General features: G+C 33.4%; 386 protein-coding genes and 5 pseudogenes (2 of these 391 only partly in view). 246 read left to right on the top strand and 145 right to left on the bottom strand.

The genetic code is table 11. The features are described from left to right. Both tpiA and ACNC7R_RS13780 read right to left on the bottom strand, forming a co-directional pair. A protein-coding gene (gene tpiA, locus ACNC7R_RS13785) for a triose-phosphate isomerase (protein ID WP_417941651.1) crosses the window boundary here: on the bottom strand, positions 1-401 show its 5' portion. 352 nt of this gene lie to the left of the window's left edge; only the first 401 of its 753 coding nucleotides appear in the window; it begins with the start codon at positions 399-401; the stop codon falls past the left edge of the window. A 66-nt stretch (positions 402-467) separates the two neighbouring features. Further along, positions 468-971: a TlpA family protein disulfide reductase gene (locus tag ACNC7R_RS13780; RefSeq protein WP_417941650.1), complete on the bottom strand. Its 504-nt coding sequence runs from the start codon at positions 969-971 to the stop codon at positions 468-470. Between the two features lie 350 nt (positions 972-1,321). Here ACNC7R_RS13780 and ACNC7R_RS13775 point away from each other — a divergent pair, with 350 nt between their 5' ends. The 5 genes from ACNC7R_RS13775 to ACNC7R_RS13755 all read left to right on the top strand — a co-directional run bounded on the left by ACNC7R_RS13775 (position 1,322) and on the right by ACNC7R_RS13755 (position 6,523). Next, positions 1,322-2,740, top strand: coding sequence for an adenosine deaminase (locus tag ACNC7R_RS13775; RefSeq protein WP_417941649.1), 1,419 nt, complete (start codon positions 1,322-1,324; stop codon positions 2,738-2,740). Positions 2,741-2,786: 46 nt separating this feature from the next. Then, the gene (gene rlmH / locus ACNC7R_RS13770) at positions 2,787-3,260 is read left to right on the top strand and encodes a 23S rRNA (pseudouridine(1915)-N(3))-methyltransferase RlmH (RefSeq protein ID WP_417941648.1); all 474 of its coding nucleotides are present in this window, start codon (positions 2,787-2,789) and stop codon (positions 3,258-3,260) included. Between the two features lie 83 nt (positions 3,261-3,343). Continuing rightward, positions 3,344-4,657, top strand: a complete 1,314-nt coding sequence (locus tag ACNC7R_RS13765) for an MFS transporter (RefSeq protein WP_417941647.1) — start codon at positions 3,344-3,346, stop codon at positions 4,655-4,657. Positions 4,658-4,732: 75 nt separating this feature from the next. Beyond that, positions 4,733-5,305, top strand: coding sequence for a pentapeptide repeat-containing protein (locus tag ACNC7R_RS13760; RefSeq protein ID WP_417941646.1), 573 nt, complete (start codon positions 4,733-4,735; stop codon positions 5,303-5,305). Positions 5,306-5,620: 315 nt separating this feature from the next. Next, positions 5,621-6,523 (top strand): IS982 family transposase, encoded by a 903-nt coding sequence (locus tag ACNC7R_RS13755; RefSeq protein WP_417943122.1) that lies wholly within the window; start codon positions 5,621-5,623, stop codon positions 6,521-6,523. A gap of 34 nt (positions 6,524-6,557) precedes the next feature. Here ACNC7R_RS13755 and ACNC7R_RS13750 read toward each other — a convergent pair whose 3' ends face one another. Next, complete coding sequence (locus tag ACNC7R_RS13750; protein ID WP_417941645.1) at positions 6,558-7,598, bottom strand: GMP reductase; 1,041 nt, start codon at positions 7,596-7,598, stop codon at positions 6,558-6,560. A 231-nt stretch (positions 7,599-7,829) separates the two neighbouring features. Here ACNC7R_RS13750 and ACNC7R_RS13745 point away from each other — a divergent pair, with 231 nt between their 5' ends. The 20 genes from ACNC7R_RS13745 to ACNC7R_RS13650 all read left to right on the top strand — a co-directional run bounded on the left by ACNC7R_RS13745 (position 7,830) and on the right by ACNC7R_RS13650 (position 31,778). After that, positions 7,830-9,059, top strand: a complete 1,230-nt coding sequence (locus ACNC7R_RS13745) for an HD domain-containing protein (protein WP_417941644.1) — start codon at positions 7,830-7,832, stop codon at positions 9,057-9,059. A gap of 127 nt (positions 9,060-9,186) precedes the next feature. Then, entirely contained in the window at positions 9,187-10,230 is a 1,044-nt protein-coding gene (gene lpxD, locus ACNC7R_RS13740; RefSeq protein WP_417941643.1) for a UDP-3-O-(3-hydroxymyristoyl)glucosamine N-acyltransferase, read from the top strand. Further along, positions 10,223-11,611: a bifunctional UDP-3-O-[3-hydroxymyristoyl] N-acetylglucosamine deacetylase/3-hydroxyacyl-ACP dehydratase gene (locus ACNC7R_RS13735; protein ID WP_417941642.1), complete on the top strand. Its 1,389-nt coding sequence runs from the start codon at positions 10,223-10,225 to the stop codon at positions 11,609-11,611. The genes lpxD and ACNC7R_RS13735 overlap by 8 nt, the downstream gene beginning before the upstream one ends. 68 nt (positions 11,612-11,679) lie before the next feature. After that, entirely contained in the window at positions 11,680-12,465 is a 786-nt protein-coding gene (lpxA, locus tag ACNC7R_RS13730) for an acyl-ACP--UDP-N-acetylglucosamine O-acyltransferase (RefSeq protein WP_417941641.1), read from the top strand. An 82-nt stretch (positions 12,466-12,547) separates the two neighbouring features. Further along, positions 12,548-13,114, top strand: coding sequence for an elongation factor P (gene efp / locus ACNC7R_RS13725; RefSeq protein WP_417941640.1), 567 nt, complete (start codon positions 12,548-12,550; stop codon positions 13,112-13,114). A gap of 118 nt (positions 13,115-13,232) precedes the next feature. Next, a complete protein-coding gene (locus ACNC7R_RS13720) occupies positions 13,233-14,162 on the top strand; it encodes a UDP-3-O-(3-hydroxymyristoyl)glucosamine N-acyltransferase (protein WP_417941639.1) in 930 nt (309 codons plus the stop codon). 2 nt (positions 14,163-14,164) lie between these two features. Further along, a complete protein-coding gene (locus tag ACNC7R_RS13715) occupies positions 14,165-14,527 on the top strand; it encodes a nuclear transport factor 2 family protein (protein WP_417941638.1) in 363 nt (120 codons plus the stop codon). 86 nt (positions 14,528-14,613) lie between these two features. After that, a complete protein-coding gene (gene sucD / locus ACNC7R_RS13710) occupies positions 14,614-15,486 on the top strand; it encodes a succinate--CoA ligase subunit alpha (RefSeq protein WP_417941637.1) in 873 nt (290 codons plus the stop codon). Between the two features lie 143 nt (positions 15,487-15,629). Next, positions 15,630-16,055 (top strand): hypothetical protein, encoded by a 426-nt coding sequence (locus tag ACNC7R_RS13705; protein ID WP_417941636.1) that lies wholly within the window; start codon positions 15,630-15,632, stop codon positions 16,053-16,055. Positions 16,056-16,352: 297 nt separating this feature from the next. Next, positions 16,353-16,961: an RNA polymerase sigma factor gene (locus tag ACNC7R_RS13700; RefSeq protein ID WP_417941635.1), complete on the top strand. Its 609-nt coding sequence runs from the start codon at positions 16,353-16,355 to the stop codon at positions 16,959-16,961. 92 nt (positions 16,962-17,053) lie between these two features. Then, on the top strand, positions 17,054-18,163 hold the full coding sequence (locus ACNC7R_RS13695; RefSeq protein ID WP_417941634.1) for a FecR family protein: 1,110 nt from the start codon (positions 17,054-17,056) through the stop codon (positions 18,161-18,163). 179 nt (positions 18,164-18,342) lie between these two features. Then, entirely contained in the window at positions 18,343-22,059 is a 3,717-nt protein-coding gene (locus ACNC7R_RS13690) for a SusC/RagA family TonB-linked outer membrane protein (RefSeq protein WP_417941633.1), read from the top strand. A gap of 11 nt (positions 22,060-22,070) precedes the next feature. Continuing rightward, positions 22,071-23,549 carry a RagB/SusD family nutrient uptake outer membrane protein gene (locus tag ACNC7R_RS13685; protein WP_417941632.1) on the top strand — a complete coding sequence of 493 codons (1,479 nt, stop codon included), beginning with the start codon at positions 22,071-22,073 and terminating at the stop codon, positions 23,547-23,549. Between the two features lie 18 nt (positions 23,550-23,567). Beyond that, positions 23,568-24,428: a zinc-binding metallopeptidase gene (locus tag ACNC7R_RS13680; protein ID WP_417941631.1), complete on the top strand. Its 861-nt coding sequence runs from the start codon at positions 23,568-23,570 to the stop codon at positions 24,426-24,428. Positions 24,429-24,472: 44 nt separating this feature from the next. Next, positions 24,473-25,846: a DUF4302 domain-containing protein gene (locus ACNC7R_RS13675; protein WP_417941630.1), complete on the top strand. Its 1,374-nt coding sequence runs from the start codon at positions 24,473-24,475 to the stop codon at positions 25,844-25,846. A 638-nt stretch (positions 25,847-26,484) separates the two neighbouring features. After that, complete coding sequence (gene fabG / locus ACNC7R_RS13670) at positions 26,485-27,231, top strand: 3-oxoacyl-[acyl-carrier-protein] reductase (RefSeq protein WP_417941629.1); 747 nt, start codon at positions 26,485-26,487, stop codon at positions 27,229-27,231. Positions 27,232-27,311: 80 nt separating this feature from the next. Further along, entirely contained in the window at positions 27,312-29,339 is a 2,028-nt protein-coding gene (locus ACNC7R_RS13665; protein WP_417941628.1) for a hypothetical protein, read from the top strand. A 95-nt stretch (positions 29,340-29,434) separates the two neighbouring features. Further along, a complete protein-coding gene (locus tag ACNC7R_RS13660) occupies positions 29,435-29,749 on the top strand; it encodes a hypothetical protein (RefSeq protein ID WP_417941627.1) in 315 nt (104 codons plus the stop codon). Positions 29,750-29,841: 92 nt separating this feature from the next. After that, on the top strand, positions 29,842-30,738 hold the full coding sequence (locus ACNC7R_RS13655) for a LysR family transcriptional regulator (protein WP_417941626.1): 897 nt from the start codon (positions 29,842-29,844) through the stop codon (positions 30,736-30,738). 74 nt (positions 30,739-30,812) lie between these two features. Then, a complete protein-coding gene (locus tag ACNC7R_RS13650; protein ID WP_417941625.1) occupies positions 30,813-31,778 on the top strand; it encodes a YeiH family protein in 966 nt (321 codons plus the stop codon). Between the two features lie 167 nt (positions 31,779-31,945). Here ACNC7R_RS13650 and ACNC7R_RS13645 read toward each other — a convergent pair whose 3' ends face one another. Then, positions 31,946-32,704 carry an IS5 family transposase gene (locus ACNC7R_RS13645; protein ID WP_417941084.1) on the bottom strand — a complete coding sequence of 253 codons (759 nt, stop codon included), beginning with the start codon at positions 32,702-32,704 and terminating at the stop codon, positions 31,946-31,948. A gap of 125 nt (positions 32,705-32,829) precedes the next feature. Further along, complete coding sequence (locus ACNC7R_RS13640; RefSeq protein WP_417941624.1) at positions 32,830-33,789, bottom strand: hypothetical protein; 960 nt, start codon at positions 33,787-33,789, stop codon at positions 32,830-32,832. A gap of 169 nt (positions 33,790-33,958) precedes the next feature. Between ACNC7R_RS13640 and ACNC7R_RS13635 the strand changes: the two genes are divergently transcribed. Then, entirely contained in the window at positions 33,959-34,960 is a 1,002-nt protein-coding gene (locus tag ACNC7R_RS13635) for a zinc dependent phospholipase C family protein (protein WP_417941623.1), read from the top strand. Between the two features lie 75 nt (positions 34,961-35,035). On the opposite strand, the gene ACNC7R_RS13630 is transcribed toward ACNC7R_RS13635, so the two are convergent. The 3 genes from ACNC7R_RS13630 to ACNC7R_RS13620 all read right to left on the bottom strand — a co-directional run bounded on the left by ACNC7R_RS13630 (position 35,036) and on the right by ACNC7R_RS13620 (position 39,263). Beyond that, positions 35,036-35,938, bottom strand: coding sequence for a right-handed parallel beta-helix repeat-containing protein (locus tag ACNC7R_RS13630; RefSeq protein ID WP_417941622.1), 903 nt, complete (start codon positions 35,936-35,938; stop codon positions 35,036-35,038). Between the two features lie 400 nt (positions 35,939-36,338). Beyond that, the gene (locus ACNC7R_RS13625; protein ID WP_417941621.1) at positions 36,339-36,971 is read right to left on the bottom strand and encodes an MCP four helix bundle domain-containing protein; all 633 of its coding nucleotides are present in this window, start codon (positions 36,969-36,971) and stop codon (positions 36,339-36,341) included. 201 nt (positions 36,972-37,172) lie between these two features. Then, entirely contained in the window at positions 37,173-39,263 is a 2,091-nt protein-coding gene (locus ACNC7R_RS13620; RefSeq protein WP_417941620.1) for an LTA synthase family protein, read from the bottom strand. Positions 39,264-39,467: 204 nt separating this feature from the next. Between ACNC7R_RS13620 and ACNC7R_RS13615 the strand changes: the two genes are divergently transcribed. From ACNC7R_RS13615 to hisIE, 12 genes are all read left to right on the top strand, one after another. Next, positions 39,468-40,130, top strand: a complete 663-nt coding sequence (locus ACNC7R_RS13615) for a response regulator transcription factor (protein WP_417941619.1) — start codon at positions 39,468-39,470, stop codon at positions 40,128-40,130. Position 40,131: 1 nt separating this feature from the next. Further along, positions 40,132-41,517, top strand: coding sequence for a sensor histidine kinase (locus tag ACNC7R_RS13610; protein WP_417941618.1), 1,386 nt, complete (start codon positions 40,132-40,134; stop codon positions 41,515-41,517). 305 nt (positions 41,518-41,822) lie between these two features. Then, positions 41,823-42,680 carry an ATP phosphoribosyltransferase gene (gene hisG, locus ACNC7R_RS13605; RefSeq protein ID WP_417941617.1) on the top strand — a complete coding sequence of 286 codons (858 nt, stop codon included), beginning with the start codon at positions 41,823-41,825 and terminating at the stop codon, positions 42,678-42,680. A gap of 99 nt (positions 42,681-42,779) precedes the next feature. After that, entirely contained in the window at positions 42,780-44,075 is a 1,296-nt protein-coding gene (hisD, locus tag ACNC7R_RS13600; RefSeq protein ID WP_417941616.1) for a histidinol dehydrogenase, read from the top strand. Positions 44,076-44,157: 82 nt separating this feature from the next. Next, positions 44,158-45,207, top strand: a complete 1,050-nt coding sequence (hisC, locus tag ACNC7R_RS13595) for a histidinol-phosphate transaminase (protein ID WP_417941615.1) — start codon at positions 44,158-44,160, stop codon at positions 45,205-45,207. A 17-nt stretch (positions 45,208-45,224) separates the two neighbouring features. Then, positions 45,225-45,650: a DUF2846 domain-containing protein gene (locus ACNC7R_RS13590; RefSeq protein WP_417941614.1), complete on the top strand. Its 426-nt coding sequence runs from the start codon at positions 45,225-45,227 to the stop codon at positions 45,648-45,650. Between the two features lie 90 nt (positions 45,651-45,740). Further along, on the top strand, positions 45,741-46,877 hold the full coding sequence (gene hisB / locus ACNC7R_RS13585) for a bifunctional histidinol-phosphatase/imidazoleglycerol-phosphate dehydratase HisB (protein ID WP_417941613.1): 1,137 nt from the start codon (positions 45,741-45,743) through the stop codon (positions 46,875-46,877). Between the two features lie 74 nt (positions 46,878-46,951). Continuing rightward, the gene (locus ACNC7R_RS13580; RefSeq protein ID WP_417941612.1) at positions 46,952-47,302 is read left to right on the top strand and encodes a nuclear transport factor 2 family protein; all 351 of its coding nucleotides are present in this window, start codon (positions 46,952-46,954) and stop codon (positions 47,300-47,302) included. A gap of 87 nt (positions 47,303-47,389) precedes the next feature. Further along, positions 47,390-47,971 carry an imidazole glycerol phosphate synthase subunit HisH gene (hisH, locus tag ACNC7R_RS13575; RefSeq protein ID WP_417941611.1) on the top strand — a complete coding sequence of 194 codons (582 nt, stop codon included), beginning with the start codon at positions 47,390-47,392 and terminating at the stop codon, positions 47,969-47,971. A gap of 132 nt (positions 47,972-48,103) precedes the next feature. Next, positions 48,104-48,826, top strand: coding sequence for a 1-(5-phosphoribosyl)-5-[(5-phosphoribosylamino)methylideneamino]imidazole-4-carboxamide isomerase (hisA, locus tag ACNC7R_RS13570; RefSeq protein ID WP_417941610.1), 723 nt, complete (start codon positions 48,104-48,106; stop codon positions 48,824-48,826). A gap of 86 nt (positions 48,827-48,912) precedes the next feature. Continuing rightward, positions 48,913-49,668: an imidazole glycerol phosphate synthase subunit HisF gene (gene hisF / locus ACNC7R_RS13565; RefSeq protein WP_417941609.1), complete on the top strand. Its 756-nt coding sequence runs from the start codon at positions 48,913-48,915 to the stop codon at positions 49,666-49,668. A 41-nt stretch (positions 49,669-49,709) separates the two neighbouring features. Continuing rightward, entirely contained in the window at positions 49,710-50,306 is a 597-nt protein-coding gene (gene hisIE, locus ACNC7R_RS13560) for a bifunctional phosphoribosyl-AMP cyclohydrolase/phosphoribosyl-ATP diphosphatase HisIE (RefSeq protein ID WP_417941608.1), read from the top strand. A gap of 64 nt (positions 50,307-50,370) precedes the next feature. Here the strand turns inward: hisIE and ACNC7R_RS13555 are convergent, their stop codons facing one another. From ACNC7R_RS13555 to ACNC7R_RS13525, 7 genes are all read right to left on the bottom strand, one after another. Beyond that, positions 50,371-51,303: a transglutaminase gene (locus ACNC7R_RS13555; protein ID WP_417941607.1), complete on the bottom strand. Its 933-nt coding sequence runs from the start codon at positions 51,301-51,303 to the stop codon at positions 50,371-50,373. Between the two features lie 20 nt (positions 51,304-51,323). Then, positions 51,324-52,175: a substrate-binding domain-containing protein gene (locus tag ACNC7R_RS13550; RefSeq protein ID WP_417941606.1), complete on the bottom strand. Its 852-nt coding sequence runs from the start codon at positions 52,173-52,175 to the stop codon at positions 51,324-51,326. A 121-nt stretch (positions 52,176-52,296) separates the two neighbouring features. Beyond that, positions 52,297-52,773 (bottom strand): DUF4265 domain-containing protein, encoded by a 477-nt coding sequence (locus ACNC7R_RS13545; protein WP_417941605.1) that lies wholly within the window; start codon positions 52,771-52,773, stop codon positions 52,297-52,299. A 3-nt stretch (positions 52,774-52,776) separates the two neighbouring features. Continuing rightward, positions 52,777-53,160 carry a VOC family protein gene (locus ACNC7R_RS13540; RefSeq protein WP_417941604.1) on the bottom strand — a complete coding sequence of 128 codons (384 nt, stop codon included), beginning with the start codon at positions 53,158-53,160 and terminating at the stop codon, positions 52,777-52,779. A gap of 42 nt (positions 53,161-53,202) precedes the next feature. After that, a complete protein-coding gene (locus ACNC7R_RS13535; RefSeq protein ID WP_417941603.1) occupies positions 53,203-54,072 on the bottom strand; it encodes a nucleoside phosphorylase in 870 nt (289 codons plus the stop codon). Between the two features lie 95 nt (positions 54,073-54,167). Next, entirely contained in the window at positions 54,168-54,500 is a 333-nt protein-coding gene (locus tag ACNC7R_RS13530; RefSeq protein WP_417941602.1) for a translation initiation factor, read from the bottom strand. 96 nt (positions 54,501-54,596) lie between these two features. Further along, positions 54,597-55,547 (bottom strand): isopenicillin N synthase family dioxygenase, encoded by a 951-nt coding sequence (locus tag ACNC7R_RS13525; protein ID WP_417941601.1) that lies wholly within the window; start codon positions 55,545-55,547, stop codon positions 54,597-54,599. Positions 55,548-55,793: 246 nt separating this feature from the next. Between ACNC7R_RS13525 and ACNC7R_RS13520 the strand changes: the two genes are divergently transcribed. The 3 genes from ACNC7R_RS13520 (at position 55,794) to ACNC7R_RS13510 (ending at position 60,458) form a co-directional block, all read left to right on the top strand. Next, a complete protein-coding gene (locus ACNC7R_RS13520) occupies positions 55,794-56,543 on the top strand; it encodes a 4-hydroxy-tetrahydrodipicolinate reductase (RefSeq protein ID WP_417941600.1) in 750 nt (249 codons plus the stop codon). A gap of 133 nt (positions 56,544-56,676) precedes the next feature. Beyond that, the gene (locus ACNC7R_RS13515; RefSeq protein WP_417941599.1) at positions 56,677-58,653 is read left to right on the top strand and encodes an alpha-ketoacid dehydrogenase subunit alpha/beta; all 1,977 of its coding nucleotides are present in this window, start codon (positions 56,677-56,679) and stop codon (positions 58,651-58,653) included. Between the two features lie 62 nt (positions 58,654-58,715). Next, on the top strand, positions 58,716-60,458 hold the full coding sequence (locus ACNC7R_RS13510; protein WP_417941598.1) for a DUF885 domain-containing protein: 1,743 nt from the start codon (positions 58,716-58,718) through the stop codon (positions 60,456-60,458). Between the two features lie 65 nt (positions 60,459-60,523). On the opposite strand, the gene ACNC7R_RS13505 is transcribed toward ACNC7R_RS13510, so the two are convergent. From ACNC7R_RS13505 to ACNC7R_RS13490, 4 genes are all read right to left on the bottom strand, one after another. Next, a complete protein-coding gene (locus ACNC7R_RS13505; protein WP_417941597.1) occupies positions 60,524-61,495 on the bottom strand; it encodes a quinone oxidoreductase family protein in 972 nt (323 codons plus the stop codon). Between the two features lie 78 nt (positions 61,496-61,573). Further along, a complete protein-coding gene (locus ACNC7R_RS13500; RefSeq protein WP_417941596.1) occupies positions 61,574-62,149 on the bottom strand; it encodes a Crp/Fnr family transcriptional regulator in 576 nt (191 codons plus the stop codon). Positions 62,150-62,174: 25 nt separating this feature from the next. Beyond that, positions 62,175-62,654: a hypothetical protein gene (locus tag ACNC7R_RS13495; protein ID WP_417941595.1), complete on the bottom strand. Its 480-nt coding sequence runs from the start codon at positions 62,652-62,654 to the stop codon at positions 62,175-62,177. 12 nt (positions 62,655-62,666) lie between these two features. Beyond that, the gene (locus tag ACNC7R_RS13490) at positions 62,667-63,068 is read right to left on the bottom strand and encodes a glyoxalase (RefSeq protein WP_417941594.1); all 402 of its coding nucleotides are present in this window, start codon (positions 63,066-63,068) and stop codon (positions 62,667-62,669) included. Between the two features lie 249 nt (positions 63,069-63,317). On the opposite strand from ACNC7R_RS13490, the gene ACNC7R_RS13485 reads away from it, so the two are divergent. Both ACNC7R_RS13485 and ACNC7R_RS13480 read left to right on the top strand, forming a co-directional pair. Continuing rightward, the gene (locus ACNC7R_RS13485; protein ID WP_025571465.1) at positions 63,318-63,701 is read left to right on the top strand and encodes an acyl-CoA thioesterase; all 384 of its coding nucleotides are present in this window, start codon (positions 63,318-63,320) and stop codon (positions 63,699-63,701) included. A gap of 100 nt (positions 63,702-63,801) precedes the next feature. Further along, the gene (locus tag ACNC7R_RS13480) at positions 63,802-64,227 is read left to right on the top strand and encodes a hypothetical protein (protein ID WP_417941593.1); all 426 of its coding nucleotides are present in this window, start codon (positions 63,802-63,804) and stop codon (positions 64,225-64,227) included. A 40-nt stretch (positions 64,228-64,267) separates the two neighbouring features. On the opposite strand, the gene ACNC7R_RS13475 is transcribed toward ACNC7R_RS13480, so the two are convergent. Continuing rightward, positions 64,268-65,527, bottom strand: coding sequence for a mechanosensitive ion channel family protein (locus ACNC7R_RS13475; RefSeq protein ID WP_417941592.1), 1,260 nt, complete (start codon positions 65,525-65,527; stop codon positions 64,268-64,270). Further along, complete coding sequence (locus tag ACNC7R_RS13470) at positions 65,520-65,807, bottom strand: DUF3817 domain-containing protein (protein WP_417941591.1); 288 nt, start codon at positions 65,805-65,807, stop codon at positions 65,520-65,522. Before ACNC7R_RS13470 ends, ACNC7R_RS13475 begins: the two co-directional genes overlap by 8 nt. A gap of 102 nt (positions 65,808-65,909) precedes the next feature. Here ACNC7R_RS13470 and ACNC7R_RS13465 point away from each other — a divergent pair, with 102 nt between their 5' ends. The 6 genes from ACNC7R_RS13465 (at position 65,910) to ACNC7R_RS13440 (ending at position 72,237) form a co-directional block, all read left to right on the top strand. Continuing rightward, positions 65,910-66,443, top strand: a complete 534-nt coding sequence (locus tag ACNC7R_RS13465; RefSeq protein ID WP_417941590.1) for a DUF6155 family protein — start codon at positions 65,910-65,912, stop codon at positions 66,441-66,443. Positions 66,444-66,551: 108 nt separating this feature from the next. Next, positions 66,552-68,090 (top strand): DEAD/DEAH box helicase, encoded by a 1,539-nt coding sequence (locus tag ACNC7R_RS13460; protein WP_417941589.1) that lies wholly within the window; start codon positions 66,552-66,554, stop codon positions 68,088-68,090. 251 nt (positions 68,091-68,341) lie between these two features. Further along, positions 68,342-69,544: a tetratricopeptide repeat protein gene (locus ACNC7R_RS13455; protein ID WP_417941588.1), complete on the top strand. Its 1,203-nt coding sequence runs from the start codon at positions 68,342-68,344 to the stop codon at positions 69,542-69,544. A 104-nt stretch (positions 69,545-69,648) separates the two neighbouring features. Next, positions 69,649-70,695 carry an o-succinylbenzoate synthase gene (locus ACNC7R_RS13450; protein ID WP_417941587.1) on the top strand — a complete coding sequence of 349 codons (1,047 nt, stop codon included), beginning with the start codon at positions 69,649-69,651 and terminating at the stop codon, positions 70,693-70,695. Between the two features lie 93 nt (positions 70,696-70,788). Further along, on the top strand, positions 70,789-71,262 hold the full coding sequence (locus ACNC7R_RS13445) for a CYTH domain-containing protein (protein ID WP_417941586.1): 474 nt from the start codon (positions 70,789-70,791) through the stop codon (positions 71,260-71,262). Positions 71,263-71,268: 6 nt separating this feature from the next. After that, positions 71,269-72,237 (top strand): YpdA family putative bacillithiol disulfide reductase, encoded by a 969-nt coding sequence (locus tag ACNC7R_RS13440; RefSeq protein WP_417941585.1) that lies wholly within the window; start codon positions 71,269-71,271, stop codon positions 72,235-72,237. A gap of 418 nt (positions 72,238-72,655) precedes the next feature. Here ACNC7R_RS13440 and ACNC7R_RS13435 read toward each other — a convergent pair whose 3' ends face one another. Both ACNC7R_RS13435 and msrA read right to left on the bottom strand, forming a co-directional pair. Continuing rightward, positions 72,656-74,224: a protein adenylyltransferase SelO gene (locus ACNC7R_RS13435; RefSeq protein ID WP_417941584.1), complete on the bottom strand. Its 1,569-nt coding sequence runs from the start codon at positions 74,222-74,224 to the stop codon at positions 72,656-72,658. 6 nt (positions 74,225-74,230) lie between these two features. Next, positions 74,231-74,764: a peptide-methionine (S)-S-oxide reductase MsrA gene (msrA, locus tag ACNC7R_RS13430; protein WP_417941583.1), complete on the bottom strand. Its 534-nt coding sequence runs from the start codon at positions 74,762-74,764 to the stop codon at positions 74,231-74,233. 289 nt (positions 74,765-75,053) lie between these two features. Here msrA and ACNC7R_RS13425 point away from each other — a divergent pair, with 289 nt between their 5' ends. Then, positions 75,054-76,547, top strand: a complete 1,494-nt coding sequence (locus tag ACNC7R_RS13425) for an aminotransferase class V-fold PLP-dependent enzyme (RefSeq protein WP_417941582.1) — start codon at positions 75,054-75,056, stop codon at positions 76,545-76,547. 370 nt (positions 76,548-76,917) lie between these two features. Beyond that, a complete protein-coding gene (rpsA, locus tag ACNC7R_RS13420; RefSeq protein WP_417941581.1) occupies positions 76,918-78,693 on the top strand; it encodes a 30S ribosomal protein S1 in 1,776 nt (591 codons plus the stop codon). Positions 78,694-78,931: 238 nt separating this feature from the next. Here rpsA and ACNC7R_RS13415 read toward each other — a convergent pair whose 3' ends face one another. Both ACNC7R_RS13415 and ACNC7R_RS13410 read right to left on the bottom strand, forming a co-directional pair. Beyond that, positions 78,932-79,456, bottom strand: coding sequence for a biopolymer transporter ExbD (locus tag ACNC7R_RS13415; protein WP_417941580.1), 525 nt, complete (start codon positions 79,454-79,456; stop codon positions 78,932-78,934). Positions 79,457-79,469: 13 nt separating this feature from the next. Next, positions 79,470-79,991: a biopolymer transporter ExbD gene (locus tag ACNC7R_RS13410; RefSeq protein ID WP_417941579.1), complete on the bottom strand. Its 522-nt coding sequence runs from the start codon at positions 79,989-79,991 to the stop codon at positions 79,470-79,472. Positions 79,992-80,202: 211 nt separating this feature from the next. Between ACNC7R_RS13410 and ACNC7R_RS13405 the strand changes: the two genes are divergently transcribed. Next, positions 80,203-80,757, top strand: a complete 555-nt coding sequence (locus ACNC7R_RS13405; RefSeq protein WP_417941578.1) for a fasciclin domain-containing protein — start codon at positions 80,203-80,205, stop codon at positions 80,755-80,757. A gap of 85 nt (positions 80,758-80,842) precedes the next feature. Here ACNC7R_RS13405 and ACNC7R_RS13400 read toward each other — a convergent pair whose 3' ends face one another. The 5 genes from ACNC7R_RS13400 to ACNC7R_RS13380 form a co-directional block, all read right to left on the bottom strand. Beyond that, positions 80,843-81,421, bottom strand: a complete 579-nt coding sequence (locus tag ACNC7R_RS13400; protein WP_417941577.1) for a PhnA domain-containing protein — start codon at positions 81,419-81,421, stop codon at positions 80,843-80,845. Between the two features lie 247 nt (positions 81,422-81,668). After that, complete coding sequence (coaD, locus tag ACNC7R_RS13395; protein WP_417941576.1) at positions 81,669-82,133, bottom strand: pantetheine-phosphate adenylyltransferase; 465 nt, start codon at positions 82,131-82,133, stop codon at positions 81,669-81,671. Positions 82,134-82,229: 96 nt separating this feature from the next. After that, positions 82,230-82,922, bottom strand: coding sequence for a DUF421 domain-containing protein (locus ACNC7R_RS13390; RefSeq protein WP_417941575.1), 693 nt, complete (start codon positions 82,920-82,922; stop codon positions 82,230-82,232). A gap of 476 nt (positions 82,923-83,398) precedes the next feature. Then, positions 83,399-84,370, bottom strand: a complete 972-nt coding sequence (locus ACNC7R_RS13385) for a D-alanine--D-alanine ligase (protein WP_417941574.1) — start codon at positions 84,368-84,370, stop codon at positions 83,399-83,401. Between the two features lie 65 nt (positions 84,371-84,435). Continuing rightward, on the bottom strand, positions 84,436-84,606 hold the full coding sequence (locus ACNC7R_RS13380) for a hypothetical protein (protein ID WP_417941573.1): 171 nt from the start codon (positions 84,604-84,606) through the stop codon (positions 84,436-84,438). 155 nt (positions 84,607-84,761) lie between these two features. On the opposite strand from ACNC7R_RS13380, the gene ACNC7R_RS13375 reads away from it, so the two are divergent. Further along, positions 84,762-85,385, top strand: coding sequence for a PASTA domain-containing protein (locus ACNC7R_RS13375; RefSeq protein ID WP_417941572.1), 624 nt, complete (start codon positions 84,762-84,764; stop codon positions 85,383-85,385). Continuing rightward, positions 85,375-86,418: an RluA family pseudouridine synthase gene (locus ACNC7R_RS13370; RefSeq protein WP_417941571.1), complete on the top strand. Its 1,044-nt coding sequence runs from the start codon at positions 85,375-85,377 to the stop codon at positions 86,416-86,418. Before ACNC7R_RS13375 ends, ACNC7R_RS13370 begins: the two co-directional genes overlap by 11 nt. A gap of 351 nt (positions 86,419-86,769) precedes the next feature. On the opposite strand, the gene ACNC7R_RS13365 is transcribed toward ACNC7R_RS13370, so the two are convergent. Continuing rightward, complete coding sequence (locus tag ACNC7R_RS13365; protein ID WP_223680800.1) at positions 86,770-87,411, bottom strand: protein-L-isoaspartate(D-aspartate) O-methyltransferase; 642 nt, start codon at positions 87,409-87,411, stop codon at positions 86,770-86,772. 205 nt (positions 87,412-87,616) lie between these two features. On the opposite strand from ACNC7R_RS13365, the gene ACNC7R_RS13360 reads away from it, so the two are divergent. From ACNC7R_RS13360 to ACNC7R_RS13325, 8 genes are all read left to right on the top strand, one after another. Then, on the top strand, positions 87,617-88,582 hold the full coding sequence (locus tag ACNC7R_RS13360; protein ID WP_417941570.1) for a Gfo/Idh/MocA family protein: 966 nt from the start codon (positions 87,617-87,619) through the stop codon (positions 88,580-88,582). An 88-nt stretch (positions 88,583-88,670) separates the two neighbouring features. Then, on the top strand, positions 88,671-89,564 hold the full coding sequence (locus ACNC7R_RS13355) for a 3-hydroxyacyl-CoA dehydrogenase family protein (protein WP_417941569.1): 894 nt from the start codon (positions 88,671-88,673) through the stop codon (positions 89,562-89,564). Between the two features lie 12 nt (positions 89,565-89,576). Beyond that, a complete protein-coding gene (locus ACNC7R_RS13350; RefSeq protein WP_417941568.1) occupies positions 89,577-90,266 on the top strand; it encodes a YggS family pyridoxal phosphate-dependent enzyme in 690 nt (229 codons plus the stop codon). Positions 90,267-90,438: 172 nt separating this feature from the next. Next, the gene (locus ACNC7R_RS13345) at positions 90,439-90,672 is read left to right on the top strand and encodes a four helix bundle protein (RefSeq protein WP_417943174.1); all 234 of its coding nucleotides are present in this window, start codon (positions 90,439-90,441) and stop codon (positions 90,670-90,672) included. Positions 90,673-90,796: 124 nt separating this feature from the next. Further along, complete coding sequence (locus ACNC7R_RS13340) at positions 90,797-92,158, top strand: exonuclease domain-containing protein (RefSeq protein ID WP_417941567.1); 1,362 nt, start codon at positions 90,797-90,799, stop codon at positions 92,156-92,158. Positions 92,159-92,188: 30 nt separating this feature from the next. Further along, a complete protein-coding gene (locus tag ACNC7R_RS13335) occupies positions 92,189-93,025 on the top strand; it encodes an ion transporter (RefSeq protein ID WP_417941566.1) in 837 nt (278 codons plus the stop codon). Between the two features lie 154 nt (positions 93,026-93,179). Then, positions 93,180-94,100, top strand: a complete 921-nt coding sequence (gene miaA / locus ACNC7R_RS13330; RefSeq protein ID WP_417941565.1) for a tRNA (adenosine(37)-N6)-dimethylallyltransferase MiaA — start codon at positions 93,180-93,182, stop codon at positions 94,098-94,100. A gap of 79 nt (positions 94,101-94,179) precedes the next feature. After that, positions 94,180-94,929 carry an acyl-[acyl-carrier-protein] thioesterase gene (locus ACNC7R_RS13325; protein ID WP_417941564.1) on the top strand — a complete coding sequence of 250 codons (750 nt, stop codon included), beginning with the start codon at positions 94,180-94,182 and terminating at the stop codon, positions 94,927-94,929. Positions 94,930-95,037: 108 nt separating this feature from the next. On the opposite strand, the gene ACNC7R_RS13320 is transcribed toward ACNC7R_RS13325, so the two are convergent. The 3 genes from ACNC7R_RS13320 to hutH are packed head-to-tail and all read right to left on the bottom strand — an operon-like array spanning position 95,038 to position 98,616. Further along, a complete protein-coding gene (locus ACNC7R_RS13320) occupies positions 95,038-96,378 on the bottom strand; it encodes an anion permease (protein WP_417941563.1) in 1,341 nt (446 codons plus the stop codon). 30 nt (positions 96,379-96,408) lie between these two features. Beyond that, complete coding sequence (locus ACNC7R_RS13315) at positions 96,409-97,053, bottom strand: DUF47 domain-containing protein (protein WP_068843093.1); 645 nt, start codon at positions 97,051-97,053, stop codon at positions 96,409-96,411. 48 nt (positions 97,054-97,101) lie between these two features. Then, positions 97,102-98,616 (bottom strand): histidine ammonia-lyase, encoded by a 1,515-nt coding sequence (gene hutH, locus ACNC7R_RS13310; protein WP_417941562.1) that lies wholly within the window; start codon positions 98,614-98,616, stop codon positions 97,102-97,104. Positions 98,617-99,166: 550 nt separating this feature from the next. Here hutH and thrA point away from each other — a divergent pair. The 5 genes from thrA to ACNC7R_RS13285 all read left to right on the top strand — a co-directional run bounded on the left by thrA (position 99,167) and on the right by ACNC7R_RS13285 (position 107,619). Further along, on the top strand, positions 99,167-101,614 hold the full coding sequence (thrA, locus tag ACNC7R_RS13305) for a bifunctional aspartate kinase/homoserine dehydrogenase I (protein ID WP_417941561.1): 2,448 nt from the start codon (positions 99,167-99,169) through the stop codon (positions 101,612-101,614). A gap of 96 nt (positions 101,615-101,710) precedes the next feature. Then, positions 101,711-102,634, top strand: a complete 924-nt coding sequence (locus tag ACNC7R_RS13300; protein WP_417941560.1) for a homoserine kinase — start codon at positions 101,711-101,713, stop codon at positions 102,632-102,634. A gap of 341 nt (positions 102,635-102,975) precedes the next feature. Beyond that, positions 102,976-104,268, top strand: a complete 1,293-nt coding sequence (thrC, locus tag ACNC7R_RS13295; RefSeq protein ID WP_417941559.1) for a threonine synthase — start codon at positions 102,976-102,978, stop codon at positions 104,266-104,268. 307 nt (positions 104,269-104,575) lie between these two features. Continuing rightward, the gene (locus tag ACNC7R_RS13290) at positions 104,576-106,732 is read left to right on the top strand and encodes an NACHT domain-containing protein (RefSeq protein ID WP_417941558.1); all 2,157 of its coding nucleotides are present in this window, start codon (positions 104,576-104,578) and stop codon (positions 106,730-106,732) included. After that, positions 106,732-107,619, top strand: a complete 888-nt coding sequence (locus ACNC7R_RS13285; RefSeq protein ID WP_417941557.1) for a hypothetical protein — start codon at positions 106,732-106,734, stop codon at positions 107,617-107,619. The genes ACNC7R_RS13290 and ACNC7R_RS13285 overlap by 1 nt, the downstream gene beginning before the upstream one ends. A 156-nt stretch (positions 107,620-107,775) precedes the next feature. Here the strand turns inward: ACNC7R_RS13285 and ACNC7R_RS13280 are convergent, their stop codons facing one another. Beyond that, on the bottom strand, positions 107,776-109,158 hold the full coding sequence (locus tag ACNC7R_RS13280; protein WP_417941556.1) for an MFS transporter: 1,383 nt from the start codon (positions 109,156-109,158) through the stop codon (positions 107,776-107,778). A gap of 377 nt (positions 109,159-109,535) precedes the next feature. On the opposite strand from ACNC7R_RS13280, the gene ACNC7R_RS13275 reads away from it, so the two are divergent. After that, positions 109,536-110,042 carry a GNAT family N-acetyltransferase gene (locus ACNC7R_RS13275; protein WP_417941555.1) on the top strand — a complete coding sequence of 169 codons (507 nt, stop codon included), beginning with the start codon at positions 109,536-109,538 and terminating at the stop codon, positions 110,040-110,042. Positions 110,043-110,150: 108 nt separating this feature from the next. Here ACNC7R_RS13275 and ACNC7R_RS13270 read toward each other — a convergent pair whose 3' ends face one another. From ACNC7R_RS13270 to ACNC7R_RS13250, 5 genes are all read right to left on the bottom strand, one after another. After that, positions 110,151-110,870, bottom strand: a complete 720-nt coding sequence (locus tag ACNC7R_RS13270; RefSeq protein ID WP_417941554.1) for a phospholipase A — start codon at positions 110,868-110,870, stop codon at positions 110,151-110,153. 108 nt (positions 110,871-110,978) lie between these two features. Then, on the bottom strand, positions 110,979-111,881 hold the full coding sequence (locus ACNC7R_RS13265; RefSeq protein WP_417943122.1) for an IS982 family transposase: 903 nt from the start codon (positions 111,879-111,881) through the stop codon (positions 110,979-110,981). A gap of 537 nt (positions 111,882-112,418) precedes the next feature. Then, complete coding sequence (locus tag ACNC7R_RS13260) at positions 112,419-112,802, bottom strand: DUF3037 domain-containing protein (protein WP_417941553.1); 384 nt, start codon at positions 112,800-112,802, stop codon at positions 112,419-112,421. After that, positions 112,792-113,574, bottom strand: coding sequence for a HipA family kinase (locus ACNC7R_RS13255; RefSeq protein WP_417941552.1), 783 nt, complete (start codon positions 113,572-113,574; stop codon positions 112,792-112,794). The genes ACNC7R_RS13260 and ACNC7R_RS13255 overlap by 11 nt, the downstream gene beginning before the upstream one ends. Before the next feature lie 292 nt (positions 113,575-113,866). Beyond that, positions 113,867-115,102, bottom strand: a complete 1,236-nt coding sequence (locus tag ACNC7R_RS13250; RefSeq protein WP_417941551.1) for an ATP-binding cassette domain-containing protein — start codon at positions 115,100-115,102, stop codon at positions 113,867-113,869. 369 nt (positions 115,103-115,471) lie between these two features. Here ACNC7R_RS13250 and ACNC7R_RS13245 point away from each other — a divergent pair, with 369 nt between their 5' ends. Continuing rightward, a complete protein-coding gene (locus ACNC7R_RS13245) occupies positions 115,472-116,206 on the top strand; it encodes a hypothetical protein (protein WP_417941550.1) in 735 nt (244 codons plus the stop codon). 34 nt (positions 116,207-116,240) lie between these two features. Then, entirely contained in the window at positions 116,241-117,692 is a 1,452-nt protein-coding gene (locus tag ACNC7R_RS13240; RefSeq protein ID WP_417941549.1) for a family 43 glycosylhydrolase, read from the top strand. Positions 117,693-117,771: 79 nt separating this feature from the next. Here ACNC7R_RS13240 and ACNC7R_RS13235 read toward each other — a convergent pair whose 3' ends face one another. From ACNC7R_RS13235 to ACNC7R_RS13225, 3 genes are read right to left on the bottom strand one after another with little or no spacing between them, the layout of a single operon-like run. Then, the gene (locus tag ACNC7R_RS13235; protein WP_417941548.1) at positions 117,772-118,620 is read right to left on the bottom strand and encodes a sulfurtransferase; all 849 of its coding nucleotides are present in this window, start codon (positions 118,618-118,620) and stop codon (positions 117,772-117,774) included. Between the two features lie 19 nt (positions 118,621-118,639). After that, on the bottom strand, positions 118,640-119,029 hold the full coding sequence (locus ACNC7R_RS13230; RefSeq protein WP_417941547.1) for a DUF1398 domain-containing protein: 390 nt from the start codon (positions 119,027-119,029) through the stop codon (positions 118,640-118,642). Between the two features lie 22 nt (positions 119,030-119,051). Further along, entirely contained in the window at positions 119,052-120,044 is a 993-nt protein-coding gene (locus ACNC7R_RS13225; RefSeq protein ID WP_417941546.1) for an alpha/beta fold hydrolase, read from the bottom strand. 230 nt (positions 120,045-120,274) lie between these two features. Here ACNC7R_RS13225 and ACNC7R_RS13220 point away from each other — a divergent pair, with 230 nt between their 5' ends. Further along, the gene (locus tag ACNC7R_RS13220; protein ID WP_417941545.1) at positions 120,275-123,283 is read left to right on the top strand and encodes a LamG-like jellyroll fold domain-containing protein; all 3,009 of its coding nucleotides are present in this window, start codon (positions 120,275-120,277) and stop codon (positions 123,281-123,283) included. Between the two features lie 76 nt (positions 123,284-123,359). Here the strand turns inward: ACNC7R_RS13220 and ACNC7R_RS13215 are convergent, their stop codons facing one another. Next, complete coding sequence (locus tag ACNC7R_RS13215) at positions 123,360-123,578, bottom strand: thioesterase family protein (RefSeq protein WP_417943173.1); 219 nt, start codon at positions 123,576-123,578, stop codon at positions 123,360-123,362. A 129-nt stretch (positions 123,579-123,707) separates the two neighbouring features. Here ACNC7R_RS13215 and ACNC7R_RS13210 point away from each other — a divergent pair, with 129 nt between their 5' ends. After that, the gene (locus tag ACNC7R_RS13210; protein WP_417941019.1) at positions 123,708-124,805 is read left to right on the top strand and encodes an IS4 family transposase; all 1,098 of its coding nucleotides are present in this window, start codon (positions 123,708-123,710) and stop codon (positions 124,803-124,805) included. Here the strand turns inward: ACNC7R_RS13210 and ACNC7R_RS13205 are convergent. Together ACNC7R_RS13205 and ACNC7R_RS13200 are read right to left on the bottom strand one after the other, a co-directional pair. Further along, positions 124,780-125,019: pseudogene (locus ACNC7R_RS13205) on the bottom strand (acyl-CoA thioesterase); the annotation flags it as partial. The gene ACNC7R_RS13210 and the pseudogene ACNC7R_RS13205 overlap by 26 nt on opposite strands. Before the next feature lie 381 nt (positions 125,020-125,400). Next, positions 125,401-125,796 carry an outer membrane beta-barrel protein gene (locus tag ACNC7R_RS13200; protein ID WP_417941544.1) on the bottom strand — a complete coding sequence of 132 codons (396 nt, stop codon included), beginning with the start codon at positions 125,794-125,796 and terminating at the stop codon, positions 125,401-125,403. Between the two features lie 570 nt (positions 125,797-126,366). Here ACNC7R_RS13200 and dnaK point away from each other — a divergent pair. The 4 genes and pseudogenes from dnaK (at position 126,367) to ACNC7R_RS13180 (ending at position 131,567) form a co-directional block, all read left to right on the top strand. Next, positions 126,367-128,256, top strand: coding sequence for a molecular chaperone DnaK (dnaK, locus tag ACNC7R_RS13195; protein WP_417941543.1), 1,890 nt, complete (start codon positions 126,367-126,369; stop codon positions 128,254-128,256). A gap of 207 nt (positions 128,257-128,463) precedes the next feature. After that, positions 128,464-129,133: pseudogene (locus ACNC7R_RS13190) on the top strand (IS6 family transposase). 276 nt (positions 129,134-129,409) lie between these two features. Then, on the top strand, positions 129,410-130,312 hold the full coding sequence (locus ACNC7R_RS13185; RefSeq protein ID WP_417941542.1) for an IS982 family transposase: 903 nt from the start codon (positions 129,410-129,412) through the stop codon (positions 130,310-130,312). A 49-nt stretch (positions 130,313-130,361) separates the two neighbouring features. Further along, the gene (locus ACNC7R_RS13180) at positions 130,362-131,567 is read left to right on the top strand and encodes a WG repeat-containing protein (RefSeq protein WP_417941541.1); all 1,206 of its coding nucleotides are present in this window, start codon (positions 130,362-130,364) and stop codon (positions 131,565-131,567) included. Positions 131,568-131,658: 91 nt separating this feature from the next. On the opposite strand, the gene ACNC7R_RS13175 is transcribed toward ACNC7R_RS13180, so the two are convergent. Beyond that, positions 131,659-132,549, bottom strand: a complete 891-nt coding sequence (locus tag ACNC7R_RS13175; RefSeq protein WP_417941540.1) for a hypothetical protein — start codon at positions 132,547-132,549, stop codon at positions 131,659-131,661. A gap of 104 nt (positions 132,550-132,653) precedes the next feature. Then, on the bottom strand, positions 132,654-133,403 hold the full coding sequence (locus ACNC7R_RS13170) for a hypothetical protein (RefSeq protein WP_417941539.1): 750 nt from the start codon (positions 133,401-133,403) through the stop codon (positions 132,654-132,656). 253 nt (positions 133,404-133,656) lie between these two features. Between ACNC7R_RS13170 and ACNC7R_RS13165 the strand changes: the two genes are divergently transcribed. The 24 genes and pseudogenes from ACNC7R_RS13165 (at position 133,657) to ACNC7R_RS13050 (ending at position 154,174) form a co-directional block, all read left to right on the top strand. Next, complete coding sequence (locus ACNC7R_RS13165; RefSeq protein WP_417941538.1) at positions 133,657-134,406, top strand: LytR/AlgR family response regulator transcription factor; 750 nt, start codon at positions 133,657-133,659, stop codon at positions 134,404-134,406. Further along, positions 134,406-136,334, top strand: a complete 1,929-nt coding sequence (locus ACNC7R_RS13160) for a histidine kinase (RefSeq protein WP_417941537.1) — start codon at positions 134,406-134,408, stop codon at positions 136,332-136,334. The genes ACNC7R_RS13165 and ACNC7R_RS13160 overlap by 1 nt, the downstream gene beginning before the upstream one ends. Before the next feature lie 225 nt (positions 136,335-136,559). Continuing rightward, the gene (locus tag ACNC7R_RS13155) at positions 136,560-136,781 is read left to right on the top strand and encodes an FUSC family protein (RefSeq protein WP_417941536.1); all 222 of its coding nucleotides are present in this window, start codon (positions 136,560-136,562) and stop codon (positions 136,779-136,781) included. Positions 136,782-137,139: 358 nt separating this feature from the next. Continuing rightward, the gene (locus tag ACNC7R_RS13150) at positions 137,140-137,589 is read left to right on the top strand and encodes a hypothetical protein (RefSeq protein WP_417941535.1); all 450 of its coding nucleotides are present in this window, start codon (positions 137,140-137,142) and stop codon (positions 137,587-137,589) included. 166 nt (positions 137,590-137,755) lie between these two features. After that, complete coding sequence (locus ACNC7R_RS13145; RefSeq protein WP_417941534.1) at positions 137,756-138,085, top strand: hypothetical protein; 330 nt, start codon at positions 137,756-137,758, stop codon at positions 138,083-138,085. After that, a complete protein-coding gene (locus ACNC7R_RS13140; RefSeq protein WP_417941533.1) occupies positions 138,086-138,541 on the top strand; it encodes a hypothetical protein in 456 nt (151 codons plus the stop codon). A 77-nt stretch (positions 138,542-138,618) separates the two neighbouring features. Next, positions 138,619-139,167: a hypothetical protein gene (locus tag ACNC7R_RS13135; protein ID WP_417941532.1), complete on the top strand. Its 549-nt coding sequence runs from the start codon at positions 138,619-138,621 to the stop codon at positions 139,165-139,167. Positions 139,168-139,191: 24 nt separating this feature from the next. Next, a pseudogene (locus ACNC7R_RS13130) lies at positions 139,192-139,879 on the top strand (M949_RS01915 family surface polysaccharide biosynthesis protein). Between the two features lie 299 nt (positions 139,880-140,178). Further along, entirely contained in the window at positions 140,179-140,688 is a 510-nt protein-coding gene (locus ACNC7R_RS13125; RefSeq protein WP_417941531.1) for a hypothetical protein, read from the top strand. A 93-nt stretch (positions 140,689-140,781) separates the two neighbouring features. Continuing rightward, positions 140,782-141,882, top strand: coding sequence for a hypothetical protein (locus tag ACNC7R_RS13120; protein WP_417941530.1), 1,101 nt, complete (start codon positions 140,782-140,784; stop codon positions 141,880-141,882). Between the two features lie 304 nt (positions 141,883-142,186). Further along, a complete protein-coding gene (locus tag ACNC7R_RS13115; RefSeq protein ID WP_417941529.1) occupies positions 142,187-142,897 on the top strand; it encodes a hypothetical protein in 711 nt (236 codons plus the stop codon). Positions 142,898-142,932: 35 nt separating this feature from the next. After that, the gene (locus ACNC7R_RS13110) at positions 142,933-143,511 is read left to right on the top strand and encodes a peroxiredoxin family protein (RefSeq protein WP_417941528.1); all 579 of its coding nucleotides are present in this window, start codon (positions 142,933-142,935) and stop codon (positions 143,509-143,511) included. 206 nt (positions 143,512-143,717) lie between these two features. Then, positions 143,718-144,176, top strand: a complete 459-nt coding sequence (locus ACNC7R_RS13105; RefSeq protein ID WP_417941527.1) for a hypothetical protein — start codon at positions 143,718-143,720, stop codon at positions 144,174-144,176. 17 nt (positions 144,177-144,193) lie between these two features. Continuing rightward, the gene (locus ACNC7R_RS13100; protein ID WP_417941526.1) at positions 144,194-144,700 is read left to right on the top strand and encodes a phosphate ABC transporter permease; all 507 of its coding nucleotides are present in this window, start codon (positions 144,194-144,196) and stop codon (positions 144,698-144,700) included. Positions 144,701-144,725: 25 nt separating this feature from the next. Beyond that, positions 144,726-145,871, top strand: coding sequence for a hypothetical protein (locus ACNC7R_RS13095; protein ID WP_417941525.1), 1,146 nt, complete (start codon positions 144,726-144,728; stop codon positions 145,869-145,871). Between the two features lie 639 nt (positions 145,872-146,510). Further along, the gene (locus tag ACNC7R_RS13090; protein WP_417941524.1) at positions 146,511-147,779 is read left to right on the top strand and encodes a hypothetical protein; all 1,269 of its coding nucleotides are present in this window, start codon (positions 146,511-146,513) and stop codon (positions 147,777-147,779) included. A 309-nt stretch (positions 147,780-148,088) separates the two neighbouring features. After that, positions 148,089-148,820 carry a YARHG domain-containing protein gene (locus ACNC7R_RS13085; protein ID WP_417941523.1) on the top strand — a complete coding sequence of 244 codons (732 nt, stop codon included), beginning with the start codon at positions 148,089-148,091 and terminating at the stop codon, positions 148,818-148,820. Between the two features lie 62 nt (positions 148,821-148,882). Beyond that, positions 148,883-149,365 carry a hypothetical protein gene (locus tag ACNC7R_RS13080; RefSeq protein ID WP_417941522.1) on the top strand — a complete coding sequence of 161 codons (483 nt, stop codon included), beginning with the start codon at positions 148,883-148,885 and terminating at the stop codon, positions 149,363-149,365. A gap of 12 nt (positions 149,366-149,377) precedes the next feature. Then, positions 149,378-150,790, top strand: a complete 1,413-nt coding sequence (locus tag ACNC7R_RS13075; RefSeq protein WP_417941521.1) for a tetratricopeptide repeat protein — start codon at positions 149,378-149,380, stop codon at positions 150,788-150,790. 19 nt (positions 150,791-150,809) lie between these two features. Further along, the gene (locus tag ACNC7R_RS13070; RefSeq protein WP_417941520.1) at positions 150,810-151,328 is read left to right on the top strand and encodes a hypothetical protein; all 519 of its coding nucleotides are present in this window, start codon (positions 150,810-150,812) and stop codon (positions 151,326-151,328) included. Between the two features lie 62 nt (positions 151,329-151,390). Continuing rightward, entirely contained in the window at positions 151,391-151,798 is a 408-nt protein-coding gene (locus ACNC7R_RS13065; RefSeq protein ID WP_417941519.1) for a hypothetical protein, read from the top strand. A gap of 330 nt (positions 151,799-152,128) precedes the next feature. Next, positions 152,129-153,106 (top strand): hypothetical protein, encoded by a 978-nt coding sequence (locus tag ACNC7R_RS13060; RefSeq protein ID WP_417941518.1) that lies wholly within the window; start codon positions 152,129-152,131, stop codon positions 153,104-153,106. Between the two features lie 2 nt (positions 153,107-153,108). Then, positions 153,109-153,909, top strand: coding sequence for a hypothetical protein (locus ACNC7R_RS13055; RefSeq protein WP_417941517.1), 801 nt, complete (start codon positions 153,109-153,111; stop codon positions 153,907-153,909). 46 nt (positions 153,910-153,955) lie between these two features. Further along, a complete protein-coding gene (locus tag ACNC7R_RS13050) occupies positions 153,956-154,174 on the top strand; it encodes a hypothetical protein (protein ID WP_417941516.1) in 219 nt (72 codons plus the stop codon). Between the two features lie 290 nt (positions 154,175-154,464). Here the strand turns inward: ACNC7R_RS13050 and ACNC7R_RS13045 are convergent, their stop codons facing one another. After that, on the bottom strand, positions 154,465-154,638 hold the full coding sequence (locus ACNC7R_RS13045; protein ID WP_417941515.1) for a hypothetical protein: 174 nt from the start codon (positions 154,636-154,638) through the stop codon (positions 154,465-154,467). 64 nt (positions 154,639-154,702) lie between these two features. Between ACNC7R_RS13045 and ACNC7R_RS13040 the strand changes: the two genes are divergently transcribed. From ACNC7R_RS13040 to ACNC7R_RS12945, 20 genes are all read left to right on the top strand, one after another. Then, complete coding sequence (locus ACNC7R_RS13040) at positions 154,703-155,707, top strand: hypothetical protein (protein WP_417941514.1); 1,005 nt, start codon at positions 154,703-154,705, stop codon at positions 155,705-155,707. 5 nt (positions 155,708-155,712) lie between these two features. Next, positions 155,713-156,162, top strand: coding sequence for a hypothetical protein (locus ACNC7R_RS13035; RefSeq protein WP_417941513.1), 450 nt, complete (start codon positions 155,713-155,715; stop codon positions 156,160-156,162). Between the two features lie 69 nt (positions 156,163-156,231). After that, entirely contained in the window at positions 156,232-157,263 is a 1,032-nt protein-coding gene (locus ACNC7R_RS13030; RefSeq protein ID WP_417941512.1) for an oxidoreductase, read from the top strand. A gap of 131 nt (positions 157,264-157,394) precedes the next feature. After that, the gene (locus tag ACNC7R_RS13025) at positions 157,395-157,625 is read left to right on the top strand and encodes a hypothetical protein (protein WP_417941511.1); all 231 of its coding nucleotides are present in this window, start codon (positions 157,395-157,397) and stop codon (positions 157,623-157,625) included. 252 nt (positions 157,626-157,877) lie between these two features. Further along, on the top strand, positions 157,878-158,081 hold the full coding sequence (locus ACNC7R_RS13020) for a hypothetical protein (protein ID WP_417941510.1): 204 nt from the start codon (positions 157,878-157,880) through the stop codon (positions 158,079-158,081). A 52-nt stretch (positions 158,082-158,133) separates the two neighbouring features. Continuing rightward, entirely contained in the window at positions 158,134-158,895 is a 762-nt protein-coding gene (locus ACNC7R_RS13015) for a hypothetical protein (RefSeq protein WP_417941509.1), read from the top strand. A 65-nt stretch (positions 158,896-158,960) separates the two neighbouring features. Continuing rightward, positions 158,961-159,710 (top strand): hypothetical protein, encoded by a 750-nt coding sequence (locus ACNC7R_RS13010; protein ID WP_417941508.1) that lies wholly within the window; start codon positions 158,961-158,963, stop codon positions 159,708-159,710. 242 nt (positions 159,711-159,952) lie between these two features. After that, positions 159,953-160,213, top strand: a complete 261-nt coding sequence (locus tag ACNC7R_RS13005) for a hypothetical protein (RefSeq protein WP_417941507.1) — start codon at positions 159,953-159,955, stop codon at positions 160,211-160,213. Positions 160,214-160,303: 90 nt separating this feature from the next. Then, positions 160,304-161,374, top strand: coding sequence for a magnesium/cobalt transporter CorA (corA, locus tag ACNC7R_RS13000; protein WP_417941506.1), 1,071 nt, complete (start codon positions 160,304-160,306; stop codon positions 161,372-161,374). A 50-nt stretch (positions 161,375-161,424) separates the two neighbouring features. Continuing rightward, complete coding sequence (gene pta / locus ACNC7R_RS12995; protein ID WP_417941505.1) at positions 161,425-163,518, top strand: phosphate acetyltransferase; 2,094 nt, start codon at positions 161,425-161,427, stop codon at positions 163,516-163,518. A 77-nt stretch (positions 163,519-163,595) separates the two neighbouring features. Further along, the gene (locus tag ACNC7R_RS12990; RefSeq protein WP_417941504.1) at positions 163,596-164,780 is read left to right on the top strand and encodes an acetate/propionate family kinase; all 1,185 of its coding nucleotides are present in this window, start codon (positions 163,596-163,598) and stop codon (positions 164,778-164,780) included. 129 nt (positions 164,781-164,909) lie between these two features. Continuing rightward, positions 164,910-167,657, top strand: coding sequence for a LuxR C-terminal-related transcriptional regulator (locus ACNC7R_RS12985; protein ID WP_417941503.1), 2,748 nt, complete (start codon positions 164,910-164,912; stop codon positions 167,655-167,657). Positions 167,658-167,900: 243 nt separating this feature from the next. Beyond that, positions 167,901-170,936: a SusC/RagA family TonB-linked outer membrane protein gene (locus ACNC7R_RS12980; protein ID WP_417941502.1), complete on the top strand. Its 3,036-nt coding sequence runs from the start codon at positions 167,901-167,903 to the stop codon at positions 170,934-170,936. 4 nt (positions 170,937-170,940) lie between these two features. Then, positions 170,941-172,407, top strand: coding sequence for a RagB/SusD family nutrient uptake outer membrane protein (locus tag ACNC7R_RS12975; protein ID WP_417941501.1), 1,467 nt, complete (start codon positions 170,941-170,943; stop codon positions 172,405-172,407). A 71-nt stretch (positions 172,408-172,478) separates the two neighbouring features. Then, the gene (locus tag ACNC7R_RS12970; RefSeq protein ID WP_417941500.1) at positions 172,479-173,852 is read left to right on the top strand and encodes a glucoamylase family protein; all 1,374 of its coding nucleotides are present in this window, start codon (positions 172,479-172,481) and stop codon (positions 173,850-173,852) included. 9 nt (positions 173,853-173,861) lie between these two features. After that, complete coding sequence (locus tag ACNC7R_RS12965) at positions 173,862-174,575, top strand: prolyl oligopeptidase family serine peptidase (protein ID WP_417941499.1); 714 nt, start codon at positions 173,862-173,864, stop codon at positions 174,573-174,575. An 86-nt stretch (positions 174,576-174,661) separates the two neighbouring features. After that, on the top strand, positions 174,662-176,962 hold the full coding sequence (gene bglX / locus ACNC7R_RS12960; RefSeq protein ID WP_417941498.1) for a beta-glucosidase BglX: 2,301 nt from the start codon (positions 174,662-174,664) through the stop codon (positions 176,960-176,962). 88 nt (positions 176,963-177,050) lie between these two features. After that, positions 177,051-178,988, top strand: coding sequence for a family 43 glycosylhydrolase (locus tag ACNC7R_RS12955; protein WP_417941497.1), 1,938 nt, complete (start codon positions 177,051-177,053; stop codon positions 178,986-178,988). A gap of 332 nt (positions 178,989-179,320) precedes the next feature. Then, the gene (locus ACNC7R_RS12950) at positions 179,321-180,709 is read left to right on the top strand and encodes a M20/M25/M40 family metallo-hydrolase (RefSeq protein ID WP_417941496.1); all 1,389 of its coding nucleotides are present in this window, start codon (positions 179,321-179,323) and stop codon (positions 180,707-180,709) included. Between the two features lie 63 nt (positions 180,710-180,772). Further along, the gene (locus tag ACNC7R_RS12945) at positions 180,773-181,738 is read left to right on the top strand and encodes a DUF4238 domain-containing protein (protein ID WP_417941495.1); all 966 of its coding nucleotides are present in this window, start codon (positions 180,773-180,775) and stop codon (positions 181,736-181,738) included. 135 nt (positions 181,739-181,873) lie between these two features. Here the strand turns inward: ACNC7R_RS12945 and ACNC7R_RS12940 are convergent, their stop codons facing one another. Both ACNC7R_RS12940 and ACNC7R_RS12935 read right to left on the bottom strand, forming a co-directional pair. Then, the gene (locus ACNC7R_RS12940; protein WP_417941494.1) at positions 181,874-182,179 is read right to left on the bottom strand and encodes a hypothetical protein; all 306 of its coding nucleotides are present in this window, start codon (positions 182,177-182,179) and stop codon (positions 181,874-181,876) included. 4 nt (positions 182,180-182,183) lie between these two features. Continuing rightward, complete coding sequence (locus tag ACNC7R_RS12935; protein ID WP_417941493.1) at positions 182,184-182,636, bottom strand: hypothetical protein; 453 nt, start codon at positions 182,634-182,636, stop codon at positions 182,184-182,186. Between the two features lie 266 nt (positions 182,637-182,902). On the opposite strand from ACNC7R_RS12935, the gene ACNC7R_RS12930 reads away from it, so the two are divergent. After that, positions 182,903-183,391: a TlpA family protein disulfide reductase gene (locus tag ACNC7R_RS12930; RefSeq protein ID WP_417941492.1), complete on the top strand. Its 489-nt coding sequence runs from the start codon at positions 182,903-182,905 to the stop codon at positions 183,389-183,391. Between the two features lie 26 nt (positions 183,392-183,417). Beyond that, positions 183,418-183,876 (top strand): DUF4262 domain-containing protein, encoded by a 459-nt coding sequence (locus ACNC7R_RS12925; RefSeq protein WP_417941491.1) that lies wholly within the window; start codon positions 183,418-183,420, stop codon positions 183,874-183,876. Between the two features lie 69 nt (positions 183,877-183,945). On the opposite strand, the gene ACNC7R_RS12920 is transcribed toward ACNC7R_RS12925, so the two are convergent. Next, positions 183,946-184,776 carry a polysaccharide deacetylase family protein gene (locus ACNC7R_RS12920; RefSeq protein WP_417941490.1) on the bottom strand — a complete coding sequence of 277 codons (831 nt, stop codon included), beginning with the start codon at positions 184,774-184,776 and terminating at the stop codon, positions 183,946-183,948. A gap of 159 nt (positions 184,777-184,935) precedes the next feature. Between ACNC7R_RS12920 and ACNC7R_RS12915 the strand changes: the two genes are divergently transcribed. From ACNC7R_RS12915 to ACNC7R_RS12900, 4 genes are read left to right on the top strand one after another with little or no spacing between them, the layout of a single operon-like run. Further along, positions 184,936-185,967, top strand: a complete 1,032-nt coding sequence (locus tag ACNC7R_RS12915) for a LacI family DNA-binding transcriptional regulator (RefSeq protein ID WP_417941489.1) — start codon at positions 184,936-184,938, stop codon at positions 185,965-185,967. Next, positions 185,900-186,184, top strand: a complete 285-nt coding sequence (locus tag ACNC7R_RS12910; RefSeq protein ID WP_417941488.1) for a type II toxin-antitoxin system ParD family antitoxin — start codon at positions 185,900-185,902, stop codon at positions 186,182-186,184. Before ACNC7R_RS12915 ends, ACNC7R_RS12910 begins: the two co-directional genes overlap by 68 nt. Continuing rightward, positions 186,177-186,344, top strand: coding sequence for a type II toxin-antitoxin system RelE/ParE family toxin (locus tag ACNC7R_RS12905; protein WP_417943207.1), 168 nt, complete (start codon positions 186,177-186,179; stop codon positions 186,342-186,344). Before ACNC7R_RS12910 ends, ACNC7R_RS12905 begins: the two co-directional genes overlap by 8 nt. Beyond that, on the top strand, positions 186,305-186,469 hold the full coding sequence (locus tag ACNC7R_RS12900; protein ID WP_417941487.1) for a type II toxin-antitoxin system RelE/ParE family toxin: 165 nt from the start codon (positions 186,305-186,307) through the stop codon (positions 186,467-186,469). Before ACNC7R_RS12905 ends, ACNC7R_RS12900 begins: the two co-directional genes overlap by 40 nt. Before the next feature lie 27 nt (positions 186,470-186,496). Here ACNC7R_RS12900 and ACNC7R_RS12895 read toward each other — a convergent pair whose 3' ends face one another. The 4 genes from ACNC7R_RS12895 to ACNC7R_RS12880 all read right to left on the bottom strand — a co-directional run bounded on the left by ACNC7R_RS12895 (position 186,497) and on the right by ACNC7R_RS12880 (position 191,769). Further along, a complete protein-coding gene (locus ACNC7R_RS12895; protein WP_417943172.1) occupies positions 186,497-187,405 on the bottom strand; it encodes an FAD:protein FMN transferase in 909 nt (302 codons plus the stop codon). Positions 187,406-187,515: 110 nt separating this feature from the next. Continuing rightward, positions 187,516-189,699, bottom strand: coding sequence for a PepSY domain-containing protein (locus tag ACNC7R_RS12890; protein WP_417941486.1), 2,184 nt, complete (start codon positions 189,697-189,699; stop codon positions 187,516-187,518). Between the two features lie 27 nt (positions 189,700-189,726). Further along, on the bottom strand, positions 189,727-190,209 hold the full coding sequence (locus tag ACNC7R_RS12885; RefSeq protein WP_417941485.1) for a DUF2271 domain-containing protein: 483 nt from the start codon (positions 190,207-190,209) through the stop codon (positions 189,727-189,729). Between the two features lie 51 nt (positions 190,210-190,260). After that, positions 190,261-191,769 carry an ankyrin repeat domain-containing protein gene (locus tag ACNC7R_RS12880; protein WP_417941484.1) on the bottom strand — a complete coding sequence of 503 codons (1,509 nt, stop codon included), beginning with the start codon at positions 191,767-191,769 and terminating at the stop codon, positions 190,261-190,263. A gap of 667 nt (positions 191,770-192,436) precedes the next feature. On the opposite strand from ACNC7R_RS12880, the gene ACNC7R_RS12875 reads away from it, so the two are divergent. The 5 genes from ACNC7R_RS12875 (at position 192,437) to ACNC7R_RS12855 (ending at position 198,752) form a co-directional block, all read left to right on the top strand. Continuing rightward, a complete protein-coding gene (locus tag ACNC7R_RS12875; protein ID WP_417941483.1) occupies positions 192,437-193,666 on the top strand; it encodes a PQQ-dependent sugar dehydrogenase in 1,230 nt (409 codons plus the stop codon). A gap of 250 nt (positions 193,667-193,916) precedes the next feature. Next, a complete protein-coding gene (locus ACNC7R_RS12870; protein ID WP_417941482.1) occupies positions 193,917-194,243 on the top strand; it encodes a hypothetical protein in 327 nt (108 codons plus the stop codon). A 96-nt stretch (positions 194,244-194,339) separates the two neighbouring features. Further along, on the top strand, positions 194,340-195,995 hold the full coding sequence (locus tag ACNC7R_RS12865) for a peptidase domain-containing ABC transporter (RefSeq protein WP_417941481.1): 1,656 nt from the start codon (positions 194,340-194,342) through the stop codon (positions 195,993-195,995). 2 nt (positions 195,996-195,997) lie between these two features. Continuing rightward, complete coding sequence (locus ACNC7R_RS12860; protein WP_417941480.1) at positions 195,998-197,353, top strand: HlyD family secretion protein; 1,356 nt, start codon at positions 195,998-196,000, stop codon at positions 197,351-197,353. Next, a complete protein-coding gene (locus tag ACNC7R_RS12855) occupies positions 197,334-198,752 on the top strand; it encodes a TolC family protein (protein WP_417941479.1) in 1,419 nt (472 codons plus the stop codon). The genes ACNC7R_RS12860 and ACNC7R_RS12855 overlap by 20 nt, the downstream gene beginning before the upstream one ends. A gap of 57 nt (positions 198,753-198,809) precedes the next feature. Here ACNC7R_RS12855 and ACNC7R_RS12850 read toward each other — a convergent pair whose 3' ends face one another. Both ACNC7R_RS12850 and ACNC7R_RS12845 read right to left on the bottom strand, forming a co-directional pair. Continuing rightward, a complete protein-coding gene (locus tag ACNC7R_RS12850; protein ID WP_417941478.1) occupies positions 198,810-199,166 on the bottom strand; it encodes a hypothetical protein in 357 nt (118 codons plus the stop codon). Positions 199,167-199,227: 61 nt separating this feature from the next. Further along, positions 199,228-200,151: a phytanoyl-CoA dioxygenase family protein gene (locus tag ACNC7R_RS12845; protein WP_417941477.1), complete on the bottom strand. Its 924-nt coding sequence runs from the start codon at positions 200,149-200,151 to the stop codon at positions 199,228-199,230. Positions 200,152-200,415: 264 nt separating this feature from the next. On the opposite strand from ACNC7R_RS12845, the gene ACNC7R_RS12840 reads away from it, so the two are divergent. The 25 genes from ACNC7R_RS12840 to ACNC7R_RS12720 all read left to right on the top strand — a co-directional run bounded on the left by ACNC7R_RS12840 (position 200,416) and on the right by ACNC7R_RS12720 (position 237,218). Continuing rightward, positions 200,416-204,420: a two-component regulator propeller domain-containing protein gene (locus ACNC7R_RS12840; protein WP_417941476.1), complete on the top strand. Its 4,005-nt coding sequence runs from the start codon at positions 200,416-200,418 to the stop codon at positions 204,418-204,420. Positions 204,421-205,074: 654 nt separating this feature from the next. Continuing rightward, positions 205,075-206,472: a hypothetical protein gene (locus ACNC7R_RS12835; RefSeq protein WP_417941475.1), complete on the top strand. Its 1,398-nt coding sequence runs from the start codon at positions 205,075-205,077 to the stop codon at positions 206,470-206,472. A gap of 34 nt (positions 206,473-206,506) precedes the next feature. Next, positions 206,507-209,539, top strand: coding sequence for a SusC/RagA family TonB-linked outer membrane protein (locus ACNC7R_RS12830; protein ID WP_417941474.1), 3,033 nt, complete (start codon positions 206,507-206,509; stop codon positions 209,537-209,539). Positions 209,540-209,551: 12 nt separating this feature from the next. Continuing rightward, positions 209,552-211,153, top strand: a complete 1,602-nt coding sequence (locus tag ACNC7R_RS12825; protein ID WP_417941473.1) for a RagB/SusD family nutrient uptake outer membrane protein — start codon at positions 209,552-209,554, stop codon at positions 211,151-211,153. A gap of 1 nt (position 211,154) precedes the next feature. Further along, positions 211,155-212,792 (top strand): glycoside hydrolase, encoded by a 1,638-nt coding sequence (locus ACNC7R_RS12820; RefSeq protein ID WP_417941472.1) that lies wholly within the window; start codon positions 211,155-211,157, stop codon positions 212,790-212,792. Between the two features lie 206 nt (positions 212,793-212,998). Then, the gene (locus ACNC7R_RS12815; RefSeq protein WP_417941471.1) at positions 212,999-214,585 is read left to right on the top strand and encodes a glycoside hydrolase; all 1,587 of its coding nucleotides are present in this window, start codon (positions 212,999-213,001) and stop codon (positions 214,583-214,585) included. A gap of 80 nt (positions 214,586-214,665) precedes the next feature. Beyond that, entirely contained in the window at positions 214,666-217,086 is a 2,421-nt protein-coding gene (locus ACNC7R_RS12810; protein ID WP_417941470.1) for a sugar-binding domain-containing protein, read from the top strand. Positions 217,087-217,216: 130 nt separating this feature from the next. Continuing rightward, positions 217,217-218,587 carry a glycoside hydrolase family 27 protein gene (locus ACNC7R_RS12805; RefSeq protein WP_417941469.1) on the top strand — a complete coding sequence of 457 codons (1,371 nt, stop codon included), beginning with the start codon at positions 217,217-217,219 and terminating at the stop codon, positions 218,585-218,587. Further along, a complete protein-coding gene (locus tag ACNC7R_RS12800) occupies positions 218,587-221,160 on the top strand; it encodes an alpha-L-arabinofuranosidase C-terminal domain-containing protein (protein ID WP_417941468.1) in 2,574 nt (857 codons plus the stop codon). The genes ACNC7R_RS12805 and ACNC7R_RS12800 overlap by 1 nt, the downstream gene beginning before the upstream one ends. A 237-nt stretch (positions 221,161-221,397) precedes the next feature. Continuing rightward, positions 221,398-223,329, top strand: coding sequence for a family 43 glycosylhydrolase (locus ACNC7R_RS12795; RefSeq protein WP_417941467.1), 1,932 nt, complete (start codon positions 221,398-221,400; stop codon positions 223,327-223,329). A 406-nt stretch (positions 223,330-223,735) separates the two neighbouring features. Then, positions 223,736-224,728 carry a DGQHR domain-containing protein gene (locus ACNC7R_RS12790; RefSeq protein WP_417941466.1) on the top strand — a complete coding sequence of 331 codons (993 nt, stop codon included), beginning with the start codon at positions 223,736-223,738 and terminating at the stop codon, positions 224,726-224,728. Positions 224,729-224,734: 6 nt separating this feature from the next. Continuing rightward, positions 224,735-225,673: a hypothetical protein gene (locus ACNC7R_RS12785; RefSeq protein WP_417941465.1), complete on the top strand. Its 939-nt coding sequence runs from the start codon at positions 224,735-224,737 to the stop codon at positions 225,671-225,673. Between the two features lie 838 nt (positions 225,674-226,511). Continuing rightward, positions 226,512-226,991 (top strand): hypothetical protein, encoded by a 480-nt coding sequence (locus ACNC7R_RS12780; RefSeq protein ID WP_417941464.1) that lies wholly within the window; start codon positions 226,512-226,514, stop codon positions 226,989-226,991. A gap of 686 nt (positions 226,992-227,677) precedes the next feature. Further along, entirely contained in the window at positions 227,678-227,944 is a 267-nt protein-coding gene (locus ACNC7R_RS12775) for a group II intron maturase-specific domain-containing protein (RefSeq protein ID WP_417943163.1), read from the top strand. Positions 227,945-228,127: 183 nt separating this feature from the next. Continuing rightward, the gene (locus ACNC7R_RS12770) at positions 228,128-228,355 is read left to right on the top strand and encodes a UPF0175 family protein (protein WP_064715880.1); all 228 of its coding nucleotides are present in this window, start codon (positions 228,128-228,130) and stop codon (positions 228,353-228,355) included. After that, positions 228,348-228,803, top strand: coding sequence for a DUF3368 domain-containing protein (locus tag ACNC7R_RS12765; protein ID WP_417941463.1), 456 nt, complete (start codon positions 228,348-228,350; stop codon positions 228,801-228,803). The genes ACNC7R_RS12770 and ACNC7R_RS12765 overlap by 8 nt, the downstream gene beginning before the upstream one ends. 837 nt (positions 228,804-229,640) lie before the next feature. Further along, a complete protein-coding gene (locus ACNC7R_RS12760; protein WP_417941462.1) occupies positions 229,641-230,102 on the top strand; it encodes a hypothetical protein in 462 nt (153 codons plus the stop codon). A gap of 604 nt (positions 230,103-230,706) precedes the next feature. After that, positions 230,707-230,973, top strand: a complete 267-nt coding sequence (locus ACNC7R_RS12755; RefSeq protein ID WP_417943163.1) for a group II intron maturase-specific domain-containing protein — start codon at positions 230,707-230,709, stop codon at positions 230,971-230,973. Positions 230,974-231,114: 141 nt separating this feature from the next. Further along, positions 231,115-231,528 (top strand): hypothetical protein, encoded by a 414-nt coding sequence (locus ACNC7R_RS12750; protein ID WP_417941461.1) that lies wholly within the window; start codon positions 231,115-231,117, stop codon positions 231,526-231,528. Positions 231,529-231,695: 167 nt separating this feature from the next. Then, entirely contained in the window at positions 231,696-232,244 is a 549-nt protein-coding gene (locus ACNC7R_RS12745) for a DUF4738 domain-containing protein (protein ID WP_417941460.1), read from the top strand. Positions 232,245-232,945: 701 nt separating this feature from the next. Continuing rightward, positions 232,946-233,593 (top strand): DMP19 family protein, encoded by a 648-nt coding sequence (locus tag ACNC7R_RS12740; protein WP_417941459.1) that lies wholly within the window; start codon positions 232,946-232,948, stop codon positions 233,591-233,593. A gap of 3 nt (positions 233,594-233,596) precedes the next feature. Then, the gene (locus ACNC7R_RS12735) at positions 233,597-233,728 is read left to right on the top strand and encodes a hypothetical protein (protein ID WP_417941458.1); all 132 of its coding nucleotides are present in this window, start codon (positions 233,597-233,599) and stop codon (positions 233,726-233,728) included. A gap of 530 nt (positions 233,729-234,258) precedes the next feature. Further along, positions 234,259-235,482 carry a group II intron reverse transcriptase/maturase gene (gene ltrA, locus ACNC7R_RS12730; protein ID WP_417941457.1) on the top strand — a complete coding sequence of 408 codons (1,224 nt, stop codon included), beginning with the start codon at positions 234,259-234,261 and terminating at the stop codon, positions 235,480-235,482. A 149-nt stretch (positions 235,483-235,631) separates the two neighbouring features. After that, complete coding sequence (locus tag ACNC7R_RS12725; RefSeq protein ID WP_417941456.1) at positions 235,632-236,648, top strand: leucine-rich repeat domain-containing protein; 1,017 nt, start codon at positions 235,632-235,634, stop codon at positions 236,646-236,648. 282 nt (positions 236,649-236,930) lie between these two features. After that, positions 236,931-237,218, top strand: coding sequence for a hypothetical protein (locus ACNC7R_RS12720; protein ID WP_417941455.1), 288 nt, complete (start codon positions 236,931-236,933; stop codon positions 237,216-237,218). Between the two features lie 186 nt (positions 237,219-237,404). Here the strand turns inward: ACNC7R_RS12720 and ACNC7R_RS12715 are convergent, their stop codons facing one another. Beyond that, complete coding sequence (locus ACNC7R_RS12715) at positions 237,405-237,536, bottom strand: hypothetical protein (RefSeq protein ID WP_417941454.1); 132 nt, start codon at positions 237,534-237,536, stop codon at positions 237,405-237,407. Between the two features lie 62 nt (positions 237,537-237,598). Between ACNC7R_RS12715 and ACNC7R_RS12710 the strand changes: the two genes are divergently transcribed. Beyond that, on the top strand, positions 237,599-238,519 hold the full coding sequence (locus ACNC7R_RS12710) for a hypothetical protein (protein ID WP_417941453.1): 921 nt from the start codon (positions 237,599-237,601) through the stop codon (positions 238,517-238,519). A gap of 54 nt (positions 238,520-238,573) precedes the next feature. Further along, positions 238,574-239,050 (top strand): DinB family protein, encoded by a 477-nt coding sequence (locus ACNC7R_RS12705; protein WP_417941452.1) that lies wholly within the window; start codon positions 238,574-238,576, stop codon positions 239,048-239,050. 86 nt (positions 239,051-239,136) lie between these two features. On the opposite strand, the gene ACNC7R_RS12700 is transcribed toward ACNC7R_RS12705, so the two are convergent. Further along, on the bottom strand, positions 239,137-239,448 hold the full coding sequence (locus ACNC7R_RS12700; RefSeq protein ID WP_417941451.1) for a winged helix-turn-helix transcriptional regulator: 312 nt from the start codon (positions 239,446-239,448) through the stop codon (positions 239,137-239,139). A gap of 192 nt (positions 239,449-239,640) precedes the next feature. Between ACNC7R_RS12700 and ACNC7R_RS12695 the strand changes: the two genes are divergently transcribed. Beyond that, positions 239,641-240,555 (top strand): ClpXP adapter SpxH family protein, encoded by a 915-nt coding sequence (locus ACNC7R_RS12695; protein ID WP_417941450.1) that lies wholly within the window; start codon positions 239,641-239,643, stop codon positions 240,553-240,555. A gap of 376 nt (positions 240,556-240,931) precedes the next feature. Here the strand turns inward: ACNC7R_RS12695 and ACNC7R_RS12690 are convergent, their stop codons facing one another. After that, complete coding sequence (locus tag ACNC7R_RS12690) at positions 240,932-242,440, bottom strand: ATP-binding protein (protein ID WP_417941449.1); 1,509 nt, start codon at positions 242,438-242,440, stop codon at positions 240,932-240,934. Positions 242,441-242,832: 392 nt separating this feature from the next. On the opposite strand from ACNC7R_RS12690, the gene ACNC7R_RS12685 reads away from it, so the two are divergent. Continuing rightward, complete coding sequence (locus tag ACNC7R_RS12685; RefSeq protein WP_417941448.1) at positions 242,833-243,429, top strand: biliverdin-producing heme oxygenase; 597 nt, start codon at positions 242,833-242,835, stop codon at positions 243,427-243,429. A gap of 2 nt (positions 243,430-243,431) precedes the next feature. Next, on the top strand, positions 243,432-245,702 hold the full coding sequence (locus ACNC7R_RS12680) for an ATP-binding protein (protein ID WP_417941447.1): 2,271 nt from the start codon (positions 243,432-243,434) through the stop codon (positions 245,700-245,702). A 14-nt stretch (positions 245,703-245,716) separates the two neighbouring features. On the opposite strand, the gene ACNC7R_RS12675 is transcribed toward ACNC7R_RS12680, so the two are convergent. From ACNC7R_RS12675 to ACNC7R_RS12655, 5 genes are all read right to left on the bottom strand, one after another. Next, a complete protein-coding gene (locus ACNC7R_RS12675; protein ID WP_417941446.1) occupies positions 245,717-246,340 on the bottom strand; it encodes a DNA-3-methyladenine glycosylase in 624 nt (207 codons plus the stop codon). A 23-nt stretch (positions 246,341-246,363) separates the two neighbouring features. Then, entirely contained in the window at positions 246,364-249,195 is a 2,832-nt protein-coding gene (gene uvrA, locus ACNC7R_RS12670; protein ID WP_417941445.1) for an excinuclease ABC subunit UvrA, read from the bottom strand. Positions 249,196-249,337: 142 nt separating this feature from the next. After that, a complete protein-coding gene (locus ACNC7R_RS12665) occupies positions 249,338-250,306 on the bottom strand; it encodes a tetratricopeptide repeat protein (protein WP_417941444.1) in 969 nt (322 codons plus the stop codon). Positions 250,307-250,408: 102 nt separating this feature from the next. Beyond that, complete coding sequence (locus ACNC7R_RS12660; protein ID WP_417941443.1) at positions 250,409-252,193, bottom strand: chloride channel protein; 1,785 nt, start codon at positions 252,191-252,193, stop codon at positions 250,409-250,411. Positions 252,194-252,269: 76 nt separating this feature from the next. Continuing rightward, complete coding sequence (locus ACNC7R_RS12655) at positions 252,270-252,854, bottom strand: ACP phosphodiesterase (RefSeq protein WP_417941442.1); 585 nt, start codon at positions 252,852-252,854, stop codon at positions 252,270-252,272. A 207-nt stretch (positions 252,855-253,061) separates the two neighbouring features. Between ACNC7R_RS12655 and glmM the strand changes: the two genes are divergently transcribed. Continuing rightward, a complete protein-coding gene (gene glmM, locus ACNC7R_RS12650; RefSeq protein ID WP_417941441.1) occupies positions 253,062-254,450 on the top strand; it encodes a phosphoglucosamine mutase in 1,389 nt (462 codons plus the stop codon). Between the two features lie 80 nt (positions 254,451-254,530). On the opposite strand, the gene ACNC7R_RS12645 is transcribed toward glmM, so the two are convergent. The 7 genes from ACNC7R_RS12645 to rsfS all read right to left on the bottom strand — a co-directional run bounded on the left by ACNC7R_RS12645 (position 254,531) and on the right by rsfS (position 260,164). Beyond that, positions 254,531-255,310, bottom strand: coding sequence for a superoxide dismutase (locus ACNC7R_RS12645; protein WP_417941440.1), 780 nt, complete (start codon positions 255,308-255,310; stop codon positions 254,531-254,533). Between the two features lie 7 nt (positions 255,311-255,317). Then, the gene (locus tag ACNC7R_RS12640) at positions 255,318-255,593 is read right to left on the bottom strand and encodes an acyl-CoA-binding protein (RefSeq protein ID WP_417941439.1); all 276 of its coding nucleotides are present in this window, start codon (positions 255,591-255,593) and stop codon (positions 255,318-255,320) included. Then, positions 255,593-256,246 carry a phosphatidylserine decarboxylase family protein gene (locus ACNC7R_RS12635; protein WP_417941438.1) on the bottom strand — a complete coding sequence of 218 codons (654 nt, stop codon included), beginning with the start codon at positions 256,244-256,246 and terminating at the stop codon, positions 255,593-255,595. Before ACNC7R_RS12635 ends, ACNC7R_RS12640 begins: the two co-directional genes overlap by 1 nt. After that, positions 256,236-257,126 (bottom strand): phosphatidate cytidylyltransferase, encoded by an 891-nt coding sequence (locus ACNC7R_RS12630; protein ID WP_417941437.1) that lies wholly within the window; start codon positions 257,124-257,126, stop codon positions 256,236-256,238. The genes ACNC7R_RS12635 and ACNC7R_RS12630 overlap by 11 nt, the downstream gene beginning before the upstream one ends. Before the next feature lies 1 nt (position 257,127). Further along, positions 257,128-257,733, bottom strand: coding sequence for a lactate utilization protein B/C (locus ACNC7R_RS12625; protein WP_417941436.1), 606 nt, complete (start codon positions 257,731-257,733; stop codon positions 257,128-257,130). A 115-nt stretch (positions 257,734-257,848) separates the two neighbouring features. Continuing rightward, the gene (ftsH, locus tag ACNC7R_RS12620) at positions 257,849-259,774 is read right to left on the bottom strand and encodes an ATP-dependent zinc metalloprotease FtsH (protein ID WP_417941435.1); all 1,926 of its coding nucleotides are present in this window, start codon (positions 259,772-259,774) and stop codon (positions 257,849-257,851) included. An 18-nt stretch (positions 259,775-259,792) separates the two neighbouring features. Then, on the bottom strand, positions 259,793-260,164 hold the full coding sequence (gene rsfS / locus ACNC7R_RS12615; protein ID WP_110306154.1) for a ribosome silencing factor: 372 nt from the start codon (positions 260,162-260,164) through the stop codon (positions 259,793-259,795). A gap of 92 nt (positions 260,165-260,256) precedes the next feature. On the opposite strand from rsfS, the gene ACNC7R_RS12610 reads away from it, so the two are divergent. Next, the gene (locus ACNC7R_RS12610; RefSeq protein ID WP_417941434.1) at positions 260,257-260,985 is read left to right on the top strand and encodes a biotin--[acetyl-CoA-carboxylase] ligase; all 729 of its coding nucleotides are present in this window, start codon (positions 260,257-260,259) and stop codon (positions 260,983-260,985) included. 112 nt (positions 260,986-261,097) lie between these two features. On the opposite strand, the gene ACNC7R_RS12605 is transcribed toward ACNC7R_RS12610, so the two are convergent. Then, positions 261,098-261,490: an SRPBCC family protein gene (locus tag ACNC7R_RS12605; RefSeq protein WP_417941433.1), complete on the bottom strand. Its 393-nt coding sequence runs from the start codon at positions 261,488-261,490 to the stop codon at positions 261,098-261,100. Positions 261,491-261,547: 57 nt separating this feature from the next. Continuing rightward, positions 261,548-262,192, bottom strand: coding sequence for an orotate phosphoribosyltransferase (gene pyrE / locus ACNC7R_RS12600; RefSeq protein ID WP_417941432.1), 645 nt, complete (start codon positions 262,190-262,192; stop codon positions 261,548-261,550). A gap of 7 nt (positions 262,193-262,199) precedes the next feature. Here pyrE and ACNC7R_RS12595 point away from each other — a divergent pair, with 7 nt between their 5' ends. Further along, a complete protein-coding gene (locus ACNC7R_RS12595) occupies positions 262,200-262,823 on the top strand; it encodes an NUDIX hydrolase (RefSeq protein ID WP_417941431.1) in 624 nt (207 codons plus the stop codon). A gap of 219 nt (positions 262,824-263,042) precedes the next feature. Here ACNC7R_RS12595 and ACNC7R_RS12590 read toward each other — a convergent pair whose 3' ends face one another. Both ACNC7R_RS12590 and ACNC7R_RS12585 read right to left on the bottom strand, forming a co-directional pair. Then, positions 263,043-263,639 (bottom strand): hypothetical protein, encoded by a 597-nt coding sequence (locus ACNC7R_RS12590; protein WP_417941430.1) that lies wholly within the window; start codon positions 263,637-263,639, stop codon positions 263,043-263,045. Between the two features lie 8 nt (positions 263,640-263,647). Next, positions 263,648-263,995 (bottom strand): cyclic-phosphate processing receiver domain-containing protein, encoded by a 348-nt coding sequence (locus tag ACNC7R_RS12585; protein WP_417941429.1) that lies wholly within the window; start codon positions 263,993-263,995, stop codon positions 263,648-263,650. 227 nt (positions 263,996-264,222) lie between these two features. Here ACNC7R_RS12585 and ACNC7R_RS12580 point away from each other — a divergent pair. Beyond that, positions 264,223-264,390 (top strand): annotated as a pseudogene (locus tag ACNC7R_RS12580) (helix-turn-helix domain-containing protein); the annotation flags it as partial. A gap of 200 nt (positions 264,391-264,590) precedes the next feature. Here ACNC7R_RS12580 and ACNC7R_RS12575 read toward each other — a convergent pair. After that, entirely contained in the window at positions 264,591-264,809 is a 219-nt protein-coding gene (locus tag ACNC7R_RS12575) for a hypothetical protein (RefSeq protein WP_417941428.1), read from the bottom strand. Positions 264,810-264,873: 64 nt separating this feature from the next. Between ACNC7R_RS12575 and ACNC7R_RS12570 the strand changes: the two genes are divergently transcribed. Continuing rightward, positions 264,874-266,223, top strand: a complete 1,350-nt coding sequence (locus ACNC7R_RS12570; protein WP_417941427.1) for a DEAD/DEAH box helicase — start codon at positions 264,874-264,876, stop codon at positions 266,221-266,223. A gap of 225 nt (positions 266,224-266,448) precedes the next feature. Then, positions 266,449-266,898, top strand: a complete 450-nt coding sequence (locus tag ACNC7R_RS12565) for a hypothetical protein (protein ID WP_417941426.1) — start codon at positions 266,449-266,451, stop codon at positions 266,896-266,898. A gap of 78 nt (positions 266,899-266,976) precedes the next feature. Here ACNC7R_RS12565 and ACNC7R_RS12560 read toward each other — a convergent pair whose 3' ends face one another. From ACNC7R_RS12560 to ACNC7R_RS12550, 3 genes are all read right to left on the bottom strand, one after another. Further along, entirely contained in the window at positions 266,977-267,492 is a 516-nt protein-coding gene (locus ACNC7R_RS12560; RefSeq protein WP_417941425.1) for a DUF421 domain-containing protein, read from the bottom strand. A gap of 93 nt (positions 267,493-267,585) precedes the next feature. Beyond that, complete coding sequence (rimK, locus tag ACNC7R_RS12555; protein ID WP_025572944.1) at positions 267,586-268,956, bottom strand: 30S ribosomal protein S6--L-glutamate ligase; 1,371 nt, start codon at positions 268,954-268,956, stop codon at positions 267,586-267,588. A 141-nt stretch (positions 268,957-269,097) separates the two neighbouring features. Beyond that, complete coding sequence (locus ACNC7R_RS12550) at positions 269,098-271,644, bottom strand: ATP-dependent Clp protease ATP-binding subunit (protein WP_417941424.1); 2,547 nt, start codon at positions 271,642-271,644, stop codon at positions 269,098-269,100. Positions 271,645-271,902: 258 nt separating this feature from the next. On the opposite strand from ACNC7R_RS12550, the gene gyrA reads away from it, so the two are divergent. Continuing rightward, positions 271,903-274,542 carry a DNA gyrase subunit A gene (gene gyrA, locus ACNC7R_RS12545; protein WP_417941423.1) on the top strand — a complete coding sequence of 880 codons (2,640 nt, stop codon included), beginning with the start codon at positions 271,903-271,905 and terminating at the stop codon, positions 274,540-274,542. 47 nt (positions 274,543-274,589) lie between these two features. After that, the gene (locus ACNC7R_RS12540; RefSeq protein WP_417941422.1) at positions 274,590-275,858 is read left to right on the top strand and encodes a tetratricopeptide repeat protein; all 1,269 of its coding nucleotides are present in this window, start codon (positions 274,590-274,592) and stop codon (positions 275,856-275,858) included. A 379-nt stretch (positions 275,859-276,237) separates the two neighbouring features. On the opposite strand, the gene ACNC7R_RS12535 is transcribed toward ACNC7R_RS12540, so the two are convergent. The 8 genes from ACNC7R_RS12535 to ACNC7R_RS12500 all read right to left on the bottom strand — a co-directional run bounded on the left by ACNC7R_RS12535 (position 276,238) and on the right by ACNC7R_RS12500 (position 283,389). Beyond that, positions 276,238-276,750 (bottom strand): hypothetical protein, encoded by a 513-nt coding sequence (locus ACNC7R_RS12535; protein WP_417941421.1) that lies wholly within the window; start codon positions 276,748-276,750, stop codon positions 276,238-276,240. Between the two features lie 169 nt (positions 276,751-276,919). Next, complete coding sequence (locus tag ACNC7R_RS12530) at positions 276,920-278,749, bottom strand: hypothetical protein (RefSeq protein ID WP_417941420.1); 1,830 nt, start codon at positions 278,747-278,749, stop codon at positions 276,920-276,922. A 63-nt stretch (positions 278,750-278,812) separates the two neighbouring features. After that, the gene (locus ACNC7R_RS12525; protein ID WP_417941419.1) at positions 278,813-279,913 is read right to left on the bottom strand and encodes an AI-2E family transporter; all 1,101 of its coding nucleotides are present in this window, start codon (positions 279,911-279,913) and stop codon (positions 278,813-278,815) included. Between the two features lie 107 nt (positions 279,914-280,020). Further along, entirely contained in the window at positions 280,021-280,551 is a 531-nt protein-coding gene (locus ACNC7R_RS12520) for a mechanosensitive ion channel domain-containing protein (RefSeq protein WP_417941418.1), read from the bottom strand. A gap of 10 nt (positions 280,552-280,561) precedes the next feature. Further along, the gene (locus ACNC7R_RS12515) at positions 280,562-281,146 is read right to left on the bottom strand and encodes a Maf-like protein (RefSeq protein WP_417941417.1); all 585 of its coding nucleotides are present in this window, start codon (positions 281,144-281,146) and stop codon (positions 280,562-280,564) included. Continuing rightward, a complete protein-coding gene (locus tag ACNC7R_RS12510) occupies positions 281,139-282,065 on the bottom strand; it encodes a geranylgeranylglycerol-phosphate geranylgeranyltransferase (RefSeq protein WP_417941416.1) in 927 nt (308 codons plus the stop codon). Before ACNC7R_RS12510 ends, ACNC7R_RS12515 begins: the two co-directional genes overlap by 8 nt. Before the next feature lie 51 nt (positions 282,066-282,116). Then, on the bottom strand, positions 282,117-282,644 hold the full coding sequence (locus ACNC7R_RS12505) for a KdsC family phosphatase (RefSeq protein WP_417941415.1): 528 nt from the start codon (positions 282,642-282,644) through the stop codon (positions 282,117-282,119). Continuing rightward, positions 282,628-283,389, bottom strand: coding sequence for a Rossmann-like and DUF2520 domain-containing protein (locus ACNC7R_RS12500; RefSeq protein ID WP_417941414.1), 762 nt, complete (start codon positions 283,387-283,389; stop codon positions 282,628-282,630). Before ACNC7R_RS12500 ends, ACNC7R_RS12505 begins: the two co-directional genes overlap by 17 nt. A gap of 242 nt (positions 283,390-283,631) precedes the next feature. Here ACNC7R_RS12500 and ccsA point away from each other — a divergent pair, with 242 nt between their 5' ends. After that, the gene (ccsA, locus tag ACNC7R_RS12495) at positions 283,632-286,934 is read left to right on the top strand and encodes a cytochrome c biogenesis protein CcsA (RefSeq protein ID WP_417941413.1); all 3,303 of its coding nucleotides are present in this window, start codon (positions 283,632-283,634) and stop codon (positions 286,932-286,934) included. A gap of 326 nt (positions 286,935-287,260) precedes the next feature. On the opposite strand, the gene ACNC7R_RS12490 is transcribed toward ccsA, so the two are convergent. The 3 genes from ACNC7R_RS12490 to ACNC7R_RS12480 all read right to left on the bottom strand — a co-directional run bounded on the left by ACNC7R_RS12490 (position 287,261) and on the right by ACNC7R_RS12480 (position 289,426). After that, positions 287,261-287,635, bottom strand: a complete 375-nt coding sequence (locus tag ACNC7R_RS12490; protein WP_417941412.1) for a DUF4258 domain-containing protein — start codon at positions 287,633-287,635, stop codon at positions 287,261-287,263. A 36-nt stretch (positions 287,636-287,671) separates the two neighbouring features. Beyond that, complete coding sequence (locus ACNC7R_RS12485; RefSeq protein WP_417941411.1) at positions 287,672-288,871, bottom strand: alanine dehydrogenase; 1,200 nt, start codon at positions 288,869-288,871, stop codon at positions 287,672-287,674. Between the two features lie 147 nt (positions 288,872-289,018). Beyond that, a complete protein-coding gene (locus tag ACNC7R_RS12480; protein WP_417941410.1) occupies positions 289,019-289,426 on the bottom strand; it encodes a GNAT family N-acetyltransferase in 408 nt (135 codons plus the stop codon). 94 nt (positions 289,427-289,520) lie between these two features. Between ACNC7R_RS12480 and ACNC7R_RS12475 the strand changes: the two genes are divergently transcribed. Beyond that, on the top strand, positions 289,521-290,279 hold the full coding sequence (locus tag ACNC7R_RS12475; protein ID WP_417941260.1) for an IS5 family transposase: 759 nt from the start codon (positions 289,521-289,523) through the stop codon (positions 290,277-290,279). A gap of 109 nt (positions 290,280-290,388) precedes the next feature. On the opposite strand, the gene tsaE is transcribed toward ACNC7R_RS12475, so the two are convergent. From tsaE to glyA, 4 genes are all read right to left on the bottom strand, one after another. Further along, positions 290,389-290,796 (bottom strand): tRNA (adenosine(37)-N6)-threonylcarbamoyltransferase complex ATPase subunit type 1 TsaE, encoded by a 408-nt coding sequence (gene tsaE / locus ACNC7R_RS12470; protein WP_417941409.1) that lies wholly within the window; start codon positions 290,794-290,796, stop codon positions 290,389-290,391. 69 nt (positions 290,797-290,865) lie between these two features. Then, the gene (locus tag ACNC7R_RS12465; RefSeq protein ID WP_417941408.1) at positions 290,866-292,419 is read right to left on the bottom strand and encodes a PglZ domain-containing protein; all 1,554 of its coding nucleotides are present in this window, start codon (positions 292,417-292,419) and stop codon (positions 290,866-290,868) included. Positions 292,420-292,525: 106 nt separating this feature from the next. Then, positions 292,526-293,119 carry a tRNA-(ms[2]io[6]A)-hydroxylase gene (locus ACNC7R_RS12460; RefSeq protein ID WP_243234424.1) on the bottom strand — a complete coding sequence of 198 codons (594 nt, stop codon included), beginning with the start codon at positions 293,117-293,119 and terminating at the stop codon, positions 292,526-292,528. Positions 293,120-293,279: 160 nt separating this feature from the next. Next, positions 293,280-294,554, bottom strand: a complete 1,275-nt coding sequence (gene glyA / locus ACNC7R_RS12455) for a serine hydroxymethyltransferase (RefSeq protein ID WP_417941407.1) — start codon at positions 294,552-294,554, stop codon at positions 293,280-293,282. Positions 294,555-294,662: 108 nt separating this feature from the next. On the opposite strand from glyA, the gene fahA reads away from it, so the two are divergent. Next, positions 294,663-295,946, top strand: coding sequence for a fumarylacetoacetase (gene fahA, locus ACNC7R_RS12450; RefSeq protein ID WP_417941406.1), 1,284 nt, complete (start codon positions 294,663-294,665; stop codon positions 295,944-295,946). A 115-nt stretch (positions 295,947-296,061) separates the two neighbouring features. On the opposite strand, the gene ACNC7R_RS12445 is transcribed toward fahA, so the two are convergent. Further along, positions 296,062-297,102 carry an agmatine deiminase family protein gene (locus ACNC7R_RS12445; protein ID WP_417941405.1) on the bottom strand — a complete coding sequence of 347 codons (1,041 nt, stop codon included), beginning with the start codon at positions 297,100-297,102 and terminating at the stop codon, positions 296,062-296,064. Between the two features lie 584 nt (positions 297,103-297,686). Here ACNC7R_RS12445 and ACNC7R_RS12440 point away from each other — a divergent pair. After that, positions 297,687-298,958: an OmpA family protein gene (locus tag ACNC7R_RS12440; protein ID WP_417941404.1), complete on the top strand. Its 1,272-nt coding sequence runs from the start codon at positions 297,687-297,689 to the stop codon at positions 298,956-298,958. A gap of 78 nt (positions 298,959-299,036) precedes the next feature. Here ACNC7R_RS12440 and ACNC7R_RS12435 read toward each other — a convergent pair whose 3' ends face one another. The 5 genes from ACNC7R_RS12435 to ACNC7R_RS12415 form a co-directional block, all read right to left on the bottom strand. Beyond that, on the bottom strand, positions 299,037-299,924 hold the full coding sequence (locus tag ACNC7R_RS12435; protein ID WP_417941403.1) for a carbon-nitrogen hydrolase: 888 nt from the start codon (positions 299,922-299,924) through the stop codon (positions 299,037-299,039). Positions 299,925-300,074: 150 nt separating this feature from the next. Next, complete coding sequence (locus ACNC7R_RS12430; RefSeq protein WP_417941402.1) at positions 300,075-301,136, bottom strand: hypothetical protein; 1,062 nt, start codon at positions 301,134-301,136, stop codon at positions 300,075-300,077. Continuing rightward, positions 301,120-301,656 carry an anti-sigma factor gene (locus tag ACNC7R_RS12425; RefSeq protein WP_417941401.1) on the bottom strand — a complete coding sequence of 179 codons (537 nt, stop codon included), beginning with the start codon at positions 301,654-301,656 and terminating at the stop codon, positions 301,120-301,122. Before ACNC7R_RS12425 ends, ACNC7R_RS12430 begins: the two co-directional genes overlap by 17 nt. Then, positions 301,640-302,209 carry an RNA polymerase sigma factor gene (locus tag ACNC7R_RS12420; protein ID WP_417941400.1) on the bottom strand — a complete coding sequence of 190 codons (570 nt, stop codon included), beginning with the start codon at positions 302,207-302,209 and terminating at the stop codon, positions 301,640-301,642. Before ACNC7R_RS12420 ends, ACNC7R_RS12425 begins: the two co-directional genes overlap by 17 nt. 89 nt (positions 302,210-302,298) lie before the next feature. Continuing rightward, on the bottom strand, positions 302,299-303,057 hold the full coding sequence (locus tag ACNC7R_RS12415) for an IS5 family transposase (RefSeq protein ID WP_417941399.1): 759 nt from the start codon (positions 303,055-303,057) through the stop codon (positions 302,299-302,301). Positions 303,058-303,404: 347 nt separating this feature from the next. On the opposite strand from ACNC7R_RS12415, the gene ACNC7R_RS12410 reads away from it, so the two are divergent. Together ACNC7R_RS12410 and lon are read left to right on the top strand one after the other, a co-directional pair. After that, entirely contained in the window at positions 303,405-304,103 is a 699-nt protein-coding gene (locus tag ACNC7R_RS12410; RefSeq protein ID WP_417941398.1) for a hypothetical protein, read from the top strand. Between the two features lie 248 nt (positions 304,104-304,351). After that, positions 304,352-306,805 carry an endopeptidase La gene (lon, locus tag ACNC7R_RS12405; RefSeq protein ID WP_417941397.1) on the top strand — a complete coding sequence of 818 codons (2,454 nt, stop codon included), beginning with the start codon at positions 304,352-304,354 and terminating at the stop codon, positions 306,803-306,805. 78 nt (positions 306,806-306,883) lie between these two features. On the opposite strand, the gene recQ is transcribed toward lon, so the two are convergent. From recQ to aroB, 5 genes are all read right to left on the bottom strand, one after another. Then, positions 306,884-308,995 (bottom strand): DNA helicase RecQ, encoded by a 2,112-nt coding sequence (gene recQ / locus ACNC7R_RS12400; protein ID WP_417941396.1) that lies wholly within the window; start codon positions 308,993-308,995, stop codon positions 306,884-306,886. 134 nt (positions 308,996-309,129) lie between these two features. Further along, a complete protein-coding gene (locus ACNC7R_RS12395; protein WP_417941395.1) occupies positions 309,130-309,534 on the bottom strand; it encodes a DNA primase in 405 nt (134 codons plus the stop codon). A gap of 7 nt (positions 309,535-309,541) precedes the next feature. After that, a complete protein-coding gene (locus ACNC7R_RS12390) occupies positions 309,542-310,510 on the bottom strand; it encodes a deoxyhypusine synthase family protein (RefSeq protein WP_417941394.1) in 969 nt (322 codons plus the stop codon). A 98-nt stretch (positions 310,511-310,608) separates the two neighbouring features. Continuing rightward, positions 310,609-312,012: an arginine decarboxylase gene (locus tag ACNC7R_RS12385; protein WP_417941393.1), complete on the bottom strand. Its 1,404-nt coding sequence runs from the start codon at positions 312,010-312,012 to the stop codon at positions 310,609-310,611. Between the two features lie 291 nt (positions 312,013-312,303). After that, on the bottom strand, positions 312,304-313,371 hold the full coding sequence (gene aroB / locus ACNC7R_RS12380) for a 3-dehydroquinate synthase (RefSeq protein ID WP_417941392.1): 1,068 nt from the start codon (positions 313,369-313,371) through the stop codon (positions 312,304-312,306). Between the two features lie 291 nt (positions 313,372-313,662). Between aroB and ACNC7R_RS12375 the strand changes: the two genes are divergently transcribed. Beyond that, positions 313,663-314,832 carry a proline dehydrogenase family protein gene (locus ACNC7R_RS12375; RefSeq protein ID WP_417941391.1) on the top strand — a complete coding sequence of 390 codons (1,170 nt, stop codon included), beginning with the start codon at positions 313,663-313,665 and terminating at the stop codon, positions 314,830-314,832. A gap of 75 nt (positions 314,833-314,907) precedes the next feature. Here ACNC7R_RS12375 and purU read toward each other — a convergent pair whose 3' ends face one another. The 4 genes from purU to ACNC7R_RS12355 all read right to left on the bottom strand — a co-directional run bounded on the left by purU (position 314,908) and on the right by ACNC7R_RS12355 (position 318,630). Further along, on the bottom strand, positions 314,908-315,762 hold the full coding sequence (purU, locus tag ACNC7R_RS12370) for a formyltetrahydrofolate deformylase (protein WP_417941390.1): 855 nt from the start codon (positions 315,760-315,762) through the stop codon (positions 314,908-314,910). A 30-nt stretch (positions 315,763-315,792) separates the two neighbouring features. Next, positions 315,793-316,512: a DUF4197 domain-containing protein gene (locus tag ACNC7R_RS12365; protein WP_417941389.1), complete on the bottom strand. Its 720-nt coding sequence runs from the start codon at positions 316,510-316,512 to the stop codon at positions 315,793-315,795. Between the two features lie 229 nt (positions 316,513-316,741). Then, on the bottom strand, positions 316,742-317,365 hold the full coding sequence (locus ACNC7R_RS12360) for a hypothetical protein (RefSeq protein ID WP_417941388.1): 624 nt from the start codon (positions 317,363-317,365) through the stop codon (positions 316,742-316,744). 161 nt (positions 317,366-317,526) lie between these two features. Further along, positions 317,527-318,630 (bottom strand): pectate lyase family protein, encoded by a 1,104-nt coding sequence (locus ACNC7R_RS12355; protein ID WP_417941387.1) that lies wholly within the window; start codon positions 318,628-318,630, stop codon positions 317,527-317,529. A gap of 239 nt (positions 318,631-318,869) precedes the next feature. Between ACNC7R_RS12355 and ACNC7R_RS12350 the strand changes: the two genes are divergently transcribed. From ACNC7R_RS12350 to ACNC7R_RS12335, 4 genes are all read left to right on the top strand, one after another. Beyond that, complete coding sequence (locus ACNC7R_RS12350; protein ID WP_417941386.1) at positions 318,870-319,439, top strand: Crp/Fnr family transcriptional regulator; 570 nt, start codon at positions 318,870-318,872, stop codon at positions 319,437-319,439. A 209-nt stretch (positions 319,440-319,648) separates the two neighbouring features. Continuing rightward, complete coding sequence (locus tag ACNC7R_RS12345) at positions 319,649-323,089, top strand: methylmalonyl-CoA mutase family protein (RefSeq protein WP_417941385.1); 3,441 nt, start codon at positions 319,649-319,651, stop codon at positions 323,087-323,089. 280 nt (positions 323,090-323,369) lie between these two features. Next, entirely contained in the window at positions 323,370-324,092 is a 723-nt protein-coding gene (locus ACNC7R_RS12340) for a hypothetical protein (RefSeq protein ID WP_417941384.1), read from the top strand. A gap of 102 nt (positions 324,093-324,194) precedes the next feature. Next, the gene (locus ACNC7R_RS12335) at positions 324,195-325,295 is read left to right on the top strand and encodes an ImmA/IrrE family metallo-endopeptidase (RefSeq protein ID WP_417941383.1); all 1,101 of its coding nucleotides are present in this window, start codon (positions 324,195-324,197) and stop codon (positions 325,293-325,295) included. Positions 325,296-325,473: 178 nt separating this feature from the next. On the opposite strand, the gene ACNC7R_RS12330 is transcribed toward ACNC7R_RS12335, so the two are convergent. Further along, positions 325,474-325,785: a hypothetical protein gene (locus tag ACNC7R_RS12330; RefSeq protein WP_417941382.1), complete on the bottom strand. Its 312-nt coding sequence runs from the start codon at positions 325,783-325,785 to the stop codon at positions 325,474-325,476. 120 nt (positions 325,786-325,905) lie between these two features. Continuing rightward, positions 325,906-326,808 carry an IS982 family transposase gene (locus tag ACNC7R_RS12325; protein WP_417943171.1) on the bottom strand — a complete coding sequence of 301 codons (903 nt, stop codon included), beginning with the start codon at positions 326,806-326,808 and terminating at the stop codon, positions 325,906-325,908. A gap of 553 nt (positions 326,809-327,361) precedes the next feature. Between ACNC7R_RS12325 and ACNC7R_RS12320 the strand changes: the two genes are divergently transcribed. Both ACNC7R_RS12320 and ACNC7R_RS12315 read left to right on the top strand, forming a co-directional pair. Beyond that, complete coding sequence (locus ACNC7R_RS12320) at positions 327,362-327,937, top strand: hypothetical protein (RefSeq protein WP_417941381.1); 576 nt, start codon at positions 327,362-327,364, stop codon at positions 327,935-327,937. Then, positions 327,912-328,040 (top strand): annotated as a pseudogene (locus ACNC7R_RS12315) (transcriptional regulator); the annotation flags it as partial. The gene ACNC7R_RS12320 and the pseudogene ACNC7R_RS12315, both read left to right, overlap by 26 nt. 70 nt (positions 328,041-328,110) lie before the next feature. On the opposite strand, the gene ACNC7R_RS12310 reads toward ACNC7R_RS12315, so the two are convergent. Further along, entirely contained in the window at positions 328,111-328,482 is a 372-nt protein-coding gene (locus tag ACNC7R_RS12310; protein ID WP_417941380.1) for a flagellar motor protein MotB, read from the bottom strand. A 212-nt stretch (positions 328,483-328,694) separates the two neighbouring features. Between ACNC7R_RS12310 and ACNC7R_RS12305 the strand changes: the two genes are divergently transcribed. Continuing rightward, positions 328,695-329,132 (top strand): hypothetical protein, encoded by a 438-nt coding sequence (locus ACNC7R_RS12305; protein ID WP_417941379.1) that lies wholly within the window; start codon positions 328,695-328,697, stop codon positions 329,130-329,132. 48 nt (positions 329,133-329,180) lie between these two features. On the opposite strand, the gene ACNC7R_RS12300 is transcribed toward ACNC7R_RS12305, so the two are convergent. The 5 genes from ACNC7R_RS12300 to ACNC7R_RS12280 form a co-directional block, all read right to left on the bottom strand. After that, entirely contained in the window at positions 329,181-329,567 is a 387-nt protein-coding gene (locus tag ACNC7R_RS12300; RefSeq protein ID WP_417941378.1) for a secretion protein, read from the bottom strand. 389 nt (positions 329,568-329,956) lie between these two features. Continuing rightward, positions 329,957-330,364, bottom strand: a complete 408-nt coding sequence (locus ACNC7R_RS12295) for a T9SS type A sorting domain-containing protein (protein WP_417941377.1) — start codon at positions 330,362-330,364, stop codon at positions 329,957-329,959. A 337-nt stretch (positions 330,365-330,701) separates the two neighbouring features. After that, entirely contained in the window at positions 330,702-331,109 is a 408-nt protein-coding gene (locus ACNC7R_RS12290; RefSeq protein ID WP_417941376.1) for a T9SS type A sorting domain-containing protein, read from the bottom strand. 392 nt (positions 331,110-331,501) lie between these two features. Then, on the bottom strand, positions 331,502-331,867 hold the full coding sequence (locus tag ACNC7R_RS12285) for a T9SS type A sorting domain-containing protein (RefSeq protein ID WP_417941375.1): 366 nt from the start codon (positions 331,865-331,867) through the stop codon (positions 331,502-331,504). 344 nt (positions 331,868-332,211) lie between these two features. Next, complete coding sequence (locus ACNC7R_RS12280) at positions 332,212-332,616, bottom strand: T9SS type A sorting domain-containing protein (RefSeq protein ID WP_417941374.1); 405 nt, start codon at positions 332,614-332,616, stop codon at positions 332,212-332,214. Between the two features lie 773 nt (positions 332,617-333,389). Here ACNC7R_RS12280 and ACNC7R_RS12275 point away from each other — a divergent pair. From ACNC7R_RS12275 to ACNC7R_RS12265, 3 genes are all read left to right on the top strand, one after another. Further along, entirely contained in the window at positions 333,390-334,262 is an 873-nt protein-coding gene (locus ACNC7R_RS12275; RefSeq protein ID WP_417941373.1) for an AraC family transcriptional regulator, read from the top strand. 120 nt (positions 334,263-334,382) lie between these two features. Next, positions 334,383-335,249, top strand: a complete 867-nt coding sequence (locus ACNC7R_RS12270; RefSeq protein ID WP_417941372.1) for an alpha/beta hydrolase — start codon at positions 334,383-334,385, stop codon at positions 335,247-335,249. Between the two features lie 89 nt (positions 335,250-335,338). After that, a complete protein-coding gene (locus tag ACNC7R_RS12265; RefSeq protein WP_417941371.1) occupies positions 335,339-335,866 on the top strand; it encodes a hypothetical protein in 528 nt (175 codons plus the stop codon). Between the two features lie 68 nt (positions 335,867-335,934). Here the strand turns inward: ACNC7R_RS12265 and ACNC7R_RS12260 are convergent, their stop codons facing one another. Together ACNC7R_RS12260 and ACNC7R_RS12255 are read right to left on the bottom strand one after the other, a co-directional pair. Further along, on the bottom strand, positions 335,935-336,903 hold the full coding sequence (locus ACNC7R_RS12260) for a TerC family protein (RefSeq protein WP_417941370.1): 969 nt from the start codon (positions 336,901-336,903) through the stop codon (positions 335,935-335,937). A gap of 229 nt (positions 336,904-337,132) precedes the next feature. Then, entirely contained in the window at positions 337,133-338,149 is a 1,017-nt protein-coding gene (locus ACNC7R_RS12255; RefSeq protein WP_417941369.1) for a glutamine synthetase beta-grasp domain-containing protein, read from the bottom strand. 429 nt (positions 338,150-338,578) lie between these two features. Here ACNC7R_RS12255 and ACNC7R_RS12250 point away from each other — a divergent pair, with 429 nt between their 5' ends. The 12 genes from ACNC7R_RS12250 to ACNC7R_RS12195 all read left to right on the top strand — a co-directional run bounded on the left by ACNC7R_RS12250 (position 338,579) and on the right by ACNC7R_RS12195 (position 361,406). Next, positions 338,579-340,768, top strand: a complete 2,190-nt coding sequence (locus tag ACNC7R_RS12250; RefSeq protein ID WP_417941368.1) for a glutamine synthetase III — start codon at positions 338,579-338,581, stop codon at positions 340,766-340,768. Between the two features lie 144 nt (positions 340,769-340,912). Continuing rightward, on the top strand, positions 340,913-343,513 hold the full coding sequence (locus ACNC7R_RS12245) for a T9SS type A sorting domain-containing protein (RefSeq protein WP_417941367.1): 2,601 nt from the start codon (positions 340,913-340,915) through the stop codon (positions 343,511-343,513). A 380-nt stretch (positions 343,514-343,893) separates the two neighbouring features. Next, a complete protein-coding gene (locus tag ACNC7R_RS12240) occupies positions 343,894-345,807 on the top strand; it encodes a tetratricopeptide repeat protein (RefSeq protein WP_417941366.1) in 1,914 nt (637 codons plus the stop codon). A 70-nt stretch (positions 345,808-345,877) separates the two neighbouring features. Next, positions 345,878-346,831 carry a hypothetical protein gene (locus tag ACNC7R_RS12235; protein WP_417941365.1) on the top strand — a complete coding sequence of 318 codons (954 nt, stop codon included), beginning with the start codon at positions 345,878-345,880 and terminating at the stop codon, positions 346,829-346,831. A 44-nt stretch (positions 346,832-346,875) separates the two neighbouring features. Next, entirely contained in the window at positions 346,876-347,937 is a 1,062-nt protein-coding gene (locus tag ACNC7R_RS12230; protein WP_417941364.1) for a PQQ-binding-like beta-propeller repeat protein, read from the top strand. A gap of 18 nt (positions 347,938-347,955) precedes the next feature. After that, positions 347,956-348,432 (top strand): hypothetical protein, encoded by a 477-nt coding sequence (locus ACNC7R_RS12225; RefSeq protein WP_417941363.1) that lies wholly within the window; start codon positions 347,956-347,958, stop codon positions 348,430-348,432. Then, the gene (locus tag ACNC7R_RS12220; RefSeq protein ID WP_417941362.1) at positions 348,433-349,185 is read left to right on the top strand and encodes a hypothetical protein; all 753 of its coding nucleotides are present in this window, start codon (positions 348,433-348,435) and stop codon (positions 349,183-349,185) included. A gap of 195 nt (positions 349,186-349,380) precedes the next feature. Then, complete coding sequence (locus tag ACNC7R_RS12215) at positions 349,381-350,550, top strand: hypothetical protein (RefSeq protein WP_417941361.1); 1,170 nt, start codon at positions 349,381-349,383, stop codon at positions 350,548-350,550. Between the two features lie 330 nt (positions 350,551-350,880). Further along, positions 350,881-351,273, top strand: a complete 393-nt coding sequence (locus tag ACNC7R_RS12210) for a hypothetical protein (protein ID WP_417941360.1) — start codon at positions 350,881-350,883, stop codon at positions 351,271-351,273. Next, positions 351,274-351,939 (top strand): hypothetical protein, encoded by a 666-nt coding sequence (locus tag ACNC7R_RS12205; protein WP_417941359.1) that lies wholly within the window; start codon positions 351,274-351,276, stop codon positions 351,937-351,939. A 173-nt stretch (positions 351,940-352,112) separates the two neighbouring features. Further along, positions 352,113-360,485, top strand: a complete 8,373-nt coding sequence (locus tag ACNC7R_RS12200) for an HYR domain-containing protein (protein ID WP_417941358.1) — start codon at positions 352,113-352,115, stop codon at positions 360,483-360,485. 3 nt (positions 360,486-360,488) lie between these two features. Beyond that, the gene (locus ACNC7R_RS12195) at positions 360,489-361,406 is read left to right on the top strand and encodes a PorP/SprF family type IX secretion system membrane protein (RefSeq protein WP_417941357.1); all 918 of its coding nucleotides are present in this window, start codon (positions 360,489-360,491) and stop codon (positions 361,404-361,406) included. A gap of 71 nt (positions 361,407-361,477) precedes the next feature. Here ACNC7R_RS12195 and ACNC7R_RS12190 read toward each other — a convergent pair whose 3' ends face one another. Next, on the bottom strand, positions 361,478-362,119 hold the full coding sequence (locus ACNC7R_RS12190) for a response regulator (RefSeq protein ID WP_417941356.1): 642 nt from the start codon (positions 362,117-362,119) through the stop codon (positions 361,478-361,480). Between the two features lie 14 nt (positions 362,120-362,133). Next, on the bottom strand, positions 362,134-364,293 hold the full coding sequence (locus ACNC7R_RS12185) for a histidine kinase (RefSeq protein ID WP_417941355.1): 2,160 nt from the start codon (positions 364,291-364,293) through the stop codon (positions 362,134-362,136). A 319-nt stretch (positions 364,294-364,612) separates the two neighbouring features. On the opposite strand from ACNC7R_RS12185, the gene ACNC7R_RS12180 reads away from it, so the two are divergent. Continuing rightward, positions 364,613-365,428, top strand: coding sequence for a M48 family metallopeptidase (locus tag ACNC7R_RS12180; RefSeq protein WP_417941354.1), 816 nt, complete (start codon positions 364,613-364,615; stop codon positions 365,426-365,428). Here ACNC7R_RS12180 and ACNC7R_RS12175 read toward each other — a convergent pair. Then, the gene (locus tag ACNC7R_RS12175; RefSeq protein WP_417941353.1) at positions 365,418-366,041 is read right to left on the bottom strand and encodes a hypothetical protein; all 624 of its coding nucleotides are present in this window, start codon (positions 366,039-366,041) and stop codon (positions 365,418-365,420) included. The genes ACNC7R_RS12180 and ACNC7R_RS12175 overlap by 11 nt on opposite strands. Positions 366,042-366,045: 4 nt before the next feature. After that, positions 366,046-366,870, bottom strand: a complete 825-nt coding sequence (folP, locus tag ACNC7R_RS12170; protein WP_417941352.1) for a dihydropteroate synthase — start codon at positions 366,868-366,870, stop codon at positions 366,046-366,048. A gap of 152 nt (positions 366,871-367,022) precedes the next feature. Here folP and ACNC7R_RS12165 point away from each other — a divergent pair, with 152 nt between their 5' ends. The 6 genes from ACNC7R_RS12165 to ACNC7R_RS12140 all read left to right on the top strand — a co-directional run bounded on the left by ACNC7R_RS12165 (position 367,023) and on the right by ACNC7R_RS12140 (position 372,617). Further along, positions 367,023-367,565 carry a DUF1599 domain-containing protein gene (locus ACNC7R_RS12165; protein ID WP_417941351.1) on the top strand — a complete coding sequence of 181 codons (543 nt, stop codon included), beginning with the start codon at positions 367,023-367,025 and terminating at the stop codon, positions 367,563-367,565. 67 nt (positions 367,566-367,632) lie between these two features. Then, positions 367,633-368,733, top strand: a complete 1,101-nt coding sequence (locus ACNC7R_RS12160) for a BT_3928 family protein (protein ID WP_417941350.1) — start codon at positions 367,633-367,635, stop codon at positions 368,731-368,733. Positions 368,734-368,930: 197 nt separating this feature from the next. Next, positions 368,931-369,950: a type IX secretion system protein PorQ gene (porQ, locus tag ACNC7R_RS12155; RefSeq protein WP_417941349.1), complete on the top strand. Its 1,020-nt coding sequence runs from the start codon at positions 368,931-368,933 to the stop codon at positions 369,948-369,950. Positions 369,951-369,959: 9 nt separating this feature from the next. Beyond that, on the top strand, positions 369,960-370,559 hold the full coding sequence (locus tag ACNC7R_RS12150) for a murein L,D-transpeptidase catalytic domain-containing protein (RefSeq protein WP_417941348.1): 600 nt from the start codon (positions 369,960-369,962) through the stop codon (positions 370,557-370,559). Positions 370,560-370,595: 36 nt separating this feature from the next. Next, positions 370,596-371,288, top strand: coding sequence for a (d)CMP kinase (cmk, locus tag ACNC7R_RS12145; protein ID WP_417941347.1), 693 nt, complete (start codon positions 370,596-370,598; stop codon positions 371,286-371,288). A gap of 66 nt (positions 371,289-371,354) precedes the next feature. Then, positions 371,355-372,617, top strand: coding sequence for a nucleoside permease (locus ACNC7R_RS12140; protein WP_417941346.1), 1,263 nt, complete (start codon positions 371,355-371,357; stop codon positions 372,615-372,617). 79 nt (positions 372,618-372,696) lie between these two features. Here the strand turns inward: ACNC7R_RS12140 and ACNC7R_RS12135 are convergent, their stop codons facing one another. The 6 genes from ACNC7R_RS12135 to ACNC7R_RS12110 all read right to left on the bottom strand — a co-directional run bounded on the left by ACNC7R_RS12135 (position 372,697) and on the right by ACNC7R_RS12110 (position 376,315). Then, positions 372,697-373,167: a nuclear transport factor 2 family protein gene (locus tag ACNC7R_RS12135; RefSeq protein ID WP_417941345.1), complete on the bottom strand. Its 471-nt coding sequence runs from the start codon at positions 373,165-373,167 to the stop codon at positions 372,697-372,699. A gap of 49 nt (positions 373,168-373,216) precedes the next feature. Beyond that, positions 373,217-373,741, bottom strand: a complete 525-nt coding sequence (locus ACNC7R_RS12130; RefSeq protein WP_417941344.1) for a hypothetical protein — start codon at positions 373,739-373,741, stop codon at positions 373,217-373,219. An 18-nt stretch (positions 373,742-373,759) separates the two neighbouring features. Continuing rightward, entirely contained in the window at positions 373,760-374,230 is a 471-nt protein-coding gene (locus tag ACNC7R_RS12125; RefSeq protein WP_417941343.1) for a hypothetical protein, read from the bottom strand. A 6-nt stretch (positions 374,231-374,236) separates the two neighbouring features. Beyond that, on the bottom strand, positions 374,237-374,914 hold the full coding sequence (locus ACNC7R_RS12120) for a peptidoglycan DD-metalloendopeptidase family protein (RefSeq protein WP_417941342.1): 678 nt from the start codon (positions 374,912-374,914) through the stop codon (positions 374,237-374,239). A gap of 6 nt (positions 374,915-374,920) precedes the next feature. After that, a complete protein-coding gene (locus ACNC7R_RS12115) occupies positions 374,921-375,586 on the bottom strand; it encodes a spermidine synthase (RefSeq protein ID WP_417941341.1) in 666 nt (221 codons plus the stop codon). Positions 375,587-375,880: 294 nt separating this feature from the next. Further along, positions 375,881-376,315 (bottom strand): helix-turn-helix domain-containing protein, encoded by a 435-nt coding sequence (locus ACNC7R_RS12110; RefSeq protein ID WP_417941340.1) that lies wholly within the window; start codon positions 376,313-376,315, stop codon positions 375,881-375,883. Positions 376,316-376,618: 303 nt separating this feature from the next. Here ACNC7R_RS12110 and ACNC7R_RS12105 point away from each other — a divergent pair, with 303 nt between their 5' ends. The 4 genes from ACNC7R_RS12105 to ACNC7R_RS12090 all read left to right on the top strand — a co-directional run bounded on the left by ACNC7R_RS12105 (position 376,619) and on the right by ACNC7R_RS12090 (position 381,532). Then, a complete protein-coding gene (locus tag ACNC7R_RS12105; RefSeq protein WP_417941338.1) occupies positions 376,619-377,773 on the top strand; it encodes a M14 metallopeptidase family protein in 1,155 nt (384 codons plus the stop codon). Between the two features lie 77 nt (positions 377,774-377,850). Continuing rightward, entirely contained in the window at positions 377,851-378,330 is a 480-nt protein-coding gene (locus ACNC7R_RS12100; RefSeq protein WP_007805990.1) for an Lrp/AsnC family transcriptional regulator, read from the top strand. Between the two features lie 88 nt (positions 378,331-378,418). Continuing rightward, on the top strand, positions 378,419-381,004 hold the full coding sequence (locus ACNC7R_RS12095) for a phosphoenolpyruvate carboxylase (protein WP_417941337.1): 2,586 nt from the start codon (positions 378,419-378,421) through the stop codon (positions 381,002-381,004). A 12-nt stretch (positions 381,005-381,016) separates the two neighbouring features. After that, positions 381,017-381,532 carry a DinB family protein gene (locus ACNC7R_RS12090; RefSeq protein ID WP_417941336.1) on the top strand — a complete coding sequence of 172 codons (516 nt, stop codon included), beginning with the start codon at positions 381,017-381,019 and terminating at the stop codon, positions 381,530-381,532. 1 nt (position 381,533) lies between these two features. Here the strand turns inward: ACNC7R_RS12090 and ACNC7R_RS12085 are convergent, their stop codons facing one another. The 4 genes from ACNC7R_RS12085 to ACNC7R_RS12070 form a co-directional block, all read right to left on the bottom strand. Continuing rightward, complete coding sequence (locus ACNC7R_RS12085) at positions 381,534-381,674, bottom strand: SsrA-binding protein (protein WP_417941335.1); 141 nt, start codon at positions 381,672-381,674, stop codon at positions 381,534-381,536. Positions 381,675-381,744: 70 nt separating this feature from the next. Beyond that, the gene (locus ACNC7R_RS12080) at positions 381,745-383,475 is read right to left on the bottom strand and encodes a M56 family metallopeptidase (RefSeq protein ID WP_417941334.1); all 1,731 of its coding nucleotides are present in this window, start codon (positions 383,473-383,475) and stop codon (positions 381,745-381,747) included. Between the two features lie 7 nt (positions 383,476-383,482). Then, positions 383,483-383,854 carry a BlaI/MecI/CopY family transcriptional regulator gene (locus tag ACNC7R_RS12075; RefSeq protein ID WP_417941333.1) on the bottom strand — a complete coding sequence of 124 codons (372 nt, stop codon included), beginning with the start codon at positions 383,852-383,854 and terminating at the stop codon, positions 383,483-383,485. A gap of 160 nt (positions 383,855-384,014) precedes the next feature. Further along, entirely contained in the window at positions 384,015-385,232 is a 1,218-nt protein-coding gene (locus ACNC7R_RS12070) for an MDR family MFS transporter (RefSeq protein ID WP_417941332.1), read from the bottom strand. A 99-nt stretch (positions 385,233-385,331) separates the two neighbouring features. Here ACNC7R_RS12070 and ACNC7R_RS12065 point away from each other — a divergent pair, with 99 nt between their 5' ends. The 5 genes from ACNC7R_RS12065 (at position 385,332) to ACNC7R_RS12045 (ending at position 389,002) form a co-directional block, all read left to right on the top strand. Then, complete coding sequence (locus tag ACNC7R_RS12065; protein WP_417941331.1) at positions 385,332-385,928, top strand: DUF1684 domain-containing protein; 597 nt, start codon at positions 385,332-385,334, stop codon at positions 385,926-385,928. Beyond that, positions 385,928-386,596 (top strand): TatD family hydrolase, encoded by a 669-nt coding sequence (locus tag ACNC7R_RS12060; RefSeq protein WP_417941330.1) that lies wholly within the window; start codon positions 385,928-385,930, stop codon positions 386,594-386,596. The genes ACNC7R_RS12065 and ACNC7R_RS12060 overlap by 1 nt, the downstream gene beginning before the upstream one ends. A 26-nt stretch (positions 386,597-386,622) precedes the next feature. After that, a complete protein-coding gene (locus tag ACNC7R_RS12055; RefSeq protein ID WP_417941329.1) occupies positions 386,623-387,339 on the top strand; it encodes a ThiF family adenylyltransferase in 717 nt (238 codons plus the stop codon). An 86-nt stretch (positions 387,340-387,425) separates the two neighbouring features. Next, entirely contained in the window at positions 387,426-388,088 is a 663-nt protein-coding gene (locus tag ACNC7R_RS12050) for an HAD family hydrolase (RefSeq protein WP_417941328.1), read from the top strand. Between the two features lie 71 nt (positions 388,089-388,159). Further along, a complete protein-coding gene (locus tag ACNC7R_RS12045) occupies positions 388,160-389,002 on the top strand; it encodes a DUF2911 domain-containing protein (protein WP_417941327.1) in 843 nt (280 codons plus the stop codon). A gap of 62 nt (positions 389,003-389,064) precedes the next feature. Here the strand turns inward: ACNC7R_RS12045 and ACNC7R_RS12040 are convergent, their stop codons facing one another. Next, entirely contained in the window at positions 389,065-389,916 is an 852-nt protein-coding gene (locus ACNC7R_RS12040; RefSeq protein WP_417941326.1) for an aldose 1-epimerase family protein, read from the bottom strand. Between the two features lie 186 nt (positions 389,917-390,102). On the opposite strand from ACNC7R_RS12040, the gene ACNC7R_RS12035 reads away from it, so the two are divergent. The 14 genes from ACNC7R_RS12035 (at position 390,103) to ACNC7R_RS11970 (ending at position 406,152) form a co-directional block, all read left to right on the top strand. Further along, a complete protein-coding gene (locus ACNC7R_RS12035) occupies positions 390,103-392,370 on the top strand; it encodes a M1 family metallopeptidase (protein ID WP_417941325.1) in 2,268 nt (755 codons plus the stop codon). A 467-nt stretch (positions 392,371-392,837) separates the two neighbouring features. Then, positions 392,838-393,476 carry a GNAT family N-acetyltransferase gene (locus ACNC7R_RS12030; RefSeq protein ID WP_417941324.1) on the top strand — a complete coding sequence of 213 codons (639 nt, stop codon included), beginning with the start codon at positions 392,838-392,840 and terminating at the stop codon, positions 393,474-393,476. 62 nt (positions 393,477-393,538) lie between these two features. Beyond that, positions 393,539-394,732 (top strand): argininosuccinate synthase, encoded by a 1,194-nt coding sequence (locus ACNC7R_RS12025; protein ID WP_417941323.1) that lies wholly within the window; start codon positions 393,539-393,541, stop codon positions 394,730-394,732. Then, positions 394,725-395,702, top strand: coding sequence for an N-acetyl-gamma-glutamyl-phosphate reductase (gene argC, locus ACNC7R_RS12020; RefSeq protein ID WP_417941322.1), 978 nt, complete (start codon positions 394,725-394,727; stop codon positions 395,700-395,702). The genes ACNC7R_RS12025 and argC overlap by 8 nt, the downstream gene beginning before the upstream one ends. 78 nt (positions 395,703-395,780) lie before the next feature. Beyond that, entirely contained in the window at positions 395,781-396,920 is a 1,140-nt protein-coding gene (locus ACNC7R_RS12015; protein ID WP_417941321.1) for an aspartate aminotransferase family protein, read from the top strand. 96 nt (positions 396,921-397,016) lie between these two features. Next, positions 397,017-398,210 carry a glutamate-5-semialdehyde dehydrogenase gene (locus ACNC7R_RS12010; protein ID WP_417941320.1) on the top strand — a complete coding sequence of 398 codons (1,194 nt, stop codon included), beginning with the start codon at positions 397,017-397,019 and terminating at the stop codon, positions 398,208-398,210. A gap of 97 nt (positions 398,211-398,307) precedes the next feature. Then, positions 398,308-399,066 (top strand): glutamate 5-kinase, encoded by a 759-nt coding sequence (gene proB / locus ACNC7R_RS12005; protein ID WP_417941319.1) that lies wholly within the window; start codon positions 398,308-398,310, stop codon positions 399,064-399,066. Between the two features lie 83 nt (positions 399,067-399,149). Continuing rightward, a complete protein-coding gene (locus ACNC7R_RS12000; protein ID WP_417941318.1) occupies positions 399,150-400,097 on the top strand; it encodes an N-acetylornithine carbamoyltransferase in 948 nt (315 codons plus the stop codon). 84 nt (positions 400,098-400,181) lie between these two features. Beyond that, the gene (gene argB / locus ACNC7R_RS11995; RefSeq protein ID WP_417941317.1) at positions 400,182-400,958 is read left to right on the top strand and encodes an acetylglutamate kinase; all 777 of its coding nucleotides are present in this window, start codon (positions 400,182-400,184) and stop codon (positions 400,956-400,958) included. 78 nt (positions 400,959-401,036) lie between these two features. Further along, positions 401,037-402,107: a M20 family metallo-hydrolase gene (locus ACNC7R_RS11990; protein ID WP_417941316.1), complete on the top strand. Its 1,071-nt coding sequence runs from the start codon at positions 401,037-401,039 to the stop codon at positions 402,105-402,107. A 10-nt stretch (positions 402,108-402,117) separates the two neighbouring features. After that, positions 402,118-402,483, top strand: coding sequence for a hypothetical protein (locus ACNC7R_RS11985; RefSeq protein ID WP_417941315.1), 366 nt, complete (start codon positions 402,118-402,120; stop codon positions 402,481-402,483). A gap of 64 nt (positions 402,484-402,547) precedes the next feature. Next, entirely contained in the window at positions 402,548-403,828 is a 1,281-nt protein-coding gene (argH, locus tag ACNC7R_RS11980) for an argininosuccinate lyase (protein WP_417941314.1), read from the top strand. Between the two features lie 144 nt (positions 403,829-403,972). Further along, positions 403,973-404,974 carry a DUF2157 domain-containing protein gene (locus ACNC7R_RS11975; RefSeq protein WP_417941313.1) on the top strand — a complete coding sequence of 334 codons (1,002 nt, stop codon included), beginning with the start codon at positions 403,973-403,975 and terminating at the stop codon, positions 404,972-404,974. Continuing rightward, positions 404,974-406,152: a hypothetical protein gene (locus ACNC7R_RS11970; RefSeq protein ID WP_417941312.1), complete on the top strand. Its 1,179-nt coding sequence runs from the start codon at positions 404,974-404,976 to the stop codon at positions 406,150-406,152. The genes ACNC7R_RS11975 and ACNC7R_RS11970 overlap by 1 nt, the downstream gene beginning before the upstream one ends. A gap of 85 nt (positions 406,153-406,237) precedes the next feature. On the opposite strand, the gene ACNC7R_RS11965 is transcribed toward ACNC7R_RS11970, so the two are convergent. From ACNC7R_RS11965 to ACNC7R_RS11950, 4 genes are all read right to left on the bottom strand, one after another. Then, positions 406,238-407,617 (bottom strand): T9SS type A sorting domain-containing protein, encoded by a 1,380-nt coding sequence (locus ACNC7R_RS11965; RefSeq protein WP_417941311.1) that lies wholly within the window; start codon positions 407,615-407,617, stop codon positions 406,238-406,240. A 100-nt stretch (positions 407,618-407,717) separates the two neighbouring features. After that, on the bottom strand, positions 407,718-408,881 hold the full coding sequence (locus tag ACNC7R_RS11960; RefSeq protein ID WP_417939790.1) for an IS4 family transposase: 1,164 nt from the start codon (positions 408,879-408,881) through the stop codon (positions 407,718-407,720). Positions 408,882-409,319: 438 nt separating this feature from the next. Continuing rightward, positions 409,320-410,108, bottom strand: a complete 789-nt coding sequence (locus ACNC7R_RS11955) for an anti-sigma factor domain-containing protein (RefSeq protein ID WP_417941310.1) — start codon at positions 410,106-410,108, stop codon at positions 409,320-409,322. Further along, entirely contained in the window at positions 410,108-410,638 is a 531-nt protein-coding gene (locus ACNC7R_RS11950) for an RNA polymerase sigma factor (RefSeq protein WP_417941309.1), read from the bottom strand. Before ACNC7R_RS11950 ends, ACNC7R_RS11955 begins: the two co-directional genes overlap by 1 nt. 726 nt (positions 410,639-411,364) lie before the next feature. On the opposite strand from ACNC7R_RS11950, the gene ACNC7R_RS11945 reads away from it, so the two are divergent. Then, the gene (locus ACNC7R_RS11945; RefSeq protein WP_417941308.1) at positions 411,365-411,949 is read left to right on the top strand and encodes a glutathione peroxidase; all 585 of its coding nucleotides are present in this window, start codon (positions 411,365-411,367) and stop codon (positions 411,947-411,949) included. 48 nt (positions 411,950-411,997) lie between these two features. On the opposite strand, the gene ACNC7R_RS11940 is transcribed toward ACNC7R_RS11945, so the two are convergent. Next, complete coding sequence (locus ACNC7R_RS11940; protein ID WP_417941307.1) at positions 411,998-412,945, bottom strand: tRNA dihydrouridine synthase; 948 nt, start codon at positions 412,943-412,945, stop codon at positions 411,998-412,000. Between the two features lie 50 nt (positions 412,946-412,995). Continuing rightward, a complete protein-coding gene (locus tag ACNC7R_RS11935; RefSeq protein WP_417941306.1) occupies positions 412,996-413,493 on the bottom strand; it encodes a GNAT family N-acetyltransferase in 498 nt (165 codons plus the stop codon). A 182-nt stretch (positions 413,494-413,675) separates the two neighbouring features. Here ACNC7R_RS11935 and menD point away from each other — a divergent pair, with 182 nt between their 5' ends. After that, on the top strand, positions 413,676-415,337 hold the full coding sequence (gene menD, locus ACNC7R_RS11930; protein WP_417941305.1) for a 2-succinyl-5-enolpyruvyl-6-hydroxy-3-cyclohexene-1-carboxylic-acid synthase: 1,662 nt from the start codon (positions 413,676-413,678) through the stop codon (positions 415,335-415,337). Positions 415,338-415,455: 118 nt separating this feature from the next. Beyond that, positions 415,456-416,310 carry a S1 RNA-binding domain-containing protein gene (locus ACNC7R_RS11925; RefSeq protein ID WP_417941304.1) on the top strand — a complete coding sequence of 285 codons (855 nt, stop codon included), beginning with the start codon at positions 415,456-415,458 and terminating at the stop codon, positions 416,308-416,310. Positions 416,311-416,360: 50 nt separating this feature from the next. Here ACNC7R_RS11925 and ACNC7R_RS11920 read toward each other — a convergent pair whose 3' ends face one another. After that, positions 416,361-417,233 carry a lysophospholipid acyltransferase family protein gene (locus ACNC7R_RS11920; RefSeq protein WP_417941303.1) on the bottom strand — a complete coding sequence of 291 codons (873 nt, stop codon included), beginning with the start codon at positions 417,231-417,233 and terminating at the stop codon, positions 416,361-416,363. Between the two features lie 111 nt (positions 417,234-417,344). On the opposite strand from ACNC7R_RS11920, the gene ACNC7R_RS11915 reads away from it, so the two are divergent. The 3 genes from ACNC7R_RS11915 to ACNC7R_RS11905 all read left to right on the top strand — a co-directional run bounded on the left by ACNC7R_RS11915 (position 417,345) and on the right by ACNC7R_RS11905 (position 419,869). Further along, positions 417,345-417,983 carry a rhomboid family intramembrane serine protease gene (locus ACNC7R_RS11915; RefSeq protein WP_417941302.1) on the top strand — a complete coding sequence of 213 codons (639 nt, stop codon included), beginning with the start codon at positions 417,345-417,347 and terminating at the stop codon, positions 417,981-417,983. Between the two features lie 52 nt (positions 417,984-418,035). Further along, positions 418,036-418,725 (top strand): SIMPL domain-containing protein, encoded by a 690-nt coding sequence (locus ACNC7R_RS11910; protein ID WP_417941301.1) that lies wholly within the window; start codon positions 418,036-418,038, stop codon positions 418,723-418,725. 160 nt (positions 418,726-418,885) lie between these two features. Continuing rightward, positions 418,886-419,869, top strand: coding sequence for a YheT family hydrolase (locus ACNC7R_RS11905; RefSeq protein ID WP_417941300.1), 984 nt, complete (start codon positions 418,886-418,888; stop codon positions 419,867-419,869). Here the strand turns inward: ACNC7R_RS11905 and ACNC7R_RS11900 are convergent. Both ACNC7R_RS11900 and ACNC7R_RS11895 read right to left on the bottom strand, forming a co-directional pair. Then, positions 419,837-420,025, bottom strand: a complete 189-nt coding sequence (locus tag ACNC7R_RS11900; RefSeq protein ID WP_417941299.1) for a hypothetical protein — start codon at positions 420,023-420,025, stop codon at positions 419,837-419,839. The genes ACNC7R_RS11905 and ACNC7R_RS11900 overlap by 33 nt on opposite strands. 413 nt (positions 420,026-420,438) lie before the next feature. Further along, positions 420,439-421,197 (bottom strand): IS5 family transposase, encoded by a 759-nt coding sequence (locus ACNC7R_RS11895; protein ID WP_417939497.1) that lies wholly within the window; start codon positions 421,195-421,197, stop codon positions 420,439-420,441. A 488-nt stretch (positions 421,198-421,685) separates the two neighbouring features. On the opposite strand from ACNC7R_RS11895, the gene ACNC7R_RS11890 reads away from it, so the two are divergent. The 12 genes from ACNC7R_RS11890 to ACNC7R_RS11835 form a co-directional block, all read left to right on the top strand. Continuing rightward, on the top strand, positions 421,686-424,802 hold the full coding sequence (locus tag ACNC7R_RS11890; RefSeq protein ID WP_417941298.1) for a glycoside hydrolase family 2 TIM barrel-domain containing protein: 3,117 nt from the start codon (positions 421,686-421,688) through the stop codon (positions 424,800-424,802). Positions 424,803-424,909: 107 nt separating this feature from the next. Then, entirely contained in the window at positions 424,910-429,001 is a 4,092-nt protein-coding gene (locus tag ACNC7R_RS11885; protein WP_417941297.1) for a two-component regulator propeller domain-containing protein, read from the top strand. 187 nt (positions 429,002-429,188) lie between these two features. Beyond that, complete coding sequence (locus ACNC7R_RS11880) at positions 429,189-430,433, top strand: DUF2264 domain-containing protein (protein WP_417941296.1); 1,245 nt, start codon at positions 429,189-429,191, stop codon at positions 430,431-430,433. 56 nt (positions 430,434-430,489) lie between these two features. Further along, positions 430,490-431,638, top strand: coding sequence for a glycoside hydrolase family 88 protein (locus tag ACNC7R_RS11875; protein WP_417941295.1), 1,149 nt, complete (start codon positions 430,490-430,492; stop codon positions 431,636-431,638). Between the two features lie 406 nt (positions 431,639-432,044). Continuing rightward, positions 432,045-435,377: a SusC/RagA family TonB-linked outer membrane protein gene (locus ACNC7R_RS11870; RefSeq protein ID WP_417941294.1), complete on the top strand. Its 3,333-nt coding sequence runs from the start codon at positions 432,045-432,047 to the stop codon at positions 435,375-435,377. Between the two features lie 13 nt (positions 435,378-435,390). Next, positions 435,391-437,370 carry a RagB/SusD family nutrient uptake outer membrane protein gene (locus tag ACNC7R_RS11865; protein ID WP_417941293.1) on the top strand — a complete coding sequence of 660 codons (1,980 nt, stop codon included), beginning with the start codon at positions 435,391-435,393 and terminating at the stop codon, positions 437,368-437,370. Between the two features lie 358 nt (positions 437,371-437,728). Beyond that, positions 437,729-442,261, top strand: a complete 4,533-nt coding sequence (locus ACNC7R_RS11860; RefSeq protein ID WP_417941292.1) for a glycosyl hydrolase — start codon at positions 437,729-437,731, stop codon at positions 442,259-442,261. A 120-nt stretch (positions 442,262-442,381) separates the two neighbouring features. Continuing rightward, positions 442,382-443,233 (top strand): family 16 glycosylhydrolase, encoded by an 852-nt coding sequence (locus ACNC7R_RS11855; protein WP_417941291.1) that lies wholly within the window; start codon positions 442,382-442,384, stop codon positions 443,231-443,233. After that, entirely contained in the window at positions 443,230-444,198 is a 969-nt protein-coding gene (locus ACNC7R_RS11850; RefSeq protein ID WP_417941290.1) for a glycoside hydrolase family 43 protein, read from the top strand. The genes ACNC7R_RS11855 and ACNC7R_RS11850 overlap by 4 nt, the downstream gene beginning before the upstream one ends. A 24-nt stretch (positions 444,199-444,222) precedes the next feature. After that, the gene (locus tag ACNC7R_RS11845; RefSeq protein WP_417941289.1) at positions 444,223-446,139 is read left to right on the top strand and encodes a S41 family peptidase; all 1,917 of its coding nucleotides are present in this window, start codon (positions 444,223-444,225) and stop codon (positions 446,137-446,139) included. Positions 446,140-446,454: 315 nt separating this feature from the next. Then, complete coding sequence (locus ACNC7R_RS11840) at positions 446,455-450,054, top strand: family 78 glycoside hydrolase catalytic domain (protein WP_417941288.1); 3,600 nt, start codon at positions 446,455-446,457, stop codon at positions 450,052-450,054. A gap of 27 nt (positions 450,055-450,081) precedes the next feature. Continuing rightward, a protein-coding gene (locus ACNC7R_RS11835; RefSeq protein WP_417941287.1) for a DUF2264 domain-containing protein crosses the window boundary here: on the top strand, positions 450,082-451,603 show its 5' portion. It continues 485 nt past the right edge of the window; the window shows 1,522 of its 2,007 coding nt (coding positions 1-1,522); its start codon is at positions 450,082-450,084; its stop codon lies beyond the right edge, outside the window.

The following is a 451,603-nucleotide window of genomic DNA, read 5'->3' as shown; positions in this document are numbered from 1 at the left end:
CGGTCTTTCAATTCTTCTCCAAAACAAAAAATAACAGTCATTTCATGTTTTAAAGCTGTGTCAACTTTATTAGCAATCAAAGCATCCGTTTCGTTAAAAATAGCTCTGCGTTCTGAATGACCCAAAATTACTGTATCAACTCCTATGCTTTTTAACATATCTGCAGAAATTTCTCCAGTAAAAGCCCCGCCTTCTGCCTGATGAACGTTTTGAGCTGAAACCCCTATAGGAGTATTTTTTAATTTGTTAACTGCAGCTGCTAAATTTACAAACGTTGGTGCTACGATAACCTGTGCATTTGTTTTTGCTGGTATTTTTGTAATTAATTCGTTTAATAATTCTTCGGTTTGACTAGCATTTTTATGCATTTTCCAGTTTCCCGCAACAATTTGTTTTCTCATTTTGGATAGGTATTAATTTTTTTGTTTTTTATAATTTTTTAAAGATTATTTTAAATTGACATTAATCTATTTAAGATTTTTTAATGTTTCATTGATTTTGTCAAAATCGGTTTCTATGGCACGATAGAGTACAATTTTTCCGGTTCTGTCAAGGATTATGTATCTCGGAATCCAGTCTAAATCTATTGCTTTTCCAAAATTACCTTTCATTCCGTCATTCATCATATAATGGTCACCTTTTAATTGATGTTTTTCAATTCCGGCTTTCCATTTGTCAGCTGTTTTATCTGCGGAAATGAATAAATAAGAAACGTTAGGATTGTTGGTTTGAAGTTCTTTTAATTTAGGCATAGCTTTTACACAATCACCGCACCATGAAGCCCAAACTTCAATTACTAAAGTTTTTCCTTTATGTTTCTTTACTATATCTTTGAATGCAATCTGACTTTCATCTGTAGATAATAATTTTTCAGATAGTGCAACTTCAGAAAAATTCTGCTTCTCAGCTTTTTGAGCATTGGTACATGAAAATGTAGCGAAAGCTAAAAGTAATATAACTATTTGTTTCATTTTGATATGTTTTAAACAAAGTTAAACAAACAAATTGAAACAAGAATACTGAATATTAAAATTCAGAAAAGACTCAATTTTCCATTCAAAAAAATAAAAAATGGTTATTAAATAAAAAATGAAATCGTAATAGTTATGTATTGTATTTTATTTTTTTGATGATTCAATAAAACAAACCAATAATAAAAAATGTTTATTTAGCTTTTTTTTATAAAAAAATGCAAAAGAAAAGTCCAAAAAATCTTTTAGTGTTATAAATATTAGTTTTTTAAAGCATCCTATTTTGTAATAATAATTGTCTTCAAATTTTTGAGAATTAGCTATATTTGCATGTAATTTAAACTTAGACTATGACGAGGATAATTACACTTTTCTGTTTTCTGATAATTCAATTAAATTTTTCTCAATCTGCCGGAAATTATTTCGAAAAAATCAGAAACAATGAAGCTGCCCTAACTGCTTTTTTTCAGCAAATGCCAAAAGGAGGCGATTTACACCATCATTTTTCAGGATCTGTTTATGCTGAACCTCTTTTAGAAAGAGTTATTGCGGAAGATTTTTATCTGAATTTAGAAACTATGGAAGTTTCCAAAACAAAATCGACAAAAGGGAATTGGGAAAGTTTTTCATCAATTAAAAATCAGGGTAAACTTCCTTTTTATAAACAACAGGTTATGCAAACCTGGTCTTCCAAAGACTTTAACGGTGTGTCTGTACCTTCTGATGATTTGTTTTTTGATTCTTTTCAAAAGTTTTCTCCTGCTATTGAAGGACATTTTGCAGAAGGTTTGACAGAGATAAAAAAGCGTGCACTTTCTGAAAATGTAAGTTATATTGAAACCCAATTGTCTACGATTCCTTGTGATATGAAAGTAGATGATCTGAATGATTTTAACTTTAAATTTCGTCAGATAGCCAGTCAAAAAGATGAAAAAGCGGTTTTAAAACTTCTGGATGATTTATATGAAAAAATCCAACAAAGAAATGCTAAAAAATATGCCGAAGATTTTAATAGCAACTTTATAGCAAGACTTCATAAAGATTTGAAAATTGACGATGAACGATTTAAAATGCGTTATCAAAATTTCGTATTGCGATTCATGGAGCCGGTTGATTTGTTTAAAAACCTAACTATCGCTTTTATTTCTGCAAACGAAAGTAAACTGGTTGCGGGTGTAAATATTGTCTCTCCTGAAGACGGTGAAACTTCAATGAAAGATTATTGGCTTCATATGGTCATGTTTAAATATTGCCATTCACGCTTTCCTAACGTAAAATATACGCTTCATGCTGGTGAATTGACATTGGGACTGGTACAACCTGAAGAATTAACCTGGCATATTAATTCCGCGATTTATATTGCGGGAGCTAATAGAATTGGTCACGGAGTTGATATTGCTTATGAAGCAAATTCATATGATCTACTTCGTTATATGTCAAAAAATAATATTCCTATTGAGATTAATTTGGCAAGTAACGAATTTATTTTGAAAGTAAAAGAAGGAAGACATCCTTTTACACTTTATAAAGAGTTTAATGTGCCAATTGTAATTAGTACAGATGATGCGGGAATTCTAAGAACTAATATGACAGAACAATATGTTTTATTAGCAAAAAGATATGCGGATGTTTCATACGAAACGATAAAGCAATATGTTTACAACAGTATTAATTACAGTTTTATTCAGGATGAGTCTGTGAAAAAACAATTGATAAAAGATTTAGATAATAGATTCAAAATCTTCGAAAATCAATTTTCTAAAAATTAAGATTTTAAATTTGAACCCATTTTGAAAATAAATTATATTTATTCAAATGAATATTAAACTTATCGCCATTGGTAAAACCGATAATAAATCATTACAAACCTTAATTGACGATTACACAAAAAGACTCTCGTTTTATATCAAATTTGATTTAGAGATTATTCCTGATATTAAGAATGTAAAGAACCTATCTGAAAGCCAGCAAAAAGAGAAGGAAGGAGAGTTGATTTTATCTAAATTAACGCCCACCGATCAATTGATTTTATTAGATGAAAACGGAAAAAACTTCTCTAGTATTGGTTTTTCTGAAGAGTTACAAAAAAAGATGAACTCCGGAATTAAAACGCTGGTTTTTGTAATTGGCGGACCTTATGGTTTTTCAGAAACAGTTTATAGTAAGGCGCAAGGTAAAATTTCACTTTCACTGATGACTTTTTCACATCAGATGGTACGTTTATTTTTTATAGAGCAATTATACAGAGGTTTTACAATTTTAAGAAATGAACCTTATCATCATCAATAAAAAAAATCATTGATTATTTATTAATGAAGATGCAGTGATGTTTATAAGAAAAAATAAATAAATTAGCCTCCAAAACCATAACCATGACAAACTTACCTAAAGGAAGTAAAAAATTATTGAATGCCTGGGCTTTTTATGATTGGGCAAATTCAGTTTACACCCTTACAATAGCATCCGCTGTATTTCCTATTTTTTATGAAGCCTTATTTTCTGAGCGAGGACATTATATAGAAGTTTTTGGATTGGAATTGAAAAATTCAGCCCTAATTAGTTTTGTAACCGCATTTGCCTTTGTATTTGTAGCCTTTTTTTCGCCGTTACTATCCGGTATTGCAGATTATGTTGGGAATAAAAAAGCATTCATGAAATTTTTCTGCTATGTTGGAGCTTTATCGTGTATGGGATTGTACTGGTTTGATCTTGAAAATATTTATATCGGATTATTGTTTTATTTTTTAGGGCTAATTGGTTATTGGGGGAGTTTGGTTTTCTATAATTCTTATTTACCGGATATTGCTTTTCCTGAACAGCAGGATAAAATTAGTGCTAAAGGATATTCTTTAGGATATATTGGAAGTGTTATTTTATTGGTTATCAATCTGGCGATGATTATGAAGCCAAGAATATTTGGAATAACAGGTACTGATGGTGAAGCAGCCATGAAAGCGATGCGATATTCTTTTGTCATGGTAGGTGTTTGGTGGATTTTGTTTAGCCAGTATACCTATTATTTTTTGCCAAAAGGAAGTAAGGAAACAAATCAAAAATTATCGAAACAAATTGTATTTAATGGTTTTAAAGAGTTAAAGAAGGTTTGGGCAATATTACAAGATAACATTCCTTTGAAAAGATACTTAGGTGGGTTTTTTGTATCAAGTATGGCGGTACAGACGGTGATGCTTGTTGCTACTTATTTTGGCGCTCAGGAAATTGCATGGGAATCTAAAGAAGAAAGTACAATTGGTTTGATTATTTGTATTTTGATTATACAATTAGTTGCTGTAATTGGAGCTGTTTTGACTTCGAGAGCTTCGGAGAAATTTGGTAACATCCCAACTTTAATTGTAATCAATTCTATTTGGGCAGTTTTTTGTGCTCTTGCCTTTTTTATTACTTTACCGATACATTTTTATGTAATGGCTACGGTTGTTGGATTTGTAATGGGAGGAATTCAGGCTTTGTCGCGCTCAACGTACTCAAAATTATTGCCTGAAACTGAAGATACAGCATCATTTTTTAGCTTTTATGATGTAGCTGAAAAAATAGGAATTGTTATTGGAATGTGTCTTTACGGAATCATAGATCAGATTACAGGAAGTCCTCGGTTGGCAATTGTATTTTTAGCAGCTTTTTTCGTGACTGCAATTTTTCTTTTAAAAAGAGTACATAAAAAATAATTAGTAGAATAATATTCAGTCTAAACGCAATTATCATAACTTTTGATACTTGCGTTTTATTTTAAACGAGTTTTAATGACGATTCAATATTTCCTTGATAAAGAATATAATAACATCATTTATAATAAGGATGGGGCTAATTTCAAGGAATTTGAATGCTGTGTTTTTAATAACTGCAATTTTTCAGCCTGTACTTTTTTAGCTGTTACATTTATTGATTGTGTCTTTAATGACTGCACTTTTTCTGAAGCAAAAATCAATTATGTGGCTTTTAGAACAGCAACTTTTAATCGGTGTGAAATCAAAGATGTGAATTTTGCCATGTGCGACAAACTCATTTTTGAAATTCATTTTAACAAATGCGTTTTAGATTTTTCGAAATTTTATGCACTAAAAATAAAAGGAACTACATTTATAAACTGCAGTTTAATTGCTGTTGATTTTATGTCTGCCGACCTTACAAGTGTGCTTTTTGATGATTGTGATTTGTATCGCTCAGAATTTGACAAAGCAATTGCTAGCAAAGCCGATTTTAAAACCAGTTATAATTATACCATTGATCCGTCCAAAACGAAACTTAAAAAAGCGGTTTTTGCTTTGAATGAAGTAAAGGGTTTATTATTTAAACATGATGTAATTGTGAGCTGATAAATAAAACCGAAAGTTGTTTCGTTTTCTGAAAACAGATAAAATAATGGCTCTTTTTTAGATTTGAATGATTAAAGCTTGATGAGAATAAATGGAATTCAATATGTAATCTGATTGCTCTTTCATTAAAATTGAACTATATATGATTGATTTATGTGTAATGTTTTGAGTTTTATCAAGATTTTTAATTAATTCTTCAATAATCTTAACCATAACGTGAGTTCGATATAAGGAAGTAAAAAATATTTGGAAAACAGAGATGGTTTTTGTATATTAATGTCTGACAAACAACTAATTACAATTAAAACCATCCCTATGTTATCCAATGCTAAAATTACAGAAATTTACTTTATTATAGACGAATTCTCGAAAGAATTTGATAAAACCATGACTGCTCATAGCTTAAATGAAAAAGATTCTCCAAAGAAAAGAAACCGAAAATTTACGATGACTGATAGTGAAGTTATGACTATTTTAGTGCTTTTCCACGCTATGGGTTACAAAAATTTGAAGCATTTTTATTTGTTTTATATTGGGAAGCATTTGAAAAAAGAATTCCCAAACCTTGTTTCCTATAACAGATTTGTAGAACTTCAAAAAAAAGCTATTGTGCCAATGGCGCTATTTTTGAAAACTTGTTGTTTGGGACAATGTACAGGAATTTCTATTATTGACTCAACCCCTTTACGATCATGCCATATTAGACGAGAAAAACAACACAAAACATTTAAGGATTTAGCAACAAAAGGGCATACTTCAACAGGATGGTTTTTTGGATTTAAGTTGCATTTGATTATAAACGACAAAGGAGAAATTCTTGATTTTATGCTTACTCAAGCCAATGTTGACGATAGAGAACCATTAAAAAGCAACAACTTTCATAAAAGAATATTCGGAAAACTTTTTGGAGATAAGGGATATATTGGAAAAGATTTGTTTGAACAACTTTTTATTGATGGAGTCCATTTGGTCACTAAAATCAAAAAGAATATGAAGAATAGTATAATGCTTTTACAAGACAAAATTATGCTTAGAAAACGATCATTAATCGAAACTGTTTATGATCAATTGAAAAATATTTGCCAAATAGAACATACAAGACATAGGAGTTTTGATAATTTTATAACAAACTTACTATCAGGACTTATAGCCTATTCTTTTTTTCCTAAAAAGCCTTCTATAAATGTCGATTTTGAAAATAACAGACTTGTTGCTTAAATATTCTTATATCGAACTCACGTTAACCATAATTTTATTTTGAGAAGACCTGATTTTCCTGCTCGCTTACGCGTATAAAAGTGGTTCGCTTAGTTAATTCTTTTAGTCTGGAAGCACCAACATAAGTGCATGTACTGCGTAAACCGCCTAAAATATCCAAAACTGTATTAATGACATTCCCTTTAAATGATATCTGAACTGTTTTTCCTTCGCTTGCCCTATATTCAGCAACTCCACCGGCATGTTTGTCCATGGCGGTTGCAGAACTCATTCCGTAAAATTGTTTAAACTTTTCACCCTTTATTTCGATCAGTTCACCACCACTTTCTGCATGCCCGGCCAGCATTCCGCCAAGCATTACAAAATCTGAACCTGCACCAAAAGCTTTCGCCACATCACCGGGAGTTGTACAGCCTCCATCGCTAATAATATGTCCTCCCAAACCATGAGCTGCATCTGCGCATTCAATAATAGCCGAGAGCTGTGGGTAACCCACGCCGGTTTTTACACGGGTGGTACAAACTGATCCGGGGCCAATTCCGACCTTAACGATATCTGCTCCGGCTAATAATAATTCTTCTGTCATTTCGCCGGTTACTACATTTCCTGCAATAATAACTTTATCCGGATATTGTTGGCGGGTTTGTTTTAAAAACTGCACAAAATGTTCTGAATATCCATTAGCAACATCAATACAAATAAATTTCAATAACGGATTGGCTTTAATAATTTCTGCAATTTTTGAAGCATCTTCTTTTCCTGTTCCTGTACTAATAGCAATGTAATTATAGAAATCAGGAGCTACGTTTTGTAGAAAATTATTCCACTCCTGAAGCGAATAATGTTTATGAATAGCAGTGAAAAGTTTTTCTTTAGCTAAAACTGCAGCCATTTCAAAAGTACCTACAGTATCCATATTCGCAGCCATAATTGGAATTCCTGACCATGATGCTGAACTGTACAAAAATTTAAAATTTCTTTCCAAAGATACCTCAGATCTGCTTTTTAAAGTCGATCTTTTGGGTCTGATCATTACATCTTTAAAGCCTAATTTCATATCGGTTTCTATTCTCATGATTTTCCAAATTTTTGTTACTTTCAAATATATTAATTTTGAAAATGACAAGGGGTATAACTTTAGCAAAACAAATGGTTAGTTATTAACAACTTAATAGTATCAGATCGGTAATTAGGAGATGTTTATTTGTCTTTTTAGTAAAATGAATTTCTTTTTGTTTTTTAAGATAAACAGAAAATGGTTTATAGTTAATTACTTATATTTGCTGACTTATAAAACACCAGAATAGTGAATCTTATCAATAAGTTAAAAATATTCAATGACCCGATTTATGGCTTTATTTCTATTCCGAATGAGCTTATTTATGATTTAATTCAGCATCCGTATTTTCAGCGTTTGCGGCGTATTTCGCAAATGGGTCTGTCGTATTTAGTTTACCCTGGGGCTAACCATACACGTTTTCATCATGCTTTAGGCTGTATGCATTTGATGCAAAAAGCAGTTGAAACACTTCGTTTTAAGGGGGTTTCTATTTCAAATGATGAAGAGTGTGCTTTATTAATTGCTATTTTGCTGCACGATATTGGTCATGGGCCTTTTTCTCATGCAATGGAGAAAAGTATTGTGGAAGATGTTAACCATGAATCTATTTCATTATTGTTTATGAATCAGCTTAATAATGAATTTCATGGTAAGTTGAGTTTGGCAATTCAGATTTTTAAAGGAGAATACCACAGAAAGTTCATGCTGCAATTGATTTCAAGCCAGCTGGATATGGACAGAATGGATTATTTAAAGCGTGATAGTTTTTACACTGGAGTTGCAGAAGGAAATGTGAATTCCGAACGGTTGATTCAGATGATGAATGTTGAAAACGACGTTTTAGTTATAGAAGAAAAAGGAATCTATTCAGTAGAAAAATTTTTGTTATCAAGAAGATTAATGTACTGGCAGGCTTATTTGCATAAAACAAGTCTGGTGGCTGAATTAATTTTGATGAAAGTGCTTAAACGGGCAAAAGAATTAACATTGAAAGGAGTTAAATTACCTTGCAGTGAGCCTCTTTTGTATTTCATGCAGAATAAAATTTCATTAGAAGATTTTGACGCTGAAAAATTAGATTTGTTTTCTCAGTTAGACGATTTTGATATCATAAGTGCTCTTAAAGCTTGGCAAAAGCATAATGATTTTATACTTTCAACTTTGAGTAAAATGATTATTAACAGGGATTTATTGAAAATTAGAATGAGTGCTGATAAAATCCCGATGGAGGAATCTCAGGCAATGAAAGAAGAATTTTCAGAAGCACATAATGTTTCCCAGCTGGAAGCAGGCTATTTTATTTTTAGAGGCAAAATCAAAAATCAGGCTTATAGCAAAGAAGCAGAACCTATACGAATTTTGAAAAAAGATAAAACAATTGAAGATGTCGTTGAGGCATCTGATCAGTTGAATTTGAAATCGTTATCTAAATTAGTGACAAAATATTACATCTGTTTTCCAAAACAACTTATATAAAATTAACATTTAAAACCTATTTTTTATATTTTTGTCGAAATGAAAAGAACCAGTACATATTTTTTGAATAAAGCAGAACGTTTTTTAGTGAGTTCCATCTTATTCCTATAAAATATAATCTAATAAGATGAAATTTACAGCAGAACAAATAGCAGGAATTTTGGAAGGAGAAGTTGTTGGTAATCCCAAAGCAGAAGTATCCCGGCTTTCTAAAATTGAAGAAGGAGAGGAAGGTTCTCTTACTTTTCTGGCAAATCCTAAATATATCAACTACATCTATACAACAAAAGCGTCAATCACAATTGTTAATGATTCTTTTGTTCCGGAGTCTGAAATTACGACCACTTTAATTAAAGTTGAAGATGCATATGCGTCTTTTTCAAAACTTTTAGAATTTTATAATCAGGTTAAATTAAATAAAAGCGGAATCGAGCAGCATGCTTTTCTAACTGAGGGTACTAAATATGGTGAAAACCTATATCTGGGAAGTTTTAGTTATGTTGGGCAAAATGTAACCTTGGGAGACAATGTAAAAATATATCCAAACAGTTTTATTGGTGATAATGTTGTTATTGGCGATAATGTATATATTTTTGCAGGCGCTAAAATTTATTCTGAAACTGTAATTGGTAATAATTGCACTATTCATTCAGGAACTATTATTGGTGCAGATGGTTTTGGTTTTGCTCCAAATGAAGACGGAGAATATAGCAAGGTACCTCAAATTGGGAATGTAATTATTGAAGACAATGTAGATATCGGTGCTAATACTACAATAGACAGAGCAACACTGGGTTCTACAATTATCAGAAAAGGAGTAAAATTAGATAATCAGATTCAGATTGCACATAATGTAGAGATTGGCAAAAATACCGTAATAGCAGCTCAGACAGGAGTTGCAGGCTCAACAAAAATTGGTGAAAACTGTATGATTGGAGGACAGGTAGGTATTGCAGGACACTTAGTGATTGGAAATAATGTTCGCGTGCAGGCGCAGTCAGGAATTGCCAGAAACATTAAAGATGACGAAATTTTGCAGGGAAGTCCAACTTTTGGTTATAGTGATTTTAGTAAATCCTATGTTCATTTTAAAAACTTACCTAAGATTGTTGCTGAATTAGAAGAATTAAAGAAACAAATAATAAACCCAAAAAATGGAAATAATGGTTAAACAGAAGACCATCAAGAATGAAATTTCACTAACAGGAGTTGGATTGCATACTGGAAAAGAAGTTACTATGACTTTTAAACCAGCTCCGATTAATAATGGTTTCACTTTCGTTAGGATTGATTTGCAAGGTCAGCCAATAATTGAGGCAGATGCCAATTATGTTGTTAACACACAAAGAGGAACCAATTTAGAAAAATTAGGTGTGAAAATTCAAACTCCTGAACACGTTTTAGCAGCGTTAGTGGGGTGTGATCTGGATAACGTTATTATAGAATTAAATGCTTCAGAACTGCCTATTATGGATGGTTCTTCAAAATATTTTGTTGAGGCTATTGAAAAAGCCGGTATCGAAGAGCAGGATGCAAAACGTAATGTTTATGTAGTGAAAGAGGTGATCTCATTTACTGATGAAGCTACAGGTAGTGAGATTTTGGTTATGCCAAGTGATGATTATCAGGTTACTACAATGGTCGATTTTGGAACTAAAGTTTTAGGTACTCAAAATGCAACATTAAAAAGTATAGCTGATTTTAAGGATGAAATTTCGAACTCAAGAACGTTTAGCTTTTTACATGAATTAGAATCTTTATTAGAAAACGGACTGATAAAAGGAGGAGATTTAAATAATGCTATTGTTTACGTAGATAAAGAAATTTCTGAATCAACAATGGTGAGTCTTAAAAAAGCATTTGGAAAAGAAGAGATTTCTGTTAAACCAAATGGTGTTCTTGATAATTTGACTTTGCATTATCCAAATGAAGCAGCAAGACATAAACTTTTGGATGTTATTGGTGATTTATCTTTAATTGGCGTTAGAATTCAGGGAAAAATTATTGCTAATAAACCAGGGCATTATGTGAATACTCAATTTGCAAAAAAATTAGCAAAAATTATAAAAATAGAACAGAGAAACCATATTCCGGTTTATGATTTAAATCAGGAACCTTTGATGGATATTCATAAGATTATGGCTGTTTTGCCTCACAGGCCTCCATTTTTATTGATTGACAGAATTATTGAAATGTCATCCAGTCATGTAGTGGGATTGAAAAATGTCACCATGAATGAAAATTTCTTTGTTGGTCATTTTCCTGATGCTCCAGTAATGCCAGGGGTATTAATTGTTGAAGCAATGGCGCAGACAGGAGGAATTTTAGTTTTAAGTACAGTTCCTGACCCTGAAAATTATTTGACTTATTTCATGAAAATAGATAACGTTAAATTTAAACACAAAGTTTTACCGGGCGATACTCTAATATTCAAGTGTGATCTGATTTCCCCTATCAGAAGAGGAATATGTCATATGCAGGCAAATGCTTATGCTAATGGAAAATTAGTAGCTGAAGCAGAATTAATGGCTCAAATTGCGAAAAAGCAGTAATTAATCAAAATTATTGTTTAGGTTTGTTGCCTTAAATTAGATTATTTATTAAAATATAAGAAATACAGATGAATCAACCATTAGCATATGTTCATCCTGGCGCTAAAATCGCTAAAAATGTTGTAATTGAACCGTTTACAACAATTCATAATAATGTCGTTATTGGTGATGGTACCTGGATAGGTTCAAATGTAACTATCATGGAAGGCGCACGAATAGGTAAAAATTGTAACATCTTTCCTGGTGCTGTAATTTCAGCAATTCCTCAGGATTTAAAATTTGGAGGAGAAGATTCTTTGGCTATCATTGGGGATAATTGTACCATAAGAGAATGTGTAACTATAAATAGAGGAACAATAGCTTCTGGACAGACAGTTATAGGTAATAATTGTTTAATAATGGCAACTGCACATATTGCTCATGACTGTCATGTAGGTAATAATGCAATTATTGTTAATGGAGTTCTTTTAGGAGGTCATGTAACTATTGGTAATTATGCCATAATTGGAGGTTTATCTGCAGTTCACCAATTTATTAGTGTTGGAGATCATGCTATGATTTCCGGAGGATCATTACTAAGAAAAGATGTTCCGCCTTATACCAAGGCTGCAAAAGAACCTTTATCGTATGTGGGTATTAACTCAGTAGGACTTAGGAGGAGAGGTTTTACAACCGAAAAAATTAGAGAAATACAGGATATTTACAGAATTTTATACCAAAAAAATTATAATACTACGCAGGCTTTGAGTATTATAGAAGCAGAAATGGAAGCAACTCCTGAAAGAGACGAAATTTTAGATTTTATCAGAAATTCATCAAGAGGTGTGATGAAAGGATATTCAGGGAATTACTAAATAAAATTTATTCAACAATTAATTATCGTTTAGCTAAACAATAATTGAATAAATACAAACATTAAATAAAAAACAAAACAAAATGGCATCTACATCAGATATTAGAAACGGATTGTGTATTAAATTTAATCACGATATCTATAAAATCATTGAATTTCTTCACGTAAAACCAGGAAAAGGCCCAGCTTTCGTAAGAACAAAATTAAAAAGTTTAACTTCAGGAAAAGTATTAGATAATACTTTTTCAGCAGGTCACAAAATTGACGTTATTAGAGTTGAAACACATACATTCCAATTCTTGTATCCAGAAGGTGATGAATTTCATTTTATGAATGCTGAAACATTTGAACAGATTTCTTTAAACAAAAATATTCTAGATGCTCCTGAGTTATTGAAAGAAGGAACAAACGTAATGGTTCAGATTAATACAGAAACAGATTTGCCTTTATCAGTAGACATGCCTGCTTCTGTAATTCTGGAAGTTACTTATGCTGAACCAGGTGTAAAAGGGAACACTGCGACCAATGCAACAAAATCTGCTACAGTTGAGACAGGAGCGACAATAAATGTTCCATTGTTTATCAATGAAGGAGATAAAATAAAAATAGATACAGCTTCAGGTTCTTATATGGAGCGTGTAAAAGAGTAATTTTTTAATTTATATAATTTGACAATGAGTCAGTTAGTAATTTGTGAGTCGGCATAATTTTGTATATTCACATTCTAATTGGCTCATTTCTAATTATAGCATTTTCTGATTATAAAATATGAAATTTCCAAAGGTTCACTCTTTAAAAGAAATTGCAAATTTGCTTAACTGCGAATTTATTGGTGATCAAAACTTTCCGGTTTCAGGTATGAATGAGATACATGTGGTTGAACCTGGTGATATTGTTTTTGTTGACCATCCAAAATATTATGATAAAGCTTTACAATCGGCTGCAACAATTGTCTTAATTAATAAAAAAGTAAATTGCCCTGAAGGTAAAGCACTTTTAATTTCTGATGATCCTTTCAGAGATTTTAATATTCTTACTAAGCATTTCAAGCCTTTTCAATTTTCTAATGTTGCTATTGCTTCATCTGCTAAAATTGGAGAAGGAACAGTCATTCAGCCAAATTCTTTTGTTGGAAATCATGTTATAATTGGTAAAAACTGTCTGATCCATTCAAATGTTTCTATTTATGATCATACTGTAATTGGGGATAACGTTATTATACATGCCGGCACTATTTTAGGAGCTGATGCATTTTATTATAAAAAGCGTCCGGAAGGTTTTGATCAGTTGATTTCAGGTGGAAGAGTTGTTATTCAGGACAACGTTGGTATTGGTGCTCTTTGTACAATTGACAAAGGTGTGACAGGTGACACGACTATTGGTGAAGGAACAAAAATAGACAATCAGGTACACGTCGGACATGATTCGGTTATAGGTAAAAAGTGTTTAATCGCTTCTCAAACAGGTATTGCAGGATGTGTAATCATTGAAGATGAAGTAACGCTTTGGGGACAGGTAGGAACTACCAGCGGAATCACAATTGGTGCAAAAGCTGTAGTTATGGGACAAACTGGTGTAACTAAGTCGATAGAAGGTGGAAAATCTTATTTTGGAACTCCAATAGAAGAATCAAGAGAAAAATTGAAACAGTTAGCCAATATCAAAAAAATTCCTGAAATTTTAAGTAAATTGAAATAACTATGTCTATCAAAGAATTTATTCAAAAATTTTATAAATCGGATGCGCTGATTGATAGTGAAATTTTTAAGACCTATCTGCATCCTGATGTTATTATTGAATGGAATAGCAGCAAAGGTTTAATCCATATGGATTACGATTCTGTAATAAACATGGCCAATGAATTAAATCGCGCTTACGTTCGTTCAAAAGTCAGAATTAGTCATATTATCGCAGAAGATGATTTAGTTTCAGTACGTTATTCACATTATGTTAAGACCATTGAAAATCCCCGGGAGGAAATGTTATTAGCCCATTTTTTTACGATTTGGCAGATAAAAGACGGTAAATTATATCGTGGTTATCAAATGAGTCAATTTTCGTGATATTTTTTGCCGATAAAAAAGGTGAAAATAAGTTACAAAACCTTACTTTTGCATCACAATTTTAAAAACTACATAAAATATATATCATGAGTGTTTTAGTTAATAAAGATTCCAAAATAATTGTTCAGGGATTTACAGGTAGCGAAGGAACTTTCCACGCTTCTCAAATGATTGAATACGGTACTAATGTTGTAGGTGGTGTAACTCCAGGAAAAGGGGGTACTAGCCATTTAGATCGTCCGGTCTTTAATACAGTAAAAGATGCTGTAGATCAGGCTGGAGCTGATACATCTATCATTTTTGTTCCGCCAGCTTTTGCAGCTGATGCAATTATGGAAGCTGCTGACGCCGGAATTAAAGTAATCATTGCTATTACAGAAGGAATTCCTGTAGCTGATATGATTAAAGCAAATAATTATGTTAAAGAAAGAAATTCTAGATTAATCGGACCAAACTGTCCTGGGATTATTACTCCGGGAGAAGCTAAAGTTGGTATTATGCCAGGGTTTGTTTTCAAGAAAGGAACAGTTGGAATTGTATCTAAATCTGGAACTTTAACGTACGAAGCTGCTGACCAGGTTGTAAAACAAGGTTTAGGAATTACTACTGCTATTGGTATTGGTGGAGATCCAATTATTGGAACTACAACTAAAGAAGCTGTTGAATTATTAATGAACGATCCAGAAACTGAAGCTATCATCATGATTGGTGAAATCGGTGGTCAGTTAGAAGCTGATGCTGCTAGATGGGTAAAAGCTGATGGTAACCGTAAACCAGTCATTGGATTTATCGCTGGAGAAACTGCTCCTGCTGGAAGAACAATGGGACACGCAGGTGCTATTGTTGGTGGTTCTGATGACACAGCTGCTGCTAAAAAACAAATCATGAGAGATAACGGAATCCACGTTGTTGATTCGCCAGCTGAAATTGGTAAAAAAGTAAAAGAAGTATTGGGATAGTAGTCTTTAGTATTTAAAAATAAAAATGTAAAAAAAGTCTCAAAAAACATTGAGACTTTTTACATTTTTATACTCATGAAATATAATTAAAAAAAACTTAGCTGCTCTGATTTTCCGATATTTAACAGCTTAAAAATTAAAGTATGTACAAAGAATTAAAAAAGTTTAAAGTAAGCAACAGTTTTACTTTTAAAATTGAAGATAGTTTAGAACAAGTTTGTAATGCTCCTGATGGTGCAGGTGTTTTTGTTGTATATACTGTTGAAGGAGATACGAAGGAATTAATTATGGTAGGGTCCACCGGAACGGTTCAAAATGATGGAACTTTAAAAAGTAAAAATGGCGGTCTTTATGATAAAATCGTAAATGGGCATCAGTTTGCTAAAACAGGAAGAAAGTATTCATGGCCAGCCCAAATGAAGTTGGAAAATATTGAATCTCTTGAAGTAGTTTGGTATGAAACTTTTAATGCTGATGTAAAAGCGATTCCAACTACTATAGAAGGTCAGGTTTTGCAGAACTTTTTAGATGAGAATGGAAAATTGCCTAAATGGAATGTTGCGTTTTAAAAGATATTAATAGATTCACAAAAAAAAACCTTGCTAAATATTAGTAAGGTTTTTTTTTGTGCATATAATAAGAAAGTCTGAAAAAGTTTAAATAAATGTTTAGTTTTTTGTAAAAAAATTTGTTTTAAATTCTAGGGTTCATATATTTATAAAACAAAAACAAAACATAATGTTAAATTGTAGTTATGTTATTGTAATTATTTTTTAAATGTAGAATTTGACGACAGCTGTAATAATTTTTTATAGATAATCGCAAAATTCTGATTTCTGCAATATTTCCATTTAAATAAAATATCTATGAAGACCCTGATCTTACCATTAAATCTCCACGACGATCGTAAACTCTGGAAAAAGCTCAAAGCTGGTGATGAAAGATCATTTTCTTTACTTTTTGAGAAATATTATGGAGACTTAATTCATTACGGAAATTCATTTTCACCTTTTACAGAGAAGGTTCAGGATTGCGTTCAGGATGTATTTGCAGATATTTGGCTATACCGTGAATCATTGCAGGAGCCTAATGTTGTAAAGGCCTATTTATTGTCAAGCGTCCGAAAAAGAATTGCACGATTGTATGAACGTGACCATATTTTCAAAAAAATTACAACCACCGATTCAATTGAATTTCTTTTTGATTTTTCGGTAGAGCATGAACTTATTGATGATGAAGCTACTGCAGAGAATGTGCTTTATCTCAATAAATTACTAAATGAATTGCCTTCTCGCCAAAAAGAGGCATTATTTTTAAGATACAACCAAGGATTATCAGTCGAACAAATTGCAGAAATGTTAGATGTAAATTATCAATCGGCAAATAATCTTTTACATCGCGGTTTACTTAAGCTTCGTCAGGAATGGAAGGGAAGTTTTTCTATCTTGGTATTACTGTCATCTGTTGTTAATTAAAATTATCTTAAAAAAAATAAAAAAAAATCATAAATAGGTGAGTATATAATTAAAAAACTGTCCTCTATGTTTTTGTAACCTTATTTCTATAGATGCAAAAACGTAATTATTATATCGAAATTGAAGATTTTTTAGCCGATCAGTCATTTCAGTTGTGGGTTTTGTCCAAAATTGATGATCAGGGTTGGGAAGAATGGACTTTAGAAAATCAGCAAAGGGCAAAGTTGGTTGAAGATGCCAGACTTTTATTGTTGGCAATGAAAGTACCGGAAAATAAAATTTCTTACTCAGAGCTTAGCACCGCACTACAATCGACTTGGATTAAGATTCGAGAAAAAGAAAATAGTGATACGGTCATCAGGTATCATCCATTTAAAAAATTTAAACTTTATTGGTCTGGCATTGCCGCTACTTTGTTTTTTGCATTTTTATCACTTTGGTTTTATCATAATAAATTTGATCGTAATCATTCTATTATGACATATAATCAACTTGTACAAGAAAATAATGAAGGACTCGTTGAACAGACGAATAATTCTAATAAACCACAAATAATTACTTTGTCAGATGGCAGTTCAGTTTTATTACAGCCAAATAGTAAATTAAGTTATCCTAAGATCTTTACCGGAAATCAAAGAAAAGTGTATTTATCGGGTGAAGGTTTTTTTGAAATTAGTAAAAATCCTCAAAAGCCTTTCCTTGTGTATGCTAACGAAATTATTACAAAAGTTGTTGGTACGAGTTTTAGGGTAAGGGCTTATTCAGATCAGCCGAATGTTGAAGTAGTTGTTCGGACAGGCAAAGTTAAGGTAAGCTCAAATGAAAAGGCAGGAAATTCAAAACAAGAGTTTGTTTTATTGCCTAATGAAGCCTTACGTATTTTAAGAAAAGACCTGATTTTTAGTAAAATAAGTAATATAACCGAGGATAAGTCATTAGTTAGTAACGTTGGCAATATTGAACAATTAAGTTTTGAATTTACTGATATTCCGGTAGGACAGATTTTTAGAACAATAGAACAAGCTTATCAGATCGAAATTGATTTTCCTGAAGATAAATTAAAAGATTGTCATTTAACTACTTCATTAAGTGATCAGCCTTTATCAGAAAAACTTAAAATTATTTGCAAGAGTATTGGCAATGAAACCAGCTTTGAGATGAATGGAAATCAAATTGTAATAACATCACAAGGCTGCAATTAAGTTTTTGATAATGTATAATAATAAATAAAAATAATTTGTTGCCTATGTAAAAAAAAGAAAAGTGCCGAAATGCTGTAACATATTCGACACTTATAAAAATTAAATAACTCTCTGTAAAGAGTTATTTATTGCGTTCTAAAAATACACTTGAATAGTATTAATCAAAACAAACCAAAATTATGAAAAAACCAGTTGTGAAACAACGATTACTCCATCGAATCATGAAAATAACGCTATTTCAGTTCGTCTTAGCACTTGTATTTTCAAGTGTCACCATGGCAAACAGTGTGAGTGGACAAAGAAAATTAGATACGAAAGTCACCATTGCAGTTGAGAACTTAAGTTTGGACAATACGTTGTCAAAACTTGAAAAATCAGCACATGTGAAATTTTCATACAATTCAAGATTGCCTCAGCTAAATCAAAAAGTTACTATTGCAGCAAATCAGGAAACGCTGGAAAGTATTCTTAACAGAATTTTGAAGCCATTCAACATTACATATGCAGAAATAAGCAATCAGATTGTTTTGCAGAAAAAGACAAAATTAGATGGTTTTAACAATGACGAATCTCATAATTCAGTATTTGAGATTTTATCTGCTGGGCCAATTATCAGAGGAAAAGTAACTGATATAAGCGGAAGTCCATTACCGGGAGCTACTGTGCTTGCAAAAGGAACTAAAGTAGCTGTTTTAACCGACTTTGATGGTAATTTTTCTATCGAAATGCCAGCTAATAGTGACAGATTATTGATTTCTTATGTAGGTTTTGAAACTAAAGAAATTGGAATAGAAAATGCTTCTCCAATAATTGCTTTAACAGAGCAAGGACAAAATCTGAAAGAAGTTATCGTAACTACTGGTTATGAAAAAACATCTAAGAGAACTTTTACAGGAGCTATTAGTAAAATTTCGGGATCAGAATTAAAAGTAGACGGTGTAGTAGATGTGAGCCGTATGATTGAAGGAAAAGCTGCCGGAGTTACTGTACAAAATGTTACCGGAACATTTGGTACTGCACCTAAAATAACTGTCCGTGGATCCTCTTCTATTTTTGGAGATACAAAGCCATTATGGGTGATAGATGGTGTTGTACAAGAGGATATTATAAATATGACATTTGCAGATTTAGCTTCCGGAAACTCATCAACACTATTGAGCTCTTCGGTAGCAGGTTTGAATGCTAATGATATTCAGAGTATTGAAATCTTGAAGGATGCTTCGGCTACTTCAATCTATGGATCACGATCGTTAAATGGTGTTGTGGTTGTAACCACTAAGCAAGGTCGCAGAGATGCTCCTTTGAAAGTAACGTATTCTGTTGAAAACACTGTAAGAACTGTACCAAGCTATGCACAGTATGATATATTGAATTCTCAGGAATCAATGAGTATTTTTCAAGAAATGAAAGGTAAAGGTTATCTTGATTTAAGCTCTTCGTTTACAGGAAGATTTGGTGGCGTATATAATATCCTCTCAAAACAGATTAATCTTTATGATACGTCAGGAGGTCAGTTTGGAGTTAAGAATGATCAGCCTTACATAAATAATTTTCTAAAAAAATACGAATTGGTAAATACAGATTGGTTTAAAGTTTTATTCAGACCATCTATTACACAAACCCATTCATTAAGTTTTTCAGGTGGTGGAAAAAATAATACATTTTATGCCTCTTTAGGTTATTATGGGGATCCGGGATGGACAATTGCTGATAATGTTAAACAATTGTCTTCTAACTTAAAAGGAACTTTCTATGTAAATGACAGGTTAAATATCACTTTATCTACATTAGGATCTATACGTAAACAAAAAGCGCCGGGTGCTTACGAAAGTAAAAAAGATGTTGTATTTGGTCGTACCACAAGGGATTTTGATATTAATCCTTTTAACTATGTATTAAACACAAGCAGAACTTTAAGACCATACGATGATAATGGTGACTATGAGTATTACCAGAATAACTGGGCTCCAATGAATATTGTAAACGAGTTAGCTAACAATACTTTAGATATAAAAGTAAATGATATTCGTTTTCAGGTAGATTTAGATTATAAAATCAATAAAAACTTAAGTTATAACCTTACAGGATCTGCACGTTATGCAAACACTTCAAGAGAGCACAGGATTCTTGAAGGCTCTAATGTTGTGGGAGCCTATAATGCAGGTGTTGGAGAAAATGAAAATACACAAATACAGGAAGCTAATGTTTTCTTATATCAGGATCCAAATAATCTGACTGCTCCAAAAGTTTCGGTTTTACCCAGTGGAGGTTTTTTAAGAAAATTCACAAATGATATGACCTCTTATAATATTAGAAACAGTATTACTTACAGAAATACAATACAGGAAAAGCATGAAGTTGAAGGTTTTTTTGGTACAGAACTTAGGTCAGTAGACAGGGTCAATGATAATTTTACTGCTGTAGGTATTCAATATGACAAAGGGCTTACTTCATTTATTGACCCTAGAATTATTGAAAAAATTGTAAATGGAGGAGATTCTTATTATGAATTTGGAGAAGAAAGAGAAAGAACAGTTGGTTTTTTCGGGAAGGTAGGTTACACATACGATCGCCGTTATACAGGATCTATCACTGGGCGTTACGACGGGTCTAACAGGCAAGGGAATAGTGGCTCGTCAAGATGGCTTCCAACTTACACGATAAGTGCAAAGTGGAATGTTGCAGAAGAAAAATTCATGAAAAATATTGAGTCAATTAATACTCTGGCTTTAAGAGCATCATATGGGTTAACGGCTACTGCCGGTCCTGCTACAAATTCATTGGCTATTTATAAAAGCTTTATCACAGACCGTTTTAATCTTTCAGATAGAGAGAATGCGATCGAAATTGAAGATTTACAAAATAAAGATTTGACATGGGAGAAGCAATTTGAAACCAATATCGGATTTGATCTTGGAATTTTTAATAATAGAGTTCAGTTAACTGCTGACGTTTATAGCCGTAAAGCATTTGATTTGGTTGATTATGTAATTACTTCAGGAGTTGGAGGGCAAGCTGTTAAACAAGGGAATAATGCAGATATGGAAACTAAGGGTATTGAACTGGGCTTTACTACACAGAATGTTGTAACTGATAATTTTAAATGGTCTACTACATTAAATATGTCGGTTTATGATCAGGAAATTACAAAATTGGCAAATAGGCCATCAGCTTTTGATTTGGTTGATTCTAATGGAGGTAATGCAGTGGGACATCCTCGAAATTCAATTTATTCTTATCAATTTACAGGATTAAATAATCAGGGTTTACCAACTTTTAACCTGCAGGATGGAGCTTCAAGTAACATTACTGGTGCTGATTTTCAGGATACAAATGACGTTACAAAATATTTAAAATATGAAGGATCAATTGAACCAAATAAATCGATTGGTCTGGCAAATACATTCACATATAAAAACTGGTCTTTATATGTTTTTGTAGTAGGATCAGGAGGAAATAAAGTTCGTTTAAATCCTGTATACAGTAATGAATACAATGATTTAACTGTATTTACAAAAGAATATAAAAACAGATGGATAAATCCTGGGGATGAAAATTTCACAAATGTACCTGTAATTGCTGACGAATTATTAAATAGAAATTATGGAGAAAGTGATTTAGCAATTGCGTATAATACATATAATTTTTCTGATGTTAGAGTGGCAGATGGTGATTTTGTGAGATTAAAAAATGTTTCTCTAAGCTGGGAATTTCCTAAAGATTACAAGAAAAAACTAGGGGTAAGCACTTTTACTTTAAAAGGTTCTGCGGTAAACCCATGGCTAATTTATTCAGATAAAGCTTTACACGGGCAAGATCCAGAATTCCGTAATACAGGTGGAGTAGCTTTCCCAATTACATCACAATACACTTTTGCAATAAATATTTCATTTTAATATAATTGATCATGAAAAATATAAAAATTACTTTATCACTTTTGATATTGATTAGTATCATTAGTTGTGATGATTTCCTCTCAGAAGTACCGGATAATAGAACGCTAATAGATACTCCTGAAAAAATATCGGAATTATTAGTTACTGCTTATCCAGACAGGACTTATATGGTGTTTGCAGAAACAATGTCAGATAATGTATTTGATAGTCAGATGCAGGACTCAGACATCAGTAACAGACAAAGTTTTAATTGGGAAATGCAGACTCAGTTTGATATTGATACGGAAGGAGCATTCTGGAATTCCTGTTACAGGGCTATTGCTGCGGCTAATCAGGCTTTGGAAGCTATTGATCAACTTGGAAATCCTTCAAGCTTAAATCAGCAAAAAGGAGAAGCATTAATGGCAAGGGCTTATTCTCACTTTATGTTGGTTTCATTTTGGTCACAAAGATATAATCCTGCGACAGCAGCTACAGATCTTGGCGTCCCTTATGTTACAAAACCTGAGGGAGAATTACTTCCTCAATATAAACGCAATAGTGTTAAAGAGGTATTCGATTTTATTGAAAAAGATATTACAGAAGGATTAAAATATGTAACTAATGAATATAAAGAGCCTAAATATCATTTTAATGTTAATGCAGCAAAAGCATTTGCAAGTCGTTTTTACTTGGTAAAAGGTGATTGGGACAAGGTGTTGGAGATCTCAGAAAGTTTGGGCTCTAAACCCACAAGCATTAGAGATTATGTTAGTTTTAATGCAGCAGCTTCTGCTCAAAAAGGTATTGAATATTCAAAAGTAGAAACTACTACAAATTTACTCGTGGCATATCCAAATTCGATTGCGAGAAGAGGTTATGTAAACAGATATTATCTTTCTGCAAACAGAGAAGATGAAATTTTAGGTTCAGAGACTTATATTTTTAATAAGCCATGGTTAATATTTACATCATCATTTTACGAAAATAATGTTTTGATTCCTAAGTTTTATGAATATTTTAAATATACAAACGTAACTGCAGGAATTGGTGAACCTTACACAGGAACTGTTCTTTTGAGTAATGATGAATTCTTTTTAAACAGGATTGAAGCGCATGTAATGAAAAATCAAATTGCAGAAGCTACAGCTGAATTAGAATATTTTTTAGGAACAAGAACACAAGGATATAACCCAGCAACTGATAAATTGACACAACAAGATATTGAAGAGTTTTACCCTGTTGTAGCAAATGAATTTACTCCTTTTTATTCTTTAAGTCCTGTACAGGCTTCTTATATAAAAGCAATTGCAGAGGCAAGAAGAAGAGAGTTTATACATGAAGGAATGAGATGGTTTGATATTAAACGTTTTAATCTTGTGGTAACACATAATACTATTGAGTTTGGAAAGATAGTAAGAAACAATGTTCTGACTAAAGATGATAAGAGAAGAGCATTGCAGATACCACAAAGAGCTTCTGATAATGGTATCGAAAAAAATCCTAGATAAAATTTAATTTTAAATATTATGAAAATATTAAAAATACAACAATTAATTACATTAATTACAAGTGTAGTTTTATTTGTGTCATGTGCACATGAGGAAGGACTTACTGAAAGTCAGTTAGATTATTCTTTACCAAATAAAACAGAGTTAGATAAATGGATTGATTCAGGATTTTTAGATCCGTATAATATAAAAGTTTATTACGAATGGAATCAAAATCTTGTAGACAACAACCGTTTCTTATTTCCGCCAACAATTGACAAAGTTCAGCCTGCACTTGAAGTTGTAAAAAAGATTTGGATTGAAAGCTATTCTACTATTGGCGGAGCAGATTTTGTTAAGAAAATTTCACCAAGAGAGTTTGTGTTGGTAGGAGGGACGAATCTGAATACATCTGGTACAATTACACTTGGTCTTGCCGAAGGGGGACAGAGGGTTACACTTTTTCAGATAGATTATCTAAATAAAAAAAGCAGACCCGATGTTACTGAATTTATTCATACTATTCAGCATGAATATGTACATATTCTAAATCAAACAAAGCCGTTCGATGTTCAGGCGTGGGCAAAATTAACGCCATCAGGATATACTGCCAGTTGGTATATTCAGCCTATTGCAACATCAAGGTCTTTAGGCTTTATTACAAGTTATGCAAGGTTGAATGTTTACGAGGATTTTGCTGAAACGGCTTCAACAATTTTAACAAGCTCGAAAGCCGAATATGAAGCAATCCTGGCAAGTGTTACAGATGCTACTGCAAAAGCAAATCTCAAAAAGAAAGAAGCAATTGTTGTTCAGTATTATAAAGATGCTTTTAACATCGATTTTTATGCTTTAAGAGATGAAGCACAAAAAAATACCGATATGGTTATCAATAACTAATAGTTCAGCATTATAATGATTGACAATTAATATAAAGTAATATTATGAAAGCAAAAGATATATTGAAATACCTTTTTATTGCCTTTTTCGCAATTTTATGGGGAGGATGTTCAAGTCCTGAAGTTGAATCAAAATTTGACAGTACGCCTACAGAGCGTCTGAATGCACGAAAAAAAGAATTGAATGACTTGCTACTTTCATCAGAAAATGGATGGAAATTAGTATATTATACAGATAATACTCAATTAGGTGGCTGGACACATTTATTTAAATTTCTTCCTGATGGAAAAGTAGATATGGCATCAGATTATGATGCAGATACTGATAAGCACAGAAGTCAGTATGAAATCCAGACTGGAAGTACAATAAGTTTAGTTTTTACTACAGCCAACAGAATTCATCTTTTATCAGAGTCAGATAACTATCCTACTTCTGCGCTTGAGGGTAAAGGATATTTAGGTGATTTTCAGTTCTTTTATTATGGACAGGAGAATGGTGAAATTATTTTTAGAACCAACAGAAATTTTCAGGAGATAAGATTTGTAAAAGCAACCGCAAAAGACTGGGATGATTTGGTTTTGCATACTCCAATAATAGAAAGTTTGTCGGGAAACATAACGACACCTTTGTTTAAATCGTTTGAAATAAATGATGGCACAAAAATCCATCAGTTTGATTTTGATTATAATACAAATGCCCGTTTCGGTGTAGCAACATCTTTAGAGCCGGGATCAACAGAAATTTATAATATTGCTCTATCATTTACACCAACCGGTGCTATATCTAATCCGGCAGTTGTTGTAAAAGGTCAAAATTTAACCAACTTTATTTATGATGTAGCAACGAATAATTTTATTGCTACAGGAACTGGCGGGGTTACTGCTACCATAAAGTTTGTCAATGAACCAAACATAATAACAGATGACTTCAAGATACTTTTACCGTTAAATTCAAATGTGGTATATGGTCATGACCGTTCAATTTTATATGCTGCTCCTACTAATTCACCATTATTTATTTCGCTTTTTGAATCTGTCGAAGAATCATTGCCAGCAGGATATAAAATGTCAAGAGTTCAGCCTTGGTTTAATACGCCTAATGGTAGTTATATAGAATACAGACTTGTTAGTTCTACAGGAGCAATAACTAGAGTATACCACTTTTTTAATTTAACTGTAGATACTCAAAAAGGTATTATTAAATTGAATGCAACAACTAACTGGAGATCAGGAAGTACATTTGCAAATGCCACTCCTATTGCGCCACCCGCATTTTTAAAGGATTTAGATGATCAGTTAACAAACCCTGCAGGACTTTATTTTAAGAAGGAAGATTTTACAGTAGGTGCAGGAAATACAGTATTTACTTTTACAGGTGTTTCAGGTCCCTTTAGAATGACCACTTGGGCATTTCAATAATAAAGTTTTTTAGTTTTAATGTATTATTTAAAATAAGCAACTCAAATTTTGAGTTGCTTATCCTTTGTAATAATTTTTTATTTAAGATAAATGATAAAGAAATATATCATAGCAATGAATATCGCTCTCTTTTTATGGGGATTGATTCTCGTAACGATAACATTATTATATCCGGAATATACAAGGTATTATTTATATCTCTCCATTATAGTAATTATACCAATAGCAATTTTTAGCCTAATAAAGCAACGGAAGGAAGATAAACTAAAAATGATACAAAAGAGTTTCAATCATCAATTTACAGAATGCTATTTGTGGCGGTTGTAATGTTAGTTTTTTATTTTATAACAAAACAAAATTATATTTAAAAAATATTTTGGTTAATACCTTAGTTTTATTTTAAAGCAGCTCAATTTAGAGCTGCTTTTCTTTTTTTATCAGATTATAAAATTAAATTGTATTGTTTTAAAAGGTTATTACAATTGCTATTTTTTTTAAAAAAGGAATTGTCCTATATTTGACAAGTCGTTTTTAGCCCTGATAGAAGTGAAAATCCTTTTGTGTTTTTCTTTAAAACAGAAAAGATTGCAACGGATAGCAGGATTAGCTACAAATAATTATTAAAATTAATTTTGAATATGAAATTACTAGAAGGAAAAGTAGCCATCATTACAGGTGCGAGCCGCGGAATCGGTAAAGGAATTGCCGAAGTTTTTGCTAAACATGGTGCCAATGTGGCCTTTACATACAGTTCATCTGTAGAATCAGCTCAGGCTCTGGAAGCAGAATTGAACGGTTTGGGAATTAAAGCAAAAGGATACCAGTCGAATGCAGCGGATTTTAATGAAGCGCAGACTTTTGTTGACGCTGTTTTAGCAGATTTTGGAACAGTTGATATTTTGATTAACAATGCCGGTATTACAAAAGATAACCTGTTGATGCGTATGTCTGAGGCTGATTTTGATCAGGTAATTGATGTTAACTTGAAGTCAGTTTTCAATATGACGAAAGCTATTCAAAAAACTTTCTTGAAACAGCGTTCAGGTTCTATCGTTAATATTAGTTCTGTGGTTGGGGTTTCAGGAAATGCGGGACAAACTAACTATGCAGCTTCAAAAGCGGGTGCAATTGGTTTTACAAAATCAGTAGCTTTAGAGCTGGGTTCACGTAATATTCGCTGCAACGCAATCGCTCCGGGATTCATTGAAACAGAGATGACAGCAAAATTACCGGAAGATGTAGTAAAAGGATGGAGAGACGGAATTCCGTTGAAACGTGGCGGAACTACTGAAGATGTTGCTAATGCATGTCTTTTCTTAGCATCTGATATGAGTGCTTATGTTACCGGACAGGTTCTTAACGTTTGCGGTGGAATGCTTACTTAAAATGTTAATAGTTTTATGGTTTGTTGTTTATTGTTCCACAACCAAAAACTATAAACTAACAACTATAAACAAAATAATATATGACTACAAACACGATTCTATTATTATTACTTTCTTTAGTAATAGCTGGTGGATTGTCTTATTTTCAATATTTTTATAAAGCCAAAAACCATTCGAATGTGAATGTGTTTTTGGCTTTTTTGCGTTTTTTAGCAATTTTCGGATTACTGGTATTACTGATTAATCCTGTGATGAAGAAAAATTCGCTTCAGGTTACCAAAACGCCTTTGGCCATTGCGGTAGATAATTCGAGTTCTATAACGGCTTTAAAATCGGATAAAAAAGTTACGCAATTATATCAAAAACTGATTTCGAATCCGGCTCTTCAGGACAAATTTGAAATCCAGTCTTATCAGTTTGATGCTGATTTTAAGCCTTCGGACAAGTTTGATTTTAAAGGAAAACAGACCCAACTGGATGAGGTTGCAAAGAATTTAAAAAGCATCAATAAAAACCTGATTTTTCCAACGGTTATCATTACCGATGGAAATCAGACTACAGGAAATGATTATGTATATCGTTTTGATCCTGTTAATAAAGTTTATCCTTTGGTTGTGGGAGATACAACCACTTTTTTTGATTTAAAAATCAATCAGTTAAACGTAAATAAATACGCTTTTCATAAAAATAAATTCCCGGTTGAAGTTTTCCTGCAATATGCAGGAACTAAAGCTGTAAACGCCGATTTTACAATTTCACAGGGAAATTCAGTTGTAGCCAGAGAGAAAATTTCTTTCTCTCCTTCTAAAAAAACAGCTTCTATAAATGTGTTACTTCCTGCTGATAAAGTTGGACTGCAGATTTTCAGGGCAAATATTTCTTCTAACGTAAAAGAGAAAAACAGTTACAATAATGTCAAAAACTTTGCAGTTGAAATAATAGATCAAAAATCTACTATTGCAATAGTTTCTACTATAAATCATCCTGATATAGGGGCTTTGAAACGTTCAATTGAAAACAATGCACAGCGCAAAGTGATTCTGGCAAAACCAAATGAACTTGATAAATTAAACGATGTCTCGGTTTTGGTTTTATATCAGCCAAATGGAGCCTTCAAACCTATTTTTGATAATAATAAACTGGCCGGGACAAATAGTTTTATCATTACCGGAAACAATACCGACTTTAATTTCCTTAACCAAAAACAGCATAATCTGGTTTTTAAAATGAGTGGTCAAAGGGAAGATTTTTTAACTGAATTTCAGTCGCAGTTCAATTTGTTTGCGATTGAAAACATTGGTTTTGAAAATTTCCCGCCATTGCAGAACCTATTCGGAAGCATTACAACGAGCGGAAATGTATCGGTTTTGCTTTCTTCTAAAATTAGAAATGTTTCGACAAATGCACCATTATTGGCTTTCGCCGAAAATCAGGGTAAAAGAACGGCCTTTCTGTTAGGTGAAAACAGCTGGAAATGGCGTTTGCAAAGTCATATTGACAATCAGTCGTTTGAAAAGTATGATGTTTTTACAGACAAGATCATTCAGTATTTGGCAACATCGGCTTCAAAAAAATCATTGGTGGTAACGCACGAAAGTTTTTATAATTCGGGAGAAGCGATTGTGATCAATGCACAATATTTCAATAAAAACTATGAGTTTGACGAAAAAGCAAGATTAACCATCACGGTTACAAATGCCGAAACTAAACAAACCAAAAATTACGATTTGCTTAAAGGAAATAACTCTTTCTCGGCAAACCTAGACGGTCTGGCTGCCGGAAAATATAATTTTACAGTAAAAGAATTAAATTCAAATACTTCGTATTCAAGTCACTTTGAGATTCTGGATTTTGATATCGAAAAGCAATTTGTAAATCCGGATGTTCAAAAACTTGAGCAACTGGCGTTGCAGACCAATGGAAAAGCCTTTTTCGAAAACCAGAGTGATGATTTGATTCAGACGCTTTTAGAAAATAATGAATACAAATCAATTGAGAAAAACATTTCGACCAAAACTCCTTTAATTGATTGGGTTTGGCTGTTGATTTTAATTGCTGCTTTATTGACTACAGAATGGTTTGTTAGGAAGTATAATGGGATGTTGTAGCTTTATTAATGATGTATATTTGTAAATAGTTTTTTGTTATAGTATATTTGTTTTTGATAAATATTTATTATATTTTTTTCATAAATAATAATAAAATGACTCAAAAAGAAAGTTTAAAAAACGATATTTTCGCATCTATCAATGTTATAAAGAAAATGAAACCTTCTGACAGTATAAAGGTTAGAGATATCTATTTTAATTTGACAAATCGTTTTAGAAATCTTGGAGAAAAAGATTTTGAAACTAAATTGCATTATGAATTTTATCTAAAATCATTGAATGCTCCTGCTCCTAATGAGGTTTATCTAAATGAAATAAAAGCTCTCACTAATCAAGGACATTATGTAACTTCTGATAATTTTTTTCAAATAAAAATGTCAATAGCGAGTTATTTAGATTGGATTGAATAATCAATTAATTTAAAGAGTGAAAAATTCACGGTTTAAAAATTAAGACTTGTGATAATTTATGAAATTCGTGTTTCACTTTCAATAATAATACAATGGACTTCCGACTAAAAGTTTTCTACACTGTTGCACTCCGTCTTAATTTTACTAAAGCGGCAACAGAATTGTATATTACCCAGCCAGCTGTTTCCAAGCATATTCAGGAACTCGAAGAAACCTATAAAACAAAGCTTTTTGAGCGTAATGGTTCTAAAATTGCCTTAACACCGGCCGGAAAAGTTCTGCTGAAACACACCAAAAACATCTTCGAAATCTACCGCGAAATCGACTTTGATATGAGTTCTTTTATCAATCTGCGTCAAGGATTATTGCGGTTAGGGTCAAGCACCACCATTTCACAATATATTATTTCACCGGTTTTGGCACGATTTCATCAAAAACAGCAGGACATTAAAGTCAATTTGCTGAACGGAAATACCGAGCAAATAGAAAACGCCTTAATCAACAAAGAAATCGAAATCGGAATTGTAGAAGGACAGTCTAAAAATCAGTCGATTAAATATGTTCCGTTTATAAAAGACGAACTGGTTTTGGTCTGCAATACCCAAAATCCTTTGGTAAAACAAAACGAAATTTCACTGAAAGATCTAAAATCCATGAAATTCATCACCCGCGAACGTGGTTCCGGAACACTTGAGGTTATAGAATACGCATTGAAACAAGTTGGTGTAAAATTAACCGACTTGCAAATCGAAATGCAGTTGGGAAATACTGAAAGCATCAAATCGTATCTGCTGAATTCAGATTGTTTTGCTTTCATGTCAATACACGCAGTAGGAAAGGAGCTTAAAAATAACGAACTGATAGTTTTGGATGTAGAAAATTTAACGATCGAAAGGTATTTTTATATTATTACATTGCTCGGAAAATCAGATGCCTTATCGGAACTGTTTATTCAAAATATTTTGTCTTACTATAACCTGAAGTTATAGCCGATTGCATTTTACGATTGGTGTTTTCAAAATAAAGGGCAGAACTTTGCAGGGTAAATATCAAGTATCCTATTTTGAAAACACAACAACATACAGCGTCCCATTTAGTAGAAGTTAATCTTTTTCTTCAGCAGCTTATTTTTGGAGCAGTAATCGTTCTGTGTCTGTTTTCCCTCATTTCACCGCCTATTGCTTTACTATTAGGTGTTGTGATTGTTAATGTTTTTGGAAACCCGTTTTTAGAATTCAATCATAAAGCCATCACTTTTTTATTGCAGTTTTCTGTAGTAGGTTTAGGTTTCGGAATGAATGCTTCATCAGCAATTTTAGCTGGTAAAGAAGGTTTTTTACTGACAGTTTTGTCTATTTTCAGCACATTGATTTTCGGGACATTTTTAGGGAAATGGCTCAAAACAGAGAAAAAAACTTCTCATTTAATTTCGTGCGGAACAGCAATTTGCGGAGGAAGTGCCATTGCAGCCATTTCGCCAACAATCAAATCAAATGAAAATCAGACTTCTATTGCATTGGGTGTGATTTTTATTTTAAATTCAGTTGCTTTATTTGTGTTTCCTTTTATTGGTCATCAACTCGATTTATCCCAAAAGGATTTTGGATTATGGTGTGCTATTGCCATTCATGACACCAGTTCTGTCGTAGGTGCAGCGAATAAATACGGTGCTGAAGCTTTGCAGATTGCTACAGCCGTAAAACTGGCCAGAGCCTTATGGATCATTCCGATTTCGATTCTAACAGCGATTATTTTTAAAAATAAAAACTCAGAAATTAAGATTCCGTATTTTATCGGATTGTTTGTTTTGGCAATGCTGCTTAATTCATATGTGCCGCAAATCGCCTTTTTTACTCCAAGTATCGTAGGAATTGCCAAAATCGGTTTAACCATTACTTTGTTTTTAATTGGGGCGACATTAAATAGTAATATTTTAAAATCAGTAGGGGTAAAACCTTTATTACAAGGCGTGTTTCTTTGGATATTTATTGCAGGTTTAGGTTTGATGTCGATTTTATATCTTAAATGATTTTTATTCATTTACTTACTTAATTGTTTAACACATAGAATCATAGTTTTTCATAGCTTAAAAAGGCGTTTCACTAATTTAAAAGTCACAGAGCTATGCGTTTTAAAGTAAGTGAAATACCTTCTTTCGTTTACAAAATCTATGATTCTATGTGTTTAAGAGCCTGTTTAAATTTTATTCAATAAATGTTTAATAGCGGCTAATTTGACCAGGTTTTCAGCAGAATCAATTAATAGTTCATAATTTCTGCATAATCTTCTATCGTTGTCAAACCATGCAAATGTTCTCTCTACCACCCATCTTTTGTGTATAGGCTTGAAGCCTGATTTTTTATCATCCGACCTCATAACTACTTGAATTATATAGCCAAAATTGTTTTTAATTTGTTCTATAATTTCACCTCTATAGCCTCCATCGGCAAGGATAACTTTTACAGAACAAAGTAAATCCTTTAGGGTTCTGATCAATAAAAATACTGCTTTGCTATCATGAATACTCGCTACCGTTACCATAATGGCTAATAAAAAGCCATTTTTATCAACGACAACGTGTCGTTTTATACCTTTTATTTTTTTATTCCCATCAAAACTTTTTAAAGAACGATTATTTCCCCAACGAACGCTTTGGCTATCCATTATTCCTAAACTGGGTTCTGCATTTTGTCCTTTTTTACTACGGACTCCTTCTCTTAACTTAGAAAGTAATAAATCAAAATAATCTAAATCTGCCCATTTTGAATAGTAATAATAAACAAGCTGCCATTTTGGAAAATTACTAGGTAGCATTCGCCACTGACAACCACTCTTAATAAGGTAGTTGATCGCATTCCAGATGAAACGCAAGCTGTGTTTACGTTTTCTATCACCTAATTCTAATGTTTTTTTTATAAATTGCCACTGAGTTTCTGTTAAATCGGTTGGATACATCTTATTTGTAGTTTGGTAGCACAAAAAGAATAATTCCAATCGGTTTCTTTAACTCATAAAGACTTTTTTTTACATTTTTAAACAGGCTCTAAATTAAACTTTTAAAGTTAGAGTTCAATGTAGTATTACTTAATATTATAATATTTCACAATAGGTTTTCCAACAATAGTGTACCATTTGCCATCAAACGAAAGGCGTTTTTCAATTGTAAAATTGAATTGTTTTTTTGTTTTCACCATTTCACTAAGCTCCTTAGGCATTTCTACTTCAAAGTCATCTTCAGTGCCTTTGGTCTTTTTATAGAATCCTGTAGTTGTAATGGCAAAATCCCTGAAAAACTTTTTCTTGCCATTATTCACAACCTTATATGTGCTAGACCATTCGGTACTGCCTTCGGCATTATTAGAAAGCCTGTAATCTCCAACTTCCATCAATGTTTGGTATTTCCCATTAAAACCCACAATAAGGTACAAATAGGCATTGTAAGGTCCGCCAGCGCCACCATTGGAATGTATGAGCGAAAATGCATATTGATCTTCTCCAATTTCAACCAGTTTTAAAGCAGGTATGTGAGAGAAAGCACCAAACGCAGCAATTGCAGGTTGATACGACTTCATTTCCCAGGCATTTCCATTTTTTGCAAATTTGGCTAATCCTAAAAGGCCTCCGCTAAAACGCCCTGTCTGTGATCCATCGGCATCATAAACAGAATGATTAAAAACCAACATTTTGAATTGATTTCCTTTTGAATCTGTATAATTAATTGTGGTATCAAGTCGTGTTGCAACTCCTTCTTTGTAAGGAAATAACGGGTCTTCTTCAACACCATTAACATCCGTATAGGTTGTAGGTTTACAAGTATTGCATTTCCAGCTTATAAAAGTGTTGTAGGAAGACTTTTTGTATAGCTTTCCGGGAAATAATTGCTGCATTGTTTTAACTCCATTTAGAGGATCTGGTATAGTCAATACTCGTTTGGAATTTAAAATGGTGTCACTAACGTTTTTCAACTGCACAATATCATCTTGTGCAACACAGAAAGAAGTAAAAATCAGGCAAAGAATCCCGCAATAAATTTGGCGCATATATTTAATTTTAAGTAAATGTCACACGAATTTACAAAGAAACTTTTAAATGAACTTATATTACTTATATGGTTTAAAAAATCATAAAAATTAAATTAACACAATATTAATTAGTATTCTTTTGAATTATCTTTAAATGAAATAAATTTGCAGTTCAAATAAACTTCAAATGAAAAACTTTAAAATAAAACCAAGACTAATTGCTATTTTTGCAGTTATAATTGGATTTTTGACCTTATCATGGGGAATCGTTGGCCACGAGCGAATCAATAAAGCGGCAGTAATGGCGCTGCCTCAACAACTTCAAGTCTTTTTTTATAATCATATTGATTTTATTACACAAGAAGCTTCTGTTCCAGATATTCGTAAATATGCTTTAAAGTATAAAGATGAAAACCCAAGACATTATATTGATTTGGAAAACTTCAATATTTCTGTTGACAGTTTGCCTAAAACTTTAGAAGAAGCAACTAAAAAATACGATGCAAAATTTCTGAATGACAACGGAATTCTACCTTGGTATATCGAAGACATGATGACCAAATTGACAAAAGCATTTAAAGAAAAAAACAGAGCCGAAATCTTATTTTTGGCTGCCGATTTAGGACATTACATTGGTGATGCCCACATGCCATTGCATACTTCTGCCAATCATGACGGACAATTAAGCGATCAAAAAGGAATCCACTCGCTTTGGGAAAGCAGATTGCCTGAACTTTTCGTGAAAAATTACAAATTAAATGTTCCTGAAGCGCAGTATTACGACGATGTTCACAAAGCAACCTGGGATATGATTAAAGATACACACAGTCTGGTTCAGCCGCTTTTGGCAGTCGACAAAAAACTAAGGACTTCAACTCCCGAAAATCAGGTTTTTGTTGTGGATTCTGAAGGGAAAATTGTGAAGAGCAAATACAATTCGGCTAAATTCTCAGACGAATATGCTGCCAAACTGCATGCAGAATTAAACGGAATGGTAGAAAACCAGATGAAAAAGGCCATTACAGCAACAGCAAGTTTTTGGTATACAGCTTGGGTAAATGCAGGAAAACCGGACTTAAGTGACTTAGATTCAAAGGAACTTACAAAACGTAACAGTAAAGCGTTAAAAGAAGATTTAAAGCTATTCCATAAAGGACAACTTTTCGGAATGCAGAATCAAAACGATTAAGAATTCTGTATTTTACTGCATAAAAAAGGCTGCCCTTTTCGGACAGCCTCTTGTTTTTTAGTACTTACAGATATATTAATACAATCTTGTAAACAATCCTTTTTTGTTTCCTGATCCTCCACTGCCAGTAATTGTAATATGTCCGGTATTTCCGTTACCGTCATAACCCCATGCTAAATTATTTGTTGCCGTATTATTGGTTACAGTATGTGCTACATTTTGTCCGGCGCTTCCTAATTTAAAACCGTTTCCGTCTCCATTACTTCCGAAACCATTGTTACTGGCTGTACAGTTTTTTATGGTAACAGTATAGGGCTGACCGTATAAATCCCATCCATCATCAGAATTGTGGTTTGCAGTGCATTTTTCAAAGACGTTGTTTTTTCCGGCAGATAATTTGCAGGCATAGCCATCTGCATTTTCTCCTCCATTTGCAGCATCATAATTATCGTTTGATTTACAGGAAAGAACGTAGTTATCATGCCCGCCATTGTAAATTTGCAAACCTGAGTCACCGTTTGATAGTGTAGATACATTATAAACATAATTATATCCGCCACTTTGAAAAACCAGACCACAGTCGGGAGCATTTTTAATTGTCATGTTAGTGATGTTCCAATAGCTGCCATTTACTTTTACACCCCAGCTGCCAGAAGGTAGTCCGGAACAATTCAGGGTACCACCTGTAATACTGATTTTTGAACTTGAAGTACCGCTTTTGGCTAATTCTAATGTTTGTGTAAGGTTTATTGTTCCGCTAATTGTGATAACATCTCCTGCAGCGGCTGAAGATACAGCAGATCGTAATGCACTTTCGTTTGTAACTGTACTGTTTTTTGCTGTAAGTGATTTGTTTTGTGTTACAGTTTCCTGAGAAGTTGTTGTTGATTCGTTTTCTTTTACAGGAGTATCATTCGTGTCACAAGAAGCGAAAAGAATGATACAACACATGATCAGTAACTTAAAATTTGTTTTCATAAATAATTTGGTTTGGTTAAAATGAGGTTATAAAACTGGAATTTTCCAGATACGTTAAATCATTGATTTCTAGTTGTTGTTTGTTTTGTAAACTTAAATAAAATTTCAATGTAAAATTAAATTATATTTAAAAAAAAATAAATTTAATTACGAATAATAAAATATTATGTAAAAAAAGTTGAATTAGTTCAATGTTTTGATTTTTTTTTAATCTTGAGCAAAATTCTTTTGAGGTTTAAGTTTAGAAAGATACAAGCACATCATTCCATTACCATTTTGAGATGGGATGTATTTAGAGTAGTTAAATAATGTTTGAATTGTAAAACAGAATATCTTAAGATATTGAATAAGTCGGTTTAAAGTTTAAGTCTTATACAATGAAGGTGTAAAATAGAAGTAGTTAATTGAGGCTCGGCGATCCCGGAATTTTAATGTTTTTTTTGTGCTTTTTTATAATAAGCAGATAGAAAGTAATGCCACCCAGAACGATTAGCAAACCTATCTCAAGTTGTCCAAGACTATTATTTCCGCTATACATAGCATTTGCGCTTTCTAGTTTTTCTTTTCCTTCTTTTACCTGAATTTCGGAAAGCAAAGTTAGCGTTTTCAAAGCTTTGTCGCATAATGGGACAATATGTTTCCAGTTTTTATTCTGTACATCTTTATTAATCGCAGCACATGAAGCCAGAAAACTATCAAAATGTATTTTTTCCTTTGGTGTCAACACTGTTTTAAAATACAAATCATCAATCGTGTGTATTATTTTCAGCGCATTTTTAATTTTGTCATTTTTGGAGACATCATTAAGATCCACTTTTTGTGCTTCCGATTTTATATAGTTAAGTTCATTCGCATACTGAAAAATATAGTAAGCTACAACCAGCCTGTCATTATAAATTGTATTAATGTTTTGGTTGACATTTTTAGAATTTTGCAGCGTATTAAAGTTGCTAAGCAGTATAATCAGCATTACAATCAGTAAAATAAAAGCAGCTTTGGTTTTGTTGCTGTATTTTTTTAAAAAGTCTTTCATTCTATAGATTTGTAAATTGGCTTTACATCAAATATACATAAATCTAACGTTTTAGAATAACGTAATTTAGAATGTTAACCAGAATGTTTTTAAGGAGCATTCTCGTGCTGTACGCTATATCTTTGCTGCCGAACCCCGGCAGCAAAGGATGCCGCTACCATCACGGCTAGGGCTTCAGGTTTCATAATACCAAAAGTCTTATCATTTTTGATATGCTTTTCTTTTCAATAAATCTGCAGCTGTCTGATAAAACGAAATAGTTTCATTTACTAAATCGGTTCTTTCAGTTTTCAAAGCTTTTTCTTCATAATGAATCTGATATTCTGGTAAAATGCCTTCTTTTGGAATTAAAGATAATTGATATTGTTTTACCTGCTGTTTTGGTGACAAAATAGTCAGCACATTATCCTTTATCATTCCTAAATCCTGATATGTTGCGATAAAAGCTCTTGGTTTGTAATCTGGTTTAAAAACATCCTGTCCGCAAAACTTGCTTTCGTAATCAAAATGCAGCAGTCCGAAAAGTGTTGGCATTAAATCGATTTGAGACATAAGCTTATTGTATTTTTCAGCTTTGACAAACGGACTGTAAATAAAAGCCGGAATTCGGTATTTATCTAATGGCAGCTCTGTTTTTCCGGCGCTTGAAGCACAATGATCGGCGACAATTACAAAAACAGTATTTTTAAACCAGGACTGTTTACCTGCCATTGCAAAGAATTTCTTTAATGCATAATCCGTATATTTTACGCCTCCGTCCCGTGATTTAGCATCTCCGCTAATATCAATTTTATTATTAGGATATGTAAAGGGTCTGTGATTGCTGACAGTCATAATATGATTAAAGAATGGTTTTCCTTCTTTTGCTTCAGCATTCATAATTTTTATGGCTTTATTGTACATGTCTTCATCACACACTCCCCAAACATTCGAAAACGTAATTTCCTCATCTGTAAAGTTTGATTTGTCAACGATTTCATATCCGTTACCAGAATAAAAATCCCTCATATTGTCAAAAAAAGCATCACCTCCGTACATGAATTTTACATTATATCCTTTTTGTTTAAAAATGTTTCCGGTTGAGAATTTGTTTTTATTGTCTTCACGTTTTACTATGCTTTCACCGGCAGAAGGCGGTAAGCATAAAGTTACAGCTTCCAGACCGCGAACGGTTCGGTTTCCTGCAGCATATAAATTGGTAAACTGAAGGCTTTTTTGCGCTAAACTATCTAAAAACGGAGTTATATTATTTTCGTTACCATACATTTTCATGAATTCGGCACTGTAACTTTCAATAGTAATGAGAACTACGTTTTTATGCGTTTCTGCAGAATCATTTTCTATTTTTCGGTTAGTAGTTTCTCCTGAAATAGCTGGAAACTGCTGTTTTAAAATTGCAAAAGCATTTTTATTTGGCATTGTTTTGTAAAACTTGAAATAATCCAGATCATTGTTTTTAAATGCTAAGTAAAATTTATATAACCCGTTAGACTGTAATTCATTAACAAAAACATTTCTCGAATTTTCTGTTTTAGCCAGAGTTGGAATTGCAAATAATGAAACTAAGAACAAAACGGTATAAAGTACCGAAATTTTTATTTTCTGGCTCAATGACGGAATCTCATCAATATAAATTCTTGACTTTTTCAGAATAAAATAAGTAACAATAGCGGTTATCAAAAACAACCCCGAAAATATTGGAACAACAGGATAAGACTCCATAATGTTTCCTATAACTTCATTTGTATAAATTAAATAATTTACGGCTATAAAGTTATATTTAACTCCAAATTCATTCCAAAAGAAATATTCACTTATTCCATTTTGCAGAATCAATAGAACATATAGAAAAATAACAAAGGCAAATAGCCAGAATCTGGCTCTCTCTTTCACTTTCGGAATAAATAAAAAGACTGCAAATAAAGCAGTTTTTATTCCTATAAAAACGGTAACAATTTCAGGCAAAGCACCTCCATATTCATCAAAAATGCTTTTTCCTGAAGCAATATATAAGAGTAGGAGAGTTAGAAAGCCCAGAATTATATAACCTGAAGGTTTGCTGTATTTGGAATCAGAAATAAAAATTAAATAGAGCCATAAAAAAGCACTTAAAATTATAAAAACAAACAAATCATTTAACAAGCCCACACTGAAGATTTTAATGATTTCAAAAAAGCTAAAAGAACTTTGAGTTACAGGATGTAAAATCAGTACAATGCGCAACACAAAACTGATAGTGAAATAAAATGATGCAAGATTGTAAAATGGTGAAAGCTTCTTGTAAAATGTCATGTGTTTTTTTTGTAAAATTAATTTCGATTGATTAATTACAGATTAATAAAAACTATTCCTTTCTTAACACAGTCTTAAAATTCACTTAAGATAGCTGTGTTTTTTTGTGATCACATTTTTAAGCATTTATGCCATACAAAATTTTTTATCTTTGATAAAAAATGATTATAAATATATAAATAAAATCTTAATAAATTAAATAAGATGCATATTTTAATAGTTGAAGATGAGGTAGGTATTGTTCAGTTTTTGAAACAGGGACTGGAAGAAGAGGGGTATGAGATAACTACTGCAAGTGATGGCTTAACAGGTTTTGAACTAACACAAAGCCGGCAATTCGATTTGATTTTGCTAGACTGGATGCTGCCAAAAATCAGCGGGATAGATCTTTGTAAAGCTATCAGGATTAAAAATCAAACCACACCTATTATTTTTCTAACGGCTAAAGATACGGTCAAAGAAACTGTAGAAGGACTGAGAGCCGGAGCAAATGATTACATCAAAAAACCTTTTAGTTTTGAAGAATTAGTAGAACGTATAAAAGTCCATTTCAGAGACCAAAAAGATTTCGAAACATTGACTTTAGGAAGTATTAAAATTGATTTATCAAAGTATATCGTTTTAAAAAATGATGATGAAATTGCCCTTACGCAAAGAGAATTCGAATTGTTGGTTTATTTGATCAAAAATAAAGGAAAGGTATGCACCAGGAATCAGATTTTAAAAGATGTATGGGATATTAATTTCGAATATGATACCGGAGTTATAGATGTTTTTATGAATGCTATCAGAAAAAAACTGAATTTAAAAATTGAAGAAGACTATATAAAAACAATCCGTGGTGTAGGATATATTGCAAACGACTAACATGATACAACTTTCCTTTAGAAACAGAATAGCCTTAAATTATATTCTCATAACCGGTTTATTAATTTTGGTAGTTTTTTCTGCGATTTATTTGACAGTAAAATTCACGGTTTATAAACATCTTGATGAAAATTTACGGATCGAAATTGAGAATCATTTAAAAGAGATCAAAATAGAAGATGACAGGTTTATCCTGATAGATGAAGAAGAGTGGGAGGAACGCGAACATAACTCAGTAGATGTAAATCCGGTTTTTGTCCAGTTTTTGGATGTAAATAAAAAAGTAATCGAAAAATCACCAAACTTAAAAAATGAAAATCTTGTATTTCATGAGGATTTAAGATTTTATAAAACATTTGATACGACCTTATTAAAAAGTCCTGTAAGACAGATTCAGGTTCCTCTTGAAATAAAATCAAACAAAATTGGTTATCTGATTATTGCGATGCCGCTTACAGATTCGGCCAAAGTTTTAAATAACCTTTTTGAGACTTTGCTGATTACCTTTCCTGTAATTTTAGTGCTGTTATTTTTGATTGCACGCTTTTTTGCCGGAAGAAGTATCAGGCCCATCAATGCAATTACAGATATTTCTGGGATGGTCACAAAAGATAATCTAAAAGCCCGGATCCCACTTCCTAAAAAACGTGATGAATTATATACGCTTTCTGAAACCATCAATAGTCTATTAAGTAGGATTGAAGATGCGGTGGAACGTGAAAAACAGTTTACTTCAGATGCTTCGCATGAATTGAGAACTCCTTTAACGGTCATTAAGGGAACTCTTGAAGTTTTAGTTAGAAAACCTCGTAACAATAAGGAATACGAAGAAAAAATAAATTATTGTATTAACGAAGTCGATCATTTAAATATCCTCGTGGATCAGCTTCTGATGCTGGCAAGATTCGAGAATCAGAGGCAAAATATTTTAAATGAGTCTGTTTATCTCAATGCAGTCATTCTGGATGTCATTACGCTGAACTCAACAAAAATAAGCAGTAGAAAGCTCAATATAAAAGTTGATGCTCAGGAAGATTATTACATAAACTCAGATAATTATCTTATTGCAACTATTTTAAGAAATATCATATCAAATGCTGTCAAATACACGAATCAAGAAGATGAGATATCGATTTCTTTGTTTAAAGAAAGCAGCAAAATAATTTGTAAAATTTCAGATAACGGAATTGGGATTGAACAAAAAGATTTAGAAGCTGTTTTTAATCCATTTTTCAGATCAAATTCTGACTTACATCCCGAAGTGAAAGGAACAGGACTAGGATTGTCTATTGTAAAACGTTTTACAGAACTACTCGGCATTAAGTTTCAGATAAACAGTAAAATTAATGAAGGAACTGAAGTGATTCTGGAATTTAATGAAGAATAGTATAACATCATTCCTGTCAAATCTGTTAAAAGTATCTTCAAATCCTTTTTTTAACAATAAACTGCTGTTAAGTTAAAATAAAAATTGTTTTTTTATGAAATTAACCTGTATATTTGCATCCGAATCAAAGAATAAAAAATGTTTATAAACCAGTTACATCATCATCATTTTCATAATTGCTCTCAGGCGATGTGTTAATGTATGGATGTAAATCATCATATTTTAAAACCCGTTTGAGTACATCAAACGGGTTTTTTATTCCCTATTCTTTGTACTCAAACTATTAATTAAACAAAAAAAGAAAAATGAGTACTTTAAAAATTGCAATTCAGAAATCAGGCCGTTTAAACGAAGACAGCATTCAGATTTTAAAAGACTGTGGTATTTCAATTAACAACGGAATAGATCAGTTAAAAGCCGAAGCTTCGAATTTTCCTCTTGAAGTTTTATATTTAAGAAATTCTGATATTCCCCAATATTTAATTGATGGAGTAGTAGATTTGGCAATTGTAGGGGATAATCTTTTAGTAGAAAAAGGAAAAGGAATTGAAGTGGTTCAGAAATTAGGATTTTCAAAATGTAAAGTTTCTGTAGCGGTTCCTAAAACTTTTGAATATAATTCGGTTCAGGATCTGGCAGGTTTGAGAGTTGCGACTTCATATCCAAATACAGTTAACGAATATTTTGGTTCATTCGGATTAACGGTTGATATTCACCAGATTTCCGGATCGGTAGAAATTGCACCTAATATTGGTCTTGCCGATGCGATTGTTGATATTGTTTCAAGTGGAAGTACTTTGTTTAAAAACAATTTAAAAGAAGTTGAAGTAATTTTGAAAAGTGAAGCTGTTTTAGCGGTTTCTCCAAAAGTTTCACCTGAAATTCAAAAGCACATTGACACGTTAAAATTCAGGATTCAGTCTGTTTTGAGAGCCAGAAATTCAAAATACATTTTGATGAACGTGCCAAACGACAAGATTGATGAAATTGGTAAAATCTTACCGGTTTTAAGAAGTCTTACCGTTTTACCATTGGCTCAGGAAGGATGGAGCAGCGTACATTCCGTAATCGATAAAGATACTTTTTGGGACGTAATCGATCAGTTGAAAGAAGCCGGGGCGGAAGGTATTCTAGTTTGTCCAATTGAGAAAATGGTCTTGTAGAAATTATAAATCTAAAATTTCAAACTTTGCTAACCTTGCGGTTTAAGACAAAGAATATAAAAAGAACCTAGCGCTCTTTGCGGTTAAAAAACAACAACGATGAATAAAATAAATAACCCAAAACCGGATACCTGGTCAGAAATATTAAAAAGGCCTACGAAAACAATCGATGATATCGAAGTTACGGTTAAAGAAATATTTAAAGAAGTACAGAAAAAAGGAGATGAAGCGGTTGCGAAATATACTTCTATTTTCGACGGAATTGCTTTAGATCATTACGAAGTTACTCCAGAAGAAATTCAGGAAGCTGTTAATTTAGTTTCGGACGAATTGAAAGAAGCCATACTGCTGGCTAAAAACAATATTTATAAATTTCACTCTGCACAAAAAACAGAAAGAATTTCAATTGAAACGATTGAAGGCGTAAACTGCTGGCAGGAAAAAAGACCGATTCAGAAAATCGGACTGTATATTCCGGGCGGAACAGCTCCTTTGTTTTCAACGGTTTTAATGCTGGCTGTTCCTGCTGAAATTGCAGGATCGAAAGAAATTGTTTTGTGCTCGCCTCCGGATAAAAACGGAAAAATCAATCCTGCTATTTTGTACTCTGCCAATCTATGTGGCGTAACTAAAATATTAAAAGTAGGCGGAATCCAGGCTATTGCGGGAATGACATTTGGAACACAGTCGATTCCGAAAGTGTTTAAAATTTTCGGTCCCGGAAATCAGTTTGTAACGGTGGCTAAACAATTGGCAACACAATTTGGCGTTGCAATTGATATGCCTGCTGGACCATCAGAATTATTGGTAGTGGCTGACGACACTGCAGTTCCTGCCTTTGTAGCCTCAGATTTGTTGTCTCAGGCAGAACATGGAGGGGACAGTCAGGTAATTTTGGTTTCGACTTCGAAAAAACTGATTGGCGCTGTTGAAAAAGAAATAGAAATTCAGCTTGAAGCACTTCCAAGAAAAGAGATTGCACAAAAAGCTATTGCCAATTCTAAATTGATTTTTGTTGAAAATGATAAAATTGCTTTAGACCTAATCAATGAATACGGACCGGAGCATTTCATTATCTGTTCAGAATATGATGATTTTTACTGCAACGGAATAGTAAATGCAGGTTCTGTTTTTATTGGAAATTATACTCCCGAAAGCGCCGGAGATTATGCTTCGGGAACAAACCACACGTTGCCTACAAATGGTTATGCGAAAAATTACAGCGGAGTAAATCTGGATAGTTTTATGAAATCCATGACTTTTCAGAAAATTTCAGAAAAAGGAATTCAAAATATTGGGCCAGCAATTGAACTTATGGCTGAAGCTGAAGGATTACAGGCGCATAAAAATGCTGTGACTTTACGTCTGCAGTCCTGCGAGGTTTCTAAAACCTAGTAGGTCTTTATTTATAATTTATAATCTGTGATAACTAATACCTACAAGGTTTTGAAAACCTTGCAGGAATAAAAACAAACCAATGCGTACATTCGATATAAATACAATAACACGTGAAAATGTAAAATCTTTAAAGCCATATTCGTCCGCACGCGATGAATTTGAAGATTTTGATACAGCCGAAATGATTTTTCTGGATGCTAATGAAAATCCTTTTCAGAATGGAGTAAATCGTTATCCCGACCCACAGCAGAATTCGGTTAAGGCAATTTTAGCTAAGAATAATAATGTAAAACAAAGCCAGATTTTATTAGGAAACGGAAGTGATGAAGTATTGGATCTGCTTTTCAGAGCTTTTTGTGAACCAAAAACAGACAATATTATTTCACTGCCTCCCACATACGGAATGTACAGCGTTCTGGCGAATATCAATGCCGTAGAAAACAGAGAAGTTTTGCTTTCAACAGATTTTCAGCCACAGGTGGAGAAAATTTTAGAAGCGGTTGACGATAATACTAAAATGATCTTTTTATGTTCGCCAAACAATCCAACCGGAAATTCTTTCTCAGACGAAAGTGTGATAAAGTTGCTTCAGAATTTTAAAGGTTTAGTGGTAATTGATGAAGCTTACATTGATTTCTCGGATAAAGAAAGCTGGCTGATTAAAATTGAGGAATATCCTAATCTGGTGATTACACAAACACTTTCAAAAGCATACGGTCTGGCCGGAATACGATTGGGAATTTGTTACGCCTCAGAAGCTGTAGTTTCAATTTTAAACAAAATCAAACCTCCCTATAATGTAAACGAGCTGACGCAGCAAAGGGCGATTGCCCGTTTGAATGACGGTGAAAAGATAAAACAAGAAATTGCGTCAATCATCGAACAAAGAGAAGAATTGCTGAAAGTTTTAGCAGATGTTGCTTTTGTTGAAAAAGTTTATCCTACAGAAGCTAATTTTGTATTGGTAAAAGTGGATGATGCCAATAAAAGATACGATCAGTTGATTGAAAAAGGAATTGTGATTAGAAACAGAACTACTCAGCCTTTATGCGAAAACTGTCTTCGTTTTACGATTGGTATTCCTGAGGAAAACATGAAATTGATAGAAGTCTTAAAAAGAATTAGTTAAAACATAAACCACTTCAAATGAAAAAAACAGTCTTTACATTTTTAGTTTTTTTAATAGTTATAGCAACCGTTCAGGCGCAAGATACTCAGCAAAAAACAGAAACTGGAAAAATTTATTTCCTTCGTTCAACAGGTTTTGCAGGTTCTGCTCAGGCTTTTAAAACATTTATTGATGAGCAGTTTGTTTGCAAATTAAATAACAAAAAGTATTCAATCCATGAAGTTTCTACAGGAAAGCATACATGTTCAGTACAATTTGGAGGGAAAAAATCAAAGGAAGGTGCTGAAAAATTTGAAATTTTAGTCGAACCAGGTAAAATAACTTATGTTCAAGTTGTTTTTGAAACGGGCATGTGGGTCAATAATATTTATTGCGAAGAAATAACAGAGAACACGGCTAAAAAGAAAATGGAACAAATGACTGAAGATACTGAATGCAAATAGTATCTTAACTCATTAATCATATCTGGAACGTAAAATAAGCAGATATTAAATTATAAATTCTCTAAAATTTTTGTTCATAAAATAAAAACAATGAAAAAAGTACTTTTTATCGATCGTGACGGAACGATTGTTTTAGAACCTGAAAATTATCAATTAGACAGTCTGGATAAATTGGAGTTTTATCCGAAAGCATTTCAGTATCTGGCTAAAATTGCTAATGAGCTGGATTATGAACTGGCAATGGTAACTAACCAGGATGGATTAGGAACCGATAGTTTTCCGGAAGATACGTTTTGGCCAACGCAGAACTTTATTCTGAGAGCTTTTGAAAACGAAGGTGTTTTGTTTGATGATATTTTTATTGACCGATCGTTTCCGGAAGATAATGCGCCAACACGCAAACCAAGAACCGGAATGTTGACAAAGTATATTGATAATCCAAATTATGATCTGGCAAATTCTTTTGTGTTAGGAGATCGTCTGACAGATGTTGAATTGGCGAAAAACTTAGGAGCAAAGGCGATTTTCATGAATTTGACTGACGGGGCAGGAAGTACCGAAATTTCATCAAAACGCGAAGAATTGGATGAAACAATTGTTCTTCAGACTACTGACTGGAAAACGATTTATGAGTTTTTAAAATTAGAGGCTCGTTCTGCTTCAATTACCCGTAAAACGCATGAAACGGACATTTACATCAATCTGAATCTGGATGGAACTGGAAAAAGTAAAATTGATACCGGAATTGCTTTCTTTGACCATATGTTGGATCAGATTTCACGTCACGGTCAAATGGATTTGGAAATTCTGGTGAAAGGCGATTTAGAAGTTGATGAACACCATACGATTGAAGATACAGCAATTGCGCTTGGAGAAGTTTTTGCAAAAGCGTTAGGAAATAAATTAGGGATTGAACGTTACGGTTTCTGTTTGCCAATGGACGATTGTTTAGCGCAGGTTGCGATTGATTTCGGAGGAAGAAACTGGCTGATTTGGGAAACCGAATTCAAACGTGAAATGGTAGGCAAAATGCCAACAGAAATGTTTTTCCATTTCTTTAAATCTTTCTCAGACGGCGCAAAAGCCAATATCAATATCAAAGCGGAAGGCGATAACGAACACCATAAAATTGAAGCGATTTTTAAAGCTTTTGCTAAAGCCATAAAAGTGGCCGTAAAAAGAGATACTGAGAAAATGATTCTGCCGAGTACAAAAGGAATGTTGTAAAAAATGTTTCAAGTTTCAGGTTTCACGTTCTGTTGTGTAACTTGAAACTTGAAACAAATTCAAACAAAAAAGAGATGGAAGCGAAAAAGTTTGCCAAAGAATGGATTGATTCCTGGAATTCTCATGATTTAGAGGATATCATGAAGCATTATTCGGAAGAAATTGAAATTACAACGCCAATGTTAAAATTGGCTGCCGGAATTGAAAGCGGATCGCTGCAGGGAAAAGAGCAGGTAAGGGCATATTGGCAGAAAGCTTTGACTAAAATTCCTGATTTGCATTTTGAACTGATAGAAGTTACATCAGGGGTTGATTCTGTGGCGCTTTACTATAAGTCGGTTATGAATAAAATGGCAATTGAAGTTATGTTTTTTGATGAAAACGGATTGGTAAATAAAATGATTGCCCATTATACTGATTTGTAAAAGAGTTAAAAATTGTTTCAAGTTTCAAGTTTCACGTTCTGTAAAGCAACCTGAAACCTGAAATCTGAAACTTTCAAACAAAAAGAAATGAAAATAGTAATTATAAATTACGGAGCAGGAAATATTCAGAGCATTATGTTTGCTATTGAAAGACTGGGTTTTAAAGCCGTTCTGAGCAACAATCCGGAAGAAATTCAGGCGGCAGACAAAGTGATTTTCCCGGGTGTGGGTGAAGCAAGTTATGCCATGAAAAAACTGAAAGAAAGCGGTTTGGATACCTTAATTCCGACTCTGAAACAGCCTGTTTTTGGAATCTGTCTGGGAATGCAGTTAATGTGCAATAAGACAGAGGAAGGAAATACTGAAGGTTTAGGGATTTTCGATGTCGATGTAATCAAATTTTCAAACAAGGTAAAAGTACCACAAATGGGCTGGAATCAGATTTATGATTTAAAATCGGATTTGTTTAAAGGAATTCCAGAGAATGAATTTATGTATTTAGTGCATAGTTTTTACGCTCCAAACTGCGTTGAAGCGATTGCAACAACAAATTATGAATTAGAATACGCATCGGCATTACAAAAAAATAATTTTTACGGAACACAATTTCACCCTGAGAAAAGTGGTGCAATTGGTGAGAAAATATTAGAAAACTTCTTGAAAATGTAATTCAATAGTAATATCAATATCAAAAATCAGTTACAATATCAATTTTAAAATATCTGAAATCAAAAATCGTTAATCAACAATCAAAAATGAAGACTTTACGACTTTAGACTTTCAAACTTTAAGACTAAATAAATGAGAATAATACCAGCCATAGATATCATTGACGGAAAATGCGTTCGTTTATCCAAAGGGGATTATGACACCAAAATAATTTATAATGAAAACCCGCTTGAAGTGGCGAAATCATTTGAAGCACACGGAATTGAATACCTGCATTTAGTAGATCTTGACGGTGCGAAATCAAGTAAAATTGTCAATTATAAAATTTTAGAACAAATTGCAACGCAAACCAGTTTGAAAATTGATTTTGGCGGCGGTTTAAAATCCGATGATGATTTGAGAATTGCTTTTGAAAGCGGTGCAAACCAAATTACAGGCGGAAGTATTGCCGTAAAAAACAGAAGCATTTTCGAAAAATGGATTTCTGAATATGGTTCAGATAAAATTATTTTAGGAGCTGATGCAAAAGACGAAAAAATTGCGGTTTCAGGCTGGCTGGAAGATTCAGATGAAGATTTGATTCCGTTTATTCAGGATTATCAAAGTAAAGGAATCCAGTATGTTATTTGTACTGATATTGCCAAAGACGGGATGCTGGAAGGGCCAAGTTTTGACTTATACGGAAAAATCTTAGCTGAAGCCAAAGGTATAAAACTTATCGCTTCGGGTGGAATTTCAACTTTTGATGAATTGCCAAAATTAGCCGAATTAGGCTGTGAAGGAACTATAATCGGGAAAGCAATTTACGAGGGAAGAATCACTTTGAAACAACTGGAGAACTTCATAATTACATAATGAGAAAATTAGTCAATTAGATAATTATTTAGCAAAAACAAAAAATTATCTAATTATCTAATTCTCAAATTGACACATTAAAAGAAATGTTAGCAAAAAGAATCATACCCTGTTTGGATATAAAAAACGGAAGAACTGTAAAAGGCGTAAATTTTGTAGATTTGCGTGATGCGGGCGATCCGGTTGAACTGGCTGAAATCTATTCGGCTGAAGGTGCGGATGAACTGGTTTTTCTCGATATTTCGGCTACGGAAGAAAGACGCAAAACGCTGGTGAATATGGTACGAAGTGTGGCGGAAAAAATTAATATTCCGTTTACGGTTGGCGGCGGAATTTCATCTGTTGAGGACGTTGAAATCCTGTTGAATAATGGAGCCGACAAAGTTTCGATCAATTCATCGGCAGTAAAAAATCCACAATTGATTAATGACCTGGCCCAGAAATTTGGGAGCCAATGTGTGGTGGTTGCTATTGATGCCAAACAAATTGACGGGCAATGGATCGTACATTTGGTGGGCGGAAAAGTACCAACACAATTGAATTTATTTGATTGGGCTGTTGAGGTAGCTGAAAGAGGAGCTGGAGAAATTTTATTCACTTCAATGGATAATGACGGAACTAAAAATGGTTTTGCAAATGAAGCTTTGGCAAAATTATCAACTTTGATTAACATTCCGATTATTGCTTCGGGAGGAGCTGGAAATATGCAGCATTTCGTAGATTCCTTTAAAGAAGGAAAAGCAGATGCGGCTTTGGCAGCAAGTGTTTTTCACTTTAAAGAGATCGAAATAAAAGCTTTGAAACAAGAGTTAAAAAATAACAATATAGAAGTCCGAATTTAGTTTTAACTTTAAGACTTTCGGCTTTACAACTTTAGACGAATATGGAAATAGATATCAAAAGCGCCCACGGATTAATTCCGGCGATTATTCAGGATTCAGAGACTAAAAACGTCCTGATGCTGGGATATATGAATGAAGAATCGCTTCAAAAAACAATAGAAACGCAAAAAGTGACTTTTTTCAGCCGATCCAAACAAAGACTTTGGACAAAAGGAGAAGAAAGTGGTAACTTTTTGAATCTGGTGAGTATTAAAAATGACTGCGATGGCGATACGCTTTTGATTCAGGCAAAACCTGTGGGTCCAATATGTCATACAGGTGCTGATACGTGCTGGCAGGAACCAAATGATGCTCATTATGGTTTTATTTCCCAGTTAGAAAACACAATCAAAACCCGCAGGGAGAATGCAGATTCTGAGAAAAGTTATGTTGCTTCTCTATTTGAAAAAGGAATCAATAAAATAGCTCAAAAAGTAGGTGAAGAAGCAGTAGAAGTGGTTATCGAAGCCAAAGATAACAACGATGACTTATTCCTGAGCGAAAGTGCTGATTTGCTTTTTCATTACCTGATTTTGTTACAGGCAAAAGGATATCAGTTAAACGATGTAATTGATGTTTTAAAGAAACGTCAGAAGTAGTTTTCAATAAAAGATATTAAAAAGCCTGTCAGGAATTTAAGTTTTCTGACAGCTTTTTTGCTTTCTAATTAAGCGTTAATGCCCCTAAAATTTCTTCGTACATAAAAGGACCGCCGGGATATTTGGCAGTGTAATCCAGATTCATCCAGACTTGTCCGCGTTCGTCGATATGATAATGAATTATTTTTCCTTTACTTTCTTTCACAAAAAGGACATTTTTAATTAGGTAATTGACCTTTTCCAGATCAATTAAAGACCCAATCAGTATTTCGGGATAAATATGGCCTTTGGTGTGAATCAATCTCGGTGTTCCGCCAATAGAACGAATGGCAGCAGCCATTAAAATCGAATGATCGTCACAGTCTCCGGAAAAATATTCTAAAGATTCAGTAGCGGTAGCAATATAATCACCTTCTTTTGGATCGTTAACATAATTCCATCGATGATTAATTTCTTTAAAAACAGCAAAGCACTGAATGATGGTTCTGTAATCAGAATACCCCCTGATCCCTTTGAAATGTTTTGTAGTTGCCATAATGGCAAAATTTCGAACCTTAGGATTCTGATACTCTATGGCGTTGATAATTTTGGTTTTATTAGGAAACGGAAGTAATTTCGCCACAATGATATCCTGAGGGAAAGGATTGTCAGACATGGTATAAATCATCGAATTATAGTCTTCGGATATTTCGGTAAAGCCATAATTGCCTATGACTGTTCCATAAAATAAAACTAATAAGTATAACGCAATACAAATTAAGATGATGGTCCGTAACAACATCAGCAGAAAGTAAATTGCCGCAAAAACAATTAAAAAAATCAAAATACGGTCTAAATTAAAAGGCCATTTTAAGTCAATCAGATTTTGGTGTAATATGATAAAAACCGGTATGGTAATCAAAAGACTTAATAGCATAATAATGATCCTATCCCAGGGAGATTTTACCTGTAATTTGGATTTTAATTGCGGAAAGTCAATTTTTGGAAATTTTATCATAGTATTAAAAAGCAGTGTTTTTACATCGCTTTTACGGTTTCAACAAAAGTACTTTTTTTATCAATAATTCCCAGATCAAATAACTGATTTTGAATCTTGATAAATGCTTTTTCGGTTAAATTTTTTTGAGACCATTGTGTCAGTTTTAGCCATTCCTGAATATCTTCCAGTCTTTGGTCAAAGATAGCAGCCAGTGTTTTGTCAATATCCGGGATTTGGGTAAAATCGCGTGTAGTATTATTAATAATTTCCAGTATTTTCTCCATTAGTTTAGGATTTTTTTTCAAAAAATCATCATGTGCAGCAATTACAAAAGACGGCCATGGAGTAGGGCAATCGCCTAAACGCCTGAAAATACCTTTATCAACCAGAGGTTTGGTCATAAAACGCTCCCACATGAAATAATCAGCAGTCTCATTTGTAAGTGCTTCTACAGCACCGTCTATGGTGTTGACAATTTTAAATTCTAAATTATCAGTTTCCCAGCCCTGTTCGTCGGCATTAACATATGCCATTAATTGAGATCCTGATCCTAATCGTGAAATAGCCACTTTTTTATTTTCAAGATCTTTTATAGCATGAAACTCAGATGTGGCTGCAACATGAATACCCCAAATTAAAGGTGACTGCACGTAAATCTGAACAATTTTACCTGGATTTCCGGCTACAATGTCCTTTATAATGCCCTCCGTCAAAATAACAGCAATATCTGTTTCTCCATCGCGTAGCATCTGACACATTTTACCAGTGCCTTCTGGGATATCTTTCCATTGTAAATCTATATTTTCAGCTTCAAATTCACCATTTTCAATGCATAGTCGCCATGGCAAATTGAAATGTTCAGGTACACCTACAATTTTTACTGTTTTCATTAAGTTTAAGTTTTTAGATAAGCTGTTTTGGTATGTTTTTAACTGTTTGGATTGTTAGATTTCTTAGATTATTTAATTATTATATTTTAAAAAATATCTCATTATCAAATTGATACATTCTCTAATTTTTTAATAAATCAGTTCTGTGTTTTTCAGAAAGGCACGGTTCTGCAAACTCTATAATCTCCTGTAATTCGTACTGGCTCAAAAGGTTGTTTACTGCTGCGTAATCTACATTTTTTGGAACTTCAAGTGCAAATAATGTTTCATTTAAGCTTTCTGAAACGCAATGAACTAATTTTAATTCTTCACGAATTATTTCCTTATCGAATCCTTTTTCTAAAATTACAACCTGGAGAATTGAATTCCCAGAACTTTCTATAGTTTTTTTGTAAACAAGCGTACCTTCGTCTTTATCGAATTCAGCGAAGAAAATATCATCAGTTGCAATTAAAGGTCCGAAAAAGGGAATATTATCTAGTTTGAAAATTCCTTTTTCCAAATCAATAATTTCTGCCCACATGGTTTCAACTACTGTATTTTCAAGTAAATCACTGTAATATCTGAATACTATTTTTTTATGCGTTTCTACTTGCATTCTTTAAACATTTAGAGCTTTTAAAGGCGATATTACAATACGGTATCCGTCCGGATCCTGAAACATTTTGCCATTTTCATTCCAGTATGGATTAATAGCCGGGATGATTGAAATATTGTTGTTTACCACTTTTTTTATTAAGGTATTATATTTCAAAATTGTTTTTGGATAAAGTACAATGATATCATCTTCATCAAATTTATGATCAATTTTGGTTTTAGATTGTGTGAACTCAAAATACCAGTCTAAATCAGGTTTTCCAATGAAAAGGCCATCATAATTATTATGGTTTTGAAAGCCGCCAAGTCTTTCAAAACCTAAAATATTGACGTAAAAATGTTCAATAGTCTCTAAATTATTTGTATGCCGGGCGACTCTTAGCATCATAGTTTTATAATTTTTAAATAAATTATCTAATTTTCAGATTAATTATTTTGCTGTTAATTTGTCTAAAGTATAGGTAATCAGTTCATCAACTGCTTTATAAGGATCTGGACTAAAAGTTCCCGAAGCACGATTTGCAATAATAGCATTTAATGACAAAGCATTGTGTCCCAATAATGCTGAAAGTCCATAAATAGCAGCAGTTTCCATTTCCAGGTTTGTGATTCGGTTATCATTAAAATCAAAATTATCCATTTTGTTGTTTAATTCCTCATCCTGAATATTTAAACGAAGAACACGTCCCTGAGGGCCATAAAACCCTCCGGCAGTGGCTGTAATTCCTTTAAAAATCCTATCGCTTTCAATTATTCTTTCTAATGTCTCTGAACAGGAAATTACATACGGTCTTCCTTTTCTGATATCCCAGTTGGTATGCAGAATAAAAGCATCTTCAATCGCATTATGGGAAACATTATCAATTAGGTAGGAGCGAAGCATATTATCGAGTCCTAATCCAAATTTAGACATTACAAAGCTGTCAACAGGTATATCAGCCTGCAATGAACCCGATGTTCCGATTCTGATAATATTTAAAGACGTTAGTTCTTTTTTGGGAAGACGGGTTTCCAAATCGATATTAACCAGGGCGTCTAATTCGTTTAGCACAATGTCAATATTGTCAGGTCCAATTCCGGTTGACATTACTGTGATTCTTTTGCCCTTGTAAATTCCGGTCTGGGTTTTGAATTCTCTTTTTTGTGTAGAATATTCAATCGAGTCAAAAAACTGCGTAATTTTTTCAACCCTGTTTTGATCTCCCACAAAAATTATATCGTGGGCTATGTGTTCAGGTCGAAGGTTTAAGTGATAAACACTCCCATCTGGGTTGAGTATTAATTCTGATGCCTGTATCATTTTTTTAAGTTGCTAAGGTTCTGAGATACTAAGTTGCTAAGGTTTTTGTTTCAGATTTCAAGTTAAGTAGATAACTTTAAACAAGAAACTATTTTTTATCCACCAACCCGTTTTGTTTTAAAGCCTTTTTCTTTTAAAATTGCCATAATTTTATCACGGTAATCTCCCTGGATTATTATAGAATCATCTTTAAAAGTACCGCCCACGCTCAGTTTTGTCTTGATTTCTTTAGCCAGGATTTTAAAATCTTCATCAGATCCTTCGTAACCTTCGATGATGGTCGTTGCTTTTCCTTTTCGTTTTTCGAATTTGCAGATCATAGGCTCTTTTTGTACATAAAGTACATGCTCCAGTTCCTGAACCTCTTCTGGTTCATTTGATTCTACGTGATCCGGGAATAAATTTTTTAACTGATCTTTAAAGTCCATATTGATTAAAATAATTTTATAGTTTCTAAAAATTAAATTCCAAATTCCAAAACTATACATTTGGAATTTGGAATTTAAAAATTGAGATTTAAAAGTTTATTTTTTAATTAAGCCTAATTCTACCAGACGTTCATGTAAAAATTCGCCGGCTGAAATATCTTCATATTTCTTAGGATTTTCTTCATCAATACAGTTTTCTAAACAATCCAGGCGCATATCGCTTACAGGATGCATAAAAAACGGAATTGAATAGCGTGAGGTTCCCCATAATTCTCTTGGTGGGTTTACTACCTGATGTATTGTAGATTTTAATTTGTTGTTCGTGTGTCTTGATAACATATCTCCCACATTAATTACCAATTCATCATCTGCAGCAATGGCATCAATCCATTCTCCATTATGATTCTGAACTTGTAATCCTTTACCCTGAGCCCCCATCAAAAGCGTAATTAGGTTGATATCGCCGTGAGCAGCAGCACGGATGGCGTTTTCGGGTTCAGAAGTAATCGGAGGGTAATGAATTGGTCTTAAGATAGAATTCCCTTCTTTTGCATATTCATCAAAATAGAATTCATCAAGACCTAAGTGCAAGGCCAGTGCTCTTAATACATAAACCCCCGTTTTTTCTAGCATTTGATAAGCTTCTTTACCAACTTCGTTAAAACGAGGCAACTCCTTAACCTCAACATTGTCTGGATATTCAGAATCCCATTTCGAATCCTTGTCAACATACTGGCCAAAATGCCAGAACTCTTTTAAATCTCCCTCTTTTCGTCCTTTAGCATGTTCTTTTCCAAATGATACATAACCTCTTTGCCCGCCTATTCCGGGAATTTCGTAATTGTGTTTGGTTTCTAATGGCAAGGCGAAAAATTTTCGAATTTCACCATAAAGTTCGGTTACCAGCTGGTCATCCAGAAAATGACCTTTTAAGGCAACGAAGCCAATGTTTTCAAATGCACTGCCGATTTCATTTACAAATTTTTGTTTACGTTCCGGGTCGCCCGAAAGGAAATCACGTAAGTCTACACTAGGAATGTTTTGCATACTTTACATTTTTATTTTAAAAAAAGGCTTTAGGCCTATATAACAAAGGTAGATAATATTTTAGATTTCAATTTTAAAAAATACTATAAAATTGGATTTTCTCTTTACTAATTTAGTAAAAAGGAGAAGTAGAAAAATTTGATTAAACTCTAATTTTGAACTTGTTTTGCTTTAAAAAGATGTTAATAATTCTTAAAAAGATGAGTTTTTAAATAGAAAATGCTATTTTTATAAAAAAAGGGCACAATGAAAATAGGACTAATCGGATTTGGAAAAACGGGTAAAGCAGTAGCTTCGGTTTTATTGCAAAACAAAAACATTTCGCTTAAATGGGTGTTGAAAAGAAGTCATATTTTAGAGAATCGTACTACAGCTGAGTATCTTGGAATTGATTCTGAGGAAACAAGCAAGATATATTCAATTAAGAATACTTCGATAACAGAACTGCTGGATAATGAACCTGTTGATATGATAATTGATTTTTCTTCAGCTTCAGGAATTTATAGCTATGGGGAGGAAGCAAGTATTCGAAAGGTAAAAATTATATCTGCGATTTCTCATTATTCAAATAAAGAAAAAGATTTTTTGAAATCACTTTCAAAACTCACTACTGTATTCTGGAGTCCTAACATTACGCTTGGTGTAAATTATCTTTTATTTGCTTCTAAATTCTTGAAGAAAATTGCACCCTGGGTTGATATCGAAATTATTGAGGAACATTTTAAGGGTAAAGATGGTATTTCAGGGACTGCACTTAAAATTGCAGAAACACTGGAACTAGAAGAAAATGATATAAATTCTGTAAGAGCAGGAGGCATAGTAGGCAAACACGAAGTCGTTTTTGGATTCCCTTTCCAGACAGTCAGGCTGATTCATGAAAGTATTTCCCGTGAAGCTTTTGGTAGCGGAGTTATGTTTGTTGCTGAAAATTTAAAAGATAAGGAAAAAGGGTTATATAACTTTGAAGATATTTTGTCTCCTTATTTTGTTGCTTAAAGAAATTTAGGCTAAAAATCTCTTAATATAAATGTAATTGAGGTGTAGTTTCATTTTTTAGAAGTATTTGTTTCACTATTAGTATTTGAGTTGTTATATTTTAATATATTTGAAATACTAAAACAGAAACAAAATGATCTTTTACAGACAAGACCTGACTGATACTCAATTACTGGATTTATATAAAAAAATACTCAGACCACGTTTGATCGAAGAAAAGATGCTTATCCTGATCCGACAGGGCAAAGTATCAAAATGGTTTTCAGGAATTGGTCAGGAGGCAATTGCAGTAGGCGTTACAGCTGTTTTGGATGAGTCAGAATATGTATTGCCTATGCATAGAAATCTGGGGGTTTTTACTTCAAGAGATATTCCTTTGTACCGATTGTTTTCGCAATGGCAGGGAAAAGCAAATGGTTTTACAAAAGGAAGAGACCGCAGTTTTCATTTTGGAACCCAGGAATATAAAATTATTGGAATGATTTCGCATCTGGGACCTCAGTTAGGCATTGCAGATGGGATAGCTTTGGCAAATAAACTTGAAAATAATAAAAAAATAACAGCTGTTTTTACCGGAGAAGGCGCAACCAGCGAAGGTGATTTTCATGAAGCTCTAAATATTGCTGCAGTCTGGAAATTACCAGTAATGTTTATCATTGAAAATAACGGTTACGGACTTTCTACACCTACAAATGAACAGTATATGTGCGAAAATCTGGCAGATAAGGGCATTGGTTATGGTATAGAAAGTCATATTATAGACGGAAACAATATTCTGGAGATTTACAACAAACTCTCAAAGCTCAAAGAACAGATGCAGGAAAATCCCCATCCGGTTTTATTGGAATTCAAAACCTTTAGAATGCGCGGACATGAAGAGGCAAGCGGTATAAAGTATGTTCCGCAGGAATTAAGGGATGAATGGAGTAAAAAAGACCCTGTTACCAATTATAGAAGATTTTTAATAGAAAGCGGGGTTCTTACAGTAGAATTTGATGAACAGCTTCATAATGAAATCAAACAGGAAATTGATGAAAATTTAGCTATAGCAAATGCAGAACCGGAAATTGTTCCAACTTATGAAGGAGAATTGGCAGATGTTTATAAGCCTTATGAGTATGAAGAGTTCGGTCATTCATCAGAATCTAAGAATATTCGTTTTATAGATGCCATCAGAACAAGTCTGGAACAGTCTATGAAGCACCATGATAATCTTGTCATGATGGGGCAGGATATAGCAGAATATGGAGGTGCTTTTAAAATAACTGATGGTTTTGTTGAGTTTTTTGGAAAAGCACGTGTTCGAAATACACCAATCTGTGAAAGCGCCGTGGTTTCAACAGGAATGGGATTATCAATTAACGGCTATAAAGCAATTGTTGAAATGCAATTTGCAGATTTCGTTTCAACAGGTTTTAATCCGATTGTAAATTTACTGGCTAAATCGCATTATCGATGGGGCGAAAAGGCCGATGTTGTAGTACGCATGCCTTGTGGCGGAGGAACTCAGGCAGGGCCATTTCATTCACAGACAAATGAAGCCTGGTTTACCAAAACCCCAGGACTGAAAGTTGTATATCCTGCTTTTCCGTATGATGCTAAAGGTTTATTAAATGCTTCAATAAACGATCCGAATCCTGTTTTGTTTTTTGAGCATAAACTGTTATACAGAAGTATTTATCAGGATGTACCGAACGATTATTATACGATTCCGTTAGGAAAGGCAGCACTTATTAAAAAAGGTGAAAAAATAACTATTATTGCCTTTGGTGCAACGGTACACTGGGCATTGGAAACATTAGAAAAGCATCCGGATGTTGACGCTGATTTGATTGATTTAAGAACGTTACAGCCTTTGGATACAGAAACAATTTTTGCATCTGTTAAAAAAACGGGAAAAGTGATTATTTATCAGGAAGATACTTTGTTTGGCGGAGTTGCCAGCGATATATCCGCTTTGATCATGGAACAGTGTTTTGAATATCTGGACGGTCCGGTAAAAAGAGTCGCTAGTTTAGATTCTCCGATTCCGTTTACAAAAGCTCTGGAAGATCAGTTTTTGCCAAAAGTACGATTTGAAAAAGAACTTATGGATTTGCTGGCATATTAAAATCAAAGTAAATCTGGGCTGATTTAATTATTTAAGATAAATATTATTTGATTCATCAAAATATGAAAAAACTGTTTCTTTCGATTTTTACATTTACATTATTTATTTGCTGCAATAAAAGTATGAAGTCTGATGATGACAAAGCTTTAGATAAAAAATTTGACAAATATAAAGATGGTTTTGTAACCCATTTATGGGAAATTAATCCGGGATGGGCATCTGCTGTAGGTTATCATAAATTAGACAGCGTTTTGGTGATTCCTGATGCATCCGCAGACAAGATACAGCTTGATTTTGCAAATGCGCAGTTAGACTCCTTAAAGAAATATGATATTGAAAATCTATCCGATAAGAATAAAACAGATTATCACATGATAAAAAATCATTTGGAATCTGTAATTTTCGGTATCAAAGAATTGAAATCTTCACAATGGAATCCATCCGAATATAATGTCTGTGGTGCATTTGCAGAAATTTTAAATGGCAAATATGATTCTCTTGAAGTTCGTCTGCACTCTTTTAATGCAAAAATGAATGCGATTCCGGCTTATTACGAAGCGGCTAAAAAGAATATCAAAAACCCAACAATTGAACATACAGAACTTGCAATTGCCCAAAATTTGGGCGGTTCTTCTGTTTTTGAAGCAGATTTAAATGATGCTCTTGCGAAAAGTAAACTTGCTCCGGCAGAGAAAAAAGAAATTCAGGACAAAGCAAAAGTTTCGGTAAAAGCAATTAAGGATTATGCTGACTGGCTTAAAAATCTGCCAAATAAAACGCCTCGCTCTTTTAGATTAGGAGCTGATTTGTATGCTAAAAAATTTAGTTTTGATATTCAGTCTGGTTATTCTACAGATGAAATTTATAAAATCGCTGTCGATCACAAAAAAGATCTTCATGATAAAATGTTTACCCTTGCTGATAAACTTTGGACTAAATATAAAGGAAGTGAAGCAAAGCCGACAAATAAACTGGATGTAATCAAACAGGTTATTGATCAGATTTCATTACAACATACAACTCCTGAAAAGTTCCAGTCTGAAATTGAAAAACAGATTCCTGAGCTGACAGCTTATGTAAAAGCCAAAGATTTATTGTACATCGATCCGTCAAAACCACTCGTTGTTCGTAAAGAACCTGCTTATATGGCAGGAGTTGCGGGGGCTTCCATTTCTGCTCCGGGGCCTTATGACAAAAACGGAAATACCTATTATAACGTTGGCAGCATGTCTGGCTGGACAGCCGAAAATGCTGAAAGTTATCTGAGGGAATACAACGATTATATTTTACAGATTTTAAATATTCACGAAGCAATTCCGGGACATTATACACAACTGGTTTACAGTAATCAGTCGCCAAGTATTATCAAATCTATTCTTGGGAATGGTGCTATGATTGAAGGCTGGGCCGTTTATGCAGAAAAGATGATGCTGGAAAGCGGTTATAAAAATTCTGATGAGATGTGGCTGATGTATTATAAATGGAATTTAAGAGCGACTTGTAATACTATTTTGGATATTAGTGTTCATACCAAAAATATGTCTAAAGAAGCTGCTTTAGATTTACTTATTAAAGAAGCTTTCCAACAACAGGCAGAAGCAGAAGGAAAATGGAAACGCGTTACGTTATCTCAGGTACAATTATGTTCTTATTTCACAGGTTACACCGAAATTTATAATTTAAGGGAAGAGCTTAAAAATAAAGAAGGTGAAAATTTTAACCTGAAAAAATTCCATGAAAAATTTCTAAGCTTTGGAAGTGCCCCGGTTAAATATATCAGGGAGTTAATGTTATCTGAAAATTAAATTTTTAAGATTATTGATTATAAAAAGGGTTTGATAATTAATTTTATCGAACCCTTTTGATTTTCTTAGATATTTACAACCAATCGTCTGCCATCTGAAAGTTCAGTATTCCATGCTTTTTCAATATCGCTTAAATTTACATTTTCAATATTAATTTTTAATTTGTTTTGGGCAGCCAAAAGTAACATTTCGGGAAGTATTTCAGTAAATAATAATCTGACTTCAGTTTTTGACCAGCTTCCTAAGCCTGAACCCGACAGATGTAAATCGACACTTCTTAAAATCGATGCTGATAATTTAATAGTATCTCCTGACATCGCACCAATTGAAATATAGCGCACTTTGTGTGAAAATGCCCCATTGCCTTTCAAAGAACTAAAAATCAATTCTGCGGAATGCCCCCAAATATAATCCAGTACAATATCAATAGGATTGTTTAGGTAAATTTCTTTAAGTTGGTGTATGATTTCGTCGTCATTTTGTTTTAGAGAAATGATTTCATCTGCACCTAAATTTAATAAATTTTGAAGTGCATTTTCATTTCGTCCTGTTGCAATTATTTTTGCTGCGCCGTAATGTCTTGCAATCTGAATTGCTATTTGACCAGTAAAACCTGTTGCACCATTAATTAAAACAATTTCTCCAGATTTTATTTCGGATCTGAAACGAAGTGCCATAGCTGATCCTGCAACTGCATTGGGTATGGCTGCGGCGATAGCAGTATCAATTTCTTCAGGCAGCGGGACCATTCTGGTTTTATCTACAACTGCTTTTTCAGCAATTGTACCGGAGATTCCACGAACATAGACTCTTGTTCCGTTTTCAAGTAAACCAATACCATCACTTCCGATTATGACTTTCTCCTGATTTTCATTTTCTGCCGAATAATGTTTACCGCTTACGATTCCTTTTTCCAGATTTGTAATTGCAACTGCTTTCATCGCAATTAAAACCTCATTTTCATTGATTGCAATTGGCTCTTGCAATTCTGCATATTTAGGCAATTCACCTTTTTTATAAACTACTGCTGCTTTCATATATAATAAATTTTATGAAGCAAATTTAGATAGCGGTTTATACTTAGACGATAACATTTGTTATCAAATGAAATTCGATTATTTTTCGTGAAGTAATTTGCTTTTGATACGGCTTAAGTGTACTTTGCTTACTCCAAGATAAGATGCAATATAATGTTGCGGAACCCGATAAGGAATCTGGGGTCTTTCTTCTATTAAGTTAAGATAACGTTTTGTAGGTGAGTCTTTTATAAATGACACAAAGTGTTTCATATAATCAAACGTGCGTTCAAAAAGTATGTTGATAAAACGGTCTCGTAATGCTGGAATATCCTTAATGTCTTCAATAATTCGATCAACATCTTTTTTATGAATCCACCACAAAACAGAAGGCTCTATAGTTTCTACAATAACAGGACTTGGAAATTTTTTAATAAAACTTTCAATAGAAGCCACACTTTGATTTTCAAAAAAGAACTGAGTAGTAATGTCTTTGCCATTATTATTAACCCAAACCCGAATACAGCCTTTTTCAATTATAAAAAGCTTTTTTGAAATCTCGCCTTCTTCTAAAAGAATTGTTTTTGCATGAACTTCCATGCGATTGAAATAGCTTGTATATTCATGCCATTTTGAATCATCTAGGGGGAAATTATTTCGAAATTGGTCGAACATTATTTATAATATTAGTTGAAAATTACTAATCTACATTAGAATTATATCCTGTACGAGTCGATAAAATATGAATTATTATATGATTAAGAAAATCAATATTTTCAGGATTGATCTCAAGAGATAATTTTTGTGAAGAACTCCAAAATTTCTGTTTTATATCTGCAATTTTAATTGTTTCTGAAAAATAAGAGAAATTTGTATTGAAAGAAAAATAGTTATCTTTTGTTTTTCTTAAACTTTTATTCAGATTGAAAAAAAGTTTAATTTCAGAAATTTCACTAATATCTTTTGTTTTTTCTTTATTTTGAAATAGAATTTTATATTTAGAAGAACTAAAAGGAGGATTGTGACTTTGAAGCTCTAAAATAAGATTGTCCTTAGAATCAAAAATTTTTACTAAATTCTTTTTTAGCCAATTAAATTTAATTGTTGAATAAAACAATAAGTCATTATTTTTATAGGCAAACAGACTTTGTTTTTTATCTTCTAAAATTTCGACGGTCATAAAAATTACTTTTTAATAAGACTCCTCTTCAAACAACTGCACCTGACTTTTCAGTCTGTCAGTCAGTAAATTCATCATTCGTTTATTTAAACTTGATGAATTCTGGATATAGGTGTTATATTCTTCAATAGTAAAAAGCGCCATAACAATCCCTTTTAAAGAGTTTCTGAATTTGATATCTTTTTGGATAGAGTTTTCGATTGTCTGTAGTTTCTTTTCGACTGGGTAAGAATAAAAATCAGCTTTGTTTTTATTTACATAGTTGATGAAGACAGCAATGAATAAATCATTCTGAAGTTTTAAAATAGGTCTAATGGTTTGATTTTGAAATATTTCATCAGAAGATGACTGAGCGCTTACGGTTCCTAAAGTTTCGCCTCTGAATTCTCTTAAAAAAGTGTCTCTTTCGCTCATGGTTTTTATTTAAAGTTATAAAAATATCTTTTATAAAAATGCATATTACCGATTTAGTTGCTGACAAATTCTACAAGAAATAAGTTCATAAATTAAAATATTTCGTTGGCTTTAATATTTCAGCTTTTAAAAATGATTTTTGAAATAATTCGGCAGCAAATTTTTGAATTATTGAAATCGTAAGGATTACTAAAAAACATCATCCGATTATCAGAGTAAAAAACTATTTTTGCCATAATAAAATAAAATATGAGATTCCACACCAGAAAGTGGGTTAAACCCCAAGATTTAAATCCGAACGGAACTTTGTTTGGCGGACAGTTATTAGCCTGGATTGATGAAGAACTTGCTTTGTATTCAATCGTACAATTAGAAAACCCAAGAGTAGTGACCAAACACATGTCTGAAATCAATTTTAAAAGTTCAGCAAGACAAGGAGATATTGTAGAAATTGGAATCGATGTGGTAAAATTTGGAACTACTTCTTTAGTGCTCAAATGTGCTGTAAGAAATATGATGACCCGTGAAATCATCATAACAATTGATCATACTACAATGGTTAATTTAGGTGAGGACGGAAAACCAAAACCACATGGGAAAACGAAAATAGAATTCGTAAAAGATCGTTTATAAATTATTACATATACAACCATATAACTAAAATAAGTTCGTGTAACTTTTCGTTAACCTTCTATATTAATTAATATTCTTAAATGGTAAAAAAACTCTTAAAATGTTTAAAAAAATCATAACGGCTTCAGTATTATTTGCTTTTTTAATTTCCTGTAATTCTAAAGAAGAAAAGGATAAATATAATCATGTTGTCTACAGGGCTGTAAACAATAAGGACACAGCGGTTTTAGCAATTCATATGAGTGATAAACGTTTTTATGGTCGCTATGAAATAGCTTACTATCAAATTGGTAAAGATTCAGGAGATGTAAAGGGAGATATAAAAGGTGATACTTTAAGAGGCGATTTTCATTATATATCTAACGGCGGAGGATGGAAAAGGATTCCAATTGCTTTATTAAAGAAAGAAAACAAACTGTTTTTAGGAAATGGCGTAATAGGAACTTATATGAACCTGCCATGTTTTTTGCCGGGAACGCTTAATTATCAGGATTCAGAATTTGTTTTTAAAGAGATTAAAAAATAGTTCAGATTCTCAGGTTTACTCTTGAAAGTCTGAACGAACTTTACTTGTCTAAATATCCAATAGCAGAAGGTAGTTCGAATAGTTCCAGATCAAAATATACAACAGAAGCCATAATGTGGTCAAAAATGTCAGCCATGATATACTCGTAATTGGCCCAGCGCTTGTCACTCGAAAATACATAAATTTCCAAGGGAACACCATGTGCGGTTGATTGCAGCTGCCGACAAACAATGTGCATGTTTTTATTTAATCCGGGATGATCTAAAAGATATTGTATAATATATTTTCTAAACAAACCTAAGTTGGTCATATTTCGCCCATTAAGACTCAGGGTTTTGTCTATACCCCGCAAATCATTGTATTTGTCAATTTCAGCTTGTCTTGATTCAATGTAAGAGGTGATCAATTGTATTTTTTTCATATGATGCAAATCTTCATCATTCAAAAAACGAATGCTGCTACTCTTAATCAGGATATGCCTCTTGATGCGTCTTCCGTCAGAGTTTTGCATACCTCGCCAGTTCTGAAATGAATCCGAACTTAAAGCGTATGTTGGAATAGTAGTAATGGTATTATCAAAATTACGGACTTTTACCGTTGTCAGGTTAATTTCGATCACATCGCCATCGGCACCAAATTTATCCATTGTAATCCAGTCACCAATCCGAACCATATCGTTTATGGATACTTGTACACTCGAAACAAATCCCAGGATTGTATCTCTGAATATCAGAATAATGATAGCTGAGAGTGTTCCTAAAATAGTCAGTAATTCGCCTCTTTTTATTCCGAATAACGTCGAAACAATAAGGGCAATTCCAAAAATCCAAAGCACGATCATAATGACCTGAACGAAACTATCAATCGGTTTGTCGCTGTATTCGGGTTTGTTTTTTAAATAATCGCGTAAAGCATTAAAAATAGTTCTGACAATCCATAAGGTAATCAGGACAATATAAACACCAACTATTTTTCCGAACATGAGTTCCCAGTATTCATACCGGTCCAAAATGATGGGAACAGCTTTGTAAATAAAGAAAAACGGAATTAAATAAGCGGTGTATTTGGTAGTTTTGTTGTTAATTAAATAGTCGTCAAACTTGGTTTTGGTACGCTGTGCAAAAATGGCTGTCAACGTAACCAGAACAAACTTGGCTACATAATAAATAGCATAAGCCAAAGCCAGCATGATGGCAATATTAAAGATCAGACTGATATAAGACGCAAAGTTGCGGCTCATCCCCCAATCCCTGAAAAGCGGATATAAAAAGTTGAATATTTTATCCAAAGGCTTATGCATTATTTTCTAAATATTTTTTCTCAACGTAGAACGTTCCAAACGGAATAAGAGAAGCAATCAAAATGATTCCGAATGTTTTCAAATCCCAGTTTTGAGATTTTCTTAGTAAAAAAGCCAATATAAGGTACCCTATAAATAAAATTCCGTGACTCATGCCTAACGGCTGTAATAAAGTATGATAGAATTCCGGATTATTTGTTTTAATAAAAAGCATATTGGCGAATAAAACCAAATAAGAGATTCCTTCTAAAATGGCAGTAACTTTAAAAATCTTAAGCATGATCTGTTTTTTGAATTAATAAGGGCAAAATTAAGTATTATACCTGATTATTGAAGTATGTATACTAAAAGTAATTTATTTTTGTAATCTTAAACTTTAAGTATGAGCAAACGTGATTTAAAAAAATATTTAACGGGACTAAATAAGGAACAACTTGAGGAGCAAATTATTGAACTCTATGAGAAATTTAGCCCTGTAAAAGTCTTTTATGACTTTGTTTTTAATCCGAAAGAAGACAAGCTTTTGCAGGAAAGCAAAACTAAAATCTCTCAGGAATATTTTCCTGTCAAAAAGCCCGGAGCAAAATGGCGTCCTAAGGCAAAGATGCGTCGTTCTGTAGCTCAAAAAATCATTAAACATTTTGTTTTATTGGGAGTTGATCCATTTGTAATTGCAGATGTGATGCTTTATAACATTGAAATTGCCCAGACTTATTCATCAGGAAATTTTATCAAACAGGAATTGTTTTATAAAAGCATGCTGAATTCTTTTGAACAGGCAGTAAATTTTGTGATTTCTAATGGTGTTTTAAGTGAATTCAAACCAAGAATTATGGCAATTCAACAAGAAACTATGCAACAAAAGTGGAAAAATAAACAGGAATTTCAAGCTATTTTAGACAAAATAGACCTATAAATGTGTTTCTCATAAAAAATCTTATTAAAAAAAAACATTTATTTTAGGTTAAAATACAATGAATAACTGTTTTTTAGGTGTACTTTTGCAAAAATCCAAAAAAATACAATGTCTCAAAATACTTTAGAAATAGAAAGAGAAGAGAAAAAAGAGCTTTATGCATACCAAAAGGGCGATATTGATGCCATTTTTGATCGTTTAGACAACGCTCCTCCTCAACATCATTTATTATACCAATTACCTACTGGTGGTGGAAAAACAGTAATCTTTTCTGAGATTGTTCGTCGTTATTTAGCAAATAATGATAAAAAAGTAGTCGTGCTGACACACCGTATCGAACTTTGCAAGCAGACTTCAAAAATGCTGAAAGGTTTTGGTGTTTCTAATAAAATCATCAACAGTAAAGTAAAAGAATTACCAGATCAAAACGATTATTCCTGTTTTGTTGCGATGGTTGAGACTTTGAAAAACCGTATTAATGATGAAAAACTACATCTTGATAATATTGGTTTGGTGATTATTGATGAGGCACATTACAATTCATTCAGAAAATTATTGAACTCATTCAAAAATGCTTTTATCCTAGGAGTAACCGCTACACCTTTGAGTTCCAATATAAAATTACCAATGAACCAGAGTTATCATGAACTTATTGTAGGAGATACTATTAGTTCATTAATAGAAAAAGGATTTCTTGCAAGGGCTACAACCTACAGCTATGATGTTGGTCTGACTTCATTAAAGGTAGGTATCAATGGTGATTATACGGTAAAATCTTCTGATGATTTGTATACAAATACCATGATGCAGGAGAAATTGCTGCATGCTTATACGGAGCGTTCTCTGGGTAAAAAGACTTTGATTTTTAATAACGGTATCCATACTTCATTATATGTTTATGATACTTTTAGGGAAGCAGGTTACGATATCAGGCATCTCGACAATACAAGCAGTTCAGAAGAAAGAAAAGAGATATTAGCATGGTTTAAAAAAACTCCGGATGCTATTTTAACTTCTGTCGGAATCTTAACGACAGGATTTGATGAACCTACAGTTGAAACAATTATTTTGAACAGAGCTACAAAATCATTGACATTATATTACCAGATGATTGGACGTGGATCCCGAAAATTGCCTGGTAAAGATGAATTTACAGTCATTGACCTCGGTAACAATGCAGCTCGTTTTGGTTTATGGAGTGAGCCGGTAAACTGGCAGCACATCTTTAAATCGCCAGAATTTTATTTGGAGAACTTACGTGATGATACCGAAATCGAAATGTTTTTCAAGTATAGTATGCCGCCTGAATTACGTGCAAAATTCAGTAAAACGGCTGATGTTACATTTGACGTTGATGAAGAACACAAATTAGCCATCAAACAAAATTTACGTTCTAAAATTGTATTAGATAAATCGCTGGAACAGCATGCAGCAATGTGTGTCGATAATACCGAAACACTTCAGGAAGCAAAAGCCTTGGCTAAAGAACTTGATGATGATATCGAATGCCGTATTAAGCGTTATGCAAAATGCCTAAGCCAGTGTAGTAAAAACTACCGCGAATGGCTGGTTGATGACTACAAGAAAAATTTGACGTTGTTAATTGGTAAAAAATATCGTGAAAAAATTATGAACGAACCGGATTGATGAAAATGTTTCAGGTTTAATGTTTCAGGTTTAAAAAATATCAAGACGTGCTGGTTGAACGCATTAAAGTTTGGCATTGAAATTGAAATTGATTTTTGAAATTGATTTTTGAAATTGATATTGAATTTTGCCATTGTTATTGAAATTGATTTTTAGAAGCTATTTCCTGCTGTCCACTGTATCTTTTGTGGCGAACCCCTCCACAAAAGGATGCCGTTCCCATCAGGGCTATAACGTGTAATCCATAAAAGATGAATTTGAAGAAAATTGTTGTTTTGTTTTTAATTGGTTCTTTTCATAGTCTTTTTGCGCAAAAAGACGGCTATTGGGACAAGGAACGCGCCACGACAAAAGAAATAATAGTATCTGCGGGCGACAGGATAACTGTTAAAACAGAAGATTTGCCTGTAGGGACTACTGAAGTCGTTTACAGGGTGACACTTCTTGATGAAAATCAGCAAATGGCAAACAGTCTGGTAAATGTGTTAAAAGCAATTCCTGATCCTTACGGGATAGGGCAGGGCTCTGCAGGCGCAGTATTACTTATGTCGAAAATATCAGGCGATGATAAATGCACTTATGCACTTTTTACGTCTGATTCAAATGCAAAAAAATACATTGATAACGGAAAAATTAACGATGCTTGTTATGCTCAGTCAGAACCGGTAAGTAAAGATGCCAAACGTTTATCAATGGATAAATCTTCCTGTCTGAATGCAAAAACTACTACAATTTGGTTTGGTTTCGAAAGTCAAAACTGGCTATTGAAACAAAAGATAGTCTTAGAAGTTGTGCCATGGGTTGATACCAAACTGAATCGTGGTTGGAATGTTGATAATAAAAGCGAAATTGTAAGTTTGTGCAAGACCTCTACAATGGCGCAAAAAATGGCCAATTCAGACGATTTTTGTGTATGTATCCTGGATAAGATCATGAAGCAATACCGTTATAGTGAATATCAAAAATTGCTTGCCATAGAAAAAACCAAAATTTATAAAGATTTTGGAAACGCTTGTTATAACGATGCTTCAATTTCTAAAAATGTATATCATGATTTACGTAATCAGGCAAATACGCTGATTAAACTTCAGAAATACAATGAAGCAATTCAGAAGCTAAACACAATTATAACAGCTGGAAAAGCAACGGCTCTGGATTACAGTTCTATTGGGTACAGTTATATTTTGACTAAACAATATGCAAAAGCCATCAAGTTTTTGAAAGAAGGAGAAAAGCTTGACGACACTGAGTTGTTGGTAAAGCTTAATTTAGCCCATGCTTATCTGGTTAGCGACGATTACAGTCAGGCAAAGGCAATTTATAAAAAATACCAGTCGCAAAACGTTACTGATAGTGTAAGCTGGATAGATAAAACCAAACAGGACTTTATACTTTTTCAAAAAGCAGGATTGCCTTCATCAGACTTTGAGAGGATTTTGAAACTGTATAATTAAAATATTTCCACCATTATAAGTGATTATAAGTCCATTTAAATTTGCCCACAAAGCTGACTTAAATTTTCTTATAATCACTTTTATGGTTTAAAAAAGCACCACATATGAAAGCTACTTACCACAAATATATGCTCGAATTCAAACGTCCTTCGGGGACGTCGAGAGGCATTATGACCGAAAAAGAAACCTGGTTTATTGTACTCGAAGAAAACGGCAAAAAGGGAATAGGAGAGTGTGGTATTCTAAGAGGGTTAAGTGCAGATGACCGAGAAGATTATGAAGAGAAATTAAACTGGGTTTGCCAAAATATTCATTTTGGTGAAAAAGCACTTTGGGAAAATTTACTGGAATTTCCTTCAATTCAATTCGGAATCGAAATGGCTTTTTTATCACTGAAAAGTGAAAATCCGTATGTGTTATTTCCTTCAGATTTCACCAATAATTCGAAATCAATTGTGATAAATGGTCTGGTCTGGATGGGAGAAGCAGCCTTTATGAAAGAACAGATTGAAGAAAAACTGGGGCAGGGATTTACTTGTATAAAACTCAAAATTGGAGCGATCGATTTTGAAAAAGAACTGGATTTATTACGCTTTATTCGTACTCATTTTACGGCTAAACAAATAGAAATCAGGGTTGATGCGAATGGCGCTTTTTCTTTAAATGACGCTTTAGATAAATTAAATCAATTATCTGGTTTTGAGTTGCATAGCATAGAGCAGCCTATTCAAAAAAAACACACTGACAGTATGGCAGAGTTGTGTAAAAATACTCCTTTTCCTATTGCTTTGGATGAAGAACTGATTGGAGTATTTTCATTGGAAGAAAAAGAGGCACTTTTACAAAAAATAAAACCACAATACATCATTTTGAAGCCAAGTTTTGTCGGAGGATTTCGCGGAACTCAGGAGTGGATCACGCTCGCACAAAAATACAATATCGGCTGGTGGATTACTTCAGCATTGGAAAGCAATATTGGTTTAAATGCAATTGCGCAATGGACGTTTTTACAAAATTCTGATATGCCTCAGGGATTAGGTACTGGAGCACTTTACACCAATAATATTGATTGTCCATTAGAGGTTTTGAACGGGCAATTATGGTACAGCAAAACTAAAAACTGGGATACTTCATTTTTAGAAAAAATCTAATAAAATCGCTTTTTTGTCTTTTCAAAATCAGAATAAATAAATTCAGTTTTGCGCTAAATTAAGTAACTTGCATTAAATTTAATTGCAGAAGTAATGGTTGAAATTGAAAGAAAGTTTCTTGTGAAATCTGACGAATTCAAAGCACAGGCTTTCGCCCAAAATAAAATCGCGCAGGGCTATTTAAGCTCACTTCCGGAAAGAACAGTCCGCATTCGTATTAAAGGTGAAAAAGGATTCATTACGATAAAAGGAATTGGTCATCATGGCGGTATGACGCGTTTTGAATGGGAGAATGAAATTCCGTTAGGCGAAGCACAGGAATTACTGAAATTATGTGAAAAAGGTAAGATTGAAAAAACACGTTTTGAAATTCAATCCGGGAATCACATTTTTGAAGTGGATGAATTTTATGGAGAAAACGAAGGTCTTGTTATGGCGGAAATTGAACTTGAATCTGAAAATGAATCTTTTGAAAAACCCGACTGGCTGGGTGATGAGGTGACCAATGATGAACGATACTACAATGCTTATCTGAGTAAAAAACCTTTTAAAGACTGGGAAAAATAGTAAGTTATGACACAATCATACGATCTGATTATTGTAGGAGGCGGTCCAATCGGACTTGCATGCGCAATTGAAGCTCAAAAGAAAAACCTGAATTATCTGATTATCGAAAAAGGTGCAATTGTAAACAGTATTTTCAATTATCCTTTGTATATGACTTTTTTTTCTACGGCTGAGAGGCTTGAAATTGGGAATATTCCGTTTAATTGTCTCGCACCAAAACCAGGTCGTCAGGAGGCTTTGGAATATTACCGAAATATTCACCGTTATTTTAATTTTAATATCAATTTATTTGAAAAAGTTACTGAAATTTACAAATTAGAAAATCAGCTTTTTAACATCACAACAGATAAAAATCTTTATGAAGCCAAAAATGTAGTTATTGCAACAGGATTTTATGATATTCCGATCGAAATGAATGTAAAAGGCGAAGAGTTATCTAAAGTTCGTCATTACTACAAAGAAGCGCATGAATATGCTTTTAGAGATGTTTTGGTTGTAGGAGCCAATAATTCTTCTGTGGATGCTGCTTTGGAATGCTGGCGAAAAGGGGCTAATGTGACGATGGTGATTCGGAAAACGGAAATTAATAATCGCGTAAAATACTGGGTTAAACCTGATATTGAAAACCGAATTGCAGAAGGCAGTATAAAAGCCTATTTTGAATCAAATATTACTGAAATTCGAGAGAATGAAGTTGAAATAGAGACACCAAAAGGCAAAGTCACTATTAAAAACGATTTTGTCCTGGCATTAACCGGTTACAAACCGGACTTGTCTTTTCTTCAAAAAATGGGCATTGAGTTATCTGATGATGAATTGAAAATACCAACTTACAATACAGAAACGATGGAAACGAATGTTTCTGGTTTGTTTTTAGCCGGAGTCGTTTGCGGTGGCATGGAGACACATAAATGGTTTATAGAAAACTCGCGCATTCATGCCAGTATGATTGTAGAATATATTACTTCAAAGTAAATTTTAATCAGATAAGTTAAATATTCTTTTAGTCGTCACTTCGAGTGATTTTAAATATTAATGCGATAGCTTTAATGTTTGAAATTGTATCGAGAAGTCTTATGGATACTAACGTTCTTGATACTATGTTATAATTTTCTATCGCAAATTATAACTCAACTCGAACTGGCGAATTCTTAACTTAACCCGTTGGGTGAAATTAGTTTTTGATGATTAATTTTCGTCTGTCTGATTGATTTTCGATAGAAAATTATATCGAGAACAGAAAATTATCATTAAAAAGGTTCTTGATACATTTTTTTGTTCCGTTGCTCTCCACAAAAAAACACTCGAACTGATGATTTAAATAATTTTTCACCCAACGGGTTAACTTAATGATTTGTTTTAAGCGAGTTGCATTAAAGTGCCAAAACAGATTTTATGAACTACAAGAAAGCATAGAACACCCAACTTTTGAGCGTGCCCAGTCCGGTCTTTTTGCAAACCATTTTTCATATTCCGGCTGTTCGTCATAAGGTTTTTTTAGTAACTGATATAATTCTGAAATTAACGAATAATCTTCCTTGTCAGCTCTATCAATGGCTAATTGCGCCATGTAGTTTCGCAATACATATTTAGGGTTGACGGAATTTTGAAGCGCAATTCGTTCTTCATCTGAAGTGTTTTCAAGATTTAGACGTTCCAAGTAATTGGTAAACCACAAGAGCCAGTTGTCTTTAATGGTGTCTTTAAGCTCTTCAGGTTTGTAAAAGGCATCTTCAATAGATTGCAGTGCTTTTTCTGCCGAATCACTTTTTCTGATTTTATTCAGATTACGATAAAAAATAGTCATATCCGTTTCAGATAATTGCAGATTTGACTCCAGATAGTCTATAAATTCATCATCGCTATCCGCTTGGGAAATGATGCCTAATTTTCCTAAAATCATTTTTTTATAATCAGAATTAAAATCGGTTATAAATGATTCTAATATTTTTTCCAAAGGCTCGGCTTCATTGATTAAAGGATAAAGCGCATTCGCTAATTGAAATAAATTCCACTGTGCGACCTGAGGCTGATTCCCGAAACGATATCTTCGGTTTTGGCTGTCGGTTGTATTAGGTGTCCAGTTTGGATCGTAATTTTCCAGCCAACCGTAAGGGCCATAATCAATTGTAATTCCGTGAATCGACATATTATCAGTGTTCATCACGCCATGAACAAAGCCTACACGCTGCCAGTTCAAAATCATTTCTCTGGTTGTATCAGCTACGGTTTTAAAAAACTGTATATATTGCTCTTTAGGCTCTCCTTTAATTTCTGGAAAATAATATTTGATATTGTATGCAACGAATTCTTTCAGATTTTTAAGCTCATTTCGGGCAGTAAGCATTTCAAAACTTCCAAAACGAATAAAAGAAGGCGCAACACGGCATACAATAGCTCCTTTTTCGTAAGCAGGATTACCATTGTACAAAATGTCACGAAGTACCTCATCTCCTGATAATATCAACGAAAGTGATCGGGTAGTAGGGACACCTAGATAATACATGGCCTCTGCGCATAAATATTCACGAATAGAAGAGCGCAAAACAGCTAATCCATCAGCCGTTCTTGAATAAGGTGTTTTTCCGGCTCCTTTGAGCTGTAAAGTATAAAACTGATTGTTTTGTTCTACTTCTGTTAAATTAATTGCGCGTCCATCTCCAAGTTGCCCTGCCCAATTCCCAAATTGATGTCCGGCATAACACATCGCATAAGGATGTGTCTCCGGCAAAATTTCTTTTCCTGAAAAAACATTTAAAAATTCTTCAGTCTTAATTTCATCTGCTGAAATTCCAATTAATTCCGCAACTTCTTCTGAAGCATGGATTAATTTAGGTTCAGTTGGTGTTGTTGGTTTTACATAAGAGAAAAGTGTATTAAGAACCTGACGGGTTTCATTAGTTTCGTTAGGGTCTGCAGGCAATTCGGTTGTAAAACGATTATGTATTTTTAAGTGTTTCATTACGGTTTATTCCATTAATTTGTCAGCATACATTTTTTTTAACTTATACACTTTCGGATCAATTACCATCCGGCAATAACCTGCTTCCGGGTTTTCATTGTAATAATTTTGATGGTCTTCTTCGGCTTCATAAAATACCTGAAATGGTTTTAGCTGCGTTACGATAGGATTTGAAAAAACAGATTTCAGTTCCTCAAAAACCTTTTCGGCTGTTTCTTTTTGGATAGTATCATGATATAAAATTACTGAGCGATACTGAGTACCTACATCAGCTCCCTGACGGTTTAGCGTTGTCGGATCATGGCTCGTCATGAAAATCGTAATTAAGTCATGGTAAGAAAGGATGTCAGGATTGAAAACGACTTGTACTACCTCTGCGTGACCGGTACGTCCGGTACATACTTCCCGGTAGGCAGGATTTTTAATCTGTCCGTCTGAATAGCCTGATTTTATTGTCTCAACACCTTTAAGACGCTGTATAATCGCTTCAATACACCAGAAACATCCTCCTCCAAAGGTTGCAATTGCTTGATTTTTCATGTTTTACGTTTTTACTTTCTGAAATTTCGGTAAAATGATAGTTTTATCAAATTTACCACTATTTATATAGATTCTAATCAGAATAAAAGTTAATTGAATTATAAATAAAATATGAAATCAATTATTTTCTATTTATTCTAGTGGTTATATAGGTAATGTTAGTAAATTGATTAAAAAAGGAATGTTTTTGTAATGATAATATTGCATAAGTTAAATTTTGAAGTTTATTATTGATGAATTAACAATTTTGACAAAAAGGAATATATTTGTATGCAAATAAAAAGCACAAATGAGTACTAAAATTAAAAACTCTTCATTAGAGATGTATTTCGAACGTTTTCGAAAAAACATAGTAGGTATAGATCAGGAATTTGATTCTCCTTATGGGAAAAAACAAATTATTTATACCGACTGGACTGCGAGCGGAAGATTGTATCGTCCAATTGAAGAAAAACTTTTAAATAAATTTGGACCTTTTGTTGCTAATACCCATACCGAAACTACTGTTTCAGGTACTGCCATGACTAAAGCATATCATCATGCACGTCATATTATCAAGCGTCATACAAATGCAAGTTCTGATGATGTTTTGATTACGGATGGTACCGGAATGACTGGAGTTGTCAATAAATTCCAGCGAATTTTAGGATTGAAAGTGCCTGAAAACCTAAAAGCTTTCACTAATATCCCGGCTGAGAAAAAACCAATTGTTTTTATTTCACACATGGAACATCACTCGAATCAGACTTCGTGGCTGGAAACCATTGCAGATGTTGAGATAATTCCGTGTTCTGAAACTGAAAAAGGACTTTTTAGTCTGGATAATCTGAAACAATTGCTTGAAAAATATAAAGACAGAACGATAAAAATTGCTTCGATTACGGCATGTTCCAACGTAACCGGATTGAAAACGCCTTTTCATGATGTAGCAAAATTAATGCATCAGTATAATGGAGTTTGTTTTGTAGATTTTGCCTGTTCAGGTCCGTATGTGCAAATCGATATGCATCCTGAAGATCCGGAAGCCTATCTGGATGCTATTTTCTTTTCACCTCATAAATTTTTAGGTGGTCCGGGAACATCAGGAGTTTTGATCTTTAATAAAAAATTATACAATAATATGATTCCGGATTGTCCGGGCGGAGGAACTGTGAGCTGGACAAATCCGTGGGGAGAACATAAATACATTGATAATATTGAAGACCGTGAAGATGGTGGAACACCCGGTTTTCTGCAGGTGATAAAAACGGCGCTTGCAATTGAGCTCAAAGAAGAGATGGGAATTGAAAACATTCTGAAACGAGAGCATGAAATTGTAGAGTTTGTTTTTCAAGAACTGAATCCTGTGTCGAATATTAATATTCTGGCAGGGCATCATCAGGAGAGGTTAGGAGTGATTTCGTTTTTTATAGATGATCTGCATTTTAATTTGGGTGTAAAATTACTGAATGACAGATTTGGTATCCAGACTAGAGGAGGCTGCAGTTGTGCCGGAACGTACGGGCATTTCTTATTGCATGTCGATCAGGAAACTTCAAGTAAACTCGTTAACGAAATTACGATTGGCGATTTGATCAAAAAACCGGGCTGGATCAGAATGTCAATTCATCCGACGACTACAAATGAAGAAATTGCTTTTGTTTGTGAAAGTATTAAAGAACTCGCTGAAAATCACGAAATTTGGAAACTGGATTATGAGTATGATAAAAATACGAATGAGTTTGTGCATAAAAAGGCTACTTCGTTTGAAGATGGGTTGGTGGCCGGTTGGTTTAGGTCTTAAGTCTGAAAAATAAATTTTATATAAGCCCGATAGGTTCATAACCTGTCGGGTTTGTTGTTCTTATGAAATTATAATTTTCTAACCTAGCCCCGATAGCAGTGAAAATCCTTTTGTGCCGGGGTTCGGCACAAAAGATTGTAACGTATAGCGGGACTTTTGGCCTTAAAAATTACAAAATGATGTGCTTCTGATCAATTAACTGATAATCATGCCTGTTTTTGTTGGCTGTTACAAATAAATGTATTAATTTTGCAGTCCTTTTGGCGGTCAGCGTTTCCATTAGGAATCAAACAATTAAGTAAAAACAACTTCTGTTTTTTTACCGCTTTATGAAACACGAGGAAAACAGAATACAAATTTTTTTATCAGCATGTCTGAACAAACAAAATCACAAGAAGAGTTTTTAGCAAATTTTAACTGGCATAACTTCCAAGAAGGAATCGATGCAGTAGATGAGAAAAACTTACAAGAGTTTGAAGAACTAGTATCAAAAACTTTCATCGCTACAGATCAGGAAGAAGTAGTTGAAGGTGTTGTTGTTAGAATTACAGATAGAGACGTTATCGTTGATATCAATGCTAAATCTGAAGGTGTTATTTCTTTAAACGAATTTCGTTACAACCCAAACTTAAAAGTAGGTGACAAAGTAGAAGTATTAATCGACATCCGTGAGGATAAAACAGGTCAGTTAGTATTATCTCACAGAAAAGCACGTACTATCAAATCTTGGGATAGAGTTATTGCAGCTAATGAAACTGGAGAAATCGTTAACGGTTTTGTTAAATGCAGAACTAAAGGAGGTATGATCGTTGACGTATTCGGTATCGAGGCGTTCTTACCAGGATCTCAAATTGACGTTAAGCCAATTAGAGACTACGATGTATATGTAAACAAAATGATGGAATTCAAAGTGGTAAAAATCAACCACGAATTCAAAAACGTTGTTGTATCTCATAAAGCACTTATTGAGGCTGATATTGAAGTACAGAAAAAAGAGATCATCGGTCAATTACAAAAAGGACAAGTATTAGAAGGTGTTGTTAAAAACATTACTTCTTATGGTGTGTTCATTGACTTAGGTGGTGTTGACGGATTAATTCACATTACTGACCTTTCTTGGAGCAGAATCAACCACCCAAGTGAAGTTCTTGAATTAGACCAAAAATTAAACGTTGTAATCCTTGATTTCGATGATGAGAAAACAAGAATTCAATTAGGATTGAAACAATTAAACGCTCACCCATGGGATGCTTTAGATGCTAACTTAACTGTTGGTGATAAAGTGAAAGGTAAAGTAGTTGTAATCGCTGATTACGGTGCATTTATCGAAGTTGCAGAAGGTGTTGAAGGTTTAATTCACGTTTCTGAAATGTCATGGTCAACTCACTTACGTTCTGCTCAGGACTTCGTGAAAGTTGGAGATGTTGTTGAGGCAGTTATCTTAACTCTTGACAGAGAAGATCGTAAGATGTCATTAGGTATCAAACAATTGACTCAGGATCCATGGACTGACATTACTTCTAAATACCCAGTAGGTTCTAAACATACAGGTATCGTTAGAAACTTTACAAACTTTGGTATTTTCGTAGAATTAGAAGAAGGAATTGATGGATTAATTTACATCTCTGACTTATCTTGGACTAAGAAAATCAAACATCCATCTGAATTTGTTAACGTTGGTGAGAAATTGGATGTAGTGGTATTAGAATTAGATGTTGACGGACGTAAATTATCTTTAGGTCACAAACAAACTACTGCTAATCCTTGGGATCAATACGAAGATTCTTTCGCTGTAGGAACTATCCACAATGGTGAAATTTCTGAAATCGTTGACAAAGGAGCTACTGTAGAATTCGGAGATGATATCGTTGCTTTCATTCCTACTCGTCACCTTGAAAAAGAAGACGGAAAGAAATTGAAAAAAGGTGATTCTGCTGATTTCAAAGTAATCGAATTCAATAAAGAATTCAAAAGAGTAGTTGCTTCTCATACTGCTATCTTCAGAGAAGAAGAAGAGAAAAACGTAAAAGCTGCTGCTGAAAACACTGCTGCTGCATCTACTAACGCACCAGCTGCGACTTTAGGTGACAACAATGATGTGTTAGCTGCTCTTAAAGCTAAAATGGAAAAAACTGAGAAAAAATAATTCTTAGATTTTTTATAAATAGAAAGTCCCACAGTGATGTGGGACTTTTTTTGTTTCAAGTTTCAAGTTTTGAGTAGTGGAGTCGAGAAATTTTTCCTAATTGAATTTGGAATTTAAAAATAAAGTTCGATTTTAATTTGAAGCTATTTCCAGCTATCATTCCAAATCTTTTATGCCGAACTCCGGCACAAAAGGATTTTCCCTTCTATCTGGGCTAGGCAACCGTTTTCAGAATAATTTAATTTGAAGCAAGTAATTTCATTTCTTCAGGAGTGTAATAGTCTACAATTGCATACGAATTTATTGCTGTAATGTTCATTTCGTCAAGAATATCAACCAGATTGCCGTAATTAGATTTTTTGCTTGGTTTGATGATGACTGTAACACCTATTTCAGGTTTTCCCATTCTGGCAGAATATTCATGAACTTTTCTGTCAATACTTAATAGTTCTTTACGTATTCCGTCTTTTCCATATTTTACTTCTTTAGGTATTTGTATTGGAGATTCTAATATTCCCATATAAGTAATCATTTTGTTATTATCGTCAAGTAATACAGTTAAAATTCGCTTTTCATCTGGTTTATTACAACCAGGTTCCGGCCCGCAACCTCTTTCACCACGTCCAAAGCCCATTATTTTTGGCTTTCTCAATTCACCTGCAACCATAAAAAATATTATTAGTAAAAAAGAAATACTGACCATTGCGGTTAAATCAACTCTTGTATTTATTTTTTTGCTTCTGACTTTTCTATTAATTTCCATAGTTTTGAGAATTTTAGTTAGCTGCTAATAATTTTGTTTCTTCGGGAGTGAAATCATTTACGATTACATAAGTCCCAATTTTAGTTATGGCCATTTCATCTAAAATGTCAACAAGGTTTCCATAATTAGATTTGTTACTTGGTTTTATGATTACGGTAATACTTTTTCTGTAGTCTCCAGTGTATTCCTGAATTTGTTTCGTTTTAGTTACTAACTCTTTTCGAATACCATCTTTGCCATATTTTAGCTTTTTTGGTGATTCATCAGAAAATTCTAATAATCCTGAATAGGTTATGATATTATTTTTGTCATCAAGTAAAACAGTTAAGGTGCGATTTGCTAAACCGGCACCGCAACCCCATCTGCATATATCGTCATTATAATCCGGCAAACCTAAATCCATTATTTTCGGTTTTCTTAATTCCGCCGCAACCATAAAAAATATAATCAGTAAAAAACAAATACTGACCATTGCGGTTAAATCAACTCTTGTGCTTAATTTTTTGCTTCTGACTTTTTTAGGCATATTTTCCATAAATGATAGGTTTTGATTCTAAAGTTAATAATAAAATGAATATAAAAATGATGCATTTTTAGAAATTTAATAAAAAATAAAATAATTCATTAATGTTTTGTTTTACAGCGTATACTGCCAATATTATTCGTTTTTTTAGCAAATAAACATTTTTTGAAAACCAAAATAGGTTTATCCCCGTAAATGAGCTTATAACTTAAAAATATTCATTATGAAAACTAGAAAATTTTTAGCAGCAGCAGTTTTAGCTTTAGGATTTACATTTACATCAAATGCTCAAAAAACAGTAATGGTAGGGGGAGCAGCAATGTACCCAAATAAAAATATTGTTGAAAATGCTGTAAACTCAAAAGAGCATACTACTTTGGTAGCTGCTGTAAAAGCTGCGGGATTAGTTGAAACTTTACAAAGCAAAGGACCTTTTACGGTTTTTGCTCCCACAAATGCTGCTTTTGATAAATTACCAAAAGGAACCGTAGAAACCTTATTAAAACCAGAGAACCAAAAGAAACTTCAAACCATCCTGACTTACCATGTAGTTGCCGGAAAAATGAACGCTTCAGATGTTGCAAAAGCAATAAAAATGGGTAAAGGAAAAGCAACGCTTAAAACTGTGAGCAGCGGAACTTTGACTGCCTGGATTAACGGAAAAGATTTATATATTTCTGACGAAAGTGGAAACAAATCTAAAGTGACTATTGCTGATGTCAATCAGTCAAACGGTGTAATACATGTAGTGGATACTGTATTGTTACCCAAAATGTAAGATCAAAATATAAGGTTAATTGATTTTTTTATAAGTGTTTTTAAGTCCCGGTTTTATTGTATTAATGAAACCGGGACTTTTTAAATTATATCTTCTTCACGTATTGTGTAATAATGACAATCTGTTGACCATCGACTTTTCCTTCAATATATTCAGCATTTTCATGGTCTAAACGAATGTTACGTACCGCAGTGCCTTGTTTGGCGACCATACTGGATCCTTTTACTTTCAAATCTTTGATTAAAACGACAGAATCTCCGTGCTGTAAAACAACGCCGTTGCTGTCACGATGAACCAGTTTGTTTTCGTCATCTTCACCTTCTCCGGTTGCCTGCGCCCATGCAAGTGTATCTTCGTCTAAATACATCATATCCAGTAATTCCTGAGGCCATCCGGCAGAGCGCATACGGCTTAACATTCTCCAGGCCACAACCTGAACCGGAATGTTTTCATTCCACATGCTGTCGTTCAGGCATCTCCAGTGATTTAAATCGACTTTATCAGGGTTTTCAATTTGGTCAATACAAGTGTTACAGGCAAATACAGCTTCATCTATACCACCTTTTTTAGTGGGTAAAACGGTATATACTTTTAGGTTTTCTTCAGCGCCGCAAAGTTCACATTTAGATCCGCTGCGTTTATTTAATTCTCTTTCGATACTCATGGTTTGATTTTTATTTGAGGGAGCGAAATTAGGTTTAATTTAATTTGCTTACAAATTTATATTTGGCTTTGTAAATCTTGAAATTGAAGATGTTTGTATTTGTTTTTGAAGCACAAATTTCATATTTCAAGACCGTTTGTCCCGCTAACCGCTTGTATCTTTTTCTGCCTAAAGAAGTCAGAAAAAGGATACCACTATTATCGGGGCTAAATTAGAAATTTTGTTTTCATAAGATGATGTTTAGATATTATAAATCTTTCTTCACCCTCACAGCATCTGGAACTAGCATTTCATATTCGCCTCCATGACGTAATACATCCCGAACAATACTTGAACTGATGAATGATGTACCTGCTGCTGTTAATAAAAACACCGTTTCAATTTTAGAAAGTTTTCGGTTCGTATGTGCAATCGCTTTTTCGAACTCGAAATCGGCAGGATTTCGCAAACCCCTTAAAATAAAATTGGCTTTAAGTTTTTTTGCCAGATCGATAGTTAAACCTTCGTAAGTGATCACTGAAACTTTGGGTTCGTTTTTGAAAGTTTCTTCAATAAAACGTTTTCTTTCTTCAAGTGAAAACATGTATTTTTTTTCGGCATTGACACCTATGGCTATTATGATTTCATCAAACAAAGGAATTCCTCTTTTTATAATATCTTCGTGTCCAAGAGTAATTGGATCAAACGATCCGGGAAATATGGCTTTTTTCATTTTTTAAAGTTTCTAAGGTTCTGAGGAGCTAAGTGTCTAAGTTTTTTTCAAAGCAGCAAGCTTTGGAATTTGGTATTTTTAAGTATTGGAATTTCTCTACGTTATCCTTTTTGTATTTATAGATTCAACCCATTCTTCTTTTTGACAAACCTTACATTTTGCAGTACCTGTTTTTTGCTTTTCTGTATGTCCGCAGAAGGAGCAGGAATAAGTTCCGTCTATTGGAATAATTTTACTTTTTTCAGTAAACAAAGCAGGCAATATTGGCAATCCGTACCCGACTTCTTCGTCTGGGTAATAAAAAACGCTTATTTCTCCACTAGGTTCTATAAAAGCGTGTTTCACCTGTCCTAAGTGTTCAATAGATTTTATACGAAGTTCAGAGAAAAATTCATCCTGTGCGAGCGTTTCTTTTTTGAAACTGGTTATAGAAAATTTTCCGTCCTGAATAAGACATACCGTCTTTCCTTCAACAAATTCTTCAAATTTTTTGCTTTTTCCGGTCAGCCAGGTTACAGTTCTATACAAAATCATAATCACCGCAAAAACCATTATAGCTGGTACAATCCCAACATCTTCATAAAACATCGGATCACCCGCAGCAGAACCTAATGCAATTACAATTACGGTTTCGAAAATCGATAATTGTTTTACGCCTCGTTTCCCTGCCAGTTTTAAGGTCATCAGTAAAATGATAAACATTACCGTGGAACGAAATATGACTTCCAGAAGAAATATTCCGGGCAATTCGTTAAATAACAATCTATTCCATTCGAAAATTTCTTTCATTTTTTTTAAGTTGCAAGGGTTCTGAGATTCTAAGTTACTAAGTTTTTCACTTTGAAACCTAAATTTTCTTGATTTGTCATTCCGACGAAGGAGGAATCCTCGTGAGAAGCTCTATAAAGTATTTCAATCTTTACGGAATTTAATCGTGGAGATTGCTTCGCCAGTTCGCTATCGCTCGTGCAATTTCATTAAAGTTAAGCATTAAAAGATAAAATGATTGCTGATTTTTGAGTAACGATTTTTAATTTCTGATCTAAAAAAAACTCGTTAAATCGACAATCAAATATTTATCCACATCAAATTTTAAATCAAAAATGGCTAATCCTCAATTTAAAAACTCTTAACTTAATGACATTGATCACTCGTGTCCTCCTTCATCGGAAGGAACATATTGTGTGTTTTCGTTACAATTAAGATTATTAAAAAATAAAGGTGCTAAAATCGTAGAATTTTAGCACCTCATTATCTTGTTATCTTTAAGCCAGCGCCAGCTCAATTGCATTGGTAAATAAATCTTCCAGCGAAATTCCGGCTGCTTTGGCTTGCTGTGGAATTAAACTTTCGGTTGTTAATCCCGGAATAGTGTTCATTTCCAGCATGTGCGGTTCATTGTTTACGATAATGAATTCACTTCTTGAGAATCCTTTCATTTTCAGTACTTCGTAAGCACGTTTAGCTGTTTCGCCAATTTTTTGTGTCAGTTCATCTGAAATTCTCGCAGGCGTGATTTCCTGTGATTTTCCTTCGTATTTCGCTTCGTAATCAAAGAAATCATTGTCTGATACGATTTCGGTGATCGGTAGAACGATGATTTCGCCTTTGTAATTAATTACCCCAACAGAAACTTCAGTTCCGTCAAGGAAACTTTCGATGATGATTTCGTTGTCTTCTTTGTAAGCCACTTCAATGGCGATTGGCAATTCGGCTTCGGTTTTTACTTTAGAGATTCCGAAACTTGATCCGGCTTTGTTTGGTTTTACGAAACAAGGCAGTCCCACTTTTTTCACGATTTCTTCGGTATTGATTACATCGCCTTTATTCAGGTAATAAGAAATGGCTGTTTTGATTCCGTATGGTTTTAAAACTGATAATAAATCACGTTTATTGAAGGTCACGGCAGCCTGATAATAATCGCAGGAAGTCTGCGGAATTCCTAATAATTCAAAATACGCCTGCATGAGACCATCTTCGCCCGGGGATCCGTGAATAGCATTGAAAACACAGTCAAATTTGATTTTCTCACCGTTTACGGTTACAGAGAAATCGTTTCTGTCAATTGGGAATTCAGCATTATTTTCGTCAACATAAACCCATTTTTCTTTGAAAATATGAATTCGGAATCCGTTGTATTTTGTTTTGTCAAGGTATTGTTTTACTACGTTTCCGCTGATTAGAGAGATTTTATATTCGCTTGAATATCCGCCCATGATGATGGCTATGTTTTTCATTGTATGTATGGTTTGTTTAAAGTTTTATTTGTTTCATGTTTCAGGTTTCTTTGCCACGAATTGCGCTAATTTTTTCTCCAGCTTGTCATTTCGACGTAAGGAGAAATCACACAAGAAACTCCACGAAGTAATGAACCAATATTTGTCGATATGCTAATGTCATTTCTTCCAAAAAGGTCGAAAAAGGAAGAGCGTTCTTTTGAAAACGAGTGCTCTAGCCCTGATGGCAGCGACATCCTTTTGTGCCGGGGTTCGGCGCAAAAGATACAGCGGACAGCAGGAAACAGCTCCTTATAATAACGTGTATTATTCGCTTTCTTGCTTAAAACAAAATTATCATTTTTTTTGAAACGAAATAGCTTTATCTTTGCGTTCATCTAAAAATAAATTTATGAGTTTACGTAAGTATTTAACGAGCCGTGTGTTTTTTTTACAAGTGTTGGGTGCAGCTGCTATTATTGCTATTATAGGCTATTTGTTTATGCACTGGCTGACATTTACAACAGATCACGGACATGAAATTGCGGTTCCGAATTTAGCTAAACTGACGGAAGAACAGGTAGAGGAAAAACTGGATGAACTGGATCTGGATTATGTGCTTTTGGATAGTGTTGATTATAGAAGTGAATATCCTAAATTTAGTGTTGTAGAGCAGGATCCGCTTCCGGGAACGATGGTGAAAGTAGGAAGAAAAATATATATTAAAATTAATGCTTCTGGATTTTCATCTGTTCGAATTCCGGATTTAATTGATAAAACCTATCGTGAAGCGGTTCCGACTCTGAAAGCTTTAGGACTTCAGGAAGGTACGATTACGTATATTCCGAATCTTGGAAAAGATATGGTTTTAGAACTTCGCTATAAAGGCAGAAACCTGAAACCAGGAGACCGTGTACTGAAATCGTCTAAAATTGATTTGGTTTTAGGAGACGGAAAAGCAAGTTATGTTGATGAAAGTGAGGCTGTAGACAGTACTGCTGCGCCAATTGAAGAAACCCCGGCTGATGAACAATAATAATGAAGAAAATTTAGATCTGGAAGACGAGTTATTCGAACATTACAGATTTGAAGTCCCAAAAGGTCAGGCGTTTTTGCGTATTGACAAATATTTAATGTATTTGATTCCGAATGCCACACGAAATAAAATTCAGAATGCGGCCACTAACGGAAACATTTTTGTAAACGACATTCCGGTAAAATCAAATTACAAAGTAAAGCCTTTTGATGTGATAACGGTGATGTTGTCGCATCCACCGTTTGAGAATAGGGTAGATCCGGAGGATATTCCGCTTGATATCGTTTATGAAGATGAAGCGCTCCTGCTTATCAATAAACCACCTGGACTAGTCGTGCATCCGGGACATGGAAATTATACCGGAACTTTGGTGAATGCTTTGGCTTTTCATTTTGAAAATCTGCCAATGAACAGCAGCGAGCGTCCTGGTTTGGTTCACCGGATCGATAAGGATACATCGGGACTTTTAATTATTGCCAAAACGGAAGCTGCAATGACGCATCTGGCTAAACAATTTGAGGCTAAAACCACAGAGCGTGAGTATGTTGCCTTGGTTTGGGGAAATGTTGCAGCAGACAGAGGAACGATCGAAGGAAACTTGGCGAGACACTTAAAAGACCGTATGCAAATGGCAGTTTTTGCTGATCCTGAAATAGGGAAGCCGGCCATCACACATTATAAAGTGCTGGAACGTTTTGGTTATGTGACTTTGATTTCGTGTAAACTGGAAACAGGAAGAACACACCAAATTCGTGCGCATATGAAGCATATTGGACATCCGTTGTTTAATGACGAGCGTTACGGAGGTCATTTGATTTTAAAAGGGACTACATTCACAAAATACAAGCAGTTTATAGAAAATTGTTTTAAAGCTTTACCACGTCAGGCACTGCATGCTAAAACACTTGGATTTGTTCATCCGAATACAGGTGAAATGATGCGTTTTGATACCGAATTGCCTCAGGATTTTCAGGATTGCATTGAAAAATGGAGAAACTATGTGAAATCGCATAATACTGAAGATCAGGAATGATAATTGGATAACGTGACAATTACTTAATTAGATAGTACTTAAATATTAGAAAGCTCCTTATGGGGCTTTTTGTTTTAAGAATGTAGTTGATCTAATTTGTTTTTGATGATGATTTTTTATCCGTTAGATTTTGATTTCCGATGAAAAAATGTATCGAAAACAGAAAAATTGTTAAAAACGGTACTCAATTCATGTCACTTCTAGTGCGAAACTATTAAGAAGTTTTGTTCTGTTTGTCTTCAAAAAAGAAAACACTCCAACGAACGCTTTTAATGAATTACACCCAACAGCTTAAGTGGAATAATTTAAATAAAAATGCCCCAAATAGTCTAACTTTTGGGGCATTTTTATTTAATTTTTATCTTCTAACAAAGGCACAAATCTAAATTCTCCAAACTCATGTTTTTCAAATTGTGTTTCGTTTTTACGAATTAATAAAGTCATAATCTGAACGTCTTCTCCAAGCGGAATTACCAGTCTTCCTCCTATTTTTAACTGTGCCATCAACGGCTTAGGAATAAAAGGTGCACCGGCAGTAACAATAATACTGTCAAACGGAGCGTAATTTGGAAGTCCTTTATACCCATCCCCAAACGAAAGATGTTTAGGTCTTATATTTAATTTCGGAAATAGATTAGACGTTGTTTTAAAAAGTTCTTTCTGTCTTTCAACACTGTACACTTTTGCACCCAGCATAAACAAAACAGCAGTCTGGTAGCCCGAACCTGTGCCTATTTCCAGAATTTTGTGGTCTTTTTTTACTTCCAGCAGCTGAGACTGAAAAGCAACAGTATAAGGCTGTGAAATAGTCTGACCTGCTCCAATAGGAAAAGCCTTATCCTGATAAGCATAATCTTCAAAACTCGAATTCAAAAAAAGGTGTCTTGGGATTTTTTTTATCGCATCCAAAACCGCTTTATCAGTAATCCCTTTTTGCTCTAAAGTGCTTACTAATTGATTGCGAAGTCCTTGATGTTTGGCAGTATCTTTCAAAATTAGGTAGGTTTTATTTTCGCAAAAATAAGAAACAAAACAGGAAATCAAATATTGATTTTTAATTATTAAATTAATAAAGTTAGAGGTCAAAAGTTAAAAGTCAAAAGCCATTGCTTATAATTCAGAATTTACAATTCACAATTAGCTAAATTCTTTTTCACTTTCAACAAATAAATTCTATTTTTGTTTAAAATACATTCAAATGTTAAAAGTAGGAGTTTTAGGTGCCGGTCACTTAGGTAAAATACATTTACGCTTATTACAACAATCTGACAAATACGAATTAGTTGGATTTTATGATGAAAATCAGGAAAATGCCGAAAGAATTTCAAAAGAGTTCGGTTATAAAAACTTCAACACAATAGCAAAATTAATCCACGCTGTGGATGTAATCGATATTGTAACCCCAACGCTTTCGCATTATAAATGCGCTAAAGTAGCGATCAAATCAGGAAAACATATCTTCATTGAAAAACCAATTGCCAACACTGTTGAAGAAGCTGAAGAAATTATGGCTTTAGCAACAGAGTACAATGTAAAAGGGCAGGTTGGTCACGTAGAACGTTTTAATCCTGCTTTTATCGCTACCAAAAACATGATCGAAAATCCCATGTTCATTGAAACACATCGTTTGGCCGAATTTAATCCTCGCGGTACAGATGTTCCTGTTGTTCTGGATTTAATGATTCATGATATTGATGCTATTTTAAGCGTTGTTAATTCAAAAGTTAAAAATATCAGTGCCAGTGGTGTTTCGGTAATCAGTGAAACTCCGGATATTGCCAATGCCCGAATTGAATTCGAAAATGGCTGCGTTGCTAATTTAACTGCAAGCCGAATTTCGATGAAAAACATGCGTAAAACACGCTTCTTTCAAAAAGACGCCTACATTTCGGTTGATTTTCTGGAGAAAAAATGTGAAGTTGTTCGTATGAAAGATGCTCCTGAAGTTCCTGGAGATTTTGATATGATCCTTCAGAATGCAGAAGGAGTAAAAAAACAAATCTATTTTACTAATCCGGATGTAGAGCAGAACAACGCCATTTTAGACGAATTAAATGCATTTGCCGATGCCATTAACAATAACACAACTCCGGTTGTAACACTGGAACAGGCTACTGATGCTTTACGTGTGGCATACCAAATAATAGATTGTTTCAAAAAATAAGACAAAATATAAATTGTAAATTTAAGGTTTAAAGCTTGCTGAAAAGTAACTTTAAACCTTAAATTTTAAAATATAAATACAAAATTAAATGAAAACTATAGCTGTAATTGGTGCCGGAACAATGGGTAACGGAATTGCACATACTTTTGCGCAAAGCGGTTTTATTGTAAAACTAATTGATGTTTCGGAAAAAGCATTAGACAAAGGAATGGCAACTATTGCTGCAAACCTTGACAGAATGCTGGCTAAAGGTACAATAACGCAGGAAGAAGTTGCCAGAACAATCACCAACATTATTACCTATACTGATATTAAAGACGGTGTTGTAGGAGTAGATCTGGTGGTAGAAGCAGCAACTGAAAATGTAGAATTGAAACTGAATATTTTCAAACAATTAAATGAAGCTTGTTCACATAACACTATTTTAGCAACAAACACCTCTTCGATTTCAATTACGCAAATTGGTGCTGTAGTCGCACATCCCGAACGCGTTATCGGAATGCATTTTATGAATCCGGTTCCGATTATGAAGCTGGTAGAAATCATTCGCGGATACAATACCAGTGATGAAGTCACCAAAATTATCATGAATTTATCTGAAAAACTGGGCAAAGTTCCGGTTGAAGTAAACGATTATCCGGGTTTTGTTGCCAACAGAATTTTGATGCCTATGCTAAACGAGGCAATTGAAACGTTATATAACAAAGTAGCCGGCGTTTATGAAATTGATACGGTAATGAAATTAGGAATGGGGCATCCTATGGGACCACTCCAATTGGCCGATTTTATTGGGCTTGATGTTTGTCTTGCTATTTTAAATGTAATGTATGATGGCTTCAAAAATCCGAAATATGCTCCATGCCCTTTACTGGTTAATATGGTAAGAGCTGGCAAATTAGGCGTAAAATCCGGTGAGGGTTTTTATGATTACAGTGAAAGTAAAAAGGCTGAGAAGATTTCTAAACAATTTTTGTCCGCATAAAAAAAATTAACAATGTCAATAGCATCGAACTTAAATACAATCAAAGAAAGCTTACCTGAGCATGTCACGTTAGTTGCCGTTTCAAAAACAAAACCTGTTTCAGATTTAATGCAGGCTTATGAAGCCGGTCAGCGCATTTTTGGAGAAAATAAAATTCAGGAGATGGCCGATAAATATGAGCAAATGCCAAAAGACATTCAATGGCATATGATTGGTCATGTTCAGTCGAATAAAGTCAAATTTATGGCACCATTTGTAAGTCTGATTCACGGAGTTGACAGTTTGAAATTATTGCAGGAAATCAACAAACAGGCATTAAAAAATAATCGCGTTATTGATTGTCTGCTTCAGATATACATTGCCGAAGAAGAAACAAAATTTGGTCTTGACGAAAAAGAACTTTCAGAATTATTGTCTTCATCGGAATTCAAAGAGATGAAAAATATTCGTATCTTAGGATTAATGGGAATGGCAACTTTTACAGAAAACCAAAACCAGATCAAAAAAGAATTCCTGTATTTAAAATCCATTTTTGATTCATTGCAAAATAAAGACGCACAATGCCGGGATACACAGCAGTGTATTTCTACATCTGCTCATTTTTCAACGATTTCGATGGGAATGTCAGGCGATTATCAACTTGCCATTGAATGTGGAAGCACTATGGTTAGGATTGGGAGCAGCATTTTTGGAGGGAGATAAAAGTCAATATCAAAAATCAATGACAATGGCAATATCAATTTTAAAATTTAAAATATAAATGGAAAAAATATTCAATTTTGATGATCGTCTGATTCGTTTTGCTGGAGAATGTATATTTTTTACAAGACAATTAGAAAGAATTTTTGAAAATGAATATTATAAAAACTAATTAATCAGATCGTCTGGAAGTGCTTCTTTAAATTTCGGTGAAGCACAGGGTACAGTAACTGATAAAGATTTTATATTTAAAGTTTCATTAGTTGTAAAAGAATTAAAGGAATCCGGAAATTCTTTAAAAATAGTAGATTATATAAAAGAAGGTGATAACGATAAAAGAAACAAGCTTCTTACTGAAGTAGAACAACTTATTGCAATTTCATCAAAAATGATAATAAATAAAAAGTAATTTTTCAATAGCAATAGCAATACAATGACAATTTTAATAAAGAATTTCAATTTTAAAGCATTGATTTTTGACATTGTAATTGATATTGATTTTTGATATTGTCATTAATTTTTGACATTTGAAAATGTACGCAATACTAGACATAGAAACAACCGGAGGCCAGTTTAACGAAGAAGGAATTACCGAAATCGCCATCTATAAATTTGATGGTCATGAAGTAGTGGATCAGTTCATTAGCCTTGTCAATCCTGAGATTCCGATTCAGCCTTTTGTGGCTAAATTAACCGGAATCAACAATGCTATGCTGAGTTCTGCACCTAAGTTTTATGAAGTTGCCAAACGAATTATCGAAATTACTACAGATTGTATTATTGTGGCGCACAACGCCTCTTTTGACTATAGAATCCTGCGTACCGAATTCAGACGTTTGGGCTATAATTTTGAATCTAAAACACTCTGTACTGTAGAATTAGCTCAAAAATTAATTCCAGAACAGCCTTCATACAGCTTAGGAAAATTAGTCCGTTCCCTCGGAATTCCAATTGCCGACAGACATCGTGCAAGCGGAGACGCAATTGCGACAACTAAACTATTCAAAATATTACTCGAAAAAGACCTGGAAAAAACCATTGTCAAAGATTTTGTGAAATTCGAAATTGAAAAAGGGATTTCACCAAAACTGCAGGATCTTGTAAATCAGATGCCTGCTAAAACAGGAGTGTATTATATTCATAACGAAGGAGGTAATTTAATTTACATCGGCAAGAGCCAAAATATCCGAAAAAGAGTCAATCAGCATTTTACCGGAATTACAACCAAAAGCAAAAGAATACAAGCAGAAGTTTTTACCATTACTTATGAAGAAACAGGAAGCGAGTTAATCGCTTTGTTAAAAGAAAGCCAGGAAGTAAAAATAAACCGCCCGAAACACAATCGCTCCCAAAAGAAGACTGTTTTCCCTTTTGCCATTTATGTGGAAAAAGATTCAAACGGTTATTTGATTGTAAAAATTGGAAAAGCCGACGGACGTAAAAAAGAAATTACGTCATTCGCTTCTTTGCAGGAAGGCAAATATGCGCTTTTTAAATTCACAGCAAAGTACCATTTATGCCAAAAACTAACAGGTTTATACCAGACTAAAAAAGAGTGTTTTCAATACAAAATAAAAGAATGTGATGGTGCCTGCATCGGCGAAGTAACTCCTGAAGACTACAACTTAAGGGTAGAGCAGTTTATTGCTGAAAACAGTTTTGAAAACAAAAACATGATTCTCATTGACAGAGGGCGAAACGTAAATGAAAGAAGCGCTATTTTAATCGAAAACGGAACTTATAAAGGGTATGCTTATTATGATTTAAATTATCAGATTACCAATATAGAAATCCTGAAAAAAATCCTGATTCCAATGCAGCACAATCGCGACGTAAAAAATATTATTCAACAATACATTCGAAAAAGCAAATCTTTAAAAATACTTCATTTTTAGCAAAATAAAATTTTCATTATCTTTAAGGATATGGAAAATAAAAAATCACAATACGAAATCTTTAGAGAAAAAGTCAAAATCGTACTTTACGGCACCAATACCATCTTAGGAAGAATGTTCGATTTGGTTCTTTTAGGCCTGATCTTATTGAGCGTTTTATTAATTATGCTTGATACCGTTGAGGGAATCAGCTCCAAATATCATTACCAGTTATGGATTTGCGAATGGATAATCACCATCTTTTTCACCATTGAATATGTCTTAAGGATTATTTCAATCCAAAAACCGGTTAAATATATTTTCAGTTTTTACGGAATAATTGATTTATTAGCCGTTTTGCCCATGTATTTATCGATATTTTTCCCCGGAGCCAGTATTTTATCCATTGTAAGAGCACTGCGTTTTTTGCGGTTATTCAAAATTCTTCACCTTCCGCAGATCTCTCATCAGTCATTTCAGTTAAAGGAAGCTATTGACGCCAGCAAAGAAAAAATCCTGGTTTTTATTTATTTTGTCCTCATCAGTACCGTAATCATTGGCTCACTAATGTATGTGGTCGAAGGCAAAGAGTCCGGATTTACAAGTATTCCAATGGCAATCTACTGGACAATCGTAACACTGACAACTGTGGGTTATGGAGATATTTCTCCGCAAACTCCTTTAGGACAGTTTATAGCAGCAATGGTCATGATTCTGGGTTACGGAATCATAGCGGTCCCAACCGGAATCGTAACTGCCGAATTTGCTAAAAAAAGTCTTCGGGATAATACTGTCAGCACAAAAAAATCCTGCCAGATCTGCGGTTCACAGCTTCATTTTGATAATGCCAAATTCTGTCACGAGTGCGGAAGTGAATTACATCATTAATTTATGAAGCTATTCCGGCTGTACATTGCAACTCCTCCTTATCTTTGTTGTTTTTTAAGTCATAAAAGCAGCTTCTAAAGTCGCTTCTTTTATGCCACAAAAACTAACCAATATAAGTCCGGGGTTTTCATTTCCATCCGGGCTAAAAAAACATATGAAATACCTAATTACCATTGTCGGACCAACAGCCATAGGCAAAACAGCCTTAAGCATTGCATTGGCAAAACATTTTAATTGTGAAATAATATCCTGTGACAGCCGTCAGTTTTTTAAAGAAATGAGCATCGGTACAGCTGTTCCAAATCAGGAAGAATTGCAATCAGCAACACATCATTTCATCCAGAACAAATCGATTTTCGAAAATTATACGGTTGGCGATTACGAAAAAGAAGCGCTTTTAAAACTAGAAGAATTATTCCAAAAAAATGATTTCGTTATTCTGATTGGAGGATCTGGATTATATGTCGATGCTGTGTTGAAAGGCTTCGATGAATTTCCGGAAATCAATCCAGAAGTACGTTCAGAAGTTAATTTTAACTACGAAAAACTCGGAATCGAATATCTTCAGGAACAATTGAAAAACCTGGATCCTGATTACTTTCAAAAAATCACTTTAGAAAATCCACAGACCCTTCAAAATCCGCAAAGAATGATGCGTTTTGTTGAAGTTTGTATCGGAACTAAAAAACCATACTCCTCCTTTTTAAATCAAAAGAAAAACAACAGGGAATTTATGCCTGTTCTTATTGGTTTAGAAGCTGACAGAGAAGTAATTTACAACCGAATCAACCAGCGTGTTGATAGTATGATGAACGAAGGTTTACTGGAAGAAGCCAAATCCTTATATCCTAATAAAGCGTTAAATGCACTTCAAACTGTGGGTTATAGAGAATTATTCAGTTATTTTGACGGAGAATTCACTTTGCCTTTCGCTATAGACGAAATCAAAAAAAACACCAGACGATTTTCTAAAAGACAATTAACGTGGTTCAAACGAAATGAAAACACCAAATGGTTTGATTATGCTGAAGACAGAAAAGTAATTATAAATTATATTGAGGAAATTGTAAAATAAAATCTTTTTTCTTTGCTCTTTATTTATTTTCAAAAAATCTAAAATCTAAGAAGTCCAACAATCTAAGAAGTCTAAATTAATGCCAATATCACCAAACTTCACATCCATTCTAAGCAAAGACTGGGAAATCAATTTTACACAATGTACCCCAAATGGTTCTTTAAAATATACTGATCTCTGTAATATTTTACAATTAACGGCGGCGGCACATTCTGAAATTGGAGGTATCAGCTTTTATGATATGCAGGAGTTTCATCAGGCATGGGTTTTAAGCCGGATGCGCGTTGAGATTACAGATTTGCCAAAATCAGGCGATATTGTAACGGTAACCACATGGATTAACAGTCTTGAAAATTCACGTTCTGTGCGTGCGCTTGAAATGTTTGTTAACGGAAAAAAGATTGTGGGCTGTGAAACCTACTGGGCTGTTTTTAACACACAATTACGTCGCCCCGAAGCTTTGGCACTGCCTTACGAGCATTTTGAATTATTTCCAGATAAAAGAGCCACAACAGAAGGTTTTTCAAAAATCAATATCAATCACGAAAAAGAAGCTGTCTTCGAAAAAACTGTTTATTTATCAGATTTGGATATTGTAAACCATGTGAATAACGTTAAATATCTTGAGTGGTGTCTTGATCATGTTAATCCAAAACGAATTCTGAAACAGGAAGTAAAAAGCTTTGAAATGAATTTCATGAAGGAGCTTTCCTTAAAAGATACTGTAATAATCCACGAAAGCGATATTGAAGATAACTCCACTACTACTTTTAGCATCACAAAAGGAGAAAAAACCTGTTTTGCCTTACAGCTAAACTGGAAAACATAAGTCTTTATAGCAAAAAACAAAAAGCTGGTTTCAATTAAGAAACCAGCTTTTTTTATATGTATCAAAACGCGATTTTACTTCTCACATTTTACAATAATCATTTTACTTTTAAATAAAAACACTCAGAATAAAATAAACCAATCCTGCCAATAAAGCCGAAATAGGAATCGTTAATACCCATGCCCAGATCAAACTCACAGTTACTCCCCATCTAACAGCAGATACACGTTTCGTTAATCCAACCCCAATGATAGATCCTGTAATAGTGTGTGTTGTACTTACCGGAATTTTTAAATGCTCAGTAAAGTAAAGTGTCAAAGCACCTGCAGTTTCAGCAGCAACACCCTCAAACGAACTTACTTTTGTGATTTTAGAACCCATTGTTTTTACAATTTTCCAGCCACCGCTCAAAGTTCCCGCAGCAATTGCAGAATAACAGGCCAGCGGAATCCAGCCTGGCATTACACCTTTAATTCCCTTGTCATCATTTGGCAAAACAACATCTAACCATGAATCCATGTGAACTCCCGGATTTGTATTGATATAAACTGCAACAGCCGCTGCAATAATACCCATAACTTTTTGCGAATCATTTCCTCCGTGACCTAAACTAAAAGCTGCCGAAGACAATAATTGCATTTTCTTTAAAGCGGCATCAGCCTGATGTAAATTCAAACTGCTGAACAGCAAACAGAAAGCGCTAACAGTAAGAATAATAAAAGCGACTAAAAACCATTTAATATTATGTGCATCAAAAGCTACGCTCCAAAAGTGAGACTCAAAACGAGGCTTTCCATGCTCAACAATCTCTTCGTAAGAAACCATTTGAACTTTTACAAACCAAATCGTTGCAATCATCAAAGCTATTGTAAATATTTTAGGCCAGATACTTTTTCGTGAAGCATTCAATAACCAAATTGATATCAAATAAGAGGCTAATGCACCCAACAGTGGCGCTAATACAATAAAAGCAATAATGATAATAACACCCGAAGGCATTCCGCCATCCTTTCCTGCCTTATACCAGCTTACGATTTCGTACCAGTAATGTGTGGTTCCGTCTTCTCCGGCATAACCTGAAAAACCGTGAACTGCAATGGCATGTGCAATAGCCGCTCCTGCAAAACCTCCAATCAAAGTATGGGATGAACTGGAAGGAATTCCTAACCACCAGGTCAATAAATTCCAACAAATTGCGGCTATTACCCCGGCTAAAATCACTACAAGGTTAATTTCCATTGTGTGCGCTGTTTTAGCAACAGTATCTGCAACTCCAAATCCGAAAACCCAATATGCCAGAAAGTTAAAAAATGCTGCCCAAAGAACGGCCTGAAAAGGCGTTAAAACCTTTGTTGCAACAACAGTCGCTATAGCATTTGCCGCATCATGAAAACCGTTGATGTAATCAAAAATTAAGGCTAATACTATAATAATTATAAGTAGCGTCATAAAATTATAACTTCAGAATGAAAAATTGAATTAAGAATGTTTTACAGAAATAGATTCTAGTATATTCGCAACACTCTTACATTTGTCGGTTGCTGATTCTAAAACAGATAGCACTTCTTTATACTTAATAATGTTTTTAGCATCTGTTTCGTTTTCAAAAATTTCAAAAACTGCTTTGTTATATACGTTATCAGATTTGTTTTCCAATTTATTAATTCTGGAACAGGCATCTTTAATAACTTTAAAATTCTTTAAATTTCTCAGTTCTTTTACAGCACTGTCAATATTTTGACACGCCTCAAGGTTGATTTCCGTCATTTTTCGGATAGATTTCGTAATCTTATCTACCTGATATAACCTCATACGGCTTGATGCACCATGTAGGTAATCTGCAACGTTGTCAATCGAAGTAATTAATGTGTGAATATCTTCTCTGTCAAATGGAGTAATGAAGTTTCTGCTTAACTCTAAGTTAGTCTGGCGAGTAATATCTTCTCCTTTTTGCTCTAATTCATCAATCTTTTGAAAAAGGATTTCTCTTTCTTTTAATGGAAGGTTTACAGCTTCATGTAAATTAGAAGCTAATTCAATTAAATTGCTTGAAGCTTCTTCAAAAAGTGGAAAGAACTTCTTGTCTTTCGGCACTAAAAATTGGAAAATACTGTTTATTGACATTTTTATATTTTTGATAGTGCAAAATTACTTCAATAAAGCTTTACAATGTTAAGCCATTGTTAATAAATCGTTTTCTATTTGAAAACTATTTAGAAACAAAATTGTCTTTTCAATATCATAATGTAAAATCCTGTCTTCCTTAACCAAAGGCACAATTTCTCTGTAACTACTTAAAAATATTTCGATAAAATCACTCGATTTTAAAGGCTCTCTGTAGGCTATAGCCTGAGAAGCATTCAATAACTCGATTGCCAGAATGCGTTCTAAATTATCCATAACTTTCAAGGCTTTTGTAGCGGCGTTTGCTCCCATGCTCACATGATCTTCCTGGCCATTGCTCGAAACAATACTATCTACACTTGATGGTGTTGCCAGCTGTTTGTTTTGACTGGCAATACTTGCTGCGGTATATTGCGGAATCATAAATCCTGAATTGAGTCCCGGATTATCCACCAAAAATGCAGGGAGATTACGAAGTCCCGAAATTAACTGATAAGTCCTTCTTTCAGAAATACTTCCTAATTCAGCCAGCGCAATTGCTATAAAATCCAACGCTAAAGCTAAAGGCTGTCCGTGAAAATTTCCGCCTGATATAATCTGATCAGATTCGATAAAAATATTTGGATTGTCGGTAACTGAATTAATTTCGGTCTTGAATACTTTTCGAACATAATCAATCGCATCTTTTGAAGCTCCGTGAACCTGAGGCATACAACGGAAAGAATACGGATCCTGAACATGCTTTTTTTGCTGTGTGATAATTTCGCTTCCTTCCAAAAACTCATTTATTCGCTGTGCCGTTATAATCTGACCTTTATGAGGACGAATAAAATGTATCAGTTCGTTAAAAGGTTCAATCCTTCCATCAAAAGCTTCCAGAGAAACCGTTCCGATCAAATCTGCCAGATACGAATATTTATAAGCTTTAATCAAAATATGAACTCCGTAGGCTCCCATAAATTGCGTTCCGTTTAATAAAGCTAAACCTTCTTTCGATTGTAATACAATCGGCTTCCAGTTAAAATGTTTTAAAACTTCGGCAGCGGACATTCTTTTTCCTTCAAAATGAACTTCGCCCTGACCTAATAATGGCAAAGATAAATGGGCTAAAGGCGCTAAATCTCCAGAAGCTCCAAGGGAACCTTGTGTATATATAATGGGAAGAATATCATTATTATAAAAATCAATCAGTCTATTTAATGTCTGCAGCTGAATTCCGGAATGTCCGTAGCTCAAAGACTGAATTTTAAGCAGCAGCATCAGTTTAACAATTTCAGCAGGAACTTCTTCTCCAGTTCCGCAGGCGTGGGACTTAACGAGATTCTCCTGAAGTTTAGATAAGTTTTCATTCGAAATTTTTACACTATAAAGCGATCCGAAACCAGTATTGATTCCATAAACAGGTTCCGGATTTGAGGCCATTTTTTTATCCAGATAATCGCGGCATTTCTGAACATTTACTCTTGCTTCTTCAGATAATTCCAATGCCTTATTATAAGTTAAAATTTCCTGTAATGTCTCTAAAGTTATGGTTTCAGTACTAATATAATGGATTTCCCTCATGGTGATTTCAAATTGAAACATCAAAATTCAACAAATCAATATTAAAAAGCAATATTTTATCACAATAATTAAAATTTACAATGAAGTGATTTTTCAAAATTACTTCATTCACAATGTCAATATAAGAAGTACAATACGTATTTTAAAGCAAATTCACTCAAAAAACAAATTTACAACTCAAATAAATTTCACTCTAAAATATATCAAAAAAACAGCTTAATATGGCTAATTTTAATAAATACTCAATATTGATTTTTTATCACTTGAATTATTAAAATATTCGCAAAAACGTAATTCAGCTTTTTAACTTTTATAAAAAACTGTACTTTTGAAAAATCAAAAATGAAACGTAACAGCATAAAATATCAATCTTCTATCACAGCTCAAACAGGAGCTGCTATTGCTGCTACAACAGTTACTACTACAACAATTACTACCCCTTAGGGGTATACATTTTTACATATAATCCTGATTATCTATACCTTTCTTCCTGAAAGAAGAAAGTCTTTGGATACATAAAAATATTTGCATAAAAGAAAAAACATCAAAAATGAAAGTATTAAAATTTGGCGGAACTTCGGTTGCCAATGCACAAAATATAAAACTCGTTCTCGAAATAGTTAAACAAAAAGCTGAAAATGATAAACTCGTTGTAGTAGTTTCTGCCTTAAGTAAAGTAACCGATTTGTTACAACTGGCTGCAGCAAAAGCAGCTGAAAACGACGAAAGCTTCAGGGATATCGTTGCTGAAATCGAGAAAAAACACCTTGAAACGTTAAAAGAACTTATTCCGGTTAGTGAACAAAGCAGTCTTTTAAGCCACATTAAAAGAATCATCAATCATTTAGAGACTCTTCTGGATGGGTGTTTCCTTTTGGGAGAACTATCTCCAAGGACTGCAGATACGATTTTGAGTTTCGGTGAATTACTTTCTTCTTATATTATTGCACAGGCGTATCAGCAAATCAGTAAAGATGCTGTTTATAAAGACAGCCGTGAATTAATTAAAACAAATGCTGATTTTGGTAAAGCGGTCGTTAACTTCGAAATTTCTAACCAATTAATTCAGGAATATTTTGCTTCTAATCAATCAAAAATCAATATTCTTCCGGGTTTTATCGCTCAGACCTTAGACGGAATCACTTCAACTTTAGGACGAGGCGGTTCTGATTACACTGCCGCAATTATTGCCGGAGCTCTTGATGCAGAACAACTGGAAATATGGACTGATGTAAACGGAATGTTTACTGCAAACCCAAAAATCGTAAAACAGGCACAGCCAATTGCTGCAATTTCGTATCAGGAAGCAATGGAATTGTCTCATTTTGGTGCGAAAGTGTTGTATCCGCCAACAATTCAGCCGGTTTTAAGAAAAAACATTCCAATTCTGATCAAAAATACATTTCAACCGGAAGCAGAAGGGACTTTAATTACAAATCAGGCGCCTTCAAATGGGGCAGCTGTGAGAGGGATCAGCCATATCGATCATATTTCGTTATTGACATTAGAAGGCCCGGGAATGATTGGTGTTTCAGGTTCATCAAAACGTTTATTTGAGGTTTTATCACACGAAAAAATCAATGTTATTTTCATCACTCAGGCATCTTCTGAGCATTCAATTTGTATCGGAATCTTAAATTCGGATGCTGATAATGCGGAAGAAGCCATCAATAAAGCATTTGAAGTTGAGATTTTACAAAACAAAATCGATCCTTGTATTGTTGAAAAAGACCTTTGCATTATTGCTTTAGTGGGCGAAAACATGAAAAACCACCAGGGTCTGAGCGGAAGAATGTTCAGTACTTTAGGAAAAAATAATGTAAACATCCGTGCTATTGCTCAGGGAGCTTCTGAAAGAAATATCTCTGCCGTAATTAACGAAAGAGATGTTAAAAAAGCACTCAATACACTACACGAAAACTTCTTCGAAGAAAACACCAAACAGTTGAATTTGTTTGTAATGGGAGTTGGAAATGTGGGTGAGAAATTTATCGAGCAGATTCACAGCCAGAAGAAATTCTTAAAAGAGGTGCTAAAAATCAATGTTCGTGTGATTGCTTTGTCGAACTCCAGAAAAATGATTTTTGACGAAGACGGAATTTCCCTCAAAGACTGGCAGGCAACTTTAGATAAAGGAGAAGCCACAATTCCAACAGAATTTATCGCACGTGCCAAAGAACTCAATCTAAGAAACAGTATTTTCGTAGATATTACGGCTAATGCAAGCGTTTCTGAAATGTATGAGAAATTCTTAAAAGAAAGCATTGCCGTTGTAACTTGCAACAAAATTGCCTGTTCTTCTGCTTACGACAACTATAAAAAACTAAAAAACTTATCTCGCCAATACAACGCTCCATTTTTGTTTGAAACGAATGTGGGTGCGGGATTACCAATTATCGATACGGTTAAAAACTTAATCGCTTCAGGCGATAAAGTGCACAAAATTCAGGCGGTTTTATCCGGGAGTCTGAACTTTATTTTCAACAATTTTGATGAGAATAATTCTTTCCACGATGTAGTAAAAGAAGCCGGAGTTCAGGGATTCACAGAACCGGATCCGAAAATCGACTTAAGCGGAATCGACGTAGCGCGTAAAATCCTGATTTTAATTCGTGAAAGCGGTTACCAAATGGAGATCGAAGACATAGAAAATCTTTCGTTCTTACCAGACGAGTGCATGAAGACCATAAATAACGAAGATTTTTTCAAATCATTGATTACACATGCTTCGCATTTTGAAAATCTTTTAAAAGAAGCCAACGAAAAAGAATCCCGCCTAAAATTTGTAGCGCAATTTGAAAACGGAAAAGCAAATGTAGGTCTTCAGTTTATTCCAAACGATCACCCTTTCTATAATTTGGAAGGAAAAGACAATATCGTGCTTTTCTACACCGATCGTTATGCAGATCAGCCTTTGTTGATTAAAGGAGCAGGTGCGGGTGCTGCCGTTACCGCTTCAGGAATTTTTGCGGATGTAATTAGAATTGGAAATATATAATTTTTTTGTTTCAAGTTTCATGTTTCAAGTTGCCAAACTTTGCGAACCTTGAGGTTAAACTTGAAACCTGAAACCTGAAACCTGAAACAACCAAAAATGAAAGAAATAAAACTATTTTGCCCGGCAACTATCGCAAACCTCTCATGCGGATTTGACGTATTGGGACTTTGCTTAGACAATGCGGGTGATGAAATGATTGTTCGAAAATCAGATCAGAAAGGCGTTCGGATTACTAAAATTGTGGGTGCCGATCTGCCTCTTGAAACCGAGAAAAACGTTTCGGGTGTGGCAGCTTTGGCAATGTTGGCCACCTTAGACGAACTGGATTTTGGATTTGAAATCGAAATTTACAAAAACATCAAAGCCGGAAGCGGAATCGGAAGTAGTGCTGCCAGTTCTGCCGGAGCGGTTTTCGGAATCAATGAATTGCTTGGCAGACCTTATACCCGTAAAGATTTGGTTCAGTTTGCAATGCAGGGCGAAAAATTAGCCAGCGGAAACGCGCATGCTGACAACGTTGCTCCTGCACTTTTAGGAGGATTTACGTTGGTAAGAAGTTATGCTCCGCTTGATATTATCAGAATTGACAGTCCGGAAGAATTATATGCAACGGTGGTTCATCCGCAAATTGAGTTGAAAACTTCTGACGCTCGTTCGGTATTGAAACAAAACGTTTCCCTAAAAAGCGCCATCATGCAATGGGGAAATGTGGGTGGATTGGTTGCAGGTCTTTATACCAAAGATTATGAGTTGATTGGAAGATCGCTTCACGACGAAATCGTAGAACCTTTAAGAAGTGTTTTAATTCCCGGATTTGATCAAATCAAACACACGGCTTATGAAAACGGCGCTTTAGGTTCTGGAATTTCAGGTTCTGGTCCGTCGATTTTCGCTTTAAGCCGAGGAAAAGAAACCGCCGAAAAAATCGCAAAAGCCATGAGCGAGGTTTACGAGAAAATGAATTTACCGTATGAGATTCACGTTTCGAAGATTAATCCGGATGGCGTACGCGTTTTGTAAAATGTGAGATGTGAATTGTAAAAAGTATTAAGTACGAAGAATTAAGTATTAAGACTTATACAAAACGTTGTCAGGCTGAGCTGAATCGAAGCACACGCAAATTGAGCGACAAAGTATGTCACGCTCAGTTTGTCATTCCGAGGAACGAGGAATCTCCACTAGAAGCTCGACAAAGATTGGATTCGCATTGCGGAGTTACTTGCGAAGATTTCTCCTCCGTCGAAATGACAAAAAAGGCGATTAAAATAGTAAAACATAATTTATTGGAATTTAGAATTTTAATATTTGGAATTTACTTTCTAAAAATCTAAAAATCTAAAGTCTAAAAATCTAAAATAAAAATGAAATACTACAGTTTAAACCATAATGCCCCAAAAGTTTCTTTTCAGGAAGCTGTAATACAAGGATTAGCCACTGACAAAGGATTATATTTCCCGGAAAGTATTACACCGCTTGATCCTTCTTTTTTTGATACAATCGAAAGTTTAAGCCACGAAGAAATCGCTTTTGAAGCGATTAAACAATTCGTTGGCGACGAAATACCTGCAGCAAAACTAAAAGAAATCATTGCTGAAACTTTAGTTTTTGATTTTCCGGTGGTGAAAGTCGAAAACGGAATCTATTCGTTAGAATTATTCCACGGACCTACAATGGCGTTTAAAGACGTTGGAGCACGTTTTATGTCACGTTGTCTGGGTTATTTCAACAAAGACAAAAAAGATTCTAAAAACACGGTTTTAGTAGCGACTTCCGGAGATACAGGAGGAGCGGTTGCAAGCGGATTTTTAGGCGTTGATGGTGTTGATGTTGTCATTTTATATCCGTCAGGAAAAGTGAGCGATATTCAGGAAAAACAATTGACTACTTTAGGGCAAAACATTAAAGCACTTGAAGTTGACGGTGTTTTTGATGATTGCCAGGATATGGTGAAAAAAGCGTTTTTAGATGAAACTCTGGCACACAAAAACCTGACTTCGGCGAATTCTATTAATATTGCGCGCTGGCTGCCACAGATGTTTTATTTCTTCTTTGCTTACAAAGCGTTGAAGAGCCAAAACAAACCGTTGGTTTTCTCTTGTCCAAGCGGAAACTTCGGGAATATCTGTGCCGGAATTATGGCAAAAAAATTAGGTTTACCAATTGAGCATTTCGTTGCTTCGACAAACGTAAACGACACTGTGCCAAGATTCTTAGAAAACGGAAAATACGACCCGAAACCTTCTAAAGCAACCATCTCTAACGCAATGGACGTTGGAAACCCAAGCAACTTTATTAGAATTCAGGAATTATACAATAATGACTTAAAAGCTTTTGAAAAAGATTTCTCTTCATATAGCTACACCGACGAAGAAACTCTTGAAGCAATGAAACACATCTACAATCTACCCGAAGGTTATATCGCAGAACCGCACGGCGCTGTTGGTTATTTAGGTTTGAAAAAAGAACTGGAAAAACACCCGAACGCCATTGGTATTTTCTTAGAAACCGCCCACCCAATTAAATTCTTAGATGTGGTTGAACCTGCTTTGGGAATTACACTTCCGATTCCTACTCAAATTGAGAGTGTTATTAATGAGGAGAAAGTAAGTACGAAGATTGGGACTTATGAGGAGTTGAAGGCGTTCTTGGGGTAATAATTTAATAGACACAAAAAAACGGCTGAGATTTATTCTAGCCGTTTTTTTTTGCTAAATAATTTAGTTTAAACTACAATTTGATTTTGTTCTTTGGAAAAAATTAGAAGACGATTCAATATCAAATTTTAAATTCGCAAGAAGAAAAAACATATATTTGAAAATAATACAATGCCTTTTTATGTACAACTGTTTGTTTATTATATTAAAAGCGGTAATAAATTAAGTATATTTTAGTACTTCTAAAACAATTAATATAAAACAAAATAAACCAATACTTTACAAACTAATTAACGCCAGAGAAATTATGACCGAAAAACTTAACTTGGTAGATAAATTGTTTGAATCCTATAATTATAAAATTGCCAAAAGTTCTACAAAAGAAGTAAGAATCTACACTTTGCAATATGGAATGTATCATGCCGCTGAAATAATTTCTTTTGACGAAAATACAGACGTTACTGAATTCAAAAATGAATTTTCAGAGTTAGGTTATGCTACTGATTTGAAAGTTGTCAAAAATTTGGATGAAGTTGAGGAATATTTATTCGAAGGTTTTTTTATCAAAACACCATTAGGTAACCAATTAAAAAATAGATACAAAAATTTTATAAAGAAGCAACTACTTAACTTACCAGATAACAGTAGATATGAATATATTGATAGCGATTTTGATTTTATTTTACAAAATAATTTTGGAGAAGTTGTAGAAGCAAAATCTTACTCGTCAACTGACAATAGTATTATAACCAAAATAAATGAACTTTTCACACAAACGAAAGGAGCCTTGTTTATTATTATTGAGGCACCAGCAGGGTTCGGAAAAACTTGTACTGCAAACGAAATTTTGAATTGTATAACAGTAGAAAATTCCAGAATACTACCATTTTTTACTGAGTTATCTAGGAATAGAGAAGCTCGTATTTTTAAACATATTCTCTTAAAGGAAATAGATGAGCAATTTCCTAATGGGATTAAACAGAACGTTGTGCTTGAGCAAATTTATAAAGGTCGTATTCCATTGATTATTGACGGTTTTGATGAGTTAATTACCAGAGATAGTAATAAAACTGATGTGGAGAGTATGCTATCGACGATTGTTGATCTTCTTCAAAACGATGCAAAAATAGTAATAACGTCAAGAAAAACTGCCATTTTAAATAGCGAAGAATTTATTGAAACAATAAATTCTTCAATAGAAAGTTTTTCACTTGCACGTTTTGAAATAAAAGAACCAACTATTGAAAATTGGTTAACTTCTGATAGATACAGTATTATTGAAGATAACGGCTTTCCGATTAATCAAATTTCTAATCCAGTTCTCCTTTCATATCTTAGAAATATTCCTTTAGAAAAATTGAAAGAATTTTTATCGTCAAAAGAAAGTACATTGATTGATATATATTTCGATTACTTGCTTACAAGGGAACAACAAAGACAAAATTTGAAATTGGATAATGAAACCCAATTTAGAATTTTCAGAAAACTTAATCGTTTCATGTCTGAATATAATTTTACGGCTGAAACAAAGGAAACTATTAAGGATTTTATAAAGGAATATAATATCAAAATATTACAAGCGAGCTTGAAAGAATATAAAGAAACTGTAAAGCCTACTATAGAGGAACTTACAGAAACTTTATCAAATCACGTTTTTCTAGACCGGCGAACTGATGGAAATGTTGGTTTTATTAATGATTTTATTTTTGGGTTTTTATTAAGCGAAAACTTGATTTTAGAAAAATTTCAAGAGCACTATAAAACAAATTTCACTAAAGTAGTTCCTCAAGATTTTGCTCAAAAGTCCATAGAAGCTTCAAGAATTCAAAGTAATGAAAAGAGAAGTAAATTATGGGATATTTATAATTCAAATGATTTTGAATATGATTCTGTATTTTATTTTGATGCGGATTACTTTTTAAAAAACGAAATTAAAAGAAATTTCAACTCTCTTTTTCTTAGTGATAGAACAATTAAAGAATTAAACTTTACTAATTACACTTTTGAAAACTGTGTTTTTGCAGGTATTACCTTTGAAAATTGTATTTTTAAAATAACATCTTTTCAAAAATCGTCTTTTCAAAATTGTAAATTTTATAGCTGCGAATTGGAAGACAGAACGCCTATCGTCTATGAAGATTTTGCAATTTATGTTTGTCAAGATAATAATAATTTCATTAATGAAATAAATACACTCTATTGCAAAGATAAAGATGAAAATACTATTGAAAACAATAATCCTTTGACAGAACAAAAGGTTCTTCTACAGTTTTTACAAGTTGATGAAAAAAGGCCTAAACCACGGAAATTTTCAGTTATTAAACAACGTTTAGATGAATATTCAGAAAAAGAAATAAATAGTGTTATAGATACACTAATTCGTAAGGAATATTTACATTTTAAGGATGATGTTGGATTCATCACAAGAGAAGCAATGAACTTTTTAAATCATATCGGAAACTAATGAGTAGAGATTTACAATTAATAGAAAAAGATATTTGTTCAAAAATATGTGAAAGACTTGATAAAGTCGGTCTCTTGTATAGAATATTTAGTAGAGTAAAGGATTTTAATTCAATCAAAGAAAAAATAGATAGAAAAAAATCAGAAGAAAAGCCTTACTCGATTGATGGTAAGAAAATGCAAGATATTATTGGTATACGAATTGTGACTTACTTTTACGATGATGTTGCTTTAGTAAAAGAAATTGTATCTGATATTTTTAAATATGTTTGTGAGGAAATTGATGTGATTGAGCCAACAGTTTTTAAGCCGAAACGAACTAATATTATTTGTGGATTTGATGAGAAACATAAAGAAACTTTTGAGGAAATTGTAAAAATAACTGATAACGATTTACTCCGATTATGTGATCATACTTTTGAACTTCAACTAAGAACAATTTTATCAGAAGGTTGGCACGAAATAGATCATAGTTTGAGATATAAATCAAAAGACGAATGGGCCAGACATTCCGAAAAAGAAAGGTTACTTAATGGTATTTATGCTAATTTAGAAGTAAATGATTTAGCGATGAAATCTTTATTTAGTGAATTAGCATATCAACATTTCAAAGAAAAAAATTGGGAAGCTATGTTGAGAAATAAATATAGGCTAAAATTTCAATCAACTGTTTTAAAAAGTGAATTAAAACAGCTACTAAATGAAAATTCTGTTGTCGCTAAACAATTATTAAAAGCTGATAGAAATAATATCATAAATGAACTATCAAAAGTTGAAATTTCATTTCCAATAACTTTTAGTAATATTGTTTATTTTATCAATCACATCGAGTTGAAGAATCATAAAATAACCGACCTAACACCTAGTTTAATAAAAGACAATACCTAAAAGCTGCTTCTAAAATTACCTAGGAATGGAAGCTAGCGAAACTCTTTCGTTAGCATTCTAATTAAACTTATTATAAAATATTGCAAAAAAAGGCTGTCCTAATCTGGACAACCTTTCTTTTTAAACAAAAACATTTACTATTTCTATTTTTTAGATTTAAGATTTTACTGTTTGATAAGCTAAATTTACAGCTGCAGGTAATTTCTCTTCTTCTTTATCTTTAACTAAAAGTTTTATAGCCAAAACTACAAATCCAGTTACCAGAATAATGATTCCCAATACATAAAAAGCACTAGTGTAATCAATCAAATCCTTGGTTTGTGATACTCCGCTTTCGTCAATCACATCTTTAGTAAATTTAACAGCTTTAGCTTTGAACAGGAAAGCAATCAACATCGCCCCTATATTTCCGCCTGCTCCTACAATTCCGGCAACACTACCTACCGCTTTTGGATTTACGAAAGGTACAAGACTATAAGTTGCTCCATTTGCCATTTTTAAACTCATTCCAAACAAGAACATTAAAAATATAGCAACCCCTAACTGATTTGTCAGACCAAAGAAAATAACACCAAGACCTTCTACAAGAAGCAGTAATGCAAGCAATAAATTTTTCCCTGAAAATCCATATCTCTTACCTACTTTGTCGGCAACGATTCCGCCTAATGGTCTTGCAAAAAGATTGATTAATCCAAAAATACCTGCGCAGATTCCTGCCGTTTTCAAACTAGCACCAAAAGTATCTGTAAAATAAATCGGGGCAAAATTATCAATCGTGATTTCAACTCCAAAACAAGCTGCATAAGCAATGGTCAAAACCCAGGTACGGTAGTCTTTTACAGCCAGCATAAAGGTGTTTTCTTTATTGGTTGTTTCTATTCCAAGTTCTTTATAATTACCATTTGGCAAATCTTTGGTAAATCGGAAATATAAAAAAGCAAAAACCAATAATAGTACTCCGGGAACAATCATGGCATATCTCCAGCTGTCTTCCTTAGTACACACTCCTAATCCCACGAATCCTGCTGCAATAAGAGGCATGGTAATATTAGCCAAACCGGCACCTGCATTACCGAATCCTCCTGCTGTAGCATTGGCAGTTCCTTTAATGGACGGCGCAAACATTACTGAAGTATGAAACTGTGTGATCACAAAAGAAGCACCAATAACTCCGATAGCCAATCTAAAAAACAGGAAACTTTCATACGATTGTGAAATACCAATCAATAATACTGGTACGGAGCAAATCAGTAATAACCAGGTATAAATTATTCTTGGTCCAAATTTATCGACTAATCGGCCTATTAATAATCTGGCGATAATGGTTGCCGATACCGACGCAATCTGAATGTTACCTAATTGGTCTTTTGTCAGGTGCAATTGCTCTTTGGCGATGGGCATAAGCGATGCCATACCAAACCATGCAAAAAAGCAAAAGAAAAATGTTAACCATGTAATGTGGAAGGTACGCATCTGAACTCCTTTGCCACTAAAAATATTTAAACTCGAAAGCGGTTGATTTGTTGAAATTGAACTCATATCAAAAAAATTAATCGTTTAGTACTGTTTATTTTTCTAAGCATCAAACTTATTTCTAAGTATTTTACTTATTTATACAGCAAAATTATAAGCTTAACTTGGAATAAAAACTGCTAAAACGCAGTTTTTTGAAAAAATAAGTATTTATACTTAAGTATTTAATTCTATTTTAAACAATTCACCACATAAAAACGACTGAAGTTTATTTCAGTCGTTTTTTTGAGCAAATATGTTTTCTAAAAGCATTCTTCAAATATAAATTGAAATATTTTTCTTATATTTTTTAACTACACAAACTTGAAATACATTCTCTTTTATTCTTCATGAAATTGTAATTTTGCTTTTTTATTGAATTCAACCTTACATTTCACAAAAAAATGATTACAAAAGCAACACTAGAAGATATTCCCGCATTAGTAACCCTAATCAACTCCGCTTACAGAGGCGAAACGTCTAAAAAAGGCTGGACAACCGAAGCGCATTTGCTCGAAGGAAAAAGAACCGACGAAGCCGAAATGACCGAAATCTTTCTGGAACCAAAAAATACGATTCTGAAATTCACAGAGAATAATACGATTATCGGTTCGGTTTTATTGGTAGAAAAAGAACATCAATTGTACTTAGGAATGCTGACCGTTTCGCCTGAACTGCAAAACAGCGGCATCGGGAAAAAACTTTTAGCCGAAGCCGAAAAACAGGCGAAAGCTTTGGGATTATCCAGCATTATTATGACGGTTATTTCGGTTCGGGAGGAACTTATTGCGTGGTACAAACGCCATGGTTATGTGGATACAGGTGAGCGTGAGGCTTTTCCTGTGAGTGATATTCATGTTACGGTTTCTGATGAGCCTTTGGAGTTTATTTATTTGGAGAAAACTCTATGATTTTTTTTCACCATATAAGTGATATAAGTTCATTTAAAAAGTTGGTCTGAAAATATTCCAGGTCGCAAAGTTCATATTATAAAGATATAATAAGAAGCAGTTGGTAACCTAAAAAATCCCCATATTCTCAGGCTTTATCGTAAATCCTAAACGTATCATGCTCTTATGTTCCTGATAATCGATTAAACTTTCTGTATAGCCTACAAACCATTGAAGCGTGAGGTAATAATTTTCGTTTTTGTAGGGCCTCCAGTTTACCTGCGTCTGTAAAGATCCGTAATTGATCAGACCACTTCCTTTTCTGAAAAGAATGTCTGCACTCCATCGCCCCGGCTGTATCTGATAAGTAGCACTCGCTTCGCCATAACCCACATATTTCGTCAGTCCGGGATTGTCTTCCTTGTCCACAAGCGGAATCCAACCTCTCAGACCCACTACCCAGCGTGGTGAAATCTGTGATTTTAAAGAGAAAGCAAGCATGTTCCAGGTTCGTGAATAAATAGAATCTCTTCCATTGGATTCGTGTTCGAATGAGATTGCTCCGTAGGTCAGTCTTTCACCTTTTAAATAAAAAGGTCGAACAATAGCTATACCCGGATTAAAATTAATTTCTGAAAATGGCTTTGAATTAGCATAAATATCCCAAAAAGCTTTTTGGGTGTACATCAAATAAGGAAAAAAGCCTCCCCACAAAGGCTCTGAATTCAATCTAAGTTTAAAACTTACCTGATATTTAACATCGGCATTATCGCTGGTAACATGTGTATTGATTGGAATTCCTGTCAAAAAATAATTGTCTCTGTGAACCGAAAAACTGGGTTCTTTCAACAGCGAATCTGCTGCCCTAAAATTTTTTTTAGGTTCTAAAATAGTTTCCAGAATTTGAGAATTAACCGGGATTGATAATAAGATAACGTGAGTTCGATATAAGAATATTTAAGCAACAAGTCTGTTATTTTCAAAATCGACATTTATAGAAGGCTTTTTAGGAAAAAAAGAATAGGCTATAAGTCCTGATAGTAAGTTTGTTATAAAATTATCAAAACTCCTATGTCTTGTATGTTCTATTTGGCAAATATTTTTCAATTGATCATAAACAGTTTCGATTAATGATCGTTTTCTAAGCATAATTTTGTCTTGTAAAAGCATTATACTATTCTTCATATTCTTTTTGATTTTAGTGACCAAATGGACTCCATCAATAAAAAGTTGTTCAAACAAATCTTTTCCAATATATCCCTTATCTCCAAAAAGTTTTCCGAATATTCTTTTATGAAAGTTGTTGCTTTTTAATGGTTCTCTATCGTCAACATTGGCTTGAGTAAGCATAAAATCAAGAATTTCTCCTTTGTCGTTTATAATCAAATGCAACTTAAATCCAAAAAACCATCCTGTTGAAGTATGCCCTTTTGTTGCTAAATCCTTAAATGTTTTGTGTTGTTTTTCTCGTCTAATATGGCATGATCGTAAAGGGGTTGAGTCAATAATAGAAATTCCTGTACATTGTCCCAAACAACAAGTTTTCAAAAATAGCGCCATTGGCACAATAGCTTTTTTTTGAAGTTCTACAAATCTGTTATAGGAAACAAGGTTTGGGAATTCTTTTTTCAAATGCTTCCCAATATAAAACAAATAAAAATGCTTCAAATTTTTGTAACCCATAGCGTGGAAAAGCACTAAAATAGTCATAACTTCACTATCAGTCATCGTAAATTTTCGGTTTCTTTTCTTTGGAGAATCTTTTTCATTTAAGCTATGAGCAGTCATGGTTTTATCAAATTCTTTCGAGAATTCGTCTATAATAAAGTAAATTTCTGTAATTTTAGCATTGGATAACATAGGGATGGTTTTAATTGTAATTAGTTGTTTGTCAGACATTAATATACAAAAACCATCTCTGTTTTCCAAATATTTTTTACTTCCTTATATCGAACTCACGTTAAGATAGTAAAAATCAATAAATATTTTGAACGCATTCTGTAATGTAAATTTGGATTTTTCGTTTTGCACAAGTTAAAGTATTTCAATACAAAATATTAACTCAAAAAAATAAAAGTTAAACCCAAATAAATAATAATGAAAAATAAGGTGCGTATTTAAGAAAGTAAATCACTTTTGCTATTTTGAAGAAAGCTTTAAGTGTTGTACCACAGAGATGCACTAAAGGAAACGCAGTGATTCGCAAAGTTTTCACGCAGATTTAAAAAGATTAAAGCAGATGCACGAAGATTATCTGCTTATAAATCTGCAGACCCAAGCGACAGCGAACAGGTGAAGCAATCGGCGTGAAACAAAAAACTTTGCGCATTCGCGTCTTTACGAGATTCATTAAGGCAAAACTTAAATTGTCTTATATGACTTGTACGATAAAAAAGGTTACAAAACAAGTTCCTCAAACAGCCTCTGAATTGTTTCCTCTAAATCCCCGCACAAACCCGGATGTGGCCTTGAGGTCTGAATAGCAGAACTTCTGATAGCTGTCAGCCATCGAAAACGCTCCGGTATATCAAACTCAGCAATTGGGCCGCCGTCTTTGGCTCCGTTGGCGATTTTTACTAATGACGTTAGATTGCATTCTAATTGTTGTATGTCGAAATCATTAGAAAGAGCTTCTATTTTTTCTTTATTTAAGTAAAAAAGAACCTTTATGAACTTGGCTTTTTTGCAAAACAAAATAATTCCGATATTCAGGAATTCTTCGCGCTCTACCCTTGGCACAACACGAATTACAGCATACTCGTATAAGTGACTATCTTGCATTTTGAGCCTGATTTACAAATATTTCGGAATTCTCTAATCTCGTTTTTAAAAACTGTAAGTACACCTTTCGCAAGCCTTCTGGTGTTTCATCTGTATCTTCCCACTGCAGCCATTCCAGCGGAATCGTATTGACTATTTCTTCTAAAATTTCAGCTGTCAGAATCGCTCTGAATTCGGCATCAACTTCTTTCAAAAGTGAAGCCTGAGGCAGTAAAACGTGATCTTTAATCAAGGCAAACGGACTTTTGGCGTGCTGTTCCCAGTTGTTCCATGAATGATGAAAATACAAACACGCACCGTGATCAATCAGCCACAATTCTTTATGCCAGATCAGCATATTGGTATTCTTGAAAGTCCGGTCGACATTGGTAATGTAAGCATCCAGCCAGACAATCTGCGATGCTTGTTTAGCCTCTACAGTTGTCACCACAGGATCAAATGTTATGGCACCAGATAAAAAGTGAAGCGCCAGATTGAGTCCCTGGCTTCCCTGCAGTAAATCCTGAATCTCTTCGTCGGCTTCGGTACGCCCAAAAGCTTCATTCAGATTGGCAAAAACCAATTCCGGAAGCTGTAGTTTTAACGCTTTGGCAATCTGTCCGCCTATTAATTCGGCAATAAGGGCTTTTACGCCATGTCCGGCACCTTTGAATTTGAGGACATATTTAAAATCGTCATCAGCTTCCGCCAAAGCAGGTAAAGAACCTCCCTCGCGTAAAGGTGTTATATATCGGGTAACATTGACCGTTCTGAGATCGAAATTGTTTTTCATATAAGTAAAATATATTTCATATGTAGTATTTACTATGCTACAAACTTACTCTTTTAGATCATTTGATTCTTATACTTGATTAATTTTTAGATTTTAAAAATGCGATAATTTTTAAATATTAAAAATGTTGGGAAGATTATTCATATCGTCAGATCGTGTTTTTTGAGCAGGAAAATGCAACAAAAAAATGTATCGGGCGCCGTTTTTCATAATAATTTTTTTCGTTCTCGATACAATCACAATCCTGATAAAAATCGGGATCGGAACTAACAAAAAATTATATCCGACAGAGTCATTTAATTTTCCCAACCGATCCTGTTTCTGAAGGAATAAGTTCAAAAACAGAAGTAGGAGCAAGGCCAGATTCGATTCTGTGAGAAACGTACAAAATAGCGACATTGGTTTCCTGTCGGATGGTATTAATTAGCTGAATTACTAAATCTACATTTTCATCGTCTAATCCTTCAACAGGTTCATCCAGAATCAGTAAAGGAGGATGTTTTAAAACGGCACGAACAATTAAAGCTACTCTTTGCTGTCCGATCGAAAGGTCTATGAAACGTTTCTTTTTTAGATGACTCATTTCAATTGCCTCCAGCCATTGTGCAACAATTTGTTTTTGTAAAGTGGTAGGTTCAATATACAATCCGATAGAATCAAAAAATCCGGATAGAATCATTTCTTCCAGGGTATGGCTTTTTTGAAAAAGATCCATCATAGAAGTGGTATACATTCCGATTTGTTTTTTGATTTCCCAAACGCTTTCACCGCTTCCTTTTTTTCTACCGAATAAAAATAAATCCTGGCCATATCCTTTCGGATTATCACCTGTAATTAAGGATAGAATTGTACTTTTTCCGGAACCATTAGGGCCAATTAGCTGCCAGAATTCACCTTGTTTAATAGTCCATGAAATGTTGTCCAGAATTTTTCGATCTTCATAACTTACTGAAATATGATCCATTTTTATTAATACACTTTCGTGAAAAGTAGCCACTGGTTCATGAGCCTTTGGAATTGCAGCTGTATTTAAGGTTTTAAAATGGTTTTCGGTTTTTGAAATAGGATATAAAGTAAACGAGTTGTCTTTGATCTGGACTTTATTCAGCACAAAATCCATTAAATCAACCGTACGATTTACAAGCTGGATAATTGAAATAGTGTCCGTCAGTTTTTCTAAAGAAATTGCTAAAGCCAGACGGGAAGCCTGATCTAAATGATCGAAAGGATTATCAAAAATGATAAAATCCGGTTTCTGGCTTATACAGTATTTTAAGAACTCTTTTTTGCGTTCACCGGATGAAAAAGTACGCAATTGCCTGTGTGACTCAGGAGATGCTTCAACAGATTCGTATTGATATTCTCTTTCTATGAATTTTTCGATTGAAATGTCTGAGAATAGAATGCCTTTTTGGTTATTAAAAACGGCTAATTCTTCTTTAGCTTCTCCTGAAAGCAGGGTGTCTATGAACTTTTTTTTATTAACCTGATTGGTTAGAAGGATGTCCCAATGTTGTTTTTGATGCATTATTTATTTCTTAAAAAGTATTCTGTTTTCTTTGTTATTAAGTTTTCAGAGTTATTTTATTAATTGAATTATTATGAGAAGTATGTAATTGTCTGTAAATTTTGGAATTAAAACTAAATAATAGAAACTTTTAAGTTTGCAAATATACTTTATTTGACCATTTGAAAATAACTACTAATTGCTTAAAATTCCATTTTCAATGTAGGATCTTTTAAGATGCTGGTCAATTTTACCTTTTCATTGTTTTAAATGTAAAAATCATACTTAGTAATCACAACCGGTTGTTTTTATTTGTAATTTAGTAAAAAAATGTACTAATTTTTTGAATGAACCAATAATAAAAAACCGAAAAAACTTTAAAAACCGATTATGAACATTAAAAACAAAACATTCTTGAAAGTCATGTGCTTTGTATTCTTGGCAACATTAGGGTTACAAGGATTTACTGTCTCATCAGGAGGCAAAATTGATCCTAATGCTAAAAACGATACGATAAGAAGTATTGAGCCTTACTTTAGTCCTGCAACAAAATCAAAAAAGACACCAGATTCTGAAGGATTTATTCAGCGTTGGCTGCTATTAGAACCAATTAACAAACCAAATCGAAGTAATACTGTCTTTACTGATAGTTACCTCAGAACCGCATTTTCTACTGAGTATTTTCCAAATCAGTTTACAGGCCTTCCTAAAAATGGAGATAAGGTAAAAGTTGGGGATCAGGAGCTAACATGGCATGCACTGGACAGCAAAAAATTCAATGTAAAATTATTTCGTTTAGCTTATGGATTAAAAAAAGAGATATATGGGGTTTTATTTTGGTCAGTAACAGTAGTGAACAGTCCAAAAGAAATGAAGAATGTAAGATTGGCTGTAGGTTCAAACTCAGCATCAATGTGGTGGGTAAATGAAAAAGAAGCTGTACTGCTTTCAGGAGACAGACGTATGGTAATGGATGATTGTGTCTCGCCGCGTTTAACACTTAACAAAGGGAAAAATATAATTCGCGGCGCAGTAATCAACGGGCCCGGAATGAGTGATTTTTGCGTTCGTTTTCTGGATGAAAAAGGGCAGCCAGTTAAGGATTTAACTATTACTCTGGAATAAAATTAATCTCATTTGTATAAATTTTGAAATTATTATGAAAATAAGAAATAAATTAATAGGCAGAACAGCCCTTTTATCAATATGGCTAACTGGAGCAGTAAATGCCCAGACAGGAAAACCATTTATACATGATCCGTCAACAATCATGGAATGTGAAGGAAAGTATTATACATTTGGCACTCGTGGAGGCGGATTAATTTCTGAAGATGGCTGGACCTGGAACGAAGGAGGCGTAAGACCAGGAGGAGGAGCTGCTCCTGATGTAGTAAAAATTGGTGATCGTTATCTCATTGCCTACGGCTCAACTGGCGGTGGACTTGGAGGCGGTCATGACGGACAAATAAATACGATGTGGAATAAAACTCTTGATCCAAATTCTCCAAATTTTAAATATTCAGAACCAATAGTGGTAGCTTCTTCCAGTAATATGGAAGATAACGACGCAATTGATCCGGGACTTCTTTTAGATCCTACCGATGGTAGATTATGGTGTTCTTACGGGACCTATTTTGGTTTTATCCGACTTGTGGAACTTGATCCTAAAACAGGAGCACGCATAAAAGGCAACAAAGCGATAGATATTGCAATTGATTGTGAAGCAACTGATCTGCTATATCGTGATGGATGGTATTATCTTCTTGGGACACACGGAACTTGTTGTGATGGTGCGAACTCTACTTATAATATAGTGGTAGGACGCTCTAAAAAAGTTACAGGGCCATACCTTGATAATGTGGGTAGAGACATGTTAAAAGGAGGTGGTAAGATGGTAATCGCAGCAGGTGGAAGAGTTAACGGCCCCGGACACTTTGGACTTGTTGACCTTGGTGATGGAGTTCATAAAATGTCCTGCCATTATGAAGCAGATCTGGATCAAAACGGAAGGAGCGTATTGGGTATTCGTCCTTTATTATGGAAAAACGGATGGCCGGTTGCAGGAGATAATTTCAAAGAAGGAACTTATGAAATTGAATCAGAAAGAAGGGGATATGCTTTAGAGTTAGCGGTAGATTTCGTTCGCATGCCAGGCAGAATGCGTCCTTGGGAGCATGACCCTAATGAGCCGGTAAAAGCTGTTCCTTCTCAGCAACTATCAGATGTAATGGATACCTGGCCTAAAGGGAATACCGGTATTCGTATAGGAGATTATATGTTTCGTCCTCATCAAAAATGGACCATTACAGCAGTTCCAAATGCGGGAGGATATCTTGGAGCACCGTATTATAAAATAGTAATAGCAGGAACAGAACGTGCATTAGCAGCCACACAAGAGGGTGAATTAATAAGCGTTCCTAAATTTACAGGCGCGTCAGAACAATTATGGCGTATTGATCAATTAATTGACGGAACCTACAGGATAATGCCAAAAGTGGTTCCGAATTCTAATGAAAAATTAGCATTAGTTTCTTCTGGAGACAGTACACCAACACTTGCAAAATTTGATATGAATAGTGATAATTCTAAATGGAATTTTAGAGCACACTAATATTTGTTCAATACAAAATGAAAGGCGTACTTAAAAACAGGTACGCCTTTCATTTTTTTGCTGATTAAGTAATTTAATTTTACTTTGTTACCATAGGTTTATTACTTCTAGACCATTCACTCCATGATCCTACGTAAAGGTGCGGAATTGGAATTCCTGCATAATCCATTGCTAATAGAGTGTGACAGGCTGTAACGCCGGAACCACAATGAACGATTACATTCTCCGGTTTTACGGAACCTAAAATTTTAGTATATTTTTCAGCCAGTTTTTCAGCCGAAAGGTAAAAGCCGTTTTCGTCTAAATTTTCGCTAAAAGGAACATTAATAGCGCCTGTTATGTGACCTGCAATAAGATCAATGGGTTCTGTGATACCGTCAAAGCGATTTTTGTCCCTTACGTCAATCACAATGTTTTCTGGGTTATTACGGGCTTTATCTACGTCATTAATATTTGCTAAAGAAAGCTGCCATTCTGAAACCGGATATCTTTCTGTTATGTCAAATTTTTCTGCTTGGTAGCTTAAAGGAAAACCTTTATGAATTGCCGCCTGATAACCTCCGTTTAAAACCTGTACTTTTTCATGACCAACAGCTTTTAGCATCCACCAAAATCGTGAAGCGGCATTCGAACCGCTTTTATCGTCATAAATAATAACGTGACTTTCAGGTGTAATACCAAGTTTAGACAGGATTTTTGAAAATTTTTCGATCGAAGGCAAAGGATGCCTTCCGCCGTTTGCAGGATTGTAGTCTGCTGTAGTTAAATCGCGGTTTAGATCTACATAACGGGCATTTTTTAAATGTTCTTTTTTATAATTATCTTCCATATTGACTCCGGCTCTGGCATCAACCAATATAATTTCGGATGATTTTTTTAGCTGAATCAATTTCTCGGGGCTGATTATAGGAGACCAATTCTGTGACATCTGAACTTGTTATTAATAATTAATCAGGGATTTTTTCAATCAATATTTCATTACCTGATTTATCAAAATAGGTACAAGTCATTTCCATAATATCAACACGCCATTTTGCGATTCCGCATTGTCCGGAATGGTTACAAAAAGTAATATAATCCGTCTGCCCATCCTGATGGGCTACCAGAAATTCTATAAAACGCTCTTTATTGGCTGTGTCTTCAATTTTTATTTCAGCATATTTTTCTTCTGAAATAACAGAATAATTATTTACACCATAATATTCGATATGACCGTCATTTACAAAGGTATCATACCCTTTTACACCCAAAATAATTAGATCCTGTATATAATTTGGAAAATCGGCACCACTTTTTACTTTGGCATGGGCCTCTTTTATTTGTTCGATTGTAAACATAAAAAATGATTTAAGGTTAACTTTATTGTTTCAAAAATACGATTAATGGTTTTATAAACCGATCAAAAGATTCAATATGTGGCAAATGTCCAGTGTCTGCAATTTCTACAAGTTTAGAATTCGGAATTGCTTTTTGTGTTTTTTTGCCCAGTTCGGCATAATTGCCTATTGTTTTTCTCACTTCTTCAGAAACGAGGGGTTTTCCTAAAGCTGTTTTATCCCTGGTTCCGATGATTAGTAAAGTTGGGCTTTTGATATTTTTAAATTCGTATAAAACCGGCTGGGTAAAAATCATATCGTACATCAATGCCGAATTCCATGCTACAACATTATAATTTGGAGCTGTTGTCCATCCAGCGCCAAGTTCAGCCCACTTTTGGAAATCAGCATTCCATTTTCCATCATAATAATTTGTCATTTGGTATTTTTTGATGGCTTCATAATTTTGTTTCAACTCATTTTCGTACCACCAGTCGACAGGCTTGTAGGGAACGACTAATTTCCAGTCTTCTAAGCCGATCGGATTTTCTAAAACTAATTTCTCAACAGTTTGAGGATACATCAGTGTGAATCTTGTCGCCAACATTCCACCCATAGAATGCCCTAAAACAGCTGTTTTTTCAATTCCTAAATAGTTTAAAAGTTTTTTGGTGTTCTCGGCCAGCTGCTGAAATGTATATTGAAAATTATCCGGTTTTGATGATTTTCCAAACCCAATCTGATCTGGGACAATAACCCTGAAGCCTTCTTTTGCTAAGGCTTTTATGGTGGTTTCCCAATACGCTCCATTGAAATTTTTACCATGAAGCAAGACAATGTTTTTATTATTATAATTAGTGGGTTTTACATCCATGTAAGCCATCTTTAGAGGCTGTCGCTGATTGTGGACTTCGAAAAAACTGACCGGAAAAGGATATTCATAATTCGTTAAATTAATATCCAATGCTTTTATTTTTTCCTGCTGCGAAAAGCAAAAAAAGGGAAGTATAAGCAATATAAGTTTTAGTTTTTTCATTTCAGCATGTTTTAACTGGCGGTATTTATAAAATTAAACCTTACCATTTGAAAAGCAAAAGATAAAATCTTAAAGTTATCAGAAAATTAATTTTATAAGAAAGATTTTTCTTTTTTGAAGAAAATGTGATAAGTAGTGAGTAGTTAACTTGAATACAGGATGGAACAGGACAGACTCTCAGCGACTTCTAAGTATATTGGTTATAACTATTTAACCAAATTTAACCAATTATGAAAAAAATTACCTTAACGTTTAAGCGTGTGCTTAAATTTTTTATGATTTGCGGATTAATTACCACAGCCAGTGATTTGAGCGCTCAGACACTGGCATTTCCGGAAGCTACAGGTTTTGGAAGATTTACCACAGGAGCAAGGGGTGCTGTGAATCCTCAAATTTATTTAGTAACCAATTTAAATGACAGCGGACCAGGGTCTTTTCGTGACGCCGTTAGTCAGGAAGGTAGGTTTGTTATTTTTAAAGTAGGGGGAATTATAAATGTAGCTTCTCCAATTGCTATTGCAAAAAACACCACTATTGCAGGCCAAACAGCAACAGGAGAGGGAATTGTTTTGTTAGGAGCAAAGGTTTCATTTACAGGAGCTAGCAATACGATTGCCCGTTATGTTCGTATTCGTTTTGGGGCAACCACTCAAAATCAGGATGCATCGGGGATATCAAATGGAGCCAATATAATTTTAGACCACATGAGTTTTACCTGGGGTACTGATGAAGTGTTTTCGATTAATTCAGATGGTAAAGGAGTGAGTCCTGATAATATCACCATTCAGAATTGTATTATTGGCCAGGGAATGCATCGCCATAATCATTCAGCAGGCGGTTTGATTCAGCCCCCGGCTGGCGGAAAAGTGAGTTTGATAGGTAATTTATATATCTGTAATAAAACCAGAAACAATAAAATAAAAGGAATTAACGAGTTTGTAAACAATGTTGTTTATAATTGGGGGAATTATGGAAACACCTACGGACATACCGAATCAGGAGATGCTTACATTATGGGAGGAGATTCTCAAGGAAGTTCAGAGGTTAACATCATCAATAATTATTTTATTGGTGGCCCTAACACAAGTAATACAGTTTCATCGCCTTTCAACCGTGGAAATGATAATTTCTCATTATATGGTTCAGGAAATTATTTTGACAATAATAAAGATGGTATACTAAACGGAACATTAGTTCCATACGACTTAACAGGCTATCCTACTGGAGATATATCCACTCTTTTGTCAACACCGTATGACTATCCGATGAAAAATCCAACATTGTCTGCTGAGGATGCTTATAATAAAATTGTATCGAGTGTTGGAGCTTCTTATCCAAGACGAGATCAGGTAGAAAATTTAATGATTTCAGATTTGATGTCTAAAGGAACAACTGCTACGTATGTGTATGTACAAACTGATCTGGCAAGCAAGTTTGGTTTTATCAATGGCGGTGCAGGTCATGTTTATGGTGCTCCGGCTCCTTTGGATATGGACAATGATGGAATGCCGGATGCTTGGGAAGACGCCAACGGATTAGATAAAAATACAGCCGATGCTTTGGCAGTGAGCACAACAAATGCTCCTTACCTGAATATTGAAGTATATATTAACGGATTGACCAGTTCAACACCTTCAGATTTTATTATTCCGCCATCTAATGTCAATTTTACAAATGTGGTTTCTACCGAAGTGCCGCCATCCAGTTCTTTAAAAATCAACTGGATTGATGGCGCGACTAACGAAGACAATTATATTGTAGAACGTTCAGAGAATGGTACAGATTTCAATGTAATTGCTACTCTTGGAACAAATACGACAAGTTACAATGACTCAGGTTTACTTCCAAATACGCAATATTATTATCGTGTTAAAGCAAAAAACAGCACAGAATCATCAGTATATGAAACAGCTTCGGTAACTACACCGCCAATTCCGTCAGCTCCAGTTAAAGCATCTGCACCTAATCCGGCTACAGGACTTACTAACATTCAGCTGACAAACGGAAATTTATCATTGAAATGGAGCGGCAGTACAAATACAACAACTTATGCTGTTTATTTTGGTACTGATCCTTTAAATTTAGCTAAGCTGGCTGATGTAGCTTATGTTGCAGCTCCATCTTATCAACTTACAGGATTAAGTCCGGCAGTAACTTATTATTGGAGAATTGATGCTTCTAATGCTAAAGGAACCATAACCGGTGATGTATGGAATTTCCGTGCGCTGACACCAGAACTTGTTGGTCATTGGCCGTTTAAGGAAACAGCAGGAGAAGGCCAGCAAATTGAAGATATTTCCGGCTATGGAAACAACGGACAATTAGATGCGGCTTTCGATAATAGTAATGTGAGAGTAGCCGGAAAAGAGAATAAGGCCATAGATTTTGCAACATTAACGCCAAATAAGCTAATGGTCAGCATTCCGAATCAAGATCAGATATTCTTTGATAAAAATTCTTTTACTGTTTCATTCTGGATGAAAGCTGATGCCAGTTTAATACCCGCTGGTTCAACATTGAGTTCTTATATATTGTGTAAAGGCTCAATGACAAAAAACGCAACAACAGGGGCAACAGGAAGAAGATTTAATGTAGAAATTAAAAGTAATCAATTGCGTTTTGCGATAGATGATGATAAAACAAAAACAGAACTTGCGTCATCGCTTCCGGCAACCAGTTATTTTACAGGAAATTGGGTAAATGTGATTATTATGCGAGATGTTACCGCATCTAAATTAAGAATATATACAAATGGTGTTTTTACTAATGAGAAAACTGATGCAACAGGAACAGCTGTAGGGATTGGAGAAGCAACAGATTTAGTAATTGGTAATATCGGGGCACTTGAACTGTTTGCCAATACTACTCCGGCACCATACAAAGGATTGTTTGATGAGCTTAAAATGTTTAATTATGCTTTAACTGCTTCAGAAGTTACAGCTTTGTATAATCAAACATTTTTGAATAATGATAAATTCAATCAAAGCAAAAGCAATGTTGTTGTGTATCCTAATCCTGTAAAAGAGAAAATTTTTATCAATATTCCTGATAGTAATTTGTCTTATGTAACCGCAACTTTAAGTGATGCAACCGGAAAAATTATTCTTAGAGAAAAGATTGCGTCGGACGGGAATGGAACTTTTACTATGAATATTGCTAATAAAAAAGTATCAGGACTTTATATCTTAAATGTTTCTGGAGAAAATTTAAATAACAATTATAAAATTGTAGCAGAATAAGAATAGAATATTTGTCATATAAAAACCGTTACATTAATTTGTAACGGTTTTTATAATTTTAAGGAATCCGGTTTATTTACAACCCGACAAAATCATCACTTTTTGGAAAAATACTCAATGCTTCGACAGCAATTTCAGGTGTTGGAGAAGCTAATTTTCTAAGTTTGGTATCCATCCAGGCACCATCAACAGTAATAGTAGCACAAAGTGTATCATCTTCTCTTCGGAATTCGTGAATGATAGACCAGCGTGAAGCATCAGCCTTCATTTTGGACGTTTTGGTATGGATGAAAATTTTATCCGAAAGTTTTTAGTACATGACAAAATTATATTTTTCTAAAAATCAATAATATACAGGTTAATTAATTTGCAAAAAAGACTGATATTTCGTACATTATAGAATTATTACGACATAATTTTTATAATGAAGAATACCAGTCTTGAGGGTAAAGATACAGAGCTTATTTCAGTTTTACAAGGTCATTTCAAAGGGAAACTCAATTTAGCAAGGGTCAAGCTCATTTGTTTATTTATAACGGCTTTATGCAAAATAAAAACAGTTAATTATGATAGGTTAGCATCGGGATTTGATACAACCGCCAATAAAAATAGCTCTTATAGGAGGGTTCAAAGATTCATGAAGGAATTTGACTTTCCTATGAAAATAGTTTCTTCTTTGATATTCAATATATTACCGGTAAGATGCGATTTGGTATTGGTCTTAGATAGAACCAATTGGAAGTTCGGAACTAAAAATATCAACATTCTAATGTTGGGAGTCAGTTATAAAAATGTTGCATTTCCATTGATGTTCAAAATGTTGGATAAACGAGGAAATTCAGATATACAAGAGAGGATTGATTTAATCAAAACCTACATAGAATGGTTCGGGAGGCAAAGTATAGATTGTCTCTTAGCTGATAGAGAGTTTGTTGGGGATAAATGGTTAGAGTTTCTAAACCAAAACAATATTAGGTATTATATTAGAATCAGAAATAATTTCAAAATTTATTCTTATCAAAAACAGGAAGAGATTAAGGCTTTTTGGTTATTCAATAATTTAAAAATAGGCGAGTTTTACCACTATCCGAGAATTGTGGAGTTACATGGTCAAAAATGCTATCTTTCTGGGAGCAAGACCATTGCTAGGGATGGAAAAATAGAATTTTTAATTATTGTATCATTCGATAAACCAGAACAAGCAATGGTTTATTATAAACGAAGATGGCAAATTGAAACTCTTTTTAGAGGTTTAAAAAGTAGTGGTTTTAACATAGAAGACACACATGTGACGGATTTAAAAAGATTAGAAAAACTATTTTCTCTAACAATGATTGCTTTTGTATGGTGTTATAAAATTGGCGACTATTTGGATGAATGCATCCAGAAAATAATAATAAAAAAACATGGCAGAAGAGCAGTAAGTATTTTCAAGTATGGATTAGATTATTTGTCAAAATTTCTTTTGACAGGATTTAAATCTTTGGAAAACAATATGTTTTGCTTTTTGTCATGTACTTAACCGAAAGTTTTAATTCTTTTTTAAAAACACATTCTTCCCTAAATAAAACAGGTCCAAAGTTTTGTTCCTGCATTACTCTTAAAGTCAAACCAAGTTCTGACAGGATTTCAATACGGTGCTGTGCGCCAAAATCGTAATAAGCACTGTGGCGGACATGAAAATTGGGGTCGAGATCTGACCAGCGGAAAGATATTTCTTTTATAAATGATGCCATTTTTATTTTATTAATTTAAAAATCGAAATTACGAATAAAAGAAAAAAGTTTCTCTTAAAAAGGCAATTTTTGAAATTGTTATTTTTGAAGAATTGATTCTATATTAATTAAGAAGTTAAAATAAACTCCAAGAGTTTTAGCTTTATAATTATCAGAATTGTTCGGATTCGTTATATTTCGGTCACCAACTAATTCTAAGCTATAATGTTTAGCAAAATTTACTCCGAAACCTAAGAGCCTGTTTAAAATTTAAATATTTAGATTTTTATGAGATTATTTTTCGATAGATGAGGCAAATTTTGAAAGAATAATAGACTTATTTTTGTGTAAATTTAACGAAATATAGTGGAAAATAAGCCGTAAAAAGCAATTAGATAAAATCTAAACAGGCTCTAATAAAACACCATAATTTGTCTTTTTAAAAAATTCATCATCCAGATTAGTGAATTCATCAGATGTAACATCTAAAAGGGAGGTAGTTCTTAATCCTCCCATTACATAAAAACCTTTATTGTATTCTTTACTAACATCATATTTCATGAGCAAGTGTAATTGTAATGTTTTTGATTCTGTATTTTTAAAGTTAAAATCAGGATTAGAATAGAAAATATAATCTCCATTGTCTGTATTCGTATATAAAAGATAAGATTTAGCTCCTAAATGATTTGTCATCTGATGTTCGAAGAAACCTCCAATATTATATTTACTGTACGAGCCACTGTTGCCTACGTTGCTGATTTGTATATCATAGGCATTGGTACCTAAATAAAAGTCCATAACTGTTTTTTTGAGAAAATATATTAATCGTGGTAAATAACAAGAATAAGATTAAAGTAGTTTTCTTCATTTTTATATTTATAATTTTGGTATTTAAGATTGCGAATATAAGCGTTTTAAGATATAAAAGGATGAAAATTAAATACTATGACAGTTATATTGCTTTTTGTGTAAGGGACTTTAAAAAAATATTATCAGAGAGGAGATGGTTTCATTATTTTGGTTTTATGGATCATGGCATGTTTAATTCTTAAAAAAGTGCGATTAATATTGTTTTCGGACATGAAACTCTTATTTGAAAATGAGTTTTTTAGCTCTGATGGAGGTGGCATCCTTTACTGGCGGGGTAGCAGTAAAGATATAACGGACAGCAGGAAACAGCTCTTGATTAATGACATTTAAAATAGGGATTTGCCATATGTGTCAGGGTTTAAAAATGTCATGTTGTCAGATGGTTTTTAAAGACAAGACAGTAAAACTGACAAATTACTTTAGATTTTTATATTGGCACAAAGATTGACTTATGCCACATGAGTTTAAAAATTAAATCAAAAATTAAATATATAAAAAATGGGTAAAATAATCGGAATTGACTTAGGTACGACGAACTCTTGTGTTTCTGTAATGGAAGGTAACGAAGCAGTTGTTATTCCTAACGCAGAGGGAAAAAGAACTACACCATCTATCATCGCTTTTGTTGAAGGTGGAGAAATTAAAGTGGGTGATCCTGCAAAAAGACAAGCAGTAACGAATCCTACAAAAACGATTGCTTCTATTAAACGTTTTATGGGACACACCTTTGCTGAAACTCAGGAAGAGGCAAAAAGAGTTCCTTACAGTGTGGTAAAAGGGGACAACAATACGCCACGTGTGGATATTGACGGTCGTTTATACACTGCTCAGGAATTGTCAGCAATGACACTTCAAAAAATGAAAAAAACGGCTGAAGACTATTTGGGTCAGACTGTATCTGAAGCAGTTATTACTGTTCCTGCTTACTTTAATGATGCACAGCGTCAGGCTACTAAAGAGGCTGGTGAAATTGCTGGTTTGAAAGTTATGCGTATCATCAACGAGCCAACTGCTGCTGCATTGGCTTACGGATTAGATAAAAAAGGGAAAGATCAAAAAATTGCTGTTTACGATTTAGGTGGAGGTACTTTCGATATCTCTGTTCTTGAATTAGGAGACGGTGTATTTGAAGTATTATCTACAAATGGTGATACTCACTTAGGAGGTGATGATTTTGATCAGGTTATTATTGACTGGTTAGCAGACGAATTCAAATCTGAAGAAGGAATTGACCTGCGTTTAGATCCAATGTCATTACAGCGTTTGAAAGAAGCTGCTGAGAAAGCTAAAATTGAATTATCTGCTTCTGCTGAAACAGAAATTAACTTGCCTTACGTAACAGCTACTGCTTCAGGACCAAAACACTTAGTTAAAAAATTAACTCGTGCTAAATTTGAGCAATTAGCTGATTCTTTAGTAAAACGTTCTATGGAGCCTGTTGCTAAAGCTTTAAAAGATGCTGGTTTATCAGTTTCTGATATCGATGAGGTAATCTTGGTAGGAGGATCTACTCGTATCCCTAGAATTGTTGAAGAAGTGGAGAAATTCTTCGGTAAAAAAGCTTCTAAAGGAGTTAACCCAGATGAGGTTGTGGCTATTGGAGCTGCTATTCAGGGTGGAGTTTTATCTGGAGATGTAAAAGACGTATTGTTGCTTGATGTGACTCCATTAGCTTTAGGTATCGAAACTATGGGAGGTGTAATGACAACTCTTATCGATGCTAATACTACTATCCCAACTAAAAAATCTCAGGTATTCTCTACAGCTGCTGACTCTCAGCCATCTGTTGAAATCCATGTTTTACAAGGGGCCAGAGCAATGGCTGCTGATAACAAAACTATTGGTCGTTTCCACTTAGATGGTATTCCACCAGCACCAAGAGGAGTTCCTCAAATCGAGGTTTCTTTTGATATTGATGCGAATGGTATCATCAAAGTTTCTGCTACTGACAAAGGAACTGGAAAATCTCACGATATCCGTATCGAGGCTTCTTCTGGTTTAACAGCTGAAGAAATCGAGAAAATGAAAAAAGATGCTGAAGCTAACGCTGATGCAGACAGAATCGCTAAAGAAAGAGCTGAAAAATTAAACGAAGCTGATAGTACTATCTTCCAGACTGAATCTCAATTGAAAGAGTTAGGAGATAAAATCGCAGCTGACCATAAAACAGCTATCGAATATGCTTTAACTGAATTGAGAATGGCTCACCAGTCTCAGGATCTTGACGCAATCCAAAAAGGATTAGACAATGTAAATGCAGCTTGGAAAACAGCTACAGAAGCAATGTACGCTCAGGGTGGTGACCAGGCAGGTCAGCAAGCAGCTCCACAACAAGAGCAGTCTTCTGGAGACAATGTTGAAGACGTTGAATTCGAAGAGGTAAAATAAGTACTGATTAATATCAGTTAATAATAAGCGTTAAACCGTTGTAAACTAAATGTTTATAGCGGTTTTTCTTTTTTATTCTTTCTTGTTTCTGCTGTTTTTTAATCATTTTTTTGCCATATATTTATATCATATTTGTACCGGCACTTAAAAGGGTTCTGTCGCATCTGGTAATAACTTTTATCTTTAGAATTTTAAACCGATTAAAAGATGAATACTAAAGGTCATTGTTATCCAAAATACATAATTCTTCAGGCAGTATATTTCAAGCTAAGATTTACACTTAGTTACCGGGATGTTGAAGAACTAATGAAGATTAGAGGAGTCATTGTGGATCATGCCACGATCCAGCGCTGGGTTTATAAGTTTGCATCTTTGCTTGAGGCAGAGATGAAGAAGAAAAAAAGCAGAGTAGGGTCTAGTTGGAGATTGGATGATATATATATACATCAAAGTAAAAGGTATATGGTGTTATTTATATCGAGCAGTAGATAAATTAGGTAATACGATTGACTTTCTTTTGACTAGAAAAAGACAAAGAATGAGTGCTCAGTCATTTCTAATTAAAGTAATTGATAATAATTACCGGCCAAGAGTAATAAACATTGATAAAAGTGGTTCTAATATCGCAGCGATCAAAGTATATAACAAACGTTCATTCTCAAAGATTAAAATCCGGCAGTGTAAATATCTCAACAATATTGTAGAACAGGACCATCGATTTATAAAATGGCGAATACAAAATGGGTTAGGTTTTAAAAGTTTTGAATCGGCTAGGCGAACATTGAGTGGAATTGAAGTTGTGAATATGCTTAGAAAAAATCAGATGGTCAAACCAGGTAAATCTATGTTTAAATCATTCTGCAAACTGGCGCGCTAAATTTTAAATTACTTAAATTTTTAATATTTGATTCTGATAGATGCGACAGAACCCAATTAGAAAGGAAGTAAAGAAAGATTTGAATATCATCTAATTTCAGCCTAAAAAAATATGATTAATAGCATATTTTAATGCACCATATAAAACTTGATTTGGTGAATTATATAATAAATTAACGTGAGTTCGATATAAGGAAGTAAAAAATATTTGGAAAACAGAGATGGTTTTTGTATATTAATATCTGACAAACAACTAATTACAATTAAAACCATCCCTATGTTATCCAATGCTAAAATTACAGAAATTTACTTTATTATAGACGAATTCTCGAAAGAATTTGATAAAACCATGACTGCTCATAGCTTAAATGAAAAAGATTCTCCAAAGAAAAGAAACCGAAAATTTACGATGACTGATAGTGAAGTTATGACTATTTTAGTGCTTTTCCACGCTATGGGTTACAAAAATTTGAAGCATTTTTATTTGTTTTATATTGGGAAGCATTTGAAAAAAGAATTCCCAAACCTTGTTTCCTATAACAGATTTGTAGAACTTCAAAAAAAAGCTATTGTGCCAATGGCGCTATTTTTGAAAACTTGTTGTTTGGGACAATGTACAGGAATTTCTATTATTGACTCAACCCCTTTACGATCATGCCATATTAGACGAGAAAAACAACACAAAACATTTAAGGATTTAGCAACAAAAGGGCATACTTCAACAGGATGGTTTTTTGGATTTAAGTTGCATTTGATTATAAACGACAAAGGAGAAATTCTTGATTTTATGCTTACTCAAGCCAGTGTTGACGATAGAGAACCATTAAAAAGCAACAACTTTCATAAAAGAATATTCGGAAAACTTTTTGGAGATAAGGGATATATTGGAAAAGATTTGTTTGAACAACTTTTTATTGATGGAGTCCATTTGGTCACTAAAATCAAAAAGAATATGAAGAATAGTATAATGCTTTTACAAGACAAAATTATGCTTAGAAAACGATCATTAATCGGAACTGTTTATGATCAATTGAAAAATATTTGCCAAATAGAACATACAAGACATAGGAGTTTTGATAATTTTATAACAAACTTACTATCAGGACTTATAGCCTATTCTTTTTTTCCTAAAAAGCCTTCTATAAATGTCGATTTTGAAAATAACAGACTTGTTGCTTAAATATTCTTATATCGAACTCACGTTAAATTAATACAAAAGCCAAAGAATTATGAAGCAATCAAAAATCCAGTCAATATTACTATTAATTTCCATCATGCTTTGCCAGCTTAGTTTTAGTCAATATATCCCTTACTGTCAGAAAGATAAATGGGGATTTGCGAGTATCGATGGAAAAATAGTCGTAGCATGTATATATGATGCTGTGGACTTTTACTCGGATGATAATTTGGCAAAAGCAAAAAAATCAGGTAAGGTAGGGTACATTAATAAAGAAGGAGTGACAGTAATTCCATTTCAATATGACCAATGCACTCGAATTTATGAAGTTTATCATGGCGAGCATTCAGTTGGTATTAAAAACAACCCTGAGATTCTTTTAAATAAAGATTTTGATTTCCAGGATACTGCTAACAATCGGTTTATTGTCGCCAAAAATAAAAAATTCGGTGTTATGCGTTTAATGGATGGAAAACCTAAGATATTGATTCCGCTGAGTTATTCTAAGATTCAATTTGATCCTTCTAATAAAACGTTTCATTGCATTTATAACGAAAGCACGGTATATTTTACTTCAAATGGAAAAAAGCTTACGGAGCAAGAAGTTAATAGCATTGAGAAAACTCAGTATTCAGGGATTGTTATGGGAGAAATGGAGAGGCCCCAACTTATAAAAAGCAAAGGCAAAACAGGGGTCATTCTGGAAAACACTTCACGCATGCAGCCTGTCTTTGATACATTAGTTCCTGCAATTTATGATGATATCATAACCGAGAAGTACGATAAAAACTATGCTCCGGGCAGAGATGTTTTTGGTGTAAAGATTGGCAGAAAGTGGGGAATAGCCGGCAGTAAAAATATTATTCTTTTACCAGTTGATTTTGATGAGATCAATTTTGATTTGAGTAAAGATTTAAGGCACTGGGCAGTTTATCAGCGCATTTTTGTAGTTAAGAAAAACGATCGATGGGGAATTCTTGGAAAGAAGGAGGACAGCAGTGAAGAGCTGAAGGTGCTTCTTCCATTTGAATTCGACAAAATTAGTAAAATATATTACTCTTTTCTTGTGGCAGAAAAAGAAAATAGATTTCAGGTATTCAATATGGAGACGTATAATTTAATCAGTGATAAAAGTTATTCATCTGTGAGGCCGTATGAATATGAATCGGTTAATGATTTCCAGATCTTTGAAGTCACTAATAAACTAGGGCAGACTGTCTATCTTGGAAAAAATGGTGTGGAATTTTTTACAGATTAGAAAATCATAGCGGTAATAAGCTTAGAGTGAGTTGCTTATTAGTATATCTTTGTGAGTAAGGAAATGTTCGTACTGTATATAATTTTTTTTTTTATAGGTCTGTCAATTCCAATTCATCCAAAGTTCCTTTTACAGATTTTAATTTTGCTAATTTTGTCTGGTTATTTTTAATTTTATAATCTATTTGTGCGACATCTATTTTTGGCATTTCGATTTTTTTACCATTAAGAATTAAGTTCAATACAGTAGCTTTTAAAACCAAATCATAATCGGAAAGATTCGGATTCTGAATAGGATATTTTGAAAAATCCCATAATTTAGGATTGCTTTCTTTGGTTTGTACCAATAAAATATGCTCAGTTATTATCGCACCGTTTTCTAAGATGCTTTCACTATTTCCGTAAACAATAATTTCAGATTTAATAACTTCTCTAGTAGAATGTTTTATGACTTCAAATTGGATTGTTTTGTTGCCCATTAGTTTGTTTTTACCCATATATTGATAATCGAACTCTAATTCGGGAACCATTTCATCAAAAAAATCCGTTTTATTTAATCTCATTTTGCTAATTCTAAATAAATCTAAGGCTTTTTTGATATTTTGAGTTTCTTTCTTATAAAGATTTAGACTGTCAATTTCATGAGTTAATTTTTCAATTTCTTTTTTGTTTCTGTCTTTTAAAATTGTTTCAGCTAAAGCAATAACTTTGGAATAGTACAGGCCGTCAATCATTTCCAAAGAAATTTTGTTGTATGATTTATGATCGTACTTTTTTGGCTCTTCCCATTTCAATCGCATGGCTTCTAAGGCAATAACACGCATGGCTTTTTCTAAATTAGTTTTTTCGTTTTGAGTGAGATTCTTTTCGATTTTTGCTCTTGAAATTTTAAAGTTCTGTTCATTTTCTCCATTGAATTTCTCCTGACAGGAGAGAGCAATAAGTGATGTAAATAACAATGTAACAAAGTGTTTTAATGACATGAAGGTAGTTTTTTTATTATGATAAGTATGTAAATTTATGATTTTCAGCTATTTGAATTAGTTTTGATTCTTTTGTCTTTATAGCTTTTAAACTTTAGACTTATTTAATTTGTTTGATGAATAATTTCGTTTAAAAACTTATCATAATCGAAATTTTCAAAGCCTGCTGGAGATTTTAGTTTAATTTCATATGATTTTTTCGTTGAAGACATTTCGTCTTCCATTGTGTTAATGGTGGTTTCTTCGAGTGTACCATTGGTTTGGTTTTTAGGCGTATAAACATATTCAGTATGCGAGCCTGCTCCCATAAAATAACCGGTAAATTCATGTAATTGTAAATCATTATTTTGAAAGATGAATTCAAAAGAAATATGCCCGTTTGGTCCAACAGCATTTAAATCAAATACAATTTTATTGTTTTGGATTGTCACATCCTCCACATCGAAAGTTTTATAATTATCAGTATTATATTCAGGCGGCATTATGGTATAACTTTTTTTATATAACTCAAAACCTTCCTTTTTCCCAAATAAAATTAGGGTAACACGTGCAAGCGATTTGTATTTTTCATCTTCCTTTAGAATCAAAACTTTGTCTTTAAAGTTGTCCTGATTAAGAAAACCAACGGCTTCATATTGAATTGCATAATTATAGTCTTCCAAAAAATCAGTTATTTCAGCACCTAAAGTATCTTTTTTTAACGCTGTTGATTGTAATTGAGTTGACTGTTGGATTGTTGATTTTGACACAGACTTTTTTTTAAAAGTATTGTCTGATGATTTCCTGTTTTGACAAGCAAAAACAAGTACCAATAAGCTCAAAGAAGCGCCAAGCATAAAATTTTTATAGATCATAATTTTTGATAAAAAGTAGTAATTAGTACCTACAAATTTTAGAAAAAAAGTATTGTAAATCTAGGTAAATATAAATTTGGTGAAAGCTGGAGGAAATTCGGTGCTATCTTTTGTAAATTCGCATCTATTTAAATATAAAAAATCAGGATTTGCACTATTAAAAAATTGCAATAAAAAATGATATATTCGTGTCTTAAATTGTATTCAAACAGATTTGTTTTGGATAAGAATTTAGTTAACCGTTATTTCATATATGAGCAAAATACGAACCTTAATTATAGAAGACGAGCCGGCAATACGAAAAGAGTTACAATGGTTGGTTTCGCAAGAAGAATCCTTAAAGTTAGAGGCTATGACGGGCTCGGTAAAAGAGTCGTTGCAAATTATAAAAAACACGGAACTTGATTTAATTTTGATGGATATTCATCTGACAGATGGTACGGCTTTCGATATATTGAATCAGTTAGATCAGGTTTCTTGTCCTATCATTTTTATTACAGCTTATAATCATTTTGCGATTAAAGCTATTAAATATGGTGCGTTGGATTATCTTTTAAAACCTATTGATAGTGATGAATTTTCGATTGCTATTCAAAAAGTCAAGAAAGTAAAACAGGCTGATTATCTCGATCAGATTAATGTTTTGAAAGAATTGAATGCTGTAAAAACGATTGAAATGAGTTCCAGCATTTGTATCACATCTTTAGACTGCATGCAGATAATTCGGCTGAACGAAATTATATATCTTTCAGGAGAAGGTTCTTACACCCAAATTCATTTGGAAAATAAAAAAATAGTTACCGCTTCTAAACCTCTAAAATACTACGAAGATATTCTACCGGGCGATTTTTTCATTAAAACACACCAATCGTATATTATTAATAAAAATTTTATTGATAAATACATGAAAATTGGTGTAATCATTATGAAAAACGGTTCTGAAATTCCTGTTGCAACCCGCAGGAAAGAGTTTGTTATAGATCATTTAAATCCTTTGAGATAATGAACAAAATAGTATTTTTATTATTGCTGCTTGTTTTTTCCTGTCAGCAGAAATCGGATAAAGTGCTGTTTCATCCGGAAAAAAGGTTGGAAAAATTAGAGGCGATAAGTGATAGTCTGGATCGAAATCCTGAAATTGATAAACTTTTTTTTTGGTCGGATAAGCTCAAAGAAAAAGGGTTCTTGAAAGAAGGTTCAACTTTAGCTTTCATACATTATAATTTGGCTAAGAATTTGGCTAAAAGTAATATTGACAGTGCCAAAAATCATATCAATATTGCTTTAAATTTAATCGAAAAAGAAAAGGGATTTAATGCGCTTAGATTTACGATTTATAACGGTGCTGGATTAATTTCAGAGCATGAGGGCAAGTTTTACCAATCGGTTTATTATTTCAATAAATCGGCTGCAATCATCATGAATGACGATTCGCTGCAATGCAAACCAATGGCAAAAGTGATTTGCCTGCTTAATGCGGCTCAGGACAATAATAAAATCAGTCAGTATCCAAAATCGGTTGAACAAAACCAATTGGCTTTAAAAATTTTAAAAAAACTGCCAGAGCATAATCTTAAATACAATTTCAGGGCCTATTCGCAGTTGTTCACCGCCTGTGAAGAAAGTGAAATTTACAAGCAAGATTCGCTTTTGTTTTATATTAAAAAGCTCAAACACATTTCGGCAAAAACTAATGACCCGATGCAAATTAGGTTTACTAATGAGCATATGGCGCATTATTATTTGCTAAACAATCAGTTCGATAAAGCGATACAGCATTATAACTTGGTAAAAGAATACGATGCCGAAATGGTATCTGCAGAGCCTGAAAAACCAATTGCAATAAAGAATTTTTATACGACTTTGGCGAATCTTATTGATTTGTATGTGCAAACCAAACAATTTCCCGAAGCTGAAATTTTAATTAAGCAGGCTGATACAATTGAAAGCCAACATTTTCAGATTTTGTCATATTATGAAAAATGTCTCAATAAAAAAGCGAAAATGCACTTTTATTTGGCTAAAGGCGATAATATTAAAGCGCAGAATGAAGCCAATCAGGTATTAGAACTTAAAGATAATATTCTAAGAAATTCGGGCATTCAGGCGACAGAAGAAATGGCGACTATTTACGAACTCCAAGCCAAAGACAAGTCTATTTACGGATTAAATAAAACCATCGATACTACTACAAGCCGCTTGGAACGGAATAAGTTGCTGTTGTTTATTGTTGGGTTATTGGCGCTGTTGGCGATTTCGTGGGTGTTGCTCCTTTATTTTTTCCAAAGGCAAAAAAGACAAAAGCAGGAAAAAGAGAAAATTTTATTGCAGCAGCAATTGTTGAGGACCCAAATGGAACCGCATTTTATTTTCAATACTTTGTCGGCATTGCAAAGTTTTATCAGGTTTGACGAAAAGGAAAAATCGATAAAATATCTCAGTCAGTTTAGTAAATTGCTTCGAAGTTCTTTAGAATTAAGCCGCAAAAATGATGTTCCACTCGACCAAGAGCTCGAAGCAATAGAAAATTATCTGAGTTTGCAGCAAATGCGTTTTGAATATACGTTTGCCTACGAAATAATAATTCCCGATACAGATACTTCGGCATTGTTAATTCCACCAATGTTGATACAGCCTTTTGTTGAAAATGCCATTATTCACGGTATTGGCAATTTGTCTGACAAAGGATTTATAAAGTTGGAAATTGTTTTGAAGGGAAATCAATTGATGGTAAAAATTACAGATAACGGAAAAGGATTTCAAGGTAAATCGGATATAGCGGTAGATCATCAGTCTTTATCGGGAGCTATAGCCAGAGAACGTTTGGAGATTTTGGCCAGAGAAAATAAGATAAAAACCAATATAGAAATTGTTTCTAACGAGAACGGAACAATTGTTTTACTAACACTTCCTATAAAAAACCAGAAGTAGGTCGAAAGTTTTAAAGTCACAAAGTTGAAAGGCTCGGTATTAAAAAAACAAAAAACAAATATTCGATTAATTCAGATTTAAGAAGAATCTTCACGAATATTTAATTATTTCACGCGAATTTATATCGACTTACATTCGTTTTATTTTTTTTAAAAAATTTGTGTTCGGTTGAAGGTAAAATAAAAAACGAGAACAAATTTAACAATCAGTAATAAAAATAGAAATATGAAAAAGGAATACTTCACAGCATTAAGTGATCAAGAACTTTTACAGAAAATGAAAAAATTAAAGACCAATAAAATAGTTGACGCTACCATTATTGGCGTTACAATTGGAATTTCGATTTATAGCGTTGTACAAAAAGGGTTTGGATTTTTTACTTTCTTTCCTGTAATAATCGGATACCTAATCATTAAAAATTCTAAAAATAATGAAATATTGTATTAAGAAATGCAAAAAGAATTAGAATCTCCAAATTAAAGTGATTTAAACTTTTTTAATTGGTTCCAAAATGATCTTTTTGCCTCATATTCCCTCTGTTTTTTATTCGTAGCACTGCTATGAAATGCAAAAAAAGCTAACATTTGAAACAAAAATCTCTATTTTTCGCTTCAATCAAAAAAGTTTAAAAGATTTACTCAAAAATGGTATAAACTCAAAAGAATCTTCACGAATATTTAATTATTTCAGACGAATTTATATCGGCTTACATCCACATTGACTTTTTTTAAAAAATTGTGTTCTGCGACCATTTTATTGGCGGGAATTTTTGAAAAACCCGCAATTAACAAACAAATCAAGTAAAATGAAGAAAATAATTTATCTTTTTATAATTGGACAACTATTAATAAGCTGTAATAATAATTCGCAGAAGAGAAGCAAATTAGGAATTAATTCAAACACAAAAAGAGATAATTCAAGAAGAATAAATTTACAAACTGCTCAAATAATTAGTAAAGATAGTTTGGGTATTTACTTCATAGGAAAAACAACACAAGAATTAAACAAGTATAATTTTCACGTATGTTTTGAGAGAATGATCGAAGAATATTCTGAAAATGAAAAATATGCAGTTTCAGCATATTCTTTAAAAGTGGGAAATTGCAGAAATGGAAAAAGTAAAATAACGATAGAGCACTTCATTAATTATTATGACGAAGTAAAAGCAAATTTTGTAATAAAAGATGAACTGATTGTCCTAAGTAGTTATCTTAAAAAAATGTTATTCAACAATTATTTTAAAATTAGAAAATAAAGAAGAAAGTCACTATTTAATTGAATACGAAGATAACTCAAAAGCAATTCTAACAAACATTCAGAAGCTTTGGAAAATAAATTTGAATGAAATGAAATTTATTGAAATCGAGAAACCCAAAAACTTCAAATGCAATAATCCGGATTTTGCAGACGGAATATAAAAAATGAAAACACACAAATTCATATTCATTAGAATTGCAATAGTATTGGTGGCTCTCCTAATAATTTACAATGGAGCCTATTATACTTTGCCGGAATATATACAACAAGATAGCTTTAGTTTTATTGCTGAAATTGATAGGGTTTTTGAATTAAGCTTGATTTTTTCAATTCTATTTTTACTATTTCTACTAGCAGAAATCTACCTGTTTAACAACCGGCAACAAACTAATTTGCGTAATGCAGCAATGTTTTTGAGTTTATTTATAACCATTTTGGTCATTGCTTTATTTTATGCTAATAGAATTTTTAAACCAATGAAAAGCTCAAGATAAATGAAAAAAACAATCATTATATCGCTTTTATTTATAGGCTACGCTTGTGAAAACAAAAGATCTAAAGCAACAGAAAATCAATCGTCTCAAAAAAATACTTCAGACCATGCATTTTATTCTGAAAGCATTAGGGATACAATTTTTTGCAATGATATTGGTGGTCGAGTTACTGGCTGGGAATTAGAAATTGATATTTCGAATAATAGAATGATCGCTAGGGGAGATGGATATCAAATGGGATTTTTGGATGAATTAAACTTTGAGCAGAGTAACGAATATGAAATTCATTTAAAATACAAAAGAAATATTTCTGGCTACAATTTGGGACACAAGATGGAGCCTGAATTTATATTAAAGAAGATCAATGAAAAAATCTACATTGATTCAGAGTGGATTAGTAATGATGTTACGAACAAAAAAACAAAGAAGGGTTATTTGATTGAAGGGATTTATTGATGTATTTTTGAGAATGTAATTGAAATTAGAGATGTCATAGATACTTTTCCCGAAATGAGATTTAAAACAACAAGCAAATGAAAAAACTATTCGCACTTTTAATCCTTGTTTCTGTCTTGCAATCTTGCGAGAATAAAACGAAAAAGCAAGAAAGTACAGAAATAAAAAAATCAGAACAGCAGAATATTACCGAAATCAATACAGATACAGTTCGAAATGTTGTGCAACCAGCAAAAAATAACAATTTGATATTTGATATTGAGGGGAATTACACTTTTAAAGATGAAGTTACAGATTGTAAAATCATTGTTTCGCTTTTTTATAAAAACGGTATTTTAAAATACCAAATGAAAACCAATACAAGGGAACTTTCGGGCAATGCAAAAATCGACTTAAACGAAAAAAAAGACGGTTATTATATCACGTTTAAAAATATAGAATGGAGTGAATATTTGGGTGAAATAGATACAGAAGGAGAAACATCTGATGAAGATCTGCCATTACCTCAAGATGTACAAGGTGTTTTGTATAAAAATGAGATAACGATCCAAAACTCTGGAAATGCAATGAATTACTATGTAAAACTCGGTGAATGTGATGTAAAATTTATTCAATTAATTAAATAATTTCGATAGCAAAAGAAAAAGCGAATTCTAATTTTAATACTATCGAGTGCAATTTTCATCAGTTGCAAACAAGAAACTAAACAGCTTAAAATAGAACTTGAAAATGAAAAATCAATTGAGTTGAAAAAGAAAATTTGCAAATAACAGACATTGATTCTTCATAATTTCCAAAATCATTAAAATACGAAGGATTCATAAAAAATGCCGTTCGTTGGAAAGATAAATTGGGTGATAATATTGTAATCGTTACATAAACAGGAAATTACAGGAGTAAAAAGTTTCAACATGAGTTTCATGATAGCGGAGATGCTGAATTATTTGCGTACCATTTTTTAGTAAAAAATAACTAGGTAATTCAAACCTGGAAAGTATTGATTACATCGATGATTGTCCGGTTGATATTGTGGCGTCATTTGTTAAAAATACCTTTAAAATTAACGATTTAGACCATAACGGAATTGCCGAAATTTGGTTAATGTACAAAATCGTATGCCATGGCGATGTAAGTCCTTGCGAAATGAAAATTATCATTTACGAGGAAAAACAAAAAATTGCCATGCGTGGCGAAAATAAAGTTCAAATAGGAATTGGCGATGACTGAGAAAAAACATTTCAATGCGGCAATTATAAACTGGATGCCACATTTGAAAAAGGACCAAAAGTTTTTAAAAACTTCGCATTAAACTTATGGGATAAAAACATAATTAACTGATTTTAATGATTTTAAATAATGTTAATGCAGGTATTTTGATTGATATTAATATTTTGACTGATATTGACATTGATTTTTTGATTCTATGACTTTTATATTTATAAAAAAAACTTTTATTACTACCTACAATTTTAACATTTATGATTTCGTGTAACGGACAAGAAAACAAAAAAGTAACTTCTATTGCAGATGAACCTTTACAATTAGAAAATTTCGACTTTAATACAAAACTTTCTTAACTTTTGCCGGAAAAAACAAAGAGTAAGGATTACAAGTGCTATTATGAACTAAAATCGGAAATGTTACAAGTGGATACAATTTCAGAAGGAAAGTTTATTGATAGCGAAAAACCGGTACGGATTGAATATCACCAACTAAGTTTTTCATATCAAGATATACTTGCAAAATTTGGAAATGAAGAATTTAATGCCGTAAACTTTGCCACGACAATCGATGGAAAAATAATGCTTGTTAATGCATTGATTGGAAAAACAGATTTAAAACAGACGAAAGCTTTTATTGAAAAACTTGACAAAAAATACGGAAAATCGACTAAAACCAAAGGAGAATTTTCGGATAAAAAATATGATATTTTCACCTGGCAATTAAAAGACCGAATAATGCGATATACTACAGTTCTTGACAACGAGGAAAATGTTTTAAAAATAGAAATAGACGAAGAAAATAAAAAAATAAGGAATGGCGGTAAAAATCCACATTATAAAGGATACCTTTTTATCATTAAAAAACAATATAAGAACCAAATTTTCGGAAAAATAAGTTCGGGAGACTTTGTGTTTTTTGAATAAAAACTTCCGATAAAAAGGCTTTTGACGTGGCGAAAGTGCAAAATTTGAGCTGTATTTTAACTGAAATGAAAATTATAAAATATTAAAAAGAAAATGAGTGTAAACGCTATAAAACATCTAAATCAAATAATAATAACTGTTTTTTTTATGGGCTTTTTGGTGAGCTGTAAAACGAATAAAATTCCGATTTCAAACAACAAAACATCAAAAGAAGTCGATATTTATGTTGCTGGTTACGAATATAATGACAGTAAATTTGAAAGCGGAATAGAAGAAATTGCCGATGAAGTGGGAATGAAACACGTTGCGAAATTGTGGAAAAACGGTAAAAACATCAATTTAGAAGAAAAAGAAAATTATTCTGATGCCAATTCGGTTTTTGTGCATAACAAGGATGTTTATGCCGGAGGCTCCATTATGTCTGGTGGAGAATATGTGGCCACGCTTTGGAAAAACGGAAAAATTCAAAAATTAACTGATGGCAAAAAAACGGCTCATATCAACTCGGTAATTATTCAGGACAATAGTATTTACCTTTTAGGAGAACATTTTGTTGATCCTAATTATGTCATAAAAGTTTGGAAAAATGGTATAGCTACAAATGTTACAGATGGAAAGAATTGGGTAGGCGGAAGATCATTTTTTGTTGATAAAGACGATGTTTACATCTGCGGATATGAAAATAATGGTACTAAAAGTGTTGCAAAAGTCTGGAAAAACGGAGTTGCTCAAAGTCTTACAAACGGTCTCAATAATGCTCATGCACTTTCGATATATGTAGAAAATGGCAATGTGTATGTGGTAGGATATGAAATCGAAAACGATAAATATTTTGTTAAATTATGGAAAAACGGAAAAGTTCAAAACCTTTCTGATGGCAGCAATACTTCGTTTCCGTCTGCTGTTTTTGTTCAAAAAGGGAATGTGTATGTGGTAGGAAATGAAAACATTAATGGAAAAAGCGTAGCAAAATTATGGATAAACGGGAAACCACAAAACATTACAGACGGTACAAATAGTGCCAATGCCGATGCTATTGTGGTACACAACGACACAATTTATATAGTAGGATATGAAGAAAATGACTTAGGTAGAGATGTAGCAAAATTATGGATAAACGGTGTGGCTAGAAATCTCACAGACGGCACAAAAAACGGATATGCGCAGTCGGTTTTTGTGGTTGAAAAGAAATAATACTATTTAGATTTATAAAATATTCTAATTGTTAGTTCGAGCGGAGTGACATTAGGTTAAAAATATTACCGTCAGTTCGAATGTTTTGTTTGAAAAAAGGGATAGTTTTTTTAACAAAATGTATCAAGAACCTTAGTGTTAAAAAGCTTCTCGATACAATTTTAATCATAAAGCTATCGCATTATTATTAAAAATCATTCGAAGTGACGAATGAAAATCTCTTAACGTAATGGTATTGCGCACGATGTAACAAAAAACAATTAACCAAAAAACAATGAAAAATAACCGAATATTATTTTTATCAATGATAACTTTTTTAAGTTTCATTTTGCAATCTTGTGAAAATAAAGCAAAAAATACAGCCGACATAAAAAAAACAAATCAATCGGATACAAAACAAACTAACGTAAAAATTATTAAGGCTAAAGAAGAAATTTTTAAAGATGTTTTTGAATTTGTAGCCTACAATGACGATTCTGATTATTCCTCTTTCCTTGCAAAGAGAGGTGATGAATTATATGGTTTTGTAAATGATAAAAATGAAGACAGAAGTTTATTAAGAGGCGATATTTGTGAAATTCAATGGAAAAAAGACACCATTTATATTGCAGGCGATGGAGAAACGCCAATGCTTGCGGATTGGTTGATTTCGGTTAAAAAAATTGAAGATGGCAATGTTTCTAAACTGAGAAAAGAATACAAAAAGGAATTTAAATATCATTGGAGTGAGCAGGAAAATTATTCGCAGGGTTTTTTAGATGAAATCTATTCAGTAACAGAATATTACATTGCCAACTCAAAAAACGAACTTTTGCAACTTCATATCAAAGATAGAGAGCAAATAAATTATTCAATAGAAAATCGAAAAAGAGAGAACAGAGATTTTACAGTTATGGGAATTGGTTATGAATTTGAAAATCGTTTTACTATTATTCAATGGCTGTATTATGATACCGAAAATCATAAGCTTTACCAATACGATTTGGGCAATGATAAACTTAATGAATTTGAATAAAAACTTCAGTCAACAACCATAATTATTAATTTAGGATGAATAAAATTTTAGCACTATTTGCCATTTTACTGCTTCTGATTTCTTGTCAAAACAGAAAAGAACAAGAGGAGAATAATTTAAAAAGACTTCAAAAGCAAGCTCAGGAATTAATGAAAAATCAAATTGATTTTTTTATGAATGCAACACCAAAGTATTTTTCTGCGGAAACCTTAAGTGGTAAGCGGTTTAATTCGCAGGATTTTAAAAACAAAAATTTGGTGGTATTTATTTATGACAAGTCCTACTTAAAAAAGAGTGATACTTATGATATGACTAAAGAATTAAATGAAATTTATAATGCATATAAAGACAAAATTGAGTTTATTGGTATAATTGAAGGCTATGTTGAAAACCAAAATGAATTGGATGAATATTTGAAAAAATCTAAAATTTTATTTGAGCAAATTGACAATACAATATCGCAAGACAAACCTGAAATCTTAAATTATAATATGTATTGTAGTCCGGCTAAAATTCTTATTGACCCAAGTGGAAAAGTAATTCATTCTTCTTGTGGTGGCGGAAACAGTTATGAATTGATACAAAAATTAGAGAGTATAAAAAACTCCCGTTAATAAAGGTTTTTGTGAAATCAAAAAACACTTAAATCGCTGATATTTAAAATTTTGTTGATCCTGAAAGGTTTTAAAAACCTTGTAGGTCTGGTTTTTAAACTACCTTGACACCTACAAGGTCAAAAAAAAGACCTTGCAGGATTTGAAACAGAAACAGACTTGTTTTTTTATTTTTATCATTTGATGTTATGCTAACCAAAATCACGATGAAATATTCAATTCTTTTATTCAGTTTTGTTTTTTGCCTGTTTTCTTTCAAAGATTTTGAGATACAATGGGTCGAAAATCTGGCTGGCGATTTTTCTTTTTCACGAAAACAGAGTTTAAAATGTGAAGCCTGGTGTTACGAATACGCAGGTGCGACCGAAATGATAGCAAAACGATTGAGTAAAGACAAAATTGAATGTTATACGCTGGGAAATACGGCTACCCATTGTACGTTACATTTTTATATTATCAATAATCTGATCAGCAATCCAAGAATTGAATTGAATAGCAGTGCTGACGGAAAACATACCTATCTGTGTAATGAAGGCACTATAAAAATGGACAAAAAAGCCATGCAAAAAGGAATTTTAAAAGCAGCATTTGATATGAAGTTTGACCATCCCGAAAATCCAGATAAAGTAATGTTTTGGAAGGGGAAAATTTATATCAAAATTTAAAAAGCACCAATCAGAAAATGAAAAATATTTTAGTTCTGTTTTTTCTTTTAATTGGACTTTATAATTCAGCTACTGCCCAAGGAAAAACGCAATTGGATATATGGGCAGGCAAATATTTTGTGTTGATAAAAGATAACGACAGTTTAAAAATTATCGACACGTTAACTATTGAAAAAATAGCCGATGTTAATCCTAAAGATCTTACCGATAAATATAAATCGGATTTGGCTCGTTGGACAATTACTTCTAACCGGGATAAAAATAAAGATAAGAATGTTGTTAGGAGATTTCTATTCGACCCAAATGACAATCGAGATGAATATAAAGAATTTGGTTGGACTGATTTGCACAGATCTGGAAAAATGAATTGTATTGATTGCGGACATTTTTTTATATGTCAAACACTTGCAAATAGTGATGTTAAATTTGGGCAAAACGAAAATTATTTAACCAATACCGGGATTTTTGGAATTTGGTTGCATTATGGAGTAGTGGAGCTCCAGAAAATAAAGAATGAAAAATGATACCAATCAAATAAAGAAAAAACAAATGAAAAAACTATTGTTACTACTTCCGGTTTTGCCTTTTATGATTTCGTGCAGCGAACAAGAAAAAATAGATTTACTAAAATTAAAACTAAACGAACCCATAGAAACTGTCATAAGCTTCAATGACAGTTTGCTTGCTGGCGTTGAAACGGTTGAGTATCCATTTTGTTTATTAATCGAGGTAAAAAATTCTGAGAAATATAGTTTTGAAGGAATTGATTTGAAAGGGCAAAAAATCATTTTTCAAATAAACTCCGAAAAACTCAAAACTGATAGCATTTCGAGATTTGGAGGTGCTCATATTGATTTAAAATCAATCAAAAATGAAAAGGAATTGAAGAGCATTTTACAAAATTATAATGCCGAAAATAAAATTTACGGAGTAAGAATAGAAATGAAAACCCCAAGCTTAAAATCGGAGATTTTAAAGAAAATAGAGTTGAAATTTGGTAAGGGGACAAAAAATCCAAATACAGATAAGGGTTTATATTGGAACGTAAAAAAGGAAAATAAATATATTTTCTTCGCGCCTGATTATGAAAGACTTATTATTTTAAACAATACCAATTTATCCAAAACTTGTTATTGGGACACTTTTAATGGACGCATTGATTTTGGAGGTTGTGATAATGAAAAATACATACAAGAATTGATGAAAAACAGTACCAAAGCACAAGATACTAAAAACAAACCCATTATAAAAATTGATAAAAATTGGAATGTAAATAATCTAATTGTTGGAAAATCAACAGAAGACGATTTTGTAAAATCCAAAACAAACAAAAATTTTGAACGAATGGAAGAAATTGATGGAAGTACCGGAACTATAAATAAAATTATGTATCAAAATGAATATCACGATTTTAATTTTTATTTATCCGCCAGTAAAATGAATCCTGAAAATAGAAAAGAAAATGTAATTATAGGATATGCCATAAATGACTTTAGAAAAGTTGAAATTTCATTTGAAAATGGTTTGAAAGCAGGTATGAAATTCGAAGATGCCGTCAAATTATTCGACAAGAAATCAATAATTGATTATGAAGATTTAAAATTCGCAAACTATATTGAAATAAAAAACGGACATTACATAACGACCTTGAATTTTGATGAGAAAATGTTGTTTTCAGGGATGTTTGTAAAATAGTATAATTAACTATCGAAGTTGTTTCTATTAGTAAGTGGGACACGATTGTTTTACCTAGAGTTTATGTGAAAACCCAGAATTATTGATACAGATTTAAAAAGGATCTCTGCGAATATCTGGTTTTCTAGTGCGAATCTATATCTGCTTAAATTTTCATCTTTTTTTTATTAAAATTTGTATGCTGAAGATTTAATTTTTAAAACAATGTTTAATAAAAACATCACCCTTTAGCTTAGAGTTGACTTTAATTTTGGAAGGAATAGACAAAAAGCTGTCATTATTTTTCAGCAAGTGACGGATTAGATTAATTATATGTTCTTAAATCCTTTAAGCAAAATAGCCAGTAAAAAGAAGTCCATAGCGAGAAAGTAATGGGATTTGTCAGAACAAAAAAAATGCCTGGATATGTGGGGATATCCAGTATGTATTTTTTTGGAAGATAGTCGTTCGACTTATGTTATTGTAAAACCTCTTGCAGAAGGACTTATAAATGGGTAAAGAGTTATGATAGCGAAATGATTCAGGCAAGGGTAGATATTTATAAACTTCGTGGATAAATTTAAAGATGGAAAGTGATTTTGAAAAACAGATGTAGAAGAGTACATCGTTTACAAAAGCGGAAAACTAAAAAAAAATGTTTTGAAAATTAATTTGTATTTAATCTGTATTGTATCATGCTTATTATTGCTTTCGGCATGTTCTAAAAAATTACTGACCTATAATCCCGAACCAGATACTGAACTTTTTGAGATTGACAATAAAGAAGAGGTTACCCTGGTTTTCTTCAGTTCTCAAAAGGCTAATGAATCGGGCAAGCATTTAGGCTTATATAAACGATTTAATGAAGCTTTTGATACAATTAAAGAAGTGCATGTACTTCGTATTAATGAGGATTTTGTTCTTGAGTTTAAGAATTATGGTTATTTCTATTTTGCCAACAATGGTATTAAACTCCAGTCGGGAATGATATTATCCAATGGTGTTGACAAACCGATTATCGAAAGTAATCCAGATAGGTATATCAAAGCCTACGAGTCTTATTTTAAAGTTCCTTTTAATGATAAAGTCTATTATTCGACAATGCGAAAGACCGAGGTAGCAGAACGTCAGAAAGAATCTCAAAAAATACTAGAAGCAAGATTTAAAATCGATCAAGACTATGCCGATCATTTGATAAAGAATTCGAATATTTCCTATTATCCGAGAAAATCGGCCTCTTTAAGCTGTACAAACGGAAAAGTAATCTCTACGGTTTTTGATGATACTACCAAAACTAAAAAAAGTATTATGCAGGAGGAAAGCTTCTATGACCCAAGAGGATTGATAAAAAAATATTCCACTTTTATAAACGAAGCATTATTCTCAGAAGATGAATATTTTAGAAACTCAATGGGTCTGATTGATAGCATAGTGCGGACAGATAAAAAAGGACTCAAAAACAAAAGCATTTTTAAATATGCCAAAAATCATTTTACTATCATTTCTGTAGATGAAAAAAATATAATGGTTTCGAAAGTGTATCATTTAAACGACAAATTTCAGTGCATAAAGATAGAAACGTTAAACGGAAGCGGAGATGTACTTTTAACTTCGGTTTTAAAATACGATGATTTAGGACGAATGATAGAAGAAACTTCTGAAAATCAAACGATTTTATATGAATATAAAAATCAAAAAGAAGACTTTTATTCGACAATGAAAATCTATAATACAGCAGACCATAAACTGTTTGGTGAAAATATAAGATACGAAGAAGGAAACAGGATCATTTTTATATCAAAAAATAAAAATAAAGTTTTGTCAAAAATAATTTCATTGAATAATTCTAACGGATGTACCAAGATGGTTTACAATTATGATTCGGACAATAAATTGATAAACGTTTTTGAATATTGTTATAAAAATTAATAAAAAATGAATGAAAGCAAGTGAAAAACTAAAATTATTGAAAGTAACTAAAATCATCTTACTAATATGTTATATTTCAGTTCTTCTGTTCTATTTAGGGCTTGTTTTACCGGAATATTTAGCCTGTGTAAATTGTAATTATGAAAGAGCTATGGGAGTTGATATTTGGGACAATGAAATTCAGTGCTTTGGAGAAAGTAAGGAGTTTGGTAAGTTCTTCTTTCAATGTTCGTCAATGATGTTAGTTGGATTCACCTTTGTTCTTGTAATTTGCTATTGTCTTATTTATCATTTAGAAAAGTTACTAAAATGAAGAACTTATTATTTATACTGCTTGGATTCTGGGGCTTTCAAACAACAGCTCAAACACTAAAAGATTGTTCAGACTGTTCGACTAAAATAATTACACAAAAACAAATCAATGGTTTGTGCATCGAGGAAATCCGACTTTTAAGAAATGAAATATTTGCAAGAAAAGGATATCAATTTGAAAATGGCAGATTTCAGGATTACTTTGTTGGGAAGGCATGGTACAAATCAAAGAATGACAACAAAAGTATTGTGTATAACGAAACCGAAAAACAAAATATAAAATTTTTTCAAGACATAACAAAATCACTCATAGCACAACAAGCTGAATTAACCAATCAGCTTAAGGTTTTTAAAAACCTTATTTTAACGGGCGATAAAGACGAACTTAAATCTAAATTCAATTTTTTTTACGAAGATCAGACTGGAGATGATGAACCCAAATCACTTAAAGAGGTTTTAAATAAAATCAATCTTGATGATATAAACTACTATAAAAATAAAGGACTCAATAGTACCACGACAGATAATGGTTTTGTGAAAATTGTTTATGAGATTTCAATAAATGAAGAAAAAATAAATGTCTATTACAACTACATGGCTCATTCTAAAATTATTGAAAATTTTGACGAATTTACAGACTATCATTCAGAAAATGAATTTATGTATAATTGGCAATTTGAATTTAAAAACAGCAAACTGAAATTTATCAGATTGGCAATCGCAGGATAAAAAATAGCTACAGGAAGGATGTTATAGCTACCAAACGTTGAATAAATGATATGAATATTTTTATGAAAATTAATTCTTTGGAATCTGGACAATCAACCAGAACAAGAAGCCTGCAATTGCGGCGTTTTTTAAACTATTTAACCAATTATAGCGTAATAATGCTGTTATTTTTATTGATAAGCTGCTCAGAGATTAATACCACAAATACAACAACTATCTATAAATATTGGTCAGGAACAGATCCAGTGTCGGATATTGAACTTTTGCAAGGACAATATTGGCAATCAGCCCATTGGACAGGTGAGTATGTTATGTACCTTAAATTCAAATCAACAGGGCAGTGGTGGGATACGTTTTTAAAGAAAGAACATTTATTGATAGACAAAACCAATTGGACTTTGCCTGCAGATGCGCCAAGTTGGTTTATACCTCCAAAAAATGTTATTAGATTTGGTAATGTCGATGTTGATGGTTTTGATCAAGGTTCAAGGTATTTTCGCGACCCACTTACACAAGTTTGCTATATATATGAAATCCAATTATGAATTATACCAATTATGAGGTTTATATTTTTCCTGCTTCTTGCTTTGGCCTCCTTGACAGGTATGGGACAAGAGAAGATCCAAAAAGAAATAAATTACATCCGCAGTTTCCGGAAAGAGCCCAATAGGATTATTGTCGAGCTGGGTGTAACTCCCAGAGTATGTTTTATACCAGTAAAAAATAACCCCAACTATATCAAATACAATGCATTATTGCAGCCATATGGCAAAAAAGAAAATTTATTCGAGATAGGAATTGAAGTGCTTACCGGTACTATAAAATCACTCCGGGTTTTAAATAAAAGCGAGGCATTAGAATACGGATATCTTAAACCATATTTTCCCGCCGCTGTTGCTGCTGTTTCAGCCAGTGAATTGCCTGAAAAATTTTATGATACGGCGCTTGAATTTTATAACCAACAGCAATACCAGGATGCAATTTTAACAATTGATAAAGCGATAGTAATAAATACTCAAAACCCGGAATATCATCAGCTAAAAGCATTGTGCCTGGCTCATTTAATGCAGTATAAGGAATCTGTCAATGAAGCAAAATATGCACTTGAAATGGATAGGGCCAATCCGGAATTGTATGATTTGATCGCAAATAATTATTATTTTTTAAGAGACAACGAAAATGCGATTAAAAACTATGAAAAAGCTATTGAATATGACATAAATAACACAAGCAGGGTTTACCACAATTACATAAAATGTCTAATTGATACCCCTAGTCCGCAGAGGGCTATAGAAGTTTATATACTGTACAGATACCGTTTAGACAGCCCAAATAACTATGGAGATAATTCGGGCGATTTTGCCGATGATTTAGAGTTTTATGCCGGTCAGGCCTATCAGCAGATAGAAGATTGGAAAACGGCTCTTGAAATTTACGATAGGCTAATTGTAATGTACCCTGACGTTTATGGTTATCGTGCACAAAGAGGAAGACTTTATCAGCAGAAAAAAGATTTTACGGCAGCCATTAAAGATTTTGAGACAGCCCTAAAAATAGATGAAAACCAGACAATTTTATGGACAAATCTCGCACTAATATATCAGGAACTTCATGAGTATAAAAAATCAGAAGATGCTTATAATGAATATTTAAGTAAAAACCCTGATGATGCTGTAGAAATGAGTAATTACGGATATCTTTTATTGGATGAAGAACGTTACAAAGAGGCGCAGGCCAAATTTGAAGCTTCTTTTAAAATGAATGAAAAAAGCTTAGACACTCATATAGGAAGGATACTTACAGCTTATTTGCTTGGCAATACCAAAGAAAAGAAGCGGTTTATTGCTAATGCAAAATCTCAATTTCCTGAAATTGAGATTAACACAGCAACCTTAAACACACTCATAAAGACAGGAAATTATTACTATTCGGAAAAGACAATAACTATTTGGGAAGATGCAATTGATTAGGATTTCTACATACTTATGTATGCTTTTGGCTTTTTCTGCCTGTTTTGCAGGGCCATTTTCTGTTTGGGAAGATGTCACTCCTTACGGACACAAACTTTACCATGATGGAGGAAGCGGTAAATTAGTAGAGCTAACTATGGATGATTCAAGTGTTTGGTTTAGACAGTTTTATTTTTATAAAAACCACATAATTGCCAAAGAAAGGGGAACTTTTTATATTATTAACGAAAAAGCAAATACGATAGACGAATTTCATAATGAGAAGGTTTTTAAAAAGGCATTGGAAGAAAAAAAACTAGATCCCATTTTCATAACCAGATGGTATGATGACAACTATGGTATTGATAAATTTTGGGTTCCATTATCAATGTTTTTGTTTCCTTTCCCTTCCATGATGCCCATTATTTGGCTAATTTGTTTAATAAGTTTATTTCGTAAATCAAATAAAATGCTTTTTTTGAGGAAAGCAATTAGTATAGGCTATCCAATAATTGTGATTCTTGTATGGATTATTTGCAATGTCCCTCAAAGTTTTTAACACATAAGCCCTGTTTGTCACCATAAGTAATTTATAATTTTATGAATTTAAAGTATTTCATTTTGATAATAGTATTTTTATGTTCATGTGTAAAGCAAAACGAACAGACTAAAACGTCCCGGAATGCAACTCCGCTGGACAGCACTAATAATCCATCCGTTTTAAAGACAGACGAAAAAGCAAATAATAAAGCGACCGAGAGAGATTCTATTGATTGGGAAAAACATCAAGATTCACTTCGAAAGAAAATTCTAAAAGGAAAGAAAAGTAAAATATTGAAAGAAAGCTTTCTTCAGGAAATGTATATAAGGAACGTGGCGACAATTTTCAATGACAGTGTTGCCGTGAATATACCGTTTAATGTACACGGACCTGATTGCGGAGCACCGGACTGTTATTCTACTGATATTAGTTTTAGATTGAAACTTGATGACAAATTAATATTTCCAGAGAACATCCAATTTATTTAGCACGAACATGGCTGTGTTGACAAAGAACAAAAAATTTCAGGAGATTTTAAATTAATAGAAGAAACTACGAATCATGTAATTTACTATTCAGCCAACTACAAAAGCACAATGGTTTTATTCAGCTCAAATAAAGAAAGTGGGACAACTGCATTTTATTTTACTGGACTTGGAGAGAACAGAATCAGCGGAAAAAATGTGTATAATATCACCAAGGAATATAATCACCAGGACAAGAATTCAATTTACCCATTTAGAAGTTTGATATTAACTACAAATGAGTATGAAAATTTTATACACTAAGGACTTAACAGAAAGAAAAACGACTAAAAAATGAATATATCATTTATGAAAAACATTTTACTTTTTATACTTTTATCATCTGTGGTCAGATGCAATGCTCAGGAAAATCCGAAACCATTGGTTGTTTCAGAAGCGTATTCTCCTTCAAAAAAAGAAAAACTTTCGACAACTGCTTACGAAGTTTTCAGAACCAATAAATTTTTAAATTTTAAGGATAAAGATACACTTATTGAAAAAATTGATGGTGTTGTTTACAAAAAAAGCGATTTGAATAATTTTTTCTCTTATAAAAAAAAATGGGAAAAAATTCAGAAAGAAGATACGACTTCATACACAAAAAAAGAGCGTGCAAAATATATGTATAAAGACAATACCATGATTGAAACCAATTTCGAATTTGAAAGTTATGAGGTTCGGAAAGAAATAAAAACAGTTTACGACCCGAAATGTTTTGTGTTACTGTATGAAAAAAAATATTTTGTGGGCGAAAATTATAATCGCACCGAAAGCATTATCAACGAATATGATAACCAAAACAGAGTCATCAAAATCATAAAACGTACTGAATACAGCAATAAAGAAAATAATGAAGAGGCAATAATTAAAGTAAAATACCAAGAAGGAATTGCAACCATTACGAGCGAAAATGGAACGATTGTGTGCGAATTAATTAAAGATAAAAATTCTGTTGGTTTTATTTCTAAGTTAAGTGCAAATGATACTGCTGACTATTTCCGATATGCGATGGCACAGCAGCAAATCGAAACGGCAAAAGAATATTGCACCGAAAAAATGATAAAAAAGATAGAAAGCAATTTGACTTTCTATCAAAACATTATTAACATAAAAACTCTGGGCGGCAGGAGGAGTTTTGGAGAAAAAGCAACTATTAATGAAGACTGGGAAATCACATTTAAAGATAAAAAAACGGAAAGGTGCAATGCAGTTTTTGCTTTGATAAAACAAAAAAACGGCTGGAAAATTGATGATTTTGAAATTAACAGATAGTAATGAAAAAAAAGATACTTCTTTTTATTTTTTTACAACTTGCTTTGTTGGGTTGTAAAAGTAATAATGACGAAAGTTTTTCAAACGATAGTTTAAAAAATCCTGTTGTCCAGAATCAAGGTAATACTTCAAACAAAGAATCGTTTACCATTGACTGCGGCTCAGGATGTGCGATGACTTATGACGAAATTTCAAGAAAAATCAACACAAATTCAGTCGAAATAAAATACAAGGTCATTCAATACATTAGCGAAAAAATCGAAGACGAATATTTTGAGACCTACCTTTTTGAAAGTAACGAAAGCAGAAATCTGAGCAGCATCCATTTGAATAAGAACCAGGAAAATATCTTAAATGATAACAACTCCTTATTGAGAGAAAAGCTTTTAGAAATCGGACTTAAAATGTATCCCAAAAATGTTGCGAAACAAACAAATTCAGAAGAAATAGCGTTCGTAGCTGATGATGAGCCTTATCAATTAATGAATGTTCCATTTGATTTAAAAGAGTACATAAATAATTTGCCCAATACAATTGAAAACAGTTATCATCCTACGGCTGCAACCGAAGAATATTTAGTTTCAATTGGGTACGAAGGAGAAAAATACAAATGTTTTTTTGTTAAAAATGATATTCGTTCAACCAAATTAATTGTTTCCGTGTCAAGAGGAGATTCAGAATGTTTTCTGTTGCTTGCAGCGAACCAAAACGGGTTTTTGTCTTATGAAGAAATTGGGAGCATAGGAGGTGAGGAAACGAAATATTTTAAAGTTGATAAAAATTACAACATTGTTTCGTATTAATAAAAAGAGGGGTAAAGCTATTTTTTTTGAAAAAAAACAATAACAAATGAAAAAACTAACCCAAAAGTCATCATTTAATACAATAGTGATGGCAGCATTTTTATCATTAGTCAGTTTTAAAAGTGTAAGACAAACTGAAAATATATTTGCAGATAATAGCGATTCCGAAATTTCGGGTGTTTATGTTTTGACCTCTTGCGAAAATTCGATATTTAAAATTAAAATAGAAAAGAAAGCGGGAGCTTATTTTTTTTTTAATTTTTGATAGGAATAAGATAATATCAAAAGGCAAACTTAAAAAGCAAAAAAGCGATGCGGTTCTATATCTCACTTTTGGAAAATTGGGAGGAATCTGTGATGCAGATAAAATCCAAATCCAGAATTATGGAAACTCGATGAATGAATATGAACATTTTACACAATGCGATGAAAAATATTTATCGTTTATAAAATCAGAATAATGAATTTTTTGCATCCAAACACAAACTAATCAATGAAAACCAATCCCTTTATTACGGTTTTTCTATTGTTTTGCATAGAAGTACTGCTCTACATTTATATAGAATACACCAATTTGATAGTGCCATCGTCTGAATACGCAGGTTTGGTGATGCCCATAGTTTTCTTTACAGTGCCTGTAATTTCACTTTTGATTTTGGTTTTTGTGAAAGAGATGGCGTATAAAAAGGAATTCCGATATTTTTCGATATTTCTTCTCGTTGTTTCCATTATCCTATTTGCGGCATTGTCTTTTTTAATGGCCTTAGGAGGAGCATATCAACACTAAAAGAGTATGAAAAAAACAACATTAGGTTATATCAACATTTTCTTAGCTGTAATTTTAGGGTTATTAATTATCCTCAATTTTGCTATAAGATTTAAAAATAAAGAACACGATAAGCTGTTTTGGAAAGCTAAAATTCATAGTATAGCAGAAGATTCTTCGTCAGAAAATTCAAATTGCATCAAAATTGTAGAAGCCATTTTTTATAATAATTTCAGCGATTCTGAAATCGGTATTGATTATGATTCAAAAGAATTAACAAGTGCCAAAAGCGAAAATTCTGTTGATTTTAAAATATGGGAGAAAGAACTTTTGCCTGATTCTTTAAACTTGAAATATTTCTCCATCGACGAGCGTAAATTTTATCGGCTTGCCACCGCGCTTCCCTATGAGAAAATGAAAGATTGGATTGAAGGAAAAAGTGATACTGATGTTCCCATTTTAATTTTAGAAATACAGCCGAAAGGAAAAATTCTTCTGAAAATAATTAAAAATGAAGAAGAAAATGACAAGATCCAACCTGTAGAAACATTTACAGCCAAAGAAACGACAGGAAATTTGGGTATGCTGGTTTATAAAAAATCTTTAGCAGGAAAATATAATGGGTATGAAAGTATTGAAAATATTACTGATTTTTCAGACTTGCTTCAAAATCAACATAAATGGTTTTTGAAGATTGAAATGGAAGAACAAGATGTATTGACAAGCGTTTATGCCTATTCTTTTAAAGATGAAAAAATAGAAACCGCAGCCGAAAATGATACAGCAGTATTTCGAAATATTCCAAGTGCATTTTACATTTATTGGAAAAATAAAAATAAAAAAGAATATAATATCCAGTATGCATTGAGTCCGATTCAAGTTTTAAATGCTTTCCGGAAACTAAATGAAACCGATGTATCAGAAGCGATAACCTTGAGATTCAAAGTATATAAAAATGCCTATTCTCAATGCGAAATTTCTAAGAACGGTATTGTCATTCCTTTAAAAGATTTATATCCTGAGAAACCATAAAACTGATGAAACAAATATCCCTAAATATGATAATCCGGGTTTTAAGAAAAGCGCTATTTATTGCGTTGGTATTTTTTGCAAGTACTTTTATGGAGATTTACTGGTCAATGGGTAAATTTTCAGAAAGAATGTCAAGCGGATGCGTAGATTGCTCTTTTATTGAAGATGTTTATTTAATATCGCTGCTGACAAGTCCTTTCTTAACAATAGCATTTCTGCTGCTTTCACTAATCAAAAATATATATTTAAAAAGCACAATCGGGCTGATACTCTTGCTCTCGATCTGGGGGTTCTGGAATTACAGCATTTTTGTTGATCGTGAATCGTCATGGAGTACCTATACTTTTGAGGAAGAGTTTCTCTCCACTTTCTCTCTTTCTATCTTGCCTGTTTTAGCTCTGTCTATTGCTGCAATATTCTCGATTAATTATATTTCAAGAATAACCAAAACATGACAATGGAAGCATATCTCTAAAAAAAACTTGTATAAATTCCATCTTAAGAAACTAAAAACAGAATTAAAAATGAAAATAGCACATCTTGTATCTGTAATCTTACTGTTACTGCTTTTTGCCTGCAATAAGAAGAAAAATCCTAAAACTCCTCCATCGGGTTTAGTCGAAAACAATCAGGCTAAAACCGATTCAATACAAAAAGAAGAAGAACAAACTTCCAAAAAAGAAAGCATCAATTTGTTTACTTTAACGCCAAAAGACAGCAGTGATGTTGCTTTTGTTTCTCTTTCGGATATTTATCCTGTTAATGATGAAAAAGACACAGTTGTTTTACCTAACATAGAAAAACTAGGAAAATACGATGCACAGTATTTTACATTTGATAAAAACTACAGAAAAAGATTTTTATCTAAAACCCACATATCCGAAACCGATTCTGTTTTTATATTCGATTACGCCAAGAACAAAATGGCTTCTTTTGCTGTAAAAAACCTAAAAACCGCTGCTATGTTAGACCTATATTCTTCAGAGGAAGATTGGCCTTATCGCCACTTTGATTTCATGATTGGATTTGAAATCAGCAAGAAACATTTAAACGGTTTCAGTGATTATTTTAGAGATGCATTAGTATATATTGGTAAAGAAAATCCATTCTCGAAAGAAGGTTTAAAACCTATTGTATGGAAAAAAATTCCGGGTAACGAATATCCATCAAAACCAATGAAAAATGAAGATCGTGCTTTGTTAAAAAACACATTAACAGGCAATACCTACTTTTTTAAAACAGAAAACTACCACTATTTTTTGCAAGAATATTTAGAAAATCACAAAGAAATTTATGGAAGACGCCTTTTAGTGACCGATTCTAAAACCAAAGAAATTATAATTGAAAAGATTTACTGCCAAAGCGAAGGCACTTCTCCCGCTCCTTTGAATTATGAAGATGGATATCACACTATTAATCAATGGACAGGAAGGCTCTTTAAAAATAAACCAATTGTTGTTTTTGGTTTTGAATATATTTCTTTCGGATGTGCGACAATTTCAGTTATTGATAAATCAAATGAAGAAATTTTTCTTCAATGTGACAATCGTCATTAACATGGATATTGGGATGTTCGATAGAATGGAGGAGATGAATAGAGAGGTTTCTATTCTTTACTTCAAACAAAAAAGCAAAATTCAAATGACAAACAGAGTTTCAGAGGAAATCCTTATTATGAAAAATGAGTATGAATTTAAATGAAAAAACAATTACCAAGCTAGTCGGTATTTTTATAATTATGCTCGGTTTATCAATAATGTCTTTTTATGGCAAAAGCGGATATAAATCATTTGGTTTATATGTAATTCCTATTGTTTTTATTATCGTTTCAGTATCAATTATTTTTAAAGAAAATATTTCGTCATGGGTTGATGGCAAAAAAAGGATAAAATCGGAGAGATGGATGAGCAAACATTAACGTTTAGTCTTTTTTATTCTACCACTTTCAATTTTTTCAATAAGTTGGCAATCTATTGATGCTATTATCTATTATAATTACACCATAGGCAGTGATTTTACAGAACATTATGAAGGTTATAAGCTTGTATTTGAATGCAGTTCCTATTTATACAAAAAACAATGGTGGTTAAATAAACTATTTCCAAAAGACTCTCAAAGTAAAATAATTGATGTTAATAGTGAAACAAAATGCTTTTGGGAAATACCGAAAATGGCAGAGAAATATTTGAGCACAAAAGTGGATATTAATTTTAAAGACCTGATGAGAGGCAGATTAATTTCAAGTAAAACTTATAAAAGCAAAAATAAAATTGTGACTATTAAAAAATGGAAACCAAGTAATGATCTAGAGGAACAGATTGTTTTTGACAAATTCAATATAAGTGTAGAGAAGAGTAAGAAAAACTATTGCTAAGAAGGACTCTGCGTCGGACGTATTAATCTGCAAAGTCAAAAAAAAAACGAATATGAAGAAACCAATATTTGCAATTTTGATATTTATAATGCTCGTAACAAAAACTTATGCAGGCTGGTACGAATGTTTTAGCTATAAGGGTAATATTGATAAATATCCCATTTCGCTTTCTCTTCAAATTAAAGAAGGCTATTTTGGCGAAAAAAGCAAAGAGAATTTCAATCTTATTGGCGTTTATAAATACGACAAACACAATAACCCGATAAGGCTCGAAGGCCTACTTGATTTTAAAAAGAATAAAGTCTTATTGTATGAAATCAATAACGGAAAATACACCGCCACATTTGAGTTTGAATTCTCTAAAGATAAATGCGTTGGCGTTTGGACGAATCTTTCGACAAATCAGCGTTTGCCATTGCAATTAACCAATACTTCAATCTTAATTGATCAAATAGAAGAAAATGAATTTAACAATATCGAAATTTTGCAAACGGATTCCTTGGCAGAATTCTATTTTATCGGGGTATATTCAAAAAAAATGAATCAAGACAAAGCCCAAATGGACAGACTAAAAATTATCCATAAAAAAGATAATGTAGTTTTTCAAATAATCGATTTTTCAAAAATCGAAACCTCGACTGGTAACATAATAACTATAATTTTTGATAATGTTGAAGTTGCCGATAATAAGGATAAAGAGTTTATTGTCTGGAATGATATTGGAAGAATGGGAGGTTATTTGACCCTTAAATTCGATATAAAAACGAATAAATTCAAACTAGATCCGAAGCCAATAATTGATGGAGCCAATTAATACATCTAATAGTAATTTTACAGAATAAACGATAAAATAAGACTTAAACTTTTAATTTATTTAATATGACAAAAAGAATTGCAATCATACTATTATTGATTTTTATGTCTTTTGTAATATTTTTTGTAACCAACAAACTATCAATAATGTATTATAAAATGCGCTACGATACGACTTACAAAAGTTACCAAGAAGGCATTGCTGCCAAAAATTATATTCTTGTTCCGGTTTCAAAAGTTATTCCGCAAGATTTAGTATCCGGAAATATAAATTTTGATACCCTAGATCATAAATTCATTATACCGTTAAAACATCAATATTATGATGAACAAAAGGATGAAGTTACAATAAGCAATTGCACTTACATATTTGATAAGAGCGGAACTTTGCTTTCAAAAACAGAAACTGCAGAAGAAATTGAACAACAAAAACAATTTGAGCATTGCATAAAATTAGAAGAAATTCTTCTCTACATTAATAAAATGGCTGATGTGCAATATTTTTCAAAAGAGAGATATTGCTACAACTGGAATCCTTTTAGAGGATATGGCAGCCCCACCGGTTCCGGCAGAAATATGACTTGGGAAGGAACTGCATATATTGAGTTGAAAATGAAAAATGAAAAATTAAAGCTTAAAATAGAAGAGGTATTCGCTCAAAATTTTTTTTCGAATAAATATGAAAAAAGTGATTATGAACTGGATATGAGTGTTTACCTGGTGCCTGTAAAATTTCAAAAAATAACAGACGTAGCTTTTTTTGTAAGGCATAAAAATTATGGTCCAAATGAATTGTACATTATTAAATCAAAGTAAAGATTTGGCAAATTTGATCTAAAGAAAAAAATCATAAATAAACGTTATAAAACCCAACGTGACCAACCTAAGTAAAACTCCAGATTTCTCTTAAGCTTTACTTCGCGGCAAAACATTATCGCAGCTTTTTCTCAAATAAAAAAGACCAAAGACAGTGGCTGGAATTATGGAAGAAGTGTGTTTTTAGCACGGGTGGAATACTGACAGGTACAAATTCTTTTACTCATGCCAATAACAATACGATGGAAAATCATCTGAAAAATTTAGAAAAATTGCAAACAATTGAAATGGGTTGCGGTGTAGATTATGGCAGTTTTTATGTTAATTATACTGGCGCAGAAGATACAAGCAGTACAGATTTTGATAAAAGAATAAATGATTCCTATTTGACCAGAGAATTTGATAGTATTACATTTAGTCAAAAAGAAAATTCATTTTTTAATTTTTTCTCTATGAAGAAATTCAGCTTTAATAATCCTTATAGAAGTAATTGTTTTTTCTAATTTTTCATTCGGAATCTTTGCTTTAAACTGACAATTGTCATTTCCTTTTCCGATTCTTTTTCGTAATATTACTATTGTAAAATTTCATGAATGAGAAAGATAAAATACAAACAGGGACGAAAGCTGCAACCTATTGTTTTAGAGTATACTGGCACTCACAAAGATCATGAAACAGAGATGCAACTTTTTGTATATGACGATTCAGATATTATTGAATATGAAAAGTTTACTGTTTTAGCCCTAAATTCCTGCTTCGATTATACTAAAAATAACTGGCTCAATATTCACGGACTAAACGATATTGGTCTCATTAAAACCATTGGTAATCATTTTAAGCTGGACGATTTTTTACTTGCAGATATTTTAAACACTTCAAAACGAACAAAACTCGAAGAACAGTACAATGTTTTATTTTTTAACATTAAATCGCTTTTGCCTTCAGAATACTCAGACGGACTTAAAGTAGAACAACTCAGTTTTATTCTGAAAGACGGTATTCTAATATCTTTTCAGGAAAAACGAAGCGATTTCTTTACGCACATACGTGAACGATTGCGTACACACGCTGGAATCGTAAGAACCAAAAAGGTTGATTACCTGCTTTATTTATTGCTCGATGCGGTAATGGAAAATTTTTACATTACCATAGAAGATGAAGAGAATAATATCGAACAACTGATAGATTTAACCAAAAAAGGAGCAGATCCGGTCATTTTAGAGAGAATCGAAAACCACCGGGATAATTTTAATTTCTTAAAACGTTCAATCATACCGCTTCGGGATTCTTTGTATTATCTCAAAACGATTAAAGATGATGAAACGAACGGTCTTATTCAAAAAGAGACTTTTAATTTCTTTGTCAGACTGCATCAAAAAAGTCTGGAGCTTTTAGAACAGATAGAATCCGATATGAGTTCTTTAGAAAGTGCTTCAAATTTTTATTTCTCTGAGCAAAGCCGCAAGATGAACGAGATTATGAAAACATTGACAATTATTTCAGCAGTTTTTATTCCGCTTACTTTTATTGTGGGAGTTTACGGAATGAATTTTGATAATATGCCCGAATTGCATACCAGAAACGGCTACTTTATTGTCATGATAGTCATGTTTCTATTGGTTATAGCCTTAATTATTTATTTCAAGAAAAGACATTGGTTTTAAGCATTTAGTATAAAAAATAATTCGAATACATTAGATTCAAAATATAAATTATGAGTAAAGCGATTTACATTGCCACAAGCGATCAGAACAGCGGGAAATCAATCATAACACTTGGTTTGATGAGTATTTTGATTGGAAAAACAGCTAAAGTAGGTTATTTCAGACCAATTATAGAAGATTTTGTGGATGGAGAACAGGATAATCACATTGAAACTGTTCTTTCACATTTTAATCTTGATATCAAATTTGAAGACGCTTATGCCATTACCAAGAGCAAACTGATCAAGAAAAAAAACAAAGGTAAAATTGGAGAAGTTCTGGATCTGATCATTGAAAAATATAAAAAACTCGAAGAACGCTTTGATTTTGTTTTGGTAGAAGGAACAAGTTTCACAGGTGAAGGAACTTCAATAGAATTAGACCTGAATGTTTTAATTGCTAAAAACCTCGGAATTCCTACGATTATCATTGGCTCGGGAGTGGGTAAAACATTAGAGGAATTACTAGATAGTTTATATCTGGTTTATGATTCTTTTAAAGTAAAAGAAGTTGAGGTTTTATCAGTATTTGCTAATAAAGTTCAGCCTGAAAATATTGAACTGGTTACAAAGAGTCTCCAGAAAACACTACCATCGAACGTTCTGATCAATACGATTCCGTTGATTTCAAGTTTGAACAATCCAACGATGCAGGAAATTGTCAATGAGCTGGATGCGAAGGTATTGTTTGGAGAAAACTATCTTAATAATGAAATTGGTCATTTTAGCGTTGGTGCTATGCAATTACATAATTATCTTGTTCATCTGCATGATAATGCCCTTGTTATTACGCCAGGAGATCGTTCTGATATTATTTTGGGTGCGCTGCAAGCCAATGAATCAGCGAATTATCCAACTGTTTCCGGAATTATCCTGACCGGAAATATTCTTCCGGAAGAAAGTATATTAAAATTAATTGAAGGGCTTTCTGCTATCGTTCCTATTATTGCGGTTGATGGCGGAACGTATCATATTACGAATAAGATTGGTGCGATTCGTTCTGAAATTTATGCTAACAACATACATAAAATTGAGACCTCAATTACGACATTTGAAAAATATGTTGACAACGATGCTTTATCCGAAAGATTAATCACTTTTGTGCCTGAAGGAATGACGCCGAAAATGTTTCAGTACAATATGGTTAAAAGAGCTAAGCAACATCGTAAACATATTGTTCTGCCAGAAGGCAATGATGATCGAATCATTCTGGCAGCATCAAGGTTACTAGATATGGATGTGGTTGATATTTCTATAATTGGAGATAAAAAACAAATTGAAAATAAAGTTACTGAACTCGGAATTTCATTTGATTTTTCGAAAGTTGCCATCATTAATCCAATAGAATCTGAGTTTTATGAAGAGTATGCCAATACATATTATGAGCTTAGAAAAGCCAAAAATGTGAGTATCACAATGGCAAGGGACTTAATGGAAGATGTTTCATATTTTGGAACTATGATGGTGTATAAAGGACACGCTGACGGAATGGTTTCGGGTGCTGCGCATACTACTCAGCATACTATTTTGCCAGCATTACAGTTCATCAAAACAAAGCCAAATTCATCTGTGGTTTCATCAGTGTTTTTTATGTGCCTTGAAGACAGGGTTTCTGTTTTTGGCGATTGCGCTATCAATCCAAATCCGACTGCAGAACAATTAGCTGAAATAGCTATTTCATCAGCAGATTCAAGTTCAGCTTTCGGAATTGAGCCAAAAATTGCGATGCTTTCCTATTCTTCCGGTTCATCAGGAAAAGGGGATGAGGTAGAAAAAGTCCGTACTGCAACAGAAATTGTAAAACAAAAACGTCCTGATTTAAAAATTGAAGGGCCAATTCAGTATGACGCTGCTGTGGATCGTGCAGTAGGAAAAAGCAAAATGCCGGATTCTGAGGTAGCAGGACAGGCAAGTGTACTTATTTTTCCGGATTTAAATACTGGAAATAATACGTATAAAGCGGTTCAGAGAGAAACCGGAGCTTTGGCTATTGGTCCAATGTTACAAGGTTTAAACAAACCCGTAAATGATTTGAGTCGCGGCTGTACTGTAGATGATATTATTAACACTGTAGTTATTACAGCTATTCAGGCGCAGGGATTGTAATTTTAAGTTAAAAGTTAGAAGTAAAATGTTATACGTTTTTTACGTTTTGCAATAAATAGATATAGAATCAAAAAAAAATGAAAATATTAATAATAAACTCAGGAAGTTCATCAATAAAATATCAGTTAATGGTTATGCCGCAAAACGAAGTAATTTGTACCGGTATGATTGACAGAATTGGACTTGAAATGTCTAACATCACTTTTAAAACTGCTGAAAATGCAATAGAAGAAATAGTATCAGTTTCAACACATAAAGTGGGTTTACAAAAAGTAGCCGAAATGCTGTTGCATCCTGAAAAAGGAGTGATTAAATCGACTTCAGAAATTTCTGCCGTTGGTCATCGTGTAGTCCATGGAGGAAGTTATTTTTCGGATACAACTATCATAACTAATGAGGTGAAAGAAAAAATAAAAGAACTTTCTGAATTGGCACCTTTGCATAATCCTGCTCATTTGGTTGGGATAAATGTTGCTGAAGAAATCTTTTCAGAAGCCAGACAGGTAGCTGTTTTTGATACGGCTTTTCATCAGACAATTCCAATTGAGGCTTATAAATATGCCATTCCGAATTATCTTTTGACAGAAAATAAAGTACGGGTGTATGGTTTTCACGGAACAAGCCATAAGTATGTTTCTGAAAAAGCCATCGACTACTTAGAGAGCAATTCCAAAATAATTACCATTCATTTAGGCAACGGCTGTAGTATGGCTGCTATAAAAGATGGAAAAAGTATCGATACTACAATGGGGTTTTCGCCGGCAAATGGTTTGATAATGGGTACGAGAGCAGGAGATATCGATCAGTCTGTAATCTTTTATCTGATAAAAAACCTGGGATATACAGCTGATGAAGTCAATGCAATTTTACTAAAACAAAGCGGAATGCTTGGTCTCACAGGTTACAGTGATTTACGTGACATCGAATCTGAAGCAGAAAAAGGAAATAAAGACTGTGAATTGGCTTTATTAATGAATGCTTACAGAATCAGAAAAACAATTGGTTCTTACACAGCAGCTTTAAATGGTTTGGATGCGATTATTTTTACGGCAGGTATAGGAGAAAATTCGTCCCACATGCGAAAATTAATTTGTACAGATATGGATTATTTCGGAATTGAAATCGACGAGGAAAAAAATCAAATCCGTTCCAGGGAAATCAGAGAAATCAATAAACCTCATTCAAGAACAAAGGTTTTAGTAGTTCCTACTGATGAGGAATTTGAAATTGCCAGTCAGGTGTATCATTTACTACAGAATTAGTTATGATTTGTAAAGGATAATTTTTAATAGTCTTGCAAAAAATAATCATATTAAGCTCCTCTGCAGGGAGCTTTTTTATGCTCAAAATTTAAATATTTGTGAGTATATTTGAGTTTAAATCTGAATATTTTGAAATCGATACTCTTAAAATTACTATTCTTCTTCTTTTTCATTACCGCTCCAATTCAATCGCAAGAATTACTTCCATTTGTAGAGAATTATAATAAATCTAATTATCAGGGTGATAATCAGATATGGAGTGTTGCTCAGGGAAAAGATAAGGCAATGTATTTTGCTAATAATCATTATTTATTGCGATATGATGGCGTTATATGGGAGAAATATACGCTGCCAAATAAAACAATCATCCGTTCTATTATGATTGAGAATGATAAAATCTACTCTGGTTCTTATAAAGAGTTTGGTTATTGGTATCGAAAAAACGGAAAGATGCAGTATGTTTCGATTACAAAGAATCTGCGTTTATTTGATGAAAAAGATAATGAAGAAATCTGGAAAATTTTCAGATTTAAGGGTTTTGTATATTTTCAATCCTTCAATGATGTCTTTATTTATGATGGAAAACATATTAAAAAAATTAAATTTCCATTTTTGATTTCCTATTGTTTTCCTGTAGATCAGAATTTATATGTAGCTTCTGTAGACAAAGGGATGTTTAAAATGGAAGACTCAAAAATTTCTAACCCAAAAGGCTGGAATATTTTAAAAAACACTGTAGTTCATGCTGTCGAAAAATACAAAGGGAAAACCTTTATTTTTACCCATAAAAAAGGAATTTTTACTGTAGAAAAAAATGGTTTGAGGCCTTGGAATAATCCTTTAAATGAAACTCTTAAGTCTAAGGGTATTAATGTTGCGAGGTTTATTAAAAACAATAAATTAATTGTAGGTACAGGAAATAAAGGTGTTTTTATTTATGATTTTACTACTGATGCATTCAAAAATATTGACAGAAATAATGTTTTGATGAACAACTCGGTTCTAAGCATTGGTTTTGACAAAGAAGAAGATTTATGGCTGGGTCTTGATAACGGAATTGCACATGTCGAAATAAACTCTCCAATCTCTTTTTTCTATGATAATTCGGGTTTTCTGGGGTCAGTGTATTCCGTTGCAACTCTCGATAAAGGTTATTTGATTGCTTCTAATCATGGTATTTTTGAATTTGATTCGGGAAATTTAAAAATGCTCTCTAATACGCAGGGTCAAGGCTGGAATATTACTAAAATTGGTAATAAATATATCATTGGTCATAACGATGGTACTTTTTGTTATGAAAAAGGTGTTTTATCCAAAATTAATAATGTCAACGGAGGATGGAATTTATCCAAAAGTTCTATTAACGATACTTATTTCCAGTCAACGTACAGCGGAATTTTGGTTTACACAAACGCCACAAACTTAAATGATACTAAAAAGATTAATGATTTTTCTAAACCTATTAAATATGTTGCCCAGAATAAAAAAAATGAAATTTGGGCGGCAGATAATTATCGTGGACTATACAGAGTTTTTTTTGATGATCATTTTAAAACAAAAAAAGTTGAAAATATCACTCAGCAAAATAAAATTAAAAATGATTTTGGGGTTAAAATTTTTGAATTCCGAAAAGAAATCCTTTTCCTGATTAATAATATTTGGTACACTTTTAATTCAATTTCAGGAAAATTAGAGGAAAATAAATTATTTAATACCAATTTTAAAAATGTTTCCGATGTTGTAGCTATTGATGAAAATCATTTTATAGTATTACAGGAAGGAATTTTATATCATATTTATGCAAATGGTAACAGATTTATCTGGAATATGATTCAGGAAAAGTATTATAAAGGAAAGCTGATTAATGAAAATCTCAGAATTTTTAAAAGTCGAAATCATTATTTATTAAATCTGGATGATGGTTTTATTTTACTTCAGTTAGGATATGAAAATAGGCAAAATAATGTTGTGAAAATAGAGGCATACAATGAAAACGAATTATTAGCAAATGATCAAAAAATAAAGCATAATACAGAACTCAGAATAAATATTATTTCGGGAATTTACGGCGCCAGAAGACCAAATTTATTTTATCAGATCGACAAAGGAAAAAATTATATTCCTATATCCAACGGAAAAATAGTTTTAAATAATTTAGCAAGCGGTTCACACTCTGTTTTTGTTTTTAAACACGACGGCGCAAATTACGATCAGGTAGCCATGTTTGATTTTAGAGTCGCACAGCCTTGGTATTTTTCTGCCTGGATGGTCTTGCTATACTTGGTAATAATAGGAGCCATTTTATTTTTCTATTACAAATGGAATAAATTTCGATATACTCAAAAATTAAAATTACAGGCCGAAGAGTTAAAACATCAACGTGAAATTCTCGAAATGGAATTGAAGAAAGAGAACGAAATGAATATACAGGAATATGAGAAACATATTCTGGAATTAGAATTGCAGTCAAAATCTTCAGAAGTAGCAGGAAAATCATTGTCTATTGCTAAACAAACCGAAATGATTGATAAAATTCAGAATATTCTGGACTCAGAAAAAGATTTCAACAAACTTAAAAGTGAAATCAAAAAGGCAATTAAAATTAATGAAGTAAATAAACATGAGTGGGAGGTTTTTGAAACCAACTTAAACCAAATTCATAATGAGTTCATTGTTAATCTATCGAAAAAATTTCCTCAATTAACTCCAAAGGATATTAAACTATGTGTTTATCTGAAAATGAATCTTTCTTCTAAAGAAATTGCACCCATGATGAATATCTCGTTTAGAGGTGTAGAATTACACAGATATCGTTTAAGAAAGAAATTAAATCTGACTCAGGAAGAAAACTTGTCAAAGTTTTTACTAACTCTGTAATATTAGACTTTCTTTTTTAAATATAATATATTTTAATATATTCTTTTTTATATTATTCTCATACATCATTACTACATCATAACGTAATGTTAATGAAAAAATATTAAAAATTAAATGCTTTAAAATCAGTTGTTTGTTGTTTATTTTTTATAATTTGATGTAGTTGTGTTGTAGTGTTTTTGATGCACTGCAACGCAGTAATTGCGTAATTTGGCAGTACTAACTTAAACGATTACGTACTGTATGAAAAATTTTATTTTTAGCTTTTTAGCACTCTTGTTGCTGCCTACATATATGATGGGGCAGGCGCAGGCAATTAAAGGAAAAGTAGTTGACAGTAGCGGGATGGGAGTTCCGGGCGCAATTATTTCTGCTTCAGGTTCCAGAACTACCGCTGATGCTGACTTCGATGGTAATTTTACTATTAATGCTAAAGTTGGAGAAACTTTAAAAATCTCTATGCTTGGATTCGATGCTGTTTCTGTACCGGCTACAGCAGGTCAAATGACTATTACATTAAAAGAGGCGGGTGATACTGCTTTAAAAGAAGTAGTGGTTATTGGGTATGGTACTAGAAAGAAAATCGATAATACTTCATCAATCACTTCATTAAGATCAGAAGAGGTAACCAAAACAAAAGTATTAAATGCTTCTCAGGCAATTCAGGGTAAAGCAGCAGGGGTTCAGGTAACTTCATCAGATGTTCCTGGAAGTACGCCTTCTGTAGTTATTAGAGGTTTGGGAACTGCTTTAGGAGGCAGAAATCCTCTATATATAGTGGATGGAATGCCAACAGAAAACATCAATAATATCAATACAAACGATATTACTTCTTATGAGATTCTTAAAGATGCTTCTTCTCTCGCTATTTATGGTACAAGAGCAGCAAACGGTGTTATCATTATTACTACTAAAAAAGGGAAAGGTGATAAAGTTTCTGTAGAAGTAGAAACGTTTGCAGGTTTTAGAAAACCTCTTAAAAAAGTGCAAATGGCAAACAGCAGCCAATATGTTGCTTATAGTAATGCTGCTTTAGGAAACAATACATTTTCTACAGATCAGCCATATAATACAAACTGGTTTGATGAAATTACCAGAACAGGTTCTTATATGCAAAGTAATATTTCTATTTCAGGAGCAACAGAAAGCGTAAAATACTTTTTTAGTGCAGGAAATTATGAAGAGAAGGCTGTTTTAGACGGTTTAAGCTACGGACGAACTACTTTTAGAAATAATAATGAATTTAAAATTTCTAAAAAAATTACTTTAAATCAGAATTTTAGTTTTACCTCTGCAAAATCGGCTCCAAAGCCATTAAGTGCGTTTACAAATGCATATAAGCAGTCTCCAATTGTACCTGTTTATTACCCAACAGGTGAGTATGGTGTTTCTTATATTGATGCAGCAACAGGATTACCTAGCACAACAGGAACCTATCAGTTTAATAATGTGGGCAACCCAGTATCACAACTAGATTTTTATAACGAACAGCAAAGAAGTATTACCTTGCAGGGTGGTTTAAAATTAGACTATCAAATTATAGATGGTTTAAAATTTACTTCGCAGTATAATGGAGAATATTATAACTGGAAGCAATATAATTTTGAAGACACTAAAAATATTTGGCTGGCTGCCGATCCTAAACGTAATGCTGATAATTATCCGGAAACTTCAAATACAAACTTATTGACTAAGGGAAGAGAAGAATACTATAACTGGAATTTATCAAACTATTTCACCTATAATAAAGTTTTTGCAGCTATTCATGATGTAGAAGTAACAGCAGGTATGGAGGTTTCTGTAAAAGGAGCAAAAGAAAACATTAGCATTGTTAGGAAAAATGTAAATCCAAATTCTAATTATTGGGCCCTATATAATTCGACAGATGCTAAAGGTGTAGATTATGCCGGAAGTGTTGTGAATTTATATAATATCGTTTATAACGAAAGCAAACTGGCTTCTTATTTCGGTCGTTTCCAATATAAATTAATGGATAAATACCTTCTTACAGGAACAATTAGACGAGATGGTTCTTCAAATTTTGCAAAAGACTACCGTTGGGGAACTTTCCCATCTTTTGGAATTGGATGGGTGTTAACAAAAGAGAGTTTCTTATCTGATATTAAAAATGTTAATTTGATTAAGCTTAGAGGTAGCTGGGGTAAATTGGGGAACCAAAATGTACCATTAAATAACCAGTCTTATAACTCAGGGCTAAACAGTTATTTAGGAGGTTCAATTTTAAATGAAGGAACTACTATTTCTTCTCAAATTGATCCAACTTTGACATGGGAGGTTACAGAGGAGAGTTCTGCTGGTATTGATTTCGAGTTTTTTGACAACAGATTAAAAGGGTCTTTTGATGTGTATGATAAAAATACAAACAATGTAATTTTAAATATAAAACCATACGTAACATCAGGAATTACTTTAGCGAGCCCGTCTCATGTTGGTGAAGTATCTAACAAAGGATATGAAATTGCATTACGTTGGGACGATAAAATTTCTGATAACTTAAGTTATTGGATTGGTGGAAATTTCTCTCATAACAAAAATGAACTTGCATCTTTGAAAGATGTTGAAATTTCACCATTAATTGGAGGAAATTTAGGGAATGGTCAAAACACCAAGATTTTAGATAAAACATCTGTAGGTCAGCCATTAGGAAGTTTTTATTTATATCAGTATGCCGGTGTAGATGCAGCTAATGGAGATATGTTATACTATACTGCGGCAGGAGATAAAGTAACTCAGGACAAATTAGATGCAACAACAGACAGAAAATATGCAGGTTCTATTTTACCTAAAGCAAATTATGGTGTAACACTTGGATTAAATTACAAAAACATTGATTTCTCTGTTGATGGTTACGGTACAGGTGGTGCAAAAGTATACAATGGTAAAAAAGCACAGCGTTTTACAGGCGAAAATATAGAAGCATCATTAGCAACAAATTTCTGGACACCAACAAACACTACTGCATCTAATCCTGCACCATTTAATGAAGTTCCGGTTGCTTCAACTTATTATTTAGAATCGGGTGACTTCTTTAGAATTAACAATATCACTTTAGGATATAAACTTCCTTTAAATGAAAAGAGTTTTGTTAATTACTGCAGAGTTTATGTAAATGCAATTAACCCATTTATTACTCAAAAATTCTCAGGTTTTTCTCCTGAATTAAATGGAGATGGTAATCCTTACGGAACTCAGGGCGTTGAGCTTGATGCTTATCCTACCTTAAGATCTTTCGTTATTGGTGCTAATTTAAAATTTTAATATTATGAAAAAGATATATATATCAATGTTTGTACTATCTGCTTTGTTTTTTGGTGGATGTTCAAGCGACTTTTTGGATGCTGATCAGACACAATCTATCTCTACAGAGGATATTGAGTTATTCAATAATGATGAAGGAGCAGCAACATTTGTTACTTCTATCTACAGCAAATTTCTTGATTGGGATATGAGTTCTTTTGGATGGATTGGTTTAGCTAGTATTACATCTGACGATGCAGATAAAGGTTCTGATCCGGGTGATACAGGAACAGATAAAGATGTGCTTGATGCGCTAACTTATAATGCTTCAAATCCATCTGCAGAGAGTACTTTTACCGCTCAATATGACGGAATCAACAGATGTAATCAGGCTTTAAATATTCTTCCAAAGTTAGATAAAGCAGATCCTGCTTTAAGAGAAAGGTTAATGGGAGAAGCAAAATTCTTACGTGCTTTTATGTATTTTACTTTGGTGAAATGTTACGGAGGTGTACCTATTGTTGATCATGTAACTACTATTCCATTATCAGAAGAAGATAAAGCAATGCAGCTTACCCGTAAAACGGCTGCAGAAACGTATGCTTTTATTGAGCAGGATTTAAATGATGCTATTGCAGTATTGCCGCTTAAATCGGCTTATGCTGACAGCGAAAAAGCAAGAGCTTCAAAAGGAGCGGCTTATGCATTACTGGCAAAAGTTAATTTGTATCAAAAAAACTGGCAAAAAGTAGTTGACAACTGTAATTTGGTTACAGGTTATGCTCTTGCCCCAGATTACGCTAAAATGTTTAGAAAAGAAGGTGAAAATGATATCGAATCTATTTTTGAAATTAACGGAGTTGGATCTGTGCCAATTAAAGGAATTTCGGGATATTCTAATGTTCAGGGTGTTCGAGGTGCCGGCGGCTGGGGCTGGGGCTTTAATACTCCTTCAAAAAGCTTAGTTAATGCTTACGAAGCCGGTGATGTCAGAAAAGAAGCTACTATTATTTTTAGAGGTACCACTTTATATGATGGAAGAGAAATCCCTTTGTCTGAAAGTGATTTAAATCAGGGATATAATTTTAAAGCATATTCTTCACAGTTTACAGATGCCTGGGAAACAGATGCTAACATAAAATATTTAAGATACGCTGAGGTATTGTTAATGAAAGCAGAGGCTTTAAACGAATTAGGACAAACTTCTGAAGCAATTCCGTTATTAAACCAAATCAGACACAGAGCAGGATTAGGAGATACTCCAGCGACTTCACAGGCAGATGTGAGAACTGCTATCTGGAAAGAAAGAAGAGTGGAGCTGGCTTTTGAGTTCGACAGATTCTTTGATTTAGTTCGTACCGGACAGGCAAAAGCTGCTTTTGCTGCAGACGGAAAAGTATTTACGGAAGGTAAAAATGAATTATTCCCAATTCCGGCATCATTCATTATCCAGGCTAACGGTTTATCTGCTCAAAATCCAGGGTATAATTAATATTCTTATATATCACTTCCTTCAGATTTCCTGAAGGAAGTGATTATTTATTACAATCTTAAATTTTTATAATGTTTAGAATTTCAGTTTTATTTTTAGTCTTTACTTTTTTTAGTTGTGGATCCAATGCAGACAGATCGAAAGAAAACGCACCGGAAAATGCTTCTGAAACAGTATTAACAGATGAGCAGCTTTTAGATGTTGTTCAAAAACAAACTTTTAGATATTTCTGGGATTATGCTGAACCGAATTCCGGACTAGCGAGAGAACGTTACCATCCGGACGGGAATTATCCAGAAAATGATGCTAACATTGTTACCACTGGAGGTTCCGGTTTTGGTTTAATGGCCATTGTTTCAGGAATGTCCCAAGGATATATAACAAGAGAACAAGGAGTAGAGAGACTGAACAAGATTGCAGATTTTTTAGATAAAGCAGATCGTTTTCATGGAGCATGGTCGCATTGGATAGACGGAAATACAGGAAAAGTAAAACCTTTTGGAACTAAGGATAATGGAGGAGATCTTGTCGAAACCTCATTTTTGGTTGCAGGAATGATTACTGTTCGTGAATATCTTAAAGATGGTTCTGAAAAAGAAAATGCAGTTGCTAAAAAATACGATGCACTTTGGAAAGGTGTAGATTGGCAATGGTATACAAATAACAAAAATGTCCTATATTGGCATTGGTCTCCCAATTATGCCTGGGAAATGAATTTGCCTCTTCAGGGCTATAATGAATGTCTTATTACTTATATAATGGCGGCATCTTCTCCGACTCATTCAATTGATGCAAAAACGTTTCATGAAGGGTGGGCTAGAAGCGGTGGCATAGTTTCTTCAAAAATAAAATACAATATCCCTCTTATTTTAAAACATAATGGTGCAGAAGAATTTGGCGGTCCGTTATTCTGGGCGCATTATTCTTATGTAGGTTTAGATCCAAACCAATTAAGCGATAAATATGCTAACTATTGGGATTTAAATGTAAATCAGACCAAAATCAATTATCAATATTGCGTTGAAAATCCCAATAAAAATGCGGGTTATGGTCCTGATTATTGGGGGTTAACAGCTTCTTATTCCAGAAATTCCGACGGTTCTATTGGCTATAACGCACACATGCCTGGCAACGATCCTGGTGTTATTTCACCTACAGCGGCAATAAGCTCAATTGTTTATATGCCAAAGGAGTCAATGACTTTTATCCGCAATTTATACGAAAATCATAAAAAAGAAACTTGGGGTGATGCAGGATTCTACGATGCACTTAGCTTAGGGAACAAATGGGTTGCAAAACGTTATCTGGCAATTGATCAGGGACCTGAAGTCGTTATGATTGAAAATTATAGAACAGGTCTGTTATGGAAATTATTCATGAATGCACCTGAAATAAAACAAGGTTTAACAAAACTTGGATTTAAATCTGGAAAATACAGTATTTAAAGAATTACAATGAAATATAAATTAGCTCTTTTCTCTCTTTTCTTTTCTTTTTTTGGCTTTAGCCAAAGTGAATCAACTGGGAAAATTAACACGGTCATCTTGGCAAAATTTGAACTCGGTTATGTATTGCATAAGCCGAAGAATACAAAAGAGAAAAAGCCTTTGATTGTTTTTATTTCCGGTGATGGAGAAAAAGGAACTGATCTTGAGAAAGTGAAAATTCATGGTCCGTTAAAATATTTAAAAACACATCAGCTGGATGCTTATGTATTAGCACCGCAATGCAAAGAAGATGAAAATTGGGATATAGAATCGATTTATCAGCTAATTGTAAAAATTCAGAAAGACAACAAAATTGATTCAGAAAGAATATATGTTACTGGTTTGAGCTCAGGAGGATGGACTTCTTGGAATTTGGCTTTTGCGCATCCGGATCTATTTGCCGCAAATGTACCTGTCGCTGGCTTTGTAGATTTGATTCAGTTAGAAAAAGCATGTGCAATAGCCAATATTCCAACCAGAATTTTCCACGGATTGCAGGATAATGTGGTGAATGTGAATTATGCGATTACAATTTATAATGAATTGAAAAAATGCAATGCTAAAGATGTAAAGCTGACCATTTTTGATGACGCAGATCATGACAGCTGGACAAGAGTTTATGATAATGCAGCAATCTACGACTGGATGCTGCAGCAAAAGAAAACAAATACAAATAAATAGAATACAATGAAACTGCTTTGATTCAAATAAAAACTATAGAAGAAAAGCAATTCTATGTTCTGATTTAAAATAAATATTAAATACACATGAAAAACAAATTAGTCTTACTTTTTTTAGGATGTGCTGTTTTGGGATTTGCTCAAAAAAAGACACCTAAAAAGACAGCGAAAATTAAACCAAAGTCTGAATTTGTGGCGGAGTTAATGTCAAAAATGACTTTAGACGAGAAATTGGGTCAGTTAAATTTGCCAACTTCAGGGGATATTACAACAGGACAAGCAAATAGTTCAAACGTTGCAAAAAATATCGCTGAAGGTAAGGTTGGCGGCTTATTCAATATAAAATCGGTTCAAAAAATCAAAGAAGTACAGAAAATTGCAGTTGAAAAAAGCCGTTTGAAAATTCCATTACTTTTTGGAATGGACGTAATTCATGGTTATGAAACAACATTCCCGATTCCGTTGGGATTGTCTTGTACCTGGGATATGGGCTTAATCGAAAGAAGCGCTCAAATTGCTGCCAAAGAAGCTAGTGCAGATGGAATTAACTGGACATTCTCTCCAATGGTTGACATTTCTCGTGATCCAAGATGGGGAAGGATTTCTGAAGGTTCAGGAGAAGACCCATATTTAGGGAGCCAGATTGCAAAGGCAATGGTAAATGGTTACCAACAGCGTGATCTTTCTAAAAATAACTCAATTTTAGCCTGTGTGAAACACTTCGCATTATACGGAGCTCCAGAAGCAGGACGTGATTACAACACGGTAGATATGAGTCATATCAGAATGTTTAATGATTATTTCCCTCCATACAAAGCAGCTGTTGATGTTGGTGTAGGGTCTGTAATGGCTTCTTTCAACGAAGTTGATGGAATTCCTGCAACTGGAAACAAATGGTTAATGACAGATGTTTTGAGAAAACAATGGGGGTTCAAAGGATTTGTAGTAACAGATTTTACAGGTATTCCTGAAATGATCGAACACGGTATGGGAAATCTTCAGGATGTTTCTGCACTGGCTATGAATGCTGGTGTTGAAATGGATATGGTTGGAGAAGGTTTTTTAGGAACTTTGAAAAAATCTTTAGATGAAGGAAAAGTAAAAATTGAAACAATAGACAATGCTGTAAGATTAATTTTAGAAGCGAAATACGATTTAGGATTATTCCACGATCCTTACAAATACTGTGATGAGAAAAGAGCCAAAACAGAAATTTTCACGGCAGACAGCCGAAAAGAAGCCCGTGAAATTGCAGCGCAGTCTTTAGTTTTATTTAAAAATCAAAATCAGTTGTTACCACTTAAAAAATCGGGTACAATAGGCTTAATCGGACCATTGGCTGATGCCCGAAACAATATGTCAGGAACCTGGAGTGTAGCAACTGTTGGAGAAAAATGCATTTCGCTGCTTGAGGGAATTCAGGATGTAGGAGGAAAGTCTGTAAAAGTACTTTATGCAAAAGGAAGCAATTTAGATTACGATGAAACTTTTGAAACGAATGCCACAATGTTTGGTAAAACTTTAAATCGTGATCCTCGTCCTAAAGAAGAATTAATTGCAGAAGCTTTAAAAGTGGCTGAACAATCCGATGTAATTGTAGCTGCTTTGGGAGAGTCTGCAGAAATGAGCGGAGAATCCAGCAGCCGAACTAATCTCGAAATTCCGCAATCTCAAAAAGATTTACTAAAGGTTTTGCTAAAAACCGGAAAACCTGTCGTATTGGTTTTATTTGACGGACGTCCTTTGGTTTTAAATGATGAAAACGCAACGGTTCCTGCTATTTTAAATGTTTGGTTTGCAGGAAGTGAAGCGGGTCATGCTATTGCAGATGTTTTATTTGGAGATGTAAATCCTTCGGGAAAATTGACAACGACCTTCCCTAGAAGCGTGGGGCAGGTGCCGATTTATTATGCACATAAAAACACAGGGAGACCGCTTTCGAATACAGAAGGGAAGTTTGAAAAATTCAGATCAAATTATATTGACGAAAGAAATGAACCTTTATTCCCATTCGGATTTGGGTTGAGCTACACCACTTTTGATTATTCAAATCTGAAAATTTCTGCTGATAAAATGAATTTCAGCGAAAAACTAAAAGTAACGGTTGATGTAACAAATACCGGCGATTTTGACGGAAAAGAAACTGTTCAGTTATACATCAGGGATTTGGTTGGTTCGGTAACAAGACCGGTTAGAGAACTAAAAGGTTTCCAAAAAATAACACTTAAAAAAGGAGAAAAACAAACAGTAAGTTTTGAGATTACTGTTGAGGATTTAAAATTTTATAATTCTGATTTACAATTCATAGCAGAGCCAGGACAGTTTGATGTTTTCGTAGGAGGAAATTCGACTGCCGATAAGAAAGTTAGTTTTGAGTTAACTAAATAGTTGGTTTGTTATTAGTGATTGCCCTTTGTACTGGTTATACGAAGGGCTTTTTTTATAATAAAGATGCCGGTTTAAACACACTTAATATATGTTCATAAAAGATAAAAAGATCAAGATTATTTATTCCATTATGTTTTTGCTTTTACAATTAGGGATTAATAGTAATGCATCTGCACAGAATGAATTTGGTAAAACAGAATGGTTCGATCCTTCAAGACCTGCAACAACGTATTGTAATCCAATTAATATCGGTTATAATTACACAACCTACAATCACAATGGAATTCCCGAATCCCGACGTTCAAGTGCTGATCCGGTAATTATTACCTACAAAGGCGATTATTATTTATTTGCCACGAATCAGGCGGGTTTCTTTTGGAGTAAAGACCTGTCCGACTGGAATTTTGTTTATGGAAGTTTCCAGAGACAGCCGGGCGATGATGATCAGTGCGCTCCTGCAGCCTGGGTGGTAAACGATACTTTGTTTTATGTAGGTTCAACCTGGAAAAGAGATCATCCTGTCTGGAAAACAGCCAACCCTAAATCAGGCAGATGGACTCGTCATGTTAATAAAGCCATGCTTCCAACCTGGGATCCGGCGATTTTTCAGGATGATGATAAAAAAGTCTACATGTATTACGGTTCAAGCGGAAAACTGCCTCTCGTAGGTGTTGAGATTGATTACAACACCTGGCTTCCAAAAGGCAATCAGGCTGATTATGCAACATTATACAAAGCGACCGAGGTTGAAGATATTCAAAAACGGTATGGTCAGATTAAAGAAGTAGCGATTCTGAATCCATCAGCTCATGGCTGGGAACGTTTTGGGCCCAACAATGATATGGAACCTGCACCCTGGGGAAATTTTATCGAAGGTGCCTGGATGACCAAACACAATGGAAAATATTATATGCAGTATGGCGCGCCGGCAACTGAATTTAAGGGTTATGCCAATGGAGTTCATGTAGGAGACAATCCACTGGGACCTTTTACCTATCAAAAACACAATCCGATGTCATATAAACCGGGCGGATTTGTAATTGGTGCGGGACACGGAAATACTTTTGCAGACCATTACGGAAATTACTGGAATACAGGAACCTGTAAAATTTCCATAAAAGATCGTTTTGAACGACGTATTGATATGTTCCCTGCCGGATTTGATAAAGATGATGTGATGTATTCGATCACAGCTTACGGCGATTTCCCCATTGTATTGCCAACAAGCCCGCGTGACCAGACAAAAGGCGCTTCATCAGGATGGATGCTGCTTTCCTACAAAAAGCCGGTGACAGTTTCTTCTTCGGAAGAATGTATGGAAGTCGAAACACACCGAATGGATAACGGCGGAAAAAAAGTCTATGAGAAATTCTGTTACGGGCCTGAAAATTTAACGGATGAAAATATTCAGACGTATTGGTCTGCTAAAACCAGTAATCCGGGGGAATGGATTCAAATGGATTTGGGAAGACCAATGGAAATAAAAGCCTTACAGATTAATTACGCAGATCATAAAGCAACGCAGTTCAATAAAGCAATGGATATCTATTACCAGTATAAAATTTTCATGTCTGATGATGGTATAAACTGGATTTTAGTTGTCGATAAATCCAAAAATGACAAAGATGCACCACACGATTATCTGGAATTGACAAAATCAATTAAGGCGCGTTACATTAAAATGGAAAACATTCATAACGCTTCAGGATTGTTTGCAATTTCAGATTTCAGGGTTTTCGGAAACGGATTAGCAGCAAAGCCAAAAGCAGTTGCTTCTTTTAAAATAAACAGAAATAAAGCTGATTCACGAAACGCTATAATTTCGTGGAAAAAACAAAATGATGCAATTGGATACAATATTTATTACGGAATCGCTCCTGATAAATTATACAACACGATAATGATATATGACGAAAGCTCGTATGATTTAAGAGGTTTGGATAAAGACACAAAATATTACTTTACAATCGAGCCGTTTAACGAAAATGGAATTGGTGCAAAAAATAAGATTATCGAAGTAGAATAATTTTTTTTTAACGAATTTATAAAAGCTCTGACTGCAAATTGAAGAATTTGTAAATCAGAGTTTTTTTTATGAAAAGGCTAAGGAGAAAATCTGACAGTTCTGAAGAATTTTTGTTTCTTTGTGAAAGGAGTCAGATGTTATTACTCAATGATTCCATTCGTCACTTCGAGTGGTTTTTAATAATAATGCGATAGCTTTATAATTAAAAAAATGTATCGAGAAGCTTTTTAATACTAAGGTTCTAGATACAATTTATTTATAAAAAACTATCGCACTTTTTAAATAAAATCGAACTGACGGTAATGTACCATAACGCCATAACCTACAAAAACATGAAAAAAACAATTCTTTTGACCGTTTCAATTTTAAGCGGATTGTTATCTTTTGCACAATCAAATGATGAAAAAAATATTAAATTATTCTACAAAAAAGCTCTAACTGATTCCAAATGTTATACCTGGTTAGAGTATTTGTCCAACGATATCGGAGCACGATTATCAGGTTCTCAAAATGCTCAGTTAGCTATTAATTATACCAAAATACAATTAGAAAGTTTAGGTCTTGATAAAGTGTATCTTCAGGAAGTGATGGTGCCACATTGGGTACGTGGCGAAAAAGAAACAGCATTTATTTTAGACGGAAAAGTAAAAACCGTAGTACCAATTTGTGCTTTGGGAGGCTCTGTTGCAACCCCAAAAACAGGACTAACCGCTGAAGTAATAGAAGTACAGGGTATTGAAGAATTAAAAACGTTAGGCGATAAAGTAAAAGGAAAAATTGTGTTTTTTAACAGACCAATGAATCCTGAAAATATTGAAACTTTTAAATCATACGGAGCCTGTGTCGATCAGCGATTTGCCGGAGCCAAAGAAGCGGCTAAATTGGGAGCCGTAGGAACTATTGTTCGTTCAATGAACCTACGTTTAGATGATTTTCCACATACAGGAGCGCAGAGTTATGGCGATTTACCAAAAGAACAATATATTCCGACAGCAGCAATCAGTACAAACGGAGCTGAATTATTAAGTGCTACTTTAAAAAATAATCCAGCTTTAAAATTTTATTTCAAACAATCCTGCGAGACTTTGCCTGATGTTCTTTCGTACAACGTAATCGGAGAATTGACAGGAACGGTAACACCAGAAAACATTATGGTTGTGGGTGGTCATTTGGATTCCTGGGATCTGGCAGACGGCTCTCACGATGACGGAGCAGGAGTGGTGCAAAGCATGGAAGTGGTTCGTATTCTTAAAAGTTTCAATTACAAACCTAAAAACACAATTCGTGTTGTTTTATTTATGAACGAAGAAAACGGCGGAAAAGGAGGAGCGAAATACGAAGAAGTTTCAAAACAAAAGAACGAAAACCATATTTTTGCTTTAGAAAGTGACTCAGGAGGATTCACACCAAGAGGGTTTTCAATAGAAGCTGATGATGCTAATTTGAAAAAGATTCAGGGATTCGCACCTTTCTTTGAACCTTATTTAGTACATAGTTTCACCATTGGCCATGCAGGTTCAGATATTGGTCATTTAACCTCTAAGGCAATTGTTAAAGCAGGTTTAAAACCGGATTCACAGCGCTATTTTGATTATCATCACGCTGCAAATGATAAGTTTGACGCCATTAATAAGAGGGAATTAGAACTTGGTGCAGCGACTATGACTACCTTGCTTTATTTGATTGATCAGGGAGGGATTGTTTTGCCGGGGGGTAATTGATTTAATAAAAATCATAAATAAGAGATTAGTTGTTGACAACATCTCAATAGAATTTACTTTTAAATGGAAACAAATAAGTCTTCAACAAAACATCATTACTTACCTGTATTTTACCTAAATGGTTTTGCTGACGAAAATCAACAACTATTCGTTTATGATAAAATAAAAAATGAGATTCTGGAAAAACAAAATCCTAGTAGTAAATTCTATAAAAATCACTTAAACAACTTCAGACAAGACGGAAAAGTTCTGTTCAGTTTTGAAGAAAAAATGTTTACTCCGAGCGACACAAGAGTTGCTCCCTTATTTTCTAGATTTAAAAATATATTGAACTATGAATTCTCCGCCGTTGACAAAGTTGAAATATTACATTTCCTAAGTCAGCTTTATTGGCGTTCACCAGAAACGCATGAAAAATATATCGAATTAATAAAAAAAGAAGGATTTAGTAATAAGCATTTTCAAGTTTCAAAAAACGGAAAGCAACTGAAAGATGAAGAAATTCCCGAAATAATAAACAAGATTTTGAATGATCCTGAAACTCAAAAAATGTTTAAACACATTATCCCACTTACCAATGGAAGCATTGAAGAATCAAAGAAGCTTTTCGATAAATGGAAAGTTATTGATTTGACTAATGACCAAGCAAGATTAATCACAGGCGACAATCCTTTTCTTATAAACAACAAGGATTTTCGTATTGATAACATATTTGAAGAATTGATTTTTCCTCTTTCTAAAGATAAAGTTCTAATCTTATCTGATGAATCACCAGACTTTTTTGACTCAATAGCACTTGTTAATATCAATATTCTTATTCTTCATCAATCTAAGAGATTTATTGCTTCAGAGAATCGAAATCAACTGGAAACCGTTATTGGAAATTATAATCACTTTAAAAATCTAAACCTATTAGACAAAATGCATTCAGGAACTTTTGGAATAATGCATTTACAATCTCAGTTCAAAAATTTTGAAGATTACTTGAAATATTATCATGAACTCAAAAGGGAAGGAGCTAGCCATTAATTCCCATTTTTCGCAATTTTAAATTTTGTGGTAAGTTCCCGCAGCTTGCGCATTAGTGAAATTATGCAGTTCAGTAATTCGTAATTTAAGAGAAGCGGTGCAATGTTGTAATTATAGCTTTTTATTTTTCAACAATCACAATTTCATAGCAACAACATAATACAAATACCCAATAGGAATATTACTCAACAGCAGCAAAATCTTAACAGCAATATCTCTTCGGTCATTATATAGTTTTATAAAACGGTCTATCAGATGAAAAAGCATGATTCCGTTTAGGAGTAAAACTGAAACAACAAACGGAAACGCAAACACCAGAACATTAGCGTTTTTGTTGGTAAACATATATAACGCAAATAAGACAGTACTGATTATAAAAGTTCCAATTACCAATTCAATAGTCTGGGTTTCCTCAGAAAGTTTTTTATGGATAGTTTGCATAAGTTTAAATATTAAAAATGTGTTGAATCGTTTTGACAGGTACAGAAAGCATATTTGAAAAATTCAGATAATAAAAAGGATGTGCTTTTTTACCTCTTTTGTATTGTTCAATAAAATACCGAATCTGTTTAGGGTAGAAGGGAGTACCTGAAAAGATTACCAAAAACAAATACAAACTTCTCTTTCCGTTTCCCAAAAGATAATACTGCATCCCGATTTCATCAGTAACTGAAATTCCGGTATTGGTCAGAACATGAATGACATCATGATCTTCTAATTTGGGCTGCATATCAAAATGATTTTTATCAAGAAAGTTTCCTAAGCCAAATCCTAAACTGCCTTCCGGATAGTTCAGGAGCGTTGCTTTGTCAACTTCCCATGGTTTGTTTCTTTTAAAGAATTTTTGATAAGGAACTTTTGAGCATTCGTAAAGTTTTTCGATCAGATAGTCTTTCATATTTTTTTGTGTTATTTTAAAAGTTCTTTGAAATTCAAAGTTTTTTAATAAATAGAAAACCTAATATTAAGTATATAATATTATTACGAGTAACATTCAATAAAGTACTTTGAAATACAAAGTAAATAATAAAAAAAATAGCTGCCAAATAAAATGACAGTTATTTTATAATAGAATAATACTCAATTTTTATTTAAAAAGTTACGTGTTGTTATTTATATTTGTCTGGGAAAATAAATCAGAATTCTATAAATTGAATATTAATTATGAAGAAATTATTTGTTGCCGTATTGCTGTTTTTTTCTGTGATTGTCGTTAAAGCACAAGTTGTTGGTCTTGAAGTGGGAGATATAGCTCCTGAAATTGATCTTCCGGATACAAAAGGAGAAAAGGTAGCCCTTTCCTCTTTAAGAGGTGGATTAGTATTAGTTGACTTTTGGGCTTCGTGGTGCGGACCTTGTATTAAAGAACAGCCTGAATTATTAAAATTATACAACACATATTCCGGAAAATTAGATATTTATGGCGTTTCCTTAGATACAAAAAAGCCGGTTTGGACAGGAGTAATAACAAAACTAAAACTTCCGTGGACACAGGTAAGCGACTTAAAATACTGGAGCTCTGCAGCAGCAACTGATTATATGGTACAAGCGTTGCCATTTAATGTTTTACTGGACAAAAACGGAATTATTCTGGCTAAAAATATCCATGGCAACAAGTTAAATGAACTGATAAAAGAATTGTTGACGCAATAATTTGTTCGCAAATATGAGCTAGTAAAATGAAAGAAAGCGAGGATAAAAAGAAAATATATTTTAATCAGGTGTATGATAATATAAAAAGCATTGGCTATCATACAACCGCAATAATGGAAGAAAAAAACTTCACTCCTTTTGCATATTCTACAGGAATATTTGAAAATTTTAAAATACCTGAATTATTTATTTCCGGACTTGAACCAAACCTATCTGGAGAAATCATTAAAAATTATGCAGAAAAATATAAATTCGGTGAAATTCCATTAAATAAAAGAATATATAATTTAACAGAGAAATTTCCTGTATACTTTATAAAATTAAATAATAAAGACTTGACAGAGTATGTTCTCACATCAATTAAATTTTATGAAAACCGGGATTATAAGTATTTGCAATTAGTTTTTCCTGACTTAAATGGAAAATTTCCAAATGAAAGTAATTACGAATATGACCAAAAAATAGTTGGAGAATTCTACATTTAGAATTACAATTATATGATTAAAACAGTAACTGAAATGTGTACATCAAGAAAATGACTAATTGTTTTTAATTTAATTCCCTTTTTGTTCTTTAATGTATTTTGCCACATCCACCATTGTCGCAACCCAAATATCTTTTTTTCTTTTCTTTAAATAGTCCAGTAGTTTTCGGTGTTCTTCTAAATCAATATTCAGACCATGTTCACCGCCTACACCATGGAACAGAAAAACAATAAAAGAGCCTTTTTTTTCGGCCTCTTCGATCTGTGCTATCATTTGTTCGGCTGTACTTCCGTTTTGAACAAAGGAATTTACATTAGAAAGATCAACTTCCTTCTTGTTTAAATAACCGGCTGCAACCCCTCTGGCAGCAACAAAATCGTTTTTTAAGAAATTATAGTACAATGTATCTTTAATGGTCAAATCTCCGCAAGGATAGGCGAAAGTGCGCTCGTTTTGGCCGTCAATAGCTTTAAGCAAGGTATTGGTAATTTGGGTTTCTTTAACCGCTCTGGCAACGGTATATTTCGACAAATCAGTTTCAGATGTTACAAATCCTCTTCCGGGTAAATTTCCGTTGCATGGATGGTTTAAAGTATGATTCCCAAGTTCATGTCCTTGTTTGGCAGCAGTTCTCCATTCTTCGATTCTCTGGGAAACAACAGGTGAAGAACCTATCAGGTAAAACGTTCCTTTAAACTGATACGAATTAAGCATCGGAATCACCTTGTCAAGATGGATATTTAAAGCATCATCATACGTCAGGACAACAGCACATTTTTTACCATTCCAGTTTCTGTTTTGTTCCTGGGCAAAAACGTCGGCTGAAAGAATAAAAACAAATACAGTAACTATTATGCTTTTGAGGTTTGTGTTTACGAGTTTAAAAAGAAAATTGGTCATCGAGGTATAGATTGTTTAGTTGTTTTCAATAGTTTTATCGGAAATATATAAAAAAACTCAAGAAAAAATATAAAAAAGTATGGTTTTATTTCTTTGTTTTTTGGAAGATTACTTCAAATAGAAAATAGCTATATTTACACTCATTTTATTATTTATTTCATGGAAGAAAATAAACATGTAACGATATACGATATTGCTAAAAAATTAAATTTAGCAACTTCAACAATTTCCAGGGCTTTACAGGATCATCATACGATTAGCGATACAACAATAAAGAAAGTAAAAAAAACTGCAGAAGAAATGGGTTTTGTACCTAATACTTTAGCAGCAGGCTTACGTGGAAATAAAACCAAAACTATAGGCGTTTTGATTCCGACAGTTACCCAGCCTTTTTTATCTTCATTAATCAGCGGTATCGAAATTGCTGCTCAAAAATCCGGTTATACAGTAATCATTATGCAATCTCATGACTCAGCTGAAGAAGAAGCAAATATGGCGAAGTCTTTGTACAGCAATCGTGTAAGCGGTGTTATTTGTTCATTGGCTATGGAAACCAGGGATACGTCACATTTTTTGCAATTTTCGAATAATAATATTCCACTTGTTTTTGTTGACAGGGTTCCTAAGGATTTCAATACTTTCAGGGTTATCATCGATAATTATTCGGCAGGTTATAAAGCGACCAAACATCTTATAGAGCAGGGCTGCCTCCGAATCGCGCATTTAACTGCCGGATCTGAATTTGGTAATTTATATAATGAAAGGAGAAGAGGTTATATTGAAGCTTTAAAAGATCATAATTTGCCTGTGGATGAAGAGCTGATTGTGAATTTAAAATCGGTTACTTATGAAGAAGGAGTAATGGCAAGCAATAAATTGTTTGATTTAAACCCAATTCCCGATGGTATATTTGCGGCTGGGGATATTATTGCCGTAAGTGCCGTTCAGACGGCTAAAAAGCGAGGGATTAAAGTTCCGGAAGATGTTGCTGTTATTGGTTTTAATAATGACCCTATTTCTCAAATTATTGATCCACCTTTATCAACGATAACGCATCCGGCTGAAAAAATGGGCAAGGCCGCGGCTGATATTATCATTAAAAATCTAAAAAAAGCTAAAGGTGATGAGGTTAAGGAAATTACTTTTCTTAATACTGAGGTTTTGGCAAGGGAGTCTTCGGCTAGGAGGTAGTTTGGAGAGGTTCAAAAAAAATAGTGTTAATAATGGAAGATTCAATAATGTAAGTGAAGTTGTCAGAGCGGGTCTGCGTCTTTTAGAAGATGAAGAAAACAGAATAATTGCTTTAAGAAAAGCAATAAATGAGGGAATTGATAGTGGACGTGCAGTAGACTTTGATGCTAAAAAGTATCTTGAAGTTTTAAAAGCAAGAAAAAAATCAAATGGCTAAATACTATTTGACAAATAAAGCTGTTGAGGATTTATCTGAAATTTGGGATTATACAATTGAAGTTTGGTCTGAAATGCAAGCTGAAAACTATTACGGTTTGCTTTTATTAACCTGCGTGATTTGGCAAATAATCCACAACTTGGAAGGAATTATGATATAATTACAAAAGGAATATTAGGTTTTAAATCAGGCGAGCATATTGTCTTTTACTCAATTATATCAAAGATTGAAATAGAATTCGAAAGAATTCTTCACGGAATGATGGATTTGAAAAGCAAACTATAAAAAAATTATAATAGTCCATTAAGATCGTTACAATTTGGCTTTAAATTTAGAAATCTTAAAATTCTTAGATTTAATAATTTTGCCATCATCTGTAATCATGATACAGCTATAATCAGGATATTGATCAATAAAATCCATTCCGGTTTTTTTTCCGAGAACCATTAATGAGGTACTAAAACCATTTGCAGTTTCTGCTTTAGGACCAAAAACAGTAACACTGCACAGACCAGTTGCCGGATATCCAGTTGCCGGATTGATGATGTGCGAATATCGTTTACCGTTAAAAACTACATATTTTTCATAATTGCCTGATGTGGTTACAGCACCGTTATTCAAAGGAACAATAGCCAAAATTTTTTCAGGTTTAAATGGGTTCGTAATTCCGATTTTCCAGTCTTCTCCGTTCGGTTGCTTTCCCCAGGTGCTCATGTCACCGGATCCGTTTATGATTCCGGCTTTTATGCCTTTAGCGATCATCATGCTCCGGCATTTATCTGTTGCGTATCCCTCTCCCAAAGCACCAAAGCCAATTTTCATTCCTTTTAGTTTAAGAAAAATGGTGGAGTTTACACTGTCTAAAACAATATTTTTATACCCCACTTTCTCTACCGATTTTTTTATGGCTTCCGCCGAAGGCATTTCGGTCATGGATCCGTCAAATTTCCAAACACGGTCTAAGGCAGCAAAACTGACATCAAAAGCCCCACTGGTTTTTTTAGATAACTCGATTGCTCGTTGTGTCAATTCAAAAACTTCACGATCTACTTTTACGGGTTTAATTCCCGCATTTTGATTCACTTCAGAAACCTGTGAATCTGGTTTCCAGTCTGAAATCAGGTTTTCAATGCGGCTGATTTCTGCTATTACTTCATTAATATTTTGTTCTGCTGTCAGAGAATCATGAGCAACAATGCTAATATCAAAACGGCCACCCATTAGCAAAGTCGTTCTTTTACGCAACACCTGCGAATGCCCAGAAATACTTGAAATGAGGATAAAAAGAAGCAATATTTTATAATGAGATGATTTCACTTGGTATAAAAATATTAATAACAATCTGTTAGCAGTTGTCCGTTTTTCTTATAATCGTAAAGATTTTTAATGCTGTTCACTAAACATATTTCATTCAGAATTTCTTCAACGTCTTTTTGCATGGCTAGAGAACCGCAAATCATGATGAAGCCCCCTTGCTTTAATAAATCAACAAAAAAGGCTGCATCACGTTTTATCAGATCCATCACGTAAATATGTTCCGCTTCACGCGAAAGCGCCAGATGAAAACTCGTAAGTTTATGTTTCTCAATCATTTCATCTGAAAACTTTTTATAACGGGAAATCGTTTCGGTTTCCATTCTAAAACCACAGTATAAATGGATTTCCGTTTTCTTCTTGTTTTGCTCAATCATCCCAAGAAAAGGAGCAATCCCGGTTCCGTTGGAGATCATAGCTACTTTTGGAGCTTTGGCTGGAAAATGAAAAGCCTTGTTGGTTATGATTCGGGCTTTAAATGTATTTCCTGCTTCAAGATTATTTAAAAATCCCGAACCTAATCCGTGAGGATGCAGTTTGACAACTAACTGAATGTTTCCGGAATGATTTCCGATAGAGTAGAGGCGTTCACGGGAATCATTAGCGGGATAAATAGCCAGTAAATCTCCAGAGCTGAATTTAGTGCGCATATTGGCACGTAAGGTTAAGATAAAAGTATGTTCGGTTTTAGAAATAGCTGTTTTGTCTAAAACCATGAGTTTTTGCAGTCCTTTAGGAACATGATTGTATAAAGACGGAGTAACAGCTAATGGAATTCCTGTTTTTTTGCTCCATAACTTCACCCAGTTTACAAACTCAACAGCCGACTTATCATTAACAGTCTGAAGTTCCAGAAAGCGTTCAGCCCAATTTTGGGTTTCTAAAAGCTGATCGATTTCGATTGCAAATCTGCAAAAGTCAGGATACGATTCTGAACCAAAGCCAACAACAGAAAAATTGATTTTCTGTTGTTGATGCTGCTTGTGCAAAAGCGATTTAAACTGCGTTCCGTTTGATGGGGCGTCACCTAAGCCATGTGTTGAAGAAAACACAATAATATGCTCTGCTTTAGGATAAACAGAAAACCGGTTTAATTCGGATACAAAAGCTTTGTGTCCCTGATCGGTTAGTTGTTTCAGAATTGCATTGGCAAACCTGAAAGTACTTCCGTTTTCAGAACCAACTAAAAGAATGATGGTGCTTTCGTGAGCTTTATATTTGTTTTTTATCCGGCTGGATCGTCGTTTTAAAGTAATTGCAAATCCCGAATAAATAAAGAATAGAATATTAATACAGGCTAAAGCTAAAATTATAGCCCAGACCGCATTTATTCTTCCCGTATGAAGATCAAGACTTAATGCTGATAACTTAAGGGCACCGGGAAAACGTTTTTCTGAAACAACGACTCCTGTAACCTGATTTACTTCAATTTCACGGTCTTTTAATTCGATGATGTAGTATTCTTCCGGATCATCCGAAAAAGGGAATTCGATTTTTTTTATGTCAGAAAGAAAGGTGTTTTTGAATATGGAAGTTTTTTTGGCTTCTTCTGATACTTCAGTTTTTACAGGTTTTGTTTTTTCATCACCCATAAAAAAATGGAATCTTTCAAGTGAAAGATAAACTCCGGTAAGTGCAATAATCAAAATCGGAATCAAAGCCAGTCGTCCCAAAATGACATGATAGTACTGCGCAAAATATTCTTTAATGACTTTAGAAAAGAAATTTCGGATTCCGCGCTGTCTTTTTAAAACAAGTACGAAACCCGAAATTGATATTAGTAACAGGCAAAAAGAGATTACACCCACAAAAATTCGTCCAGCTTCATGAAGAAACAAAGAGCGATGAAAGCCTGTAATCCATTGAATAAATTCACTTTTTTTCTCAGGCGTACCTAATATTTTACCGGTTTTAGGATCTATGTAAGCATTGATTTCATCTCCATTTTCGTCGATTGCCTGTAGGGTTACAAACTGGTTGTAATCGATACTCAACTCTGTAATTTCAGGATATATTTCTCTTAATACTGGCAGTGCTTCCCCTAAAGTGATCTGGTCAAAATGCGTTGCTTTGTATGGTAATGTTTTTTCCTGAGCTGCATCGATTGCCAGAATGATTCCGGTTACCGAAGCCAAAATTAAAAATACGGAAGAAAATAAGGCCAGGGAAAGGTGAGCGTAACGCCAGAAAGATAAAGTCATTGCGTGTATTGTAGAGAAATAATCAGATTATATTTTGTTCAATCTTACGTATCTGATGTACCCTTTTCCTTCTGTTTTTTCAGCAAGAGCTTCAGTGGTAAGCGGAATTTCAAGATCGTTCACGTAATATTTCTGATCTTCAACAGCCGATTCAAAACGTAATTTATAGCCTTTGTTAATTTTAGAATCTTCAATTTCTATAGAAGTAATACTGCGGTCTCCACCGGTAACAGAAGCACCAGTTTTGGCACTGATATCTTCAGTTTTTTTAGTATGAAATTTGTTCCATTCTTTCAGTGATTTATACCATTTTTTATCGTCACCCATTACATAAAGCGTTTTTTCATACTCTCCTTTGGCATTGATAAGCGAAACTACAATATAAGCTCCTTCTCCCATGTAGTTTGACATTTGAAGCATACATTTATATTTTGAGGTCTGTGCATTTAAGGTAAAAGAAACAAGACATATAAGGACACCCGTAAGAGCAGATTTAATAATAGTTTTCATTTGAAATTGATTTGTTTTATTTGGAATTTAAAATTGTGAATTGTACTAGGGTTACTTTAAAAATTCAACTGAAATATTATTTTTTGTAAGTGACTCATTTTCTTTTGCAAGAGCATAAGCATTTTCGTCAAATTCAGTGATAATTTCTTTTTTTGCACCAATAGATAAAAGATATTTCAGGATTGTATCATCTTTAGCAACCATTGCAGCTTTATGAAGAGCTGTTAATCCGTCTTTGTTTTTGGCATTGATGTCGATGTTTAAGTCAGCCATTTTTTTAAGCAGTGCTAAATCATTTTTGATAATGGCCACATGGTATAATGTATTTCCGTCTTTTTGAGGAGTGGCTAAGTTTAATCCTTTATCCTGTAATAATTTTATTTTGCTCGCAAAAGGATCTTGTTTTGCGTTAGCGTTATCGTTACCTCGCCCCATCATTTGCGGACGATAAGACTGAACAAGATAAACACCTAAATTATTACCGTCTTTGTCTTTTACATTTACATCGGCACCTTTGGCTAAAAGCAAACTTACAGCTTCAGGTGTTCCGTATTTTACTGCATTTGTCAAGGCAGATTCTCCTTTTAAATTTTGAAGGTTTACATTTTTTGTTGTAGTAATGAAAAGTTCCAGAGCAGAGGTTTCTCTTGCAGCAGCAGCAGCCATTAACGGAGTTGTTCCTTCTTTATCTGCTTTATTGGGATCAACGCCTTTGCTTATGAAATAGTTGATAATTTCTATCTGGTTTGGTTTTCCTGCCAAAAGATGCAAAACATTTTGCCCTGAATTATTTATTGCAGTTGGTTTGATTTTTACTTCTTCAACCAGATATTTGTAGGTTTCGATTGTATTGCTTTCTCTACGGCTTCCTTGTGCAGCAGTAAAAAGTGCATTATCATTTGGCTTAACTCCTTTTTCAATAAGTTTTTTCAATAATGCTATATTTCCGGATCTTGCAGCATAAGTAAAGGCTGTATTGCCTTCGCTGTCAATATCTTTTAAAGACATTCCTTTCGTAGTAAAGTATTCAGCAGCTTTTAATTCTTTATCAGATGAAATGGCCAATAATAATAAGTTAGCACCATTTTGGTATTTTTTCTTAGGATCTATTCCGGCTTTAAAAAAAGCTTCATAAATTTCAGGATTGTTTTGACCGCTGCTGGCTGCTGCCGTTACAGGGAACGCACCGTGGCTGTCCTCTAAGTTGACATCAGATCCTTTAGCGATCAGATATTTTACAATTTCAGCATTTCCTTTTCCTGAAGCCCAGTGAAGATAAATTCTGTTATCGTGTGTTGGCTTGTTTATTTCATTTCCTGGCTGTTCCAATAAGAATTTTATAGTTTCTGTTGGAGCATCATTATTGATCGCCATTACAACTGGATCAAAAGCATTTGATGTTGAGGCAGACGGACTGTTTCCTTTTGCTATTTCAGCCTTTACAGCTTCAATATTGGGTGTCGTTTTCCAGAAAGACTGATCTAGTAAAGTATTTTTTTGCTGAGCATCTACAAATAACGTAACCGCAAATGCAAAAGAAACAAGTAAATTATTTTTCATAAAATGGTAAATGTTTTTGGGCAAAAGTTATCGAAATGATTTTTTAGATACTTTAAAACTCAAAAGGTTTAAAATTTGCTGAACTTCTTAGTTATTTAGAATAAATAAAAATAAGGCAAATATAAAAATAAATAATAAAATACCAATGTTTATTTTAGAGCCTGTTTAAAATTTAAATATTTAGATTTTTATGAGATTATTTTTCGATAGATGAGGCAAATTTTGAAAGAATAATAGACTTATTTTTGAGTAAATTTAACGAAATATAGCGGAAAATAAGCCGTAAAAAGCAATTAGATAAAATCTAAACAGGCTCTTAGCTAAGAGAAAGTTTTTAAAGATAATGAACATCAATGAAATTTGATATTGTTATTGCTTTTGTTATTACTAAAAGCGTCAGTTCAAGTGTTTTTGGCTGAGGGAAACGTAACAAAATGCATGTAGGACCAATTTTAATGATAATTTTTCTGTTCTTTTACCATTTTCTAATTAAAATTAACTCACAAAAAATGATCATCAAAACTAATTACAACCAACGACTTAATAATAATTTATTTTACGTTTCATAATGTAGAATTATATAATTAATAAGACAAATTCTATAATTTTTTCTAGTTTAATTTTTAGATTTTTGAATTTAATTTTTGAATTTAAATCCCAAATTGAAATGAAAAATACAAGCTACATGATCAGTCTTTCGATGTCAGTATTCACATTAATGAGCTGCTCAAATGATGACAAAGCATCGAGTGATCCCGGTACTCCAACAAGTCCGGTTGAGAATAATTCACCCAACACAGCTTATACCCCTGCTTTTGAAGGTCAAACCCGAATTGGCGGGCTTCAGACTAATACAGCGTATGAAGCAAAAATTATCACTTCAGGATTAACAAGTCCGTGGGGTATCAAAAGTCTTCCTGACGGCAGGCTTCTGGTTACAGAGAAAACAAAAGGAACTTTACGAATTGTAAAAGTCACCGGAGAAGTAAGTGCGGCAATTACAGGTTTGCCGACCGTAAATCCGTCAAATCAGGGTGGTCTATTAGGCTTATGTCTTGATCCTGATTTTGCATCGAACCGTATGATTTACTGGGTCTTTGCTGAAGCAGGAACAGGAGGAAATAGAACAGCAGTTGCCAAAGGAAAATTATCAAATGATGAAAAAACAATCGAAGGCGCTACAGTGATTTATCGTGCAAATCCGGCAAATCCAAGTGATCTTCATTATGGTGGACGTATTCTTTTTGATAAAACCGGAAACCTTATCGTTAGTACAGGAGAACGTTCTGTTTTAGAAACCAGACCTTTTGCTCAGTCAGTTACAGCTGCCTTAGGAAAAGTAATCCGTATAACTAAAGACGGACAGCCAGCCTCAGGCAATCCAAATTTTAATCAACCAGGAGCTTTGCCAGAGTTGTATAGTATTGGACACAGAAATCCGCAGGGTCTGGCACTTCATCCAGATACTGGTGAAATCTGGCTGAGCGAACATGGACCACGCGGAGGCGATGAAATTAACCGATTAAAAGCGGGCAGTAACTACGGATGGCCTGTTATTACTTACGGAATTGAGTATGGCGGACAGAAGATAGGTGAAGGAATTCAGAAAAAAGAGGGTATGGAACAGCCTGTTTATTACTGGGATCCGGTTGTGTCGCCGAGCGGAATGACATTTTATAAAGGTCATCGTGTACCAGAATGGGAGAACAGCTTGTTTATAGGTGCATTGAGTGGTCAGCACATTATACGTCTTGCCATTAAAGACAATCGTGTTATTGGTGAAGAAAGACTTTTGGTTAGCGAAGGTCAGCGATTTAGAGATATTACCCAGGGAAATGACGGAGCTTTGTATGCTGTTACAGATGGTGGAAGACTGTATAAAATCGATAAAAAATAAAGAATTTCAGCAGATTTTTTATCTGAAAATAGTAATAGCTGGGAGACAATCTTCCGGCTTTTTTTTGGAACCTTATTAAGAAAAAAATAACAGAAAGATATTCAATTCTAATGTTATTTTAATGTTGACCATAAAATTTCGTCCTAACTTGCGCCTTATTAAGAAAAGGAAAATGTTGAGCAGAATTAAAAATAGTATCTTTTGTAAATGCCTTCAGGCGTTGCTAATCGGCTATTTTCTAATCAGCAGTATGAATATATCAAATAGTTTTGAACACATTATAGCTGATAATGCAGAAACTGTTACCGTTAAAGGTATGGCTTGTAATTTTCTTAAAAAAATATTCAAATGTGACGGAATCTCTGAGGAACTGGATGATTACGGGACAAAAGAAACGAAGGCTACTAAAATGGCAAAAGGAGTTCCTTTATTAGATTATTTGATTCCATTAAATACGTCATTGTCTGTTTTGTACTTTCAGATTAGTTTAAAAAGGAAAAAATATATTGATAATCAGATATTTTCATTTGGTTTTCATGGTAAAATTCATTTACCTCCTCCCCGGTTTATAATATAAATACTTAATTTTGTATATGTTGGAGCAATCTGGCATTTTTACTGTGGTTTTTACCGTACATTGCATTCATTAAAATCGTATTTATTATATAAATTCATGACACCATTAAAACGTTTTTACAATCTGCTTCATCTTGACAAACGCGATGTATATCAAATCATTTTTTATGCAGCTTTTGCAGGATTAGTAAATCTTTCACTGCCTTTAGGTATTCAGGCAATTATTAATTTTATCCAGAGCGGACAATTAAGTGTTTCCTGGATTGTACTTGTAATTTTGGTTACAATAGGAGTTGGTTTCGGAGGAGTCCTGACCATCTTACAGCTTCGGATAGTTGAAAATCTGCAGCAACGAATTTTTGTACGGTCTTCATTTGAATTTGCCTACAAAATGCCCTTGATTAAATTTAAGGAGATGTATTCAGAATATGCTCCGGAAAAAGCCAATCGTTTTTTCGATACCTTGACGGTGCAAAAAGGAACTGCAAAACTTTTACTAGATTTTTGTACTGCTTTTTTACAGGTGGGTCTCGGAATCATATTATTGGTTTTGTACCATTCTTTCTTTACCGTAATCGGTCTTTTGTTTATCGTAATTTTATATGTTATTTTTAAATTTTCATACAAAGACGGACTTGAAACGAGTCTGAACGAATCAAAATTTAAGTATAAAGTAGCGGCCTGGCTTCAGGAAATTGCACGTAATCGTGATAGTTTTCGGAAAAAAGGAGGTTTTGAATATGCGCTGGAAAGAAACGATGAATATGTAAGTAAATACCTTAATTATCGTGAAAAGCATTTTCAGGTTATGAAAAAACAATACATTCAGCTAATTATTTTTAAAGTCATTGTTACAGCTGCCCTTTTATCTATTGGTGGTTTTCTGGTAATTCACAATCAAATGAACATAGGGCAGTTTGTGGCAGCTGAAATCGTAATTGTTTTACTTATTAATTCGGTTGAGAAAATCATCTTCGGACTGGAATCTTTTTATGATGTGCTAACTTCTCTGGAGAAAATCGGACAGGTGACTGATATGGAAACTTCATGTATTCCAGTGACATCTGCTATTACTGAAACAGGGATTAATATTGAAACTGAAAGTATAGGGTATAATTATCCAAATCACAATAAAAAGTCGCTTAAAAATATCAATCTGAAAATAAATCAGGGCGAAAAGATCATTTTGAGAGGGACAAACGGAGCAGGAAAGAGTACTTTACTTCGTTTATTGTCAGGACTTCTTGAACCAGAAAGCGGTGCGATATATGTAACTGATAATTATATGAACCGTCTCAACGAAGATACCTACAGGGCACAGGCGGGAACTTATTTACAAGGAGATACACTTTTTGCCGGAACTATTCGGGAAAACATTCTTTTTGGAAACGAAACCTTGAATAATGATGATCTTAAATGGGCTTTAGACAATGTCTGCCTGACACCCGATATTAAAACATTCCCGAACGGACTGGAACATCAGGTGCATCCGGGAGGTAATGAGCTTTCGGCGTCAGATATTCAGAAGATTCTTTTAGCCAGAAGTATTGTGCACAAGCCTAATATCTTATTTCTTGAAGATCCCGTTGATAAAATGGATGAAATGACTTCTGGTAAAATTATCGATTTTTTACTCTCTGAAGAAAATGACTGGACGGTAATTGTAACTTCTAAAAGCGATGTCTGGAAGAACAAATGTGACCGTATGATAACAATTGATGACGGAAAAATTATTAACGACATAAAGCTTTAATCATGCTCAATATATCTAAAGATAATAACGTACTGATAAGTCCGGGTAAATACAAGTCTATTACAAGCGTTGCCCGCAGACCGCATTATAAAATTTTAAATAAGGTTATAGTAGGTTTTTTGATTTTTCTAATTGGATGCCTTTTTCTGCCATGGACACAGAATATATCCGGAACAGGTTCGGTAACTACTTTAAAACCAGACCAGAGACCTCAGACGGTGCATACCGCCATTGCCGGAAGGATTGAAAAGTGGTATGTAAAGGAAGGTGATTATGTAAAAAAAGGGGATACGATTGTTTTTATTTCTGAAGTAAAAGAGGATTATCTGGATCCAAATCTTGTTGCAAATACTAAACAACAAGTTGATGCCAAGAAAATGGCTGTAGAATCATATGGTGACAAAGTAAATTCGCTTGAAGTTCAGGCACAATCTCTGAATGCCGAACGAGAGTTAAAATTACAGCAGGCACAGAATAAGATCAGACAGGCACAGCTGAAAATTAAAAGCGACAGTATGGATCTTGAAGCGATAAAAACGCAGCTAAGAATTGCTAAAACGCAATTTGACCGTTCGACAGCCCTTAATAAAGAAGGTTTAAAACCACTTACAGATGTCGAGCAGAAAAGATTAAAACTTCAGGAATCTGAAGCCTATATCGTTACACAGCAAAATAAGCTTTTGAGCAGTAAAAATGAATTGATCAATGCAAAAGTCGAAATAAACCGAATTACAGCAGAATATACTGAAAAAATTTCAAAATCAAAAAGCGATAAGTTTACTGCTTTAAGCACGCAATACGATACAGAAGCTCAGGTAAGTAAACTGGAGAATCAATATGTAAATTACCGTCTTAGGAATGGTTTGTACTACATTACAGCACCACAAAGCGGATACGTAAACCGTGCTTTGCTTGCAGGTTTGGGGGAAACTATTAAAGAAGGGACTCCAATTGTCAGCATTATGCCTGCCTCTTATGATATCGCAGTAGAAACTTATGTTGATCCTATCGATCTTCCATTGGTACGTCGTGGAGCGAAAGTACGTGTGTGGTTTGACGGATGGCCGAGAATCGTATTTTCGGGCTGGCCTGGATTATCTTATGGAACTTATGGCGGAAAAATTGTCGCAATTGAAAATTTTATCAGTTCTAATGGAAAATACAGGGTTTTGGTTTCACCTGACGGACCTGATAATAAATGGCCAAAAGAATTGAGCATCGGGGCAGGTGCACAGAGTATTGCATTATTGGAGACTGTTTCAGTAGGGTACGAAATATGGCGTAATCTGAATGGTTTTCCTCCAAATTATTATAAAGCAGATGAAAAAGAGGCGAAGGATGGTAAAGACAAAAAATAAATTGAGACATGCTGCTGTACTGTTTTCTTTCTTGTTCTTATTCGGCTTTTCTAATTTATATAGTCAGGATTTTAATAAAGAAGAACTGAGTTACAGCGAGTTTTTAGGATATGTAAAAAAATATCATCCGCTAGTAAAGCAGGCCAATCTTGAGATTAGTACTGCTCAGGCCGCATTGATGCAGGCTCGTGGAGGATTTGATCCTAAAATCGAAGTAGATTATAATAAAAAAGAGTTTAAAGGAACTGAGTATTATTCGTTATTAAACAGCAGTTTTAAAATCCCAACCTGGTACGGAATCGAAATCAAAGCCGGTTTTGATCAGACAGACGGACAATACTACAATCCACAGAATCGTACTCCTGAAGCCGGTCTGACTTCTTTAGGAATCAATGTTGCTTTAGGGCAGGGAATGTTCATCAACCAGCGAATGGCAGATGTAAGGGAAGGCAAGCTGCAGGTAAAACTGAGTGATGCCCAGCGAAAACTAAGAGCAATCGAGGTTTTATACAAAGCCAGCGAAGCGTATTTTGAATGGAGAAAAAGTTATAATGAAGCAGAGTTATATAAACGATACCTTGGATTTGCGAGTACGCGTTTTCAGGGGGTAAAAAAACTGATTGAACTGGGTGATGCGCCATCAATTGATAGTGTAGAAGCTGGAATTACTGTTCGAAATCGCGAATTAAACGTAGAAAACGGAAACTTGAAATTAGCGAAAGCAAAATTGTACCTGTCGAATTATTTATGGATCGAAAACGTACCTGTTGTACTGGATGATAGTGTTAAACCGGAAGAAAATTTAATTAAAACGCTTCAAGAAACGCTGAGAACACATGCCATGATGGTTGATGTTGAAACGCTGGATGCTCATCCAAAAATCCAGGCTCTTGAAACCAAAATGTCAATTCTTGAAGTTGGAAGGCAGTTAAAAGCGAATTCATTGCTTCCTAAGTTAAATGTTGGCTACAACTATATTTCTGAACCTTCCTACTTTAATTCTTTCAATGCCGATGATTATAAGTTTAACGTCGATTTTAGTATTCCGATTTTTTTGAGAAAAGAACGCGGAAGCCTGAAACTGGCAAAACTTAAAATTCAGGATTTAAAATATGATATTGATCAGCAGCGACTGGAACTTAAAAATAAAATCAAAGCACAGCAGACCGAAATTGCTTCTTTAAAAAAGCAGAAAAATGTCATTGATAATCTGGTAAATGATTATAAAACAATGCTTGATTCTGAAGAAAAACTGTTTTCCTTTGGCGAAAGTTCTATATTCCTGATCAATTCAAGGGAAAATAATCTGGTGAGTGCTAAGCTATCGCAAATCAGCATCGAAAATCAGTTTTATATTTCAAATGCCGAATTGTTTAAAATACTAGCAAATCCTGACTGATATTTTTTTCTTTTTCAAGCCACTTATTTATTCAGGTAAAATAAGTGGTTTTTTATTTTAATTAAGTTGTTCAGAAGTTGTTGTTCTGATACAATGTTCGGTTCCCAGATAAAGCGGATTTCCATGTTTTTCGGACCAGAATCCTTCCAGTAAATCTTTGGTGATACAGCGGTAAACGGCAATTCCTTTGTATGTTTTTTTATCTTCGCCTTTATAACTAAAATGGATTACGAGGATATTATCTTTAAAAAAACCAGAACCTTTTTGTTCATGATTACCAATCATCCACTTGGCGTCAATCCGGTTGTTTTCATCAAGAGAAAGCGTCAGTATGCCTTTATAAGTCATTTCATGTGAACCATCCTGATTGCTTCCGGAAACGGAATAGCTGCCAATTAAATCTTGTATGTTCATTTACTTTATTTAGGTTTTTAAAGAAACAGGTAAATATAGTAAAAATAATATTTTGACTTCATTATAACCATTCTCCCGAATCATTGTAATCATTTGGCAAGTAAGTAAGATACTGAACCATTCTTGGAGATTTTCCTTTATTAGGGGTGGCACAATGTGGCAGCGTATTGTTCCATATTATAAAATCGCCGGCATTACCTGTAACAGGTTTTGGTTGTAATGTTTCAATAGCTTTTTCACGCGGATTTTCATCGGGGTCAAGATTATCCAACCATTGATTTATTTGATTATGAAAACCCGGAACACAGTGAAATGCACCATCATCAGATCCGCAATCAGTTAAGTAAAGCAGACCCTGAAGTCCGAAAGTGAGTGGTTTTTTTAGGCTGGTGTCCCAATGAAGTGGACTCCCTAAAAAGGTAAACTTACCGTTTTCAGGAGGATTAAAACTTACTTTGTCAATTGTTTTATAAATATTGCTGGTTTTGTAAAGTTGCTCATAAGCCTTTTTTATTAAAGGTGAAAAACGGTTTTTATTTAGAGTTTCATGGTCAGAAAAATTAAGCATCAATCCTTTTTGATCCTCATGTCTCATATACCAGGTTTCTTTTTTGTCCGGATCCATTTGTAAATATTCCCAGATAGCTTTTTGTGTAGCTTCGCAGTCTTCTTTTGAAATAGCCTTTTTTACCACTACGTAACCATTTTTATCCCAGAATTCAAGGTCTTCTTCAGTAAGTACATTTTCTGTCAGATCTTCGTTTTCAGGAGCAATATCTTTTTTTTTGTCATTAACCCAGGATTTGAAAGTTTCAAAATCAGGCTTTTTGCTATATAAAAACTGTAAAGTGTCTTCCATGCCTATACCCAGCTGAAATAAAGTTTTAATCTCGTTGTTCCAGGTGTTGTCATCTTTTTTTTCAGAAGAAAAATGATTAGGATTTACTGAGCGTTTCCATAAATTTTCAAGAATAGTCCAGGGCATATGTGTCAGTTTTGAGGTTATTAAAAATCAGAATAAACTCAAAAATAATCCTTTTGATTAAAATAATTGTTCTTAATTAGATCTAATTGATACAAGCACTACTATATCTTGGAGATTTGAAAAGATGACTATGTCTGAAATTATAGTTTTTATATCTTTTTTATTGTGATTTTTTAAATTATTGATAATTTTAGTGCTAATTTAGGCTTTACAATTTAATATAAACTAATATTGAAGAATTTTTTTATAACATTGATTTTATTAATGGGATTTTACGTACCGGTTTCTTCCCAGGAAACACAAGTGAAATTTCTTGATATTTCTGACGGTTTATCAAATAATTCGGTTGTGACCATATTTCAGGATACTGATGGATACATGTGGTTTGGAACCTATGACGGTTTAAACCGATACGACGGATACAACTTTAAGGTATTCCGTAATCGGATCAATGATAAAAAGTCGTTGCCTTTTAATACAATTTATAATATTGAAGGAGATTCCAAAAATAATATCTGGATTGGCGGTGCAAATGGCGTGTGTGTTTACAACAAAACCACTGCTGCGTTTCATCCTGTCAAACATATTTCTCTGAATAAAGAAGCTGAAATTGTTAAAGATATTATTCATCAGGTAAAGGCTGTTTCTAAAAACAGGGTTTTAGTTGCCTCGCAAAACTTGGGCTTGCTTGTTTTTGAAAACGGTTCTTTTGTAGGAAGCAGTGTTCCGCTTCTGGTGTCAGGAAACAGGAATGTTGTTCGTAATTATGATGCTGTAGCTATTCAAAAGGATATAAAAAATAATCGGTGTTGGGTATATGTCAGGAATATAGGGCTTTGTGTATATAAAAATGATTCAAAACAGCTAAAAGTTATCTTTCCGTTTGCTGTAGAGTTAAAAACCATGGAACTTGCTTTAGACGGAAATATTTGGTTTGGAACAGATGAAGGACTTTTTCTCTTTAATACAAAATCAGGTTCTTTCTCTGAGAATTATTTCTCCGGCAGATGTACTGTTTCTGACATTCTTATCGATAAGAAAAAAGAAATGTGGGTAGCAACAGATGGCAATGGTATTTATAAAGTCAAAGGCAAAGAAAAAAAAGCAGTTCTGTACAGTTCTGTAAAAGAGAATAAACTATTAAAAAGTAATTCTGTCTGGAGTCTTTATGAAGATAAAACAGGAAATAAATGGATTGGCACTTTGCGTGGCGGAATTAGTATGCTGAGCAATTCGGCGGTGTATTTTAGAACAATCCGGTACAATGCAAATGATCCTGCAGAAAATTTTATATTATCATTCTGCGAAGACGAAAAAAACAATTTATGGGTTGGAACAGACGGTGCAGGATTGAAATACTGGGATCGCAGGACAAATACCTATATTAATTACGGAAATAAGCTTTCGAGTAAATTTATAACGGGTATTGTAAGGGATGATAACAACGAAATCTGGCTTTCTACATGGGCAGGCGGTGTAAACAGAATTAATCCAAAAAAGAACTCGGTGACACCCTTTTCATGTTACAATCCTTTTACGAAACAAATAGAAAAAAACATTTGGTTTGTTTATAAAGATTCAAAATCAAATATTTGGGCAAGTGCAACGAACGAAGGCTCATTGTATCTTTTTGACCGCACAAAAAGTAGTTTTGTACTTTTTGATAAATCAATTAATAACTTGCAGTGTATCACAGAAACGTCTGACGGCAAGCTCTGGGGGGGGAATTATTCGGTGTTATATTCTATTGAAAAAGAAAGTAGGAAAATCAGCAAAGTAACCATTGGAAATCCTGTTCGCTGTATTCATGAAGATAAAGATAAAAATCTCTGGCTCGGAACTCAGGAAGGGGGATTGCTCTTATTTGACCGAAAAACGAATACGTTTAAAAGGCTTACTACAGATGACGGACTTCCTTCTAATACTATTCTAAGGCTGCTTGAAGATAAGGAAGGGAATCTCTGGATGAGTACTTATAATGGTATTTGCAGGTTTGATAAGAAAAGAAAGACTTTTAGGAATTTCTCTGTTAATGACGGGCTTCAGAGTAATCAGTTTAGTTTTAATGCCGGAATTAAATTGTCAACAGGAGAGTTCCTGTTTGGAGGTATAAATGGCTTTAATAGTTTTCTTCCTGGGGATGTTAAAAGTTTTAGTCAGGAAAACAATCTTTTGCTTACAGACTTTTACGTAAACAATCAGCCGATTGAAGAAAGTAAGGCAGAGATCGACAGAGACTCAGATAAAATAAAAGAAGTGAGTTTAGATTATGACCAAACCACTTTGTCACTTGAATTCGTTGCTTTAGATTTTAACAATGCAGATAAGATTAATTATGCTTATTTGTTAGAGGGATGGGATCAGCAATGGAATTATGTAGGGCAGAACAGAAGAGCCAATTATTCCAGATTGCCTGAAGGCAAATATGTTTTTAAAGTAAAAACGACTAATTTCAAAGGAGGCTGGAACAAAGAGGTTAGTTTGCTTTCTATTCAGGTTTTACCGCCATGGTACAGAACCTGGTGGGCGTATTCTTTGTACTTATTGGCTATTGCCGCAGCTCTGTTTGTATATCTGGATTATCATAAGAACAAAGAAAAGTTAAAATACAAGGTTAAAATTGCCGAGCTTGAAAGCAAGAAAGAAAAGGAAATTGCCGAGAAACAGTCGTCAATGTTTACTTATATATCACATGAATTCAGAACGCCGCTTTCGCTGATTATTAATCCGTTGAAAAAAGCGGTTCAGAAAGAAAGTGTTCAAAACGGTTCTTCCGGAAGTGATTTAGCAATTGCACACCGAAATGCCCGCCGGCTTTTGAGTCTGGTCGATCAGCTTTTGCTTGTTAGAAAGGCTGAAAATGATGCGGATTCTCTTCGCTTATCTCCTATAAATGTCAATAATCTTTGTAATGAAGTATATCAGTGTTTTGTAAATCAGGCAAAAGATAAAAATATCGAATACAATTTTAATATTCCGGATCATGAAATTGAGATTATTGGAGATTATGAAAAAATTGAAATTTCATTGTTCAATCTGATGTCGAATGCTTTTAAATATACATCAATTGGTGGAAGAATTGATCTTAAATTATTAGAGACAGATGAAGAGGTTCACCTTGAAATTACCGATAACGGAGGCGGAATCGATAAAAAAGACATTGAAGTAATTTTCGAAAAATTCAAACAAATCAATTCTAAAGTTTCAATTGGAACCGGTTTTGGAATCGGGCTTTATATTGTAAAATATTTTACAGACAAACATAAAGGAACCGTAAGCTGTACAAGTGAACCAGGTAAGGGAAGTACATTTAAACTGACCTTTCTGAAAGGTGACAGGCATTTCGAAAATGCAGAAATTACTAACGAAGTTCAGAGAAGAAGCCTGCTGTTTGATGAGTTGATTATTGATGATTCAGAAAATAATACACCTGAAAGCACGCTTTCTGAACCCGATTTGCAAAAAGTGATGCTTACAGAAAAAAGAACCGTTTTAATTGTAGATGACAATACCGAAATCAGAAACTATTTAATCAAATTATTTACTGATAATTATATCGTGTATAGTGCTGAAAATGGTGAGGAAGGATTTAAACTCACCAAAAAACACATGCCTGATCTGGTGATAAGTGATATTACGATGGAAGAAATGGACGGTCTTGAGCTATGCCGAAAAATAAAGGAAAGCAATGATTTGTCGCATATTCCGGTGATTTTGTTAACAGCTTCTAAAAATTCTGAAACACATTTGCAAGGAATAAACGATGGAGCTGATGACTATATTACAAAACCATTTGATGATGATATTTTGGTGGCTCGAGTGGAATCATTATTGCGCAACCGAAGCAATTTACGAACGTATTTCTTAAACAGCATCACGTTAAAAGAGAATACTCAGAAAGTACCTGTTGAATATCAGGAAATTTTGAAAAAATGTATTGAGATTGTAGAGTCGAACATTCATAAAAAAGATTTCACGATTAAAACTTTTGCACTTGAAATGGGGATGAGTCACAGAACGCTTTATACTAAAATCAAAATTATTTCTGGACAGACTTTAAATGCTTTTATCCGTTCGTTACGAATCCGAAGAGCTGCTATGTTGATGCTTACCGAAGACATTAACATTGCACAGGCAAGTGCTGAGGTTGGTTTTGAAGATCCAAAATACTTTAGACAACAATTTGTGAAATTATTCGGAATGACACCTTCGGAGTATATTAAAAAGTATAAAAGCTCTTTTAATTCGGACTTGAATGTTATAAAATAGTTTCGTTGCGAAAGAATAGAAACCTTTGGATGTTCAATAATGATGCTGCGAAAAAGCATTTTTAGATACAGCTGCTTATTAAAAAAAATAAAAAATAGTATTACTCCCTTAAGCTCTTTTTATGAAAATTTAGATAATTATAAGTTAATTTTTATTATAGTCAATTAATTATGTATTGTTTAAAAATATGTAGTTATTTTTTTATAGTTAATAATTTTAAGTCTAAAATAACGGGTAATTACAAATTTGACCTCCTTTTTTTTCCATTTTACCCCTCATGAAAGTTTTAAACTAGACATTACTTTGCACTTGTACGTAATATTTTAGTTGTGTTACAAGTATGTTATAAGTGTTTGTTTTAAGATAAGTTTTTTAATCTGTTAAGAATTTAATATTCGTAAATAGACAAGTAATAGTTAGTTTATCATATAACTTATCTCACCCGCAGCTTAAAAAACTGCGGGTTATAAAATAGAAAACAGTAGTATAGCAATAGCAATAAAAAACAATAATCAAACCTAAATAAATATAATAGATGAAAAGAACCTCTTAAAAACCTTTTTCCGTTTGCCCAATAGGAAGTGATTATAATCTACACAAACAAACAATCACTTATAATGAAAACTCAACTAACCTAACCTTAAAATCAAAGAAATGAGAAAAAAAGTATTTTTATTTTTTCTAGCACTTTTTGCCGTCCTTATTACCGGATGCCAAAATAATGAATCAGATTTTCATAGTTCTGATAATCCCACGGTTGTTGTGGCTACAAAAGAAATTTACGGAGCGCCAACCAGAAAATTTGAAATCAAAGCCGCCCTGGCAGATGATTTAGGATTAAAAAGTGTACAAATCCAGATTCCGGAATTGTCACTTGATAAAGTAATTACGTTTGCAACAGATCCGTTGTTAAAAACATACGATTTAAGTTATTTTTTCGAAGTGCCTGCGGACAGAGGAACCTCAGAAACTTTTAAAATTAAATTAACGATTACAGATGTTTCAGGTAATGTGGTTAATGAAGAAATCAACCTGCGCTTAGACGGTGAATTTGCTGCCCCTTTGATAAGTATGATGTCTCCAAAAGAAGGAGCTGTTATTTTATTATCGACAAGTAATATCATGCCGGTAAATTTTGTGGTGAATGATGATTCAGGTATCGATTATGTTGAGGTTAAATGTGAGGCTCTGCATATCGATGAAACTATTCATTTAGAAGGCTCACCACAAACTTATACATTCAGCAAAGAATATGTTTTACCTCTTACTGCAGCCAGCTACGTACTCACAATTACCGCTTCAGATAAATTTAAAATTCCTAATAGTGGAAGCTTAAATGTGAATATTGTTGCTACTAATGAATATCCGGCTCTTTATTTATGTGATCAGCCAAAAGGAACTAATCTTACAACGGATGCTGTTGGGGTTCCGATGTATTTCCATGAGAAAAGCGGACAGGATTTTGAATTTAAATATTATGCTGATAAAGACAATAAAGAGATTTATATTTTAGGGCAGGAATCTGGCTTTTCACCACACTGTTTTGGATTAGACGCTTCGGGAAATATTGTTAATGATGTTGCTTCAGCACCAATTATTTTACCTACAAAAGGATATTACGTAATAAAAGTAAATCCAAATACATTAAAATATTCTGCTACTAAATATACACCAACAAGCAAAGTCTGGGCTGATGTGGCTAATGGATTGTGGCATGATGTAGAAGCACAAAGAAAACCTTTCGTTAGTGTTTGCGGAGGCGGAATTCAGGGAGCTACCTGGGATACCTGGGATGCTTGGGTTCAGAAATCGCTGCATTTAGCAAATAATCCGGATAATCCTTATCAATTAGTGGGAGAATACACATTAACAGGTACTATGGAAGCTACTTTTACAGGTCAATGGTGGAGCCCATCATGGAGACTTATCAAAAACGGCATTGCGACGATGTCACCGGGAGAAAACGGTAATGCAAAATATCCTGCAGCTGCGGGTGTTTATAAAGTAGTTCTTGATACCGAATTAGAGAGAGTCTTTATAACAAAAAAATAATTTGTTATCTCATTAATAAATAAAATAGCTAAATATGAAATTTAAAGATATATGGTTTTTTATTGCCTTGCTATGCAGTACAGCATCGTTTGCGCAAATAACAATCAAAGGAACTGTAAAGGATAAAGCCAATGTACCGATTCCGGGTGTGAATATAATGGTCAAAGGGACTTCTAATTCAACAGCAACAGATTTTGATGGGAAATACTCCATTTCTGTTCCTAATACGAACTCACTGATCGAATTTTCTTTCATCGGTTTTACAACGAAAGTCGTAGCTGCAGGCGATAAAACTACTCTTGATGTTACTTTAGAAGAAGCTAGTCAGGTGTTGGATGAGATTGTAGTAGTAGGATATGCTTCTGTAAAAAAGAGCGATGTAACCAGTTCTATTTCTTCAGTAAAAGGAAAAGAACTGCAGACAATGACAGTTGGTAACGTGACTGAATCTTTGCAGGGAAAAGTTGCCGGTGTTCAGATTACGGGTCAGGGTGGTCCGGGTGCTCAGCCAAGAGTTTTGATTCGTGGTATTTCAACTATCAATCTGGGTACTGATCCGCTTTATGTAGTAGATGGTATTCCAATGGGAACCAGTATTAACTTTTTGAGTAATAATGAAATTGAATCGATGGAGGTTTTAAAAGATGCTTCTGCGAGTGCTATTTACGGTTCTCGTGCTTCTAATGGAGTTATTCTTATTACGACGAAAAAAGGTAAATCAGGAAAAACAAGATTTACCTTAGATTTAAGCTCAGGTTTTCAACTTATGGAAAACCCATACAATATGGCCGATGCTGAAGGATATGCCAGCATTATGAATACGGCTTATAATAATTCTGGCTATTCAGATTATTTGCCTAATCCTTCTCAGTACAGAGGAAAAACAACAGACTGGTGGGGTGCAGGAATCCGAAAAAGTTCTCCGGTAACAAATGCTTCTCTAGGAGCTTCGGGAGGTTCAGACAAGCACACCTATGCGGTTAGTTTAAACTATTACAACTCTGAATCCATGTATGAAATAGGAGGATGGAAAAGAATCACGATGAGAATTAATAATGATTTTAAATTCTCTGATAAGTTCTCTGCTGGAATCACTTTAAATCCTCGTTATGAAACCTGGGGCGGTCCTGCAAACTGGGCTGATTTTGTTAAAATTGATCCAATTACGCCAATTTACAAACCTGCTGACGAGTTAACCGGATTAGAAAACGAATATAGTATTTATGCACGTTCTCCTTCGTATGTATGGAACCCGGTTGCTGCTGTAAAAAGATATGATGATTATACAGACCAGTATAATTTAAATACTAATGGTTATTTGCAATATACCCCAATAAAAGGTCTGGTGATTCGTACGCAGGCTTCTATCGAAGTGGGGAATAAAGTACAAAGTATTTTCAGACCGGATTTTGTAATTGATGCAGCTCACGAAAAGGCAGAAATCAATAGTGTGGAAAGAAAAGCGACCACAAATCACGACTGGACATGGCAGAGTACAGCAACGTATTCAAGAACATTTGCTGATAAACACAATGCTTCCCTGATGATTGGTAGCACTATGGAAGAATATAATGGCAATGATACCTGGGCGTATGGAGAAGGCGTTCCTAACAATTCAGAATCGATGAGAGAGGTAAATGCAGCTACTAAAAACCGTGACAGCGGCGGGAACAGCTGGTCCAGTTCTGTGATGTCTTATCTTTCTCGTTTTTCTTATAACTACGATAGCAAATATTATTTTACAGGGACTTTCAGACGTGACGGTTCTTCAAAATTCATGGCTAACAATAAGTGGGCTAATTTCCCATCAGCTTCTGCTTCATGGAGAATTTCAAATGAAGGTTTTATGGAAAATACAAAAGAAGTGATAAGTGATCTTAGATTAAGAGCTGGTTGGGGTAAAGTTGGTAATCAGGGACTGCCGGCTTCAGTTTATCAGTCTAATATTGGGCAAGGGTATTATGTAATCGGAGGTGAAATGGTAGATACTTCTTATCCTTCAACCATGGCAAACAAAGATATCAAATGGGAAACTGTCGAAGATATCAATTTTGGAATTGATTTCGCATTATGGAACAATAAATTTTCAGGGTCATTAGAGTATTATCAAAAGAAAACAAATGATATGTTGTTCAAGAAACAGTTTCCAACATACAGTGGCTTTCCAGGATATGCAACAATCTGGACAAACGTTGGTTCTATGCAGTCCAGCGGTATTGATTTGTTGCTTTCGTATAAAAACAAAAAGGGAGATTTCTCTTATGGTGTAGATCTGACTTTTACAACCGTAAATGTTGAAATGCTTTCTTTATCATCTGAAGGAGAAAGACTTTACGGAGCAGGAAACAGAACTTTGACGGTTAAAGGCGATGTACCAGGATACTTCTACGGATATGTGGCAGACGGATTATTTCAGAATCAAACTGAACTGAATGCGCATACTGATGAACACGGAACTAAAATGCAACCGAAAGCACAAGTTGGGGATATTCGCTTTAAAGATTTAAATGGAGACGGAAAAATAACGGATGCCGACAGAACAAAAATCGGTTCTCCATGGGCAGATTACAATGTGGGTCTGAATCTGAATTTTGCTTACAAACAATTTGATTTGGTGGCTAACTTCTATTCCAGTATCGGAAATGATATCGTAAACCAGAATATTTCAGATTTATATAATGGTGCAAGTTTAACCAACAAAGTAAGCGGACTGGATCAGATGGCATGGCATGGCGAGGGAACTTCTAATTATATCCCTCGTTTGTCGAAAGATGATAATAACGAAAACTTTAGCAAATTTTCTTCTTTTTATGTAGAAGACGGTTCGTTTGTACGTATGAAAAACCTCCAGTTAGGATATACGTTCCAGAATAAGTTTGGTTTAGACAAATTGAGAATATCGTTGTCAGGACAGAATTTATGGACATGGACAAAATATACAGGTGTAGATCCTGAAGTTGCAGGAGGAGATCCTAATAAAGATGACAGAGTTAAAGGATCAGGTTTTGGAGGATGGAATTATCCGGTTCAGCCAACCATTTTGATGGGGCTTAATGTAGCATTTTAATAATAGAAAGACATGAAAAAAATAATTTTATCAATAATAGCTTTTTCAATGTTTGCAGTTTCCTGTGAGGATTTTATTGAAAAAGAAGAAAGAGGAACGCAGACGGTGGACAATTACTTTCAGACAGCACAGGAATGCGAAAATTATACTAATGAATTAACACAAAGGTTATTGCTTTCTAAAGACTGGTACACATTGCTTGCTCCAAGAATTACAAACGAAATGGCAACAGATGATGCCTGGATGGGGAATACAGGCCAGGATAATTCAGCTCACAGGCCTTGTTCACAATATATCATCACTCCTGATAATATGGGGGACATGAATAGTATTTACACAGCACATTATTACACGATTCAGTCGGCAAATATCGGTTTAGAAAAAATGGCAAACTCACCAATTACCGATGCTCAGAAAAACCAATACATGGGAGAATCCTTATTTGTTCGTGCGTACTGCTACTACGAATTAGTCAATCTTTTTGGAGCAGTTCCGTTATATACGAAATCTTTAGGCACAGCTGATTTAAAATTGGAGAGAAGCCCTGCTACAGAGGTTTACGCGCAAATTGAAGCTGATCTTAAAGAATCGGCAGCAAAACTGGAAAATATCACAGTAAACAGAAATGGAAGAATAAACAAATGGGCGGCTTATGCTTTATTGGCGCGTGTGTCTCTTTTTCAGGAAAAATGGGCAGAGGCAAAACAATATTCTAATAAGGTAATTACAGAAGGGCCGTATGCATTGGAAGAAAATTTCCTGGATATCTGGAATGTAAACAATCATAACGGTAAAGAATCTATTTTGGAAGCGCAGTCATCTTCTGTACAAAATGAAGCTTTAGGATCTATGCTGCCAACTTTATCTGGAGCAAGGGGAGAAGATAAGAAAAATTTCCCTAGTAATGATGCCAAAGATGTTATTGACGGATGGGGATGGTGTATGCCAACCAGTGATTTGGAGAATGCTTATCTTTCTGAAAATGACGAAATCCGTCGCAGAAGCACTATTACCAAATGGGGGGAAGCTGCTTACGGAGATGAGGTTTTAAACCCGACTCATAAATTCAGTTTAAATGATAATAAATCAGGACGTATCTGCCGTAAATATTACATCCCGGTAGCTACACGTCGTACTCTGGATAAAAAAGACGGACATTTACCTTTAAACATTCCGTTGATTCGTCTGGCTGAAATGTACCTGACAAGAGCAGAAGCAAATTACCATACTGGCGGAGATGCTTTGGCAGACATCAATATCATCAGGGATCGTGTTGATTTGGCGCCTAAAACAGGAATATCCGGACCAACGCTTTTAAAACAAATCTATAAAGAGCGCCGTTTGGAGTTAGCTTTTGAAGGATTACGTTTATTCGATATCCGTCGTGAGAAAGATCCAACAACAGGAAAACGTGTTATCGAAACTTTGATGGGACCAAACGGAACTTTTGTAAAATATAACTTAAGCTCTACAGATCCTTACGAGACTACAAATACAAGAGAAGCACAGGATAAAGGAATCAATTTTGATCCTGCAAAACACTTGCTTTGGCCAATACCACAAATCGAGAGAGATTTAAGTAATGGTGTAATCACTCAAAACCCTAATTATTAAGATGACATTATATAAAAATAATAGAGTAAGTCTGCTGTGTGCAGGCTTGCTTTTAGCCAGCTCTTTTTTAGTAAGCTGTGATTCTGATAAAAATGAAAATGCTGATTCTGATAATGCTGTTACAGAATTGAAAGTAAATCTGGATGCTAATCTTCAGACCATGGAAAGTTTTGGTGCTTCTGATGCCTGGCAGTGTAATTTTATTGGAAAAAACTGGCCTTCGGATAAGAAAAACAAAATGGCAGATTTGCTTTTTAGCAGAGATGTTGACGCTGAAGGAAACCCAAAAGGGATTGGTTTGTCATTATGGCGTTTTAACCTTGGGGCAGGAAGTGCTGAACAGGGCGATACCAGTGATATTACTGACGAATGGAGACGTACAGAATGTTTTACTACAGATGGAGTAAACTATGATATGACTAAGCAGGCCGGCCAGGTTTGGTTTATGAAAGCGGCAAGAGAACGTGGAGTAGATAAATTATTAGCATTTTCAAACAGTGCTCCGGTTTACTTAACTCAAAACGGAAAGGCGCATGCAAGTATCAAAGAATTTTACAATCTGAAAGAAGGAAAAATGCCAGATTTGGCTGATTTCTGGGTAACGTCATTAGATAAATTAAAATCAGAGCACGGATTAACTATTGATTATGTGAGTCCGTTTAACGAGCCGCAATACGAATGGGATGGTTCAGGTCAGGAAGGTTCTCCGGCTACCAATACTAATATTTATAATTTTGTGAATGTTTTATCGCCAAAATTACAGTCAAAAGGATTGAATTCTCAGATTGTGGTTGGAGAAGGAGGATCTTATGAGCCTTTGTACAAAACAATTACAGGAAAAGAAAACAGATCGAATCAGATCGATTACTTTTTTGCTTCTAATTCTTCGAAAAATATTGCAGGTTTAAGCAATGTTAAGAAAACCATTTCTGCTCACAGTTACTGGCAGGCATGGCCTTTAAGAGAGTTAGTAAATTCAAGACAATTAGCAGCTTCAAGAGCGCAGTCTGTTGGAGGATTGAGTCTTTGGTCATCTGAGTATTGCGTTTTAGAAAGTCCTGGAACAGCTGAGCTTCCTGGTGGAGCAGGTCCTGGAAGGGACTTAGGAATTTCTCTGGCACTTTGGACAGCCCGCATTATCAGTACTGATATTGCAGTTGGAGGCGTTACTTCATGGCAGTGGTGGACAGCAATTAGCCGTGGAGATTATAAAGACGGATTAATTCACGTTGATAATGGTTCAAGCAATGGTGCCGGCGATGCCAACTATTGCAAAAACGACGGATTTATCAGAGATTCGAAAACACTTTGGGCTTTAGGAAACTTTTCGTTCTTTGTAAAACCAGGAATGGTTAGAGTTCAGATTCCAAGTATTGATAGTGCAAAAGCTGTAAACGATGTGATGGTGACGGCTTACAAAGATGTTGCTGCTAAAAAATTGGTAATTGTTGCAGTTAACATCAGCAAAGCGGCAAAAGCATACAAGTTTAATCTTAGCGGTGGTGCTTTAACAGATAATAAACTGACGCCTTATACGACTTCTGAAACATTAAGCCTTAAAAAAGGTGCAGCTGTTGATGCTGCGAATTTAGAAATTCCTGCAAGATCAGTTGTGACGTATGTAGGAACGTATAAGTAGTGATACAAAGAGATAAAGTTTCAAAGGCTTTACCACAATATTGTCATTTCGACGTAAGGAGAAATCACACTCGTTAATCGACAAAGATCGGCGAAATACTTTGCGGAATTTCTAGTGAGATTTGCTTCACCTGTTCGCTATTGCTCGAGTCTCGTTCCTCGGAATGACAAATTAGACGATAACGTCAATTAGAAAACAAAGAATAAATGAGAAAGGTATATATCTCGCTTTTATTGGTAATGAGTTCGCTGTCGTATGGACAGCGAACCATAACCATTAGCACAGATAATGTAGTCCAGACCATGGATGGATTTGGAGGGTCGGATGCATGGAGAACACAATTCGTTGGTAAAAACTGGCCGGAGCAGAAAAAAAATGCAATAGCAGATTTGTTGTTCAGCAAAGAAATGGATGCAGAAGGAAATCCAAAAGGAATCGGACTCTCGATCTGGCGTTTTAATCTCGGGGCTGGAAGTACGGAACAAGGCGAAAACAGTAAAGTGTCTGATGAATGGAGACGAAGCGAATGTTTTCTGAATGCCGACGGAACCTATGATTTTTCAAAACAAGAGGGGCAGAGATGGTTTTTGCAGGCAGCTAAAAAAAGAGGAGTTGAAAAATTCCTGATTTTTACTAACAGTCCGCCGGTTTATATGACGCATAATGGATTATCTTTTTCTTCCCGAAAAAATAAACTGAATCTAAAAGATGGTGCAATTCCAAAATTTGCCGATTTTTTAGTTCAAAGTATTCAGGGACTGGAGAAAAAGGAAGGAATAAAATTCGATTATGTCAGTCCTTTAAATGAACCTCAGTGGGAATGGATGCCCAAAAGCGGTGATACCAACAGTCAGGAAGGCACTCCGGCTACGAATGAAGAAATATACGAGGTGACCAAAGCGCTTTCTGAAAAGCTGAAAGCCAATAAAATGAAAACCGAAATCGCAATCGCTGAAGCCGCACAAATCGATTATTTATATGAAAATGTAAATGCCGAAAATCGTGACAATCAGATTGATTATTTCTTCGGAAAAACAAAAACAAATATTTCTAAATTACCGAATGTTAAAAATGTTATTTTAGGCCACAGTTATTTTACAACCTGGCCGGTTGAAAAACAGGTTTTAAGCAGAAAACTGATTGCTGCAGAAGTAAAACAGAAACCGGGTTTAAAATACTGGCAATCTGAATACTGTATTTTAGAAAATCCTGGAGAATCTGAAATACCTGGTGGTTCAGGTGGAGGAAGAGATTTAGGAATGCAGACCGCTTTATTCGTAGCGAGATTAATTCATAATGATATTGCTGTCGCCAATGCAGCTTCATGGCAGTGGTGGACATCGATTACGCGTGTAGATTACAAAGATGGTTTAATTTATCTGGATGACGGAAAAACTAATGGAGGAACAGCACCGGATTATGTTCGCAATGATGGAGAATTTCACGATTCAAAACTGCTTTGGGCTTTAGGGAATTACTCTTTGTTTGTACGTCCCGGAATGCTAAGAATTGATGTACCAAATCAAAATGAACTGGATGCAGCCAATGATGTCATGCTGACGGCATATAAGGATGTTCAGAACAAAAAACTCATTGTTGTAGCTGTAAATTGTGGAAAATCGGCTCAGCAATACAAATTTGATTTATCAAAAGGAACTGTAAAAAACAACGAATTTACTCCTTACATTACTTCTGAAAACTCCAATTTAAAAAGAGGAACAGTTCAGAAGGCAGATTATCTCGACATACCGTCAAGGTCTGTAGTGACATTTGTGGGAGAGTTGGAATATTAAAAAAAAAGTTTCAGGTTTCAGGTTTAACGTTTGAGCCAAAACCTGAAACCTGAAACCTGAAACAAAAATCAACTAAAAACATGTTTACAAAAAAGATCTTATTACCCGCATTACTCTTTTCGTGTCTGTCAGCAACTAGTCAGATTTCGTTTGGAGACTCTAAAAAAATTAATGACAACTGGAAATTCAATCTTCAGGAAACTCCGGATGCAAAAAACACAGCTTTTGACGACAGCAAATGGCAAAAGATAAATGTACCTCATGACTGGAGTGTAAAAGGGCAATTGAGTCCAACACTGGCAAGCTGTACCGGATATCTGCCGGGAGGAATTGGCTGGTACCGAAAATCAATCAATATTCCGCAAAGCAAGAGCGGCGAAAAAGTATATTTATATTTTGAAGGCGTTTACAACCGTAGCGAAGTTTTCATCAACGGACATTCACTAGGAAAACGTCCAAACGGCTATATTTCTTTTGCTTATGATGCGACACCATTTATAAAATACGGAGAAGAAAACACGATTTCAGTTCGTGTCGATCATAGTCAGAGTGCCGATTCAAGATGGTACAGCGGTTCCGGGATTTACAGGGATGTATGGGTAGTATATGCAAATCCGGTTCATATTGCACAATGGGGGGTTTATGCTTATCCGGAAGTAAAAAAAGGAACAGGAACTCTCAATGTTGAGGTTGAGGTTGAGAATGGTTCGGCATCAAAATCAGCTCTTACGGTAATTAATGAATTGATTTCGAAAGACGGAAAATCAGTGGCTAAATCTTCTTCTAAAGTGGATGTGGCGGCCAATCAAAACGGAAAGATTTCGACTAAATTAAATGTCAAAAATCCACAATTATGGGATTTAGAGCATCCAAATTTATATCAGTTAAAAACAACAGTTTTAAAAGACGGTAAACAAATCGATGAAACGGTTACCAAAACAGGTTTCCGAAAATTCACTTTCGATCCAAACAACGGTTTTGCCCTGAATGATGAATGGATGAAAATGAAAGGGGTTTGTTTACATCATGATGCCGGAGTTTTAGGCTCGGCAGTTCCTCGTGAAGTTTGGAAAACGAGATTACAGACATTAAAGGAAATTGGTGTAAATGCAATCCGTACGAGCCATAATCCGCAGGCTCCTGAATTTTATGAACTTTGCGACGAATTAGGATTATTGGTATTAAACGAAGCGTATGATGAGTGGGAATTTCCTAAACGCAAATGGCTGGAAGGCTGGAATTACGGAACACCTGGATTTGAAGGCTCATTTGATATTTTTGCTGACTGGGCAGAAAAAGACTTAGAAGATTTTGTACGTCGTGACAGAAACCACCTTTCTGTTTTTGGATGGAGTATTGGTAACGAAGTAGATTATCCAAATGATCCGTATTCGCATCCTGTTTTAGATCAGGGAAAAAATGGATTCGGTCAGGCAAATTATGGTGGTTATAAAAAAGATGCTCCTGATGCGATGCGTCTTGGTGCAATCGCAAAACGTCTAGTTGCAGCAGTAAAAAAATACGATAAATCAAGACCTACAACGGCTGGTTTAGCTGGTGTAGCCATGTCTAACGAAACTGAATATCCGGGAGCTTTGGATATTACAGGATACAACTATACAGAAAGCAAATACCAGTCAGATCATGAAAAATATCCAAAAAGAGTCATTTTTGGAAGTGAAAATGTGCACGACATGGAACCATGGCTGGCTGTAAAAAACAACAAACATATTTTTGGACAATTTTTATGGACAGGAATCGATTATTTAGGTGAGTCAGGAAGATGGCCTTCAAGAGGATTTTATTCTGGATTGGTTGATTTTGCAGGTGTGATCAAACCAAGGGGATATTTCCGTCAGTCATTGTGGTCAGATAAACCAATGGCGTATTTAGGGACTTATCCATTAACAAATGATAAAGATGTTTCTAAAGACGCCTGGGCAATCTGGAACTACGAAGCAGGTCAGAAAATCCGTGTCGTTTGTTATACGAATGCTGCAAAAGCTCGTTTAGAATTAAACGGAAAAGTAGTAGGCGAAACCAAATTATACGACGAAAAAACCGGAATCATTTACTGGGATATTCCTTTTGCTTCGGGAAAATTAGAAGTTGTTGGATTGGATAAAAACGATAAAGAAGAAAGCCGTTACGCAATCACAACAACACAGCAGCCTGTTGAATTGACTATTGCAGATAAAAATATCACCATCAGTAAAGACAGAGGTGTTGCTAAAATAATGGTTCAGGTGAAAGATCAAAACGGTCTTCCGGTTATGCTTTCAGACAATGAAGTAACTTGTACGATTACTGGTCCGGGAGTTTTATTAGGACTTGAAGCAGGAAACAACAGCGACATGACAGATTATACAGATAATGTTCAGCGAGTTTACCACGGACATATTGCGGCATACATTGAAGCAACGGGAGAAGCGCAGCCTATCAAAGTCACTTTTACCAGTCAATGGTTAAAACCGGTTGAAATTACTGTGAATGTAAGATAATTTAGTTAGTTTATTTTAATTTGAGTTAAACCTGTCTGCATTTTTGGTATTCGCAGGCAGGTTTTTTGTTATAATGAATAAAAGTTTATTATATTTGAAGTGTACTATTAACACTTATTTTTTTACTGATATGAAAATTAAAAGCATCATTATATTTGGTTTAGGAATTTTTTTAACACCATTTTTTTCAAATGCTCAAAAAGGAGTTTTTAAGAAAGATGAATTTAAGCAATGGGCACAAACTCCTCCCATGGGCTGGAACAGCTGGGATTGCTACGGTCCGACAGTAGAAGAACATGAGGTAAAAGCCAATGCGGATTATATGGCGCAGAACCTGAAGAAATTTGGATGGGAATATGTGGTAGTAGATATCAGATGGTTTGTAGAAAATGATAAAGCCGGAGGCTACAACCAGACTGACCCGCGTTATGTAATAGACCAATACGGACGATATCAGCCTGCTGTAAACCGTTTTCCTTCTGCAAAAGATAATCAGGGATTCAAGCCTTTAGCAGATTATATTCATAAAAAAGGATTGAAATTCGGAATTCATATCATGCGTGGTATTCCTAAAAAAGCAGTTGAAGAAAAAATGCCGGTCAAAGGTGCAAACGGAATCACAGCCGATCAGATTTACACTACAGCTTTGCAGTGCGAATGGCTGAAAGATAATTATACCATTGTGGCTGATAAACCGGGCGCACAGGAATATTATGATTCTATTTTTGAATTATACGCACAATGGGGCGTTGACTTCATTAAAATTGATGATTTGTCGAGACCGTATCACGAAGGTGAAATCAACCTGATCAGAAAGGCAATCGACAAATGTGGACGTAAAATTGTATTGAGTACCTCTCCGGGTGAAACGCCGGTTTCAGCAGCAGCTCATGTAAAAGAAAATGCCAACATGTGGCGTATGGTAGATGATGTTTGGGATACCTGGCCACACATTACACATTTGATGGATGTAGCGCAAAAATGGTATCCGTATATCGCTCCGGGAACATGGCCGGACTGTGATATGATTCCGCTTGGACGTATTTCTGTTAGAGGAGAAAGAGGCGAAGACAGAATGACCCGCCTGACAAAAGAGGAACAATATACTTTAATAACTTTCTTCAATATTTTTAAATCGCCTTTGTTCTTTGGTGGTGATCTGCCAAGTAATGATGCTTTTACTTTATCATTGCTGACGAATAAAGAAGTGGTGAAAATGCACAATGAAAGTACTGATGTAAAACAGCTTTTCCATAAAGAAGGAAAAATTGCCGTGACTTCAAGAAATCCAAAAGACGATAGTGTGTATCTGGCATTGTTTAATATTTCAGATACAGATTCTCAAAACGTTTCGGTAAGTCTTTCAGATCTTGGTATTGCCGGTTTTACTGATTGTAAAAATATGTGGACTGGCGAAAAACTAAATGTTGCTGAAAAAGAAGTTTCAGCAACACTAAAACCTCACGCTTCTGTTCTTTATAAATTAAAAAGCAAAAAATAATGAAGCACTTTTCACCGAAAAAACTGCTGATTCGCCTTTCGCTTTTAGTCATTGTTTTGTTTTCTTCCGCATTTACTTTAAGAATAAAAGAGGAGAAACCAGACAAGGTCTATCTTTTTGCGTATTCGACATTAAAAAGCAACGGCAGAAACGGACTTCATTTTGCCTGGAGCACAGATCAGAAAAACTGGTTTGCAATAGGACCTGAGCACAGCTTTTTAAAATCAGATTATGGCAGCTGGGGACCAACTGGAAAATGCATGACAGAACCGTATTTTATAAAAGATGATAACGGAATTTTTCATTGTTTGTGGAGTGTCAATGATGATGTTTTTGCGCATGCTTCCAGCAAAAATCTGATTAACTGGAAAAGCCAGAATTACGTTCAGGCGATGAAAAGTTTAGAAACAGGAGAGAAGTCAATTATTAAGGATGTAAAAGTAAGCCGTAAAAACGGCCAGTATGTGATTCACTGGACAGTTGATAATAAAAACTATTCGAATACCACGAAAGATTTTAAAAATTATAGCACAACAACAATTCATACAGAAAGTCTTCCTTCAAGAGCAGAGATTGTTTTACAGGGACAAAATGTAAAAGGAACAGTGACCGAAGTAGAGTGGAGCTTGGTTAATTCACTAATTAAAAATATGGAGGCATCAAAGTTCAGGGACAAACAGAACGATGCTTCTCCAAAAAGTGACAGTATATTATTTACGGGTTTAAAGCCTGTAACGGCTCAAATTAGTATCACTACGAAAGACCCTAAAAAAATAAGCAATATGCTTACAGGTGTGTTTTTTGAAGATATTAATTATGCTGCAGATGGTGGTTTGTATGCTGAACTGATTCAAAATCGTGGTTTCGAATATACAGTTCACGATAAAAAAGGCAGCGATGAAAAATGGAATGCGACTATGGCATGGAGTGGTGATTTTAAAATCGCAAAAGAAAACCCGATTCATATCAACAATCCAAATTATGCTGTAGTTACAAAAGGAACAATAAGTAACACCGGATTTGATGGAATTCCGCTTAAAGCGAATGAAAAATATGATTTTAGTGTATTTGCAAAAGGGACAGGTTTTAGGGTAAAATTAAAGTCGGCTTCGGGAGAAATTTTGGCGGAAGCTTCTTTAAAATCAGGGTCTTCCTGGAAAAAAATAAATGCAGTATTAAAACCATCTAAAACCGTTACAGATGCAAATTTGGAAATCAGTACAACTGGCGAAACCGCTGTTGATATGATTTCGCTTTTTCCGCAAAAGACTTTCAAAAACCGTAAAAATGGTCTTCGGGCAGATTTGGCAGAAACTATTGCAGCAATGCATCCTAAGTTTGTGCGTTTTCCGGGCGGCTGTGTAGCACATGGAGATGGAATTCATAATATTTACAAATGGAAAAATACGATTGGACCTTTAGAAAGCCGCATTCCTTCACGAAATATCTGGAATTACCATCAGTCAATGGGATTAGGGTATTTTGAGTACTTTCAGTTTTGTGAGGATCTGGGAGCAGAGCCAGTTCCGGTTTTAGCGGCTGGAGTTCCTTGCCAGAACTCTTCTGACGGAGGCGCCGGACAGCAATTCGGAATTCCGATGAAAGACATGGACGAGTACGTGCAGGATGTTTTGGATTTGATTGAATATGCAAACGGAAGCGTAACCAGTTTCTGGGGTAAAAAACGCGCCGAAGCAGGTCATCCAAAACCCTTCAATTTAAAATATGTCGGAATCGGGAATGAAGATCTGATTAGTGATGTTTTCGAAGAACGTTACCGAATGATCGTAAAAGCCGTACAGCAAAAATATCCTGAAATCATTGTAATTGGAACTGTTGGCCCTTTTAATGAAGGATCAGATTATGACGAAGGCTGGGCACTTGCAGACGATATGAAACTGCCAATTGTTGACGAACATTATTACCAGAGTCCGGGCTGGTTCATCAACAATCAAAGTTTTTATGATGGCTATGACCGCTCAAAATCAAAAGTATATCTGGGTGAATATGCGTCTTGGGGCAATAAGTTTTACAATGCTTTAGCCGAAGCTTTATACCTGACCGGAATCGAGCGAAACGGTGATGTGGTTGCAATGGCTTCGTATGCGCCATTACTGGCACGCGAAAAACACACACAATGGAATCCTGATTTGATTTATTTTAACGGAAATGAAGTAAAACCAACGGTAAATTATTTTGTACAGCAATTGTACGGTCAGAATCCGGGCGATATTTACCTGCAAAATACTTTAAAACTTTCGGACACCAATAACGATGTCAGCAAACGTATCGGAGTATCGGCTGTCCAGGATAATGCTACCGGAGATTTGATTGTAAAACTGGTCAATCTGCTACCGGTTGCGGTAACGTCTTCCATAGATTTGACGAATTTTTCAACCGCTGAAAATACAACTTACACGCTGATGACCGGAAAACCGGATAAAACAGCAGCAAAACCGGTTACACAGAAACTGACTGCCAAAGAAGCATTTTCAAAAGAACTGCCTCCGTATTCTTTCGCAGTAATTCGGGTGAAAATAAACTCTAAAACACTTTTAAATGAAAGCTTTTAAAATTTAATAGAATTAGTTTTTAAATAAACCCGTTTCGTATAATTATTAAACCTGTCAGTTCGAGTGTTTTTTGCGAAGAAAAACGGAACAAAAAATGTATCGAGAACCATCTTTAAAGTATAATTTATCTGTTCTCGATACAATCGATGAAAAATCGGTATCACTCGTTGACGAAAAATTAGCATTAAAAACTAATGGCACCCAACGAGTTTAAAATAGTAAATAAAATTAATGATAATGAAAAAAACACATTTTTGTCTTATAGTATTAGTAGCATTTTTTAATGTATTACAGGCACAGCAGCCTGCAGCAGGAGGTCCTCCGGTTATTGCCGGCAAAGATTTAACGGCTTATTTGTTTGTATATTTTACCGGAAACAGTGTAGAAGAAGAAGCGGTTCGTTATGCAGTAAGCGCCGATGGTTATCATTATTACGCTCTTAATAAAGATAAACCCGTTATAGATAGTAAGGTAATCAGTTCAACAGGAGGTGTACGTGACCCTCATATTTTGCGTGGGGATGACGGCAAAACATTTTATATGGTTCTGACCGATATGACTTCTTCAAAAGGTTGGGATAGCAATCGTGCCATGGTGCTGCTAAAAAGCACTGATCTTGTAAACTGGAAAAGCAGTATCGTAAATATTCAGAAAGCATTTCCGGGCAATGAAAACCTGAAACGTGTCTGGGCGCCACAGACCATTTACGATGCCAAAGCTGGTAAATATCTGATTTACTTTAGTATGCAGCACGCAAACGAGGCAGATAAAATTTACTACGCTTATGCGAATAAAGATTTCACAGCTCTGGAAAGCGAGCCAAAATTATTATTCGTTCCAAAATCTCAAAAAGCGTGTATTGACGGCGATATTATAGAAAAAGACGGAGTATATCATCTTTTTTACAAAACTGAGACCGAAAAGCCGGGCATCAAAGTGGCTACTACAACCGATCTGACTTCCGGAAAATGGACAGAAAATGACAATTACCTGCAGCAGACCAAAGAATCTGTAGAAGGTTCAAGCGTTTTTAAACTAAACAATTCGGATGAGTATATTCTGATGTATGACCTGTACATGAAAGGAAAATATCAGTTTACAAAAAGTACCGATTTAGAAAATTTTAAAGCAATAGACGATGAGATTTCAATGGATTTCAAACCGCGTCACGGTACTATTTTGCCCATCACACGTACCGAATTGAAAAGGCTGCTTGCTAAATGGGGAACACCTGAAAAATTGCCAAAAATCAATAATAATCCGGTTTTAGAAGGTTATTATGCCGATCCTGACATTTTATATTCAAACAAAACCAAAAAATATTACATCTACCCAACCAGCGATGGATTTGATGGCTGGTCCGGAAAGTATTTTAAAACTTTTTCATCTGATAATTTAGTAGACTGGAAAGACGAAGGTGTGATTTTGGATCTTCCAAAAGATGTAAGCTGGGCCAACAGAAATGCCTGGGCGCCTTGTATCGTAGAGAAAAAGATAAAAGGAAAATACAAATATTTCTATTATTTCACTGCAGCGCAAAAAATTGGTGTTGCCGTTTCAGACAATCCGGAAGGACCTTTCAAAGACAGCGGAAAAGCTTTGGTAGCGACCAGACCAGAAGGAGTAAAAGGCGGTCAGGAAATCGATCCGGATGTTTTTACAGATCCTAAAACAGGAAAAACCTATTTATACTGGGGTAACGGTTATATGGCTGTAGCCGAACTGAATGACGATATGATTTCTTTCAAAGGCGATGTGAAGCTCATTAAAGTTGATAAAACATTCCGTGAAGGAACCTACGTGATTTACAGAAAAGGAACCTATTATTTCATGTGGAGCGAAGACGATACCAGAAGCCCGAATTACAAAGTGCGCTACGGAACTTCAAAATCGCCTCTGGGACCAATTGAAATTCCGGAAAACAACATCGTAATTCAGGGAATCCCGGATCAGGGAATCTATGCAACCGGTCATAATTCGGTTTTGCAAATTCCAAACAAAGATGAATGGTATATCACGTACCACCGATTTTCATACCCAACCGGAATAAAAATGGGAGAAGCCGGAGGTTTTCACCGCGAAGTGTGTATGGATAAATTAGAATTCAACCCAGACGGAACCATTAAACAGGCAACCCCAACCCATACAGGAATACAGGCAATTAAATAATGCAAATTATTTAGTTGTAAAAAGCTGCTCTACTTTGCCCCGGAGCAGCTTTTTTTGTTTTATAGAATTTGAGTTTTAGATTTAGGAGCTTGTTCCTGCTCTTCGCTGTATTCCCGCTAACAAAAACTACGGCAAAAAAGCCTTGTTTTTCTAAAGCGGGAGATGCCGCTTCTGTCAGGGCTAGGGCTTTTGGGTTTTATAATAATGCTAGTGTAAAAGAATATTTTAGAATTTTATATAATGAATTTTCGTTATAAATAAATTATATTTGAAAAAATAATACGAACCCAAACATGCGCATAACATACCAATTTAGGATAAAATTAGTTGAATTTATGCGTATATAAATGAGTTGGGCGTAATTTTAAAAAAACAGAAAGTAAAAAACATTATATATCTTTACAAAATGAAGACAGTAAGATTTAAAACTCTAGAATGCACACAAAACGATAAAACTTTTTTTGTTTCAGTTATACCTAACGATGTATTGAAATCAATTTGTTTTGTATCAAGAAGAGACGAGGATCCCGAAAAAGGATTCCAAAGAACATTAAACGAAACAAGAGCTAAAGATATCGCAAAATACTTAGATGAGTTAAAAGGAACGATACCATCAGCATTAATTCTTAGTGCACAAGATAATGCTAGGTTTGCTTTTGATAATGCAAAACAGGAAATATCGTTTATGACTAATATTAATAGTTTTATGGTTCTTGATGGACAACATAGACTATACGGCTTATTAAAAGCTACTAAACAATATTCAATTCCTGTCATTATTTTCAACAATCTAAATACAACCCAAGAAGTTAACCTCTTTATAGATATTAATACAACACAAAAAGGGGTTCCAACAACCTTATTGCTTGACATTAAAAACCTATCTGGTCGTGAAACAAAAAAAGAAGATAAACAAAGACAATTATTTGATAGATTGAATCAAGATAGTGTTTTAGCAGGCTTGTTATCACCAGCTAAAAGCCAAGTTGGAAGAATTACAAGAGTATCTTTTAATCAAGCAACCAATGATATTTTTGAGAGTGGATTTTTTCAGGACAAAGATGCAGAAACTGTATTTAAGGGGGTAAAAAATTATATAGAAGCAGCAGAAAAAGTTTTCAAGAAAAGTAAATCTGAAAAAGCCAAATTAACTAACTCTATTCTTTTTCGTTCATTATTTGCTGTTTTTCATGAAGTTGTGGACAAAACTCTAAAAGAATATAGTGATTTAAAAGTTGATTCGTTCATAAATTCACTTGAGCCAATATCTAAATTAAATTTTGATTCTTATACAGGTACAAGTAACGCTACTTATTCAAAAGTTGTTTCAGACATGCGAAAAGAACTTAATGAATACGCTAAACGCTATAATAACTTGAATAGCCAAAATTTATTCTAGTAACAAATGGAGTTTTTTGGAACAAATTATTTAAATGTAAGAAACAACTATTTGCTACCAAGGTTAAACTATGGTATCAAGAGGAATAAAATTGAATATTGGTCTTTAAAAGATGTTTTAACAAAAAAGTTGATTTCATTAAATAAACTTAATGGTAAATCTATTGAAGTGGAAATATCACAAGATGATTATTATAAATCAATTCATTGTGATATTGAATTATTTATGAATAAATCCATGATTCAATATACCGACTTTGTAAATCAAAAAGAGATATCAAAAACTTGGTCATTCGTAACATTTTATTATTTTTCATTTTTCACAGTTACTTGTTTATTTAGGTTTCTTAACAAAGGATTTCTCTTTTTTTCAAGTGAGCAAATTAGACGTTTTGAACAATTTTCGTTAGCTGTTCATTCTAACCCAATTAACTTAAGTGTTGGAAACTATTATTTTTCAGTAAAAGAAATAAATGCATATGGTAATGTAGTTATAATAATAAGCGAAAAAGGCGATAGTGTACATAAATCAACTTGGTTACAACTAGAAACTACATTGAGAGAATTTCTAACAAACTGTGATTCGGATGAAGCAGCACTATATAACTTATTACTAAGCCATTTTTCTAAATTCAAATCTGAATACCCTTCTAATTTAAGAAACAAATTAAATTACAATGGAGAATCTTCATTATTAGACATTGATAATAATATACCCATAGTTGAATTACAAAAGATAAATCAACAGTTTTTTAGCGACCTTGCGAAAATAGATCCAAACATCAATAATAATTCAAACCAAATGAATAGTATTAGTTTTCTAGCAAGTTATTTTTTTGAGTTCAATCAAAAACTGCACAAAGAATACTTAGAAAGAAGCAAATTTGGAAAAGATTTTAGTAGTGAACGAGAGAATTATTTGAAGGTAAAAAAAGTGAAATTATAAAAACTACGCCCAACAGCTAGAGTTTCGTTGCGGCTGCAAGCCGAACAATGAAACTCCTGTTGAACGGAACCGCTGAGATTCCGCTACTATGGGGTTTTCGATAAAGGAGTCAGAAGAATTTCAAGAGGATTTAGTGTCCTCTTTTTTTTGAAGTGGTTTCAAAGATGGTTTTGTCGTGTTTTCCTTCACCTTAGGGCATAAATTCCCTTACCCGTAAAATTAACTTTCACGGGAAATTGGTTTTTGGCTACCGCCAAGATACCAAGCAGGTGGACCACGCTGGTCAAAAACCGCTATCCGATACAAATTGCCTGTTTTGCAACACGAACATTTGGGTAAAAAAGGCTTCTTTTCTGCTTTTTCCAAGACTTTAACTTGGAGTTTTGCTTGTAAAAGCTCCTACATAAATTAAAAGATAAATTGCAGCATTTGTAATGCGGTTATTAAAACAAAAGTTCATTATAAATTTGTAGGGAATTCATGTAAACAGCCTCGTTACATACGCTTTATTTAGTTTCTATAAGTAAACAGATACTCGTTGCAAACGAGCACCAGATTGAGACAACTCAATGAGCGACTACTAAAATGGGTAAAATGGGAAAAAGGATTGTACAAAAAGGCAGCGGTTAGATACCTCAAAACAAAGTACAAAGAAAAACCCGATTTATTCGTACATTGGTTATTGGTACATCCATAAATGTAAGTACATTTGTGTGATTTAATACTATGAAGAGCCGTGTGAAGGGAGACTTTCAAGCACGGTTCCGTGAGAACGTAAGGGTGAAATTCCATTGCGTGACTCGATTAGCAAACAGCTTCGAAAAACTTAACGGAGAAAATGGAAACAGAAAATATAAAGATTAAAAATCTGCTTGAAACTGTCACAAAATTAACATCATTTTTACAAGCAAGTGCTGAAACAGATTTTGATTTTTTCTATGAAGCTTATAAAATATTAGTAACTTTCTCAAAAGTAGATTGGGATTGTTTAAAAGATGAATTACCAAAATGGAGTGAAGACCAATTAGACGTTTTAGTTACTACTTTACATAATGAACACGGTGATCAAAACAGAATAAATGATAACTTTTTTATTGGTTACATTTTTACGATAGCTCCTGATAATTTAGCTATTACCATTTTAGATTGCTTTTTATATTATTTCATTAGTGAAAATAAAATCGAGTCTATTGAACTACTTAATTCAATTGAGGAAAAGATTAATCTACTTTATGATGGAAAATATATTAGAGAAGAAACAGAATACAAATTTTGGAAAAAGTTCATTCAGGAAGCTAAAAATAAAGCCGTCTGCTAACAGCAAGGGATTCGTTGCGTGCGAAGCACGAACAATGAAGCCCGTGTTGAACGGAACCGCTGAGATTCCGCTACTATGGGTTTTTCGATAAAGGAGTCAGAAGAATTTCAAGAGGATTTAGTGTCCTCTTTTTTTTTGAAGTGGTTTCAAAGATGGTTTTGTCGTGTTTTCCTTCACCTTAGGGCATAAATTCCCTTACCCGTAAAATTCCCTTTCACGGGGAATTGGGTTTTGGCTACCGCCAAGATACCAAGCAGGTGGACCACGCTGGTCAAAAACCGCTATCCGATACAAATTGCCCGTTTTGCAACACGGACATTTGGGTAAAAACGCTTTTTTTCTACTTTTTTAAGCACTTTAACTTGGAGTTTTTCTTGTACTATTCCCTCTCTGGTGCTCGTTTTCAACGAGTATCTATATAAATTAAAAAGATAAATTGTAGCGTTTGTAACGCGGCTATTAATAACAAAAGTGTATTGTAAATTTGTAGGTGATTCATCTAAACAACCGCGTTGTAAACGCTTTATTTAGTTTCCATAAGTAAAGAGGTACTGGTTGCAAACGAGATTGGAATTTGATTTTTTAGGCTTTACCATTCGTCCGAGTGCGGTCAAAAGTAAGGATAAGATAATAATCATTCCGAGCATTTATGTAAGTCAAAAGTCGAAGAACAGTTTGATGGAAAAATTCAGAACACTGAAAATCCACAAAAGGCGAACAACATAGATGAGATAGCCAAAATGATGAATCCAATCTTGAGAGGAATTATCAATTATTATCACAAATTTAGGAAAAACGACCTTCAAAATCTATGGAGACAACTCAATGAGCGACTACTAAAATGGGTAAAATGGGAAAAAGGATTGTATAAAAAGGCAGCGGTTAGATACCTCAAAACAAAGTACAAAGAAAAACCCGATTTATTCGTACATTGGTTATTGGTACATCCATAAATGTAAGTACATTTGTGTGATTTAATACTATGAAGAGCCGTGTGAAGGGAGACTTTCAAGCACGGTTCCGTGAGAACGTAAGGGTGAAATTCCATTGCGTGACTCGATTAGTGGCAAGCAAAAAAAAGCGCACAATAAAACTTATCGCTTAATATTTTTGTACTTTTGAAAAAAAGAGAAATTATGAGAACAATACAAGTAAATATACCCGATAGTGTTGATTTGAAAGATTACGATTTTTCAATGATAATAGCGTCAAAACTTTATGAAGATGCAAAATTATCTGCAGGACAAGCTGCAGAAATAGCAGGACTAACAAAAAGAGCGTTCATAGAAATACTTGGAAAATATGGTGTTTCAATATTTAGTAATTCAATTGATGATTTACAATCAGATATAGCAAATGCATAAAATAGTAATTTCCGATACAAGCACTCTAATTATTCTTCATAAAATAAATGAACTAAATATCTTAAAAGATGTTTATGGAGAACTTATAACTACTCCTGAAATTGCTGAAGAATTCGGAGAAAAATTACCAGATTGGATAACTTTACAATCAGTAACTGATGAAAAATATCAAAGGTTTTTGGAAACACAAGTAGACCGTGGCGAAGCAAGTGCAATTGCATTAGCTTCGGAATTTGAAGATGTTACATTATTATTGGATGACCTCAAAGCTCGCAAATTAGCTGCAAAATTAAAACTTAAGACAACTGGAGCATTAGGAGTAATACACAAAGCAAAACAAATGTCCATTATACCAAAAGTTAAGCCTTTAATTGATAAATTGTTATTGACGAATTTCCGAATATCTAACAATATTATAGATGAAATACTAAAGTTGAATAACGAATAAATTGCCAGCCACTAACAGCTAGAGTTTCGTTGCGGCTGCAAGCCGAACAATGAAACTCCTGTTGAACGGAACCGCTGATATTCCGCTACTATGGTTTTTTCGATAAAGGAGTCAGAAGAATTTCAAGAGGATTTAGTGTCCTCTTTTTTTTGAAGTGGTTTCAAAGATGGTTTTGTCGTGTTTTCCTTCACCTTAGGGCATAAATTCCCTTACCCGTAAAATTAACTTTCACGGGGAATTGGGTTTTGGCTACCGCCAAGATACCAAGCAGGTGGACCACGCTGGTCAAAAACTGCTATCCGATACAAATTGCCTATTTTGCAACACGAACATTTGGGTAAAAAAGGCTTTTTATCCGCTTTTTCCAAGACTTTAACTTGGAGTTTTGCTTGTAAAAGCTCCTACATAAATTAAAAGATAAATTGCAGCATTTGTAATGCGGTTATTAAAACAAAAGTTCATTATAAATTTGTAGGGAATTCATGTAAACAGCCTCGTTACATACGCTTTATTTAGTTTCTATAAGTAAACAGATACTCGTTGCAAACGAGCACCAGATTGAGACAACTCAATGAGCGACTACTAAAATGGGTAAAATGGGAAAAAGGATTGTACAAAAAGGCAGCGGTTAGATACCTCAAAACAAAGTACAAAGAAAAACCCGATTTATTCGTACATTGGTTATTGGTACATCCATAAATATAAGTACATTTGTGTGATTTAATACTATGAAGAGCCGTGTGAAGGGAGACTTTCAAGCACGGTTCCGTGAGAACGTAAGGGTGAAATTCCATTGCGTGACTTGATTATGGGCTAGTTCACAACAACACTTTACAAATGAGAACATTTTTTTTGATAATACTACTTTTTTCAATCAAAGTCCAATCACAGGAGTTAACAACTGACGTAAGAACAGATGAAAATATTTATTTATATGCGCTGAAGGAATATTGCAATTTTCCCGAAATAACGGCCGAAAATATTTATGTCCAATTTGATTCAACTGTTATGTGGTATGATTGGCCAAAAGTAATAAATAACAAAAAAATTAATTATCTAGACGGAGCGCCTGAAATTATAAAAGAAATTAAAGCACATAAAGGCTCAATAATATTGGTTAAAATTGTTCCTTTACAATACAAAAAGAAAATTTTTTTTGTAAACGTTATTCCATTTTTAGCCACAGCAAAAGGGAAAAACATCAATTTGGCTAACGGTGGTGGATTAAGTGTGATATTTAATTACAGTGACAAAAATAAAGGCTTTGAATTTTCCGAAACAAAAAGTTACGGAAACTAAGCTAATGACCAGCCCATAACAGCAAGGGATTCGTTGCGTGCGAAGCACGAACAATGAAGCCCGTGTTGAACGAAACCGCTGAGATTCCGCTACTATGGGGTTTTCGATAAAGGAGTCAGAAGAATTTTAAGAGGATTTAGTGTCCTCTTTTTTTTTTGAAGTGGTTTCAAAGATGGTTTTGTCGTGTTTTCCTTCACCTTAGGGCATAAATTCCCTTACCCGTAAAATTAACTTTCACGGGGAATTGGGTTTTGGCTACCGCCAAGATACCAAGCAGGTGGACCACGCTGGTCAAAAAACCTCTAGTGCTCGTTTTCAACGAGTATCTACATAAATTAAAAAGATAAATTGTAGCGTTTGTAACGCGGCTATTAATAACAAAAGTGTATTGTAAATTTGTAGGGGATTCATCTAAACAACCGCGTTGTAAAAGCTTTATTTAGTTTCCATAAGTAAAGAGGTACTGGTTGCAAACGAGCAGCAGATTGGAATTTGATTTTTTAGGCTTTACCATTCGTCCGACTGCGGTCAAAAGTAAGGATAAGATAATAATTATTCCGAGCATTTACGTGAGTCAAAAGTCGAAGAACAGTTTGATGGAAAAATTCAGAACACTGAAAATCCACAAAAGGCGAACAACATAGATGAGATAGCCAAAATGATGAATCCAATCTTGAGAGGAATTATCAATTATTATCACAAATTTAGGAAAAACGACCTTCAAAATCTATGGAGACAACTCAATGAGCGACTACTAAAATGGGTGAAATGGGAAAAAGGATTGTATAAAAAGGCAGCGGTTAGATACCTCAAAACAAAGTACAAAGAAAAACCCGATTTATTCGTACATTGGTTATTGGTACATCCATAAATGTAAGTACATTTGTGTGATTTAATACTATGAAGAGCCGTGTGAAGGGAGACTTTCAAGCACGGTTCCGTGAGAAAGTAAGGGTGAAATTCCATTGCGTGACTCGATTATAGGCAACCAAACCAGAAACCGTAATCAGACATGAAAACTTTAACGACAGTATTTATCTCAATTATTTTGTTTACATACATTGCTTGTGATAGACCGAATTGCAAAAACACAAATCCAATTTTTGATAAATTTTCACCAGAATCAAGTGAATACAAATTAGAATTAAGCAAGCAAATTCAAAGTGTTGGTTTTGAAAATTTAGATTATTGGTTTGACAAATATTTAAAGATAAATGATAAAGAATATATAGAAATCAATGTTCAGAATGATTCTGTTTGCGCAAAAGCAATAGTTGAAGTTAAAAATTGGTCGAAAATTGAAGGTTTGAGGAAAGAAATTAATGGTTACAGAGGAGCAAAACTGAATTGCTTGAGAATGAGAATTGAGCGTGTTAGAAATAAAGTTGACTTCATTTATGAAGACATTGCTAATATTGAAGATTGAGGAAATTTTGGCAGCCTATAACAGCGCGCAAAACTTCATTGCTAAGTTTTCGGTAAGTTGTTCGTTCTTTTTTACTATTTTCGTTTTGTACTAGTGGAGAAATCTCATTGCCAAGCCGCAACGAGTTCTGCGCGCGAAACGTTATGGGCAACTTTAAACCGAACTTAATGGAAAAACTACAAATCTTTTTGATTGCATTAATTTTTATATCCTGTAATTCAAAAGCTGAAAAAAATTCAGAAGTTATAAATCAGAAGAATTCGTCCCAAAAAGTTACAGAAATTGGCACTGAAAAACTTTATCCGATTAAAAAAGCAACGGAAAAATTTGACACATTAATAGTTAGTAAAAAAATTAGAATATCAATTGTCCGTAAAGATTTAGATAGTTATGTATTACACAAATCTTGGAGTTCAGACAAGATATCTATAGAAAAATATCGAAACGCCGAAATTTTTTTAACAATTAAGCAAAATGAAAATATATTAATCGATACTACATTCAGAAAAGAACAATTTACAAAATCTTTTGGAAAAGAATTTTTAGACATTGCAATATTTCACAATTATTGGTTTAACAAGATTGATGAAAATGGAATTGAATTTTTAGGTGTAATTACAGAGCCAGAAACAGACAATGCTGTTGACTTTAATAATTATTATAATTTCAAAACTAAATCATTAGAGTTTAGTATACCGAAAGATAGTGAAGAATAAAAGCAGCCCATAACAGCAAGGGATTCGTTGCGTGCGAAGCACGAAGAATGAAGCCCGTGTTGAACGAAACCGCTGAGATTCCGCTACTATGGGGTTTTCGATAAAGGAGTCAGAAGAATTTTAAGAGGATTTAGTGTCCTCTTTTTTTTTTGAAGTGGTTTCAAAGATGGTTTTGTCGTGTTTTCCTTCACCTTAGGGCATAAATTCCCTTACCCGTAAAATTAACTTTCACGGGGAATTGGGTTTTGGCTACCGCCAAGATACCAAGCAGGTGGACCACGCTGGTCAAAAACCCTCTAGTGCTCGTTTTCAACGAGTATCTACATAAATTAAAAAGATAAATTGTAGCGTTTATAACGCGGCTATTAATAACAAAAGTGTATTATTGTAAATTTGTAGGTGATTCATCTAAACAACCGCGTTGTAAACGCTTTATTTAGTTTCCATAAGTAAAGAGGTACTGGTTGCAAACGAGCCAGATTGGAGATGCTGCTTGCATCTGGGCTAGGGCTTTTGGGTTTGATAAAAATGATATTGTAAAAGTATACTTTAGAGTTTATATGATGAATTTTCTTTATAAATTATATTTGAAAAAATAATACGAGCCCAAACATGCGAATAATATAGCCATTTGGAATAAAGTGAGTTGAATTTATGCGTATATAAACGAGTTAGCGGTCAGGCTAAAAAAAAACAGACGAATGAAAAGAAATTTAGTAATTATGGGAATTATATCGACAATATTAAGTCTAATTGGCTGTTCTGGAAACACAAAAAAAGACGACGGAAAACTCTCAAAAGAAACTGAAGAAAAACTTACTCAATCAATTGACGCGTTTAAAAACAGACCAATTTACAAGAAACTGACTCAAAAAATTATTGACAATACTTCTGACGATAATTTATTGCAGGTAGTTTTTGACTACTTATCGCAGAAACAATCAGCAGATTACGAAAATGAATTCGAAACTGTAATGAGTTGGAATAAATCAAAACAAGCAATTTATATGATTTGGGCTTTAGAATCAGAAGTTAATAATGGTGGTTATAATCAGTTTTACTTTAATTCAAGTGGACAATTTTATAAATATTTGCCCGAAGCTTTAAAACTAGTTGGAGCTAATAAATTTTCAGAATTGACGAAACGAGCGAATGAAACTTTTGAAAGAGAAAATCCAAAAATCACACAACATCAAGACGGAACAATAGAAGGTTTTAGTAAATCTTATGAAGACAATCCATTGAATAAGTTTGACGATGAATTTTATAAAGTTTACGACACTGAAAATTTACAACAATTACAAGTAGATTTTATTAGAAAACATAAAACTGAATTTATCGACAACTGAAACGTGAAAAAGCTCGAACCGCTAACAGCCACTACAACGGATTTGGGCAATTGGCTTAATGGAAAAATGGTCTTGTATTTGGAAGATTTGGCAAATCCGAAAATAGGGCTTAATTTAACCCCAAACCCGCTTTAGTGCCAGAACGTGTGTGACTTGAACAACAACGTAGTTGTTGATGCTTTAAAACAGATGATAGTAGGTCTATCAGTGACGACTTTCAGGAGTAGTTACTAAACCACTTTGTGCTGCATTATTAGGAAACTGTAATGTGGTGAGCGACAAAGAAAAACGGCATCAAAGAATGCCGAAGGTAAGTTTATGTGAGTTGAACGCAAGTGAACCAATGATGAAGCCTCGTTAGCGCAAAAGACGATGTCAAAAATAGGTAGTTACGTTTGTACCTATGACCAAGTGTGTTGGAAACCTGATTACTGAGCACATGGCATCCGGGGTTAAGTTGGCAAGACGCATAAATAGGCTGTTTTAAGGAACAAGTGAACTCTATATCGCTCTGCCAAATCGAAAGAGGAAACAGACAACAAAGGGTGTGGTTGAGATATAGGGGGCAGACTTAGTTGTAGTAGTGATGAAGTTTCTGTAATGGAAATGGAGCAAAGGACTAAGCATAGTAAGTTTTACTAACAATTTACAACCAACTAAAAGGGATGATAGATTATTATGAAACAAAATCACAGCCAATAACCAAAGTAATGGTTTGGCAAGCATACAAAGAAGTAAGAGCCAACAAAGGTAGCGGTGGCATAGACAAAATGAGTTGGGAATACTTGGAAGAGAACAAGAAAACTGAACTCTACAAACTATGGAACAGGCTCACCTCTGGTAGTTATTACCCTAATGCTGTCAAACAAGTAAGCATACCCAAGAAAGATGGAGGAATACGAAAATTAGGCATTCCAACACTTTTAGACCGTATTGCACAACAAGTAGTCAAACGCCATTTAGAGCGAATAGTCGAACCGCTTTTTCACAAAAGTTCGTTCGGATACCGTCCAAATCGAAATGCACATCAAGCCATCAAGCAAGCTAATGAAAATTCATTTAACCATGACTTTGCCATAGACCTTGACATTAAAGGCTTCTTTGACCATATCGATCACGAACTACTGATCAAAACAGTACAACACTATTGCCAAGACAAATGGGTTGTAATGTACATCCAAAGATGGCTCAAAGCAGGCGTGGTACAACAAGATGGACGTTTTTCAGCCACAGTATCAGGAACACCACAAGGAGGAGTAATTAGTCCATTATTGGCAAATTTATTTCTACACGTTGTGTTTGATAAATGGATGGAAAAATACCATCCCGAAAAGCCATTTGAACGCTATGCTGATGACATTATAGTACATTCCAAGACTGAGAAACAAGCCTTGTATCTGCTTCATTTAATCACCAAAAGAATGCAGAGTTGCAAGCTGACTTTGCATCCAGAGAAAAGCAAAATAGTAAATTTAAGGGGAATCTCTATAAAGAAATACCCCAAAGGATTTGACTTTTTAGGCTTTACCATTCGTCCGAGTGCGGTCAAAAGTAAGGATAAGATAATAATCATTCCGAGCATTTACGTAAGTCAAAAGTCGAAGAACAGTTTGATGGAAAAATTCAGAACACTGAAAATCCACAAAAGGCGAACAACCCTAGAGGAGATAGCCAAAATGATGAATCCAATCTTGAGAGGAATTATCAATTATTATCACAAATTTAGGAAAAACGACCTTCAAAATCTATGGAGACAACTCAATGAGCGACTACTAAAATGGGTAAAATGGGAAAAAGGATTGTATAAAAAGGCAGCGGTTAGATACCTCAAAACAAAGTACAAAGAAAAACCTGATTTATTCGTACATTGGTTATTGGTACATCCATAAATGTAAGTACATTTGTGTGATTTAATACTATGAAGAGCCGTGTGAAGGGAGACTTTCAAGCACGGTTCCGTGAGAACGTAAGGGTGAAATTCCATTGCGTGACTCGATTGTGCGTAACCTTACGGAATCATAAAAATTATACAGAAATAATGAAATTAACACTGTTTTTTTTAACTATAATAACGTCTTTTCAACTATGTTTAGGTCAATCTAAACGCAAAAAACAACAAGATAAAAAAGATATAATTGAATTAACAATTGTAGATGAAAATGAAGCTTTCTCTCATTCAGATAATTCTGTTAAAATGTCTATTGCTCCTAAAAATCTTAATGGCTTAAAAGTTTATAAAACAATTTCTGATGCAATGAAAAATCCGAAAAAGGTTTTTATTTTAGATTTGTCTTCACAAAAATTAACCAAGATACCGGAAGAAATTAAAACTTTTACTAATCTAAAATCATTAGATTTATCATTTAATTATATAAAAGAAGTACCTAATTGGATATCCGATTTTGAAAATCTGATAGAGTTAAATTTAATGTCTAACGATTTGAAAGAAATGCAAAAATCAATATTTAAACTAAAAAATCTAACTCACTTAAATTTTGATATGAATCAACTCACCGAAATTCCAACAGAAATAGGATCTTTGAAAAGTTTGATTGTATTTGTATGTACGAATAATGATTTAATTGAATTACCTTATACCATAGGGGATTTAACAAACTTATATCATTTAGAAGTCTACAGCAATAAATTAAGTTCTTTGCCCGAAACAATTGGAAACTGCAATAGTTTGGTTCATTTAAACTTCTCTTACAACAAAATTTCGGAAATACCAACTTCAATTGGAGAACTTAAAAATTTGACTTGGCTTTTTTGCGATAAAAATTCAATTTCGGTTTTGCCTGAAAGTTTAATAGAACTAAATAGTTTAGCTTATTTTCATATTAGTGACAATAATATTGAGTATCTACCTAAAGAATTTGGAAAACTTACAAACTTATATGGTTTTGGTATGAACAATAACAAGCTTACTATTTTACCCGAATCATTTTTTAATATGAAATCTTTAGGTGACATCCATTTTGAAAATAATAAACTTGATATTGAAGTTAAAAACAGATTAAAGAAAACGTTCAATTCAATACCACTTTATTTATAAATATTATAAAAGGCGAACGCAAAAACAGCAGTTTGTAAAAATGGCGGGTTTTTGGCTTAATTTAAAGTTGATTTTGTACCTGCAAAGTCATTGTTTAACCGAAAGTTTAAGCATTCTTAATCCGCCACTTCTGCAAGCTGCAAAACGTCAGGCTGTGAAAAAATTAAAATCAACGTCTTGAGAATCTCATATTTGAGATTTTTCTCCGGTAGCTTTCGGAATACTCTCTAAATTTGAAGAGGTTTTTTACAGACTGACGTTGTACAACATTTTGAAAAAACGATGAGAATAAAGAAAATAAGAGGACAGAAAAAAATTCATAGACAAATTGAAAAATGGAAATTTAATAGTTTGTCGTATAATTTAAGTCCATATCTAGAAAATGAAAGTCATAGAGACTATACTAAAATTTATGTAAGTCCTTTTTGCGATATTTCAATAACAAACAATGTTATCCCTGAACCGAAAGGAAAAACCAAAAAACTTATCTTATCTTCATTAATAGAAATATACGAGAATCGAGAATGCTATATTTTTAAAAAAGGTGAAGTTTGGTTGGGTGGAAAATAAAAAACATCGCACAACAGCAAGGGATTCGTTGCGTGCGAAGCACGAACACCCCAGCTTTTGCGAACGGACGAAGTAATGAAGCCCGTGTTGAACCGAACCGCTGATATTCCCCTACTATGGGTTTTTCGATAAAGGAGTTACAAGAATTTCAAGAGGCTATTGGGTTTCTTTTTTTTGAAGTCGTTTTTAAGATTGGTTTTCTCTAAAAAGCAGTAGTAACAGCATGGCTGAAGTGCCACCTTCGGCTTTTGTGTTTCTATTAATCTTTTGTACATTTATCGGACTGAAGCTTTTTGATTTATTTTTGCCAATTCTCATAAAGCTAACAGTTTTTAAAGATCAAATCATGCAATTAGATTAAAATGAATATTATAAATACAATGAATACACAAAACTCACAGTTTACGAGAACTGAAGACAATAAGAATATATGGTTATCACAAAAAAACAACCAGGAGTTTAATCTTACGGATTATGGCATAGTACCTACCGTTCTCAGTAGTGAAGCTGAGGTTGGTCAGGCAATGTTAAATGAGCTTTACAGCACAGCAGCGTCAAAAGAAGGTGACATTAATATAGCCCTTTTGGGTGGGAGAGGAGCTCAGGAGTTACATCGTTTGCTTGGTGAGTTGGCTAAATCAACAGAGCAGGATCAGCTGCTTGCCAGGCTCAATGTCTTTACGCAGGATGCACTTGCACCTTTGAGTATGAATAATGGTTTTAGTTTTGTCAGAGATTTTGAACGTATTTTAGGGGATGCTTTTTTTAAAAAAATAAAAAGCTTTACACCAATGCAAACAGATACAAAAGATTTAGAATCTGCACTCATAAATTATTTGAATAAATTGGAAGAATTAGGAGGCTTGGATATATTTTTTATTGGTCATGGTCCTGAAGAAAATCAGGCCTCACATCTTGCTTATATAAAGCCTTTCTCCGGAGCGCAGCCACATCATATTGCAGGGATAATTCCAATATCGAACAGTATTCTTGAACATCACATTAGTAAGTTCAAAGCCGGAGGGAGCATTATAAATGAAAGTGATGAAAAGGAGTGCCGATGTGCTGAATATATTCTCACTTTAGGACCGGCTACCATATTACAAGCCAAGAAGATTGTCCAGTCTGTAGTAGATGCCGATTCTGCTCCTGCTAAAGTTCAAACTTATAAAAACGTGCTTATTACATCCCTGAGTTCAGATAAAGATGAAGCTTTGCAGCAACTAAATACAAATCCTGGTTTATGGATAAGATTACATCCCAATACAAAGTCTTTTGTGCTGCCAAATTTAGAACCGTAATGTAATAGAGGTATTACAGGAAATGAATAGACTAAATGCAAAATCAATAATGAAATGTCATCAATTTTAAAATATACTGAAGAACAATACAAACTGGTAAAAGGTTCAAGAAAAGTTTTATTTGATTATTGCAGGACAATTTCTCCTGAGGATTTTATTAACCAAAACACTTCTTTCGGGCGTGGGGGGAGTGTGAGAAATCTCTTAGTTCATATTTCCAATACATACGAATATTGGATTGCTAATCTTGCATTGAAAAGTGATATTATTTATTCTACATACGAAGAATATACAACCATTTCTGATGTTATAAAATTATTCAGTCAGGTGGACGATTTTATGAATATCTTTATTGCTAATATTGAAAGCTTTACTGATATACAGTATAAAATTCAAAATATAAAAAGTACTGCAACAGCCTTAAAATTATTTACACACGTTATTACACACGAGTACCATCACAAAGGTCAAATATTGTCAATTAGCAGACATTTAAATTACGTTCCGGTTGATACAGATATTATGAGATAGTGCAGCCACTCATAATCTTACCGTTTTAAAACGAGTTAAAGGACAATAGAAGTTTAATCATTTATTCATCAGAAATTGATGCGTCTCTACGATAAAAACTCCAATTGTTTAAAAACCGGAATTAAAGACTTTCCTTTTTCAGTCAGATAATATTCAATATGTAGGGGTTTTTGTTTTATAACAACTTTTTCCAGTAATCCAATTTCCTCAAGCTCTCTTAATGCAGTCGAGACAGATTGTTTGTTTGTACCCTCAATTTCACGCAAAAGACTGCTAAAACGCAAAGGCGACTCAACTGCCAGACGAAAAATCTCAGGCTTCCATTTACCCGATAGCAACTTCAAAAGCCCTTGTGCAGGACAAGTTTCGGTATCACTAGTCATTTTTTTAGTAGTCATAAATTTTTGACTTATTGCATGTAAATTTTATATAAAGCAATTTTACACAAAAATAGAGATTAATTATAGCACAGGAAATAAAAAATAGTGTTGCTATATAGAAAGATTCCTAACAAGAACCCAATTAATAAAATTTTGATAATCTTAATCATACTTGGTGGCCAATACAGCCAGGCTCATACTACTAATAAAATGGAAGAAAAAAATAATCCGCTTTTATGTGACCCTGTAGAAGGAATATGTGGAATACCAGATAGCGCAACAAATTCAAAAGTTACGGTGCAAAATACAGAAAAACCTATCAGGGTTGTATATTTTACAGATCCGATCTGCTCTTCTTGTTGGGGAATAGAGCCTCAATTGCGAAAACTGAAACTGGAATACGGAGACAGCATAGAATTTGAATATCGAATGGGCGGTTTATTGCCAGATTGGAGTTACAACAGTGGAGGTATCAGCAAACCATCTGACGTGGCACATCATTGGGACGAAGTAAGTATTTATTATGATATGCCAATTGATGGTGATGTTTGGCTGGAAGATCCTTTACATTCTTCTTACCCGCCATCCATTGCTTTTAAAGCTGCACAATTACAGGATAATGAAAAATCAATTTTGTTTTTGCGGTTGTTAAGAGAAATGGTCTTTTTAGAGAAAAAGAACATTACAAAAATGGAGCATTTGATAGCAGCTGCGAAAAAAGCAGGACTTGATGCAGAAAAGTTACAAGCAGACTTTGAGGGAAAAGCAAAAATAGCCTTTCAAGAAGACTTAAAACAGGCAAAGAAATTTGGAGTAAGAGGTTTTCCCACAATATTCTTTTTTGATAAATCAGGAAATAATGAAACTGTTTATGGTACAAAACCGTATAATGTTTACGAGTCAGCCGTTTTAAAATTACATTCGAATGTAACTAAAAATGAATATAGAAAAAGTTGGGAATCCCTTTTTGAAAAATATGATTCGCTTACCGCAAAAGAGTTTTCAAAGTTATCAGAAAGCCAACGAGACAAAAGCGAAAAGCTGTTAAATGAACTCTGGGATCAGGGTATATTAGTAAAACGTACCACGAAAAATGGTTCTTTGTGGAAAAGAAAAGCACATTGAAAAACTAACTCCAATTCATTTGTCAACATCCAATAGCTATTCGCAAACAGCTAAAGGAATTTATCACCGGAATTGTAAAATACATTTGTTCTTCCTTCTTATATGCTTTTAAACGCTGCATTGTTTTATGATCAGCCTAAATACAGAATTATATCTAAAGTGGAATAATTTATTGGATCTAACAATATTGGAATGAAACAGGAATGCCACAAAAGCCTGTAAATGTATTAACAGGTATAACGTTTAATTTTAATATCATCTTAAAAAGTCAAAAAAGCGGTAGTAAATATTTTTTTGTCGTTGTTTTTTAGTTACAATAAACTTTTACTGGTTTCCAAATAAAAAAGAAATAAATTTAATACTAGAGAAGTTCTTTTTATATCGATTCTTCAGTTTGTTTTACCGGAAGTGTAACTATAAATTCAGCCCCATTATCTTTTTCTCCTTTTGCGGTAATAGATCCATTGTGTCTTTTTGCTATTTTTCTGCAAAGTGAAAGACCCAGTCCATTTCCTTCATATTGATCTTTAGAATGCAGTCTTTCAAAAGCATTAAATATTTTTTCTGTAAAAGCTGCTTCAAGACCTATACCATTATCTTTAATAGAAATCTGTACCATTTCATTTCCATCTACAGATATAGGTTGACTAGTTATCATAATGGTTGTTTGCGTACCGGTTCTAGAAAATTTAAGGGCATTTTGTACCAGATTATAAAAAAGCTGATTAATAAGAATTGGTGCTCCTTGTATGAATGGAAGATTAGAAGTGGTTACAGTAGCCTGCTTTTCTCTTATAACAAGCTCCAGGTCGGTCTGAATGTTTTCTATAATTTCATTCAGATCGATATCCTCAATTGGCTGTTTGTTTTTATCTAATGTAGAGTAATCAAGAATGCCTTCAATTATATTCTGCATTCTCTCTGCTGACTGATCAATTTTATTGAGATACTTTATTGAGTTATCATTAAAATGCGAATTTTTTTCATTTCGTAAAAAACTATTGAAGATTTTAATTTTTCTAACAGGCTCTCTTAAATCATGACTAACGACATTTGCAAAATGCAAAAGATCATCATTTGATCGTTTTAGTTGTTCTGTATTTTCAGCAACCTGTTTTTTTAACTCTTCCTGAAATTCCTTGTGCTCATTGATATCCTGAATGGTTCCAAGTATAGTGATGGGTTTACCATGTTCGTTTTCTATTATTTTACCATTAACTTTAATCCATTTTGAAGTTTGATTATCATTCAGTATCCTTGCTTCGTATGATATTAACCCGGTTTTTTGAGCTTCCTGATAGGCCTTTTTATGAATTAATAAGTCGTCAGGATGTAGTTTTGTGATTAATTGGGTTCTTGAGAGTGTTGCGCCAATACCAGTTATATGATTAAAATTGCCACATGTTTTGATTTCATTTGTTGCTAAATCTATTTCGTAAGTTCCCATGCCGGATGAATCAATAGCAATTCGGAGTCTTTCCTCTGCACTTTGTACCTGTTGTTTTGCTATGTAAAGATCTGTTACATCAACGCCGGTATTCATAACTCCATAAATTTTTTCTTGCTCATCAAAAAGAGGAATATAACTGTAATTAAAATAATGTGATTTTGCTATTCCATTAATTATTAAATCAATTTTCTTGTTTTTTCCATGGAAAGCAATTCCGGTTCTAAGTACAGTAGTAACCTGATGAAACAAGTCCTGATCTTTAACTTCGGGCAGAACTTCCAGATATTTTTTTCCAATAATTTCACTGCCTTTTCCCCATGCATCTATCATAGCAGTATTTGCTAATTCTATAATAAGCTCTTCTCCAGTATAAACAGCTATTGGTAAAGGTGTATTATCTACGATGTCCTTTAAGATTCTTATATTTGGATACATAGTTTATTAATTTTTATTACAAAGGTATCTTTTATTAAAATCGACATTGTTACATCAATTTTCGTAAAGTGTTCAAAATTATAATGTAACAGCGTAATTTTATGTTAAATTTTTCATCTTGTTTATTTTTAATTAAAATTTGTAAAACAATTGTTCTTAATGTTAAGATGCTTTTATCTTTAAAATAAAAGGAACTTAATTAAAATTAATATTTTGTTTGTTTAATTAAAACAAATTTAAAGTTAAACAAAATAAATCGATATTTATTGAATATTTATTAAAAAAATAATGTTTTTATTATGGAAAGATATGTTTTGATCAAATGTTTTTTCTACATTTGCTAAGGTAATTTATTAATTACGCAACCTTATAAAAAGCAATTTTTCCAAAGAATGAGTATAAATTTAGCTCCTGTATCATCAAATTTTCTGGGCGATTTAAAAGCAAAAACTGCCAATTCTCATAAAAAATTAGAAAGCCTTCCTGTTTCAGCATCAATACTATCTTCTGACATGAAATTGTCTGATTATATTCATTATTTGTGCCTGATGCATGATGTTCACAACGAAGTGGAGAGTATAATCTTTCCATTGCTTTCTGATGTAATTGATAATCTTGAACTAAGAAAAAAAACACACCTTATCGAAGATGATTTATTTTGTCTTAATCATAATAAAACCGTTGCAACCAGAGTTTTTGATATTATAGAAATAAATGTGCCTTTTGCTTTGGGAATATTGTATGTTATTGAGGGGGCTACTCTCGGAGGCAGATATATTTTAAAAAATATTACAACAATTGAGGGACTTGATAAAGGAAAGGGGATATCTTATTTTAACGGATATGGAGAAAAAACAGGAAATTATTGGAAATCTTTTCTTATTTTTCTGGAAGAATATGAGCAGAGTTATAATTGCGGTAATACTATTATTGAGGGAGCTATATATGCTTTTGATAGTATTTATAAGCATTTTGAAGGCATAAAATAAGAATGAAGATTAAAGATATAGTTAATCGTGATATTGTCACATTAACAAATTGCGAGCATGAACCTATACATATACCAGGAAAAATTCAGCCTCATGGCTTTTTAATTGGTCTTACTTCCGAAAGAAAAATTGATTATTGTACAAACAATATTTTTTCATTTATTGGTGTCACACATACAGAAGTACTTGGAAAATATGTAGTAGATGTTTTTGGACAGAAAGCAGAGAACCAAATCCTCGAATACATAAATGATACGATTAAGAATGTTTTTCCTCTTGAAATTGATTTATTAGGGAAGCTATTTCAGGTGAGTATTCACAGGAGTTTTGATATTTATGTTTTGGAGGCGGAGCCTTTGTTTCCGGGAAAGGAAAAACTTGCAGATGTTTACACGCAGACAATTCAGTTTGTAACCCAGATGAACGATACCAGATCCCTAAAGGATTTGTGTGCCCTTGTCGCTCAGGGAACCCGTGAAATAACAGGATATGACCGTGTAATGATTTATCGTTTTGATGAACAGTATAACGGAGAAGTATTTGCTGAAAGCTGTAGGGAAGATTTGGAGTCATTTTTAGGATTGCATTATCCTCATACAGATATACCGGCACAGGCAAGGGAATTGTATATCAAAAATCAGCTTAGACTGATCGTTGATATGGATTATGAAGCCGTTCCAATCTTTACAATTGACGATCAGGAAAACAAAAATCTGGATTTAAGTCTTTCAATACTCAGAAGCACCTCGCCAATCCATGTTGAATATCTAAAGAATATGGGAGTTTACGCAACACTGACAATTTCTCTTATTCATCATGGTCGTTTATGGGGACTTATTGCCTGTCATCATTATTCTCCAAAGAACATTTCGCCGCAAATCAGACTCGCCGCAAAACTTCAGGGACAGTTTATTACTTCTCAGATTGATATCAGGCAATCAAATGATGAAAATGTAAATGCACAAAAGACGGCTTTGGCATTAGAACAATTGACTGGTATGGATCTCCCACTTTTGCAGGAATCGATTGAAAAAATAATTAATGCTCCTCAATTGCTTGATATTTGCAATGCATCAGGAGTTTCAATTATAACGAGGGGAAAAATATATAAAAATGGCATAACGCCATCCGATAACGAGATTAAGAAATTATTAGTACTGATTAACGCTCAGATTTCTGAAAAAGTATTTTTAACAAATAAACTCAGTGATTATTTTCCGGAGTTTGGACAGTTTTCAGATTTTGCGGGTATTATTTATCATTCTCTTGGAAGTGATGATTATCTAATATGGTTTAGACCAGAGACAATATCAGAAATCAACTGGGGTGGTGATCCTGAAAAAGCAATTGTAAAAGATAGCAATGGTCTTCATCCAAGAAACTCATTTAATGTTTGGAAGCAGATTATAAAAAACCAAAGCACTCCCTGGAAGGAATATGAGATAAATGGAGCATTGCAATATGCACATGTACTTCATAACCAGTTAATGATGGTTATTTTAAGTGAAGAAGAAGAAAAATACCGTACTCAGAGCGAGATATTGAAGGAAACGAATTCTGAACTAGAAAACCTCAACTGGATCAGTACACATGATTTGCAGGAGCCACTGCGAAAAATTCAGTTGTTTACTTCTAAAATGCTGGCTGAACCTGATGTTATCCAATCAGAATCAGTTTCAAGCTCATTACACCGTGTATCGAAGTCGGCCAGTAGGATGAGAACTTTGCTTGATGATATTCTTAAATTTTCAAGAATTAAGTATACAAGGGAAGCTTTACAGGAAATCGATTTGAATCATATCTTAGAAGAGACTATGGAGGAAATGAAAGAAGTTATCTCTGAGAATAATGCGGTAATTGAATATGAAAAACTTCCGGAGGTACATGCTGTTAATTTTTTAATGCGACAATTGTTCTCTAATATATTGCAGAATTCTTTAAAATTTGCATCTTCTGAGAGAACGCCTAATATTAAAATTACTGCTTCCTCCGAACCTGAATTAGTTCCGTATTCGAATAAAATTTATTGTAATTGGGTTCGTTTTTCAGATAATGGTATTGGTTTTGAACAGCAATATGCAGGAACTATTTTTAAAGTTTTTGGAAGATTGCACAATCAGGAAAAATATACAGGATCAGGGGTTGGACTTGCGTTATGCAAAAAGATTATGCAGACACTTGGTGGTACCATTCATGCAGAGGGTAAGCCTGGAGAAGGTACTGCTATAACGATCTTTTTCCCTTGTGACCCTTTAGACACGCTTTTAGATTAAGTAGAAAATCGATTTTATATTTTATTGGGTTTGCTTACATACTTATTACCTTTAATAAAAAAGCGCCATGGCAAAAGTGCATCTTCCTTTGCGTATGCTACTCCAATTCGTGATGTTGAGGTGATTTGCTCAGCTTGATATCGGATACCATGATCCTCAATCCATATTTCTTCTGCTGTCAAATCTTTTCCATTAAAGGATTTGTCAATTCCGAGTGCTTTAGCAAGAGATCCGGGACCAGATGAAATACGAGGATTTGTAATTGGCATTTTGCGTCTTGATTCTATTATTTTTTTTCCTATCAGTGGTTCAATACCCCGTATTAATATTGCATGCGGTTCGCCTGCTATTGAACTAACAATATTAAAGAGGTAATGAATTCCATAACATAAATAAACATAAGAAACGCCACCTTCAGAATACATCGTTTCGTTTCGGTTAGTACGCCTTCCTCCGTAAGCGTGAGAGGCCTTGTCAGTTACACCATAATAGGCTTCAGTTTCTATAATTATACCAGCTGTTACTTCTCCATTTATTTGAGTAAAAACTACTTTCCCTAAAAGATCCTTTGCCAGATAAAGAACGTCCCGATTTTGATAATAAGAATATTGTAATTTGACATGATCTTTCCTGAGCATATGTAGACATAATTTGTATGGAATTAAATCAGCTCTTTTTTCAAAAACTTAGCCGTATAGCTTTTTTTATTCTGTGCAACTTCTTCTGGAGTTCCTTTTGCAACCAATTGTCCACCGCCTTTTCCTCCTTCTGGACCAATATCGATTATATAATCGGCGAGTTTGATTACATCCATATTATGTTCTATTACTAAAATCGTATTTCCTTTATCAACCAGTTTGTTTATTACTTCCATTAAAACGCGGATATCTTCAAAGTGGAGCCCTGTTGTGGGTTCATCGAGAATGTAAAATGTATTTCCGGTGTCTTTTTTTGATAATTCTCCGGCTAATTTAATTCGCTGTGCTTCACCACCAGAAAGTGTTGTGCTTTGCTGGCCAAGTGTAATGTATCCTAGACCAACATCCTGAATTGTTTTTACTTTTCTGTAAATCTTCGGAATATTTTCAAAAAAAGGAACGGCTTCGTCAACTGTCATGTCTAAAACATCTGAAATAGATTTTCCTTTATATCGGATTTCTAAGGTTTCTCTGTTGAAACGTTTTCCCTGACAGGTTTCACATTCTACATAAACATCTGGTAAAAAGTTCATTTCGATAGTTCTGACACCAGAACCTTCACAAGTTTCGCATCGTCCGCCTTTTACGTTAAAACTAAAACGTCCTGCTTTATATCCGCGGATCATGCTCTCAGAAGTCATTGTAAACAGGTTTCGGATTTCTGTAAAAACTTCGGTGTAAGTGGCAGGATTTGAACGAGGTGTTCTTCCAATCGGACTTTGGTCTATATCAATCACTTTGTCTATATGCTCTAAACCTTCAATCTTTTTATAAGGCTGAGGTTTTTTTACACCATTAAAATAATACGCATTCAGAATCGGATAAAGTGTTTCATTAATCAAAGTCGATTTACCGCTTCCGGAAACACCAGTAACGCAAATTAATTGCCCTAACGGAATTTCAATCGAAACATTTTTTAAATTATTACCTGTTGCTCCGGTCAGTTTAAGAAATTTGCCATTGCCTTTTCTACGTTCTTTAGGAATCTCCAGTTTCATTTTTCCATTCAGATATTGGGCAGTAATGGTATTAGATTTTAAAGTTTCTGCAGGGGTTCCAATACTAATGATTTCTCCACCGTATTTTCCGGCTTTAGGCCCAATATCAATAACATAATCAGCAGTTTCGATCATGTCTTTATCATGTTCTACCACAATAACCGAGTTTCCGATATCACGCAATTGTTCTAAAGAATGAATTAGTTTTTCATTATCTCTTTGGTGCAAACCAATACTTGGCTCATCCAGAATATATAAAACGCCAACCAACTGCGAACCAATTTGCGTTGCCAGACGAATACGTTGCGCTTCACCACCAGAAAGTGATTTTGAGCTTCGGCTTAAAGCCAGATAATTCAAACCTACATTCATCAAAAAGTTTAAGCGGTCTTTGATTTCTTTTACTACTTCAGAAGCGATTAAAAGCTGTTTGTCAGTCAAATGATTTTCTAAATCTAAAAACCAGGCTGTCAAATCTGAAATATCCATATCACACAGTTCGGTGATATTTTTTTCATTTACTCTAAAAAACAATGCTTCTTTTTTAAGGCGGGAACCTTCACATACCGGACAATTTATTTCGTCCATGAAATCTTTGGCCCAGCGTTTTATACTGGTTGTAGCGCTTTCATCATATTGATTTTTAATAAAATTAGAAATTCCTTCAAAATCAATTTTATATTCTCTGGTTACGCCAAGATCTTTTGAGTTGATGCTAAATTTGTCTTTTCCTCCATGAAGAATCATATTTAAAGCTTCTTCAGGAATTTTTTCAATTGGATCGGTGATTTTGAATCCAAATTTTTCTCCAATGGTTTCTAGTTGTTTGAAAATCCATGACGATTTATATTCGCCAAGGGGAGCAAATCCGCCAGCTTTTATAGATAACTTCGGGTTCGGAATAATCTTTTTTACGTTAATTTCATGTACAGTCCCCAATCCGTTACAATGCGGACAAGCGCCTTTTGGAGAGTTGAACGAAAATAAATTCGGTTCCGGGTTTTGATAGGATATTCCAGTTGAAGGGCACATTAAATTTCGACTGAAATAACGTACTTCATTAGAATCCTGATCTAAAATCATCAAAACATCTTCGCCATGATGCATCGCAGTATTGATACTTTCTGAAAGTCTTTTTTGAATATCGGGGTTATCTTCGATTACCATTCGATCAACCACAATTTCAATATCATGAGTTTTGTAACGATCTAGTTTCATTCCTGCAACCAAATCCTGAACTGCGCCATTTACACGAACTTTTAAAAATCCCTGTTTGGTGATTTGCTGAAAAAGCTCTGCGTAATGTCCTTTTCGGGCTTTAATAACTGGGGCGAGAATATTGATACGTTTTCCGTTATAATCCTGAATAATCAAATCTTTGATTTGTTCGTCAGAATACGAAACCATTTTTTCGCCTGTATTATAACTGTAGGCATCCGCACCACGAGCGTATAGAAGTCGGAGGAAATCGTATATTTCAGTAATAGTTCCAACCGTAGATCGGGGACTTTTACTGGTTGTTTTTTGTTCAATTGCAATAACAGGTGAAAGTCCGTCGATTTTGTCAACATCCGGACGTTCTAATCCGCCAAGGAATTGTCTGGCATACGCAGAAAAGGTTTCTACATAACGGCGCTGACCTTCAGCATAAATGGTATCAAATGCCAAAGAGGATTTTCCCGATCCTGACAAACCGGTAATTACAACCAGTTTTTCACGCGGAATAGAAATATCAATATTTTTAAGATTATGAACCCTTGCACCAAGAACTTCAATAGTATTGTCTTTATCTAGCATAAATTTGATCAAAACGCAAAGTTACCACTTTGATTTGTTCTTTTTGGACTAGGTTGCAGAAGTTTATGTTAAAAATTGTAACAAAAAGCACGGATCAGAATCAGTGCTTTTAATTTTAAATATTTATTTTTTTTAGTTAAAACTATTTTGTACTTATATTATTTGCTGTCAGTATTTTTTCAAATATGATTTCTTTTCCGTCTTTTTTCATTTGATTATATATCATTTGAATTATTTTTTCAGCATCACTTCTGTAAGGAGATTTTTTCTGTATGTAGATATTATAAGCCTTGCACATATTGTCTAATCCTTTTTCTGAATCATTTAAATGCATGGCGTACATTTGCCCGATTCCATAATACACTTCAGGATTATTTGGTTCAATTTTAGCTAATCTTTCATAAGCTTCTACAGCTTTTCGATATTCCTTTTTATAAGAATACACAACTGCAATATTTTGAAGAGGCATTAATCCGTTTGGATCAATTTTCAGGGACTTTTCGTAAGCTTCAATTGCCAGGTCATATTGTTCTAATCTTCTGTAGCAAATTCCCATATTATCATAAGCAAATGCAAAATTAGGGTCTTTTTTTACCGCTTTTTTATAATATTCGATAGCGCTTTTAAAGTTTTCTTTTTTAGATTCCTCAATAGCTAGATGATAGTATTCAAGTGCTTCTTTATTTTTGGAAACCGAATTGTCATTTTCTTTGTCATTTGCGGCAATTTTTATTTTTAATGAAGGGCAATTAGACATTAAATAGCGCTCAATTTTATAATAAACTTCTTTAAATTCATTTGAATTCTGATCATAATTCATCGAAATATTAATGTTTTTATTTCCATCAGAACCTTCTACAGCTTTTGATAAGTCTAAATTGGCAAATTTTTCTGCCATTTGATAGGCACCAACTCTTTCGTTTATACAAGAACTCACATCTGCAGTAATGGAATCTTTGACACGATTGGAAGTTGGAATAGAATCGATACATTTACAAGTCTGTTCACCCAATTCAGCCAACAATTTCTTAGTGTCGAGTTTTGGTGTATCCTGAGCCTGAATATATTGAAATCCAGTAAATAAGAAGGAAAGAATAAAATAGTTTTTCATCAGTAATCGTTTTGTTTCTGGTTGTTTTTCTTGAGTAATAGGTTAACCAAATATAACATATATTCTGTATGAATATATCTATTAATTAAAAACTCTGAAACTTTATTCAATAGTCATAGAACGCAGTTTCATTCTATAAGCTTCAAGCGCTATAGATTTAGAAATAAAGCCGTAATATTTATCATTTCGAATAACGGGAAGAAATGCTGATTTGGACTTTTCAAATTTTGTCATTACAATTTCCATGCTGTCATAAGAAGAAATCGTTGCCGGTGGCATTTTCATTACATCTTTAATGAAAGTATATTTTACGCGGTATGAGTTAAAAATAATTTCTCTGATATCATTAAAGTGTACAATACCAACAAGGTCTTTTTCATTAGTAACAACAGCAAAAACAACCTGATTGGAATGGGAAATAAGATCTACTAATTTATTTAAATTTTCTTCTGGATGAACGGTAAGATAATCGGTTTGAATGATAGAATTTATATCCAGGGTTGATAAAATGTTGGAATCCTTATTGCTGGTAAATGCATGTCCTTTTTTAGCAAGATTCTTTACATCAAGGGAATATTTTTCAAAACGTTTCGAAATGGCAAAACTTATAGAAGATACAATCATTAACGGAATCATTAAGCTGTAGCCGCCGGTTATCTCAGCTATTAAGAATATAGAGGTTAACGGTGCATGGAATAATCCGCTCAAAATACCTGCCATTCCTACCATCGTAAAATTGGTAATTGGTAATTTTGATAAACCAATCATAGATATGAATTTTGAAAAGAAATAACCGAGATAAGAGCCTAAAAATAAGGATGGGGCAAAGTTACCTCCGTTACCACCGCTTCCAATGGTAAGTCCGGAAGCAAAGACTTTGATCATCATTGTAGATCCAACAAAAAGCAGTAAAATCCATTGATTATTTCTGAAACCTGCAAACAAGGTATTCTCTAACAGTTTTCCTGGATCCGTTTCAGATAAAGTTCTGATGCTTTCGTAACCTTCTCCAAAAAGAGTCGGAAAAACAAAAATAAGTAATGCCAGAATTGATGATCCAAATAATGCCTTTTTGTAAGCATTCATTTTTAATTTTGAAAAATAATGCTCAACCTTTTGAAAATTTCGAGAGTAATAAACCGCCATAAATCCGGTTAATATTCCTAAAAGCACATAAAAAGGAATGTTATGATAATCAAAAGCTTCCTGTTTTTTGAAGGATAAAAGGATGGATTCATCTAATACAATAGCAGATACTAAAGCTCCTGTAGCTGCCGAAATCATAATAGGAGTAAAGGCGGAAATGCTTACATCTACTAATAAAACTTCTATGGCAAAAAGAACTCCTGCAATAGGGGCGTTAAAAGCTGCTGAAATTCCTGCCGCAACTCCACAGCCAATAAGAAGCGTTCTGTCTTTGTATGCTAATTTATAATTTTGTGCAAAGTTTGATCCGAATGCTGCACCGGTAATCACAATAGGACTTTCAAGACCTGCTGAACCTCCTAAACCTACAGTTAAGGAACTCGTTATAATCTGAGCATACATTTGTTTTTTCGGAATGATACCGGCTTTTTTTGCAACTGCATACAAAATTTGGGAAGTTCCTTTTTCAATACTTCCGTTTAATATTCTGTTTACAACAAAAACAGTAAGCAAAATACCAATAATAGGTAAAATACCCGAGATGAAACTCCATTTTAAAATTCCGCTAATATAAGTAGCAAAAGAAAATACGTTGTGGGCAAACGTTTTTAATACAATTACAGCTAAGGAACATGAGATGCCAATCAATACACTTGATAAAAAAATAAACTGCTTTGGCGTCATTAATGACTGTGCTAAAGCAATAATACTTTCTAATTTTTTAAAATATTTTTTAAGCATTCTGTTTCTGAAAAATTAAAGGGATTACAAATTTAACTCTTATGTATTTAAATTCGTGTAAATTTGAGTGTAAATCTTATAAGGAAAGTAATTTTTGTTTTGACTGGTATTGAATGTCTTTAAAAAAAGTGGTGAATTCTTCTTCGAAATCGGTATAATATTGTTTTAATTCTTCGCTGGCAAACTGCATTTTGGATATGTTTTTAGACCTTCGGTCCATTTGTGTCAAAATTTGATGAATTCCTTCAACAGTACGATAACTCAAAAGCCAGTTTCTTTCAATCATATAAGGCATTAGGTCTTGAGTTTTTTCAGTTAGTATAGCATAATTATCATGTAATGAAGTGTAAAAGCGATTGATAAAATCGTCTAATTTTTCGTCTGAATATTTTGTCCAGTTCTTAGCCAAAAAATGATCATAAATGATATCAACAATTACTCCTGCGTAATGATGGTATTTTTCATGTAGTCGCTTAGTGCTTCGCCTGAAAACATCATGTGAATCAGTATATGTATCAATAAAACGATGTAAAATAATTCCTTTTTGTACATCATCAGGAAAATGTTCAAATTGTTTTCCACGAATACCATCAGCCATAAAATTGCCAATTTTGATTAAATCGTTTTCACCTGAAAGGTATATGTGGGCAAGAAAATTCATTTGTTTTTATGGTATTTTTAATTGAAGGGATTTTAGAAACCAGATCCTTAATGTAAATGTATAAAAAACTTTTTAAATCATTTTTGTTAAAAAAATAGTAGTAGCTCTTCTAATACTTAACGATTATTTTAAAATGTTAGTGTTTGAACATCTCAGTAACCCGGCAACTTTTTTATATTTGTAAATAAATAACCATAATTCACAAAAATGACTTTAATAAAATCGATTTCAGGAATAAGAGGAACAATCGGTGGCAGAGTAGGAGATAACCTGACTCCAGTTGATGCTGTAAAATTTGCATCGGCATACGGTACTTTTCTGAAAAATAACACTTCAAAAGAAAGACTGACTGTTGTAATTGGGCGTGATGCCAGAATTTCAGGTCCAATGATTCATAATCTTGTTGTAAATACACTGATAGGTCTGGGAATTAATGTAATTGACCTTGGACTTTCGACAACACCAACGGTAGAAATCGCTGTACCATTGGAAAAAGCGGATGGTGGAATTATTCTAACAGCTTCACATAATCCTAAACAATGGAATGCATTAAAATTGCTGAATGAAAAAGGAGAGTTTTTAAGTGGTGCTGAAGGGGCAAAAATCCTTGAAATAGCTGATGCCGAAGCTTTTGATTTTTCAGATGTGGATAATTTAGGGGAAATTATCGTAAATGATGCATATATGGATATTCACATCGATGAAGTTTTAAACTTGCCTTTAGTGGACATCCAGGCAGTAAAAGAGGCAAAATTTAAAGTTGTTGTTGATGGAGTAAATTCTTCAGGTGGAATTATTATTCCAAAATTACTGGAATTAATGGGCGTTGAAGTTGTAAAATTATATTGCGAACCAAACGGACATTTTCCTCATAATCCTGAACCTTTGAAAGAGCATTTGACTGATATTTCTGAATTAGTTGTAAAGGAAAATGCTCATTTAGGAATTGTAGTAGATCCGGATGTTGACAGATTAGCTTTTATTAGTGAAGATGGAGAAATGTTTGGAGAAGAATATACTTTAGTAGCTTGTGCAGATTATGTTTTAAGCAAAACTCCTGGAAATACAGTTTCAAATATGTCGTCATCTCGTGCTTTGCGCGATATAACGAAAGCACATAATGGCAATTATGAAGCTAGTGCGGTTGGTGAGGTTAATGTAGTGGAATTAATGAAAAAAAATAATGCCATAATAGGAGGAGAAGGTAATGGTGGAATTATTTATCCTGAGTCACATTATGGAAGAGACAGTTTGGTTGGAGTAGCTTTATTTTTAACACATCTGGCAAACAAAAAAATGTCAGTTTCTGCCTTACGTGCTTCATATCCGGAATATTATATGAGCAAAAATAAAATTGAACTGACGCCTCAAATCGATGTTGATGCAATTTTAGTTGCTATGACTGATAAATATAAAAACGAAGATATTTCAACTATTGACGGAGTGAAAATTGATTTTGCGGCAGAATGGGTTCATTTAAGAAAATCAAATACAGAGCCTATAATTCGTATTTATACAGAGGCTTCTAGTCAGGAAAAAGCCGACGTTTTGGCACTTAGAATAATTGATGAAATAAAAGCCATTGCTGGTATTTAATAATTAATTGAGATCATTGATAAAACAAAAAAAGTTTGATGAAATAAACATCAAACTTTTTTTTATTAAAGCAATTTTTTTTAATACTTTTTAATCTTGCTTAAAGCTGTTTTGTAATTTTCGTTTACTTTTTCCCAATTAATTAATTTGTAAAAAGCGTCAATATAACTTCCTTTTCTGTTTTGATAATCAAGATAGTATGCATGTTCCCATAAGTCAATTCCCATAATAGGTGTGCCCGGAATCAGGGCATTTTTCATTAAAGGATTATCCTGATTTTCGGTAGTTGTAATTTGTAATTTCCCCGCCTTGTCAACGACCAGCCATACCCATCCTGAACCAAATTGTTTAGTAGCTTCATTTTTAAATTGAGTGGTAAGGTTATTAAATGATCCAAATTCTTTATTGATTGAACTAGCCAAAGTATCTTTTGGGGTTTGTTCTTTTGGAGTCAGAATATCAAAATAAAGAGTATGATTATAATAACCACCTGCATTTTGACGAAGTTTAGCATTATTCATATCCATTTTTTTTAGGATATCTTCTATAGGTGCATTTTCAAATTCTGTTGTAGCAATTTCTTTATTTAAATTGTTAGTATAGGATAAATAATGTTTAGAATAATGGGTTTCCAAAGTCAGAGATCTTATTGCGGGAGCTAAAGCATCATAGCCAAAAGGTAATTTTGTTAAAGCAAAAGAACCTTCATCAGCTTTTACATCTGCAGGAGTTCCAATTATAATTTTTTCTTCCTTTGTTGGTAAAGGAACTTCAACAACTTCAGTTAGCTTATTATCATTACAGGAAAATAATATCAGTAATGAAGTTGTGAAAGTAAAACAGATTATGTTTTTCTTCATAATTTAATTATTTTGATGTTAACGAATTGATTATTTCAATATAATTCTCTTTTGCTTCTTCAATAGATATATGACTAATTTGCATCCATGCATTTGTTTTGAACGCATCACGCAAACCAAAATTTTCAGATTGATTGTAAACAGCAACAGCAGTTCCAAGTGTAGCTTGTTTGTAATATGCATAAAGCCTTAACTGCACATCTTGTGGAAGAGAGGCCTGCGTCATTTTCATGGCAATTTCTACAGCCTCTGTAAAACGAATATCTAAATCTTTTTTACTCATTAAGCTTTTGTAGCGATGATTGTTTTACCTCCAATTGCTTTTTGACCTAAAACTACATCAATTGGAGTACCTAAAGGTAAAAATAAATCTACTCTTGAACCAAATTTAATAAAGCCTGCATCAGTACCCTGAACGACCTGTGTTCCTTCTTTAGCATAATTTACAATTCTCCGTGCTAATGCGCCGGCAATTTGTCTGTAAAGTATTTGTCCAAATGTGTCGTTTTCTATTACAACAGTTGTTCTCTCATTTTCCTCACTTGCTTTTGGATGCCAGGCAACTAAAAATTTTCCAGGATGATATTTACTGAATTTTATAATTCCGTCCATTGCATAACGGGTTACATGTACATTAATAGGTGACATAAAAATAGAAACCTGTAAACGTTTATCTTTAAAGAATTCACCTTCATAAACTTCTTCAATGACTACAACTTTTCCATCTACCGGAGCAAGAATATGATTGCTGTTTCGAACTGCAATTCTTTTTGGGTTTCTGAAAAATTGCAGAATTATAATTAAAACTGTTAAAGCAAAAATTTGCACTAATTTCTGTAGCCAGTAAATATCTATAAACTGGTCAGCTAATAAAACCACAATAACAGTAAAAACTACACCCAATAAAATGGACGGACCTCCTTCTTTATGAAACATAATATAAAATTTGATAAAATAAAAATATAACTGGTGCTACAAATATAACACTATCTAATCGATCTAAAATACCCCCATGTCCAGGCATTATGGCACCACTGTCTTTTACAGCTGCTATTCTTTTAAATTTAGATTCTATCAAATCACCAATTGTACCAAAAATACTGGCAATTAAAGCAATAATCGTCCAAATCAAAATAGATTTGCTACTAAAGTCAGGGTTGGGCTGGATATATAATTTTGAAATCAAAAAACCTGCAAAAGCCGCAAAAATAACTCCACCAAGAAAACCTTCTATAGTTTTTTTAGGCGAAATACGCTCAAATAATTTATGCTTTCCAATGGATTTTCCAACCAAATAAGCAAAAGTATCATTTGTCCAAATTAAAATAAATAATCCGATAATAATTTTTGGATTATAATCATTTGTTCCAAAAGAAATTTTAATGACAAAAATAAATGGTAAAGTGATGTATCCAAGCAGGTACAAATATTTAGATGAAGTACTTACTTTTTGCACATTGTCGTAAAATAAAAATAAAATACATTTTACAGAGATGACAATAGTAACAGCCAGAAGTATTAAATCCAATTGTTGAGTATTGATGTTTAAATTTAATTTTAAATGAAATGAATCTTCTAAAAATAAAGCAGTTTGTTTATTGTAGTGACTCAATAGTATAATACTGGAGTATAATAAAACACTGAAAAGAAGCGAAAAAACTTTATTGAGGTTGACTAAGTTGCTAAATTCATAAACAGTAATAAGTAGAAAAATGCCAAATAGAATAATAAAGCTTTCTGTAGAAAACAAAATAGAAGTTAGTAGTAAAGCAATATAAACAGCACCAGAAATGGTTCTCTTGAGTGTTTCATTCATCTTAAAGGTCCTCTAAGAGCAATAAGTATAAATTTTTGGCAACACTTCCGTATTGAGTAAAATCTTCTTCTTTTGCTTTTTCGAAATATTTTATTGTGGTAATATTCGTTGGGTAATCTCGTTCGTATTTTCTTTTTATAGCACTCAAACCATCACTTTTCATGGGTAGTATTTGGCTTGTCGTTGCTATGATAACAATATTGGCTGGCAACTCATTTGGCTTGTCTTGCCTTATTTGTTTTGACGAAAATAAAATTGAACCTTCATCAGCAATAAGATTTTCACAGGAAGCCAATAAGAATTTTGGATTTTTAGGAGAAATGTAGAGTAATTTATTTTCTTCTAATAAATGAAAAAGAGCAGGTTCATAACATAAAACCTCATTTTCGAACCAATCATTTTCTTCTAAAATATTTTCAAATTGTTCTTCTACTTCCTGTTTGTTTTCGCAATACAAAAATTTTCCTCCATTCTTTTTGAAATTAAAAATGAATTGTTCATCTATTGATAAATGACTGTTTGGAGCAGGGTTATTTCCATACTCACTTTCATTTTCTTCATCAGATGAAGTATGGGAAGAACCAAATATTTTTTTGAAAAAACTCATTTTATATGAAATGCTTTACATGTTAATTGAAAACGTTCAAAGATAAAAAAATCTTAATTCAAAAGGGTGTTTTGAATTAAGATTTTAAAAAATATTACTTTATGTATTGAATAATTTACGAAACGACTTCTTCTAAATTTTTATCCCAGGTACGTTTTCCGAAAATTGTCTCAAGATCATCTTTAAAGATTACTTCTTTTTCGATTAAGATATTGGCAAGCTGATTTAATTTATCTTTATTTTCTTCAAGAATTTGAATAGCTCTTTGGTATTGCCCTTCAATTAATTCTGAAATTTCAGCATCAATAATTTTTGCAGTTTCATCAGAGTATGGTTTGGAAAAATTGTATTCACTTTGTCCTGTTGAATCATAATAGGTAACGTTTCCAATTTTATCATTTAAACCATAAATCGTTACCATAGCACGAGCCTGTCGAGTTACTTTCTCCAAATCACTTAATGCTCCAGTCGAAATTTTGTCAAAAGTTACTTTTTCAGCAGCTCTTCCTCCCATCGTGGCACACATTTCGTCTAACATTTGATCTGTTCTCACGATTTGTCTTTCTTCTGGAAGATACCAGGCAGCACCTAAACTTTGTCCACGAGGAACAATGGTTACTTTGATAAGTGGTGCAGCATGCTCTAACATCCAACTCACAGTGGCGTGACCAGCTTCGTGAATTGCAATTGCTCTTTTTTCTTCTGGAGTAATGATTTTGTTTTTCTTTTCAAGACCTCCAATGATTCTGTCAACAGCATCAAGGAAATCCTGTCTGTCAACTGCAGCTTTGTTGTTACGGGCAGCAATTAAGGCAGCTTCATTACAAACATTTGCAATGTCAGCACCGGAGAAACCTGGTGTTTGTTTTGCAAGAAAATCCAAATCAAGACCTTCAACTTTTTTAATAGGTTTTAAGTGTACCTGGAAAATTTCAGCTCTCTCGCGAATATCCGGTAAATCAACAAAAATTTGTCTGTCAAAACGTCCCGCACGCATTAAGGCTTTATCTAAAACATCTGCTCTGTTGGTTGCGGCTAAAACAATTACGTTTGAATTGGTTCCAAAACCGTCCATTTCTGTCAATAATTGGTTCAGCGTGTTTTCTCTTTCATCATTTCCACCCGACATGTTGCTTTTTCCTCTCGCTCTACCAACAGCATCAATTTCGTCAATGAAAATTATAGCAGGAGATTTTTCTTTAGCTTGTTTGAATAAGTCACGTACACGTGAAGCACCAACTCCTACGAACATTTCTACGAAATCAGAACCTGATAAAGAGAAAAACGGTACCTGAGCTTCACCGGCAACAGCTTTTGCTAATAGGGTTTTACCAGTTCCCGGAGGGCCTACGAGTAAAGCCCCTTTCGGTATTTTACCTCCAAGATTGGTGTACTTTTCAGGGTTTTTAAGAAATTCAACAATTTCCTGAATCTCTTCTTTAGCGCCTTCTAAGCCAGCAACATCTTTAAAAGTAGTTTTGATATCTGTTTTTTCATCAAAAAGTTTAGCCTTAGATTTTCCAATATTGAAAATTTGTCCACCCCCGCCAGCTCCTCCGCCAGACATTTTACGCATTATAAAAATCCATACACCAATGATGATGATGATAGGTAATAAGCTAACTAAAATATCGCTCCAGTTGCTTGCTTCTTTAAAGTCGTAATCAACTAGTTTTTTTTCAGCCTTAGCTTTGTCTAGTTTTTCCTGAAAGGATTTTAAATCACCAAATTTAGTAGTATAATGAGGACCTTTGTTAGGTCTGTCAAACATATCTTTGGCTACTTTTTTATTTGTAGGATCTTTTAATGCTGCATCAGAAAGATAAATTTCAGCATCTTTATTATTAAATATAATAACATTTTTAATTTGTCCTTTAGCTAGCATACTATCAATGTCAGACGACTTTAACTGAGCTGGTTCACTCAGATTAGAACCCCCTGTAGCAAAACTTATAAATAAAAAAACTAAAAGTATTGCGGCGTATATTAGCCATGGGCTTATTTTGAATTTACTCGGATTTGGATTATTATCTTTAGCCATTATTAGAGAAAGTTTCTTTTAGTATTTGTTTTCGATTGTAGTTATTTTGGCGTCACCCCAAAGGCTTTCGATATTATAGTATTCACGAATATGTTTTTGAAAAACATGTACCACAATGTGTACATAATCCATCAGAACCCATTCTGCATTATCGGTTCCTTCTACGTGCCATGGTTTGTCTTTTAAATCTTTTGATACTGTTTTCTGAATTGAGTTTACAATGGCATTGACCTGTGTGTTTGAGCTTCCGTTACAAATTACGAAATAGTCACAAACTGCCGTTTCTATTTCTCTTAAGTCAAGAATATCGATATCATTTCCTTTTACTTCTTCAATTCCTTTGATTATGTTCGCTAATAGAACATCGTTATTAATAGTCTTTTTCGCCATGAATTATATATATGAATTTGTAAAGTTACCAAAATTTGTCATTATTTTTGAACCTTAACAAAATATTAAATTAAGTTATTAAAATTACTTTAATGAAACTAATCAAACTCGATGCCATAGATTCAACAAATGACTTTCTTAAGGCATTATCCTGTCAGGATGAAATAGAAAATTTTACAGTGGTAACTGCTGAAAATCAGACAAAAGGCAAAGGTCAGAGGGGAGCCAAATGGGTGTCTGAACTTGGTAAAAACTTAATTATGAGTGTTTTGGTGAAAGATTTTTTATATAATATTGAAAAAGTTTTTGATATGAATTTAATAGTTTCATTAAGTATAATTGAAGCATTAAAAAAAATAGATATTCCTGATTTAAGTATTAAATGGCCTAACGACATTATGTCATATAACAAGAAAATAGGTGGCATACTTATTGAAAATACCCTAAAAAGCGATGGCAGAATCTTGTCAGTAGTGGGTTTTGGATTAAATGTTAATCAGACAAATTTTGAAGATTTACCACATGCGTCTTCATTAAAATTAATTTGTAACAGGGAGTTTAATAAGGACATCCTGCCTTTTTTAATTATTGAGAGAATCAAACAAAAAATAGAATTATGGGAAAATAATTCTGCTTTGTATCAGGAAGAATATTTCAATTCCTTATTTCGAAAAGGAGTACCAATGGCATTTAAGAATATTCAGAATAAAAATTTCATGGGAATTATTCAGGGTGTTTCACCAATCGGAAAGCTTCAGGTTTTACTTGAAGATGATTCTATTGCTGAATTTGAAATAAAGGAGATTCAAATGCTTTATTAGTCGTATTTTTATCTGTTACTTACTTAGAAACGTGGTGTAAATTTAGTATAAACAAAAGTCCAAATCGGTAGACTAGACTTTTGTTTAGACTTACAATTTTATAATTCGATTGTTAAAGTTTGTTCATGTTGTTGGCTAAAGTTTCAATAAATTTACTGATTGGACCTTTAACCATCATTGCCATCATAGCATTAAATTCACCTTCAAAAAATAACTGAACAGCACTTTCAGAATCGGAAATACTATCAATTTTTGAAACTAATGTAAAAGGAAGTTTATCACTTGCGGCACCCAAAATAATATTATTGGGGGCTGTTTTTTCTTTCATTTTAAGTTTTATTTCCGGCATCCCTTTTAGTCCAAAAATAAAAGCATCTTCACCGGTTACTTCAAATTTAGCTATGTTATCCGGCATTAATTTTTCAAAATTCTTTACATCAGACAGTAAACCAAATAATTCCTGAGCTGATTTCTGAACTGTAACTTTTGGACTTTCTAAGTTCATCTGTTTTGTTGTTTTTTATTATTTTCTTGTAAATTCGTAAAAGGGTGATTAAGGGGTTTATTCCTGTCTCCATGTTGAGGGACTAACACTCCAGTCTTGTAAAGTTGTTTGCTGATCTTCATTAATATATTGTTTCTGGACAGCTAAACTTAATAAGTTGTCATAATTGCTTAATGTAAATAAATTAATATTTGCATTTTTGAAATTTTCTTCAGCAACACTAAAACCATAAGTAAAAATTGCTGCCATTCCTTTGATATTTGCACCTTCGTTACGTAAAGCTTCTACAGCCATAAGACTGCTGTTCCCTGTGCTGATCAGATCTTCAACAACAACAACGTTCTGACCTTTTTGTAAAAAACCTTCAACCTGATTTTGTCTTCCATGTTTTTTTGGTTCAGGGCGCACATATACAAATGGTAATCCCAGACTTTCTGCAACAAGAATTCCAATTCCAATGGCTCCTGTAGCGACTCCTGCAATGACATCTGGTTTGCCAAATTGTTTTTCTATGTTTTTCGAAAATTCATCACGAATGTAATTTCGGATAATTGGAAATGAAAGAATTAATCTGTTATCACAATAAATAGGTGATTTCCATCCGGAAGCCCATGTAAAAGGATTTTCTGGATTCAATTTAATTGCATTTATTTGCAAAAGCAATTCTGCTGTTTTTTCGGCGGTATCTTTATTAAAAATCATAGTACAAATGTATAAAGTTTTTGTGAACGACAAACCACTTTTTTTGACAAATGAAATCTCAAAAGAGACTAATTTTCAATTGTTTCTATTGGAAAGCATTGATATAGAACAGCTTATTGTGAAAATATTTCAAAATAAAATTCAAAAGGCCTATTTATACCATCCCGATGAGAAGGAAATAATGAAGACGCTAAAAGCTAAAATACCCGTAAATAAAGCCGGAGGAGGTTTGGTCTACAATAAAAAAGGTGAAGTTTTGTTTATTTTTAGAAACGGAAAATGGGACTTGCCAAAAGGCGGGACAGAAAAAGGAGAGGAGATTGAACAAACCGCTATGCGCGAAGTCGAGGAAGAAACCGGTGTTGGGAAACTGCGGATTACAAATAAACTCCAAAAAACCTATCACGTTTTTAAGCGTAACGGTAAATATAAATTAAAAATCACACATTGGTTTGAGATGTTCTCTGATTTTGAAGGAACACCTCAAGGACAACTAGAAGAGGGCATCGAAAAAGTTGCCTGGCTAAACCCCGAACAAATCAAAGAAGTACTTAAAAACTCTTACGAAAATATTAAATTATTGTTTGAAGAGAAGGAAAAACCAAGATTTAAAATTCCAGACTCCAATTAATTACCAAATTTTAAGTTTTTTTAAATTGGAATTTAGGTTTTAAAAGAAATTTAATTATTTTGGACGTGCCACCATTTAACAAAAGAGCCAGTCAACTTTGCTTTCATTGGGTCTTTTGCTAAATGCTGTCGGGCTACACGTGCTATTTAGGTAGCTTACTACTATCCCCCATGTTAAAAACGAAACCATATCGTAAAATAATCTTTGAGCCTCAGCATCTTAAATCTTATTCAGCTCCGCTAAATTAATCCATCCTTTTGAAGTCTTTTTTCCAAAATATGTACAAAAAGCTTTTCCGTTTTCAATTTTATCAATGCAGACCGCATCGCCTTTTACAAGATATATTTTTGACGGATTTTGGTCTGATTTATTCTTATAAAAATAAGCTTTTGCTTTATCTACATATCGAATCTGAATCCAATTGTGTTTCTTTTCTAAATCAAACTTCGGATTCTCTACAAAATGCATTACGTTCCAACAACCGCCATGTTCTTCCGGCAGTTTTATTTTGATGGTTCTGTTGTTTACAATTTCAACTGTTCCTAAAATCAAATCTTCTTTTTTGTCTTCGGGATAATAGGTTTTAACGTTGAATTTATTTCCTGTTACTTTTCCTTCGATATAAAAAATACAAGTGAATTGAGAATTCCGTGTTTGTTCATCCCAGCCTGTATAACTTTCAAAATAACCCGTCAGCATATTTTTAGAGGCGTCATACGAAAGTTTCAAGTCCATTTCGTATTCGCCTGAAATTACTTTTTGCCCGAAGAATAGGTTTGATGATGCTAATAAGAGAATTAAAAAAAGATTTTTCATGCTGTTTTTTACCAAGATTTATGATTCTTCAAATGTTTAGTATAATTATCGAGTAGACTTTGTATTTGCTGACTTGCCACAGGATTTGCAGAATGTACGTAAAAGTTTAAGTCTCTTAAGTCTATCCCGGAATCGTAAACCAGCCATTTCGCACAAGCATAACCATCTTTGGCAATGAGATCGTTTTCATCAAGCCCTAAATCATTATCAAAACTTATAAATTCGGGAAGCCCTTTTTCGAGAATTACTTTTTTAAAATCATGAAAATTTCTAACGATTACAAAATCGTCATCTGTCAGATCTTTGTAAACCATTTTGACATCTCGTAAATCGTCTAGAAAAAGTTTGTAACACATAGTTTTGCGGTTTAAGAAGACTCAAATATAAAAATAGAAATCAATATTTTTCATACTGATTATTTTATATCTCAAAATCGTACTTTTGTCAGAGCAGCAATAAGTAAAATAGAATAAATGATTCTAATTATTTTGATTATATTGCATTTATAAAAAATGTTTTTTACAGATTTCTTTTTATTATTATTACACTTATCTTTAAATGATTAGTGCACTAACAAAACTAAATCCATATAGAACGAAAAATAAGCCGAATTCGTGAACTTAGAGGCATGAATCAAGAAGCTTTGACAGAAACTTTAGGAATAAACTAACAAGCTATATCTGCTTTAGAAAATAGTGAAACAATAGGTGATGAAAAACTTAAAGCTTTTGCAAAAGCTTTGTTAGTAAGTATTTAAGTAATTCAAATAAATCTCTATTTTCAGGTCTTTTATAATTTTCTGCACCATTGTAACCAAAATATAAATCTTTAATTTTTCATATTTGTTTTTAGTATTGAAATTAGATGAAGTTCAACTCTAAATAAAAAATAAAAAAACAATAATACCATTCATTTAAGTTATTGATTAAGTATTATGTTGTTAATAATTTATTAACTTACAAAACTCGATAGATACTGCAATTGCGTCTTTTCATAATAAAAAGAATAATTAGAAATCCAATCCAATTTTGCTTTCGGATTTTTAGCAAAATTAGTATCAGTCTGTTTAGCTTCTAATTCCGATTTTAGAACTGTATTTTCTTTTAGAATCCGTCCTGTAGTATCTTGAAAAATATAAGCTGAATAATGTGTATTTAAGGTTGAAATCATAAGTATTGAAACCTGAAAAATCAAACAAAAAAAACCTGAAACAAATTTTCCCTACCTTTGCAAAATGAATAAAAATCACCATTCCAATAATATACTTTCGAACTTAGGGATCAAAAGCCTAAACGAAATGCAAGAAGCAGCGCAGGATGCTATTTTAAACGAAAACAATGTTTTATTGCTTTCTCCAACCGGTTCAGGAAAAACATTAGCTTTTTTATTACCGATTTTAGAGCTATTGCAACCCGAAATTCTTTCGGTTCAATGTTTAATTTTAGTTCCTTCGCGCGAATTGGGTTTGCAAATTGAACAAGTTTGGAAAAAAATGGGAACGCAATACAAAGTAAATATTTGCTATGGCGGACATTCAATCGATACTGAAATCAAGAATTTAAGTAATCCACCAGCTGTTTTAATTGGAACTCCTGGCAGAATTGCAGATCACATTGACAGAGAAACTTTTAGGACAGATAAAATTCAGACTTTAATTTTAGATGAATTTGATAAGTCACTTCAATTGGGATTTCATGAGCAAATGTCATATATAATTGGAAAACTTACGAAACTGAACAAACGTGTTTTAGTTTCCGCTACTTCAGATATTGAGATTCCAAAGTATACAAGAGTAGTTGATCCCACCGTTTTGGATTTCATTCCGGAAGAAGAAGAAAAAGCGAATCTTTCGATGAAAATGGTGGTTTCGCCAGCCAAAGATAAATTAGGAAGTCTATTTAATTTGATTTGTTCTTTGAAATCACAATCCGCTATTATTTTTTGTAACCATCGTGAAGCGGCTGAACGGATTAGCGACACCTTAAATGAGAAAGGAATCTATTCGGTTTACTACCACGGTGGGATGGATCAGGAGGAGCGTGAGCGTGCCTTGATTCAGTTTAGAAATGGAAGTATGAGTTACTTAATTACAACTGATCTGGCAGCCCGTGGTTTAGATATTCCTGAAATGAAACACGTAATTCATTATCATTTGCCCTTAAAAGAAGATGAATTTACACACAGGAATGGTCGTACGGCACGTATGGAGGCTTCGGGTACAGCTTATATTATCATCCACGAAAGTGAAAAACGATTAGATTATATTGATTATGAAATGGAAGTGTTAAAGGTAGGTGATATAACTACTTTACCGAAACCACCGGAGTTTCAAACCATTTATATAAGCGGTGGAAAAAAAACAAAACTGAATAAAATTGATATCGTTGGATTTTTTTCTCAAAAAGGAAAACTCGAAAAAGACGATTTAGGTTTAATTGAAGTAAAAGATTTTGTTTCGTTTGCAGCTGTAAAATATAATAAAGTGAATGATTTACTTAAAAATATAAAAGATGAGAAGATGAAAGGAAAGAAATTTAAAATTGAGGTTGCGAGAAAAGTTGTAAAAAAAGAAGAAGGCAGATAAAAAGGTTATATATTTTTGAACTTAAATTTAAAAAAATTGTTCTAAATGTTTAATTTAAAATCTATTTAATTTATTGATTTTCAAAAGATTAATTTTTTTTTATTTGTGGTTTGTGAAAAAATATATAAAATTCACAATTTAATCTTATTCAAAGCGTAGTTTTAGAAGTAATTTTTCATAATTTCGGCGATTATTAATAGTATAAAAATTAACCCCAAATTCATTATGAAAAAGATTATTACCCTTGCCGTTTTACTTTTTAGTTTTGTATCATTTGCACAGATTAAAGTACTTGAAACTGTACCTGTTGAAAAATTAGGAAAAGTAAACAACAACTACATTCAAAAAATTGGAGATGAATATACTGTTTATTATACTAGTATTGTGAGCGATGATGACGATTCTTCAAGTTTAAGAAAATTCTCTTTTAAAAATGTAAATAACGACTATGCAAGTCTTTACAGTATCATTATGAATGGTTTTAATGCGACTCCTTTATATGATATTAAATTAGAGCTTCCTAATAACTATATTTGGTTACATTATACAGGACATGCTCTTCCTGAGAAAGCAACAGTTCAATTTATGGTTTCAAGTAAAGATGCTTCTTCAGGTTCAAGCAATGTTTCTGAGCCTTTTGTAAAAGATCAGATCAATAAATTATTTCAAAAATAATTTACTTTAACATATGTCTAAAAGAGAGGTTGTCTGAATGGACAGCCTCTCTTTTTGCTTTCTAAAAATAACCAGGTGTTATTTCCTGAAATTCTTATGATTATGTTTTCGTTTATAATGAGTTTGTTTCAGGTGTTTTTTGTCTTCAGAAATCATACTAATTGTACCGTCAATTTCAAGCATGCAAAGTTTGACGTCTGTAAAGTGTTCTAAGCCATGTTCTCGCATTGCTTCTTTTAATTCATCGTTGGAAATATCTAATTTACTTAAAGTTTTTAAATCAAGTTTTCCATTATGAATCAATATTTCAGGCTTATCTAGCAGCAAATCGTTAATAAGCTTGTATTTGTGCGTTAATTTTTTAATTATGAAGTTAATTATAAACAATGCCAAAGCAGCCACCAAACCTCCCCAAAGACTGGTGTCAGAACCAACCATTGCATTTTGAACGGAATTACTAATCAGTAAAATAAGGATAATGTCAGCAGTGTTTAATTGAGATAGCTCTTTTTTGCCGAATATTCGTATAGCGATTGTTATAAAGAAATAAACTGCAGCACTTCTTAAAATAATATCTAAATAAGGAAAAAGCATATTTTTTATTTTAATGTTAATAAAAAAGCTTTGTCAAAGTTTCATTCTTGACAAAGCTGATAAAGATCTATGCTGGAAATTAAGTTAATGTTTTTAAATTAATTTAAAATTCTTTTCAATTGCTTTGATCATTTCTCCGGCAACATCTTTATTAGTTGCACCTTCAATTCCTTCAAGGCCTGGAGAGGAATTCACTTCAAGTAACAAAGGCCCTTTAGATGAACGGATAATATCAACGCCAGCCACTTTTAAATCCATTGCTTTTGCTGCTTTAATGGCAATCTTTTTTTCTTCGGAAGTTACTTTTATTACAGATGCAGTTCCGCCAAGGTGAATATTAGCTCTAAATTCCCCTGGCATTGCTTCACGCTGGATAGCAGCAACCACCTTACCATCGATGACAAAACAGCGAATGTCTTTTCCGTTAGCTTCTTTAATAAATTCCTGTACTAAAATATTTGCGTTTAGACTCTTAAATGCATTGATAACACTTTCTGCTGCTTTTTTAGTTTCAGCCAGAACAACCCCTTTTCCCTGAGTTCCTTCTAGTAATTTTACAATTAAAGGAGATCCTCCAACCATTTTTATTAAATTATCAGTGTCTAAGGGAGAATTTGCAAAGCCAGTTGTTGGAATATCAATACCGCTATTTAAAAGCAGTTGCAGTGAGTATAATTTATCTCGTGACTGTGTTATGGCTGTAGCTGAATTTAGAACAAATACTTTTAAGGCTTCGAATTGGCGGGTTAAAGCACATCCATAAAAAGTAATACTTGGTCGTATTCTTGGAATAATTGCGTCAAACTGGTTTAGTATTTTTCCGCCACGATAGTGTATTTCGGGAGTTTTAGCGTCCAGTTTCATGTAGCATTCTTTAATGTTTAAAAAATGCATTTCATGACCGCGCATTTCTCCGGCTTCCATTATTCTTTTATTGCTGTATAATTCGGGATTGCTGGCTAAAAGCCCAATTCGTAAACCGGAACTCGCTTTTTCAGAATTTTGGTAAAGTTCTTTTAGTGTTTCAGTAGAAGGCTGTCCTAACATGTATTTTTCTTCAGGATCTACTAATACGCGTCCGCTCATTGCTTCACGACCTAAAAGCATTCGGAAACCCATAGAATCCCTGTTTGTCAATGTCATTTCAATTGGCCATTTGATTTCGCCTAACTTAATGCTTGTCTGGATTACATATCGATGTTCCCTGAAACCGCTTGAACTTTTTACAATTCTTTTATCAATCAAAGGAGCTTCGCAATGAATTACAGTTTTTATGTTATTCTGAATTGGATTAATGTCGAATTTTACCCAATTGGCATCATTTTTTATAAAGGGAGCTATGTTTATGGCATGCATTGCCGAAGTTTTTGCACCTGAATCCACACGAGCCTTTATTGTAGGGATTCCCAGTTCAGGAAATGCGCACCATTCTTCACTGCCTAAAATGACTTTGTTTTGAAGCATATATTGTTTTTTATTGTAGATATTTAATAACCAAAAATAGCTATTTGCTTTTATTAAAGATAGTGATTTATCAAAAAAAAATACCCGTTATGTTATGAAAACGTAACGGGTGTGTTATTTGTGTTATAAATTTGAACTAATTTATTGATTGGTCGGCTCTTCTGCTTTATGTATTTCTACAGAAAGTTCTTCGGAATTATCTTTTAAATCCATTACAATTTCATCACCTGAATGTATTTTTGAAGTGATGATTTCTTCGGCTAACAAATCTTCAACATATTTTTGGATAGCTCTTTTGAGAGGTCTGGCTCCAAATTGTCTGTCAAAACCTTTTTCTGCAATAAATCCTTTTGCTTTATCGGTAAGGCTTAAATTGTAGCCTAATTCCGCAATACGGCTGTAAAGTTTTTTAAGTTCAATTTCTATAATCAAATCAATATCAGCTTTTTCTAATGCATTAAACACAATTACATCATCTATTCGGTTTAAGAATTCAGGAGCAAAGGTTTTTTTCAATGCATTTTCAATAATGCTTTTTGAATTTTCATCAGCCTGAGCCACTTTAGCAGCGGTTCCAAATCCTACGCCTTGTCCAAAATCTTTTAACTGACGAGCACCAACATTCGAAGTCATGATAATGATTGTGTTTTTAAAATCGATTTTACGGCCTAAACTGTCCGTCAGATAACCATCATCTAAAACCTGAAGCATCATATTGAATACATCGGGATGTGCTTTTTCAATCTCATCTAAAAGTACTACACAATAAGGTTTTCTGCGAACTTTTTCAGTTAACTGTCCACCTTCTTCATAACCAACATATCCCGGAGGTGCTCCAACTAAACGCGAGATAGCAAATTTCTCCATGTATTCGCTCATGTCGATACGAACCAAGGCATCTTCAGAATCGAATAATTCTTTTGCTAAAACTTTTGCCAATTGTGTTTTACCAACTCCGGTCTGACCTAAGAAAATGAACGAGCCAATTGGTTTGTTCGGATCTTTAAGTCCGGCTCTGTTACGCTGAATAGAACGTGCAATCTTTAAAACAGCATCGTTTTGTCCGATTACTTTATTTTGAATCAATTCTGGTAGCTTAGCCAGTTTGTTACTTTCTGTCTGTGCAATTCTGTTTACAGGAATTCCGGTCATCATAGAAACAACATCAGCTACATTATCTTCAGTAACTTCAATTCGGTTGCTTTTAGAATCTTCTTCCCATTGTTCCTGAGCAAGTGCTAAATCTTTCTCGATACGTTTCTCATCATCGCGAAGTTTGGCAGCTTCTTCATATTTTTGTTTTTTAACAACCATGTTTTTATTTTCGCGAATTTCTTCTAACTGACGCTCTAAATCCAAAATTTGTTTTGGAACGTCAATATTAGTGATATGTACACGAGATCCGGCCTCATCCAGAGCATCGATAGCTTTGTCTGGTAAAAAACGCTCAGACATATATCTGTTTGTTAATTTTACACAGGCTTCAATTGCTTCTGGCGTGTATATTACATTATGGTGATCTTCGTATTTGTCTTTTACGTTGTTCAAAATAGCAATTGTTTCTTCAACAGAAGTTGGTTCTACAATAACCTTTTGGAAACGTCTTTCAAGAGCACCATCTTTCTCAATATATTGTCTGTACTCATCAAGAGTAGTAGCGCCAATACATTGTATTTCGCCTCTTGCCAATGCAGGCTTAAACATGTTTGAAGCATCAAGAGAACCTGTTGCTCCGCCAGCACCTACAATAGTGTGTATTTCATCAATAAAAAGAATGATATCGTCGTTTTTTTCAAGCTCGTTCATTACGGCTTTCATTCTTTCTTCAAATTGTCCTCTGTATTTTGTTCCGGCTACTAAACTGGCCAAATCAAGAGTAACCACACGTTTGTGAAAAAGAATACGGGATACTTTCTTTTGGATAATTCGTAAGGCTAGTCCTTCTGCAATGGCAGATTTACCAACTCCTGGCTCTCCAATAAGAAGTGGGTTGTTCTTTTTTCTTCGGCTTAGGATTTGAGAAACACGCTCAATTTCTTTTTCGCGTCCTACAACAGGATCAAGTTTTCCTTCTTCAGCCATCTCTGTTAAATCTCTCCCAAAATTATCTAATACTGGAGTTTTCGATTTTTTGTTTGACTTATTGGCTGGATTATTAAAACTACTTTCTTTTAAACTGTCATCTTGTCCTGAATCATCGTTATATGATTCGTTTTTTGGCAAGTTTTCTAAGAATTCTTCTTCGTTTGGCGTCATATTTAAGTATTGTTCTTTAGCTATATCATAATCTATTTTGAGTTTATTCAATAGCTTGGTTGTTGGATCGTTTTCGTTTCGCAAGATGCATAAAAGCAGGTGTGCCGTACTGATTGACGAACTTTGAAATACTTTAGCTTCAAGAAAAGTAGTCTTCAGTGCCCTTTCGGCCTGTCGGGTAAGATGAAGGTTTTTCTTTTCGGTGTTTATTTCAACGCTGTGGTTGGCCGGACTTAGTATTTCTACCTTCCTGCGTAAATGATCTAAATCGACTGCCAGGTTATTAAGTATATGAATAGCTTTTCCGTTACCATCTCTTAAAATGCCCAGCATTAGATGTTCAGTACCAATAAAGTCGTGCCCTAAGCGAAGAGCTTCCTCTTTACTGTATGTAATAACATCTTTTACTCTTGGTGAAAAATTATCATCCATAATATATAATTGGTATTGTAAATTTAATGAATTAGTGATTGAAAAACAAAAACCATACCTTTCAGAAACACCTGTCAGCTAATTGACAAAAAAAAAAGTAATAAAACAGTTAAAAAAGGCTTAATTTATTAACTAAAAGGTAAAAAAAAGTTGTTAATAAATCATTGAAATATCTGTAAGGAAATAGCTGAAAAAAATTCAAAAAAACGTATCTTGGCACGCTTTGAAAATTAATATAATTATTTAATATAACAATTTATGTCTGAAGGAGAAAAGTTAATTCCTATTAACATCGAAGAAGAAATGAAATCAGCTTACATCGATTATTCGATGTCAGTAATCGTATCAAGAGCACTTCCGGATGTTAGAGATGGCTTGAAACCGGTACATCGAAGAGTTCTTTACGGAATGTATGACTTAGGAGTAACATCAAGGTCAGCCCACAAAAAATCTGCTAGAATAGTAGGAGAGGTTTTGGGTAAGTATCATCCTCATGGTGATACATCTGTTTATGATGCCATGGTGCGTATGGCTCAGGAATGGAGTATGCGTTATCTTTTAGTTGATGGTCAGGGTAATTTTGGTTCTGTAGATGGGGATAGCCCTGCAGCAATGCGTTACACCGAGGCCAGAATGAAAAGGATTTCAGAAGAAATTATGGCAGATATCGAAAAAGAAACTGTTGATTTTCAATTGAACTTTGACGATACATTATATGAGCCAAAAGTAATGCCTACCAGAGTCCCTACCTTATTAGTTAACGGAGCAACAGGTATTGCGGTTGGTATGGCAACCAATATGCCTCCACACAATTTAACAGAAGTTATCAATGGTACTTTAGCATACCTTGATAATAATGACATTGAAGTAGACGAATTAATGACACATATTAAAGCTCCGGATTTTCCAACCGGAGGTATTATATATGGTTATGAAGGCGTTCGTGAAGCATTTAAAACAGGAAGAGGTCGTATTGTTATGCGTGCTAAAGTTGGTTTTGAAGAAGTTGATGGAAGAGAATCAATTATTGTTACTGAGATTCCGTATCAAGTTAATAAAGCTGATATGATTAAACGTACAGCAGACCTGGTTAACGAAAAGAAAATTGAAGGTATTGCTAATATTCGTGATGAATCTGACAGAAATGGTATGCGTATCGTTTATATTCTAAAACGAGATGCAACTCCAAATGTAGTTTTAAATACCTTATATAAATTTACACAGCTACAGTCTTCTTTCAGTGTTAATAATATTGCATTAGTTAAAGGACGTCCTCAAATGCTGAATCTGAAAGACATGATTCATTATTTTATTGAGCACCGACATGATGTTGTAGTCAGAAGAACGCAGTTTGAATTACGTAAAGCTGAAGAAAGAGCCCATATTTTAGAAGGATTAATTATTGCATCAGATAACATTGATGAAGTAATTGCAATTATCAGAGGTTCTAAAAACACAGAAGAAGCCCGTGAGAAATTAATCGAAAGATTTAATTTATCAGATATACAGGCGCGTGCTATTGTTGAAATGCGTTTGCGTCAGTTAACAGGACTGGAACAAGATAAATTAAGGGCTGAGTTCGAAGAGTTGATGAAATTAATTGAACATTTAAAAGCGCTACTAGCTGATGTAAATTTGAGAACCAACTTAATTAAGGAAGAACTTGTTGAAATACGTGATAAATATGGTGATGAGCGTCGTTCCCAAATTGAATATTCTGGAGGAGATGTAAGTATTGAAGATTTAATTGCTGATGAAAATGTAGTAATTACAATTTCGCATGCAGGTTATATCAAACGTACAAACTTAACAGAGTATAAAACTCAGAATAGAGGAGGGGTTGGTCAAAAAAGCGCAGGAACAAGAGATCAGGATTTTCTTGAGCATATGTTCGTAGCGACAAACCATCAATATATGATGTTCTTTACGCAAAAAGGGAAATGTTTCTGGATGCGTGTTTATGAAATTCCTGAAGGAAGTAAAACAGCAAAAGGAAGGGCAATTCAGAACCTTGTGAACATTGAAAGTGATGATAAAGTTAAAGCTTTTATTTGTACACAAGACTTAAAAGATAAAGATTATATTAATAGTCATAATCTGGTTATGGTTACCAAGCAAGGCCAGGTTAAGAAAACTTCTTTAGAGAAGTATTCTAAGCCAAGGGTTAATGGTGTTGCAGCTATTACTATTAAAGATGGTGATGAGTTAATGGGCGCAAAGTTAACAAATGGAGAAAGCCAAATTATATTAGCTGTAAAATCTGGTAAACTCGTTCGTTTTGAAGAAACAAAAACCCGCCCAATGGGAAGAACAGCTTCCGGAGTTCGAGGTATTACTTTAAAAGATGATACTGACGAAGTTATTGGTATGGTTACTGTAGATAAAAATGATATTAACGATTCACAAATTCTGGTTGTAACTGAAAATGGTTATGGTAAACGAACTAAATTAGTTGATGACGATGGTGAAGATGTTTATAGAATTACCAACCGTGGAGGTAAAGGGGTTAAAACTCTTAATATTACTGAAAAAACCGGAAAATTAATCTCGATTAATGCTGTAACTGATTCTGATGATTTGATGATTATAAATAAATCCGGACTGACAATCAGAATGGCGATTGAAGATTTACGTGTTATGGGACGTGCTACCCAGGGTGTAAGATTAATTAACCTGAAAGGAAAAGATTCTATTGCTGCAGTAACAACAGTAATGAAAGATGAAGTGGAGAACGTTGTTGATGAAGACGGTAATGTTATAGATTCCGGAATTGAAAGGATAAAACCCGATTTAGAAGTCCTTGAAGATGATGGCATAGCCGATGATGATGAAGACGATGATTCTGAAGAAGAAGTTGAAGATGAGGATGATGCTGAAGAAGAGGAATCTGAAGAATAAAATGAACCACACAAATTAAAAATTAATACAAATTGAATATTATGATTATGAAAAGTAAATATGTAATACTTGCATCAGCATTATTGGTTTCTGTAGCTACTTTTGCTCAGAAAGATCAGATAAAAAGTGCTGAAAAAGCATTAAAAGGCGGAGATGCACAAGGTGCAATTGCGCAATTAAAAGATGCTGAAAATCTTATTGTTAACGCAAAAGATACAGAGCAGGCGCAATATTATTTTATTCAGGGAAATGCTTACCTGGATCTGGCAAACAAAAAAGTAGAGGAAGGTAAAAATTTATCTCTTTCAGCGGAAAGCTATAAAAAATTAATTGAAATAGAGAAAACATCTGGGAAACAAAAATTTTCAACCCAGGCTGCCGCTTCAATTACCCAAATTAAAGGATTGTTAATTAATTCAGCTATTGCGGATACACAATCAAATAAAGCAGCAGAAGGAGCAAAAAAATTGTATGATGCTTACTCTTTGGATAAAAAAGACACTATCAATTTGTATTATGCTGCTTCTACATATGTAAACGCTCAGGATTACGATGCAGCTTTACCGATGTATGAAGAATTGAAAAAGTTAAATTACTCAGGAAAAGGAACCAGCTATACAGCTGTAAACAAAGCTTCTGGAAGTGAAGATGGTTTTAACAATGAAAAAGAAAGAGATTTAGCAGTAAAATTAGGAACCCATGAAAAGCCTAAAACAGAAGTTATTCCTTCTAAAAGAGGAGAAGTTTATAAAAATTATGCTTTAATTTTAGTTCAGAAAGGAAGAACAGAAGATGCTAAAAAGGCTTTGGCTGATGCAAGAAAGGCGAATCCGGAAGATTCTTCTTTAATTCTTTCTGAAGCGAATTTATATTTAGAAACTAAAGATTATGAAACTTATAAAAAGTTAGTTGGTGAAGCTTTACAAAAGGATCCAAATAATAAAGAGTTAATTTTTAACCTTGGTGTATTAAGTGCAAATGCTAAAAACGCTGTAGATGCTGAGAAGTACTATTTAAAGGTAATTGAAATAGATCCGAATTATGCAAATGCTTATCTTAATCTTGCAGCTTTAAAATTAGAGGCAGAAAAACCAATCATCGATGAGATGAATAAATTGGGTACCTCAGATAAAGATATGAAACGTTATGATGTATTGAAAAAACAAAGAGAAAATGTTTTTAAAAGTGTGATTCCATATCTTAAAAAAGCAAATGAATTAGATCCAAAGAACGAAGATGTTTCTAAAACATTATTGGGGGTGTACAAAGCTCTCGAAATGACTGCTGAGGCTAAAGCGTTAAAAGCAACCATGTAATAGTTTAAAGCAAATAAAAATGTAAAACCGCCTAAATCAATATATTTAGGTGGTTTTTTTGTTTACTGAATGATTAAATTTTAAAAAAGATTATAATATTAACAGGCGAATTGATATCCACATTTCTGAGAAAATGGAAATGCTTTTTTCTGTTAAATTATCCAGATTTGATTCTGCTTATTTATGATTGGTTTTAAAATTGAGTAAAAATGTAGTTGTTTTATAAAACAGGTAGTAATGTTTACCTTTTTTTGCAAAAGCTGTTGTAATTGCTGTGATTTATTTACAGCGTTGTTTTGAAGGGTTTTACTAACGCTTTATCCAAAAAAAAGAGAGCACCAAAATTTGATACCCTCTTTGCTAAAATTAAGATAATCTTTTATCTCCTTCCGTGACCATGGTCATCATGTCTGTCGTCTCTGTAATCTCTATCATCTCTATCATGATGTTTGTTATAGTGTTTATAATCTTTATGGTGATCACGACGACGGTCATTATATGCATATCTAGGTCGAGGTTCGTAACATCTTTGAGGTGCACCGTGGTATCCTTTATAATATTTTACTTTATGTCTGTCAAAATATTTATAAGGAGTTCTTCCGTGATAGTCATTTAAGACTACTTTATAACCTCCATATAAGTCGTAATTTCTGTAAGGCCTTGGTAAATAAGAAGTTCTAATCCATCTTCCTCCACCGAAATAGATAAATTGTGAAGCTCGTACATCATAATAAGCTTCAATATCCGGAAGATAATAATATTCTACTTCTGAATATCCAACTGGTCCCCAGGCAGGAGGTGTTCCTATATTTACATTTACAGATACCTGAGCTTGTGTCGAATTTGCAACGATTAAAAATAATCCAACGATTGCTATTTTGATTGTTTTCATTTTAATACTTTTTTAATGTTAATCTATATGAGGATATCCATATATTGTGCCAAAATATATTATCAAAGTATATCTTTAATGTAAAAAACAATCAAAAAAAATAATAATTAAACTTTATGTCTCTGTTTATTAAGGTTTTAAGTATGGGTAAAAAAATAAAAAAAAAAGCTTATTTATATTCGACAATTTTGGGTTTCCCTAATTCAAAAGACTGAAGTCCGATGTCTTGAGTTTCGAATGTATTGGTTTTAAAGATGTTTTCGCCCTGAAAAGGGATGGTGGGATAATATGAAATTGAAAGTTGAAATGCACTAAAAACAAGATAATCATTACTTATTAAAACTCCGACACCAATTTTTGAAAAATACTTATTTTGTAGCAATCCTGAAGAACTGTTTCCTAATACTGCAATAGAATAATTGAGATAAGGATTCAGCCTAAAGCCTAAAATTTCTTTAGGAGCATATGTTTGAGTTTGTAATGTCAAAACCATTTTACTTTTTCCGTAATATGCTGCATTAAAGCCGGCAAGACCAAAATTTTCGTTTATCGTAAGCTGATCTCCTACAGAGTTGGCTCTGTTGATTCCTATAATGATTTCTGGCTTAATGAATTGTCTTAACTTCCAGTCTCCTAAAGCTAATAGACTGGTAAAATAATTTGCTTTTAACGAAATGGAAGTCTGATAAGTCTTGGATTGATTAAAAAAAGTGCCAATCTCAAAGTTGGTACTCAAAAATCCCCATTTATAATAATCCCCAAAAGAAGCCTGGGCACCTAAATAGGGACGCCATATTTTATTTTTATACTGATAACCAAATGTAATACCATATATTCTTCCAATTGGAACGTCTTCGATAAAACCATTTCTAAAAATATAATTGTCTTTCACGAATTCCCGTGTATTTATTCCGAAACCCATTAAAACTTGTTTTTCGTCAGAAAAAAAATTTATGGTATCAAATGCAATACTAGGTTTTTCAGTATAATCGAGGTTTAAAAACCGTCCTGAAACAATCAAATTAGTAGTTCTTTCTTTTTTGGGATTCATCCCCGTTATGTTAATGGCTTTACCAGCCCAAAAATCATGTGAATTATATTTAAATGGCTGGTATTCATATTTTAATGTTGCATCCTGTAATGTGTCTCGCCGATATTGCTGTTCCATCATAATACCACCAGCCCATTTGGCCAAAGGGGAGTAAAAGGGTCTTTCGAAAGCAATACTTTTGATATAGTTGTCATCTAAATCATTGTAATATTTAAATTTTGTAGTAACAAAAGTGTTTTTTATGTTCGGTATGGTGTATAAGGCATTATGACCGTTATGCCCATCCTCAAATCTGTTAGAAAATTTATATTCTAGCTGCTGGCCAGTACCAATAAAGTTACGATCATTAAATCCAATACCAATCTTAGAACTTGATATTGAGAATTTTGGAATTAAACTCCAGGAATCCAGAACTCGAACAGTAATATCAATAGAATCATTTGTTGGAGAAACCAATTCTTCAGTTATATTAACTTTACTTACGAATTTTTGTGATCTTATAATACGTTCAGTTTCTTTTATTTTATAAGTATCATAAACAGTGTTTTTTCTAAAAAGTAATAAATTCTGAATTGCAAATCTTTTCGTCTTGAGGTGTAATTTATTTCCTGTTCTTTCTCCCCAATTTTTAGGAACCATAGTAGAATCAGTATCAGATTGCCCAAACGGATCTAAGGTTATAATTCTGATGTTGCGAATAATTTTTCCATCTGCATTAGGCAAGTGTTCCTTTTCTAATAATGTTTTATTCTTTTTTTTTATTTTAGCTGGCTTGAAAATTATTTTTCTTAAGAAATTAGTAAACTTACTTTTTTCAGAAAGTTTTTTAATTTTATGATATTTTTCCAGGCTATCTTTTTTAGTCTGTTGTTCTTGTGAAAAGGTGCTTTGGGAAAAATTCCAAAGAAAAATTAAAAAGAAGAATATTTTTACATACCTGTAAGACATGCTAATAAATTTAGCGTAAATTATTGATTTTTTATGATTTTAATTGAACTGAGAAAAAAATATTTAGTTTTCAGTTTTTGATTTTTTAATACGCCAGGTAAATTTTTTGGGCATATGGTTACCCATAAGATAACCCCAAGGTTCTAAAGATTCGATTCTGTCAAAAATAATTTTTAAAATAGCCAGTAATGGTATTGCTAAAAACATACCTGAGATTCCAGCAACACCACCTCCGATGGTAATTCCTATTATCGAAACAAGAGCGTTTATTTCGACTTTTGAATTGATGATTAAAGGCACCAGTATATTATTATCAATAAGCTGAACAACTATATTTACTATAAGGATACCTATAATCATGGATATTTCAGGCGTTCCTGAGAGAGAAGATAAGATGGTTAAAATACCTGCAATCATAATTCCGATGTATGGAATTAAATTTAAGATTCCAGTCATAAGTCCAAGTAAAATAAAATATTTAGCTCCTATAATCCATAGTCCTAAACCTGTCAAAATAGAGACCACAAACATTTCGAATATAAGTCCCAAGATGTAATTGTTTATCGAAATTTTTATTTGAGTAATAATTTGCTGCAATTTTGCATGGTCTTCTTTATCAAATAATTTTGCTAAAAAAAGAATAAAATGAGTTTTATACAGTAGGAATAAAAATGTAAAAACAATGACAAGCATGCAATTAAACAATACTTCACTTACTGATCCGATCGCCATTCCTAAAGTTCCTGAACCATTTTGTACAGTATTGCTGGTTACTTTTTCAATATATTTTTTTTGTTCCCAGATACTGATTTGAAATTGTTCGCGAATGTAAGACTGCACATTATTGAAAAATGATATTGCATTCTTCTTAATGATATCAAAATCATTTGCAATATCGGTTACCTGATAAGAAATGAAAGCTAGAATTGCAGCGATGCAAATTACAAAAATCAGTACAGAGACAAAAGAAGCAATATAAATAGGGAAACGTAATTTGAAATGTAAGAAAGAATGTATCGGTAGTAGTAGAACTGTAAACATAAATGCCAGCATCACCGGAGTTATGATGTTGCTTCCGATATAGGTTATGGCTCCCAGACAGATTAAACTTAACAATATAAATGTAAGTTTTGCATAAAAGGGTAATTGTAAAGGTTGGTTCATTTTTTGGTTTTTTTAAACTGAAGTTAAGCTCAACAAATTTTAAACTTTATTTATTTTAAATTGTTTTAGCTTTTAAATTTTAGTTTATAAAATTCCCATCAAAAGATTTAGTCGAAAAATTCTTTATCCTCATATACAGGCGGCATAATCGAAATTCCTTTTTGCAATAACAGGTTATTTGGGTAGATAATTCTTTCTCCTTCCTTAGTTTTTAAATTGACATGAAAAGCATTAATGTCCTCTATTTCTGCTTCAATAGGAAAATCTTTATCGTGGATTTTTATGGTATCACCAATTCTGAAAGGAAATGAAAAAAATAAAATCATTCCGGATGTTATATTGCTTAAGATAGACCATTGAGCAAACATAGCAACACCAATTACAGTAGCAATTGAAGAAATAGTTATAAAAATATCTTTCGTCTCAACCCCCCAAATAACAATCAAGCCTATTGTTACCAAAATATTCATTAAAATATGAATGTATTTAATGACCAGATTAGTGCGGTGTTCTAATAAGTGACTAGTACTGGCATATCTGCGTACCAATTGTGCAATGATAACCCGAAGAGCAGCTAGGGCTAATAGGAGAATTATTGTGGTCAGGATTTCTTTGCTATATTCTTTAAATGAAAACATAAATTAAATTTTACTCTAAAATACTTAAATATTCGTAAACTTTTGCAGTTGGAAGTCCCATAACATTGGTATATGAGCCTTCAACTTTTGCTACGGCCATAAAACCAAACCACTCCTGTATGCCATAAGCTCCTGCTTTATCGTATGGTTTGTAGTTTTCAATATAATATAAAATAGCTTCGTCTGTTAAATTATTGAAAGTCACTTTGGTGATATCGTGTAGCAGGCTAGAGGAAGAATTGGTTTTAAAACAAACAGAAGTTATTACCTCATGAGTTTTTCCCGACATCGATTTTATCATTTCAAAAGCTTCTTTAGCATTTTTAGGTTTTCCTAATGCAATGTTTTCATGCCATACGATCGTATCACTCGTAATTAAGATCTCATTTTCTTTTAATTCTCCGTCAAAAGCATTTGCTTTTAGTGATGCTAAAAAGTCTGTAATTTCAACTGACTTCAATTCAGGAGGATATGTTTCTTCAGTATCTTTTAATCTGATTTCGAAGTCCAAATCCAGGTCTTTAAAAAATTGCTGTCTTCTGGGTGAACCTGATGCGAGGATTAACTTGTATTTTTTTAGTTTTTCTTTAAGCATTATACTGAATGTTTAAGGTAATAACTACAATTGATAAAATTCCAAAAAGTAAAATTAGTTTGAGGACAGTGCTTAAATGATTGAACTCTTTTTTTGACTTAGCACTGAATATTTTGATGATGAAATAAAGAAGTGGTGCCAAAACAAAGACAAATGCATATAAAGTAGCTATAAAGAGACCGTTTTCTATAAAATAATTTTTAATATAAAGCAGTAATAAAATAAAAGGTATGACTGCAAGCACAGAAGCAATTTTAGTAGTTCGATTAATGCCAATTGCAATAGGAAGTGTATTCATTCCCTGATTATAATCTCCGTTTACATCTTCTATGTCTTTGATTATTTCCCTGATAAAATTAATCATAAAGGCAAATAGGGCATAATCCGTTAAGATAGAAAACAAACTGGTCATTTGTGCTTTGTTTTCTGCTATTGTTGCCGGAAAAATATCAAAAACCCCAATGATAATTACACTCATTGCTAATAAAAAAGCCACAACAAGGTTTCCTAAAATCATAATTTGTTTTAAGGTTGTGGAGTAAAAATATAGCATCGAAGCAATTAATATAAAGATAGTTGCAAATCCGGGTCTCTGTATTACATTCGATAAATAAAAACCAATTCCAACACCAGTAATATTAAGGGCTATATAAATATTATAACCCAAAGATTCTGATACACTTTTTCCGATAATTACATCTTGAGGCTTGTTTATCTGATCACTTTCAGTATCAAAAATGTTGTTAATTACATAGCCGGCTGCAGCAATTAAAACGGTACTTAAAACCAATAGACCATATTGCCAGTCTGACAAGGCTAAAGGAATATTTTGACCTTTTAAAAAAGCATAACGAAATAAAACCTGCATAAAAGCAAGCATTAACAGATTTTGATAACGAATAAGTTTGAGGTATTTCATTTTGATTTGAAGGTTTGGATTAACAATTAATAATTAAAAGCTGATAATTATTTAGTCGTGTTTTCCATTAAAATATTCCATCCATTTTCCCTGCACTTTCATGACTTGTTCGATAACATCACGTACAGCGCCTCTTCCGCCTTTAACATGCGAAACGTAACGACAGATATTCTTAATTTCAGGGCTTGCATCTTGCGGACAGGTTGGTAAACCTACTAATTTCATAACATGAAAATCAGGAATATCATCGCCCATGTATAACACATTTTCTGGTTTTATGTTATTTGTTTCAGTATACTGTTTAAAAGTTTCTACTTTATCCGGAGTTCCTAAATGTATGTCTGAAATCCCTAAATTACGCAATCTTATACGAACACCTTCATTGCTTCCGCCTGAAATAATGCATACGTTAAAACCACTTTCTACAGCAGCTTTCATTGCGTAACCATCGCGGATATTCATAGTGCGAAGCATTTCGCCTTCATTGGTTACAAAAACGGAACTGTCTGTAAGTACGCCATCAACATCAAAAACAAACGTTGTGATGTCATTCATTATTTCTTTAAAGTGTTTTGCCATTATGTTGTATAGATTGTGTTAAGAGTTTATAGATATTTCTTTGGTTTTCATCAGTCAGATAATTAAGATGCTCCTCAATAGTAGTAGAATCATGGCGTTTCGCCGGCCCTGTCTGTGCATCAGCAGGGCTAAGGACTTTTATTTTATCTGCAGTTTCGAGAATCAGCGGTTTTAAAATTTCAAAAGGAATTTGATGTTCTTCACAAATTTTCTGCCCAATCTGATATAGGTGATTGGTAAAGTTGTTCACGAAAACAGCCGAAATATGGATTGCTTTTCTTTGCTCTGAACTGATTGAATAAACGGCTTTAGAAATACTTTTTGCAACGCTCTCTAAAATAGTGTAGTCTTCCGGATTTTGTGCTTCCAGACAGATCGGAATTATCGAAAAATCTACAGACTTTGCTTTAGAAAATGTTTGTAAAGGGTAAAAAACACCTTTTCTGTTTTTTGAGTCTAAAACATCAATCGAAGTAGTGCCAGATGTATGAACAACTAATTGATTTTTAAAAGCAAGCTGCTTTGAAACCTCTGAAATAGCATTGTCAGAAACAGAAATGATATACAAATCAGATTCTTTCAGATCGGCTAATTTTGTAATAATCCGATCAGCATTTACTAAGTTCAGCACTGATTCTTTTTTCCTGGAAAAGACTTGTAGAATTTCAGTCTGTTCACTTTTAGTGAAAGCTTTTATCAAATGTTGTGCAACATTTCCTGAACCGATTATTGTTATTTTAATCATGTCGCAAAATTAGCATTTTTTTAAAGATATTAAAGTGTCAAAGTTTTGAATTGTACTTCGAAAATTTCAAGCCGGACAATATCGTAAGCCTTTAAAATTGAATTGTAATACAAAACCTGTTTAATTAGAAATGCTTTACTTTCAGAGTACTCTTTTTGGTTTTAATTAACAAATGTCAAATAATAGAACTCAACATTTTTAAGTACTTTTGTGCCACTTTTATACACTGTAATTCCTTAAAAATGGATAAAAAAATATTCTCTTTTTTGTTTTCTACAAGATTAATGGCCGTTCTTTTTTTAACATTTGCAATCGCAATGGGTGTTGGAACTTTTATCGAAAGTAAATACAATACAGATACCGCCAGAATTTTAATTTACAATACATGGTGGTTCGAGGCTATAATGGTGTTTTTCATGATAAATTTCTTTGGAAACATAAAACGTTATCAGTTATTGAAAAAAGAAAAATGGGCAACTTTATTACTTCACGTTGCTTTTATTTTTATTCTTTTAGGAGCATTTATTACACGTTATATCAGTTATGAAGGAGTAATGCCAATTCGTGAAGGTGCTGCAGAAAACCAAATTCTTTCAGAAAAAACATTTTTAACCGTTTTTGCAGATGGAGAATATAAGGGAGAAATGAAGCGTAGAACTTTTGAAAAAGGCCTCTTGTTTTCGCCAGTGACCAATAATGATTTTACCCTTTTCGGTAAATTTGATGAAACACCTTTTGAAGTTAGTTATGTGAATTACATTATGGGGGCAAAAGAAACCATAAAACCGGATCCAAAAGGAAATTTATACATTAAGCTAGTGGAAGCCGGAGCCGGTGGACGAGAAGAACATTTCTTAAAAGAAGGAGAAGTTCAAAACATCCATAATGTTTTATTTGCTTTGAATAAACCAACTGATGGTGCTATAAATATTAATACAACTGGAAAAGAATATACTATTCAGACTCCTTTCGAAGGTGAATTTATGAGAATGGCTGATAAATTTCAGGGAAAAGTAACTAAAGACAATGTACAGCCTTTAATGATGCGTTCTTTATACAGTATTGGTGATATCCGAATCGTATTTCCGGATCCTGCCGTAAGAGGTGTTGTAGATTATGAATCGAATAATGATTACAAAGCGAAGTCCCATAGAGATGCATTAATTGTAAAAGTTAAGGCAGATGGGCAGGAAAAAGAAGTACGCCTGTTAGGTTCTAAAGGAAGTATAGGAGAGCCTCAAACCGTTAAAATTGGAAAAATTGAATACAGTTTATTCTACGGAAGTAAAGCATACATTCTGCCTTTTAAAGTAAAACTAAACGATTTCATTGCTACTAAATATCCTGGAACAGAGAAAAGTTATTCCTCTTTTGAAAGTAAGGTTACCGTTCAGGATTCAACAGAAACTTTTGATGCCAGAATTTATATGAACCATGTTTTAGATTATAAAGGATACCGATTTTTCCAGTCTTCTTTTGATCCGGACGAAAAAGGAACAGTATTATCTGTAAATCATGATTTCTGGGGAACTTCAATTACGTATTTAGGATATTTTATGCTGTTTTTTGGCCTGATGGCTATTATGTTTACCAAGGGTTCCCGTTTTACAGATCTAAAACGTAAACTTGAGAAAGTAAAAGAGAAAAAAGCAAAATTGATTACAATTTTAGTTTTGATGCTAAGTTTTAACGGTTTTGCACAAGAGCCTCATGTACATACACCGGGAGACAATCATAATCACAACCATACGCACACTCATAACGAAGATCCAAACGATCACGCTAATCATGTCACTCGTCCGCCAAGTCAGAAGCAAATAGATTCATTACTAAATATTTATAAAGTTCCTGAAGCTCATGCAGCTAAATTCGGCCGTTTGATTATTCAGGATGCAGGAGGAAGAATGAAGCCTATTAATACTTTCTCTTCTGAATTATTACGAAAAGTAAGCCACAGCGATACATACAACGGAATGAATTCTGATCAGGTATTCTTGTCAATGACACAATATGGTCAGGTTTGGATTCAGGTTCCAATTATCCATCTGAGAGCTGGGAATGATAGTATCAGAAAGATTATTGGTGTAGATAAAGAGGTAAAAAATGCACCGTTTGTAAAGTTTTTTGATGAAAATGGTAATTACAAATTATCTCCTTATTTAGATGCGGCTTACAAAGCAGCAAACCCAAATCAGTTCGAAAAAGATTTTATTGAAACCGATAAAAAGGTCAACCTGATGGAATCTGCTTTAATGGGAAGTATTTTGAAAATATTCCCGATTCCAAATCATCCGGGTGATAAATGGATATCCTATATGGAATTAGATCATGCAGGTTTAAAAGGGATGGAGGCAACGTATACCAAGCAGATTCTGCCTCTTTATTTTAATGCTCTAAATAATGGTTCCATTTCAAAAGATTTTAAAACTGCCGATGATTTAGTCGAAAGCATCAATGGTTTCCAAAAGAAATTTGGAGCTAAAGTACGTCCGAGCGAAGAAAAAATTGATGCCGAAATTGCATACAATAAATACGATGTTTTCAAAAAACTACCGTTTTGGTATCTTGGAGCATCCATTTTGATGTTGATTTTTACGATTGTAAATATCTTTTTTGAGAAAAAATGGCTTCGTATTACCATAAATGGATTTCATATCATTATCGGAATTTTATTTGGATTGCATACTTTAGGGTTAATTGCCCGTTGGTATATTTCAGGACATGCCCCATGGAGTAATGCTTACGAATCAATTGTCTATGTAGCTTGGGCGACGATGTTCTTTGGATTGGCTTTTGACCTAAAAGTAAAAAATAAAAAGAAGCATCCTGCGATAGGATTTTCTTTAGTTGATATTTTATATAGTTTAGGTTATATTAAATTAAAAAGTTATTCTAAATTAACAGTAGCATCTTGTGCTTTTGTAACTGCTATGATTTTGTCTGCTGCTTATATGAACTGGATTGACCCTGAAATTGCTAATCTGCAACCGGTTCTTAACTCATACTGGTTAATGATTCACGTAGCGGTAATTGTAGCAAGTTATGGACCATTTGCACTCGGAATGATTTTAGGTTTTGTATCATTACTATTGATTTTCTTTACGAATGAAAAAAACAAAACCAAAATGGACTTGAATATTAAAGAAATTACATACATCAACGAAATGGCTTTGACCATTGGTTTGATTATGTTAACGATAGGGAACTTCCTTGGAGGACAATGGGCCAATGAAAGCTGGGGACGTTACTGGGGTTGGGACCCAAAAGAAACCTGGGCTTTAATCTCCATTATGGTATATGCTTTTATTATTCACGCCCGTTTTGTACCTGCATTACGCGGAAAATGGACATTCAATCTGATGAGTATGTTCGGTTTTATATCCATTTTGTTTACTTATTATGGCGTAAATTTCCATTTGGTAGGTTTGCACTCGTATGCTAGCGGTGAGGCAAAATCTCTCGATTGGATATATTATTCTCTGGCTGCTATTTCATTAATAGGAGCTATAACATATCCGAAGTACCGAAAATATTATAAAAAATAATAAAATTTAATCGATGTATAAAGGTTCAGCTATTACGGTTGAACCTTTTTTGTTTATAATAGCGAAGTTTATGAATTTGGAATTTTAGGAGCTATTTCCTGCTGTCCACTATATCTTTTGTGGCGAACCCCGCCACAAAAGGATGTCGTTCTCATCAGGGCTAATTCTTCAGTTTTCATAATAATCCTTGGTTAAATTTAAAAAAATGTTAGTTTGAGTTCATACGATTTACTAAGAGTTTTATCAAAAAGGTTAAAAATGATATTTAGGTATAAAAAAAGGACAGCACAAAACTATCCTTCTTAAAAACTATTAATAAATATCATTTATTTTTTTACGATTTCTTCTAAAACGGCTTTGTTTTCGTAATTGGTTACTTTAAGGATGATTTCCTGATTTTTTACCGTTTTTCCTTCAATAACATATAATTTTCCTTTTTTGTAAGGAACATTACTCTGATCAAAATCAACATCTCCAAATTGCAAGGTGTTTTTAATATCTGCTGTGTCAATCCATTTTTCGTTCAGAGTCTGAATAGCTTTCGGAGAATATTGAAAAGGTTTGGTTCTCAGATTATTTAAAACCCTGGCATTCGGAAAGTAATTACATCGGGTGTCTTTTCCACTAAAAACGAGGGCCACAAAAAAGCATCCCATAACTAAACCAACCAAATAATAAGCAAAACGGTGTACGAACTTCATGAATTAATTTTTTTGCAAAGGTAAGCTAAAGTTGTTTTAGAAAACAAGTAAATTAATATCGTTGTCAGGTAAATCAAACCATTCTCCAATAGCTTTGTTAGTCAGGATTCCGTGATATAAATAAATTCCGTTTTTTAAACCTTTGTTGCATCTTATGGCACTTTCTAAACCACCATCTTCAGCGATTTGAAGCAGATAAGGAGTAATTATATTGCTTATTGAGAGTGAAGCTGTTTTAGAATATCTTGAAGGGATGTTAGGTACACAATAATGTAAAACATTGCTTTTTATAAAAGTTGGTTTTTCGTGAGTTGTTACTTCGGATGTTTCAAAGCAGCCTCCTGTATCAATACTCACATCAACTATTACAGCCCCTTTTTTCATATGTTCTACCATAGTTTCTGTTACGACAATCGGGCAGCGTTCTTTTCCGCGCATTGCTCCAATAGCGACGTCACAGCGTCTTAAGGCTTTTAATAATGCTTTTTGTTGAATTGTGGATGTGAAAATTCGTTGGTTCAGATTGTTTTGTAAACGACGTAATTTGGTAATCGAATTATCAAATACTTTTACATTTGCGCCTAACCCAATAGCAGTTTTTGCAGCAAATTCGCCTACTGTTCCGGCACCTAAAATAACAACATCAGTAGGAGGGACACCTGTAATGTTGCCAAATAAAAGTCCTTTTCCAAATTCATTTGTAATCATCAGTTCAGCAGCAACCAGAATAGAAGCTGTACCGGCAATTTCGCTCAATGATTTTACAGCGGGGTAGGACCCGTCTTCGTCTTTAATATATTCAAAGGCCAGAGCGGTAATTTTTTTCTGCGCCAGTGCTTCAAAATAAGCTTTCTTTTTGGTTTTTAACTGAATAGCAGATATGATTGTCGTTTCAGGATGAATCATTTTGATTTCTGCCAAAGTAGGCGGTTCAACTTTTAGTAACAACGGACAACCAAAAACTTTTTTAGTATCAGTAGTAACTTCTGCACCCGCATCACTGTATTCTTTGTCAGAATAGCTTGAATTTTCACCTGCTCCTGATTCAATCATAACGCGATGTCCTGCGTATGTCAATGAATTTACTGCATCCGGTGTTAAGCAAATACGACGTTCCTGATAACTTGTCTCTTTCGGAATACCTATGAAAAGCTCTCTTTTTTGGCGGCCAATTTCAAGTTTTTCTTCTTGTGGCAATAATTGCTGTTTTGTAAATGGGGTTAACGTTATCGACATGGATGATGCAAAAAATTAAGTGTACAAATTACGTAAAAAGTTTTAAAATTAGTAAAATATTATGCTAATACTGAATTAGCATTTAAACTAGCATTTTTTCCATTTTAATATCGGCTCTTTCGTAAAGTCCTTTTTCAAGAGGAACTTCTATAAAGCCAAATTTTTTGTATAATGAATTGCAGGGGATAAAATTCGATTTGAATATAAAATTAACTTTTTGATATTGTTTTCTTTGGCTGCGGCAAATGCATAAAGCAGTAGTTTATTGCCAATTCCAAGTCCCTGGGCTTTGTTTGAAACAGCCATTTTACTCAATTCAAAAGTATCAGCATCGATCTTTATTAAGGAAAAAGTACCTATAATTTCATTGTGGAGTTTAGCATAAAAAATCATTCCGCCTTTGTTTATAATTTCTTCCTGAGGATTAGAAAGTACCAGTTCGTCTTTTTCTTCTACTCTGAAATATTTTGTCAGCCATTCAAGATTTAAAGTTTTAATATGCTCTTTTAAATCTGATGAAAAAGGGATGATTTCTACATTATTTTGCATCGTCATATTAAGAGCCTGTTTAAAAATGTAAAAAAAAGTCTTTATGAGTTAAAGAAACCGATTGGAATTATTCTTTTTGTGCTACCAAACTACAAATAAGATGTATCCAACCGATTTAACAGAAACTCAGTGGCAATTTATAAAAAAAACATTAGAATTAGGTGATAGAAAACGTAAACACAGCTTGCGTTTCATCTGGAATGCGATCAACTACCTTATTAAGAGTGGTTGTCAGTGGCGAATGCTACCTAGTAATTTTCCAAAATGGCAGCTTGTTTATTATTACTATTCAAAATGGGCTGATTTAGATTATTTTGATTTATTACTTTCGAAGTTAAGAGAAGGAGTCCGTAGTAAAAAAGGACAAAATGCAGAACCCAGTTTAGGAATAATGGATAGCCAAAGCGTTCGTTGGGGAAATAATCGTTCTTTAAAAAGTTTTGATGGAAATAAAAAAATAAAAGGTATAAAACGACACGTTGTCGTTGATAAAAATGGCTTTTTATTAGCCATTATGGTAACGGTAGCGAGTATTCATGATAGCAAAGCAGTATTTTTATTGATCAGAACCCTAAAGGATTTACTTTGTTCTGTAAAAGTTATCCTTGCCGATGGAGGCTATAGAGGTGAAATTATAGAACAAGTTAAAAACAATTTTGGTTATATAATTCAAGTAGTTATGAGGTCGGATGATAAAAAATCAGGCTTCAAGCCTACACACAAAAGATGGGTGGTAGAGAGAACATTTGCATGGTTTGACAACGATAGAAGATTATGCAGAAATTATGAACTATTAATTGATTCTGCTGAAAACGTAGTCAAATTAGCAGCTATTAAACATTTATTGAATAAAATTTAAACAGGCTCTAAGTAAAAAATATAAATTCACAGAGATTCAGGAAGATTTTAAAAATGTTCCAATCGTTTTTTTTTGTTTCGTTTGGTTTTTGTGACATCATTTATATTTTTTAAACCAACTCTAAATTTCTTTTTCCATCAGCCTGTAATTCAATCGTAATTGCAGAATGTTCTTCAGGAATCAGGTTGGCAATTTTTTCAGACCATTCGATAAAACACCAGTTTCCTGAATACAGATAATCATCCACACCCATATCAAGCGCTTCAGTTTCTTTGTTTAGTCGGTAAAAATCAAAATGATAAATGATCTTATTATCAGAAGCATAATATTCATTGACTAAAGAAAAAGTGGGGCTGCTCGTAGCATCTTTAACACCCAGAGATTTGCATAATTGTTTAATCAAAGTAGTTTTTCCAACGCCCATTTCGCCATTAAAAAGAATAATTTTCTTTGGATTTTGAGCAATAATTTCTTCGGCTACTTCCTGAATCTGATCTAATGAAAAAAGGATATTCATTGGTTTGTATTTGTTTAATTTAAATCAGTCCCGGAGTTATGTTTGAAAAAACCGGGACTAACATTGTCCTTATTTGGGGTTAAACACTAAAAACGGAATAATCATTTCTTCTAATGAAATTCCGCCATGCTGGTAAGTGTTTTTATAATAACTCACATAATGATTGTAATTGTTTACATAGGCTAAAAACAGATCATTTTTTGCAAAAATAAATGAGCTACTCATGTTTATAGCCGGCAAACCAATAGTTTTAGGGTCTTTTACTACATATACATCTTTTTGTTCGTAAGTTAAACTCCGTCCGGTTTTGTAACGTAAATTAAGACTTGTGTTTTTGTCTCCAACAACTTTTGATGGGTTTTTTACGTTTATAGTTCCGTGATCTGTTGTTAGTATTAATTTGAAACCTAAAAGTTGTGCCTGTTGAATAATTTCCAGCAATGGTGAGTTTTTGAACCAGCTTAACGTAAGTGATCTGTAGGCTTTGTCATCAGAAGCAAGCTCTTTTACAACTTCCATTTCGGTTTTGGCATGCGATAACATATCTACAAAATTGTAAACAATAGTAACCAGGTCATTGCTTTTTAAAGCTTTAAAATTCTCAGCCAGTTTTTTGCCACCGGAATAATTGGTGATTTTAAAATAATCTTCCTTGATATTCAGTCCCAAACGTTTTAACTGAGCGCTAAGGAACTCTGCTTCGTAAAGGTTTTTCCCGCCTTCTTCTATATCGTTTTTCCAGTATTCAGGAAACTGTTTTTCCATTTCAACGGGTAATAAGCCTGAGAAAATGGCATTTCTCGCATATTGTGTAGCGGTTGGAAGTATCGAGAAATAAGGAACTTCTTTTTCTAATTTATAATAATTGGATATTACGGTTTCAAAAGATTTCCACTGATCGTAACGCAGATTATCAATAACAACAAATAAAACAGGTTTGTCCTTCTTTTTCAGTTCTGGAACGACTAATTCCTTGAATAAATTGTGTGACTGAATTGGTTTGTCTGCTTTGGGAGCAAACCAGTCCTCGTAATTTCTTTCAATATATTTACCAAATTGCGAATTGGCTTCAACTTTTTGGGATTCCAGAATTTCGATCATAGCCTGATCGTTGATGTTTTCAAGTTCTAATTCCCAGAATAGCAGTTTTTTATATAATTCAACCCAGTCTTCATAAGAATTTACCATAGCTAATTCCATGGAAATTTTTCTGAACTCTTTTTGGTAATCTAAAGTCGTTTTTTCAGAAATTAATCTGGAATGATCCAGGTTTTTTTTTAAGCTTAGAAGAATCTGATTTGGATTTACTGGTTTTATCAGGTAATCAGCAATTTTAGATCCGATTGCTTCTTCCATGATATATTCTTCTTCACTTTTGGTAATCATAATCATAGGAATAGCAGACTTTTTTTCTTTCATCTCAGAAAGTGTCTCCAGACCACTCATTCCCGGCATATTTTCATCTAAAAAAACGATGTCGAAATTTTCTTCTTCAAAAAGCCCGATTGCATCGAGTCCGTTATTGCAGGTTGTAACTGAATAGTTTTTTTTCTCCAGAAATAATATATGAGGTTTTAAAAGATCGATTTCATCGTCGACCCAAAGTATTTTTATTTTATCCATAATCATAATTCACTTTAATTTTACTGCAATTTAAAAGTCTAGAACTTAAAAAGTATTAAAAATAGTATAAAATTAAAGGATCAGTTGTAATTATTTATGTAAAGGATCATCCGTGAATGGTTTCACCTTTGCCATAATTTGTAATAATGGATTCTTCAAAAGCGAGCCATTCCCTCCAGCGTTTTTCGACGTCAATTCCTGTTCCGTATTTACGTGCGTATGTGATGAAAGTAGTATAATGCCCGGCCTCGCTTTCCATTAATTCTCTGTAAAAAACGGCCAGTTCTTCATCCTGAATATTTTCAGAGAGCACTTTAAAACGTTCACAACTTCTGGCTTCAATCATTGCTGAAAATAATAATCTTTCAACTAATCCTGACACACGGCTTCCGTCTCCGCTTTTCTTCATGTATTGGTATAATTCATTCACATAATCATCTTTACGTTCGCGTCCTAGTTTTAAACCTCTTTTGATGATAATGTTATGAACTTGTTCGAAATGATCAATTTCTTCTTTGGCTAAAGCCAATAAATCCTGAACTAAATCCTGATGTTCAGAATTATTGGTAATAATTGTAATGGCATTTGTAGCTGCTTTTTGTTCGCACCAAGCGTGATCGGTTAGGATTTCTTCTATGTTTTTTTCAACAATATTTACCCATCTTGGGTCGGTTGGCAATTGTAATCTAAGTACGCCCATGTGTTATTTTGTTTAAAGTTTTATTTGTTTCAGGTTTCAGGTTTCTTCTCCAGTTCAGCTTTTAGACTCTAATGAGGTTTTTTTGAGAAATAAAAAAGTTTAAAGTTTTGCACTTTAGACAGCGCAAAACCTTAAACTTGAAACTTTAAACTTGAAACTTTTAGTAAACGAAAATTGGTCTTTCGCTCATCATTTCATTTACTTCATTAGCTACTTCTTCGATAAGAGCTTCATTTGTATGATCAGCAAGTACTTTATCGATTAAAGCTACGATAGTTTCCATGTCTTTTTCTACTAAACCACGAGTAGTAACTGCAGCTGTTCCAACACGTATTCCTGAAGTTACAAATGGTGATTTATCATCAAATGGAACCATGTTTTTATTTACTGTAATTTCTGCTTTTACCAATGCATTTTCGGCATCTTTACCTGAAATATTTTTATTTCTTAAGTCGATTAGCATCATGTGGTTATCAGTTCCGCCAGAAATAATGTTGTAGCCTCTCTTTACAAAAGCATCTGCCATTGCATTAGCATTTTTTTGTAATTGCATTGCATAAGTGAAGAACTCATCTTTTAAAGCTTCACCAAAAGCAACAGCTTTAGCAGCGATAATGTGCATCAAAGGTCCTCCCTGATTTCCAGGGAAAACAGCTAAATCCAATAAAGCAGACATCATTCTGATTTCCCCTTTTGGCGTTTTTAATCCCCAAGGATTTTCGAAATCTTTACCCATTAAAATCAAACCACCTCTTGGCCCACGTAGTGTTTTGTGGGTTGTAGTAGTAACGATATGGCAATGTGGAATTGGGTCATTCAATAATCCTTTTGCAATTAAACCTGCAGGGTGAGAAATATCAGCCATCAAAATTGCTCCAACGCTGTCAGCGATTACTCTGAAACGTTCAAAATCCATATCACGAGAGTAAGCAGAAGCCCCTGCGATAATTAATTTTGGCTGCTCTTTAGTAGCAATTTCCTGTATTTTATCGTAATCTAATCTTCCGGTTTCTTTGTCTACACCGTAAAATACTGGATTGTAAATTCGTCCGGAAAAGTTTACCGGAGAACCGTGAGTAAGGTGGCCACCATGTGATAAATCGAATCCTAAAATTTTATCTCCTGGCTGTAAACAAGCGTGAAAAACAGATGCATTTGCCTGAGAACCTGAATGAGGCTGTACGTTTGCATATTCAGCACCAAATAATTCTTTGGCTCTGTCAATTGCAATCTGCTCAATAACGTCCACTACTTCGCAACCGCCGTAGTATCTTTTGCCAGGATAACCTTCGGCATATTTATTAGTTAAAACAGAACCAGCTGCTTCAATTACTTCATCACTTACGAAGTTTTCAGAAGCAATAAGTTCTAATCCGTGAATTTGTCTGTCTTGTTCCTCTAGTATAAGGTCAAAAATTTGTTCGTCGCGTTGCATTTTTTCGTTTTTCGTTAATTTCCTGCAAAAATACAAAAAAACGTTTGTGAAACTGTTAGATTATGATATATTTGACATAGAATTTTTCAACAAATAATTAACATTCACATGCCAATAACCGCCAACGATACCAAGAGAAAATCATGGTTGGATGTACCAGAGAATAGCGATTTTCCTATTCAGAATATCCCATTCGGTGTATTTCTTACCAAAGAAAATGTCGTTACTGTAGGGACGAGAATTGGCGATTACGCTATAGATTTAGGCGCTTTACAACAATTAAACTATTTTGAAGGAATAGATTTAACAGATGATATGTTCATGCAGGATACGCTAAATGATTTTATTTCTGACGGAAAAAAAACATGGCGACTAGTCCGAAACCGTATTGCAGATATTTTTGATGCAACAAATCCTCAGCTTAGAGATTCATCGAAAGACCGCGATGTTGTTATTTTTAAGATTGAAGATGTAGAGATGCAATTGCCGGTTTTAATTGGTGATTATACTGATTTTTATTCCAGTAAAGAGCACGCTACAAACGTGGGTAAAATGTTTCGAGATCCTGAAAACGCTTTATTGCCAAACTGGCTGCACATTCCAGTTGGATATCACGGAAGAAGTTCTACTATTATTCCGTCCGGAATCCCGGTTCACAGACCAATGGGGCAAATTTTGCCCGCAGGAGAAAAATATCCGGTTTTTGGTCCATCCCGTCTGGTAGATTTTGAATTAGAAACTGCTTTTATTACAACTGACGTAAATGTAATGGGTGAAAATATTTCGACTTATGAAGCAGAGGATTATATTTTCGGGATGGTTTTACTGAATGACTGGAGTGCACGTGATATACAAAAATGGGAGTATGTTCCGCTCGGGCCTTTTCTGGCAAAGAGTTTTGCTACATCAATTTCTCCGTGGATTGTAACTATGGATGCTTTAGAACCTTTCAGGACTAAAGGACCTAAGCAGGATCCGACACCGCTTCCTTATTTACAGACGAAAGGAAAGAAAGCGTTTGATATCCATTTGGAAGTTTTAATTAAACCTGAAGATCAGGAAGAAACTGTTGTTTCTAAATCCAATTTTAAATATTTATACTGGTCTATGAGCCAGCAGCTGGCGCATCATACTTCTAATGGGTGTCGTGTGAATTCTGGTGATATGATGGGGTCTGGAACTATTTCAGGACCAACGCCTGATAGTTTTGGATCGATGTTAGAATTGACATGGGGAGGGAAAAATCCTTTAAAATTAAAAGACGGAAGTGAACGTAAGTTTATTGAAGATAATGACACTGTGATTATCCGTGGTTTTTGTGAAAATGCAGAAGTTAGAATTGGTTTTGGAGAAGTTTGCAGTCAATTGTTACCCCCTTTTTTAAGACCATGAAGAGAAATAAAAAATCATCTTAAATAGCAGATAAATAATATTAAATGAATATTGCCTCAAGAAATTTGTTTTTCTGCGAGGCAATATTTTTTTTACTAATTATTTTGGAATTATATTAAGCAGGAATCTGCTGGCTCAGACAGTGTAAAGTTCCGAACCCCCAGATAAAATCGATACAGCTTATTCCTATTACTTCCCGATCCGGAAAGCATTCTGCTAAAATATTCAAAGCGATACGATCGTTACTGTCGTTGAAAGTAGGTACTAAAACACAATTATTCAGAATTAGGAAATTGGCATAACTTGCCGGTAAACGCAAATCTTCAAAATCTACTCGTTTTGGCATTGGAAGGGCAATAATAGTTGGGGATTTTCCATCTTCTAATTTTGCATTCTGAAGTCGTTTCAAATTATCCTGTAAAGGCTTATAATTTGAATCGTTTTTGTCTGTTTCTACAATCGTTACGATAGTATCTTCATTCACGAATCGGCATAAATCATCAATATGTCCATGGGTGTCATCGCCTTCAATTCCGTCTCCAAGCCATATAACATTTGTTACGCCAAGATATTCTTTAAAAACAGCTTCGTAATCTTGTTTGGTAAAACCTGGGTTTCGAACCTGAATTGTGGGGTGCATCAGACATTCTTCAGAAGTCAGTAAAGTTCCTTTTCCATTTACATCAATTGCACCTCCTTCAACAATTACTGGTTTCCCTTTATAAATTACCTGGGTTAATGGAATATCAATAAATTCAGCCAGTTTACCTGGAACAAATTTGTCTAACTGATAATTTTTATATTTTGCCCAGCCATTAAAATTAAAATTCAAAGCTTCTCTTTTAGAACCATTTTTTACAATAATTGGTCCGGAATCTCGCATCCAGCTTCTGTTTGTTTTGTGAAAAATAAAGGAAATATTTCTAATATTAACCCGGGCTTTTTCGAGCATTTCGAACACTTTTTCTTTTAATTTTTCATCAGCTACAACTAAAAATACAGTTTCAAAAATGGCTACTTTTTTAATAAATTCAATAAATGCCCATTGAACTGCTTCATATTTCCCAGGCCAATCGTTTCCATTATGAGGAAAACACAATATTATACCCTCTTGCTTTTCCCATTCTGCCGGAAATCGTCTATTATTTACTGTCATAAAGGTTTTTAAATTTAAGAAGTACAAAGATAAGCATTCATTAGGATTATTAAACAGTGTGGTTGTTTTGAATTTATGTTTATACGGAAGTGTTTGTAATTCAATTGATAATTTAAAAAAAAAGTGTTTTGCATCGCAAATTTTTGCAAATAATAATCGGTTTTGCTTTTTTATTGAAATTTCATTAAGATAATTATTGAGACTTTTTTATAAAAAAACTTTTTATTTACAAAAAAAAGATTAATTTAGCCTCAATAATTTAACTAATTTAAATTTAAGTTTAAAAGTTTTTATGTTAAAATTTCGATGAAATAAATAAATCTGAAGAAATCATTGATTTTTTCTTGCCCTAATAAACTTAATTAAAATCTAGTTTTTTATTTGAAATATCCCGCCCCAAGTTGTTTTAAAAAAAGCTAAACCTTCATTAATTCCCGCAAAACCTAATTGTGTATGGGAATTATATAAAGATTCCAAAAATGAATGGAAGGCTTTTTTTGTATGGTTGACATAATTTTGCTGTGAGTTTAATAAGCTCATAAAAAATCACCATTAAAATTAAAATTTAAAACACTTTAAATATCATGAAAAGAAAATTAGCTTCATTAACATTTTTATTTATGTCATTTTTTGCAAATGCACAAAATGAGACAATAACTTCAACTGATTCTTATAATAATAAATCTTTATACAATAAATGGTCTGTCGAATTAAATGGTGGTTTAACCAAACCAGTAAGAGCATTAACGTCAGGTTATTATAACGAATTTTTTAATCTTAACTCTTTTCATGCTGATTTAGGGGTAAGATATATGTTTAACCCTAAATTTGGTCTTAAATTAGATTTTGGGTATGATCAATTCCAAAATGGCGATAATAATTCTTTAGATTTCAAAAGCAGATATATTAGAACAAATCTTCAGGGTGTTATAAATCTTGGGCGAGCTTTAAATTTTGAGACTTGGACAAATACTTTCGGTTTATTACTTCATGGAGGACTTGGAGCTTCTCAGCTTGCCAGTAAGACCGGCTTTGATGGTGAAGACTATATGATAAATGGAATTTTAGGATTAACAGCTCAGGTAAGATTAAGTGATAGAGTTGCATTAACTGGGGATCTTACAGGAATTGTTAATGCCCAACAAAATTGGAATTTTGATGGAATGGGACCAGCCCCAACAGGTGTTTTTGACGGAGGTTTGCTGAACGCATCTTTAGGATTGACATTTTATCTGGGTAAAAATAAAGTTCATGCTGACTGGGTTGGAGAAGAAGATAGATATGGTGATTTAGAGAAAAGAGTGGCACTACTTGAAACAGGTGTATTGGATACAGATAAAGACGGAGTGGCTGATTTATATGATTTAGAACCAAATTCAATTGCAGGTGTTGCTGTCAATACAAAAGGACAATCTATTGATAATAATCAAAACGGTGTTCCTGATGAATTAGAAAGTTACTTAGAAAAAACTTATGGTCAAAAAAGTGGTGGCGTTGAGACGAATAGTACAGTAGAACAATTGATTAACGATGGATATGTAAATGTATATTTTGACTTCAATTCTTCTAAACCAACTACTGCATCCTTATCTGGTATTGATTTCTTAGTAAAATATTTGAAAAATAATCCAAATAAAACTGCAGACGTAGTAGGGTATGCTGATGAAATTGGAAGTTCAAGCTATAATGTTGAACTGTCAAGAAAAAGAGCAGAGGCTGTTAAACAAATTGCTTTAAATGCAGGAATTGATGCTTCAAGATTAAATGTAATTGCTAATGGAGAAGATACTTCTGTGAATAAAAACTCAAAAGAAGCTCGTCAAATCGTGAGAAGAGTTTCTTTCCAGGTGAAATAAATAAAATAATATTAATAACAAAAGGCTGTTTCAAAATATTTGAAACAGCCTTTTGCTTTATAAAAATGTCCAATTGAATTAATCAATCGCTCTTTTAGTGATATCTGCAAATGCATCAATTCTTCTGTCTCTGAAAAAAGGCCAGTTTTGACGCACATTTTCCTGTAGATCCAAATCAACTTCTGCAATTAAAATTTCTTCCTGATCATGTGATGCCTGTGCTAAAATTTCCCCTTGAGGCCCAGCAATAAATGAAGCTCCCCAAAACTGAATTCCATCAGTTCCATCAATATATTGCTCCAGACCAATTCGATTAGCGGCAGCAACAAAAACGCCATTTGCAACGGCATGGCCTTTCATAACATTCATCCATGCGCCATATTGGTTTTCTCCGTATTGTTCTTTTTCTTTTGGATGCCATCCAATTGCAGTAGGATAAAATAATACTTCAGCTCCTTTTAAAGCGGTGATACGTGCTGCTTCTGGATACCATTGATCCCAGCAAATTAATGTACCTATTGTTCCTTTTTGTGTTTTAATAGCCTGAAAACCTAAATCCCCTGGAGTAAAATAAAATTTTTCATAAAAATGCGGATCATCCGGGATATGCATTTTACGGTATAAGCCAGCTTCGGTTCCGTCAGTATCAATAATATAGGCACTATTATGGTAAATACCTGCCATTCTTTTTTCGAAAAAAGGAACGATTATTACAACTCCTAATTCTTTTGCTAATTCGCTGAAAGCAATAAATGAAGTGCTGTAAAGTGGTTCTGCTAATGCAAAATTATCAACATCTTCACTTTGACAAAAATAATGGCTGCTGTATAACTCAGGGAGAAGGATAACCTCGGCACCTTTATTAGCGGCATCTTTTACCCAGTTGATACATTTTTTTAGATTATTTTCGGCTACGTCGTTAAGGTTTAACTGAACAACGGCTATTTTATATTTTCTTTTCGGCATGACATAAAATTTAGAGTGCAAAAATAGTAATTTTTTAAGCGAATGGCAAAGACAGTCCAGAGTTCCTTAAGAATCAATGTTATTCTGGTATAAAAAAACACCAGCACTGATATACTGGTGTTTTACTGATTGAAAAACTGTTCTAAGATATTATTGTTTTTTGATTAAGCTTATATTTCCGTAATTTGAATTGACGGTGACTTTATTTTGACCTTTTCTTTTGTTGTAGCCACTTATTTTTTTTGAAGCTGATTTGTTTTCGGTTGATGAAATATCTAAAGAATTATCCTTTTTAATAGTTCCATATTTAGTATTTATATTAAAATCAAATGTATAATTGGTATCATACCCCAGAGAAACATCAGAATAGCCCGAATTTATGTTGATATTATTAGCTTTTTCTGTAATTATTCCAACATTTATTTTGCTGTAATTCGCATCAATATTTATATTTTTTGAAATTTCTGCAACATTGATAGTTAGATAATTACCCGATCCTGATAGTGAATTTATTTTTTGAAATTTAAAATTTCCGTAATTACAGTCGTATTTAATGTTTTGACCATCGGAAATGACTAAATCTGTATAATTTGTATCTAAGGTTAAACTTCCTGAATCATTTATTTTTAAACCTGAATAACGTGCTTCTATAATTCCGTTTTTGATGTAATCAATAGCAGAGTTTTGACAGTATTCAATTTGAATTCGATTGTTGGGACCGTTTAACTTTCCAATGGTAATTTTTCCGTATTTACAGGAAATATCGGTCGTTGATTCTAAAACAAGAGCAGTAATATTGCCATATTTATTATTTAGTTTTACTGTGCCGTTTTTTGGGATTTTAATTATATAATTGATTTCAAAGATGTTGCTGCTTCCTTTGACTTTTACAGTTGAACTTCCAATTTTCGTAATTGCTGTAACCATCGATTTCAGAGCAGTTATATCAACGTCAATGCTGTTTAGTTTTTCGTTTACCCAATTTTCGTTTCCGCCGGTAACTTTTATAGTGATGTCAAAGTCAATTTTATCTTCATCCCATGTTGATACAGTGATGTTACCGTACTTGTTATCGATATCAATTCCTGCATTTGGGTTAACAATAAAGGTTTTTTTAATGTTTTTTTGCTTTGAAATAAAAGTTTCATCATTTGAAAATCCTGTAAGAGGAATTAAAATGAATAAAATTAATATGTTAAAATGTTTCGTCATGAGTAGTGTTTTTTAAATTTTCATTTTCTTCTATACGCTGCAAAACCGTTTGTAAAAAAGATATTCGGGTTTGCAGGTTGCTGATCATTGCATAAATGATTTGCTTATTCTCGCCATTTTTTTGAAGTTCTTTTATGATTTTTTCATAATCGGCATCAAAAACTTTCATTTGTTTTAAAGCATCATTTATAATTTGTTCATTCTCTGGAGAATTTTTTTCTTTTAATTTGGCTAATTCTTTCTCGATTAAAACACTAAAAATAGAATCGGTTTGTTTGGTTTCTTTTGATGCAAATTTGAATTCCTTTGGCTTTTCATTATTATTGTAAAAAACAGATACCCCTAATAATATCACTATTGAAGCGGCGATCGCCCAAACAGAATAATTATTTCTCTTAGGTTGTTTTTTGTTCAGTTTATTTAAAAAATCCATCTGATGACCAGAATTTATTTCCTGTATATCCCATTGATTTTCGAATTTTTTAAATAATTTATCTAAGTCGTCATTTTCCTTTTTCATATATCTCTTCTATTTTTTTTCGTAAACTTTCTTTGGCTCTGCTTAATGTAGTCCTGCAATTGGCATAGCTAATATTTAAAATTTCGCTAATTTCTTCCTGATCATATCCTTCAATATAAAAGAGTGTCAAAATCATACGATAATTATCCTTTAAATTAGAAATGACATCCAGAACCTGTTTTACTTTAAGTGAATTCAAATCAATACTTTCAGATAATGATGTATCCTTTTCTTCTATTTTGTAAAGCGTTTTGTTCAGATCTTCCATCTGAAAAGCATTGTTTTTTTTATAAAAATCGATGCTGTGATTCACAATGATTTTTTTGAGCCAGGCTCCAAATGCAACTTCCTGTTTATAGTCATTAATTTTGGTAAAAGCTCTCAAAAAACCTTCCTGCATGACGTCTTGTGCAAAATGTTCGTCTTTTACAATCCTGTAAGCCACATTGTACATGGCCTTGCAATAACGATTGTAAATTTCAAATTGTGCTTTTTGATTATTTTCTTTACAAAGTTTGATTAACTCTTCGATATTTTGATTGGTTGTGCTCAAGTAATAATTGCTGGTTTATTATAAGGACTTTGCTGTTTTGGATTTGTTACAGTTTTTCATGAAATTATTTTTATTTTTTTAGAGCCTGTTTAAATTTTATTCAATAAATGTTTAATAGCTGCTAATTTGACTACGTTTTCAGCAGAATCAATTAATAGTTCATAATTTCTGCATAATCTTCTATCGTTGTCAAACCATGCAAATGTTCTCTCTACCACCCATCTTTTGTGTGTAGGCTTGAAGCCTGATTTTTTATCATCCGACCTCATAACTACTTGAATTATATAACCAAAATTGTTTTTAACTTGTTCTATAATTTCACCTCTATAGCCTCCATCGGCAAGGATAACTTTTACAGAACAAAGTAAATCCTTTAGGGTTCTGATCAATAAAAATACTGCTTTGCTATCATGAATACTCGCTACCGTTACCATAATGGCTAATAAAAAGCCATTTTTATCAACGACAACGTGTCGTTTTATACCCTTTATTTTTTTATTTCCATCAAAACTTTTTAAAGAACGATTATTTCCCCAACGAACGCTTTGGCTATCCATTATTCCTAAACTGGGTTCTGCATTTTGTCCTTTTTTACTACGGACTCGTTCTCTTAACTTCGAAAGCAATAAATCAAAATAATCTAAATCTGCCCATTTTGAATAGTAATAATAAACAAGCTGCCATTTTGGAAAATTACTAGGTAGCATTCGCCACTGACAACCACTCTTAATAAGGTAGTTGATCGCATTCCAGATGAAACGCAAGCTGTGTTTACGTTTTCTATCACCTAATTCTAATGTTTTTTTTATAAATTGCCACTGAGTTTCTGTTAAATCGGTTGGATACATCTTATTTGTAGTTTGGTAGCACAAAAAGAATAATTCCAATCGGTTTCTTTAACTCATAAAGACTTTTTTTTTACATTTTTAAACAGGCTCTAAGATTTTTATGAGATTATTTTTCGATAGATGAGGCAAATTTTGAAAGAATAATAGACTTGTTTTTGAGTAAATTTAACGAAATATAACGGAAAATAAGCCGTAAAAAGCAATTAGATAAAATCTAAACAGGCTCTTATAATGCGAAAAATTGATGAACTTAGATAGTAAAGATTTAAATTAAAATTATCTTTAAAAAATTGCAAAAGTTTTTTTCTTTGTAGTACTTTCGCTATTCAAATAATAATTTAAAAAATATGAAAAAAATTACTAAATGTTTCTTTACTCTAGTTTTAATTACAGGTTTTGTGTTAACATCCTGTAGCAGTGATTCTGATGAAAATACAAATGGAGAAACAAAAACAGAAGATTACTGGCCAACAGCGGTTAATAATAATTGGGTTTTAAGTCAAAATGGAGAGGAACAAAATATAAAGATTATTAGTTCTGCAAATAACAACGGTACAACCTATTATAAATTTGGGACATTTTTTGGAGCAACGGATGCTATTTCTGGGTCTGCTACTGTTTGGATCAAAAAAGTAAATGGAGAGTATTTTCTTAAAATAGATGATATTAATTATGAGACAGAGGGAGTAAAAAGTAAAATAACTGGTTATGAATATGTATTTTTCAAAGATAATATTGAAGTTAACAAAACATGGTCAGGGAGTTACACTCAAAAAGCGACCTTTGTTTACCCTGGAGTAAGTATTCCTGAAATTAAAACAGTTTCTTCGTACACAGGAACAATTTTGGAAAAGGGAGCAACTGCTACAATTAAAGGTGTTACTTATAAAGATGTAATTAAGTTTAAATTACATCAAGAATCTAAAATTGAAGGTGAGAAATCAACTTCTGTTGATTCAGAATATTGGTTAGCAAAAAATGTTGGTGTAATTAGAGCTAAATCTGGAAATGTAATTAGTGAATTAGTTTCTTATAATTTAAAATAAATTTACAAACTTGTAATTATAAAAAACCCGAAATTAAATTTCGGGTTTTTGTATTTTATATATCGTTTAAATAAAAAATCTAACGGAATAAATAAATATTAAATTTGTTTTGGCATAATGATTGTCTATTTTTATCACCTGATTTTCAAAGGCAATTTTAAGCATGTTTTCTATTTAAATACGGCTTTCTTAACTTGTGTTTGAGATTGGAACAAATCTTTTAATGACAAAACGACTTATATATTATTATGTCAAATCATAAAATACTAACTATTGACAATCTGTCACTTCAGGAATTTGACTCAGAGGCAGAATTAATTCCATTATTAACTCCGGAAGACGAAGAGGAAATGAACAATGAAGAGCTTCCTGTTTCGCTTCCAATTTTACCCTTAAGGAATACAGTTTTATTTCCAGGCGTTGTTATTCCGATTTCTGCAGGAAGGGATAAATCGATAAAATTAATCAACGATGCCAATGCCGGTGGAAAAATTATTGGGGTAGTTTCTCAGATCAACGAAGAAGATGAGGATCCGTCAAAAGATGATATTCATAAAATAGGTACTGTCGCCAGAATATTGCGTGTTTTAAAAATGCCTGATGGAAATGTTACCGTTATTTTACAAGGTAAAAAACGTTTCGAGATTAAAGAAGTCGTTTCAGAAGAGCCATATTTGAATGCCACAATTCAAGAAGTCTCCGAAGAACGTCCTGATGATAATGATACAGAATTTACAGCTATTTTAGATTCTGTAAAAGAGTTAGCGATTCAGATTATTAAAGAAAGTCCAAATATTCCGTCTGAGGCGACCTTTGCAATTAAAAACATTGAAAGCCAGTCGTTTTTAATCAATTTTGTTTCTTCTAACATGAATTTAACGGTGAAAGAGAAACAAGGTCTTTTATCAATAAACGGTTTGAAAGAACGTGCTTTAGAAACGCTCCGTTACATGAATATTGAACTTCAGAAATTAGAACTGAAAAATGATATTCAGTCAAAAGTTCGTTTTGATTTAGATCAGCAGCAGCGTGAATATTTCCTTCACCAGCAAATGAAAACCATTCAGGAAGAATTGGGGGGTGTTTCGCAGGAAGAAGAAATGGATGAAATGGGGCAAAAAGCGAAAACCAAAAAGTGGGACGAAAAAACGCAGAAACATTTCGAAAAAGAATTATCAAAAATGCGCAGAATGAATCCACAGTCGCCTGACTTTGGAATTCAGCGTAATTATCTCGAGTTGTTTTTAGAATTGCCATGGGGCGAATATTCCAAAGATAAATTTGATTTAAAACATGCTCAGAAAATATTGGATAAAGATCATTTCGGACTTGATGAAGTTAAGAAAAGAATGATTGAACATTTGGCTGTTTTGAAGCTTCGCAACGATATGAAGTCGCCAATTATATGTTTAACTGGGCCTCCGGGTGTTGGAAAAACATCTATTGGGCGTTCTGTTGCAGAGGCTTTAGGGCGTGAGTATGTTCGTATATCGTTAGGAGGTTTACGTGACGAAGCAGAAATTCGCGGACACAGAAAAACCTATATTGGTGCAATGCCTGGCCGAATTATTCAAAGTTTAAAAAAGGCCGGAACTTCAAATCCTGTTTTTATTCTCGACGAAATCGATAAATTATCGAGCGGGAATAGTGGCGATCCATCTTCTGCTTTATTAGAAGTTTTAGATCCGGAACAAAACAATGCTTTTTATGATAATTTCCTAGAAATGGGATATGACTTATCAAAAGTAATGTTTATTGCCACTTCAAATAATATGGCAGCCATTCAGCCGGCATTGCGTGACAGAATGGAAGTCATCAAAATGTCTGGTTATACAATTGAAGAAAAAGTAGAAATTGCAAAAAGACATCTTTTCCCAAAACAATTAGAAGCTCATGGTTTAACTTCTAAAGATTTAACAATTGGTAAAAAACAATTGGAAAAAATTGTTGAGGGCTATACACGCGAATCCGGTGTTCGTAACTTAGAAAATAAAATTGCTCAGGTAATTCGTAATGCTGCCAAGGCTGTTGCAATGGAAGAAGAGTACAACAAAAAAGTTACTGATGAGGATATTATAAAAGTTCTGGGTGTTCCAAGACTGGAGCGTGATAAATATGAAAACAATGATACTGCCGGAGTAGTTACAGGCTTAGCCTGGACAAGTGTAGGAGGGGATATTTTATTTATTGAATCTTTGATTTCTGAAGGAAAAGGTTCTTTGAGTATTACAGGAAACCTGGGTACAGTGATGAAGGAATCTGCTACAATTGCTTTAGAATATATTAAAGCAAATGCTAAAAAGCTTGGACTTGATTCATCTCTGTTCCAAAAATACAATATCCACCTGCATGTTCCTGAAGGAGCTACGCCAAAAGACGGGCCAAGTGCTGGTATTGCTATGCTGACTTCGCTTGTTTCTTTGTTGACACAGAAGAGAGTAAAGAAAAGTTTAGCTATGACAGGTGAAATAACGCTTCGTGGAAAAGTTTTACCAGTTGGTGGAATTAAAGAAAAAATCTTAGCAGCGAAAAGAGCGGGAATTAAAGAAATTATTCTGTGCCATGAAAATAAATCTGATATTGATGAAATTAAAGCAGAATATTTAGAAGGGCTTACTTTTCATTATGTGAAAGAAATGAGCGAAGTTCTAACGCTTGCTTTGACCGATCAGAATGTAAAGAATGCTAAGACTTTAAAATAAATTTCAAAAAAGATAAATTTCCAAATTCCGATCTGATTATGAATTGGAATTTGGAATTTTTTATTAGTTTTTTTAATTTTATTGATTATTTTTCTCCAGTACAGCAAGGCCAAAACGAATTTTATCATATCCCATTCTTTCTTCAAAGTGGTCAAAATAAGGTTTTAAAGCATTTGGATTTTCAAGTTCAATTTGAGCTTTTTGTAATTGCTCAACTTCTTTATCAGAAATAAACTGGCTTGCATCAATATCAGCGCCATCCAGATATAATTTTGCCAAATGCGAAATGATAGTAGAAATCCCTAAATTTCTTGTTTCGGCAATTTTTTCAACACTTACTCCGTTTTGAAATAATTCCAAAGTTATCTTGTAGGTGCTTTCTTTTTTAGGCGTTGTGTTTGCTTTTTTATTTTTTTGAAATTCTATAATGGTATTTATAAAATCAGAGCCGTACTTTTCAAGTTTTGCTTTTCCAACTCCATCAATGGCAAGAAATTCTTCGTCACTCATCGGGCGTAAGGTTTCCATTTGTCTCAATGCAGCATCACTAAAAATGACATAAGCCGGGACTTCGTCTTTTTGAGCTATTTCGTAACGCAATTTTCTAAGGATTTCAAAAAGAGTGCCTTCTGTTTTAACTTTATTTTTTGATTCTTTAAGCTCTTTTTTATCAATTACTTTCTTAGCAACCGTTGTTAGTTTTACTTTTTCACCTTCAAATAAAGCTTTTTTTGCAAAAGGAGTCAGTAAAATTCTGTTGTGCTGATGAAAAGCAATTTCACAATACCCTAAGTTTATTAACTGTATCAAATATTGGTTCCAGTCATACCAGGAAATGTCAGCTCCAATTCCGTAGGTTTTTAGTTCCTGATAGTTTTTTTCATAGATGTAAGCGTTTTTTGATCCTCTTAAAAAATCTACAATCACTGCTAAAGGCTCAGATTCCTTTAAACGGGTAATGGCTGATAATGCTTTTTGCGCCAAAATTGTTCCGTCGAAAAATGTTGGTGGATTTTTGCAAATATCACAATTGCCACAATCTTCTGTAACCAGTTCGCCAAAATAAGAGAGAAGGATTTTTCTTCTGCAGCTCAAGGCGTCGGCATATTGCTTCATTCGGTCTAATTTTGCCAGCTGCACATCAGAATTTAAGCCTTCTGAGGCAAATTTCTGAAGCTGAATTACATCGGCATAGCTTTCGAACAAAATAGTTTCAGCCGGTAATCCATCTCGGCCGGCACGTCCAATTTCCTGATAGTAGCCTTCAATGTTTTTTGGTAAATTGTAATGAATAACCCAGCGAACATTTGATTTGTCAATCCCCATTCCAAAAGCAATTGTTGCGCAGACAACCTGACAGTCGTCATTTATAAATTCATCCTGAGTTTTAGCTCTTACAGTATTATCCAGACCAGCGTGATATGCTTTTGCCGTTATGCCGTTTTTTTTTAGTTTTTCTGCTAACTCTTCTGTAGTCTTTCTGCTCAGGCAATAAATAATACCGGATTCATTTGGTTTATTTTCTACAAAATCAATTATTTGTTTCACACGGTCAAGTGCTGGACGAACTTCAAGACTTAAATTTTTTCTATCAAATGAAGCTATAAAAGTTTTGGAGTTTTTTAAATTTAATTGTTTTGTAATGTCGGTGCGTGTTGCTTTGTCTGCTGTGGCCGTCAATGCGAGTATTGGAGTAGAAGGGAAGCGATTTTTTAAATAGCCTAAATTGGTGTATGCCGGGCGGAAATCATGTCCCCATGAAGAAATGCAATGAGCTTCGTCAATAGCGATAAGGCTGATTGTTAGTTCGTTAAATACTGCATCCAGATATGATAAACTTTCAGGAGCAATATAAACTAGTTTAAAAGTATTCGATTTTAAATTATCGATATAAAATTGCTGCTCTTCGGATGATTGACTGCTATTGATGTAACATGCTGAAATTCCGTTTGTTTTTAAACTGTCCACTTGGTCTTTCATTAACGCAATCAATGGAGAAATAACAATTGTAATTCCGGGTAAAATTAAAGCCGGAAGCTGAAAACATATTGATTTTCCACCTCCGGTAGGCATGATAGCAAGCGTATCTTGACCAGACAATATTGCATTGATGATATTTTCCTGGTTTGGTCTGAATTTTTCAAAACCAAAATTTTCTTTTAATCTGGCGTGTAATATTTCTGAATTCATTTGGCTTATATTTTTTTCAAATATAAATTAAAAATAATATTTTTCTTATTTTTTTTTAAAGCTTTTAGTTACTTACAAACTAATAAAAAAAGGAACCCGAAAAGAGTTCCTTTAAATTTTTTTAAATGAATGAATTAATCTTCGTCATCCTCGTCATCTTCCTCATCTGAAATGTCATCTTTATCGTCATCGTCGTCATCGTCTCCATCATCTGTATCAGGTTTGTCAAGGTTATCGTCATCATCATCGTCAGTATCATCATCATCAAGATCTAGTCCTTTTACTGGTTCAATTGTATCAACATCAAGATCGATATCATCATCTTCGTCATAATTTTCGATTCTGTCTGCAAGTTTAGTACTAATTTTTACTAAATAGATAGTGTCTTCAGTGCGAACTTCAACAGCTTCGACTAATTCGTTTTTAGCATTTCTGAAACGAATAACATCCGAATCATCATAACCGTCAGGAAATTTTTCAACCAAAAGGTTTAAAATTTCGTTCGTAAGTTTGGCGTAATCTACTATAACTCTTTTCATAAATATCCTATAAATCTAATAAGTAAGCAAAAATTAACGGAGCAACAATTGTAGCATCCGACTCAATTATAAATTTAGGGGTATTAATATCTAATTTACCCCAAGTAATTTTTTCGTTTGGAACAGCACCTGAGTATGAACCATAGCTGGTTGTGGAATCAGAAATCTGACAGAAATAGCTCCAGAAAGGAACATCGTGCATTTCCATATCCTGATATAACATTGGAACTACACAAATAGGGAAATCTCCAGCAATACCACCTCCGATTTGGAAGAAACCAATTCCATTTTCACTGTTTTTAGTGTACCAGTCAGCAAGGAATGTCATGTATTCAATTCCGGATTTCATCGTTGATGCTTTTAAATCTCCTTTGATGACGTATGATGCGAAAATATTACCCATTGTGCTGTCTTCCCATCCCGGTACGATAATAGGTAAATTTTTCTCGGCAGCAGCATACATCCAGCTGTCTTTTAAATCAATTTCATAGTATTCTTCTAAGACGCCAGATAACAACATTTTGTACATGAACTCATGCGGAAAATAACGTTCTCCTTTGTCATCTGCATCTTTCCAGATTTTGTAGATGTGTTTTTGTAAACGACGGAATGCTTCATGTTCAGGAATACAGGTGTCTGTAACACGATTCAATCCTCTCTCAAGTAAGGCCCATTCGTCTTCCGGTGTTAAATCACGATAGTTTGGTACTCTTTCGTAATGAGTGTGCGCAACTAAGTTCATGATATCTTCTTCTAAGTTAGCTCCGGTACATGAAATAATCTGAACTTTGTCCTGTCTGATTATTTCGGCAAAAATTTTACCAATTTCTGCAGTACTCATTGCGCCAGCCATACTTACCAGCATCTTAGCTCCGTTTGCCAATTGCTGTTCGTAGGCTTTTGCAGCATCAACTAGGGCAGCAGAGTTAAAGTGCAAGTAATGTTTTTCAATAAACTGACTGATTGGTCCTTTCATTTTTTTTGTTTTTTTTTTGAATTAAAAGTTTAACCTTTTTTGGAATGCTGCAAATTAATAATTTTTATAACGATTAACTTTTAATTTGCAGATTTTTTTTATGCTTTTTTAGTATAACCTAAAATTTTTAAAACATCATCAGAAGTTTGCTGTTCTGAGAAAACTTCGGTTGCTAAAATTCCGTTTTCGTCACGATCAATTAAAATATGTTTAGGCTGTGGAATCAGACAGTGGTGTAAACCTCCGTATCCTCCAATAGTTTCCTGATATGCACCTGTATTAAAGAAACCAATATACAACGGTTTTTCCTTGTTGTATTTAGGAAGATAAATGGCGTTCATGTTTTGTTCAGAATTGTAGTAGTCATCGCTGTCACAAGTTAAACCTCCCAATAAAACCCGCTCATAGGTATCGTTCCAGCGGTTCACTGCAAGCATAATAAAACGTTTATTGATAGCCCACGTGTCAGGTAAAGTAGTAATGAATGAGGAGTCAATCATATTCCATTTTTCCCTGTCATTTTGTTGTTTCTGATATAAAATCTGATAGATAGCACCGCCACTTTCACCTACTGTGAATGATCCAAATTCTGTAAAAATATTAGGAACATCGACTTCAGCTTCGTCACAGGCAATTTTAATCTGATTGATAATTTCATCAATCATATATTGGTAATCATATTCGAATGCTAGTGAATTTTTAATTGGAAAACCGCCTCCAATGTTTAGTCCATCAAGGGTAGGGCATTCTCTTTTTAGGGCAATATATACTTTGATACATTTTACCAGTTCATTCCAATAATATGCCGTATCGTTTATTCCGGTATTAATGAAAAAGTGAAGCATCTTAAGCTCTAATTTATCATTTTCCTGAATTTGTTTTTTATAAAAAGAAACGATGTTTTTATATCCGATACCTAATCTGGACGTATAAAACTCAAATTTTGGTTCTTCTTCAGCAGCAATACGGATTCCGATTTTGAATTTTCCTTTTATTTCTCCCTGAAGCAAATCTAGCTCTTCATAGTTGTCAATAATCGGAATCGTATTTTTATGCCCGTTATTGATCAGTCTTGCAATATTGGTAATATATTCATCCCTTTTAAACCCATTGCAGATTACGTAAGTACTTTTGTTGATCTTGCCATTTTCAAGTAAATTTTCTACAATATTAATATCAAAAGCAGATGATGTTTCTACGTGAATATTGTTTTTGAAAGCCTCATTCATAATATATTCAAAATGAGAGCTTTTTGTGCAATAGCAATAGTAATACTTGGCGTCGTATTTGTTCTTTTCCATTGATTTTCTGAACCAGCCTTTTGCTTTGTTAATATTTTCAGAAATCTGTGGTAAATACGTGAATTTCAAAGGAGTGCCATACTGTTCAACTAATTTCATTAAATCAATATTATGAAATAATAAGTTGTCTTTGTTCAGTTTGAATTCTTCTTGAGGGAAATAGTATGTTTGATTGATTAAGTCAGAATATTTTGTATTCATTTAGTCCAATATTTAGAATGTATTTTAATTTAGTAAACGTCTCTAAATCTTAATTCAAACCCTGATATTGGCAAATACAATTTCCAGTTTTTCGTGCTCTGCCTTTGAGCATAAAAAAACGTCGAGACAAAACGGACTCCTGCTATTGTAAACACGGTTCAACATCCTTAATAAAGAACTGTTGAGTCTGTTTCTGTAAGAGCTGAAATGTCTTTGTCTGCTGTTTGTTTTCATTGGGGCAAATGTAAAAAATAATATATACCTAATGCAACGCTTTTTCTTAAAAAAAGTTTAAGACTTATAATCCTGAAACGCATCCAGAATTAATTTGTTTTCAACAGATTGATTAATTTTTATCTTTCCGATGCCTTCAATAAGGGCAAACTGAATTAAACCGTACTCATTTTTTTTGTCGTGGATAAGTAATTCTAGTATGGGATCTATGTCGTCCTCTTCAAATTTTACATCATCGTAAATACTTTTTATTGCCGTTTTGATTTCGGCGTATTCTTCAGCTGAAATAAGGTTTTTTTGTAATGAAATATAACTTTCTAAAATCATTCCGACAGCAATGGCTTCACCATGAAGTAATGTTGTTTTATGCTCACTTTCTAAAAAGTAGCCTTCGATAGCATGACCTAAAGTATGGCCAAAATTTAATGCCTTGCGTATGTTTTTCTCAGTTGGATCCTGAATTACGATTTCATTTTTTATTTCAACAGAGCGATAGATTAATTCATCAAAATCTGCGTAATCTATGGATTTTAAATCTAAAAACTGTTTCCAATACGCAGCGTCATAGATAAGACCGTGTTTAAGCATTTCTGCCAGACCAGAACGCATTTCGCTTTTTGGTAAAGTTTCCAGATACTTTGTATCAATTAAAACCATTTGCGGCACATTAATCACGCCAATTTGATTTTTAAGATTTCCTAAATCAACTCCTGTTTTTCCTCCCACAGAGGCATCCACCATAGCTAATAAAGTGGTTGGAATATTGATAAAGTTTACTCCGCGTTTAAATGTAGAAGCCACAAAACCTCCCAAATCTGTGACAACGCCTCCACCAAGATTAATGACAAGCGATTTTCTGTCTGCACCTAATTCAGTAAGTATTTTCCATACTTCAATACAGGTTTCTATATTTTTGTTCGCTTCTCCCGATTCAAATTCGATAATTTCAATTGTTAAATCGGTTTCCAGTAAAGGCAAGAATTTAGGTAAACAATGCTCATTTGTTTTATCATCAACAATAATAAAAATAGTAGAGTATTTATTCTCTCTTAAATGGTTGTTTAAAGCTTCGTATGCATTTTGGTTAAAATGGACTAAATAATTATTTGCTTGAATAGATTGCATAATTCTTCGGTTAATTGAATCCGCAAAATAAGGCATTTTAAACTAAATAATATTCAAAACCCGATTCTAATTTGTTTAAAAAATGAGCTTTCATATTAATTCAAACAGAATTTCTGATTGAATATACAGTAAATATATTTAGTTGTTTTTTTTGCTCATTTCGTTAATAGCGTAATAGTTGGAATTGAGATTTATAATTAGAGCTTCTGTGTTATATTTTTTTTAAAAATATAATTGTTTTGTTAAATAATATTCAGAACACTCTTTATCTTTGCCTTAAAACTAAACTTAATGGAAAAAATATTCGACAATACTCAGGTAGCCTTTTCGTTAAAAAGCGATACTGAGCTAGATAGGGCTTACTTTCTTTTTAAAATGATTGACAGTGAACCTTTGGTTAGGATTGGAACTGCTGTTACCAATTTTGCTATTAAAGCACATCTTCCTGTTGAAGGTCTTATTCGTGCTACAGTTTTCGATCATTTTTGTGGCGGCGTAAATGAAAATGATTGTCTTACTGTCGTAGATAAAATGTTTACAAAAGGCGTTTCATCTGTTTTGGATTATTCTGTCGAAGGAAAAGAAGAGGAAGAACAGTTTGATGCTGCATTAGAAATGACGCTGCGAACAATAGAATTTGCCAAGGAACGACTTGCAATTCCGTTTGCAGTTTTTAAGCCAACGGGATTAGGCCGTTTTGAATTGTATGAAAAATTAGGAGAAAAGCAAACATTAACTTCAAAAGAACAGGAAGAATGGAAAAGGGTGGTAGCTCGTTTTGACCGTGTTTGCAGTGAAGCACATAAAAAAGATGTAGCATTATTAATTGATGCAGAAGAAAGCTGGATGCAGGATGCGGCTGATGACTTGGTGACTGATATGATGCGTAAGTACAACAAAGATAAGGTTATTGTTTTTAATACCCTGCAATTGTACCGATGGGATCGTTTGGATTATCTGAAAAGGCTACATGAGGTTGCTAAAAAAGATGGTTTTTATATAGGTATGAAATTAGTTCGTGGTGCCTACATGGAAAAAGAAAATAAAAGAGCCGAAGAAAAAAATTATGTTTCTCCTATTTGTGTTTCTAAGGAAGCTACAGATGATAATTACGATGCGGCTGTTCAGTATATGCTGGATCATTTGGATAGTATGTCAATATTTGCAGGAACTCATAACGAATTGAGTTCGTATAAATTGATGGAAATGATGCAACAAAAAGGAATTAGCAAAAACGACAACAAAGTTTGGTTTGGACAATTATACGGAATGAGTGATAACATTAGTTACAATCTGGCTGAAAACGGTTATAATGTTGCAAAATACTTGCCATTCGGACCCGTGAAAGATGTTATGCCTTATCTGATTCGCCGTGCTGAAGAGAATACTTCTGTAGCTGGACAAACAAGTCGTGAATTGTCTATGATTAAGGCTGAACGTAAAAGAAGAAAAGGGAAATGATTTTTTAATATTATAATACATAGAGCCGTTTCAAATAATCTGAAACGGCTTCTTTGCTTTATAGTTTTTAAGTCTTTAAGAAAAAACAACCGTTTTGTTGCTGTAAACCATTGTTTTGCGTTCAGAATGTAATTTTATGGCTCTTGCTAAAACGATTCGTTCCAGATCACGTCCTTTCATGATAAAGTCTTCAACCGAATGAATATGAGAGACACGTGCAATATCCTGTTCAATAATCGGACCTTCATCTAACTCTTCAGTCACGTAATGACTCGTGGCACCAATAATTTTTACGCCTCTTTTAAATGCCGAATGATATGGTTTTGCTCCCGGAAATGCAGGTAAGAACGAATGGTGTATATTGATGATCTTGTTTTCGTAAAGCGAAATCAAACCAGGTGTAATAATCTGCATATAACGTGCCAGAACGATAAAATTGATTTGATATCTTTTTAAAAGCTCAATTTGTTTGGCTTCGCCCTCTTCTTTATTGTCTTTGGTGAAAGGAACACAGTGAAACGGAATGTCAAAACGTTCTGCAATAGAACGTAAATCGTTGTGATTACTTATAATAACCGGAATTTCAACATTTAGCTCGCCGGCACTGTAACGTCCTAAAATATCAAACAAACAGTGATCATATTTAGAAACAAACAAGGCCATTTTAGGTTTCTGCTCCTGATTGTATAAGTCCCATGACATGTCAAAATCAGTTGCTATGGTTTGGTTAAAATCGTCTTTTATGGCCTCAATATGGATATTATGATTTGTTAAGTCACATTCCAATCGCATAAAAAATACATTTTGTTCTGTATCCACATGCTGATCGATGTAGGTAATATTACCTTCTACTTTGGCAATAAAAGCGGTTACTGCAGCAATAATTCCTTTTTGATCCTTACAGTGTATCAGAATAGTTATTTTTTGCATTATTATTTTTTCGGTTAATCGGTTAATAGTTTATTTCTTGTCCTGTATGGCAAAAACACTTTTTAACAACGGGGTTGTTCTTGCGCTGATGTTATTTCGAATTTCCTTTTCTTCAACTGCAATCATTTTAAAAACGCCGGTTAAAGCCTGATTGGTTGTGTAATCTGTCAGGTCGGGATTTACTTTTTTTACTAGTGGAATCGTGTTATATTTTGTAATGATTTTTGTCCATACAGCATCAGCGCCTACTTTTTCAAAAGAACTTTTGATTACCGGATTAAATTTGGCATACAATGCAGTAGTAGTGGTGCCTTGTAAATAATTTGTAGCAGCATTGTCATTGCCTAATAAAATATTTTTGGCATCAGTAAAAGTCATGTTTTTTACTGCCGAAACAAAGATAGGTGTAGCTTCTTTTACTGCATCTTCTGCAGCACGATTCAGCATTTTGATACCTTCGTCAGCCAGGGAGCTAAGACCAATTTTTCGTAAAGTGGCATCCACTTTCTGTAATTCTTCAGGCATTAGAATTTTTACTGCTTCATTTTTATAGAAACCATCGACAGCGGTTAGTTTGCTCACCTGTTGTGTAATTCCTTTATTCAAAGCTTCTTTTAAGCCAGAAGCGATATCGACACCGCCAACACCTGGGATTTGCGATGATAATTGTGGTAACTGATTTAAAGTTTGTTGTACCTGTGCACAGGAATTAAGAGAAAATGCTACGGCAAGAAGTAATATCTTTTTCATTAAATGGGGTTTTATTAAGTTTCAAAAGTACTACTTATTCAAAAACAAAGCCACAATTTTATTTCAGGAGCATAAACATTTTGTTTCATAATTAACTTTTGTCCCGCTGTTCGCTAAATTCCGCACAAAAAAGTGCGGGATATCTCTTCCATCGGGGCTATTTTAGAAATTTTATTTTTTTTAAGGCGTTAAGTTTTTTTAGTAAAAACAAAGTTATAGTTATGTAAAACTACTGGAAACTACCGTAGATATTTTCTCTGTGAGTTTGTTTGATTTCACTTTTTGTAAATGAATAAGTTGATTCTTCAGTCCATTTCCAGTTTTTAGAATGTATCATATCTACACCAATTGCGGTATAAATAATTTTAATGGTATTTTGGTTGGTGGCCATTTTTAACTCAATAAGCTCATCTCTAATTTTTGCTGAAGATTCTTTTTTTTCGCAATACTCTAAATCCTCAATGACTTTTTTATCTTCTTTGAACCATTCTTTCAAAAAAGACAAGTGCGTCTCAGAACATTGGTAACCAAGATTAAGAGCAGTAAGAAGTTTACACTTTAAATTACTTTCATCATTTTTTTTATCTCCATCCCAATAGCATTCATTGCCAATAAAAGTCACAATATAGCCTAAAGCTGCGCGTTGTTGATTGGTTAATGTTTTAATGCAATTCTCATTCAACTGAACAGTATTGTTTTTGTCCAGCCAAAGTATTTTAATGTACGTATTTTCTAATATTTCACTTTCATTTTCCTTATTTATAGATGTAGTTTTTTGATTGTTTAAAGTTTGTGAGAAAAACGGTATGCTCAGACATAGAAAAATTAATAGAAAAAGGAGTCGTAAATTCATGAGAGTATATGTGAAATTATAATGATAAAAGTACTGGTTATATTTTGTTTTTCTGCATGGTTAATCTATTTGTTCTGTAATAAAGCATCATTGACAAATTAGCAATAACAAAAAAGCTATCCAAATTGGATAGCTTTTCCTGTAAAAACGATTTTTTATACTTAGAATGAACCGCAAATGTTGCCTGAAAATGTAGCCCCTGCATTTGCAGAAACATCAGATTTAACAGCAGACGCAGCAATTTTTATAATCGAATAAGGAGGTGTAAAAGCTGTGTTTTGTCCTGTTTTAGTACCCGTTATATTAGTAAAAATATTTCCAGATGTTACAGTTACAGCGGTAAAACCAGTCATCAGGTCAATTGGGTTTTTTACATTTTCAAACACATTGTCCTCAACGTTTATATTGGCCTCAAAACCAGCAGCGATACATTTATTGCTAACAGAACTATTGAAATAACTGTTAACAATATGTACTTTCCCAAATCGAACTCTAGGCATTCTTTCCTTGCATCCGCTAGCCCACCAGCAGCGAGCAAATGTGATTCTTAACTTGCCACGATCTGCAGTTGCTCCATCGCTTGAACCAATTAAATTAGAGTATCGGTGGTCATCTGAACCTCCTGAACCACCTGGTTTTGGAGCTTTGAGGTAAGTGAATTTTGAATATGAAACTGTGATGAAATCAGATTGGTTTTTAATGTCGAAGTTTCCGTCAACACCATCTCTGAATTCGCAATGGTCAACCCATACATTCTGGCAGTTGTCAAGAATTGCGTTATCCCATCCATCAGTATCATAAGCACCCGGACCTTCAAAAATAAGGTTTCTTATGATTAGGTTTTTACATCTTTTAATATTGATTATACCCGAGCCATCTTTAGTCTGGTTTGTTGATACCAGTTTTGCACCACTGGTGCCGTAAATAGTTTTACCAGTCTGATCCTGTAATGATAATCGGGCTGAAACAGTAATAGTGCCTGATACTTTGATCACTTTTACAGCACTGTTTTCAATAGCTGATTTCAATTGTGCATAAGTGGTTACTGTAGTTTCTGCCGATGTTCCTCCTCCGGTTGTGCTTCCGTTTTGAGAAGCCCATCCCGGCACTTCAGAGCAAACCCCAACTTTTGAAGTTGAAGCAGAAACTGTTTCATTATTGCTTAGCGCTGTGTTATCATTACTTTGATCGTCATCTGTGTTACAGGCTGCAAAACTTAAGGTAATCGCAAATAGCGAAATCGCAAATTTGGTTTTAAAATTCATAATGTTTTTTTGTTTGGTTATTACTACATTTTATAGTAATGCAAAGATCTTGATTAAATTTGGTGTAAAAATTGAACTTGTTCAATTATTTTGTAATTAATTTGAATATTTGATTTTTTTTATATTATTATTCTGAGTATAATATAATTTTTATATTTTTGCGTAATCGATTACATTATTTAAATTCACTCCCAAATTTTAAGAAATTTAGAAATTTTAATTAAGAAATAATTAAAAATATGTACGAAGAACTAAGGCAGAATATTGAAAGAAAAATCACTCTTACAGATCAGGAGTGGAACTTTATACTTGAAAAAACAGAGTTTATTAGACTAAAAAAGAATGAATTTTTGCAAATTCAGGATTCTAATAATGCTTATGAAGGTTTTATCCTGAAAGGCGCTTTTAAAACCTATATTTTGAATGAAAACGGAACAGAAAGTGTTATTTTCTTTTCTTTCGAGAATGAATGGATGTGCGATCTGGAAAGTTTTTATTACCACAAACTAACCAAATACAATATTAAGGCAATAGAAGACAGTGAAATACTAGTGATTAATAAATTGAACAAAGCACTCTTATTTAAGCAGGTTCCAAAATTAATTCAGTTTCATATCCTGATGGTAGAAAGGGCTAATATAGCGATACAGGAAAGGCTTCTTGATGTTTTAAACAAAACTTCAAAACAGCGGTATATTGAGTTTGTAAAGAAGTATCCCCAAAAGACTCAAAAAATAAATAATAAAAATTTGTCTTCTTATTTAGGAGTAACACACGAATTTTTATCAAAAATTAAAAAGAGTTTTTAATCGTAAACTCAAAGAACTAAATCCTTTTTTAGCTTGCTAACAAAATTAATTCGTTTAAAATCAATGTTTTATTTTGTTTTCTGAAATTTATTTGGATGATAAAAATTTTGTATATATGCGAAGTGTTTTTTTGTTAACATAAAACTTGCGTTTCATTGAATTGATGAAATATTTTGTAAATTGCGTTATAAAATTATCATATTCGTAAAATGGAACAACAAAAAACATATATTCCTGAAAATAAAGTAAGAATTGTAACCGCCGCTTCGCTTTTTGATGGTCATGATGCAGCTATCAATATTATGCGCCGTATTATCCAGTCAACTGGGGTTGAAGTAATTCACCTTGGGCATGACCGAAGTGTAGAGGAAGTTGTCAATACCGCCATTCAGGAAGATGTCAATGCTATTGCGATGACTTCTTATCAGGGAGGGCACAATGAATACTTTAAATATATGTATGATCTGCTTCGCGAAAAAGGAGCGGGACATATTAAAATCTTTGGCGGCGGCGGCGGTGTAATCCTGCCAAGCGAAATCGAAGAATTGCACGAATATGGTATTACCAGAATTTATTCTCCGGATGACGGACGTTCTTTAGGGCTTCAGGGAATGATTAATGATTTGGTTCAGCGTGCCGATTTTCCTATTGGAGATAAACTAAACGGAGAAATCGATCATATTGAAAGCAAAACGCCAACAGCAATTGCGCGTTTGATTTCTTCTGCAGAGAATTTCCCTGAAATAGCGAAACCAGTTTTTGATAAAATCCATGAAAGCAATACAAGTTCTAAAATTCCAGTTTTAGGAATTACTGGAACTGGTGGTGCCGGAAAATCGTCTTTGGTTGACGAATTGGTTCGCCGATTTTTAATTGATTTCCCGGAAAAAACAATCGGATTAATTTCTGTCGATCCTTCAAAAAGAAAAACGGGAGGAGCACTTTTGGGAGACAGAATCCGTATGAATGCCATTAATAATCCTCGTGTATATATGCGTTCGTTGGCGACACGTCAGTCGAATTTGGCTTTATCTAAATATGTAGCTGAAGCGATTCAGGTTTTGAAAGCCGCAAAATACGATTTGATTATTTTAGAAACTTCAGGAATTGGTCAATCGGATACCGAAATTATGGATCATTCTGATGTTTCTTTATATGTAATGACACCTGAATTTGGAGCTGCAACGCAATTAGAGAAAATCGACATGCTTGATTTTGCCGATTTAGTGGCTTTAAACAAATTTGATAAACGAGGCGCGCTTGATGCCCTGCGCGATGTAAAAAAACAATATCAAAGAAATCATAATCTTTGGGATAAAAATCCTGATGAAATGCCGGTCTTCGGAACAATTGCTTCGCAGTTTAACGATCCGGGAATGAACACGCTTTATAAAGCGATTATGGATAAAGTGGCAGAGAAAACCGATTCTGATTTAAAATCGACTTTTGAAATCACCAAAGAAATGAGCGAGAAAATCTTTGTGATTCCTCCAGGAAGAACGCGTTATTTGTCTGAAATTGCTGAGAATAACAGAAGTTATGATGAAACAGCCATTGCACAGCAAAAAGTAGCGCAGAAATTATACGGAATTTTCAAAACCATCGAATCGGTTTCGGGAAAAGTGCCTCAAATTATAAAAGCAGGAATCGACGATTCAACCGTTTTACCAACCGGAATCGCTGAACACGACGAAAACAGAATCTTTTTAAACCTTTTACTGAATCAGTTTGATAAAGTAAAAATGGATTTAGATCCGTACAATTGGGAAATTATCCTGAATTGGGCTGATAAAGTGGCGAAATACAAAAATCCAGTTTACTCGTTTAAAGTTCGTGATAAAGAAATCAAGATTGCAACACATTCTGAAAGTTTATCGCATTTACAGATTCCGAAAATTGCTTTGCCTAAATATGAAGGCTGGGGCGATATCCTGCGTTGGAATTTACAGGAAAATGTTCCTGGCGAATTTCCTTTTGCTTCGGGATTGTATCCGTTTAAACGTGAAGGTGAAGATCCCTCAAGAATGTTTGCGGGCGAGGGCGGACCAGAAAGAACGAACAAACGCTTTCATTATGTAAGTGCAGGAATGCCTGCAAAACGTCTTTCTACGGCTTTTGACAGCGTAACTTTATACGGAAACGATCCCGATTTGCGTCCGGATATTTATGGAAAAATTGGAAATGCGGGAGTTTCAATCTGCTGTTTAGATGATGCTAAAAAACTCTATTCAGGTTTCGATTTGGTTCATGCTTTAACTTCGGTAAGTATGACCATTAACGGGCCTGCACCAATGTTGTTAGGTTTCTTTATGAATGCCGCAATCGATCAACAATGTGAGATTTACATTAAAGCAAATGAATTAGAAAAAGAAGTTGAGGCTAAAATTAACAAATTGTACAAAAACAAAGGCATCGAACGACCAAGATACCAAGGCGATTTGCCAGAAGGAAATAATGGTTTAGGATTAATGCTTTTGGGCGTTACCGGAGATGAGGTTTTGCCTCAGGAAGTTTATAATGAAATAAAGGAAAAAACCTTATCGCAAGTTCGCGGAACGGTTCAGGCTGATATTTTAAAAGAAGATCAGGCGCAGAATACTTGTATTTTCTCAACCGAATTTGCTTTGCGATTAATGGGAGACGTTCAGGAATATTTTATTACTAAAAACGTTCGTAATTTCTATTCGGTTTCGATTTCAGGATATCATATTGCCGAGGCAGGAGCAAACCCAATTACGCAATTGGCATTTACGCTTTCAAATGGTTTCACTTACGTGGAATATTATTTGAGCCGTGGCATGAACATTAACGATTTTGGTCCGAATTTATCGTTCTTCTTCTCAAATGGAGTAGATCCAGAATATTCAGTAATTGGTCGTGTGGCGCGTAAAATTTGGGCAAAAGCCATGAAAAACAAATACGGAGCCAACGAAAGAGCACAAATGCTGAAATACCATATTCAAACTTCTGGACGTTCGTTACACGCTCAGGAAATTGATTTCAACGATATTAGAACGACTTTACAAGCTTTATATGCGATTTATGACAACTGTAATTCATTGCATACCAATGCGTACGATGAAGCGATTACAACACCAACAGAAGAATCGGTGCGTCGTGCCATGGCAATTCAGCTGATTATCAATAAAGAATTAGGTTTAGCGAAAAACGAAAACCCAATTCAGGGATCGTTTATCATCGAAGAATTAACCGATTTGGTTGAAGCTGCGGTTCTTCAAGAATTCGACAGAATTACTGAAAGAGGAGGGGTTCTTGGCGCAATGGAAACGATGTACCAAAGATCTAAAATTCAGGAAGAAAGTTTGTATTACGAAACCTTAAAACATAGTGGAGATTTCCCAATTGTGGGTGTAAACACTTTCTTAAGTTCAAAGGGTTCGCCAACGGTAATTCCGGCAGAAGTTATTCGCGCCACCGAAGAAGAAAAACAATATCAAATTACGATGCTGGATAACCTGCATAATTTCCACGAAGCAAAAGTAAACGAGCATTTAAATGCTTTACAACAAGCAGCTATTAAAAACGAAAACTTATTCGACCATTTAATGGAAGCTACAAAGGTTTGTTCTTTAGGTCAGATTACTTCGGCGTTGTTTAAAGTGGGTGGGCAGTATAGAAGGAATATATAGGATTTTTATTTGTATATTTATGTAAAAACCTCTCATTCTTGAGAGTTTTTTTGTTTAGATATAAATATATTGAGCTATTTAGTTAATTTATAATAACTAAATATGTTCTATTCTAATCGATTAATTTCGCAAATAAATAAATTAATTCTAAAAAACCAAACTTTTTTTAAAATATTTTAAAAAAAGTTTGGTTTTTGTTATAATTTTATGTACTTTTGCGCAAGTTCATTTAATAAAAAAGCCCATTAGGCAGAACGGGCAATTTAATAATTTACAGAGTATGAATAGAAAAGTTGAAAACACCAGGCAGGGTGTAGTCGTTAATCATTACGGCAAAGATAATTTAAATAAATCGGAAAAACAAATTCTAGAACCGATTTATAAGGATGTTGCTAATCCTCAAGCTGTCAAGGCTGAGATTGGTGATGTAATTTTAGTATTTAATCAAGAAATTAAAAAAGCTAAGAAAGAAGTTGATGGTAGGAAATTTGAAAATCCAATCAAATACAACCAAAGAGCATTTTATTCTCAAGATTTAAATGCAACTATTAAAGAGCATATTATCAAAAGAATGGAAACTGATAATGTTTTTAATAGTAAAGTTAAAATTAGAATGAACTCAGGTTCAATCTATTTTATAATAAAGGATAAATACATTTTGTATGTAAAAAGGCTTTATGGGAATCAAAATAAGCCAAATTGCTTTCCAACTCCAACTAGTGCCAAACTTTTTAATGGTACTTTATTTCCTGGTTTGGAAGACCACATTCCAGTATTGTTCATTGGACCAAATTTGAGTAATCTTAATGAAACGGATGCTTTTGTGACTTCATTGATTAGTAAAAAAGAGATTAATTGGAGTTTAGCTAGTAATAACTTGTTTAGTGAATCAGAAGTTAAGCAGCTTATTGTGACAAATGATGCTGTAGAATCAGATAAAGAAGTTGTAAGATTAAAGAAAGGCTTGGAAAGTTCAAGTCAAAAACAAATTAATAAAAAATAAAAAATAGAGCCTCGTTTGCCTAATGGCTTTTTTATTTATCTGAACAAAAAACAAAATAGATTTATTCATCATTTAAACTATAAAATCCCAAATTAAAATGATATGAGTACAATCAATATCGCAAGAATTAAATTAGCGAGAGAAAGTAGAGGATATTCTCAGTCCACTTTAGCAAAGGAAATGAGATCAGCTTCGCAAGTTCTATTGTCAAAAATAGAAAAAGGATTATCAAATGTCACTGATGATGTACTTTCGGAACTTAGTTCAATTCTAGAATATCCAAAAGAATTTTTCTATAAAAAGCATGATGTTTATCCATTAAAACATTTTTATTTTAGAAAAAATCTTGGAACAAGCATGGCTAAAGCAAGACTTTTGGAATCACAAATTAATATTGTAGCAGGTAATGTTTGTGATTTACTTGATGCTGTTGATGTAGACATTAATTTACCGTTTACTGATTTGTCAAAAACGGGATTGTCTCCAGAACAAATGGCAGATAGAGTTAGGGAATATTTTAAATTGCCTAAAGGTCCGATTAAAGACTTAATTAAATTAGTCGAGCAACAAGGTGTTATTATTCATTTTTATGATTTTAACCCAGACATAAAGATATCAGGAGTTAGTCTAATTACTCCAGTGGGTGTACCATTAATGATTATAAATAAAAACATACCAAATTCAAGGATTATTTTTACAATTGCTCATGAGTTGGGGCATATTTTAATGCATTTTACGGGAGGTATTATTAATGAAGATAGGGATGTAGAAAATGAAGCAGATAGATTTGCATCCAGTTTCTTGATGCCAAGTACAGAAATAAAATCTCAACTTTACTATTTGAATGATGAAAGATTAGGTGATTTAAAAAGATATTGGAAAGTTTCTATTCAGTCGCTTTTATATAGAGCTAGGGCTTTAGGGAATTTAACACCTGATCAATATCGACGATGGGTAACTAAAATAAGCTATTACGGGTGGAGAAAACAAGAACCTTTGGAGTTTGAAATTGGCGAACCTAGACTTTTGTTTAAAATGCTGAAACTTCATTTCGATGATCTTGAATATTCTAAAAAAGAATTAACATCAATGTTTGGTTTAAGTACTTTTGAGTTTGATAAGATGTATCTGCAAACATATTCAGATTTACATTGCTACTTAGATGTAGATACTAAAGTTAGGAAATTAAAGATTTCTTATTAAGGATTCCAGTCTAAGTTGTCTTGTGTGAGCAAGACGCTCACGTTAACAAAACACTAAATATCCTATTATTAAACATAGCCCATGGTTTCAACCACGGGCTATGTTTATATCGTTTTGAAGTATAAAAAAAGAAAATCATTCATTAACAACCTCCCCAACAAACCCCAAAAACTCCATTTCATCTATAGGAAACAAGACTCACATTAATAGTTGCACTTTTATCTTTTTTAGAAAAATTATGCATATCATTATCAAGTGCTAAAATACGTAATTTAAGTAAATCGGTAATAATGCAGCCGAGTTCTAGATAATTAACCGCTTTAAATTGCGCGGAATATGAATTGGCTTCATTAGTTGGTTTTAGCGTTGTAAAATACTGAGCGGTTAATTTTTGCAGTTTTTGTAGCTTTTCTGTTTCGTTTGTTTCCTCGTGCGCGCACAGATTTGTTTCCTTCCTGCATGTAATATCAAATAAAGTTTTTCTTTGCATGAATAACAATACTATGTATAATTTTTAATCTTAGATCATTTGTTAATAAGTATAACTAACTATTCCAGCGAAAAACTCTTTGACAAATTTTTAAATAACGTGAGTTCGATATAAGAATATTTAAGCAACAAGTCTGTTATTTTCAAAATCGACATTTATAGAAGGCTTTTTAGGAAAAAAAGAATAGGCTATAAGTCCTGATAGTAAGTTTGTTATAAAATTATCAAAACTCCTATGTCTTGTATGTTCTATTTGGCAAATATTTTTCAATTGATCATAAACAGTTTCGATTAATGATCGTTTTCTAAGCATAATTTTGTCTTGTAAAAGCATTATACTATTCTTCATATTCTTTTTGATTTTAGTGACCAAATGGACTCCATCAATAAAAAGTTGTTCAAACAAATCTTTTCCAATATATCCCTTATCTCCAAAAAGTTTTCCGAATATTCTTTTATGAAAGTTGTTGCTTTTTAATGGTTCTCTATCGTCAACACTGGCTTGAGTAAGCATAAAATCAAGAATTTCTCCTTTGTCGTTTATAATCAAATGCAACTTAAATCCAAAAAACCATCCTGTTGAAGTATGCCCTTTTGTTGCTAAATCCTTAAATGTTTTGTGTTGTTTTTCTCGTCTAATATGGCATGATCGTAAAGGGGTTGAGTCAATAATAGAAATTCCTGTACATTGTCCCAAACAACAAGTTTTCAAAAATAGCGCCATTGGCACAATAGCTTTTTTTTGAAGTTCTACAAATCTGTTATAGGAAACAAGGTTTGGGAATTCTTTTTTCAAATGCTTCCCAATATAAAACAAATAAAAATGCTTCAAATTTTTGTAACCCATAGCGTGGAAAAGCACTAAAATAGTCATAACTTCACTATCAGTCATCGTAAATTTTCGGTTTCTTTTCTTTGGAGAATCTTTTTCATTTAAGCTATGAGCAGTCATGGTTTTATCAAATTCTTTCGAGAATTCGTCTATAATAAAGTAAATTTCTGTAATTTTAGCATTGGATAACATAGGGATGGTTTTAATTGTAATTAGTTGTTTGTCAGACATTAATATACAAAAACCATCTCTGTTTTCCAAATATTTTTTACTTCCTTATATCGAACTCACGTTAAATAATAAATCGAATAAAAATTACTGGAAATATATTAGTGAATTAAGAAAGAGAACAGAAAAATATGTTTTTGAAAAAAGTAAAGAATTAACTAAATCAAATCTAGCTAAAGAAAAAATTATCGGAATAAACATTTTAGCTCAGTTTGGATTTTCTAGATTATATGTAAAGGAGATTTTAAAATATATTTCGGTTTATTAAAAACGGAAACGGATAAAATTAATTAGCGCTATTTTTTGTGGAATTGGTCATAATAATGAAAATAGAACTGAGAAACAAATGACAAAAATAATCAGTAAAATGAGAAAAAAAACAATTCTCTACTTTCTACTTCTTTTTATAATACTTTTTGGTTTGAAGATACTTTTAGGTAATTCTGGTACTTCTAATTATTAATAAATTCAAGGTATTTTTATATATTCGCTTAATAACTTAACCAAAGCAAAAAAAATGAATTATAATCCAAATTATAATGCCACTTATCAATTTGAAATTGATCCTAAAATAAAAGAGACTTACAAAAACGCAGATAGAATTTTTGGGTCTGATCCAGAATTTATTAGAAAAATATCTAAAAGGCTTTTAATAGTTGGAATAATAATACTGATAATAAGTATTAAGGCTGTGCTTGGTTTACTAATACTTAAAATAAATATTTTAACCTTAATAGCAGCAATTGGCGCTTTTTTGATTTATGCGTCGGTTTATCTACGTAAAAATATTTCCAAATTTCCAGTATTAATAGTGTATCCAGATGAAATACTTTTTAAAAAGCAGAAATATTTTGGTCGCTTTAAAACATTAGATATTTATAGTTTCTACAGCAAACCAGAAGAATTTGAAACCTTTGAAAAGTCGGATTTGAAACAAGTGATGATTCCAACTGGAATTTTTAACACGAGCGACCTTTGTATAAAAACAGCAACTAATGAAAAAGTATTTCTCTTATTAAATGTTGAAAAAGAATATCGAGACTATATTGCCCAATATTTACAACACTACTTGCACTTTCAATCCATTAAATAAATTAATGGAAACAGTAGAAGAAAATAAAAAACTGTACGAGCATTTGCTTCAGGCGGAAAAAGATAAAATCGATTATTTAGAAAAATTACTTAAAGGAAAATAATAAATCAATAGAAATATAAAAAGCAACCTCTTGTACGGGCTGCTTTTATTATTTTGAAAAGTACGATGTGTCAAACCTTCTTCTTAACCAGTTTCAGCTTTTCAAGGATAGCATCAGCCTTTTCATTTTCGCAAATGAATCGTAACGATTCAGCATAACGGTAATAATATTCAGGAGCTAAATCCAAAGTCAGCGAAAAAAGTTTACTGTACCATTCGGCAGCTTTTTCCAGTTTAAAATGTGAGAAAGAAGAATCTCCTAATTTTTGAAATAAATCTACAGACTTGTAGCCTTTTGCAGCAATTCTTTCGTACGTTTTCATTACATCAACATAAGCATAAGTATCGCTTACTTTGTTTGTAATAAAGACTTTTTCACTTTGGGCAGCAGCACTGAATGAAAAAATAGTCCCTAATACTAAAATAACAAGTCTTTTTTGCATAAGCGTCGGTTTAAGAGAATCGTTTGTGGTATTTTTTTGTTTTTGTTTTCGCAAATATATTTAAATCAGTGATATATGTCTTTTTTGCATGCTTTTTTTATGATTTTTAACTATTTACGATATGTTCTCTAAAAGTTTTCAGACATTTTTTATACAGGAAAATGTTTAATAAGATTATATGGTATAACTTTATAGTGTAAACCAGTCTCATTATGACAATCCAGGAGTATTCAAATAAAATAATCAATTTGAGTGTAGAGGAGGGAATTCCTCAGCTTTTTGATGATACTGATTTAGAAACTACAGTTTCAAAAATTTTGCAGGATAATTCAAAGATTTATTTTACGCTTCAGGATCTTTTTGAGGAATCAGTTGAATTGGTTAGTCTAAATAGGAAAATAATAAAATCATTCTCAGATGGTTTGGGCTTGCTGTTTTCGAGTGAAAAAGAAGCCGGAAATGTTTGCTTTGCCAATAGTATTGAATTACGTCCGGAATTCAGGCAAAGCTTTACAGTAATTGAACTTTTGGATTATGTTTATGCTTTTGCACGTACTTCTTTTTATAAAAAATCACGAAAAATAGCGATTACATCAGAAAAGGATCTTTTTTGGGAATTGGTGAAAATTGGGTTTCTTTCGAGAAAATAAAAAAACAGCCCTTGGGGATGGGCTGTTTTCTACAGGGGCAAAATAAAATTAACGACGAAAGGCAGGACTTTCGTTTACTGATCGGTCTAACGCAATTACTTTTGATGTTTTTGCATAAACCGTAATTTTATGATTTACCACTTTGTTGTTTTCTAAAACTTTTAGATAATAAGTTCCGACAGGATAAGTTTCAAGGCTAAAGGTCTTTGAAACTTCTAATTCATTGGTAGAAAATTCTCCCGTGTAAAGTAAATTTTGTTTTTCGTCAAGGATTGAAAAATTTGATTTTTCGTCAGCCTTGAGTGTAAAGCTCACTATTTTTCCATTTCTGGTTTTTATATATAATGCATAATCATCTTTTTGATTACCTGCATACGTACTTAATGTTGTTAAAAATACAGCTATAATAAAGCTCAGTCTTAAAATTTGCTTCATCTTTATATTAAAGTATTTAATCTTAATTTTCTTTTTTCGTGGTATTAACAAAACTACAAATTGTTCCCTTATATCAAAATTTTTTATTCAAATTTTATTAACACTAAGTTGTTGATTTAAAAGTGTTTCGGTGTTTTCTTACTATATTTATAAATTTTTTGAGCTTTTGATTGTATTTTTTTAATTTTTTCTAATGTTTTAATATTTAGGGTTGTAGGCGTTATAAATGATGTTTTGTTAAATTCTTAATGATATTTTATTTTCGAAAGTAAAATCTTAAATAAAAAAAACAGCTCAAGAACCACCAAGAGCTGTTTGAAAACCGTTAAGTTTTAAACTTTACTAACTATCTAACCTCATTTTTATACTTCTATGAAAGTATAAACTTTTTATCGTATTGCTACGCTTGTATTTTTATCAGAAGATTTTTCTTTGTAAACTGATGAAATTGCTTTTGCTGATAATATAGTTGTATTATCTGTAATCGTAATTTCATGTTTTATTGTTTTGACACCATCTTCAACTTCTAAAAAATAAGTTCCTTCAGGAAATTCCTCAAAGCTGAATGTTTTTAAGATTCCATTTTTACCTGAAGCTTTTTCAGAATAAATCAGGTTGCCGTCCTGATCATAAATAGATAAGTTGGCTTTTGTAACATTGTTTAATCCAAAAGTCACTTCTTTACCATTTCCTTTAATTACGTAAAGATCAAAATCATCATTACCGTCAATTGCATAAGTATTAACACCCACAAAAAGTAAGGCTACTACTAGACTTAATTTTAATATCATTTTCATAATTATATATTTTTAAATTACTCTTCAAATTTTATACTGCTAAATTACTTTAACAGATCAGTAAAATGCACAACTGTATTTTCTTATATATGTGCTATATTCTCATTTACGAAACCGTTATAGGTTAAAATTTGAATTATTATTGCTCTTAATGTTAATTTGGTTACTATTTTTTAATGTTTAGGTCATATGGTAAGTATAAGTACTTCTTTGTTTCCTTATTCATTTGATGTAGTTTTCTTTATAAAACAGGAAGGAGTGTAAAATAGCTTATTTGAAAATCGATAATAAAAAAAAACAGCCCGTTCGGAGCTGTTTTTAAAACGGTTAAGTTAAATTATTTAGCTTCTACATTGGTGCTTTTAGCAGAAGATTCTGTTTTGTAAACTGATGAAATCGGTTTTGATGATAATACGGCAATATTGCCTTTAATGATAATTTCGTGTGTTGTAGTTTTTACGTTATCTTCAAATTTCAGAAAATAAGTTCCTGAAGGGAATTCCTCGAAGCTGAAAGTTCTTAATATTCCATTTTTACCTGAAGCTCTTTCAGAATAAATAAGATTTCCTTCATTGTCATAAATAGATAAATTTGCTTTTGTGATATTATTTAATCCAAAAGTAACTTTATTCCCATTTCCTTTGATTACATGGAGAGTTCCGCCTTCACTTCCGTCAATTGCATATGTACTGATTCCTGAAAAAAGTACTGCTGCTATTACACTTAATTTTAATGTCTTTTTCATGGTTTTATTTTTTTAATTATTGTTCTAATTCTATACTGCTAAATTACTTCAATATATCAATTAAATGTATTGCTGTGTTTTCTAATATATATGCTATATTCTCATTTACGAAACCGTTATAGGTTAAAATATGAATTATTTTTTACGTTAATGTTAATTTGATGATTATTTAATAAAATTTACTAATAGGCTGCAGGGGTAAAAAAGAAGCTGTATTTTTTGAATTGCCACCCAAAAAAAGAAATAAAAAAAACAGCTCAAGAACCACCAAGAGCTGTTTTAAAAACCGTTAAGTTTTAAACTTTACTAACTATCTAACCTCATTTTTATACTTATATGAAAAGCATAAACTTTTTAGCGTACTGCTACGCTTATATTTTAACAGAAGAATTCTATTTGTAAATTGTTGAAATCGCTTTTGATGATAAAGCTACTTTATTGTAAGAAACAGTAATTTCGTGTTTTGTTGTTTTTACACTATCTTCTATTTTTAAGATATATGTTCCTTCCGGGAAACCTTCAAAGGTGATTCTCTTTAAGATTCCATCCTTACCTGAAGCATTTTCAGAATAAAGTACCGTTCCGTCCTGGTCATAGATTACTAATTTTGCTTCTGTTACTCTGTTTAATCCAAAGGTAACCTCATTGCGATTTTCTTTAATTACATGTAGAATGTAATCATTACCGTCAATTGCATAACTACTTATTCCTGAAAAAAGTACTACTGCTACTAAGCTTAATTTTAAGATATTTTTCATGATTATATTTTTTAAATTATTATTCTGATTTTATACTGCTAAATTACTGCAACTATACAGTAAAGTACACAACTGTATTTTCTGATATGTGTGCTGTATTCTCATTTACGAAACCGTTATAGGTTAAAATTTGAATTATTTATATCGATAATGTTAATTTGATGTTTATTTAACAAACTTTAAAAATCAATTACAGAGTTGAAATTGGGTTACTTTTGATCATAAATTAATTGTCAAAAAAAAACAGCTCAAGAACCACCAAGAGCTGTTTCAAAAACCGTTAAGTTTTAAACTTTACTAACTATCTAACCTCATTTTTATACTTTATGAAAGTATAAACTTTTCTAGCGTACTGCTACGCTTGTATTTTCTGCAGAAAATCCTGCTTTATAAACTGAAGAAACTGCTTTTGCTGATAATACTGTAGTATTACTAGTAATCGTAATTTCATGTTTTGTTGTTTTTACGTTGTCTTCTATTTCTAAGAAATAAGTTCCTTCTGGAAATTCTTCAAAGCTGAAAGTTCTTAAGATTCCGTGTTTTCCAGAAGCTTTTTCAGAATAGATCAAATTACCATTTGCATCATAAATCGATAAGTATGCTTTTGTAGTGTTGTTTAATCCAAAAGTAATTTCTTTACCGTTTTCTTTAATTACATGAAGAACGTAATCTTTACCATCAATTGCATAAGTACTTGTTCCTGCAAAAAGTAACGCTGCTACTACACTTAATCTAACTATCTTTTTCATGATCTATAATTTTAAATTATTGTTCCGATTTCTACAGTGCTAAATTACTTCAACAGAGTGCAGAAATGTACAACTATATTTTCTGATATATATGCTATATTCTCATTTACGAAACCGTTATATGTTAAAATTTAAATTATTCTTGGTATTTTGGCTTTTATGATTATTATTTTTCAAATTTTTTTGATAAAATACGGATATGAAATCTAAACCCCTTTAATTATTACTATATCTCAATTTTTGTAAGAAAAAAAATATGTTTATAATAATTTTTATGTGTCCTTTCGTTAGCGAAAATGCAATTAGATAGGATTTTAAAAGTGTTTTATTGAAGAAAAGTATTGAAAATGGAGAAAACCGGGGTAATTTGAGAATAAAATCTCTCAGTGTGTATAATAACTGTTTTTTTAAAACGGATGAAAATGATGGCTATTAATGTAAACTTGTTTTTTAAAATATTTTGTCCTTAAAAAGCTTAAGTATTCAGTTTTATTGGTGTATGATTTGATTGAATATTCAAAGTGAAAAATAACTAGCTTTCCATTTGCTTATACTATATGAATGTCAAGGTATTCTAATTTTTTTTTATATTTTAGTTTTTAAATCAATAGCCTGATTGTTTGATGCTGAATTGTTTTATCTGTAAAAGATTCTATATGATAAGGTCTGATTTTTTGATGTTATATTCTTATTTACGAAAGCGTTGTAGGTTAAAATCTGTATTATTTTAGGTATTTTTGTTAATTTTGTTTTTATTATTTAATCTTTGAGAAATGAAACCAATTGCCCCAGCTCTTGAGATAATATCAAACTCATACGGAAGTTCTTTTACCTATACCAAACATGCGCAGAAGACAAATAGTAAATCGCACCTATTGCATTACCATCCCGAAATTGAAATTGTCTTTGTAAATGGTGGTGCAGGGAAGAGGCAGATAGGAAGCCATATTTCTTATTATACCAACGGTTCTCTTATTCTGATAGGTTCTAATCTCCCACATTGTGGTTTTACAAACGAAAAAACAGGTAATAAAGATGAAACCGTGATTCATTTCAAACCGGATTTTTTGGGGAATGACTTTTTTGGTATTCCCGAAATGAAAAAGATTCAAAAACTGCTCGAACAGGCTAAAGCTGGAATTGCATTTGGTGGCGAAACAAAAAAAATAATAGGAACCAGAATGGAATTGATGGAGAATAAATCTCCGTTTGAGCGTTTTCTGACTCTTTTAAGTATTTTAAAAGATCTGGCATCTTCTGAAGAATATACTATTCTAAACGCAGACGGATTCCTGATGGAAATGCAGGTGCCGGACAATGACCGAATGAATGTAGTGTTTAGTTATGTAAAAGATCATTTTCAGGAGCCTATTTCTGTAGATGAAATTTCGAAACTGGTGAGTATGACAACACCTTCTTTCTGTCGTTATTTTAAAAAAATATCCAATAAAACCTTTACCGAGTTTGTAAATGAGTACCGTTTGGTTCATGCCTCGAAGCTTTTGGCAGAAAAACCTATTAGTATAAATGAGGTTTGTTATGAAAGCGGATTTAATAATTTCAGTCATTTCAGTAAGTCCTTTAAGCAATATACAGGCAAAAGTGCATCAGAATACAGACAGGAGCATAGGGCTACGATTATGTAAAGATTCATTTTATAGCGTATAAAACGTAACCATCAATTTAGCTGATGGTTTTTTTATGTCTTTTTTGAACTTAAAGATTTATATTTATGATTCATAAAAAACTTAAAACTATAAAAAACGATGAAACATTTTAAAATACTGCTTTTCGCCTGTATGATTAGTATTGGAAGTTCGTATGCTGCGAAAGTTGATACGCTCGAAGTTGCCAGTGCGGCAATGAATAAAACCTATAAAGCCGCTGTTGTATTGCCTAGTTCGTATGCTAAAAGCAAAACAACATTTCCTGTCATGTATTTATTACACGGTGCTTACGGACATTTTGGTGACTGGCTGAAAAATACACCGAATAAAGAGCTTGTAAAAAATCTGGCAGACCAATATAATATGATTATTGTAATGCCCGAAGGCGAAACGTTTAGTTTTTATATCGACAGTCCGGTGAATACAGGAAGCCAGTTTGAAACCTTTGTGACTAAAGAAGTGATTCAGAAAGTGGATAAGACATACAGAACCATTGCAAATAAAAATGGGCGTGTCATAACAGGCCTCTCCATGGGTGGTCATGGGGCATTGTACCTTTCTGCCAGAAATCCTGATTTATTTTGTGCTGCCGGAAGCATGAGCGGGGCGGTTGATATGAGTGTTATGCTGAATCGGGATTCTCCTGCTCAGGTTCTTAAATTAATTGAGCCCGTTTTTGGTGATAAGAGTAATGATATAAAAATGTATGAGCAGCACGCGGTTTTAAATATGATTGATAAAATAAAAGCCAATAAACTGCCACTGATTATTGACTGCGGCATAGATGATTTTTTGATTGAACCGAATAAAGAATTGCACAGAAGGCTGGTATATAATAAGGTAGAGCATGATTATACGGAAAGGCCCGGCGCTCATACCTGGGAATATTGGGATAATGCATTGCCGTATCATGTATTATTTTTTAATAAAATACTGCTTAAAAATCAAGATATTACGAGTAAATAAGTAAAAATATTCGCAAAGAATGCGTTAAAAGTTTTTTTTGGTTTGATTTTTGGAATACCTTTAAGTATAAACTTTAAAATTTAAAAAATATGAAAAAGATATTGACACTTTTCGCAGTTGTTGGATTGATAGCATTTACAAGCTGTGAAGGGCCAGAAGGGCCTCCGGGGTTGGATGGGTTAAAAGGAGAACCTGGTTATGTTAGTGAAGTATTTGAACTTCAAAATGTAAATTTTAGTTTTAATGCTAATGAATATAAAATTTATCGACAATTGAATCCAGTAATAGCTGATTCAGATGTAGTTTTGATATATAGATTAGCAGGAACAATTAATTCTAATACTCCTATTTGGCAATTGATTCCAAGAACTATTTATTTATCAAATAATCGTGAATTAGATTATGATTTTGATTTCAGTAGACAGGATTTTACAATTTATGCTGGAGGGAACTATGATGAATCTACAACACCAGATTTATTAAATAATCAAACGTTTAGAATTGTTATAGTGCCTGGAAGTTTTTCTGATAAGTCTGTTAATAAACCTGATTATTCAGATTATAATGCCGTTATCAAAAAATATAATATTGACGACAGTAATGTTCAAAAATTATAATAACAACTTATTCATAAAAAAAGGAAATCGAAAGATTTCCTTTTTTTATGAATTTACTTTTTCAAAATTTATTCTGGATCTAAATCACTCAATTCTTTTTCCTCTCCAAATTTTAAAGAAACCAAAATCCCAACTAAAAGGGAAAGAGCAATAAATACTAAAGAAGCCCATTCCGGAACGTGTATATAATCGTGCAGCAGCATTTTTAATCCTACGAAAGCTAAAATAGCTACCAGACTGTATTCCAGATAACTGAATTTTGCCAGCATATTGGCTAAAAAGAAGTACATAGAACGCAATCCTAAAATGGCAAAAATATTAGAACTGAATACCAAAAATGGGTCTGATGTGATAGCCAGAATTGCCGGAACGCTGTCAACAGCAAATAAAATATCCATCACTTCTATCACTATTAGAGCAACAAATAACGGAGTAGCGGCTTTTTTTGCTGTTTTAGTAGGAATGAAAAATTTTTCGCCATCTGTTTCAGAAGTGATTGGTATTACTTTTCCTAATGTTTTATAAATGAATGAATCTTTTGGCTGAAAATCTTCATCTTCGCCAGAGAAGAGCATTTTTATAGCGGTAAAAATCAGGAAAATTCCAAATATATAAGTAGTCCATGTAAATTTATTAATTAACATTACACCAAAGAAGATCATTAATCCGCGAAAAACAATTGCACCCAAAATTCCCCAGAATAAAACACGATGCTGGTATTTTTGCGGTATTTTGAAAGAAGCAAAAATGATGGCAATTACAAATATATTATCGACACTTAAAGAAAGTTCAATCAAATACCCTGTAATAAATTTCATTGAAGCAACTGCGGGTTCAAGTTTATCAGGATTCGCAATATAATCTGTGGTGTAAAGCCAGTAAATTACTCCTGAAAAAAGAAAAGATAAGGATACCCAGATAAGTGTCCATTTGCTGGCTTCTTTTGTGCTTATAATGTGTGGTGTTTTATTGAATACACCTAAATCTAAGGCAAGAATAAAAATAACGGCCAGTAAAAAGAAAGTCCAGACTAACATGATGATTTTTTTAAGGTTTTACACAAAGATAAATCTTGAAGTTTAACCTGAGAAAGGAATTAGGTTAAACTTAACTTGAAAATTTTTATATAAAAAACCTTTATTCAATAGAACTGTTAAAGCTTTTCTGCTTCTTAGTTCTTTTTAGATGCATTATTCTATTTATATGAATAAAAAAAAGTGCCATCGTAATTGATGACACTTTTGTGAATATAAATTAAGTTTTGAATTATAGCGCTGACTTAACAGTTTTGATAATTCTTGCAGCAATTTTGTATGGATCTCCGTTTGAAGCTGGTCTTCTGTCTTCCAACCATCCTTTCCATCCTTTTTGAACCGTCATCAAAGGAATTCTGATAGAACATCCTCTGTCTGAAACTCCATAAGAGAAATCGTTGATAGAAGCAGTTTCGTGTTTACCAGTTAAACGCTGCTCGTTGTAAGCTCCGTAAACTGCAATGTGTTCTTTTGTAACAGGACGGAAAGCTTCGCAGATTTTCTCGTAAGTTTCCTGAGAACCGCAAGTTCTAAGTACTGAGTTAGAGAAGTTAGCATGCATTCCAGAACCATTCCAGTCTGTATCTCCTAGTGGTTTTGGGTGGTATTCGATATAGTAACCATATTTCTCAGTCAAACGATCTAGTAAGTAACGTGCAACCCAGATTTCATCACCTGCTTTTTTAGCTCCTTTAGCGAATAATTGGAATTCCCATTGTCCACAAGCAACCTCCTGGTTGATTCCTTCAAAGTTGATTCCGGCAGCGATACACAAATCAGCATGTTCTTCTACTAATTTTCTTCCGTGAGTGTTTTTTCCACCTACAGAACAGTAGTACATCCCTTGTGGAGCAGGATAACCTCCAACTGGGAATCCAAGTGGAAGCTGCGTTTTTGTGTCCATGATAAAGTACTCTTGTTCGAAACCAAACCAAAAATCATCATTATCATCATCAATAGTAGCTCTACCGTTAGAAGGGTGTGGCGTTCCGTCAGCATACATTACCTCACACATTACTAACCATCCGTTGATACGGGTTGGATCAGGATAAATTGCAACAGGAACCAATAAACAGTCAGAAGATCCACCTTCAGCTTGTCTTGTTGATGAACCATCAAATGACCAGTTTCCAAGTTCTTCTAATGTTCCTTTGAAATTTTCATGCTCTTCAACTTTAGTTTTACTTCTAAGATTTTGAGTTGGTTCATATCCATCTAACCAAATGTACTCTAACTTAATTTTAGCCATAATAATATAAATTAATTTTTTTGTTTTTTTTCGCTGGGTCAAATATAGATTTATTTTTCAAGCCGTAAAAATTAGGGGGTGTATTTTGTTTCAATAGATATAATTTTTTACATAAGCGCAATTTTGAATGGGGTATATTTAAAAAATAGCAATTTTTTAATGTTTTAAAAATAAATTCGTAATAAACATAGGGGTTTTTTGAATTAATTTTCATCCAAATTATGAAAAATTGTTTGTTTCTTTAGTAATATTCGTATGTTTTGTTATATTTTTTTAAAACCATTTCGGAATTCTTTAGAAAATGTACCTTTTGTTGCTAAAATGCTTTTCGAAAATCTAAAGGTTATAGTTAAAAAAGGCTTTTTTATTTTTTATATTTGTCGCTTGTATTTTTAATCAAATTATTACGAATTTTTAAAAATTATATAGATGTCAACATTACGTTTTCAGGCCTTGCAGGAAGCTTCATCAAGAAAGCCTGTGCATTTTGAGGAGATGGATAGAAAGTCAACTATTTTCGGCGCAAATGTTTTTAATGAGAAAGCAATGAAGCAGTATTTGACTTCAGATGCATTTAAAGGAGTAAGAGATGCCATTCAGCACGGCACTAAAATAGACCGTAAACTAGCTGATTATATCGCTATGGGAATGAAAGAATGGGCTTTGGCAAAAGGCGTTACGCATTATACGCACTGGTTTCAGCCGCTTACCGGAACTACAGCTGAAAAACACGATGCCTTTTTTGATATTTCGTACGATGGAAGTGATCCCGTAGAAAAATTTGGAGGTGCACAATTAGTGCAGCAGGAACCAGACGCTTCAAGTTTCCCGAATGGCGGAATCAGAAATACATTTGAAGCCAGAGGATACACGGCATGGGATCCAACCTCACCGGCTTTTATCTACGGAACAACTTTATGTATTCCTACTGTATTTATTGCTTACACAGGTGAAGCTTTAGATAATAAGATTCCGTTATTAAGAGCCTTATCAGCTATGGATGAAGCAGCGACAGAGGTTTGTAAATATTTTGACAAAAATGTCAAAAAAGTAACAGCAACCTTAGGCTGGGAGCAGGAATATTTCTTAATTGACAGGGCTTTGGCAAATTCCCGTCCTGATTTGATGATGACCGGAAGAACTTTATTGGGACATACCTCTGCTAAAGGACAGCAGTTAGACGATCACTATTTTGGATCTATTCCAACACGTGCTTTAACGTATATGAGAGATTTAGAGCAGGAATGCATGTTATTGGGCATTCCGGTAAAAACACGTCATAACGAAGTAGCGCCGAATCAGTTTGAGCTGGCTCCAATATTTGAAGAAACCAATCTTGCGGTTGACCATAACTCTTTATTGATGGATGTAATGCAGAAAGTAGCAGAGCGCCATGATTTTAAAGTTTTATTCCACGAAAAACCATTCAAAGGTGTAAATGGTTCAGGAAAACATAATAACTGGTCACTGGCAACGGATACAGGAGTTAATTTATTGAGTCCGAGTAAAACACCAATGAGCAATTTACAGTTTTTAACGTTCTTTATTAATACCATAAAAGCAGTTAACGATTATGAAACTTTGTTAAGAGCTTCTATAGCAACAGCCAGTAATGATCACAGGTTAGGGGCAAATGAAGCGCCACCGGCTATTATTTCGGTATTTATTGGAGAGCAGCTAACCAAAGTTTTAACAGAACTGGAAAGTGTTACGACGGGTAAATTATCTCCTGAAGAAAAAACCGATTTAAAACTGAATGTTGTGGGGAAAATCCCGGATGTTCTTTTGGATAATACCGATAGAAACAGAACATCTCCTTTTGCTTTTACAGGAAATAAATTCGAATTCAGAGCCGTTGGTTCAAATTCAAACTGTTCGAATGCAATGACAACCCTAAATGCTATTGTAGCGAAACAATTAAAGGACTTTAAAATTGAAGTAGACAATTTGATTGATACCAAAGGGTTGAAAAAAGACGAAGCTATTTTCAACGTTTTGAGAGAATACATAAAAGAGTCCAAAAAAATCCTTTTTGAGGGTGACGGTTATAGCGATGCCTGGGAAAAAGAAGCTGCGAAAAGAGGTTTAAGTAACTTTAAAACTACACCGGAAGCTATTAAAGCCAAAGTGTCTAAACAGGCCTTAGACTTATTTCAAGAATTAGGTATTTTAAATCATGTTGAAGCTGAAGCACGGTATGAAATAGAATTAGAGGAATACACTAAAAAAATTCAGATTGAAGGTAGGGTTTTAGGTGATATTGCCAGAAATCATGTGATTCCGACTGCCATTCGTTATCAAAACACTTTAATTGAAAATGTAAAAGGACTGAAAGAAATTTTTGGCAAGGAATTCGAAACTATTGCCAAAGAACAAATCATTCTGATTAAAGAAATCTCAGGTCATATTGAAGGAATCAATTCAAAAGTTGAGGCGATGACGAATGAAAGAAAAACAGCAAATAATTTAACAGATGCGCAAAAAATGGCTGAGGCTTATTGTAATAAAGTGAAACCATATTTTGAAGATATCCGTAATCATTGCGATAAGCTTGAATTATTGGTAGATGATGAAAGCTGGACGCTGACTAAATACCGAGAGCTTCTGCTTACGAAATAAAAAATAATTGACTCTATTATTGAAATGCCTTTCCAGTTTTCGGAAAGGCATTTTTTTATTTCTGATTTTAGAGGGGTAACAATTGTAAGTTTAATTTGATATAGAGTTGTATTTACCACTTTATTAACCTCAAAACATTTTACTATGAAAACAATTGTACGTCTCATTACAGCAGTACTCGTTTTAATGTCAGGATCTGTTTCTGCACAGAAATATCAGGATACATTAATAACGGTCAGAAATGTCAGATTGCATTATGAATATGATGTAAGCTGGTCCAAAGAAGTTAAAACCAGAAATATTGATGAATTTATTAAAAATCAATCGGAACCTTCGATTAAATCTTCTGCACAGATTCAGTCTATTCTGCAAAATATAAAATTGTCTAAAAATCCATGTGCAAATTCTGGATTTGAAAGTGGTTACAGCGGATGGACCGGATTGAGCCTTAAACACGGAGTTACTACACTTCCTATTGAAAACGGCTTGACACTAAATCCGGGTGTTTCAGTATTGCCTTTTACGGGTACAGCATCTGGACAAAATTTTACTTCAATAGAAACAACAGGAACAGATGCCCTTTTATTAGCATCGACTCCTTCATTTTCAATGTCTAAAACAGCACCGGGTTCTACTGGTACACAATCAATTCGTTTAGGAAATGATCAGCCGGGTTATGGTGCAGAAGGGATTGCGAAGCGTTTTGTAGTAACTGCAGCAAATGCAAAATACTATTTTCAATATGCCATGGTAATGGATAAAAGTCACTCAAACCCAAACGGTAGCGCAAATGGTTCTGAAGTCTTTTTTATTGCCGAAGCGGTAGATATGGCCGGGGTAACGGTTGATAAAATGGTAGATATTGCTGCTCCTTCAAATCCTTTTATAAGTGCTACTAATACGCCTGGTGAGGGAATCAAGTACTACAGAGACTGGCGTTGCGCTTATCTGGATTTGTCAAGTCATATAGGCAGGGAAGTGGTAATTATGTTTATAAACTCAGATTGTTCTGCGGGGGGTCATAACGGCTATACCTATATTGATGAGACCTGTACAACATGTAAAAATACTTCTGAAGGGGTTATTGATTTAGATTTAAAAGGACATGATTGTATAAATCCGAAACAGACTTTTAATGGAACATTTGCTGTTCCTGAACAAGCAACAAATGTTCAGATTAGTTTTGAGATTTATCAAAACGGAACATTGCTGAATAGTATTTCTGCAACTACAGTTTCAGGTTCAAATTATTCAGTTGATGTAGCGGCAACGGATTTCCCAAACCAGACACCCGGTACTTGTTATGATGTAGTAGCAAAACTGACCTTTAATTTAGTTGACTTGAATGGAAATGTACAAACAGTTGTCCAATATTCTGCAAATCCTGTTTTAGGGGTACAATACGGACAAACAGCAGGTTTTGATAATGACATCTGTTTTTGTATCAATAATTTAGGTGCTTATTGCTGTGATTCAGAAAATCTGGTTGTAAACGGTAACTTTGAAGCTGGAAATTCAGGTTTCACAAGTGCTTATGCCTTAGATCCATCTACATATCCGGGACAATACAACGTAACGAATACTGCAGCAGCTTTTGGAGCAACAGTAACTGATCATTCATTTTGTGCTGATCCCGTAGTGTATGCATCCAATAGCAAATATCTGACAGTGAACGGAAAAACACAGCAAACTGGTTCTTCTGTAATTTGGGAACAAACAATAACCGGATTGAGAAGAGGAGAAAAATACCGTTTTTGTGCCAATTTCAAAAACATGAAACAATGTACCTTCGATATTCTTCCGAAAGTCAGATTAGAAGCAGGCAGTACAACTTCAGCTGTATTTGCAGTAAATGTGGCAACAGCTAATGCCTGCGACTGGCAAAATGCAGATCTGGTTTTTACAGCAACAGGAACCGGCGAAACCGTTCGAATTTATCTTGATGAAACGGGTAATGGTGATGGTAATGACTTAGCGATCGATGATATTTATGTAGGTGCTTTGGGTGATCCGGGGCTTGCGATTACGGTACAGCACAATGGAATCAATAATGCAATAATTGCATCGGTTAATAGTATTGCAACGTCAGATGACAGTATTAAAGGCGATTGCAGAAAATACCACTGGTATGTAGCCGAGGTTACTTCATATCCTTCTATCGTAATTAACTGGAGTACTTTTGCCCACGGAAACAACGCCGGAAGTAATTTGCCTCCTTTTGCAGGCACATCATCGCCAACTACATGGGATCTTACCACTACTTTCCCTGGTTATACTTTTGCAAACAATAAGTTGTATATAATTGGAATGTACACACCGGAATGTGATTGTTATGACAGTGGTTTTACCTATCAGTTAACCTTTAATACCACTTCTAAATCATCAACTGCTGCCGCCGGTATTACAGAAGAACAGAAAGCAGCAATTATTGATGCTATTCTAAATGGCTTAAAACCAGGCAAAACAGATGATTCATCAACTACTAATGAGCCGGACACAAAAATCAAAGAGAATGTTCAGCTTTATCCTAACCCTGTAGCAAATGAATTAACTGTTTCTGCTTTGAATGAAACAATTTCTGAAGTCGTTATTTCAGATTCAACTGGGAAAGTGATTAAAAAACAATATTTTACATCTCAAAATAGTATTGAAAAAATCAATGTTTCTAATTTACCGCAGGGACTTTATTTTGTCAAAGTAATCAGTGATAAAAATACGTATGTATCGAAACTGATTAAAGATTAAAAAAAAATAAAGTTAAATGTCAAAACGGGCTATCTAAATATTTTAGGTAGCCCGTTTTTTAAGTCATAAAATCATTATTTATAGTGATTCTTTTGGTTTGGGTAAAAATTAAATTTGCTTAAAACGATTATTATCATCCATTAGAATTGCTAAAAAAAATTAACATATCAGTCAGGGCACTAAATTTAAAGAAAGATTTTAAAGATATTCATCATACAGAAATTGTGGGAGTGAGTGGTTCCGTTGTTGATTATGCGGTGTTTTTAAATATTTGGGAAAGTGAAGAATACAAATCATTGATTTTAATAAATTAGAAATCATTAATCGATATAAGTTTTCAAAAGATAAAATAGAACTTGTTGAATTCAAATAGTTCAAAAATGAAAAAAAACTACAGTTTTTATCAAAAAACAGAAGAAGTTTATTTTAGTACAGAATTCGCTTTTCCGATAGCGGTGATCGTCATGGCTTCTATTATTACCTATGGATTGCTTTACTTTTTTGGTATAGCTTTAGCTGTGATTTTTAATGTAATTATTTCTTTTATCGGAAGTTTCTATTTCTATTATTTTGGTAAATCATCCACAGCTATTACTTTGGATTTTTTAATTCGGGTTGCATTAGTTTCTGTTTTCTTTTTATTTATGGATTATGGAGTTTTTGCGCTCGTTAAATATCAAAAAACAGACGTTTTCAATAAAATGTATTTTTATCTATGGTTAGCAATTATTTTAGGAGTTCCTCTTTTATATTATATTTTTCAATACAGCCGATACTATTATAAAGAAACAAAGGATGCAGGAACATATATAAAAGTTTACCTTACAGTGCATCATGACAGGGAATTGCTTATTGTTATTGATACGATACAGTTTGTCAATACTCTAAAACTGACTATGTCGGATATCAAATTAGAAAAGCCTGATTGTTTCTATTCGGATGCGGAATTAAAAATGATGGATGATAATAGTGTTCGGAATTATCTGGGAAAAGATGCTTTTAGAGGTTTAATTCATTTACCTTTCGATGCAGATGTACTTTTTATCTCTTGGTATTCTATTATTGAAGATAAATATTATGATATTGAAGTACCTTTTCCTTTTGAAAAAATGGTTATCGAACAGGAAAAATATCCAACAAATGTTTCAGAAGTTTTGAGAGGCAAAAAATCAAAACCGTTAAATCTGCACATTCATGCCAATGGCGGAATTAGGATTTTCAATGTTGATGAGGTTTTAATCGATCTTCCGGAAAGTATTCCGACAGTTATTTCTGAGGAAGAACGAAATAAAAAAATAGAAATCTATAGGGATTTACAAGATTATTATCGCACGCCAAAAGCTTTTGAAGAATTGATAGAAAAAATTAAATCATCTAACGGAATTGAAGAACGTTTTCTAATACAAAACAAAAAGTTTAACTGGAGTATGCATATTTCAGGTCTGAAAGGCAATAATTATTTAGATGTTTTTGATGTTTCTTTCAGTAAATACAAAACTGAAATTGCCGAATTGGATATGCCTGAATTTCGATTTTTGCCAAAAGAAATCGGAATTGTTTACAGAGGAAATTATTTGTATGACTGGCTTAATCTATACATCAATACACAGGAAATTTATCACTGTATACAAGAAATCGAGAGCGGAAATGAATGCACTCCTCTTTCTTTTGAACTTGTTTTTGAAGATTTGACAGAAACAGGTTTAAAATTCACAATCAGGTCAGGCGACAAATTTGTGATGTTTAATAATTGGAAAATTAATATCATAAAGGACCGTAAGCAAGAAATGACAGACCATCTTCTGCATATCGATGAAGATCAGCAAAAACGTGCTTTATATAAGGAAGCATGGGATTTGGTTGCCAGCAAACAATACGATCAGGCTCAGGAAAAATGCGATACGATTAAAGCAATCGACCCGGGATATGGTTTTGCTTATTTTTTGGAGGTAAGATTATTATGGTACAAAGAAGGATTTGAAGCCTGTTACGCCAAACAGGATTACTTTATTACTAAAACAAAACATGAACCTGCTGCATTGGCACACATGTACAACAATTACGGGTGTTTGTATGATCAGGAATTAAAATATCAGGAATCATTATCATATTTTGAAAAAGCGATTCTTACCAATCCAAAAGATGGAATGTATGTATGTAATCTTGCCGAGATATACTGCAAACTAAATCAGACTGGAAAAGCACTTGAAGCTGCTGAAAAGTCTAAAAAATTAGGGCACAAATCGCCAACCTTATACGCAATTTTAGAAAGTAAAGGATCACGTTATTTGTAGAAAATCATTATAAATAGTGATGTTTAGGAAAGTCAATAATAATAGATTTGACTGCCTACGAATGTCTTCTATGAAAGGATACAAATTATATAAAAAAGTAAAACCGGTCTATTGTGATTTTGAGGAATTACTGGCAAATATTATTTTGCCATTGGCGATAGCATCTTATGTTTCTTATCCCATCTTATATTTTTTGGGTGCTAAAAGCACAATTTTATTCAATGTATTTCTTGCTGTAAGCGCTAATTATTTTCATAAAGATTTAAAAAAATATTTTCCTTCTTTTAAGGATAATGCATCCGTTTTTAGGTTCGTCACTACTTGCATTTATCCTTCCTTAATCATATTCATTGTTTTAGCAATTGCTGATTTTGGATTTTATTTATTGGTTTTGTACCAAAAAAATAACGAATTCAATCTTTTTTATTTTTATTTCTGGTTAATTATTTTGTTTGGTATGCCGCTGTTTTATTATATCTTAAAAGTTGGGCAATATTATTTTACAAAGAAGTATCAGGATCTTGAATTTGTAAACATTGTACTGGCAGTTAATCATGATACGGATCATTTTTTAGCGATACATAATATTCAGTTTGTAAATTCAGTCAACAAAAAATCTTCTGATATAAAAATTACAAACAACATAGGGTTATATTCTCAAAAAGAATTTATGACAATGAAAACAAAATCAAGGCATTATTATCTAAGTAAAGAAGGATTTAGGGAGATGGTTCAGATTCCTGTTAATGCAAATTTGGTTTTATTATCATGGTTTTGTTATGTCGGGAAAAAATATTACGAAGTAGAAATTCCTTTTCCTTTTGAGAAATTTATAGAGGAGCAGGAAAAATGTTCGATAAATAAATTTAAAGAACTTAGAGGCAGGGAGACAAAACCCTTGTATCTGCATCTTTATTTAAACGGAGGTGTCAAATTTTTTTATAATGATGTGATACTAATTGATTGTCCTGAAAATAAGGAGCAACAGATTAGTGAAGAACACAAAAAAATGAAATTTGGATGAATCATAATTATTGGTAATAAGATAAATAGTAAAGGCTTTTTAAAATGAAATCAACACCTAAACAATTTGACCTTGCAAATGGAAATTATATCTTGGACATTCACGGACCTGTAAAAAAAGTAAAAGAGTTATGGAAAAGGAATTTCGAAGCCAAATCTGCTCCATTTGTTTATGAAGGTATTTTATACACCTGCGAAGATCAGACTCTATATGCTATCGATTCGAAAACAGGTAATTCTATTTGGGAGATTACAATTCCGGGACGTGCCACAATTCCGGTTTTTTATAATGATCTTCTGATTTTTGGAGGAAATTATATCGATAGTCATGTCTATGCTTTAGATAAAGGGTCAGGTAAAGAAATCTGGAAATACAGAACAGGGTCATCAACAGCACCTGTTAAAATAGCCCCTATCATTGCTGATGATTTACTTTATGTGTCAGCAGGTAAAACCATACATTGTCTTTCGATTCTTAGCGGGAAAAAAAAATGGACATTTAGTTTGAAAAAAAAATCCGGAAATACCAACATGGTTATCGCTTCCGGAAAAATATATGCTGTAACACAAGAAGTTGTAGGCAAAGAAGAATTACAATGTATAGATAACGAGCAAAAAGAATTAGTATGGAAAATAAAAACACCTGGTCTTTGGTCAAATCTTATTTATGCTGAAGGGTATTTATTTTATCTGAATACCGATGCCGAATTATGTGAAGTAAATTTAGTTACCGGAGAGGTAGTGAAATCAAAAATAGCAAATCTTACCAATCGCATAACCAATGGAAGTCTGAATTACAACAATGGAATTTTGATTATAACAGTTGCAAGTTATATCCTTGGCCTTAATTTAACCACAAACCCATGGTCTTGGCAGTGGAATTTTATGGCGAAAGCAGACATCGGCAGACCAGTTATTGCAGAGGGAAAAATCTATTTTGCTACAATGGGAGACGGAATTTATGCACTAGATGCAAATTCAGGTCAGAAATTATTTCATAAAGAGTCTGATGTAAGATCAGGCTTAGCTTGCGGAATTTATGACTCCATAATTTTTGTAGCCGGTTCAATGAGTGAAAAAGAGTTAACAGCATATACTCAATTATAATCTAAAAACAACTCTTTAATGTTAAATACGTATATTTTAACTGCCATTTTACTATTAGTAATTTTAATTCTTGTCAGAAACCGAAATTTATCGAAATTCAAATATTTGTTTCGGAATACGATTCTAAGCAACTCCAAAAAATATGAATTGACAACTGTTCTTCGGGGACGCGTGTATTATCCTCGTTATTTTTACATTCCTTCCTTAAAACAATATTTGGTGTATTCGGATGTTGATGAAACAGGCGATTTTAGAGAAGATCAAAATAAAAATAAACCCAACGGAAAAACATATTCACTACTCGATGAAAACGGAAACAGTCTTGTTGTTTTAGAAACACCTTTGTCGTTTTCTAACAGAAGCGGCTGCTTTTATGGACCGGTGTCTTATATTCCTTTATTAGAAACAGGCAAAACAAAAGCGCTTCCTTACGATCAAATACATAACACAACTCTGGATCTGGGACGCAGGGATTTTGAAAAGCTTTTTATATAATTGTACACATCATCTGAGTACATAGAGTTTATTAATCTTCGGGTGCTTGGCGACCAGATTCATGAAGCAGGTGTAGTTTTCAGACGTCAGGGTAAAATTGAGATTTTGCTTTCAGGAGTAAGAGACAGTCGAATGATTTGTCGGTTTCAGGAAGATAGGATCACCAATAATTTTGAAGATTATTATCTGCCTGATATTTCAAATAAAGAAACTTTTCCGCAATCAGAGCCAGAAATCGAAATGATCAGACTGCAAACCACTAATATTAATCCATTTGTACACTGGAGAATAGGTTTCAATCGTGAGTTTAATATAGAGAACTATAAAAATAAATATTCGGAAGGATTGCAGGGCGCTGGAAGGTATGGCTGTATACCAATTTATATACTTGGTGAATCCGTGGGTACTGCTTATGTTGGCTTTAAGACAAAAGGAGAAACTTTCAGGATTAAAGTTTTAGAAGTAGCAAAAATTAGTTTTGTACCGGCTTATAATTTAGGCCTTCGTACTTTTCAGGTACCCAAACAGCATCAGACTAAAAGGTCACTGGTATTTATGGAATCGGTACAAAATGGTGGTAGCAACCGTATGGGCGGCGGAGTTTTTGTGGTTCGTCCAACGATAAATAGGAATCCATCAGCTGATCTCCCTCAGGATATGAAAGAGAAAGAATTTAATAAGCTGCCCCTCAAATTACAATGGGAAATATTAAATCCGGTTAGTGGCAGCTATCAAAAAAATAAGAAAAATTAGCTAGCTTATCAAAATTTAAAAGAATTTCTGAACTGAAAAAAAAGATTGAAAACGTTTTCCGTCAACTTTCTGTTTCATCATGCTTCTCAATTAAACTGGGTAAAACTAAATAAATTGTCAATTGAAACGTTAACTGTATGTGGGGAAAACATAAGGAAGAAATTAGAGGCAGACCATAATTGAGACTTAATAAATATGAACAATACATTATACGCCAAAATACAGGAAGAATTTAATCACATTGCAGATACGTTTATAGAAAAAGAGATTGATGTATTAGCAGATGAAAATCTAATTACAATTCGGTCAAAATATAACCTTTACGATATCCAGCCTTATTTTGCAGAACTGACTAATAACGTATTAGCAAAAGATGCAAAACTGACAATCGAATCTGAAGAAGATTTTGATCCGGAAACGGATGATCTGTACGAATACAAAATCAGTTTCGAAAGCAGAAAGACTTATCTTAAAAGAGAGCACTACGGCGGCGGTGTATTTTATAGTACGCTTTATGAATACACAGAGGAATATCACAAAAGTTTTTCGGTATACCAAAATAAAGAGACTGTAAAAGCGATCAACCTTAGTTATCTCTATTTAAAAAACGGGCTGCCTAATCAGTTTATAGAATGTACAGAATATGGTATTTCACTTAAATCCTATACTTGCGAAAACGGAATCATTAAAAATTATAAACTGGAATGGCCTCAACATAATCATCATTGTATAGGAGAATTGATTTTTGATACTAAAAGAAATTTGGAAATGATTACAGAAACAGCTTCAGATGGAAGGGTTCGTATTTTGTTTGATGCCAAAGTTTCGACTAAAAACATTGAAGAAGTTTTGGCACAATTAGAAACGTTTTTGGTAGAAAACATAGCAGATCAGATTCTTGAAAAAGTAAAAATAGAAGAACCTGTTTATTGTATATTGTTTGAATATACCATGCAGGGGCCTTTTCCGCCAACAATTGCTTTTGGCATAACCTCAGAAGTAGAGGGCAATTTTGAAGATAAAGAATTATATGAACTTTACTATGCGCCTGATATGATATATTTTTCTGAGAATGAAGAACCGAATTTAGTTGATATTAATTTTTATCCCGTTAATATTCAACCATTTTATTTGATTACCACTTCGTATGGAGAAAATATCCCATGGCAGGATGAAGAAGCATGCAGGATATGGGAAAAGCAGGTATTTGATACTTATTTAAGGGTTTGCAAGCGGTTAATGCATTTTGATTTTTCGAAATCCTTTACAAAAACAGAAAACTTTTTGGTAATGGCACGTGATTTTGAACAATGTAATGAAGATGATTTCTATCAAAATATGCTGCTTTACAGAACCAAAAAATAAATCAGCGATACTAAATTTTAATTTTCTCTCCAGATGTACATTCTTTTGCACAACTCACATTTTATAAAACTTCCTTTCCAGAAATGATTTTTGAAAAAAGTGAATGGATTCATGTTTAAAAGTATGATCCTTTCTATTTGGGGCTTGTTTTAGGCACTCAGGATTATAACGTGTTCATGAATCATATAATAAAGGATCTGTGTAACGGAATGAACACTAAAAAAAGGATATCTTGAAATGTAAAATCATTATTTATAGTGACTTTTTGTAAAAATCACAAGATTAGATTTGTATTATAAATTTTATAATAAATAATAAAAAATGTAAATCATGGGATTAGCCGAAAAACGTTTAGCAGAATCAATTAAAGTTGAAAAACTTCCTGAATTTGAAGCAAAATTAAAAGACAAGGCAGGGTACGATATAAAAGTAGATATTGACTGGAATACTTTTACAGCTTTTAATCAATATCCACTTGAAAGATTAGATATTGTTTTTGATGATTTGGAATCATTTGTAAAAAAAATATGTGCTGATGATATGGGTAAAGAAGCTTTAAAAGAAAAACTTACCACTATTCATTTGACCAACACGGAAAATAATGATGAGGTAGCAATGGAACTAAAAGACAATACTTTGTATTTGACACATCAGCTGGTTCAGGCTTCTTTTAGCTCACAAACCGATTCTCAGATTGCTGATTACGTAGAAAAGTTGCTGTAAATGATTATTGAGTCTTATAAAAAGAATCTTTTCATTGAATTTTCAGGTTGGTTTATCAAACTTGCTGATTTTGCTGATAAGGCTGAAGACGTTTACAGTTTGCCTAAACTTGAGCTGGTATTGCATACAGGGAATGTTATTCGGGGATGTATTATTGGATATGACAGAACCAGGCAGGAAAAACTATTGATGGTAATAGGAATTCCTGATTCAAATCAAAAATCTGAAGTTACATTGGTTCCGGGATCTCAGGTGGCAGCGATAACATTTATGGATGCCAATGAAACGTTAAGAATACTTGAACCTAATGCTACAATTAGTGAGTTAGAATTAAAACGTACAGCCAAAAAAGTTGAAGAAGATTTAGAAAAATGTACTGCGTCTAAAATCAATCTTATTTTAGAGACAGATGGTTATCCTGAAGAAAACAGAATGCTTGTTTTGGAAACGATTAAATTCCTTCCATCAATTTTTGAATCGCTGACAAATGACGAATTAGGAAAAAAAGCAGTAGCAGAAAATATAGAAAAGATCAAAATTTCCATAGCTGAAGCGGATTCTACAATTTTAGAAAACAAAGAACTGCAAATCACTGTAAGTGTGGGCTACAAATTTCCACATAAAGAAAAAGAAAGAATCAAAAAAGAAATTGAAAGTGTTTTGTAATTAATTTTCTTTAATTGAATGTAAAAGGGGCATTTTGAAATTATTTTCAGAGTGTCCCTTTTTGTTTGAAAATCATTATGACTTTTACTATAAATCATTATTTATAGTGATGTGTAAACTTTCTGTCAGATATATTTTTGCTTTTTTAAAGAAGTTTAAACAAGTAATGTACAATGAGGAACTTTATACCAGCATTCAACAGAATAACTAAAATTTTTATTGTTTTTTATGTGTTTTTCGGAATATCCATTGCTTTTAGTCAGAATAAGAAAACGGCTGAACCTAATAAAAATTTGGAACAATCATTTTCTGAAGGAACAATATACATAGGTTCAGACAAATCTGCTGTAGTTAATGTAGATAAGACAGTAATAACTTCTAAGGCAAAGTCTTTAAAAACATCAAAGAAAACTGCAGACACAGAGGCTCCCGTTATTATATGTCCGCCAAACCAGCAACTGGCCTGCGGACATCTGGTTCCCAGTTACTTTCCTTTATTAACAGTTACTGATAATATGGATACTTCTATTGAACTAACGCAGTTTCCTGGTCAGGGGTCGGATTTTTATGACGGAATGACAATTAAGTTTACAGCAACAGACGATGCAGGAAACAAAAGTGAATGTAGTATTATTGTTACGGCTTCTTCTCCTGATGTTACTCCGCCAACCTTTACCTGCCCTACAGGGTTGACTTTAAATTGCGGTGATGTACTTCCAAATTATGCTGTAGATCCAATGATGAATTTGGATGATGATTGTAGCATTCAATTGAACTATATTATGACCCCAGGACCAGGTTCAGATTTTTATAATGGGATTCCTGTTCAAATTGAATATTTTGATAAATCAGGAAATAGATCCGTTTGTAATTTTACAGTAACAATGGCAACTCCAGATGTCACACCACCCGTAATTACATTTTGTCCCGGTACTCAAAATTTACCTTGTGGTGCTGTTTTACCAGATTATAGAGGATTAATAACGGCAAAGGATAATTGTCTTGGAAATATGACAGTGTCACAAAGCCCCGGAGTAGGAAGTACTTTTGTTCCAGGAATGACGGTTACTATGACTGTAAAAGACGCTGCAAATAATGCGACTACGTGCAGTTTTGTTGTGAATGCTTCGGCAGATGTTACTAAACCTACAATAATTTGTCCGTCAAATCAAAGTCTTTCCTGTGGTTCTGTTTTGCCAGATTATAGAAGTTTAGTTACCGCAACTGATAATTGTACTGCTTCGCCAACAATCACTCAAACTCCTGCCGCTGGAAGTGTTTTTACAAACGGAATGACAATTACAATGCGTGCCACGGATGCTTCGGGAAATTTCGCTACTTGCAGTTTTGTTGTGAATGCTTCGGCAGATGTTACTAAACCTACAATAATTTGTCCGTCAAATCAAAGTCTTTCCTGTGGTTCTGTTTTGCCAGATTATAGAAGTTTAGTTACCGCAACTGATAATTGTACTGCTTCGCCAACAATCACTCAAACTCCTGCCGCTGGAAGTGTTTTTACAAACGGAATGACAATTACAATGCGTGCCACGGATGCTTCGGGAAATTTCGCTACTTGCAGTTTTGTTGTGAATGCTTCGGCAGATGTGACCAAACCTACAATAACTTGTCCGTCTAATCAAAGTCTCTCCTGTGGTTCTGTTTTGCCAGATTATAGAAGTTTAGTTACCGCAACTGATAATTGTACTGCTTCGCCAACAATCACTCAAACTCCTGCCGCTGGAAGTGCTTTTACAAGCGGAATGACTGTAACGATGCGTGCCACGGATGCTTCGGGAAATTTCGCTACTTGTAGTTTTGTTGTGAATGCTTCGGCAGATGTTACTAAACCTACAATAACTTGTCCGTCAAATCAAAGTCTTTCCTGTGGTTCTGTTTTACCAGATTATAGAAGTTTAGTTACCGCAAATGATGATTGTACTGCTTCACCAACAATCACCCAAAGCCCAGTTGCTGGAAGTGCTTTTACAAGCGGTATGACAGTAACGATGAGAGCTACCGATGCTTCAGGAAATTTTGTGGATTGCAGTTTTATTGTGAATGCTTCGGCAGATGTGACCAAACCTACAATAACTTGTCCGCCTAACCAAAGTCTCTCCTGTGGTTCTGTTTTGCCGGATTATAGAAGTTTAGTTACCGCAACTGATAATTGTACTGCTTCGCCAACAATCACTCAAACTCCTGCCGCTGGAACTGCTTTTACAAGCGGAATGACAGTAACAATGACAGCTACCGATGCTTCGGGGAATTTTGTGGATTGCAGTTTTGTTGTGAATGCTTCTGCGGATGTGACCAAACCTACAATAACTTGTCCGCCTAACCAAAGTTTAGCTTTAGGAAGTGCGTTACCTGATTATAAGAACTTAATTACTGCAAATGACAATTGTGATGCTTCGCCCACAATTACACAAAGTCCAGCGCCAGGAAGTATTTTCAATACTAATGGTACGGCTATAACGATGACGGCTACTGATGACTCTGGTAATTTTGCTAGTTGTAGTTTTATTGTTAATAATACATCAGGTGATTTGCCTCCTGTAATAGGATGTCCATCAGGGGAAGAATTGTTTGCTAATTCCACTTTGCCTAATTATGTTTTTTCATTAACTAGTATTAGTGACGATATTACCGATACTGTTGACTTGGTATTTACACAAACACCTCCGCAAGGAACGCTTTTCACATCAGATACAAATGTTACAATTACTGCTAAAGATGAATCAGGCAATGTCAGTTCTTGCAGTTTTTTGGTTAAACTAAAAACCACAAATGTGGTTTTGGATTGTAAATCAAATAGTTCGTATTACCAAAATCTTGATGGGAAATATGGATTTACTATTTATGGAGAAAAAGCTGATGGTAATACAGGTTTTAGTGTCTCTACAGCTGGTGATATAAATGGTGATGGAATTTCAGACTTTCTTATAGGAGCTCCCGGAAATTATGACAGTTCTTATGGAAAAAATAATGTGTTAAAATTTATTGAAGGTTCTGCTTATTTAGTGTTTGGAAATGCTTCTGGTTTTCCACCTAATATCGACTTAGCGTTATTGAATGGAACCAATGGATTTAAAATTCGTAACGATACTCCTTTTACTAACGATCCAAATACAGGCTATGATGTGAGCAGTGCTGGAGACATTAATGGTGACGGAATAACAGATTTTATGGTCAGTGAACCATACAGAGTAACTTCTTCCGGATCTAAGAATGGAAATACGTATGTAGTTTTTGGTCGAACTTCGGGCTATCCAGCAGAATTAGTATTGTCAAGTCTTAATGGAACCAATGGTTTTTCTTTGATAGGCGCAATACATTACGAAGGTGCTGGAAGCAGTATTGCATCAGTAGAAGATGTAAATGGCGATGGGACAGATGATATTGCTATTCTTGCAGAAGGTTCTTCGGCAGGGAATGGTAAATGTTATGTATTGTATGGAAAAACATCAGGTTTTCCGGCTCAAATAAAAACAGACCAAATTAATGGCACTAATGGCTTTGTTATTGAAGGAGATGCTACCGTTGGAAGAGTAGGTAGTAGAGTTGTTGGCTTAGGCGATATTAATGGTGATGGATTTCCAGATATTGGATTAGGTAGTTATAATGGCTCAGATCAACACCGTAAGTATGTAGTTTACGGACGCTCAACCAATTTTCCTGCGACTATAAGTACAGCTTCGTTGAATGGTTCCAATGGTTTTATTTTAGAGAATACTGCTTCTCCTTTGGATGGCTATTTTAGTGTTTCTAGATTAGGGGATATAAATGGAGATGGTTATAATGATCTTGTAGTGCATGAAAGTTATGTATTATTTGGCAGTGCAGCCATTCCAGCTGTAATGGATTTGAAAAATTTAAATGGAATTAATGGTTTTAAATTACTAGTTGCAGGTAATACAACTTCAATAGGAGATTTTAATAAGGATGGTATTGGTGATTTTGGATTTATTAGTAGTCAAACGTTTTATGCTATTTATGGCAAATCGGATTGGACGACAACCACAATAGATTATACTTTTTTAAACAATCTTAAACCTTCTCAGGGGATTAAAATAGGTTTAAAATATTATCAGAATTATGATTTGGCATTTGCAGGAGATGTAAACAAAGATGGTATTGATGATGTAATAATTGGTAATAGCAATAATACTTATGATATTGACGTTAATCATGATCCAGGATATGCCTATGTTATTTACGGGAAAAAAATTACAGATACCGAAAAACCAGTTATAACCAATTGTCCTTCGGATAAAGTTTTAACCAAATTCGATCCAATTCCGGATTATAAGTCAACCATTACTGTAACAGACAATTGTGATACCAGCCCAATAGTTACACAATCACCAGTAGCAGGAACTGTTTTTAATGGAGTCTCTCAGGAAGTTATTTTAACAGTTACGGATGCTTCAGGAAATAAAGCAACTTGCAGTTTTAACATCGATTCTGCTGGAGCGGATTTGCCTCCAGCTATAGTATGTCCTGCCACTCAGGAACTATATGCGAATTCGATGTTGCCTAATTATGTTCATTTTTTACAGGCTGTAAGCGATGATATTACAAAACAGTGGGAATTGATTTTTACACAAACTCCAGCAGCGGGAACATTATTTACTGCTGATACCAATGTTACCATTACTGTTGAAGACAAATCAGGTAATATAAGTTCTTGTACTTTCTTGGTTAAATTAAAAACCGGTGGATTTGATATTGATTGCAAAACGACAACTATCAATACAAATGAATTGAATGGCACTAATGGCTTTACTCTTTATGGAGAAACCGTAGCCACAAGGGCAGGATTCAGTACAACTCCTGTTGGAGATATAAATGGAGACGGAATGTCGGATTTTGCAATTGGCGCTCCAGGAGACTCAAGATCAGAAGGTTGTTATGTTGTTTTTGGAACAAAAACTGGTTTTCCAGCAAGTATAAATCTCGCTAATTTAGATGGACAAAATGGTTTTCAGATTACTAATGATTATACAGCTGGGCCTAGCAGAACTGGTTTTGATGTGAGTGATGCTGGAGATATAAATGGAGATGGAGTAAGTGATCTTATAGTGAGTGCCTCAGAAAGAGAGACTGGAAGTATTAGTGGAGCAGGCAGAGTGTTTGTGATTTATGGCAAAACAACAGGCTTTTCAGCTTCTATTCCAGTTTCGTCTATAGATGGCACAAATGGATTTTCAATTTTAGGGCAAACGAGTTATGAAATCTTAGGATTTGGCGTTGCCGGTATTGGTGATTTCAATAATGATTCTCATAGTGATATCGCAATTGCTACTTTAAATAAAGGATCAGGGAATATCCGAAAAACCTATATTCTATTTGGAAAAAGCTCTAATTTCCCTACTACTGTAAATATAGGAAGTTTAGATTCTTCCAATTCTTGTATCATTGAAGGCGATGTTAGAGCAAATTTAGCAGGAGTGGGCGATGTAAATGGTGATGGTATTTCTGATGTTGCTGTTTCGGGTGAGGATAAGTTTAGATATGTGATATATGGATCGGCTAGTCTTCCTGCAACAATAAACACCAATTCATTAAATGGATCCAATGGCTTCAAAATTGAAAACTCAGTTAGTCCTCTAGAAACATCGTACTATTTTGAAATAAGAAGTGCGGGAGATCTCAATGGAGATTCACTCAATGATATTGGTATGAATAATTATGTATTGTTCGGAAAAAGTACTACACCTGCCGTAGTAGATTTGAAAGATTTGGATGGTACAAACGGATTTAAAATGAATGGAAGTACATTTGAATATCTCCATACGTATAGTTCATTTGGCGATTTTAATCAGGACGGTTTTGACGACTATCTTTTACCATATAATAATGCAACAATATATCTTATTTACGGAAAAGCAAACTGGAATCCTTTGTTGGATATCTTCTCGCTCAATGCTTCTCAAGGGCTAAAAATAAGCACTCGTTATTCGCCAAAATACAGTATAAGTTTTATTGGTGATGTAAATGGAGACACTGTAGATGATATTATTATTGGAAGTACAAAAACGGTATATAATAGTAATCCTAATGAAGATCCAGGAATGTCTTATGTTGTTTTTGGTAAAAAAACTGTCGATACCGAAAAACCAACCATAACCAATTGTCCTGCTAATCAGGTTCTGGCAGTTAACGATCCTATACCAGATTATACTAAAATTGTAACAGTAACAGACAATTGTGATAATAAGCCAATCATTACTCAATCACCAGTTGCAGGAACTATTTTTGATGGAGTAAGTCAAGAAGTTACCCTTACAGCTACAGATGCTAGCGGAAATATTGCAACTTGTAAGTTTAACATTTCAACCGTTGCTGATACTGAGAAACCAGTCATCACTTGCGTTGGCAACCAAACTTTAGCTTGCGGAACAGCAACAATTCCTAACTACATCAGTTTAATCACGGTTACTGATAATATTGATCCCAATCCAGTTATCACTCAAAGTCCAGTCGCTGGAAGCCCTTTTGTAAATGGAATGACCATTACAATGACTGCCACAGATGCTTCGAATAATGTTTCTACTTGTAGTTTTATTGTTAATGTTTCCGCAGATGTTACAAAACCTACTATGAGTTGTTTAGGAACTCAATTCGCATCTTGCGAATATATTTTACCTGATTTTAGAAGTTTGGTTACAGCTAGCGATAATTGTGATGCCAATCCAGTAATTACACAAAGCCCATTACCAGGGAGTGCTTATGGAAGTGCTGTGACAGTTACTTTACGTGCTACTGATGCTTCAGGCAATTTTACAACTTGTAATTTTGCTGTGATTCAAGGTGTAGATAATATCAAACCAGTTATTACTTGTGCTGGCAATCAAACTTTAGCAAGCGGAACAGCTACTATTCCAGATTACAAAAGTTTAATTACAACGACCGATAATTGTGACCCTTCGCCAAAAGTTACCCAAAATCCAGTTGCAGGAAGTCCTTTTGTGAATGGAATGACCATTACAATGACTGCCACAGATGCTTCGAATAATGTTTCTACTTGTAGTTTTATAATAAATGCTTCGGTAGTTGCAGATACTGAGAAACCAGTCATCACTTGCATTGGCAACCAAACTTTAGCTTGCGGAACGGCTACTATACCAGATTACACCAGTTTAATCACGGCTACTGATAATGTTGATACCAATCCAGCAATTACTCAAAGCCCAGTCGCTGGAAGTCCTTTTGTGGATGGAATGACCATTATAATTACTGCTAAAGATGCTTCGAATAATATATCAGACTGTAGTTTTAAAGTAAATGTGGCTCCAGATGTTGTAAAACCTGTTATCAATTGTATCGGTAGCCAAAGTTTATCATGTAGTTCAATTTTACCAGATTATACCAAAATGATAACGGCTGCCGACAATTGTGATCCTTCTCCTGTAATTACTCAAAATCCTTTGCCTGGAACTGCTTTTACGAACGGAATGACAGTTACCATTATGGCTAAAGACGTGTCTGAGAATGAATCTATCTGCAGTTTTACAATTAATTTAGCTGTTGATACCGTCAAGCCAGTAATAAACTGTATCAGCAATCAAACTCTGGCAGCCAATGCAATTCTGCCTGATTATAGAAATCAGATTACAGTTACAGATAATTGCGATTCAAATCTGACTGTCATTCAAACTCCGGCAGCCGGGGTAACAGTTAGTGATGGTATGGTAGTTCAGATGAGTGTATCTGATAATAGTGGAAATATATCTGCCTGTTCTTTCGTAATCAATACTATTGCAGATACTGATACACAAGCACCGGTAATTACTTGTTTATCAGATCAAAATTTGGGTTGTAATGTAGCTAAGGTTCCTGATTTTACCACAAAAGTTTTGGTAACAGATAATAAAGACCCAAAACCTGTAATAAAACAAAGTCCGCCTGCAGGAAGTGTTTTTACGGATGGGATGAATATAACGATCACTGCTACAGATGCTTCTTCTAATAAATCGGAATGTTCGTTTAAGGTAAATTCAGATGTTGTACTTGTAGATGCTGGAAATGATATTGAAATAAAACAGGGAGAGGTTGTACAACTAGAAGCTTTTGCCACAGAAGAGGGAACTTTTAAATGGAGTCCGGTAAAAGGAGTAAGTAATCCGTTTTCTTTTAATCCGTTTTTTTCTCCCGAAGAAACAACAACTTATACCGTATCTTTCACTAACAAGGGGGGCTGCGTGACACATGATTCTGTTGTTATTTCGGTTATACCGAAAGAAAAAGATGAAACAAAATATGGCTTTTCTCCAAATAATGACGGTATAAATGATTTCTGGCTGATAGACGGCATTACCGAATATCCAAAAAATGAAGTGTTGATTTATAACAGCTGGGGTGATCTGGTTTTTCAGACAACAGGTTATAATAATACAACAGTTGTCTTTAGCGGTCTTGCTAATAAAAAGAGAAACCTGGGAGCTGATGAACTTCCTGAAGGCACATACTTTTTTGAAATCAAACCAAATTCATCCACGCATCATTTCAAAAAACTAAAGGGTTACCTTGTTCTAAAACGTTAATTAATGAAAAATAATAGCAGTATATTTTTTACAATCATCATGATAATCATGTTTTTAAATACAGTTAAAGCTCAACAAACACCCGTTTTTTCAAGTTATAATTATAATGCAGTGTTACTAAACCCTGCGCATGCCGGTTATTATGACAAAACAGATGTTGTCATGACAACAAATGGATATTTTAATTCTGTGGAAGGAAGTCCCAGAAATATTGATATTTCTGTAAATACTTTGACCCGTTCAGAAAATATAGGACTTGCCGGAGGTATAGCTCATAATCAGATTGGAGTGACGTATACAACTAATTTTTTCGCTTCATATTCGTATAAGATTTTTTTTCACGAAGATTATAAATACGGAAAGTGGTGGACATACGACCCTAATATTATGTCATTCGGAATCACAGCCGGAGGACAAATTTATGATGAGAATTTAACGAAACTAGGAATGGAAAATGATCCGGAATTTCAGGAAAATGTCCACAGTTTTACTCCAACGCTCGGAGTGGGCTTTTTATACAATAGAGACAGGATTTATTTTGGATTATCAGCTCCAAACTTACTAAGCGGCACTTTCAATTCTCAAAACAATACCAAACTAAAAAACGTTTATTACAGCTATTTTGGTTACCGAATGTTTACAGATTTATTTGAAGATATATTGATAAATCCAAGTTTTCTAGTTAAATATGTTGATGGTGCACCTATACAGACAGATTTGAATGTATTGGTAAACTATAAAAACAAGTTTGAATTTGGAGGAGGCTATCGCTCTTCAAACACATTAAATTTTTTGGCAGGCTTTCATTTATCAACAAATTCAAGACTACTATTTACTTATAATAAATCTCTTGAAAGCGTTGTCCTTCCGGATACTTATGGAGTGGTATTTAATTACCGTTTTGGCAAAGGATTTGAATAACAGAATACTTATTATACCCCGAATCATATGAATTATTATGTGATTCGGGATATTTTTTTACAATTAATACATTAATCAACCAACCCATTTTCAACAGCATATTTTACAAGCCCTGCCGTATTTTTAGCATTTAATTTAGATAATAAGTTACGTCTGTGTGTATTAACCGTATTTAAACTGATAAAAGTTTTCTCTGCAATTTCAGCCGTATTGTATTCATGTGCAATTAACACCAATATTTCCTTTTCGCGTGAACTCAATTCGACTAAATTCGAAATTTGTTTTTCTATTTTTTGACTGTTATTGCGGTGTTGTTCTTCTACTTCTTCAGAAAAATAATTTCGGCCGGCAGCTACATTATAGATGGCTTCCAATAATTCAGACTTTTCTGCATTCTTAAGTAAATACCCATTCACACCAATTCTGATTAATCTTGAAATTATTTTGGCATTGCTATGGGTACTAACAATTATAATTTTAATAAAAGGATATTCTTTTTTTAAAATCTTGCTTAATTCAATTCCGTCCATTTCCGGCATACTGATATCAAGTATTACCATGTCTGCACTTTGAATTTTTAAAATATTCAGAACCTCAATACCATTCACTGCTTTCCCTATAATTTTTATTCCGGATTCATGTTCAATCAGGGATACAATTCCTTGTAGAAACATGGTATGGTCATCTGCAATAATAAGTTTTAATTTTTCCATTTATTAATTTGGGGTTATAGTTTTGTTTGGTTATCAAGTTGTTTTTTAACATTAATTCCTTTTTTTATTTCATTTCGAGTATTACTGAATAATATGGGAATTTCAATATTTATGATCGTACCTCTTTTAAGCTTTGAATCTATTATTAAAGTACCATTTAATTCGATTATTCGGTTTTCTAAATTCATAATGCCAATTCCAGGTTTGTAATTCTCAGGATTAAATCCAATTCCGTTATCTTCAAATAAAATATTAAGCAGATTTTCGACAAGATTAAGCTGTAAATCCATTTTTGAGGCTTTTGCATGCTTAATTGTATTGGTCAAAAGTTCCTGTATTATTTTAAAAATTTCAATTTGGAGTTCTTCATTTAAAGCATCAATTTCTTTTTTCGGATATGCAGTAAAATAGGTTTTAATAGTACTCGCTTCACCAATATTATTAAAATAGGATTCTAAAACTTCACAAAATTTGTGATGTGTAAATTTCTTCGGAATCAAGGTATGGGATAAGTTTCTAACCTGCTGATAGGTTTCATCTAACAGAGCAGTAAGATTTTTAATCTTTGGCGAATTGGAAATTACCAAATGATTCAATTGAAGTTTTATGGCAGCTAAATTTCCGCCGATGCTGTCGTGTAATTCCTGAGAAATCCGTTGCCTTTCCTTATCCTGACCGCTGATGGAGGCTTTAATTAATTTTAATTCCTGATCTTTTAGAATATTATTTATATTCTGAGTGCTTATTTCAGCTTGTTGAATATTTAATAATCGCTGTGTTTTAAGTCGTTTGTAATATTGAAGTAACAATCCAATAATAGGAATTAACACTATCAGAAAACCAAAAATAGTCAGTAGCTTGGTTTCTTTTTCCTGCTTTATTTGCAATGATTTTAATTGTTGATCTTTTTTTAGCAAAGATATTTCGCTTAGTTTTTTTTGTGACGAATTCTGAAAAAAAAGTATTGTATTTTCGGTTATTTTCTGAGAAATTTCTTCCTGAAGGTTCATATTCTCAATATCTTCCTGCTGTTTTTCGAGTTTTAGCTTTTTAGTAGTGTTGTCAAATTGTAGAAACCTTATTTCTTTTTCTCTCTGTGCTGTTCTGTATTTGATTTCCAGTTCGTTTATTTCTTTGATTTTCTGAATTTTATTTACAGAATCTTTCACTTTTGTAGATTTTGTCAGGTATTCAAAAGCACTTTTGTAATCTTCTTCTAAAACTGCAATTTTCTTAAGCTCATCATAAAAATTAACCTGATTGTCTAAATAACCAAATTCTACGGACTTTTGAAGTGCATCAGCAAAAATTAGTTTTGCCTCCTGGTAATTTTTTAAATCAATATGGACATCCCCAATATTACCACGGGCAATTAAACCAATTTGGTTCAATTCATTTTTATCAGCAATTGAAATTACTTCATGGTACATTTTTAATGCATCAGTCGGTTTTTGCTGTAATTGATAATTTGTTCCTAAACTGAGTGCGATCACTGCTTTTGCCTGTTGATTGTTGGTCTTTTCGCTAAGTTGTTTTCCAAGATTGTAATAATAATTCCCCTTATCATAATCTTTTGTATCGGAATAAATATCCCCCAGGTTAATATAGCTTCCTAAGCGTATCTCATCATCTTTTTTATATTCTAAACATTCTTTATAGGACTTCAAAGCATTAGTGTTGTCTCCTAAAGCCTTGTAAATACTGGCTAATCCATGCAGGTGGGTGTAATATAAATTGGTTTCTTTGTATTTTTGGGATGTCTCAAGACCTTTCAGATGCCATTTTTTGCTTACCTCAAATAAACCTTTCTTTTTATAATTCTGCCCCATCAGATTATATCCCAAAGAAAGAAGTCTGTTCTTTAGAGAGTCGTTGGCAGTTTTTGTATGGTATTTTAAGGCCTCATTGGTATAATAAATAGAGGAATCTAAAATTGCTCTTTTATTATAATAATAGGCCTGCAATAAAGTAAGGCTGGCTTTATTGGATGGATATTTAGCTTTTTCTAAAAGAATTTTAGCATTTTTGAGTGCTTTTTTTTCTTCTCCGCTATTATATAAATTATAAGAAGCTGTAACTGCCTTTTTTTCCTCAACTTCGGGTGATTTTTTTACAGGCGAAAAAGGTTTTTTGATATTCCCGTCAATTTGTGCACACAAATAAATTGGTAACATGACTAAAATAAATAAAAAGTGACATTTGAAACTGGTTATCATACGATGATAGTGCGTAATAGAAAAGCTTATATATTTTAAAACGTGTTTGTTAAGTTGTTTTTTTAAAGTTGTTAAATTTAATACAAATGGATTTAAAACATCCTTATTTTATGTAAAAAAAAGGTCAAATTAGTTTAAAAAAAATAGTTATCAACGTTATTTATACAAGTACTTTAATTTCATTAAAAAAATTAAAATTATACTAATTTTATGATGAATTTTATAAGATTAAAAATTGGAATGATATTAATTTTACAGCAATCAAAACATAATTATCATGAGAAAAAATTTATTCATATCTGCTTTTATACTACTTTTAGTTTGTTCTTGTGCAACAAATCCTATTACCGGGAAAAAAAGTTTAAACTTTGTTTCTAACAGTGAGTTATTTCCATCATCTTTTCAACAGTATGAAACTTTTCTCAAAGAAAATAAAGTAATTTCCGGAACCTCTGACGCAAAAAGAGTTGAAGCTGTTGGCTATAAAATCAAAGCGGCAGCTGAAAAATATTTAACTTATTTAGGTCAGTCGCAATATCTTAAAGATTACAGATGGGAGTATAAGTTAGTCGAAAATAAAGAGGTAAATGCATGGTGTTTACCAGGAGGTAAAATTGTGGTTTATTCAGGTATTTTACCAATTACGCAAAATGATTCAGGTTTGGCTACAGTTATGGGGCATGAAGTTTCTCATGCTTTAGCAAACCATGGCGCTCAAAGAATGAGTGCGGCACAATTGCAACAGTTAGGAGCGGTTGGTGTTGCAGTCGCTACAGGAAGTCAAAGTGCCGAGAATCAGGCAATGTGGCAAAAATATTACGGCATAGGTTCAGAAGTAGGAGTGATGCTTCCTTTTAGTAGAAGTAATGAAAGCGAAGCAGATAAGATTGGGTTAATTCTTATGGCAATAGCTGGTTACAATCCGGATGACTCTATAGCATTTTGGACGAGAATGTCTGCTAAATCCGGAGGTTCAGGAACACCTGAATTTTTAAGTACACACCCTTCAGATGCCACCAGAATTGCAAACCTTAAGTCTTTAATTCCTCAGGCAAGGGAAACAGCGGCAAAAGTGGGAATTTTTAGAATATAAATTCTTCTTGAAAGTTGTCTGAATTGTCAGTAAGTTTTTGAATCAGGATTTTATTTTGGATGTATTCCTCATAACTCATGTTTTCATCAAATAGTAATACAATTTTAGATTTAAGAGAGTTCTGAATAAAATTTAAAATTTCAGATTTCGGAATATCAGTATTGTTAATTGAAACGATATTGTTCGTTTTTTTAAAGCGAACTACGATTTTATGATTTTCACTCGGGATTCCTGTTTTGTAATACACTTTAGTAAAAGGTAAAAAAGCTAAATTCTTTCCAATAGAATCGGCGTAGGAATAATAATTCTGCGCCTTTTCATTTTTATGGGCAGTATCTCCACGTTTCTTTTCCTGGAGTTTGATAACTTCAGGAATTACTAATCTAAGAGGCAGCCGTTTGTCAATATTGAAAATCCAATTGGTTGAAATAATACTGTTTTTTCGATTCACTTCAGCGATTGTATCTTTGCCTTCGAGTTTAAAGAATATATAAATTGGAGAATGATCCTGAACATCTTTTACAATCGAAACGTTTGATTTTGGTAATAATACGTCTTTTTTTTCTTCACATGAAAAAAGAAGAAAAGCAAAAAGTATAATAAGGTATTTCATATTTTTATAAATTCATTTTATTAAACAAAGTCACACATTCTACAGCTTCCTTAACATCATGAACACGAAGAATTTTTGCGCCTTTTACCAGAGCAATTGTATTCAGAAATGTTGTTCCGTTTAAAGCTTCCAGGGGTGTAATGTTAAGTGTTTTATAAATCATTGATTTTCTTGAAACACCGGCTAAAACCGGTAATTCTAATAAATTAAAAAGAGCCATTTTTTGAAGTACTTCATAATTTTGATCGGTTGTTTTCGCAAAACCAAATCCAGGATCTATAATAAGGTCATTAATCCCTAAACTTCTTGCTTTAGATACTTTTTCAGAGAAATAAAACAGCATTTCTTTTACAATATCATCGTATTTTGTCAGGTTTTGCATAGTCTGCGGATTTCCACGCATGTGCATCATAATATAAGGAACGTTGTACTGCGCAATTACGTCTAACATTTTACCATCTAATTCTCCTGCCGAAATATCGTTTATAATTGCCGCACCGTTATCGATACTTGCTTTTACTACTTCTGCTCTGAAGGTGTCTATTGATAATAATGCGTCGGGAAAATGTTTTAGCAACAATTCTATAACAGGAACAATTCGTTCAATTTCTTCTTGTTCCGAAACGAATGGAGCACCTGGTTTGCTTGAATAAGCTCCAATATCAATAAAATGAGCTCCTTCAGTTAACATTTTTTCGACTTGTGAAATAATGTCGGACTCGTTTTTATATTTTCCACCGTCGAAAAAAGAATTTGGAGTTATATTCAGAATTCCCATTACTTTCGGAATCGATAAATCAATCAAACGGCCTTTACAGTTAATAAACATTTTGTTTAATTTTTATTTTTTCAGCTTTAAGCTTCAGGTTGCGGGATTAACAATTTGTTTAGAAAAAACTTGAAACAAAGAAAACCTTAAACTTGAAACTATTTAATTTAATCCTTATTTTTGAACAAATTTTAGCAAATATACACCAATAAATGAAGAATACTTCTCTAGAGTTTGATAATGTCATTACGGTTTGCCGTACCTTGTTTATCAATAAAATGAAAGATTATGGCAGTGCATGGCGTATTTTAAGACTCCCATCATTAACAGATCAGATTTTCATAAAAGCGCAAAGAATCAGAAGTTTGCAGGAAAATAAAACCCGAAAGATCGATGAAGATGAGAAAGGCGAATTTATCGGAATTATCAATTATTCAATTATGGCACTGATTCAGTTAGAATTAGGTGTTGTTGAGCAGCCTGATCTTGACGTTAAAAAAGCAACTGAATTATATGATGCTAAAGTTAAACTGACCAAAGATTTAATGGAAGCGAAGAATCATGATTATGGTGAGGCCTGGCGTGAAATGCGTATCAGTTCATTAACCGATTTGATTCTTCAGAAACTGCTTCGCGTAAAACAAATTGAAGATAATAAAGGGGCGACACTTGTTTCTGAAGGTATTGATGCTAATTATCAGGATATGATAAATTATGCAGTTTTCGCCTTAATTCTAAATCCTGTTAATAAATAAAAATCAAAAATATAAATCCAAATCAAACTTTAAATTTGTGATTTGGAGTCTAAAAATTTAACATTTTATGAAAAACATTATTACCCAATTCTCCCGAATATTTGTCGGCGTACTTTTTATCATTTCCGGATTAATTAAACTGAATGATCCAGTTGGTTTTTCTTATAAGTTAACCGAATATTTTAGTGAGCCGGTTTTTAATATGCCATTTTTAGTTCCTTTTGCATTAGGATTAGCGATCTTTTTAGTGATTTTAGAAGTGGTTTTAGGAGTAATGTTGCTGGTTGGATATAAAACAAAAACGACAATTTGGAGTCTGTTGGTTTTAATAATATTCTTTACTTTTCTTACTTTTTATTCTGCTTATTTTGATGTGGTAAAAGATTGTGGCTGTTTTGGTGACGCATTGCATCTCACACCTTGGGAATCGTTCACAAAAGATGTCGTTTTATTATTTTTTATTCTCGTTTTGTTTTTTAATCAGAAATTAATAAAACCATTATTTTCAACACCACAAACTAATTTTGCTGTTTACCTGAGTGTTGTTTTATGTGCTTTTATGGCAGTCTGGGTTTTAAATCATAATCCAATTAAAGATTTTCGTCCTTATAAGGTAGGAACCAATATCGAAAAAGGAATGGAAATTCCTGAAGGCGCCCCGAAATCTGTAGTTGAAATGATTTTTATCTATAAAGTAAATGGAGTTGATAAGGAATTTACGGAAAAAGATTTAATGAATATTCCTGAAGGAGCCACTTTTGTTGATCGAAAGGATAAGGTGATTACAGAAGGTTATGTACCGCCAATTCATGATTTTACAATGACTAAAGACGGGTCTGATTATAAAGAAGAGTTACTAAAAGAGCCAAAGTTGCTAATGTTTGTAACATATGATTTGGCATTATCAAGTCCTGATGGTATGAAACAGTTAGAAGCGCTAAATACTCAGGCAAAAGCAAAAGGATATAAGGTAATTGGAATGACGGCTTCAAATGACGAAATGATTTCAAAAACTAAAAAGCAATACGGTTTAAACATTGATTTCTATTTTTGCGATGCTACTGCTTTAAAAACAATCGAAAGAGCCAATCCAAGTATAGTGGTTGTTCAAAATGGAACCATAATACAAAAAGTGCATTATAATGACCTTAAAGATTTAAACTTATAATTCTATTAGAAGAAAAAGAGAGTTAGTGCTCATAAATGTTTCATAATTAAATTGTTATTGGAATTTCTTTTTTTGTAATTTTGTTTTGGATTACAAAATATGGATATATTTTAAGTTATATTTTTAAATTTTAATGTTTCAGAATTATAATTTTATCCATATATTTTCGTTCTGATAAGACTAGCCCCTGACAATACATGTTGAAAAAAAATATTCTGTTTTTTTTGTTGGTGAATTTTTCTCTGTCTTATGGGCAAATTGGCGGGCGATATGCCTATCAGTTTTTGAATTTGACAACTTCTCCAAGGCAGGCAGCATTAGGAGGAAAATCGATTACAATTTATGATGAGGATGTAAATCAGGTAATGTTTAATCCAGCTACACTAAACGCAGATATGGACAATCATCTGGCAATGAATTACGGAAATTATTATGGAGAGGCTTCTTATGGAACAGCTTCTTATGCCTATACTTACGATAGGCACGTACAGACCTTTTATGCCGGAATCAGTTATATAAATTACGGTACTTTTGAAGGATATGACGAGAATGGTCAGGCTACTTCAGATTTTACCGGTAGCGAGGGAGCTCTTTCGGTAGGGTATGCATACAATATTCCCTATACAGACATACATATTGGTGCAAACGCAAAATTGATAACATCCACTTTAGAAAGTTACAATTCCGTTGGTGGTGCGTTAGATTTAGGTTTTTTGTTCATTGATGAAAGAAATGATGTAAACTGGGCATTGGCAATACGAAATATAGGTACCCAGTTTACTACTTATTCCGGAATAAAAGAAAAATTACCGCTGGAAATTATTGCGGGTGTTTCGCAAGAATTGGATCATGTGCCTATCAGATGGCATTTGTCTTTGGAAAATTTACAGCAATGGAATATTTCTTTTTCTAACCCTGTACGTGGACAAGGGAATATTGATGGTTCATCTGAGCCGGAAAAAGTCTCCTTTGTAAACAATGCTTTGAGACATGTGGTTTTTGGAGTAGAATTTTTTCCTAAAAAAGCATTCAATATCCGATTAGGTTATAATTTCAGAAGAGGTGAAGAATTAAGAATTGAAGAACAGCGCAATTTTTCAGGAGTTTCATTAGGTTTTGGATTAAAAATGAATAGATTAAAATTTAATTATTCATATTCTAAATATACATTAGCAGCAAATACAAGTCTTTTTGGTTTAAATATTAATCTTCAATAATGATTTTAAATGAGAATATTTAATTTGATTTTAGTTTTAATAGTTTCAGGTGCTTTTATCAGTTCAAAACCTTACTTTAAAGATGAACCTAATAGCCTGGAAATAGAAAGAATTAATTTTAGAATTGATGAAATGAAATCAATGCTGAAAGATAATTCTAAATACAATTCTAAAATTGCTTTTTTTGTTGACATGAGAATTCCATCCGGTAAAAATCGTTTTTTCGTTTATGACCTGCAAAATAATAAAATAATAGATCAGGGACTTGTAGCTCATGGATGTGGTTCTGAAACCGGAATAAAAGGAGATTTGAAGTTTAGCAATGAACCTAATTCAAACTGCACTTCATTAGGAAGATATGTTATTGGGACTAATTATAACGGAATGTTTGGAAAAGCTTATCGATTGTCTGGACTGGATGAAACAAATAGCAATGCATACAAAAGAGCGATTGTATTACATCATTATTCAGCTGTTCCATACGAAGAACAGGATCACTATATTAGCCGGAGTCATGGTTGTCCAATGGTAAATGAACAATTTTTCAAAAGAATTGAAAAAATCATCGACTCTTCAAAATCAAACATCCTTTTAGATATTTATTATTAATAAGTAGTAAAAATTATTTTAACTAAAATTACCAACTTGAGAAATATTACTATTGCTATTGACGGCTTTTCATCAACCGGAAAAAGCACTTTAGCAAAACAATTGGCGAGTAAACTTGCTTATGTTTATGTTGATACCGGAGCAATGTACCGTGCAGTTGCCCTTTTTGCAATGAATAACAATTTTATTAAAGCCGATTTTTTTGACAAAAAAGCTTTAATTGATTCACTTCCTAAAATTCACTTAGAGTTTAAATACAACTCTGACTTAGGCTTTGCTGAAATGTACCTTAATGGAGAAAATGTAGAAAAACAAATTCGTACTATTGAAGTTTCCAGCTTTGTTAGTAAAGTTGCAGAAGTTTCTGAAGTTCGTGCAAAATTAGTCGAACAGCAACAGGAAATGGGAACAAACAAGGCTATTGTAATGGATGGGAGAGACATTGGAACAGTAGTGTTTCCAAAAGCTGAACTAAAAATTTTTATGACAGCCAGCGCTGAAACCCGTGCTCAGAGACGTTTTAATGAATTGCAGGGAAAGGGAGATAATGTTTCTTATGAAGAGGTTTTAAAAAACGTTGTCGAAAGAGATTACATAGATACACACCGGGAAGATTCTCCTTTAGTGATTGCTGACGATGCGATAGAAATTGATAATTCCTATTTAAATAAAGAAGAACAATTTGCCGCTGTTTTGGAGTTGGTAAACGAAGTTGTTAAAACTGTTTAATTTTTTGTAGATTTCATTTTTAATGGTAGTTTTACCGCTTCATTTATTTAATAGACAAATACTACTATGGATATAAAGCTAAGACTTACAATCATGAATTTTTTCCAGTTTTTTGTATGGGGAATATGGTTGATTTCATTAGGAGGGTATATGGGGCAGGTTTTTGGTCCTGTAGAAGGGAGTAGTATTGGATTATCAATTGGAAGAACATATGGATCAATGGGCTGGGCCAGTTTGTTCATGCCGGCTTTACTAGGTATTATTGCGGATAAGTATCTGAGTGCTCAAAAGGTATTGGGGATTTCTCACATTATTGCCGGAATTGCAATATATTTTGCTACCAAAGCAACTAACTCTACAGAGATGTACTGGATTATTTTTGCGACAAGTTGTTTTTATATGCCAACGATTGCATTAAATAACTCTGTGAGTTATGCGGTTTTAAATAAATTTAGCTTTGATGTCCAGAAAACCTTTACCCCAATCCGTGTATGGGGAACAGTAGGTTTTGTAATCGCTATGTGGATAACTGATTTAACGGACTGGAAATCAAATACGATTCAGTTTGTTTTTGCTTCAGTATCTATGATTATTACAGGGCTTTTTTGCTTTACGTTGCCCGATGTACCTGCTGAAAATAAAAACAGCAATCAATCACTTACAAGTAAATTTGGTTTAGACAGTTTTGTACTTTTTAAACAGAAGAAAATGGCAATATTCTTCGTTTTTGCAATGTTATTGGGTGCTGCATTACAAATAACCAATATGTTTGGTGATACATTTATAAGAGATTTTGGTTCTAATCCTGAATATCAGGGTACTTTTGGGGTTGAACATTCTGTTTTTATTATTTCGTTATCCCAAATTTCAGAGACTCTTTTTATCCTGACCATTCCGTTTTTCTTAAAACGATTTGGAATTAAGCAAGTTATGATTTTTAGTATGATTGCCTGGGTATTGCGTTTTGCTTTATTTGGGATAGGAAATCCCGGTTCCGGAGTTATTTTCCTGATATTATCGATGATAGTATACGGTATGGCATTTGACTTTTTTAATATTTCGGGTTCATTATTTGTAGAAAAACAAACAAACAGTAAAATCAGGTCAAGTGCTCAGGGATTATTTATGTTAATGACAAATGGTGTTGGAGCCATAATTGGAGGAGAAATGGCGGGTCGTACAGTGAGTTATTTTACAGTTGCCAATAAAATTCAATGGTCAAGCGTCTGGTTTTCATTTGCAGCTTATGCATTTGTAATTGCAATAGCTTTTGCAATTTTATTTAAATACAAACATGAACCAAAAGACTTGGAAAATTTACAACATTAATTAGAGAAATAAAATACAAAATAAATAATCCCACTTTTTTGTAGTGGGATTATTTGTTTATTATTAAGGAAGAATTTTTTTATTGAGCTTCTTGGAATTTTTTAAGTGAAAGCAGTGCCTGTTCTTTTATTTTATTTTGAAAAAAACCTGTCCATCCTAATAAATATCCGGTAATTCCGAAAGCTTGTTTCGACCATTTCCAGACATCAAAATTATCCGTATGTTTGATAATTAGCCCATCCTGAAAAAGAAATTCGGCAGAAACCTGATTAACTACTTTTCGATTTGTTTTACTAAATTTATAAGTGGCAACCCATCGGGCTGTTCCGGAAAATTCATCTGCTTTTATATTTGAAAATTCAATTTTAATGTCTCCTTTGCTCTTTAAAAGCAACATTTCCCACATTTTAGAAACCTGTTTTTCTTTTAAAAGACCAAAGACTGGATCGATAAAATGAACATTAGGATGGTAACATTCATTCATTGTTTTCGCATCCGCATTTGCGAACGCAGTATAAAATTTAGCAATTAAGTTCTCGTTAGGATTCATTATAACAAAATTAGGCTATAAAAGTAAGATTTTTTTTGGTTTAAAAAATTTATAAAGCACTAATTGCAGCAGCTGTATCAAAAGTTTTTTTCGATTTGTCAAAAGCTGTCGAAAAATAGTTTTTTCTGTTTAATGCTGTAAAATAGCCTGTTTGGTTTCCGAAAGTACTGGCATTGCTGGTAAGTATAAATCTAATGGCGTAAATATCAGTTTTTTTTAATTTCAAAAATTCTGCAGGAGTAAAGTAATAGTAGGAAGTAGTCTTTCCTTCTTCACTCTCCTTAGTGTTTCTATCAACACATGCAATTACATCAGCATTGACTAAATCAACATATACACCTCCTGAAATTTTGGTTTTGTCATTTCCGGTGGCAATAGTCAATTTTAGAATTCCGCCTTTATCAGTTTTCGCAATCTGTACTTCAATTTCTCCAGTAAGAATATATTTTTCACAGATAAAAGTATAATTTTCAGTCGCAGGAAATGGTTTAGAACCTTTCACACTTATGGTTTGCTGTGCACTCGTAAAAAATGAAATCAAAAGAAACGAAATAAAGGATAATTTAAAAGTCATAAGTGTTCTCTAGTTATTTTAATTAAATTTAGTATCAAATTTTTCATCCCAGTCCATTGATTTTATTGCAGAGATTAGATTTTCTTCGTTTACAAAAACACGGAGTTCTTTATTAGCAACCTTTTTCGTGTACAAGGCACGATATCTATAGATAGTTTTGCTCTTAGCCTTATAAACACCCTCAAGTTTTAAATCGACAAAGCTTCCATAGTATTGACGAAATCTTAAACAAGTTTTAGTTAAACGCTCTTGAGTTGTGTTTTCCATAACTGATTTTGTAACTTCTGTTTCATTAAAGGGTTTGAACTTTGATGTATTACACGTTTCAAGAACCCTTTTCCCTAATGAATAGGCCTTGTTTTGCTGACCAGAATTTATTTCGGCTTCTGAAACTTTTTTAATTTTTAAATCTTCAGTACTTCTGCTTATAGTTTTAGATTTGCAACTCATTAATAACAACAAACATATAATCAATCCTGCTTTCTTCATAACTATTTATATTATTTTTAATAATAAATTGGGATCCGGGCAGTTTTCCATATAAAAATTTAAATCATTTGTATTGCAGACACCAGGATAATCGCCCCAATAGTTTTCTATATCTTTAATAATTTGGAAATGTAAATGCGGAGCGTAATCTCCATTTACTTCTGAACTTCCAATGTTTGCCAGATGTTCTCCTTTTTTAAAAAAATCCCCCATTTTAATCCCTTTTAAACTTTCTAACGATAAATGTCCGTATAAAGTATAAAATTTTTGATTTTCAATTTGATGTTCCAAAATTATGGTTGGCCCATAATCTCCTAAGCCAACATTATTTTTAAAACTATGTATTCTTCCATTCAAAGCTGCAAAGACTGGTGTTTCTGCCTTTATCCAAAAATCAAGACCAAGATGAATATTACGCTCCGCAATCTTATTGTTTTTAAAAATCGAACTTCGTTGATACAAGTTTCTTGTTTCAATGTAACCACCGAAGGCTACTTCAGCATTATTTTTTTTTAAATACTCATTAATGTATTTTTCAAGATCAGTTGAATTCCCTAATTTGTTTTCTGTTAAATCCTGGTTATTTACAGATAAGTCTAAAGTTACATATTTTGAATAATCAATAGTAGAGTCAATAATCTTAGCAGGTAAACTGTTTTTTAATATAGAGCAAAGAGATTTCATAATACACTAAGCAACTTTTTCAATAATAATTAATTCGTTGTGCTGCTCTACACGAGGCAACATTTTAGTAGCATATAATTCAGTGTTAATTTCTGAAACATATTTACGATTCCTAATATTATGTTCTTCATCGAGTATCATAGTATTAAAAAGAACAAATCCCTGTTTATTTAATATAGATAAAATCTTTTCACTAAAAAAACGCTCAAATAAAAAGTTGGGCATATTGGTGTCTTCAAAAATATCAATGATAATGAGATCGTATTGGTGTTTAGTTTTTAATACAAATTCAAAAGCATCGTCAATAATAATTTCTAGTTGCTTAATTTTAGAAAGATGAAAATATTCATTGGCGATCTGAATCATATCTGCATCAATTTCGACTCCTGTTATTTTGCCCTTAAATTGAATTTCATCAATCAGGGTTTTTATAACACTTCCGCCGGCAACTCCTAAAACCAAGATGTGATTCATTTTCTGAATGGTTTCAAAACCAATATTTCTTAAACCGTACCTTAAGATTCGCTGCAAACTTCCATATGAATAATTGGTGTTTTCAGAATCTAAAACCAATTCACCATTGGTCCAGGTCACTTCAATCATTTTACTACGGGATGATTTTTTTCGGAATATTTTAATTGGTATTAAATAACTAAATACTTTTCGAATCATTTTTTGTGCTTTTACCAAATTTACCATTAATTTTTTTTATTCTGTACCTAATATTGAATTTTGATGAAGTGACTATTGTATAAAATTTATTTTCTAAAGCTAATAAGCTGTAAAATAGTTAGATCGAAAATGTTGAAATAAATCAAGATTTTATTTAGGAATTTAAGAAATGTAGTAGGTGAGTGGTTGAGTTTTCCGAGAGGGATAATAAGGACTGTTCCGTCTGGGGTTGATTGGAAAAGAGATTTTATTATCAATTGCTAGTGAAGAATTAAGTAAATAACTTTACATTTTTTACTTGGCTGAGTACGTTTTAAATGTTCCGTTTTTATAGAAAAGAACAATTTTTTCAATTTCTTTGTCTTCAAAATTCAAATTCAGGTTTTGAACGTCTAAAGAATTTTTATTTTCTTTAGAATTAAATTTAATTTCAGAGGCCGAATCTTTATTTGGTGAAACAGACTCAGACGACTGTGTAAATGCTGCACAAGTTTCATTATTGTTTTTTGGAAAATCTCCTTTTCCGGTCAAAAGCCAATACAAGTCTATTTCGGGGGAAACTTCTAAAATTTTCATCACAAAATCTAAGCTAGGTTTGTTTCGTCCTGATAGGAGATGAGAGATACTTGAACGCTGAACACCAATTTTATCTGCAAAGGCTGATGCGTTTAAACTATAATAATCCAGTACTGTTTCTAGTCTTTTTACAAATCCATCTGTGTTTAACATTGTAAACTATTGTCTTGAAATTTAGTTTTTACAAATGTAAACAAAAAAGAGTCTTTGTCGTAATTTTAGAATTATAAACGATGTTAAATAATCTATTTTGTTAAATTATAACTTTATTTTTTTTTGTGTTATAATTTTGATTTATAGCATTTTGATGTTTAGTTATGAAGTTGTTTTTTGAACAGGGATTAATTTGTTACTATTTTAGAAAAAAAGTTTACAATGTTGAAATATTAAAAAATTAATCGAATTGCTATTGTTAAAATAAAGATATTTACTTTTGTAAACTAATTAACAAATGCCATGGATTTAGAAGAATTATTTAATCAAAACAAAGAAATGTCAATTGAGGGACGTTATCTGACATTAGAACATATTCAGCCAATATTAGAAAGGATTAATACAGCCAATCAGGTACAGGTTGTTGGAAAATCTGTTTTAGGTAAACCTATATATACTTATCAAATTGGTACAGGAAAAACCAGAATTTATCTTTGGTCGCAAATGCATGGAAATGAAAGCACCACCACTAAAGCATTGTTTGATTTTATTAATGTTTTGAATAATGGTTCAGAGTTTGCGCAAAATATGCTCTCAGCTTTTACTTTTTGCTGTATACCAATATTAAATCCGGACGGAGCAGAATTGTATACTCGCGCCAATGCTAATGAAATTGACTTAAACAGGGATTCGCAAAATTTAACTCAGCCCGAAAGCAGGGTTTTGAGAGGGGTTTTTGAAGATTTTAATCCTCATTTTTGTTTCAATCTTCATGATCAGCGAACTATTTTTGGGGCTGGTACAACTGGAAAACCTGCTACTGTATCATTTTTAGCTCCTTCTTATAATGAAGAAAGAGAAATAAATGAAAATAGATTAAAGGCAATTAACTTAATCGCAGCAATTAATGATGAGCTGCAAAAATATATACCTGGACAGGTAGGGCGTTTTGATGATTCGTTCAATTTAAATTGTATAGGAGATACATTTCAGTATTTAGGAGTTCCAACAATTTTATTCGAAGCAGGTCATTTTCAAAATGATTACTCACGCGAGGTTACCAGAAAATATATATTCTTTTCACTTATTACCAGTTTTAAAGTGCTTTTCGAAAACGATATAGTTAATAATAGGATTAGTGAATATTTGAATATTTCACAAAATAATGTGGTTTTTTATGATTTTATGTATAAAAATGTCAAAATAAATTATGATGGTATCGAAATTATTACGAATTTTGTCGCACAATACAAAGAAGAATTGATTGACGGCAATATTCAATTTAATGCTTATATAGTTCAAGTAGGTGAGTTAGAAAATTTCTTCGGACATTATGTTTACGATGCAAAAGGCGCTGCATATTCAGATGATTTTACCAATTTTCCGAAACCAGATCAAAAAGCAAACTTTTATTTAAATAAAAACGTTAAATTTGTTAACGGACTGATAAAAAGTTAAATTTTATGTGAATTTGTTGTTTTTTATATATATTTTTATACTTTGTAATACAAATTAGTAATATTAATTAAAGAATTATGAGTAAATTTCGTTTAGATGAAGTAGATCACCAGATTTTAGATATGTTAATAGACAACACGAGGGTTCCGTTTACTGACATTGCAAAAAAATTGTTGATTTCGGCAGGAACTGTACATGTTAGAGTAAAAAAGATGGAAGATGCCGGGATTATAATGGGGTCTTCACTAGCCTTAGATTATGATAAGCTAGGGTATTCATTTATTGCTTATGTAGGTGTGTTTCTTAATAATACATCTCAGACAAAATTTGTATTAGAGCGAATTAATCAAATTCCATTCGTAACTGTAGCTTCTGTAACCACAGGTAAATTTAATATTTTTTGCAAAATTAGAGCTAAGGATACTAAGCATGCTAAAGAAGTTATTTTCATGATTGATGATATTGAAGGAGTTTACAGAACTGAAACCATGATTTCATTAGAAGAAAGTATTAATGATAAGAAGCGTTTGATGCATACTATTTTTAAAAATATGTAATATTTTTCTTGAATGCTATATTAATAAAAATATAACCTCAAGTTTTTCTTGGGGTTTTTTTATGACTAAATAACCAACAACTAAAATTATGTACACGTTACCAAAAATTGAACGTTTTAATCAGGATGTTCTCTCTAAATATCATATTTATAATAGTGTTTTTATAACATTACCCTTCGATTCAATTGATAATACTGGGGTTTTACTTCCATTGTTTACAGAAACATGTGAAACAGGTTTTAAAAAGCAGGAGACTCCAAAAGAAATTTTTGATTTTTTTTCAAATAAATTTTTAAATAACGCTTCTGAGACAGAAAAGATTGATTTGATGTTTCGGTTTATTCAGTATATTGAACGTCAAATAGTATTATTTGATGCTATTGAGGATGCTGCTTTTCCTGTTGTGAATAACATGGAAGGAAGAGGATCACTTCGTGATATAAAAGAAAAGTCTGATGCTAAAGAAAAGGATGAAGAATTAATTGATTTTCTTGAAAACTTTAATGTTAGGACTGTTTTAACAGCACATCCTACACAATTTTATCCGGGACCTGTACTTGGAATTATAAATGATTTAACTGAAGCGATCAGGCAAAATAACTTGTTAAAAATAAAACAATTGCTGGCTCAGTTAGGAAAAACTCCTTTTATCCAGAATGAAAAGCCAAATCCATACGATGAAGCAGTAAGTTTGATTTGGTATTTGGAAAATGTATTTTATGAAACTGCAGGAGAAATAGTGCATTATCTGCAAAAAAATATTCTTCAGGGAGAAGCTATTAAAAATCAATTAATAAAACTTGGTTTCTGGCCAGGAGGTGATCGTGACGGGAATCCGTTTGTAACTACTGAGATTACATTGAAAGTTGCTGAACGTCTGCGTACTTCAATTTTGAAATGCTATTATGTAGAAATGCGTAATTTAAAAAGAAAGTTAACTTTTTCAGGTGTAAATACTTTAGTTGCTGAACTTGAATATAAGCTTTATAGATCGGTTTTCTATTCTAAAGGTGAAATTTACATTACTTTAGAAGAATTGCTTACTCAATTAAATAAAATCAGAACCATTATTATCGAAAAACATCAGTCCTTATATTTAGATGAGTTAGAGGCTTTATTGGTTAAAATTAATTTGTTTGGTTTTCATTTTGCTACTTTAGACATACGTCAAAACAGTAAAATTCACAATGCTGTTTTTCATGATGTCGTGAATTATTACTTAAATTCAGATTCAAAAATATTCCCGGAAAATTATTTCGACTTGTCTGAAGATGAAAAATTAACTGTTCTTTCAAAGGTAAAAGGAAATCTGAATCCGGATGATTTTGAAAATGAAATCACCAGACAGACTTTAGAATCTGTTCAGGCTATCAAAACAATCCAGAAGAACAATGGTGAATCCGGAGCAAATCGTTACATTATTAGTAATAATGAAAGTGCATTGAATGTAATGGAAACTTTTGCTATGATTCGTTTAAATAACTGGGAAAATCCAACGGTTGATATTATTCCGCTTTTTGAATCGGTTGATGATTTACAAAATGCACATTCAATTATGGAACAGTTGTACACAAATCCTGAATATTCAGCGCATTTAAAATCACGTGGAAATAAGCAGACTATTATGCTAGGTTTCTCTGACGGAACAAAAGATGGTGGTTATTTAATGGCAAACTGGAGCATTTATCAGGCAAAAATAGAACTAACACAGATATCCAGAAAATATGGCATAAAGGTTATTTTCTTTGATGGACGTGGAGGTCCTCCTGCACGTGGAGGAGGTAAAACGCACAAATTCTATGCTTCATTAGGGCCTAAAATTGAGAACAACGAAATTCAGATTACTGTTCAGGGACAAACTATTAGTTCTAATTTTGGAACATTAGATTCCTGTCGTTACAATATCGAAAATTTACTAAGTGCCGGAGTAACTAATCAGGTTTTTGGTAAAGAAAAAAATGAATTAAGCGCAGAGGAGACAGCTATTTTGACTCAACTGGCTGGTTTAGGATATGAAAAATACTTAAGTTTTAAAAATCATCCTAAATTTATTCCATATTTAGAAAAGATGAGTACTTTGAAATATTACTCTAAAACGAATATAGGAAGCCGTCCATCCAAAAGAAGTAAATCGGAACAATTAGATTTTGCTGATTTGAGAGCAATTCCTTTTGTGGGTTCATGGAGTCAATTGAAGCAAAATGTACCTGGGTTTTTTGGAGTAGGTACTGCTTTAAAGCATTTTGAAGATACTAACCAGTGGCATAAAGTGAGTGATTTGTACCACAATTCACTATTCTTTAAAACACTTTTAGAGAATAGTATGATGTCATTAGCAAAATCATTTTTGCCACTGACTGCTTACATGAGAAAAGATCCTGAATTTGGTGAATTTTGGCAGATTATTTATGATGAATTTTTAGAAACAGAACGTCTTTTACTTAAAATAGCGGGTCATAAAACACTGATGGAAAATTATCCGGATGGTAAAGCATCAATTCAAATAAGAGAGCGTATCGTATTGCCATTATTGACAATACAGCAATATGCTTTATTAAGAATTAATGAATTGAATAAGGAAAATACTGTGAATCAGGATTTGATAAAAGTGTACGAAAAAATCGTAACACGCTCTCTTTTTGGAAATACAAATGCAAGTAGAAATTCGGCTTAAATTAATTAATCTATGTTAGCTTCAGATTTATCAACAAATGAATATTCTGTTTTTAATGCAACTTATATAAAAGCTGCTAATGATAAAACATTATTAGAGGGTTTAAAAGAAGGGTTGCCACAGCTGCTAAACTTTGTGAGAAATGTTCCGGCTGAGAAATTAGAATATCGTTATGCGGAAGGGAAATGGACAATAAAGGATATTGTCCTTCATATGATTGATACAGAGCGTATTTTCGCTTATCGGGCTTTAAGAATCAGTAGAGGAGACAAAACTCCTTTGCCCGGTTTTGAAGAAAATGATTATGTGCCATTTGCGGTTGCTAATTCCCGTTCAATAGAAAGTTTACTGGCTGAATATGAAAATGCCAGAAAGTCAACAATTAGTTTTTTTGAAAGTCTGAATGAAGATCAGCTTTTATTTATGGGGACTGCTTCAAATATGGCAATTTCTGTAAGAGCAATTGGATTTATTATTACAGGCCATCAGAATCATCACTTAAGAGTGATTTCAGAAAGGTATTTGTAATTTAATTTAAAGCACGTTTTGTAACATAGGCCCGATATGCGATAATTGCCAGTTGCCATTTTTTTGCTTTGGCTAAATCTAAACCTTGTTTAGTAAAGCTTGGTAAAAGGATTTTGTTTATTTTGGCTAAAATTTTATACATAACGAGTTATTTTTTTCAAAGATATAAAAAAGACTTTGCCGTTAAGCAAAGTCTTTTTTGTTAAAATGGTTTACGATTTTTGACTTTCTTTCTCCATTTTTTTCATTTCTTTTTCATGAAGTTTCATGTTTTTCTCATAAGCCTTCATGTTTTTTTCATATTGTTTCATATTTATTTCATACTCTTCAGAGTCTTTGCTATATTTCTTCAGAATCTCCTCAGTAAATTTTTCCATATCAGCGTTGAATTTTTCCATTGCGATCTCATATTTTTCCATTTCTTTTTCAAAAATGGCTTCACGTTTAGACATGATCTCTTCAATCTGTTTTTCATAAGCAGACATGTCTGGTTCAAAAGACTCCATTTTTTTCTCAAATTCAGCCATTTCTTTCTCAAATTTACTCATAGCTACTTTGTCCTTTGGATTTGTAGGAGGAACAGGAGGTTTAGGCATTTTTGACATATCTGCTGCTGGAGCTTGTGGCATTGGTCCAGTTGGAAATGTAGGCGGGGTAGGAGGAACAGGTGGTGTTATTGTTGAAATTGTACTTATTTTGGCTGGACTACCTGTTTCACTTACTTCAACAATCCGATTTCCAATGACCATGGGTTTATCCATTACGCCATCGGTAACTAAATTAATTTTCCTAGATCCATTTTCTGTTGCGATAATAATCCCACAGCTTTTAATGGGGTTATTACCTTCAATCTGAATGGTTTGATCTTGACCGGTACCTTTTTCAATATCAACCTTAATAGCGGTCAATTGACTATTTGAATTCCTTTTTACTTCAGAAATTTCAATATCAACATTGTGAATTTCCTTCAGTTTTTTTGTTATTTCTTTTAATTCGGCATCCGTTGTGGTATTTTTAATTTTATAAACATCTACTAACTTATTTCTTTCTGAAACTTTTTTGGTTTCATTTTTTTCTTGTGCAATAGTTTTTATCTGAAATAAAAGGATAAATGCTACAAGTGCCGGAAGTATGGCATAATACTTCCAATAATTTCTCTTTTTTGATTGATTTTTGTTTAACATGACAATTCGTTTTTTGATTAATGATTGATAAAAATGATTGGTTATGGCAACACAGCTTTCGTGTGTTATTATTTTTAAAAGCGTGTATTGATACGCTTTTTTGTCTGATATTTTTTTAGCCGCCTCGTTATCTGCAATAAATTCAAGGTTTTGTAAAATGGCTTTTTTATACAGCCAGATGATTGGGTTGAACCAAAACAATACACAAAAGACTCTTGAAATTAATACATCAATAGTATGATTTTGATCGCTGTGCACTTTTTCATGCTCAATAATATTTTCTAATTCTGCTTCTGTATACATGGATGAGTTGTATACGATATAATCAAAATAAGAAAACGGAGCAATATTTTCAGATACATCAACAAATTTAAAATCGGCTTGCTGTTCTATCTTTTTTCCTTTTAGAACTGAATTTAAACTGTAAAAGTCAATAGCAAATTTTATTATAAGCGCAACAAATCCAATACAGTAAATAGAAATAGCTATATAATTCCAATTGATTTCAAATGATTCTTGCTCAATAGTTTGTGGTACAAAACTTTGTGAATAATTAATAGTTGAAACCGGAACAGCATCAATCCATACAATTTTTTTATAAACTAAAAGAGGAAGAATTATGCATGTGGCTAACCCTGTGAGTAAAAACCATCTGTTGCTGTTAAAAAAAGTTTCTTTGCGTAATAAAAAATAATAAGAACAATAAAACAATACAACTAGCCCGGATGATTTTGCGATATAAATGAAAAATGCTTCCATATAATAATTATTTTTCTTCTTCTTTTGGATTCTCAATCATAGCTAAGATTTCACGTAATTCGGCCGCAGAAATTTTTTCTTCTTTGGCAAAAAAGGAAACCATATTTTTATATGAACTGTTGAAATAATTATCAATTGCCGTTTTCATGTATTTTTTGCTATATGCTTCTAAACTTATTATTGGATAATATTGATGGGTATTTCCAAAAGCATTATGTGCAACAAAACCTTTTTCTTCCAGGTTCCGGATAATTGTAGAAAGTGTGTTATAGTGAGGCTGATCTTCAGTAATTTCTGCTTGTACTTCTTTTACAAAAGCCTTTTTAAGCTTCCATAAAATATGCATTATTTCTTCTTCCTTGTTTGTTAGTTTTTGCATGTGGTTTAATTTTAAATCAAACTTATAACTATTTTTTTAGTTACACAACTAAAAAAATAGTTATTTAACTAAAAAAGAAGTTTTAATTTGTTTTTAAGAAGAATATCTTTTTTAATTTGATGTAATGAGTTGAAATAAAATGTTTTGAAAAAAAAAGTATTTATGAAGTTCTTTCTAAAACAAGAGCATTCTTAATCCACAAACAGCAAAATGTTGCTATAATGCCAATGATGGCCATGAAAAACCAGTTAATCTGATATCCAAATCTTGTAATAATTTCAAACCCCACTTTCGAACTAATGATATGGGCTAAACTAAAACTCATGGTATAAAGTGCCATGTATTGTCCTTCCTGGCCTCTGGGAGCGCGGCTTAGTGCAAAGGCATTAGAAAATGGAAAAGCAAGTATTTCTCCTATTGAAATACAAACCATACTAATCACAAGAATTCCTGCCCAAACGTTAATTAATAATAGAAAAAAACTTAGTGACATAATAAAGGAGCCCCAAATAATGATTTTTATTTTTGGATAACCTTTTCTTTCCAAAAATCCGACAGTAGGCATTTCTAATGCAAAAATCAGTAAACCATTCAAGGTCATTAAAAGACCGGTCTGAAATTCTGTTAAACCATATTTCTCGTTGTGATACAGCGGTAAGGTAGTGAAGAGCTGGAAAAAGATCATAGCAGTTACAAAACTGACAAATAAGAAAACCCAAAATATCCTGTCTTTAAAAACTGATTTTGTTTCTGCCGAATTTTCAACCTTATCTTCATATATAACTTTTTTCTTTTCTTTTACCAGTAAAGCAAATATCGAAATCGAAATGATGCAGGAAAGTCCATCAACCCAAAAAAGTCCCTGATATCCTATTCCCATAATAATAAGACCACCCAAAGCAGGACCGGCAGCAAAACCTAAATTTACTGCAAGGCGCACTAATGTTAAGGCTCGTGTTCTGTTTTCAGGCTTCGCATATGCACCAAGTGAGACAAACATGGCAGGTCTAAACATATCTGCAATAGCCATTAAACAAAACATCCCTATGCAAAGTCCGAAAAAGCTAGTGATATATTGAATCAAAAACATAGAAACTCCAGTTGTAAACAAACTAAAAATCATGATTTTGTAAAATCCTATTTTATCGGATAGTTTTCCTCCTAACCAGGAACCCAGCATTGATCCGAATCCGAATGCAACCATAGTCCATCCTACCTGATTGTAAGTAAAATGAAGGTCTTCTTTTAAATATTTTGATAAAAAAGGCAATACCATTGTACCTGCACGATTAATAAAAGTAATAATAGCAAGTATCCATATTTCTCTTCTAAATCCTCTAAAATTGTTGATGTAATGGTGAAAAGCGTTTTTTAGCATTATAAAAGAAGTTGTTTTTCAGCAAAGTTAGAAAACTTTGTAACGTAAAGCGGTTGCTGCTTTGTTTGTTTTAAACTATTTTTGTGCAAAATTTCTATAATGAAAAATAGTGTATTTATTTTATTATTGGTATTTAATTGGACTTATAGTCAGGGGAAATTCAATAAAAATAAGGCTGAAAAATTTCAGAGGACTATTAATGCGGAATATGCAGATGCCAAAACAAGTCCATTAATGGATGATGATTTGAAAACGTTTAAATCACTTGATTTTTATCCTATCAGCGGTAAATATTTTGTGAATGCAAAATTGGTAAAAGCTAAAAATGAAAAAGCATTTGAGATGAAAACATCAACTTCAAGAAAACCGAAATACATTAAATATGGAACGGTTTTTTTTACGATTGATGGTGCGGCATTGCGATTAAATGTGTATCAGGATATGGAACTCTCTAAATCAGATAAGTATAAGAACCATTTGTTTTTACCCTTTTCAGATTTAACATGTGGGAAAGGCAGTTATATAGGAGGAAGGTATATTGACCTGGAAATTCCAAAAGGAAATAGGATTGAAATTGACTTTAATCAATCTTATAATCCTTATTGTGCTTATAATCATAAATATTCTTGTCCGATTGTTCCCTTAGAGAATGATTTAAATATTGCCATCAGAGCTGGTGTAAAAACGTTTCATTAATGAAATTTTTTAATCTTCATACACATCAGTTTACCAATAGTGCTGATGTTTTAGAGTTGGTGAATCAATATCCGCAGGATTTTGATGCCTCGGTTCCGTTTTATTCTATTGGTATTCATCCATGGTATATTGTTGAAGACAGAATTGATGCCAACTTAAAAATTATAGAAGAAAAATTAAAAGAAGAGAATTGTCTGGCTATTGGTGAGTGTGGCCTGGATAAACGAATTGAAATTCCGTTTGAACAACAGGTTAGTGTTTTTGAACAGCAGTTGTTTTTAGCAGAAAAATATAAAAAGCCAGTAGTTATTCATTGTGTTGCAGCATATCAGGAAGTGATTTCAATAAAAAAGAAGTTGAATATCTCAATTCCTATGATTATTCATGGTTTTTCAAAGAATAATCAGATAGCAAGTCAACTTATTAACGAAGGGTTTTATCTTTCGTTTGGAAAATTTTTATTGCGAAATCCGGATTTAAAAGCAGTTTTCCAAAATATACCAAATGATCGTTTCTTTTTGGAAACAGACACTATTGAAGAAAATATTCAACAGGTTTATGAATTAGCTTCAAATTATAAAGATTTAAAAAATCAAGAATTACAATCTGTAATCTTAAATAATTATAAAAATGTGTTCAGAATCAGTGATTCTGAAACAAATAAGTAAACAAACTAAATTAAGAAAAGAAGTATATGGCAGAGTGGACAGAAAGAGCCGAGCTTTTATTTACAAAAGAAGGATTAAATAACCTGCAAAATGCTAATGTTTTGGTTGTAGGTTTAGGCGGAGTAGGATCGTTTGCAGCTGAATTTTTGGCTAGAGCAGGAGTTGGCAATATGACTATTGTTGACGGGGATGTTGTAGATATTACCAATATAAACAGGCAATTGCCTGCTTTGCATTCGACTGTGGGTCAACCCAAAATTAAAATTGTAAGCGACAGGCTGATGGATATTAATCCCGAACTAAAATTAACCCGTGTACAGGAATTTTTATCACCAGAACGTGCTTTTGAAATTGTTTCTCCTGAATTTGATTATGTTTTGGATTGTATTGATAGTGTAACACCAAAGCTAAATTTAATTTTTGCTGCAAAACGTAAAAAAGTAAAAATTATAAGTAGTATGGGAGCTGGGGGTAAAATGCTGGCTTCAAAAGTAAAAGTTGGGGACATTTCAAAAACCTGTTACTGCCCGTTTGCAAAAACAATTAGACGCCGGTTAAAAGCAGAAAAAATTTATAAGTTAAAAGTGGTTTTTTCTCCTGAGATCCCTGATAAAAAAAGTTTAAGAATGACTGATGGTAAAAATTTTAAAAAGTCATTTTACGGAACCAATAGTTATATTCCGGCTTTATTTGGCTTACACGCCGCAGAAACCGTAATTCGTCATTTACTTAAAAAAGAATAGCTTATAACTCACAATTAATATTGAGGGGTACTAAACTAATGAACTTAGCATATTATTAGTTTAAAGCCTTTATTAAATTTAAAAAAATGGTTAAAACAGTAATTTTTGATATGGATGGTGTAATTGTAGATACAGAACCCGTTCATCGTTATGCATATTACAAACAATTTTCAGAATTAAATATTGAAGTTTCGGAAGAAATGTACACTTCGTTCACAGGATTTTCAACACGAAATACGTTTCAGGCTTTAAAAAGTTTTTTTCCTGCAATAGAATATGATGTTGAGGATTTGATCAAAAGAAAAAGAAATATTTTTAATGATGCTTTTGATACCAAGGAAGATTTATATTTATTAGAAGGGGTTGAAGATCTGATAAAAGATTTGTACGCTAGCGGAATTCAGTTAATTTTAGCTTCATCTGCTTCAAAGGTAACTATTGACCGTGTTTTTACCCGATTTAATCTGCATAAGTATTTTTCTGCTACGGTGAGTGGTGAAGATTTTCCGCAATCCAAACCAAATCCGGCAATTTTTCTGCATGCTGCTTCTTTATCGATTGCTCCTAAAAAAAATTGTATTATAATAGAAGACAGTACAAATGGAGTAAAAGCAGCTAAAGGAGCAGGAATTTTTTGTATAGGCTATAGGAGTGCGAATTCTGAAGGACAGGATTTATCTGAAGCTAATTTGATCATTAATCACTTTGATGAGTTAGATGCGTTCAAAATATCACAGTTAAGTGTTTGAATTAAGTAAAATTTAACTATTGTCTTTTTTTGAATTCGTAAATTTGAAAAAAACAAACAGATTTATAAAAAATGAAAAAACTACTCATTGCATTAACCATTCTTTTGTCGCCAATTGCTACAGAAGCACAAATAAGAACTCCTCAAGCTAGTCCAAAATGTTATATTAAGCAAACCGTTGGATTAACAGATGTCGAAGTTACCTATTCAAGGCCAGGAGCCAGAGGCAGGGCTGTCTTTGGAAATCTGGTTCCGTTTGGAAAGTTATGGAGAACGGGAGCGAATGAAAATACAATAATCAATTTTGGAGATGATGTTGTTATTGATGGCAAAACATTAAGAAAAGGGAAATATGCAATTTATACTATCCCAAAAATAGAAAGCTGGGAAATAATTTTTTACCTTTCTACAGACAATTGGGGATTGCCTGAAAATTGGAGCGATGCTTATGTAGCACTAAGAACAACTGTTAAAGAAGATGCATTACCAACTCCTGTTGAAACTTTTACTATAGGAATTAATAATCTGGATCAAAATTCAGGATATTTGGAAATAGCCTGGGAGAATTCTCATGTAGCCTTGAAATTTGAAGTTCCTACTGCCAAAATAGCTAACGCAAGTATTCAAAAAACTTTGGCAGGTCCAACATGGAATGATTATTATGCGGCATCCCAATATTTATTCCAGTCAAATGGCAATATGATTCTTGCCAGAGAGTATGTAGATAAAGCAATAGAATTGAGTACTGATAAACCTTATTATCTTACAAGACTAAAATCATTAATTCAGGCCAGACAGGGTGATAAAGCCGGAGCTGTTGAAACAGCCAAATTGTCATTGGCATCTGCGGAAGCGGCTAATAATCAGGATTATGTAAAAATGAATAAAGATAGTATTTCAGAATGGAGTAGATAATCCGTAAATTATTAAAAACCCATTTTGTTTCATTTCAAAATGGGTTTTTTGTTTCTTTGTAATTAAATGATTTCTATATCGAATGAAGTATCAAAACTTTGATTCGCTTCAAGAATCAGTATTCCTTCTTTTTTAAATAAATCTCCTGATTTTTCAACTGTGTCAGAATAACCAAACCAGGGTTCAATACAAATAAAGGGAGCATTTTCTTTAGTCCAGATTCCTAAATTTGGAAAATCCTTAAAATCAACTTTAATATATGGTTTTGAGTTTTCAAGTATAGTTAAAGAATTTGATTCTAAGGTTTTAAAAACCAAAGCATCATTTTCAAATAATTTGTAATTCAATGTAACTGTATTATTTGAAGTTTCTAAGATCTCATTAGTATTAGAAATTAAGCCATTTTCAAGAAGTGAATATTCCAGTTTTTCTTCTTTTTCAAATTGAATGCTGTAGTTTGAAAAATTTTCAGGTAAAGCAAAGGCAGGATGGGCACCAATAGAAAAAGGAATTTGAGTAGTTTGCTTATTAATTACTTTGTATGCAATATTCAGTTTGTTTGCTTCAAGTTTGTAAATAATCTGCAATTCAAACTTAAAAGGATATTTCTGAAGTGTTGCTTCATCATAGCATAAAGAAAATGTGGCTGATGATGCTGTTTTTTCAATCAATTGAAATTCCATATCACGGGCAAAGCCATGCCTTGCTAAGTGATATTCTTTTTTGTTAAATGTATAAGTTTCGTTTCTTAAACTTCCCACAATCGGAAAAAGTATAGGAGAATGTTTTGGCCAATAATTTGGATCACCATTCCATATGTATTCTTTCTTCTGATTGTTTGTTAATGAAAATAATTCAGCTCCAGCATGTTTTATGGAAGCTTTTAGTGTTTTATTTGAGATTGTTGTATTCAAAAGATATTTTTTAAGTGAGATTAAAACATTTGTAAGGTAAATATAATTCTTATAAATTTTAATTTATAGAAAAATGGTTTGAATTACTTTTTTAATAATATTTTGCTAAAATTGAATATATGCTTTGAGTTTTCTCTGTGAATAGTATTTTTTTTCATTAATTTGCTATATAAACAGGTAAAAAATATGAAAAGAAAATTCACTAAAGCCTTATTGATGACGGCTTTGTTTGTAGGAATTTGTTCTGTTTCGGCACAGCAGGCACCCGTAACAGCAGGAAATTCAGTTAATAATTACAATTATCATGATGCCTTTGCACCACATTTTTACACAAAAAATGCTACTTCAACCCGTTCAGCAAACGGTCAGCCAGGTGTTGAATACTGGCAAAACAGGGCAGATTATAAGATTACGGCAAAATTAAATGCTACTACAAATGAAATAGTAGGGACCGATGAAATTACTTATACAAATAACAGTCCAGATAAACTTTCTTTCGTCTGGCTGAATTTAGATCAGAATTTATTCAAAAACGACTCACGTGGAAACGCAGTTATACCTTTAACAGGAAGTCGTAATGGAGCCCAGGGACAAATTTTTGACGGAGGAAATAAAATAAAATCAGTAAAAGTAATTTCTGGGGATAAGAAAAAAACAGAAGCTGAAGCAAAATATATAATTACAGATACCAGAATGCAGATTTTTCTCCCTCAGGAACTAGCATCGAAGGGAGGAGCTGTAAAAATAAAAATAGAATTTTCGTTTATTGCACCGTTTGAAGGGTCTGACAGGATGGGAGTATTGGAAACCAAAAACGGAAAAATATTCACAATAGCACAATGGTATCCCCGTATGTGTGTGTATGATGATGTAAGAGGATGGAATACAGCGCCTTATTTAGGGGCTTCTGAGTTTTATCTGGAATATGGTGATTTTGATGTTAAACTTACGGTTCCGGCTAATCATTATGTTGTCGGATCAGGAGAATTACTAAATGGTGAGGAAGTATTCCCAGCGGAGCAATTTAAACGCTATAAAGAAGCTTCTCAAAGCGATAAAACGGTTATTATTCGTTCAGCAGAAGAAGTTGCAGCTGGAGCAAACACAAATACAAATGCTGAAAAGACCTGGCATTATCAAATTAAGAATGCACGCGATTTCTCGTGGGCTTCGTCACCAGCATTTATTTTAGACGGAGCAAAAATTAATCTTCCAAGTGGTAAAAAAGCGTTGGCATTATCGGCTTATCCTCTAGAAAGTAGCGGTAACAATGCTTGGGAGCGTTCTACAGAATATGTAAAAGCATCGATTGAGCATTATTCGAAGCAATGGTTTGAATACCCTTACCCGGCTGCTACAAACGTTGCAGGAAATGAGGGCGGAATGGAATATCCGGGAATTGTTTTCTGTGGATGGAAATCAAAAGGTCAGGATTTATGGGGAGTTACAGATCATGAGTTTGGTCATATCTGGTTTCCAATGATTGTGGGTTCGAATGAAAGATTATTTGCCTGGATGGATGAAGGTTTCAATACTTTTATAAATTCGTTGAGTACTGAAGCATTTAATAATGGTGAGTATAAAGAAAAACCTACCGATTTGCACGAAATGGCAGAACCCTTTACAAGACCAGACTTAGAAACCATTATGAGCTCTCCTGACAATATGAAGGAAGCCAATATTGGGATGCTGTGTTATTTTAAACCAAGTGCAGGTTTGATTATTTTGAGAGAACAGATCTTAGGAAAAGAGCGTTTTGATACTGCATTTAAAACTTATATTCAGAGATGGGCTTACAAACACCCTCAGCCTGATGATTTTTTCAGATCTATGGAGAATGTAGCCGGTGAAGATTTAAGCTGGTTCTGGAGAAGCTGGTATGTTAATAACTGGCGTTTTGATCAGGGAATTAACTGGATCAAATATGTTAAAAATGATCCTGCAAAAGGAATAATCATAAATGTTGAGAACTTAGATAAGATGCCAATGCCAATTATCTTGGATGTGAAAACAAAAAGCGGAAAAGTGACAAGGGTTAAACTACCTGTAGAAATTTGGCAGCGTAATAATGAATGGTCTTTCAAACATAGTTCTACAGAAGAGATAGAAAGTATAACTTTAGATCCTGATCATGTTTTTCCAGATAATAATATAAGTAATAATATATGGGCGGCTGGTAAAGGTAAAGTTGAAAAAGATATTATCCTGGATGGCTATTTAGGAATTTATTCTACAAAAAATGCTCCTTTAAAAATTGAAATAACTGAAAAGAATAGTGTTTTAAATGTTGAAATTACCAATTTCCCTAAGTTTACGGTTGAACCTGTAGCGGGTGAAAAGGATAGTTTTATATCTAATGCCGCGGGTTTAAAATTTAAATTTAACGAAGACAAAACAGCTTTTGATATGACTATTTTAGGTAATGGGCAAGTAATTCCATTTACTAAAAATTAAAATAAAATTTCTAAATAATTCAGTCCGGTAGGTTTATGCTAATCTATCGGACTTTTTTTATTTTATAAAATAACATTCCATTAAAAAAATGTTAGAATTTTGAAAAATCGTTTTGTAAATAAAAAAATAGTGTACTTTTGCACCGATGAATAAAATAAGTTTACATACAACTTCTTTGTCACGGACAATCTCACCTGGTACTTCTCCCGAAGTACGGATGCTATTTATATAGTATTCAAAGAGTTTTTCGTAGCGTATTTATTTATATTCATTTTTATTTTGAAATCACTTAAGTTGTCCATCGGGCAAACACATACCAAAAGTATTTATTTTTTTAAAAAAGACCTTGATCAACTTTTTGATCTTAAGGGTGTTACTTCTGTTTTGTCTGATTTTATTAACTTGTTTTTCGAATTTCAAACCAAACAATACGTTTTAATATTTAACGCTAAACTTCAATTACTGAAATGAAGATATCTATTGTTGTTACTCAGGAAGAACACTTCAAATTCGCACAGGAAATTTGCGATACCATAGAATCATCTGCTTTGTTAAGAGGTACGGGGATTGCTAAAAGGACTCCTGAATACATTCAGAAAAAAATGTCTAACGGAGATGCGATGATTGCTCTTGTAGATGGAAAATTCGCAGGTTTTTGTTATATCGAAAGTTGGGAGCACGGAAAATTCGTGGCTCATTCCGGTTTAATCGTACATCCTGATTACAGAAACTTAGGTTTAGCTAAAAAAATAAAATCCAAAGTTTTTGATTATTCTCTAAAAAAATATCCAAATGCTAAAATATTTGGAATAACTACTGGCTTAGCTGTAATGAAAATCAACTCAGAATTAGGCTATAAACCAGTTCCTTTCTCAGAATTAACAACCGATCCAAGTTTTTGGGCTGGCTGTAAAACATGTACCAACTTTCCGATTCTTCAAAGTAAAGAAAATAAAATGTGCTTGTGTACTGGAATGTTATATGATCCAAAAGATAAGCCAAAAGATCCGCCAAGACATCCTTTTAACGAGGCTGTTTTGAAAAGATTAAAAAAAATAAAGCAGGCCTTATTCTTAAATAAAATTTTGTCCGTTTTATTGACCTAAACAATTAATTAAAAAAAATCTCAAACTGCTACATACGAAAGTATTAGCCTAAATTATAAAAAATGAAAAAAGTAGTATTAGCTTATAGCGGAGGATTAGATACCTCGTATTGTTTGAAATATTTAAAAAATGAAAAAGGATACGAAGTTCACACTGTTCTTGTTGACACAGGAGGATTTTCTGCGGAAGAATTAACAGCTATTGAAAAAAGAGCTTATGAGTTAGGAAGTGCACAACACGCAAACCTTACAATTGTAGACAAATATTATGATAAAGCTATAAAATATTTGATTTTCGGAAACGTATTAAAAAATAATACTTATCCGTTATCAGTAAGTGCTGAGCGTGTTTTTCAAGCAATTGAAGCGATTAAATACGCTAAAAAAGTAGGAGCAAGCGCGATCGCACACGGAAGTACAGGTGCTGGAAATGACCAAATTCGTTTTGATTTGATTTTCCAGACTATCGCTCCGGAAATCGAAATCATTACGCCAATTAGAGATTTAAAATTATCAAGACAGGAAGAAGTAGAATATCTTCAAAAAAATGGCGTAAGTTATTCTTGGGAAAAAGCACAATATTCTATCAATAAAGGTCTTTGGGGAACAAGTGTTGGAGGAAAAGAAACTCTAACTTCAGGACAGCCATTGCCAAGCGAAGCTTATCCTTCGCAACTTCAAAAAGAAGGGGAAGAAAAAGTAACGCTTCATTTTGAACAAGGTGAATTAGTTGCTTTAAATGGTAAAAAAGATGCTCCTGAAAAAAATATCGTAAAACTTGAAAAACTGGCAAATGCTTACGCAATTGGTCGAGATATTCACGTTGGAGATACGATTATCGGAATCAAAGGAAGAGTTGGTTTTGAAGCTGCTGCTCCGTTAATTATAATTAAAGCCCACCATTTATTAGAGAAACATACTTTAGGAAAATGGCAGCAATACTGGAAAGAGCAGTTAGGAAACTGGTACGGAATGTTATTTCATGAGGGGCAGTTTTTGGATCCGGTTATGAGAAACATCGAGACTTTTCTTCAGGATACTCAAAAGACTGTAAATGGAACTGTTACGGTTTCATTAAAACCATATCATTTTACGCTTGACGGAATAGAATCTAAAAATGATTTAATGAATACAGGTTTTGGTCAATACGGAGAAATGAACAATGCCTGGACATCTGAAGATGCAAAAGGCTTTATCAAAATTCTTGGAAATGCACAAAACATATTTTCATCTGTAAATCATTTAGATCATGATTAATATCGGAATAATTGGTGGTTCGGGCTATACAGCCGGTGAACTTATCAGAATATTGATGTATCATCCTAATGTAAATATTGATTTTGTTTACAGCACAACAAATGCCGGAAAACCGCTTTCTTTGGCACATCATGATTTGTTGGGCGATATTGAAATGAATTTTACAGCTGAAATCAATCCAAATGTTAACATTGTTTTCTTGTGTTTAGGTCACGGAAAATCGATTTCATTTTTGAAAGAAAATCAATTTGCAAATCATACTAAAATCATCGATTTAGGAAATGATTTCAGGTTGAATAAAGATGCTCATTTCGAAGGAAAAGATTTTGTTTACGGATTGCCTGAAATCAATAAAGCGGAAATCAAAAAAGCGAATTACATTGCAAACCCAGGTTGTTTTGCAACTGCTATTCAATTAGCTTTGTTGCCTTTAGCGAAAAATAATCTGTTAAATAATGAGGTTCATATCAATGCTACAACAGGAAGTACAGGAGCAGGAGTAGGTCTTTCAGAAACTTCTCATTTCAGCTGGAGAAACAACAATATGTCGCATTATAAGGCTTTTGAACACCAGCATTTAGGCGAAATTTCAGAAAGTCTGGTGCAGTTGCAGGATGATTTTGACAGCGAATTGCTTTTTATTCCGAACAGAGGTGATTTTCCAAGAGGAATTTTCGCAACCTTATATACAGTTTGCGATGATAGTTTGGAACAATTAGTAGCAAAATACGAAGAGTTCTACAAAAACGAGCCTTTCGTAACCATTACGACTACTAACATCAACATGAAGCAAGTCGTGCAGACGAACAAATGTATCATTAGTTTATTGAAAAAAGGAAACCGGGTTCTCATAACGTCAGTTATAGATAACTTAACCAAAGGTGCTTCAGGACAAGCAATTCAAAACATGAATTTAATGTTCGGATTAGAAGAAACCACAGGTTTACATTTGAAACCAAGCGGATTTTAATAATAGTTTCAAGTTTAAAGTTTCATGTTCCAAGTTAACCTGAAACCTGAAACCTGAAACAAAATAAACAAAAAACACATGAACTTATTCAACGTTTATCCATTATACGACATAACTCCAGTAAAAGCAGTAGATTGTACAATTATTGACGACAAAGGAGTAGAATATTTAGATTTATACAGCGGTCACGGTGTGATTTCAATCGGACACACACAGCCGGATTATGTAGCTAAACTTAAAAATCAGATAGATAATTTAGGATTTTATTCTAATGCTATTCAGAATCCTTTACAGGTTGAATTGGCTCAGAAGTTAGGAAAACTTTCTGGTCTTGAGGATTACGAGTTGTTTTTATGCAGTTCTGGAGCTGAAGCCAATGAAAATGCCTTAAAATTAGCTTCTTTCCATAACGGAAAATCAAGAGTGGTAGCTTTTGATAATTCTTTTCATGGAAGAACTTCTGCAGCGGTTGCTGTTACAGACAATAAAAAGATTGTTGCGCCAATAAATGCACAACAAGTTGTTACTTTTTTACCTTTAAACCAAATCGAATTGGTTGAAGCTGAATTAGCAAAAGGAGATGTTTCTTCTGTAATTATTGAAGGAATTCAGGGAGTTGGAGGTTTAGACCAAGGAACAACTGAGTTTTTTCAGGCTTTAGAAAAAACTTGTAAAAAACACGATGTTGTTTTGATTTTAGATGAAGTACAATCCGGATACGGAAGAAGTGGAAAATTCTTTGCTTTCCAACATCACGGAATCAACGCTGATATTATTTCGGTAGCAAAAGGAATGGGGAACGGTTTTCCTGTTGGAGCCATTTTGATTTCTCCAAAATTCGAAGCAAGTTTCGGATTATTAGGAACTACTTTCGGCGGAAGCCACTTGTCTTGTGCAGCAGGAATTGCCGTTTTAGATGTAATGGAAAAGCTTGATTTACAAAAAAATGTAAATGAAGTTTATGCATATTTCTTAGAGAAAATCAAAGAAGTTGAAGGGATCAAACAAGTAAAAGGAAAAGGTTTAATGCTTGGAGTAGAGTTTGATTTTGATGTTGCCGCTTTAAGAAAGAAATTAATTATCGAAAAACACATTTTTACAGGAAGCGCAAACAATAAAAATCTATTGAGAATTTTACCGCCCTTAACAGTAAAAAAAGCGGATATTGATACGTTTGTTAAAGCGCTAAAAGAAAGTTTAGAAGAATTAAAAAACTAAACATGCGATTGTCCTAACAGGTTTTTTAAAACTTGTTAGGATAAATAAAGTTTCGATTAAAAGAAACAACCAAAAAACAACCAACTATTTGAAATTATGAAATCATTATCAATTGAAAGACGCAATGCAGTTTTGCGGACCATGGCAAAGCTGGTCGAACAGGAGCGGAATCAGATAATCTTGACCAATCAGGAAGATCTTGCTGATTACGACGGCTCTGATCTAGCGATGGAAGAACGCCTGAAAGTAGATGATAAAAAAGTAGATGAAATGATTTTGTCATTGAATCAGTTAGCTTCGCAGGAGGATCCCGTTGGCGTTGAGCGTTTTCATTTTACACATGATAATGGAATAAAAGTGGTGAATAAAACCGCCGCTTTCGGAACGATTTTAATTATTTACGAATCTCGTCCCGATGTTACTATTGAAGCAGGAGGAATCGCTTTTAAATCTGGAAATAAGATTTTATTAAAAGGAGGAAAAGAATCTCTAAAATCAAATTTAAAGATCGTAAGTCTTTGGCATAAAGCTTTAGAAGAAAATGGAGTTTCAAAAGACTGGGTAGAATATCTGAATTATAACAGAACCGAAACGCAGGTATTTTTAGAAAAACCAACTCAAAAAGTTGATTTAATAGTTCCAAGAGGAGGAGAAAAACTAATTGAGTTTGTAAAAGCGCATGCCACTTGCCCGGTAATTGTAAGCGGACGCGGCAATAATTTTGTTTACGTTCATGAAGATGCGGATACAGATTTGGCTTTAAAAGTAATTTTAAACGCTAAAACGGCTAAAATATCGGCTTGTAATGCTTTGGATAAAGTTTTGATAAATTCTAAACTTCCCAATTTTGAAGGCTTTGCAGGGATGTTAATCGAAGCTTTAATCGAATCAAAAGTGGAAGTTATTGTCGATAAATCGTTAGAGAATTTCGAGAATATCAAAACCATTCAAAACGAAGATATGTGGTACGAAGAGTTTTTGGATTATAAAATCGTAATCGGAACCATCGATTCTAAGGATCACGCTATTGAAATGATTAATAAATATTGTGGCGGACATTCTGCAGCCATTATTACCAGAGATAACGAAGCTGCACAACTGTTTATGGAATCGATAGATGCGGCAGCAGTGTACCAAAATGCATCAACCAGATTCACAGACGGCGGACAGTTTGGTCTTGGTGGAGAATTAGCAATCAGTACTGATAAACTGCATCAAAGAGGACCAATTGGTCTTCAACATCTCGTTACCAATAAATGGTACGTTTACGGAGAAGGGCAAATCAGATAATTGAGATAATGTGAAAATTAGGCAATCAGATTAATTAGAAAATTCTTAGGAGAAAAACTTAGAATCTCAGTATCTCAGAACCTTAGCATCTTAAAAAATGAAAAAACGGATTTTATTAAAAATAGGAAGTAATACTTTAACCAAAGAAACCAATCATATTTCGCGGGGAAAGATTGAAGATCTTGGAATACAGATTGCAGCTTTAAACCACGAATATGAATTCATCATAGTGAGCTCCGGGGCAATTGCGGCGGCAAAGCAATTTGTAAAGCTAGACAACCAGGATCAAGATGTTTTCGTAAAACAGGCGTTGGCTTCTATCGGACAACCACATTTAATGCGAATTTACAATGAGAATTTTAAGGATTTAGGACTAAATACGTCGCAATGTTTACTTTCTTATTCTGATTTTGAAAAAGAACAGACCAAAAAGAACATTGTAAATACTATTAATGTATTGGTTAGAAATAATTACATTCCGATTATCAATGAAAATGATACTGTGGCGACAGATGAGATTCGGTTTGGAGATAACGACAAATTAGCGGCTTTAACGGCAGTTCTTTTAAATGTTGATATTCTGATAATTGCAACCAATACAAACGGAATTTACACGAAAAAATCCATTCATAATGAAGTTCCAGAAACAATTAAGTTGGTTAATGATTTAAAATCACTCGAAAAAGAAATCGGTGATTCAAAATCATCACACGGAACAGGAGGTATGCAGTCCAAAATTGAAGCAGCCGGAATTGCAAAAGCTGCTAATATAGAAACCTGGATTGTAAACGGACTGGATGATAATTTTATTCTTCGGGCATTGAAAGATGAAATTCCTTTTACAAAAATAATCTAATGAGTCAATTAGAAAATTAGTTAATTAGATAATAAACAATCATCAAATTTTCTAATTATCACTTTATCTAAATAAAAAAAAACATGAACTATATTTCAATAAAAGACATCAACTCATTATCAAAATGGGTAAAACAAGCGATCAAAATCAAAAAGAATCCGCTTAAAAATCAAAGTTTAGGAAAGAATAAAACTCTTGGAATGTTATTCTTCAATCCAAGTTTAAGAACGCGTTTGAGTACTCAAAAAGCCGCAATGAACTTAGGAATGAATGTTATGGTAATGAACTTTACCAACGAAGGATGGACATTAGAGTTTGAAGACGGAGCCGTAATGAATTCTGGTGCATCAGAACACATTAAAGAAGCAGCAGAAGTAGTTTCTCAATATTGTGATATTATTGCCATTCGTGCTTTTGCAGGTTTGGTTGATAAAGAAAAAGATTATCAAGAAACGGTAATTTCAGGATTTTTGAAATACGCTACAGTGCCAATTGTAAATATGGAAAGTGCTGTTCGTCACCCATTACAGTCGTTGGCAGATGCGATTACAATGGAAGAATTCAAAACAAAACACAAACCGAAAGTAGTGCTTTCCTGGGCGCCACATCCAAGAGCCCTCCCACAGGCTGTTGCCAATTCATTCGTAGAAATGATGCAAATGCAAAAAGACATGGATTTTGTCATCACGCATCCTGAAGGTTATGAATTAAGCCCGGAAATCACAAAAGACTGCAAAATCGAATACGATCAGAATAAAGCTTTTGAAAACGCAGATTTTGTTTACGTAAAAAACTGGAGTAATTTCAATGATTACGGAAAAGTAACGAACAGTGATCCAAGTTGGACTGTTACAGCTCAAAAAATGGCTTTAACCAACAACGGAAAGTTCATGCATTGTCTTCCTGTTCGTCGTAATGTAATTGTAAGCGATGAAGTTTTAGACGGAGAAAATTCAATCGTAATTGAACAGGCTAATAACAGAACGTATTCAGCACAATTAGTTTTACAAAAGATTTTGAAGAAAATATAATCTTTTAGGCACTAAGGTTCTAAGTTTCTGAGATATTAAGAAACTATAAGCAAAAACCTTAGTCCCTTAGCAACCTAGAACCTAATGAAAAAAGTTACCGTAATAAAAATAGGTGGAAACATCATCGACAATCCAGCAGAATTAGAACAATTTTTAACTGATTTTTCTAAAATTGAAGGACATAAAGTTTTAGTTCACGGAGGTGGAAAATCGGCTACGAAAATGGCACAAAGTATTGGGTTAGTTCCGCAGATGATTGACGGACGCCGAATTACAGACGCTCCAATGCTGGATGTTGTGGTCATGATTTATGCAGGACAGATCAACAAACATATTGTAGCTCAATTGCAGGCAAAAGAGAACAATGCCATTGGTTTTTCAGGAGCTGACGGAAATTTGATCCAATCTATAAAAAGAAACCATCCCACAATCGATTACGGATTTGTAGGCGATGTAAAACAAGTCAATACAAAATTGCTGACTACTTTATTGGAGACTGGAGTTGTTCCCGTTTTCTGTGCGATTACACACGATAAAAACGGACAATTATTAAATACCAATGCAGATACTATTGCAAGTGAATTGTCAATTGCATTGTCTGAAGTTTTTGATGTGACACTTACATATTGTTTTGAAAAACAAGGTGTTTTAATGGATTCAGAAGATGATTCCTCTGTAATAACAGAAATCAGCGAAGCATTATATAATAAACTAAAAGAAGAAAAAGTAATTCATTCCGGAATGATTCCAAAACTCGATAACTGCTTCAACAGTTTATCCAGAGGTGTACAGAAAATTAAAATTGGGCATCACAGAATGCTACAAAATTCAGATGTTCTGCATACAACGATTACTTTATAAAAGAAAAAGTTGCTAAGTTTCAAATAAACCAAGACTTTTGCAGTCTTAGAATTTTAGCATCTCAGTACCTAAATTAAAATGAAACATATAGAAACGCTTACCCGGGAAGCAATTGAATTATTAAAAAATCTGATTGAAACCCCTTCATTTTCAAGTGAAGAAGATCAAACAGCTCTTTTAATAGAAAATTGGTTCACTCAAAACGAGATTCCTTTCAAAAGAGAAAACAACAATGTGTGGGCTTTCAATAAATACTTCGACGAAAAAAAACCAACGCTTTTACTGAATTCACATCATGATACTGTAAGACCCAATCAGGCTTATACTAACGATCCTTTCAAAGCAATTGAAAAAGATGGTAAACTATTCGGTTTAGGAAGTAATGATGCCGGAGGCTGTCTGGTTTCTTTATTGGCGACTTTTGTTCATTTTTACGAAAATCAAAATTTATCACATAATATCGTTATTGTTGCTTCGGCAGAAGAAGAAAGCAGTGGAAAAAACGGTTTAAATAGCGTTTTAAAACACTTACCCGAACTGGAATGCGCAATAGTGGGAGAACCGACATTGATGCAATTAGCCGTTGCAGAGAAAGGTTTATTAGTTCTTGACGTAAAAGTAAAAGGAACCGCAAGCCACGCTGCACATCAAAACGATGATAACGCTTTATACAAATCAATTCCGGTAATGGAATGGTTCAAGAACTATAAATTCGACAAAATCTCAGACGTTTTAGGTCCTGTAAAAATGACCGTTACGCAGATTAATGCAGGAAAGCAACATAACGTGGTGCCTTCAGAATGTGATTTAGTAGTTGATATTCGTGTAAACGACTGTTATACCAATGCTGAAATTTTGGAAGTAGTAAAAATGAATGTAAATGCCGAAGTAACGCCAAGATCAATGCACTTAAACGCTTCGTCTATTCCAATCGAGCACGGTTTGGTTCAGGCAGGAATTGCATTAGGAAGAACAACATATGGTTCGCCAACACTTTCAGATCAGTCGGTTTTAAGCTGTCAGTCTTTGAAATTAGGGCCAGGAGAAACACTGCGTTCACATTCAGCAGACGAATTTATTTTTGTGAATGAAATTGTAGAAGGGGTCGATTTGTATATCAAAATACTAACCGATTTCTTTAAATTATAAAAAACTTATTATGAATTATGATAATTATCTCAAAGAATTTCCATCATACCAAAAAGATTTAAAAGGTAAATCGGGAAGAATTTACAATTTCTATTGTTATAGTTTTGAAAAAACATTAAATGAATTATCTCAAAATGAAGGAAGTTTATTTTATGTTGCTAAGATGGAGCCTTTTAAGATTGTAAAGATTTTATATTTTGGATTTTGTGAGCGTGTTTCAGAAATAAGAGGTAATTCAAAAATTATAAATTTAATTAATAATGATTTTGGTAATTATGCATATTTCGTTTTTAATGAAGCTAGAAGTTTAAAAGAATTAGAAGAAATAAAAAATGATATTCAAGGGCATTATAATTTTACTGATACCCTAGATTAAAAAGTTAAAAACATAGGCTAATGATCTAAAATCTAAGAAGTCTAAAAATCTAAAATTCTAAGTTATGAAACTTTGGGAAAAAGGAATACCAACAGATAAAAAAATCGAACAATTCACAGTTGGAAACGATCGTGAACTGGATTTGGTTTTAGCAAAATACGATGCTTTAGGTTCAATTGCACACGCCAAAATGTTGGGTAAGATTGGTTTATTAACCGTCGAGGAAACAACATCTTTAGTTGATGCTTTAAACGAAATCATCGCAGATATCGTAGTAGGTAATTTCGAAATCGAAGACAGTTTTGAAGATGTACATTCTAAAATCGAATATCTGTTAACCGTAAAACTTGGCGATGCAGGAAAGAAAATCCACACCGCTCGTTCCCGTAACGATCAGGTTTTGGTAGATGTTCATTTGTATTTAAAAGACGAATTAAAAGCAATAAAAGAGCAGGTGAAAACACTTTTTGACTTGTTGATGGAATCTGCAGAAAAATATCAAAATATATTATTGCCAGGTTACACGCACTTGCAAATCGCAATGCCATCGTCATTCGGAATGTGGTTTTCAGCTTATGCAGAAAGTTTGATTGATGACATTACGATGCTGAACGCTGCTTCAAAAATTGTAGATCAGAATCCGTTAGGATCTGCAGCAGGTTACGGAAGTTCATTTCCAATCAACAGAACGTTTACAACGCAGGAATTAGGTTTTGAAACTTTAAAATACAATGCTGTAGCTGCACAAATGAGCCGTGGAAAAGCAGAGAAAACAGTTGCTTTTGCCATGACAAGCGTTGCAGGAACGTTATCAAAATTCGCAATGGACGTTTGTTTGTATATGAGCCAGAATTTTGATTTTATTGGTCTTCCTGCCCATCTTACAACAGGTTCGAGCATCATGCCTCACAAGAAAAATCCGGATGTTTTTGAATTAATCAGAGGGAAATGCAACAAGATTCAGGCGCTTCCATATGAGATCACTTTAATCACCAATAATCTACCAAGCGGGTATCACAGAGATTTACAGCTTTTAAAAGAAGGCTTGTTTCCTGCAATTCAAAATCTGAAAGCTTGTTTAGATATTGCAATATTTTCAATTAAAGATATTACGGTTAAAGAAGGTATTTTAGAAGATAAAAAGTACGATTATCTGTTTACGGTAGATACTTTAAACGAAATGGTTGTTGACGGAATGCCGTTTAGAGATGCTTACAAAGCTGTTGCAGAACAATTAGAAGCAGGAACATACAAATCTCCAAAAGAAACCAAACACACGCATGAAGGAAGTATTAACAATTTATGCCTTGATGCGATAAAAAATAAAATGGAAGCAGCTTTTTAAGCGCTTTAATTCTCTATTTAAAAACCGGTTTGTTGATTTACAGCAAATCGGTTTTTTTATTTCTATAAAATAAAGTATTTCTTCTTTAAGAAAATTCGACCTAATTCTCTAAATTTGAGAATTGATCATTTTTAAAATAAAAACATGACGCAATTTGACAGGCAGGCTACTCAGCAACTTTATGATAAAAATTTAATTACTGAAAATCAGTTTGAAGAAATAAAAGAATATCGAAGCAGAAATATATTTTCGCTTAGTGTAGAATTAAAATTACTGCTTTCGATTTCGGTATTAATGTTCACTTCAGGAATTGGAATCCTAATTTATGATAACATTGATAGTGTGGGGCATATAGCTTTACTATCTATTTTGTTTGCGCTTACCTGCGGTTGTTTTTACTATTGTTTTAAAAATTCAATTGGCTTTCAAAGAGCAGAATCTAAATCAGAAAGTCCGTTTCTTGAATATGTGGTTTTAACTGCCAATGTTTTAACCTGTATTTTTGTTGGATATCTTCAGTTTCAATATAAAGCTTTTGGTACACATTACGGTTTGGCTACTTTGGTTCCAACTATCGTCAGTTTTGTATGTGCATATTATTTCGATAATAAAAGTGTTTTGACAATTGCAGTAACAGGTTTAGCTGCGTATGTAGGACTTACAGTAACGCCTCAGGAACTTTTTAATGGTAATAATGATTTTTATGCCAATCAAAGTTTAAGTTATTCAGCTATTTTGCTGAGCTTTTTACTGATTTTATGGACGTTGTATAGTTTTAAAATTAAGCTCAAAACCCATTTTACCTTAGTTTATCTCACGTTTGCTCTGCATTTAATTAGCGTAGCTTCTATAAGCAACATGTATGATGATTATGACTTAGGCTGGATTTTTTTCAGTATCATTTTAGCAGTTTCATCATACTATTTTTATAAAGTAAGTTATCAGCTTAAAGCGATGTCATTGTATGTTTTTATGATTATTTATGCCTACATAGGAGGCAATATTTTTCTTTTTAACCTATTTAAACATGTTGATTTTGATGATATTTGGATAATATTTATTTTATTATTACCTGCCTATTTTATTGGCTCGATAGTTATGTTTATAAATTTGATCAAAAAGTTTAACAAAGAAACAGCCGAATAATGATAGCACACGATAAAAAATTATTAAACAATTTATTCTTAACAGAAGAAGCAGATTCTCTTAAAGATGGAGGGTTTATCAGTAAAGAACAAAAGAAGATTATTAGAAATGAACTGCCTTCTTTTAAAATTCAAAATAATATTTTAGTCCGATTAGGATTCTTTCTGCTGGGGACATTTCTGTATTCATCTATTTGTGGAGTTTTCTCTATGGTTGTACTATCCAGTGGTTCTGATAATACTTTTTTTAAGATTTGCTGTTTCCTTTTTGCAGGAATTGGTATCACTGGTGCTGAATTTTTAGCTGCAAACAAATATTATAGACACGGATTAGATGATGCTTTTATTTTAGGAATAATACTTAATGCAGGATGTGCGGGTATTATCCTTACTGAGGATTATTATTCAGGACTTACAACGGCTATTGTAGTTGCTGTAGTTTCTTTTTTGACTTACAGAAGATATTTACATTTATTATCCGTTCTTGTTTTCTGTATGGCTTCTTCAGCTGTTTTATTTTTCGGAATGTTTGAAATCGGAGCTGTTGGTAAAACAATTTTACCGTTTGCTGCAATGTTAGTTTCAGTAGGTTTTTATTTTTTTTCCAGAAACAGAATTAAAAAATTAAAAGAAACCTATTATTATAACGGACTTTTATTAGCCAATAGTTTTTGTTTGATTTTGTTCTATCTTTCTTGTAATTATTTGGTTGTGAGAGAACTTTCGGCAGAACTTTTGGGAGTTGACGTTAAACCTGGTCAGGATATTCCATTTTCGTATTTCTTTTATGCATTCACTTTTATAGTGCCGGCTGTTTATTTGTTTCGGGCTTTAAAAACGAAAGACAGAATAATGTTGTGGATTAGTTTTTTAGCGATTGGTTTTTCAATATATACCATTCGGTTTTATTATTCGGTTTTGCCAATTGAAATTGCACTTACACTTGGAGGTCTTGTATTGTTTGTAACAGCTTATTTTTCAATTAAAGCTTTAAAAGATAAAGAAAGCGGATTAACATTTAGACCTGACAGAATAAATCATTTAGACAATTTCTTAAATGCCGAAGCATTAGTTATTGCTTCTACAGTTGGAATAAAACGGGAAGTCAAACCATCTGAATCACCCATGGAATTTGGTGGCGGTGATTTTAGTGGTGGGGGATCTGGTGGGAGCTTTTAATAAATTTTATCGTAAAATGATAAAAAAAACAGCAGTACTTAAGTTTACTGCTGTTTTAATTATATGATTTTTTTTTAGAATTATATTATCCTTTTAAAATCTTAAAAGTTTTAACTCTGTTGTCAATTTGAACTTTACAGATATAAACTCCTCTGGTAATGTTTGCAATGTTTAATTCTAATTTCTCGTTAACAGCAACATTTTTTGAGGTTGTATAAACTTTTGAACCATTTGGAGAAAAAATTTCTACAACTGCTTTACCATTCTCAATACTTGAAAACTCAATGTTTAAAACATTGTCAATTACGGTTGGATAATATTTGATTTCTAAGTTAGCCACATTATCATTTAAACCTAATGTATTAGGGCAACTTGTAGAAATCACACCATCAGCAGTGACTTGTAATGTGGCTCCTGCTCCGCAACTTGAATTTGTTAGATAGGTAGCAACATCTCCAATAGGAAGTACGGTATATGAATATGAAGGCTTTGAAACCGTACCAGAATTTAATCCTGTTACAGCTGTTGAACCTGAACCTTTAACACAATTATCAAATGCAACGCCAACTGTTCCGCCGTCAGTTGAAATATAATCTTTATAAACAGTTCCAACAGAAGCAAAATTAGATTTTTCTACATAACAAGTTGTATTGTTATTTCCTCCGCCTAATCCTATTGCTAAAGATCCAGAAACTGAAGTATTATAATAACAGTTTAGGATATGTAATTCAGCATTTCTTGCTCTTGGCATTCTTTCTTTGCAACCATCTGCCCAATAACAATTTTTAAAAGTAATACTATAATGGCCATCTGTATTGACATCTTTTTTATCTGATCCAATTAAATTTGAAAAGCGATGGTCATTAGTGAAATTTGTTTCATTTCTTGGTGTGGGAGTTTTTAAATAATAAAATTTGCACCATGATATGGTTATATTATCTGCTGAGCCTTTATTGTCAAAATTTCCATCTATTCCATCCAGAAATTCACAATGATCTACCCAAACGTTAGTTCCTTCATTAGTCAAACTATCCTCACCATCTACATCATATGCGCCTGGTCCTTGAAATATAAGATTTCGGATGATTATATTATCTGAGGCCTTTTGTATATAAAGGATTCCAGAAGTAGCTTTTGAACCTGCGACATCACCTGGTGTAATTTGAAGATTTCTAAGTCTTGCTCCGGGTAATCCTATAATGGTTTTGTTACTAAGTGTAACTTTGAATAGTTTAGGGAAATCAATAATTCCAGAAACCAAAATAACAGAAGTTGCAGTAGTATTAGAACTAAGAGCTGCTGTTAATTGATCGTAAGTCGTTACTGTTACTGTATTAGCAGCAGTTGGCGTTCCACCTCCAGTTGCTGCCGCACCAAAACCTTCAGGTGCAGACATGTAGTAATTCTGAGCAAAAATAGTAGAAAAGCTAAGTAGAAAAAAAAGTAGGGGTAATGCTTTTTTCATTTTAAAAAAATTAAGTTTCTAAATTTGGTTTAATATCGTAAGTGGTTAATGTAATCGATTGCACAAATTTAATTCAATAAATTTTATCACTAGTGTCCACTTAAAATAAGTTAAAAACCAACTGGTTAGTATTATGTTCATTGATATTATTGTAATCTGATTTCATAAGTAGTTCATTTATAGATGTTTTATCGAGTAATGATGCGGATAAAATTTGTAGAATTTCGTAGGTTGAGCGATTGATTTTTAAATCTTTTGCTATTATAGAGACCAAGCAGTAAGTCACAATTGCTACATTAATTTGAATACGAACAGCATTTTCTGTTGTTCCCCAAAAGGTCTTAACTTTTAGGTGCTGTTTTATCCATTTAAAGAACAATTCTACTTGCCATCTTTGTTTGTAGAGTAGTGCAATATCTTGAGCTGATAATTCAAAATTATTGGTCAAAAAGACTAACATTTTTTTATTTTCAGTATCGAAAAATTTTACTTTTCGTATCTTTTCTGGATAATGTTTTGAGGTATAAAAACCTTCTATTTTACCGATTTGGTCATATTTAATTCCAGTGGTTTTATCAATTTTTGAAGAATACATTCTTTTAAATTTCACGTTAGATTTTGCTCTAACTACAAAATAAGCATTAGCTTTTGTAATTCGAAAAAGTCGATCATAATCAACATAAGCACGGTCAAAAATATAATAAGCAAATGGTTCATAATCTATTACATCCATTGCCTTAACATCGTGTACATTTGCTTCTGTAATGTGAATAAATACCGGGATTTGCGTGTTAATATCAAAGAGAGTGTGCAATTTTATCCCTGCTTTAGTTTTTCGAAAGTGAGCCCAGCAAAATACATTCAAGCATAGATCAATTGTTGAAGAATCAAAAGCATAAATATTGCCTTTTATTTCAAAGGTATCATTGCTTTTTTTATCTTGGGCAATCAATATTAAATGATTGGCAAACTCTTCAAATATTTTATAATTACGATTTTCATTAGCTTTGGATAAATTACTACGAGTTACATTTTTGCCAAATCCTAAATGATATGATTTTGATTGATGTGCTTCTATAACAATTATCAAATCCCTTAAACTTTCTCTTGCTGAAAGTTGACCAAAAAGCATACATAATAATTGATTCCAACAAGTAAAATGTTTGACCGATTTATTGCCAGAATATTTACTAGTTAACCTGTCAAAAACACGTTGAGGAAGAAATTCAATCAGTTGAGAAAAGACATATTTACCGTGATTCATATTCGTAATATTGATTTACGAACATAATAATCATTTCAAATCGTCACGCTCTAAAATGACTCTTAAAATACAGATTTACAATAATTTCAAAGAACTTATTTTAATTTTTAGTGGACACTAGTGAAATTTTATTATAAATATTTTTATGAAATAATTATTATTATCTTATGTGTTTTTGAATTAATTAGTGATTATCATGAATATTTATAAGAATAAATTAATTTAAAATGTACTTTTTTTTAAAATGCTGTTAATATTAAACAAAATGTTAATTAGAGAAAATGGAACTTTAAGTTTTTTAAACACTGTAGCAAATTTGATTAATTGAAAGAAAATACAATCTGATGAATCTAATTTTGTAAAGTGGGAAATATCACCTAATAAAAAATCCCCAAATTTGAATTTGAGGATTAATTAAAAAGCAGCTCTTTTCTAAAATTAAACTTTTCCTAAAGTATATAATTGTTCCATTGTCGGAGACGGACTACCACCTTCAGGTTCCAGCGTAATACCGAAGGCTTCTGCATAAACAGTTTCGTGTACAGCAAATATTTTATGATCGTTATTGTCAAAATTGCTTAATAAACCTATACTTGTAGGTGTTAGGGCAGGACTCAATTTAAGTGCCCAAACCTGATACACTTTTCCTTTTGGTGGTTTTGGAAGTCCAGCGGCGTCGACATAGGTTGTTTTGGTATCTTTATTCCAATATATTTTTGCAAAAGAGGTTGGAGAAACAGCCTGACCTCCTAATGTTACACCTGTGTTTTTAATATCTCTTACAATGGTTAAACTTCTTTCTGTTTCTTTATTTTGTTTCTCTAAATAAGCAAAATCTCTTTCAATTTTGTTTTTTTCTTTGCCGACAGTTGTAATAATATCTTTTGTTTTTGTCAGTTCTAAAGTCTGATACCCCAAACCTAACAATAATAATACTGCTGCAGCCCAGCCAATATACTGTGTTCGGTTAGCTATTGGCTTCATTTCGACTATTTTGCCGTGTTTCAGTTCTAGTTGGGTTTTTATTTTTTCAAAATTCGCTACCGAATGAAAAGGAGAAAAACTCGATGATAAAGCAACAATAGCTTTTTCTATTGAAATAATTTCGTTCTCAACTTCAGGATTGTTTTTTGCCATTTCGGCTATTTCCAGATTTTCAGTTTCGGTTAATAAACCATAAACATAAAGTTCCAGAATTCCTGATTCTATATATTCTTTTGCTTCCATTATATTTTTAGATAATTGCGTAAATCATTAATACAGTTTCTGTTTTGTGTTTTGACAGTTCCTAATGGCATTGCCAATTCTTCTGACGCTTCTTGTTGCGTATATCCTTTAAAGAATAACAAATCAATAATCTCAATACACTTAGGTTTTAATTTTTTCACAAATTCCTGAATTCCAATGATATCAATTTTATTATTGGTTTTATTATTGTCGTCTAACAGATGTACGAAATTATCTGAGGAAAGGTTTTTTTGAGAATTATTAAAACTTTTAGACCTGAGTTTATCGATAGAAGTATTTCGGGCAATATTAAGAATCCAGGTATAAAAACGTCCTTTTCCTTCATTATAAGAATCTATGTTTTTCCAGATTTTTACGAAAACTTCCTGTAAAACATCTTCGGCTTCTTCTCTATTTTTTACTAAGACATTAATTACAGAAAACAAACTTTTGGAGTACATGTCATACAAGTGGGTAAAAGCTCTTTCGTCTTTCTTGTAGATTAAAACTAATAATTCTTCCTGACTCATATATTTAGATTTGACTTTTAATAAATTTAAATTACTTTTTTGGGTATCTTAGGATAAAGATAATTTATTTTTTTAACCTTCCAAATCTCAGTAAAATAAGAGATTATGAAAAAAGGTAATTTTTTTCAGCTTTTTTGAAACCATAGATAGTCATCTTACGTATGTGCTATTATAACATAAAACTTAAATATTTATATTTTAATAGCAAAAGAATAGGAGTTTAAAAAAAATAATCTTTTGAAGAGTTAATGAATAAAAGGTAATATTTTTTTAAACAAAAGAAATTTCTTATATAATGTAATAATTGACGGTTTTTGACTTCTATACAAAAATATAATAATAGCCCTTTGAATGAAATTATTCAAAAACATCAGTTTGAGTGTTTTTTGTGTAGAGAAGCGAAACAAAATAAAGGGGTTTGTTTGAACATGAATACTAATAAAAGGAATAAAAATACCGGGTACGATCGAGAGCAGTTCGGTTTATTTACTAATGACCGGCACTGTTCACTCTTCCGGTAATTAAAGTAGTCTTCATAAAAATTTGAGAAAATTACTTTTAAAAAGTAGATAATTTAAAGATAGATGGTTTGATTTGTTTGTGAGTAGAAGCCTAACGCCTGATTAACGTTAGGCTTCACTTTTTATTTAACTTTTATTTAAAAAAATAAACTTTTGATATCCTTAATTTTAGCCAGAATTAAGTAATTTTATAAAAAAATAAGTGATGAATAAAATAGCATTTTTAGTTTTTAGTGCCATCTTTTTAATGACAGCACAAATTCAGGCTCAGACAAGTATCAAAAAATCTAACACAGAAAAAGTTATGGGAAAACAAACCATTTATCAATTTAAAGTACAGGATTTATCGGGTGATACTTTTGATTTTTCTTCTTTGAAAGGAAAAAAAATCATGATTGTAAACACAGCTTCAAAATGTGGATTAACACCTCAGTATAAAGAATTAGAAGCTTTGTATAAAGAATATCAATCTAAAGGTTTTGTAATTGTGGGTTTTCCGGCAAATAATTTTGCTTCTCAGGAACCAGGAACAAATAAGGAAATAGCTGCTTTTTGCCAGCAAAATTATGGCGTAACTTTTCCAATGATGGATAAAGTTTCCGTAAATGGGGACGATATGTGTGAAGTTTATAAGTTTCTTACCCAAAAGTCAAAAAACGGTCTTCAGGATTCTCAAGTAGAGTGGAATTTTCAAAAGTATTTAATTAATGAAAAAGGAGAACTGGTTAAAGTTATAAAACCAAGGACATTGCCTACTGATCCAGAAATTGTGAACTGGATTAAAGGATAATTAAAAGAAACAATAATTTGAAATGAGATTTTTAGAAAACTGAAAATCTCATTTTTCATTTTTGAAAATCGATGCAACTGCCGCTTCGTAATTGCGAATGCTTTTTGCTTTTTTTATGAGTTTTAGTACTTTATGCGGATTTGAAAATGTTTCTGCAAAGTATTCCCATAAGTGATACATCTTCAGTAAAATATGTGTTTGTCCTGATAAAGATTCACTATAAATAGCATATAAAGTATTATGAAACTCGCTGAATAATTCCATTTTGTTTTTAGGATATTCAAAAGTGTTGTTTTTTATCATAGCTGGCAAAAAAGGATCAGAAATTAAGCCTCGTCCAATCATCCAGTGATCTATGAATGGAAAACGTTCCTGCATTTCATGAAATTTTGCTACCGAAGTAATATCTCCATTATAATACAACTTATGCTTTGTATTGTCGAGACATTGCTGAAATGCATCTAGGTGTACACCGCCTTTGTATAATTGTTTGCCAATACGGGCATGAATAGCAATATTTTTAATAGGATAGGTATCCAAAATGGGTAAAACATCCAGAATTTCTTCGGGAGTCTCATATCCCAGACGCATTTTCATAGATACAATAATATCGGTTTCAGCATGTGCTCTTTCCAGAATATGATTTATTTGGCTGGTGTTTTTAATCAGACCAGAACCCATTCCAGATTTGGTAACCATTGGGTAAGGGCATCCTAAATTCCAGTTTAATTCTTTATAACCTAATTCCCTGACATATTTAGCCACAAATAAAAACTCATCTGCATCATTTGTTATTACCTGTGGAATTACCTCCAAACCAATATTATTTTCAGGAAGTAAATCTCTTTCATAAGATGATTTTACAACCAATTTTCCATTCAGACGAATGTAAGGAGCATAAAAGGTATCAATTCCACCAAAAATTTTGTTTTGCGCATTTCTAAAACGAAAATCGGTAAATCCTTGTAAAGGTGAGGAAAGCAGGGTAAAGTTCATAATATTAAAATGCAAATATAGAATTCTTATACTATATAAAATGGATATATTTATTTCAAAATTAATTGCATGAATACCAGATCAAGCCAATGATCAAATTTGTAACCAACTTCACGAATTGTTCCAGTGGCAACAAATCCAAATTTTTCATGAAAAGAAATACTTCCTGCGTTATCAGCGTCAATGGCACCAATCATAACGTGGTATCCTTGTTCTTTTGCCAAACGAATCAATTCTGTTAATAATTTTGATCCAATCCCTTTTCCAATCACATGGTCAACTACATAAACAGAATGTTCAACGGTATATTGATAACCAACTTTTTCTCGGAATTGTCCATAACTGCCAAAACCTACAACTTCGTTATCCAAATCGGCAACAATCACAGGAAGATTTTTAAATTTTTTATCTTCGAACCATTTTTTCTGAGCCTCTAAGTCCTGAATTTCATAACTATAATTTGCTGTTGTATGTAAAATAGAATGATTTACAATGTTAAGGATTTTGTCTAAATCAGTTAAAGTAGCTTGTCTTAAGATTACGTTCATAATAATGTGAAAGTTATAAAGAAGTTCCGAAAAATACGGTTCTGCAAAGATATTGTCTTTTTTTCAAGCAATCTTAATATCTTTCTATTTATGAATTAAATCAAGAACGAAGTTTGTAACTTTGTGTTCGGAAAAGGAAAGTTTCAGGAGTGAATTTTCTTTAAAAATAATAAAGCATTGGAATGATTTACCCCAAAATACCGCTTGCACAAAGCATTATAGAAATTTGTTCAGCAAAAGGAATTCATAATATTATAATTTCTCCGGGATCAAGAAATGCCCCTTTGACAATTGGTTTCGCCCAAAACCCTAATTTTAAATGTTATAGTATTGTAGATGAGCGTTGTGCTGCATTTTTTGCTTTGGGAATTGCCCAACAAACAAAAAAGCCAACAGCAATTGTGTGCACATCGGGATCAGCATTATTAAATTATTATCCTGCTATAGCCGAAGCATTTTACAGTCAGATTCCGTTACTTGTAATTTCTGCAGATCGGCCTCAGAATAAGATTGATATTGGAGACGGACAAACGATTCGTCAGCAAAATGTTTTCCAGAATCATTCGGTTTACAATGCTAATTTAACCGAACAAGCTTCTGAAGAAAATGATCTGAAAATAAATAGAGCCATAGAAACCGCTATTCTGCAAAAAGGACCTGTTCATATCAATGCACCTTTTGAGGAACCTTTATATGAAACGACAGATATCCTTTCTGTCAGTCCAAAAATTATTGGTTTAGAAAGAATTACCGAAACAAAATCAATTAAAAATATTAAAGAAATTGTTTCTGTATGGAATTCAGCTAAACGTAAACTCATTTTAGTAGGTGTAAATGAAGCAGCATCAATCGATAAAGAAATTATAGAAAGCCTTGCAAAAGATCAGTCTGTTGTGGTACTTACAGAAACGACTTCTAATTTGCATCACCCTGATTTTATTAATAGTATTGATACTTTGATTACACCTTTTGACGATGCTGATTTTAAAGAATTTGAGCCAGAAATATTAGTGACTTTTGGCGGAATGGTAGTGTCAAAACGGATTAAAGCATTTTTACGAAAATATAAACCACTGAATCACTGGCATATTGATACTTTACGTGCTTATGATACCTTTAATGCATTAACAGAACATTTTGAAATGAAGCCTAATGATTTCTTCAAGGATTTGTTTTCTAAAACTGTTTTTACAGAAAGTAATTATTTCGAGCAAATTAATAATGTTTATCAGTTGCGAAAAATTAAAAGGCAAAAATATTTAGAAAAAATACTATTTTCAGATTTTAAAGTATTTGAGAAAGTAATAGGATCGCTGCCTAAAAACAGTCATTTACAGATAAGTAACAGTTCGGCTATTCGATATGCACAATTAATTGATATTGATTCTTCTATTGAGGTTTTTTGTAACAGAGGTACAAGTGGCATCGATGGGAGTACATCCACAGCAATTGGCGCTGCTGTTGGGTGTCTAATACAAACCGTTTTTATTACCGGAGATATTAGTTTCTTATATGACAGTAACGCTTTGTGGAACTCTTATATTCCTAAAAATTTTAAAATTATTCTGATTAATAATGGAGGAGGAGGAATCTTCAGGATTTTGCCGGGTCATGAAGAAAAACCTGTTTTTAATACTTATTTTGAAACTTCGCACCATCTAACAGCAGAGCATCTGGCAAAAATGTATCAAATGAATTATTTTACAGCAACTGATACAGATTCTTTAGAGAAAAGCATTGCATCTTTTTATGCAAACAATGATCTTCCGGCTATTTTAGAAATATTTACACCAACTGCTGAAAATGATGTTGTTTTGAAGCAATATTTTAAAGAGTTGATTTAAAAATTAAGAGCGTCATTTAGGCGCTTTTTTTATATAAATATTTTTTCGCTGTACCATTTTCAAACTTCGTACATTTGCACTTTAAAAACTTGGCTTTAGAGCTTAGAACTTCAAGAATATGATTGAAATAGGAAAATACAATACACTTACCATACTTCGTGATACAAAAGTGGGTTTATTTTTAGGAAATCCTGAAAAAGACCCGGAAGGAATTCATGATATATTATTACCCAATAAATACGTTCCTAATGAATTTGAAATAGGCGAAGAGCTTGTTGTTTTTGTTTATTTGGACCATGAACAGCGTCCGGTTGCGACAACACTTGAACCATATATTTTACTGAATGAATTTGCTCTTTTACGAGTAAATTATATCAATCAGGTTGGTGCATTTATGGACTGGGGAATGGAGAAAGATATTCTCGTTCCGTTTAAGGAGCAGGCACGTCCGATGGAAAAAGGAAAACGTTATCTTGTTTACCTTTACATGGACGAGAAGACAAAACGTTTAGTAGCATCAAGCAAAACCAACCAGTTTTTGAGTAATGAAAATTTAACGGTTGAAAAAGGCGAAGAGGTTGATTTAATTGTTTCGCATATTACAGAAATAGGAATTAACGTTATTATCAACGAACAACATAAAGGATTACTTTATAAAGATGAAGTTTACGATGATTCAATAAGGACAGGTGACAGAATGCGGGGGTACATCAAAAATATTCGTCCGGATAACAAAATAGATGTAACATTACAAATTCAAGGGTATAAAAGTATTGAGCCTAATGCAGAGAAAATTTTAGATGAATTAAGAGCTAACCGCGGTTTTTTACGTTTAAATGATAATTCGCATCCGGAAGATATCAAGACAGTTTTAAAAATGAGTAAAAAAACCTTCAAAAAAGCAATAGGAGCTTTGTATAAAGAAAAACTCATCGAAATAAAAGAGGACGGTATTTATCTGGTAAAAGAATAAAATTGATTCGCAAAAAAAAGCTCAAAAGTCAGGTAACTTTTGAGCTTTTTTTAATTTTTTCTGTGTTTCCACCTTTTGTGCGTCCACAAATAATATTCAGGCGCTTCGTAAATTTGTTTCTCCAATTGCTTTATATACATTTCTGTAATTTTGAAATCTTCATAATCTTTCGGATTATCGGCAAGAGTAAGGAAAGTAGCTTCATAGTACCCTCTTTTTACTTTTTTAACTTTTACCATTATAACGCTTAAATCGTATTTTTTCGCAAGCATTTCAGCACCGGTATGTACCGGAACTTCAATTCCCATAAAATCGTTCGAATGAAAGATACGGTCTAATTTAGGCGATTGATCACTCGCTAAACCATATAAGCTCAATTTTCCTTCACGCTGGTTTTGTGCCATCAGCGGAATCGCATTTTTGGTTGGAATCATTTCGCAATTGTATTTTGTACGGATTTTTCGAATCAATTTATCAAAATATGGATTAGCGAGTTTCTTATATACAGCAACACCCTGAAATCCAAGTTTAGGATTAATGGTTAAAAGCCATTCGTAGCTCGCATAATGTGAAGCTACTAATATCACGCTTTTCCCTTTTTTGGCATAATCTAATATAAGATCGATGTTAGTGACATGAAATCTTTTTTCCATTTCCTCGGGCGAAATACTCATAGTTTTAATCATTTCTAAAAACATGTCGCACATATGCTGATAAAACTTCTTTTCAATCTTTTTTCTTTCAGCATCGTTCAAATGAGGTAAGGCAAGTGCGAGATTAGTACGGACTACTTTTTTGCGGTAGCCAATAATATAATACACCAGAAAATAAACACAATCTGAAAACCAGTAAAATATTCTGAATGGAAGTATGGAAATAAGCCACAGTAAGGGATAGGCTAAGATATAAATGAGAAACTGCATCTAATTTTTTTTCACAAAGATAAAATAAAAAAAATTTTAGCCTTAAAATTTAGTAAATCTCTAACCTTTCCTGAGAATGCTTATCTTTACAATTCACAATAATTATTATTTATGAATACCATTTTGATAGGAATTATCATTGCCAATGTTTTGATTAGTTATAAAGGGTTTAACGATATTTATTTTTTTAGGAAGTACGAATTTCATGTAGGAAGCATCAGATCGGGCGAACAAATCAGGATGATTTCATCTGGTTTTTTGCATGTCGATATGATGCACCTGGCTTTTAATATGCTGACACTTTGGTTTTTTGCCCCAGTAGTTTTAAACTGGCTTGGTACTTTTTCTTTTGTTTTAGTTTATTTTGGAAGTTTAATTTTTGGGAGTCTCCTTACGATGATTTTTCATAAAAATGATTATAGCTACAGGGCAGTAGGAGCATCCGGGGCTGTAACGGGAGTTTTGTATTCTGCTATTTTATTGCAGCCTGATATGATGCTGGGAATCTTTTTTGTAATTCCGATTCCGGCCTACCTTTTCGGAATTTTATACTTATTGTATTCTATATATGGGATGAGGGCTAAGAATGACAATATTGGACACACAGCACATTTTGGAGGTGCAGTAGGAGGTTATTTGATTACGCTTATAAAAGAGCCGTCATTGATGGCAGATCATAGTCTGATGACAATTTTACTCGCAATTCCTATTTTGATACTTTTTGTTATGGCGAAATTGGGGAAATTGTAATGCTGGCACAACTTTTGAAATGCCCTTATCAATAATTTTAAATATAACAAAAATGAAAAAACTAGTCTTATTTTTAACAATAATGTTTATGACCATGTCTTACGGCCAGGAAGCAAAACAAATTCCCCAAATCAATGTTAACGGAGAAGGAAAAGTAAAAATTGCTCCGGATCAGGTTTCGATATCTGTAACAGTTGAAACCAAAGGAAATAATGCTAAAGATGTCAAAAAACAAAATGATGAAAAGATTGATGCGGTTTTAAAATTCATCAAAAAAATGAATATTCCAACAGCTGATTTCAGAACAAAACAGGTTGCACTGAATCCACAGTACGATTATGAAAAAAAGAAAACAAACTACAATGCGGTTCAGACAGTAGAAATTCTGTTGAAAGATTTGTCTAAATATGATGAGTTAATGGAAGGACTGGTTCAGCAGGGGATTAATCGTATTGATAAAGTTTCTTTTGAATCGTCTAAATTAGCACAACATCAATCAGAAGCCCGAAAATTAGCGATGAAAGATGCTAAAGTAAAAGCAGAAGATTATGTTTCAGTTTTAGGACAAAAAGTAGGGAAGGCTTTTGTTATTTCTGATAATTCACAAATATATCAGCCACAGCCTATGTACGCTTCGATGAGAATGAAGGAATCTGCAGATTCCGTTGCATCAAATGAGACTATGGCAATTGGAGAAATTGAAATCACGGCCAATGTAAGTGTTAGTTTTATTCTGGATTAAATATTTATATCCGAACTTATTAAAAAAGCCAAATACCAAATCATATTGGTGTTTGGCTTTTTTAATAATTATTTTTTAGAAGTGAAATAAAAGACAGTTTTTAACTACATTATTGATTCATTTCTTAGATTTGTATGAAGCATTATAAATACATTCTATCATGCCAATAATAGAACAATCACAGTATAATTTTCCTCCTGTTGTTCATCGCAACAGACATATTTCTACTATTTATGCCGCTTTGTTTAAAAAATTTGATGTTCCGGCATATACAAGAGTGAAACATGAACTAAATGATGGAGATTTTATCAATATCGATTTTGTTATAAATGACGCTAAAAAAGCAGTCATTTTATGTCATGGTTTAGAAGGTGATTCCCGCAGGACTTATAATAATAGCTGTTCGGCTTACTTTCAGCAAAAAGGGTTTTCAGTTTTCGCCTGGAATAACCGTACTTGTGGAGGAGAAATGAACCGTCTTCCCAGACTTTATCATCATGGAGCAGTGGACGATCTTGATGAGGTGGTTCAGTTTGTTTTAAAAAAGGGATTCGAACAAGTTTATCTGATCGGCTATTCGATGGGAGGAGTTCAGCTTTTGAATTATTTGGGCTGGACAAAAATTGATGAGCGTATAAAAGCGGCTGTTTCGATTTCGGTTCCCACTCATATAGCGACAAGTGCGGCTGTTCTTAAACAAGGTTTTAATAGGGTTTATCTAAAGAATTTTACAATAGATATCAAAAAAAAGCTTAAATATAAAGCCGCCCAGTTTCCTGATTTTATAAACCGGGATCAGATTGATAAAATTTCTTCTTTTGATGAAGTTGACCAGTATTTTACGGCACCTTTGCATGGATTTGCAAGCAGGGATGAGTATTACGAACGTGTTTCACCTGAATTTTCCCTAAAAGACATTACCACTCCGGTTTTAATAATTAATTCACTTGACGATCCTTTTTTAGGTGAAAGATGTTATCCAAGAACTATAGCTCAAAACAGTAAATATGTTTATCTGGAAACCCCAAAATATGGTGGACATTGTGCTTTTCCTATGCGAAATTCAACCTATTCTTATGCAGAGAAAAGAGCGTATGATTTTTTTGAGTCTTTAAGCCGGAAAATTTTCAAGCCTGATAATTGAAATTTTGGGTTTCAATGGAGTCCCTTCAATTGGGGTAATTTTATTTGTATTTACATTTGTTAACTGGCTTTCAGATAAAGGAGTCGTATTATATGAACAGGATGTAAATCCTATTAGGTACGTCATTGCCAAGGAAAATGAACTTAACTTTTTCATGATTGCTTCTTTGGGTTAATTATAGTAAAGTGTAGGTTTTAAAACTTAATCTAAACCTTCAAGGAATTCTGTATGAGTAAAGTTTGTATCATATAATAAAGGGCTGTGTTCTTTAGTTTGTAAAAGTCGAAATATCATTAAATGGGTTTGCCTGAATATTTAATTCAGACACATGAATTTTAAACCTTTTGTTCCAGTTTTGTTAAGATCAGTTTTAATTTAAGATGTATTTACAAGATATCAAGGTTAGGAAAAAATAAAGACAAGTATGAAATATGCTCAATATACAATTTGTATTTTGGTAAAATATTGTCAGTTTACAATCAGATTGTAAGCCTATAGAAATTGTTTTTTAAATTTTAAAGCTAGTATTAGCAGAATGTATAAATGTTAATGTTTATATAAGAGCCTGTTTAAATTTTATTCAATAAATGTTTAATAGCTGCTAATTTGACTACGTTTTCAGCAGAATCAATTAATAGTTCATAATTTCTGCATAATCTTCTATCGTTGTCAAACCATGCAAATGTTCTCTCTACCACCCATCTTTTGTGTGTAGGCTTGAAGCCTGATTTTTTATCATCCGACCTCATAACTACTTGAATTATATAGCCAAAATTGTTTTTAATTTGTTCTATAATTTCACCTCTATAGCCTCCATCGGCAAGGATAACTTTTACAGAACAAAGTAAATCCTTTAGGGTTCTGATCAATAAAAATACTGCTTTGCTATCATGAATACTCGCTACCGTTACCATAATGGCTAATAAAAAGCCATTTTTATCAACGACAACGTGTCGTTTTATACCTTTTATTTTTTTATTTCCATCAAAACTTTTTAAAGAACGATTATTTCCCCAACGAACGCTTTGGCTATCCATTATTCCTAAACTGGGTTCTGCATTTTGTCCTTTTTTACTACGGACTCCTTCTCTTAACTTCGAAAGCAATAAATCAAAATAATCTAAATCTGCCCATTTTGAATAGTAATAATAAACAAGCTGCCATTTTGGAAAATTACTAGGTAGCATTCGCCACTGACAACCACTCTTAATAAGGTAGTTGATCGCATTCCAGATGAAACGCAAGCTGTGTTTACGTTTTCTATCACCTAATTCTAATGTTTTTTTTATAAATTGCCACTGAGTTTCTGTTAAATCGGTTGGATACATCTTATTTGTAGTTTGGTAGCACAAAAAGAATAATTCCAATCGGTTTCTTTAACTCATAAAGACTTTTTTTTACATTTTTAAACAGGCTCTAAATGTTTTTTTCTTGTTAAAAATAGGTTCTGTGTTTTAGCTTTAAAGTAAAATTTTATTTTTTGAATCTTCCAGGCCACTTCTTTTTTTGTTAAAACTGTTATTCAAGTTTTTATTTGCCTAAAAAATTTTCAACCTGCTTTGCTTAAATGTTTTTAGAAAAAATACATTACTTTAGTGTTTCAAATATTTTTTATATTGATATACCCCTCTTAATTTCATGTAATACCCCTCATGGTCTTACATGGGGTTATCTAAATTTGTCAGGTTACTTTTTATTTCTAATGATCAGGAGTAATATTTTTTCTGAAAACTTGCTGAAGTGTTTTTAAGAGGATTATGTAGAAATAAAATTTAGAGTATTAAATTTATAATTCCCATTTTTTTAAAATTATTAAATGAAAAAAATTGTATTAGCACTTGCTTTGTTTTTAAGTTTGCAAAATAATTATGCCCAGAATAATGAATGGGAGAATGCTCAGATAATTGACAGGGGAAAAGAAGCGGGCAGAAGTTCCTTTCTTTTATTTAGCAATGAAAACGAATTAAAAAATAACCATCCTCAAAAATCTGAATTATATCAGAGTCTGAATGGAAACTGGAAATTCAATATTGTCCAAAATCCGTCTCAAAGACCAACAGATTTTTTTACCACTACACTGGATGATTCAGGCTGGAAAAATATTTTGATACCTTCTAACTGGGAGTTACAGGGGTACGATATTCCTATTTATACAAACCTCGTTTATCCTTTTCCTAAAAATCCGCCTTTTATTGGTGGCGATTATAATCCGGTGGCGACTTACAGGCGTACTTTTCAAGTATCGGATTCATGGAAAGACAAAGAAATTATACTTCATTTTGGATCCATTACAGGTTATGCCAAAGTATTCCTGAACGGAAAAGAGGCAGGTATGACCAAAGCATCCAAAACACCTGCAGAATTCAATATTACTTCTTTTTTGAAAAAAGGAGAAAACTTAATTGCGGTTCAGGTTTTTCGCTGGCATGACGGAAGTTATTTAGAAGATCAGGATTTCTGGAGATTAAGCGGTATAGAACGGGATGTGTACTTGCAGGCAATGCCAAAAACTACTGTTTGGGATTATTTCGTAAAAAGTGATTTAGACAATCAGTATAAAAACGGAATTTTCAATCTGGATGTGACTTTAAAATATTTCGAAAAGAATACAATTAAGAATCCAACTGTAAAAGTAGAATTATTTGACAAGGATGGAAAAACGGTTTATTCTGAAAGCAAAAAAGTAAACGCAAAAGAAGAAAAAATAAGTTTTGGAGCCACGATTGAAAATGTAAAACAATGGAATGCAGAAATACCGAATCTGTATAAATACACCATTACCTTGCTGGATAATAAAGGTAGGATCCTTGAAATTGTTTCTAAAAGAACCGGTTTTAGAAAAGTAGAAATTAAAAACGCTCAATTGTTAGTTAACGGACAAGCTGTTTTGGTTAAAGGCGTTAATATTCATGAGCATGATGATGTAAACGGACACGTTCCAAACAAAGAATTGATGTTGAAAGATCTTAAGTTGATGAAAGAATTCAATATTAATGCAATTCGTATGAGTCATTATCCACACGACACCCAATTTTATGATTTATGCGATGAGTACGGTTTTTATGTAGTCGATGAAGCTAATATTGAAACACACGGAATGGGAGCTGAATTGCAAGGAGGATTCGATCAGAAAAAACATCCTGCTTATTTGCCAGAATGGGCGCCTGCACATCTTGATCGCATCAGAAGAATGTTTGCATTTGATAAGAATCATCCTTCCATCATCATTTGGTCGTTAGGAAATGAGTGCGGAAACGGTCCTGTTTTTTATGATGCTTACGATTGGTTAAAACAAGTCGATCCAACTCGTCCTGTGCAGTTTGAACAGGCCGGAGAAAACACAAATACAGACATTGTATGTCCGATGTATCCGGGTATTAAAAGTATGAAGGCTTACGCAGAAGAAGATAAAAAACGTCCTTATATTATGTGTGAATATTCACATGCGATGGGTAACAGTAATGGTAATTTTCAGGAGTACTGGGATATTATTCATGGAAGTAAACATATGCAGGGCGGTTTTATATGGGATTGGGTTGATCAGGGTATCAAGACTAAAAATGCAGAAGGAAAAACATTCTGGGCATATGGAGGAGATTTAGGAGGAGAAAAAATGCACAACGACGAAAATTTTTGTGCTAATGGTCTGGTAGCAGCCAACAGGACTCCACATCCGGGTTTATTTGAGGTTAAAAAAGTGTATCAGAATATTCGGTTTATGCTTAAAAATGAAACCAGTCTGGAGATTAAAAATGACTTTAATTTTACAAATCTAAATAATTATACCTTTAAATGGGAGTTGATAAAAAATGGATTAAAAATAAAAGAAGGTGAGTTTGATTTGGACGTAAATCCAGAAGAAACAAAAGAATTTAAGATAAATTATGGTAATCTTGATGACAACTCTGAATATTTTTTAAATGTTTTTGCATTTTCAAAATATGATGCGCCTTTGGTTTCTAAAGGTCATGAATTTGCGAGGGAACAATTTGCAATAGGAAAAGGTTCTTATTTTAAAAATAGCAACATTGTAAAAAATACATCTAAACTGAAGCATAGCGTTAAAGGAGATGTACTTTCTTTTGAAACAGAGAATATTGCAGGTGAGTTTGACCTGAAAAAAGGGGAAATCCTGAAATATAATCTGAAAAATACAGATAATGCTATTTTTACCAATTTTCCGACACCTTATTTCTGGCGTGCTCCAACAGATAATGATTTTGGTAGCAAAATGCAGCAAAAATTAGTAATCTGGAAAGAAGCATCCCAAAATCCAACCGTTGTTAGTGTCCAGCTGGATAAAAATACTTCAGAAGGGTTGCTTATAAAAGTTACTTACCAGCTAGCCGGTGTTGATATTCCTTACACGGTAAGTTATTTGATTCAGAATGATGGAGCAATAAAAGTGACTGCAGCTATTGATATGACTGGAAAAAATCTTCCGGAATTACCTCGTTTCGGAATGCGTTCAAAATTAAACGGATCTTATGATAATCTCACTTATTACGGAAGAGGCCCATGGGAAAATTACTCAGACAGAAAGTCGGCTTCGTTTATTGGGGAATATTCAGATACAGTAATGAATCAGTACACCAGAAATTATATCCGTCCTCAGGAAGGTGGTTATAAAACTGATGTTCGCTGGCTGACTCTAAAAAATAATAAAGGGCAGGGAATAAAAATCGAAGGATTACAGACTCTAGGTTTTAGTGCTTTGAATATTGCAACAGAAGATTTAGATCCGGGGAAAACCAAGGCACAGCGACATCCATCTGATTTGGATTTAGATTCAAAAGAAGCAGTTTACCTGCACTTAGATTATAAGCAAAGAGGTGTAGGCGGTGATGACAGCTGGGGACGTTTGCCTCATGATCCATATCGATTATTAGATAAGCAATACAGTTATTCTTATATAATTTCATTAATTAAATAATTAGCAGTTTTGTTTATGTTTGTGTAACAGAAAACCTATGAGTTGTTCATAGGTTTTTCTGATTTTTAAGATTTAAGAATTTTTTCAGCCTCATAACTTCTATTATTTTGAGAAATAAAGCCCTTTTATTTTTAATATATTTAGTTTGCTTTTCGGCCAAACCACAGGCTGAAAAAACGACTATTCCAAAAAATAGACAGGAAAGATATAATATTCGATATATCGGTATCCAAAATGGTCTTGCCAATAATGCAGTAACTTCTGTTTATAAAGATAAGCGTGGCTTAATGTGGTTTGGAACTTATGATGGAATCAGCAGGTATGATGGATATAATTTTCTGATTTTCAGAAACGAACCTAATGATGTCAATTCGTTAGTTAACAATAGAATTGTTAGTATTTGCGGTACTCATAATGAAGTGTGGATTGGTACAAAAAGAGGAATAAGTGTTTATGATTATCTGCGAAATAAATTTATAACAAAGAGTTATACGAATGCTAAAACTTCTAAAAGTGAAGTGATCGATTTTGTAATCAATCAGATTCGTGATTTTAAATCAAAACTATATATCGCCACTGCGGGCAAGGGGTTGCTTTATTATGAAGCGAATGAAGAAAAAATCATTCAGATTCCGCTTTATATAAAAGGTAAATTATTGTGGGATTATCATGTTCAGGAAATCGATTTTGATAAGTCCGGTAAACTCTGGGGCTCTGTGGCAGGTGTCGGACTTGTGTCGATGGATGCATCAGGCAAAAGACTTTCGGTAGTTTTTCCGTTTTCGGTGGGCAGCGGCTGTATTTTGTATGATAAATTTTCAAATGTCTGGTTGGGAGCAGAAGAAGGATTGTTGCGATACAATGTTGTAAACAAAACATATCACCTCTATAAAAATCTGGAAGTCCAATATCCTGTTTTAGATTTGATGTGCAGGCCAGATGCAAAAGAATTGTGGATTGCTACAAATGGCAACGGAGTTGTAAAATACAATTACACTACAGATAATTTTTCTTTATTAAGTTCAGATCTGAACGAAGAAAAACTCAACAGTAATGCTATTTCCTCTTTGTTTTCAGACAATAAAAACCGTGTCTGGATTGGCACTTTGAGAGGCGGAGTTAATACTATTGAAGAACGAAAAAGTCCTTTCACGACAATTTCAAGAAATGAGAAAATAAAAAACACACTCCCAAGTGATTTTATCCTTTCATTATCAGAACAGGACAGTGAAAATCTATGGATAGGAACAGATGGAGGCGGTGTAAGTTTATGGAACAGAAAGAATAATACCTTTACTAATTATTCCTATAATGCAAACAATCCAAATTCGTTATCTAACAATTTTGTTTCAGCAATTGTAAAAGATACGAAGGGAACCTGGTTTGGAACTTACGGAGGAGGGGTTTGTTTATTCAATCCTCAGACCCGAAGCTTTAAAAAATACAAACTTTATAATCCTAAACTGAATGGGCATCAAAAGAATATCTGGGTGCTGTTTAGAAGTAAAAACAACATATTATGGGCAGCTTCTCCAGATGAAGAAGGATTGTATCGTTATAATGAAACAACAGATCATTTTGATTTTGTAGATGCCGGAATCAGAGGAATTATTGCTATTGCAGAAGATAAAAACGGTAATCTTTGGATTGGGAATTTTTCTAAATTATACCAGCTCAATCTTAAAACAATGAAACGTAAAGAACTTGAGGTAAAATATCCGGTTCGTTCTATTGTTTCGCATTCTGATACAAAAATGCTTGTGGGTACAGAAGGAGCAGGTTTGATGCTTTTTAATCCTAAAACGTTCAAAAGTACATTTTTGACTCATAAAAACAAACTTCCTAATAATTCGGTTTTGAATATTGTTCAGGATCATCATCAAAATTATTGGTGCAGTACTTACAACGGGTTATTTGTGTATAATGCAGCTAACGGAAAAATAACAAGCTATCATGATGCAGACGGACTTCAGAGCAATCAGTTCAATTATAATGCAGCATTAAAACTTTCTACAGGGGAAATTGTATTTGGCGGAATTAAAGGTTTCAATATTATCGATACCAAAATAACCAATCAGTTTCATGATTTTCCAAGGCTTATTATCACTTCGATAAAAGTAAACAATAAGGCTTATGATCAGTCGGGTTTGTCTGTCTTCGGAATTGATAAATTAGAATTGCCTTACGACGAATCAATGCTCAACATCGAATTTGCAGCCTTAGAATATAGTCTGCCTGAAAAAATATCCTATGCTTATTTTTTAGAAGGCTGGGATTCGCAATGGCATTATGTTGACAATATTCGCAATGCAAACTATTCCAGAATTACAGAAGGGGATTACGTTCTCAAAATTAAATCTACAAATGCCGAGGGAACCTGGAATGCAAAATCTATTTCCTTGCCTATTACCATTTCACCCCCATGGTACAGAACCGGATTTGCTTATTTTGTCTATTTTCTCCTTATCGGATTCATTATTTATGTTGTAGATAAATACCAGCGCCAACAGGAAAAACTAAAATACGAGATAAGGCTTTCTCAGGATTTAGCGAAGCAGGAAAAAGAACTGAATGAAAAGAAATTAACGTTTTTTACTAATATTTCACATGAATTCAGGTCGCCTTTGACTATGATAATTAATCCGCTAAAGGAAATTATTTATGGTACAGACCAGCAGATAGATCCGGCTATAATAGAAATGGTGTACAGTAATTCCAGAAGGCTACTGAGTCTGGTTGACCAGCTGCTTCTTTTTCGAAAAACTGAATCTGAAACAGGTAAACTAAAAATTGGTCAGATTGATATTGTAGAACTATGCAAAGAGGTTTTTAGCTGTTTTGTTCAGCATGCCAAAACAAAAGAAATAGATTATAGTTTTAGTATTTCCGAAGAAAAGCTAATGGTTTATGTGGATCGTGAAAAGATTGAAATGGCGATTTTCAATTTGATTTCGAATGCATTGAAATTTACTGAAAAAGAAAACGGAGTAGTTACTGTCAGTTTAAGATGTTCAGAAAAAGAGGCGATTATCAGTGTTATCGATAATGGTGAAGGAGTTCCGGAGGGAGATAAAGATAAAATTTTTAATCTGTTTTATCAGTCCGGGCATCATATAAGGAATAACCGAAAAGGCTTCGGCATTGGTTTGTATCTGGTTAAACAGTTTATTACACAGCATTACGGAAAAGTTAGCTGTCGTGATAATGAAAAAGGAGGATCTGTTTTTGAAATTAAATTATTACTCGGAAAAGAGCATTTTGGGGATATCGAAATCCGTGAAGATTTGAGCGACAGAACCTTGTTTTTAGAAGAAGCTTTAGAAGATACGGTACAGAAAAATGTATTGCAAACTGTCGAAGAACCTGAAAAAGTTCAGGATTTGATTAAAGATGCGAAAAGCATTTTGGTGGTAGATGATAATGTCCAGATCAGGAATTATTTAAAGAGGATATTGACGCTAAAATATCATGTTACGCTAGCTGAAAATGCAGAAGCGGCTTTAGCCATAATTAAAAAAGTAATGCCGGATCTGGTTATTTCTGATGTGGTGATGGGAGAAATGAATGGAGTTGCTTTTTGCAAACACATTAAAACCGATGAAGAGTTAAAGCATATTCCGGTCATATTGCTTACCGGAGGAACTTCGGAAGAGATAAAGCTGAAAGGAGCCGAAGTAGGAGCAGATGATTATATTACAAAACCATTTGATAATGACTACTTATTAGCCCGAATCAGCGGAATATTGGCCAGACGTGAAAGCGAACAGCATTATATGCTGAATTCGGTCACCAAAAAATCGGCTAGCTTAAAGTTGTCTGATGAGGATAAAAAACTGATTGATAGAATTGTAGATGTTATAGATGCAAATTTAGATGTAGAGAATTTTAATGTAAATGATTTGTCTGAACATTTGGGAATGAGTTATTCTCTGGTGTACAAAAAAATCAAGAAAATCACAGGAAAATCAGTTTCAGAATTTACCCGAAATGTGCGATTGCGAAAAGTAGCAACCTTATTGATTACTACTGATTTGCAGATTAGCGAAGCTGCTGCTATTGCCGGTTTTGGCGATATTAAATATTTCAGGAAACACTTTCAGCAATTTTATAATTTAAATCCTTCTGAGTTTAAAAAGAAGTATCAAAACGTAAAGGACAATAAATATATTCTGAATGAAAGTTTTTGGAAATCAACCTGATTATAAGTTTGAATTCATAAAATTTAATTTAACACATATAGACATAGTTTTTGTGTGTAAAAAGAGAGAAAAAAAGAAACATATTCTTTCACATAAAACGCTGTGTTTTTGAATAGAGGAAACGTCTTTTTTAAGATTGCAAAAGCTATGTTTCTATGTGTTAAGAATTAATTATACGCAATGAGTTATGAATAATCATTTTAAGAATACAATTTTATTAGGGTTTGCTTATTTTACAGCTATTACAGGTGTACAATCCCAATCGAAAAAGTTTGAAAAAGATTCCCCTAAAAAAGTGCGGGAATTTTTCGTGGCTTCTTTAATCAAAATAGGAGATCCGGTATTAGATGCATTAAGTAAAAATCAACTGAAAGCATTGATGCCAGTTGAAAAATCTCCCGGTGCGTGGGACGAAAGGACTAATGTAACTTATTTGGAGGCTTTTGGGAGAACACTTTCGGGAATGGCTCCGTGGCTGGAATTAGGTCCCGATGAAACTCAGGAAGGTAAACTGAGAGGAAAATACATCGATTTGGCTCAGAAATCTATTCATAATGCCACGAATCCCAATTCGGGAGATTTTATGAATTTTGTAAAAGACAAACAGCCTTTGGTTGATGCAGCATTTTTTGCGCAAGCCCTACTTCGTGCGCCGAAACAGCTCTGGGAACCGCTGGATGCCGTTACAAAAGAAAATGTAATTAAAGCTTTGAAATCAACCAGAACGATTGAGCCTTACCATAGCAATTGGCTTCTTTTTGCCGGAATGATTGAAGCAGCCATCATTAAATTCGATAAAGATCCTGATACTAATCGGTTGAATTACGCTTTATCAGAACATAAAAAATGGTATTTAGGCGATGGAACTTATGGCGACGGACCTGATTTTCACTGGGATTATTACAACAGTTTTGTAATTCATCCCATACAACTGGATATTTTAACTGTTTTGAGAGATAAAAACAACGATTACAAAGCCGATTATGATACCGAATTAAAAAGAGCAAGACGTTATGCAGCTATCCAGGAAAGATTAATTTCTCCGGACGGAACTTATCCGCCCATTGGAAGGTCGTTAGCTTATCGTTTTGGAGCCTTTCAGTTGCTGTCTCAAATTGCACTATGGAAAGAACTGCCAAAAGAAATTGCTCCAGCGCAAGTTCGGTCGGCATTGTACGCTATGATTCACAACCAGATAAATGCAAAAGGCACTTTTGATACAAACGGCTGGCTTCAGGTAGGATTATATGGTCATCAGAACAATATTGGAGAGGGTTATATTTCTACAGGAAGTTTATATTTGTGTTCAGAAGCCTTTTTAGTTTTGGGTTTACCGGAAACAGATCCATTTTGGAGTGATACTTATGAACCATGGACACAAAAGAAAATATGGTCTGGTCAGCAAATTCCAATAGACCATGCTGAAAAATAATCAGGGAAATCGAGTAGAAAAAATTACTAACAGCTTTTAAACCAAATTTTTATATAATGATAAATTTAAAAAACACATTTCTTATTGCGCTAACCACTTTTTCACTGCTAAGCTGTAAAATTACAGCCCAAAAGAAATTTGCAATAAAAGAATCAAAAAAAGAAGTTATTTCAATTATTGATAAAGTCAATAATCACTGGCAAGAAACACATCCTGAACCGGGCAATTCTTTTTGGCATGTTTCGGCCTATCATACCGGAAACATGGAAGCTTATAAAGTGACTAAAAACAAAAAATATTTGGATTATTCTTTGGCCTGGGCCGAGAAAAACCAATGGATGGGTGCCAAATCAAATGATAAATTGGAGTGGAAATACAATTATGGAGAAACTGACAAGCACGTTTTGTTTGGAGACTGGCAGATTTGTTTTCAGACTTATATTGACTTATACAATTTTACAGGTAAAAATGATCCACGAAAAATTGCCCGTGCCCGCGAAGTCATGGAGTATGAAATGAGTACTCAGGCAAATGATTATTGGTGGTGGGTTGACGGATTGTATATGGTCATGCCGGTAATGACAAAGCTGTACAACGTTACCGGAAACGAAATGTATCTGGAAAAACTGCATTCATACTTACAATATTCCGACAGTATTATGTATGATAATGAAGCAAAATTATATTATCGTGATGCGAAATATGTTTATCCAAAACACAAAAGTGCAAATGGTAAAAAAGACTTTTGGGCCAGAGGGGATGGCTGGATTTTTGCAGGTTATGCTAAAATTATTCAGGATTTGCCAAAAGCGGCTAAATATAGAAGCGAATATATTAAACGATTTAAAGATATGGCTCAGGCTTTAGCAGCTGCTCAGCAAAATGAAGGTTACTGGACCAGAAGTATTCTGGATCCTGAACATGCCCCGGGACCTGAAACAAGCGGTACCGCTTTTTTCACTTACGGATTTTTATGGGGAATCAATAACGGAATTTTAGATAAGAAAACTTATTTGCCTGTTGTAGAAAAATCATGGAATTACCTAACAATATTTGCGCTTCAGGCAGACGGCACAATTGGATATGTACAGCCTATAGGCGAAAAAGCTATTCCGGGACAAATTGTAGATAAAAATTCTACAGCTGATTTTGGAGTAGGCGCTTTCTTGCTTGCAGCATCAGAAATGTCCCGTTTTGTAAAATGATCTGATTCATTTGTCCAATAAGGTATTGAAGGGCTGTCAATTTTGACGGCCTTTTTTATGTTAGCTCAATTTTAGTCTGTTTTTTGCAAAAAAATGTTGACTTCTGTATTTGCTATAAAGACTTTTTAGATTTTGAATAATTATGTATAAAGTATTTTTAACCACTTTATTTTATCATAAACATAAAAAAATATTCTTTTAATAAGAAATGCTGATTTACCCCTCTTATAATATTGAAATTACCCCCTTTTACTTGCGCATGTTGAATTAGATTTGTCTAGTAAATTAATAGTGTTACAGAGAATTTTAGAATATAAAAACAATTTTATAGATGAAAATTGAATGATTCTAATTCGCTGTGATTTATAAGCTAACTAATCAATTAACCAAAAAATTACAACCAAAAATGACAAATTTTATCAAGAAAATTAAGGCTCCTGATTACGTATCAGGATTTGAGTTGAAAAAGAAGCTTACAATATTTTGTGTATTGGTTTCCTTGACTCAGGTGAATGTCTATGCCGAAGTTTCAGGCAAGACAAAAGAGCCTCAAAAAATGCAGCAGCAAAGTACCATAAATGGGCAGGTTAAAGACCAAAATGGGTTACCGTTGCCAGGAACCACTATTTTGATAAAGGGAACAAAAATAAGTACTATAACAGATTTTGATGGAAAATTTAGTTTAGCAGGAGATCAAAATTCAGTATTGATAGTTTCCTTTGTTGGTTATATAACTCAGGAAATTACCGTAAAAGATAAATCTAATGTTATTATACAATTAAAAGAGAATGCCGCTTCTTTAGAAGAAGTAGTGGTGGTGGGATATGGTAAAATGAAGAAAAAGGATTTAACCGGAGCAATTGTTCAGGTGAAACCCGAAGCTTTAGCCAATCAAAATCCACAAACTGTTCAGGATTTATTGAGAGGTGTACCCGGTTTGAAAGTTGGATATTCTGCTGATGCAAAAGGAGGAGGGTCTTTGCAGATTCGAGGTCAGACTTCCGTTTACAATCCTGATGGTGCAAATCGTAATTCACCCCTTATTATTTTAGATGGAATGCAGTTTTATGGAGAGCTTTCAGAAATCAATCCTGATGATGTTGGGCAAATCGATATCTTAAAAGATGCATCTGCAACAGCTATATTTGGTTCTAAGGCATCTGCAGGAGTTATTGTTATTTCGACAAAAAGAGGAAAAACAGGTAAGCCTGTCATAAACGTTACTACCAACACAACAATTGTCAATGAAAGTGCTTATCGTGATGTATATTCTCCTGAAGGATATGTAAAATATCGTCAGGATTGGGAAATGGCTAAGACATATGGTCAAAATACAGCTAACGGAAATTATGAAGCATGGATAACAGGAACAGCTGCCGGCAAACCGGGATACTATACAAATCCAGGCCAATTAGACCAATATGGCATCACTGAAGCACAATGGCTGGCTTATCAGCCTGTTGGACAAACACAAGGAAAGAGTCTGAATGAAGTCTGGGGACTCCGTTTAGGAATTACTGACCCAATGCTTTTGAAAAATTTTACAGAAGGAAAAACACACAATTGGTATGACAGTACTTTCAGGACAGGAATTAATCATGATCATAATCTAAGTGTTTCCGGAGCAAGCGATAAAGTAAACTATTATATGTCTTTGGGATATTTAACGTCAGAAGGTGCCATTCAGGGTAATGACTATGAGGCAGTTCGTGCCAATATGAAAGTGGATGCGAAAATTACAAGCTGGCTGGAATTTGGAGCTAACGTTAATTTTCAGGATCGTACAGATGGAGACATTGCTGTGGGTACAGGTACTAATTACTGGGATGCCAATATGTTAAGAAACAGCCCTTTTTCTAACTTTAAAGATGTAAACGGTGCATATGAGAGACAGCCAATGGGACAAACTATAGGTGGTTATAATTATTACTACGATCGCCAGTTTATGGACCTTGAGAGGGGATATACGGTATTGAATACCATTTTCAATACCAAGGTAAGTTTACCTTATGGAATTAGTTATTCTTTTAATGTTGCACCACGTTATCAATTTTTTTACAATCGTTATTTTCAGTCATCAGGTCATAAAGGCTGGAATCCTGCTACCATAGGAGTAGACAGGGAAAACGGTAAAAATTTTACATGGAATCTGAATAATACCTTAACATGGGACTATACATTTGCTGAGAAACACCATATTATAGCCACTTTTGTTCAGGAAGCCGAAGAGCTCAGGACATGGTCAGATCGTGTTGATGCCAATAATATTCTGCCTTCAGATGCATTAGGGTTTCATAATATTGCTAATGCAACACTTGCAAATAGTACATTTACATCTAACGATACGCATCAGACAGCCGATGCATTAATGGCGAGACTTTTCTATTCGTTTGATGATCGTTATATGGTTACGGGAACAATACGCCGCGATGGATACTCAGCATTTGGATCTACAGATCCGTATGGAGTTTACCCTTCTGTTGCAGCGGCATGGACTTTTAATAAAGAAAGCTGGTTCAATTGGAATCCTATGAGTACAGGTAAATTACGTCTGTCCTGGGGTAAAAACGGAAACAGAACGCTTTCTGATCCCTACATAGCTTTAGCAAACTTAAGTTCCGGTACCGGTGCAACAATGGGTTATATCGATGCTTCAGGAAACATTGTTGATGTGAAGTATTTAGGAATCGATCGTATGGCAAATCCAAATTTGCAGTGGGAAAAAACAGAAGCTACAAATATTGGCCTTGACCTTGGGTTCTTAAACGACCGAATTACAAGTACAATTGATGTTTACAGATCAATTACTCATGACATGATAATGATTCAGCGTTTGCCTGGTTTTACAGGATTTGGCTCAATTGCAACCAATCTTGGGGAAGTTGAAAACAGAGGCATTGAGATAGCTCTTAATACTATAAATATAAAAAATCCAAATTTTGAATGGACTACTATGGTTGCCTTTTCATACAACAAGAATATCATTAATGCACTATATGGTAATATGGAAGATATCAAGGATGCCAATGGTAATGTTATCGGACAAAAAGAGTCTGATGAAAAAACCAATGGATGGTTTATAGGAAGACCAATCTCTCAAATCTGGGATTATAAAGTAATTGGCATCTGGCAAAAAGAGGAGTGGGAAGAAGCTGCAAAATACGGACAGCGTCCTGGAGATCCAAAAGTTGAAAACAGCTACACAGCTGATGATGTAAATGGAAAACCTGTTTATAATGAAAAAGACAAGCAATTTTTAGGACAGACAGCTCCTCCAATTAACTGGTCGCTACGTAATGAGTTTAAATTCTATAAAAACTGGAATCTGGCAATCAATATGTATTCTTACATGGGACACAAATCACTTGACGGACGTTATATGAATACGTACAATGACGGCAGTTTATATACCAACAATTACAATCCGTTTGTAAATCCGTATTGGACAATTGATAATCCTACGAATGACTGGGCCCGTCTTGATGCAAGAGGACCTGCCGGAGCCGGAACAGCAAAATTATACGATCGTAGTTTTATTCGTTTAGATAATATTTCGCTGGCTTATACGCTTCCTAAAGATCTTTTAGACCGCCTGCATGTTAGAAACTTCAAAATTTATGCTTCGTGTCAGAACCTAGCTACATGGTCTGCTTCCCGCGAATGGAAATACTACGGAGATCCGGAAACAGGCGGACTGGCTACACGAATGTTTAATTTAGGTTTTAACGTTTCACTTTAATAATTATTCAACAATGAAAAAATATATAAAAAATAGCATCTCAACATTTTTGCCTTTAGTAGCTGCAGCTCTTTTGGTTTCTTGTTCAGAGGACTTTCTGGAGCCTGATCCGCTATCGTTTTACGAACCTGAAACTACATTTTCAACAGAAGCTGGCTTGCAGGCAGTTTTAGCAAGTGCTGATAAACAATTACGCAATAATTATATTCATTACAATAATGCCGGTAATAGTGTGCCTATTGGTACAGAATATGTTTTCTCTGATATGGCAAAATATGGAAAAACCGATAACACTAGTACTATTTCTGATTTTGCAAATACTATAGTACCTACCGGAAGTTTTAAAACGGCAACAAATGATGATTTTTATCTTGGGTTTTACTGGGACGAAGCTTATACCGGTATTAAACATGCTAATACGATATTGACATACATTGATAAGGTGACCAGTTTAACTCAGGAAGTTAAAAATAAATATATCGGTCAGGCCTATTTTCACAGGGCATACCGCTATTTAAATCTGGTCTATCAATTTGGTGATATACCTTTAATTACTAAAATTTTAGAAGTCCCAAAGCAAAGCTATTATTCTACTAAAAAAGAGGCTATCATTGAAATGATTACGGCAGATATGGAAAAGGCTGTAGAATGGGTTCCCGAACAGTCAAAACTCCCTTATTTAGGTGTGGTGAATAAAGGAGCATGCCGTCAGTTATTGATTAAGTGTTATCTGGCTTCCGGAAAATTTGCCGAAGCAGAAGCACAGGCCAATATCCTGATTAATCAGTCAGGTTACTCTTTGATGCAAAGTAATTTTGGAACATTTGACCAGGGAGGAAATCCACAAACGTGGACTATTACCAGAAATGTTATCTGGGATTTGCACAGGCCTGAAAATAAGGTTATTGCTGCTAATAAAGAAGCAATATTAATTATGCCAAACGGAGGAGTACAGTCATTTTTACCATTTGCATCCATGAGAATTTTTGGACCAAACTGGAATTCAGGAACACTTACAACACCAGATGGAAAACAGGCAGCAGCTCGTTTTGCCTCAAATAATGCAAATTATCAGGTTAAATACGATTATGCAAGAGCATTGGGTCGAGGTATTGGTACTATTAGTGCTTCATACTATTCACAGCATCCTATGTGGGTCGTAAACGGAATTGAAGACAAGCAGGATCTTAGGCATAATAATACTGTTGGTAACTGGGTTAATATGGAAGATCTTAAATACAGTGATAAGAATTCAGCCTATTATCAGCAAAATTTTAGAAAGAAAGAGGGCAATGTTTTATTATCAAAAGATACACTTCGCGAATGGTTTGATTTTCCGTTATATAAAATCTATCTGCATGATGTTGTTAATGAAACGAATCCAAATGCTACCGATTTTCAGGGAGCCAGCACGGGAAGTAAAGCACATTGGTATTTATATCGTTTAGCAGAAACGTATTTATTAAGAGCAGAAGCACGTTTTTATCAGGGTAATGTTACAGGAGCTGCACAGGATGTAAATGTTATCAGGGCAAGGGCAGGAGCTTCTCAGATGTACACACAGGTTACAATTGGGGATATCTGTGCAGAAAGAGGAAGAGAACTTTATCTGGAAGAATGGAGAAATGTAGAACTAAAACGTATTTCGCATTGTTTAGCCATAAGTGGAAAACCCGATGAATGGGGACAAACGTACAGTTTAAGCAATTGGGACAAGCAGTCGGGAACAGACAATGCAGGAGGAAGCTACTGGTACCAGCGTATTGTCCATTACACACTTTACAACAAATACCCAAGCGGAATCGTTGTGCCGAATGGTACTAAATTTTATACCATGGACAAGCGCAATAACTACTGGCCAATTCCAAACAGTGCTATAACAGCTAACATCAAAGGCAAATTAAGTCAGAACTTCGGTTACGACGGTTACGATCCTAACGTAAAAGTCTGGGATAAATGGCAGGATGCTGTCGCAGATGAAAGCCAGCTTTAGCATCAATTACGTTGTTGCCTATCCAATTTATTTTTAAGTTTTAAAATTCAATTATTCATATAAAAAGTGGTTTAGCAGTTCAAAATCAGTTTACGATTTTGGACTGCGAAGCTACTCTTTATTGACTCTTAGGATACTTCAAATTATTTTTAAAACTTAAAGTTTTAGTTTAGATTAAATTATATAAGTAACTGTTTTATATGGTTTTGATTTAATGAAAAAACTTATTATAGATTTTATTTATAATTCACTTTAGACTCTAAAATAATATTCATTACTTACTTTCATAACAGTTTAACTGAATAAAATAAGAAAGCATAAAACAGAATATTAAAACAATTTTTAAATAAGACTTAATATGAAAAAAATATACACTTTTATGGTATTCGGGCTATCGGTGTTTCTGTTACGGATTCAGGCTCAGACACCTAATCTTCCTGTTAAAGTAAATTTAGCTACGACACTAAGTGGCTTAAAGACATTTAATAATGGTACTGCTTCAGATGTGCTAACTTTTCCTTTATCAAATCAGACAGAGTTTACACTTGAGTTGAAAGCTAAAGTGAATTCTGCGAAGGGAAGAGGACTCGATGTTGAGGTTAAAAACACAACAGGTTTGGGTTTTAGAACTTCTTTAGATAAAAAAGCGTTTAATTATACCACTGTTTTATCATCAATAGAAAATTTAAGTAAATCGTCAGATAATGCTCAGGAACAAACTTATAGGTATGCAGTAAAAAATGGTTTTGTAAATATTTATCAGGACGGACATTACCTGACTTCTAAAGGACTTGATTTTGTAAATGACAACTCCGCAGTTCCAACTGTATATGGTTCTGATAATCTTCTGGGAAGATGGGCCGGAGTTGCAGGCAATAATTCGGGTAAACCCAATGATTACGGCTGGGCGAATACCTCAGCAAGTCTTCCGTGGAATACGGCTAATTCAACAAGCGGTGTCCGATATTTAGATGTAACTTCAGGACATACATTCGAGTCTGACAATACGGCTTATAATGGTAGGATTATGTATATCCGCTGGGATAATAGTGCATATTCTACTTCAACTTACAGTTATCCTGTAAAACTCGAAAAAGACCTGAAATACGAATTTTCGTGGATTTATGAATATGTATCTAATTCGGCTCCCGGAACTCCAATTAATGTAGCCATTTCAGCAACGGCAAATGGAACCGGAGTTATAGCTTCTAAAAGCTTTGTAACAGGAAATGCTACTAAATTACGAAAAGGCGATTTTTCTTTTATTGCAACGGCCGATGGTACATTTTACATCACTATTACTGCCGGATCAGGACTTATGGCAATTGGAGATTTAAAACTAAAATCTTCGAATTTAATTAATACCTGGGATGGTTTTGCTAATGATAATTCAGGTTTACCAACAGCTTATGGGTGGACGAATTCGTTAGGTTCGTCTATTTTTAATACCGCAAACGCTGCCAGTGGCGCACGATATATGGACGTAACATCTGGACATGCCTTTGAATCGGATAATGCAAATTATGCAGGAAGGCTGCTGTATATTAGATGGGATGGAGCAGTTGAAAATTCTGTTTATTCGTTTCCTGTACAACTGGAGGCCTCCAGGGATTATCAGTTTTCATGGCTGTATGAATATATTTCAAATTTAGCTCCCGGTTCCCAAATGAATGTATCGGTTTCTACATCAGCGAATGGTGGCGGGACAGTTATCTCATCAAAAAGCTTTGTATCGGGTGCTGTCAATAAATTGAGAAAAGGAGATTTATCTTTTCAGTCACAGAACGCCGGAACGTATTATATTAATATTACAGGGGATAAAGCGCTTTTTGGAATAGCAGATTTGAAAGTTCAGACGCAGCAGCTTGCAAGTATTATTATTGGTAAAAATTATGCAGTTGGTGACGTAGATATGGAAGTGAGTTCAGTAACTTTTGAAAATACGGCTTATGCTCCTGAAAAAACTATAAGTCCTTCTTTGCAAGTAGAGGATATTTCAGGAAGTGTGAATGTTGGGGCTTATGCAAAATCAAAAGTGGTCATGAATTCATCGGCTTCTTTGTATTTAAAAAATGCTTATAATCCGTTGATTAATGCAACTGTGAATTTAAATTCGGCTAACGCACAGGTGTATTTTGAAAATGTAAAACCGTCTGTTGTCATTAGTTCTTATTTGCAATACATATCAGTAAACGGTATTCAGGCTGACAGCGGAATTAACGTAATTGTATCGAATTATGGAGGAGGTGCTGTTGTAGCTCCTTATGCCTCGGATTTGAAGCCATTGGAAGTTTTTACAGCAGAAAACTTCGGGGGTACTTCTCAACAATATGAAACCGTTTCGCCACATGATAATTTAAGCTCATTTGATAATGCTATTAAGTCATTCAAGTTGAAAAAAGGATATATGGCAACTTTTGCTTCAAATGCTGACGGAAGCGGATATAGCAGGGTTTTTATAGCCGAAAATCAGGATTTGGAAGTTCCGGTTTTACCTGTTAACTTAAATGGAACGATATCGTTTATCAGAACCATGAAATGGCATGAAGTCAACAAAAAAGGACTTGCAGGAGGAAGCACAGAAGCGATGAATGCAACGAATATTACCTGGTACTATAACTGGAATACCGGAATGAGTTCTACACCCAATATTGAGTATGTACCCATAAGACAAACCAATTACTGGCCGTCATTTACACCTGCATACACAAAAGAAGGGTATACGCATCTTTTAGGATTTAATGAGCCGGATCGTCCTGATCAGTCCAATATGACAGTTGAAGCAGCGATTGCTTCCTGGCCGGCATTAATGAAATCCGGATTACGATTAGGTTCTCCTGCAACTTCAGATCCATTTAATCCGTGGTTGGGGAATTTTATGACTCAGGCTGAAGCAAATAATTACCGAATTGATTATGTAGCCATTCACTGTTATTGGTATAAAACTGCTGCACAATGGAAAAGTGATCTGCAAAATATCTACGACAGATACAAGAGACCGCTGTGGATTACTGAGTGGAACATAGGGGCAAACTGGACAGGGAATAATTTTCCGGATGGGCCAACTTTATTGACCGATGCAAATGCAATCAAGCATAAAAATGATCTTGCAGCAATATTAAACGTACTAGAGACTACTGATTATGTAGAGCGTTACTCTATTTACAATTGGGTACAGGATGCAAGGGCAATGTATGTTACGATAGATGATGCTTTTAAAACAAGAAACCCAAACTGGCAAAATTATGTATGGCTTCAAACGGCACCTGTAATTTCAAGTACTGCTACAAGTTATGTAGTGTTAACACCTGCAGGAGAGTATTATGCGAATAATGCTTCAGCAAAAGCTTACAGTTCAAATAGAGAATATATTTCCACCTGGAAAACAAAGGTAGAAACGCTAACTTACCAATTATCATCTGATTATCAGAATATCACAATCAACTGGACAGGTTCTAATAACGATTTGGTTAATAAATATATTCTGGAAAGAAAATTAACCGGAGAAAATGATTTTTCGGTTTTTTATGAATCAACTGATTACAAAATCATTAAGAAGACAGACCAAGTTCATTCAAGAGCAGAATACCGAATCAAAGTTGTGGGTAAAGACAATGTAGAATCGGCATATTCACCTATTTTGTTGTTCGAACAGGCTCCAATTGCTGCTACACCAGCAAATATTGAAGGGAAAGCATTATCGAAATCGATAATCAATTTAAAATGGTCAGCGGTTGCAGGAGCAGAATCCTATACAATTAAGAGATCGGAAACGCTGAGCGGAACCTATCAGGATGTGGCCGTATATTTAAAAGAAACGACTTTCGATGATATTAACTTACAGGAGAATAAAGATTATTTCTATAAAATAGCATCAGTAAATACTGGTGGTGAAAGTGCGTATTCTACACCTTTAAATGTTAAAACAATGGCATTTGCAATTCCGCAAGCCGTTACCAATGCAAGTTTAACCTACGGAGATGCAAAAGTAAATCTTACATGGGATTTTATGTATGATGCTGAATTCTATATAAAAAGAGCTACTTCACCATCAGGACCTTTTACAACTATTGGAACTGTTACGACGAATGCCTACAGTGATGTATCAGTTTCAAACGGAACGCCTTACTATTATAAAATTGCTGCTTTTAATACTTTAGGGGAAGGACCAGAATCAAATCTTCTTACCGCAACACCTGCTCAGGGTCAAAAGATTACAGGCAGTATAATTGGACATTCAGGATCGTATCAAAGTAGTAGTGCTACAATTGACAAAGCTTTTGATGAAAATCTGACAACTTATGTTGATGGACCAACTGCTGTTGGTTATTTAGGTTATGATTTTGGAGTAAACGGTAAAGCCAGTCTTACGGATATCAGATATGTTCCCCGCAATGGTTTTGGAAATCGTATGACCGGAAGTGAAATTCGCGGTTCAAACAGTGATGATTACCTCAATTCTTATGAAGTTTTACATGTAATAACGGGGACACCTGCCAATGATGTTTTTACTCAGGATTCCGGTTTAGCAACGCCAAAATACAGATACATCTATTGGTATTCTCCAACGGGTTATGGAAATATAGCTGAGCTTGAGTTTTACGGAACTATTAATACGACTTTAGCAACAAATAAAAACCAGAAAGAATTTTCAGGGAATATAAAAGCATTTCCAAATCCAACTTCCGGACAGTTTGATGTTGATTTTCCAATTAGTGTAACATCTCAGCATATTGCAATTTATACCGCTGATGGGAAATTGATTTCGCAATCGGATTACGCTGTTGAAAATGGTAAAATCCATCTGAATCTGGAACATAACAGTGCAGGAGTATATTTTGTAAAGTTTAATTCTTACCCTGACAAAACAATCCGAATTGTCAAAAAATAAAAATTAAGAGATAAAAATAAGTTAGTTTGGTTATAATGTTTTTTTGGACGATGGGGGATTTTGAGCGATCCCCCATTTTCTTAAAAACAATATTACTTCAGTATTGTAAATAATAATGAAATGAAATTTAAAGTGAATCGTTTTTTCGTTTTAGGAAGTGCAGTAATCGTGTATACCCTCTTTTCATATAAACAAAAGCCACAAAAAGAAGGGTATCAGCTGGTTTGGAGTGATGAATTTACTGCTGAAGGTATTCCGGATGAAAAGAACTGGAATTATGAAACAGGTTTTGTGAGAAATGAGGAAGCGCAGTGGTATCAAAAAGAAAATGCTTTCTGCAAAAATGGTTTTCTGATTATTGAAGCAAGAAAAGAAAACAGATCAAATCCTGACTTTGTTTCAAAAAAACATTCCGACTGGACAAAAAATAGAGATTCTGTAAAAGTGACATCTTCTTGTTTAATAACCCATGGAAAGCATGCCTGGCAATATGGACGATTCGAAATGCGGGCTAAAATTCCGGTTACAAAAGGCATGTGGCCAGCCTTTTGGACATTGGGTGTAGACGGAAACTGGCCTGCGAATGGGGAGATTGATATTATGGAATATTACACGGGAAAAATATTAGCAAATGCATGCTGGAAATCAGATGAATCCAAAACAGTCTGGGACAGTTCTACAAAAATGCTAAGTGATTTTAATGAAAATTGGGTGGACAAATTTCACATCTGGAGAATGGATTGGGATGCCAAATGGATCAGATTATATGTTGATGACCAGTTACTCAATGAAATAAATATTTCAGAATCAATGAAATATAAAAATCAAAAGATAAAACCTTTTCAGCAGCCTCATTATCTACTGGTAAATCTGGCAGTAGGAGGAATGAACGGCGGGGAATTTACAAGCGATAATTTACCCTCACAATACATAATAGATTATATCAGGGTTTATCAAAAACAATTAAAATGAAATTAAAATATTCGCTACTTATAAGTTTTATGTGTTCTTTAGTTTTTGGACAAAATAGTTCTTTTGAACCAGGAAAATTTTGGAAAGATACTGACGGCTTACACATCAATGCTCATGGAGGAGGTGTTGTTTTTGTTAACGGCATTTATTACTGGTACGGAGAGTTTAAAACCGAAGGCAAAGAAGGAAATACAGCAATGAAAGGTGTTAGTTGTTATTCGTCAAAAGATTTGTATAACTGGATCAACGAAGGAATTGTGCTAAAAGTAGAGGAAAATCCTAATTCGGAAATAACAAAGGGATGCATCATCGAGCGTCCAAAAGTCGTTTTTAATAAAAAAATAGGCAAATACGTGATGTGGTTTCATTTGGAAATTAAGGGACAAGGCTATGAAGCTGCCAGAGCTGCTGTAGCCATAAGTGATTCTCCAAAAGGACCTTTTACCTATAAAAAATCATATCGCCCGAATAAAGGGGTCTGGCCAATCAATTTTAAGGATGAATTTAAATCCGCTTCTACAGTTGAACAGAATTTAGAATCCTGGAGCCCGGAATGGATAAACGCTATTCAAAACGGAATGCTGGTGCGCAGGGATTTTAAAAAAGGACAAATGGCAAGAGACATGACAGTGTATGTTGATGATAATGACAAAGCATACCTTATCCATTCTTCTGAGGAAAATCTGACGCTTCATATTTCTGAATTGACTGATGATTATTTAAATTTCACAGAAAGATGGATCCGAATGGCGCCGGCAGGTCATAATGAAGCACCGGCGATTTTTAAAAAAGACGGAATTTATTATATGATAACTTCAGGCTGTACAGGCTGGGAACCAAATGAAGCACGTTCTTTTAAATCGAATTCTATTTGGGGACCGTGGGAATCGATAGGAAATCCCTGTACCGGTAAAGATGCCGACCTTACGTTTCATTCGCAAAGCACTTATATTTTACCTGCTTAGGGTAAAAAAGATCAGTTTATTTTCATGGCCGACCGTTGGAAACCTGACAATCCTATTGATGGGACATATGTGTGGCTTCCTGTAAAAATTACGGATAAAAAACCTGTTTTACAATGGTTTGGTAAATGGAATCTAAAACGTATTTTCAGAAAATTAATGACAAAAATTATTGATTTGATAGTCTGGTTATTACTTATTTGTTTTTGTATTGGTCGAAATTTAAACAAGAAGCTGACTAAAATAAAATTTATGAAGAAACAAAATATTTTTGCAATTGCTCTTTGCTTCTGTTTTATGATACAAAGTTTTTCGCAGGAAAAAAAAGAAATCACAGCTAATGAGAAATACAAACAATTCGGGCTTGTTTGGGGGTTAATGAAATACCATCATTCTGAAGTGAGTAAGGGGAAATATGACTGGGATAAAACATTTATTGAAAATGTTCATAAACTGGATATTGTTACTTCACAGAGTGAACTCAATGATTTTTTGCTAAATTTCATTTTATCAATTCAAACCAGTAAAATAAAGATAGATAGTGGTACTGAGGATTTATTCAAAAAAAATCTGGATTATGATTGGATAGAACAATATTCAGCTAATGACAAACTTTATAATTATTTAAAACAATTAAAACAAAATACAATTATCGGCAATTATTATGTTGTGAAGCAAATAAACAGGAAATTAAAAGCTCCAAAAGATAGTGGAGAATTTAAATCATTTGATTATAAAATTAAAAGTCACAGACTACTTGAATTATTTAGCTATTGGAATGTTATCCAGTATCATTATGTGAATAAATATTTGATTGATACCAATTGGGTAAGTCAGTTAGATTATTTTATTGATAGTTTCGTAAACAGTAATTCTAATCTTGAATATGAAGTACAAAAAACTAAATTAATAGCTTCTATAAAGGATTGTCACGCCTATCATCTTTCGAAACTTGTATCTGACTCGCTAATATTTAACTACAAACCGCCATTTAGAGTAAAACTTGTTAATGACACTTTAGTAGTTACAGGTATTTTTAATAATAAATTAGGTGAAAAAGATGATTTGAAATTAGGGGATTTGATAATCGAAGTCCAAGATCAAAATATTAAGTCAGTACTCAACAAAAAAGTAGGCTCGTTGCTTTCTTTTTCAAATGATTCTTATTTGAAAAGGGTGGCAGGATGGGTATTCTATAATAATGAAGATAGTATTAAAGTTAAAATAAAAAGAAAAGATTCGATCATTGATAAATATATTCATCTTTATAAAGACTTTAAAGTTACAGATCCTTCCTGGTTAAAAAGCTTTTATGTTGAAAAAAAATGGCAGCTTATTGATAATAAAATTGGCTACATAAATTTGAAGGAAATTACTAAAAATGAATTAAAAGAAGCATTTGAAGAATTTTCAACCACAGATGGAATTGTAATTGATTTAAGAAATGCTCCAAAATATATTTCAGAAGCTGATATTCCAAAATATACTTATCCTGAAAAAAGAAAATTTATAAAAGTTCTTTTCCCTTTACCAGATAGGCCTTCATTGGCGAAATTTGATACCCCTTTAATTATTATCGATCCCTTTGAAAGTGGCAGTAAAAACTTAAAATACTACAACAAAAGAATTGTTTTATTAGTTAATGGTTCAACTCAAAGTAGAATGGAGTTTATCGGGATGGCTATTCAAGCATCTCCTAATTGCCTGACTATTGGCGAAAGCACTGCCGGTTCTGTTATGAATATTGCCACTTTCACTATGCCTGATGGGACACAAACTAATTTCACAAGCTTAGGCGCATTTTATCCCGATGGAACTGGTGTACAAAGAAAAGGCTTAAAAATAGATCACTATGTTAATGAAACCACGTCAAATTTTGCTCAGGATCAATATATCATTAAAGGAATTGAATTAATAAAATCTAACCAAAATAAAGAGCAATAGTCTATGTACAAAATTTTTGATACATGCGTATTAAGTACCCCCTCTTTTAACAATAGATTTTTTTTTTAAAACTCACAAAAGAAAATAAGGTTACTGATGAGCAATTAAACCCAAATTCCGCATTAGAAAATAATTATGTAAATTGAGTTTTAAAATCCTAATGCTACTATAATTACAAAAGATTTTTCAGCAAATTCAACCAAGTCGTAATTCGGGTTAAATCAAAATAAATAAGCAAAATTTAAGCTTATATTTATATATTTGAAAAAAGTGTTTTTTTTACACTTGTTTTTCGAATATAAAATAAATTATTGAATGAAAAAAAATAGAAGAACGTTACTTTTGGTTAATTGGCTTTTTGCCGTTATTTTCAGTTTACCTTTATACGCTCAGCAAGAAGAAAATAAGGCGATACTTAGTGATGCTAATATTCACATTAGTAATCTGAAGGTAGAAAATACGGTAACTCCTATTGGTCTTGATGTATCTCAGCCAGTATTTAGCTGGCAAATGAAAACCGTTGATAAAAACAGAAGCTATTATCAAACGGCCTGTCAAATTATTGTAAAAAATGATCAGGGTACTGAGGTTTGGAATACCGGTAAAATTAAAAGTGGAACATCCATTAATATAAAATATAAGGGGGTAGAATTGAAACCTACAACATTATATAACTGGGCCGTAATTGTTTGGGATCAGAAAGGAAAAAAGTACTCGGTAAATTCATGGTTTGAAACTGGTTTGATGAACCACAAAATGGTTACGAATAGTGATTCAGATAACAAAATAACAGCCTGGTCAGGAGCAAAATGGATTGGTGGAAGTCCCGATGATATGGTTTTGTACTCCCAATATCTTCCTGTTTTTTGTATCAATGGTACAATTCAGCTGGATGAAAAATCAAAATCAACAAAAGCATCGTTAGTTTATGGTGCGAATGATCAGCGTTTAATGGATAAAAATAAAAATCTATTTAAACTGGAAAATAAGGAAGGTGAAAGTTACATTCAGATCGAACTGAGTACGAAACCTTTAAATTCAGATGCACAGGCTATGCTAAATATTTATCGGGTGGGCTATCATCCAAATGATAAAAAAGAAATCCCTTTTAAAAGTTTTGCAATTCCGAACATACTAATTAATAATGAAAACAAATACAATCCTCACACTCTAAATATACAAAGCTCTTTAGGAGTTACTAAAATTTATATCGATGGAAATTCAAAAGAAAATCTTGTCGCTGATATTAATCTCAATCCATTAGGAGCCGGAGGTGATTTTATCGCTTTTCCTGTAGTAGGTGATATTGGTTTTTTAATGCCCAAGGGAGAAAAAGCAAAGTTTTCAAAAATTGAAATCAAAAATTACCGAAGTCCTTCAAATGTTATTTTTTCTGATAATAGCGTTGGTACAGATATATTTTCGTCATTTAAAGAAGTAACGGTTGAAAACAATACTTACGTTGTAACAGGAGGAAATAAAGAAGCTTTCGTTCTGGCTGATCCAAGTCAGAATTCCATGCCCATGCTGCGTACCTTATTTAAAATCGATTCTCCTAAAATAAATAAAGCACGATTGTATGTCACAGCACGAGGTATTTATGACGTTTACTTAAACGGAAAAAAAATAGGAAACGATTATTTTAATCCCGGACTCACCCAGTACAATAAAACTCATTTGTACCAAACCTATGATGTAACGTCCAATATTCAGGAAGGAAATAATGTATTAGGAGCCATTCTTGGTGAAGGCTGGTGGAGTGGAGGCAGTACGTTTGTTGGTGAAAACTGGAATTTCTTTGGTGATCGTCAATCGATGCTGGCTAAACTGGTAGTTACTTATGCTGATGGGAGCGAAAAAATTATCACAAGTAATCCTGAAACATGGACGTATTTTAATGATGGTCCCGTAAAATACAGCAGTTTTTTTCAGGGGGAAGTTTATGATGCTGTAAAAGAAAAAGCAATTGAAGGCTGGAGTACAGCAAAATATGATGCATCGCTTTGGCATCAGGCGTCACCCATAGGAACTGATGGTTTTGTAAGTTCAGAAGGAACGGCTAATTTACCCAATTTTAATAATTTTTCGGATGCTCAATTGATGGGGCAATTTGGAACTACGGTTAAGGCAATAAAGGAATTAACAGCTCAATCTGTTAAAGAAGTTCGTCCCGGTGTATTTGTTTACGATATGGGACAAAATATGGTTGGTGTACCCAATATTACCCTGAGCAATGTAGAAAAAGGCATGAAAATCACATTGCGTTATGCCGAAGTTTTATATCCGGATTTACCGGAATATAAAGGGAATGAAGATTTACTGATGCTTGAAAATGTAAGGGCAGCCATGTCGCAGGATATTTACACAACTAAAGGAGGTAACGAGGTTATAGCGCCCCGATTTACATTTCACGGATATCGTTACATAGAAATAACAGGAATTGAAAATCCGTTACAGTTAACCGATGTTAAAGGAACAGTATTGAGTTCGATACATGAATTGTCTTCACATTATCAAACGTCAAATCCTTTGGTAAATAAGTTGTGGGAAAATATTACCTGGTCAATGAGAGGGAATTTTCTATCGATACCTACTGATTGTCCACAGCGTAACGAACGTTTGGGGTGGAGTGGGGATATTTCGGTTTTTTCCAGAACAGCAGTTCATTTAGCAGATGTGAAACAATTTCTCAAAAGACACATGTTAGCCATGAGAGATATTCAAAGTAAAGATGGACGCTTTCCGGATGTAGCCCCAATTGGTGTAGGATTTGGAGAAACGTTGTGGGGAAGTGCCGGAATTACTGTTGTTTGGGAAAATTATCTGCAATACGGTGACCTCAGTTTATTAGAAGAGCATTACGAAGCTATGAAAAACTACGCCAATTATCTGATTGATGATATTGATCCTAAAACAGGTGTTCTAAAAGAAAATGAAAGAGATACCTGGGGTTCATTAGGTGACTGGCTGAGTTTAGAGGATTCTAAAAATGAAAAAACACTATTCTGGGAAGCTTATTTTATTTATGATTTGGAAATTATGGCTAAAGTTGCCGGCTTATTAGATAAAAAGAAAGATCAGGAATACTTTTCAGAATATTACAGGCAACGAAAAGATTTTTTCAATAAAACTTATCTTGATAAAGCTACGGGAAAAACTTCATTTAGGGGTAAAGTTATAGATACCCAAACTTCTTATGTGCTGCCTTTTGCTTTTAATGTTTTGGATAAAGAGAATTCAGATTTGGCTATCAAGCAGTTTATATCTTCTATACAAAGAGAAAACAAAACAGATCAGGGTGTGGTTTGTCCGCCTTATTCCTTAATGACCGGATTTATTGGTACTGCATGGGTAAACAAAGCACTTTCAGATTATGGATATTCTGATGTAGCCTATCAGTTAGTCCAAAACAAATCTTATCCTTCGTGGTTGTATCCTGTCACCCAAGGAGCAACTACGATTTGGGAACGATTAAATTCGTATACGCATCAAGATGGATTTGGAGGGAATAACCGAATGAATTCTTTTAATCATTACGCCTTCGGAGCCGTAGGAGCGTGGATGTATAATTATTCGTTAGGAATTGTACGAGATGATAATGCACCGGGATTTAAACATTTTATTTTACAGCCTGAACCCAATACTACCGGAGAGATGACTTTTGCAAATGGATATTATGATTCCATGTACGGACGTATTGAAAGCAGCTGGGAAACGAAAAATGGCAAATATGAGTTCCGTTTTGTTGTGCCTGCAAATACAACAGCGACACTTTATTTACCTTCTTTAAAAGAAAGTGACATAACAATAAATGGTAAAAAGAGCGGAATCAAATTTTTGAATATGAAAAATAATAAAGCTGTTTTCGAAATAGAGTCAGGGGAGTATTCGTTCGAAACAGTTATTAGTAATTAAATCTCAAGATTATAAAATCCTTACAAGATGAATAAATTTAGAATATTGTTTTTAACGTTTATTTCCAGTATTTCTTTCTTTGCACAACATAAAGAAAATACGGCTGCTGTATTTCAGATTAAAAATCCAGATTACAAAATTAGTCCGCAAACCGGAATGACAAAACAGCACTGGAAAGATGCAGCACTTTATTTGCTGGAAGGGGCTTTTAGCTATATTCATAAACTGGATGACCCAATGCAATTTCCAAAACAGGAAGGAAAAAGCTACCCATCGAATCCAAATCAGGTTCCGACAGAGAAACTGGAAGGTCTTTGCAGGACCTTATTCATTGCTTCACCTTTGTTAAAGGAAAATCCGGATTTGGTCATCAATAATATAAAAGTAGCCGATTATTATCGCTATCAGATAGCCAAATTAGCTGATCCAAACAGTGCAGCTTACATTGAACCGCGTGCTAAAAATGGCGGACCTAGTCAAAAGCTCGTTGAATTTGGCGCTTTGGCACTTTCGCTTCTGACCAATCCTGACGTTTTATGGAAACCGCTTCCACAAGATCAAAAAGACGATCTGGCTAAAATAATGCTGAGTTACGGTGACGGACCAACGGTAGATTCTAACTGGAAGTTCTTCAATATTTTTGTCCTCAGTTTTTTTAAAGAACAAGGTTATACCGTCAACGAAAAATTATTGGTCGACTATTTAGAAAAATCATTAAAACATTATCGTAGCAATGGCTGGTACAACGACAGTCCTGCATTTGATTATTACAGTATGTGGGCTTTTCAGATGTACGGCAATATTTGGTCTGAGTTTTTTGGAAAGAAATACTATCCTGAAATTGCGGCAAAGTTCATGTCAAACTTTAGCGATTTAAAAAATAATTATCCCTATTTGTTTAGTAAAGATGGTGAAATGATTATGTGGGGAAGAAGCATCAGTTACAGAATTGGGGCTGTGGTTCCTTTTCCGTTGATGGGATTTCAAAATGATCCTGATATCAATTACGGTTGGATGCGCAGAATCTCATCCGGTGTAATCAAACAATTTTTGACACATCCTGATTTCATGAAGAACAACGTGCCTACGCTTGGTTTTTATGGTGCATTCGAACCAGCCGTTCAAAATTACAGCTGTCGCGGAAGTGTGTACTGGATGGGGAAAATCTTTATGGGATTACTGGTTCCGGACAATAATCCGTTTTGGACAGCCAAAGAAAACAACGGCGATTGGGATACTATATTCAAAAAAGATGAGGTTTACAATACATATCAGGGAGATTCACAAATCCTGATAACGGATTACCCTAATATTGGCGCTTCAGAAGTAAGAGCGTGGTGTCATGAAAAGGTAAAAGACGACTGGCAGAAATTCAGATCTACAGAAAACTATAACAGACTTTCGTATAACAGCGCTTTTCCGTGGCAGGCTGACGGGCAAAATGGAGAAGTTGCAATGAATTATGTCATTAAAAATAAAGATGATAAATGGGAAGCTTTCCGGTTATTTAATTTTAAAAAATTTGAAAATGGTATTTATTACAGAAATG

The organism is Flavobacterium adiutor, from assembly GCF_048282555.1.
In the GTDB taxonomy this organism is placed as follows: Bacteria; Bacteroidota; Bacteroidia; order Flavobacteriales; family Flavobacteriaceae; genus Flavobacterium.
This window is presented reverse-complemented; position numbering and strand designations above follow the sequence as displayed.

Coding starts and splice junctions, on each gene's coding strand:
- ACNC7R_RS13780 (WP_417941650.1), bottom strand. CDS start 971: ATGAAACAAATAGTTATATTACTTTTAGCTTTCGCTACATTTTCATGT.
- ACNC7R_RS13775 (WP_417941649.1), top strand. CDS start 1,322: ATGACGAGGATAATTACACTTTTCTGTTTTCTGATAATTCAATTAAAT.
- rlmH (WP_417941648.1), top strand. CDS start 2,787: ATGAATATTAAACTTATCGCCATTGGTAAAACCGATAATAAATCATTA.
- ACNC7R_RS13765 (WP_417941647.1), top strand. CDS start 3,344: ATGACAAACTTACCTAAAGGAAGTAAAAAATTATTGAATGCCTGGGCT.
- ACNC7R_RS13760 (WP_417941646.1), top strand. CDS start 4,733: ATGACGATTCAATATTTCCTTGATAAAGAATATAATAACATCATTTAT.
- ACNC7R_RS13755 (WP_417943122.1), top strand. CDS start 5,621: ATGTTATCCAATGCTAAAATTACAGAAATTTACTTTATTATAGACGAA.
- ACNC7R_RS13750 (WP_417941645.1), bottom strand. CDS start 7,598: ATGAGAATAGAAACCGATATGAAATTAGGCTTTAAAGATGTAATGATC.
- lpxD (WP_417941643.1), top strand. CDS start 9,187: ATGAAATTTACAGCAGAACAAATAGCAGGAATTTTGGAAGGAGAAGTT.
- ACNC7R_RS13735 (WP_417941642.1), top strand. CDS start 10,223: ATGGTTAAACAGAAGACCATCAAGAATGAAATTTCACTAACAGGAGTT.
- lpxA (WP_417941641.1), top strand. CDS start 11,680: ATGAATCAACCATTAGCATATGTTCATCCTGGCGCTAAAATCGCTAAA.
- efp (WP_417941640.1), top strand. CDS start 12,548: ATGGCATCTACATCAGATATTAGAAACGGATTGTGTATTAAATTTAAT.
- ACNC7R_RS13720 (WP_417941639.1), top strand. CDS start 13,233: ATGAAATTTCCAAAGGTTCACTCTTTAAAAGAAATTGCAAATTTGCTT.
- ACNC7R_RS13715 (WP_417941638.1), top strand. CDS start 14,165: ATGTCTATCAAAGAATTTATTCAAAAATTTTATAAATCGGATGCGCTG.
- sucD (WP_417941637.1), top strand. CDS start 14,614: ATGAGTGTTTTAGTTAATAAAGATTCCAAAATAATTGTTCAGGGATTT.
- ACNC7R_RS13705 (WP_417941636.1), top strand. CDS start 15,630: ATGTACAAAGAATTAAAAAAGTTTAAAGTAAGCAACAGTTTTACTTTT.
- ACNC7R_RS13700 (WP_417941635.1), top strand. CDS start 16,353: ATGAAGACCCTGATCTTACCATTAAATCTCCACGACGATCGTAAACTC.
- ACNC7R_RS13695 (WP_417941634.1), top strand. CDS start 17,054: ATGCAAAAACGTAATTATTATATCGAAATTGAAGATTTTTTAGCCGAT.
- ACNC7R_RS13690 (WP_417941633.1), top strand. CDS start 18,343: ATGAAAAAACCAGTTGTGAAACAACGATTACTCCATCGAATCATGAAA.
- ACNC7R_RS13685 (WP_417941632.1), top strand. CDS start 22,071: ATGAAAAATATAAAAATTACTTTATCACTTTTGATATTGATTAGTATC.
- ACNC7R_RS13680 (WP_417941631.1), top strand. CDS start 23,568: ATGAAAATATTAAAAATACAACAATTAATTACATTAATTACAAGTGTA.
- ACNC7R_RS13675 (WP_417941630.1), top strand. CDS start 24,473: ATGAAAGCAAAAGATATATTGAAATACCTTTTTATTGCCTTTTTCGCA.
- fabG (WP_417941629.1), top strand. CDS start 26,485: ATGAAATTACTAGAAGGAAAAGTAGCCATCATTACAGGTGCGAGCCGC.
- ACNC7R_RS13665 (WP_417941628.1), top strand. CDS start 27,312: ATGACTACAAACACGATTCTATTATTATTACTTTCTTTAGTAATAGCT.
- ACNC7R_RS13660 (WP_417941627.1), top strand. CDS start 29,435: ATGACTCAAAAAGAAAGTTTAAAAAACGATATTTTCGCATCTATCAAT.
- ACNC7R_RS13655 (WP_417941626.1), top strand. CDS start 29,842: ATGGACTTCCGACTAAAAGTTTTCTACACTGTTGCACTCCGTCTTAAT.
- ACNC7R_RS13645 (WP_417941084.1), bottom strand. CDS start 32,704: ATGTATCCAACCGATTTAACAGAAACTCAGTGGCAATTTATAAAAAAA.
- ACNC7R_RS13640 (WP_417941624.1), bottom strand. CDS start 33,789: ATGCGCCAAATTTATTGCGGGATTCTTTGCCTGATTTTTACTTCTTTC.
- ACNC7R_RS13635 (WP_417941623.1), top strand. CDS start 33,959: ATGAAAAACTTTAAAATAAAACCAAGACTAATTGCTATTTTTGCAGTT.
- ACNC7R_RS13630 (WP_417941622.1), bottom strand. CDS start 35,938: ATGAAAACAAATTTTAAGTTACTGATCATGTGTTGTATCATTCTTTTC.
- ACNC7R_RS13625 (WP_417941621.1), bottom strand. CDS start 36,971: ATGAAAGACTTTTTAAAAAAATACAGCAACAAAACCAAAGCTGCTTTT.
- ACNC7R_RS13620 (WP_417941620.1), bottom strand. CDS start 39,263: ATGACATTTTACAAGAAGCTTTCACCATTTTACAATCTTGCATCATTT.
- ACNC7R_RS13615 (WP_417941619.1), top strand. CDS start 39,468: ATGCATATTTTAATAGTTGAAGATGAGGTAGGTATTGTTCAGTTTTTG.
- ACNC7R_RS13610 (WP_417941618.1), top strand. CDS start 40,132: ATGATACAACTTTCCTTTAGAAACAGAATAGCCTTAAATTATATTCTC.
- hisG (WP_417941617.1), top strand. CDS start 41,823: ATGAGTACTTTAAAAATTGCAATTCAGAAATCAGGCCGTTTAAACGAA.
- hisD (WP_417941616.1), top strand. CDS start 42,780: ATGAATAAAATAAATAACCCAAAACCGGATACCTGGTCAGAAATATTA.
- hisC (WP_417941615.1), top strand. CDS start 44,158: ATGCGTACATTCGATATAAATACAATAACACGTGAAAATGTAAAATCT.
- ACNC7R_RS13590 (WP_417941614.1), top strand. CDS start 45,225: ATGAAAAAAACAGTCTTTACATTTTTAGTTTTTTTAATAGTTATAGCA.
- hisB (WP_417941613.1), top strand. CDS start 45,741: ATGAAAAAAGTACTTTTTATCGATCGTGACGGAACGATTGTTTTAGAA.
- ACNC7R_RS13580 (WP_417941612.1), top strand. CDS start 46,952: ATGGAAGCGAAAAAGTTTGCCAAAGAATGGATTGATTCCTGGAATTCT.
- hisH (WP_417941611.1), top strand. CDS start 47,390: ATGAAAATAGTAATTATAAATTACGGAGCAGGAAATATTCAGAGCATT.
- hisA (WP_417941610.1), top strand. CDS start 48,104: ATGAGAATAATACCAGCCATAGATATCATTGACGGAAAATGCGTTCGT.
- hisF (WP_417941609.1), top strand. CDS start 48,913: ATGTTAGCAAAAAGAATCATACCCTGTTTGGATATAAAAAACGGAAGA.
- hisIE (WP_417941608.1), top strand. CDS start 49,710: ATGGAAATAGATATCAAAAGCGCCCACGGATTAATTCCGGCGATTATT.
- ACNC7R_RS13555 (WP_417941607.1), bottom strand. CDS start 51,303: ATGATAAAATTTCCAAAAATTGACTTTCCGCAATTAAAATCCAAATTA.
- ACNC7R_RS13550 (WP_417941606.1), bottom strand. CDS start 52,175: ATGAAAACAGTAAAAATTGTAGGTGTACCTGAACATTTCAATTTGCCA.
- ACNC7R_RS13545 (WP_417941605.1), bottom strand. CDS start 52,773: ATGCAAGTAGAAACGCATAAAAAAATAGTATTCAGATATTACAGTGAT.
- ACNC7R_RS13540 (WP_417941604.1), bottom strand. CDS start 53,160: ATGATGCTAAGAGTCGCCCGGCATACAAATAATTTAGAGACTATTGAA.
- ACNC7R_RS13535 (WP_417941603.1), bottom strand. CDS start 54,072: ATGATACAGGCATCAGAATTAATACTCAACCCAGATGGGAGTGTTTAT.
- ACNC7R_RS13530 (WP_417941602.1), bottom strand. CDS start 54,500: ATGGACTTTAAAGATCAGTTAAAAAATTTATTCCCGGATCACGTAGAA.
- ACNC7R_RS13525 (WP_417941601.1), bottom strand. CDS start 55,547: ATGCAAAACATTCCTAGTGTAGACTTACGTGATTTCCTTTCGGGCGAC.
- ACNC7R_RS13520 (WP_417941600.1), top strand. CDS start 55,794: ATGAAAATAGGACTAATCGGATTTGGAAAAACGGGTAAAGCAGTAGCT.
- ACNC7R_RS13515 (WP_417941599.1), top strand. CDS start 56,677: ATGATCTTTTACAGACAAGACCTGACTGATACTCAATTACTGGATTTA.
- ACNC7R_RS13510 (WP_417941598.1), top strand. CDS start 58,716: ATGAAAAAACTGTTTCTTTCGATTTTTACATTTACATTATTTATTTGC.
- ACNC7R_RS13505 (WP_417941597.1), bottom strand. CDS start 61,495: ATGAAAGCAGCAGTAGTTTATAAAAAAGGTGAATTGCCTAAATATGCA.
- ACNC7R_RS13500 (WP_417941596.1), bottom strand. CDS start 62,149: ATGTTCGACCAATTTCGAAATAATTTCCCCCTAGATGATTCAAAATGG.
- ACNC7R_RS13495 (WP_417941595.1), bottom strand. CDS start 62,654: ATGACCGTCGAAATTTTAGAAGATAAAAAACAAAGTCTGTTTGCCTAT.
- ACNC7R_RS13490 (WP_417941594.1), bottom strand. CDS start 63,068: ATGAGCGAAAGAGACACTTTTTTAAGAGAATTCAGAGGCGAAACTTTA.
- ACNC7R_RS13485 (WP_025571465.1), top strand. CDS start 63,318: ATGAGATTCCACACCAGAAAGTGGGTTAAACCCCAAGATTTAAATCCG.
- ACNC7R_RS13480 (WP_417941593.1), top strand. CDS start 63,802: ATGTTTAAAAAAATCATAACGGCTTCAGTATTATTTGCTTTTTTAATT.
- ACNC7R_RS13475 (WP_417941592.1), bottom strand. CDS start 65,527: ATGCATAAGCCTTTGGATAAAATATTCAACTTTTTATATCCGCTTTTC.
- ACNC7R_RS13470 (WP_417941591.1), bottom strand. CDS start 65,807: ATGCTTAAGATTTTTAAAGTTACTGCCATTTTAGAAGGAATCTCTTAT.
- ACNC7R_RS13465 (WP_417941590.1), top strand. CDS start 65,910: ATGAGCAAACGTGATTTAAAAAAATATTTAACGGGACTAAATAAGGAA.
- ACNC7R_RS13460 (WP_417941589.1), top strand. CDS start 66,552: ATGTCTCAAAATACTTTAGAAATAGAAAGAGAAGAGAAAAAAGAGCTT.
- ACNC7R_RS13455 (WP_417941588.1), top strand. CDS start 68,342: ATGAATTTGAAGAAAATTGTTGTTTTGTTTTTAATTGGTTCTTTTCAT.
- ACNC7R_RS13450 (WP_417941587.1), top strand. CDS start 69,649: ATGAAAGCTACTTACCACAAATATATGCTCGAATTCAAACGTCCTTCG.
- ACNC7R_RS13445 (WP_417941586.1), top strand. CDS start 70,789: ATGGTTGAAATTGAAAGAAAGTTTCTTGTGAAATCTGACGAATTCAAA.
- ACNC7R_RS13440 (WP_417941585.1), top strand. CDS start 71,269: ATGACACAATCATACGATCTGATTATTGTAGGAGGCGGTCCAATCGGA.
- ACNC7R_RS13435 (WP_417941584.1), bottom strand. CDS start 74,224: ATGAAACACTTAAAAATACATAATCGTTTTACAACCGAATTGCCTGCA.
- msrA (WP_417941583.1), bottom strand. CDS start 74,764: ATGAAAAATCAAGCAATTGCAACCTTTGGAGGAGGATGTTTCTGGTGT.
- ACNC7R_RS13425 (WP_417941582.1), top strand. CDS start 75,054: ATGAGTACTAAAATTAAAAACTCTTCATTAGAGATGTATTTCGAACGT.
- rpsA (WP_417941581.1), top strand. CDS start 76,918: ATGTCTGAACAAACAAAATCACAAGAAGAGTTTTTAGCAAATTTTAAC.
- ACNC7R_RS13415 (WP_417941580.1), bottom strand. CDS start 79,456: ATGGAAATTAATAGAAAAGTCAGAAGCAAAAAAATAAATACAAGAGTT.
- ACNC7R_RS13410 (WP_417941579.1), bottom strand. CDS start 79,991: ATGGAAAATATGCCTAAAAAAGTCAGAAGCAAAAAATTAAGCACAAGA.
- ACNC7R_RS13405 (WP_417941578.1), top strand. CDS start 80,203: ATGAAAACTAGAAAATTTTTAGCAGCAGCAGTTTTAGCTTTAGGATTT.
- ACNC7R_RS13400 (WP_417941577.1), bottom strand. CDS start 81,421: ATGAGTATCGAAAGAGAATTAAATAAACGCAGCGGATCTAAATGTGAA.
- coaD (WP_417941576.1), bottom strand. CDS start 82,133: ATGAAAAAAGCCATATTTCCCGGATCGTTTGATCCAATTACTCTTGGA.
- ACNC7R_RS13390 (WP_417941575.1), bottom strand. CDS start 82,922: ATGAAAGAAATTTTCGAATGGAATAGATTGTTATTTAACGAATTGCCC.
- ACNC7R_RS13385 (WP_417941574.1), bottom strand. CDS start 84,370: ATGAAAAACATAGCCATCATCATGGGCGGATATTCAAGCGAATATAAA.
- ACNC7R_RS13380 (WP_417941573.1), bottom strand. CDS start 84,606: ATGTCGCTGCCATCAGGGCTAGAGCACTCGTTTTCAAAAGAACGCTCT.
- ACNC7R_RS13375 (WP_417941572.1), top strand. CDS start 84,762: ATGAGTTTACGTAAGTATTTAACGAGCCGTGTGTTTTTTTTACAAGTG.
- ACNC7R_RS13370 (WP_417941571.1), top strand. CDS start 85,375: ATGAACAATAATAATGAAGAAAATTTAGATCTGGAAGACGAGTTATTC.
- ACNC7R_RS13360 (WP_417941570.1), top strand. CDS start 87,617: ATGTTAAAAGTAGGAGTTTTAGGTGCCGGTCACTTAGGTAAAATACAT.
- ACNC7R_RS13355 (WP_417941569.1), top strand. CDS start 88,671: ATGAAAACTATAGCTGTAATTGGTGCCGGAACAATGGGTAACGGAATT.
- ACNC7R_RS13350 (WP_417941568.1), top strand. CDS start 89,577: ATGTCAATAGCATCGAACTTAAATACAATCAAAGAAAGCTTACCTGAG.
- ACNC7R_RS13340 (WP_417941567.1), top strand. CDS start 90,797: ATGTACGCAATACTAGACATAGAAACAACCGGAGGCCAGTTTAACGAA.
- ACNC7R_RS13335 (WP_417941566.1), top strand. CDS start 92,189: ATGGAAAATAAAAAATCACAATACGAAATCTTTAGAGAAAAAGTCAAA.
- miaA (WP_417941565.1), top strand. CDS start 93,180: ATGAAATACCTAATTACCATTGTCGGACCAACAGCCATAGGCAAAACA.
- ACNC7R_RS13325 (WP_417941564.1), top strand. CDS start 94,180: ATGCCAATATCACCAAACTTCACATCCATTCTAAGCAAAGACTGGGAA.
- ACNC7R_RS13320 (WP_417941563.1), bottom strand. CDS start 96,378: ATGACGCTACTTATAATTATTATAGTATTAGCCTTAATTTTTGATTAC.
- ACNC7R_RS13315 (WP_068843093.1), bottom strand. CDS start 97,053: ATGTCAATAAACAGTATTTTCCAATTTTTAGTGCCGAAAGACAAGAAG.
- hutH (WP_417941562.1), bottom strand. CDS start 98,616: ATGAGGGAAATCCATTATATTAGTACTGAAACCATAACTTTAGAGACA.
- thrA (WP_417941561.1), top strand. CDS start 99,167: ATGAAAGTATTAAAATTTGGCGGAACTTCGGTTGCCAATGCACAAAAT.
- ACNC7R_RS13300 (WP_417941560.1), top strand. CDS start 101,711: ATGAAAGAAATAAAACTATTTTGCCCGGCAACTATCGCAAACCTCTCA.
- thrC (WP_417941559.1), top strand. CDS start 102,976: ATGAAATACTACAGTTTAAACCATAATGCCCCAAAAGTTTCTTTTCAG.
- ACNC7R_RS13290 (WP_417941558.1), top strand. CDS start 104,576: ATGACCGAAAAACTTAACTTGGTAGATAAATTGTTTGAATCCTATAAT.
- ACNC7R_RS13285 (WP_417941557.1), top strand. CDS start 106,732: ATGAGTAGAGATTTACAATTAATAGAAAAAGATATTTGTTCAAAAATA.
- ACNC7R_RS13280 (WP_417941556.1), bottom strand. CDS start 109,158: ATGAGTTCAATTTCAACAAATCAACCGCTTTCGAGTTTAAATATTTTT.
- ACNC7R_RS13275 (WP_417941555.1), top strand. CDS start 109,536: ATGATTACAAAAGCAACACTAGAAGATATTCCCGCATTAGTAACCCTA.
- ACNC7R_RS13265 (WP_417943122.1), bottom strand. CDS start 111,881: ATGTTATCCAATGCTAAAATTACAGAAATTTACTTTATTATAGACGAA.
- ACNC7R_RS13260 (WP_417941553.1), bottom strand. CDS start 112,802: ATGCAAGATAGTCACTTATACGAGTATGCTGTAATTCGTGTTGTGCCA.
- ACNC7R_RS13255 (WP_417941552.1), bottom strand. CDS start 113,574: ATGAAAAACAATTTCGATCTCAGAACGGTCAATGTTACCCGATATATA.
- ACNC7R_RS13250 (WP_417941551.1), bottom strand. CDS start 115,102: ATGCATCAAAAACAACATTGGGACATCCTTCTAACCAATCAGGTTAAT.
- ACNC7R_RS13245 (WP_417941550.1), top strand. CDS start 115,472: ATGAACATTAAAAACAAAACATTCTTGAAAGTCATGTGCTTTGTATTC.
- ACNC7R_RS13240 (WP_417941549.1), top strand. CDS start 116,241: ATGAAAATAAGAAATAAATTAATAGGCAGAACAGCCCTTTTATCAATA.
- ACNC7R_RS13235 (WP_417941548.1), bottom strand. CDS start 118,620: ATGTCACAGAATTGGTCTCCTATAATCAGCCCCGAGAAATTGATTCAG.
- ACNC7R_RS13230 (WP_417941547.1), bottom strand. CDS start 119,029: ATGTTTACAATCGAACAAATAAAAGAGGCCCATGCCAAAGTAAAAAGT.
- ACNC7R_RS13225 (WP_417941546.1), bottom strand. CDS start 120,044: ATGAAAAAACTAAAACTTATATTGCTTATACTTCCCTTTTTTTGCTTT.
- ACNC7R_RS13220 (WP_417941545.1), top strand. CDS start 120,275: ATGAAAAAAATTACCTTAACGTTTAAGCGTGTGCTTAAATTTTTTATG.
- ACNC7R_RS13210 (WP_417941019.1), top strand. CDS start 123,708: ATGAAGAATACCAGTCTTGAGGGTAAAGATACAGAGCTTATTTCAGTT.
- ACNC7R_RS13200 (WP_417941544.1), bottom strand. CDS start 125,796: ATGGACTTTTATTTAGGTACCAATGCCTATGATATACAAATCAGCAAC.
- dnaK (WP_417941543.1), top strand. CDS start 126,367: ATGGGTAAAATAATCGGAATTGACTTAGGTACGACGAACTCTTGTGTT.
- ACNC7R_RS13185 (WP_417941542.1), top strand. CDS start 129,410: ATGTTATCCAATGCTAAAATTACAGAAATTTACTTTATTATAGACGAA.
- ACNC7R_RS13180 (WP_417941541.1), top strand. CDS start 130,362: ATGAAGCAATCAAAAATCCAGTCAATATTACTATTAATTTCCATCATG.
- ACNC7R_RS13175 (WP_417941540.1), bottom strand. CDS start 132,549: ATGTCATTAAAACACTTTGTTACATTGTTATTTACATCACTTATTGCT.
- ACNC7R_RS13170 (WP_417941539.1), bottom strand. CDS start 133,403: ATGATCTATAAAAATTTTATGCTTGGCGCTTCTTTGAGCTTATTGGTA.
- ACNC7R_RS13165 (WP_417941538.1), top strand. CDS start 133,657: ATGAGCAAAATACGAACCTTAATTATAGAAGACGAGCCGGCAATACGA.
- ACNC7R_RS13160 (WP_417941537.1), top strand. CDS start 134,406: ATGAACAAAATAGTATTTTTATTATTGCTGCTTGTTTTTTCCTGTCAG.
- ACNC7R_RS13155 (WP_417941536.1), top strand. CDS start 136,560: ATGAAAAAGGAATACTTCACAGCATTAAGTGATCAAGAACTTTTACAG.
- ACNC7R_RS13150 (WP_417941535.1), top strand. CDS start 137,140: ATGAAGAAAATAATTTATCTTTTTATAATTGGACAACTATTAATAAGC.
- ACNC7R_RS13145 (WP_417941534.1), top strand. CDS start 137,756: ATGAAAACACACAAATTCATATTCATTAGAATTGCAATAGTATTGGTG.
- ACNC7R_RS13140 (WP_417941533.1), top strand. CDS start 138,086: ATGAAAAAAACAATCATTATATCGCTTTTATTTATAGGCTACGCTTGT.
- ACNC7R_RS13135 (WP_417941532.1), top strand. CDS start 138,619: ATGAAAAAACTATTCGCACTTTTAATCCTTGTTTCTGTCTTGCAATCT.
- ACNC7R_RS13125 (WP_417941531.1), top strand. CDS start 140,179: ATGTTACAAGTGGATACAATTTCAGAAGGAAAGTTTATTGATAGCGAA.
- ACNC7R_RS13120 (WP_417941530.1), top strand. CDS start 140,782: ATGAGTGTAAACGCTATAAAACATCTAAATCAAATAATAATAACTGTT.
- ACNC7R_RS13115 (WP_417941529.1), top strand. CDS start 142,187: ATGATAACTTTTTTAAGTTTCATTTTGCAATCTTGTGAAAATAAAGCA.
- ACNC7R_RS13110 (WP_417941528.1), top strand. CDS start 142,933: ATGAATAAAATTTTAGCACTATTTGCCATTTTACTGCTTCTGATTTCT.
- ACNC7R_RS13105 (WP_417941527.1), top strand. CDS start 143,718: ATGAAATATTCAATTCTTTTATTCAGTTTTGTTTTTTGCCTGTTTTCT.
- ACNC7R_RS13100 (WP_417941526.1), top strand. CDS start 144,194: ATGAAAAATATTTTAGTTCTGTTTTTTCTTTTAATTGGACTTTATAAT.
- ACNC7R_RS13095 (WP_417941525.1), top strand. CDS start 144,726: ATGAAAAAACTATTGTTACTACTTCCGGTTTTGCCTTTTATGATTTCG.
- ACNC7R_RS13085 (WP_417941523.1), top strand. CDS start 148,089: ATGAAGAACTTATTATTTATACTGCTTGGATTCTGGGGCTTTCAAACA.
- ACNC7R_RS13080 (WP_417941522.1), top strand. CDS start 148,883: ATGAAAATTAATTCTTTGGAATCTGGACAATCAACCAGAACAAGAAGC.
- ACNC7R_RS13075 (WP_417941521.1), top strand. CDS start 149,378: ATGAGGTTTATATTTTTCCTGCTTCTTGCTTTGGCCTCCTTGACAGGT.
- ACNC7R_RS13070 (WP_417941520.1), top strand. CDS start 150,810: ATGCTTTTGGCTTTTTCTGCCTGTTTTGCAGGGCCATTTTCTGTTTGG.
- ACNC7R_RS13060 (WP_417941518.1), top strand. CDS start 152,129: ATGAATATATCATTTATGAAAAACATTTTACTTTTTATACTTTTATCA.
- ACNC7R_RS13055 (WP_417941517.1), top strand. CDS start 153,109: ATGAAAAAAAAGATACTTCTTTTTATTTTTTTACAACTTGCTTTGTTG.
- ACNC7R_RS13050 (WP_417941516.1), top strand. CDS start 153,956: ATGAAAAAACTAACCCAAAAGTCATCATTTAATACAATAGTGATGGCA.
- ACNC7R_RS13045 (WP_417941515.1), bottom strand. CDS start 154,638: ATGGAAACAACGAGAAGAAATATCGAAAAATATCGGAATTCCTTTTTA.
- ACNC7R_RS13040 (WP_417941514.1), top strand. CDS start 154,703: ATGAAAAAAACAACATTAGGTTATATCAACATTTTCTTAGCTGTAATT.
- ACNC7R_RS13035 (WP_417941513.1), top strand. CDS start 155,713: ATGAAACAAATATCCCTAAATATGATAATCCGGGTTTTAAGAAAAGCG.
- ACNC7R_RS13030 (WP_417941512.1), top strand. CDS start 156,232: ATGAAAATAGCACATCTTGTATCTGTAATCTTACTGTTACTGCTTTTT.
- ACNC7R_RS13025 (WP_417941511.1), top strand. CDS start 157,395: ATGAATTTAAATGAAAAAACAATTACCAAGCTAGTCGGTATTTTTATA.
- ACNC7R_RS13020 (WP_417941510.1), top strand. CDS start 157,878: ATGGCAGAGAAATATTTGAGCACAAAAGTGGATATTAATTTTAAAGAC.
- ACNC7R_RS13015 (WP_417941509.1), top strand. CDS start 158,134: ATGAAGAAACCAATATTTGCAATTTTGATATTTATAATGCTCGTAACA.
- ACNC7R_RS13010 (WP_417941508.1), top strand. CDS start 158,961: ATGACAAAAAGAATTGCAATCATACTATTATTGATTTTTATGTCTTTT.
- ACNC7R_RS13005 (WP_417941507.1), top strand. CDS start 159,953: ATGGAAAATCATCTGAAAAATTTAGAAAAATTGCAAACAATTGAAATG.
- corA (WP_417941506.1), top strand. CDS start 160,304: ATGAGAAAGATAAAATACAAACAGGGACGAAAGCTGCAACCTATTGTT.
- pta (WP_417941505.1), top strand. CDS start 161,425: ATGAGTAAAGCGATTTACATTGCCACAAGCGATCAGAACAGCGGGAAA.
- ACNC7R_RS12990 (WP_417941504.1), top strand. CDS start 163,596: ATGAAAATATTAATAATAAACTCAGGAAGTTCATCAATAAAATATCAG.
- ACNC7R_RS12980 (WP_417941502.1), top strand. CDS start 167,901: ATGAAAAATTTTATTTTTAGCTTTTTAGCACTCTTGTTGCTGCCTACA.
- ACNC7R_RS12975 (WP_417941501.1), top strand. CDS start 170,941: ATGAAAAAGATATATATATCAATGTTTGTACTATCTGCTTTGTTTTTT.
- ACNC7R_RS12970 (WP_417941500.1), top strand. CDS start 172,479: ATGTTTAGAATTTCAGTTTTATTTTTAGTCTTTACTTTTTTTAGTTGT.
- ACNC7R_RS12965 (WP_417941499.1), top strand. CDS start 173,862: ATGAAATATAAATTAGCTCTTTTCTCTCTTTTCTTTTCTTTTTTTGGC.
- bglX (WP_417941498.1), top strand. CDS start 174,662: ATGAAAAACAAATTAGTCTTACTTTTTTTAGGATGTGCTGTTTTGGGA.
- ACNC7R_RS12955 (WP_417941497.1), top strand. CDS start 177,051: ATGTTCATAAAAGATAAAAAGATCAAGATTATTTATTCCATTATGTTT.
- ACNC7R_RS12950 (WP_417941496.1), top strand. CDS start 179,321: ATGAAAAAAACAATTCTTTTGACCGTTTCAATTTTAAGCGGATTGTTA.
- ACNC7R_RS12945 (WP_417941495.1), top strand. CDS start 180,773: ATGGAAACAAATAAGTCTTCAACAAAACATCATTACTTACCTGTATTT.
- ACNC7R_RS12940 (WP_417941494.1), bottom strand. CDS start 182,179: ATGCAAACTATCCATAAAAAACTTTCTGAGGAAACCCAGACTATTGAA.
- ACNC7R_RS12935 (WP_417941493.1), bottom strand. CDS start 182,636: ATGAAAGACTATCTGATCGAAAAACTTTACGAATGCTCAAAAGTTCCT.
- ACNC7R_RS12930 (WP_417941492.1), top strand. CDS start 182,903: ATGAAGAAATTATTTGTTGCCGTATTGCTGTTTTTTTCTGTGATTGTC.
- ACNC7R_RS12925 (WP_417941491.1), top strand. CDS start 183,418: ATGAAAGAAAGCGAGGATAAAAAGAAAATATATTTTAATCAGGTGTAT.
- ACNC7R_RS12920 (WP_417941490.1), bottom strand. CDS start 184,776: ATGACCAATTTTCTTTTTAAACTCGTAAACACAAACCTCAAAAGCATA.
- ACNC7R_RS12915 (WP_417941489.1), top strand. CDS start 184,936: ATGGAAGAAAATAAACATGTAACGATATACGATATTGCTAAAAAATTA.
- ACNC7R_RS12910 (WP_417941488.1), top strand. CDS start 185,900: ATGAGGTTAAGGAAATTACTTTTCTTAATACTGAGGTTTTGGCAAGGG.
- ACNC7R_RS12905 (WP_417943207.1), top strand. CDS start 186,177: ATGGCTAAATACTATTTGACAAATAAAGCTGTTGAGGATTTATCTGAA.
- ACNC7R_RS12895 (WP_417943172.1), bottom strand. CDS start 187,405: ATGGGTGGCCGTTTTGATATTAGCATTGTTGCTCATGATTCTCTGACA.
- ACNC7R_RS12890 (WP_417941486.1), bottom strand. CDS start 189,699: ATGACTTTATCTTTCTGGCGTTACGCTCACCTTTCCCTGGCCTTATTT.
- ACNC7R_RS12885 (WP_417941485.1), bottom strand. CDS start 190,209: ATGAAAACTATTATTAAATCTGCTCTTACGGGTGTCCTTATATGTCTT.
- ACNC7R_RS12880 (WP_417941484.1), bottom strand. CDS start 191,769: ATGAAAAATAATTTACTTGTTTCTTTTGCATTTGCGGTTACGTTATTT.
- ACNC7R_RS12875 (WP_417941483.1), top strand. CDS start 192,437: ATGAAAAATACAAGCTACATGATCAGTCTTTCGATGTCAGTATTCACA.
- ACNC7R_RS12870 (WP_417941482.1), top strand. CDS start 193,917: ATGAATATATCAAATAGTTTTGAACACATTATAGCTGATAATGCAGAA.
- ACNC7R_RS12865 (WP_417941481.1), top strand. CDS start 194,340: ATGACACCATTAAAACGTTTTTACAATCTGCTTCATCTTGACAAACGC.
- ACNC7R_RS12860 (WP_417941480.1), top strand. CDS start 195,998: ATGCTCAATATATCTAAAGATAATAACGTACTGATAAGTCCGGGTAAA.
- ACNC7R_RS12855 (WP_417941479.1), top strand. CDS start 197,334: ATGGTAAAGACAAAAAATAAATTGAGACATGCTGCTGTACTGTTTTCT.
- ACNC7R_RS12850 (WP_417941478.1), bottom strand. CDS start 199,166: ATGAACATACAAGATTTAATTGGCAGCTATTCCGTTTCCGGAAGCAAT.
- ACNC7R_RS12845 (WP_417941477.1), bottom strand. CDS start 200,151: ATGCCCTGGACTATTCTTGAAAATTTATGGAAACGCTCAGTAAATCCT.
- ACNC7R_RS12840 (WP_417941476.1), top strand. CDS start 200,416: ATGGGATTTTACGTACCGGTTTCTTCCCAGGAAACACAAGTGAAATTT.
- ACNC7R_RS12835 (WP_417941475.1), top strand. CDS start 205,075: ATGAGAAAAAAAGTATTTTTATTTTTTCTAGCACTTTTTGCCGTCCTT.
- ACNC7R_RS12830 (WP_417941474.1), top strand. CDS start 206,507: ATGAAATTTAAAGATATATGGTTTTTTATTGCCTTGCTATGCAGTACA.
- ACNC7R_RS12825 (WP_417941473.1), top strand. CDS start 209,552: ATGAAAAAAATAATTTTATCAATAATAGCTTTTTCAATGTTTGCAGTT.
- ACNC7R_RS12820 (WP_417941472.1), top strand. CDS start 211,155: ATGACATTATATAAAAATAATAGAGTAAGTCTGCTGTGTGCAGGCTTG.
- ACNC7R_RS12815 (WP_417941471.1), top strand. CDS start 212,999: ATGAGAAAGGTATATATCTCGCTTTTATTGGTAATGAGTTCGCTGTCG.
- ACNC7R_RS12810 (WP_417941470.1), top strand. CDS start 214,666: ATGTTTACAAAAAAGATCTTATTACCCGCATTACTCTTTTCGTGTCTG.
- ACNC7R_RS12805 (WP_417941469.1), top strand. CDS start 217,217: ATGAAAATTAAAAGCATCATTATATTTGGTTTAGGAATTTTTTTAACA.
- ACNC7R_RS12800 (WP_417941468.1), top strand. CDS start 218,587: ATGAAGCACTTTTCACCGAAAAAACTGCTGATTCGCCTTTCGCTTTTA.
- ACNC7R_RS12795 (WP_417941467.1), top strand. CDS start 221,398: ATGAAAAAAACACATTTTTGTCTTATAGTATTAGTAGCATTTTTTAAT.
- ACNC7R_RS12790 (WP_417941466.1), top strand. CDS start 223,736: ATGAAGACAGTAAGATTTAAAACTCTAGAATGCACACAAAACGATAAA.
- ACNC7R_RS12785 (WP_417941465.1), top strand. CDS start 224,735: ATGGAGTTTTTTGGAACAAATTATTTAAATGTAAGAAACAACTATTTG.
- ACNC7R_RS12780 (WP_417941464.1), top strand. CDS start 226,512: ATGGAAACAGAAAATATAAAGATTAAAAATCTGCTTGAAACTGTCACA.
- ACNC7R_RS12770 (WP_064715880.1), top strand. CDS start 228,128: ATGAGAACAATACAAGTAAATATACCCGATAGTGTTGATTTGAAAGAT.
- ACNC7R_RS12765 (WP_417941463.1), top strand. CDS start 228,348: ATGCATAAAATAGTAATTTCCGATACAAGCACTCTAATTATTCTTCAT.
- ACNC7R_RS12760 (WP_417941462.1), top strand. CDS start 229,641: ATGAGAACATTTTTTTTGATAATACTACTTTTTTCAATCAAAGTCCAA.
- ACNC7R_RS12750 (WP_417941461.1), top strand. CDS start 231,115: ATGAAAACTTTAACGACAGTATTTATCTCAATTATTTTGTTTACATAC.
- ACNC7R_RS12745 (WP_417941460.1), top strand. CDS start 231,696: ATGGAAAAACTACAAATCTTTTTGATTGCATTAATTTTTATATCCTGT.
- ACNC7R_RS12740 (WP_417941459.1), top strand. CDS start 232,946: ATGAAAAGAAATTTAGTAATTATGGGAATTATATCGACAATATTAAGT.
- ltrA (WP_417941457.1), top strand. CDS start 234,259: ATGATAGATTATTATGAAACAAAATCACAGCCAATAACCAAAGTAATG.
- ACNC7R_RS12725 (WP_417941456.1), top strand. CDS start 235,632: ATGAAATTAACACTGTTTTTTTTAACTATAATAACGTCTTTTCAACTA.
- ACNC7R_RS12720 (WP_417941455.1), top strand. CDS start 236,931: ATGAGAATAAAGAAAATAAGAGGACAGAAAAAAATTCATAGACAAATT.
- ACNC7R_RS12715 (WP_417941454.1), bottom strand. CDS start 237,536: ATGAGAATTGGCAAAAATAAATCAAAAAGCTTCAGTCCGATAAATGTA.
- ACNC7R_RS12710 (WP_417941453.1), top strand. CDS start 237,599: ATGAATACACAAAACTCACAGTTTACGAGAACTGAAGACAATAAGAAT.
- ACNC7R_RS12705 (WP_417941452.1), top strand. CDS start 238,574: ATGTCATCAATTTTAAAATATACTGAAGAACAATACAAACTGGTAAAA.
- ACNC7R_RS12700 (WP_417941451.1), bottom strand. CDS start 239,448: ATGACTACTAAAAAAATGACTAGTGATACCGAAACTTGTCCTGCACAA.
- ACNC7R_RS12695 (WP_417941450.1), top strand. CDS start 239,641: ATGGAAGAAAAAAATAATCCGCTTTTATGTGACCCTGTAGAAGGAATA.
- ACNC7R_RS12690 (WP_417941449.1), bottom strand. CDS start 242,440: ATGTATCCAAATATAAGAATCTTAAAGGACATCGTAGATAATACACCT.
- ACNC7R_RS12685 (WP_417941448.1), top strand. CDS start 242,833: ATGAGTATAAATTTAGCTCCTGTATCATCAAATTTTCTGGGCGATTTA.
- ACNC7R_RS12680 (WP_417941447.1), top strand. CDS start 243,432: ATGAAGATTAAAGATATAGTTAATCGTGATATTGTCACATTAACAAAT.
- ACNC7R_RS12675 (WP_417941446.1), bottom strand. CDS start 246,340: ATGCTCAGGAAAGATCATGTCAAATTACAATATTCTTATTATCAAAAT.
- uvrA (WP_417941445.1), bottom strand. CDS start 249,195: ATGCTAGATAAAGACAATACTATTGAAGTTCTTGGTGCAAGGGTTCAT.
- ACNC7R_RS12665 (WP_417941444.1), bottom strand. CDS start 250,306: ATGAAAAACTATTTTATTCTTTCCTTCTTATTTACTGGATTTCAATAT.
- ACNC7R_RS12660 (WP_417941443.1), bottom strand. CDS start 252,193: ATGCTTAAAAAATATTTTAAAAAATTAGAAAGTATTATTGCTTTAGCA.
- ACNC7R_RS12655 (WP_417941442.1), bottom strand. CDS start 252,854: ATGAATTTTCTTGCCCACATATACCTTTCAGGTGAAAACGATTTAATC.
- glmM (WP_417941441.1), top strand. CDS start 253,062: ATGACTTTAATAAAATCGATTTCAGGAATAAGAGGAACAATCGGTGGC.
- ACNC7R_RS12645 (WP_417941440.1), bottom strand. CDS start 255,310: ATGAAGAAAAACATAATCTGTTTTACTTTCACAACTTCATTACTGATA.
- ACNC7R_RS12640 (WP_417941439.1), bottom strand. CDS start 255,593: ATGAGTAAAAAAGATTTAGATATTCGTTTTACAGAGGCTGTAGAAATT.
- ACNC7R_RS12635 (WP_417941438.1), bottom strand. CDS start 256,246: ATGTTTCATAAAGAAGGAGGTCCGTCCATTTTATTGGGTGTAGTTTTT.
- ACNC7R_RS12630 (WP_417941437.1), bottom strand. CDS start 257,126: ATGAATGAAACACTCAAGAGAACCATTTCTGGTGCTGTTTATATTGCT.
- ACNC7R_RS12625 (WP_417941436.1), bottom strand. CDS start 257,733: ATGAGTTTTTTCAAAAAAATATTTGGTTCTTCCCATACTTCATCTGAT.
- ftsH (WP_417941435.1), bottom strand. CDS start 259,774: ATGGCTAAAGATAATAATCCAAATCCGAGTAAATTCAAAATAAGCCCA.
- rsfS (WP_110306154.1), bottom strand. CDS start 260,164: ATGGCGAAAAAGACTATTAATAACGATGTTCTATTAGCGAACATAATC.
- ACNC7R_RS12610 (WP_417941434.1), top strand. CDS start 260,257: ATGAAACTAATCAAACTCGATGCCATAGATTCAACAAATGACTTTCTT.
- ACNC7R_RS12605 (WP_417941433.1), bottom strand. CDS start 261,490: ATGAACTTAGAAAGTCCAAAAGTTACAGTTCAGAAATCAGCTCAGGAA.
- pyrE (WP_417941432.1), bottom strand. CDS start 262,192: ATGATTTTTAATAAAGATACCGCCGAAAAAACAGCAGAATTGCTTTTG.
- ACNC7R_RS12595 (WP_417941431.1), top strand. CDS start 262,200: ATGTATAAAGTTTTTGTGAACGACAAACCACTTTTTTTGACAAATGAA.
- ACNC7R_RS12590 (WP_417941430.1), bottom strand. CDS start 263,639: ATGAAAAATCTTTTTTTAATTCTCTTATTAGCATCATCAAACCTATTC.
- ACNC7R_RS12585 (WP_417941429.1), bottom strand. CDS start 263,995: ATGTGTTACAAACTTTTTCTAGACGATTTACGAGATGTCAAAATGGTT.
- ACNC7R_RS12575 (WP_417941428.1), bottom strand. CDS start 264,809: ATGATTTCAACCTTAAATACACATTATTCAGCTTATATTTTTCAAGAT.
- ACNC7R_RS12570 (WP_417941427.1), top strand. CDS start 264,874: ATGAATAAAAATCACCATTCCAATAATATACTTTCGAACTTAGGGATC.
- ACNC7R_RS12565 (WP_417941426.1), top strand. CDS start 266,449: ATGAAAAAGATTATTACCCTTGCCGTTTTACTTTTTAGTTTTGTATCA.
- ACNC7R_RS12560 (WP_417941425.1), bottom strand. CDS start 267,492: ATGCTTTTTCCTTATTTAGATATTATTTTAAGAAGTGCTGCAGTTTAT.
- rimK (WP_025572944.1), bottom strand. CDS start 268,956: ATGCTTCAAAACAAAGTCATTTTAGGCAGTGAAGAATGGTGCGCATTT.
- ACNC7R_RS12550 (WP_417941424.1), bottom strand. CDS start 271,644: ATGGATGATAATTTTTCACCAAGAGTAAAAGATGTTATTACATACAGT.
- gyrA (WP_417941423.1), top strand. CDS start 271,903: ATGTCTGAAGGAGAAAAGTTAATTCCTATTAACATCGAAGAAGAAATG.
- ACNC7R_RS12540 (WP_417941422.1), top strand. CDS start 274,590: ATGAAAAGTAAATATGTAATACTTGCATCAGCATTATTGGTTTCTGTA.
- ACNC7R_RS12535 (WP_417941421.1), bottom strand. CDS start 276,750: ATGAAAACAATCAAAATAGCAATCGTTGGATTATTTTTAATCGTTGCA.
- ACNC7R_RS12530 (WP_417941420.1), bottom strand. CDS start 278,749: ATGTCTTACAGGTATGTAAAAATATTCTTCTTTTTAATTTTTCTTTGG.
- ACNC7R_RS12525 (WP_417941419.1), bottom strand. CDS start 279,913: ATGAACCAACCTTTACAATTACCCTTTTATGCAAAACTTACATTTATA.
- ACNC7R_RS12520 (WP_417941418.1), bottom strand. CDS start 280,551: ATGTTTTCATTTAAAGAATATAGCAAAGAAATCCTGACCACAATAATT.
- ACNC7R_RS12515 (WP_417941417.1), bottom strand. CDS start 281,146: ATGCTTAAAGAAAAACTAAAAAAATACAAGTTAATCCTCGCATCAGGT.
- ACNC7R_RS12510 (WP_417941416.1), bottom strand. CDS start 282,065: ATGAAATACCTCAAACTTATTCGTTATCAAAATCTGTTAATGCTTGCT.
- ACNC7R_RS12505 (WP_417941415.1), bottom strand. CDS start 282,644: ATGGCAAAACACTTTAAAGAAATAATGAATGACATCACAACGTTTGTT.
- ACNC7R_RS12500 (WP_417941414.1), bottom strand. CDS start 283,389: ATGATTAAAATAACAATAATCGGTTCAGGAAATGTTGCACAACATTTG.
- ccsA (WP_417941413.1), top strand. CDS start 283,632: ATGGATAAAAAAATATTCTCTTTTTTGTTTTCTACAAGATTAATGGCC.
- ACNC7R_RS12490 (WP_417941412.1), bottom strand. CDS start 287,635: ATGAAGTTCGTACACCGTTTTGCTTATTATTTGGTTGGTTTAGTTATG.
- ACNC7R_RS12485 (WP_417941411.1), bottom strand. CDS start 288,871: ATGTCGATAACGTTAACCCCATTTACAAAACAGCAATTATTGCCACAA.
- ACNC7R_RS12480 (WP_417941410.1), bottom strand. CDS start 289,426: ATGACGATGCAAAATAATGTAGAAATCATCCCTTTTTCATCAGATTTA.
- ACNC7R_RS12475 (WP_417941260.1), top strand. CDS start 289,521: ATGTATCCAACCGATTTAACAGAAACTCAGTGGCAATTTATAAAAAAA.
- tsaE (WP_417941409.1), bottom strand. CDS start 290,796: ATGAATATCCTTTTTTCATTAGATCAGATTCAGGAAGTAGCCGAAGAA.
- ACNC7R_RS12465 (WP_417941408.1), bottom strand. CDS start 292,419: ATGGATAAAATAAAAATACTTTGGGTCGACGATGAAATCGATCTTTTA.
- ACNC7R_RS12460 (WP_243234424.1), bottom strand. CDS start 293,119: ATGGGCGTACTTAGATTACAATTGCCAACCGACCCAAGATGGGTAAAT.
- glyA (WP_417941407.1), bottom strand. CDS start 294,554: ATGCAACGCGACGAACAAATTTTTGACCTTATACTAGAGGAACAAGAC.
- fahA (WP_417941406.1), top strand. CDS start 294,663: ATGCCAATAACCGCCAACGATACCAAGAGAAAATCATGGTTGGATGTA.
- ACNC7R_RS12445 (WP_417941405.1), bottom strand. CDS start 297,102: ATGACAGTAAATAATAGACGATTTCCGGCAGAATGGGAAAAGCAAGAG.
- ACNC7R_RS12440 (WP_417941404.1), top strand. CDS start 297,687: ATGAAAAGAAAATTAGCTTCATTAACATTTTTATTTATGTCATTTTTT.
- ACNC7R_RS12435 (WP_417941403.1), bottom strand. CDS start 299,924: ATGCCGAAAAGAAAATATAAAATAGCCGTTGTTCAGTTAAACCTTAAC.
- ACNC7R_RS12430 (WP_417941402.1), bottom strand. CDS start 301,136: ATGACGAAACATTTTAACATATTAATTTTATTCATTTTAATTCCTCTT.
- ACNC7R_RS12425 (WP_417941401.1), bottom strand. CDS start 301,656: ATGAAAAAGGAAAATGACGACTTAGATAAATTATTTAAAAAATTCGAA.
- ACNC7R_RS12415 (WP_417941399.1), bottom strand. CDS start 303,057: ATGTATCCAACCGATTTAACAGAAACTCAGTGGCAATTTATAAAAAAA.
- ACNC7R_RS12410 (WP_417941398.1), top strand. CDS start 303,405: ATGAAAAAAATTACTAAATGTTTCTTTACTCTAGTTTTAATTACAGGT.
- lon (WP_417941397.1), top strand. CDS start 304,352: ATGTCAAATCATAAAATACTAACTATTGACAATCTGTCACTTCAGGAA.
- recQ (WP_417941396.1), bottom strand. CDS start 308,995: ATGAATTCAGAAATATTACACGCCAGATTAAAAGAAAATTTTGGTTTT.
- ACNC7R_RS12395 (WP_417941395.1), bottom strand. CDS start 309,534: ATGAAAAGAGTTATAGTAGATTACGCCAAACTTACGAACGAAATTTTA.
- ACNC7R_RS12390 (WP_417941394.1), bottom strand. CDS start 310,510: ATGAAAGGACCAATCAGTCAGTTTATTGAAAAACATTACTTGCACTTT.
- ACNC7R_RS12385 (WP_417941393.1), bottom strand. CDS start 312,012: ATGAATACAAAATATTCTGACTTAATCAATCAAACATACTATTTCCCT.
- aroB (WP_417941392.1), bottom strand. CDS start 313,371: ATGCAATCTATTCAAGCAAATAATTATTTAGTCCATTTTAACCAAAAT.
- ACNC7R_RS12375 (WP_417941391.1), top strand. CDS start 313,663: ATGGAAAAAATATTCGACAATACTCAGGTAGCCTTTTCGTTAAAAAGC.
- purU (WP_417941390.1), bottom strand. CDS start 315,762: ATGCAAAAAATAACTATTCTGATACACTGTAAGGATCAAAAAGGAATT.
- ACNC7R_RS12365 (WP_417941389.1), bottom strand. CDS start 316,512: ATGAAAAAGATATTACTTCTTGCCGTAGCATTTTCTCTTAATTCCTGT.
- ACNC7R_RS12360 (WP_417941388.1), bottom strand. CDS start 317,365: ATGAATTTACGACTCCTTTTTCTATTAATTTTTCTATGTCTGAGCATA.
- ACNC7R_RS12355 (WP_417941387.1), bottom strand. CDS start 318,630: ATGAATTTTAAAACCAAATTTGCGATTTCGCTATTTGCGATTACCTTA.
- ACNC7R_RS12350 (WP_417941386.1), top strand. CDS start 318,870: ATGTACGAAGAACTAAGGCAGAATATTGAAAGAAAAATCACTCTTACA.
- ACNC7R_RS12345 (WP_417941385.1), top strand. CDS start 319,649: ATGGAACAACAAAAAACATATATTCCTGAAAATAAAGTAAGAATTGTA.
- ACNC7R_RS12340 (WP_417941384.1), top strand. CDS start 323,370: ATGAATAGAAAAGTTGAAAACACCAGGCAGGGTGTAGTCGTTAATCAT.
- ACNC7R_RS12335 (WP_417941383.1), top strand. CDS start 324,195: ATGAGTACAATCAATATCGCAAGAATTAAATTAGCGAGAGAAAGTAGA.
- ACNC7R_RS12330 (WP_417941382.1), bottom strand. CDS start 325,785: ATGCAAAGAAAAACTTTATTTGATATTACATGCAGGAAGGAAACAAAT.
- ACNC7R_RS12325 (WP_417943171.1), bottom strand. CDS start 326,808: ATGTTATCCAATGCTAAAATTACAGAAATTTACTTTATTATAGACGAA.
- ACNC7R_RS12320 (WP_417941381.1), top strand. CDS start 327,362: ATGAATTATAATCCAAATTATAATGCCACTTATCAATTTGAAATTGAT.
- ACNC7R_RS12310 (WP_417941380.1), bottom strand. CDS start 328,482: ATGCAAAAAAGACTTGTTATTTTAGTATTAGGGACTATTTTTTCATTC.
- ACNC7R_RS12305 (WP_417941379.1), top strand. CDS start 328,695: ATGACAATCCAGGAGTATTCAAATAAAATAATCAATTTGAGTGTAGAG.
- ACNC7R_RS12300 (WP_417941378.1), bottom strand. CDS start 329,567: ATGAAGCAAATTTTAAGACTGAGCTTTATTATAGCTGTATTTTTAACA.
- ACNC7R_RS12295 (WP_417941377.1), bottom strand. CDS start 330,364: ATGAAAATGATATTAAAATTAAGTCTAGTAGTAGCCTTACTTTTTGTG.
- ACNC7R_RS12290 (WP_417941376.1), bottom strand. CDS start 331,109: ATGAAAAAGACATTAAAATTAAGTGTAATAGCAGCAGTACTTTTTTCA.
- ACNC7R_RS12285 (WP_417941375.1), bottom strand. CDS start 331,867: ATGAAAAATATCTTAAAATTAAGCTTAGTAGCAGTAGTACTTTTTTCA.
- ACNC7R_RS12280 (WP_417941374.1), bottom strand. CDS start 332,616: ATGAAAAAGATAGTTAGATTAAGTGTAGTAGCAGCGTTACTTTTTGCA.
- ACNC7R_RS12275 (WP_417941373.1), top strand. CDS start 333,390: ATGAAACCAATTGCCCCAGCTCTTGAGATAATATCAAACTCATACGGA.
- ACNC7R_RS12270 (WP_417941372.1), top strand. CDS start 334,383: ATGAAACATTTTAAAATACTGCTTTTCGCCTGTATGATTAGTATTGGA.
- ACNC7R_RS12265 (WP_417941371.1), top strand. CDS start 335,339: ATGAAAAAGATATTGACACTTTTCGCAGTTGTTGGATTGATAGCATTT.
- ACNC7R_RS12260 (WP_417941370.1), bottom strand. CDS start 336,903: ATGTTAGTCTGGACTTTCTTTTTACTGGCCGTTATTTTTATTCTTGCC.
- ACNC7R_RS12255 (WP_417941369.1), bottom strand. CDS start 338,149: ATGGCTAAAATTAAGTTAGAGTACATTTGGTTAGATGGATATGAACCA.
- ACNC7R_RS12250 (WP_417941368.1), top strand. CDS start 338,579: ATGTCAACATTACGTTTTCAGGCCTTGCAGGAAGCTTCATCAAGAAAG.
- ACNC7R_RS12245 (WP_417941367.1), top strand. CDS start 340,913: ATGAAAACAATTGTACGTCTCATTACAGCAGTACTCGTTTTAATGTCA.
- ACNC7R_RS12240 (WP_417941366.1), top strand. CDS start 343,894: ATGAAAAAAAACTACAGTTTTTATCAAAAAACAGAAGAAGTTTATTTT.
- ACNC7R_RS12235 (WP_417941365.1), top strand. CDS start 345,878: ATGAAAGGATACAAATTATATAAAAAAGTAAAACCGGTCTATTGTGAT.
- ACNC7R_RS12230 (WP_417941364.1), top strand. CDS start 346,876: ATGAAATCAACACCTAAACAATTTGACCTTGCAAATGGAAATTATATC.
- ACNC7R_RS12225 (WP_417941363.1), top strand. CDS start 347,956: ATGTTAAATACGTATATTTTAACTGCCATTTTACTATTAGTAATTTTA.
- ACNC7R_RS12215 (WP_417941361.1), top strand. CDS start 349,381: ATGAACAATACATTATACGCCAAAATACAGGAAGAATTTAATCACATT.
- ACNC7R_RS12210 (WP_417941360.1), top strand. CDS start 350,881: ATGGGATTAGCCGAAAAACGTTTAGCAGAATCAATTAAAGTTGAAAAA.
- ACNC7R_RS12205 (WP_417941359.1), top strand. CDS start 351,274: ATGATTATTGAGTCTTATAAAAAGAATCTTTTCATTGAATTTTCAGGT.
- ACNC7R_RS12200 (WP_417941358.1), top strand. CDS start 352,113: ATGAGGAACTTTATACCAGCATTCAACAGAATAACTAAAATTTTTATT.
- ACNC7R_RS12195 (WP_417941357.1), top strand. CDS start 360,489: ATGAAAAATAATAGCAGTATATTTTTTACAATCATCATGATAATCATG.
- ACNC7R_RS12190 (WP_417941356.1), bottom strand. CDS start 362,119: ATGGAAAAATTAAAACTTATTATTGCAGATGACCATACCATGTTTCTA.
- ACNC7R_RS12185 (WP_417941355.1), bottom strand. CDS start 364,293: ATGTTACCAATTTATTTGTGTGCACAAATTGACGGGAATATCAAAAAA.
- ACNC7R_RS12180 (WP_417941354.1), top strand. CDS start 364,613: ATGAGAAAAAATTTATTCATATCTGCTTTTATACTACTTTTAGTTTGT.
- ACNC7R_RS12175 (WP_417941353.1), bottom strand. CDS start 366,041: ATGAAATACCTTATTATACTTTTTGCTTTTCTTCTTTTTTCATGTGAA.
- folP (WP_417941352.1), bottom strand. CDS start 366,870: ATGTTTATTAACTGTAAAGGCCGTTTGATTGATTTATCGATTCCGAAA.
- ACNC7R_RS12165 (WP_417941351.1), top strand. CDS start 367,023: ATGAAGAATACTTCTCTAGAGTTTGATAATGTCATTACGGTTTGCCGT.
- ACNC7R_RS12160 (WP_417941350.1), top strand. CDS start 367,633: ATGAAAAACATTATTACCCAATTCTCCCGAATATTTGTCGGCGTACTT.
- porQ (WP_417941349.1), top strand. CDS start 368,931: ATGTTGAAAAAAAATATTCTGTTTTTTTTGTTGGTGAATTTTTCTCTG.
- ACNC7R_RS12150 (WP_417941348.1), top strand. CDS start 369,960: ATGAGAATATTTAATTTGATTTTAGTTTTAATAGTTTCAGGTGCTTTT.
- ACNC7R_RS12140 (WP_417941346.1), top strand. CDS start 371,355: ATGGATATAAAGCTAAGACTTACAATCATGAATTTTTTCCAGTTTTTT.
- ACNC7R_RS12135 (WP_417941345.1), bottom strand. CDS start 373,167: ATGAATCCTAACGAGAACTTAATTGCTAAATTTTATACTGCGTTCGCA.
- ACNC7R_RS12130 (WP_417941344.1), bottom strand. CDS start 373,741: ATGACTTTTAAATTATCCTTTATTTCGTTTCTTTTGATTTCATTTTTT.
- ACNC7R_RS12125 (WP_417941343.1), bottom strand. CDS start 374,230: ATGAAGAAAGCAGGATTGATTATATGTTTGTTGTTATTAATGAGTTGC.
- ACNC7R_RS12120 (WP_417941342.1), bottom strand. CDS start 374,914: ATGAAATCTCTTTGCTCTATATTAAAAAACAGTTTACCTGCTAAGATT.
- ACNC7R_RS12115 (WP_417941341.1), bottom strand. CDS start 375,586: ATGATTCGAAAAGTATTTAGTTATTTAATACCAATTAAAATATTCCGA.
- ACNC7R_RS12110 (WP_417941340.1), bottom strand. CDS start 376,315: ATGTTAAACACAGATGGATTTGTAAAAAGACTAGAAACAGTACTGGAT.
- ACNC7R_RS12105 (WP_417941338.1), top strand. CDS start 376,619: ATGGATTTAGAAGAATTATTTAATCAAAACAAAGAAATGTCAATTGAG.
- ACNC7R_RS12100 (WP_007805990.1), top strand. CDS start 377,851: ATGAGTAAATTTCGTTTAGATGAAGTAGATCACCAGATTTTAGATATG.
- ACNC7R_RS12095 (WP_417941337.1), top strand. CDS start 378,419: ATGTACACGTTACCAAAAATTGAACGTTTTAATCAGGATGTTCTCTCT.
- ACNC7R_RS12090 (WP_417941336.1), top strand. CDS start 381,017: ATGTTAGCTTCAGATTTATCAACAAATGAATATTCTGTTTTTAATGCA.
- ACNC7R_RS12085 (WP_417941335.1), bottom strand. CDS start 381,674: ATGTATAAAATTTTAGCCAAAATAAACAAAATCCTTTTACCAAGCTTT.
- ACNC7R_RS12080 (WP_417941334.1), bottom strand. CDS start 383,475: ATGGAAGCATTTTTCATTTATATCGCAAAATCATCCGGGCTAGTTGTA.
- ACNC7R_RS12075 (WP_417941333.1), bottom strand. CDS start 383,854: ATGCAAAAACTAACAAACAAGGAAGAAGAAATAATGCATATTTTATGG.
- ACNC7R_RS12070 (WP_417941332.1), bottom strand. CDS start 385,232: ATGCTAAAAAACGCTTTTCACCATTACATCAACAATTTTAGAGGATTT.
- ACNC7R_RS12065 (WP_417941331.1), top strand. CDS start 385,332: ATGAAAAATAGTGTATTTATTTTATTATTGGTATTTAATTGGACTTAT.
- ACNC7R_RS12060 (WP_417941330.1), top strand. CDS start 385,928: ATGAAATTTTTTAATCTTCATACACATCAGTTTACCAATAGTGCTGAT.
- ACNC7R_RS12055 (WP_417941329.1), top strand. CDS start 386,623: ATGGCAGAGTGGACAGAAAGAGCCGAGCTTTTATTTACAAAAGAAGGA.
- ACNC7R_RS12050 (WP_417941328.1), top strand. CDS start 387,426: ATGGTTAAAACAGTAATTTTTGATATGGATGGTGTAATTGTAGATACA.
- ACNC7R_RS12045 (WP_417941327.1), top strand. CDS start 388,160: ATGAAAAAACTACTCATTGCATTAACCATTCTTTTGTCGCCAATTGCT.
- ACNC7R_RS12035 (WP_417941325.1), top strand. CDS start 390,103: ATGAAAAGAAAATTCACTAAAGCCTTATTGATGACGGCTTTGTTTGTA.
- ACNC7R_RS12030 (WP_417941324.1), top strand. CDS start 392,838: ATGAAGATATCTATTGTTGTTACTCAGGAAGAACACTTCAAATTCGCA.
- ACNC7R_RS12025 (WP_417941323.1), top strand. CDS start 393,539: ATGAAAAAAGTAGTATTAGCTTATAGCGGAGGATTAGATACCTCGTAT.
- argC (WP_417941322.1), top strand. CDS start 394,725: ATGATTAATATCGGAATAATTGGTGGTTCGGGCTATACAGCCGGTGAA.
- ACNC7R_RS12015 (WP_417941321.1), top strand. CDS start 395,781: ATGAACTTATTCAACGTTTATCCATTATACGACATAACTCCAGTAAAA.
- ACNC7R_RS12010 (WP_417941320.1), top strand. CDS start 397,017: ATGAAATCATTATCAATTGAAAGACGCAATGCAGTTTTGCGGACCATG.
- proB (WP_417941319.1), top strand. CDS start 398,308: ATGAAAAAACGGATTTTATTAAAAATAGGAAGTAATACTTTAACCAAA.
- ACNC7R_RS12000 (WP_417941318.1), top strand. CDS start 399,150: ATGAACTATATTTCAATAAAAGACATCAACTCATTATCAAAATGGGTA.
- argB (WP_417941317.1), top strand. CDS start 400,182: ATGAAAAAAGTTACCGTAATAAAAATAGGTGGAAACATCATCGACAAT.
- ACNC7R_RS11990 (WP_417941316.1), top strand. CDS start 401,037: ATGAAACATATAGAAACGCTTACCCGGGAAGCAATTGAATTATTAAAA.
- ACNC7R_RS11985 (WP_417941315.1), top strand. CDS start 402,118: ATGAATTATGATAATTATCTCAAAGAATTTCCATCATACCAAAAAGAT.
- argH (WP_417941314.1), top strand. CDS start 402,548: ATGAAACTTTGGGAAAAAGGAATACCAACAGATAAAAAAATCGAACAA.
- ACNC7R_RS11975 (WP_417941313.1), top strand. CDS start 403,973: ATGACGCAATTTGACAGGCAGGCTACTCAGCAACTTTATGATAAAAAT.
- ACNC7R_RS11970 (WP_417941312.1), top strand. CDS start 404,974: ATGATAGCACACGATAAAAAATTATTAAACAATTTATTCTTAACAGAA.
- ACNC7R_RS11965 (WP_417941311.1), bottom strand. CDS start 407,617: ATGAAAAAAGCATTACCCCTACTTTTTTTTCTACTTAGCTTTTCTACT.
- ACNC7R_RS11960 (WP_417939790.1), bottom strand. CDS start 408,881: ATGAATCACGGTAAATATGTCTTTTCTCAACTGATTGAATTTCTTCCT.
- ACNC7R_RS11955 (WP_417941310.1), bottom strand. CDS start 410,108: ATGGAAGCAAAAGAATATATAGAATCAGGAATTCTGGAACTTTATGTT.
- ACNC7R_RS11950 (WP_417941309.1), bottom strand. CDS start 410,638: ATGAGTCAGGAAGAATTATTAGTTTTAATCTACAAGAAAGACGAAAGA.
- ACNC7R_RS11945 (WP_417941308.1), top strand. CDS start 411,365: ATGAATAAAATAGCATTTTTAGTTTTTAGTGCCATCTTTTTAATGACA.
- ACNC7R_RS11940 (WP_417941307.1), bottom strand. CDS start 412,945: ATGAACTTTACCCTGCTTTCCTCACCTTTACAAGGATTTACCGATTTT.
- ACNC7R_RS11935 (WP_417941306.1), bottom strand. CDS start 413,493: ATGAACGTAATCTTAAGACAAGCTACTTTAACTGATTTAGACAAAATC.
- menD (WP_417941305.1), top strand. CDS start 413,676: ATGATTTACCCCAAAATACCGCTTGCACAAAGCATTATAGAAATTTGT.
- ACNC7R_RS11925 (WP_417941304.1), top strand. CDS start 415,456: ATGATTGAAATAGGAAAATACAATACACTTACCATACTTCGTGATACA.
- ACNC7R_RS11920 (WP_417941303.1), bottom strand. CDS start 417,233: ATGCAGTTTCTCATTTATATCTTAGCCTATCCCTTACTGTGGCTTATT.
- ACNC7R_RS11915 (WP_417941302.1), top strand. CDS start 417,345: ATGAATACCATTTTGATAGGAATTATCATTGCCAATGTTTTGATTAGT.
- ACNC7R_RS11910 (WP_417941301.1), top strand. CDS start 418,036: ATGAAAAAACTAGTCTTATTTTTAACAATAATGTTTATGACCATGTCT.
- ACNC7R_RS11905 (WP_417941300.1), top strand. CDS start 418,886: ATGCCAATAATAGAACAATCACAGTATAATTTTCCTCCTGTTGTTCAT.
- ACNC7R_RS11900 (WP_417941299.1), bottom strand. CDS start 420,025: ATGAAAAAGTTAAGTTCATTTTCCTTGGCAATGACGTACCTAATAGGA.
- ACNC7R_RS11895 (WP_417939497.1), bottom strand. CDS start 421,197: ATGTATCCAACCGATTTAACAGAAACTCAGTGGCAATTTATAAAAAAA.
- ACNC7R_RS11890 (WP_417941298.1), top strand. CDS start 421,686: ATGAAAAAAATTGTATTAGCACTTGCTTTGTTTTTAAGTTTGCAAAAT.
- ACNC7R_RS11880 (WP_417941296.1), top strand. CDS start 429,189: ATGAATAATCATTTTAAGAATACAATTTTATTAGGGTTTGCTTATTTT.
- ACNC7R_RS11875 (WP_417941295.1), top strand. CDS start 430,490: ATGATAAATTTAAAAAACACATTTCTTATTGCGCTAACCACTTTTTCA.
- ACNC7R_RS11870 (WP_417941294.1), top strand. CDS start 432,045: ATGACAAATTTTATCAAGAAAATTAAGGCTCCTGATTACGTATCAGGA.
- ACNC7R_RS11865 (WP_417941293.1), top strand. CDS start 435,391: ATGAAAAAATATATAAAAAATAGCATCTCAACATTTTTGCCTTTAGTA.
- ACNC7R_RS11860 (WP_417941292.1), top strand. CDS start 437,729: ATGAAAAAAATATACACTTTTATGGTATTCGGGCTATCGGTGTTTCTG.
- ACNC7R_RS11855 (WP_417941291.1), top strand. CDS start 442,382: ATGAAATTTAAAGTGAATCGTTTTTTCGTTTTAGGAAGTGCAGTAATC.
- ACNC7R_RS11850 (WP_417941290.1), top strand. CDS start 443,230: ATGAAATTAAAATATTCGCTACTTATAAGTTTTATGTGTTCTTTAGTT.
- ACNC7R_RS11845 (WP_417941289.1), top strand. CDS start 444,223: ATGGCCGACCGTTGGAAACCTGACAATCCTATTGATGGGACATATGTG.
- ACNC7R_RS11840 (WP_417941288.1), top strand. CDS start 446,455: ATGAAAAAAAATAGAAGAACGTTACTTTTGGTTAATTGGCTTTTTGCC.